The following is a 387,633-nucleotide window of genomic DNA, read 5'->3' on the forward strand; positions in this document are numbered from 1 at the left end:
TTTCACCCGTTTTATATACTCTAGATTAAAATTATTTTAATTTATTTAAGCAAAACTCTCTACATTTTGTACTTTTTCATGTATAATAAGAGTCACATTATAATAATTCTAATTTAAGTAATGTTTGTATTAGTTTTCTACTTCAAGTTCAATTTATCAATTAGAATTATAAAATTTAGAGAAAGAGGGAATTAATATGCAACTATTAAATTATAAAATGCACAATGACGAACTAGTCGCTACGGTATTATCAGATAAAAAACAACTTTTTAAATATAGTTTCGATGTGACTACACCTGAATATGAAATTTTGGATGTTTTAGAAGAAATAAATGAGCATGTAGATAACGGTCAACATCCATTAGGTTGCTCTTTATTGAAAACATTCACATATGAGGACGTGAGTCGTCACCATGCCTTATCATAATCATAAAGTTATTTATCCAAGATGAGTATTACTGTAAATCTTACACAGTATACTCATCTTTTAATTTTTGATTTTGATAAATCGCCATGCCAGTTTTCAATTTTCTGAAGCCCATTTTCTCATATAAAGCTTCATTACCTGTAGTAGAAATTAAATGCACACATGACAATTCCCCTAGATGTTCAAGCATCAGATTAATCATTGCTTTACCTATCCCTTGCTGTTGATAATCTATATGAACCACTAAATCATATATCGCTGCATTGAACACACCATCTGACAATGCACGTATAAATCCAACTACTTTAGCATCTTTTTTTGCGATAATAACATGTGTACTAATATTAAATATTTTGATAATATCTTCTTGCGAATGCCCTTCCCAACCATTAGAATGGTATACCTCCATCATATCTTCCACATCATTTATATTAAATTGATATTCGTATTTCAATACCATATCAAACAACCACCTTATCCTTACATTTGAATCAAATACATATTTCACATTATTTAAAATTGACATTATAAATTTATTATTTAATGACTATGCATTGATTAATAACAGTTTAACATGGTTAATAAAAAATTCCTGTTAAAATCACTACAGTAAAACTGATTCAGAAACACTTTTATATGTAAAGCTTTAATAAGTTATCTATATATTTTAACGGGTACATGTATAATAAATAGCCTTGCTCTCACCTATGCAGTAAGGAGGGATATCAATGTTATATTTTGCTATTCTATTGATCATTATTGGTGTCGTATTATTAATCATTAATAAATTTACACCTAAGCGCAAAGATGTGAGTAAGAAACAAAGTTATATTAGTTTTGGCGTTATTTGTTTGATTGTCGGCGTATTCTGGCTTATTGGTGCTATCATCAAAATGAACCTCTAATAGGATTAATTATTTATATTTAAAAAATCAGGAGTTTCTGTAGAATGACCTTCCGTATTTTCATACATTGATCAATTCTGCTCAACTCCTGATTCATATTTAACTATAACAGTGCTGCTCTAAATTTCACATTATACTCTAGATATGCCTTCAAACAACTTAACATATAGACCCATCCCTCTTTTTGTCCTAACAATTGCTCTACTTCAGTTTTGTCAAAATCTTGTTCAATTGTAGTCACAATAACGCCATTGTCATTTTCCTCAAAATGTATGTCGACAGGATGATTTCCCCATGTAAACTGAATTAAGCGATTTTCTTCCATATGAACAATCTCAATATCTAATTCTGCATTATATTCAGCATATTTTAGTGTAATAGTTTTTCCTGTTTCCCATCTTTCAGAACTATGAGAAAACCAAAATCCTGAAATTTCCTCTGGATTGACAAATGCTTCATAAGCTTTATTGGCTGGAACATTGATTTGCATCTGAGTTTGAATATCCATATATCCACTATCCCTTCTTTATTTCTAACTATATTTAAGTTAAACTATTTTGCTTCTTTATAAAAGTGACAATATATTAATAAATCTACCCTCATAATATTTTGTAAAACTGAACTAATTTTATATACTAATTTGTAATTACAACTATACATTTTAGGAGATGATTTATATGTTAAAAAGATTAGATGAAGTAATGATTTATGTTTACGATCATGATAAAGTGATGCAGTTTTGGACTGAACACTTGAATTTCACCGTTTCAGAAGACACAGCAGAGATGGGCATGCGTGTAGTTAAATTATTACCACAAGATCAAGCAGAAACTGCTATTGTCCTCCAAGACAAGAAAAAGGTTGATGAAATGGATATGGGCGTAAGTACTGCAACCCCATCACTGATATTTGCAACTACACAATTTGATGAACTGTATCAACACTTAAATGATAATGATATTACAGTCGGCGATATTATGACTTTACCAATGGGTAGAGTGTTTAACTTTGCCGATCCAGAAGATAATTATTTTGCGGTAAAAGAAGTTAAATAATACACTTTAGGATATCTATAAACTGTATTATTCTTAAACACATACTTTTCAATATAATAATCGATTTAACCTAACTGTAAACAAATAACAATATCTTATTATAATTGTATTTGTTATAATCTTGTAATCAATCATTCTAAATCGTTTGGAGCTTTAAATGAGAAGTATTATAAAGGATTACCTATATTATGTAATCATGTTAACTATTGTAATAATCATTTGTTTAGTATTATATATACTCTATATCTGGAAACAAGACCAACCAGCAAATAACGACTATTACAAAGATTTTGCAGCACTCAAAGCAGACACGAAAGCACATAAAGACTGGGAAATTAATACTAAAACAACGAATAATAAAGACATTCTTATCACCACAATTCACGGTGGAGGGATTGAACCAGGCACATCAGAATTAGCCAAAATCATTTCTAAAAAAGGTGATTATAATTTATATAGCTTCGAAGGTTTATTACCATCAAACAATAAGAAACTCCACATCACCTCAACAAATTTTGATGACCCTAAGTTAACGGAAATGGTGTATAAATCAAACGAAGCCATTTCTATTCATGGTATTGAAGAAGACAACAAAGCCGTTTATATTGGTGGAAAAGATAAGAAAATGGCAAAATCTATTACTAAGCACCTTGAAAAGGAAGGCTTTAATGTTAAAAAAAGTCCACGCTACGTTAATGGCGATTCAGAACATAACATTATAAATAAAAATGATAGTGGTTCTGGTGTACAAATAGAAATATCGACTAAATACAGAAAGCAATTTTTTGAAGATGGTAAGTTAAATCGTTCAACACGTGAAAACACAAGTCACTACAGACACAATATTTATGATTTTGCCGAAGCTGTAACTAAAGGTATCAAGGAACAGACAAATAAAAAATAACAACTTTATAACATGAAACATTCATTACACAAAGCACGCTTTCGCGTAAAAAGACAATTTCTATTGTAATTATATAGAAATTGTCTTTTTCATTAATAACAATACGCAGTATATTAATTACATTTTTGTAAGGTATATTGTCACATTAAATTGTAGATATCATATATACAAATCTCTAGAATATAATTATAAATCTCTCTAAGGAGGAATTATTTTTGAGATTACTCTACAAGCTCATATTACCTATCTTATTATTGTTCGTTTTCATCTTTTTAGCATTATTTGGGTGGAAACTGTATGCAGAAAATCATCAAGATAATAATAAAGTACGCGATTACGCCAAGTTTAACCCTTTAATTCACAACGAATATTATTACGTCAAAATACAACAACCAATCAAAAAAAACGTTAATTATGCAGATAATGGGCAAAAATTTATTAGCTATACTTATAAACAAATTTCAGCCAATCATCAAGGTAACACAAAAGAAATTAAGTTCAACTCATTTAATGAGCATAAATTAAAACCAAATCATTACTTAAAACTTGAAATACGTTTAGGTGATACCCAAAGTTATAAAGAAGTACAGAAACAACAAGTACCAGAGGCTGCATTAGACAAGATAGACAACTAATTGAATCAATACACGAACATAGCAGATCCGCTCTAAAAACGAGTGAGCGAATCTGCTATGTATATTTCATTTATTAACGCGAATACAACTGGTTTCTGCAAAAAATGATTTATCCTTAAAGATGGTCTCTTGCTTTCAAAACATACTCTTAAAATCTTTCTACTATCAAAAATCCATTTCATTAAGACAAGACAACATGATACCCTTTAAATACATTACTTAAAATGAGATAATAATTATAAAGATTTTATAAATTAGTAACGAAAATAAAGTTTCTGATTTTAATAAAAAAGACTACGAAGCAGACCCACCTCTAATTTGGGGGTTTTAACTTCAGAAAAGCACTAACTACTCAACCTAATGAATAGTTAGTGCTTTTTGTTTAAACTAGTAATTTATATTTCACAGCTAGTTCAACATCATGATCATAAGTCAATTAGCAATTTTTATTTAATCAACCCAGAAATTTAATAGATCTAATGTTAACTTCCCAGCATAACTCTAATTTCACAAACTCTAGAAACACAAAAAAACCCGTAAGCCTATGCCTACGGGGTTTTTTCAGATACAATAACTATTATTGTTCTTCTTTAACATATGGTAATAATGCCATATGACGAGCACGTTTAATAGCTAAAGTTAACATACGTTGATATTTAGCTGAAGTGCCTGTTACACGACGTGGTAAAATTTTACCGCGTTCTGAGATAAAACGTTTTAATAATTCTGTGTCTTTATAGTCGATGTGTGTAATTCCGTTTGCTGTGAAGTAACAAACTTTTTTACGACGACGTCCGCCTCTTCTTGGTCCACCTGCCATGGTTAACTGCCTCCCTTGTTGATTATTTTTTTATAACGTTCATATGCGTTCTTTATCAATCACTCTATGGCGATTCATGTTTATACGTTTCTATTATTAAAAGATTTATAATATGTGTGAAATATTGTATTAAATCTTTACGTGTGTGTATATGTGCACCACTAATAGTATAAAATTATATGACATTTGTCAATATGTTCTAAACTATAAATACACATTTCATAGTAATATTTTCATCTTTCAACAATTCAACGCATAAAATATCACATATCACTCAATCATCACAATTAGTGATTTAAGACGAGTTTGATTTTTTCACTGAATCCATCGTATTGGTTATTGATAAAGAAATGTCCGCCATCGAAAAATTGATAATCAACTTGGCCTCTCGTTAAATCTGACCACTTGTAGATATCTTGATCACAAATCTTATCTTGTTTTCCAACAAAGACAGAAATATTTGCTTTTACTTTTTCAGCTTTAGGCTTATTATCGTAGTAATCTATTGCTAAGAAGTCATTCTTTAAAGAAGGTTTTACAAGTTCCCATAGTTCTTCGTGAGCTAATACCTCTTCTGGTGTACCGCCTTTATCTTTAATAAATTGCTTAAATTCTTCGTCAGTCATATTGGCAATATTATTGTTACGGTCTATGCAGCCTATAGGTTCACTTGCGCAGAGAATCATATGCTCAGGTCTATAACCTAGTTCATCTAATTTGTAATATAATTCATAAGCTAAAATAGTTCCTAAGCTATAACCAAGTAGGATAAATGTTTCTGGCTCTTCTTTAACAATTTGATTTGCTAAATCATCAACCATGTCTTCGATGCTATCTAGTGCATCTTCAATCAGTCTTTCACCACGACCAGGTAACTCTAATGGTTTAAATTGGATGTGGCTCGGTAATTTGTCTTTCAACGGATAATATAAGGTTTTGCTTCCCCCTGCAAACGGAATACAAAATAATGTTGTCTTTGCCATATTCTCGCCCCTTAACATATACATTCTGCATTAAATGTATGTGTGATGTCTGTGAAATTTACTTTTATATCTTGATTAGCAGTTTCTAAAATTATTGATAATGCATATTGATTAAATAATAATTTATGAAAACTGGATAAACGTTGTTCTTGATTATTTACTAATTCAATCATCTTATAAGTGTGTCCTTCTGGCGTAATTGAAAAGCTATCTAACGCTTTATATATTCCAGTTCCAAGCATCTTGATATAACATTCTTTCAATGTCCACACTTCAAAAAAACGGTTCAACTGTGCTTGTTCATTGTTATCTTTCTTGATGTATTGATATTCAGCCTGCGCAAAATAATTTTTGGCAATCGTTAAGTCGATAGGTTCTACTTTTTCTATATCAATACCTACATTCATGTCACTAACGATACAAACCGAAAAACCATCCGTATGCGAAATATTTAAGTGTTTGTTATATGGCCTATACAACAAAGGTTTCCCATAATCGCCTGTTTTAAACGCAATATCGTCAATTTCATGACCAGTTGCCGCTTTAACACAAAAACACTTAAACAATTCTGAGTATTTAGCATTACGTCGTTTATTTTGATAAATTGAATCACTGGTATCTAATAAATATACAGTAACTTCCACTGTATCACTTCCACATTTTGTATTAGCAAAGCAATTGAAGCAGCAAATAAGTATTTGCTGCCTCAGTTGTTGCTTAGAAATTATTTTTTGGATGACTGATCATTTTTGAAAGTATTTCATTATCTGTCGGTTTCCACTCGAAGTTTAGTTTTTCTAAGATGTAATTTGTCTTAAAGTCTAATACTTCAAAGTGAGATTTGTTAAACATATTGTTATCTAGGATGCCTGTGTGTAATAAGAAATCATTTATTTCATCACTCTTAATACCTTGTTCAATACATTCCATTAAGAAGTCCATAAAGTCATTCCATTGAATATTCTCGATGTGATAATCATGTTGATTATAAACATTCATCAATTGCGTTAATGTAAGATGATGTGTGTTGTAAATGTGATGAATCTCATTCGTCAACTGGTTGTTTTTAATCAATGTACTACAAGCTTCAGCGGCTTGGTCTACTGGTGTGAACTCTAAGCTATCATCTGGTAAGTCTGGGAATTTTTCCAGTTTCTTGAATGATTTAATAACGCTATAGAAGGCGTTATTTTCTTCATTTTTCTGGAATAAACCAGTTCGAGAATCACACTGTAAGTTACCCAGTCTGTAAATATTTGTTTCTACGCCTTGTTTACGGCTATCGATTAATATTTTTTCAGCTTCAATTTTACCATCTAAGTACACGTTGTTTGGTTTTTGACCAATATCTACATCGTATTCAGAGAATGTTAATTGCGCCTTGTCTTCAACTTTACCTGAAGCAATTGAAATGGTAGACATATGGTGAATTTCTTTTGCTTTACCATCTTGTGCAAATTGGATAATTTGTTCAATACCACCAACGTTGGCACCATATGATGCATCTTTTGTTGCAAAGTGATTTACATTGGCTGCAGCATTAACAATTAAATCAATTTCTTCTGACAATGCTGCATATGTTGATTCACCCATACCTAATTGAGGTGATTCGATATTACCTTCAACAATGTGAATTCTATTTGCAAATGACTCATCAATTTGAGATTCAAAATAGTAAACCCAGTTGTTATGCAATTTCGTTTCTCCAGTAATCTCTTTATTACTTCGAACCATCACATAGATATCAAAGTCAGTATCTTCTAGTAAGTTGTTTAGTAAATAAATACCAAAGAATCCAGTCGCACCTGTGAGTAATACATTTTTATTAGACTTAACCGCTTCAACATCAATAACCTCATAATTTGCTGCACTATTTTCTTTATAGCTTTCAATTTCTTGAATGAAATCATTGCTGAATTGATGTGGCTGTTCTAAGTTAAACTCTTTTAACGATGCTAACTTAGTCAATAAGTTCGTGTCAGCACTATCATCTAACGCTTCGCTGATGCGCTCTATCGTCTGTAGCTCAAACAAGTCTTTAATAGAAATATTATATGTCTTAGATAACTCTGAAGTTAACTTGATTGCTTTAATTGAATCGCCACCAATTTCAAAGAAGTTATCGTACACGCCAACTTGCTCTACATTCAAGACATGCTTAACCGCTTCAACTATTGTTGCTTCAGTTGCATTTCTAGGCTCAACATAAGTCTTGCTTTCTACCTCAATTTCAGGTAATGCGCGTTTATTCAATTTACCATTTGCAGTCAACGGTAATTGCTCGATTTGCATCATATATGCAGGAACCATGTAGTCAGGTACTTTCTTCCCTAATTCAGCTTTGATATCACTGAATGAGATTTCTTGATCTGAAACTAAGTAAGCGCAAATAGATAAATCATCTCCAACCATTTGTCTAACGATTACACCTACATCTGATATACCATCAATTCTACGTAAATGACTCGCAATTTCTCCAAGCTCAATACGGTAACCACGGATCTTAACTTGTTCATCGATACGTCCAATATATTCAAGTTCACCATCTGCTCTCCATTTTGCTAAGTCACCAGAACGATATAATTTACCTTCACCAAATGGATTGTCGATAAATTGTTGTTCTGTTAAGCCTGGACGGTTTAAATAACCATGTGTAACTGCAATGCCACCGATACAAAGCTCGCCAGGAACACCAATACCCATTAGATTATTCTTCTCATTTAAAATATAAATTTGAACATTTGAGATTGGTCTACCAATCGGAATAATATCGTATGTTTCACTTGGATATAGTGGATTACACACCACTTCAATCGATGCTTCTGTTGGTCCATATAAATCTATAAGTAGAGAATTATTTGGTCTACCCAGCAAGTCATTAAATCGATTAACTTGTTCTGGTTTCAACGCTTCACCACTTGATGGAATATAGTTTATTGACGCAATATCATCCATTCTATTTGTGGACTTAATGTAATCAATAAATACCCCTAGCATTGACGGTACAAAGTGAACCATTGTAATTTCATGTTCTTGAATCATTGTTGCTAGTTTATCTGGGTTACCTTCTTCTCCAGATGGTAGCAGTACTAATTGTGCACCTACCATAGCAAATCCAAAGATTTCCCAAACAGACACATCAAATGTATAAAGTGTCTTGAATAGTACCTTGTCTTCACTATTAATGTCGAATTCTTTAATCATCCAATTAATTCGGTTCATAACACCTTCGTATGATACGATTACGCCTTTTGGATTACCTGTAGTACCAGATGTGTAAATGATATACATTAAATCATCGGCAGTGACAACACTTGGTAAATTCTCAGTTGGCAGATGTTCTAATTCAGACTTGTCAGCTAAGTTAATGATGTGACCTTCATACTCAATCTGCTCATCTAGTGTCGCATCCGTCAATAATATCTTAGGTTGGCTGTCGTTTAGCATATAGTTAATACGATCCGTTGGATTGTGAGGATCAATTGGTACATATGCGCCGCCTGCTTTTAAGATACCGTAAATACCAATCATCATCTCTAAACTACGTTGAGTCAGCATTCCAACTACCATGTTTGGTTTTACGCCTTCAGCACGTAATTTATATGCAAGTTGATTTGCTTTATCGTTCAACTCTTGGTACGTCAAACTTTCTCCTTCATAAACGATGGCAGTACGATTCGGTGTTTGTTCAACTTGTGCTTCGAAATGATCCATAAATATACGTCTATTATCTAAAGTTTCACGCGTATTATTGAACTCACCAAGGATTAACGTTCGCTCATCGGCTGTTGCCATATTAATATCGCCAATATTATGTTCTGGTTGTTGTACGACATTAGCTAATAGTTCAATGTAATGTGCCAACATACGTTCAACTGTTTGATGTTCGAAAAGTTCCGCACCGTATTCAATAGAAACCTTATAATCGCCATCATCTTCAATCATCATGTTTAAGTCGAACTTAGCGTTGATATTTGTTGCTTCTTTCGGTTCAACAATCCAATCTTCGATATCTAGACTTTCTTTTTCATTATTTTGCAGTGTGAATAACACATCAAATAATGGATTTCTTGTTAGATCACGTTTTTCTACGATTTCGTCGACTAATTCTTCCAATGGATATTCTTGATGGTCATATGCCTTCAATGAAACATCTTTCACTTCATTTAACAATTGTTTAAATGATTTATTACTTTCAGGATATGCTCGCATTGGTAATGTATTTACAAACATGCCGACGATATTTTCAGTATCTTGGTGTGTACGACCAGCAATTGAACTGCCGACAACAACATCTTCTTGTCTGCTGTATTTATGCAATAACACCATAAATGAAGACAATAGAATCATGAAGTCTGTACAACCTGTTTTTTGTGTTAGACGATTGATTGCATGTCTAGTTTCTGCTGGTATTTGTGCACTTACTGTCTTACCAGTAAAGCTTTGTGATTTCGGTCTTGTGAAATCATACGGTAAGTCTAATACAGGTGCCTCTTCTTTAAATTGTGATAACCAGAACTCACGTTGTTCACTTAAATCACGTGTACTCATCCATTCGCTATAGTCTTTATATTGTACTTTCAACTCTTCTAATGTTTGATCGTGATATAAAGCCGTAAATTCTTTAATGATTAAATTAATTGAAAAACCATCTGAAATAACATGGTGAATATCAAATAATAATACATAACGTGACTCTGCTACTTTAACAATTTTAACTTTTAGCAATGGCGCTTGGCTTAAATCAAATGGTTGTACGAAATCATCTAATAATGTTTCGTAATGATCTGTACTAATTTCAGCATATTCTACATTGATTTCAGCTGAATCGTTAATCACTTGAACAGGTTCACCATCGATTGTTTCGAAGTGAGTACGCAATGTTTCATGACGTTCTATTAATGTTTGGAATACATTTTGCACACGTTCAGGATCAACTTCACCTTGAATTTCTAACATACTTGGCATATTATATGCGGTTTGACCTTTCACCATTTCATTAAGGACATAAAGTCGTTTTTGTGGTGATGAAGTTGTATAGTATGGCTGTTCTGCTGCTACTGGAATATGTTGTGCCGTTGTTTCATTCGCATGTTCATCAACAACTTTAGCTAGTTGAGCTATTGTTGGATTTTCAAACATAGCCTTCAATGGTAAACGCACACCGTTTGTAGCTTCAATCTTATTAATAATACCAATCGCTTTTAATGAATGACCACCAATTTCAAAGAAATTATCGTGAATACTTACTTGATCGATATTAAGATTAGCTTCATATATAGCTGCTAGCATTGCTTCTGTATCATTCGTAGGTGCTACGTATGCTTTACTTTCCACTTTGATTTCAGGTAATTTTTTCTTATCTAATTTACCGTTTGAAGTCACAGGTAACTGATCAATCTGCATCATATATGACGGTACCATATAGTCTGGTAATTTTTGACTTAATATAGCTTTTACATCATCATTATCGACTGCTTTATCAGATACGAGATATGCACAAATTGCTAACTCTTCTCCTGCCATTGGTTTAGCAACGACTGCTACATCTGAAATGTAATCAATTTGTCCTAGTAAGCTTTCAATTTCACCTAACTCAATACGGTAACCTCTAATCTTAACTTGCTCATCAATACGACCAAGATATTCTACGTTACCATTCGCACTCCATTTAGCTAAGTCGCCTGTACGGTATAACTTTCCTTCGCCGAATGGATTGTCGATAAATTTCTCTGCTGTTAAATCTGGTCTGTTGAGGTAACCTTTTGTCACACCAACACCGCCGATACAGAGTTCTCCAGGAACGCCAATACCCATTAGATTATTATCTTCATTCATGATATAAGCTTGAATATTAGCAATTGGTTTACCAATAGGAATCGTGTCATATGTTTGATCTGCAGTACATGGATAATAGATTACTTCAATAGAAGCTTCTGTTGGTCCATATAAGTCAATCAACAATGAATCATTTTGCTTACCAATGATTGCATTAAATTGATTTACTTGTTCTGGTTTCAATGCTTCTCCACTTGCCAATACATAATTAACTGTCGCAATGTTCTCTACTTTGTTAGTTGATTTTATAAAATCAATAAACACACCTAACATAGATGGCACAAAGTGTACCATTGAGATTTGATGTTGTTCTAATAGATCAGTAATTTTTTCTGGATTACTCTCTTCTCCAGATGGTAATAGCACGGCTTGACCGCCTATCATAGCGAATCCAAAGATTTCCCATACCGACACATCAAATGTAAATGGTGTCTTGAACAGAATCGTATCTTCACTACTAATATGATATTTATCAATCATCCAGTTCAGACGATTCATGACACCTTTATAAGGTACCATTACACCTTTAGGCTTACCTGTTGTACCTGATGTATAGATAATGTACATCAAGTTATCAACTGTAGTTACAGGTTCTAAATTGTCTGTTGCTTGTGTTGCAATCATCGTGTCTTCAGTCAAATCAACAACTTTATTATCAAATTCAATTGATTCATCTAATGCTTGATCTGTCAGCAGTACACTTGGTTGACTATCACCTAAGATATAGTTAATACGATCACTTGGATAATTAGGGTCAATCGGTACATAGGCACCACCCGCTTTTAAGATACCGTATATACCAATCATCATTTCTAAACTACGATTTGTCAGTAAACCGACTGGCGCATCAGGCACAATGCCTTCCACACGTAAATAATTAGCTAATTGATTTGCCTTCGCATTGAGTGCTTGATAAGTCAAGCTAACCCCTTCATATGTGATGGCTGTCTGTTTTGGTGTTTTAGCGACTTGTGCCTCAAATCTTTCTAAAAACGTTTTTGTATTATTTAATGGGACATCGGTATTATTGAATTCATTAAATATAATATCTTGTTCTTGTTGTGTAATCATTTCTAGATGACTGATGTTTTGTTCAGGTTGTTGTACGCTGTGCTCTAAGATTTCAACATAATGTGCCAACATACGTTCAACCGTGTCACGATCGAAGAGTTCTTGCGCGAATTCAAGAGCAATGCTATAACCATTATCATCAAATATTGTCATGCTCAAATCAAATTTAGCATTAGTCGTTGATGGTTCTTTGTGTTCTACTGACCAGTCATCAATTTGCAAGCTTTCTTTTTCATTATTTTGTAACGTGAATAGCACATCGAACAATGGATTACGTGTTAAATCACGTGTCTCAACAATTTCATCTACAAGTTCTTCTAATGGATATTCTTGATTATCAAATGCTTGTAATGATGTTGCTTTCACTTCTTCAAGCAATTGTTTAAATGATTTGTCACGCTCTGGGTAGGCACGCATTGCTAACGTGTTAACAAACATACCTAACATTTGCTCTGTTTCTTTATGTGTACGACCAGAGATCGGACTACCTACAACGATATCTTCTTGTCTACTATATTTATGCAATAGCACCATAAATGATGATAACAAGATCATATAATCCGTTGCACCGGTATCTTGCGCTAATTGTTGAATTGCATTTCTTGTTGCTTCAGAAATAGATACATTAACTGATTCACCTGTGTAACTTTGATGGTTTGTACGTGAATAATCATAAGGTAAATCAAGTACTGGTGCTTCATCTTTAAACTGAGACAACCAGAATTCACGTTGTTCATTTAAGTCACGTGTATGCATCCATTCACTGTAATCTTTATATTGTACATTTAATGGTTCTAAAGTTTGATTATGATACAACTCTGTAAATTCTTTAATAATAAGATTAATAGAGAATCCATCAGAGATAATATGATGCATATCAAATAAAAGTACATAACGTTGTTCTGCACATTTAACCACTTTCACTCTTAATAAAGGTGCTTGTTCTAAGTTAAATGGTCTGATGAACGCATTTAATAATGGTTCATAATCTTCTGTATAAGCAACCTCATATTCTACATTTATTTGAACTTTATCTTCGACAATTTGTACCGGTTCACCTTCAACTGTATCAAAGTGTGTACGTAATGCTTCATGACGGTTCACTAATTTTTGGAATGCATTTTGAACACGTTCAACATCAACAGTCCCTCTAATTTCTAACATACTTGGCATATTATAAGATGTTTGACCGTCCATCATTTCATTCAATACGTATAGACGTTTTTGTGGTGATGATGCTAGATAATGTGTCTTAGTTTCAGCCAATGGTATCTCTTGAGTTGATGATGCAGTCGCTTCATTTTCGATAGCTCTAGCTAATTGTGCCACTGTCGAATTTTCAAAAATCGTCTTCAACGGTACACGTACAGATAATTGGCTTTCTAGTTCGTTAATAACACTAATTGCTCTTAGTGAATGTCCGCCTATTTCAAAGAAGTTATCTGTTGCACCTACGCGTTCAATATTTAACACGTTGCCAAAGATTGTCGCAATTGTCTCTTCCATTTCATCACGTGGTTCAACATAGGCTTTTGCCTCTAATTCAATATCTGGAAGTCCTTTTTTATCTAATTTACCATTAGCTGTAACTGGCAATTGTTCAATTTGCGTCATATATGTTGGAATCATATACTCAGGTAATTTCTTAGATAGGACCGCTCTTACTACGTCAAAATCTATCGTACGATCTGAAACAAGATATGCAGCGATCATTGCTTCGTCACTACCTTGTGGTGCTTTAGTGACTACAGCAGCTTCAGATACTGCATCGATTTGAGCAATCAAACTTTCAATTTCACCTAATTCAATACGGTAACCGCGTATCTTGACTTGTTCGTCAATTCTACCAAGATATTCTAATTGTCCATCTTTTCTCCATTTTACTAAATCGCCTGTGCGATACATTTTGCCAGAACCAAATGGATTATCAACGTACTTCTCAGCAGTTAAATCTGGTCTATTCAAGTAACCTTGTGTGACATTTGCACCACCGATACACAATTCACCAGGTACACCAATACCTAACAAGTTATTATCTTCATTTAAGACATAACCTTGTGAGTTGGCAATAGGTCTACCGATAGGAACCTCTGTATAAGTTTGACCTGCAAAGACAGGATAATATGTTACCTCAACAGTTGTTTCAGTAGGTCCATATAAGTTGTATAGCAATGTTTGATTTGGTCCACCTAACAAGTGATTAAATTGATTTACATAGTCTACTTTTAGTGTTTCACCACTTGTAAATACATGATTTAACGAAACAATATCATCTTGACGGTGTGTTGTCTTAATGAAATCTATAAAGACGCTTAACATTGATGGTACAAAGTGTGCCATCGTAATATTATACGCATCGATTACGGAAGCTATCTTCTCTGGGTTACTTTCTTCTCCTGAGCGTAGCATGATAATTTCGCCACCCATAACTGCCCAACCAAAGACTTCCCAAATAGATACATCAAAGGTAAATGGTGTTTTGAATAATATTTTATCTGTAGAACCTAATTCGAAATAATCAACCATCCAATTAAGACGATTCATTACACTACTGTATGGAACCATAACACCTTTAGGTTTACCTGTTGTACCTGATGTATAGATAATATACATTAAGTTTGTTTCATCTGTAACATGTGCCAAATTATCTGTTGGTAAGCTATCAAGGAAGGAATTATTTGTTAACTTGATAATTTCCTTTTCGTATTTTATACCATAGCTTATATTTTCATCCGTGAGCAATACACGTGGATTACTATCTTCTAAAATGAAATTCGTACGCTCATGTGGATGATTTGGATCCAACGGTACATATGCGCCACCTGCTTTTAAAATGCCATAAATACCAATCATCATTTCTAAACGACGTTGTGACATTATACCTACTAGGTCATTAGGTTTAACGCCCTCATTACGTAATTGATACGCCACTTGATTTGCACGTTCGTTCAGTGCTTTATACGTTAATGTTTCACCTTCAAATGTAATTGCTACTTTGTCTGGTGATTGTGCCGCATGTTGTTCGAAACGTTCAACAAGTGTCACAGTGTTATCCAATGGCTGATCCGTATCATTGAATTGGTTCAAGATAAGTTCAGTTTCTGCTGTTGTTATAATGTCGATATCACTAATAAGTTGTTCTGGTTGCTGCGTTGCATTCGCAATCACTTCGATAAAGTGGTTTAACATACGTTCAACCGTATCTTTATCAAATAATTCTTCCGCATATTCTAACGAAACTTTATAGCCATCATTCTCATGAATTGTCATACTTAAATCAAATTTAGCATTAGTATAAGAGGCTTCCTTTTCTTCAACTGACCAATCTGATATTTCCAGACTATTTTTCTCATTATTTTGTAATGTGAATAGCACATCGAATAATGGATTACGTGTTAAATCACGTGTTTCAACAATTTCATCGACAAGTGCTTCTAACGGATATTCTTGATTATCAAAGGCATTTAACGATTGGTCCTTCACTTCTGATAAGAATTGTGCAAATGATTTTTCACTTTCAGGGTAAGCACGCATTGGTAAAGTATTAACAAACATACCAATCATATTTTCTGTATCTCTATGTGTACGCCCAGATATTGGACTACCTACAACGATATCTTCCTGACGGCTATATTTATGCAACAGTACCATAAATGATGATAATAACACCATGTAATCCGTACTGCCTGTTGCTTGAGTCAATTGTTGAATATGATGCTGAACAGATGTAGGCATATCTACAGTTACCGTTTTACCTGTGAAACTTTGTTGGTTGGGTCTTGAATGATCATACGGTAAATCAAGTACTGGCGCTTCATGCTCAAATTGACTTAACCAGAACTGACGCTGACTATCCAAGTCTCTTGAGCGCATCCATTCACTATAATCTTTATATTGTACATCTAATGGTTCTACCGCTTGACCATGATATAGCGCTGTAAATTCTTTGATAATCAAATTAATAGAGAAGCCATCAGAAACGATATGGTGCATATCAAACAATAAGATAAAACGTTGTTCTGATACTTTAACTATACTAACTCTAATTAACGGTGCCTTACTTAAGTCAAAAGGTTGTACAAAGTCACTTAATATACGCTCATAATCATCTGTCGTTACCTCATCGTAATCAACGACTACCGATGCAGAATCATTTATCACCTGTACAGGCTCTCCATCTTTAGTTTCAAAATGCGTTCTTAATGCTTCATGACGATCTACGATTGTTTGAAAAGCATCTTGCACACGCGCAACATCTACATTACCTTTGATTTCTAACATACTTGGCATATTGTAAGCCGTTTGACCATCTACCATTTCATTTAACACATATAAACGTTTTTGAGGTGATGAAGTCAGATAATATGGCTGCTGCTCTGCTTGCGGAATACTTTGAGTGCTCGCATCTACCGCATATTGTTCAACCGTTTTAGCTAATTGTAGAATCGTTGGACTTTCAAAAATAATTTTTAGTGGCAAACGTGTGCCAATTCGACTTTCTATTTGGTTAATAATGCCGATTGCTCTTAATGAGTGTCCACCGATTTCAAAGAAATTGTCAGTGATACTAACTTGTTTTAAATTTAAGACATCTTCATAAATTGCGACTAGCATTGTTTCCATTTCTGTCGTTGGTGCAACGTACGCCTTGCTTTCTACTTTGATTTCAGGTAATGCCTTACGATTCAACTTACCACTTTGTGTTACTGGTATATCTTCAATTTGCATCATATAGCTTGGCACCATGTAGTCTGGTAATTTATGACTCAGCTCTAATTTGATTGCCTCTAAATCAACGTTTTGTTCAGATACTACATAAGCGCAAATCGATAACTCTCCATCTAACATAGGTTTAGTAACCACTGCTACATCTAATAAATCTGTATTTTGGCGTAATACACTATCAATTTCGCCTAATTCAATACGATAACCACGTATCTTCACCTGTTCATCAATACGTCCTAAATAAGCGATGTTTCCATCAGCATTCCAACGCGTTAAATCCCCTGTGCGGTACATTTTACCTTCACCAAATGGATTGTCGACAAACTTTTCTGCTGTCAATTCAGGTCGATTCAAATAACCATTCGTTACATTAGTACCAGCAATACATAATTCACCTGCAACACCGATACCCATTAAGTGATTGTCAGCATCTAAGATATACGCTTGTGTATTAGCAATCGGTTTACCAATTGGTATAGCATCATATTGTACATCAGCTACACAATCAAAGCTTGTTACATCAATAGTAGTTTCAGTAGGACCATAGAAATTCAATAACAATGTATTATTCTTAGTCCCAATATGTTCATTAAACTGGTTAACTAGTTCTGGTTTTAATGCTTCACCACTAGCCAACACATATCTCAAGCTTGAAATTAAATGCGCTTGATCTGTCGCTTTGATAAAGTTAATAAACACACTGAACATAGACGGCACGAAATGTACCATAGTCGCTTTATTATTATGAATAAGTGACATTATTTTTTCAGGATTACCTTCTTCACCAGATGGCAATAGCGCTGCTTGTGCACCAATCATCGCGAAACCAAACACTTCCCAAACAGACACATCAAACGTAAATGGTGTCTTAAAGGAAATTGTATCTTCGCTCGTAATACCATAGGTTTCAATAATCCAATTCAAGCGGTTCATAACACTTTCTCCAGGTACAAGTACACCTTTTGGTCTACCTGTCGTACCAGATGTATAAATAACATACATTAAGTTAGAAACATCTGTATTATGTTGCAAGTTGTCTGTTGGCAATGACCAAATTGATTTATCCGCTGTTAAATCAATCACCTTATGATTAAACACAATATTTTCATCTAATGGTTTGTCTGTCAGCAATACTGGCGCTGCACTATCTTCTAAAATGTAATTAATACGATCGACAGGATAATTTGGATCAACAGGTACGTATGCACCGCCTGCTTTTAAGATACCGAATATACCAACAATCATTTCGATACGTCGATTCGTCATGACTGCTACTAATGTGTCTGCACCGACACCTTCATCACGCAATTTATACGCAACTTGGTTTACACGTTCGTTCAATGCTTGATAAGTCAAACTTTCCCCTTCAAAGGTAAGTGCCACTTTATCAGGTGCTTTGGCCACTTGCTGTTCAAAACGCTCAACAAATGTTTGCGTGTTATTATAAGGCATCTCAGTATCATTAAAGTCATTAAGAATTAAGTGCTGCTCTTGTTCAGTAATTAATTCTAATTCACTAATTTTATACTCAGGATGCATAGTAATTTCAGCTACAAGTTCCATAAAGTGTTCCAACATACGTTCAATTGTTTCAGGTTCAAACAACTCTTCAGCATATTCTAACGCCACACTATAACCATCATTGTCATAAATTGTCATACTTAAATCGAATTTAGCATTTGTAACTGACGACTCTACTTGTCTTGTAGACCAGTCATCAATTTGGAAGCTTTCGTTTTCAGTGTTTTGTAATGTAAATAACACATCAAACAATGGATTACGTGTTAAATCACGCTTTTCTACGATTTCTTCAACTAGTGATTCTAATGGATATTCTTGATTATCAAAGGCTTCTAATGATGTTGTCTTTACTTCATCTAATAACTGCGTAAATGATTTATTTCGTTCAGGGTTTGAACGCATCGCCAATGTATTAACAAACATTCCGAGCATATTTTCAGTATCTTTATGCGTACGGCCAGAAATTGGGCTACCTACAACGATGTCTTCTTGACGACTATATTTATGCAATAGCACCATAAATGAAGAAAGTAAGATCATATAATCCGTACTACCAGTCTGTTGAGATAATGACTGAATCGCACGTTTAGTTTGTTCCGGCATTTCGAGACTTATCGTCTTACCAGTAAAACTTTGTTGGTTAGGTCGCCCGTGATCGTATGGTAAATCAAGTACTGGCGCTTCTTCTTCAAATTGTGATAACCAGAACTGACGCTGATCATCCAAGTCTCTTGAACGCATCCATTCACTGTAATCTTTATATTGAATAGCTAATTCATCTAATTCACGACCTTTATATAGCGCCGTAAATTCTTTAATAATGATATTGATAGATAAGCCATCCGAAATTATGTGATGCATATCAAATAGTAATACATAACGTTTTTCATCACATTTCACTACTTTAACTCTTAGTAATGGCGCGTTAGCTAAATCAAATGGTCTAACAAAATCACTTAATAATTGATCATAATCAGACGTTGCTATTTCTTCATAACCTACTGTAATCTCACCTTGTTTATCTATGATTTGAACCGGCTCACCATCAACAGTATCAAAGTGCGTTCTCAACGCTTCGTGACGTTCAACAAGTGCTTGGAATGCGCTTTGTACACGATTAACATCTACATCACCAATAATTTCTAACATACTTGCCATATTATAAGCAGTCTGACCTTCAACCATTTCATTCAACACATATAAGCGTTTTTGAGGAGAAGATGTTAGATAATATGGTTTAGTTTCTGCTTGTGGAATCGTTTGACCTGCAATTTGTGTTTCACCATTCTCAAGTAAACTAGATAATTGTGATGCCGTTGGATTGTCGAAAATAGCCTTCAAAGGCAAACGTGTAGCTGTCTTACTTTCAATTTCATTGATAACACTAATTGCTTTTAAAGAGTGACCACCAATTTGGAAGAAATTGTCAAAAACACTGACACGTTCAACATTTAGCACACTACTAAAAATGTCCACAATAGTTTGTTCCATATCATTACGTGGCGCAACATAATCTTTACTGTCCACTTTAATGTCTGGCAATGCGCGTTTGTTTAACTTTCCGCTTTGAGATACTGGTAATGATTCAACTTGCATAATATATGCAGGAACCATATATTCAGGTAACTGTTTATTCAATTGTGCTTTGATAGCTTCTATATCAATAGACTCGTCGGATACAATATAAGCGCAAATTGACAATTCTTCATCAACTACTGGCTTTGCTACAACAGCTACATCTGCAACAATATTTTGTTGACGTAGTACATTTTCAACTTCTCCGAGCTCAATACGATATCCACGGATTTTAACTTGTTCATCAATACGACCTAAATAAGTAATATTACCATCAGTTTCCCATTTGGCTAAATCACCTGTACGATACATCTTACCTTTGCCAAAAGGATTGTCGACAAATTTTTCTGCTGTTAAATCAGGACGATTCAAATAACCATTTGTCACATTGGTACCAGCAATACATAATTCACCAGCGACACCTATAGCCATCAAGTTGTTACTGTCATTTAAAATGTATGCCTGCGTATTTGCTACCGGTTTACCAATTGGAATCATGTCATATTGTGTACCAACCTCACAATCAAAGCTTGTCACATCAATGGTTGCTTCAGTTGGACCATATAAATTAATAAGTAGCGTATCATTTTTCTCAGCAATCAATTCATTAAATTGATTTACCAATTCTGGTTTTAATGCTTCGCCACTTGCTAAGACATATCTCAAACTTGAAACCGACGCAGCTTGATTCGATGCTTTAATATAATTAATAAATACACTAAACATTGATGGTACAAAGTGAACCATGGTAGGTTGTGACGATGCAATAACAGATACAATTTTTTCAGGATTACCTTCTTCTCCTGATGGTAAAAGTACCGCTTGTGCACCAATCATACCAAAACCGAAGACTTCCCAAACAGACACATCAAACGTAAACGGTGTCTTAAAGAACACTTTGTCTTCATCTGTAATGTCATATTTATCAATTAACCAGTTCAATCGATTCATGACACTTTCTCCGGGTACAAGCACACCTTTAGGTTTACCTGTCGTACCAGATGTGTAAATGACATACATTAGGTTAGAAACATCTGTATTATGCTCTAAATTTTCTGCAGACAACGCTTCAAATGTTTGTGTTTGAGTAATATCAATTACATTATTGTTATAGACTATTTCAGAACTTAACGGTTGATCAGTTAGCAACACCTTAGCTGCACTATCTTCCAAAATATAGTTAATACGTTCTGTAGGATAATTAGGATCAATTGGTACATAGGCGCCACCAGCCTTCAGAATGGCATATATCCCTATAATCATTTCAATTCTTCTATTTGACATAACTGCCACAAGAGAATCGGGCGTTACACCCTCAGCACGTAATTGGCGAGCCATTTGGTTAACTTTGCCATTCAATGCTTCATACGTTAAACTTTCTCCTTCAAATGTAACTGCAGTCTTGTTAGGATGTTGAGCAACCTGTTGCTCAAATCGTTGAACAAACGTCGTATCATTATTTAGTGCTAATGATGTATCATTAAAGTCATTTAAAATCGTTTCTCTTTCTTCACCATTAACCACTTCAATATCTTTAATTTGTGACTCTGGTTGTTCGATTATATGATTTAATACGTGGAAGATTGTTTCATGTAAATGATAGATACCTTCTTCATCTAAAGCATCTATTTGGAAATCATAATCGATATCCATACCTTCACCATTACTTCTGTTACTCAAGTTAACACTAAGTGGCGAATTGTTTGTTCCATTATCTAACCATTCATCCGTATAACCCTCTTCGATAAACTCAGCGTCATATTGTGTGTTTTGGAAAGAAACAAAACAGTCTACTAGACCTTTTTTATTACCACTGTTTTCTACAATATAGTCATATGGATATTTTCTATGCTTTAATAGATTCAAGCTTTCTCTACGAATTTTTTCAAGGTAATCTTGAACGGTTTGTTCTGGATCTGTATCAACAATCATTGGTAATACACGTGAGAATATTCCAGTTGATGATTTTTCCTTCTTCGTATTCCTGTTATGTATAAGTAGTCCGACAGAATTGGTTGTAGAAAGTGTGTTCTTGTGTTTGATGATTTGCATAATTGCAGAGAACAAATTACTAATACTAACTCCATGCGCCTCACAGTATTGGAAGATACGCTTAGTTTCAGCTTCAGATAATTTCACACTTATTCTCTTACCTATAGCGCTATCTAACGTGGATTTATCAAATAAAATGTTGTCTTCGAAATTTTCTAACTTTTCTAACCAGAAAGCCTTGTCTTTATTAAAACGGTTTGTCGTTTCATATTTATCTTCTGATTCTATTGCCTCAAAATAAGTAGCCCCAATATCTTCTTCAGATACAGATTTACCTAATAACTTTTTAATTAAATTATTTACAACAATCGTTACACCCCATGCGTCACTAATTAAATGATGTTGCAATAGGAAGATACCATAATATCCTTCAGGATACTTAAATACTACTGTCTTATATAATTTATCATCAAGATTAAAGATATTAGTGCTAGCTGTTTCTTTAATCCACTTTTCGTAACCTTCTTGATCTTGATAAAAATCAACAAATTCAAAATCTTCGTGTTCATAGTCTACTACATATTGTTTGTAAACACCGTCTTCTTTCGTAATTCTAATACGCAACGTATCATGTTGCTTCACTATCTCGTTGAAGGCTTCATTAATCTCATCATATGATACGTCATTTTTCATATGTACTACACCAGCGATGTTACTAATACTTGTATTCTCATAATATTGTTCAATCTGTAATATTTCTTTTTGTGCATAAGATAATAATTTTGTTTCAGTCAATGCAGCGAACCTCCTATCAATCTACAGTAAAAAAATATAATAATATTATTCTATTTTATAACCAATCGTATAATATTTATTATAAGTTACAGTTACATAAATTAATTCCCATTTATACTCTTTCTAAACATTTTAAAGTTTATTTTTGTAATATTTTTATAGAGCAATTTTGTGCTTAAAATTTAAATACAAAAATATTTTATTAATATTTTACTTTTAATGTATCAAGGGCTTTTGTGTAAGGTGAAACTTTATATAATTTTTATAGGAGTTCTATCAAATGATAATGACCGATTTATGATAGTGGTTAGAGTGCGTAAGGCATCGCATTCCACTTGGCGATATAAAATTGCATAAAAAAATACACCCTCATCTCTGAAGGTGTACTTCTTTATTGCATTATTATTCACACATTTCACACACACATATTTAATGCAATTCACACATATTATGATTAATCTTTAAATCTACATTTCGTATTCACACAATACTTGTAGATTAGAACGGTAAATCATCATCACTAATGTCAATCGGACCATTTGCATTTGCAAATGGATTATCTGATTGTCCATTGTTATTTGATGGGTTGTTGTTATTTTGATAAGACGTGTTTTGTCCAGATTGTTGTCCACCAAAACCTTGGCCATAGTCTTGGAAATTGTTATTTCCATCCTGTTGTTGACGTTGGTTTTGTCCTTTAGGTTCAAGGAATTGAACGCTATCACAAACAACTTCTGTTACAAAAATACGACGTCCTTCTTGGTTTTCATAGCTACGTGATTGAATGCGACCGTCAACGCCAGCTAAACTACCTTTTGAAAGATAATTATTTACATTCTCTGCTTGCTTTCTGAAAACAACACAGTTAATGAAATCAGCTTCGCGTTCCCCTTGCGCATTTGTAAACGTACGATTTACCGCTAGGGTAAAAGTCGCAACACTCACGCCTGAGGGTGTTGTTCTATATTCTGGATCTTTAGTTAAACGACCGACTAAAACAACTCTATTTATCATTTAAGCGACCCCCATTAATTATTTTCTTGTTTTATCTTCGTCTTCACGAATAACGATAAAACGGATGATGTCATCATTGATTTTAGCTAAACGTTGGAATTCGTCAGTAGCTTCGTTATTTTCAGTTTGGATACGTACGATATTGTAGTAACCTTCTGTGAAATCATTGATTTCATAAGCTAAACGACGTTTGCCCCAATCTTTAGTTTCTAAAACCTCTGATCCGTTAGTTGCTAAAATTCCGTTGAAACGTTCAACGACAGCTTTCTTAGCATCTTCTTGAATGTTTGGACGAACGATATACATAACTTCATATGTTCTCATTTTATAATTGCACCTCCTTGTGGTCTATACGGCTCATCATACTATATGATAAGCAAGGAATAATTTTCATTACTCACAGTCAAGAATTATAGCACACGGTATTACTTTTTACAATGATAATCAGTACGTCAAATATATATTTCAAATTTCGATGTTTCATATGAAACAATTTATCGAAAATCACATAAATCAACGTTCTAGAACCACAATATTATGTTGCAACACAATAATAACAATAACAAATTATACAATTGGAATTTGTTTTTTATAAAGTTTTAATGTTTTTCGACATAAGGTTGCTAAATAAAACTAATTCTATTAGCATATCAACTACGCTACATAATTTGTTGTTTACCCCTATGCACTTAGATTATTTTTAGGTAATTTTAAGCACATTAAAGGAGAAGACTATGGTTTCTACAATCAAAAAAGGTTTAATCACAACCACTGTTATTTTGGCATCTACTTTAACTATCCATTCTACTAATGCTGCCGAAGCAAATACGAGTGAGCAAGGTACGATGGGATATGGTTATCAAAAATATGTTTCGAAACATCCAGATGCACAATCCAAAGAGCAACAAACTAAACAAGTGCAACCTGAAGCTGCTACAAATGGTGAAAGAGTACTTGATATTTCAGAATGGCAAGGTGATTTAACAGAGCAACAAGTCAAATCACTGAAAGAAAACTATGATTTCATAATCATTCGTGCCCAATACGGTTCTGAAAAAATCGATGCTTCTCTAAGCCATAATTCAGCTATATTAGATAAATACAATTTGGACTTCGGGGTCTATTCTTACAGCATGTATGAAAATCCTGACGACGCCCGTTATGAAGCCCAAACACTATACAATCGCGCACCAAAAGCTAAATTTTACATCAATGATTTTGAACAAAATTCTGTAACATCTGGCACAACGGATCAAAGTACTAATGCATGGTATGACGAAATGAAGAGTCTTGCCGGAAACAAGAAAGTCTTATTTTATTCATATGAAAACTTTATGAAACAACATGCTACACAATCTGCTAATAATTATGATGGCGTATGGATTGCCAATTATAATGAGGCACAGCCTACTTCACCACACGTACTGTGGCAATATACAGACGGTTATAATTCACAAGAACTTAACCAAAAAGTAGATGCGAATTATTTAGGTCCAAATGTTAGCAGCAACTGGTTTACATCTTAAATGAATATAGTATTTACAAATACACCTAGATTGTTAAAGCATTAAAATAAACGTCAATTTCTATCATTTTTACAATTAAGGTAGGAATTGACGTTTTCTTGTTTTATGAAATTACAGTTTTACACTATGCTGAAAAGTTCATATTAAGACAACCATGTACTTTCAAAAGCATAAGCTAAATTAAAGTAAAAAGGAATAATCCATATATTGATAATACTCTGGATTATTCCTGTTATTTTGAGTATGGCCGCTATAACTCAAATTGATTTATATTTAAATATTCACTACGCTAGTTTAAACATTAAATCTAAAGTGCACGACGTCTCCGTCTTTCATGATATATTCTTTACCTTCAAGGCGTTGCTTACCAGCTTCTTTAGCACCACTTTCTCCATTGTATTCAACGTAGTCATCGTAACCTGTAACTTCAGCACGAATAAATCCACGCTCAAAGTCAGTATGGATGATGCCTGCACATTGTGGTGCTGTCATACCTTTAATAAATGTCCATGCTCTAACTTCTTGCACACCTGCCGTAAAATATGTCGCTAAACCTAGTAAATCATAAGTTGTGCGAATCAAGCGATCTAGACCCGGTTCTTCAATGCCTAAATCTTCTAAGAACATCTCTCTATCCTCATCGTCCAATGTTGCAATTTCTTCTTCAATTTTAGCACTGATAACGATAACTTCAGAATCTTCTTGTTGTGCATATTCACGAATTGTTTTCACTTTTTCATTATCTTCATCACCAATTTCATCTTCTCCAACGTTGGCAATGTATAACATTTCTTTAGATGTTAACAATTGTGCATGTTTAACATATCTTTGATCTTCTTCTGTAAACTCTAAACTTCTAACTGGCTTACCATCTGCTAAAGCTTCTTTAATTCTTGATAAAATACGCACTTCATTTTCAGCATCTTTATCCTTTTGTCTTGCCATCTTTTCAATTTTTGGCAAACGCTTCTCAACAGATTCTAAGTCTGCAAGAACTAATTCCATGTTAATAACTTCAATGTCATCAATTGGATTTACTTTACCAGAAACATGCGTCACGTTGTCATCATCAAAAGCACGTACAACCTGACATATCGCATCAACTTCACGGATATGTGACAAGAATTTATTACCTAAACCTTCACCCTTTGAAGCGCCCTTAACGATTCCAGCAATATCTGTAAATTCAAATGTTGTCGGGATGGTCTTCTTCGGTTGAACCATTTCTTCTAAGACATTAAGTCGACTATCTGGCACTTCTACGATTCCTACATTGGGATCGATTGTCGCGAAAGGATAATTCGCTGCAAGCGCACCTGCTTTTGTTATTGCGTTAAATAGCGTTGATTTACCTACGTTGGGTAGCCCAACAATACCTGCTGTTAAAGCCATTTATTCATTCTCCTTATTTTCAGTATCTTGATTGGATACTAGTATTTTCTTCATTTTTTTATTAAACGTTTGTCTAGGAATCAAAATACTTCGCTGACAATTTTCACATTTTATTCGGATGTCTGCACCAACACGAATAATCTTGAAACGATTCGTCCCACATGCATGTTGCTTCTTCATCTCTACAATATCATTCAAACCGTAATCTGATGTCATGATGTCACACCTCCGAACTTTCTATGCTTTATTTTGTTGATTCGAATCATATTGTACCATAACTGGTTGAGGCACTTTAATACCATTGTCTTTAAATAATTTATGAATTTCTTTTCTTAATATTCGCGCCCCGGAAAATCCTTCTCCCGGAACTGTTTCTGCAGAAATACTTAAGACAATTTCATCTCGAGTTATTGAGTTAATACCTACTACCTTAGGATTTGATACAAATAAATAGTATTTAGATCTCATTGCTTCAAAATGCTTCGTCAATACTTCCTCGACTCTGTCGATATCTTCTTCAACAGAAACCGGAATTTCAACTATAGATTCTCCGTTTGTCACTGAGTAATTTGTTATTTCTCCCATACTACCATTTGGCAATGTAGTAAGCTCGCCACTAATTGTATTGATACGTGTAGATCTGAGACCTATCGCTTTAACTGTGCCTTCTGCAACGGTAGTTCCTGCGCTATTAATTTTAACATAGTCCCCTACATCAAATTGATTTTCAAAAATAATAAAGAAACCTGTAATAATATCTTTAACTACTGTTTGTGCACCAAAGCCCACTGCAAGACCAACTACACCAGCACTTGCAATAATGCCTTCAACACTAATCCCAAACTTACTTAAAATTGTCGTCAATACGATAAACCATACCACATAGGAAACCACATTTTGAATCAGTGAAATTAATGTATTGGAACGTTTTTTATTCGCTTTTTTACCTTTATTTTGAATTTTAAAGAATTGCTCAATACCCTTATTAATAAAACGTAAGACAATCCATGCCACTACAACATACACAACAATCATAATTAAATTAGACAGTAAACTTTGGTACGTTTCTGGCTTAGTTAGAGGTTCTATTAATGAATACAGAATATTTTTGAGTTGAGTCATACGTCCGTCCTCCTTATTACCTCACTATATACTTTTAATTATTATACTGAATATTATTATAAAACAAATCCTACTTCGGATTTAATTTCAACTTTAATAGTCAGCATTTTTCAATATCTTCACTTATTATATTAAAGCTAGACATAAGAAAAAGAACCATAATAAAAATTATGATTCTTTAACACCCAAGCAGTAATTTTACTACAAATCAAAGCGCTAAAACAAGTTATTCATATTATGTTATTAAGATAAAGTACGGATTTTTGAATGACATCCATTATATAGCAATGATAAAAAATTATATACAATTAAAGTTAAATAGCATATAAATAATAACGATTCGGCATTGAATTGGTACAACTAGGGAAATTTTACCAAAAGATATACAAATTATTATAATATTCTGATAAAGGAGGTGACACTTTACTTAAATAGCCGGTTCAAATTTCTCCCGAGCTAATTACTAAGTTTTCACATATTTCCTCGTATGATAACTTTTCAAAATACAGTAGTATTACCTTGTAAATTTCATCTTAAAGTTACTGTCACCATTAGATAAAATTATAATTCTTTAACACCCAAACATTATTTATATGATGATAAAATTAATTAAACTAAAAAATCTTCCAAATTTCTAAAAGTATATCGCACTTACTGACCCTTACATCGGTAAGTGCATTTCTTATGCGTCCTTCCACCATGCAAGCATAATTCCAATCGTTAAATCGCCACAGTTCCAAATCTAAATGCTCTTAACGACTTTTATATAATGCGCAATGAACACACTCAATGAAATAATTAAAAAGACCAACCGAAGTGTTACCTCAGATTGACCTTTTTAATCTGTTCTATATTATCTACAAAACAGCTACAACAACCTTAAATAGTTATTTATGTTGTTCAATTAACTGCTTTTCCAAATCATTATACAATTTAAATATCATAACGCGTTCGCCGGTACGGGAACTTAAATCTGTGTGAAATCCTTTTACTGATTCACCAGTTATAGACAACACAATTTCATTTAAAGCGTCTATGCCGGACTCTACTAATTTAGAGCGCGTCTTCTTAATCGTTAGCAAGCCTTCATTGGTCTCACACACTTTGTATTCCGCTTGGGTAAGTACGCCTTGTAAACTCACGATAATCATATCTCGCAAAATATCTGTCTTTACTGAAAGTGAGCCACGTCCAAGAAAATCCTTCTCCCATTGTGTGATGGCTTTACTAATTTCAGACTCGTATGTGCCCTTCTTCGTCTTCATTACCTATACATCTCCTGTAGAACAAGTTTAAGAGGTTAAACTAGAATCGAACTTACCAAAATAACAGTATCATTTTTGATCTATTTTTTCTATAATAGCATAATTTACATTCAAAAATCATATCTATATTGTCACGGGAAAGTAGTCGACCTTACATGTTAATCTGTTGCCTATTATATCTATTACTTATTTCATTATATTTAATTAGACCATTCTTTCCAGTCACCAAAGTGATCAATACTAGCTAATCTTACCCAACCATTATTTACTTTTTGACGGAAATCAGGTAACGCATCTAGAAGGTTCATAATCACGTGTTGTGGTGCTTGAACGACGATTAACAACCGAATAGGAGAATGATACATCTTATTATCAGCTGACATTACTGATTGCCAAGGCAAACCTGTAAGCAAATCACTCGCGTTACCTTGCATTACACCGATTCCAGCAGTAACTGTTTGAGTGATTTTATTTCCACTACCATAATAATGTGGCGCTACAGTGGAAGCATAATACTGTAAATTTATCCATTGAGCGACCGTTGCAGGTCCCGAAATGATATTTGCAAGTATACTACCGTCCTCATCATCTTTCCAATTATAATTATGCAGAAATGCACGACCCTCTAAGTTTATATCCTTAGTTAAACTTCTCTCACCAATAATAAATGACGCATTTTTAGCTAGACCCCATTCTGGTCTAATTTCACTCCAGTCATTTGCTAATCGGTGTACTTCTTTAATTGGATCCTTTTTAGTTATGTGATTGTTTGGCAACTGTGACAAACGTTGTTGGTTAGCACGACGACTAATCTCAGGCATACTAGCTGTTAATGCTTCATATGCATCTTGAGCCGCTTCTGGTAATTCCGGAAGATATACCCATGCTAACTCATCAACAGATGTATGGTGTTCCGCTGAGGCAAACACTGTTGTCGAAGGAATAACTATGTCTGCATTAGCTAATCCAGCTCGTACTTCTGGCAAATTGCATAACTGTGCTAACACCTTGGCATTAAATCCACTGGCAGCTCCACCACAAGCACCACAATCTAACGAAGCTGCATACGGATTGTTTGCACTGTGACTACCATGACCACAGAATACGACCAATGGCGCAAAGCGCTTCGTTAAATTCATCAATGTTAATGCTTGCTTAGCATATGCAATCTTTTCTTCATCTGTAAAACCAATTGGCAAGTGATCTTCATGCTCATGTTGATAATCTAAGGTTAATGTTGTATCTTGAGGTTTTTGCAACCATCTTCCGTAAAACTTTCTAATCAAATTTCCAGTTCGTCGTGGAATAAAACTACGCGTAATTGTTTGTAATGTAAGCCATGGACCACTTAATTCCGGCAGCAATAAACTTGGCAATGCGTTTTGTTTCATTTTCTTAAAAGTATAAGTCACAGACTGAAGGACATGCTTACGTTGTTGAAAAGCAGTAGGCTCACGTTCAGCTGTATATTCTTTAATCTTATGTTGTGGTTGATTCATAACAGGCAATGATGGGTGGCTATGCTTTTTGCCTAATTCACTTTTAGCAATCGGCAAGCCAAAGAATCCTGCAATCCCAATCGTTTCAAAGTGACCTGCCTTTTCAATCTGACGACGAAATGGTTCAGAACGCACATCTATACAGAAGGCCAACTGTGCTGTTGGTGTTATTGTTTCATCTTGTACTTTCGTAGCGGTCTGCTCTAAATGATCTTTCATCTGTTGCTGATACGTCTCTTCCCACGCTTCTAACCAAATCTTCCTACTCACTTGATGGTTAAAATGTAAGGCAAAATGAACATGTGCTAATTGACTTTCTGAAGTTAACTGACTCCATGCTTCAACACTATACCCTCCCCATTCTAACCATTGTAAAATAGCTTCCGTCCACTGTGATATATCAACACGTGGTTCAGCTTTAATAGGTAAATAAGGGTCTACTAAACACCATTCTAGCGCTAATCGAATAGCTAGATACGTACGTATTAAATGATCTTCGTGTTCGTCATTTTCTTCTTGCCAAAGCATCATACCTGCCCAACCAGGCAAGGCTAATAAGTGTTGTTCCAGATAAGATTGGATCTCTCCCTCATCAATACCTAAACGCTGAAGTGCAGTATTTAAGAGTAGTTCCGAATCATTCGGCAATGTTTTAATACGTTGTCGCTCTTGCTTAGTCAATGCCGGATCATGTTGAACCAATCGATACCATGATGCAAAGAAACCGCGTTCTCTGTCAGGCATTGTCCAGCCAGCTTGTGCATCATCAACATACAACTTACACCATTTCATAACATGATAATCAACATAGTCACTTATTTTTGTGCCTTGGTCATCTGTTACTGCGGCACTGATTAAGTGAGCATGTTTTGATTTATGACCACTTGTTGACCGCGCTAATGATGTTGCAAATTGCTTTGCTTGTGCATATTGTGCTTTGTCATTAGTCTTCTGCAAGGATTTCAACGTCATCACTTGCTTTACAAAGTGGGCTAAAGTTTCAGATGCACATGGAGCTGTAGTTTGTTGTAACCATTGTTCTAAGCCTTCATCTACTTTATCTTGAGCAATTTCACCGTTGTCCTTTGCCTCTAATATCGTTGAAACTGCTGGATACATATCGACTTCTCGCACTTCCCTTAACCATTGCGCCACATCATCGAAATTTTTATCTTCTAGGTTGGCCCAAGGACTACGGGCAGCAAACACTGAAATGGGTGACAAAGGTACAATGACTTTTTGCGCGTTTGTTATGAGTTGATTTAAGTCGTTATTGTCTATATTATGATACATCGTTGTTTTATCCATTTTCCCCATTTGAGTGTCCTCCTTTCGATAAATACTGTTTCAAATAATTCGGATGACGTTCAACCGTAGTTATTTTAGCGTCTCCAATTCTCACTAGCCACATATACAGCATTGCAAAGGCAGTAGAATTACGGTGACGAGCCACCCAAGTACTCATCGCACTACCAAATAATAAGATTAGCGCTACAATAACAACAATAAACATTGGTGGTTGCGAACTTTGGAAGGCAATTGTATGTAATGCTTCATTTAAGTAATGATGTACTAAATAATAAACAATACCAACAGTAAGTAAGATTAATAGGCCCATTATACGTCCGAATTTACCTTCACCAAATGCAACTAACTGTGCCCACGAAACAGATAACGACCATGCTAAAATTAGACCACTCACTAATCTATAACCTTGCCCAGGCTCACTCAACCAAAAACTCAATCCAATTAACAACGCCAGCAAACGCCCTACTAGAATCCACAAGTAAGACATACGTTCATTCGCTCGACTTGGAACATTAAAATGTCTGACTGCTGAGCCAGATCTCAAGAACAATGTTGCTTTAAACAAACCATGAAGCATTAAATGTATAATCGCTGGAATATATGCACCAAGTGCACATTGAATCAACATAAAGCCCATCTGACCAATTGTCGAACCAACTAATAATCGTTTGTAATCAACATGTACTAAACTAATACCGGCACCAATCAATACAGATGCACTCGCAAAGCATAACAATACGACAGTTGCTAAATCACCGTTAAATAGTGGAGAAAAGCGCGTTAACATAATACCACCCGCATTCACTATTCCAGCATGCATAATTGCTGAAACAGGTGTAGGTGCCGCCACAGATTCAATTAACCATCTTTGGAAAGGCCATTGAGCAGCAGGAATGATGACCGCAATAACGATTAAAATATTAATAATAAATCTTTGCCACACTGCGATTTGACTCACATGCTCTTGCGTAAAGATATTAATATAATGCCATTCACCAGTTAAAGTACCCATCCACAATACTGCTATTGCTAATGCAATCCAGCTCACTAAAAATAATTTGCCAGATACTTTAGCCGCCTCACGTGTAACACCCCATGCTTTCGTCAAACTTATTAATAACGTTAAACATATCAGTGTAAGTCCCCAACAAACAACCATAATACGTAAGTCTGCCGTCAACCAGGCACTCGCAGCAAAACTAGTCATTAATGTAAATAGAGTAAAATACTTTCTATAATTCAAATCTCCTGAGAAATAACGAATACAATAACGTTGTATTATCAATCCAATACCTAATACAAAGAAGGTCATCAACCATGCCAAGACATCTGTGTACCAAACACCTAGTTCAATATTCTTCTCAGCACCTAACAACCCTACAAATGCAACAATAACGGGTAGTGCGACGAGCCAAATATGGATACGCACATAGGCTAGCGGCAATTTATTCGATAAAAAGAACAAGCCACTTACTATAGCAACAGCTAAAGCTACAAAAAATACAATAAAATATACAGAAACATCTATCGATGCCAGCATGGCGATTCCTCCTTTACATTTTTTTAACTTGCTATATACGCTTGTTTCAAAAATATTTAAGTATAAATAAAAGCCGACAATATATAATAAATCATCATTGATTCATTAACATTGTCGGCTTCAATACGACTCATTACATGTGGATAAATGTAATGCTTCGCTTTGCTACCTCATATATAGTTAAAGTTTATAATTTAAAAGTTCATTAATAAGTCGCACAATCTCTGCCTAAACTAGCTTATTGTTCACCTTTTCACCAAACCAATTTAAGTTATTAGCATAATGCTAAGGTGTCAATCTTCTACGTCACACAGTTCTCAACAACTTGTTATTTTTAATTCAATAATATCACGATATACTGATTATTCGTGATTGTCAAGAATTTACATTTATAATTAATATATAGAATGTTCAAATCAAACTATATTATAAATTTATTTAATTCCTATTTCGTCATCACTTTTACCTGAATAAAATATAAAGCACAACAGGAGAATGCCAATAATTTCTACGATAGTAACTAAATAAATATTAGTAATAATTAATCCAATTATCGTGGCGATTAAGATAATAGTTATAAATAAAGCACGTTGATCAATGACTGAGTTGTGTAACTGTGTATCTATATAAATTGCTAGTAGGAAAATACCAAAAGCCAGTGTATAAATATATAATTCCACTGTACTAATTTCGTGATTTGCTAGTACCTTGTTCATAATTAAAAAGATAAAGTCTAACGTAAAGATTAACGCTAAATGTAAATAGGCACTAGCAAAGCCTGTTGCATCATCTCTCTCATAATTCAAACTCTTCTTATAATGTAAGGTATAAACCATAAACAGACTTACAACTAACACAAAGTAAACCACGTCTAATACATTAATATGTGCAATCTCGACATTATTCACTATTTGTACGATACCTTCCCCAAATAATAAAATCATAAATAAACTTAAACGTTCTGAGAAATGTGAGAAAAATAGCGGATTCTCTTTGGAAACCTTTAAGAATAGTACTGGGAAAATAGCCATAATCACTATACCGATAAAGTAAATCCAAAAGTTAATTCCTGCTGGTAACGCTAACGAAACCAACGATACAATTATCATTAATAACAAGCCTGAAACATACACCTTAACGAGTTGTAACGTGACTACTTGCTTATTCAACTTATAATTAAGGATGTATTGTATAGCTATACTCAAGAATATCAAAATTGACATCGTTACAAACGGCTTAAACGTTTGTTGAAAGTCCGCATTCGTAGCTTTCGACAACAATAACACCAAGAACATATCAATAAATACAAATAAATATTGATACCATTTTTGCTCAAAGAACCTATTTACTAGCAATGTACGATATACCCATATCGCAAAGAAGATTAAAAACATTGTAAAGTTCTTGCCTAGGCTTTCTAATGAAGCCAAGTCTTCTGAAATGTGTTCGATTGTTTGATTAATCGTAGATAATACAAACACAAACACTAAGTCGAAAAATAATTCCGACATACTCACTTCTTTCTTTTTCACCAATACTCCCCCCAAACTTCATACGCAATCTTTCATTTGTTCTTATAATTTATCGCTATACCTTTCATATAATAGGTAAATAACATTGCTACTGATCAATTTAATTTAAACGCTGTGTTTTAAAAGGATGATCAATAGAAAAGTACGTAATTTCTTCTTTATTGAGTAAAGCTTCTGTTAACTTCACCTCAAAGACCTCACTACTATGATACGGTTTAATAAAATACGTCGGTTCATGGCATTGTAATACACATTGATATTGTGTGTAATGTGCCATCTCACCGTCTATCACTGCACCCCTAGGTATACTCACATTGTTCAATACCTTAAAGCAACTATTCACATTTTGTAATGTATCTTCAGAGTCCATTTCTAAATGGTGTCGTAAATATGCAGCACGAACAAAACGCTCTGCAGACGTAAAGCCCCCCGGTAAACCATATGTTCCACCCTCGACACCTAATGTAGCAAATTGCAATTCACCAAACTGCTTTTCTCTGCCATGTTCAGGCGTTAAATGAACATAATTTCTTAAATTTTCTAAGTGCCATTCTAATTTAGGATTATTCGTTAATACATGTACTGGATTATCCTTCATAATCAACAATCCATCATGAGGTTCAACAGAAACCGTAACACCTGATTGATCCGTAATTATAAAATGCAATGGTGGAATGTTATTGAGCGCTTTATTCTCAACTGCTACGATATTAATCTTATGTAGATTATGTTGCAAGTCAGTTAACGATTGATTGTTACCTAATGCCCATACGATAAATTCTTCTGGTCCTATATTAAAATAACCTTCACGTGGTTCAGTTGCATAACTTGCTTCGCCTGTAAAATAATGAGTCGAAATCGCTAAACCATGTTCATTTACACCGTCACCAAAACTATAACGACCTACCATGACACCTGTACCAATGAAACCATAGTTCATTTGTTTCGTCCCAGCAATATCAAACGTCCAAGTATATTGAGAAGGTACCGCTATCGGGATACCATTAAATTCAAAATCAAAATCCATAGTTCTTGCTAAATAATTAATATTTTGAGGTGATAATATTGAAAAACCTGTACACATCCTCAACCCTCCAATTCAAAATAAACTGCATATTCACTACAGTTACCACGCATTTTATCACATATTCAAAGGGAAAGAATCACAATTCATTTATTTAAAATAATAATATTTTATCAACCCTTATTTTCTAAAATTTTAATATCGCTTACATATATCAATACTATTTCGTTATAAAACAATGATAGAATAAAAATCAAATGAATGGAGGTAGTATTTAATTTGGAAAAAGAAATTAAACACAACTCATATGGATTCAGATTTAAAGGTGATTTTCAAAGTAAAGTTGCCGGACTAAATGCGACAGGTTATGAACTCAGACAAACTCATGATTATCGTTGGCATGGTTTACATAGAGAGGAAGAAGATATTTACATATTTCAATACACGATAAATGGCGAAGGTGCTATAACTTTGGACAATGAAACTAGATACCTTGAGACTGGTGATGCTTTCTTTGTACATGTCCCGAGTGATCACTGTTATTTTCTACCTACACACTCTAAGCAGTGGGAATTTCTTTATTTTACAATTTATGGTGAAGAAATTGGGCGTTTATTCCAACAAATTATCAGTAGCTATGGTCATATATTCAAATTACCCATACACTCAGAACCAATCTGCCATATTATTGAAACGTTAGAACGTATAGAAACATTAGGTATTAAGCATGGTTATGATGCATCAGCTTGTGCCTATACATTTATGATGAAGTGTCTTGAATACTTTGAATATGGCCAACAACAAGTCAATCAATACCCGTTAGCCATTGCTAAAGCCATACATTTTATCGAAAATAATTATAAGCAAGATATTACATTAGACGATATTGTGTCAGTATCTCAATTATCAAAGTACCATTTCACACGCCAATTTAAAAAATCAGTCAAAGACACACCCATCAACTATCTATCTAAGACGCGTATTAAACAAGCTTTAGTGTTATTGTCTGCCAATGACTTTAATATTGAAACAATAGCTCTAGAAGTCGGCTATACATCAAGTAATTATTTTAGTAAAGTATTCAAAAAAATCGTTGGTGTATCACCGAATCGTTATAGACGTGACACATCCATTATGTCCGTCGACAAAATATTCATCGACTAATAACAGCAATATATTACCCTTTTCAAATTTATTTACGATTGTATATTACCTCTAAAGTAACTAAGCTATAACTAAGCTATAGCAAACTTAAAATATTTTATCGACTTATTTATCAGAATTTTCGAATAATATTTACAAAAATTATTGTGTTACTTTAGGAGGAAAATATATGAATAAAATAACGTTTTTAGGCGCTGGAAGTACTGTTTTCGCAAAGAATGTCTTAGGAGATTGTATGACAGTAGATGCTTTACAAGACTTTGAATTTGCACTATTTGATATTGATGAAGAGCGTTTACGTGATTCTGAACTCATGTTGAACAATTTAAAAAAGAATTTAAACTCAACAGTAAAAGTGACTGCTTACCATGATAGAAAAGCCGCTTTATCAGGAGCAAAATATGTCATAAATGCAATTCAAGTTGGTGGATATGACCCAGCAACAATCACCGATTTTGAAATACCTAAAAAATATGGCTTACGTCAAACAATTGCAGATACATTAGGTATTGGAGGTATTTTCCGAAACTTAAGAACTATTCCAGTAATGCAAGATTTCGCACGTGATATGAAAGAAGTTTGTCCGGATGCCTGGTTCTTAAACTATACAAATCCAATGGCAGTACTCACAAACGTGATGTTACAAGAAGGTATCAAAACAGTTGGCCTATGTCATAGTGTCCAAGTATGTGCAAGTCATTTACTCGAATCATTAGAAATGTCTCAGGATAATATCCAGTGGAAGATTGCTGGCATAAATCATATGGCTTGGTTACTTGAAATTACTCAAGATGGCAAAGATATTTACCCTGAAATTAAAAAAAGAGCTAAAGCGAAGCAACAAACAACACATGATGATATGGTCCGCTTCGAATTGCTAGATAAATTTGGTTATTATGTTACTGAATCTTCAGAACATAATGCGGAGTATCACCCCTACTTTATTAAAGATCAATATCCTGAGCTCATCGAGAAATATAATATCCCATTAGACGAATATCCACGTCGATGTGTAAATCAAATCGAAGAATGGAAACAAATGCGCGATGATATTGTAAACGATCAGAATTTAACTCACGAACGCTCACATGAATATGGTTCTTATATTATTGAAGCAATGGAGACAGATCAGCCATTTAAGATTGGTGGTAATGTATTAAACACTGGTGGTTTGATTAGCAATCTCCCTGAAAATGCCGTAGTAGAAGTTCCATGTTTAGTTGATGCAAGTGGTATTGCTCCAACATATGTCGGAGCACTGCCGGAACAATTGGCGGCGTTGAATCGTACCAATATTAATACACAATTATTAACCATCGAAGCAGCTTTAACTCAAAGTAAAGATAAGATTTATCAAGCTGCACTATTAGATCCACATACAGCTTCAGAACTTTCAATCGACGATATTATTGCACTGTGTGATGATTTAATTGAAGCCCATGGCGATTGGCTACCTGAATTTAAATAAATTTTTTTCAATTTTATTTCAAACCAGATACCAACTCTCAATAAAACTTGAGGGTGGACTGGTTTTTATTAAACAGGATTAACATACCATTGCACATTAGTAATGGTAAATGTAGTATACATTTTTTAAGTTGTAGTCAATAGCAAAGCATTGAAATAAGCTAAGCGTATTTTTTTATACCATGTTGTAAAAGCGCTTACATTTATTGCTTTATCAAGGGGTGGTATTATTGCAAAAGCAATTAACACGTAAAGAAAAATATTCATTCGGTTTCGGAGCATTTGGTAAAGATTTAGTCGTCAATCTTATCGGTATATATCTCATGTATTACCTCACCGATATCTTAGGCGTTGCAGCAAGTTTCGTCGGTACATTATATTTTGTAGCACGGATTTGGGATGCTATCAATGACCCAATCATGGGAATGATCGTAGATAAAACTAAAACTAAATGGGGAAAGTTCAGGCCATGGTTAGTTATTGGGACGCTGGTCAATTCTGTGATTACAGTATTAATATTCACTAACTTTCACTTAGAAGGTACGGCGCTCTATGTATTTGTTTCAATCATGTATATTGTATGGGGGATGACTTATACTATGATGGATGTACCTTATTGGTCATGGTTACCCAACCTTACAAATAACCCTACTGAACGAGAAGAAGTTTCTGTTCTACCACGTATTTTTGCAAGTTTAGCTAATTTAATTTTAGGAGCATTAGGTTTAACTATTGTTATATTCTTAGATAATTTGTTTGGAAACGGGGATCAGTCAACAGGCTTTCTAATTGTTGCAGTAATCACTATTATCATCTTTAACATTACAATTGGTATTACAGTTAAGAACGTTCACGAAGCTCCAACAAATATCGACACTGGTATTACATTAAGATTTAAGGATATATGGCGCATTCTCTTTACTAACAAAGAATTATTGGCATATATTGGCATGATATTAACCTTTTTCCTATGTGGACAATTAATTGGTAATGTAATGATTTATTACTTTAGTTATGTCACTGAATCTAAGTTCTTATTCTCACTTTACAACGGGATGGGCTTTATGGAAATTATTGCTTTATTCTTATTTCCTAAAATTGCCAAATGGCTCTCTCGAGAGCGTGTATATCCAATCGCAACAATTAGTATTATCTTAGGTTTACTGGTAATATTAGTCGCTGGTTACGTAGCACCAAAGGCCTTTATTCCTGTTATTTTAGGTACTTCACTTATTAAAATTGGCTCTGGCCTTATCATGGGTATCATCACTGTTTCTATAGCAGATGTTATCGACTATAGTGAAATGAAATTTGGTCAAAGAAATGAAAGTGTAATAACTTCTACCCAAACCTTTTTAATGAAGACTGCAATGGCCTTCTCTGGTCTAGCAACAGGATGGAGTCTTACATTATTAGGATATCAACCTGGCCAAGAGCAAAGTGAATTAACTAAAAATGGCCTACGCGTCATCATGGTGGTACTACCAATCATCTGTGTAACCGCAAGCTTTGCTATATATAAATGGAGTTATCATTTAAAAGGTACGTATATTAAAGATATTGTTAACGTACTCAACAATCGAAAAAGTCAAAAAGGATAATATACGAATTCACATCCTTAGCTCAATTTAAGTATTAGCAATATATACTGACACGACATTACGTTAGGATATATTGCTTTTTATATTTCTATAAATATTATGTTTATTGATTCATGTATACTTCTCCCACGTTACAATACAGTTATATCCATTTAACCACAATTATTACCTATCCTATTATTATCACAGAGCAACACGATAAATTAATAAAATTAACTTGCCGTTTTCCATTTAACATATAATACATTTACATTTTTTGTGTTATTATTTCATTAACAGAATATTCAGTCACATTTACTATTTAAATGATATAGGGGGAATAATGCTTATGCCAAAGAAATTATTCAATATTGATTTAAGTAAGAAAATGGACCAACAAGATCATCCAGGTCACAACAGATGGCATCCAGACATACCTGCAGCATTTTCTGTTGATCCAGGTGAATCATTTAGAATGGAATGTTTAGATTGGACAGATGGACAAATTTCAAACAATGACGATGCGAGTGATATTAAGCAAGTCAATTTAAATCGTGTTCATGTACTGAGCGGGCCTGTCCATGTCAACGGTGTAAAGCCAGGAGACTTACTTGTTGTTGATATCTTAGATATCGGTATATTCGAAGAACATGCATGGGGATTCAATGGTATTTTCGATAAAACAAATGGCGGTAGCTTCCTTGTTGATCATTACCCAAATGCTCAAAAATCTATTTGGGATTTTAATGGTATTTATGCAACAAGTCGTCATGTACCAGGTGTTGAATTCGCAGGTATCATACATCCAGGATTAATTGGGGTTGCCCCTTCTCAAGAAATGTTAAACGAATGGAACCGCCGTGAACGTGAATTAGTTAATACAGATCCAAATAGAGAACCCGTATTAGCCAACTTACCTGAAACAGATGCGGCAGTGTTAGGCACGCTAAAAGGGAAAGACTTTGACCGTGTAGCTCAAGAAGGCGCACGTACAGTACCTCCTAGAGAAAATGGAGGAAACTGTGATATTAAAAATTTATCTAAAGGCTCACGTATATATTTTCCAGTCTTTGTAGATGGTGCTAAATTATCTGTTGGTGACTTACACTTCTCACAAGGCGATGGCGAAATTACCTTTTGTGGTGGTATCGAAATGCCTGGATGGATAGAGTTACGTGTAAACGTAATTAAAAATGGTATGGAAACATATAATATTAAGAAAAATCCAGCATTTAAACCTGGTCCAGTTATGCCTAATTATACAGATTACATTGTGTTTGAAGGTATCTCAGTAAATGAATTTAGCGGAAAGCAGACTTACCTAGATGCAAACACTGCATATCGTAACGCTTGTTTAAATGCAATTGAATTCTTAAAAACACGTGGGTTTACAGGCGAACAAGCCTACATGCTACTTGGTTCTGCTCCAGTCCAAGGAACTGTTGCTGGTATTGTTGATGTGCCAAATGCTTGCTGTACGATAGCTATTCCTCGGGAAATATTTAAAGGGGATATCTTACCTTCATTGGAGCCAGATGAATAATGCCAAATTACACTTATAACTGTGTACAGTGCCATGAATTCACAATTAAACAATCAATTCATGATAATCACGACATTGCCACTTGCCCTACTTGTGGCAATACAGCCAAACGTGTATTCACTTCATTTCAAACTTATAATATGAACCCAAAGGTAAAAAAGAGAATCGAAGCAGGGCAACAACCTAGGCTCATTTCTGGAGATAAACTTAAAGTTAATACCTCATCAACACCACGATCACAAACAAATGCCCGACCATGGATGGCCGGACATTAACAAACGCGCTAACAATGACATATTGACTATCGCTTTGTCATTGTTAGCGCGAATTTTTTATTGATATCTAATTAATCACTACTTTGTAAATTATGCTTGTATACTTTCATTTTCTCTTCTTTATCAGTAACGTCTGGTATAAAGTACCAAATCCCATCACTTTCTATGAGGTTTTGACCTGAAATCGATAATTTATCGATAGCATTACCTGCACCTTTATATTTGGAATATAATGTCTTCAAGGATTTAAGATCAAAGCTTGTCTTAACATTTTGTTCACTCACTTGCAGTATCTTATTAAGTTTAAATAGATTATGTGTCTCAGACATTTTTTCAGATAATGCGGCTATGACTTGTCTTTGACGTTCTGTTCGACCTTCATCACCACCTGCGCCATCTTCTTTTCTACTTCGCACATAATCCAGTGCCTTTTTACTATTTAAGTGCATCGACTCACCTTGTTTAAACTGCGAGCCATTATACTCAAATGTCGCATTACTTTTAACGTCAACACCACCAAAGATATCAATAAGCTTTTCAAATCCATCCATATCTACGGTAACATAACCATCAATAGGAATATTGAAGTTATCCTCAATCGTCTTGATTGCTGTTTTTGGTCCACCGTAAGCATATGCATGCGCAATCTTTTCAGTTCTATCAAAACCAGAAATCTCAGCACGTGTATCCCTTGGAATTGAAATGAGTTTCGTCTTACCTTTCTCTGGATTAATCGATGCAATTAAAATGGTATCTGTTCGTTGTCCTAAATTGGCTTTAGCTCTTTTTGCATCTGAATCCACACCAAATATAGCAACAGAAATCGGCTGCTTATTTGCAACTTTCTTTTGACCATTTGTCAATGACTGCGTATGGTCCTTGGAATCATGAATCGCATGATTTAAGTGCACTACTTTAAATATTAAAAATGCAACAATCAATATGAAAATGACAAGTAATACGCCAACAATTTTACCTTTTTTAGAGAGTTTCATCTCCTGCCTCCTTTTTCACTACTACTTGGTGATTTGTTCTTGTTTAATTTTACGTATAACTGCAATCATTGCACCTAATGCCAAACTGACACTCATAATAGATGAACCTCCATAACTCAACATGGGCAATGTTACCCCTGTTAATGGAATTAGTCCTGATATACCAGCTAAATTAATGAACACTTGCATAAACAGATAACTAACGACGCCAACACATATCAGTTTATAGAAATGATTTTCCGTTCTATTCGCGTAAACCAGTCCTTTAAATAAAATAAATCCATAAATAGCCAAGACAAATAGTACACCTATCAAACCTGTTTCCTCGGAAATAACTGTAAAAATAAAATCAGTATGCGGTTCTGGTAAATAACCTCGCTTTAAAATACCATTACCTAACCCCTTACCAAACAGTCCACCATTGGCAATTGAAGTCAATGCACTTGTTAATTGATAACCGTCGCCATTTTCATATTTAAAAGGATCTAAGACTACTTGAATTCTTTTTAATCTATAAAGATTTTTAGAGTCAAAAATCAATGTGTAGCATATGTATAACAACATAGGTATTGCTGTAAAACTCAAGATTTGCAACTTTATTTTATTTTTTATCTCTGAATACAGTAATATGGAACCAATAATAGCTACTGTCAATAACGTACCGCCTAAATCCCCCTGCATAAGTACCAGTAATAAACCTAGCCCTAATACGCCCAGTGGTGGTATTAAATGTCTTAATTTGTAGTCTTTCTTTAATGCAAGAAATTTATCAATAATATAAGAAAGATAGAAAATAGAAGCGAGTTTTAAAAATTCTGAAGATTGAATACTAAAAATCCCTAAACTTATCCAGTTCTTTGAACCATTAACCTCTTTACCAACTAAAATTGTCAGTAGCAATAACGCCAATGTACTTAATACGATAAATTTTTGTATTTCTACATTTTTAATAGCATTGATATTTATAAACATACTAATAAATAGGATGACTAAAAATCCCATAATAAAAAATAAAAACTGCCTTTTCATAAAGTAATTTGCAGCTACTGGAACTCCATTTGTTAATGAACCTTTAGAAGCTGAAACCATACTGGCACTGTAGACCATGATGACACCAATAACTCCTAGCAACACATAACAAATAATTAAACTAACATCTAAATGTTTCATCCTCCTTTTTAGCGATTCAAAAATATTTTTTCATCGTTATACACCCCCATAAACTTAAGAACTCTAGTTAACCACACATAGTATTCACACACAATCATACTTTAGGCTTACCTAATTATTTTTTTGACTATTAAAAATTATTATTTTAGACACATTTAATTAATATAAAGGCAACTAGCTCATAATACTACGCTACAAGACATCATAATTGCTTACCTTAAGGCACCCAAAAGCAAAATCATTGATAAAATTAGCACTAACATTCATAAAATCTTTATTTCATCATCGAGGAACTTGCTATTTATATTTTATCAAAAACGATATTGATGTTATTACTTTTATATAAAATGGAAATTTTATTGTATAAGGTTTAAAACAGCCTATAGAATTTCTTATTTAAAGGAGGATTTATGTCTAAACTACTCATTTTTTTAACATTAACAAATGTCATCATTTACGGAGTAGCGACATTTTTCAATACTCATTTGACTTTATTTTGGTTTGTATTGCTCGTTTATCTATTACCTTTGATACTAAACAGCCTGCTGGTCATTTTTACACATCAAAAATATAAATTAGGATCTAGTTGTCTCGCTGCTTTAACTACTACTGTTTGTTATTTAATGTTTAGCCTTTATTTTACAACTAGAGACACATTTCCTGATTTTTTAAAAAATAACACTAAATACTTTGGCGAAATGCAACTTGATATTAATCCCAATTTAGCAAGTTTAAGTCAGCTCATTTTTATTTTTTTACTCAATTTCATCATCATTGGTTCGATTAACATCATAGTTAGAAAGAAGGTAAAGCATCGTGTTACGCGTTGAAAAATTATCAAAAAAATTTAAAAACAACGATTATTATTCATTAAAAGACGTATCGTTTGAAATATCTCAAGGAGAAATTGTTGGACTTATTGGCAAGAACGGTGCAGGTAAGACAACTTTAATAAAATTAATAGCTAAGGCCATTAGACCAACTTCAGGACAGGTCTACTTAAATGATATTAATATCTATAAGAAGCACAATTCTTTAAAGGATTTCGGTTTTATGATTGAAGGAACTCTATTTAATCATTTAACAGCTATTGAGCATTTAAAGTATTTTATCAAACTTAACGGTGAAAAAAAGCATGAAGCAAATATCGAGGAAATATTAAAATTTGTCGGTTTATGGGATAAGCGTAATAAAAATCCTCGTAATTATTCCTTTGGAATGAAACAACGTTTGTCTTTGGCACTTTGTCTTATTACAGACCCTAAAATATTAATCCTTGATGAACCATTTGTCGGTTTAGATCCAAATGGTGTAGCTAATTTGATTCATACTTTAAAAACGTGGGCTGAGAAAAAGGATTCGGCAATCATCATTTCAAGTCATCAATTAAGTGAATTAGAAGCCATTTGTCATCGATACTTATTTATAGATAATGGACAATTAAAGGAAGACTTTAATAGCGATCATGAAGTTGTGACTGTCATCGAAATAGATAAACCACTTAATCTTGATTCCGCTATTGCTATAAAATATGATTCAATAATCCATAAAACCAAACAGGCTAATATAATTGAAATCCCTGCAGAATCACCTGAATTTAATGAACTCATATCGGATTTAACAAAGGATTATAGAATAATTAGTATTAAAGAGAAAAAAGACTCCATCCAAGATAGATTTAAAGTGGGAAGTGATAAAAATGATTAAATTCACCGCAATATTCCAAAACTTACTAAAAATAAAAGCGACATGGTTATACCTAGCTTTCGGTTTATTACCTTTAGCGTTATTTCTTATTATGTATTTAAATCCAAATTTTATGAATATCTCAGGGGAAAAACATACCTTAGGTTGTCTTGAATTCTTCTCGATGGTCTTCTCCCTTCAAGATAGTACAATTATTTCGATGATTATTTTAATTTACGTGGTTAGTTTGAATTTTTATACTGAAAAAGAAAAAGGACAACTATATTTCTACAAAGATTTACCTAAAGGACGTTTGTTAAATAGTAAATTATGTGCTTTACTTTTACTTTATTTAATGTTTGTTTTAATTTTATTTTTAAGTTCAGTCACGATTTACTATACACAAATCACACATACGGATCTTGCTTCACATCATTTCTTGCCATTGTCTGACGATTCATGGAACTACATTGTCGTTGAGTTCCTAGGCACGTTATATGTCCAAATAATATGCATATTTCTAAGTGTAATATTATCTATTCATTTTCCTAATGGTTACACAATCTTTGGCGCTATTGGATTCATTATTATCACTTCCATAACACCATTATTTAAAGGAGTTAAGTATATTTTCCCTAATGGTTATTTAAAGTCATTAACGAACTCAAACTTTGCAGAAATCTTAACAGAGATATCCCTCTTATTTATTTTATATATTGCAATTTTCTATATCATTTCAGTCATTAGTTATAAAAAATTAGAATACTAATTAGAATCTATAATCAAAAAAGCTGCGTGCCGATATTTATTTAATCGACACGCAGTTTTTTATTATAAATATTTTTCCTTTTCCGCTTCACGTAATTCTACACGACGTATTTTACCTGAATTTGTTTTTGGTAAATCTTCAACAAACTCAATCGCTCTCGGATATTTATATGGGGCTACATCTTGTTTAACAAAGTTTTGTAATGCTTTTACTGTATCTTCATCACCTGTTACACCATCTTGAAGTATTACAAATGCTTTTACAATATTACCTCTTATTTCATGCGGACTAGCGACAACAGCACATTCTTTGACTGATGGATGTTTAGTCAATGAATCTTCTACTTCGAATGGTCCGATTGTATAACCTGAACTTATAATTATGTCGTCTCTTCTACCTTCGAACCAGAAATAACCATCTTCATCTATTTTAGCTAAATCTCCTGTAATAAAGTAATCACCTACTACCGGTTCTTGCGTACGTTCGGGATCCTTATAATAACCTTTGAAAAGTGCCGGTAAGTCTACAGGCACAGCAATATTACCAATTTCTCCAACTGCCGCTAAGTTACCGTCATCATCTACGACAGTAGCATGACTACCAGGAATCGCTTTACCCATTGAACCCGGTCTAGCTTCTGTATCCTTTAAGAAACCAATTAGTAAGGTACTCTCTGTCTGTCCATAACCGTCTCGAACTTTAAGTTTAAAGTTTTCTTGGAACTTATCGACGACTTCTTTATTTAGTGGTTCACCAGCAGATACTGCACTGTGCAAGTGTTCTAAATTATAGTCTGTAAGGTTTGGTAATTTAGCCATTAATCTGTATTCTGTTGGTGTACAGCATAATACATTGATTTGATAATCTTGTAATAATTGTAAGTATTTCTCCGCGTTAAATTTACCATTATAAACAAATGCTGTAGCGCCAGAACCCATAATAGATAAAAATGGACTCCAAACCCACTTTTGCCAACCTGGTGCAGCAGTCGCCCAAACAACATCATCTTCCGAAATACTTAACCAATGTTTTGGTGCCATCTGCATGTGTGCGTAACCCCAACCATGTGAGTGGACTACTGCTTTAGGGTTACCTGTAGTGCCAGACGTATAAGATAGCAATGCGACATCATCACGTGTTGTTTCTGCCATCTCTAATTTAGTACTTGCACTTTCTTTCTCATTATCTAGTGAAGTCCAATCCGTTTCCTGACCGCCAACAATGAACTTAGTAAGTTGCTCATATATATCGATACCTTTAAATTCACCTATACGTTCTGCCATTACGACTACTGCTTTAACTTCACCATGCGTTATACGGTATTGTAAGTCTTTCGTACGTAACATTTCAGAACTAGGGATAATTATAATTCCTAATTTAAGTGCTGCTAAATAAATTTCGTAAGTTTCTATACAACGCGGCATCATTACAAGTACCTTGTCACCTTTTTCTAATCCATAACTTGAAAGTACATTACCTATCTGATTCGCATTATTGATTAGTTCATGATACGTAATCTCTTGCTTTTCTCCGGATGCATCTTCAAAAATAATCGCTCTCTTCGACTGATCTACTGCATATTTCTCTATCTCACTTACGATATTGTACCGCTCTGGTGCGATTAAATCATTTTTATTCATTGCCTACTCTCCTTAAATCTAACGCAAAATCATTCATGAAGTTCAACATAAATTTCACTATGCGTTATTAACAACATTAAAATATTTAAATCTATTCCTCATAATTTTAATTTTAAATCACCCATAAGTAAAAGGATACGATTTAATTTCAGAATTTTAACATAATATTTTTCATTAACATTATTTATAAATTTATAAACTACTGACAATTTTATTACACTCATACCGAAACAGATAACTTTGTTATTCAATATAACAGTGATATAATATTATAATGTTAATTTTTAAAAGAAAGAAGTGATCTTAGTGACAGAAGCAGGAACGTTTCATGTCGAAAAGCGAATTCCGTTGTTCATCGTACTGCTATCAGGTGCATTCATCACGATACTTAACCAAACTTTACTTGGTACCGCATTACCTCCAATAATGAAAGACTTACAAGTATCTGAAAGCACGGTGCAATGGTTACAATCCATATTTATGTTAGTAAATGGTATTATGATACCTATTACAGCATTTTTAATTGAAAGATTCACCTCGCGACAATTATTTTTAACCGCTATGATTATATTTGCTGCCGGTACACTACTTTGTGCCGTGGGGCCTGAATTTACAACACTACTTATTGGCCGTGTATTACAAGCTGCTGGCGCAGGTATTATGATGCCATTAATGCAGACTATTTTATTTTTACTCTTCCCAGTTGAAAAGCGCGGTACTGCCATGGGATTATTTGGTTTAGTTATCGCATTCGCACCAGCGATTGGACCTACATTATCAGGTGTATTAGTAGAACATCTATCTTGGAGAAGTGTCTTCTATGTGGTACTTCCAATAGCCATTATTATTATCATCACATCTTATTTCCTATTAAAGAATGTAACAGAAACTACACATCCAAAATTAGATATCGCTTCAGTAATATTGTCGACCTTAGGCTTTGGCGGATTGCTTTATAGTTTCAGTTCTGTCGGAGAAGCAGGTTGGGCAAGTATCCAATTTTTATTACCACTCATCATCGGAATTATTGCATTAGTCATCTTTATTCGTAGACAACTAAAACTCAAAGAACCAATGCTCGAATTTAGAGTGTTTAATTATGGCATCTATACATTAGGTACTGTATTAAGTATGTTTGTCTTTGGTGTATTAATTGCTACTAATATTATTTTGCCGTTATACATGCAAAACATGTTACAATTTTCAGCTTTAGAATCAGGTTTAGTACTATTACCTGGTGCTATTTTAATGGGAATTATGAACCCAGTAACAGGTTACCTGTTTGATAGATTTGGTGGAAAATGGCTCGCACGTCTAGGCTTAATTGTCTTAGTTGGTTCAACTATTCCATTCACACTATTAACAGCACATACAAGCTTTACTTATTTAGCAATTGGTAACGCCTTAAGAATGTTATCCATTTCTATGGTTATGATGCCAATGACTACATTAGCAATCAATCAATTACCTAATAACTTAATTGCTCATGGTACGGCAATGAATAATACCTTTAGACAGATGGCTGGTGCTATTGGTACAGCTGTATTTGTTACATTAATGTCTGTCACAGCTATACCTAAATCGGGCATCACAGGCATTATTCATGGTGTTAATGTAACATTCACTGTTGCTGCTGCAATTTCAGTAGTGGCATTGCTATTATCATTCAAACTTACAGATAAGACAAAGCCAACACGCAGAACGATTTAAGTTATGAATATATATGACTGATCTTCTGAATATAATTTGTTACATTAAATAAATAATGGTAAAGCATCATTCTTTTTCAGAGTTGATTCACATTTTAACCCTACATCGTGAATCACACATATTAAAAACACAGGTTGAACCACGATGAGTGGCTCAACCTGTGTTTTTTTACTTCATTAATAACTGCTTTTCACTCCAGCACATGTAAATATGAGCTAATATAATCCTTTCAATGCATCACTCGTATCAATATAAATATTTTTAACTTGTTGATAATTTTTAATTGCCTCTTTATAAGTTTCTCTACCGATACCTGATTTTTTATATCCTCCAAATGGTGCGCCTTCTGGTACTTGGTTGTAGGTATTTATCCATACTCGGCCAGTTCTAACCGCTTTCGCTATATTAAGCGCACGAGTAATATCTTGTGAAAATACCCCACCTGCTAAACCATATTCAGAGTCATTTGCAACTTTGATAGCTTCTTCATCATCTTTCACTTTAATAACTGTTAATACCGGACCAAAAATTTCTTCTTGTGCTAACTTATTATTATTATCAGGAACCGAAATCAGCGTTGGTTCGAAGAAATAACCTTTATCTAGACCATTGTCTACAATGCGCTGTCCTCCTACAAGTATTTCAGCGTCTGATTGCTTAGCATAATCGATATAGGATTGAATTTTTTCTATTTGTTCTTCACCAGTTTGACTACCCATTTGTGTGTTTTCATCTAATGGATCTCCAACCTTAATATTGCTAAACGCAGTTTTCAACTTATCAATTAATTGATCATAAATTTTTTCATGAACTAATAAGCGAGAGCCTGCACTACATACTTCACCTTGGTTAAACAGTATGCCTAATTGAATACCTTCTAATGCCAAATCAAAATTTGCATCATCTAAAATAATATTGGCACTTTTACCTCCTAATTCTAACGTTGCTGGAACGATGCGTTTTGCTCCTGCTTCCGCAACAGTGTAACCAACATCCGTTGATCCAGTAAACGATAGTTTATCTACACCTTCATGATTAAAAATGGCATTTCCAGATTCTGACCCTTTACCTGTAATAATATTAACCACGCCTTTAGGTAAGACTTCTTGGAATATTTTCGCTAATTCAATCAAACTTAATGGTGTTGAAGAAGACGGTTGAATAACAATAGTATTGCCGGCAGCTATGGCTGGCGCTATCTTCCAAGCTTCTAATAAGATAGGAAAGTTCCATGCTACAACAGCACCTACCACACCTATTGGTTCGTGTCGTATTAAGCTCATCGTATCTTTATCTATATCATTTAATGACCCTTCATCTGTTTCAATCACACTACCGAAATATTTGTAATGTCTCGCGGCAAATGGTACGTCAATATTTAGTGTTTCTCTAATTGGCTTACCGTTATTGAGTGATTCTATAGTGGCTAGCTTCTCTTTATTTGCCTCAATTTTATTTCCTATTTCTCTCAAGTATTCTGCACGTTCAGTATTTGAGGTTTGACTCCAGCTGACAAATGCTTCTTGGGCGGCTTTAACCGCTTTATCAACATCACTGTCGCTTGCTTTGGCAACAGTAGCCAAGAATTCACCATTCGCTGGATTGTTAACCTCTAATGTTTCACCTCGTTCACTTGCGACAAATGTTCCATTGATAAATAACCCATAATTCTCGTCAATATAATCTCTTACATTTATACTCACAATCAATCTCTCCTTCACTTAAATGTGTTTATACAATTAAAATTTAGAAGTTCTTGCTGCTTAATATTTTTACAGTAAGTTATATGTTGAAATAATTATTTATCCACTCTTGGTAATGGATAAAATTGTGCATTTAATTGTTCCCATAATTTAGGTGGCAAATGATGTTTATCAGTTCTATTAGGATCAAATTCAGATATTATTTCATCTTCATTACCACTTTTAATTTTACTGATAAAGTTATAGTCGAGTAATATACCTCTACCAATGGCAATTAAATCAACATTAGGTGAGTTTATTGCTTCTAAAGCTTCACCAGCTGTAAACACTGAACCAATACCAATTAGCGGCATACGTCCGTCAATCCATTCATGCAATAAAGCTACTTTTTCTTGCCCTTTATATTTTTCTTCTTTCGTATCTGCAAAAACATGCATCAACGACACATGTAGATAATCTAAAGGTTTTTCAATTATTGTTTTAACTAACGTTTCTGTTAATTCCATTTTCAATCCATCTTCTTCTGGGTCTTCAGGTGATAGACGGTAACCAACAATAAAGTCATCATTTCCATACGCTTTAACAACTTTTAATACTTCATCAATAACTGCTAATGGGAATTTCAATCTGTCTTTACCCCATTCATCCGTACGTTTATTATAATGTGGTGATACGAATTGATGAATTAAGTAGTGATTGGCACCATGTATTTCTACGCCATCGAAACCAGCATCAATTGCTCTTTTCGTTGCTTCACCAAAGGCAGTTATTGTTTCTGCTATTTCTGTTTGTGTTATTTCGCGTGCATCATGAGGTTCTGATTCATCAAAACTTTGCATAGTAATTGGACTCGGTCCTGCTACATCTCCTCCAGGTGTTAAATATGGAAGCGATTGTGCACCACCATGATGTATTTGAACTACAGCTTTCGCACCGTTTTGCTTCATTGTTGTTGCTAACTGTTTCAATCCATCTAGGTCCGAATCATGGGCAATTGATGGTTGTCCTGGAAACGCCTTTCCAAGATCAGTAACATTACTCGCCGCAGTTAGTGCTAAACCAACATCTTTAGATCTCTTGTCAAAATGTTCTAACTCTGCTGTTGAGGTCGTCCCATCGTCATTTGATGATGAATGTGTCAATGGTGCTAAGACAAATCTATTTTTCAACTTTACACCATTAGGTAATTCTAATGGTTCAAACAGTGGTTCAAATTGTTTTTTCATCATAAAAACCTCCCGAAATTTATATGCATGCTGCATACATATAAATTAACGCTATAATAAAAAAATGTCAAGACGAGACTATTTAAATCTCATCATGACATTATAATGATTTAACCAATTGTTGCATCAGTGCATTTGCGTCGGTGTCACCTAAGTATTTAGACATGACTTCATGAATGATATCCAAACTACCTTGTAGTTTTTCTTCTCCCCATTCAGTAATTTGTGTGTAGGTTCCTCTTCTATCCACCGCACACACACATTTCTCCAATGCACCGCATTTTTCAGATTCCATATTAGAAACAATTCTAGACAGTGCACTTTGACTCAAGTCTAATAGATTTTGTAATTCTTGTAGTCTTAGCTTTTTCTCAGGAGAAACCGAAATATAATATAATACATAAAATTCTTTTAATGATAATTGATATCTCGCTCTAATAATTGCTTCAACTTCTTTACGGATTTTATTTTGTAAGCGATCAAGCTCTAGCCAAGGGCTCATAAAATCATATTTTTTATCCATTATTTTCCCACCTATTATTGTGATAGATAAGTCCTTTAAAGTTTCTATATGCTTTAAATCTAACTTAATCTTATTGGAGAGCATCCCTTAAATCTCTCCAAACAAAATATTATAACCATGTTATAACTGATTAATACTAAACTACATCCCTACTATAATGTCCACCTTATAGCGAATCCCATTAAAAATTTTAATATAAATATTATAACACTACGATTTATTGAAATACACCGTTCAAGCTTGCTTCTACAACCGTTTATTTTGAAATTATTAATAATAGCGCAATATAAATCAATAATACTGTGATTTAATTCACAAAATATACAAAATGCATAACACCTAAACACCGAATTACATTTTATAATATATAAATAAAATATAATATGCGGAGGTTTAAATGTGGACATTGTAAATATTGTTGTAAATACATTTACCGACAAAGGATTTTTAAGTGCAATAGCCTCAACTGTTTTAATCATTTTACTAGGTTATTTTTGTAGAAAGAAAAATATCTTCAATAATCAAGCAGCTAAAATTTTATCTAAAGTAGTGTTGACTGTTGCATTGCCAGCATTAGCATTTTCTGCCTTTATGACTGACTTGAACCAAAAACATTTAGCTCAAGGAATTAATGTTTTAATTTGGGGCATCTTAATGTATATTGTTTTGATTATTTTAATCAAGCCTTTTTATGCTAAATATAAAGGAGATAAGAAGACTACTTTAGAAATACTTTCTATATTTAGCTCTACGACATTTTTTGGTATCCCTATTATAAGTGCAATGTTAGGTCCAATTGGTGTTATCTATGCAAATATATTTAATATTGGTTATCGTATTTTCTTATATTCCTATGCATATATCAAGATGAGCGGACTAAAAATGGAAATAAAAAACCTCAAGACTATGTTTTTAAATCCAATTGTTATTGCTACATTTTTAGGTTTATTTATTTGGCTCATTCAAGATTTAACACCACACATTACAGTCTTACATAGTCAAAAGGGAAACGAGATTTCAGTTTCAATATTGCGTATTGATCAGACTTTACCTTGGCTTTATGCACCAATCATGTTTTTATCTAAACTTGCTTCACCATTAGCATGGTTATCTATTGGTGCAACTTTAGCAGAAATCAATTTTAAAGATGCTGCTAAAAATACTACGACTTGGTATTATGCCGGTGTGAAAACAGTGATGGTGCCATTAATCAACTTAGTAATTTTTATTATAACTACATTAACTGGCATTTTGATATTTGATATGAATGCTGTCACTACAATGATTGTAATGATGGCAACACCATCTGCAACTGTGGCAGTAGCTTATGCAATTAACTTTGATAAAGAAGCCGTCTTAGCATCCAATGCATCATTACTCTCGACCATTGTAGCCGTATTTATTATCCCAAGTTGGCTAGTCATATTAAAAATTATTGGTAATCTAGGCATTTTTTAACACAACATCTTAGAAAGTAGGTTATCTTATGTTTAAAATTATTTGTTTTGGAGTAAGACCTCATGAGGTCGAAATTTTCCACCAATTTAATACTTATGATTTCGAATTAACGCTCGTAGAATCATTGCTTACCGCAGATAATATCACGTTAGTTGATGGACATCATGCCGTATTATTACGCGCAAATTGTCATGCAACAATGACCAATTTAAAATATATGAAGGCACAAGGTATTGAGTATGTGTTCACTAGAACTGTCGGCACTTCACATATCGACTTGGAAGCCGCAGCATCGCTTGGCATCAAAGTGGCAAATGTGCCTAGCTATTCACCAAATGCTATTGCCGAACTCTCTTTAACATTAGCACTCAACTTATTACGTAATATTCCTTTTACAACAAATAGAACACAACAGTTTGACTTTAGAGTAGATAGTAAGATGTTTAGTAAGGAAGTACGAAACTGTACAGTGGGTATTATAGGTACAGGTAAGATTGGTTATACTGAAGCCCAATTATTCAAAGGATTAGGTGCAAAGGTAATTGGTTATGATTTATATCCTAATGATTTATGTACTGACACTTTAGATTATGTCTCTTTGGACGAATTACTTAGCCAAAGCGATATCGTTAGTATTCATGTACCACATATCCCAGGTGAAAATGATGGCATGATTGATCGGGCATTTTTAACTAAAATGAAAAACGACGCCATCTTAATTAATACGGCACGAGGCGAATTACAAAATAATCACGACATCGTTACCGCTTTAGAGCATAATGTCATCGCCGGTTTCGCTACAGACGTGTTACCGCATGAACAAGATGTATTCTTCAAACAGTTTGATGCATGGGGCCCATTACCTGACACCGATATTCAATCCTTAATTAACATGTATCCAAGAGTATTAATCACACCACATATTGGCTCAAATACAGATGAAGCTGTTGCAAATATGGTAGAAACAAGCTTTAAAAACTTTAATGAAATACTCACAACAGGTACATCATCCAACTTATTAAAGACACCCAATTAAATAATAATATTCAAAAAACCCTCACTATTCTTGTCTTAAACAGATATTGTGAGGGTTTTACTATCTTTATGATATAGCTTTGTCTATGGTCTTATATATTACTTTTCTGATAAACGTTGAATCGCTATTTCTCCTAATGATTTTGCAGCTACAATCAATGCATCTTCATTCACTTCAAATTTAGGATGATGATTCATATAAGGTGTTTCCACTGCTTCAGGTTTACATCCTACAATATAGAACGTACCTGGAATTTCCTTCAGATAATAAGCAAAATCTTCTGAACCGGTAACAGGTGGAATTTCAACTAAATGTTCATAATAGTCACCTTTACTCTTTTCTAAAATATCAGCCACACTTTGTGTATGCTCCGGATGATTGTAAAGTACAGGATAACCAAATTGATAATCTAAGTCATAAGTGACATCGAATCCTACCGCTACACTTTGAGCCACTTTATCAATTTCTTCGTACATAAATTGTTCTAATTCATCATTTAGATAACGTGCAGTCCCTTTAATCGTCACAGTATCTTGAATGATATTCGCTCCACCTGGTGCTTCAAATGCACCAATAGTTATAACACCCATTTCTAATGGATCAATTCTTCTTGATACAATCGTTTGAATTGTATTTACAAAGTTTGTTCCAGCAACTAAAGCATCATGTGTTTTATGCGGGCTTGCAGCATGACCACCAAGCCCTTTAATTTTTAATGTAAATGTGGAACTACCAGAGAAAGCATTGCCTTTATTGTATGCTATTACATTTGGTCCAATAATTGGCGCTACATGGATACCGTAAATTTCATCAACATCTTTTAAAGCACCAGATGCTACAATTTGTTGTGCTCCACCCGGCGGCTTTTCCTCAGCATGTTGATGAATAATTTTTATTGTTCCAGAAAGCTCATCTTTAATTTCAAGTAATGCATCTGCTAAGCCTAGTAAATATGCAGTGTGCGCATCATGACCACATGCATGCATCACACCTTCATTTAATGACTTAAATTCAACTTCTGCTTCTTCTTTGATTGGTAATGCATCAAAGTCAGCACGTAGACCAATCGTTTTTCCAGGTTTACTCCCCTTGATTTCAACGATGACCGCATGACTTTCTGTTACGGGTTGCGTTACTGTAACGTCCTTCCCTTTATAAAAATCTTTAATATATTGAGCTGTTTGCTCTTCTTGGAAAGACAACTCTGGATGTTGATGTAAATGACGTCTATGCTTTATCATTTCACTTTCTTTTTTCTCTAACTTCTCAAACAGTGTATCTTTTAAATTCATAAACATTCACTTCTCTCAATTATTTTTAAAATTATATGTCCGAATACAATTTTAAGATGTTTTAAACACTAATTCAAAGAATATAAATTGATTGATGTGAATTGACTTTTTTAAAATAAAATTACTGTTTCTATAATGTGCATTTCTTATAAAAAATAAACATATAACACTTTATTCAGTACAAGCTTGGGCAAGTGTTGATTGTGTAGCTGTTTCTTTCTTATAAGTAACATACATCATTAAGCTAGCAAGTATGACCATAATAAATCCAAAATACGGCGTCATAGTTAATGAGAAATGATTTAATACAAATCCACCAATTACCGAACCTAAGGTAATACCAATATTAAATGATGCGATATTTAAACTTGATGCAAAATTAACCGTCGCTTTGTGCTTTCTTTCTGCAAATAATACGACAATAAGTTGTAATCCAGGTACATTCATAAAGGCAAACAATCCCATCAATAACACTGCAATTGTACCGATGAATTGATGCGTTACTGTAATACCGACAAACAATAATACCATTGCTTGAATAGTAAATATAGCAACCAATACCTTTGTAGGTTGATGGTTGGTTAACTTTCCACCTAATGTGTTACCAATAGCTACCATTACACCATAAATAATTAATAGAATGACTACCGCATTATCACTATAGTGCATGACATCCGTCAAGATTGTTGTAAGGTAAGTATAAACAACAAATGTACCACCATAACCTAATGCTGTAATTAAATAAATCATCATTAACGATTTATTCTTAAATACTTTCAACTGCTCTACCATTGGCGCTTGATCATATTCATTTAAATCATTTGGTACTACTAACCAGTTACCAATGAAGCTAATTAATCCTATAATCGCAATAGCCACAAAAGACATTTCCCAACCAAATTGTTGGCCTATCCAAGTCCCTAATGGTACTCCTGTAATCGTAGCAACTGTCAATCCAGTAAACATCATTGCAATTGCACTTGAACGTTTATCCGGTGTTACTAAATCACTAGCGATTGCAGTCGCAATAGACATAAATACACCATGCATTAATGCTGAAAGTATACGCATTGCTAACAGCATACTAAATGTTACAGATACTGCAGCTAAAGCATTGGCTACAATAAATATCAACATAATACCCAGTAATAAGTGCTTACGTTTCATTTTATTCGTTAATGGCGTAAGTACTGGTGCCCCTACTGTAACTCCTATCGCATATAATGAAACTGTTAATCCTGCCATAGATATACTTGTGTTAAATGAATCTTTAATTAGTGGTAATAATCCCACACTAATAAACTCTGTCATGCCAATCGCAAAGGCTGACATTGCTAATGCAAAAATAGCAAATTTATTGTTTTTCATGATATATTTGACTCCTTCTTTTTTATTATATGTGTTAATATAAACTACACAATATAAAAGAGGAAGTACGCACTTTAAAGTGCTATAGGTACTTTTAAGTACCTATAAGGAGGTCAAATTATGAGTAAAAATTACAATATCGGTGTAGAAGCTACAATCGATGTCATCGGTGGTAAATGGAAACCTGTCATTTTATGTCACTTGCAAAATAATGGTCTCATGCGTACGTCTGCATTAAAGCGTGCCATTCCTTCAATCACTCAAAAAATGTTAACACAACAGCTACGTGAATTAGAAAACGATGGTATTATCAATCGTATTGTATATGATCAAGTACCACCAAAGGTTGAATATGAACTTTCTGAATACGGCGAAACACTTGGCAAGATATTATCATCACTTTGCTATTGGGGAGAACTACATGCAGAAAAAATGTACAATCGTGGAGAATCGGTAAAATTAGAGCGTCAAGATTTCGTCAACATCCCTAGCTAACCTTTGTTATTGTTTACACCTCAATAATAAAAAGCAGCAATTTCCTAAACGAAAATTGCTGCTTTTTCTATTACAATTAAACTTCTGATATGAATCATTTAATCAATATATAATTCACTGATTGCAAACAATGTCGCTTTGCCTGCTAATGTCAATGCCCCATCTTTATATGTAGCATAAATACTCCCACCACGTGCCGATGCTTGATAAGCGTTAATCGTTTCTTTATTTAATTTTTCAGACCAATAAGGAATAATATGACAATGACCTGAACCACAAACTGGGTCTTCGTCCACATTTAACTTAGGTGCAAAGCTTCTAGATACACAATCATAATCAGTACCTTCAGCTGTTACTTGTAGTAACAATCCATCTAATTCAGCTACTTTCTTTAAATCTGGTTTTAAGTCAATAACAGACTTTTCATCATCTAGTACACATAGCAGGTCTCTGCCCTTAAACACTTCACGAGGTCTCACACCTATTGCCGCTTCAATTTCGTCTAAATGATTTACGCTTTTTAAATCATACGGAGGAAAGCTCATCTCATATAGTTCATCATTTCTATTTACTATCAAATCACCACTCATCGTTGTAAACGTTATTGTAGATAATGAATCATCATAATAATTCATTAATACATAGGCTGTAGCTAAGGTAGCATGTCCACATAAATCAATTTCTCCACCGGGTGTGAACCATCTCAAATGATATTTATCGCCCTTTCTAACTGCAAATGCCGTTTCTGATAAATTATTCTCTTTAGTAATTGCTAACATAAGTTCGTCACTTAAACTTTCCTCTACTATACATACGGCAGCAGGGTTTCCACCAAATATACTATCACTAAATGCATCTACTATATATTGTCTCATACACACCCTCCTTTGAATTATTCACTATTTTAGAACAACTCATTTAATAAATAAAGCATCACTTAGATTCACCGTAAACTGAACGGTTTATCAAGTTTCAACATTTTTAAATGTAAACTAATTTTATTTTTAAGTTTACAATTAGGCCAGAATCGTTTTATGATACCCATAAGACACAAATTAAAAAGAGGTACAACATGAATATTTTTATTACAGGAACAAATACAGATATAGGTAAAACTTATATCACAACGCAACTATTTAATTTATTACAAAATGCAGGCAAGTCAGTAATAATTTTCAAACCCTTTCAGACTGAAGAAATTGGATTAGGATGTTATCCAGATTTAGAGGTCTATAAAAATATATGCGGCCTTGAATATGAAGAGACATCGCTTTATACATTCAGAGATCCTGTATCTCCACACCTTGCCTTCAAGCTAGAGCCAAATCAACGCTTCAGTCGAGATAGTATAGTCACCAAATTAGCCTATTTAGAACAGCGGTATGACTATATTTTGATTGAGGGGGCCGGAGGAATCGCTGTGCCCATTTACGAAAATAATGATTACTGTTATATGACCAGTGATTTAATACGCGACACCGCAGATTTCATCGTTAGCGTAGTACCTTCAAAACTTGGTGCCATTAGTGATGTAATTGTCCATCAATCTTATTTGGAACAGTGTTCACTACCCACTAACGTAATAATCATGAACCATTTTAGTAATACAGCAATTGAACAAGACAATAAACATACACTTGAAAAATTACTTTCTAAAGCTGTATTCACTTGTGAAAGTCATAAGCAGAATCTGGAATCTTCAAAACAATTATTAGCAATATTAGAAGGAGCGATTAATGATGAACAATGAACAACTTGTAGCTAAAGATTTAAATTACGTATGGCATCCCTTTACTCAGATGGGCGTTTACAGAGAATCAAAGCCTATTATTATAAAGAAAGGTCGTGGCAGTTATCTATACGATACAAATGGTAATAAATATTTAGATGGTTATGCCTCACTGTGGGTAAATGTTCATGGACACAATAATAAGCAACTCAACCGTGCCCTACAACGACAACTAAAACAAATTGCACATTCTACTTTATTAGGTTCCTCAAACATTCCATCAATTGAATTGGCCGAGCAACTCGTTGACATTACACCCCAATCTTTACAGAAAGTGTTCTATTCAGATACGGGTAGCGCTGCTGTTGAAATCGCAATTAAAATGGCATACCAATATTGGAAAAATTTAGATGCCATACAATATGCCAAAAAGCGAAAGTTCTTAACATTACATAATGGCTACCATGGCGATACATTGGGAGCAGTTAGTGTTGGTGGTATCGATACTTTCCACCAAATATTTGAGGATTTAATTTTTGAAAATATTCAAATAACCAGTCCATCATTGTATCAAAGTACTTACGAAACGGAAGAAACAATGACCAAAGCTATTCTCGAAGAAATAGAAGCTATACTGCAACAACAAGCTGATGAAATTGTTGGTTTTGTTATCGAACCACTTATTCAAGGTGCTACTGGCCTTTTCGTGCATCCTCATGGATTTCTCAAAGCCGTAGAACAGTTATGTAAACAATATAATGTATTACTAATTTGTGATGAAGTCGCAGTTGGCTTTGGTAGAACCGGAACAATGTTTGCTTGTGAGCATGAACAAGTTGAACCAGATATTATGTGTTTAGGTAAAGCTATTACTGGCGGTTATTTACCATTAGCAGCAACACTTACCTCTCAACGAATATATGATGCGTTCTTAAGTGATGCACACGGTGTTAATACCTTCTTCCATGGTCATACATACACGGGGAATCAACTTGTTTGTGCAGTCGCTTTAGAAAGCCTCAAATTGTATAAACAGAATCATGTTATACAGCATGTTCAAAAGACTTCAAAAATATTGCATAATCACTTGCATAAACTTGCAAACCATCCACACGTGGGAGACATTCGTGGCAGAGGATTAATGTATGGCGTTGAATTAGTAGCTGACAAAGCAACAAGACAACCTTTATCTATAGAGAAAGTAGAAAGCATAATTGCTGAATGTAAGGCATGTGGTCTGATGATTCGTAACTTAGAACATGTCATTACTTTTGTTCCTATTCTCACTATGTCTAAAAAGGAAATTAAAAAAATGGTACGCATCTTTACCAAAGCATTAACCACAATACTTGATTAAATGATGATCATTACACAATTGTTTACAAAGAAGGTGAGTAGAATTTATTTTGAATCACAACTAAACACACTAAAGCAATACAAAACCTTTAGACACTTAAACAATGTCGAGTACGTATCCAAAAAACACATCACAATCAATGCAAAAACCTATATCAATTTCACCTCAAACGACTATCTAGGATTGGCACAATTACCAATCAACGTCAATCAACTCAATTATTATTTGTCGTACTATGGCATTAACTATGCAAGTTCTAGATTAGTAAGTGGTAATTCACAACTTTACCACAATATTGAACGATTATTCTGTTCACATTATCCGTTTGAAGATGCTTTGATTACAAATAGTGGTTATGAGGCAAATTTAGCTATATTCAATATATTCAAAGACCAGGATGTCATAGTATTTTCGGATGCTAGAAATCATGCCAGCATTATCGATGGCATTAAATTAAGTGGCTTATCCAAGCGCATTTATCCTCATTTGGACTATAATGCGTTAGATCAACAGCTCAGTCTGCATCCGACCACTACAAAGCTCATTGTTACTGATAGCATCTTTTCGACGCACGGAACTATGGCTGACTTGCAACAAATCATAACACTAAAAAAACGTCACCCTAACACATATATTGTGGTAGATCATGCACACGGTCTAGGCTTAAATCTTTACGATACATTAGAGGGTATTGATATTTTAACAGCCAGTTTATCTAAAGCACTAGGTACACAAGGTGGCATTATTCTGTGTTCTAACACAGTTAAACAACTCCTTGTAAATTTAGCAAGACCCCTCATTTATTCAAGTGCACTTCCGATATTTAACCTATACCAAATTGAGCGTAACTTACATTACTTATGCGCCCAATCATACAGAGCAACTAAATTAGTTCGCTTGAGTAAATATTTCAATCGTTTAGCCAAAGATAAAATGAATACGCAGAATTGTCATACACTTTCACCTATAAAGCACATTGAATTTGACAGTTATAAAGACGCAGAAACCATTTATGAACTGTTACTAACAGAGGGTATATTGGTCAGTTATTTCCGTTATCCAACCGTTGATAGGCCCATGCTACGGATTTCATTATCTTATTTTCATAATGAAGATGACATCAAGCTATTATTACAACTATGCCATAATCTAACCAAAGGAGATTAAATCATGTACAGCATTAAGATGCGTTCAAGCCAACAAAGTAAACATATTAGTGGTGCCGAAACGATTTGTGATGAACCTGCGATTGCCGATGTACTCCTTCGTTTTTTTAACAAGGGCTTTTATCACGAAAATGGCGCTATTGATTTCCTTAATTTAAAAATTGAAAAAGTAACACGTCCTTTAACAACTATTCAAAGTTTACCTATATACGACAACAATGACACTATTACAAATCTAGCTTCACAAGTTCATATTAACGCAGAAATTTTGCAAAAGGCATGGTCTTATATTGAAGACGCTAACAATTACAGTGGTGCAATCATCTTATCAGTTCATAATGGGCAACGTCTTGATGATACTGGCCTACGTGGCATCCGTGTAACGCGTTTTATGTTTGAAACACAACATAATTATAACGATCGAATACAAGATGCTATCACAATTGCATCTTGTATTAATCAATTTCCAGGTGTTATTGCAGAACTTTGTGTCTCCGACGATTTAACATATACGACAGGTTACTTTGCTAGCACATCAACTGGCTACCAGCGTATTAAAAATATAAAGCAAAAAGGTTCTAGAAATGGTGGTAGAATCATCTTCGTCGACAATACAATCAACTTAGAAGCATACCGTAATTATTTAGAGATTTTACCTAAAAAAGTAATTGATACCAAAGCTTAATAATCTAACTTTTATCACTTTATCTGATACAGAACTTACATTGTGTTTGAATAGACAAAGCCGTTTGGGAGATTAGTCTTTCAGACTAAAATAAAGTCACTAATTTTTACTGATAAATGATTTGTAATTTTACTTAAATCTTCATTACTTAACTCATTTTTCATTTCTTGTTTTATCTCAAGGATGATTTCTGTCTCAATTAATTCATTATAAAGCGTCTTAGTTTTTGTAGTAATAACATATAAGAGCTGTGTATTATATGCGCAACACTTGAGGGAGTACCATGCGTGTCGAGACCGAGACTCGACCCAGACCCTTGGTAAGCGAGTGATAATAATACGCAGTATTGATATCAATAACAAGCCCATCAAAGAATTTTGATCTTTGATGGGCTCAATGCTGGGTATTTATGTCCCAGACGCCTTTTGTGCTTTTATTCAATCTTAGAAATCATTCGACTTTAATTTGGGATCTTCTTGTTTCTTTGTGCAGGATGTGAATATTTAATATGTTGCTGTCCTTTGCCATATAAATTTTCACGCAATGTAGTCCCTTCATATTCCGTTCTATATAGTCCCCGCTCCTGTAAAATGGGAATAACTTCATCGATTAACTCTTCAAACGTACCAGGATTATATGCTTGAGTAATATTAAATCCCGCTGCACCACCTTCTATGGCCCATGTCTCAAATTGATCAGCCACTTGTTCCTTCGTTCCTATAAATATAGCTGCACCATTACCAATACAATGATGTTTCAATGCTTCTTTAAACGTCCATTTTCGTGTGGTGTCCTTAGCATAATAATCTAAGTCAACTTGAATCGCGTCTGTTTGAATATCTTCTACATAATCATCAGGATCAATATGTGAGAGATCGATACCTGTATGCCCGCTTAATAACGTAGCGACACCTTCATGACTCACATACGACTCTAACATCTTAAGCTTTTCATAGGCCTCCGCTTCCGTCTTACCCACAATTGGTAACACCATCGGAAAGACTCTAATATCACCTCGCTCTCTACCATATATTTCAGCTTTTTCTTCCATTTCAGCTACAAATCGTTTCAAATCTTCCAATGAGTTGTGCTTCGAAAATACAGCTTCTGCATGTTTTGCAGCAAAATGCTTCCCCTTTGTTGAGGCACCAGCTTGAAATAACACCGGTGTACGTTGAACAGAAGGCTCAACAAGATGAGGGCCATCAATATCAAAGTATTGACCATGAAACTTTACTGTATGCACTTTTTGCGGATTAGCATACGTATCTGTTGCAGCATCTTGAACCACCGCTCCATCTTCCCAACTCTCTTCCCACAATTTATATGCTACCTCTAAAAATTCATCTGCACGATTGTATCGTTCATCCTTTGATAAACGCTCAGGCAAACCCAAGTTCACCGCTTCACTTTTCAAATAAGATGTCACAACATTCCATCCTATCCGCCCCTGTGTTAGATGATCTAAAGTAGATAGCTGACGCGTCAAACTATAAGGTTGACTATATGTGGTAGAAATTGTGGGTACGAAACCAATATGCTTAGTGGCCGCTGCCATTGCAGATACCAATACTGTCGGCTCATGAGATGGTAATTGTACAGCGTATTTCGCTGACGTATCAAATGAATTATTATAAGTATTATACGTTCCTAATACATCTGCAATAAAGACAGAATCAAATTTACCTTTCTCTAATGTTTGAGCCAAATTAATCCAAAAATCCAAGCGATTGTGCTTTGTGCCATGATCTTTTTCATGCTTCCATAAACCAGATGAATATGGCGATGGTGAATTTTGTACAAAAGCATTAAAATGTATTTTTTTGTTAGCCATCATGTACCGCCCCTTTTATACTTTAATTTTTAAATAACATTTTATTATTTGAATATTCAGTCTTTTGATGTCGTACTTCGTCTCTCCTAGCCCCAATCATTCAGTTTCAACTTCTTGTGTAATATCCAGCTTCTGCTCAGAATGGTGTGTTTCAATCGTGGTACTGCGTTGAGCAGAATGATCTGTCCTAAGTACTTTAAAAAATGAAATAATCATAAGTATTATAATGAGTGAAAATGGCAATGCTGTAATAATCATGAGATTTTGTATCGATTGCATCCCACCAGTATAGAACATAATAATTGCAAAAAATGCCAATATGACACCCCAACTCACCTTTATGAATCCCGTTGGATTAAGCGAACCTCTTGATGTCAACATACCTAATACATATGTGGCTGAATCTGCTGAAGTAATAAAAAAGATTGCTACCACAATAATCGTTAAAATACTTAACGTAAATCCAAATGGAAAGTGTTCTAACACTGCAAATGTTGCTGTTTCAGTATTAAATGATGATATTTTAGCAATATGATTGGATTGTAAGTATAGTGAGGCACCTCCAAATACTGCAAAAAATACAAAGCATATCAATGCAGGCACAAACAACACACCTAATATAAATTCTTTAATCGTACGCCCTCTTGAAATACGTGCGATAAATATACCAACAAATGGCGACCAGGCAATCCACCACGCCCAATAAAACAACGTCCAATTTTTCATCCAAGAAAATCGTTTATCCTGTGAATCTAGTGGTAAAGTTAAACTCATTTTCAAGAAATCCGCCATATAATTTCCCAATGTATTGGTAAACATATTAAGTATGTATAAGGTAGGTCCAACGATAAATACAGCAATCAAGATAACAACAGCAAGAATCATATTGATATTGCTCAAATGTTTTATACCTTTACTAATGCCAGACCAAGCCGAAATAGTGAAAATCACTGTAGCCATAATGATAATAAAGGTCTGGACAAAGAGGTTAGACGGTACATCAAAGAGAAAATTTAGCCCATCATTGATTTGTGCAGTACCAAAACCTAATGTTGCTGCCACACCTGTAACTGTTGCAATGACTGCCAATATATCACTCACGTTACCGACATAACGTTGTATACGCCCCTCACCTAACAACGGTCTTAACATCGCACTAACTAATCCAGGGTAACCTTTATAGAAACTAAAGTACGCAAATACGAGCGCCACGATGCAATAAACTGCCCAGGCATGTATACCCCAATGAAAAAATGAGTATTGTAATGCAGATGCTATAGCCCCTTTTGAACCTTCTTTATGTTCTGGAGAAAGAATAAACGCATCACTGATTGGTTCAGAAGTCGTCCAAAATACTAAACCCATGCCCATACCTGCACAAAATAACATTGAAAACCAAGATACTAACGAAAATTCTGGTTGTTCATCTGCCTTGCCCAATTTAATATCCCTATATTTTGAAAATAATAAATATAAACACAACGCTAGAAAAATAACGATCAAAATAAGATAATACCAACTAAATTGAACCGCAATATATTGAGTCAAAGCAGTGGTAAACGTTTCAAATTGTTTCGTAAAAATTGCTCCATATAAAATAAATGCCGCACATATCGTAATAGAGCTAAGAAAAACAATGTTATATTTTACTTTCATAATACCTCCTTCGGCCTTTTAAACCTAAATCTAAATTATTAAGTTCAGCTATATAACAACATAATAAATCTACCCTTTTATTCCGATTAGTTTACTATGTTTTAATGTACGATACACTACTCCCAATAGGCTGTCAATCGAATTTATGCTTTTTATATAATTAATAAGATATGATTCCCCATTGATAATTAGCGGCACACACCCACATTTCAAGCTTTCTCAGCACCTATCTCTACATAATAATAATCTTTATTAGCTTTTAATTATTATTAATTGATAATAAATTAAAATTATATTATTTAATTAGTTAAAATTTGCAATAAAGTTATTTTTGAAATATTATAGATGATAATTACTTACGTCTTTGAACACAAAGGAGTCATGTTAATGTCAGATCACCTTCAAAGGGGTTTAAGTAATAGACACATTCAGTTAATTGCAATTGGTGGTGCAATCGGCACCGGTCTATTCTTAGGATCAGGTCAGACTATATCATTAACTGGATCATCTATTATTTTTACATATTTAATAATCGGTGTAGTTCTATTCATGTTTATGCGGGGACTGGGAGAATTATTACTGAGCAATTCAAGATATAAATCATTCGTAGATATTGCCAATGATCAGTTAGGTCCATACGCTGGTTTCCTAATTGGTTGGACTTACTGGATGAGTTGGATTACTTCAAGTATGTCAGATTTAACTGCTATGGGTTCCTATGTCAGTTATTGGTCTTCTAATATACCAAACTGGCTTACTATTTTATTTATTGTGCTGTTATTAATGGCTTTCAACTCTTTAGGCTCTAATTTATTTGGAGAAATCGAATTTTGGTTCTCTATGATTAAAATAATTACGATTATTGTATTAATCGTCGTCGGATTAGCTTTTATTATCTTAGGATTTAAAACAAACCATTCAACTGCAAGCTTTACGAACTTATATGACAACGGTGTCTTTACACATGGCGCATACGGTTTCTTGATGTCATTCCAAATGGCGGTTTATTCATTCATTGGTATTGAATTAATTGGGGTTACAGCTGGAGAAACGAAGAATCCTAACGTCTCTATACCACGTGCCGTCAATAGCGTGCCTATTAGAATCTTATTATTTTATATTGGATCTCTGATTGTTATCATGTCTATTACACCTTGGGACCATATTTCAGCTGATAAAAGTCCATTCGTACAAGTATTTGCACTCATCGGTATACCATTTGCAGCAAGTGCGATTAACTTTGTAGTATTAACTGCTGCTGCATCTGCTACAAACAGTGGTATCTTTTCTGATAGTAGAATGTTATTCGGTTTAGCCCAAGATAAACAAGCACCTGCAATTATGGGTAAGACAAATAAACACGGCGTACCTCATATTGCAATGTTTATTTCAACATCAATATTGCTTGTTGCAGTGATGTTAAACTATATTTTCCCAAATACAATGCAACTGTTCATTTATATTACAACGATTTCGACAGTGTTGTATTTACTCGTATGGATTCTCATTATTGTTTCTTATATAAAGTACGCTTATACGCATAAAGAAGAACATAAACAGAATGTTTTTAAATTAAAAGGCGGCTTTTTATCGGGTTATGCCGTACTTGCATTTTTCTTTTTTGTATTCGTATTATTATTCTTTTCTGATGATACTAGACGCGCTGTATACTTCTTGCCTATATGGCTACTCGCAACAGCACTCATGTACCTGAAAATTAAACGTAAAAAAGAACAAAGCAACCAAGAAAACTTAAATAAAGAAACAGCTTTAACAGATAAATAGTATTTAAAAATAACAGCTACACTCAATATAAACAGAGTCATGTTATAACCTTTATACATAAGGCACCTCGTTCATTTACTAAACTAAAAGAACGAGGTGCCTTATTTTTTGGTATTTCAATACAATTATCATTACTTTTGCACAGTATTTTGGCGAGACCCCTGAGAGAACAGGACGAGCGGAAGACTACAGGCTGAAGCTGGCCCCTAGGAAAGCGAGCCCATAATACCAGACGCTTGAACAAAACAAAGCACTCAGATCAATTGAATTCAATCATCTGAGTGCTATTTTTCTAGAGTTTAGCCAATAGGCTCTCTAAAACTATAAAAAATAACTATGGAACAAATACCTTATTTATCAAATTTCTGAAGGATTAGCTCCTGAAGTCTTTTTACGTAAATCATATTCAATTTCTTCTAAACTACGTCCACGTGTTTCCGGTAAGTATTTAATTACAAAGATCATTGCTAACACACCAATAATTGCAAAAATCAAGAATACCCATTCTGTACTTAATGCTCCATTTAATACTGGGAAAAGTTGTGCAACTAATAATGTACCAAAGTTAAGCACTAAAGCAGCCATACCTGTCGCTGCACCTCGCGCTCGCATTGGGAACATTTCTGGTAACATAACCCAAAGAATAGGTCCCCAAGTTAATCCAAAGAATACGATAAACAGTGATAAACAAATAATAATGATAATTGCAGACGATTCAATCCCAATCGTCCATATTAAGATGGCCATTATTAATAATGAAGCAATCATTCCTATATTACCTGTAACTAATAATTTCTTACGGTCAATTTTATCAGCGATAAATACAGCTATAATCGTCACAATCACATTGACTGTACCAATACCGACAGTTCCTAGAATAGACGTTGCTTCACCTAATCCTGCCTTACTAAATATTGTAGGTGCATAGAAGATAATCGCATTGATACCGACAATTTGTTGAAATAGTGCAAATACACAACCAATAATTAACGTCGGTCTAAGCCATGGCGATTTTAAAATTGCCCATGTTGACTCAGATACTGCTGAAATTTCTCTCATCTCTTTAATTTCTGTATTGATTTCTTCTTCATCATTAAACGTAATCTTCATCACATCACGCGCTGCTTGTTCGCTACGATGTTCCAATAACCATCTCGGACTCTCTGGCATAAATGCAATTCCTACCAATAAGATGACAGAAGGTACTACAGCTAAACCAAGCATCCATCTCCACCCTTCCATATCTGAAAAAGCAAAATTAACGAGATAAGCTGCTAATATACCAATCGTAATCATTAACTGGTTTAATGATCCTAATGAACCACGGTATTCCGTTGGCGCCATCTCCGATAGATATACAGGTACTGTTGCCATTGAACCACCAACAGCCAAACCAATAATTAATCTACCCAATACTAAGATAGGCATATTAGGCGTAAATGCCATAATTAAAGAACCAACAATATAAACGATAGCAATCATTAACACCAGTCGTCGTCTACCAATTTTATCTGATAGCGGTCCACTGCTCCCTGCACCAATAATTGCACCTACTAACATAGATGCTACAACGAGCCCCTCAGTAAAGCTATTCAATGGAATATCATCATGTATAAATAATAACGCCCCAGATATGACACCGTTATCATAACCGTATAACAAGCCACCTAGCGCTCCCAAAATAAATATTAAACTTTTATTTACTTTCACTTTATTACAACCCCTTCAAATTTATTATTTTATTATAATCTTATTTTGAAAGCGTTTCAAATAGAAATTTACTTTTCTTTCATTTTAATTCGATTTTTAACTATATATACATTAGTAACTAATATGATTTAATGTAATTGTTCCTATTTGCATGAGTTACTATTAAAAAATATCTAACAATTAAATTTAGATTAGCCTTCTGAAGAATTTGAAGAAACATTGACAGCCAAAGACTGCGTTAAAGATGTATCACGAAAACACACTCAAATAATATGAATCCTTGTAAAAATAAAGAATCTGAGCCATAAATACCCAGCATTAAGCCCATCAAAGATTTTTAATCTTTGATGGGCTTATTATTGATATCAATACTGCGTATTGTTATTACTCGTTTACCTAGGCGGCTGAGGCGAGACTCGGTATCGACACTCATCCTACCCTCTCAAGTGTCTCAGAAACAACACGCAGTTCTTATATGTTATTACTACGAACTAATAAATGTTATGTGTTTGTGCTGATTTATTTAGAAATGACTGGTTAAAACGTTCATCGCTCTGACGCGCAATTTGTAAAGCTTGGATCATCGCCCATAATACAAACAAACTGCCAATCGTATCCGTAAAATAATGCGCTTGTAAATAAATTCTAGAAATCATGATTGAGATAATAAGAACTATGCCGATGACATATAAAATGCTATTACGTTTCAACAATAGAACCAATGTCACTAACAAGCAAACACTTAACACATGCATACTTGGAAAGCTATAGCCATCTATCGAAACGCTCGGTCTCGGACGTTGGATGATATTTTTTAAGAATGTGCCAATTAACAAGACACAGAAGCACCAAAATCCATACCACCAAAATTTAAATTTATTTACAAAAAACAACACAGCTAAAATCAATAATATGAGTATCAAACAATTTAATGGTGAAAAAACATCCGAAATAATATGTAAGTAACGTTCCACAACATCACTAGTGAATGTGTGATGTAACGAACGATACACAAATCCATCTAAATTATTCGTTAAATTGAGATGAATACAAATCATTAATACTAATAAACATAAGCTAGGCGGTAGTATCTTCCAATAATTTTGCATGTATTTCTAATTCCTTTCCTACTCTTAAGTTGTCATTTTAGAGATACGCTACACCTTTGCATAGCAAACGTTAAAATGAAACAGTACACTGCTTATCTTTAGATAACATGAATATGATTCATAAGATAAAACAGCTTATATAATATTGCACTTAAATTCTAGTAAAACAGAATATTACTACAACCTCAATCGTACTTTAGGACTACCTAAATAAATAGTGCATATCTATGCATAGAACGCATATACATACAAAATTTATACACTGTCAAATCGTTGTCTTTTTGTATTATTATTCTGTCTACTGTATATAAAACGCCCCCTTCTTTACGCTACAACAGCGAAACAAGGGGGCATTTATATCAGATTAACTTACGTACGATTAGCTCATTAATTTACTTTTTATATGTTGACGTTCATTTTCAGGTAAAAAGGCGAAATTAATTGCGTTTTGATTAATTGTTTCGATTTGATCTAACGTAATCAAATGATGCTCCAACAATAATTGGTATTCTTCATTTAAACTCGTCTGCGTCACGGTACGATTATCTGTATTGATCAAGAATGGGATTTCCTCTTGTAATAAGTAAGGCAAATTCAAGTCACTTAAGTCTTGTATCGCTTTGGTTTGAATATTACTTTTAGGACACATTTCTAAAAGAATATTTTGCGCTTTTACTTCTTGTAATGCTACCTCATCTTGATTTATTGCTACACCATGGCCAATACGTTTTGCGCCTAATCTAATCGATTCCATCACATTATGCATACAACCACATTCACCTGCATGTAAAGTTAAATTAAAACCTTTATTCACACCGTATTCAATCTGTGTTTCAATTGTATTTGGTGGAAATGGTACTTCTGGCCCTGCAAAGTCAATCCCACAGACAAATTGACTATTTCGTTGTTGTAAATAATCAAATAGCGCTGTATTTACTGTTGCGTCTTGCTGGCGCATCGCACAAACCAGCAGATTCACTTTGATACCCGTCGAGGCAACAGCCGTCTCTACACCTGCTTCTACCGCTTCAAATATCTCTGGCAATCCAAGTCCTTTTTCCATATGTAACATTGGTGCAAAGCGAATCTCTATATATTTTACATTGTCATGATCAGCTTGGTTTACAACATCAACTACTGCTCGTTTCAAGCTATCTGTCGTTTGCAATACTTTTAATATTTCATCAAAACATTGCAGATACTCATCTAGACTTTCACAAGCTTCACTAACTATCAAATTGTCTTCGATTAGTGGTATTTGCTGTTCAGCAGCTAATTGTTTAATCAAGCCACTACTTACCGACCCATCTAAATGGCAATGCAATTCTACTTTAGAAATGTCTTGAACGCACTTTTTCATCGTCATAACCTTCCTTACTTGAAAGTCATCATCTATAATCATTTATCACAAATGGTATAACTTATTCAAAATTTATTGATATACTATAACATTTTGAATAAATTATTTCTATACAAATGATAATTCATTATAATTTTGTGCAAATTTAACCTCATCCTAAAGCTTGCGTAGTCGCAATTAGCACACAAAGTGCTACCAATGCGCTTATGCATAATACGACGCTTATCTTTAACTCTTTTAAAAAGTGTTTACGGTGTTGTCCTTTATTCACAAGGACTATACCCACTGTCGCACTGACAACCAAAATCACAAGAAAAATAACTGCGACAAGATTTAACATTGCCATATCAGTCAACGCTCCATTCACGATTCAAATCATTTTTTATGTCATACATTGATTTCTTATTATCATCACATTTATTTATTTATTTTTAATATAAGCATGTGATTTTAAGTAAGAAATGATATAACGTACAGATTCCTCAACACTATTTTGTTCCGTATCAATAACAATTTCAGGATCAATCGGTTCTTCATACGGTGCATTGATACCAGTAAAGCCTTGAATTTCACCATTTCGTGCTTTTTGATAAAGGCCTTTCGGGTCTCTCGCTTCACACTCATCTAAACTACATTTTGTGTAAACTTCAATAAATTCATCATCTTCTAGCAAGTCACGTACAGCATCTCTATCTTCTCTGTATGGAGAAATAAATGCCGTCACTGTAACTAATCCTGCATCTACCATAAGTTTGCCAACTTCACCAATACGGCGAATATTTTCCTTACGATCTTCTGGACTAAAGCCAAGATTATTATTTAAACCATGACGAATATTGTCACCGTCTAAACGATAAGTTTGTACTTGTTGTTTAAACAGTTCTTGTTCAAGTGCCACAGAAACTGTAGATTTACCAGACCCGGATAAACCTGTAAACCAAATCACTACGCTTTTGTGTTTGTTTCTATGTTGTCTTTCTACTTTTTTCACTTCTGAATCGTGCCATGTAATATTTTTAGATGTACTCATCATTAAACTCCTTTGACTGTTATTTCTCTTGTAAACCTCTAATTAATACTTCAGCTACTTCCGGTCTTGAGAATTCTTTAGGTAATGATTCGCCATTTCTCAATTTTTCTCTTACTTTTGTTCCACTTAAATGTAAGTGATCAGATGCATCGTGTGGGCATGTTTTTGCAGTTGCCATGTTTTCACATTTTTTACAGTAAAAAGCATGTTCAAATTTTAAGATGTGAATCCCTAATTCAGCTTCATATTGCGAGATAAGTTCTTGCGCTTCATATGTGCCATAGTAATCACCGACTCCAGCATGATCACGACCGACAATAAAGTGTGTACAGCCATAGTTTTTACGTACTGTCGCATGTAAAATTGCTTCTCGTGGTCCTGCATATCTCATTGCAGCTGGATAGATAACTAAACGCGTGCGGTCAGCAGGATAATAATGTTTTAATATCGCCTGATAACTTTCCATTCTAACTGCCGCAGGTATATCGTCAGATTTAGTCTCTCCCACTAAAGGATTTAATAGTAAACCATCAACTGATTCTAGCGCTGCTTTTTGAATATATTCATGTGCTCTATGCACTGGATTTCTAGTCTGAAAACCAACAACCGTCTTCCATCCTAAGTCACTAAATAATTGTCTTGTTTCAACAGGATCTAGATGAAAATCTACAAATTCGTCATGCTTTGGTCTATCCACTAAATGAACTGGACCGGCTAAGTATACGCTGCCTTTTTCGTAGACTTTTTTCACACCTGGGTGGTCAACATCTGTTGTACCATATACTAATTTCGCTTCTTTTTCTTTATCATAGGTGTATTTTTCTTCTAAATCTAACACACCATAAAGATGATTATCCTCACCATATAAAGCAACTCTATCTCCAATATTTAATTCATTTGCTTGAGCTTCATCCACTGGTAATGTAATAGGAATACTCCATACCAATCCATTACTTAAATGCACATTCTCGACTACTTCTGTATAATCTGCCTCGCCCATAAAGCCTTCTAACGGACTGAAACCACCAATCGAAATAAGTTCTAAATCAGATAAACTCCACGGATTTAGTGTTATAGCAGGAAAATTTTGCGCTTCTTGAATTAATTGCTCTCTTTCTGCACCTTCTACTTGTCTATTAATTAATGTGCCACCATGTGGTTGTATTGTATTATTTACAGGTTTATTTGTTACTGTCATTGTCATACACTCCCTTTAATTATTAATCTAGTTCATTTACGTTGGCCTTTTTTTTAGATACTGAAAAAGGTAATTTTTTATTTTGTGATAATGCAAAAATAACCAATCCTATCCAAACGACAATTAATGCTATTTTTATAGTCAATGCTACTGTCGTTCCTGGGTTAAATACACTTAATAGCGAACTACTATTTGTAAAGATAATTAATCCACTAACACAAACTGCCAATATATTCATAGGTAGAATTTTGACAAACCATGCTGCGATAGGTGCTGCTAACATACCACCGACACTTAATGAAATTACAAGTGCCCAATTAATTTGATCCCAACCAAGGAATATAATAAAACCTAACGATGCTGAAATAGTTACAAAAAATTCACTTGCAGATACCGTACCGATTGCATAGCGCGGCTCTAATTTTTTCGAAGCTAGTAATAATGGCGTATTGACCGGACCCCAGCCACCACCGCCTACTGCATCTAGAAAGCCTGCTACTAAGCCTTGTGGTATCATAGAAAAACGACTGCCTTTGTCGGGATTTATTTCGTCAGAAAGCTGTTGATTTCTTTTAAATAGAAACTGGTATAAGATGTATAACCCCATACTTAGTAAGAACACGGCGATAAACGGTTTAATTAAGTCGCTATGAATATTACTTAGGAATGCGGCGCCTATAAATGCAGTAATTGCACCTGGAATCGCCAACTTAATTAATGTAGGTTTATGCACGTTCTCGAATTTCAAGTGTGATGTACCGGATGCTGCTGTTGTCGCAATCTCTGAAAAATGAATCGTTGCGGAAGCAATAGCTGGCGCCACACCAAATGTTAATAATATAGATGATGAGGATGCACCGAAGCCCATTCCTAATGACCCATCTATCAATTGTGCAAGAAAACCAGCAAGTGCAAAGATAAATAATTTATGCATGCGTCGTACCCCTTTCGATTTATTAGGTTATTGAATCTAACCATGTTCTAACTTCATATTGTTTATGTTTGTTTAAATAGTCTGAAGACAGAATGTCCTTAAGAAATTGCTTTCTTTCAGATGCTGTCAATTGGCTCTGTTTAATACGTTGTCTACACTCATATAAAAAATCCACATAGGCTTCATAGTGTTCATCATAACGATCACGAAATTCTTGTAGTATTTGAGAAGTGAGTCCGGGACTAGCACCTTGTGTTGATACACTTAGCGTCAATTTCCCTCTTTGCAGTATACTTGGAAATGCAATATCCCCAGCAGTAACATCTTCTGCATAATTCACTAATGCATGATGGGGTTTCGCCTCCAACACCTGTTTATTTGTAGCAGAATCATTTGTTGCCACTATAATCAACGATGCTGTTTGAACATCTGCTACTTGAAATTCTCTTTTACACCATTTAATTACAGAATTTTCAAATAACTTTTGCAATACATCCGTAAGTGTTGGACTGATGACAAGTATATGCTTAGTATATTGTGCTAATGTTTGCACTCTACGTTCAGCCACCTTGCCACCACCAATCACTACAACTTGTTTATCTGATATATCAAACATAAGTGGAATCAAAGGCATGTCCTCACTTCTCTCTATACATTTCATTATCTACTGATTCACTAATTCAAATGTTTCTAACACTCTATCTCTTAATGCATGCTGTAAATACTTATGATGCCCTAGTCTATGACAGAGTATAATGTCGCTATCTACATCATAACTATTCACAGTACTATCAATGTGTTGTTCCAATATGCCTGTAAACCATAGATAAGGCACAACAAATATTTGAGAATGTTTAGCTTCAACTGCTTGCTGCAGTGCTTCCTCAAATTTAGGACCACAAGCTGCTAAATAACAAACATCAATATCGTTCAATTCTGTGAGATCATATAATTGATCTCGTATAGCTGAAATGTCTTTTTGTGTCTGTGGATTATAACTACCTCTTCCTATAACCAACACTTTTGCATCATCATTAGGTTTAATACCTGTCTCAGCAATTCGCTCTTTCAACACTGACGTTAATCGTCTTTGTACCCCTAAAGGTTGGCCATATGACACTTCTACATTAGGAAATTTCAACTGATTTTCTTCAATTTCTGCCGGAATATCTTTAAAGTAATGCCCAGCACTTAACAATAACACCGGTACAATTGAAATTTGAGTCGCACCTTGTGCAACTAACTTTTCAAATCCTTGAGATAAGTTAGGGCTTGTTAATTCTAAAAAGCAAATTTCCTGTAGCGGGATATCTATTTGTACTTTTACTTTTTCGATAAATGATTTCGCTTCTTCAACAGCCTCAGCAACTCTACTGCCATGACTGACATATAAGACACCTCGCACACTAACCCCTCCTATTACTGATAAGTCAACTTAGCTACCGCTTCATCCACAGGTAATGTCTCAAACCAACTTATCTGATCTCTTAAACGAACGACTTCACCGACAACAATCATCGCTGGATTTTCAATATCTTTAGCTATCTCAACAATATTGTCCAATGTACCGACAACCGTTTTTTGATGTTCAGATGTACCTAGATGTACGAGTGCGACCGGTGTGTCTACTGAACGACCATTTGTCGTTAGTAATTCACAAATTTCCGGTAATTTTTTCACACCCATATAAATACATAATGTTTCTGGTCCTAATGCTAAATGTTTCCAATATTCATCTTTATCAATGCCTTTATTGATAACACCTGTAACAAACGCTACAGACGAACTATAATCACGGTGTGTCACAGGTATACCAGCATAAGCTGGGGCAGCTATTCCTGAAGTTATACCAGGTACAACTTCAAATGGAATATGCTGCTCTGCTAATACCTCAGCTTCTTCTCCCCCTCTACCAAAAATAAAGGGGTCTCCACCTTTTAAGCGAGTGACAGTAAGCCCTTTTTTGGCCAAACTCACTAACATTTTATTAGTATCTTCTTGTGGCAATGAATGATGGTTTGGATCTTTACCACAATACATAAATTTGGCTAAAGGTGAAGCATGATTTAATAGTTCTTTATTTACCAAACGATCATATAAAATAACATCCGCTTGTTCTATTGCTTTTAAACCTTTTACTGTTATCAAATCAGGATCTCCTGGACCTGCGCCTACTAAATATACTTTGCCCATCCTGTCACCACTTTCTCTATTTTTTAACTGTGGAACACTTGACCATCATTTACTGCGTCTACAATACCTGCACGTACAACGAAGTCTCCAAAATGTTCTCCCTCAGTTCTTTCTTTTGCATATTGCAATAATATTGGTCTTAAACTTTCTAATATTTCTGCTTCTCCAATATTTTCTTTATACATTTTATTTAATCGATCACCCGTAAAGCTGGCTCCTAAATACATATTGTATTTACCTGGCGCTTTACCTATAAAGGCTATTTCTGCCAATGCTGGTCTCGCACAACCATTTGGGCAACCTGTCATACGAATTGTAATTTCTTCTTCACTCAAGCCTGCTTCATCCAATAAATCTTCAATTTTAGTAATTAAAGAAGGTAGATATCTCTCAGACTCTGCCATTGCTAAACCACAAGTTGGGAAAGCAACACATGCCATTGAATTGCGTCGTAAACCTGTGTAATGTTTACCATCAGTTAATCCATACTCATCAATTAAAGCTTCAATTTCTGGTTTTTTCTGTGCGTCTACATTAGCAATTACCAAGTTTTGGTTTGGTGTTAATCTGAAATCACCTGTATGAATTTCAGCGATTTTACGTAACGCTGTTTTCAATTTGTAATCTTCTGTATCTTTAACACGACCATTTTGTATAAATAACGTGAAATGCCACTTGCCACTACCTTCAGTCCAACCATATCTGTCACCATTATGATCGAAGTGGAATTCACGAGGTGATTCTAAACTCCAACCTAAACGGTTATTCAACTCACTAAGTACCCAATCAGCACCGTAACGGTCTACTGTATATTTGAAACGCGCATTTTTACGTTCTTGTCTATTACCATAATCACGTTGAATCGTTAAGATCTTTTCACAAACATCTAAAGCATGTTCTTTAGGGAAATAACCTATTAAACGCCCAAGTTGTGGATATGTTTTGGTATTACCATGTGTCATACCCATACCGCCACCAACTGTGACATTAAATCCAACAAGCTTGCCATCTTCAATAATAGAAATTAAACCAATATCTTGCGAGTATACGTCGATATCGTTTGATGGTGGAACAGCAATACCAATTTTAAATTTACGTGGTAAATATGTTTTACCGTAAAGTGGTTCTTCCTCAACACTTGTGTCCATCACTTTTTCACCATCTAACCAAATCTCATGATAGGCTTGTGTTCTTGGTGATAGATGTGCACTGATATCACTAGCAATTTGGTTAACTTCTGCATGGACATCTGATTGATAAGGGTTCGGGTTGCTCATAACGTTTCGGTTAACATCACCACATGCCGCTAACGTATCTAATAATGATTGGTTTATATCAAACATTGTTTGTTTAAGATTTCTCTTTAAGATACCGTGAAATTGGAATGCTTGGCGTGTTGTCAATTTAATCGTGTGATTTGCATATTCATTTGCAATATCATCCATTGCAATCCACTGCTCTGGTGTTGACGCACCGCCTGGCGCACGAACTCTAATCATGAAACTATAAGCAGGTTCTAATTTTTGTTTTCGACGTTCATCTCGAAGATCTCTGTCGTCTTGCATGTAACTACCATGGAATTTTAAAAGTTTAGTATCTTCTTCAGCTATTGCACCTGTAATTCTATCTGCTAAACCTTCCTCAATCGTACCGCGAAGATAGTTACTTTCTGTTTTGATTCGTTCCATTTCATCAAGTTTCTCTGAAAAGTTTAAATTCGAATCAGCCATACTATCATCCCTTTCTCTTAATAAACGTCACGTTGATAACGTTTTTCTTTTTTCATTTCCGTTAGATAAGCTTCAGCTTCCGTTTCTGACATACCGCCTTCTTGCTCTAATACGTAGCGAATAGTTTGATGAACATCCTTCGCCATTTGTTTCTCATCTCCACAAACGTACAATGCAGCGCCATTCATTAACCATTCATAGAAAGTAGCACTATGCTCCGCAATTCTATGTTGGACATAAACTTTCTCATCTGTGTCTCTTGAGAATGCTAAATCTAACTTAGTTAATACATCATCCTTAAGCCATTCTTGCCATTCAGTTTGATATAGGAAGTCCGTTGTAAAATGTTGTTCTCCAAAGAATAACCACGTCTTACTTTCTAACCCTAATTCTTCACGTTCTTGCATGTATGCTCTAAATGGTGCAACACCCGTCCCCGGCCCAATCATAATCACAGGCGTTTCATCTGTTGGGAATTTGAAATTTGGATTCTTCTTCAAATAAATTGGAATCGTATCACCTGGTTGAACTCTTTCTGCGAGTTGTACAGAACAAACGCCTGAACGATCTCGACCATGTGCGTGGTATCTCACTGCGCCAACCGTAATGTGTACTTCATCTGGATTTGCTTTATAACTACTTGCAATAGAGTATTCTCTTGGTGGCAATTTTCTTAATAATTGATGTAGATTCTCAGCTTTAAATGTCTCAGATGGGAAATCAGTAAACAAATCGACTAAATCTCTACCATCTATGTATGTGTGTACCCAATCTGCATCTTGCACCTTTTCTGATAATTGTGTATTACCAATCAGATCAGCTGCTTTTTGTAATAATGGCTTCGTCAATTTAGTAATTTCAAAATGCTCAGTCAATGCTTTACGCAATGGTAGTGTATCGCCATCTTCATTAATTGCAATTTCTTCTGTCTCATCAAATTTCAAGGTATCAATTAATAGTGTTACGATTTCCGGATCATTTTCTGGGATGACTACTAAACAATCACCTGGCTCGTATTCTTCACCATAATTATCAAGCAATAACTCGACATGTCTTACTTCTTTGTTTGAGCCTCTACCATTTAAATTGATATTTTCTAATACTTCTGCGCGATATGGATTTGCTTTTGAATAGCGTTTCTCTTTTGCAGAAGCTACTGTTTCTGTAGATGTTACCGTCTGCTGTTGAATACCAGAACTACTATTAAGCTTTTCAATATTAGCGTTCATCCATTTTTCAGCTAGATCATCATAGTCTATATCACAGTCTTGACGGTCAATGATACGTTCGCCGCCTAATTCTTCTAAGCGTTTATCGAAATCTTTACCCGTTTGGCAGAAGAATTCATAAGATTCATCACCTAAAGCTAATACAGAGAATCTAACTCCTTCTAATTTTGGTGCCTTTCTACCATGTAAAAACTCATGGAAACTTAACGCATTATCAGGTGGATCTCCTTCACCATGAGTAGATGAAATAACAAATAAATCCTCTACTTTTTTCAAATCTTTAGGTTTAAAATCATCCATCGAACTTAATTTAACTGTATAGTTATGTTCTACTAAACGATCAGCAAAGATTTCACCTAACCCTTGTGCATTTCCAGTCTCAGAACCATATAAAATCGTAATATGTCGATCACTGTTTGCTTGGGGTTCATTGTTTAGGACGTATTCTGCCACTTGTGGCGTTGGAGCCGAACCATTTGCTACAGCTTGTTGATTAGCAGTCAAGTAACCACTTAACCATGTCTGTTGCTCAGGCGTAAGGTTTTGAATGATTTGATTCAGTTGTGTTGCTTGTTCTTCGTTGAATGGACTGTTTGTTACAGATAAATTCACAGCAAGTTCACCTCATATAGTCTATTTTCATTTCTCTTGTTTTAAAATACTTTCATTTCATACACATTTGATTAAGTTACAGGATAACCAACCTTATATTGCGTGCAAAATGCACACAATATAATACTCGATTGATTATATAACTGATTAGTTTACTAAGGTTTAAAAGTAAAAAAATATGTGTATATAGTCGTTAAGGTTGTGTTGTATGCAAACCACATTCAGTCTTAGTTGAATTCGTCCATCTTCCTGCTCTTGAATCACCTGAACCACTGACAGCTGATGTACAAGGAATGCAACCAATACTAGGATAGTTAAAATCATGTAATTCGTTATAATGTAAATCGTATTTCTTGATGTAATCCCATACATCGTCCCAAGTCCAATGAATTAAAGGACATACCTTAACAGATTGGAAGCGTTCATCTTTGTTGATAAAATTCGTGTTTGCTCTTGAAGGTCCCTGTGATCGACGCAAACCTGAAACCCATGCTGTCGCACCTGATAATACTTCTTCTAAAGGTTTAATCTTGCGAATATAACAACACATATTAGGGTCACTCTTCCATAATGCTGGTTTATATTCCGCAGATTGCTCTTCTAATGTTAAATCTGGTTTCTTTAGTTTTATATTGAGTTCTGGATAACGTGCTTTAACTCTGTCTATCAAATCATAAGTTTCTTGGAAATGGAGGTCAGTATCTAAAAAGACAATCTCAGCATCTTTTTTCACGCTATAGATCAAGTCAATTAGAATCATGCCTTCTGCACCAAAACTACATGAATAAATAATAGAGTCACCATACGTTTCATAAGCCCAAGAGATTACTTCACGTGCACCTTTTGTCTCGTCTGTAATATCAACATTGTCAAACGCGTCATCATAAAAGTTATCATAAGTAATTTTTTCTACTGACATTAATGGGTTCATCCCCTTTTTTCTTTAATGTGCTCCGTAAAACTCCGCGCTACATTTTCGTATTTAGAATTATTCGAAAATAATTTATGTTAATCACTTTACTCACTGTCATTTTTTATGTCAAGTCTATTTCACCAGTATAATCAAGCGTTCAATTCAATTGAGAATAACGCTACAACCCCTTTAAAATCAACGTTTATAAAGCGATTTTATAATTATTTTAAAAAGATAATTACAATAATCTGAAATCCCTACAAACCTTGTCAGTATTGACTTTATTAATGATTTTAGTTTTTTGAAAATTTTTATTTTTTATAATGATTCTAATTTGTAAACCAACTCTATTTACATTGATAATACAAAAATACACTTTGGATGTCGGGATATATCGGCAACATTCAAAGTGTATTTATAAATGATAATTTCTTATAGCGCACTCATATTGATTAAGGCGCGCCCAATTTTACATATTTGGAATTAAACGGCAGCGTATATCACATTATTAATCAAGATTGTATTTATCATTTAATTGTCGTATTAAGTTTCTAAATTCTTCTTCTGACTTAAATTCAAATGTGATATGTCCCTTTCTATTACGCGTAGAAATGGCTACTTTGGCACCATATTGTTCCTGTAATTGACGTTCTTGTTGTCGAATAAATTTCGGTTTCGTAATTGAGTCACTTTGTGTAGGTTCTGCTATTTGATTATTAGTCGTTAACGTTTGTACATAGGATTCTAATTCACGGACACTCCATGATTCTTTGATTGCTTGGTTGGCAATTTGTTTCATCCTTGTTGGTTCTTTCACGATTAACAACGTTCTACCATGTGCACCTGAAAGCTTTCCTGCTTTAACCATTTGAGCTATTTCATTAGGTAAGTGTAGTAAACGTAGCATATTAGCAATATATGGGCGCGATTTACTCAAACGGGCTGCCACTTGTTGTTGTGTTAATTTCAAATCAGTCATTAATTTCTTATAACTTTCTGCCTCTTCTATTGCATTTAAGTCTTCTCGTTGCAAATTTTCTATTATGGCAAGTTCCATCATATCTTCATCAGTTAAAGATTTAACGATTGCAGGTATATGAGACATCCCCGCTCGTTGAGAAGCACGAAAACGTCTTTCCCCAACTACAATTGTATAACCGGTTATCGCCTTCCTAACTACGATAGGCTGCAAGACACCATGATTCTTAATCGAACCAGCTAAGTCATCTAGCTTCTCCTCATCAAAGGTCTTTCTCGGTTGATAAGGGTTGGCTTTAATTTCATCAAGCTTTATCTCTTGTATTTCAGCATCCCCCACTAACTGTAATCGTTGATCTTCTACATTCATAATTGCTACACCTCTCCCTCTATAATAACCAGTCTAAAATAAAGTGCCCTATACTTTGTTAATATATTTTCTAGTATAGCATTGCTAATTTATTACTGAATAGAATCACATTATTTTTAGTTAAATCAAAATTTTCTGATAAGTTGTTGACAAATTGAATTCGAGTGTGTAATCTTAGGTATATCAAATTTACAACAGAAACAAACCAAACACAGTAATAAGGAAAGTAAAACTTACACTGCTGACACAGAGAGTCTTTGATACGCTGAAAGAAGACACAGAAAGAAAGTTCGAAAATGGCCTTTGAGTGTTGTTGCCAATATGAGGTTTCAACGGGATCGCCCGTTACAGCGATACAGTATTAACATTTTGTTGAATGGCGTACTGGATTTATCCACACGTCGTATACGTCGTTAATACTCATTTTAATTATTATATATTAAGGTGAGTTTTTTAATGCACTATATGATGACACAATTCAGACGTTAAGTTAAATTAACAAGATGGCGTACTGGATAAGGTTACGTTAGTGATAACGTGACAAATTAAGGTGGTACCGCGAGCTAAGCTTTCGTCCTTTACATCCGATTTATTCGGGTTTAAAGGACGGAGGCTTTTTTTATTTCAAACAAGGAGGTTATCGATTATGAAAAATACTGAACTAGCACAAATTGCATTATCTGAAGATCAAACAGGCGCAATCGCCAATCCAATATATTTATCAACGGCATATCAACATCCACATTTAGGGGCGTCTACAGGTTACGATTACACTCGTACCAAGAACCCAACACGCTCTGCCTTTGAAGAAGCTTTTGCAAAATTAGAACGCGGAACAGCTTCCTTCGCAACTTCAAGTGGTATGGCAGCCATTCAACTGGTTTGTAATTTATTTAAATCAGGTGATGAAATACTAGTCTCATTCGATTTATATGGTGGCACATTTAGACTATTTGATTTTTATGAGAAACAATACGGTATTCGTTTCAAATACGTAGATTTCCTAAATTACGAAGAAGTAAAAGGCCAAATCACTGACAATACTAAAGCCTTATTCATTGAACCAATCTCAAATCCTCAAATGATTAAGATTGACTTAGACCCTTATTACATTTTAGGCAAAGAATATAATCTGTTAACAATTGTAGATAATACATTTTTAACACCTTATCTCTCTACACCTCTCGAAGATGGTGCAGACATCGTATTACATTCAGCCACTAAATATATCGGAGGTCACAATGATGTACTAGCTGGTGTAGTAACAGTTAAAGATGACGCGTTAGCAGAACAATTTGCTGATTTTCACAACATGATTGGCGCTACGCTTGCTCCAATCGATAGCTACTTACTACAGCGCGGATTGAAGACTTTGCACCTCAGAATGGATCGTTCAGAATATAACGCCAAATTACTCGCTGAACGATGTAGTAACTTAGAAGCAATTGACGAAGTGCTTTATAGCGGACAGACGGGTATGCTGAGCTTACGATTAAATAAGAACTTTAAAGCAAATAAATTTTTGGAAAATTTAGAAATTTGTATCTTTGCAGAAAGTCTTGGTGGAACGGAAACCTTTATTACATTCCCTTACACACAAACCCATGTCGATATGCCTGATGAAGAAAAGGATAAACGTGGCATTGATGAGCATCTACTTAGACTATCTATTGGGATTGAAGACTATGACGATATCGAAAGCGATATTATACAAGCATTAGAAAAATCTAAAGAAGGAGTGATTTCATGAGTTTATCAAAAGAAACTGAAGTGATATTCGACGCACATAGAGGGACTGATTATGATTCTGCTAATCCTCCTTTATATGATTCATCAACTTTTCATCAAAAAGTATTAGGTGGCAATGCTACTTATGACTATGCAAGAAGTGGTAATCCTAACAGAGCATTACTCGAAGAAAAGTTAGCCAAACTTGAAGGTGGAGACTATGCCTTTGCTTATGCTTCAGGTATTGCAGCAATTTCTGCAGTGTTATTAACACTCAGCGCAGGTGATCATGTTATTCTACCAGACGATGTATACGGTGGCACATTCCGATTAACTGAACAGATATTAACACGTTATAACATTCAATTTACAACAGTTGACACTACAGAGTTAGAAAGTGTTGAAGCAGCGATTCAAGATAATACCAAATTAATTTATATCGAAACACCGTCTAACCCTTTATTCAAAGTTACAGACATCAAGGGTATTGTTCAAATCGCTCAACAACATGAATTATTAGTCGCAGTAGATAATACGTTTATGACACCACTTGGACAATCACCTCTCTCTTTGGGAGCTGATATTGTGGTACATAGTGCTACTAAATTTTTAGGAGGTCATAGCGACATTATTGCAGGTGTAGCTATCACTAGTAACAAAGAAGTAGCTGACGCTTTATACCTATTACAAAATGGTACAGGAACTGCTCTATCTGCTCAGGATAGTTGGACACTGGCTAAACATTTAAAAACATTACCTGTTCGCTTTAATCAATCTGTATCAAATGCTCAAAAATTATATGACTTTTTAATAGAAAGAACTGAAATCGCAGAAGTCTATTACCCAGGTAATGATTCATTACATTTGGCACAAGCGAGCCATGGTGGCGCAGTACTCGGATTTAGATTAAAAGACGAATCCAAAGCACAAGCATTTGTAGACGCATTAACATTGCCACTCGTTTCAGTTAGTTTGGGCGGCGTCGAAACAATCTTGTCACATCCAGCTACAATGTCACATGCAGCGGTACCACAAGAAGTGCGTGAAGCACGTAATATCACATTTGGCTTGTTTAGATTAAGTGTTGGTTTAGAACAACCAGAAGAATTAATTGCAGATTTAAACTATGCATTTAAGGAGGCTTTCAATGAGTCAATTACTCAAGGCATTACAGAACAATATTCTAGTCGCTGACGGTGCAATCGGAACTATATTTTACTCTGAAGGCCTGGATACTTGCCCAGAAGCGTACAACTTAACATATCCTGAAAAGGTACAACGTATACATCAAAGTTATATTGATGCAGGTGCAGATATCATCCAAACCAATACGTATGGTGCAAACTTTGAAAAGTTAAAGGTCTTTGGGTTAGAGCACAAGGTTAAAGAAATACACCAAGCTGCTGTGCGCATTGCTAAAAATGCAGCAAACGAAGATACATTTATTCTCGGTACTGTAGGTGGATTTAGAGGTATTAAACAAGAGGATTTAGAACTGACCGCAATTCAGTATCACACAGAAATACAAGTAGATACTTTAATAGAAGAAGGTGTCGATGGCTTACTCTTCGAAACCTATTACGATTTAGATGAATTAACTAACATTATTACCGCTACTAAACGTAAATACAATATCCCTATTATCGCTCAACTCACAGCGCTAAATACTAATTATTTGCGAGATGGAACTGAAATTAATGAAGCTTTAAAGACATTGATAGCTAGCGGGGCAGATATTGTCGGCTTAAATTGTCATCACGGTCCACATCATATGAAGGAATCATTTTCTCATATAGAATTACCTGATGATGCTTATCTATCATGCTATCCTAATGCTAGCCTATTAGACATAGATAACAGTGAATTTAAGTATAGTGATAATGCAGTATATTTCGGCAAAGTAGCACAACAACTCATCAGTGAAGGTGTTCGTTTAATTGGTGGATGTTGTGGCACAACACCAGAACATATCAAATTTATTAAATCATCTGTAGCTGAACTGTCACCCATTACAGACAAAAATGTAATTCCAATCACTAAAAAAGTAAAAAAACAAAGTAATCAATCGACAATTAAACAAAATCTTACAGATAAAGTCAAAGCACGACCTACTGTTATTGTTGAATTAGATACACCAAAGCATTTAGACACAGATAAATTTTTCAGAAATATCAAAAAACTTGACGAGGCTGATATTGATGCAGTCACACTTGCCGACAATTCACTCGCTACCGTTCGTGTTAGTAATATTGCGGCAGCAAGTATTATCAAGCAACAATATGATATCGAGCCACTCGTTCATATCACATGTCGAGATAGAAACCTTATCGGTTTACAGTCACATTTACTCGGACTATCACTCATTGGCGTTAATGAAATTTTAACGATTACTGGTGATCCATCAAAAATTGGGCACTTGCCAGGTGCGTCCAATGTATATGATGTAAACTCCAAAGGTTTAACTGAAATTGCATTACGCTTTAACCAAGGTATCAATACTGATGGTGATGCGCTGAAGGTCAATACCAACTTCAACATCGCCGGTGCGTTTGATCCGAATGTAAGAAAGTTAGATGGTGCAGTACGACGGTTAGAAAGAAAGTTAGAAAGTGGGATGAATTACTTCATCACCCAACCCGTCTACAGTGCTGAAAAAATCAAAGAAGTATATGAAGCAACTAAACATTTAGACGCTCCGTTTTTTATCGGCATCATGCCTGTAACAAGTTATAAGAATGCCTTGTTTTTACATAATGAGGTGCCAGGTATCAAATTATCTGAAGAAATACTCAGTCAATTTGAAGCCGTAAAAGACGATAAAGAAAAAACAAAAGCTTTAAGCTTGAAACTTTCAAAGGAATTAATCGATACCGTTCATCAATATTTTAATGGTCTATATTTAATCACACCATTCCAAAGCGTCGATTATACACTTGAACTTGCATCATATTCAAAAACGATTACTTCAAATAAACAGGAGGCAATATTATGACAATTCAAACATCAAATTTAGGTTTTCCAAGATTAGGTAGAAAGAGAGAATGGAAAAAAGCGATCGAAGGATACTGGTCAAAGAAAGTAGACTTAGACACATTACACCAACAATTAACTGATTTACACAAAGAAAACTTATTACTACAAAAGAACTATAATTTATCAAGTATTCCAGTTGGTGACTTCTCACTTTACGACCACATTCTTGATACATCTTTATTATTTAACATTATTCCTGAGCGTTTCCAAGGTAGAGATGTTAATGATGATTTATTATTCGATATTGCTCGTGGTAACAAAGAACATGTTGCAAGCGCATTGATTAAATGGTTTAACACAAACTATCACTATATCGTACCTGAATGGGATAATGTAGAACCAAAATTAAACAATAACGTTTTGTTGGAACGCTTTAAATATGCACAATCTTTAAATGTTAATGCACACCCAGTTATCGTTGGCCCAATCACTTTTGTAAAATTATCAAAAGGCGGCAACCAAACTTTTGAAGAAAAAGTAAACACATTACTTCCATTATATAAAGAAGTATTGCAATCACTTGCTGATGCAGGTGCTGAATACATCCAAGTTGATGAACCAGCATTAGTTGAAGATGATAGTGCCGATTATGAAGACATCACTGCTGCAGCGTATAAGTATTTTGCTGATGCAGGACTAGAAGATAAACTAGTCATCCAAACATACTTCGAACGCGTAAATTTAAAATTCTTAAACAGTCTACCGGTTAAAGGTTTAGGTTTAGACTTCGTTCACGATCGTAACTTCAACCTTGAGCAAATTAAAGCTGGCGATTTAGATCGTTCTAAGACACTTTATGCTGGTATCATCGATGGCCGTAATGTTTGGGCAACTGATATCGAAGCAAAGAAAGAATTAATCGAAACATTACAATCATATACAGATGATCTTGTCATTCAACCGTCATCTTCTTTATTACACGTTCCAGTATCGTTAGATGATGAAACATTAGACGATTCAATCGCTGAAGGCTTAAGCTTTGCAACTGAAAAGTTAGACGAACTTGATGCATTACGAAGATTGTTTAATGATAACGATGATGCTAAATATAATGAGTTAAAAGCAAGCTATGAACGTTTCCAAAACCAATCATTCAAAAACCTTGAATATGACTTTGAAAGTGTACCAACATCTCGTAAATCAGTATTTGCTGAGCGTAAAAAAGCACAAGATGCACGCTTAAACTTACCAGATTTACCAACAACAACAATTGGTTCATTCCCTCAATCACAAGAAGTACGTAAACAACGTGCAGATTGGAAAAATAACCGTATCACAGACGAAGCATACAAAACATTCTTAGATAATGAGATTGCTCGTTGGATTAAGATTCAAGAAGATATCGGTTTAGATGTATTAGTACACGGTGAGTTCGAACGTAATGACATGGTAGAATTCTTCGGTGAGAAATTACAAGGTTTCTTAGTTACTAAATTCGGTTGGGTTCAATCATACGGTTCACGTGCTGTTAAGCCACCAATCATCTATGGAGATGTTAAATGGACTGAACCATTAACTGTGAAAGAAACTTTATACGCACAAAGTTTAACAGACAAACCTGTCAAAGGTATGTTAACTGGTCCAGTTACAATCTTAAACTGGTCATTCGAACGTGTAGATTTACCTCGTGAAGAAGTTCAAGACCAAATCGCACTTGCGATCAATGAAGAAGTACTTGCTTTAGAAGAAGCTGGTATCCAAATCATCCAAGTAGATGAGCCGGCATTACGTGAAGGTTTACCATTACGTTCAGAATATCATGCAGACTATTTAGATAAAGCTGTACGTTCATTCAAACTTTCAACTTCTTCAGTGTCTGATGAAACACAAATCCATACGCATATGTGTTATTCTCAATTTGGACAAATCATTCACGCAATCTATGATTTAGATGCAGATGTAATCTCAATCGAAACTTCACGTAGCCATGGTGATTTAATCCAAGACTTTGAAGACATTACGTATGACTTAGGTATTGGCCTTGGTGTCTATGATATTCACAGTCCACGTATTCCAACTGAAGAAGAAATCACGACTGCGATCGACCGTGCTTTACAAGAAATCGACCGTTCACTATTCTGGGTTAACCCTGACTGTGGTCTAAAAACACGTAAAGAAGACGAAGTTGTCGAAGCATTAACTGTATTAGTTAATTCAGTTGATAAATTACGTAAAACAACAAATTCAGCAACAGTTTAATAAATCTTATTGTAGGTGATTCTTATGAGCTATCCTTTGTGGAAACAGTTAGAACAACTTAAGACATTAACGTGGGTCGACTTGACCCACGCCTTTGATGAAACAATCCCATGTTTCAGTGAATTTGAACGTGCTAAAGTATCTACTTTGTTCAATGTACAAGACGATGGATTTTACGTTCAAAATTGGAACCTCGTTACACAGTATGGTACACATATTGATGCGCCAATACATTTTGTAGAAAATACCAGATATTTACATGAAATTGAACTTACAGAACTCGCACTTCCACTCATTGTGTTAGACTTCTCGGATGAAGTTGCGAAAGACGCTGATTTCATTTTAACGCAAAATCATATCGCACAGTGGGAAGCTGAACATGGCAAAATTGAGCCTGGCACATTCGTTGCTTTACGTAGCGATTGGTCAAAACGTTGGCCAGACATTGAACGTTTCGAAAATAGAGATACTGAAGGAAATCTCCATTTACCCGGTTGGGGGTTGGACGCCTTACAATTCTTATTTGAAGCAAGGCATATCAAAGCGATTGGTCATGAAACCTTTGACACTGACGCCTCAGTAGATGTAGCCAAAAATGGTGATATTGTCGGCGAACGTTACGTCTTATCTCAAGACACCTACCAAATTGAGCTGTTAACAAATTTAGATCAATTACCAACACGCGGCGCAATCATTTATACGATTAGCCCGAAACCAAATGACGCACCAGGATTTCCTGTTCGTGCATTTGCAATCAAACCTTAAATTAATCAATTAACACTAAAATCTAGCCATTATAAATGATAGTTATAAAAAATTGAGCCCTTTTTATAACTATCATTCTCCTTTCTATAAATATAAACAATAACCCCAAATCGATTCTATCCCTTGGAATGATTTGGGGTTAACTTGTATCATAAGAATGTAAGATATTATTGACGATATCTACTAAGGTTACAGTTTCGCAACAAAAATCAAACTTTTAGTATTTATTGATAATACAAAATAACAAAAGTCTCTACAAATAATTAATAAAACTATAAAATAATGTTATAATTTTTATAAATTTCATATAAAAATAGTATGTATGTGGAATTTTTGTACTTTATACATTTAAGAACGAGGTGACATTTTTGCAACTCAATCAATCAAATACTCCTTTTGATACGAATCAATTGGATCTCATAAATCAGTTACTGCCCATGCTCTCTTCCGAACAAAAGCATTGGTTAAGTGGCTATCTTATCAACTCATCCGTAGAGGATTACACTTCAGAAACTGACACTACGTCTACGGCATCTTCTGCATCTACTACGTCTTCAACTTCTAGCGCATCACCAGTTGAACCAGTAGCTACCGAAGATACTCAAACTGTAACAGAGCCTTTAGATGTTCATATTCTATTTGGTACTGAAACAGGTAATGCCGAAGAGGTTTCAGAACAGTTTGAAACAACATTAAAATCTCATAACTTTAATGTACATTTGTGGGATATGGATGACTTTCCAAAGGATAAACTTACAACCGTAGGCTATGTATTTATAATTTGTTCGACCCAAGGTGTTGGTGAACCACCAATAAATGCCATTGATTTATATGAGTATTTACACGGTGATACAGCACCACGTTTAGAATCATTAAATTATTCAGTATTAGCATTGGGGGATCAAGATTTCCCTGACTTTTGCCAAGCTGGAAAAGACTTTGATCATATACTCGAACAATTAGGTGCCAACCGTATCGCAGAACGAGTGGATTGCGACTTCGATTTTGAAGAAACATCAGAACAATGGATGGCAGATATGGTCGAACTATTATCTGCTCGTGCACCCGATAAAGTTAAAGAAACAGCTACTGCTGAAGAAGTAACGCTAGAGACACATGAGGAGGGTTATTCTAAGGACCAACCTTATGAAGCTAAAGTTATTGATAATACTGTATTGACTGCACCAGAGGCAACGAGAGAAGTAAGACATTTATCTTTATCTTTAGCAGGTTATGGCGAATCTTATGAACCAGGCGACAGTTTAGTAATTATTCCTGAAAATGCACCATCATTAGTCAACAAACTGATACACGTCTTAGGATGGGAAGCAGATACGACAGTTCAAATAGGCAAAGACGCTGAAACCATTACTGTCAAAGAAGCATTCACAAAGCATTTTGAAATTTCAAAACTAAGTCCGTCACTCATTAAACAAGCAGCAGATGTATTTAAAAACCCAATGCTGAGAGCAAATGCTCAAAAAGATACTTGGATAACTAACTATATTTATGGTAGAGATTTAATAGATCTGGTCACAGATTTCTCACCTTATAGCATAGAACCTCAAACATTGATTGATATTTTGAGAAAGTTACCGCCAAGAGAGTATTCTATTGCAAGCAGCAATAAAGTAAATGCAGATAGCGTGCATCTTACAGTACGCGTCGTACGTTATGATGCCTATCACCGTGAACGTCTTGGCGTATGCTCAGGACAACTTGCAGAACGTACCCCAATTGGGGATAGCTTACCTGTATATTTAAAGAAAAATCCAAACTTTAAATTCTCATATGACAATAACACGGCAACAATTATGATTGGTGCCGGCACTGGTATTGCTCCATATCGTGCTTATTTACAAGAACGCGAATACTTAGGATTAGCTGGCAATCAATGGTTAATCTTTGGAAATCAAAATTATAGTACTGATTACCTCTATCAAACAGACCTAGAACGCTGGTTAAATGATGGCGTATTGAGTAAATTAGATTTAGCATTTTCTAGAGATACAGAAAATAAAATCTACGTACAACATCGAATTGAAGAAAATGGTGCTGAATTTTATCGTTGGCTTGAAGACGGCGCAACAATCTATCTTTGTGGTGATAAAGAGGATATGGCTAAAGGCGTACATCAATCACTTGTTAATGTAGTAATGCAACACGGTGGCTATGATGAAACTGCAGCAGAACATTATTTAACAGAACTTATCAAAGCTCAACGTTACCAACGTGATGTATATTAATAAAGATTAAAAAGCAGTGTAAAATATACACTGCTTTTTAATATGACTCATTATTTCCGCTCATATCAAAGATTTAATTACATTATCAAAATTTAGCTACGTTTACCTACATATTCAAATATACCTGCTGCGCCCATACCAACACCGATACACATTGTTACCATACCGTATTGAGTATCTGGACGTTTCTTCATTTCTGATAATAGTCGCCCTACTAACATGGCACCTGTTGCACCTAACGGATGGCCTAAAGCAATCGCCCCGCCATTTACATTTGTCTTCTCAATATCTAATCCAACCTCACGGATAGATGCTAATGTTTGTGAGGCAAAGGCTTCATTGAGTTCCACTAAATCAATATCTCCCACTTCAAGATTCGTTAACTTCAAGACTTCTGGAATTGCATATGCTGGACCTATGCCCATCAATTTAGGATCGACACCTACCGCTTTAAATCCTACGAAGCGTGCAATCGGCTCGACACCTAATTCTTTTACTTTATCACCAGACATCACAACTACGAATCCTGTACCATCTGTCAATGGTGCAGATGAACCTGCCGTCACTGTGCCGTCAGCTTTAAATACGGTTGGCAATTTAGCTAAAGATTCAGCATTTGTGTCTGGTCTAATCAATTCATCTTCTTTTAGCACAGCCTTGGAAACTACTGGACCATTCACATCATATGTCACCTTATTTACTTCTATCGGAATAATTTCATCATCAAATTTGCCTGCATCTTGCGCTTGTTTGGCACGCTGATGACTTTGTACTGCGTAGGCATCTTGATCTTCACGAGAGACTTTATAAGTTTCTGCTACATTTTCAGCCGTTAATCCCATCGGATGAGATACTCCTGAATCTTGATCTTGTAAAATAGGGTTATTCGTCGGTTCATTACCTCCCATTGGCACTGCACTCATCAATTCGACACCACCTGCAACAATGACATCGGCTTGTTCCGCAATAATTTGATTAGCTGCAAGTGCCACTGTTTGCAATCCTGAAGAACAGTATCGATTGACCGTTTGTCCAGGTACCTCTTGTGGTAAGCCGGCTAATAGTGCAATCGTTCTTGCAATATTTTGTCCTTGTAGACCTTCTGGGAACGAGTTACCTACGATAACGTCTTCCACCATGCCTGGCTCAAACTTACCTCCAACACGTTCTAATACACCTTTCAATACCTTTGCTGCTACTTCATCAGGTCTTTCGTGTGCCATCGCACCGCCTAACTTTGCTTTACCTGCTGCCGAACGTCCATACGCTACAATATATGCATCTCGCATTTAAGATCATCCTTTCTGTTATCTATAAAATGACTTCTAAATTAATTACGTAACGGTTTACCTTTTTTCAACATATGTGAAATTCTGTCATACGTTTTTTGATTCTTGAGTAATGTTAAAAAGCGTTCTTTTTCCAATTTTTGTAGATAACGTTGATTGATATATGTGTTTCTTGGAACATCTCCACCAGCTAACACCTCTGCCACTTTAAGCGTAATCTCATAATCATAATCACTGATAAAATGACCCAAACGCTGTGCATCTAACTGTCCTTCTGCCAATGCTTTAAAGTCTCTGCCAAGTGCAATATATTGTCCTTTTGTCTTAGGTACATAATTTGTTTCCGCTTCATATTGTGCTCTTTTCAAAGCAATTTCAACACGCTTTTCAGTGTTAAATATGACTGTATCTGTTTCTCTTAAATAACCATAGCGAATCGCTTCATATGCATTTGTGGATACTTTAGCTAAACCAATATTCATTAATACCTTGGTAATAGCTTGTTGTTTGTCATCATGTTTATGGTTTCCACGTAAGATTCTATCTGACAATTCTGCAAGTCCACCACCAGCCGGCAATAAACCTACACCTGTCTCAACCAAGCCGATATATGATTCGCTAGAAGCTACTACTATTGGTGAATGTAGCACTAATTCACAACCACCGCCTAGCGCTCTACCTTGAACAGCTGTAACAACAGGTTTCAAAGCGTATTTCAATCTACTGAAACTATAGTGTAAATTATCGACACCTTCGCCTATATCTCGATCGACTGTGCCTTCTTCATGGGCTTTCATCATTAATTTCAAGTTAGCACCTACACTAAAGTTATTGCCATCTGCATAAATTACCATGCTTGAATAGTCTTCATTTTCAAGTAAATCTATCGCTGCAGCTAAATCTTTAACGAAATCATCAGACACTACATTATTGACACTTTGTAATTTTAATAATAATTGATTACCATGAACTACGGATAATTTAGAATCAGAGTGGTCCCATATATCCTTATCTATATACTCTGTTACCGAAGTTGTACGTTGAATTGTCTCTCCTTCTTCATAAAATGGCTCATTACGTTGCTCTACCCAATCAGGTAATTTACCCAATTCTTGTTTCATTCTAGATTTCACACGTTCAAAGCCAATCATATCCCATAATTGGAATGGACCTTGCTTCCAGTTAAATCCCCAGACAATTGCACGATCAACATCTTTATAATCGGCTGCAGCTTTCGGCACATTTAATGCAGCATAGTAGAAGTTATTTCTTAATGTTTCCCATAAAAACACACCTGCATCGTCCTGTGCATTAAAGATAATATCTAAATTGTGCGCTAAATCTTTACCAAACTCATTTAAGATAGGTTGTTGTGGTGGCGTAGGCTCAACATACGTACCACTTTCATAGTCGTACACTAAGCGTCGTTTTCCTTCCTTTTTATAAAAGCCTTGTTTCGTCTTATTACCAAGCGCACCATTTTCATATAATTTATCAGCAATTTTTGTATCATGGAAATACGGTTGTTCTTCTGGGACTTTTTGCAAGCCACCGATGACTGCTTTAGCAATATCTAGACCTACTAAGTCTGACAAACCGTATGTCCCCATCTTAGGACGACCAATACTCTTGCCAGTCAACGCATCGACTTCAGTAATTGATAAGCCACTAGATTCTGCTCTATACATAATATCGTTCATCGTTTGTGTACCCACACGGTTCGCAACAAATCCAGGTACATCATTTGCGACCACGACACCCTTACCTAATACATCCTCAGCAAATTCTTGTACTTGATCAATATATTCTTGTGCAGTATTTGCGTTCGGAATAATTTCTACCAATTTCATAATGCGTGGTGGATTGAAGAAATGCATACCAAAGAATCTTTGCTTATCTTCTTGATCAAAAGCTTGTGCAATAGCTTCAATTGGAATACCCGAAGTATTTGTAGCAAACAAAGCATCCGATTGTGCTACTGATTTCACTTTAGCCCATATCTGATGTTTGATTTCTAATTCTTCTTTTACCGCTTCAATATAAATATCCGCATCTTCATCTTCCGTTAAATCATCGTTGAAATTTCCATATGATAGATTAGATGCAAAATCCAAGTCAAACAACAATGGACGTTTCGGATTGGTAATTGTTTCATATGCTTTTTTAGAAATTTTATTTGGTTCTTGTTCATCAATCACGATATCTAGTATCTTTACTTTCAGACCTGCATTTACAAGTAATGCAGCGATTTGACTTCCCATCGTGCCTGCACCTAATACGACTGCTTTTCTTATCGTCATACTAAACCCTCCAAATATATTAATTTTGCATTTTCGTGACCATACACTTACTTATATAAAAGCTGAATCTCCAGTAATAGCACGACCTATAACAAGCGCATTGACTTCATGCGTACCTTCATATGTGTATATCGCTTCTGCATCAGCAAAGAAACGTGCAATATCATACTCACCTGCTAAGATACCATTACCACCATGAACACCTCTGCCCATAGCAACTGTTTCTCGTAATCTCAATGAATTCATCATCTTAGCAGTAGAAGTCGCTACTTCATCATATTCACCATTCGCTTGCATACGTGCAAGTTGGGCGCATGTCGCCATTGCTTGTGCAAGATTACCTTGCATCATTGCTAACTTCTCTTGAATCAATTGAAACTTGCTAATTTCTTTACCAAACTGTTTACGTTTTGTCACATAATCTGTCGTTGCCTTTAATGCACCAGCCATTGCCCCCGTCGCCATATATGCTACACCAGCACGCGTTGAATATAATACTTTCGCAATATCTTTAAATCCGTTGATGTTCTGTAATCTATTCTCCTCTTTAACTACAACATTTTTAAAGCGAATTCGCGCATTGGGAACGATGCGAAGCGCAATTTTATGCTCGAGTATTTCTATTTCCACACCATCTTGCTTTGGTTCTATAATAAATCCTTTAGGTTTCCCTGTATCAACATCTACAGCATAGACTGGCATCACATCAGCAACATTCGCACCACCAATCCATTTCTTCTCACCATTGATAATCCATTCATCACCTTGGCGTTTAGCGGTCGTTTCGAGACCACCAGCAACGTCTGAACCATGTTCAGGTTCAGTGAGTGCAAAGCAAGTTCGCAATTCATGTGATTGTAATTTAGGTAAATAATAAGCTTGTTGTTCTTTACTGCCACCAAACCAAAATGAATTATGCCCTAAACCTTGATGCACGCCGAGTAATGTCGCTAATGACACATCAAATCTAGCGATTGTATATGACATAAAGAATTGGAATAACTGACTTGGTGTGTGAGCACCCTCACGTCCTTCAAACAATAGCGGATTGTTAAAGTAATTTAATTTCCCTAATTCTTCAAAGTAGCCCTCAGGCTCGGTTGCATTTAACCAATGCTCATTTACTGAATCACGATACTTTTCTTCTAACATGTCATTGAGTTGCTTTAATAATTTAACTTCTCCTTCTGTTAAATCTTTCGCCACACTTAATATATCTTCTGGATATAACGCTTTAATTACTTCTTCTTTTGTAGTCATAATTAGGACCCCCATCCTTATTGTTTAAATGATGATAGCGCTTACATAATTGCACAAAATTTTTTATTTAATATTGTTAGTATGATGTAATGGTTAAATCTCGTCTGCATGTGCTTTACCATCTTGTGCTTTTTGATTCATTAGCTTTTGTAATTCTAACTTATCTGGTTTAGAAGTTGAATTCAGTGGCATGTGTGTTACTTTTAAATACATACGTGGTACTTTATAGCCAGCTAACTTTTCACGCATGTGCTCATCTAATTTCTGTTCAAAGTCTGGATCATCCTCTGTTAATACAACTGCTGCTGCCACAGATTCGCCATATTTTGGACTATCAAAGCTTAACACAACACCTTGTGCTACTAATGGGTGCGTCGTGAGAACCGCTTCTACTTCTGAAGGTAGAACATTTTCTCCACCTGTTATAATCATTTCTTTACGACGGTCTACTATAAAAACATCGCCATCCTCATCTACTCTAGCTAAATCCCCTGTTAAAAAATACCCATCAACAAATGCTTTTTCAGTCTCCTCGGGTTTATTCCAATAACCTGGCGTTACATTTTTACCTCTTACTGCCAATTCTCCAATTTCACCTGCTAATACATCCTCATGATTATCATCTAAGACACGGATATCAACAAACATAATTGGTTTACCTATACTACCAGGTTTATTAATGCTATTTTCAGGTGTATTAACCATTACTAATGGGGCCTCTGTCAGACCATAACCATTAATAATATGATGACCCATTCCCGTGAATTTTTGTTGAACTCCGGCAAGAGGTGCGGATCCACCCTGCACTAAGAACTCAACCTCTTTAAAGTTGTCTATGTTAAAGTTTTTCGAAACGAGCATAGCATAATACATAGTCGGTATTAAAATTAAATAATTCGGCTTATGTTCAGTCATCAAATCATTTAAATCTTCACCATTAAAGTAACGCTGCAGTACTGCCGTTCCCCCTGCCATCAACAATGGCAATATCAAATCATTGAAACCTAATACATGGAACATTGGCGTGGCGATAATCGTTTTATATGTCGCATTAATCTTATAAGTTAGAACTGTGTTAATCAGATTATTGATCAGTGAATCATATGAGAACATCACACCTTTTGGCAATCCAGTCGTACCACTTGTATACATCAATATAGCTAATGTATCACCATCAATAGCTACTGACTCAAATGGTTTATGATTCGTTGGATCGACAATCTCATCATATTCAGCAGAGTCAACATCCATATATAACAAATCATCTGCCATACCTTGTAATGTTGATAGATGCTTTGCTGCATAAAATATGTGTTTCACATTAGAATCTGAAATGACATTTTCTATTTCCTTTGGCTTAAGTCTCCAATTTATCGGTAAATATACAGCGCCTAATTTTGTTGTAGCAAATAACAAGTCGAGCAATGAAACATCATTTGGTGCGAAAATACCGACGACATCCCCTTGTTGGACCCCTGCTTCTTGTAAATGTGTCGCTAAATTTTCTGCTCGTTTATTCAAATCTTGATAAGACCACGATGTGCCTTTAAACGGATCGATCACTGCTGGTTTGACTTCATCATATGCTGCTCTCGTTTTAATCCAGTCGTAATTCATATTCTTCTCCCCCTTTAAATACGATCTTCCGACCTAATGACTTGAGCTAAACCTCCCCATTTGTCATGATAAATCGCCGGATTAGTCACCTTTATATCCTCTGCAACCATTGGTTTGAAATCCATATGTGCCAGAATATCTTTCTCGATGTCTAGACCTGGTGCGATTTCAATTAATTTCAAGCCGTTATTCATGAGTTCAAATACACCCCGTTCAGTGACAAAGTAAACTTCCTGACCAAGTTCCTGTGCATATTGTGCATTAAAGTCTACACTGCCCACATGTTGCACAAATTTATGCGTGTGTCCTTGTTTATTTATATCAATCTGTCCATCCTTGAAATCAAGTTGACCCCCGGCAACCATTGTTCCTGAAAAAACAATGCGCTTTACCGTCTGACTAATATCAATAAAGCCACCACAACCATTCATTTTGTCACCAAATTTTGAAACATTGACATTACCTACCGCATCAACCTCTGCAAAACTTAAATAAGCAACATCTACTCCGCCGTTATAAATAAAATCCCAAGTTTGATCATGCCTCATTTGCGCACTAACATTGTAATTCATTCCAAAGTTTTGTCCGCTACTAATCATGCCTCCAAACACACCTGTATCAATATTCAATTGCACAAGATGATTCGCATTCTCTTCAATTAATACATTCGACAAGTCATTATTGATACCAAAGCCTATACTCACTACATCTTCTGCCTTTAAAAATTGAGCAGCTCGACGTAATATTACTTTGCGAATGCTTAATGGTAAGAAAGGTTCTCGAATTTCTGGAATACGATATTCACCAGCAAGTGCAGGATCATAATAATGCTGCATTACTTGTCTATGGTATTTTGGATTTTCATTTACAACGATATAATCAACTAATTTTCCAGGAATAAAGACATCTCGCGGATTAAATTTTCCATTCTCAATAACCGCTTTAACTTGCACGATGACTTTACCACCATTATTATGTGCCTTTAGTGCTACACTATAACCCTCACCAAGATGGGCTTCATGCGTCATATAAATATTCCCATCTTGATCTGCATAAGTTCCTCTTAACAAAGCAATATCAATATTTGGAAAATCATATTTCAAATATTGTCGATGATCAACTTCTACTAGGCTCACCAAATCTTTTGTAGTTCGTTGATTCACTTTACCTCCTCGATATCTAGGATCAACATTCGTATGCAAACCAATTCGTGTTAAATAGTCAGGTGAAGCAGCTGTATGATTACGATAATGTGTCGTCAGTACACCTTGAGGTATATAGTATGCCTCAATTTCATTGTCCTTCATCGCACGAATTGTTTCTGGTGATGCTGTTATAATGCTCGTAATCAACCTTTTTATCATATTTCTTGTTACAAATGAATCTAAATCAACACCATCCCCCCGATAGTCGCTGATATCATTGGCTAACATAAACGTTAAATTCTTAGGTGTCTGCAACTCATCATAGTGATCAACCAATGCCTTTAGTAAGGCTACCGGCAAGTTAGCTGATGACAAAGCAGCTATAGCAATTGTATTATCGTCCTTTATAATGTCTGTTACTTCAGATAATGGAATAATCTTCATACCAATAATCTCCTATCATTCATTAAATGCAACACAACAATTCGACGCTAAGTTTAACCATCATCCCCCTTTAAATATGTAAGCCCTTTCATGTAATATACCATTAATTTTGAGAAATATGCAAAAATTTAAAATTTTATAACTATTATAGAAACGATACACTTATGAAACGATACGTAACTTTGCGTGTAAATAGAAACCGCAAGGGGCAAGGTTATTTACTTATTCATAATATAAATTTGGATTTTGCTATTTTTGTGGTTGTTAAAAGATATCAGACAGAATGTATCTGATTCAAAAAAATATTAATTTTATTGGCTACTTTGAAAATTATACTCAGCATAATTCAACCTATCGTAATTATTATTGATTGTTAGTACATTGAAAGTTTATATAGATTAAAAAATTGTACAATTATAGTGATTATAATTTAACCACTATAAGGAGGCATTTTATATGACTGTTAAATCTTATTCATATGTACGTGAACATTTTAAAGATATGATTAATAAAGTTAATGATGATAGTGACACAATAACTATTACTACAAAAGATCGTAATGCAGTTCTGATGTCAGAAGATAATTATAATGAAATCATGGAAACTCTATACTTACAACAAAATCCTGCTAATGCGAAACATCTATCAGAATCCATTGAAAACTTGGAACGTGGAAATGTAAAAACTAAGGACATTTTGATATAAATGATTAAATTGAACATTACCTTTTCGCCACAAGCATTTGATGATTATGAGTTTTTTCAAAACAAGGATAGAAAGATGGTTAAAAGAATTAATCAATTATTAAAAAGTATCTCTAGAGATGGTGCTTTAGAGAGTATAGGCAAACCAGAAAAGCTAGTTGGCAATTTTTCTGGGTATTATAGTAGACGAATTAATCAAGAACATAGACTAGTATATACGGTAAATGACAGTGCTACATTAGTGGCATCTTGTAGATATCACTACAAATAAAGATTCTCAGATATAAAGTTCTAGGACAAACATCAGAAGCCTGTAGATGCGTTATTGTATATTGAATGATTTATGCTCAAATACAAATAAGACACATTTAACTCGAGAATCTCAAGGTATTTAATGTAAAACCTTAATATCTAGATAGTATTTTAGCAAGACTCCTGAGGGAACAGGGCAAGCTGAAGCTGTCACCTTTTTTTGGTTTTAGACTTCTTGGTCTTATCTATAGGGTCTTTCCAAAATAAAAATACTGTCTCTAATATACTCGCGATTGCTTTTAATATTGGTTCCATAAATTTATCCTCGCTCCTTTTCGTAATACTCTTTTTTTAAATCATTTAATTCTCTTTCTAAATGATCAACTTTTTTAATGTATGAAATAAGGTATCGGATTCCATATATAATTAAGATCACCACAAACGCTATACTGATGTCGATTAATGTAACGAATGTTGTACTTAAAGAAAATGCTCCTAAAATTAAACCATTCATAATTTCACCCCTAACAATTGTTATATTAAATAGTACTTATTCATGTTTGAGTTTACTTTTCGTCACTTCGTTTGTATCTCTTAAATATTTTAACTATATAGTGGGCAATCACTAGAAGCGGTATAGATACTAACATACAAATAAACACATTATGCTTTTCATAAAAACCACTTAACGATAACGACACAGAAATAATGAAGTACGAACATACGACTATAATATCTCTCAATTTACAACCTCCTTTTAAATTATTTCAACCCTACTTTTTTATATGTATAAACCATAATAATGACAACAAGACTAACTACACTTAGAATTATTGAAAATTCACTTGTCTCAACTGGCTTAAAATAACCCGTTGTAATCAAACGCTCTGACGACAAATAGATCAATATATAGGCAATAATGCCACCTAGTAATCTAGTGAGTGATAGTATGGCTAATTTTGTATACGTTCCTGCATACATAAACGCTATTGCTACAAGTAATAAGAAAGGTATATAACCCCACATTGTACTCGTATAGTAGTCTGTTACGATTGCTAAATATTCTATAGGTAATACCGCTAAAATATACATATACTCTTTTAATTTACTTTTCATTTTTTCTTTCTTTTCTTTTCTTTTCTTTTTAGGTGCTAATTTATCAATTAAAGGTCTAATAAAAATACTTAAAATTAAAAAAGATAAGACAATCAAATGATTACCATTTGATTCAGATTTATTATTAATAAAAAAGACAATGACTAAAGCCCAAATGATATACCATAGTACAAATAAAGCTATCCTTAATTTATTATTCTGCATATATACTCCTTGGCATTATATTTAAAACACAAACTATGTTAATGCAATATTATATTTATTGATAGTCTATATTGTTTTTATTTTTTGTGCTTGACTATGACTTGCACACACATTGTTTCATATATACATCAATCACATAAACTTTGAGATTATATTGTTCAATTAACATCAAATCTTCAATTGTTCAAATTTATCGTTTCTAAACTTCACCTAATATATTAGTTAGTTAACAACAATAAAAAGACAATAAAAAAAGACGGCTATTAACCGTCTTTTTTGCACTGTGTATAATCAATATTGCCAATAAATATTACGTAAATACCATAACTAACATAGCAATACCTGCCATAGCATTGTTCAACATATGTACCATCATGCTATCTTTCAAGTTTTTACGTCTGTTGTAAACTAAGTAAAAAAACATACCCAAAGTCATATACATCAAAAAGCTAATCCAGTTTGTAGAGCCATGGAGTGATGAGAATATTGCTGAAGATATAATCAATGGTAAAAGAAACGCCGACTTTTTAAATATAGTTTCCTTAAAAATACCTCTAAACAGTAATTCTTCTAAAAATGGGGCTACAAAAATAATGACAATTAAGAAAAATAGCAATCCTATTACTGATCCAACACTTAAATCGTTCAATTGTTCCATTTGATTTAGCAAGATTTTATCATTTTCCGAAATGTTATCGCCAAATACCGATTGCATAATAAGAGTAAAAACACCAATCGTAATACGTAAAACAATAAACCACAAAATGTTAATCAAAATATCTTTTAATCCAAATCGATGTTGAAGTGTTTCATAGCTTTTTTTATGGTAATACCATCTAAATAACCACATTATAAATATAGTCCAAATAATCCCCAATACCGTTATGCCTATAACAATCCATAAACTTGCATGATTGACGACAGAATAAATAATTGATCCCGCAATCATCGTAGGTGATGACACTAGGAACATTAATCCTATAAATATTAATATATTAATAATGCGATTCCCTTTTGGTTTAACACTATTTGAGTAGTCCATGTTCCCCATCCTTTTCAACTCTTTTTATACTATACATTAGATAATAGCATAGTATCACTGACTGCCACATTATTGTTTACACTTTTATATCTATTATTTTCTGTCTTTTTCATATAAAATTGTAAATTTCGTGATTAAATAACCATGTTACTTATGAGTCGTTATCAACTTACCATTCTTATATTTCACATGTGCACCCTTTTGAATTGCATCGTAATCCTTTTTAGGGACAACAATTAAATGTTCTTTATCTCGTTTATCTTTAATTGTAATCGTATATAGCTTATCTTTTGCAGTCATATTATTCTGTAATATATGATGTTGCTGCTTAATGTTGAGATTATGATGTTGCATTACAATCCAAAAAAACAAAGTATTGTTGAAATACATTGATGCCAATCGCTGATCATTATAAGGTGCAGTAGGCGTAATAAAGGAATGATAAGGTCTTGATAAAGGTTTCGTACTACTTGTTTTACTATTCACTTTTTGTGACGTCGCATTTCTCGAACTATTGATATTAGTAGACATATTACTTTGTGCAGCACGTGATGCTACACTCGCACGAGCACTTGAAGACGTACTCGTCGTACTACTTGTTGACGAACTGCTACTTGAACTACTTGAACTGCTCGTACTGCTTGAGCTACTTGAACCACTACTACCAATAGCTGCTGTCACAGGTGAAAAGACAAGTCCCAACATGGCAAGCGTACAAACCCAAACGCTGACCTTATTTATCATCTTTACTTACCTCTCCTTTATCTTTAACTTCACCTTCAATTTCATTATTATCGTATGTCATATATGGCAGTCGATAGACGTGATACTTCTTGCCATCTTTTACAACGTATGGTTTTTGTTTACTATCTTTCAAGATATGTTCATAAACATTTTTACTTTCCGTTGTATATGTATGCGTTTTGCCTTTTTTGTCTTTATATCCAATTTCTGCTCTTGGATAATCTTCATCACCGTTGGCTAACTGTTCAAAATATACGAGCTCTTGCTTATGTTTGTTAACCGTTTCTTGCTTTGGCTTTTTTTCTTCACCATCATCACATCCGACAATTAAGACGGCAATTATTGCAATACCAATTAAACTTATAATATTTTTGATTTTCATATTGTATACCTCCCATACTACATATTAACAAATATAAAACTATTTGTTATTAATTAAATTTAATTTATATGTTAATAAAATATAAAGTAGCACCAATACAAAAGTGTTATTTTACAGTAAAAATATTTATTTTCTAATATTAGTGGAAAATATGGAAATATATTCAATTCTAAAATTATTAAAATTTTGTTTGAAAATGGTTTTGTACATATTATAACAAGTGATTAATAATTTAGATGACTATGAATATGCATGATGACGTCACACGTTTTTGCCTGCTCAACAAATAATGACATCAACTGTTCCTACGCTTTGTTTTCCATTTTGTTAGATATTCACTGTTTTAAGTATAGCTTTTCAAAGATTATGATTAGGCGGTGGTATGATGAAAATAGAACAATGTATTGAAGATTTTATGAATAGTATTGTTAAAAGGGACGCCGAACTATTTTGTAGTTTATTATGTCCAAATTCTCTTTCTCGCATTCGTAAACGAATGTATACGAATAAAAAATATAAAAGTATTAATCGCTTTGTTAAAGAACAATACTTAGATAAACTGACACGTCTTGTTGCGCCAACTTATAAATATGATTATTTCAAAGATGGTAATAAATATATCGTCAGTTATCGTTTTCCGCAAAATAATACTTATTTAAAAACTGTATTCATTATTTATGCGAGCGACCCTACGTTATTAATAAATTTAGATATCAATAAAGTTCAAGTAAAGGTGCATTATAATACACAGATATGACTAACATTCATTTAAAGTTAAATTGTATAGTAATAGTAAGCATTAACGCCAAACACAAAAAGAGGTAACATTCATTATTCACCTGTGGCACAATAAACTGCACAGTTATTAATGATGTTACCTCTTTATTTAATCTACTTAATTCACTTTATCCATACTAGTACTTAAGCTTTTGTATGCTTAGGAATAATCAATTGTGTCATAATAACACCTGTCGCCATAATGCACAATGTGATTAGAAACGTACCCATAGCAGCCATTTCTATTGTCGTATGTGTTTGTAATATTGCATAAACTGTAGTACTTACTGCAATACCAAAGGCTCCACCAAGTGTCGCACACATTTTATATAAACCTGTGGCTAGCCCTACCTTTTCATCTGGCACAGTTAATAAGGCAACCGTTAGTCCTGGGGTTGCGCATAAGCCATTACCGATAGCACAAATAACAAAGCCAATTGTCGCAGCCATGATGTACCACTGGGCTGGTAACATAGTCAAACTAATCAGTACGAGACCCATTGTTGGGAACAGTGGCCCTACTAACAACATCGGTTTACCACCATATCTCACTGATAATCGTTCTCCTATGCGCACCATAAAGATCGCCATTAACACATAAGGCACTGTAACCAGGCCAGCTTGAAAGGCATTTAAGCCAATTGCGGTTTGTACATACATATTAAATACGGTCATCATGCCAATACCTGAATTCAAGATTACATTACTTAACGAAGATCCTACAAATGCACGGTGTTTAAATAATGAAAAATCAATAAACGGCATTGCCTTTTTACGTTCAAATAATACAAATACTATACCTGAAATTAAAAATACAACGAGGCAGCTTACTGAAAATACACTTAACCAACCACGTTCGAAACCTTGCGTCATAAACAAAGTAACACTGCCTATCATAACGGCAAACAAACACATGCCGATATAGTCAAAAGGTTGACGATCAATGATTTCCTTCTCTACTTCTTTAGTTCCTATCAACAATACAAATGCAATCAGTGCGATTACTATTGAAATGACAAAGTTAACTTGCCAAGTCATATAAGTCGCTACAAAACCGCCGACCATCGATGCAAAGCCAACGCCTCCTACACTTGCAATCATTAAATAACTAAAGGCTTTACGCAGATCCTGTCCTTTAAATTGATCATTTAATACGCCGACCGTTGCTGGTAATAGTATTGCTGCTGATAATCCTTGTAGAATCCTACCCACAATAAGTAGCGCAGTGACGCTAGAAATAATGATTAGCAATGAGCCAATCACACTTAAGATAATACCGATATACGTCATTTTCAACTTACCAATTTTATCTGCGACGTCTCCAGCTCCCACCATAAAAATGCCTGTAGCAAACGATGCCAGGCTCACTGATAAATTAACGACACCAGTCATCGTGTGATATGTTGCTTGTACTTCCGTAGATATATTTATAAACGATTGTGCAAATAGCCAATACGTTAACACACTAAATACTATAGCTAAAATCAATTTGTTTCCCGATTTTTGCTTGGTAACCATGATGTGTTTGACCTCCTAATCTATATTGATGTATATATTTCAATTACAATATTGCTTGTCGAGCACTTATATGATTAGACTTTCCCCACACATCAAGTCATTACTGGTCATACTTTTCTAGTGATAACACGTTTAACGTCTTATCTATCTATAAATATTCGTTGCTATTACTCGAATATTGTAATCTTAGAAAAATATACACAAGTATGATGGTACCACAAATTTATATTAATGGAGTCTTATTTTTTCAGTAATTTTTCAAAGCAAGTGCAAGTCAGTATTAATTCAATTACCATCCGCAACATTATTCAATATTTCAAAAAAAAAGGTAACATCGCGTCTCATAAACGTATGTGGTATACCTACTTAACGTTTAACTTTAAGTCGTTAACCGTTCAACCACTACTCAAGACACATTGTTACCTGTTTCGATAGTAATATAATTTAATTTACCGATGAAAATAAGCCACTATCATCTGGTTTGTTTTCCAAATAAGTAATTTGATGGTGTTCATTTAATTTCGCAATATCTATACCTTCTTGCGTATAAACACCTGTTTCATAACGTTTACCACAAACCGCCCATCGCGTTTGAAAGCTACCGTCTTCATTTTCTATCCAACCATCATACATATGTTTCAAATCTGCATTGATTTCAAACACTTTACGTACAAACTGTTTCCAAGCTTCAATGCCGTGATAAGCTTGACCATTTAATACAAAGGTAATATCTTCACTAAATAGTGCCACTAAACGATTGAAACTCTCTTCACTCACACGCGAGTCATCAAATAATTTAAAATATGCATCCAATGTTTCCATAACATTCACCTACAATTTCTTAGCTAATTTCAACCTATTCGGTTATTTCCCGGGAATTAAGCCACTACACAACAATGTAGCGGCTTTTCTAAACCTCACAAATATAATTTAAAAGAACAATGAGATTAATGTAATAATTGGCAAACCACCTTGTTTCAATATAATACTCTTATCACTAGATAGCCCACCATAAATCGCAACGATAATGATATAAACCAATATCACTGCAACCATTTCTTTGGGGTGACTTGCAAATGCAACGGCGTACAATAGTACAAGACCAATTACACCATTATACACACCTTGATTCTTAAGTAGTACGTTGACATTAGCATCTTGTAACTTCTCTTTTGAAATCTTAAATACTCTACTCGTACTAGCAGAAGTGGTAGCAAAGGTTTCTAAATACATAATATAAAAGAACTCCAAAGCCACTAATACAGTTAAAATGACTGAAACAATATTCATTAAGGTCATCTCCATTTAAATAAATTTTGTCATTTAATCTTTTAATATGCTAATTACCTACAATTATTAGCATAAATAAGTTGATTCCTACATTCTACTGTACTTAATCGTGGACTACCAGAATTTTTTCTTTCACTATAGTTATGATCATGATTCAGTGTTTCTATAACAACGAATTCCTTATTTCGAGCGTCCTTGTTCTTTCGCCATTGCTTCGGCAACTGCACGGTCTAAATGATTGTCAGAATGATCCAGTGTATCAATAATATTATCTTTGTCTGTCGTACTACGACTTTGACTTAATTTATACGCCGCAAAAATTTCTGTTACTTTTATACGGAATCCCTTAACACCTTTCATCTGACGCTTTGTTCTTTCAGACATATTGTTCCAAGTAGCACCTTGATCTCGCTGCCCTTCATATTTATCCAATAGCATCGTCAAATCAGATACCAGTTCCTCTTCCGTTAACAACCTACTCTTACCATATACTTGTACACTTTGATAATTCCAAGTCGGAACATCTTCATCTTCGTACCAAGTAGAAGAAATATACGCATGAGGCCCTTGAAAAATAACTAAGATATTCTCTCCATGATCTAATGTTTGCCATTGCTGGTTCCCCTTCGCAACGTGTCCTGTAATATATAATGTTTCCTCATCTTCCTGAACATTTACAGGAACATGTGTCGCTATTGGTTTGCCTTCCACAGTCGAAATAACAGTAACAAAGTTATGACGTTGCATAAATGCTTTGATCTCTTGATAATCCTCTTTAGTATATTGTTTTGGAATGTACATTGCTATGCTAATCCTCCTTTATAGGACGAGATATAATATAATCAATTTGTCTTTCATCCCCCATGTAAAATGCATGCTCATCAATTTTGGTAAATCCTAAACGTTTATAAAATTGTATAGCATTATCATTCTTCTCCCATACACCGAGCCATATACGATTACAGTTATTTTCAGTTGCCACAGTTAAAGCATGCTCAAATAACTGCTTTCCTAAGCCAAACTTTTGATAATCCTTTGCTATATAAATACGTTCAATTTCTAAATTATTTCCTGGGTACTGTTCCGTTTGTGCATCTAAAATATTTACTTTCAAATAACCAGCCAATTGTTGATGATAATAAATCACATAAAAATATGAATGTGGATGTTCAATTTCACTTAATAATTTAGCTGTCGTAAAAGCATTTGCTAAATATTGATCAATATTCTCTGGTTTATTCTGTGATCTAAACGTTTCATCAAATGTTTGAATACTTAAATCCTTCAAAATGTCGATATCTGCTTTAGTACATGCTTGTATCAATTTTTCACCCCATCTTTAATAATCACGCTTATTACCTTTTTTGACATACAACCAATCATCTGAAATATTATCTTTAACTCTTTGAAGCATAGAGGCTAATTCTGTAATTTCTGTTTCTGAAAAATGATTAAGTGCGACCTTATTAGAATGTTCATTTTCTCTAATAATCAATGGATATAAAGCTTGGCCTTTGTCAGTCGCATACAATAATTTATTCTTCTTATTATCATCATCTGCTATTTTCTCAACAAATCCATTCTTAACCAAATTGCTCACAGCGCGTGATGCCGTAGTTCTATCAATTTTCAACATTTCAGCTAATTTTTCTTGAATAATTCCAGGATGCTCACAAATTCTAACTAAATAAACAAATTGCCCTTTAGCTAAATTCAATTCTTTAAATTCAATATTACTAATTGAATCAAGTGCCCTGGCAATAACACCTATATCTCTCAATATATCTTTCATTTTCAAACTCCTTTTTGTTGCATTTGCAACATAATTACAATATACCATACTTTTTGAAAATTAAAACCCTCTGATACTTTAAATATTTACAAATAAAAAAGCTGCAACAGATGTTAACCATCTATCACAGCTTGATATTCCATAAATTACTGTACTTTCTTTTCTTTTATCATGCTTTTTGTAACGTAAAATAGGTAATAGGCAATCCCTATGACAAACCACATCAACGTATAGAATTTAGCTTGACCACTCAATCCCCAAAATACCGCAAAGATACAAATAAAAATAATTAATGGCATTACTGGATAAAGTGGTAATTTAAATCCAGGCTCTGGTAAATCTTTACCTTCTCTTCTACGTAGTCCATACATACCAACTGTCACAAACATAAATGCAACAAGTGTACCTGCAGATATGAGCTGTGCTAAGAATGCAAATGGGAAGACCGACCCTACTAATACTGCAACAACTGTTAAGACTAATAAAGCTCTATTCGGTAAATGTTTATTGTTTAATCGTCCAATCCAAGCTGGCAAGATACCATCTCTACCAAATGAATACAACAAACGGGAACCAGCTAACATCATACCAATTAATGCCGTAAACATACCGATTACCGACACTGCTTGAACAATAATAGCTACCGTTTCATGACCGCTCGTACGTAATGCCCAACCTACAGGTTCAGCGTTGTCTTTATACTGAGAATAGTCAAACATACCTACGAGTACTAAAGACACAGCTACAAACAATGTCACCGCAATGACCAATGACCCAAGAATACCACGTGGCATTGTCTTATGTGGATTAATGGCTTCACCCGAGTTCGCAGCAATCGAATCAAAACCGATATACGAAATAAATATGACTGAACTTCCGGCATAGATACCTTGCCAACCACCAAAGGCACCATCAGCAGTCATCTTATATTCAGGAATAAATGGCACATAGTGTCCTATATCTACTACACTTAAACCAACAATTAAAAATAGTAATATTGCCAATACTTTTAGCACCACTAATATATTTTGTACACGTGCGGTTTCTGATGCCCCACGAGATAATAACAAAGCAGTAATAATAATTACGATAGCCGCAATTAAATCAATGATACCGCCATTTGTCCCTAATGAATTAGATAGTGCATCCGGTAACTTCACATGGAAAGGTTCAAACAATCCCCTTAAATTCGCAGAAAATCCAGACGCAACAAATGCGACGGCAATAATATATTCAGCAATTAATGCCCAACCTACTAACCAGCCAAAAAATTCACCATACAATATACTAATCCAAGTATATGCCGAACCTGCAACTGGCATGGCTGATGACATCTCTGCATAAACAAAGGCAACCAGTGCCGCTACAATAGCAGAAACAAGAAATGACAAACTTACAGAAGGGCCTGTATGGTCAGCAGCAACAACACCCGGTAAGGTGAATATTGCCGTAGAAACGATTGTCCCTACACCTAATGCAAGAAAGTCTCTAACCCTAAGCGTACGCTCTAAATGCGCATCTTTATTTTGATAAAGTGAAAAATCCTCTTTTTTCAATATTCTTTTAATAAAATTCATTCTAAATTACTCCTTGATGTATTAAAAACAAACACGTTTTTAAGTATAATCATTTTTGAATATAATGTATATATGAATTTTTGAGGAATTATTAACATTTTTGGATATTCTTTATAACTTTTGCTTATAATTTCATTTATTATAGAACTTAACGTTAATTTGCACTTATTGTTACAAACATTATTCTTATTATTTCTATACTATAATGTATTAGTCACTTCTTTTAATAATTTGAGCGAATTTTTTCTCGCTTCAAAGTCATAAATAGGACTCAACGTCATCACTTCATCTATAGCTAACTCAAATTTTAACGACTTCAATTGCTGTGTAACAGTAGCTTTATCACCTATAACATACGTGTCCTTAATCATTTCTATTTCTGCCCATTCTTTGTCAGTTTGTACTTCACTTAACGCTTTATCAGGTGCTATAAGCCTTGATAACACACCTCTATGCAGATAAAATTGCGCATGTAATGCACTTTTAGCAAGTGTTTGTGCATGTTCATTTGTATCTGCCATAATTGTTTTAATTGCTACGATTACCTTGGGTTCTGAAAGTATAGCTGACGGCTGAAATTGTTCACGATACAGTGTAATCGCTTCTTCCATCGCACCTGTTTCATAATTAATAAAATGCGCAAAAACATAAGGTAAACCTTGTTCTGCAGCTAACTTTGCCGAATCATTACTCGATCCTAGCAACCATAATTCTGCTGGTTCCATAACTTTAGGTGTCGTCTGCAATCCTTTGACTACAGAACCTTCGGGCACTGTATTCTTAAAGTAATGTGCAATTTCATTCAATTTTTGTGGAAATTGATCTACATTGCGTTTAGCAATGACACCGCTTTGTAATGCAATGTTGGACAGGTGATGGCCACCAGGTGCTCGACCCACTCCTAAATCTACTCTACCAGGTGCCAATGCACTCATAACATTAAACATTTCCGCTACCTTATAAGAGCTGTAATGAGTAAGCATCACCCCACCAGTACCAACACGAATGTTTGCCGTCTTAGAAAGTAGATATGAAGCCAATACCTCAGGGGCAGACCCTGCAAGTGCATCTGTACTATGATGTTCGGATAACCAATAGCGTGTATAGCCCAGTTCATCTAAATATTGTGCCAATGCCACAGTATTACTAAATTCTCGCTCACTCGACTCCCCTTCAATCAATTGTGTTTGATCTAAAATACTGACATCCATCATACTCACTCCTCGTTCAATTTAACCTCTAAATCCAGGTTGATATTGTGTTGGTACAATCTCTTCTTTAGCAATCTTTCTCAATTGTTCATTAGCCGTCAATGGCCAATACGGATTACGCAATAATCCTCTACCAATCGCTACCATATCCGCTTCATTATTACCAATAACGGCATTAGCTAAAATTGGATCATCCAAACGGCCAACAGCAATAACTGGTATGTTTAATGCTTCCTTTACCTTTCTGGCATATGGTAGTTGATATCCAGCATGTGTGCCAGGTCTACCATGCGGCGATATAGGTCCTTCTCCACCAGCAGAAACATCAATTACATCAGCACCCGCTTCATAATATGTACGCGCAATATCAATTCCTGTTTCAATACCATATCCATCATCAACAAATTCTGTTGCAGAAATACGTACGATAAGTGGCATTTCGTTTGGCATTTCTGCTCTAGCAGCAGCAATAACTTTTTCACCAAATAATGTAAGTCTTTCACCAAATTCATCTCCGCGTTGATTAGAACGTGGCGAATGAAATTGATGTATTAAATACCCATGTGCGCCATGTATTTCAATTGCATCAAATCCTGCATCTACTGCAGCTCTTACAGAATAGCGATATTTCTCAATCATTTGATACACTTCCGCATTCTCCAATGCACGAGGTGTCTTAAATGTTTCATCAAATGGAATCGCAGAAGGACCAACTGGTGTTTCTGCATGCTCTGCCTTTCTACCTGCATGCCCTATTTGAATCGCCGCTTTTGCACCATATTGATGAATGCCATCAACAATAGCCTGTAATTTTGTTTTCTGAGTTTCATTCCATAATCCCAAACAAAAATCTGTAATTCTACCATCTGGTTCAATGTTAGTCATTTCAACCATGACTAATCCTGACCCACCAATTGCTCTACTAATATAATGATGATGATGCCAATCTGTAGCTATCCCATCCTTTTCTATAACACTATATTGACACATCGGTGACATCATAATGCGATTCTTTAATGTTAAACCTTTTAAATCGACTGGTGTAAATAGGTGATTATCTTTCATTTTTAACGACCTCACTTTATAATTTGTATGCACACGCATATAATCACACACGAAATGCCTATAGTCAAATAATTAATTTTTAATAGTTACTTAAAAGTGCGTACTTTTATTTTTTAAAATAAATGTTTACAATGAGAATCATAAATCTTATATATGCACAAGCATATAATTTAAAGGAGCGTTATTATGCAACATATTGAATTTTATAATGGCAACACAATGCCACAATTAGGTTTAGGTGTATTCAGAGTAGAAAATGATGACACAGCCAAAGATGCAGTCAAACATGCAATTGTTAATGGCTATCGTAGTATTGACACAGCATTAATTTATGGTAATGAAGAACATGTTGGCTTAGGTATTAAAGAAGGTATTGCAGAAGCTGGAATTACTAGAGAAGATTTATTCATTACTTCAAAATTATGGTTAACTGACTACGGTCAAGACAATGTAGCTGCTGGTTATCAGAAGTCGTTAGATAGTCTTGGTTTAGATTATTTAGACTTATACTTAATCCACTGGCCAGGTACTGATGAAGCAGTCATGATTGATACTTGGAAAGGTATGGAAGCATTGTATGAAGCTGGCAAAGTGAAGAACATCGGCGTAAGTAACTTTACAGAAGATAATTTGGAAACATTAAAGGCACATACTTCAATCAAACCAGTAATCAACCAAGTTGAATTTCATCCTTATTTAACTCAACGTAATTTAAGAAATTATTTGGCGAGTGAAAATATTCAAGCAGAATCATGGTCACCATTAATGAACGCTGAAATTTTAACAGACGAAACTGTAAATGATATTGCACAAGAATTAGGTAAATCACCTGCCCAAGTCGTAATCAGATGGAATATTGATCATGGTGTTGTCACTATACCTAAATCTATTACACCTCATAGAATAGACGAAAATTTAAATGTCTTTGACTTCTCACTATCAACAGAACAAATTGAACGTATTGATGCATTAAATCAAGATAGAAGAATTGGTCCAAACCCTGTTGAATTTAACGGATAAGAATAGCATATTACATGATATAACAAAGCAGTAGATACAGAATATAGACTAAAGTGAATCCTTATGAAAGCAGTCATATAATCTATAAAAGCCCTTAAATGAATCTAATTTCATTTAAGGGCTTTCGTTATAGGTATACCTTATCCTTATAATAACTTACTATATCATTCAACTATTCTGAAATTCGAATAACAATTTTACCAAAATTTTCACCATTCGATAATGCTTCCAATGCCTTTGGTGTTTCATCTAGATTATAACGTGCACCTATGACAGGTTTAATTTGGTGTTGTTCAACAAGGTCAATCATATCTTTAAAGTCATCAGGACTGCCCATTGTTGAACCCAATAAAGTCATTTCTTTTAATGTCATTGTCGGCAATAATAAATTGGGTACAGGGCCACGTGTTGCCCCAAAGCTAACGATTCGGCTACCTAATTTACCAATATTGATAAAGGATTTAAATGACTCTCCACCAATACTATCTATAGTTAAATCTATACCTTGTGATTGATTTAGTAATTCATTTTCCCAATCCGCATCCTTATAGTTCACACCGGCTTGTGCTCCAAGTTTAAGTGCAAAATCAAGTTTCTCTTGTTGGCTTGAAGATACATACACATTCGCTCCTAAGGCTTTAGCAAATTGAATTAAGTACGTTGCAACACCGCCACCAGCACCAGGAATAAACACATTTTCGTTTGCTTGCACCTTACCTTTTGTAATGAGTGCGCGATATCCTGTTAATCCTGATAATGGTAGTGCAGCAGCTTCTTCCCATGTTAAATGTTGGGGTTTAGGATAAACATTTTCGACTGGGATTTTAACAAATTCTGCAAATGTGCCATCATAAGGCATTCCTAAAATGGTAAAGTCTGCACTTTTAACTTTAGGATTATCTCCCCAATTCAAGCCAGGGTTAATAATTATTTCATCACCTACAGAAACATCTGCTACACCATCACCAACTGCAACAACTTCTCCAGCACCATCAGAACCAATGATTTTTGGCACTTCTGTTCCTGGATAACTGCCACTTGCTATCATCACGTCACGTCTATTTAAGGCAGCAGCCTTTAACTTAACAACAACATCGCCTTCACTAGCAACTGGTGTTGGCACTTCTTCTACAGCTAAACGATAATTATCTTCTATATTGTTTAATACGATAGCTTTCATCTATTTACATTATCTCCCTTCAAAAATCCTCTCAATTAGTCATGTATCTTCCAATTATTAAACATCTCTACTGTCTCAACAGTCTGTCGGTCAATATATAAACTTTTCCCTTGATCTAGTGTTTTAATTTTATTCATTTCTTCTTCTGTTAATTCAAAATCCCACACATCAAGATTTTCTTCTATTCTATTTCTATGCGTGGATTTCGGAATGACTGAGATACCACGTTGGATATGCCAACGTAACATAATTTGAGGTACTGTTTTTTGATGTACTTTAGCAATATCACTTAAGATACTATTGTTTAATACTTCTTCTGAAGTTTTAGCTAATGGTGACCACGCTTGTGGTTGAATATCATATGCTTTCATCACATCAATTGCTGCTTGCTGTTGGAAGAAAGGATGCATTTCAATTTGTAATACTGCTGGAACAATTTTATTATTCATAATCAAATCTACCAAAGGTGCATTATCAAAGTTACTTAAACCAATTGCTCTAATTTTTCCTTCTTCATAAAGCTCTTCCATAGCACGCCAAGAACCATAATAATCATTGAATGGCTGGTGAATTAGATACAAATCAATATACTCTAATCCTAATTTCTCTAATGAGGTTTCAAAAGCTTGTTTTGCTGCTTCATATCCTGCATCTTGCACCCATAACTTTGTCGTAATAAATAATTCTTCTCTTGGCACATTAGACTTTCGAATTGCAGCTCCTACAGCCTCTTCATTCATATATGCTGAAGCCGTATCAATTAATCTATAGCCTGCATCTAATGCATCTAACACGGCTTGTTCACAAACGTCTAAATCTTCTATTGTAAATACGCCAAATCCTTCAGTTGGCATTTCAACACCATTATTTAATGTTACGTATTCCATATGTGTAATTCCTCCAATTTAATTGTTTAATCATAATGCATAAGTTGGATCAAATCTTACGTCATCATCGTTACTCCATATCTTGTAACTTAGCGATATCTTTATCTGTACGATTTCCATATATTTGTATCTTTGACAGTTCATGCTCTAACGCTAAATATGCTTCATCAGTTAATTTAACATCTGCCGCTCCTAAATTTTCATCTACTCTATTTTCCTTTCTCATACCTGGAATAGGTACAATAAATGGTTCTTTATACAGCATCCATGCTAATGAAATTTGAGCAGGTGTTGCTTGTTGTTCGTCAGCATACTTTTGTATCAAATCGATGAGTGGTTGATTTTTATTTACATTTTCTTTGTTGAATCGTGTAATTACACGTCGGACATCATCACCTTGATATTGATCTTCATTACTATATTTTCCAGATAAAAAACCACTTGCCAAAGGTGAGAATGGTACAAATCCAATGTTCAATTCCTTACAAGTAGGAATAACATCTTGTTCAAATTGACGTTCCATCATTGAATATTCACTTTGAACTGCAGTAAGTGGTGTAATCTCATGCGCTCTTCTGATTTGTTCAGCAATTGGTTGTGACTGACCCCAACCACGAATTTTACCTTCAACAATTAGTTTCCCCATAACTCTTGCTACATCTTCGACAGGGATATCATCATTCACGCGATGTTGGTAATAAATATCTAAATAATCCGTGCGTAATTTCTCAAGAGAGGCATCTAAATGTGCTCTAATATGCGCTTCTAATGACTCAAATGAATCCCCAACAGCCTCACTATCAATAAATAACTTAGACGCTAGAATAATATGCTCCCTAAATGGTTCTATAGCTTTCCCTACTAATCTTTCATTATGTCCATCTCCGTATACCTCAGCAGTGTCAAAGAATGTACATCCTTTGTCATAAGCCAATCGCATTAGTCTAATTGCTTCTTCTTCACTAGGTATCTCGCCATATCCATGACTAAAGCCCATACAGCCATAACCGATACTAGAAACCTCGATATTTCTAAGTTTTCTATAATTCATTGTCAGACCCCCTATTTTTCTACAACACGATATTTCATATTTTTGAATACAATCACAGTATAAAAAAAGAACACCTTATGTAGAAGATGTTCTTTAGACCAACGTTATAACCAAATGGTTATAACTAACTATTAAATTTTATTTGTTAATACTTGTTGTAGTTGCTGTATAACATCGACAACATGCGCCGGTAGCAAATCAGAATAAAAGACACCAAAGGTAAATTCACAGTCCCATGCTAATGGCTGTAGTTGTACTAATGGATGCACATTATCCCATTCATCCGATGTCAGTACCAAACAGTCCTTACGTACTGCATCATTAAACGTATGTGTATTGTAGATAGTTGTATCTTCAATTTGAATATCAGGGAGTTGTTGTAATTGTTGACGTACAACATCAAAGGCATCACTAATACCCTCTTCCAACATAATAATCTTTTGATGGTTCAAATCTTGAACAGTCAATGTACCACTTTGATTAAACAATTTATTTTGAGGTGGGACACCGATTCGAACCGGCGTTTGATACAATTCTACGCCTTCACATTGAAAGTAATTAAGCAATGCGCGATCTAAAAAGCCGATGACAATATCAATCGATTCGCCTATATTTTGTAATATATGATTAATTTTGTCTTCCGAATTTTCAAATGGTACGATATTCAACTGCAAATGATCACGATTCGCCTTGATAGTAGGCCAATGTTTTACTAACACATCACCAGGGGTCATTGGTGATACACCCAAATTGATAACTTGTTGGTTCTGTTCTTCTATCTTTTTCGCTTTAGACAATGCATCATCCGCGTAGTTAATTAAATTTTTACTTGCTTCATAAATAATCTTTCCAGATTCTGTCAATGTCACACCTTGGGCATTTCTATTCAATAAAGTTAAACCCAAATTTTTCTCTAATGCATTGATTTGTTTAATAACGGCAGATGCTGAAATATATAACTCTATAGACGCTTTATTAAAGCTACCTAAATCTACTACCTTTAAAAAGGTTTTAATCTGTAAATTATACATTTTTACTCCTTACTATAATCATAATATATGAATTACTGCTGTTAACCCCTTTCCGATATGAAATTCAGCCATATATGAATACGTTAAGTATAGCAAATTAAATTTTGAATGCTGTACGCTTAAACTTAAAAACATTCAACCACCTATTAAATTAGATAGTTGAATGTTTTGATATTATTTACCCAATAGTTTGTTTTTTAACTCTTTTCGTTCATAATCTAATGAATAAGGGTCGTTAAACCAATAAGTTTCAGCCTTCACATTAATCACTCGTCCCTGCTTAACTGCTGGAATGTTTTTCCACATTTCTGTTTTTTCAAATTCAGGTTGAGCTTTACCTTCACTCATCGTGATAATATAATCTCCTGAATACTGCGGTAATTTTTCTTGGGATAACTCTTTCCATCCCTCTTTCTTCACAGCTTTCTGCAACGCGGTTGGCATATTTAAATCAAACGCTTGATAAACAACTTCGCCACCACGGCCCCATGATTCACCAAAGGCATAAATTGTCTTGCTAAAATCATCAAATATAGAAACTGTAGCATCTTCACCTATATGCTGTTTAATTTCATGTGCATCTTTTTTCGTCTGCTTATTCCAACTATTTACCCATTGTTTTGCTTCTGTTTCTTTACCTAAAATCTTCCCTAATTCAATTTGTGTAGCTAAGTAGTCTTTTTTACCATAGGTTATAGGTATTGTTGTCGCTATTTTATTATACTTTTTAATATTTTTATCAGTTGAATCCACAATAATTAAATCTGGTTTCAATTTAGCCACTTTTTCGACATCATTTTCATTTAACTTATGCGTATCTTTGAACTTTTCTTTTAATACTGCACTTTTTTCTATATCTTTCGTCACACCAACAATATTGCCGCCTAAATATTTTAATCCACCGGCATATGTATTTGCTACAACAACAATTCGCTTAGGATCTTTGGGTACTTGTACCTTTTTACCACTATCCAATGTATAATCCCTTGTTTCTACTTTCTTAGTCGCTTTAGACTGTGCACTACATGAAGCTAATAACAGTACGGCTAACAATACTATGACACTATACTTTCTCATCACTACACTCTCTTTTATTGAAAACGATTATCATTATCAATTTTATGGGTTTTACAATCAATAATCAATGACTTTAATAAATTTTTACATAATTAAATAACGCAATAATTTAAGTTTTAATAACAATTTGCCACTTACAATGATATATTCTGTGTACTCTGAATTCATTTCACACAAAAAGCTGTTATAAATAAAGTTAATCACTTCACTCATAACAGCTAATATCTCGTCTGCATCATATTCAATTATAAATTCCCTTCCTTATTCAAGTCTGTGCAATAGCTCTGCTTTAATAACCTTTATCGCTTCGTTATAATCCTTGTTACTACTTTCTTGTGCATTGACAATCAACAAATCAATTAAGAATTCATTTGTTTTCTCGCTAACTTCATGTTCAAACTGATGTAAATGGGCTTCGGATGTGTTCGTATTCTCTTTAATAATTTGATAATATTGGTCAGCACCTAGTCCTCCTTCATCAATCATGACAGAAATGTCATTAGAGCGTGTTTCGTTTATACGTTTGACTTTAATACGTTTATTCTCGCGTACGACCATTTGAACTCCCTCCTTAATATACATGTTCATCCGTATATAAAAGATTCATAGCTAATAAATGATGTACTTCTGTGATTATCTTGCATCTTGGCTATGTAACATTCCCTTGTGATTACAGTAGGTTACCTCTATTTACTACAGTGTAATATTACAACCAAGAAAACACAACCCTTTTGCTCACTTTTTAATTTATTACTATATTTATTTTATATAATTTTTAATGCAGATAAATTCCTATGCTATATTCAAATCTTTTTAACAGAATATTCACAATTATTATAATAATTTTATACAATTTCTTTTGTCGCAGTAGTATAATTGATAACGATTATTATTTGTATTTAAGAAAGAGTGATCAATATGTTGAATATTAAGACTGGAAGCTTAAATAAGCGCTACACAGTAAAGCACATGAACATTAAAAATGATAGCATGGTACAGCGTTTAAACGCCTTAGGTTTAAACCACGGAACCGATTTGAAGATCAAACAAAGATGTTTATTTAAAGGACCTTGTATCTTAGAGGTAAACGGACAACATTTGAGTATTCGCGGTTGTGATGCATGTCAGATCTTTCTAGAGGAAGCTCATGGCTAATAGTTATTGTATCTTAGGAAACCCCAATGTAGGAAAGACATCTTTGTTTAACGCACTTACTGGCACATACGAATATGTAGGCAACTGGAGCGGAGTTACCGTTGAAAAGAAAGTTGGCCGATTAAAGGATAATTTAGGGGATCTTGTAGATTTACCTGGTATTTACGAAGTATCACCTATTTCCAAAGACGAAACTGTTGTTACGGATTATCTATTAAACGATTCTTACACAGGCATGCTTAATATTGTCGATGCAAGTCAGCTGAAACGTAATTTACAACTTACAGTACAACTGATGGAACTTGGTGCACCTCTAATTATTGGGCTCAATATGGTGGATGTAGCTGCTAAACGTGGAATACATATCGATCATCAAGCCCTCATGCGCAAGTTAAAGACACCACTTATGCCTATTATTGCACGTAAGGGTAAAGGCACACAGAAAGTGTTGGACGCGCTGAAAGATGATTGCCTCACACGTCGCTCTCCTTTAAAAATAAACTATGGTGACGACATAGAAGAAACACTTATGAAGATTCAACACCTTATCGGTCAACATTCTGTCATTAACAAGCATCATTTGCGTTTTGTTGCGATACAATTTTTACTCAATAATCCTAAAATATATGATCAACTCGATGCCACTGTAATCGCTCAAATCGAACCTTTAAGAGTCGCACTAGCAAATACCTTGTCACAATCTATTCGTACATGTATTCACGATGCTCGAGCTACATACATAGATACATTATTAGAGGGTGTCGTTGAATATCCAGATGAAGAAAAGCAATATTTCTCAAATCGCTTAGATAAGTTATTAACACATCGCATTCTTGGTATTCCAATATTTCTTGGCATCATGTGGTTAATTTTCCAAATTACATTCACCTGGGTTGGGACACCGATATCCGATCAACTCGATGATTTCTTTGGTGGTACCCTTACTGATTCGGTAAAAGCAAGCATGGATTATTTGCATATTTTCCCATTTTTACAGGACCTAGTTACTGATGGCATCATCGCAGGTGTAGGCGCTGTATTAGTATTCGTACCACAAATTCTCGTCCTATTCTTCTTTATATCATTATTAGAAGATTCAGGATACATGGCCCGTATTGCTATTCTGATGGACAGAATAATGGAGGTGTTTGGTTTAAGTGGTAAATCATTTATTCCAATGATTATTGGGTTTGGTTGTAACGTACCAAGTATTATGGCTGCACGTAGTATCGAGAGTGAAAAAGAACGATTAACTACTATATTAATTGCACCATTCATGTCTTGTTCTGCGAGATTACCAGTCTACGCCTTATTTGTAGGTATATTCTTTAAATCGCATCAAGCACTTATTGTACTAAGCTTATACGTCTTAGGTATCGTCGTCGCTTTATTGACGAGTGTATTACTTACCAAGACAGTGCTAAAAAATGATGATTCTGTATTTATTATTGAATTGCCTACATATCGCTTACCTTCAATCAAGACTTTATGGAGAAGTACTTGGGAAAAGGCCAAAGGATTTGTTAAAAAAGCTGGAACATTTATATTCGGTGGTTCCGTTGTCATTTGGTTATTAAACTACACAGGTCCAGGTGGCTTTGATGTAGAAATTAATCAAAGTTTCTTGCACATGATTGGTAGCTTCTTTGCTGTATTAGTTACACCATTGGGATTTGGTACATGGCAAGCCGGTGCTACTTTGATACCTGGATTCTTAGCAAAAGAAGTCATTGTCAGTTCAATGGCAATCATTTATTCATCGGATGAAGCGGGACTTGTCAATGTAGTCCAAAGTCACTTCACACCATTGACAGCATATTCATTTATGGTATTCATCCTTTTATATATTCCATGTTTATCTACCGTCGCTACCATTCGTAAGGAGACATATTCCGTAAAATGGACTGTTTTAGCAGTCGTTTATCCTATCGCTGTAGCTTATGTATTATCTTTAGCACTTTACCAAATCGGACAATTATTTATCTAAGGAAGTGAACACATGACTATCATTTTTAACATCATATTATTTGCAGCCATATTTGGATATGCTGCTTATACTTTAACAAAATTCATAAAAAAATCTAAAGCAGGAAAATGTTCTTCATGTGGGTCTAGCAAGCATTGTAATACACCTAAGCCACCAAGCCACATTTTCTCATCTAATGACCATAATTCTAATTAAATCGACAAAATTTCATCTTATAATTTAAAACATGACTAAACCTTCAAAGTATGATTGATTAACCATAACTTTGAAGGTTTTTTTATAACTATTCTTGCGTCGTCAGTTAAGAGATGGGATCAATTACATTTCACAATGATTTCTCTATCACATTATATTTATACTTACACGTACTGCATACGAAACACCCTGCTTGAACTAAACTAATATAATGATACGGACCCCTTACATATTCATCTATTTATTATATAACCTCATCCATAATATACAGAAATTGAATAAACAATACGTCACATACATCATTTAGCCTTGTTATGTAATCTAGTCATACTTACTTACGATAAAGTCATTTTCAAAAGTAATAAAAGTTATTAATCTTAGAGGCATTAATAAAAACAATAATATATAAAATTTAAATAAATATTTATATTATATAACCAACTTATGTGTTATCATAAAAATCTGATAATTAATATTTGTTTTTATATAATTAATTTTTTTACATAGCGAAATACGCCTTAATTATCAATTGACTTCTAGAATATACACTACACTCAAATTAAATCATATTCTGTTACTACAGATACTAATTCATAACCGTTTAAACATTAAACGAATGGAAGGATGACCAATACATGACTAACAATGTTTTAGACATTAGCTATTTAGAAATGGATTATGCAGAAGTGGGCGACACAAAGATTTATATTGTACCTGTCGTAGCACCTAATTTAATCTTAGGAAAATCTAAAGGTGAAGCCGTTGATAATTTGAAACAAATCTTATGCTCTACAAAACTTGTCCAATCATTTGATGTAACCATTAATCCTAAAGACGACAACGAGCCTTTCAAAATTTTTGCCGATCATGAGTACTGCGTTACAGATTTCGCTTCACTACAAAATATTAAAGAAGAAAAGTATGACGACTGTAATTTTGGTTTAAGACTCTATATACCATCAGAGAATGCATACCAATTAAAGGTGATTAACAACGATATTTTAAATGCATCAAATATGCCTGATTTTGGCACGGCAAATATGAGTAAAGACTTAAATTTCGAAACACTTGTACCGTTAAGAGATGCAATCATCGAGCAAATTCAACAGAAGAACCATAACAACCATGCAGTAAATGATGAAGAGGCACAAGCAACTACAATACCTCATAATGTCGAACATTCTGACATTAAACTATTAAAAAACAATTTATATAATACATTAAACAGTTTAATAGATAAAATTTATTTAGATGACGAAAAACTACAATTTAATAGTATTATCAAAGATAAAGATTATGATGAGAAGGTTTTACCTACATATCAAAAATTAGAGCAATTAACTGAAGATGACTTTAACCAAGCTAAAAGTGATAAATTAAACACTTTGCAAAAAAAGCGTGAAGATATCATCAATAGTATTTATAACCAACTTGTTGCCGATTTATGGAGTAAAAATATCGAAGCTGATACGCTGAAAAACTACAAATCTGCTGATTCCACTTACCACAATGACTATATAGCAATTGAGCAGAAATTAGCAGATGCATTAAGTACTATACCGACAACAGTATCGGAACACGCACAACAACTAGAAGAACAATTCGAACAAGATAAACTATCACGTGCCGACAAAGCACGTAGAGACATGGAAGATAAGATTGAACGTGAAGAGCGCCCATTATTAAATAACAAAATACAAGAACTTGAAACGACACTTACTACTAAAGCAAATCAATCTTATAATAATCAAATTAAAGTACTCCATGCCGAAGTACAAAATAATTACGAATTACAAATTTCAAAAATTGTCGACGATGTTATACATCGACACCAACAAACAATAGATGACAAAAAAGCAGAGCTACAACAGCTAATGGACCATGATGTAGCAAGCCTAATTCAAAAGCGTAGCGATGATGTAGATCATTTGCGCCAAGAAATAAGCAAATTAGAACAAGATATCATTCATAACGAAACAACATTTAATGAACGTCTAGAACTAGCCGTTGAAAAAAGAATGAATGATTATGAACTGAAAGATGCGCAAATGACTGATGAAATCAACTTTCTACGTGTTGAAATTGAAAAGATTAAACGCGAAAACTCAGATAAGAACGAAGCCATTCGCGCAAAAGAAATGGAACTTAAAAATAACCGCGCGCAATTGGACCGATTAAATCAACAACTCGAACAAAGTAATCAAACGAGTTTGAGCATCTCAGCTCAAGCCTTAGAGATTAAACAACAAGCACTTAGCTTTGCCCAAAAGGAAAACAGCCAGCCCGTCCTTAGCAGAGTTGTTTCAACACAGAATGGTGACTTAAATCATTTACTAGGTGATGATGCTGAGTTGGCTAAACGCTACGAGCGAAGTAAGAAACCTTCATTCTTCACTTGGTTAGGTGGTCTATTCTTATGCGCTGTCCTAGGAACTGGAACATTATTTGGCAGTCACGTAGCAAACGCTAAAGACACAGCACACCAAGAACAACCAAAAGTAGAACAATCAGCAAAAAAAGAAATAGATAAGAAAAAATAATGCATCGTAGAATACACTACTATAGTGCTATAGAGACACTATTAGGTGTTATAAGATAACTACCTTAATTTGATTCAAATAATCCTTATACAAACAATGTGGGAGTGAGCACATGAACCAAAATAAACTAGACGAACTCAATCGACTTGCACGAGGTACAGTTAAAGAGAAAAAGATTGCATTAACTTATGGTTATCAACCCATTATCGACAAATTAAAAAAGGACAGAAATACAGACGTTGCTCACTTTGCCGGCGCAATAGATGCAAATGTAGACTTAAAATTACATCAAAATAATTTACACTACGACAAAGAAAAAGCATCTTTCCAAAAAGTATTAAAGCAAGCGATGCAATATATGTATGCAACATTAATCGCCATTGCTATCGCAGTTATATCAATCATTATAGCTGTGATCACTTTCTTTATAGATTCTACTGCGACAATCGTACCTTATATCATTATTTCAATTATAGCTGCTATTGGTTCGATTGTTCTATTCGTATTATCAAAGCAAACCGAAGCAACATACTATAGATGTAAGCAGTCGTTATCTAAAGCAAAGTATTTACTCAGTGTCGCACAAGCTAATTCTCAATCCTTGCAAGCTCAAATTAACAATGAACACATGTAATATAGGAATTAGTTACTATATCAACATCAAGCAGTACGTAAAAAGACGAAGACATCAACTATGTCTTCGTCTTTTTAATATAAAATTCCTTTTTGTAATCTAGCATCTCTCATTACAAAACCTTAAACTAATACTTGCTTTAGGGCAGCTATAGAAGCATCCACACCCGCTTCCGGTGACATCGTCAAGTCTTCCATTTCTAAAGATACGAAGCCTTCGTAACCAACCATACGCACCACTGAGAAGAATGTCTTCCACCATTGCAAATCTTGCCCATAACCGACAGCAACATAATTCCATGCACGATGTTTAACATCATCAATCTCTCTTGTTTCAAGTAGCGTTGTCACATCAGCAACACCATCTTCAATACGCACATCTTTGCCATGTACATGGTGAATTGCCCCTTCTAATCGACGTGCACATTGTATTGGGTCAGCCCCCACCCATAATAGATGACTCGGATCCAAATTCATGCCTATGATTGGATCAACTGCATTTCTTAAATGGAGCAATGTTTCTGGATTATAGACCAGTTGAGCACTAAAGTTCTCAAGTGCAATCTTCTCTATACCATGTGATTTCGCTACTTCTACCAATTTTTTCCAGTAGGGTATCGCTACATCATTCCATTGATAATCAAGTGCATCCTTTAACTCTGGTGGCCAACTTACGGTCGTCGTTATCCAATTCGGCATCGTATCTTTTGGAGAAGCAGCAGGTAAACCACTCATCATAACAATTTTCTTAACCCCTAACTTTTCAGCCAGTTTAAAGGTATCCGTTGTTACTTTACGATGTTCCTTCCCCAGTTCACCTGGCGCTAATGGATTACCTGAACAGTTCAGTGCAACAACATCAACTTGATAACGTTCCAACAACTGTTTGAACTCAGTGAAACTTTGCTCATCATTCAACAATTGCTGTAAATTAACATGTGGCGCTGGTGACCAACCACCTGTAGCAAGTTCAATGTGGTACACATCCTGCTTTGTGATATATGTTAATACTTCTTCTAATGATAAATGCGCTAAACTATCTGTTACGTATGATAATTTCACCGATCATCACTCCGCTTCTTATTGGTATAAGCTTGGCTTTTCATCAAATTTAATCTCTACTTTATAACCATTGTCTCTAGATTCAGAACATGCGTTAGTCGTGACAGAAGCCATATAACCGTCCCAAGCAGATGGCCCAGTAATTTCATCATGCTTAATTCCGTCTACCCATAATTGTAACTCTTTATCATACGCTGAGATAAAACGCTCTTTCCAATCACTAGGTACACGCGTATAATCTTTTTGCTCTGTTTTAACATTGAAATAAGTTGGATTTGTTAAGCCGATTTCACCTTTTTCGCAAACCACTTTACAATTAATATCATAACCAAATTGACAATTCACAAATACTTCTAAATCAATACAGACACCTGATTCAGTCTGTAATAAGATTAACTGTGGATCGTGTAACTTAGGATGTGTATATTGCGTTTGCTTTTTAGGCAGAATAACTTGCGCCGATACAAAATCTTCTTGTAATAACCATCTTAAAGCATCCACTTCATGTACTGCCGTATTTTCAACAGCCATTGGTGTATCGTATTTCGAATCGACCGTTTCATTTCTGTGCGTACAATGTAATAACAATGGTTCACCTAATACGCCAGTGTCTAATTCACGTTTCATTTCTTCATAACCTCTATCATAACGACGCATAAATCCAACCTGCACTAAGCGCTTTTGCTTCGCTGTTTCTGCATTCACAATGTTTGTACAGCCTGAAGCTTCTAAGGCTAATGGCTTTTCACAGAATACATACTTGTCATGTTTAATTGCTTCTAATACATAACCTTCATGTGTTGGATCCCAAGATGTAACAACAATACCATCTATTTCATCTGCAGCAATAAGTGCCTCAGCATCTTCGTAAAATGTCGCTCCAATTTCCTTTGCATAAGCCGTAGCTACTTCAACATTAATATCACTAATTGCCGAAACCTTTGCGCCATTGACTCTATTGTTGATTCTATCTACGTGATCTCTCCCCATTGCACCAATACCGATTACACCAATTCTTAATTCCATACCTTATTCAGCTCCGATCATCTGTTTTTTATAAATGCTGTATTTTTATTTTCCGAACCACATGTTTGAATTATCTTTTCAGCTATCGTAATAATAGCTTGTATACTAGGCTTCAATATTTCTTGTGGGTTGAATAGCTCTGTTGATTCATTGAGTGTCTTGCGCAATTGGTTTGACCAAGAGATATTAATTTCAGTATTAAAATTAATCTTAGCATGGCCCAATTGAATCGCACGTTGTAAATCTGCATTCGGAATACCTGATGCACCATGCAAGACGAGTGGTACATCTACTTTAGACCCAATTGCCTCCATCTCTGCAAATCCTAAGTTAGGTTCACCCTTGTACTTGCCATGTACAGAGCCCAATGCAGGTGCTAATGTATCTAAATGCGTTTGTTGTACTAATGCCACGCATTCATCAATATCTGCGTATTTAACTTGTCCTACCAAACCATCTTCTACGCCACCTACAGCACCTACTTCACCTTCCACAATGACACCATGGGCATGCGCATATTCGACAACTTCCTTCGTTTGCCTAATATTCTCTTCAATCGGTAACTTTGAACCATCAAACATAACAGAATCATAGCCTGCATCAACTGCTTGCTTACAGCCCTCTACCGTTAAACCATGATCTAAATGAATCGATACAGGGACCGTTATACCCATCGCTGTAATTTTATTTTTTATCGTCTGTAGGATAAATTTGTAGCCACCAAGATAGGCAATATTCTTATCCGTCGTGCCGATAATAATTGGAGATTGCATATTTTCTGCAGCTTGCAAGACACCTTCAATCCAAATTAAGCCGTTGATATTCATTTGTGGAATTGCAAATCCTTGTGACTTCGCATAACGAATCATATGTTTTTCCAAAGAATTCCCCCTTTACGAAATATATTTTTTCTCTTGCTTACGTTGTATTTGATTCAAATAATTTTTCGCATTTTTTGCATAAATAAAGGGGTTGGCTTTAGCAGGATCTTGTTCTGCTTCTACAACAATCCATCCTTTATAATCAGCAGCTTCTATTGCTTGTAGTATGGGTTCAAAGTCAATATAACCATCGCCCGGCACTGTAAATATGCCTTGCTTGATACTGTCAAGAAAGCTACTGTCTTGTATCTGTGCTCTTTGTTGCACATCCGGACGAATATCCTTGAAATGGATATGGTGAATTCTTGATTTATATTGTTCGAACACAGCTAATGGCAGTTCACCTGATAATGCTAAATGACCAGTATCAAATAATAATGAGACTGTTTCGGGATCTGTGTTATCCATTAAACGTTGAATTTCAGCAGTTGTTTGAACCCCTGTCCCCATATGATGGTGATATACAATTCTCATATCTTTCTCGCGCGCCAACCTACCAAGATGCTCTAACCCTTGCGTGAGCTTTAACCATTCTTCATCTGTAAAGTGCGGTTTTTCCGTGAAAACTGACATATCTTCTCGTTGTTGAATGCTCTTACCTTGTTCACAAACAACAATGACCTTTGCACCTAATTCATATAAGAAATCTCTGTGGTTGATAAACGCACTTTCTGTTTCTTCATATGGCTTTGTCGTTAAAAATAAACTCAACCACGCACTCGCAACACTCAAGTTTCTAGGCTTTAAATAATCCAGCAATTGACTGGCTACTTTAGGATACTTGTTACCAATTTCTGTCCCTTCATATCCAGCTAATGCCATTTCACTAATACATTGTTCAAAGGTATTTTCCTTACCTAACTCAGGCAAGTCATCATTCGTCCATGCAATTGGTGCACATCCAAAACGTATATTTTCAGTCATAACATCATCCGCCTTTTAAGAAATCGCTTACATTTGATACTAAATTGTTTGATTCTCTTGCGCTTCGATAAAGCTTTCTAACTTTTCACTTGTCGGCATTGCTTCCGATGAACTATGGCTGCTTACGACAATAGCGGCAGAAGCTGCACCGTATTTTAATGCTTCATCAATAGCTTTACCTTTAACCAATGCATATAAGAAAGCTGCAGCATATGAATCACCGGCACCAAATGTTTTAATGACCTGTGCCTTAAATGCTTTACCTTCATAATACGCACCATCTTTGGTATAAGCTTTAGAACCTTGGACACCGTGTTTAATAATGACAAGTTCTGGCTGGTAACTAAACAAAATTTGACTAATTGATTCATCTGTCTCATTAACGTAACGGTGAATCATATCGTATTCATCTCGGGTACCAATAACAATGTCAGCTTGTTGTGCAACCAATTCATAATAAATTGAAGTTTCTTCTAAACTCTTCCACGTGTAAGGACGATAATCTATTTCAAAGACAACCTTTACATTATTCGCTTTAGCAATAGACAACGCTTTTAATACCGCTTCTCTAGAAGGAGATTGAGCCAACGCTGTACCTGAAATCAGCAAATATTTACTTTCTTTAATATACGCTGCATCAACATGCTCAGGTGCTAAGTATAAATCGGCTACTTCTTCTCGATACATCAGAATATTAGATTCAGTAGGACTTTTTATTTCTGTAAAGGTAAGACCTGTCTTGTGACCATGTTCATCAACATGGATTTGGGATGTATCTACACCTAATTGATTTAAATAATCTGTGATATAACGGCCATGTTGATCATCTGAAACATTAGCAATTAATCCTACATTCAAACCTAATTTAGATGCTCCAATACTGATATTTACCGGAGAACCACCGACATATTTGCGAAATGTTTCTGTCTCTTCCATCGGTCTATTGATCTCTACTGCGTTTAAATCAATTGCTGCTCTACCAATCGCTACGATATCTTTCTGATTTGCCATTCCTATCCCTACTTTCTATCTATAATCCATTCATGATCTTTTTGATTATGGAACTTCCATACCTTTTGAGGACCTGCCATTACATTTAAATAATAACCATTGTAACCGTCTGGAACTGCAACTGGGTGATATCCCTTAGGGACGATGACTACATCACTATGTTCAACAGCCATTGTTTCGTCTAAAGATTTATCGTCTGTATAAACACGTTGAAAGACAAACCCCTGTGGTGGATCCATTTCATGGTAATAGATTTCTTCAAGAAATGACTCATGTGGCAGATTATCTACATCATGCTTATGTGGTGGATAACTAGACCAGTTTCCTTGATCTGTATACACTTCTACGACTAATAATTTTTCACTAGCAGTATGTGAATCAGGCAATATATTATGCACATGTCGCTTATTAGAATATTTACCTCTATCTTCGACAGAATTTTCTGCTGCCGGAATAAGTTGTGTTGCACGTTCCTGTTCACAAGGTGAATAACAAATGACAACACGTGCATCTCTCTGTGCTGTAATCACGATTTCATGTGCTTTAGATATATAAATACTATCTGTAGGGACCTTTTCAAATACTGAATCTCTCGTACCTAAACCTTCATATTTATCGTTGCCATCTGAAACATCAATTTGCCCCGTCAAGGCAACAACACAAGCTTCATAGTCATTTGTCGACTCACTAAATGTTGCTGCAGCTTTAAGGTCAATCACTTTAATACCGGTATATTCTAAATCTACATCTGATGGTTTAAAGTCTTGTATTATTTCAACACCCTCTGCCAATGGATGATGTACGGGTTTCTTTAATAATTCAGCCATATCTTTATACACTCCTTAATATTGAGGTTCGCCGTGACGAGCTGTTACTACTTTACGATGTGTAAAGAAATCAATACTATCTTTACCATTCGCATGTAATGAGCCAAAGAACGATGATTTCCAACCAGAGAATGGGAATACTGCCATTGGAGCTGGCACACCAAGGTTAATACCTAACATGCCGGCATCGATGAATTCTCTAAAGTATCTTATAGATGAAGCACTATCTGTAAATAAGCAAGCGCCATTAGCAAATTCTGATTTATTAGCTAGTGCAATACCTTCTTTAAGATCTGTTACTTTTACTAACGATAATACAGGTGCAAATATTTCATCTTGCCATAACTTCATATCTGTTGTGACATCTTCAAAAATAGTTGGCTTAACAAAGTAACCTTCATCTTTATTATCTTCACGACCATCTAATACAAGCGTCGCACCTTCTTCGACACCTTGATCTACATAGTTTAATGTGCGTTCTTTATTCTCTTCTCTGATAACTGGACCTAGGAATACGTTATCTTCTAAACCATTACCGATGACAATATCCTTAGCTGCTTGTACTAATTTTTCTTTAAATTCATCATACACACCCTCTTGAACCGCAACCACCGCTGCTGCCATACAACGCTCACCAGCCGAGCCAAAGGCTGCACCGATAACGTCTTTCACAGCTGAATCAATGTTGGCATCATTTAAGATAATCGTATGATTTTTAGCACCTGTTAAACACTGAGCTCGTTTTAAATTTTCTGTTGCCTTTTTATATACATATTCACCAACTGGTTTAGAACCTACAAATGAAACCGCTTTTATTTTTTCGTTTTCACAAATACCATTTACAATATCATGGGCACCATGCACAACATTGAATACACCTTTAGGGAACCCAGCTTGCTCAACCAATTCAGCCAATTTATTTACCAGTAACGGTGTTTTCTCTGAAGGTTTAATAATAAATGTGTTACCTAGCGCAATTGCCATTGGGAACATCCAACAAGGTACCATCATCGGGAAGTTGAAAGGTGTGATACCGCCTACAACTCCAACAGGGTATCGATAACTTGTACCTTCAATATTTGTAGCAATACTTGATAAGGAATCTCCCATCATTAGTGATGGTGCGCCTGCAGCAAATTCTACATTTTCAATACCGCGTTGTACCTCACCTAAAGCTTCCCCAACACTTTTACCATTTTCTTTCGTAATAATTTCTGCTAACTCTTGTTTATTTTCTTGTAAAATTTGTTGTAAGTTGAATAATAAGCGTGCTCTTTTTGGAACTGCAACCTGACTCCACTCTTCAAATGCACTTTGAGCAATTTCTGCCACTTCGTCTAATTCTGCTCTAGTTGATAATGGTACTTCTGCGATAACTTCCTTTGTTGCCGGGTTATAAACTTCAATTGTTTCCTGTGATTTTGAATTCACCCATTCACCATTAATATAATTTTTTAAGATTTCTGCCATTTCTTGTTCCTCCTCCTTGGAAAACGCTTCCATTTTTTAGTATAATTTTGGTTAAATATTGATTACTTATTGGTTATTTTATAAAAAGGAGTGATTATTGTCAAGTTTTTGTCATTTTTTTATTAAGTGTTGAGTAATACAGAAATGTTGTGTATTATATAAATTATTGGGGGTAACAAATATGAAAACGAAAAGGATACACGCGATTGAATCCTATATTAACGAAAATCAAGCTGCGTCTATTGATGAATTAAGTGATTACTTCAACGTTTCAATTAATACAATACGTCGCGATATCACAGTATTAGCCGATATGAATAAAGTTAAAAAGGTTTACGGTGGTGTAAAGGCGGTTGATAGTTCTATTACACAAGCTGTCGACTACTCGAAGCGAAATATTGAACACTATGAAGAGAAAATTCACATTGCCAAAAAGGCAGCCAAACGTATAAAGGCACATGATGTCGTATATCTTGATACTGGAACTACAACAGTCCATATTTTAGATTACGTCGATACAGAACTACCTTTTACTATTATCTCAAATAGTTTAGACATTATTAATAAAGCTTCCGTCTTTAAAAATGTGTCACTATTTATTATCGGTGAACAATTTAAATTCCGTACACGTTCATTTATCGGTATCGAATCAAATAATCTTATTGAAAAATTCAACATCGACAAAGCATTTATGGCCGCGACAGGTGTCGATATAAAAAACGGCCTCTCAAATGCCGAATTAGAAGAAAATATTATTAAAAAATTAATCGTCTCTCGTTCAAAGTATGTTTATGCACTGGCGGATCACACAAAAATGGGCCGTTCTACACTTCTTACATTTATGGAATGCGCAGAACTCGACACATTAATTACCGACAAGACACCGTCTCAAGAATTTGTAGATTTTCTTAAATCTGCAAATGTCACAATTGAAACATAACCATTTATACAAAAGTTCATCAATATTAACATTAGAGGTAACACCTGTTCATTCAGGTGTTACCTCTTTTGGTTCACCGACCGATCAACAGTTGCAACTATGACTAAATTCAACGTCATACGTATCAATACATGATCATAACGCTACAAATAATTTACTTAGACTTAACTATGTATTACTTACCATGTTGCAATTTTGCTTAACTGGACTTAACTTAACTCGTGCATGCCATAATAACAATCTCGCTTATATAGGCCACTTAAGAACGCTATCAGTCTGTAATCCATCTTCAGCTTTAGTAATTTAGCTTAATAATGCGCACATTATGACACAAAAAGGCTGAGACGATCGTTGGTCTGAACTCTTTAACATAAAAATTGTAAAGATAACAAACCACATACAGTCTCAACCTGATTACAGTTTAAATTTTAAATTAAATTGGATAGAACGGTTGCACACTTTCCTTAACCGTTTCCTTAGATTTCACAATGACATCTTCAGCTGGCAATCGATAATATTCCGGACGAAAGAGCTCAATCGAAATAAACTCACCTTGAAATCCAATCTCACGAAGTGTATTAAATATACCTTTAATATCAATGACACCATGACCTGGGAAACATCTATCTTCATCCGTTAATATACCAATCGGGTAGTCATCTACATCATTAATATGTAACAAAAATATATTTTCTGCCTTAGCCTTGCGCAAATCTGCTAAATTAGATCCCATTGCATGAAAATGAAAGAAATCTAATACCAATCCTACATTCGGTTTCGCCACGTCCTCGACGATATCATACGCTTGTTGGAATGTGTTAACCGTTGCATATGGTGCCCCTAAAAACTCTAACGCAATCTTAATATGATATGCTTCGGCTAACGTTGCAAATTCTGTCATAACCTTAACACAGCTATCATGAATCGCCTTATTGAGTATTTTAGTTTCCGTAACCAATGGCACGAGAACGATATATTTCGCCCCTAGATAATGCGCAATCTCTAGCCATTCTTTAAATTCATCTAATACAACTCTATAATCCGCATCATTCCTATTATTAAAGAACTGCAATGCATTGAGACTTAACGGCTTAATATGATGTGTATCGAAAAATGCTTTCATATCTTCAAGCGTATGTGTTTTTAAATACTCCGGCATCTTATCCATTTGTATTTCAATAAAGTCATAACCATGTTTATCACATAATTCTAATTCCTGTTGCAATGTTGCATTTTCCTTTGTAGTCGCCACATTATACCCTAATTTCATAGCACACCTCATCCATTATCTAGACTTAAAATAACTCCTTCTTCAATCGCTCCAACATAAATTGTGCAGATTCATCCGCTCTATCAACCCATGCAAATACAGAATTTGTAGCAATACCATCAAATTTCATTTCTTTTAACTTTCTAAATATCGTTTCAAAGTCCACTTCACCTTCACCAATATTCAAATGTTGGTGCACAGTTACTTCCGCTCCTGGTGGATTCACAATATAACGTAAGCCATTCGCAGCTGTGTGGTTAAATGTATCAGAGAACAATACATGTTGTAACTTGTCGCCCGCATCATCGAACATTGTTTCAATATCGCCTATACCATCATCATGGAAGAATGTATGCGCAGTCGAGAACACTAAGTTAATCCACTCTCTATCCAAACCACGAATCATGCGCAATGCTTCATCATTACGTTCTATAAAATCATAGGGATGCGCTTGTAAATTTAATTTCATACCTTCCTTTTCAAAAATCGGCAATAATTCATCCATTGATTTGATAAACTTCTCTTCACATCTTTGTTGTTCATATTTACTACCATTAAATTCTGTATTCATCACATCCACGTTCAAATCACTCGCAATTTCAATCGCACGTTTCCAATTACGCACTGCACCTTGTCGTTGCTCTTCATCAGGCCCTGACCACGCCATTACCGGTAATATCGAAGACAATTGGACCCCCGCATCACTACACCATTTTTTTACATTTTTAATCATTGCTTTATCCACTTTTGGATACTTATAAAAAGGAATAAAGTCTTCTCTTGGAGACAATTCAATATAATCATAACCAAGCCTAGCTGCCTTATCGATAACTTCCTTCATTGATAAATCTGTATACATTGCTGGATCTAATGCTAATTTCATATTATTACACGCCCCTTGTTTAATATTGTTTACCTTGTGCTAGCTTTCCCGCTTTTAAATCAAAAGCAGCTTGTGTTTTTTCAGAATTAGAAACCTCCGGAACACCAACATGCCACCAACTCTCATAACCGTCCGTCATTGTTTTTGGCAAAACTTTAATCTCAATTAACGTACTAATGTCTTGTTGTTCAACATCTTTAATAGCAGCTTCTAACTCCTCTAATGAATACACTTTATAAACCTTAGCTCCATAACCTTCAGCTACTTTGGCATAATCAATATTCAGAATTTCATTATCTGCTGTTCGGAATTCAGTGTGATAACTATTCACTCCGTTTTCCATTTGTAAATTATTGATACAACCGTATCCCGAGTTATCAAATAACAATAGATTAATCTTCTTGTTATATTGTAGTGATGTTATAAATTCAGAATGTAACATTAAGAAACTACCGTCACCTACGAACGAATATACTTCATGCTCTGGTTCTGCTAATCTGACACCAAGTGCACCAGATATTTCGTATCCCATACAAGAATAACCATATTCAACATGGTAAGTGTTCGGTACAGAAGCATTCCATAATCTCTGTAAGTCCCCCGGAAGAGACCCCGCAGATGTGATAACATTACTGTCAGGTGATACCACTTCGTTTAACTTCAAGACAACTGAACTTTGTGTTAACTCTGTACCTAACGCATCTGCATACTCATTTAAGATATTTTGATCAAATTGTTCCTTAATCTCCGGATCAAAATGCTCACGATTAAATTGAATTTGACTCAAACGCGAACGTTCATTCAGCCACTCAGTCTTAACCTCATTTATCGATTCACCATAACCCGTTTGATAGTCATCTCCAAGGCGTTTCAAGAGGTGTTGCAATGTAACCTTAGCATCAGCAACAACTTGTACTGCATCTAATTTATAAGCTTGCATGCGATTAACATTTATATTTAAAAACTTAGTCTTATCAAAATCAAACGCAGTCTTAGAAGAAGTCGCAAAATCTGTATAACGTGTACCAATACCAATGACTAAGTCAGCCGCATATGCTACTTTGTTTGCAGCCAATGTACCTGTAATTCCCATGCCACCTAAATTATGCTTAAACGTTGCTTCTACTGTTGATTTACCTGCTTGTGTTTCAACTAATGGAATATTATATTTATCTGAAATTTCAATTAATTCATCGCGTGTACCTGAATATTTCGCGCCACCACCAACAAGTATGATTGGCTTTTCACTATTTTTAATTGTTTCAATCATTAAATCTATTTCTCTTGCTACCGGTTCTGGACGATCAATATAATGTACACGTTTCTCAAAGAAAGACTCATCAAAGTCAAAGGCTTCACCTTGCACATCTTGTGAAATACATACCGTTGCTGGTCCTGCCTGAGCTGGGTTCGTCAATACCTCAAATGCTCTTATTAAGCTAGACATTAATTGTTCTGGACGAGTAGCTCTATCCCAATAACGAGATACAGCTTTAAGTGCGTCGTTAGTAGTTGTTGTTAAATTCGATTCATGTTCAACTTGTTGTAACACTGGATCAGGTTGTCTCGTTGCAAAGGTATCACTTGGTAACAGCAATACAGGAATATTATTTGCGAGTGCTGTTCCTGCTGCAGCTGTTAAATTGGCAGATCCTGGTCCAACTGAAGTGGTTACTGCATAGATTTGGCGACGTAAACGTTGTTTCGCAAATGCAATCGCTGCATGCGCCATACCTTGTTCATTTTTACCTTGTATAATGTTTAAGTCACCTGGACTTTCCTCCAAAGCTTGACCAATACCCACGACATTACCATGCCCAAATATATCGAGTACCCCTTCTACAAATGGTGATTCTTCACCATCAACACTGATATACTGCTGTTTTAAAAACTTCACTACCGCTTGACCTGTTGTTAATCTTATTTTCTTTGCCATAAAACCACCCTCTCTTAACCTATTCAAAGATACCAAAACTTAATCAACTTATGACCATCATATATTTGTTACCGCTTTCAGTCAATCATAATTACTTTAATTTATAAATTATTTCGCTTCCTTAACCACGTTCTTTCCAATTACTTCGTCCTTTTTTACCGTTGCTTTAAAGTATTCTTCAATTTCTTCTAGTGATTTATCCTTCGTTTCCGGCAAGAATTTTTTAACGAATATAACTGCTACTAAATTCAAGACTACGAATATCGTAAACGTGGATGCTAAACCTAAATGTCCCAGTAAGATAGGGAACAACAAACTTACTAAGAAATTCGTCATCCAACAAAAGAACACACTCGCTCCCATTCCTAATCCTCTAACCTTTAATGGGAATATTTCAGATAACATTAGCCAAGTGACTGGTGATACACACCCTTGTTGAAACGCTAAAAATGTTACCGTTAATAACAATATAATAAATGGTAATACGACTGTTCCCTTTAAAAATAATGGAACAATACTTAACAATATCAATGTTGCTACAATACCTAATTGACCCGTAATTAACATCGTTCGTCTACCAATCTTTCCTAATAGCCAAATACCAACAAACGTTGCTATAACCGATATCACACCATTCGCAATATTTCCAACTAGAGCTGCCTTCGTACCAAAGCCTGCATTACGCAGTATTTCAGTACCGTAATACATAATAGAGTTAACACCCGTGATTTGTTGTACAACACCTAAACCTATACCAATTAACAAAATCTTACGAATCCATGGTTTAGTAAATTCATTTTTCGACTTCTCTTTAATTAATTTCTCTTTATCTATCACTGTTTTAATTTCTTTTATTTCTTCTGCTGCCGTCTGTTCATCTCTTAGTGTTCTTAAAATCGTATAAGCAGGCCAATATTTACTCTTACTCGCGTGCCATCTCGGACTTTCAGGTACACGCAACATACCAAACCACAAGATAACTGCTGGTAATGTAGCAACTAATAACATCACTCTCCAAATACCTGGATTATCTACTAAATTTCCTAAAACACCATTGATAACATAAGCCATCAACTGACCAGAAACAATCATCAATTCATTTTGTGTGACCATTCGTCCCCGATCCTCTTTAGAAGACATTTCAGAAAGGAAAGTCGGTACGATTACTGAAGCGCCACCGACAGCTAAACCTAATATCAATCTAAAAATAACCATCGAGAATACATTAGGTGATAACCCACAACCTAACGTTGCAAAAAAGAAAATAATTGCTAATACCATAATCATTTTCTTTCTTCCTAAAGTATCGGATAACCTTCCACCTGTAATTGCACCAAATGCAGCTCCAAATACAAGCGAACTCGATACCAAACCTTCAGTAGCAGGTGATAAATCTAACTGATTCGATAAAGACATATACGGTAAAGCACCATTAATAACCCCTGTATCAAACCCAAATAGCAATCCACCAAACGTCGCAATCAATGTAATCCTTTTCATTTTGCGTCGTTTTATGTCACATTCTGATTTTTTCATGAAAACACCCCTTGTTTTTGGTGATAAAATCCAAAATTACACTAAAACATAACCAATATTTAATAATTATAGTAATACTGATAGCGCTTTCAGTCAATTATTTTTATAATCTTTACACTTTATATGTATGCTTTCCACAATAAAAAATACGCCTAACTCGTGATATTTCACTTAGTTAGACGCAGCGAACTTTCATATTCACTTCATGCCCTTAATGATTTAAAATAGCATGCTTTCTCGAATATACAAAATAAACTACAAAACCTATAATCAGCCAAACCAAAAATCTTAGCCATGTTATTGGATCTAAATTCAAAATTAAAAACAAGCAAAATATAATTGCAAAAATGGGGATAATTGGTACCGCCGGACATTTAAATTTCCGAGGAATATGTGGAGCAGTTTTTCTTAACACAATAATTGAAATAGCTACTAATATAAATGCCGATAATGTACCAATATTTACCATTTCTGATAAAGCATCAATCGATACAAAACCACCTAACAATGCAGAAACCATACCAAATAACCAAGTAGCAATGAATGGCGTATCTGTCTTTCCATTTACTTTAGAAAAGAATTTCGGCATTAAACCATCTTTCGACATTGCATATGTCACACGCGTTTGACCATATAGCATAACCAGCATAACTGTAGTCATACCTAAGATAGCACCAATATCAATGATTCCAGATATCCAATTCTGACCAGAATATTTCAATACTGCAGAAACTGGGTGATCTTCATATTGACCAAATAATTTAAATGGAACTACACCAGTCATTATGAGCGATACAATGACATATAACACCGTGCAAATTAATAATGAAAGAATAATGCCACGTGGCATTGTCTTCGCTGGGTTAATCGTTTCTTCTGTACTAGATGATACTGCATCAAAACCAATAAATGCGAAAAACACTGTTGCTGCTGCAGCAAACACCCCTGAAAACCCAAACGGCATTATGGGAGATAAATTCGCTGGTTTGACGTAAAAAATCGCTACGCAAATGAAGAGCATGACAACAACAATTTTAATTAATACCATAATGTTATTTACACGTTTAGTTTCTTTTATACCCATCGCTATTAAAAAGGTAATGATTAACACAATCAAAAATGCCGGCAAATTGAATACCCCTGTAACTTTATCACTTGTTATCACTCCAGGAGCTGCAGTAAGTTGTGATGGTATCGTAATACCAAATCCTTCAATAAAAGACCTAAAGTAACCCGACCATCCTACGGATACTGTACTTACACCAAGCATATATTCTAGCGCAAGATCCCATCCAATAATAAATGCAAAAATTTCACCAATCGTTGTATAAGTATATGTGTATGCAGACCCCGCTATAGGGACCATGGAAGCAAATTCAGCATAGCATAGTGCGGCAAACAAACAAGCTAGTGCTGCTATAATAAATGCAAACATCAAACCCGGTCCCGCCTTTAAGGCTCCTGTACCTGTTAATACAAAAATACCCGTTCCAATAATGGCACCTATACCTAACATTGTTAAATCAAATGAATTTAAACATTTACTTAACTGTGTATCATTATCTCTAATAACCAAATTAATATCTTTCTTACTCATTAACCCCATACAACCACCCCATTCTGAATTTATTTTGAATCAAACCAATAGTACACCCATAACAAAATATTAAAAAATATAGGTCATGAAAACTAACTTATTACGTTAGTTTTCATGACCTATATACTTAATTCATATTATTTAAATCACTTTGGTTAACTTTGATTCAAGCTTTCCACCGAGGTTTATCAGAGCCTCGAACCATCAAGACGGTGTCATATTCCCCTGGTGTTTCTGACATATAAACTTGGTCTGTCACGCCTTTATACGTTCCTAAAGGGGTCTCCGCTTCAAATTGATCTGGTGCGACGATTTGATGTTCTTCGTTACTATTCGACATGGTTTTTGCGTAGTCTTTATCAAAGATACCTAACGACATTAAATAAGCTGATACTTTACTTAAAGATACACGCACACTATAGCTACCACCTTCTTTAGCTCGACGTTCTAAAGCTTTAATAACTCCTAACTCTAACAACCACGAGATTACATAATCATTAACCACAACGATAGGTGGTAATTTCGGTTTATCAACTGAACCTTCAAGTGTCATGACTCCCGTCACACTGCCGGCAGTTTGATCAAAGCCGTTACGGTTCTTCCAAGGTCCCGTATGCCCGTGTAAATTAACCGACGCATGAATGATACCGGGTCTTTTTTGGGCTAAGTCATTTGGCGTCAGACCATATTTTTCCATAAAGCCATATCTTTTATTTATAAAGAATATATCTGCACCTTGAAGTAATGCATCAAATCGACTTCTATGCTCTTGATTATGATCTATATCCAAATATGTTGAACGCATACCAACATTAGAAGTGAGATACATTGTTTCAACTTCTAATTCTGACGGTCGCCACACATTTAATACATCTGCACCATGCAAGGCTAATCCTCTTCCTAATCCAGCACCTGCGATGACGTGTCCCATTCCAAGCGCCCTCACACCACTTAAAGGTTGTTCGGGTTCCTCTGAAAATGCTTCCGGCTTAGAATCAGCTATTTTTTTAATTTCGATTAATTCCGTCTCCGCAATATGTTGAAATTGTTCCTCTTCTACAAATTCTTCTAGCGAACGTACCATTGGCATAACGACACCTTTTTCAGCACCTGCAATTTCTAAATCCTGACCATTCCAACCCTTAATAGCTTCCGCAACAGCCTCTTTCGTTGAACGACAATTTAATAGTTCCAACACATGTGCCTTAGCATTTGGATAAGGATTTAGTGGCATTACCCAGCGCTTATCTTTAGTTTGGTAAAAATCAAATCGAAATGGTGTATGAGGATCCTCTTGACCCTTTGCAGGAAAACCATTCAAAGTTTCCCATTTTCTTTCATAGAAAGGTGACAGACGTTTCACTGCCTTACGAATATCTATGTGAATATCTTGACCTTTGCCACCTCTGACTTGCCATAAATGTGCTAATGCCACCGATTTAGCTGCTAACCCTAATCCAGCTAACGATGCTAACCTTAACGTACTAGGCATAACTGGGTCCTTACCATAAAACGTAACCTTGCCACCACTATCAGCAGTTGAATAACCAACTGAATTTAAAATATCTTCCAACGCAGCATGCATATCAAATTGATCACTTTGCAATCGATTTTTATTTTGTTGCAAAAGATGCGCCTTTAACTCATTAGCATTATTAATCATCGTTTATTCATTCCTCCTAATACTTACACTTGCTTCGTTTATTTTTTAACATTTAAAATACTTAACCATCTCTAATACTCGTTACAAATATAGCAACTCATTTTAAATAATTTACAAATACAAACGTTTAAATTACTGTATAAATACATTATAAAAACGATATGCTAAACAAAACAATCATGCATAAAGTAAAAAAGCAACACATATATAACATGTGTTGCAATAAAGGGTGAGAAAACATATGACACCAAAAAATAAAAAATCACAAATTAAAATTCAAAACGCGTTTATCGAACTACTCGAATACCTACCATTAGCAAAAATCACTGTCCGCGCACTATGCAATCATGCAGAAATTAATCGCTCCACCTTTTATAGGCATTTCCGTTCTATATCACAACTCACGACAGCCACCATTGAGCGTCATTTCGGACTACTATTTGGAGAAACTTACAAATTTTACCTAAAACATCAAAGCATAGAAGAATCACAATTTTATATTGCTAATAATATTTTTAGCCACATCAGACATGATTACGATTTCTACCATATCATGTTTAAACGCTACCCCAATTTTTATATAACTTTAAAAGATTTCATTACTGTACGTTATATGCAACTTTTTGAAGATACAGGTGTCGCCAATCATATGGTACTTGATCAAAATGTCGTCGCTGAATATATTGCATCTGCTTACACAGGCATGATACAAGGGTGGATCAATCGCCAACTACAAGAATCGCCCAATACAATGGCAGATAGGTTAATTACTCTTAATTCCAATGGTCCTATCAGATTGCTAACTGAAGCAGAAAAAAGAATAAAATGAAGGATATATGTAATAGACATGTCATTCGTAGTATATGTTGAGGCACGTTATTATCCTTAAATGTAATTCACCTTGTTAATTCAATAGTGTTTATTACATTATATGAAATACGCATATTTTTAATGTAAAATCACTATTCATTATGAAGTATCTTGGCGAGACTCCTGTGGGAACAGGACAAGCTGAAGACTACAGTCTGAAGCTGTCCCCTAGGAAAGCGAGCCAACAATACGAAATATGAATAATAAAGAAGCACTCAGATAAATTGAATCATCTGAGTGCTATTTTTCTGAAATTTGTGTCCAGACTCATTTTTGAATCATGTATCTATTATCCACCTACAATTAATCATCAAGCGTGTAAAATGGATATTCATCCTCTCCACTTTGACCTTTGAAAATAGCTCTATTCAAACTGTACGCTTCATTTTTATACTTAAAAGTAAAGTTTCCTTTAATATAAATTTCGTTATTTTCGCCCACACTTATTACATTTTGGTTGTGGCACTCATTAGAGTGCCCGTCTTTTCTATCATATTCTAAAGCACCACTAGGGCACATTTCTACAACGCGAACTATTGAATCTACGTCAGCATTACTTGTATTTATCCATGGTCTCTTCTTCGTATCGAACACTTTTGGTAAGTTTTTTACACATTCTGCAGCATGAATACATCTCTTTGCATCAAATGACACATCAATCTTTTTACCATTATAAGTTTTACGCATATAAATCCCCTCCACTCTTTATATTTAACTCAATATAACATTTTTATTAACATTTAAAAAACACAAACATATGGCTATAAATTTATTTGATTTATATTTATCTTCAACGTATCATGTAATTAATTTAAAAAAGAAGGAGTCAATTAAATGAAAAAAATCGGATTTATATGTGGTAGCTTACGTACGGGATCATATAATAAAGTCTTGTTAAATGAAATGATTCGTTTAGCACCTAAAGATTGGGATACATCTGTTATTAGCTTCAAAGACTTACCTTTATATAACTATGATGAAGAAGGGGAAAGTGAAGCTGACAGCGTTACTTTATTTAGAGAGTCGATACACAATGTAGACGGTATAATTATTGTTAGTCCTGAATATAATTCTGGGATACCTGGGCCTTTAAAAAATGCTATTGATTGGGCATCTAGAACAAAACACAAAGATGATAAATCACCGTTAATTAATAAACCTTTTGCAGTTGCAGGAGGATCACCTGGTAACATTGGTACAGCATTAGGACAAATGCAAATTCGCCAAAGTTTACTTGCAATGAATGCACAAGTTATGGCTGGTCCTAAATTAATTGTCGGTAGAGTACATGAAAAAATTAATGAAGACACACATAACTTGGATGATGAACGGACACAAAAACATATCAACTCATTTTTAAGTAGTTTTAATAATTGGGTAGAAAAGTTTTAGAATATCTTTATCAAAAAAACGTTATAGATAACTCACTAGTTTAAAAATCGTTCCAGAAATCAAAACCACCCGTATAACAGGTGGTTTGCTTTGCGACTGAAACCCTTATTACTGACTAGTCCTGATAAGGTCACCGAGAAGATTAACCAATTGCACTACTTTCCTAGAACACCTTAAAAGTGTTGTTTATTTTAGTGCAAAGACTATATGGTACTTACAATTCCATTTTGTATGTGCTAAGCTTTTTGTGTCTGATGACATATATTGCATCTCTTTGTGTATATATTTTGGTTGGCTGACCAAAGATAGTTTTAGCACTAGAGATGCCATTTTTAATATAACGGTAAAACCATACTGTACCATACGCATAGTGTATGCTTTTTTCTGCAGTCATGGTAATAAACAGGAGATAGCCCATTTGTTAGTTAATCATTTAATCGATTCCCTTTACTTGGTAATGGCGTTCTTTTCAATATAGAAGCCATATACATTGTATTATAGGCTAACCATTTGATATGTTTTTTCGTAAAGTCATTTTCATGCTTGATATCCATATATGAAGGTCCAGGTCCTGCCTCTCCAACCCAATAAGCATCTACATTAGGCGGAATTGTAAATCCAATATGTGAAAGTCCATAAAGTATAGAAGCTGATGCATGCTTAGCTCCGTCTTCATTACCAGTTACAATGACACCTCCAACTTTATTATAGAAAATGGATTGCCCTTCATTATTTTCCAATTTACTAGATCCATAAAGCCTTTCAATAATTAACGTTGCTACGCTACTCTTTTCTCCTAGCCACAGTGGTGTACCAATAATAACAATATCCGAATCTATTATCTTATTTAATAGTTTTGGCCATTCGTCTCCATCCCCCATATCATCACTAATACCATAAGCAATTTTATAATCGTTCACTCTAACCATTTCAACATCTATTCCTTCAGTTTGATAGATTGACATTGCTTCTCTTGCTAAAGCCTCAGTATGCGATAATTCATCTCCATTTTTTAGTGTTGCGTTTAAAATAACTGCTTTCATAAAGACACCCCATTCTTGTTTTTAATACACTTACCATAAATTAAAATTGAATAAACATGCATTCACTGGGTATATGTTGTGTAAAGCATATCTGAAAAGGAGAGAGCGTCATGTTATTAAAAGAATGGCAAAAAGAAAAAGAAACGCTTCATATACTTTCACAAATCCTTGGAAAATATAAATTAGAATCCATGTATCAAGAGCCACAATGGGCACATGTAGCACTTGATATCACCATTCAAGGATTTAGTACTGGGATGTTACATTATGAAGATAAGGACTTTTTAATCGAAGTAAATTTAATAGATAATATCATAGAAGTACGTATAAACAATAACAAAGAAAGTATTGAATTAGAAAATGGTACAACCATTCAAACTTATTATAATAAGATTAAACAAATCTTAACTTCTCATGGTATACATTTAGAAATAAACACAAAACCTCAAGAAGTTGCTGATACAACTCCAATAGATCAAGATACACATCACCATCATTATAAATCAGATGTCGCAAATAATGTCCTAGATCTTATGAAATTTGCCTATCATGCGGAAACAAAATTTATATCCTCATTAAGAGTACGCAAATTTAAACCCGCACTATTTTGGGGTACATTTGATATATCTTGCGCAATGATTAATAGTGAACATCGACCATTTAGTGATGATAATAAAGTTATAGAACGTGCAGCCTTCGATGAAGAACTTATCGAATTTGGTTTTTGGTTTGGTGATGACAATTATGAAGGACCTACATTCTTTGTCTTACCCTATCCATTTACAGACAAGCAATTTGAATGTCACCAGAAATTTCCAGATAATAGCAAATTCGATCCGAATTTAGGGGAGTTTATTTTAGAAATAAATTCCGATCAACAGCCAAGTCACGATACGGTAAGTCAATTCTTTTATGAATCATATAATATACTTAAAGATGATTTAAACTGGGGCGATTGTAGCCACTTCCACTTACCTTTAAAAATGAAAAATAACCATCTCACCAAATAATAGTTGAACTAATCACAACTCAAACAAAAGAAATCGACAACCTCCCAATTATTCCGTTAGAAGTTGTCGATTTTTTTATTTATTAAATTTAATTTTTCAAAACATCTTCATATTCAGGCGTCTTGTCAAATACACTTTTAGCAAAAGGACAAAGTGGAACAATCTTCAAATTATTTTCACGAGCATAAGTCACACCAGCTTCAACCAAATCCTTACCAACATGTTGCCCCCTCAATTCATCAGAAACTTCGGTATGATCAATAATTATCATACCCTCTCCACTAGGAACATAAGTCATTTGTGCTAAAAAGTTATTTTCATCTTCACCAACATAAAACTTGTTCGTTCCTTTTTTAATTTGCATAATAACACCTTCTTTCAAAAATATTATCTAATAAATAATAAAAATACCTTATGGAATCACGGTATACAAATTATCAATTGTATATTACCCTACATTACAGTTGTAAAACGAAGCACAATTTCCATAAAAGTTATAGTATTTTTAATTCTGTTCCAATTTCGATATTAGGCACTTCCGCCTCTTCTAAATATAATGTTCCAGATTGTTCAGCTTCGTGACTACCGTCAAACTTTAAGGTAATGTGACCTAACTCTGCTAAATTCTTTTGAACAGAAGCACCAACTTTAGTAATTTCAAATATTTTTTCACCAATCAATACTTTTTGAGATTCTGTTATTTCTCCTTCAATACTATTAATATCAATGATATAGCAATAATCAATTAACTCTTCAGGTGCATTATCACCAAACAATATGATCATTCCTTCTTCGACAAATGCACTTGCCTCACTACCTACATCTTTAACAATAGTTTTATACATAGTAAATCTCCTCTATTTTTTATTTGTATAATCCAAAACTAGCAAGCCATGCTACAAATACACGGGGAACTCCATTTAAAAATCTTGAATACAATACAGAAGGAACACCAACTTCAATTGTTTTTGTTTCAGCCTCTGCCAATCCTAAACCAACAGGAATAAAATCAGCAGCATTTTGTGTATTAATTGCAAATAATGCAGGTAATGCTAAATGAGGTGGAATGTTTCCTTTCCCAATTTCTACTCCAATCAATGTACCTAATACTTGGCCGATGACCCCTCCTGGTCCTAGTAAAGGACTTAAAAAAGGAAGAGAACAAATTAGACCTATCGCCATCAATCCCCAAATATTACCAGCTAATGGAGACATTACATTAGCGAATACCTTACCAATGCCAGACCCTTGAATAATACCTATAAGTAATGCTACAAATCCCATAAATGGAATAATCGTGTGTAACATCGTTTCTACAGCATCTCTTGCTGCTTGGTAAAATGTATTGATAACTTTACCTGCACCTAAACCAATTTTAGTTAAAATGGACTTGTGTTCTTGCTCAGCACGCGTCTCCATAATTTTCTTATTCTTTGAATATTGACTTTCTTTTTTATCAGATGTTTCCAATTCACCATGAGCACTCTCTACTTCTTGCTGGGTATTATCATCAACCTCTTCAACTTGATTAACATCTACATTCGAAACATATATATCTTCAGTAATATACTGTCGTAAAGGTCCACTTTTACCTGTTGCCATAATATTTATAGTTGGTATTCGTTTTTTTGGATAGATACCACACCTTAATGTACCACCACAATCTATTATTATCGCCATCATTTCCTCTTCAGGAACTGAAGTCTCAAATCCATTTACCGGTTCTGCTCCTGTAATTTCTGCTATTTTATCGACAATAGCTGGTTTATGACCACCTGTAATATACACTAATTTCTTCTTATTTCCGTCTACGCCAAACGTTAATGGACCACCAAAGCCTCCAGAGCCTTTAGTTACTTTAACTTTTTTCATTATTTTCACCTCAACCTTCTAATTTTATCTCTTTACTCAATTTGACTTTTTGTTGTTTTTCCACAAAGCTTGTAGTTAAGTCAGTTACCCAACCACCTATAAAATTCATAACTAGACCAACTAATAAATAGCGCACTGCTAAATCTGTTGTCGGTAATCCTAATTTTTGAATACCATTGGCTATACCTAAAAATACAAACAGTTCAGCTGGATTAATGTGTGGAAATATCCCGTTACTTGTGTGCGCAAATTGTGCTGCCGAAGCAAAATAACTTGGCTTATACTTTTCAGGCATAAATCGTCCTAACGAATGAACCATTGGATTCGCTAACATAAATGAACCTAAAAATGGTAATACTAAATAACGCATAAGTGGATTTTTAGCAGATTTTTGAGCTATTAAATTAATTCTGTCTTCGCCTATTAATTGTATTAATGTATTCATAGCAATTAATAGCATTAAAACTAATGGTACTATGGTCCCCATCCAATCTATGAATGTATCGGCACCAGTTTGAAATAATTTTATAAAACCTTCTGCAAACTTAACGATGTAATCCATTTTTTAATCCCCTTTCATTTCTAATTAATTTATTTACCTTTTTCACAGCTTTCATTATTGGTGAAGGTATCTTTTCAATTTCTCCACCATTACTTACTACATTAAATGTATGTTGAGCATCTAATATTGCTTTTATCAGTAGCTTATTATATTTTTTAATATCTTGATCTGTGATTTTATTTAATTTCAATCCATTTAATCCATCTAATGGCTTGAACTTACTAAAAACTGTAACACCTTGCATAAATCGTGCTTCTTCAATCACATTTTTCCCATTTAATTGTAATAAGACTAACGTTCCTGATTTGAAAATTGCGGGTCTTCTTCCAATTGCCACCTTACCTTTACGTCGTAACTCTATATAATGTTTAGTAAAATTCTTAATTTGTAACCAGCCTAGTAAATGTTGTATGACAAAACCTGCTGCAGCTAAAATAATTAGTAATAATATGAACATTTTATCCCTTCATTTCTTGATTTAATAATTGTATAAAGTCTTGAAACGTAGTTTTTTCAGAGAATTTACTTATTAAATATGCATTATTAGAAATTGCTAATACTTCTTCATAAACTCGAATCAGTAGTGTTTCATTAACCATTTCATCTGGTGTAGCAATTAGTATAATTATTTTTAAATCAGGCAAATCTCTACACCCTTCATCTAAAATTGCAACTTTAATATTTATCGTTGTCCCTGTATGAGATGCATGAGGAAAACCTAAATATTTATCTGCCGTTGATTTATCAGATTCTCTTATCAATAAACGTTGTTTAAAATCATTTTCTACCTTACCTTCATTCACCAATTCATCTGCTAAACTTTCTATTAATGATATATAAGAGTTATTATTATCAAAATGTTCAAAATCTTCAGAATTGATAAGATCTACAATGACACTCTTATTAAAAACATTTTTATGATTTAAGTCTTTATAAATTAAAAATTGTTCGATTTTTAATTTTAGTTTCTGTTCATCAAAAACATTTTCTAAATAAATGATTTTGTTAAACAATCTATTGAGTCGTATAGTTGAAATTATGATTTCATAGTTATTTACTGAAGATTCATCAAAATTTGACTGTTCAATAATAACAATCTCTACATTCGGGCCAAAAATTTTCATTATATTGTTTTGTAATAATTTTTGAATACTTAGACCAAAATCAGTAATAATCGCAACTTTTGATATAGATTTCACTTCTTTTTCTATTTTTTCAAGATAGATACTAAAATAAATAGTAAGATAACTTAACTCTTCTTCGGAGACATTGATTTGAATATGCTTGGTTATATTTTCACCCAATATTCTTGACAATTCAAAAGCAAAAGGGAATCTTTCATTCATATTGCTTACACTCTCATCATTGATATTTATATTAAATACTATGCGATTTATTAAATACTTAATGTGCAGACGAATATCTTTCGTAAATAATTCATTATCTAACTCAATCCCATAATATTCATAGACATCTCGAATTGTTCCATCAATAATTTTTTGTATAATTGTAGCTTCAGATGAAGTGATTAATTCATCTAATATAGATGCACGTCGCCCAAGTAATATGATAACAATTAGAAGCATTTCTTTATTTGCATCAATATCTTTATAAGTCTGGTTCAAATAAGATTTTATAAATGCTATATTTTTATAATCAATTGAACTATACACATTATTATCAATACTTATATCATCATCTATTTTGGCTCCCATTTCTAGCCGTTCAATAGTAACTTTGATTGCTAATTTCAATCTCTTATAAGATTGTTCATCTAATTTCAGTTGCACTTTAAGATTTTCTAACTGTACAAGTAATTCGCTATCTATATCTTTATTACTATATTGATTATTGAAATATTCAATTATTAATTTTCTAATATCATATTCTTTACCATCGACATATAAACCTACATTTGGCTTGCCAACAATCGAAACATTATATTTAGAAAGCTCATCTTTCATATCTTTTAGCATATTATTAATACTTGTTTTACTCATAAAATTAAATTCAGCTAAATCATCAATAGTAACTATTTTTTGGTGTAAAATTTGGAAAAAGATGCCCTCCATTTTGTTAATTGAATCACTTTGAGTTGATTCAGTTAGCGTATTCATTAATTCAAGAAAACGATTATCATCTTCAATATGAATCATTAAGTTGTGGTATTGCTTAGAAATAAAAATCGTTTCATCAAAGTAATCATTTATTTGTTTAACATAATTAATTAACGTTTTTTCACTGACATTTACTAAAAACGATAATTTTTCTATCGAAGTATGTGAGTCGAGCAATATTTTAATTATCTGTGTATGTTTTTTATTAAGCTTCATTATACTCCCCTAACTTTATGGGATTATCCTCGTGATTTACCTCCTGAAATATTAATAGTAGTCCCAGTAATGTAACTGGATTTATTAGAACTTAAATAACATACCAAATCTGCTATTTCATCTAACTTTCCTACTCTTTTTAAAGGTATAGATTTAGAATAATCCCCATTCAGTTGATCAACCGTAATATTTCTACTATAAGCTAACGCACTTTCATATTCTGGAGTACGGAGTCCAGTTTCTTCTATAATACCTGGAGCAATTGCAGTAACATTAATGTTATATTTGCCAAGTTCTTTTGCCCAACTTCTTGTCAAACCGATGAGTGCAGCTTTAGTGGCTGAATATAAACTTTGGCCCTCTGACCCCTCTTGCCCAGCCTCACTCGAAATATTGATTATCTTACCCTTCCGTTGTTTAATGAAATATTTTGCTACCGCTTGACTAAACCAAATAGGGCCTTTTAAATTCACATTGAACATGAAATTCAAATCACGCTCGTTAATTTCATATTCTGGATGAGTATCTTGTGTATCAGCCAATACTCTTGGTAAATTAACACCCGCATTATTAATTAACACATCTATCTTTTGTTCTTGATTAAATATCAATGAAACAACTTCTTGCACTCTATTTTTATCAGTTACATCTACTTCAAAAAAATGATAATTTCCGTGATTTTCCTCACCATTTTTTAAATCCACATTATAAACTATTGCGCCATTAGCTAATAATGTTTCAACAATAACACTTCCTATACCTGAACTACCACCTGTAATAACCACAACACTATTATCTATATCCAACCAATTAGACATTTTTCATCCTCCTATTAAGATATTGTTTTATTACATTGTATTTGTATTCGCTTACATAATTAATACAATGTTTTATGATGTTTTAAGAAATTTGGTGAATAATTATGTGTATTAACACCCTATGCAATTTAAAAAGTAATATTTTCTCATTAGTTTGTAGGCAAATAGAAGTTTTATCTGAAAACACCTTAAATATAGATATTCAAAAAAACTCTTCAAACTTGTTAAACAGTTTGAAGAGTTTTTTATTTCAGTATTTTCCAGGAAATAATTTTTGAAATTGTGCTATATTGAATTATTTTGATTTAGAGCTTGGGAATTTATTGATCAAAATAAAAATAAAGTCGACTAAATAATGAATTAATGTACCTGCCACGATAGCAAGTAACATAAGAAACCATAAGTTAAAATGTTCATATAAATTTGTCACACTGTAAACAATACAACATAAAACTACTAAAACCCATTTGGTTTGTTGCTTTTTATCGTTCATATTACAAAATTTTCCTTTCATTATGTATTGTTTACTAATGTGATTTATCTTTAGATAAATTTTTAGCAAAAAATTGAAATCCTGTCATAATAACGGCAAATATCGAAGTGCTTAATAACACATTCATAAATTCAAATCCACCTAAGAATAGAACATTACTAATGCTAGATAATACAAAGAAGATAATGAAATTTAGTAGAAAGAATTTCAAGGTATGCATGTGTCTTCCCAACCTTTTTCTTCTAATTTATCAATATTTTAAAATACAAGCAATGTACTTTTTTGCTTAAATATTCATTTTCATTGTTATAAAATGCTATTTTCTTCTAATTTTTGCTCTGTATCTATTACCAATTCGTTAAGCATTTTCAAAATATTTTCATGCAATTGTTCTATTTCATGTACACTTAGCACTTCACTTTGATAATCATAATGTAATAAATAACCACTTTCACTATTCTTATTAAAAATTTGAATTTCGAGCGGTCCACCGATGGCATCAACTTCAAGTTTCTTTTCTGAAAATCCATTTTCAATAAACTCGGAACTATAACTAGCTGTTTGGAAAGAAATTAAGCAATCTATAATATTATTCCCCATATTAAGTTCTGATAATAAATCATCAATTGGATATTTTCTATGCTTTAAAATATTAAAAGATTCTCTTTTCACTTTTTGTATATACTCATTTAGCAAGAGATCCTGTTCTGATTCTATTATGATTGGCAAAGATTTGGCATAATTACCTGTAGTGAATTTTTCGTTTTTATTTGCCCTATTATGAATTGATATTCCAATGTTATTAATTTTAGTTACTGCTTTTTTATCAATTAGAGCAAACATAATGCTAGTGAATAAATTACTAACACTTATTTCGTTTTTCAAACAAAACTCATTAATTTTTTCAGTTATTACTGTACTTAATTTTATAGTACGCCTTTGACCATTAACATGTTCTAACTGATGTGGTTTATCACTGATTTGTTGTTTTTGTCGATTCAGTTTTTCTCTCCAATAAATCTCATCTTTTTCAAGCTTTTTAGACTGTAGGTACTTCACTTCATCTTCTATAGCATTTACGAATGATAATTTAGGTATTTCTGTAGTGTCTTGATTAGTCAAATAAGTTATAAAATAATTGATTGATAATGGCATACTCCAACCATCGCCTATTAGATGGTTTTGTATAGCCAACAAACCTAATTGACCATCTGGCAATTTCAAAATATAAAATCGATACAATTTATCATTATAGTCAAATATATTAGTATTCGCTTTTTTATTTATCCAAGTATCAAAATTCAATTGATCTTGATAAAAATCTAAATAAGGATATGCTATTTCTTCAAATGCTTTAATATACTGCTTAGCATTTCCACTTTTAAATGTTACTTGTATTCTATAGCTATCATGATTAAATATTAATTGGTTAACAGCTTTATTAATTTGCTCATAATTAAATTTTGTACCTAATTTCAATAGTCCTGCAATATTATTAATACTCGAATCTTCTATTATTTTTTCACGTTTTAAAAAGTTTTGTTGCGCTATTGTTAGTGGGTACATCTTCAATTTTATACGCTCCTTAATTTTATAAGTATATTTAAAATTTTAAAAACATCAATTAACTTAATTCGTTTATTCATTTTTTATAATTAATGTTTCATTAACTTTTACCCTAGGATAACTAAAAAAATCTCACTCTTATAAAAAAAGTGAGATTTATTATTAAAATCAATTTCTTGCTAATCACTCACACTCATTGTTTGTTGATACAATGAGTCCAAATTTGTAGTTGAAATAGCTGTATTGTTACTTAATTTTTTAAAATCCAAATATAAAGCATCTAATTCTTTTGTAGATCCTTTGTCTTGATCTAACACCCCTGATTTGAACAATAATTTAATCATAGTAGCTGAAGTGCGTTTAAAATACTTAATTAAAAATGCTGGCGCTTTAGGAATAAGCGCATATCCATTATTTTCTATTAATCGGTATATTTCGTTATATGCTGCCACAGTTTCTATTAACAACTTAGCATATTAGAAATTCGGTATTCTTTATACAAAAAGAGCCTAAGATATTACCCTTTCAACCTATAATAAAATCGATAATTTGTGATTTTATTGAAATCTTCATCACTTAACTCATTATTCATTTCTTGTTTTATCTCATGGATAATTTCTGCATCAATTAATTCATTATTATGTGTCTTATTTTTAGTAGTAATAACATATAAGAACTGCGTATTGTTTGCGAGACACCTAAGGGAGTAGGATACGTGTCGAGGCCTAGGTTCGACCCAGCCCTTAGGTAAGCGAGCAATAACAATACGAAGTATTGAAACAAATAACAAGCCCATCAAAGATCAAAATCTTTGATGGGCTTAATGCTAGGTATTTATGTCCCCGACTCTTTATTCATTATTATTTAACGTCTTAGTATATTTTTAATTAATATAATATTAATACAAAACAATTAACTGTTTAAATCATATCTGATTTTTTAATTCCCTGAGGAAATGTCTCTTCAAATTTCCCTTTTGTAGTATATAAATCATACCAAGCCTTTGCAATTGTATCTGGATCGCCTAAAGTCCCGGATTCAATCGCTGTTCCTATTGAAAGATGTCTTACAAAAATCCCCTTATTTTCTACTGCATTGTAGAGATTTTCAGCATAACTTCTCAATCCAGAGCCTATAATGCCAGCATTTCCAGCAAATGGGAGTGGAAATATTGTAGCTACACCTGTCGTAAATAAGATTGAACCTGTTCCTTTATTTATCATATCAGGTAACACCTCGTTAACTAATTGAATAGCTGGATAGAGATAACTATTTAATATTTCTGAAACACTTTCTGGTGTAGTTTCCAATATATTGGTAAATTGCTGTTCCTTGGCATTAGGACTAAATTCTATAACGTCAATAGAACCAAAATCCGCTTTAATTGATTGGATCGTTTGCTTCAATGATTCTAAATCCACAATATCGGATACATATGTTTTTACTTCTATATTTAAGTTACTCAAATCTTCATGAATCACTTTTAATTTTTCCGCATTTCTTGATATAGCTGCTACTTTAAATCCTTCAGCTCCAAATTTCTTTGCTAGTGATAAACCTAAACCTATACCTGCACCCACAATTGCTATTGTTTTCATTTTAAATCTCTCCTTTTCTATGATACCTTAAAGCAATATCGTGTTGTTTTTAATTACAGGATAAAGCTATTAAAATAATATAACAATCAACAATGTATACTAAATTGTTGCTATAGCAACAGATAACTTAAATTATTGGGGGTAGATTCATATGGCAGATAAAGTGAAAAATATTAGAATGACACATACTAAACAATCCATAATTAACGCCTTTTTTGCATTAGTTAGTAAAAAGGATTTTGAGAAAATAACTATCGCCGACATTACAAACGGGGCTCAAGTGAACAGAGCAACATTTTATGCACATTTTGAAGATAAATATGATTTAGTCGATTATATTGTAGAGGATTTTGCTACAGTATCTTTTGAGGACCACATTTCAGATCCTATGATTTTTAATCAAGAAAATGTAAGCAACTTAATCTTAGCAGTTCATGATTTCTATCAAAAACCAAATGTGGAGTGCCGTAGCAGCTATGCTGGATTGGCATTGCCTCAAATGAAAGAGAAAATACTAGAGCAACTCACTATAGTTTTAGAAAATAGTTTGAAAAATACTTACACAAACAAGGACCAAGACATATTCATCCCAATCATCGCACAGATGATTCACGAAGGCGCTTTACAGATAGCTCATAATAATATGGAACAAGAAGTATTGGCTAACAAAATCGCACTATTTATAATTGGAAGGTATTAATATTAGATATAGTTCAAATATATGAGTTTATTTCATATCTTAATCCTTTCATTTGACATAACTTCACTGTAAACGCTCACTTAAACTCATAATACTCTATTGAAACAAGATGCTTTCCAATATAATTGCTACTTCCTAAAATTTAGTGTCACACAAAAGCACTTTTAATAATCTATTAACTTTACACAATTAAGTTAATTGCTTATTTGCTTGGTTTTCTAACTCTTTATTATCATAGAATGGTTTGACAATTTCTTTGTTGTATTCATTTTTTAAGAAATATTCGTATTTAACACTCCAATATTTAATAGCTAAGTAATAACAACTAGCTACAATAATCATCAATAATGCCACAGCTGGCCAAAACCATATCGATACAACGTTGTGAGTCGATGCCAAACCTATTGGTGAAAACAAAATATAAGTAAAAACGATAGTGCCTAATAAAATGACAGTCACTGGGATCGTATATTTCCATGGTTTCATATCAATTTTTGCATTAGGTTTGAAAATAAATGCTTTCTCTAAAGGTCTAATTATTCCAATAAGTAACATGATACTTATTTCAATTATAAATAACAGCCCTTGTATATATATAAAATTAATTGGCATATTAATATTGAAAATCGTTGGCAGTCCCCATATTAATAAATAATATGTAATAACATGCATAATGATTATTGTTTTAGGAGCAATAGCAGGTACTTTTTTAGAAAAGATACCAACCAATACAATTGCAATGATAGGTATATTAAAGAAACCAGTAAATTCTCTAATAATTGTCCATAACCCTTTTGGCGCATTTATTAACATGGGTGAAATGAAGAATGTTACTAATGCTAATATGATGCCAAACCATTGACTGACTCGTATCATTTGTTGGTCCGTCGCATTTTTATTAATAAGTACTTTGTATATATCGTATACAAAAAGTGTGGATGCACTATTTAGTAATGCATTAAAGCTTGAAAAGACAGCACCTAATAACACTGCTAGGAAAAAGCCATTTAAAAATGTAGGAAAAATATCTTTAACTAATGTAGGATAAGCCAAATCCATATTTTTCAAATTTGGTCCATATAAATGAAACGCAATGACACCAGGAATCATCATTAGAAATGGTACTAATACCTTAAGAAAACCGGTAAATAAAGCTCCCTTTTGACCTTCCGCTAAATTTTTTGCTCCTAGCGTACGTTGAATGACGTATTGATTTGTTCCCCAATAAAATAAGTTCGCAAAAATAATACCAGTGAATATTGTCCCAAATGGCACATCATCTTTGCTTGAACCAATCGCGCTCAATTTTTCAGGATGGTGTGTTGCAATTGTCTTCATTCCAGATAAAAAATTACCATCACCTAAAGTGATAAACCCTAAAATCGGTACTAATATACCAACAATTAATAAACCAATACCATTTAAAGTATCTGAAATCGCAATTGCTTTCAACCCACCTAAAATTGCGTATAATGTACCTATTATGCCAATTAACCATACAATTGCCCATACCGATTGTTCAAAAGTAATACCAAATAAGTGAGGAATATCAAATATTTGTAAAACTGCAATAGATCCTGAATAAAGCACCGAAGGGATTGTTATAAATCCGTATCCTACCATAAATAATAAAACAATTAATAAACGTGTTTGTTGGTCGAATCGATTATTTATGAATTCCGGTAATGTCGTAAAGCCACCGCCTAAATATTTAGGTAGCAATATTGTTGCAAGAATAATAATTGAGACACCTGCAGTAACTTCCCACCCCATACTCGATAGATTATTCTTATATCCTTGTCCATTTAATCCTATCAATTGTTCAGCTGATAAATTAGTTAAAATCAATGCACCAGCGATAAATCCCCCTGTTAATCCTCTACCACCTAGGAAAAATCCATTCGAACTATTCACAGTATTTTTGGTTTTATAATATGAATACCATGCTACGATAAATAAGAAAAACGCACACGATATCAGTGTATATGCTATGTACATGTATATACCTCCAATTAATTAATAAGTAATATTTTTTGAATATTCAGATATTTTTAAGAAGATTGATTTTTTCTATATTATTTATAAATTGACTATTTAACCGCACTATAGTTGAAAGTTAAACCTAATTTTTCACGTAAAGTTCCTGACTTATACTCCAATTGAATTAGGTTTCGCTCTTGTAAAATAGGTATTACTTGTTCTATAAACAATTCAGATTGTGTAGGATTGAGAGGTGGCATAATATTAAACCCGTCTGCTGCACCTTTTCGAAACCATTCTTCCATTTTGTCTGCAATATCAGTTGCTGTACCAATTACAATATGATGACCTCTTGCCCCAGCAACATGTTTCATTACATCTTCCAAAGTATATTGCTCTGATTTTGCAGTATCACTTATTAATTTCACACGACTTTGAATATTGTTGCCTTCTTGTAGTTCAATATTTTCAAAAGGTGTTTTTAAGTCATAATTACTTAAATCTAAATCACCTAAATAAGAAGATAATAGTTCTAATCCTACTTCAGGTACTATTAATTCCTGTAAAGCTTCATAATTATGCTCTGCTTCTTCCCGTGTATCACCAATGACTGGAAATATACCTGGCATAACGATTACTTCTTGCTGACTACCACGTTGATATTTTGCACTTTCTTTTAAATGTTTAGCAAATGTTATAGCATCGTCTATATTATTTTGCGCTGTAAAAACTACTTCTGCAAATTTTGATGCAAATTCACTTCCCTTTTTTGATGAACCAGCTTGCACTAACAATGGATAACCTTGAGGAGATGTTTCAATATTTAACGGCCCTTGAACAGAGTAAAACTTACCTTCATAGTTGATTGGTTGTGGGCCGCTCTCATTTAAAAAATATCCTTTTTCTTGCTGTTCCTCAAAATGTACATCCTTCCATGAATCCCAAAGTTGAGTAGTTATTTGTATAAACTCTTCCGCCTGCTCATATCTCAAATCATGAGCAATATTACTCGTTCCATTAAAATTTTTAGCTGTATCATTAATGCCTGATGTAACAATGTTCCAACCAGCTCTACCTTCACTTAGATGATCTAGCGAAGATAAAATTCTCGCTAAAGAAAATGGCTCTGAAAATGTAGTTGAACCAGTTACAATTAATCCTAAATCTTTCGTATATGTACTAATCATAGACATGAGTGTAAAGGGTTCAAAACGACTCGATACGTCAGGATGTGTTTTTTTATCTAGATATAAAGCATCTGAAAAAAATAGAAAATCAAATTTCATTTGTTCTAAAATTTTAGCTTGTTCTATTATTTTTTCTAAGTTCATACCACCTCTTTTTAATGAGTCTGCATGTCTACAACTTGCCACATGATGACCAAAGCCAGTAAAAAAATATCCCAATTTCATTCTTTTCATTTAAACTCCTCCTTAATTTTATAATTCCGATTCGTTTAATAGGGATTATGGTAGCATGTGCTTATCACTTAGTCAATTTATTCTATAAAACTATTATTTATTATGTGTAGTAAAGTGAATATATACTGTTTGATGATTCAAATACATTTTTCCACCCTTTCTACATCTGATATGCTATTTTTTTAATTTAATAACAATTAAATACAAATAAAATACTATTGATTATATACTTAAAGTGTCGCCTACCTCAGGCGTCAATTTGACGTAGAGAGGGGGAGTTTACAAGATGTTTAAACCACTGGTCGACATCATAACCACAACATTAAGTGGTTGTCTCGTTGCGCTATTTGTTTATTGGTTAGGCAAGCGTAATGATAAATAGGCGACTAACCACACCAAAAATCCCCTTACTATGACCCTAGTAAGGGGATTCGGTGTTTACATGATTAAACCACTTGGCAAGTGTATTATAACACTATTATGAACGATGTGCAATATAATTATACTTAATGAAATGAGTTAAAAGAGTACATTGATGGTTTTGAGTGTCATCATTCTTAGTTTATTGTTATTACTTTTTTGAAGTTGATTTTCATTACACCCTACTCGAACAAGTTTAATGCTTCACGAATATGATAACTTTTCTATCGGATATTCATAGTAATCACACAAAAGTTCTAAATCTTTCTGAGGAATTTGTTCATGTCCATTTTCCCAATTAATTATTTGATAGATCTTATAATTCTTTTCATACTTATCATTAAGTAAAATAACTAATTTCGAGATACTTAAATGCTTCTCTTCACGTAAGTCAGTTAAAATTTCCATATCCATTCCTACTTTCTATCAATATTTCAATTTATGAAATATATTTTTGTAGAAGATAACATGGGATAGATACAAGCACGAATTTCCGTAAATTAACCTAACATTTATTTGTGAAGTTTTCTTACATTACAACAAAAAACAGGTGCAACCTCACTCTTTTGTGAAGTTGCACCTGCTTTACTAAACTGGGAATTTTATTATTATTTAACTTTTAATTAGACATATAATTTACTTTTTAAATTGTGATTTGGATGGATCTTACCACCAACCGTTAGCCTCACGGAATTCGATGGCAGCTTCGATTGAACCATAGCGTTCTTTGGCATAATTGATCATACCTTTGGTTTGAGTAGCGACTGATCCTGTACCCCATGATTCTTTCGTTTGGCCTAATCCTCTATAACCTGCTGAATTCACTGCATCTGGATCTCCACCTGATTCAGGTAATACAATGCTTTCCCACAATTCTTTCGTACCACCAGCAGCTAAAAATTGTTGATAAACTGAGCTTGTACTGTCACTGCTTGTTGTAGATGAATCCGATGAGCTAGATGAGTCTGAATCATCTGATGAGTTTGTTGACGTATTAGATGATGATTGGTTTGACGTTGTCGTTGAAGTGTTGTCATCATTTGAATTGTCGTTTTGTTGATTTTGTGTCGTTGAAACTTGTTGAGTATTATATGATTTATTATTGTCGTTATTAAATTTAACTTGCTTTGGTTGATTAAATTTATGCTCACTTTGGCTGTGTTGTTGCGACATTTGTTGACCATGTTGTGACGCTTGTGGTTGACCATTTGGTCCACAGTTGTTATTTTGTTCTGCCGCATGTGCGCTTGTTCCTAATCCTGTAGCTCCCAATGAGATTGCTGCTATTGTAGTTAATAATGTTTTTCTCATAATTAAAATCCTCCCAATGCCTATCAGTTTTAAAAACTGTTAAGCAACAAAATTTCTAATCTTTTAATTAGATTACACAAAATACTATAGCGCATAATTTGATTTCATAGGTTACAGCCTATTAATAAAATGGTTGCATAAGTTGTATAAATAAAGACATTTATTGCATTTAGATGTTGTCACAGAGATGTTTTTGAAATATTTTCTACGACTTTGTACTTATAAAAATCGTTAAAATTAAGATGGTTCTAAGCGCGATCCTATGTCTTTAAATTGCAATAAATTGGTTGCAATAGCAATTTAATTGATACACAACAGTATAATAATACACTCAACATACAACATTCCCTCCATCATTGGCACACTTCCAATACAGCCAACATTAATTCACTTGCTATGTTATTAACATTTAAACACTGTAACTCTCATGAACAAAATAGACTCAACTTTCCATCCTGTAATCTTTCAATTGCAATATTTTTACCATTAATAATCAATATAGTGTTGTTAACGCTTACATCTTCATATAAAATTAATACTAAATTAATAAAATTTTTACATTATTTTATAGGAGGTCCATCTATGTTGAATTTTTTAAAGCCAGCTCAGCACATCGAGCCTTTACCTAATGATGAAATCGATGAAACTTATAAGCGATTAAGGCTACAAGTTTTTATTGGTATCTTTTTAGGCTATGCGGGTTATTATCTCTTACGTAAGAACTTTTCACTTGCTATGCCCTATTTAATTGATGAGGGTTTTAGTAAATCTGGTCTTGGAATCGCCTTATCTGCGGTGTCCATTGCTTATGGTATTAGTAAATTTGTGATGGGAACTGTGAGCGATAGAAGTAATGCACGCACATTTTTAACACTTGGTTTAATTTTAACTGCAGTAGTGAACTTACTATTAGGATTTATTCCTGCTCTAACCTCTAGTATCTTCATTATATTTATCATGATGTTTCTTAATGGTTGGTTCCAAGGTATGGGATGGCCGCCGTCTGGTCGTGTCTTAGTTCATTGGTATAGCGTTAGTGAACGTGGAGGTAAAACTGCCATTTGGAATGTGGCGCATAATGTCGGTGGTGGATTAATGGCTCCCCTAGCTTTATTTGGTGTGACATTAGTTGGTACATTTTCGTTTGGTTATTTAAAAGGGTTTGAAGGTACCTTTATATTACCAGCACTTGTAGCAGTTATAATTGCTATTATTGCCTACGCTTTAATTAGAGATACACCACAATCTCAAGGTTTACCACCTATAGAGGCATATAAGGATGATTATGATACAAAGTCTAAGCAAACATTAGAAACTGAATTAACTACTAAAGAAATATTGTTCAAATATGTTTTAAATAATAAATGGGTATGGGCAATTGCTATCGCTAATATTTTTGTCTATTTCGTGCGTTATGGTGTATTAGACTGGGCGCCTACCTATTTAAGTGAGGAGAAAGATTTTAACCTAGAGGCATCTGGTTGGGCTTATTTCTTATATGAATGGGCAGGTATCCCAGGTACATTATTATGTGGTTATATTTCAGACAAAGTCTTTAAAGGGCGCCGTGGTCCAGCAGGATTTATCTTTATGTTAGGTGTCACAATAGCTGTGGTAGTTTATTGGTTAAACCCACCAGGTAATCCTCTAATTGATAATATTGCGCTTATCGCTATCGGTTTCTTAATTTATGGTCCGGTAATGTTAATCGGTTTACAAGCACTAGACTATGTTCCAAAGAAAGCAGCTGGAACGGCAGCTGGACTTACAGGTTTATTCGGTTACTTAGGCGGTGCAGTAATGGCTAATATTATCATGGGATTGTTAGTAGACCACCTTGGCTGGGATGCCGGGTTCATGTTATTGACTGGAATTAGTATCTTAGCGATGATTAGCTTTACATTTACTTGGAATAAGCGCGGTCAAGAAACGGTTAAACACTAATTATTTTTATCGACAAGGCCTTTTCCTTGTTAATTTAACTATTCAATTTACAATACACAGTATAATCTATAAATAAAAGCAGGTTATTCTTATGAATATTGAACAATTAGAACAACATTTAAATATTGATGCTAACGCTTATACCGAAACTTCGCTTGCAGCATTAAATTATTACATGCAACGTTTCATGTTTACAGTACCTTTTGAAAATATTGATGTTCAAAATGGTGTAGCAATATCCGTTAATCTTGAAACGATTTACAATAAGGTAGTTAATCACAAACGTGGCGGTTTTTGTTATGAACTTAACAGTCTGTTCAAAGCATATCTTGAAGCTAAAGGGTTTGTCGTACACATGGTTTCTGCAACGATTCATATCCCTGGGGGCGGAAAAAGTTTAGACGGCTCACACGTTTCACTCATTGTAACAATTGACGAACAACGTTATATGACAGATGTAGGTTTTGGTGATTTACCTGTTCAAGCTCTTCCTATTACTAATGTAGAAGATGCACAGACCATTATTAATATCAACGGTCAATATCGTGCTATTACTAATAACAATCACCTCGTTTATAGCCAAAAATTGATCGAAGGTGCTTGGGTAACTCAATATGAAGCTGTATTAATTCCAAAGTCTATTGAAGCATTTGGCTATAACATTGAGTATAATCAATATCATCCAGACTCTATTTTTGTACAGAGATTATTAATTACACAACCACAATCCTTTGGTCGCGCAACCATGTCACACGAACAACTTACATTGACCAAAGGGCCACAGAAAGAAAAATATCCGGTAACTTCAAACAACTATAGACAACTGCTACAAAAATATTTTAATTTAGATGTAACGATCAATAGATTAGAAAAATAATATTAAAACAAGTCACTCAAATCGAAAAATTTGAGTGACTTGTTTCTTAATTTTGCGAGTATTATAAAGCACCTTACTTGTAATTTAGTATTCACTTTTAATAATCGCGAAAATCAATGTATCTCTAAACCCATCTTCAACTGCCTTGTCCTCACGTAACACCGCTTCATGTTTCATATTTGCATTCTGTAATACGATACGTGCAGCGACGTTTCTAGCATCTAATGAGCCCCAAATTCTGTTTAATTTTAGAACTTTAAAGCCATATTTAACCATCGTAGCAGCAATGTCTGAAGCAATACCTTGCTCCCAAAAATCAGGGTGTACAATAAATCCAATTTCTGCACTTTTATTGTCGTTATCAACAATAAGTTGTACAATTCCGATGATTTTATCTGTATCTGCATTGATAATCACATTATAAATCCAATGTTCTTCCTTTTCTAATACTGAATTAATAAATTGTTCTGTTTCTTCATACGTAGCAACATCCCATAATTGATACTTTGCGACTTCTGGATGCGCGTATAGTTCATACACTCCTTGAATATCACTTGCTTGTAAATCTCTAGTATAAAAATCCATAATGTGCCACTCCTCAATTTTTCTGTACTTACCAACTTTTATAAAGTGTTAAACACACACGTGCCACAACTTAACTATGATCAAGTCTTTAGCGTGTTACACCTCATTTATAAAATCTATTACATAGATGTATTTGACTTTCATTCATAATAATAGTAATTATATTTTTCAGATTAACACACTATTACCAAAATTTAATACCTCGAATTAATCTGTAAAATAAAAATTAATAAAATACTATTATAAAAGATTGTTTATTCTTATTATCTTATAATAATTTGTTATGCTACATTATTACTAAAAGAGGTAATATATATGTTCTTGTTCATCATACTAGAGGTCCTTGTACCTATCTTATTACTCATCCTTCTAGGTGTTGTACTTCAAATTAAATTTGAATTTGATTTACGTCAGTTTTCAGCTTTAATCACTTATTGTTTAATGCCTGCTTCCGTATTCGTCAATATTCTAAATGTTAATATCAAGGCAGATGTGTTACTACAAATTATTTATTATGTAGTGCTATATAGCATCATATTAATTATTTTTAGCCACATTATCTGTAAATATTTAAAATTAAATCCTGGACAAGATGCTGCTCTAAAAAATAGTATTTCACTCATGAACTCGGGCAACTATGGTTTACCAGTAAGCAATTTAATCTTTAGCCATAACCCAATCGGTGTCTCCATCCAAGTATTTATCCTCATCTTTCAAAATTTACTAACTTATACCTATGGCATTTACAATATTCTTTCAACAACAAAGACATTTAAAGAAATTATTATTTCATTTTTACGATTACCTGTATTCCATGCCTTAATATTAGGAATAATATTCAACTATTTTAAATTATCTCTTCCTAAACCTATATTATTACCATTAAACCATTTAGCAGATGCATTTATTGCTATAGCTTTAATCGTGTTAGGAGCACAACTTGCCAAAATTAAAATAAATTTCTTTCAACGTGTTATCACATGGTCTCTTGTTGGCCGTCTCATAGTAGGTCCGGCGTTATCACTTGCTCTCATCTACTTATTGCATATAGATGGTATTGTCGCACAATCACTATTTATTGCTAGTTCATTCCCAACTTCAAGAAATACCTCAACAATTGCAATGGAGTATCAAGTTGAACCTGAATTACATGCTCAGATCGTACTCTTTTCAACATTACTCAGTGCTATAACTGTAACAACTGTAATTTACCTCTCATATATACTGTTCTAACGTGGTTTGTGTTAGAGCAGTTTATTTTTAGCAGAAACTTACTAATATTCAACAGGTGCTAAATTTTTAAAATCCATAATCATCTGGATAAATCTATCAATAGCAGGTGTTACATACGCTTCGTCATTCCAAATAAAGTCGGTAGAAATCGTACTATAGTACTCAGGCAATCGATAAGCATAAAGTTGTTGGGATGTAACATCGTTTGTAACAGTAGATTCTGGAACAAGGCTTACTCCTAGACCAGATTTCACACTTCCTACAATCGTTTCTAATGTACCAAACTCTAACATATTAGAGTAATCAATGTTCTCTGAATCTAACCACATTTCCAATTTCTTTCTATAATTACACCCTTCTGTAAAGACTAACATCGACTTAGATTTTAGTTGGTCAATTGAGTCTAGTGGTTGATTAGCAATTAAGATTAATTGTTCATGAAATAATTCGACTTTATTGATGCCTACTTGTTTCGTAAATCCTGTAACAAACGCACAATCCAACTTACGGTCACGCACTTTAGTGATAATACTTTCAGTCACACCACTATACAAGGCGAGTGATACATCAGAACATAACTGCTGATATTTAGACAATATTTCTGGTAGTCTTGTTATTGTCTCAACTGTGCCTATATTCAATTTACCCGTAGGCATCTCATTATCATGAAAGGCTCTATCAATTTCACACATTACCTTACGAATTTGTTCAGCATATATTTGCAATTTCAACCCTTCCGAAGTTAAAGTTGTGCCATTACGCCGCCTAATAAATAATTGTGCATTCAACTCTTGTTCTAACATCTTAATTCGCGAGGTCACATATGATTGTACATAACATAGAGATGTTGCGGCTTTACTAATACTTTGATGTTCTGCTACACTTTGGAAAATTTTCAAATCTTTAAACTCCATTGAAATCCCCCCACATAAATATTAATTGCTATTATACAGAATTTTCAGTTAAATATACTAAAAAAGACTGCCAAACGATTTGGCAATCTTCTTATATTTATCCTGCATATTGAATAATCAGGGATTTATAGAACGCAATGCTGCGCTCGAAAGCAGCCACCTCAACATATTCATCTGGTTGATGCGCCAATGTTTCAATACCTGGCCCATATATTAGTGTTGGAATATCACTGCTACTATTTAATACAGAGGCATCTGTGTAATAGGATACGCCACCTACTTGCTGTTGCTGTGTAATTGTCAGTGCATCCTGGATAATTTGACTTTGTTCATTCGTTAAGACTGCCTCGCGATTTAGTATAATCTTCGCTTCCACATTAGGAAGCGTTGCACCTTCAAATAGAGATTGTAATGCCTGATTAAAATCATGATATAGCTTGTCATGACAATTGGGTATCACTGACCTAATATCTACATACAATATGCATTCATCAGGTATCACATTAGTTTGAATACCGCCTTGAATCATGTTTACAGAAATACTGCTCGTACCTAATGGATCATGTCTAACTTTCCATTCAGTTTTTAATCGCTCTACTAAATGTATAATTTCACTCGCCGCTTCAATTGCATTTACACCTTGCTCAGGCATTGCCCCGTGAGCGGTTTTACCTGTCACTTTAACCTCAATCCACAATGCCCCTTTATGTCCAACAACTACTTGTTCATGAGTTGGTTCGGCTATAACAATAGCTTCCACATCTGACATACCTTGTGTATTAACATAATGTGTTGCACCAATCGAATCTACTTCTTCTCCTGCCGTTGCTAAAAACTCAACATCCTTCGTCAAAGGATAATTTTCCAAATATAATGATTCTAACGCTAAATACAATGCAGCGAGACCACTCTTCATATCTGTCGTTCCTCTGCCATATAACTTACCGTCTTCTATATGCGCATCAAATGGATTATATTGCCATTTCTGGCTACCAATTTTTACTGTATCCGTATGCCCATTCAACAATAACTTTCCTTTGTCAGTGTTTGAACCCTTAATTCTGACTGAAAAGTTACTTCTATTATTATCAACAGTCATAACCTGATATGGAAGTCCGGTTGCCTCACTTCTATTAATAAATTGTTGAATGATTGCTTGTTCATTACCTGGAGGATTGGTGCTATCAATTTGAATTAACGATTGTAAAAAGGCTAAATAACTTTGCATACATTATTTCCCCCTTGCCTTGAAGTATACTTCGTCTTTATTTTCTGGTTGTAAACTATCACGTGTAATCTTAAAGGGCGAGATGTCTTGAGTCGTTTCACCATGGATAATGAGTTCTCCTAAAGCTTCTCCTACTGCACTGGAAAATTTATAGCCATGCCCCGAAAAACCAGCTGCAATAGCAACATGATTATAATCAGGATGTGTATCTATGATAAAGTTTTCATCTGGCGTATTAGTAAACATACATGTCTTACCTACATTGATATTGCCATGTGCTGCTTGCATATAATTAGATAAAAATCCTCGAATATCTTTCTCATCTTTTTCATAGGCACCAAAGGTCTTGTTATAATAACTTGGATCTATATCATCTCCATTATCATAACGCCCTATCTTTAACCCCGTACCATCGATTGAAGGGAATCCATAATAAACACCAGAAGGCACATCCGCAAAAAATCCTGGAAAGCCATCAGATTTATATAAAATGTCATCAGAATCAAACCACGCAATTGTTTGTCTCGACGGTTGGATGTTAATATTAATATTTAACTCATTTAGTAATTTCTTATTCCAAGCACCTCCTGAAATGATCAGTTTATTAGCCTCAAACGTATCATCTGGGGTATGCACCTTTACAGAGTCATCAAATATTTCAATATCCATTACAGGTGAATTGACCTTTAACTCTGCACCTACTGATAAGGCAAGTCGTTTCAATGTTCTAATACAAGCACTAGAAAACAATACACCTGCTTCAGGCTCATAGCACCCAATTTCACCTTGAGGCATAGTTATTCCAGGCCATCTTGCATTTACATCGTCTGCAGTTAGTGTCTCAATATTCAGACCATATTTCTGACCACCTTCAATTGCCGTTTGAACAAAACCAGATGTTGCAGGACCAAACGTTAAGACACCTGTCTGTGTAAATATTCGTTCATTCGTCTTTGCTTGCAGTGCATGCCATAACTCTTGTGCGCGTAAGGCTAATGGAACATATGCATAACCCTCTCCACATGCATGCCTGATTAAACGTGTGTCGCCACTATGACTTCCATTTTCATGTGGTGGATCAAATGCATCAATGAGTAAAGTCTTTTTGCCTTGCTCAGCTAAATAATAGCCTGCTGCCATGCCCATAGAACCAGCGCCTACTACGATAACGTCATATTTATTTGTCATAACTATCTCCCCCCATTTTCTATAATTAAGTATAATTGGAGCACTTTCCCCTCGTAAAATAGGTATCAGAGATAGCTACTATCTCAATATGAGATATTAAATATAAATTCAATACATAAAAAAGCCAGAACAATAAATGCACTGAGCATCTTGTTCTGACCTCATTCATTATTTATGATCTGTCGTTCCTAACGTCATACCACCGTCTACTACAATTTCCGTTCCCGTACAATATGCACTTTCATCAGAAGCTAAAAATGCAACTGCTTGAGCAATATCCATCGGTTGCCCAATACGCTTTAATGGTATTTGCTCATAAAATTCATTTCCTTCATTACTATCGGAGAACATACCTGTATTCACGCCACCTGGATGTACCATATTCACGCGTATGCCATAGTCTCCTAGCTCCATTGCCGCTGCTTTTGACATTGTTGTCACTGCAGCTTTAGTTGAAGCATATAATGATGATTCATGAATAGGTGAAAATGAAGAAACAGAGACCGTGTTGATTATAGATCCTGATAGCTGTACTTTCATCTGTTTAGCTACATATTGCATACCTAAAAATGTCCCGATTTGATTCGTTTGGATTAACTTTTTGTATGAAGCTAAGGTCGTTTCTAAAAATGGTTTATTCAAGTAAATTCCCGCATTGTTCACAAGAATATCAATTTTACCAAACGTCTTTACCGTTTTCTGTATAGCATATTTCCAATCATCTTCGTCAGTCACGTTTAATTGAATTGATAACGCATCATTTTCCAATGTTTCTTCAACGTCTATCGCATCTCTTAAATTACGCGCTCCTACTACAACATTGGCTCCTAATGCATCAAAGTGTTGTGCAATCACCTTACCTTGTCCACGATTTGCTCCCGTAATTAACGCAACTTTCTTAGTTAAATCCGGCATAAACATCCCCCTTGAACGTACTTTTAATTATCAAAATTATAACAAACAACAATTATATTTACTCGTATTTATAATTATGTATAGAATTAATCTTTTTAGAAATCTAAATATAATAAGTATGATAAATAGTCCTACTGAGTCACATGTTCACGTATCATCATTCGTATTTAATACGCATTATAAAACGCAAAAAATCCATCGATTTAAATAAACCGATAGATTTCATGATTCAATAACGCTTTGGCGGATGAGTTTATCCAATCGTTTCACTCTGCTATATTAATATACACCTCTAATGTGTTCTGCCACCTCATTTTGATAAAACTGTCTCAATTGTTCATACTCTGCTTCAGAAAATGATTGTGTATTTAATGTTTCTAAATTACCTTTAACTTGCTCTAAATTTTTAAAGCCTGGTATCACGGCAGTAACAGCTTCATGGTCAAGAATCCAACGCAGTGCTGCATTTGTCATTGATGGTCGATCATCAGCAATCCATCTTAATTGATCTGCTAACTCAACACCTTTTCTTAATCCAAGACCAGCAAACGTCTCTCCCACATTAAATGATTCACCATTTTCATTAAAATTACGATGATCATCCGCTTCAAATGTACTATCGACAGTAAATTTACCTGTTAACAATCCACTTGCTAATGGTAAGCGCGTAAGTATACCAACACCTTGTTGATGCGCTTCAGAAAGCAAGCGCTCCAATGGTTTTTGTCGGAATATATTAAAGATGATTTGTAGACTTTCTACATTAGGATACTGTAAACAAATCAGTCCTTCCTCAACTGATTCTACACTCACACCATAATGTTTAATTTTCCCTTCTGCTTTCAATTGATCTAGAACTTTAAAGACACTACCTTCTCTTAAAATTTCAGTGGCAGGACAGTGAATTTGAAATAAATCAATAGACTTTCTATTTAAACGGCGTAAGCTATCCTCACAATATGCATTAACCGTTTCATAAGTGTAATTATTTGGATCTGCAATATCTCCTTGTCTACAAAACTTTGTGGCTATATAGATTTCGTCTTCTTTTCCTTTTGTCGCTTGTGCTAATAACTCCTCACTATGACCATCGCCATAGACATCTGCAGTGTCAAAGAAATTCACCCCTTGCTCAATGGCATACTCAAGTGACGCTAAAGCAGCTTCATCATTTGTTTTTCCCCATGCACCACCGATGGCCCAAGTTCCAAAACTTACCTCACTAATTTTCATGCCTGTCTTTCCTAGTTCACGATATTGCATTATATTTAACCCCTTTTCCTTTGAAAGTCAATTTATGAAATAGATGTTGAAAATATCTAGTAACTGAATACCTACTGCAGATTACAGCCCACACATAAAGTGTTTTTTGTCCGTACAACCCATAAATTTAATCCGATTATATCAATAAATATTACAATGACAAACGAAATTGCTTTGAGTACTGAATATAAAAAAATAACCTATTGGACTGAACCAATAGGTTATTAATACAGTTGAAACATATCAACAATGCTTTGTTTAATCTTTACTAATTATCTTCTCTTTATGCTTTTTAGGTTGTTTTTCAGGAACAAGGTTTTGCGCAACTGCCAATTTGTGCGCAATCTTCGGAGCCGTCCATACCACAGGTAACATAATAATAGATATTGGTACTGCGGTGACAATGATAAACGACTGAATCGCATCAATACTACCTTCTCCTATATTAATCAAGATAATTGAAATAACTGCCATAATTGCTACCCAGAATACTCGAACCATCTTAGGTGGATCTCCCTCACCAGTAACAGACATCGAAATTGAAAACGACATTGTATCTGCTGTAGTAATGACAAAGATAAGCGTTAATATTAACAATACAATCACTAACACTGTACCTAATGGTAAATGGTTCGCAATTGAGATAACTGCTGCTGGCAAGCCCTTTTCAGATAATGGATTACTAATCGCACCACTATCCTTAGTTTCATAAAATAAACCACTGCCACCCAAAATTGTAAACCAAACATGAGATACGACACTTGCAACAATAGATACTAAAATAAATATCTCACGAATCGTACGTCCTTTTGAAACACGAGCGACTAGCATGCCCATTAGTGGACCATAACCAATAAACCAACCAAAGAAGAATAACATCCATGACCCAGCCCATTTGTTATCTCCTCTAAATGTACTAATTTCTAGAAACTTCGTTAAGTACACACCGTAAGATGAAATCAGTGTATCAATAATAAATCTACCAGGACCAATTAATACGATAAATACCGCTACACCAATTGCCAACCAAACATTTAATTTACTCAGAAACTGAATTCCCTTTTCAATACCTGTAGTAGCTGAAATTGTAACGATAATCATTAAACCTACCACAGACAATACTTGAGTCGTTAAATTATCTGGTATACCTAGAATACTATGCAACCAATAACTAAATTGGAAACCGAAGAAACCTATCGTCCCTATCGTTCCAGCTACTGCACCTAGAATACAGAATACATCGATAACTGATCCTGTATAATTTCGTTCTATTTTGTCTCCAAATACTGGATAAAGCAAAGTTCTCGGTCTTAATTTCATACCTTTATTGTAATGTGCATACATAATGACGATACCACTCACTGCACCATAAATTGCCCATGCCGTGAAGCCCCACGAAGTAAAACTCTGTGCCATTGCAGCAGGTACTGCAGCCATACTCTTATCTTTAATACCACTTCCCATAGTTGGTGGCACATCAATAAAGTAATACATCGGTTCAGCAGCCGCCCAGAATATAGCCCCGGCACCTAACCCAGATGTAATAACAATGGCAGCCCATTTAAAATAACTCATTTCCGGTTCAGTAGCATTCCCTAAACGGACGTTTCCATATTTTGAAAATGCTAGGAACAATCCAACCGCAAAAGTGGCTAATAATAACACCTGCCAAAAAGCACCAAAATAAGTAATCGATAATTGAAATCCTGTCTTAACTACGTGCGACGTTGCTTGAGTAAACAGTGATGACATAATTACAAATAATACGAGTATGCCACCACTAACGGAAAAAACTGGCCAATCTATTTTATCTTTCCAATTTGAAAATTTAATGTGAAGTTACCTCTCTTTTTATACGTTCTCTTAATGTTTGTTCAGTGTATTCAGTTCTAAATAATCCTCTTTCTTGCAAGATGGGAATCACTTTATCGATAAATGCTTCAAACATGTCAGGATATGTCGGCGGCATTAAAATAAAGCCGTCACAACTTCCGCTCTCAAACCATGTTTGCATCATATCGGCAACCATTATTGGATCACCGACAATCGTCTTATGTCCCATCCAAGTATCTACGCGTGCAATTAAATCTCTAAATGTTAATCGTTCAACCTCCACTGCTCGTTGTATCGCTTGATAACGTGCTTTCGACCCAACCTTCACGGTTAATGATTCATAAGGAGGTAATTGAGGTACCGGGTCATCTAAATGCCATTCAGTTGTATCTTGACCGATACTTTGCTCGATTTGCTGAATCTTCTTTTCAATATCTGTATAGACATTTAACGCAGCAACCTTTTGCTCTGCTTCTGCAAGAGTATCTGCCACATAAACAGATAACCCAGGCAACACCAATGGTCCCGCTGCATTATCGTCAAGTTGTGCTACTCGCGATTCAATATCTGCTTTAAATTGCTTAGCATCAGCTTGATTCCAAGCAATAGAAAAGATCATATCCACATGTTTCGCCGCTAACTTACGTCCAGGAATGGATGTGCCAGCCTGACATAATACCGGATATACCTGTGGGCTTGATGGTAAGTTAATCGGTCCTTTGACTTGGAAATACTTACCTTTATGGTTGATTTCCTTCACAAGTGAAAAATCAATACCTTTCCCCGATTGTCTATTATGAATGAGCGCCCTATAGTCAAACGATTGCCACAGTTTCTTTAATACAGTTACAAATTCATCCGCGCGTTCATATCGCTGTTCTAAAGGTGGTAAGGCTTCCATCGAATGGTTCTGTCCTTCAATATCAAGTTGTGAAGTGACGATATTAAGTCCTGCTCTACCATTACTAATATGATCCAAACTACCTAGTAGTCTTGCTACATTATATGGATCATAGAACGTCGTAGATATTGTACCGATTAAACCAATATGTTTGGTGACTTGAGATATCGCTGTTAAAGCTGTTATAGGTTCTAGAAAATAAGATAAATGACCTGTATGTTCACCTGATATGTATTGTCCATCTGCTAAAAATATTGCATCAAGACATCCACGCTCAGCTATTTGAGCTAATTCTTGCTGATAAGCGATAGAACCAATTTGCTCAATCTTAGAATCCTCTAACCTCCAAGATGACGGATGCAAACCCGTACTATAAACAAGTGAAGCCAAATGCATTTGCTTCTTCATAATAACCTCCTGATTGGGTCACAAATTAAAAAACTTATGTATTAGTGTAACAAACTTACACAGACTATTGATGTGTTATTTGAAAATAAATTAATTTTTTTAAAGATAAAAATAATTTGTAAACAAAGTAAGTATAATCATTAAAATAGTTCTATATTTATACGAGATTTTTGAAATACAAGACGACCGGATGTCTTAATAATTTTTAATGTAGTACTACACTCTCCCTATAAATACAAAACCTCCAATGCAGCTAAAAACACAGCGCACTGGAGGTCATTTACTTCGCCTATTTATTCATATGTATGATTTGTAGTCGATACAGTTGATGATTTTTTATAATGATGTTCGATAATACCTAAATAAATACCATTAATCAGGGCAAACAGACTCCACAATATCCATTTATCCATGATTTCATCCACATTAAAGTATAGTATCAGTCCAACTATTATAATATTGAGAAACGCCAAAGCTTGAAAATTGAAAATAAAATTACGTATCTTTCTATTTCTAAACTTTCCCCATGTATATAATATGCCGTTCAATATCAACAGTACACTGTATATACACATAATTATGAATTGGTTTTCGGCATAGTCCCCAAGGCCCATCGTATCACTACCAATAATATTTATCATCGACACAATAAAAAAGAGTATTACTAAACTAATTCTGATCTTTCGCTCCCATTTCAATATCTTTGGAGCTTCCATACGTTAATCCGCCTTTGAATTTGATTATTTGTGCTTTTGATTTAACATTAACTACAAATTTTTGAATTAAATATTTTATTACAACAGATAAAACTACAAATATAATGAATGCCCCTATCTGTTGAACTACCTTAATATCAAATATAGTCATAATAGCAAGTATGCCCCATACACCGACACACCAAATAGCAAATATGATATTACCTAGATATGTTCTATTCATTTTGTCCTACCTTCATTCAAATTAAATTCATTCCCAATACAAATTACCAATTAAGTGACTATTAGTTATGTATATTTTGGATTTTCACCATATTGATTCGGTTCTTTTTGTCCACTTGTCACACAAAGTGCAATTGAAATAATACATAGTACTACAAAAATAACCATTAAGATGCCCCCTATTGCCATAATAATACTCTCTGGTATCGGTAGATTATTAATGCCTTGATAAACTGGACCAAATTCTAAAATACTAAATAGTATCGTTAGTCCATAAAGGACCGTTGCAAATTTCATAGTCATACCGATGTCATGATTACGTCTAACTGTTACAGTATACATTCCAATTGTCGTTGCTATATTAAAAATAATTGCTATAGTTAAAGCAAACCAATTGGGTATAGGTAACACGCTATTTAGTAATGAACCTACTATTGATACGATAATATTCATCAAAACTGGGTACCAAAACGCTTTACGTCTTGCTCTGTCATTAATATTAAACATATTAATCCAAAACAACTTGTAATAATGAAACATAATTCTAATCCTTTCCTTATATAATAATGTTTCCTTCAGTTCATAATGATATAACAACAATTTACACAATACAATAAAATATAATAATTATATTTATCAAAAAATTATAAATGTTTATATATAGACTCTACACATTTTTAATAGTAGACTTTTCTTATAAATACAAGTAATAAAATTGATGAAAATAGGGTGGAATAGTTGATGAAAAATATTATTGAATGGATTGTTTCTATTGCAATAGGTGTAGCGGTTGCTTGGATTGTAACTGCATTTTTATTAACAGGTTACACGGTAAGCGGAAGTTCTATGGCACCTACGTTCGAAGATGGCGATAAACTTGTCGTCAATAAACTATCAACACGTATGAACACGATTGATAGAGGCGATGTCATTATTTTCCATGCAACGAAGAAAGATGATTATATTAAACGCTTAATTGGTAAACCTGGAGACACCGTAGAAAGTAAAAAAGACAAACTTTATATTAATGGTAAACTAGTAAAAGAACCATATTTAACATTAAACAAGAAAAATAAAATCGAGAAATACCTCACTGAAAACTTTGATGTATCAGATACAAAGCACTCCGGTGGTAAAAAGAAAATTCCAAAAGGTAAATACTTAGTCCTAGGAGACAATAGATTCGTAAGTAATGATAGTCGCAAGGACTTAGGCCTAATTTCAAAAGATTCTGTTGTAGGTAAAGTGTGGTTCAGATGGTTACCAATGAGTGAAATGAAATTTAGTTTTTATCCAAAATCATTCGACAAAGTAAATGAATAACACTTTCTATACGCGATATTATAGAGTTTAAAGTATCCTTCCATAAATAATGGAAGGATTTTTTATACCTCCTTTATTTATCCTCTAATAATGCGGCCATTTCAAATTATAAATAATTTTAACCTATTGTTATTTTAGAATAAGTATAATATAATCTATTAAATCGTAACGATTACGATTTAATAGATTAGGAGGATTTTTATGACTGAAATACCAGTAACAGTACTTAGTGGCTATTTAGGGGCAGGTAAAACAACTGTTTTAAATAATATTTTAAATAATCGCCAAGGCCTTAAAATTGCAGTTATCGTCAATGATATGAGTGAAGTAAATATCGATAAGGACTTGATTGCAGATGGTGGAGGTATTTCTAGAACGGATGAGAAATTGGTAGAACTATCAAATGGGTGTATCTGCTGTACATTACGCGAAGACTTACTTCAAGAAGTTGAACAGTTATGTAAAAAGGGGGACATAGAACAAATTATTATTGAGTCTACAGGTATTTCTGAACCTGTACCTGTTGCTCAAACATTTTCCTATATGGATGAAGAAATGGGTATTGATTTATCAAAATTGTGTCGCTTAGACACAATGGTCACTGTTGTAGATGCAAATCGATTTATCAATGATCTCCAATCACAAGACCTATTAAATGATAGAGGACAAGGCGTTAGCGATGATGATGAACGTACAATTGCTGATTTATTAATTGATCAAATCGAATTTTGCAATGTTCTAATCTTAAACAAGACAGATTTAGTCAGTGCTGAACAGCTAGATGAATTAGAACAAATATTGCGCAAACTACAACCTGAAGCTAAATTGATTCGTACAATTCGTGGAAGGGTTAAACTATCAGATGTTTTAAATACGCAAAGATTTGATTTTGAAACTGCAAGTAGTTCAGCTGGTTGGATTAGAGAATTGACACATGGCGGTCACGAAACGCATACACCAGAAACTGAAGAATATGGTATTTCCTCGTTTGTATATCGACGAAGATTACCATTTCATGCAGAACGTTTTAATCATTGGATTGAAACAATGGGTAAGCATATTGTCAGAGCCAAAGGTATTGTCTGGTTAGCACAGTATAACAATGTTGCTTGCTTGTTCTCACAGGCTGGTTCAGCAGTAGAACTTCATCCTGTTACATATTGGGTAGCATCCATGGACGAATCTGCGCAACGTACAATTTTAAACGAACGTGAAGATGTACGCGAAATGTGGGATCCTGAATATGGAGACCGTAATACACAATTCGTCATTATCGGTACCCATTTGGATGTTGCACAAATTGAACAAGAACTAGATCAATGCTTATTACAGCATGATGAAATTGACATGAACTGGCACACATTGAAAGACCCATTTGTATGGGTATTACAATAAAGTACAATAACCTATAGAGTAATAAATGTTTAAATTATACAGCATTAATTGTTATTACTTTCAAATTAAAGAAACAGCCCTCTATTCTATGAATTAGATTAGAGGGCTATTTTTGATAGTAGCTTTATAAAACATTTTTGAATTTTAAAGTTAAATCTCTGAATTATATTTTTATTAATCTAACATATACTCTTATTAATAAAGCTTAATTAGTATTGACCGGTGTAAATTGTAATTATATTCTTGCCTTAGAAATACCATTATTAATTAAATTAAATATCATAAATCAGCGATCTCTTGAAATTTATTTATCTTTGAAAGGATGGTGCTTATGATTAAACTAACAAAGTATCAGGTTGTTTTAACTGTTTTATTTGTCATTATTTATACTGCGACTATTCAAATATCAGCTAAATCAATTTTAGAAAATAAAGTAGAACATATGCCAATAGATATACATATAAATTCCGCATTAGCCTTATTTTGGTTAAATATTTTAACAGTCCTTTGTGGACTCATTCTCATTATTTTTCAGTCTTTAATTTATAAAATCATCGTTGGCGTATTAGGTACGAAGCAAAAATTCTCTATTGGTTTAAATGTTTTTCTCTTTATAACTTCAATTTTACCAGGGGCAGTGATAACTGCTGTATTAACACTGCTAAACAATGGAGTTAGCGTTTCTCAAAATTTCTTAATCATAATCTTCACAATACTATTATCTGCAGGTTTATATAGTGTGATTTTGTGGTGTTTTTCAATTATTGATAAATCTAAAATTAAATTAGTATTTTTAATTATTACTATATTAAACGCTCTCGTTAGTTTATTTAAATTACTGTAAAAAATTCAACAACAATTTATTTTTCAACGCTTAAGAACCCCAAAAGCTAGATTCCATCTAACCTCTGGGGTTTAATTTGTATTTCAGTATATTAATAAATTATTTATTCACTTTTTTAACTACAGAAGATTTTAAACCAACTTGTCCAATACCTGGAACTTTGCAATCAATATCGTGACCATCTTCTGGATCTACTAAGCGAATACCTTTTACTTTAGTACCTTGCTTGATTACAGAAGACACACCTTTAACTTTCAAGTCTTTAATTACAGTGACATCATCACCATCATTTAACACTTGACCATTAACATCTTTAATTTCATTTTCCTCAACAGCAGTATCGTCTTCAGCAGACCATTCATGATTACACATTGGACAAACCAATAAATTCCCATCCTCATATGTGTATTCTGAACCACATTCAGGACAATTCGGTAATGTTGATTCCATCATCCAACCTCCAAAATATATTTTCTAACTTAATTTACCACAATTCATCTACTAAAAGATGAATTAATTTCATATATTTTCTTATTCTTTATTCATCGTTAACAAAAATGTCGAAATCCCAATATATCCATGTTTCATCCAGTCAATTTTCATTATTTTATACCTAACTAAAATTGTTATTTCTGGAAAAACATATGTCAACCGGTTGACATATGCCGGGAAACACTCTAAACTCCTAAGAAAGCGTTTACAATTATAGTTTCGAAAGGGGTAATGTGATTTGAAGTTTTCTAAATATGTTCAGCCTTTTAAAAATGTGTCGTATATACAAAGTTCATTAACGATGTTTTTATATTTTGCATCTTGGTCAATATGGTGGTCTTTATTTCAAATTTGGCTCGCTTCAAAAGACAGTGGCTTAGGCTTATCTGGTACTGAAATTGGTACAATTTATTCGGTAAACTCATTATTTACAATCGTCTTACTTTTCGTTTACGGTCTAATTCAAGATAAATTAGTAATTAAAAGAACATTAGTTATCTTTTGTGCCTCGGCATCAATTCTTGTTGGCCCTTTTTTTACATTAATTTATAAAAATTTAATTCAACAACATTTTATTTTAGGTGTCATCGTTGGTTCTATTTTTTTATCAGCTGGTTTTCTCTCCGCATCTGGTGTTTATGAAACTATTTCTGAAAAGCTAAGCCGCTTCTTTAATTTTAAATATGGACAAGCTAGAGCTTGGGGGTCTGTAGGGTTTGCTGTATCTGCACTTATTGCTGGCCATCTATTTGTCATTAATCCTGATTTTAATTTCTGGCTCGGTTCTGTACTAGGGTTACTTTTATTGATCAATTTATTATTACTCAAACCAAAAAAAGAAAAAGAAATGATTAATAATTTACGTAATAACCCTAAAGATGACTCAATACCTACAGCTAAAGATATGATTGCTACTTTGAAAATGAAACATCTATGGATTGTCATGCTCTTTATAATGTTTACAGGTACTTTTTATGGTATTTATGATGGACAAATGTTTCCAGATTTCTATACAAAGCTATTCGATAATGAAAAAACAGGACAAACTATGTATGGTAATCTCAACTCTCTGCAAGTGTTCTGCGAAGCAATTATGATGGGCATCGTACCAATCATTATGATGAAAATAGGCGTAAAACCCACGTTAATGTTAGGTGTAACAGTTATGTTCACAAGAATTGGCTTAAGCGCTGCAACCGATAGTCCTATATTAATGTCAATGATAAAAATGATGCATGCATTAGAAGTGCCATTATTTATGTTACCGACATTTAGATATATCACATTACATTTTGATCCTAAATTATCTGCTACTTTATATTTAGTTGGATTACAAATTTCAGGGCAAATTGGTTCCGTTTTACTCTCTACTCCATTAGGTATGTTACGAGATGCTATTGGTTATAATTATACCTTCATTATCATCTCCATTATTGTCATGATTGCTGACGCTTTCGGATATTTATTATTAAAAAATGATAATGAAATGGTCGATGGAGATCCTTTTCTAAAAAACGCGCAAATAACTAATTAATATATAGAAAGAAGGTTTTTATATTATGCAAAAAGTTCACATTACTTCAGAAAAATTTCGCTTAGGATATCATGTTATGGCACCATCAGGATGGATTAATGATCCAAATGGCTTCTGTTATTTTAAAGGCTATTACCATATTTTTTATCAATATTTTCCTTATAGTGAGCATGTAGGTAGTCCAATGCATTGGGGACATGCTCGAAGTAAAGATTTAGTTCATTGGGAGACATTACCTATAGCATTAACACCTGGTGATTCTGAAGATCAAGATGGCTGTTTTTCAGGTAGTGCTATCGTTAAAGACGATACTTTATATCTAATTTATACGGGTCATCATCTTAACGATAGTGATGACCCAGAGGATTTTTGGGAAAATCAGAATATGGCCTATAGTACGGATGGTATTCATTTTACGAAATATGAACTAAATCCAATCGTTGCCACACCACCTGCTGATAATACTCAACACTTTAGAGACCCTAAAGTTTGGCACTATAAAGATGCATATTATATGATTTTGGGAAGTCAAAGTAAAGACGGTCTTGGACGTGTCATTTTATATAAATCAGCAGATTTAAAACAGTGGTCCTATTTAGGGGAAATTGAAAAATCAAAAGACTTAACTAAAGAAGGCTTTATGTGGGAATGTCCCGATTTATTTAAATTGGATCATCAGCATGTATTGTTAATATCACCACAAGGAATTGAAGCAAATGATCAACAATTCCTAAATTTATTTCAAACTGGATACTTTGTAGGTCAACTCGATTATGCTCAACATCACTTTAGCAGAGAAACGTCCTTTGTTGAGTTAGATAACGGACATGATTTCTATGCAGCTCAAACAACTACAACACCAGATGGTCAAACTGTAGTGATTGGTTGGATGAATATGTGGGAAAACGACATGATTGAACAAGAAGATGGGTGGTCAGGCGCCCTAACACTACCAAGAACTTTAGAAATCAAAAACAATCATATTTATATGAATCCTATAGACACCGTCAAAAGCTTAAGAATTGATGATGGACAAACACTCAATTTGAAAAAGAATCAAGCAATAATATCAACTGAAAATAGAGTGTTTGAAACAGAATTATTACTCGATATCAAAGACAAAGATAATATCAAATTATCACTGTTAACACAGGACAAAACTGAACTGATTACCTTAAGATTTTCAGCTAATAATAATCTATTAACATTATATAGAAAAGACTATGATGACTATCGATATGCCCATGTAACACCTTCAAATCAACTCAAGTTGCGTATATTTGTCGATAAAAGTTCATTAGAAATATTCATTAATGACGGTGAAAGATGCTTTACTGAGCGCTATTATTATCCAAACAATCCACAATTGGTTCTAGAAAGTATAAATAATCAAACACTAACAGGACATGCAACAATTTATAAACTCAAGGATGATGCAGTTCAATTTTAATAGCATTGAGTATAATAATTAATAAAATACGCAATTCCGAAAATTTATCATTATACAAATGTTGTGTAATTTAGAAACATCATTACATTAAAAAATCCCCTCTCTATTAAAAATAGTGTAGGGGTTTTATGATTCAAAGTTTGGTCTTTTTGTTTATTTATGTTGTGACATCTCTCTTGTTTACATATGTAAACATCTAGCCATTATTTAAATAAAATTATAAGAACTTAACAAACATATACTTTCCAATATAAAGCTAGTTCAGACTAACTCGTACTACCTTCCCATAATTCAACTGGTAGTACATACTCCTTTTCTGTAGGTTCATTTTCTAGACGCTTTTTTAATATATCTAAAGCTGTATCAGCCATAAGGTCAATAGGTTGAATAATGGTCGTTAAGTCAGGCTGAATGTGACGCATAATCTGAGTACCATCATATCCAACTACCTTAAAGTCTTTAGGAACCTGTTTCCCCATTTCGTAAGCAAGCTGTAAAATGATTGCAGCATCAACATCATTTGACGCAAATACCCCTTCTATCTCTGGATATTTACTTAAAATCTCTTTGAAATAGGCCTTTTTATTTGTTTCTGTTAAACTAAAGTCTACTTCATAACAAATTGGCACTAACTTATGTGACTTCATTGTTTCAATATAGGCAGTCTTTCTTCTGTGAGCTGGTGTTTCTAAATCTATAGGTCCATGAATATGTAAAATTTTCGTTATACCCTGCTCTATTAATCTTTCCGTTGCTAGCTTTCCACCATTGTAATTATCCGATTCAACTATTGGAATATCTTCATTCATGATTCTATCAATCGCTACAATAGGTAGCTGTGTATGCTCATATTGTTCAATATTTTGATTATGAGTACCGACAATCATGCCATCAATTTGATTAGATAATAATTGATCTAAATAATGCCTTTCCTTTTCAGGGTCATTCATAGAGTTACCAATAATCACTTTGTAACCTTGCTTATATAATTTGATTTCTAAAGCTTCTACAAGTTCACCAAAAAAAGGATTCGCTACCGTAGGAAATAAGAGTCCAATAATTTTAGTCTGTTTATTATATAATTGGCGCGCCACAGAATTAGGTTTATAGTTTAGAGCTTTCATAGCATCATTCACCTTATCAATCGTTTCTTGACTAAGATATCCTCTCTTATTAAGCACTCTTGATACTGTTGTTTTAGATACATTTGCCAACTTAGCTACATCTTCTAATTTAGGTTTCATATAAGCCTCCTCAATCAATCTTCGTTATTAATAGTGTAATCCATAATTTTAGAAAGTAAAATAAAAGTCCATACTACAAACCTTGATTGAACATTAAAAAATAAACAGTAAGAGGGATAACCCTTAATATAGTATTGCACTTGTAAAACTCATATTCAGTAAAAATTATTTACATTTTGAATAAACCGTAGACCTCTGCAGATCTACGGCTCTATAAATCTTTTTTATATCTAATCTGCAAAATTTTATATATTGACCACATTGGTCATTCATTGTATATTATAAATGACCAAAGTAGTCATTTATATTTTAAGGGAGGTCTTTTTATTAATAGTTTGTTTAATAATCTAAAACCAGCTAAGCAAAGAACTATTGTAAATGCTGCTATTAAGGAATTTGTGAAAAGTGGCTATGACAAGGCATCAACAAATGAAATTGTGAAGAATGCTCAAATATCTAAAGGATCACTATTTAATTATTTTAATAATAAAAAGGACCTTTATCGCTATTTAATTAGCTATAGTGTTCAAATTATAGAAAATATGTATGCGGAAATTGATTTAAGTGAAACAGATGTATTCAATCGACTCGAGAATATCGGTATGCAAAAACTATATATACAACAGAATCATCCAGAAATTTTTGATTTTCTAAAATCTATAAATGAGGAATCGGCAGAAGAAGTAAAACCTTATATTGAGGAAAATATCAATCTTATCTATAAGCATGGAAATGAAAAAATATATAGTGGCATAGACTATTCAAAGTTTCGTGATGATATAGATATTAACAAGGCAATAGAAATTCTTAATTGGACAATGTATGGTTTTGGAGAAAAAGCGATTCATCAAATCAATTCGTTTGAAAATTTTTCTGAATTTGGAAATCAGTACTTTAATGAATGGAAAGTATACGCTCAAATATTAAAGCGAAGTTTCTATAATGAAGGCGAGCTATGATTAATCAAATCATTTTATAAGGGGAGAATTATTATGGAGGAAGTTGTAAAGATAAGTCATTTACAAAAAAGTTTTGGAAATTTCAAAGCTTTAAACAACGTTTCTTTTACAGTAAATAAAGGAGAAGTCTTAGGCTTTATTGGTCCTAATGGTGCAGGGAAATCTACCACGTTACGTATATTGTTAGGAACTATTAAACGTGACGCAGGAAGTGCAGAAATTTTCGGAAAAGATGTGTGGAAAGAGAGCTTAAAAATTCATAAACATATATCTTATGTGCCTGGAGACGTTGCATTATGGGGTAATATGACTGGCGGAGAAATCATCGATTTATTTATGAAATTACATGGTAATGGGGATACGGATAAACGTGATGAACTCATAAAACGTTTCGAGCTAGATCCTAAGAAAAAAGCAAAGGGCTATTCAAAAGGTAATCGTCAAAAAGTAGGTTTGATATCAGCATTATCTGTAGATTCAGATTTATATATTTTTGATGAACCTACTTCTGGATTAGATCCATTAATGGAAGTCGTATTTCAAGAAGAAGTGGAAAAAATTAAAAATAATGGAAAATCCATTTTATTATCGTCACATATTTTAAGTGAAGTGGAACGTTTAGCAGATAGAGTGGCTATTATTCGACAAGGAGAAATTGTAGAAAGTGGAACACTCGATGAATTAAGACATTTAACATCTTCAACGATAACACTAGAAACAGAAACAGATGTCTCTAAGTTATCAAATGTTGAGGGTATATTTGACTTTAAGCAACACCTTAATCAAGCAACATTTTCTGCAGATAATAAGCAGCTAAGTCATATTTTGAATGAAGCCGCAAAATTAGGTGTTAAGAAATTTGAATCAACACCACCAACTTTGGAAGAGTTGTTTATGCGCCATTATGAAAATAAAAATAGTTAGGAGGTGCATTTGAGATGAGTGAAAAATTTGCTCTTTGGCACATGCTTTTTTTACAGTATTTAAAGCGCGACTGGAAAAAATTAATGATTTGGGTGCTATCTGTTGCTATATTTTCTGCAGGATTTGTTCCTTCTTTTAAAGAAATGTCCAAAGGAAATGGGCTCATTGGTATGTTTGAAACATTACAAAACCCTGCGATGATCTCTATCATTGGCCCTACTCCTATAGAAACAGCGAAAGACTACACTTTGGGCGCGATGTACGCACATGAAATGCTACTGTTTTGCGGACTATGTTCAATGATTGTGTCCATGTTACATGTGATTAGTCATACACGTAAAGAAGAGGAATTGGGACTTACTGAACTAGTACGTTCATTTCATGTTGGGCGACAAGCAAATTCTCTTGCTGCATTTATAGAAATCTTATTAGTTAACGTGTTAATATCGTTGCTTATATTTGGGATTATGATGAGCTTTAATGTAGATACAATTACCATGCAAGGCTCATTGCTCTTTGGCATCTCAATAGGTATGACTGGGATTATGGGAGGTAGCATTGCACTCATAATGTCTCAAATCATGCCATCCGCTTCATCTGCTACTGGTGCATCTCTTGGTATTGTAGGTTTATTATATATCCTTCGTGCCGGTACAGACGTTTCTAATATTGATTTGTCTTATGCTAACCCGCTTGGTTGGAGCTATCTTGGATATCCTTTTACAGATAATCATTGGTATCCAATCATCATGGCAATCCTATTTAATATGGTAGTCGTTATTATCGCTATGATACTTGAAGGCAAACGCGATATGGGTGCGAGTTATATACCTGAGCTAAAAGGAAAAGCACATGCTAAAAAATCATTATTGTCTATCCATGGCTTATTATTTAAAATTAATAAAACAGCAATTATCAGCTGGATTATTGCCTTTATAACTATGGGTATAGCTTACGGTTCAATTTATGGCGATATGCAGAATTTCATAAAAGGTAATGCACTGATTAAACAAATGTTTGCTAATTCTAACGCTTCCCTAGAATCTTCATTCACTAGTACGATAATGATCATTATGGTGAGTCTCGTAACGATATTACCAATTGCAATTGTTAATAAATTATTCTCTGAAGAAAGTAAATTTCGTTTTAGTCAAATCTTCCCTACTAAAGTAACGCGCGGTAGACTTTATTGGACCACGATTGGATTAGCATTATTGTTTATCATTATAAGTGTTTTAGCGGTTACCCTTAGCCTAGGTGGAACTGCATTAACTGTAATGGATGGACATGTTGAGTTAAAGCTTATAGATTTTCTTGCCGCTGGGTGTAACTATTTTCCAGCAATATTATTTTTCACAGGGCTAGCTACTTTGGCGCTTGGCTGGGCACCGAGACTTGGCAAATTAACTTATGCTTATCTTGGCTATAATTTTGCTATCAATTATTTTGGTGGTATTTTAGATTTACCTGACTGGTTTTCAAAAACAGCACTATTTAATTGGCTTCCTCAAATGCCAAAAGAAAGCTTTGAAATCATGCCATTTACGATTATGACTTTAATTAGTATCATCTTGATTATTCTAGGTTATGTTGGCTATAGAAATCGAGATTTAATTGGATAAACAATTTATTTGAAAAAAAACGAACTAAACAATACGTTCCATTATAAATTACCAATCCTCCTATTTATAACAAAAACAATACACATAGAACTAAGATACTTTTAAACGCGGTTTTATAGGTAGTCATACCAGTCAAAGATGACTTCTAGGATAGTGTAATTAAATAAGTGAACTACGCAGATAAATGATTATAAATATAAAGGCAGTAAATGAATGTATAAACTCATTTACTGCCTTGTTCATAGATTATATCTGTGCTTCCTTTTTCCATCTCCTAAGTGTCAGTTTATTTTAACTAATATAATATCAACGCTCACTTATTCAATGACTGAAGTTTGTCGTTTGTTTTTATAATCTAATAATATCAATAGAATAATAGTTGCTCCTATAATCACACTACCAATCATCATAATAATGGAAAATGACTGATCAAATGCAAGTTTCCCTGCTGCAATCAATGGTTTGCTGATAGACTCTGGTTGCTGTTCAGCTTGAATCAAAGTTTCGTCAAGACTTCCTTTAGCCTTAGCCAAATCTATTCCACTATCTTTAAAGTTAAATGATAAGCTATAAAACATTGAAAACAAGCCTCCAAGTACTGCGATGCCTAATGATCCACCAAACTCAAATGACACTTCCTCTATAGATGCTGCCATACCTGAATTTTCATCGGATGTATTTGTCATTATAGCTGTAGATGCCAATGTCATGGCACCACCGAGTCCTAAACCTACTAGCATCAATGTAATAATTTGAATCACTAAAGAGCCATCAAGTATCCAATAGAACAAGATGATTCCAACCCAAGCAATCATCAATGTTACCCACTGTAACTTTATTGTGCCATACTTCGTTAAAATCATGCCGATACCTATTGCCCCAACTAATGAAGCTACTGCCATTGTCATCACTATTAATCCTGCTTGAAATGCTGTTAAATCTAATACAAGTTGTAGTCTCTGAGACAAGATATATTCAAATCCCATCATCGTAAATGCTGTAACAATCGCAACTAACGTCCCCACCGTAAAGTGGATATTCTTAAAGATTTTCAAATTAATTAATGGTTGTTGAACCTTACGTTGTCTCATAACAAATAAAGTAATCGCTATTAAACCAATCACCAAAGTCGTCCCTGCTATTATGAAATTCGGTCCTTGTTTAGTAACTTCTTTAATCGCGTAAACAACACTAATCAGCCCAACCATAATCTGTATAGAACTGATAACATCCCAACGTCCCGTCTTCTGAACAGGATAATTCGGTACAAATAAATAAGATAATATTAAGACAATAACCACAATTGGTATATTTATTATAAATACTGAATGCCAAGAGAAGTAGGCCAACAAACCACCACCAATTACAGGTCCTAAACCTGCTCCTGCAGCTGTGGTTGCAGACCATACGCCTAACGCAAATGCACGCTCTTGTTCATCGACAAATGTACGTTTAATTATAGATAATGTGGGTGGCATCATTGCTGCTGCGCCTATCGCTAGTATCACTCTTGCAATAATTAACATCTCTGGTGATGTTGCACTAGCAGCTAGCACAGAGGCAGCTCCAAATATCATTAATCCTGTTAAGAACATACGCTTATGCCCCACATAGTCACCCAATGTACCTAAACCTGGTAATAACCCTGCCACGACGAGTGCGTATGCATTAACAATCCATAGTTTTTCCGTTGCTGTAGCATGTAAATCATGCGTTAGTATCGGTAGCGCTGTATATAATACAGTCATATCAATGACGATTAAGAATAGTGCACTAGATACTAATGCTAAAACTGTTGCTTTTTTAAATGTCATGTATACTCACCTGCTTTCTCTACAATAAAAAATATAAACTATACGGTTACCGTATAGTCAACAAGTGAGATTTATTTTTTTACAACTACTATGATAATGGTTTTTCAGAAATGTCATTCTGTTTTACTGGTATACATATTTTTGTGACATATTTATCCGGTCCGTCTGTACTTACCTCATCTACAACATACTCTTCGTAACTATCACCATCAATTTGATAACCCTTCAGCTTTAAAAATGCCTTAATTCTCTTATGTGTCTTATATATCGTATCATCGTGACCTTCATGATAGGCAACAACGAACTGCCCTGCTGCCCGCATATGATGCGCCTGCTCAATACCATAATCTATCTTAATATAGAAATATTGATAGTCATCATAAATCCCATTCATAATATGGTCTTGAGAGAGCAGTGCGCCGATAGGGTGGCCGAAGTCTAACCGATTGTCTCGAATAAAGCACATTAAAGCATGAGATGTCTCCTTCATCGAGTTGCCTGTAACACTTTCGCTAAGCAAATAATAACTTTCAGGCAGTGTAACGATTTCGATATTCGTGAAATCCGCTTCATTAGATTCTATTAAATGCTGTCTACGATTTTGAATTGATAATTTAAGTTGCTCCATCTCCTTTATCTGTCGGTCGATTTCATGCGCTTTATGCTCTAACAACTTAATCGTTTCTGTAACTGACCTATCATCTAAAAATGTCTTGATTTCAGTCAACGATAGCTGTAAGTCCTTTAATATCTCAATCACACTAAATATTTCAAGCTGCTTTAAGGAATAATAGCGATAGCCTTTGTCATTTCTATACTCTGGTTGTAAAATACCGATTTCATCATAATGGAACAGCGTTTGCTTTTTCACTCCACATAATGTTGCAAATTCGCCTGTTGTAAATATCGCCTCTGATACACTCATTATTTATCTCCTCAATCTTTCACAGATTCTATTCAATGTTTGAGAAAACCATTTTTCTCTCACAAAATAACATCACTACACTATTACAATAACTGCATTGTATTATTTTTATTTTAACTGATTTTTCAATAATAATAAAAAACTAGCCTTTATAGTGACAATCTCTTTTAGTTTAATTAACTCGTTTCTATTGTAGTATTTCAAACCCTTAAATATCTTAATTTCCCATTTAAAGGTTGTAAAATTATAATTTTGAGATATTCTTATTTAGAAGAAATAAGTATATATTTAGTAACAATTTATGTAATAAATCAAATTTTTAAGAACTGATGCGATTTGACTTATATATTGTTTAAACATGGTTAGGATGGGAATTATTTTGCAAAAACGACAACTTAAACTTAGCACAATCATCATTATATACGTCTGTTTAGTAGTAATCTTTTCACTGTTAATCACCAGTCTACTAATCAGCAATACGGTACGAAATGCTGTGCATAAAACAGCCGAAGAAAAATCTGAAGTTATTTCACGCACCGTTGCACAATCAGATATCGTCAAGACTGGTTTAAAACATAAACAAGAAGCACAGACGATTCAAAAATATACTTCTGAAATACAAAAGGCTACAGGTGTCCAATTTATTGTAGTTATGGATATGCATGGTATCCGTAAATCACATCCGAATCCAAAACTAATCGGTGAGCGATTCCAAGGTGGCGATGAGACTAAAGCTTTACACGGTCACAGTACGTCTTCGATTTCGGAAGGAACGCTTGGTAAATCATTACGTTCATTTACTCCAATATACGACAGTCATGACAAGCAGATTGGTGTCGTCGCTGTTGGTGTACCAATGAAGCACGTTAATGAAGCATTTGCTGATGGAAATAAGAAAATTCTAATCGGTACAGTTTTAGGTATCTTGGTGGGTATTATAGGTGCCTTTCTAGTATCCCGTTATATTAAAAAAACACTGCTCGGTTTAGAACCTTCTGCTATAGCTAAATTACTAGAAGAACGTAATACAATGCTACAATCTGTGCACGAAGGTATTGTGGCTGTTGACCACGAAGGTAAAATTAATTTAGTTAATCGTTCAGCGAAAGATATTTTCCGTAAGGCAGGTCTTCCAGACAAAGCGATTGGCGTCAAAATTAATGACTATATGCAGTCTACCCAACTTCCGAAAGTATTAGAAAATGGTCGTCCGGAAGTCGATGAAGAACAAAATATCAATGGCATTAAAATATTAGTAAATCGTGTACCACTCTATGTGAATAACGAAATTGTCGGTGCAATTTCAACATTTAGAGACAAAACAGAAATCAGCCAATTATCTGAGCAATTAGTTGGTGTAAAGACTTATGCAGAAACTTTGCGCGCACAGTCACACGAATTTAGCAATCGCCTACATGTTATCTTAGGCATGATTCAAATGGAAAATTATAATGACTTAAAGCAATATATTTATGAAATAGTTGAACACGGTACCCAAGAAAATGAGAATATCGCAGTCAATATCAAAGATGCAGCCTTGGCTGGTTTTTTAATCGGAAAATTAAGCCTTGCAAGAGAACATAATATTGAACTTGAAATCATCAATCAAACCGTCATTCCAGAACCACAACATTCATATTTAACACACGATACGATTACAATTATTGGAAATCTGATTGACAACAGTCTAGAAGCCTTAACTGCTTCTGAACTTAAGCACAAATCGATCGAAGTTTATTTACAATATAATAATGATATATTAACAATAGATGTGATCGATTCAGGTCATGGTTTATCTGAATCATCTGAGGCAGATATTTTCAAAAAAGGCTATTCTACCAAAGGAGATCATAGGGGGTATGGATTGTACCTTGTTAAACAAAGTATCGACAACCTTGAAGGCCAAATCACCCTCCAGACAAATACTCGAGGAAATACACACTTTACAGTAGTAGTGCCATATGCAGAAAAGAGGAATCAATAATGATACGAGTACTTATAGTGGAAGACGATCCAATGGTAGCTCAACTAAACAAACAATTTATAGAAAAAGTTGAAGGATACGATTTAGTCGACATTACACATAATGTAAAAGACGCTACTTCAGTCATCGAAACTCAACCCATCGACTTAGTATTATTAGATGTCTATATGCCAGACGAAAACGGTCTAACATTATTAACTTATATAAGAGAACATCACTATAAGATAGACGCAATTTTAATAACTGCCGCTTCTGATGCAGATAAAATACAAACAGCAATGCGTTATGGTGCAATCGATTATCTCATAAAACCATTTGAATTTGAGCGCTTTAAACAGTCGTTATTACAATATAAACACAAGCACCAATTTTTCAATGAAAATCAAAACTTTGACCAATCAACGTTAGACAGTAGATTATTTAATAAATCTGAAAAAAAAAGCGATGGAACAGCTACCTTACCTAAAGGTTTAACAAAAGGTACACTGCAAGCTATTATCGATAAGGTAAACCACTCTGGCAAACAAACCTTTTCAACAGATGAAATAGCAGAAATTGCAGATGTTTCTAGAGTTTCAGTTAGAAAATATCTGAAATTCCTTGCAGATATTAATGTGTTAGAAGAATCACTAACATACGGCATTGGTCGTCCCGTATATCAATATAAATTCAGGCAAGATAATCTACATTATTTAACGCCCTATTTAAATTAAGATATTCGAATATATACCGTATGGGTTAAATTTTTATTAACCATAATTAAAAGCAGCAGTACCCTTGCAGACTATACAGCACCTTTATCAGTTGTGTACAAATGTAAGGTATTGTTGCTCTTTTTTTAATTACAAAAAGATTATTAAACTTTCATAAACTGTGCAATTCCCTTATTTAATCCTATGATATGCATATGATAATTAAGGGGGATTAATATGATTTCAAAAAGCGAAATGAAAGCGCTTACTGTTGATGGCGAAGAACAGGCGAAATATGACGTTCAAGAAGGTAAGTCAAAGGGGATTTGGGCTAAGCTCATGCAGATAAAGATTGGCGTCGTTCCTTTACCACTCTATGTTACATTGGCAGCCATTATCTTTGCTGCATCAGTTTACAATACATTGCCACCAGATATGATTGGCGGATTCGCAGTCATCATGATCTTAGGTATTTTATTAGGTGACTTAGGTAACCGTATACCCATATTAAAGGACATTGGCGGTCCTGCAATTTTGGCATTACTCATACCGTCCATTTTAGTATTTTTAAACTTGATTAACCCGGCATCAATGAAAGCTGTAACAACATTAATGAAAACTTCCAACTTCCTATATTTCTACATTTCTTGCTTAGTCGTTGGTAGTATCTTAGGCATGAATGGAAAAGTATTGATTCAAGGCTTTACACGTATGTTTGTGCCATTAGTTGTCGGCACACTATCCGCTGTAGGTATGGGTATCTTGGTTGGTCTTTTATTTGGATATGATGTTAAACATACATTATTCTTTATCATTGTACCAATCATTGGTGGTGGAATTGGTGAAGGTATCTTACCACTATCCATCGCTTACTCATCTATCTTAGGCCAATCCGCAGAAACATTTGTAGGACAAATGATTCCGGCAGCCGTTATCGGTAATATACTTGCAGTAGTTTGTGCTGGTTTAATGATGCGCTTAGGTGAAAAGAAAACACACCTATCTGGTAATGGTTCACTAGTAAAAGCAGATAAAGGTGATGATTTATTACAAGAAAAAGATGCGAGCGATAAACCTGTAGATTTTTCACTAATGGGAGCTGGCTTATTAATCGCATGTACATTCTTTATTGTAGGTACACTTGGACATAAATTTATTGGTATTCCTGGACCAGTTATTATGATTTTATTTGCAACATTCATTAAATGCTTAAGCTGGATGCCTAATAAAATGGAAGAAGGCGCACACCATTTATATAAATTTATCTCAACTAGCTTAACATGGCCACTCATGGTTGGTTTAGGGATGTTATATATTCCACTAGGTGATGTCGTTAAAATCGTAACACCAGCCTATGTCGTTATCTGTGCATCTGTTGTATTAACGATGATTGCTTCAGGTTATTTCGTAGGAAAACTTATGAAAATGTACCCAGTCGATGCAGCTATTGTTACAGGTTGTCATAGTGGTTTAGGTGGAACTGGAGATGTAGCTATTCTATCTGCCTCTAAACGTATGGCGTTAATGCCTTTCGCACAAGTCGCTACAAGAATTGGTGGCGTATCAACAGTCATATTAGCCACTTTATTATTAAAGTTATTCAGTTAACACAGCACAATGAATATAAAAGACTAAATAAGGATTAAGGAGTAATAATAATGTCAGTAGAAGAAGAAAAGTTAGACCCAGTTAAATTTCACGAACAACATGCAGGTAAAATCACAATCAATAGTAAAGTTGATGTCTCTTCAGAAGAAGATTTAAGTGTCGTTTATACACCTGGTGTTTCACAAGTATGTACAGCTATCGCAAATGATGAAACGAAGGCAAACACGCTTACATCTCGCGGTAATATGATCGGTGTCATCACCGATGGTACAGCTGTTCTTGGTTTAGGAGACATTGGACCTAAGGCTGCTATTCCAGTTATGGAAGGTAAAAGTATTCTATTCAAGCAATTAGCAGGTGTTGATGCTTTCCCTATTTCGCTGGATACTAAAGACACTGAAGAGATTATCTCAATTGTCAAAGCATTACAACCTAACTTTGCTGGAATCAATTTAGAAGATATTTCCGCACCACGTTGCTTTGAAATTGAAAAAAGACTCATCGAAGAACTAGATATTCCTGTATTCCATGATGATCAACACGGTACAGCAATCGTTGTCTTAGCCGCATTAATTAATGCCATTAAAGTAGTTGAAAAGGAACACTATGACATTAAAATAATCATTAATGGTGCCGGTTCAGCTGGTATTGCAATTGCTAAATTACTGCTTGAAGCTGGTTATACAGATATAACACTTGTCAGTCTAGAAGGTGTAGTTTGTGAAGGTGAAACTTGGATGAACACTGCGCAACAAGACATTGCACAGCGCACTAATCGTACACATCAGCGTGGTAACTTAACTCAAGTCATTGATGGTGCCGATGTATTTATCGGTGTATCTGCTCCAAAAGTGCTTACCCAAGCACATATTAAATCTATGAATGACCAACCTATCATCTTTGCACTAGCGAATCCAGTACCTGAAATCTACCCAGAAGAAGCATTAGCTGCAGGTGCTGCAGTAGTAGGTACCGGTCGCTCTGATTTCGCTAACCAAATTAACAATCTACTTGCATTCCCTGGCATATTCAGAGGAATTTTAGATGCAAAAACTAAATATATCTCAATGAATACAAAAGTTGCTGCAGCGACAGCAATCGCCAGTGTCATCACGGAAGATGAACTAAACCCCGAGTTCGTTATTCCAAATGCCTTAGATCCTCGCGTTATCTCAGAAGTAGCCAAAGCCGTTCAAGAAAATGCATTAAAAGAAATCGCAATACCGACAAAATAATTTTTATATCATTAGCCAACGATTGAGTGACGTACTTCAATCGTTGGCTTTTTCACATCTAAATAAGCCCCTAACTCTTTATCTAGAGATTAGGGGCCTTTGCTTTATCCTTTTTTAAATTTAGCAAATTCCAATACTTTATTATACCGTTCATGTTGCCAGTCAGAAATGACATATTGCGACTTTCTACTTTTCAACTTCTCAAATGGCAAAGTAATAGTTAAAAAGACCGCTATGAAATAGACTAAAATCGCTAAAATCCATGTAACAAAATTGACTAGATGAAAATGATGAACGTAATAGACATAATAAATACTTATTGGTAAAAAGAATACCACACTAGACACAAGCCCAGGATTATACCAAGTGCCTAGTGCCCTATTTATTGAATAACCATGTCCAAAAAACTGCATTAAATTAAATATCATAGTCGCTAATCCTAACCAAATAAGTTGAGGAAATATTAAAGCGCATATATAAAGAACATATACACTCATATTGACGACAAATGTCGACAAAGTATTTCCTGGGTAATGGCTGAAATCAACTTCTTCTCTGAAACTTGCTTTATTAACTACAATAGGTGCCCCGCCAGGATAAACAAATTCTTCAAATTGATGTATAGCTAACGCAATTATGCTAAACATCAATATCATTTGCAGTCCATCTAAACGTTGATAACCCCAAAAAACCATATATAAACTAAGTATAACCACAACGAACACAGTAAGGTATTGCCAATAATTGCTGATAAATTTCATGTTCTCTCTCCAAGCACCAAGTATATTTAACTAATTTTTAAATACACAAAGAAATTAATACTTTATGTAATTTATAATTTCAAATTAAGTTATCTATACCACTTTTGTAATAAAAGAAAACAACAATGGCTTTTTACTTAGATTTTGTCAATTTGCAGTGTACTCATTTTGTTTCAAATAAAAAAACATATGCCGCAACATAACATTTTAATTTTAATACTAGTAAATTGATTGTATTTTCTAAAAATTCTATAAAATTTTACAAAAAAATATGGTAAACTTTAAATAAACTTAAAAATAAGGAGTGTTTACAATGCATTGCTCAAATTGCGGCTCATTAGTAAGTAAAAATGATCGTTTTTGTGGAGAATGTGGTAATCAACTACAAACCAATTCTCAATCCCCTGAATCATCAAATAATAACAACGAAAGAGTAGAGATATTTAAGCAAAATGTTACTCAGTATTCAAGTAATATTTTTGCTGAGGGTAAGCGGTTTTTCCAATCTGTATTTACAAAATTAGATTCAGAAATTGAAAGTACGAGGACCTTCTCATATAAATTTATAGCAACCCTTTTAGGTATTGGCTTAATTTTATTGCTTATTTTCACTTCTATCTTAATCCCTACTGAGATAAGTTATCTTGGTATTTCAAAAGGATCTATCGTTGCAAAAATATTCTTCTTTGTAATTATCGCATTAGTAGTTCTCTTTGCAATTACGGTTGGTATTAATAAAATTTTAAATATTAAAACAACCATCCATAAAACTTTATCTGATTTCATTGCATTTAATACATATGCTACATTGTTATTTTTTATCGGTGCAATTTTCCTGTTAATACAAGTACCTAGCTTTGCTATTTTCTTAATTATTGTCAGTTTATTACTATTTATTATTTCTCCAATTTATTTATTCGCTAAATACAGTTCATCAAGTAACTTACGTATTCCTGTCGTATATGGAATTTTAATTTATTTTATTATCATCGCAATTATTATAAGAATAATAGTTGAAAGTAGTATTTCAAGTACAATAGATCTTTTCCAATCATATTTAGGAGTTTAAACAGATGAATTATTGTAGAAACTGTGGCGCAAAAGTAAAAGACCACCAAAAAAACTGTACCAATTGTGGAAAATCTTTAGAAGATAATAAGCAAATTAACAAAAGCAATAAAAGTAATAAAAAAACTTTAATCATTGTTGGTGTAATCGTTATTATATTAATTTTGTTTTTCGTATTATTTAAAATTATTGAATCAACATTATCTCCAACAAACCAAGCGAAAGCAGTTGCTCAGGATTTAAAAAAGGGTAACACTAACAACTTAGCAAAAGATTTAGAATTTAATGGAAGAAATTTAAATAAAACAGAATCTAAAGCACTATACAAATATATTGAAGAAACAGATAGTCCAGATCGAATTGCAAATGAAATTGAAAGTAATGTTAAAAGCATGAAAGAAAACAAAACTGGTATTGCTTCAGTAAGTGCAAATGATACTGAAATTATTAACATAAGAAAAAATGGTAAGAAGTATGGAATTTTCAATAACTATGACTTCACTGTTGGTAAACAAAGTGTGAAAATCGACCCTGATAGCAACAGTACAATCGAATACAAATATAATAACAAAGACCATAAAATCAAATTATCGCAAGATGAAGAAAAGGTTTTTGCCACACTACCAATCGGTGATTATAAACTTAAAGCAAAGAAAACGATAGGCAAAGATACATTTGATGGCTATATTGTTATTAAAATGTCTGATGATGATACTGTAAGTGAAGATTTCAACGAAAAATATTTAGATATTAATATCAATGATGATGCAATAAATGATAGTTCAAAAATATACTTATATGTAAACAACAAGAAAATATCAACTTATGATGCATATGATGATTATCTTTATGGCCCCTATAAACCAGATGCTAAATTAAATGTCTTTGCACAAACAACAGTTGATGGCAAAACATTTAAAACAAACTCCGTAGAAGCACCTGCATTAGAAAAAGGTAAAAAAACAGTGCCTGTTAAATTGAAGTTTAATAAAGATCAAATTGAAAAACATCAAAAGAATGCCGAAATAAAAGAAGATGTTCAAACCTTTATGGAAGATTATACAGACGCTTTAAATGAAGCATATGAGGAAGAAGAATTTTCTTATGTATCTAGTTACTTTAAGAGTGATTCTAAAGCAGCTGATCATATAGAAGACAGAGTTGAATCTGGAGATGATGTTGAATATTCAGATCCTAAAGTAACCAAGTACAGTAAAAATGGAGACACCGTAACGATTGAAACTGAGAAAAAAGATAAATCAGGAAATACAATTCGTTCACAATACGTCCTTGACTATGATGATCTACTCTCCGACTTTGAAATTAAAAGTTATACAGATATTTAATAAACAATAAATTTGAAACATAAATATCACTTATTATATAAAAACGCCAATCTATTTAAAATAGCAATTGGCGTTTTTATTTTAACTTGTCCACAATAATCTGCCTATCAAAATTTTCTGCGTTATCAACCTATGTACTAATTCAAGGTAATTTCCATAGTATTAACATACACTGCTGTTCCAGTAATTTGAACATTATAATTCTTTTCATCTCTTGTTACACTGACAATAACCCTACCATCTCTTTCTATTTCTTGCCCTTGTTCGACCACAAACTGATAGGTGTCTTGAGGCTCATGGTCAACAAATTCTGCATAATATGCTCCCATCACGCCAGAAGCTGTTCCAGTAACTGGATCTTCCACAGTTCCAGAATACGGAGATGAAAAGTGTCTACCATGCATATCTGCCTCTGCATCATAAGTTTCAAAGCATAAGGGATGAATTGATACTTTTGGCATTTCTGTTACAATATCTGGAAATTTAGCAGTTTGAGGTTTCATTTGTTGCATCACAGCTAATGACTTGACAGGAACGATGAGCGTCCACAAGCCTGTACTACCGTATACAATAGGTAAATCATCAACAATGTCTGCCTCAGTTATATTTAGTGCAGTCGCTAAATCTGCGTTTGAACCAGTGAATAATTTAAATTCTGGAACAGTTTGTTGCATTGTAATATTGATATGCTGTGTAGCATCAACTTCTAATTGAACAGCTAATATTCCTGCTTTGGTTTCAATGCGGAAATCTTTTTTGTCTGGTAATTGTCCAACTGATTTTAAAGCATATAATGTTGCCATAGTAGCATGACCACATAAATTCATTTCTTGTCCAGGTGTAAAGTACCGTATTTTAATATCAGCAGAATCAGAACTTAGTGCAAATGCGGTTTCATTAAATCCTACTTGTTGTGCGATATCTTGCATTGTTTGTTCAGACAAACCATCGGCATTTAGGACTACCCCTGCAGGATTACCTTTATTTGGTGTATTACTGAATGCATCATAATGGTGTACTTTAATTTTAGTAATGTGCCAAACACTCCTCTCAAAATAAATCATTATTAGACCAACTATTCATCTTCGATTACTTTATTTTCAGCAGCGAAGTAACCAAATACTGCAAACAGAAGTGACATCACTATTAATGAGATAATACCTATTTGCCAACCGCCACTTGCATCATAAGTAAATCCTACACAAATAGGTCCCATAGCACCAATAAAGTAACCTAATGATTGACCAAACCCTGATAAAGACACGCTACCATCGCTTGTACGAGCTCTTATTGAAAAGAATGTCATACATAAACTAAAGCATGCCCCCATTGCCAAACCGGATATGATAACACCAATAACTAGTAATATAAACGTATGACTAAATAGCAGACTAAATCCGATTAAAAATAGGAATGAAACGATAAAAACTAAAATACGCTGATCTTTCAATTTGTCTGCAATGATAGGGAAGGTAAATGTCATAGGTACTTGTGCAAATTGATTTATCATAAATAAATAACCTGCAGTCGACGGATCAATACCTCTGTCCATTAAGATAGAAGGTACCCATGCAACAACTGTGTATACAATCATTGATTGGAAGCCCATAGTGATGGCGATCATCCATGATAACTTTGATTTAAAGACATTTTTATTACAATGAGTAGTCGTTCGATTTTGTTGTTTCGTAGCTTTTTCTAAGTGGAAGACATGTACGGCTTTGGGCAGCCATAGGATAATAGCAATAATCGCTAATATAAACCAAACAGAAAGTGAGATTCTAAAACTTAGTGGTGAAATGGTTGATAAAGGGAAGCTCAAACCACCACCAATTCCGGCAGTAAAATGCATAGTGGCACTATATATACCCGTGGCAACTCCGATTTGTGTAGGAAAGTACCATTTAACAAAGCTTGGCAACAAGACATTACCAAAGGCAATACCAATGCCTAAAAGTACGGTTCCTAATAAAAAAATGTTAATGTCGCCAATCACTCGAATAATGAGTGCAACACTTAATAATAAAGTAGATAGTAAAATTGTCCTGGATACGCTCAAATGAGCTGTAACCTTTGATACTAATGGTGATACTATAGCAAATATTAGCAAAGGGATTGTAATTAATGATCCTGCCACGCTATCACTTACTTGCAACACTTTAGTTATTTCACTAACCACTGGACCTACAGAGGTTAATGGTGCACGTAAAGTAGAAGCAATAAATATAATTGCTATGATAATACCCCAATTTTCTTTTATCCTGTGTATACGATAAGTTTCGCTCATTTCATGCAACCTTTCTACGTTAAGTTTGAATTTAATAACATAAATATACATATCACTGGTGCCAGTTAATCGCTCGTCTATTTTTAATTGAATCAACTAACGTAGCAAATTATCAGCGAAATTATATTTTTTATGATATAAAATTGTTAAAAAATATATTAACGTAGTAAAAAAACGTTTTCAAACAATAGATTGTTTTGTAATTATTTAAATTAAAAAAAGTAATGGTTGTTTATTTCTCTTTCTCCTCTAGTATTTATGAATTAAAGTTCGTCTTATCTATCTCATCATCAACATTACTATATACAAAAAGGTAGCTTCCTATATTTTAGGAAACTACCTTTTTATCGATAATATATTCTGCTGGTTGCAGTAAATTTACTTAACCAAACTAAGCCTGGCCTTTCAAATATTCTTCTCCTCGTTTTTTATCATATACGCCTTCTGATTTTGCAATTACAACACTTGCCACTGAGTTACCTAATACGTTAACACATGTTCTCAACATTTCTAAGATTCTGTCCACACCAATAATTAATGCAAGTCCTTGTGGATTTAATCCGACTGATCCTAATGTTGTTAACAATACTACGATAGAGGCACCAGGCACACCTGCCATACCTTTTGAAGTTAACATCAAAGTAATCATTAAGATAATTTGTTCGCCAATACTTAAATGTACGCCGTAGAGTTGTGCAACGAATAATGCTGCAATAGATTGGTACATAGCTGCACCATCAAGGTTGAATGAGTAACCCGTTGGTAATACGAAAGATGCAATATCTCTCGGTACACCAAAGCGTTCCATTTTTCTCATAACAGTTGGCAATACCGCTTCTGAACTTGCCGTAGAAAATGCAAGCATTAGCTCGTTTTTCAATAATTTCATGATACTGACAATCTTTACACCACATAAACGTGATACGATGCCCAGTACGATGAAGATAAAGAAGAACATCGCAATAACAACTGTTAAACATAATTTAAATAATGGTATTAACGCTGAAATACCAAAAGTAATAATCGTTGTACTAATAAAAGCAAAAACAGCGATTGGTGCTAATAATAAGACCTTACCAATCATCCAGAATACAGCTTCTAATGCGCCACCTAAAAAGTCTTTAACTGGTTTCGCTTTTTCGCCAATTGCTGCCAAAGCAAGACCAAAGAACACAGAGAAAAAGATAATTGGCAATAACTCACCTGAAGATAATGCCTCAAATATATTGGTTGGAACGATATTTACTACCGTATCTATTAAATGGTTTCCATATGTACTACCTTCTGCACTTTTTGCAGTACTTTCATATTTTGAAATATCACCTTTAGGTAATAAATCTGCATTCAAACCACTACCAGGTTTAAATAAGTTCCCAAAGATTAAACCTAAAGCGATTGCAAAAGTTGTCATGAAAATAAAGTATAGTAATGTTTTACCACCATAACGTCCAATTGTCTTTGTATCACCAACGTTTGAAATAGATATTGCTAATGAACAAAATACAATCGGTACAACTATCATTTTAATTAAATTTAAAAATATATCCCCGAATGGTTGAATATAATTAATAACATCTTTGTTGCCATGTAGAATACTTCCTACAATTACCCCTAAAATTAAAGCGATGACTATTTGCATAGGCAAACTAACTTTTTTAAAAAATTTCACACTCTTCCTCCTCACAAATATTAAAAAGGAGCGCCCTTTAAAAATTCACTTCCTCAGTCATGCACATAGCTATTTGTCCTAAAAATAATAATTATGTGTTAACTCTAAAATATATAACATAAGCATACGATATGTATTTATAAAGCTTAAAAGGCGTTGCTTTTTAATAATGAAAACGTTTTTAATAAAAAGGATATACTCCCATCAAAGACTAAGTATCATTGTTAATCTTTGAAAAAAGTATATCTACAGTTTATAACTATTCAATATATTAAATTTTTCTCTACGCTTTGACTATTATATCTTGAATTTTCAATAATTCAAAGTACTTTTTATATTAAAAAGTTTTGCGAAACATATATTCATTTTCTACAAATCACTATATCTTTTAAATTAATAAATCTACATTAATGTTTATATTTACTCAAAAAACTGTTACAAAAGGATTTATCCCCCTTTTGAAATGAATTTTGACTTACATACTTCTTTGAATAATCCAGTTATATAATTTACTTGGTAAAATTTTGTTCACAAAAACTAAACATTTTGCAAATTTCCCAACAATAAATCGTTGACGTATATGTTGATGCTCAACTGTCTTAACTATACGTTTTGCTACAACAGATGGTTGTGGCAATTGGTTAGAGTTAAATTGCGTGCGCAACATGTCTGCTATAACTGCAGATTTCTTTTGATATGCGCTACCTTGCGATACTTTTGTTAAGTTATCCGCAGCGATTAACCCCCAATTTGTGTTAATACTTCCCGGTTGAATTACAACAACTTTGATACCAAACTCTTCAAGCTCTAAACGTAAGCTTGAGCTATAACCTTCTAAAGCATGTTTAGAGGCGTTATACCATGCCCCAAAATAGCTAGGCAAACGACCACTTATTGATGAGACATTAACGATTGTACCACTACGTTGTGCACGCATCGTCGGTAAAACTGCCTTAATCATTTCAGATAAACCAAATAAATTTACCTCAAACTGCTTTCTCGCTTCATCTAATTCAATATCTTCAACTGCCCCTAATGAACCATATCCTGCACTATTCACTAGGACATCTATTTTACCTTCTTTTTTTACAATTTCATTTACTACTGTATTAATTTGTTGTTGATCCGTAACATCTAATTCTACAATATGTGCATGATATGCCTTTAAGGACTGCATTTTTTCTACAGTTCTAGATCCAGCATAAACAATATAATCTTTTTTCGCTAAATACTTAGCAGTTTCATAACCAATACCACTACTCGCGCCTGTTACTAAAGCTACTTTCATTTTTCCCATTCTCCTGTTCATAATGACTTCCTGTCGTTGTGCAAACATATCATAAATTCGCATTTTTTTAAAAAGTTATATTAATCCGTCATTAAATATTTTTATTTCAGTCGTTACATAATATAAATGATTATCTCTACACTTTAATAAAATTTAAATATGCTTAACACATTCTGCTAAATTTATAAAAACTGATTATTAGAAATTCAACGTTAAACATAATATACTTTTCACACTTAATTTTTAAATAGAGGTGTTTATATTGAATATAAAAGGTAACACAATTTTAGTTACAGGTGGCGCATCAGGCATTGGTTATCAATTTTCTAAGAAATTTTACAATAATGACAATCAAATCATCGTGTGTGGTCGTAATACTGAAAAACTGACTACATTAGAAGCTGAATTTCCTGAAATCATTACCAAGCAATGTGATGTTACACATGCTGATGAAAGAGTTGCATTGTTTGAGTGGGTAACGACGCATTATCCAGATGTCAACGTTATCGTCAATAATGCAGGAATTCAAAATCGTTTCAACCTTTTAACTGCAGATGCCAAAAATGACTGGGAATCACTAAAGACGGAAATAGATATTAACTTTGATGCTACAGTCCAGTTTTCAATATTATTTGGTCAATATTTCGCTAAAAGTAATAATGAAGCTAGTATTATTAATGTTTCGTCTGGGTTAGCCTTTTCACCGATGGCAATTGCACCTATTTATTCTGCAACGAAAGCAGCGGTTAGTTCATTTTCCACTAGTTTAAGACATCAACTCTCTGAAACAAACACTAATGTTTATGAAGTCATTCCTCCAGCTGTGAATACAGACTTAGGTGGTAAAGGTATCCATACATTTGGCGCAGATCCGACAGACTTTATCAATGAAATCTTTGAAGGTTTAGTTCAAGATAAACATCACATTGGATATGGGTCGTCTAAGGAACGTCTAACAATGACGAAAGAGGAATTAGACCAAGTTACTTCAGATATGTATCAACAACTCAAAGATACGATTTAATATACTAAGTAACTACAATTATTAATGTCTGATTTATATTATTAAATTTTATGTTTGACATTTCGAAAATTATCGAATAGTATAATTCACATGGAAAATATAGTAGATGTTTTTAAAGTATTGAGTAACCGCACACGCGTAGATATTTTAATTTGGCTAAAGAACCCACTAGAACATTTTGATAAGCCTACTGCTCATCTCAATAAGAACATGAGTGAAAAAGGTGGCGTTTGTGTTGGTGACATTCAGGAAAAGGCTAATATGTCCCCATCAACCGTCTCTCATTATTTGAAAATGATGCAACAAGTGGGATTATTGGAATCAGAACGACATGGTCAATGGACATACTATAGAAGAAATGAAGCCAATATTAATCAATTAGTCAATATTATGAAAAAGGATCTTTAATATAGAGATTCTTTTTTTACGATAACAATTCGTTAATTCGCGAAATAAAGAAAAGAGGAAAGTTAATGAAGAAGTTTGTTTTTTATATCATCGCGATTGTCGCTGGTATATTTTTAAGTATTGAAGGTTCTATTTATGCTGTTTTAGGTGATCATATTGGAAAGTTGGAAAGTAGTTTATATAACTTTGCTGTTGGTTCAATCATTTTAGCAATCGCCTTATTATTTTTAGGGAAAGGGTCACTGTCTTATACCGTTAGAGCACCCAAATGGGAACTAACTGGAGGATTACTTGGGGTAGTCTACCTTACCGTCTTAGTATTTGCAATTCCTGTAATTGGTGTTGGACTTGCGATGGGTAGTGTCGTAGTTGGTCAAATGATAATGAGCGCCATTATTGAACATTACGGCTTGCTCGGCAGTGAGAAAAAGCCCCTGCGCATCGAAAAAATTATCGCGATTATATTAATGATAATCGCCTTAACATTAATATATTAGGAGGTTTATGATGCAAATATTTATAGTAATTAGTACACTCATTGCAGGTATTACGTTAAGTACACAATCAGCAGTTAATGGTTCTTTTAGTAAGAAGGCTGACACATTAGAGAGTGCATTTCTAACATTTATTACTGGTGGCTTTATTTTATTTATTATCACTTTATTCTTTGGGCATGGTAGCTTTTTAGAATTCTTTCACGCACCTAAATGGCAACTTGCTGCAGTTTGGTTTGGTGTTGGTTATTTATTCTTAACTATTGTAGCCATACCGAAAATTGGTGTTATATCTGCCAATATATCTGCCGTTATTGGACAGTTAACAATGGGGATGGTCATTGATCATTTTGGTTGGTTTGAAGGCTTAACCATTCACTTTGATGTGAAAAGAGTTGCCGCTCTAATTATTATGTTAATCGCGTTAAGATTAATATATAAAGCTGAAATTAAAAATAGTGTATATGGTGCTAAATCATAATTATTAGTGCTTTTTCTATATTAAAAATGGAATGCTATGATTAATAAAAGAACTATAACTTTCGTATGAATTACTCCCCTTATATAAGCAGTAAAAACAAATATTTATGGCTACCTTATATTTATAATATGAGCGTAGCCATTTTTTAATGTAATTCTTTAATATTCAAATATTTAAACTGCTTTTTTTATTCTAAAACTATATCTATAAATAATTAACAATTTTTTAATAAAAATTATATTGATATTCTTTAATTTTAATTTTATTATTATCTTAAATATAGATTTAGGAGATATAGGATATGAAAAAAATAATAATAACTTTTGTTTTAAGTGTCTTACTTACATTTTCAGCGTTAACTAGCTTTACCCCTAATACTGAAGCAGCTACAACAAAGCATAACCCTGTCGTCTTTGTACACGGTATTGGTGGCAGTGCATCAAATTTCTATGGCATTAAAAATTATTTGGCTTCTCAAGGGTGGGACCGAAATCAATTCTATGCGGTGGAATTCTACAATAAACAAGGATCTAATTCTACAAATGGGCCTCAACTAAAAAGATATATCGATAGTGTGTTACAAAAAACTGGTGCTAAAAAAGTTGATATCGTCGCACACAGCATGGGTGGCGCAAATACAATGTATTTCATCAAAAACTTAGGTGGAGAAACTAAAGTATCTAATGTCGTAACTTTAGCAGGTGCAAATGGTTTAACTACAAATCAAGCAATTAATGGTCCTGGAGAAGACAATAAGATTAAATATACTTCTATTTATAGCCTTTCAGATGGTGTGGTTGCTGCAAACCTTTCATACTTAAACGGTGGTAAGAATATTCGTCTTCCAGGCATTACACACCTTCAATTTTTATATAATAATCAAGTCAATCAATATATTAAAGATGGATTAAACGGTGGCGGCACAAGTTTAAATTAATCTATAAACTATTTATTGTGCAATACAGTACAACACTTTCGTCGATTATTCACTTAGCAGTGATGATCCTCGAAGGTGTTTTTTATTATTAAGCTACATTAGAAAATACTATTTTAAAATAAAGTTGAAATAATACTTGCTATAAATAAATTATAGGCGTACTATCCTATATATCTATTAAAACAAGGTGATTAAAGTTGAAAAATGTTACTCAATTAACTTATTTATATTTATCACTATTTTTAACGACTACAGTAATTGGTTCCCTACTGTTATATTTACCTGTAACCGGTAAGAAGCCAATATCATTAATCGATGCTTTTTTTGTCGCTAGTAGCGCGTTCACGGTAACTGGACTCTCTACCGTTGATGTACCGAAACAATTTAATGCCTTAGGAGAAACCATCATTATGCTCCTCATACAAATCGGAGGAATAGGAATTGTAACGCTATCGATATTTGTACTGATCTTAAGTCGTAAAAAAATCACATATAATGAACGTAGTTTATTAATGATTACATGGAACAGTGATAAAAATGCTAGTTTATTAAAGTTAACGATCCAAATGATCGCATTTGCATTTGGCGTAGAGTTCTTAGGATTCTTAATGTTAAATTTAGTATTTATACCAGATTACGGTTTAGCCCGTGGTAGTTTCATCAGTTTATTCACATCCGTTTCTGCATTTAATAATGCTGGATTTTCACTGTTTTCAGATAATCTTATGTCCTATAGTGGTAATCCAATGATTAACATCATTGTACCCGCACTTATTATTTTCGGTGGAATAGGTTATATCGTTATCTTAGATGTTGTTAAAACTCGTAAAATCACCAAGCTAAAATTACACACTAAAATTGTACTCGTGTCGACATTTACATTGATTGTTGGTGGTACTATTGCATTTTGGTTATTAGAGTATCATCATGTACTCAAAGGCTCTAGCGTTCATGAACAGTTATTCAAATCATTCTTCCAGTCGGTCTCTACACGTACTGCTGGATTTAACTCTGTCGATATGAGTAAGATTACGAATCCGACTATTCTCGTGTTTATCGTACTGATGTTTATCGGGGCTGCACCAATGAGTTCTGCTGGTGGTATCAAAGTGACAACTTTCACAGTTATTCTCGTTTACATTTATTCACGAATGATGGGCATTGAACATCCACAAATTTTCAAACGGTCTTTACTCAAACATCAAGTAAACAATGCCATATTAATATTTGTTTTAGGTATGTTTTCAATTGGTATCGCAACATTTATTATTACCATTGCCGAACCCCATATTCCCTTTATAAAATTGTTATTTGAAGTGGTTTCAGCATTTGGTACAGTTGGATTATCGACAGGTATCACTGCCGATCTTTCTACGATTTCTAAAATTGTAATTATTTGCGTAATGATTCTTGGAAAGGTTGGATTGTTCATTTTATTATCAATTTTCCAAGCACCAAAAGTAGAATCATCATACTATTATGCTAAAGAAGAAATACAAATGTAATTATAAGGTGACGTGCTAGCTAACTACCGGCAATTTAAAAAAGGCTAATCGAGGAAATTAATCTCTCGATTAGCCTTTTTACTAATGATGTTTGTTTATCAGTCATAAACCTTTGTGTAATCTGATATCGTTAATATTTATGCTTTATGCTTTAAATAGCTATATACTGCAATTACAATAGCAGCCGTTGATAAAGCGAATAATGGAATCACATAGAAAATCTTACCTTTAGCTTGATTTTGTTCAAGCTCTTGTATACGTAAAGCATGAATTTCTAATTCTTCTCTAGAATCCATATAATCGTCTTTGATATTATATTGTTGGTTTTTCTTTTTCATAACTTTCATCCCCTTTAATCCTCGTTCTTAAATTATATAGATTAAATGAAAATTTGCAAGTTTATATTAAATAAGAACTTATTCTGAAAAAAGGTTAAATTCCACCTATAATATCTCTCATATTGTGCCTCTTTAAGTAAATCCACTATTTTTTATTTACTTTTTTAACCCAATTAATAAAGTTTGTCTCAGGGTCTCCTGAAGTTTCAGCCATTGTGTGTTGTTTATCCCAAATTGTTTTAAAATCAACATGCCCTTTTCCAACTATTTGTTTTAAAGCTAAAGCTAAGTTCGTTTCTACATTAAGTGATGTATCACCTTGTTGAATACCTGTTCTAATTCTCCAATTTTTAGCTACATTGGATTTTCCATAGCCACTATACGCATCTGATAAATAATACATTGGATTATACATATTTTGTCTTGTCGCAATAGATGATCCCAATGCATCCTTTTTCGTTAAATCATCTTTATATGCTTTAGCGTATTTAGCTTTCCAACCACTTAATTTACTATATTCTGTTTTGTTCTTTGTTAAGAGTTGAGCAACAGTCTTATCGAAATGTAACTTACTATTATTTCCAGACGTACCAAATACTTCGTTCTCAGCTTGACTCTTATTTAAATCGTCAAATGCAGGTACATTTTTTGTTGGTTTTTTATAATATTTAGCGAAATCCTTCAAGCTAGTAATATGTGCTTGCTTGGTTTTCTTATTATAAGTAATCCATTTTCCTTTTTTATTCAAGGATTTTAAATAGTCATCCATTGTTTTATAGGTCTTACTTGTTTGTTGACCCATCATTTGTGGCATTTTTTTATTTTGCTTTTGTCCTTCACTTGGCATTGTCATACCAGCTTGCTGACTATTACTTTGTTTATATGGGAATTTCGTATTATTTAAAAATTCTGTCGCCGATTTTTCTATTTCTTTTTTCATATATTTTACATATGAACCGTTAGTATATTCACCATTTTTAGATTTTTTCAATGTTAATTGCTTATTGCCATCTTTTAGATTTAATTTATTTAAATATTTACCATAACTTGCTGCTAAATCAGTAGATAATTGACCAATAAATGTATTATCTTTTCTTTTACCTGAATTAGAATATTGGCCCATATTCCATTCATATGCTGCATCTGCTTGATCTAAACTTGTTATTGGACACCAAGCCATTGCGCCATCTATTTTATCACTGATGTATTTACCATCTTTATCTGTCATAGCAGCACCGATTTTTTTCAGATATTTGTAATATAATTTACTGTCTCCGGAAGCACCCATAATTGAACTTTGTGCTCCTCCTCCACTATGGCCAAATGTATAAACTTTAGTACTATTACCAGGTAAAGCATTACTATTAAATCGATAGTAACGTACCGCTGCTTTCAAATCTGTCACACCCCAAGGCGCGCCAATTTCATAATCCACTTTTTGTTTACTAGATTGCTGGTCACCCATAGACATGCTACGACCTCTTAATCCTGCTTGAACATAGATAAAGCCAGATTTCATATATTTTGAAATCGTACTATAACTATATGATTCTGGAGCACTTTGCGCGGCATAACCTGGTGTGTTTACTGGATAAACGATCGGTGCCGTCTTTGCTGTATAACCTTTAACTTTATTAGTCTTATTAACCGTGACTGTATAGTTACCCTTATTATTCTTCTTACCATTAAAGTAAGCTGCAGGAACATAAATACCCATCTTTTCGACATCTTTAGCTTGTGGCTTAGTGACGTAACTCACATTCAATTGATAGTATACTTTATGTTTACTATCATACTTCCACTTCGTATTATCTATTTTTAATTTCGATGTTGCTTGATTGTAGTTTTTTATTTTCACTTTTGAAGTATCGACACTATTATTAGACTGCTTTTTAGATTGTTGTCCATCATGAGAACTACATCCTGCTAACAACAGAGTCGCACTTAAAACAGAAATAATTATTTTTTTCATTTGTTGCCTCCTTAAACATTTTGAAATTAAAATTAATCATAAAATATTTATGGAAGCATTATCAATTCAACTTTGCATGCAAATTCATTCTATATTGGAATTAACAGACCATTCTCTATGGCATTATTATACAGTTATTCATTTTCAGAAGTAGCTGTACTCTCTAATTTAGCTAAATTAATAAACGCTGCAATCCCATCATTTATAGTGACATGGTCATGCACAGTCATATTGATATATGTCGTGATATTGGGTTCAAAAGGTATAATCTTAATACAATCATCTGCAAAGTAACGTGCCTGTTGCTCCATGATTAACGCCACGCCTTCACCAATATGTGCCATTTCTAATAAATTTTCTATACGTGGTGCAGTAAAGGAAATCATTGGATAAAATTGCTCGCGCTTACACAGTGAAAGAAACAATTCATGTTCTAAAGTAAAATCCGGTGTCATGTATAATTCAATATCTTTAAGCATATTTAACGATATTTCAGATTCTGCAGCAAATGCATGTGATTTATCTACTACAGCACATAGACGTTCTTGTACATAAGTATAACTGTATTCTCCAATTGCAGGTGTCCGCTCTCTTAGAAAGCTAATATCAATACGTCCCTCTTCAATCATTTGATGTAAGTCTGGTTCAAATCCTTCATGTACCTTAAATCTTAAATTTGGATGTGCTTTCATTGTTTCAGAGACGATTTCAGTAATTCCATATTCAATCATTACACGCGACGTTCCTAAATTAATTGAAGTAATTTCCGATGCTGTCTGTTGCTGTAAATGTTCTTGCATTTCCTGATGATTTTGTACAATTAACTGTGCATAATGTAAAAATAATTCTCCCGCTTCAGTCAATTTAATCTGCTTGTTGCTACGATCTATGAGTTGATAGCCGCATTCATTTTCTAAAGCAACAATATGTTTCGATAACGTAGATTGCGCAATGTAAAGTGATTGTGAAGCTTTAAAGTAATTCTTGTACTGAGCTAATATTATAAATTCATTAAGATGTGCAATTTCCATAATCTATTCACCTTACCAATCTGTTTATAATTTTATTCTATTTTATATGTAATATAGGCAATTCGCCAACGTACTCCCCATTAACTAAAAAAAAGTATTGTTGCAGCATTATAAATTCGAATTCAAATAGTAAGAGAGCTAGCCCGTTATTACAGACTAGCTCTCGTATATTGAGCATAGGCTTTTACGACCAAAGCTCACGAATTTATATTATTCATTTGTTAAAATGTGATTTTTCGCTTCTTTAGAATCTAACAGACTTAAATTTTCAGTGGCTGTTTTTAAAGCATCGAGTGAATCTTCAAAGTAGACAAATGTTGCTTGATAAATATCATTACCTGCATCAGTTAATGTAGCTCTTGTATTCGCTTCTCCTAATTGAGCCATCACTGATTTCGCTGATTTAACGTAAGTTGACAGTGCTGATAATGTTAATTTTTCACTTTGTGCTATACAAAAATAACGTTCTGCTTTATTACTTTTTTCAATACGTTTCAAATAATGCGCGTTAATTGCCTGCACTTCATATTTATCATTTTCTATAATACTTGTTGTAGCTTTTAACATATTTAAACCTCTGCTTTCATAATTAAGGTATTAAGTCTGATATAGTATGAGCAGTACATTGAATGATATATTCATGAATATTTAAGGAATGACTGATATACCAGTTTGAATTTTTGTATCTTGATTTTACGTTATTTGATTAAATTACACTTCTATTTGTTTTATAAAAGACGTTATTTGAACATTTCAGTTTAAATCATATATATTAAATTTTATTTTCTAGTTAAATTATTCCTTTAAATATTTACTATTTCCACTTAATCACTTACGATTCAACATCATAACAAGTTTTATAATAAAAATCACGAATTTTCCCTCATAAAAATAATATACAATGAAATTGTAATTTTTTAGAAATTACTACGTAATACATCTGTAAAAAACTTTAATAATATACTTTAAGTAACTGATTACACAATTATATTTTTTGATTATCACTTAAAATTTGATCCATCATCTCTTAAGTTACAGCTTAACAAAAGCGAATACGAATGGCGTTATAACATTCTAGCCATCGTAAAACTATTCCTAGAATAGGCTAATGTTTTTCGTGAAACATCAACCTTGTTACTTCATTACTAAAAAATCCTCAATATATTGCAGCTATAAATCATGCTTTGTCGTATTTGATTTGGCTAAACATAAAAGTTAATAGTTGGTAGTTTTAACTTTTCCTATACATCTTGTTCTATTTGCATCTGTCTTTAACTATAAAGATATGTATTTATCGGTGCTTTAACTAAAACATCGTTTCACAAGACAAAAGACAACTGCTTTGCAATTAGCAATTGTCCTTCATCTTTCGATAATATTATTTATGCCACACAAATATTAATTTATGAGACAATTTGTTGTTGTGTTTGAATCGGATGATCAAGTTCAAATTGGCCTTCTGAAGCTGTCATTTTTCTATATTGGTAAATGAAATACGCAATCCAAATTGCAGTTAGTACAAAACCTATAACATAACTCATGTTAAGATCTAAGCCTAGACCTATTTTTTGGCTCAAAATATATACAAATATATTCCAAGTCATAAATACAGCAGGAATCGCTGCAACCCAGAAGTTCTTCTTAGCTATAAGTAAATACATTGCTCCTACCCATAAGGCAATGACAGCAGTCGTCTGATTAGCCCAAGAGAAATATCGCCATAAGATTGTGAAATCAACTTGTGTTAATGCAAAGCTAATTATAAATAATGGTGCAGAAATTATAATACGTTTTAGTAAACTACTCTGACTATAATTCAAATAATCTGCAATAATCATACGTGCACTTCTAAAGGAAGTGTCTCCACTCGTAATTGGTAAAATGATAACACCTAATACAGCAATCGTGCCAAGCACTGAGCCTAATAACAGATGCGAAGCCTTACTTACGACTAAAGCTGCCTCACCTTTAGCTAACACTTCATTCAATCCATCATAACCATTGAATAAACTCATACCTGCTGCAGCCCAAATCATCGCAATAATACCTTCTGCAATCATCATCCCATAGAATATAAAGCGACCATTCTTTTCTTTATTCGTAGTTCTCGAAATAATAGGTGTTTGTGTAGCATGAAATCCTGATAATGCACCACAAGTAATTGTAAAGAATAACAATGGGAAGATTGGTGCACCATCTGGATGCATATTTTGTAAATTAAGTTCTGGTATTGGCGCTCCTGTTTGAATTAGTCGGAAACCAACCCCCACTGCACTAATTAATAAAAGTGCACCAAATATTGGATAAATACGCCCTATAATTTTATCAATTGGTAAAATTGTAGATAGAATATAATAAACAAATATTGCAAAAATGATTATACCTAATGCAATACGTCCATCCATTAAATTATGTAATAATAATGCTGGACTCGTAACAAATACAGTACCCGTTAACAATAATAATAAAATAGAAAAGATATTAACAAAGTGTTTCATCACTTGACCTAGAAATTTCCCAGCCAATTCAGGAAGATGTGCACCTTTATTTCTAATAGATATCATGCCAGTTAAATAATCATGCACAGCACCAGCGAATATACAACCTACAACAATCCAGATAAATGCGACTGGTCCATACAATGCCCCCATAATTGGACCAAATATTGGCCCTACACCCGCAATATTTAATAATTGTATCAATGAATTAGAAGAAGTTTTCATTAGTACATAATCCACATTATCCCTTTGGTCATATGCTGGCGTTGGTCGGTCCTCTTTAGGTCTAAACATTTTGTCAATATATTTACCATAAGTAAAATAACCTACAACCAGTAAAATGATAGCTACGATAAACGTAATCATTAAACTCCCCCTTTAATATGTAAGCGTTTTCTTAATTTAATCATAGTTTGTATTATTACACAATAGCCTTATTTTATTTTCCAGGGAATAATTAAATTTGTAGTATTTTGATTATTTAAATGCTTATTTTACCAATAAAAAGTGCAATGATATTACTAGTTAAAATTACTATGCAAGAATAATGGTTAATGAGTATGTCCTGGAATCACATCATGCTTTAGCTATAAACAATTTGATTCAAAGTGTTTTTAATATGCATTTAGATATTGATACGAAGAACGTTGGTAAGACTCCTGAGGGAACAGGACAAGCTGAAGACTACAGGCTGAAGCTGTCCCCTAGGAAAGCGAGCCAACAATACGAATAAGTAAAAAATAGCCCTCAGATAAATTGAATTCATCTGAGAGCTATTTTTCTGGAATTTGTATCCCAAACTTTTGCTAACATTTTACTATTTGAATTGTACTAACGCTTATATAACTTAATCTTGATTTCGTAATAATCTTCATGATCTTTTGTTTGATGTTCAACTTGAATACCACTTTGTTCAATAGACTCGATACTCTTGCCAACAGTCTCACGTGCGTCAGTTAAATCTTTAGCAAACTCAAAGCGTTGCGCTTTCACCTTTACTGGACCAACCTTTTGTTTCACACGTGCTTCAGTTTGTTTAACATTTAATTTTTGGCTAATAATTGTCTCTACTAAGATTTCTTGATCTTCCTCTGATAAACTTAGTAATGCACGGGCATGACGTTCCGTAATTTTTCCTTCTCTTAAACGTTCAATTACCTTTGGCGCAAGCTTTAACAAACGTAATTTATTAGCAATAAAGCTCTGACTTTTACCAACACTTTTAGCTAATTCACTTTGTGTTGTATCGCCAATTTCTAGCAGCTTTTTATATGCTTCCGCTTCTTCAATAACTGATAAATTTTCACGTTGAATATTTTCAATCAATGCAACAACTGCTGTTTCTTCATCATCTAAAAATCTAATGATTACGTCAGCATGTGTCTTGCCAATGCTTTGTAAAGCTCTAAATCGACGCTCGCCTGCAATAATTTCAAACATTTCTTCCTCAATTGGACGTACGACAATCGGTTGCAACAAACCATGTTCTTCTATAGATTCTGCGAGTTCTTTAATCTTATTTGGCTCAAATACTTGTCTTGGTTGATAACGGTTTGGCACAATGCGCTCAATATGAATAGATTCAACGTTATTATTATAATCTTCTTCAATATAACCAACTATGTCATCTTTATTTTTTAAACCAAATAATTTAGAAAAAGGTTTCTTCATAATTTATGCGCTCCCTCTAAATTAATTGTTATTAACTGTTATTACTTTTCTAGTAATGGTGACTTATTTGGCGTACCAGGTTTTCTTGGATATTTTTTTGGCGTTTGACTTCTTTTTTCAATGATCATCATCTGTCTATCACCAGCATCCTCAGGTAATTCATATGAAATTGTGTCTATGACCTTTCCACCGAACACACCGATTCCAAAAGCAGCTTCTTCTAACTCTTCGTCACCTTTAGCTGATTTCAATGCGATGAATTGACCACCCTTTTTCACTAACGGTATACATAATTCACTTAATACTGAAAGTCTAGCAACCGCTCTTGCTGTTACGATATCATAAGACTCCCTGTAGACTCCTTTACCAAATGTTTCCGCCCTATCATGTACGAAACTAACATCTTGTAATCCTAAGGCATCTGCTAATTGATTAAGAAATTGAATACGTTTATTGAGTGAATCTACTATTGTTACCTTTAAGTTTGGAAAAATAATTTTTAACGGAATACTTGGGAAACCAGCGCCAGCACCTACATCACATAATGACATTGATTGCGAAAAATCCGCATAAAAACTCGGTGCAATCGAATCATAAAAGTGCTTTAAATATACTTCGTGTTCCTCTGTAATGCTCGTTAAATTCATTTTTTCGTTCCATTCGACAAGCATTTGATAGTACGTTTGAAACTGTTGCTGTTGTTGTTCCGAAAGCTCTATCCCATGTGTACTCAGTTGCTTAGTTAACCACTCTACGCCCATGTTAATTGTTCACCCTTTGAATTTTACCTTGTTCTAAGAAGACAAGTAAAATTGAAATATCAGCAGGATTCACACCAGAAATTCGAGATGCTTGTGCGATATTCAACGGTTTAACTTCTGCTAATTTTTCTCTAGCTTCTGTAGCTAAACTATCTACTTTACTATAATCTAAGTCTTCTGGAATTTTCTTTTCTTCCATGCGTTTTACTTTTTCAACTTGTTGTAATGACTTATTGATATAGCCTTCGTATTTCGTTTGAATTTCAACTTGTTCTTCAACATCTGCAGGTAGTTGATGTGATTCTTCAAGGATATCAAGAATTAAATCATATGTCATTTCAGGACGACGTAATAATTCTAAAGCTAAGATACCATCTTTCAGACGTGAACCACCTTGTGCTTCAATAATTGATTGTACATGTTCACTAGGTTTAACACGAATACCTTTAAGACGTTCTTGTTCATTACGAATCATTTCTCTCTTTTCATTAAAGCGTGCATAACGTTCTTCTGAAATCATACCAATTTCGTAACCTAAATCCGTCAATCTTAAGTCTGCATTATCATGTCTTAATAATAAACGATATTCTGCTCTAGATGTTAATAAACGATATGGTTCATTTGTACCTTTTGTAACAAGGTCATCGATAAGTACGCCAATATAGGCATCCGAACGGCTTAATATCACTTCTTCTTTTTGTTGAACTCGAGCAGCAGCATTAATGCCAGCCATTAAACCTTGACCTGCCGCTTCTTCATATCCTGATGTACCATTAATTTGACCAGCTGTGTATAAGTTTTTAATTTTTTTAGTTTCTAAAGTCGGCCATAATTGTGTAGGCACTAATGCATCATATTCAATTGCATAACCTGCACGCATCATATCTGCTTTCTCTAGGCCTGGAATTGTTTCCAACATTTGACGTTGAACATGTTCTGGTAAACTTGTTGATAAGCCTTGTACATATACCTCATTTGTATTACGTCCTTCAGGCTCTAAGAATAATTGATGACGTGGTTTATCATTGAAACGTACAAATTTATCTTCAATTGATGGACAGTATCTTGGACCTGTACCTTTAATCATACCTGAATACATAGCTGATAAATGTAAATTGTCATCAATCACTTGGTGTGTTTCACCATTAGTATATGTTAACCAACATGGTAATTGATCTAATATATATTCAGTAGTTTCAAAGCTAAATGCTCTTCCTACATCATCGCCTGGTTGGATTTCTGTTTTTGAGTAGTCGATCGTTTTTGCATTAACTCGTGGAGGGGTACCTGTTTTAAAACGTACAACTTCAAACCCTAATGATCTTAAGTTATCTGCAAGAGAAATAGAAGGTAATTGATGGTTTGGACCACTTGAATATTTCATATTACCTAAGATAATTTCACCACGTAAGAAAGTACCTGTAGTAATAATTACAGCTTCCGCCCAATATTCAGTACCGATATTCGTACGTACACCTTTGATTACATCGTCTTCAATAATCAAATCATCAACCATGCCTTGCATAATATCTAGGTTTTCTTCATCTTCAATTACTTTTTTCATTTCTTGTTGATATAATACTTTATCCGCTTGAGCACGTAATGCTCTTACCGCTGGACCTTTACCTGTATTCAGCATACGCATTTGGATGTGCGTTTTATCGATTGTTTTTGCCATTTGACCACCTAGCGCATCGATTTCACGTACAACGATACCTTTTGCTGGTCCACCTACAGATGGGTTACATGGCATAAATGCAATATTATCTAAGTTAATTGTTAACATTAATGTTTTTGCACCGCGACGTGCTGAAGCAAGTCCAGCTTCTATTCCCGCATGTCCAGCTCCAATTACTATTACGTCATATTTTTGAGCCATAATTGTTCCTCCTTAATTATTTTCCTAAACAGAATTGGCTAAACAGTTGGTCGATTAATTCATCGCTTGCTGACTCACCAATAATTTCACCTAATAATTCCCATGTTCTTGTCAAATCAATTTGTACCATATCCATTGGTACTCCAGATTCCGCAGCATCTATAGCATCTTGAATTGAATTTCTAGCTTGCTTTAATAATGAGATATGTCTGGAATTTGAAACGTATGTCATATCTTGATTTTGAACGTCTCCACCAAAGAATAAATCTCTAATTTGTAATTCTAATTGATCGATACCTTCTTGTTTCAACATTGAAGTTTGAATAAGTGGTGTATCTCCAATCATTGCTTTAACTTCTTCCATATCTAAACGTTGTTCCAAATCCATCTTATTAACGATGACAATTGCATCTTCATTCTTAATTACTTCATACAACTGTCGATCTTCCTCCGACAATGTTTCATTATAATTTAAGACAAATAAGATTAAATCCGCTTCACTCAGTGCCTTTCTAGAACGTTCGACACCGATACGCTCAACGATATCTTCTGTGTCACGAATCCCTGCCGTATCAACTAATCTTAATGGAACTCCTCTGACATTTACATACTCTTCTAACGTATCTCGTGTAGTTCCTGCAACTTCTGTCACAATCGCTTTGTTATCTTGTATCAGGTTATTAAGCATTGAAGACTTACCAACATTCGGTTTACCAACAATGACTGTAGACAAACCTTCTCTCATAATCTTACCTTGCGCACCAGTTTCTAATAGTTTATTAATCTCTTGTTTAATTTGCGTTGATTGCTCTAGTAAAAATTCTGTCGTCGCATCTTCTACGTCATCGTATTCTGGATAATCTATATTGACTTCGACTTGAGCAAGGATTTCGAGAATGGATTGACGCTGTCGCTTAACCATATCACTTAAACGACCCTCAATTTGATTCATTGCAACTTTAGATGCTCGATCGGTTTTAGAACGAATAAAGTCCATCACCGCTTCTGCTTGTGATAAATCAATGCGGCCATTTAAAAATGCACGTTTCGTATATTCACCAGGTTCAGCAATGCGTGCACCATATGTCATAGTTAATTCCAACACTCTATTAATTGTTAAAATACCGCCATGACAATTTATCTCTACGATATCTTCTCGTGTAAAGGTCTTTGGTCCCCTTAACACCGATACCATTACTTCCTCAACTACTTCATTTGATTCTGGATCTACGATATGACCATAATTTATCGTATGAGTAGCTACATCTTTAAGTGATTTCTGCCCTTTATATAACTTATCTGCAATTGTTAATGCATCTGAACCAGATAAACGCACAATCCCTATTGCACCTTCACCCATTGGTGTTGAAATACTCGTAATCGTGTCTAAATCCATCATCCATCTCGCCTCCCTTACCAGTCTAGTTAAGTAAAAAATTTCATTATAATATTGTAATGATTTTCATGAAAAAAAGCGAACATATTGCTTAGTGATATACAGTTAGTTAGTCTTACGTTTGTCTGAACGAAGTCTTACTTCCGTCTAAAATAATCACTTTCTCTATATGCTCCCCTACCCTATCATGAAATTATATCTTTTTGTTAAAAACTTTAGCTATCTTTAAAACATGTTCCAAGCTTGATTGTATTTGTAATGTATCCATATCTTTTGCTGGGTGTCTCGCTATAACAATAATTTCAATTGGTATAAGATCTTCTTTATGCACTTTGAAATTTTCACGTATTGCTCGCTTGATTCTATTTCTAACAACGGCATTGCCAATCTTCTTCGAAACGCTAATACCCAGCCTAAAATGTGATAACTCTTTATTTACTTTGGTATAAACTACAAATTGTCTATTGGCTACTGATTTTCCCTTTTTATAAATAGCTTGAAAATCACTGTTTTTTTTAATTCTATATGCTTTTTCCACCAATGCATCACTCGCTTATCTTCTTCTGTAACATTTTGAACTAACTCAAATCAAACATTCCATTTAATATATTGACTAGCTACAGATATTAATGCGTATCTTACTTTATTTAAAACCTAAAAAAAAGACCACTGATGAGTCAGTGATCTTATGCTGATAAAACTTTACGGCCTTTACGACGACGACGCGCTAAAACTTTACGGCCATTTTTTGTGCTCATGCGCTTTCTGAAACCATGAACTTTACTATGTTTACGTTTATTTGGTTGATAAGTACGTTTTACCATGTAAAAACACCTCCATATTTATTCGGTTATCTAACAGTTATTATAGATAAATTGATATACGCTTCTGCTTTAAGTCTTGATTTAACTTTATAAATTCCTAGTCATAATTCAAGCAACTACTACAATATAACAAAATATATTTTATAAAGCAAGCACGAATTTAATTGCAGTATGAGCAGTTATTGTTCTGTTTCTCCTATTATATGGAAGTTTTTTATCATGCTTATAGATGCAGCTTACATAAAAATACCGACATTACAGTAATTTATCCTTAATACATCACTCCGCAAACGATTAGTTTGACCATTATACATTTTTCATACAGTATTTATAAATTATTTCCCAAGCCCACAAGATGCTTATTTTCTGTTATACTATTTCTTTCGCAAAGTTATCCACTTATACACAGTACAAATCGTTCTTACTGTGGATAATTTATAGGTCATTCACAAGTTTTTAGATAGTTTAATAACAAATTCACAGCTATTTGACAGAGGTTGATGTTAAAAAGTATAATTATGTGGATAAGTCATGTAGTTATTGATACATCAAGGGTTTGATTTATTAAATTATATACAAAATGTTGTGGATATATTTATCATCATACATAGTTATCCACTGATTGTGATTAACTTGTGGATAATTATCAACACCTTGTGATTTAGTTTATCCACTGCACTGATTTTTGTGTATAACTTTTAAAATTTACTATATATGGAGTTTGTTAATTATGTCAGAACATGAAATTTGGGAAAAAGTCCTTACCTTGGCTCAAGAAAAAGTAAGTTATCCTAGCTATCAAACTTTTCTAAAAGATACCAAACTGCATTCATTAGAAAATGATGAGGCGGTCATTGTTATCGATGATCCATTTGTAGCCAATTGGTTAAAATCGCATTATGTTGAGATTATTCAAACCGCATTATATGAGGCAATTGGTCATGAAATTATGCCAGTATTTTATTCAGAAGACGAATTAGCAAATATGCAATCCGGTTCTTCTGAACAAAATTCAAATCAATCGCATCAACCTAAAGACACATATGAATCTGGTGTTGATGAAGCAAGAATTGGCGATGAACAATTTAATATGCATAATACTTTTGAAACATTTGTCATAGGTCCGGGCAATAGATTTCCACACGCTGCAAGTTTGGCTGTTGCAGAAGCACCAGCACAAGCATACAACCCACTATTTATCTATGGTGGCGTAGGATTAGGAAAGACACATCTAATGCATGCCATTGGTCATTATGTGTTAGCCAATAATCCAGATGCGAAGGTCATTTACACATCTAGTGAAAAATTCACGAACGAATTTATTAAATCGATACGTGATAACAAAACAGAACAATTTAGAGAGAAATACCGTAATATCGATGTTTTGCTAATTGATGATATTCAATTCATACAAAATAAAGAGCAAACACAAGAAGAATTTTTCCATACATTCAATGAATTACATCAAGCGAATAAGCAGATCGTCATTTCTAGTGATAGACCACCTAAAGAAATTGCTAAATTAGAGGATCGCTTGCGTTCACGCTTTGAATGGGGCTTAATCGTTGATATTACACCACCAGATTATGAAACTCGAATGGCGATTTTGCATAAAAAAATCGAAGAAGAAAACTTAAATATTCCATCAGAAGCATTAACTTATATAGCTAATCAAATTCAATCGAATATTCGTGAATTAGAAGGGGCATTAACGCGTGTACTAGCCTTTTCTAAATTACAGGGACAACCGATTACGACTGAATTAACGGCTGCTGCACTAAAAGATATTATTCAAGCACCAAAATCAAAAAAAATTACAATTCAAGATATACAAAAAATCGTTGGCCAATACTATAGTGTGAAAATCGAAGACTTTAGTGCTAAGAAACGTACCAAGTCAATCGCATACCCACGCCAAATTGCAATGTATTTGTCGCGTGAGTTGACTGATTTCTCACTACCGAAAATTGGAGAGGAATTTGGAGGTCGTGATCATACTACGGTAATTCATGCACATGAAAAGATACTCAAAGATATTAATAATGATCCGACGTTTAAACAAGAAGTAGAAAATCTTGAAAAAGAAATTAGAAATCAATAAAAAAGCTGTAATATAACAGATTAATTATGTGAATTTGAGGAATAACGTTAATAACAGACATTTTTTAAAATGTGGATAATGTGCAAAAGTAATACACACTACACACAAGTTATCCACAATAGCTAAACGATGTCACCATTGAAAAAATTTCGGTTATCCACTAATTCACAAGCCCTACTACTATTACTACGGTTTTAAAACCTATATAATTTATTTATAAACGACTGGAAGGAGTTTAAAAATGATGGAATTCACAATTAGAAGAGATTATTTTATTAATCAATTAAATGACACACTTAAAGCCATCTCACCAAGAACTACATTACCTATCTTAACTGGTATAAAAATTGACGCTAAAGATAACGAAGTAATACTTACTGGATCTGATTCAGAAATTTCAATTGAGATTACAATCCCTAAACAAGTTGACGGAGAAGATATTGTTGAAATTTCAGAAACTGGATCTGTTGTACTTCCTGGTCGTTTCTTCGTAGACATTATTAAAAAATTACCAGGTAAGGAAGTTAAACTTTCTACAAATGAACAATTCCAAACATTAATTACATCTGGTCATTCAGAATTTAATTTAAGTGGATTAGATCCTGACCAATATCCATTACTACCACAAGTATCAAGAGATGATGCAATTCAATTATCAGTAAAAGTGCTTAAAAACGTGATAGCACAAACAAATTTCGCAGTGTCCACGTCAGAAACACGCCCAGTACTTACTGGTGTGAACTGGCTTATACAAGAAAATGAATTAATATGCACAGCTACCGATTCACATCGCTTAGCCGTGAGAAAAGTCGCATTGGAAGATAGTTCAGAAAATAAAAATGTCATTATTCCAGGTAAAGCATTATCAGAACTAAATAAAATTATGACTGATAGTGAAGAAGACATTGATATCTTCTTTGCTTCAAACCAAGTATTATTCAAAGTTGGAAATGTAAACTTTATTTCACGTTTATTAGAGGGGCATTATCCAGATACATCACGTTTATTCCCTGAAAACTATGAATTCAAGTTAGGTATTAATAACGGTGACTTCTATCATGCTATTGATCGTGCTTCGTTATTGGCACGTGAAGGCGGTAATAACGTTATTAAATTAAGCACAGGAAATGAACTTGTAGAACTTTCTTCAACTTCACCTGAAATTGGTACAGTTAAAGAAGAAGTAAGTGCAAACAATGTTGAAGGTGGTAATCTGAAGATTTCATTCAACTCTAAGTACATGATGGATGCATTAAAAGCAATCGATAATGACGATGTTGAAATAGAATTCTTTGGGACAATGAAACCATTTATTCTAAAACCAAAAGAAGACGATTCTGTGACACAATTAATTTTACCAATCAGAACGTATTAAATTTGAGCATAAAATTATAAGTAGTATCCAAACAGATCTAGACGGAAAATGTCTAGGTCTGTTTTTTGTGTAAATTAGATTTGAAACTGTGAATGATAAAAGAATAAGTTGTTATTTATTGAGAGGATATATTTTAAAAGCAATTTAAAGGGTATGTGAGTTATTTTCAAAATAAAATGGATAAATCATACCTAATTATTAAAATGAAGCTAAAAACATGCTTAAAATGCCTCTATGAATTGGTGAATTATTACAAGTGAATACTCGCTATAAAAACGAGACAATTTTAAATTAAATAATTAGCATTTTGAAATAAATAGTATTTATAAAGAAAATGAATAAACTGACTTAAAATTTGTTATAATATTAAGTGTAAAACAATCGAGATAAGCACATTTCGAAAGCAGATGCTGAAAATAGTTAAAATATATTGAAAGAAAGCGATTTCCAACTGTATTTTGCATGAAATTTAGCGCTAAAAAATGTATAATATATTAATGAGCTTATAAAGAAATGGAGTGGTTGATTTGGTTGAAGAAGTAATTGTTGATGGTGACATCACATTAGGACAATTTCTAAAGACAGAAGGTATTATCGAATCTGGAGGCCAAGCAAAATGGTTCTTACAAGATTTTGAAGTCATGATAAATGGCGAACGTGAAACACGTCGAGGTAAAAAACTAAATCATCGAGATAGCCTAGAGATACCTGAAGTCGGTTCGTTTTTAATCATTCAACAAGGTGAAGAATGAAATTAAAGACGCTTCAGCTAGAGCATTATCGAAACTATGAGTCCATTTCTATAGAATGTCATCCTGAAGTCAATATCTTAATTGGTGAGAATGCGCAGGGCAAGACGAATCTACTAGAATCTATTTATACACTTGCACTAGCTAAGAGTCACCGTACATCAAATGATAAGGAACTCATACGTTTTGACAATGACTATGCTAAAATAGAGGGTGAACTCAGCTATAGATATGGCGATATGCCATTGACGATGTACATCACCAAAAAAGGCAAACAAGTAAAAATCAATCACTTAGAACAAAGTAGACTAACTCAGTATATTGGTCATTTAAACGTTGTATTATTTGCGCCAGAAGACTTAAATATTGTTAAAGGTTCGCCTCAAGTGAGACGTAGATTTATCGATATGGAATTGGGGCAAATTTCTGCAGTGTATCTCAATGATTTGTCGCAATATCAACGTATCTTAAAGCAAAAGAATAACTATCTTAAGCAGTTGCAATATGGACAAAAGACAGACACTACTATGCTAGAGGTCTTAAATCAACAGTTTGCGGAATATGCGCTGAAAGTAACTGAGCGTCGTAAGCATTTTATACGAGAGTTAGAATCATTGGCTAAACCGATTCATTCGGGAATCACAGATGAACGTGAAACGTTGTCTTTAAAGTATTTACCTAGTATAAAGTTGGATGAAGACGACAGAAGCGATTCGGAACGTCTAGAGGAAGTCTTAACATTGCTTAACGACAACATGGAACGTGAGAAAGATAGAGGTGTCTGTTTATACGGTCCACATCGTGATGACCTTGGCTTTGATGTCAACGGTATGGATGCACAGACATATGGTTCGCAAGGTCAACAAAGAACGACTGCCTTATCGATTAAATTAGCAGAAATAGAGTTGATGAATATCGAAGTAGGTGAGTATCCAATTCTATTGCTAGACGATGTTTTGAGTGAGTTAGATGATTCGCGTCAAACGCACTTATTAAGCACGATACAACATAAGGTTCAAACATTTGTAACGACAACATCAGTCGATGGAATAGATCATGAAATTATGAAGAACGCTAAACTTTATCGCATAAATCAAGGCGAAATTATAAAGTAACAGAAAGTGAAGGTGGAAGCATTGTCAGATGTGAATAACACGGAAGATTATGGTGCTGGACAGATTCAAGTATTAGAAGGACTCGAAGCGGTCCGTAAACGACCTGGTATGTATATCGGTTCTACTTCTGAAAAGGGCCTACACCATTTAGTGTGGGAAATCGTTGATAATAGTATCGATGAGGCGCTTGCCGGATATGCAGACAAGATTGAGGTTATCATCGAAAAGGATAACTGGATAAGAGTTACCGATAATGGTCGTGGTATCCCCGTAGGTATGCACGAAAAGATGGGGCGTCCAGCGGTTGAAGTTATCTTAACAGTACTTCATGCTGGTGGTAAATTTGGTGGAGGCGGATATAAAGTCTCTGGTGGATTACACGGTGTAGGTTCGTCTGTAGTAAACGCATTGTCTGAAGATCTTGAAGTTTATGTACATAAAGACGAAAAGATTTATCATCAAGCATATAAAAAAGGTGCGCCACAATTCGACTTGAAAGTGATTGGCGAAACAGATGAGAATACAGGTACTGAAATACGCTTTAAAGCAGACCCAGAAATCTTCACTGAAACGACGACTTATAATTACGAAACATTACAACAACGTATTAGAGAGCTTGCTTTCTTAAATAAAGGTATTACGATTGTGCTCAGAGATGAGCGTGAAGAAGAAGTAAGAGAAGATAGTTATCACTATGATGGTGGTATTAAATCTTACGTTGAAATGCTAAATGAAAACAAAGAACCACTTCATGAAGAACCTATCTATGTTCATCAATCAAAGGATGATGTAGAAGTAGAAATCGCATTGCAATATAACAGTGGTTTTGCGACTAATTTATTAACTTATGCAAATAACATTCACACATATGAAGGTGGTACACACGAAGAAGGATTTAAACGTGCGTTATCACGTGTGTTAAATAGTTATGGGCTTAATAGCAAAGTGATGAAAGAAGATAAAGAACGTTTATCTGGTGAGGATACACGTGAAGGATTGACAGCAATTGTATCAATCAAGCACGGTGATCCACAATTTGAAGGGCAAACTAAGACGAAACTTGGTAACTCTGAAGTACGTCAAATTGTAGATAAGCTATTCTCTGAGTTATTCGAAAGATTCTTATATGAGCATCCACAAGTTGGACGTATCATCGTTGAGAAAGGAATTATGGCGTCTCGTGCACGACTTGCTGCTAAAAAAGCACGTGAAGTGACACGTCGTAAGTCGGCATTAGAGGTTTCAAGTTTACCAGGTAAACTTGCAGACTGTTCTAGTAAAGATCCTGAGCGCAGTGAAATCTTTATTGTTGAGGGTGACTCTGCTGGGGGGTCTACGAAATCAGGTCGTGACTCAGAAACTCAAGCAATCTTACCTTTACGAGGAAAGATATTAAATGTTGAGAAGGCACGTTTAGATCGTATCTTAAATAACAATGAAATACGCTCTATGATAACTGCATTTGGTACTGGAATTGGTGGAGAATTTGATTTGAGTAAAGCGCGTTATCATAAGATCATCATCATGACGGATGCAGACGTCGATGGGGCCCATATTAGAACGTTATTATTAACATTCTTCTATCGCTTTATGAGACCGTTATTAGAAGCGGGTTATGTTTATATTGCACAACCACCATTGTTTAAATTAACGCAAGGTAAACAAAAATATTATGTGTTTAATGACCGTGAATTAGAAAAACTTAAAGCAGAGTTAGATCCTAATCCAAAATGGTCTATTGCACGTTACAAAGGTCTTGGTGAGATGAACGCGGATCAATTGTGGGAAACTACAATGAATCCAGAAAACCGAGCGATGTTACAAGTATCATTAGAAGATGCGATTGACGCAGACCAAACATTTGAAATGTTAATGGGTGACGTTGTAGAGAATCGCAGACAGTTTATTGAAGATAACGCAGTTTATGCAAACTTAGATTTCTAAACCGATGAACTGAATTTTTGAAGGAGGATATCTTGATGGCTGAATTACCTGAATCAAGAATTAATGAACGGAATATTACGAATGAGATGCGCGAATCGTTTTTAGATTATGCGATGAGTGTTATCGTCTCACGTGCTTTACCAGATGTTAGAGATGGTTTAAAACCAGTACATCGTCGTATTTTATATGGATTGAATGAACAAGGTATGACACCTGACAAGTCATATAAGAAATCAGCACGTATTGTCGGAGATGTAATGGGTAAATATCACCCACATGGTGACTCATCTATTTACGAAGCAATGGTAAGAATGGCACAAGATTTCAGCTATCGATATCCTTTAGTTGATGGTCAAGGTAACTTTGGTTCGATGGATGGTGATGGCGCAGCGGCCATGCGTTATACGGAAGCACGTATGACGAAGATCACGTTAGAATTACTGAAAGATTTGAATAAGGATACAATCGACTTTATCGATAACTATGATGGTAACGAAAGAGAGCCGTCAGTCTTACCTGCTAGATTCCCTAACCTATTGGTCAATGGGGCATCAGGTATTGCGGTTGGTATGGCTACAAATATTCCACCACACAACCTTACAGAGGTTATCAATGGTATTTTAAGTTTAAGTTATAACTCAGATATCACAATTGCAGAATTAATGGAAGATATCCAAGGTCCTGATTTCCCTACTGCCGGTTTAATTATGGGTAAAAGTGGTATCCGCCGTGCATATGAAACAGGTCGTGGTTCAATACAAATGCGTGCACGTGCTGAAATTGAAGAGCGCGGTGGTGGTCGCCAACGTATCGTTGTTACAGAAATTCCTTATCAAGTAAACAAGGCAAGAATGATTGAAAAAATTGCTGAATTAGCACGTGATAAGAAAGTCGAAGGTATAACAGACTTACGTGATGAAACGAGTTTACGTACAGGCGTAAGAGTCGTTATTGATATTCGAAAAGATGCGAATGCGAGTGTTATTTTAAATAATTTATATAAACAAACGCCATTACAAACATCATTTGGTGTAAATATGATTGCGCTTGTAAAGGGTAGACCAAAGCTGATTAATTTGAAAGAAGCTTTAGTAGAGTACTTAGAGCATCAAAAAATCGTCGTTAGAAGACGTACAGAATATAATTTGAAAAAAGCACAAGACCGTGCCCATATCTTAGAAGGCTTACGAATTGCGTTAGATCATATCGATGAAATTATCACGACAATTCGTGAATCTGATACTGATAAAGTAGCTATGGCTAGCTTGCAAGAACGCTTTAAATTAACTGAAAGACAAGCGCAAGCAATACTTGATATGCGTTTGAGACGTTTAACTGGTTTAGAGCGAGACAAGATTGAAGAAGAGTATAATAACTTAATTGCATATATTAAAGAATTGGAAGAAATTCTTGCTGATGAAGAAAAGTTATTACAAATCGTTCGTGATGAACTTATTGAAGTACGTGAGAAATTCGGTGATGATCGTCGTACTGAAATACAATTAGGTGGTTTAGACAATATTGAGGATGAGGATTTAATTCCTGAAGAGCAAATTGTTATCACTTTAAGTCACAATAACTATATTAAACGTTTACCAGTTTCTACGTATAGAGCACAACATCGTGGAGGTAGAGGCGTCCAAGGTATGAATACGTTAGAAGAAGACTTCGTGAGTCAACTTGTGACATTAAGTACACATGATAACGTGTTATTCTTTACCAATAAAGGTCGCGTATACAAACTTAAAGGTTACGAGGTACCAGAGTTATCACGTCAATCTAAAGGTATCCCTGTTGTTAATGCGATAGAATTAGATAACGATGAGGCCATTAGTACAATGATTGCCGTTAAAGATTTAGAAAGTGAAGAAGATTACTTAGTATTTGCGACACGTAAAGGTATCGTTAAACGTTCAGCATTGAGTAATTTCTCTCATATTAACAAAAACGGTAAGATAGCTATCGGCTTCAAAGATGACGATGAACTGATTGCAGTTCGTTTAACTGATGGTGAAGATGATATTCTTATCGGTACATCACATGCGTCATTGATTCGCTTCCCAGAAAGCGCATTGCGTCCATTAGGTCGTACTGCAGCTGGTGTTAAAGGTATTACTTTAAGAGAAGGCGATCGCGTAGTAGGTTTAGATGTAGCGAAATCGGATAGTAATGATGAAATTTTAGTTGTTACGGAAAATGGTTACGGTAAACGTACACCAGTAAATGACTATCGTCTATCCAACCGTGGTGGTAAAGGTATCAAGACTGCAACAATCACAGAACGAAATGGTAATATCGTTTGTATTACAACAGTCAACGGTGAAGAAGACTTGATGGTTGTGACTAATTCAGGTGTAATCATCCGTATTGATGTTCAAGATATTTCTCAAAATGGTCGTGCTGCTCAAGGTGTAAGATTGATTAAATTGAGCGACGAACAATATGTATCAACAGTAGCTAAAGTCAGTGAAGATGACGAAGAACCTGCAGATACAGAAGCAACGACAGCTGAAGGTTCTGATGAAGCAACTGATGTAAGCTCAGAAGCAATGATTGAAGGAGACGCACCAGGTAATACAATTCATACAGAAGTAACAGACAATAGAGATGAATCCGTAGATGGTGAAGATGGCGAGCGTCAAGAATTAAGACAAGACTTTATGGATCGTGTCAATGAAGATATAGAGAACGCTGACAACGACAATAATGACGATACAGAATAACTAATTAAATAAAATAAAGATAGAAGGCAGTTTCCAGATTTGGGAACTGCCTTTTCTGTTGTTTGATGTAACAATAACAATAGCTGGAATATGTGATTAACCAGGTAGCAGATTATATTGGTTACACGAACAGTTTATACATATCTTAGATAAGAATAATTATGTGGAGCTAGGAAAAACATATAATACAATTAACTAATTAGAATGTGAATATGAAATAGCATCATACTGATTAAGTATAGAAAGTGGATTATGATTATAACGTTTTGTTTACAGTAGACAACAGTGTGAAAGGTTGATGACAAAGGTGTTAAAAGGCTGTTTATCAACGTTTTTAGAGGTGTTGGATTGTTTGGGTTTACATATGTAAATATAAAGTAGTAGCACTGATATTAATAAAAGGACCCATCATCATATGTTAGATGATAGGTCCTTGTATGTGGATTATATTAATTTTCTAATGATTTCATAACGCAAGGTATTTCACTGATTAGTCTTGAAGGTGGAACAACATACATCTTTTCTGATAATTGTTCTCCGATTAAACTATGCACATATGCAGCACTTGTTACCGCTTCTTCAATATCATTGAATTGTCCAACAAAGCTAGTAATCATACCTGCTAATGTATCACCCATACCACCAGTTGCCATAGCTGGTGTACCGATTGGTAATTTGTATTCATTTTGTTTAAAGTAAACTTCAGTGCCATGTTTCTTTAAGACGATTGTTGCTCCAATGCGATCAGCCGCTTCTCGATTACGCTCATAAGTTTGTTCTTCAATTGGAATGCCACTTAGACGTTCCCATTCCTTTTGATGCGGCGTGAAAATGACTCTACATGTTGGAATTTCTGGTTTCAATTTACTGAAGATTGTAATGGCATCTCCATCTACAATAAGCGTTTGGTGTGGTTGAATATTTTGTAATAGGAATGTGATAGCATTGTTTCCTTTGAAATCACAACCTAAACCAGGACCGATTAAGATACAATCCGTATTTTCGATCATTTTAGTTAACATCTTAGTATCATTGATATCAATAACCATTGCTTCTGGACAACGAGAATGTAATGCAGCATGATTGGTAGGATGTGTTGCTACCGTGATTAAACCACTGCCGCTATATACACAGGCACGTGCAGCTAACATGATTGCACCACCTAAATTCACATTACCACCTATTAAAAGAATCTTACCATAATCACCTTTATGTGTTTCATCTTTTCTTTTAGGAATGTTTACTGATGATAAAGTTTCCAAATTGAAACCTCCTTTTTGAGTTATATAGTCATTCAGATTATTTAATATAGATAACCCAATTAATTCACTAATTGGAAGGTTGTCATGTAGTTATTTTTTATATTCTTGCTACCCCACTTGTTCTTATAAAAAATATCGTCTAAGACCTAATTTTTAATTCCTTTTTATAAATACAATAGAGTATATTAAACCTGCTTTGCCCTTTAGTCAATAGTTAAAGTGATAAGAAAATGTTTGTTTACGATAAATTAATATTAAGTAAAACTTTACCCTATTAAATCAGTAATTTAATACCATATTACGGATATTTCAAAAGCTATTGTTTATAGAAAATTGTAAGCGTATACTCGTGTTAATTGTTATAGCACTTAAAATAAAGGAGATGGGAAAATGACATTACAATTAACTGGGGATACATTGACGATTTCGGATATTAAACAATTCTTAAGTGATGAAGATAAAGTTGAAGTGACAGCTGCAGCATATGAACGTGTTAAACAAAGCCGTGCAACTGTTGAAGATATAATCGCTAATAAAGAAACAATATATGGAATTACAACAGGTTTTGGATTGTTTAGTGATGTACGTATCGATGAAGGTGAATACAATCAACTTCAAGTAAATCTCATTCGTTCTCATGCTTGTGGTATTGGTAAACCATTTTCTGAAGAAGTTTCATTAGTGATGATGTTGTTGAGATTAAATACCTTATTAAAGGGGCATTCTGGAGCGACGGTCGATTTAATTGAACAACTCATATTTTATATCAATAATCGAATTATACCTGTCATTCCGCAACAAGGCTCACTTGGTGCTTCAGGAGATTTAGCACCACTATCTCATTTAGCTTTAGCACTTATCGGTGAAGGTAGTGTTTATTTCAATGGAGAGGAAGTAGACAGTCGGTACGTCTTAAATAAATTGAATCATCAATCGTTACAATTACAAGCTAAAGAAGGTTTAGCATTGATTAATGGGACTCAAGCGATGACTGCGCAAGGTGTAATCAGTTATATTGAAGCGGAAAGTTTAGCCTATCAATCTGAATGGATTGCTGCGTTTACACATCAGGCTTTAAACGGCATAGTAGATGCCTATAATGAGCATGTACATAAAGTTAGAAACTTCCAAGAACAAATGGAAGTAGCAGAGCGTATGTTAGACTGGCTAGAAGGCTCTGAATTGACAACACGTCAAGGTGAAATACGCGTGCAGGATGCCTATACTTTACGCTGTATTCCACAAATTCACGGAGCAAGTTTCCAAGTATTGAATTATGTTAAGGAAAAATTAGAATTTGAAATGAATGCTGCTAATGACAACCCACTTATCTTCGATGAAGGTGATGAAACACTTGTGATATCTGGGGGTAATTTTCATGGTCAGCCCGTAGCCTTCGCATTAGACTTCTTAAAGCTCGGAGTGAGCGAATTAGCTAATGTTTCAGAACGTCGTTTAGAACGCCTAGTCAATCCACAATTAAATAACGGATTGCCTGCTTTCTTAAGCCCTAAACCAGGATTGCAAAGTGGTGCTATGATTATGCAATATGCCGCTGCTAGTTTAGTCTCAGAAAATAAAACACTTGCCCATCCTGCTAGTGTTGACTCAATTCCCTCTTCTGCCAATCAAGAAGATCATGTATCTATGGGGACAATTGCTTCACGTCACGGATATCAAATTATTGAAAACGCAAGACGTGTCTTAGCAATTGAAGCAATTATCGGCTTGCAAGCAGTTGAGTATAAAGACATCGATAAACTGTCACCTAAAACGTATGATAAATTTCAAACTTTACGTCATATTTGTCCATCAATTACAGAAGATCGACAATTTCATAAAGATATTGAAGCAGTTGCACAATATTTACGTGATGCTGCATATAATGAATAAAATAAGTTGTTATAAATAAGCTCTCTCTTGAAAATAATAATGTTATTTGCTATATTTAAAACAACTTAATAAGATATTGTTCGTGGGACAAGTAGTATTAATATCGTGATTTCAGAGAGCTTGTGGTTAGTGAGAACAAGTAATCATATTTAATATGAATCTACCTACTTATATGTGAACAATCGGTTTTAGCCGTTATTTTAGTGAGAGCGCAGTCTATAATGACTGTTAAATAGGGTGGCAACGCGTCAAGACCACGTCCCTTGTAATTAGGGGATGTGGTCTTTTTTTGTTACTATCCAATAGATATAAATTTGATGAGAGGATGAAATCATATGTTAGATATAAAATTATTCCGTAGTGAACCTGATTTTGTTAAAGAAAAAGTTGTAAAACGTGGTATGGAAGAAAGTGTTGTGGATGATGTTTTAGAATTAGATGACAAACGTCGTCAACTTATTGCACAAGCTGAGGAAATGAAAGCTGAGCGTAATAAAGTCAGTGGTGAAATCGCGCAAAAGAAACGTAATAAAGAAGATGCAGATGATGCCATTGCTGCAATGCGTAAATTAGGTGATGAAATTAAGGTATTGGATGATACTTTAAACCAAGTTGATCAAGAATTAAATGATAAATTGTCACGCATTCCAAATGTAATTCAAGATGATGTACCTGAAGGTGCTTCAGATGAGGATAATGTTGAACTTAAACGTTGGGGAACACCTCGTGAATTTGACTTTGATGCAAAAGCACATTGGGATTTAGTAGAAGATTTAAAAATGGTTAACTTTGAACGTGCTGCAAAAGTATCAGGTGCACGTTTCGTATTTTTAACAGGTGAAGGTGCGCAACTAGAACGTGCGTTAATGAACTATATGGTCACAAAGCATACAACACAACATGGTTATACTGAAATGATGGTACCACAATTAGTAAATGCTGATTCAATGTATGGTACAGGTCAATTGCCTAAATTTGAAGAAGATTTATTTAAAGTTGAAAAGGAAGGTCTATACACAATTCCAACTGCGGAAGTACCATTAACGAACTACTACCGTAATGAAATTATTGCTCCAGATGAATTACCAGCGAAATTTACTGCACAGTCAGCATGTTACCGTAGTGAAGCAGGATCAGCAGGTAGAGACACACGTGGTCTAATTCGTTTGCATCAATTTGATAAAGTTGAAATGGTTCGCTTTGAAAAGCCAGAAGATTCATTTGATGCATTAGAGGAAATGACAACACATGCTGAAGCAATTCTCGAAGAATTAGGCTTACCATATCGTCGTGTAATCTTATGTACTGGAGACATTGGCTTTGGTTCAAGTAAGACATTTGATTTAGAAGTATGGTTACCAAGCTATAATGATTATAAAGAAATCAGTTCTTGTTCAAACATTACTGACTTCCAAGCAAGACGTGCGAATATTAGATTTAAACGAGATAAAAATGCTAAGCCAGAATTAGTACACACGTTAAATGGTAGTGGTTTAGCAGTAGGTAGAACCTTTGCTGCTATTGTCGAAAACTATCAAAATGAAGATGGTTCAGTAACTGTTCCAGAAGCTCTTGTTCCTTATATGGGTGGCAAGACTGTAATTAGACCAGTTAAATAATTAAAATGAAATAATAAATGAAGCGTCGGAGAGGTACAGTTCTCTGACAAATGAAAAGGCAATTTCTTTTGAGATTGCCTTTTTATTTATCATGATTTATACAAATTGCGTTTTTTCAGTATGGTGATTTAGCAATAAGACATATCTACCTAACTATTAATTAGGTGAACCATATTAATACAAAATATTGAACAAATTTTTAGTCTAGTTAATTTTTAAAATACAGGAAGCAAGTAACTATCAAATTATCATAAGAGGGTAGGGGAGGTGTAACGATATAAAAAAGGTTAAAAATCAAATTAATAGTAGCGTTGTTAAACCTTATTCTGCCAGGTGGTCTAAATTAATCTGAGTCTATAAAATAATTTAAAATCGCTGTAATAGCAACGTTTTTAGACTGTAGTTTGTCTTACGTAACACATACCGAAGTCTAAAAGATATGGTTGTTTTTAAATGTTTGTAATAGAATGTGAATATCAAAATACATCAACAAGGGGTGAGATGATGAAAGAACATATCACATTTAAACAAGGCGTTAAAGAATGTATCCCCACTTTGTTAGGCTATGCTGGTGTTGGATTATCATTTGGAATTGTCGCTGTAGCCTCTGGCTTTAGTATTCTTGAAATTATATTATTGTGCTTAGTGATTTACGCTGGTGCTGCTCAATTTATAATTTGTACATTAGTCATCTCAGGGACACCCATAACGGCTATTGTGCTTACAGCATTCATAGTTAACTCGAGAATGTTTTTATTAAGCATGACATTAGCCCCGAATTATAAAGATTATGGATTGTTAAATCGGTTAGGGCTTTCTTCGCTTATAACTGATGAGACATTTGGTGTAGCTATCACGCCACATTTAAAAGGTGAGAAGATAAATGATCGTTGGCTACACGGTTTAAATATTACAGCGTATTTATTTTGGACAGTGTCATCTGTTGCAGGTGCTATATTTGGCAAATACATACAACATCCGGATGCTTTAGGATTAGATTTTGCAATCACAGCAATGTTTATCTTTCTAGCGGTTTCTCAATTTGAAGCGGTAAAGCGCTCGCATATTAGAATTTACTTTGTCTTAATTATCTGTGTTGTGGCTATGATGTTATTGTTCAGTTTATTTATGCCGTCATACTTGGCGATTATTTTAGCTTCAGTTGTTGCGGCAATGCTTGGGGTGGTGATGGATAAATGACGATTTCTCTACATATGCTTATTATCATTTTGTTGTGTGGGTTAGTTACATGGTTAACAAGGGTTATCCCTTTTATATTAATCACGAAAATACAGTTGTCTGAAAAGGTCGTCAAATGGCTCTCATTTATTCCAATTACACTATTCACGGCATTAATTATAGATGGCGTTATAGAGCAACATGACAATGGACTTGGCTACACATTAAATTTCCCGTTTATTATAACGATGGTACCTACAATCTTAATTGCAGTTATCACACGTAGTCTAACCTTTACAATTATTGGAGGCATTTTAATAATGGCACTCTTAAGATGGCTATTTTAAATAATTCATTGATGTAAGAGTTAATATCCGTTAGAATGACAATAATTAGAAAATTATGACATCTTTTATATGAGATGCATATAAATAAAATAAAATCTTATTTCGAGAAGCAGAGGGACTTGGCCCGTTGAAGCTTCAGCAACCGGCTATATAAGATGTAGTACGGTGCTAATACCAACGAGATACTCGAATGATAAGTATAGTTAAACTTCTTACTTATTTTTAGAGTGAGAAGTTTTTTTATTTAAGTAGGAGGTAAAAAATGACAAATTATACGGTTGATACATTAGAATTGGGACCATTTACGACTGAATCTGGTGAAACGATAGCAAATTTGAAGTTACGCTATGAGCATGTGGGTTTTCAAGGGCAACCGCTTGTAGTAGTTTGCCATGCATTAACAGGCAATCATCTGACATATGGTACGAATGAAGATCCTGGATGGTGGCGTGAAATTATTGATGGTGGATACATGCCAATTCATGATTATCAGTTCTTAACATTTAATGTTATTGGTAGTCCATATGGTTCAAGTTCTGCACTCAATGATGTAGATTTTCCTAAACAATTAACGTTGAGAGATATTGTCAAAGCTATTGAACTAGGTATCGAAACACTAGGGTATCGAAAGATTAATATATTAATCGGTGGCTCTTTAGGTGGCATGCAGGCGATGGAACTTTTGTATAACCGTAAATTTGAAGTAGAGAAAGCAGTAATCCTAGCTGCTACTGATCGAACGTCATCTTATAGTCGTGCATTCAATGAAATCGCAAGACAGGCTATTCTGCTTGATAACAAAGAAGGAATGAGTATCGCAAGACAGTTAGGATTCTTAACCTATCGTTCATCAAAAAGTTATGACAAACGTTTCACACCTGATCAAGTAGTTGCGTATCAGAAACACCAAGGCGATAAATTTAAACAACATTTCGCGTCTGAGTGTTACTTAACACTGCTCGACGTCTTAGATAGCCATGATTTAGATAGAGGAAGAGATGACGTGGATGCTGTGTTTGGCTCACTTGATACAAAGGTCATGACAATGGGTTTCACCGATGATTTACTCTACCCAGACGATTTAGTTAAGGCAGTAGGAGAACGCTTTAAATACCATAAACATTTCTTTGTTCCTGATAATGTTGGGCACGATGGTTTCTTGCTTAATTTTAATGATTGGGCACCTAATTTATATCATTTCTTAAACTTATCTAAATTTAAACGTAAATAATATTGAGGTTATTGAATATTTATTGAAATATGGGCAGTGCATAATGACATCTGACTCGTTGTGAGTTGTTATTAGGCATTGCCCTTTTTGATTTTAAAAAAGTTGAAATAATAGATTCGAGAAGTATGGAATTTAGAAGGCAAAAGCAATGATGGAATAGTCATTAATCCATGTAATCAGTAATCTAGTTTGATAGAGACGATTTCTGAATTTGCAGTAAATCAAAGGGGATGTTAAACGATGTTATCAGATCATTAATTCTTCTATATAAAATGGGTCGGTAAAATTGTGTAAAAGATTTAAATTGGTTAAAATGGTAGTTATAGTCAAAAATAGTATAGGAGTGGCGAACTTGTTTTCAAAAATATATCCTAAAGCAACTATTCTTAGCATAATTGCTTTCATAGTAGTAGCTTTAGCTTTACATATATTACCACCGCTAGGACTGGTACTCGCATTATTTGCTACGATACCAGGTATCATCTTATGGCACAAATCAAACGAGTCGTTTGGCTTAGCAGCGGTTATATCGGTTGTCTTAACAACATTATTAGGTAATATATTTGTGCTAAGTATATTGGTCCTCATTATTTTCTTGAGCTTTATCGTAGGCCAATTGTTAAAAGAACGTACGTCAAAAGAACGTATTTTATATGTTACAACTACATTTATGAGTATCGTTTCACTTATCGCGATTATGTTATTACAGACTTTTGATAAATTACCAAAAGCCTCTGCAATCATCAATCCAGTGAAACAACAAATGCATCAACTTATAACAGAGTCGGCAGTCTCCGGAGATTCTAAAATGATTCTTGAAGAAGGTTTCCGCCAATTTGCAGTACAATTACCGAGTTATATTGTGATTGCAGTTTTTCTACTTATATTGATTAATCTTATTATTACATTTCCAATCTTACGTAAATTCAAAGTTGCTACACCAATATTCAAACCATTATATGCATGGCAGATGAAACGCTCGATATTAGTCATCTATATTATTGTGCTGTTTTGTGTTATGTTTGCTACCCAATCGGGTACTTTTCAAAGTGTCGTATTAAACTTTGAAATTGTGTTATCATTATGTATGTATATTCAAGGGTTGAGTGTTATTCACTTTTTTGGAAAAGCAAAATCAATGCCGCTTGCACTTACGATTATTTTAATGGTGATTGGGACAATATTAACGCCATTTACACATATCGTGGGACTCATTGGATTGGTAGATTTATGCTTTAACCTGAAAAGCATCATTAAAAAATGATTTGGGGTGGAAAAATGAACCGTCAATCCACTAAAAAAGCGTTGATTTTACCATTTATTATTTTGGCACTCACAGCAATCGCACTCGTTGTTGTTTGGTTTATCTTTAACCAATTAGTCGCAGGAATTGCGACCGTTGTTTTAGTGTTTGTCATCATAGCGACAGCCTGGATGGTAAGACAAGCTTTTCGGAAATTAGACTATTACGTCAATAATCTCAGTGGACATATTTCTGCAGGTAACAATATTGCTATTAAGACGTTACCTATCGGTATGATTATCTTAGATGAAAATGAAAACATAGAGTGGATGAACCAGTTTATGTCGGATCGTTTGAGTCGTAATGTGATTTCGGATCCAGTTAATGAAGTATATCCAAATATTTTAAAGCAATTAGAAAAAACACAAGAAGTAGAAATTGAAGAGAATGAATACCACTATCGTGTGCGTTATTCAGAAAGTGAACATGTATTGTATTTCTTCGATATAACTGAAGAAGTACAGACAAATGATTTATATGAAGAATCTAAACCAATTATCGCGACATTGTTCTTAGATAACTACGATGAAATTACACAGAACATGAATGATACACAGCGTTCTGAAATCAACTCGATGGTGACACGTGTAATCAGTAGATGGGCAGAGGAACATGATGTTTACTTTAAACGTTATAGTTCAGACCAATTTGTCGCTTATTTAAATCAACGTATTTTAAAGGAAATTGAAGATGCTAACTTTAGCATTTTAGGACAGCTCCGTGAGAAGAGTGTGGGTTATCGTGCTCAACTGACATTGAGTATTGGTGTAGGTGAAGGCTCTGAAAATCTTATCGACTTAGGTGAACTATCGCAATCCGGCTTAGATTTAGCACTTGGCCGTGGTGGTGACCAAGTTGCAATTAAAAATATGAACGGTAATGTACGTTTCTACGGTGGTAAGACTGACCCAATGGAAAAACGTACGCGTGTTAGAGCTCGAGTTATCTCACATGCCTTGAAAGATATCTTAATGGAAGGTGACAAAGTAATTATCATGGGTCATACACGACCTGATTTAGATGCAATCGGTGGTGCAATTGGTGTGTCACGCTTTGCAATGATGAATAACTTAGATGCCTACATAGTATTGAATGAATCGGATATCGATCCAACCTTACGACGTGTAATGGAAGCGGTCAATGAAAAGCCTGAACTTAAAGAGCGATTTATTACTTCTGATGAAGCATGGGATATCATGACCTCTAAGACAACGCTTGTTGTAGTCGATACACATAAACCAGAGATGGTACTCGATGAAAACATTCTAAACAAGGCCAATCGTAAAGTGGTTATTGATCACCATAGACGTGGTGAAAGCTTTATCTCTAGCCCGTTACTAGTGTATATGGAACCATATGCAAGTTCTACAGCAGAGTTAGTGACAGAATTATTAGAATATCAACCAACTGAGCAACGTTTAACACGTCTCGAATCGACAATTATGTTTGCCGGTATCATCGTTGACACACGTAACTTTACGTTGCGTACAGGTTCTAGAACCTTTGATGCAGCAAGTTATTTAAGAGCGCATGGTGCGGATACAATTCTGACACAGCATTTCTTGAAAGATGATATCGACACATATATTAATAGAACTGAATTGATTCAAACAGTTAAGTTACAAGACAATGGTGTTGCCATCGCACATGGTTCGGAAGATAAAATTTATCATCCCGTCACGGTTGCACAAGCTGCCGATGAGCTGTTAAGTTTAGATGGCGTAGATGCTTCTTATGTAGTAGCCAAACGTGAAGATGACGTCGTCGGTATGTCTGCCCGTTCTTTAGGCGCAGTTAACGTTCAATTAACGATGGAAGCCTTAGGTGGTGGCGGTCACTTAACAAACGCTGCAACACAAATTAAAGGTGTAACTGTAGAAGAAGCAATCGATCAACTTCAAGAAGCAATAACAGAACAAATGAGTAGGAGTGAGAATACATGAAAGTAATATTCACACAAGACGTTAAAGGTAAAGGTAAAAAAGGCGAAGTTAAAGAAGTACCAGTAGGCTACGCAAATAACTTCTTATTGAAGAAAAATTACGCAATTGAAGCAACACCAGGAAACTTAAAACAATTAGAACAAAAGAATAAAGCAGCAGAAGCTGAACGCCAACAAGAAATTGAAGACGCTAAAAAGCTAAAAGAACAATTAACTGAACTCGAAGTTAAAGTATCAGCTAAAACAGGTGAAGGTGGTAAATTGTTCGGTTCTGTAAGTACAAAGCAAATCGCACAAGCCTTACTAGACCAACACAATATCAAAATTGATAAACGTAAAATGGATCTACCAAGCGGTATCCACGCATTAGGCTATACCAACGTACCTGTGAAGCTAGACAAAGAAGTAGAAGGTACAATTCGTGTGCACACAGTTGAACAATAATAACGAATTGAAATATGAGGTGTAATCGTAATGGATGGAATGTATGAACAAAATCAAATGCCGCACAGCAATGAGGCTGAACAGTCTGTATTAGGTGCCATTATCATAGATCCAGAATTGATTAACACAACTCAGGAAGTCTTACTTCCTGAGTCATTTTATAGAGGCGCACATCAACACATCTTTAGAGCGATGATGAACCTCAACGAAGATAATAAAGATATAGATGTCGTAACAATCATGGATCAATTGTCACAAGAAGGGCGATTGAATGAAGCGGGTGGTCCGCAGTATCTTGCCGAGCTATCCAATAGCGTTCCGACCACTCGAAACATACAATACTATACAGAAATTGTGTTTAAGCATGCTACCAAACGAAAGTTAATACAAACTGCAGATAGTATTGCGAATGATGGTTATAATGACGAACTTGAATTAGATGCAATTTTAAATGATGCAGAAAGAAGAATCTTAGAACTATCATCTTCACGTGAAAGTGATGGCTTTAAAGATATACGTGACGTACTTGGTGAAGTATATGAAAATGCTGAAGTATTAGATCAAAACAGTGGTCAAACACCTGGTGTCCCGACAGGTTATCGTGACCTAGACCAGATGACTGCAGGGTTTAATCGCAGTGATTTAATTATTTTAGCGGCACGTCCATCAGTAGGTAAGACTGCCTTCGCTCTGAATATCGCGCAGAAAGTTGCGACACATGAAGATCATTATTCAGTTGGAATCTTTTCACTCGAGATGGGCGCCGATCAATTGGCCACACGTATGATTTGTAGCTCAGGTAACGTAGACTCGAACCGCTTAAGAACAGGTTCAATGACCGAAGAGGACTGGAATCGATTTACGATTGCCGTTGGTAAACTATCAAGAACGAAGATATTTATCGATGATACACCAGGGATTCGTATTACCGATATACGTTCAAAATGTCGACGTCTCAAACAAGAACACGGCTTAGATATGATTGTAATTGACTATTTACAATTAATTTCCGGTAGTGGTTCACGATTTTCAGATAATCGTCAACAAGAAGTATCTGAAATATCACGTACATTAAAGGCGATTGCCAGAGAACTTGAATGTCCGGTTATTGCGTTGAGTCAGTTATCACGTGGTGTTGAACAACGACAAGATAAACGTCCAATGATGAGTGATATTCGTGAATCTGGTTCGATAGAGCAAGATGCCGATATCGTAGCCTTTTTATATCGTGATGATTACTATAATCGTGGCGAGGATGAAGACGACGATGACGATGCAAACTTTGAACCACAGACAAATGATGAAAACGGTGAAATAGAAATTATAATTGCTAAGCAACGTAACGGCCCAACGGGTACCGTGAAATTACACTTTATGAAGCAGTATAATAAATTTACCGACATCGATTACGCCCATGCAGAAATGGGCTAACAAAATTTTATAAAAAATATTTTTCCGTACGATAAATTAGTTTTGTGCATAATCGTACGGTTTTTGTTTGTATTTACTCATATTAAAGTTATGGAAGTATGTGTCGTAAAATATTAAAAATGATAGTTAAAACCTTGGTATTACTATGATTAAGCTATGTAGAAATAAAATCACTTGCAACAAAGAATTTTGAAAATTACAAAAAATCAATGTTCGATTTTTGTTTGCATTATAACTATGCTATTGGTAGAATACTTAGTGGTTAATTGAGAAAAACTTGGAGGTGCTCATATGTCATCAATCGTAGTCGTTGGGACACAATGGGGAGACGAAGGTAAAGGTAAAATCACAGATTTCTTAGCAGAACAAGCAGACGTTATTGCACGTTTTTCAGGCGGTAATAACGCAGGCCACACAATTAAATTTGGTGGAGAAACGTACAAATTGCACTTAGTACCATCTGGTATTTTCTATAAAGAAAAACTTGCAGTCATCGGTAACGGTGTTGTAGTAGATCCAGTTGCTTTATTAAAAGAGTTAGACGGTTTAAATGAAAGAGGTATTTCTACAGATAATTTACGTATTTCTAATCGTGCTCAAGTTATTTTACCTTATCACTTAAAACAAGATGAATATGAAGAAGAACGCCGCGGAGATAATAAAATCGGCACAACTAAAAAAGGTATCGGTCCTGCTTATGTAGACAAAGCACAACGTATCGGTATTCGTGTTGCTGATTTATTAGATAAAGAAACATTTGAAAAATTATTAAAAGAGAATATTGAATACAAAGATGCATATTTCAAAGGTATGTTTGGTAAATCATGTCCTTCATTTGATGAAATTTTCGAAGAATATTATGCTGCGGGACAACGTTTAGCACCATTCGTAACAGATACAGCAAAAGTATTAGATGATGCATTTGTCGCAGACGAAAAGGTATTATTCGAAGGCGCACAAGGCGTTATGTTAGATATCGACCATGGTACATACCCATTTGTTACTTCTAGTAATCCAGTTGCAGGTAACGTAACTGTAGGTGGCGGTGTTGGACCAACATTCGTATCAAAAGTAATTGGCGTATGTAAAGCCTATACATCACGTGTTGGTGACGGCCCATTCCCAACTGAATTATTTGATGAAGATGGACATCATATCCGTGAAGTTGGCCGCGAATATGGTACAACAACAGGACGTCCACGTCGTGTGGGTTGGTTTGACTCTGTTGTATTACGTCATTCACGCCGTGCAAGTGGTATCACAGATTTATCTATCAACTCTATTGACGTATTAACAGGTCTTGAAAATGTTAAGATTTGTACTGCATACGAATTAGATGGAGAAGAAATCACTGAATACCCAGCAAACTTAAAGGACTTACAACGTTGTAAACCAATCTTTGAAACATTACCAGGTTGGACAGAAGATGTCACAAGCTGTCGTTCACTAGATGAATTACCAGATAATGCACGCAGATATTTAGAGCGCATTTCTGAACTATGTAACGTGAAGATTTCAATCTTCTCAGTAGGTCCAGACCGTAATCAAACAAACTTATTAGAAGATTTATGGGAAGCATAAATCATTAATTAATAAAGAAAACACCTTGTAGTATCCAGTCACTTGATAAAGTAAAGTGCCTATGGAAATTACAAGGTGTTTTTAGTTTTTAATAATTAAACTTGGGGACAAAACTCATTGCGAAATTCAAAAATACGATCAGCAGCCAAGACATAACCTGGTTTATCACTGTGTTGATCATCCTTAATGTTAGCGATATTTGCTTTATATTGTTCTAGGTGTTCTAACATGGCTTGTACCGTTTGCTGTAATTCAGCAGGTGTCATTGTTTCAGCATCTAAACGTTGTCCTAATCCTAAATCTTCAATTTGCTTAGAAACGACGGGTTGGTCAGCACTTTGAGGAAATGCTAACATCGGCACACCCATTTTCATGGCTTCATTTGTACTATTCATACCCGCATGTGTTAAGAATAATGAGGTATGCTGTAAGAGCTCTACTTGAGGCACTGTTGGCTTGATAATAAAATTGGATGGTACTTCATTGAAATCATCCAAACTGTTCTCATTCCCTATTGAAACGACTACAGTAGCGTCAATATCCTTTAAAGCTGTAAAACATTTATTAAAGAATGGAATATTTTGATTAAAAATTGTACCTAATGAAATATAAATGACTGGACGACTTGTATCAAGTTCATCCATAAATCCTGAATCTGTAGGTTCTAAGACAGAAGGACCAGCAAAGTAAAATTGAGAATTATCAAATGATTGATAGTCGAGTTGGAATTTTTTCATAATATAAGATAAGTGTAAATCTCCTGGATTATACATGACTTCAAAACGATTCGGTACAGAAACATCATATTTAGCTTCAATTTGCTTTCTTAAAGTTTCAAAGTGTGCATCAGATTTCGCGATATCTTCTGAATCGATTGTAGCTGCAATTGCATTTAAAAATTGGTCGAAACTTTCTTTATTATGTGCGAATGATGTCACTGATGAAATTGCAGGAATATTTAACTTCTGAGCTAATAATCTACCACAACCAAACATCGAGTCATAAATCATATAATCATAATGCTCATCTTTAGTTTCTTCAATAAGGCGAGGTAACATCATATCAACAGTATTTAATAAACCATTCACTACTTGGTATAAATTATCCTTGCCAAATTCTCTAAACGCTTCAATCATTTCATCCGTATTAAATGTACGTATCTCTACACCAGTGTCGTTCAATTTATCTTGAAATTGATCACTCGCATAATATACAATTTCTTCACCACGTGCCACCAATTCCTTACATAACGCAGCAGTTGGATTAATATGTCCAGAAGGACCAGGATTAATAAATAATACTCGTGCCATTTAATTTCCTCCTAAAAAGCTTTAATTTGTTACCGTATTAATTCTAGATGAAATAAATTTTATTTTCTAATAATTTATATTCATTTAGTAATTTTAATTTTAAAAAATAAATTATTAAGCATCGTATATGCATTGATGATAGATGACGGCACAATTTGATGTATTGTATGTTATATCATATGTAAGAGATATGTAATCAGTACATACTTGATTGTTAATAAGTTAGAAAATGCTTGTTAAAAAAGCTTGGAAGTCGTTGAATTAAAGACGATAACCAGTAAAAAATACGTTTTGCACACTTTATACAATTAAGTTAGAAAATTATACTTAAAAAAGTTTAAAAAAGAGCTTGTCTTTCATGATGAGAGTTGCTATAATTTATTTTGTGCTTAAGACAGGCTCCTTGGTCAAGCGGTTAAGACACCGCCCTTTCACGGCGGTAACACGGGTTCGAGTCCCGTAGGAGTCACCATTTTTTTAGGTCTCGTAGTGTAGCGGTTAACACGCCTGCCTGTCACGCAGGAGATCGCGGGTTCGATTCCCGTCGAGACCGTATTGCCCATCCAATAGGATGGGCATTTTTTTTATGTGTAAATATCACGTTGCATTAACATTAAGTTAATTCGAGCGTATATGGACAATTAAACGTGAATGTATAGCGAACAAAATCATACAATCAAACAACTCAAATCTATAAGGTGATTTCTGCATTAATATCTGTAGGAATCATCTTTGTTTATATGTTAAAGTAATCTGCTACTACTAAAAAATATAACAAGATAATAACTTTTATTTACAAGTCGGCAATTTAACGATCCGATTTTAAAGTTATTGAGAAAGAAACACCTACCTTAAGGCGAATTACAGTCTCTTTTCCTAAGAATGTAGTATGCTTGAGCATAAGTAGTGTAGTTAAATTGATCTATAATAGCAAAATGTATATAAATTGAGAAATAGCACTTTAGTTACTATGTGTAGTCATACATGCTATTATAATACAATCTACAAATATAACTTTTTATTTACAACAATAGAATTAGACCTTTATAAATGGTAAATTATATAATAAGGAACTGTGTAGATTCTGAAATAAAAAGTACTACAATTTAGAAATGAGGTTTATAAATATGGCTAGAAAAGTTGTTGTAGTCGATGATGAAAAACCAATTGCAGATATTCTTGAATTTAATTTAAAAAAAGAAGGCTACGAAGTATTTTGCGCCTACGACGGAAATGATGCGGTAGACCTAATATATGATGAAGAACCAGATATCGTATTACTCGACATTATGTTACCAGGTCGAGATGGTATGGAAGTATGCCGCGAAGTGCGTAAGAAATACGAAATGCCAATCATTATGTTAACAGCAAAAGATTCAGAAATAGATAAAGTGTTAGGTCTTGAACTTGGCGCAGATGATTATGTGACGAAACCATTTAGTACACGTGAATTAATCGCTCGTGTTAAAGCCAATTTACGCCGACACTATTCACAACCAGCACAAGAGGTGAATGATACATCAAACGAAATCGTCATCAAAGACATCGTCATATACCCAGATGCTTATTCTATTAAAAAACGTGGCGATGATATTGAATTAACACATCGTGAATTTGAATTATTCCATTATTTGTCTAAACACATGGGACAAGTTATGACACGTGAGCACCTTTTACAAACCGTATGGGGCTATGACTATTTTGGTGATGTACGTACAGTGGATGTAACGATTAGACGTTTACGTGAGAAGATTGAAGACGATCCATCTCATCCTGAATATATCGTGACACGTCGTGGTGTCGGATATTTCTTACAACAACATGATTAGAGGACGTCATCGATGAATTGGCTCAAACATTTTCAATCCTTACACACGAAGCTTGTTATCGTCTATGTATTGCTGATAATTATCGGTATGCAAATTATCGGTCTATACTTTACCAATAGTCTAGAAAAAGAATTAACACAAACATTTAAAAACAATATCTCGCAATATGCGAAACAAATTGAGATTAATATAGAAAAAGTATATGACACAGACAGTGGTAACGGCGTCAATGCGCAAAAAGAAGTTCAAAACTTATTAAACGAGTACGCTAATAGACAAGAAATAGAAGAAATCCGTTTTATTGATAAAGATCAAATTATTATGGCCACTTCAAAGCAGTCTACCCACAGTCTAATTAATCAAAAAGCGAACGATAGCTCCATCCAAAAAGCACTTTCTTTAGGAGAAATCAATAGCCACCAAGTATTAAAGGATTACGGTAATGGTAAACAACGTGTATGGGTTTATAACTTACCTGTTAAGACATCCAATCATGGTACGATAGGTGACGTCTATATAGAAGCAGATATTAACGACGTATTTAATCAACTGAGTAACATTACGCAAATCTTTATTGTCGGTACAGGTATTTCGTTGTTAATCACAGTTATTCTTGGATTCTTTATCGCGAGAACGATTACCAAGCCAATTACTGATATGAGAAACCAAACGGTAGAAATGTCGAAAGGTAATTACACGCAACGTGTGAAGATTTACGGCAATGACGAAATCGGTGAACTAGCACTCGCATTTAACAATTTGTCAAAACGAGTACAAGAAGCACAAGCCAATACCGAAAGTGAAAAACGTCGTCTAGATTCAGTCATTACTCACATGAGTGATGGTATTATTGCGACCGACCGTCGTCGACGTGTACGTATCGTTAATGATATGGCACTGACAATGATGGGCACCGTTAAAGAAGATATTATCGGACATTATATGTTAAATGTCTTAAAGTTAGAGGAAGACTTTTCACTAGATGAAATTCATGAAAATAACGACAGCTTCTTATTAGATATTAATGAGGCTGAAGGTATTATTGCGCGTGTTAACTTCAGTACAATCGTGCAAGAGACTGGCTTTGTAACGGGGTATATCGCCGTGCTACATGATGTTACTGAACAACAACAAGTAGAACGCGAACGTCGAGAATTCGTAGCCAATGTTTCACACGAATTACGTACACCATTGACATCTATGAATAGTTACATTGAAGCATTAGAAGAAGGCGCGTGGAAAGACGATAACTTAGCACCACAATTCCTCTCAGTTACTAGAGAAGAAACAGAACGTATGATTCGTTTAGTAAATGATTTACTACAATTGTCTAAAATGGATAATGAATCAGATCAAATTACTAAAGAAATTGTCGACTTTAACATGTTTATTAATAAGATTATTAATAGACATGAAATGGCAGCTAAAGATACGACATTCATTAGAGAAATTCCAAATCAAACAATCTTCACAGAAATTGATCCAGATAAGATGACCCAAGTGTTCGACAACGTCATTACTAACGCCATGAAATACTCACGTGGCGAAAAGCGTGTAGAGTTTCACGTGAAACAGAATGCCTTGTATAACCGTATGACTATTCGAGTTAAGGATAACGGTATTGGTATTCCAATCAATAAGGTAGATAAGATTTTTGATCGCTTCTACCGAGTGGATAAAGCACGTACACGTAAGATGGGTGGTACAGGTCTAGGACTAGCTATTTCCAAGGAAATAGTAGAAGCGCATCATGGACGTATTTGGGCTAACAGTGTAGAAGGACAAGGTACATCTATCTTTATTACACTGCCATGTGAAGTATTAGAAGATGGTGATTGGGATGCGGAGTAAAGAGTTCATTAAATCCATTATCCTACTTATCCTTGTACTTATGAGTGCCGTGCTCACTTATATGACCTGGAACTTCTCACCTGATTTGACGAATGTCGATAAACAAGAAGACAGTAGCGAAGATAGACCACATACAATTGGGAAACCAATGAAAGATGGTATGGAACAAGTAGTCACACCTTACCAAGTGATTCATTCACAAGGTGAAAAGACCAAAGGCATGGAAGCAACAAGACAAAACATCAAAGACATTATTAAACCATTAAAGAATCAACGCGTGACACAATCAGAACAAATGCATAGTAATCACAATCTGATTATTCCAGATTTAAGCGATGATTTTCTCGTGTTAGATTTCACATACGACATGCCATTAGCAACCTACTTAGGTCAAGTACTAAACGTGAACGCTAAAGTACCAAATAATTTCAAATTTAACCGTTTACTAATCGATAAGAGTATAGATGGTAAAGTGAAACTATATGCGATAAGCAAAGATAGACACAACGTCGTACGAATGGCTACAACTGCTAAGCAAAGCAAATTCACTAAACAATTGAAAGCAATGCAGTCGAGTCTACAACCTTATACAGAAATTATCACCAACAAAGACACGATAGATAAGGCAACACATATCTTTGCGCCAAGTTCACCGAAAAAGATGAAATCATATCATACAATCTATAACCATATTAGTGTAGATACAATGAATGCCATCCTATTTAATGATTCCGTTGTCGTGCGCAGTTCGAAAAGCGGTACTACGACTTACAATAATAATACCGGTGTGGCCAATTATAACGATGAAACTGAAAAATATCGTTATACTAACTTGTCAGAAGATGAAAATCGTTCAACAAACATGAAAGACAGCATTCCAAGTACATTTGATTACCTCAACAATCACGGAGGTTTCACCGACGACTTTAGACTATTTAGTACAGATAACAAGAAAGGTGACCTAACATATCAAATGTTCCTCAATGGACGTCCAACATTTAACGATGATGACCTGAACAATATCAAGATTGCATGGGGCGACAAAGGTGTCTTTAGTTATGCACGTGCATTGCTCAAGACCAATGTAACCATTGATAGTGGTGAGTCTGAGAAGCGGTTACCTGGTGCTGAAACCGTACGTTCAGAATTAGCTAATAATCCTAGTATTGATTTTGAAAAGGTAACCGATATGACGATTGGTTACAAAATGGAAAATCAACCAGATAAAAGCAATATTGAAATTCAACGTAATAGTGAGTTCAAACCACAATGGTACATTGAATACGAAGGAAAATGGCGACCATATACAGATGGGAGGCTAGAATAAATGAACTGGAAACGCGCAAAAACACTCTTTATTTTCGTCTTTATTCTAGTTAACATTAGCCTCGTGATTATCTACGTTGATAAAGTTAATAAATCACATATTAATGATAGTGATGACGAAAATGCAGTAAACTTTAAACAAGAAGAAATTCAAATCCCAGAACACTTACCAAGCGTTAAAGACTTGAAAATGCAGTTACTCACTGCGCGCTCATACGATTTCAGTTCATACGTTAAATCACATTCTGACGTTTCTAGCGCTAAGTCTGGCGGTACACTTAAAGGCGAGATTAGTGATGCAATAGACGTTAGTAATGATCAATATACAGGATTAAAGACCTACGCTAAAGATCATATATATAAAGGCGAAGATTATGAAATGAGTAAGATTGATGACGATAGCGTAACCTTTGAACAAACGTATGATAATTATCCTATTATGAACAATAATCGAGCACGCCTGAAATTTAATGTGAATGATAGTGGCAAAGCGTCTAGTTATACACAAACAGCTATGAAATCAATTGAGCCATCCAAAGGTGCAAATAACGATAAGAAACAAGTTATTACAGCTAGAAGCGCAATAGAAGCCTTGTACTATAATCGTTACTTGAAACGTAATGACGAAGTAACCAATGCAAGATTAGGCTACTATACCGTTGTTAAAGAACCGAACGTTCAAGTATTAGAAGCCAACTGGGAAATAAAAGTAAAACATAAAGACGAAATTAAGACCTACTACGTCGAGGCAGTCTCAGATAGTCCAAAAATTATTGAAGAATAAGCTTTGTGACAGTGCCGTGAGAGATAAATTGCAAAGTTTAGAATTTTCGTAGTAGACATATAATGAAATTGACAGTAACATTTGGGATATAAATCCTGGATCATTACCAGTAAATGAATTTTGATATGCTCCCTTTAAAGTAGACATTTGTAAAATGAATACTTTGAAGGGAGTATTTTTATTAATATAACTTCGTATAGTTGGATCGCTTTCTCAGTATGCCTTTTTATTTTATTTTTTGTATTGTTGAGTTAGGTGGATTTGTTGAAAATAGTTAAAAGCATTCTATAAAATATGATAAAATATTTATATAAAATAGATTGAATGAACGGATTAAAAATGATATAAAATCATTAACATAGTTGCGAATAAAATTATGGGTAATCGAGATTGAGATAGACATACACATTGTCATATTGCCATATTGCCAGAGCAACTGGTGCTATGTAAGAAATAGATATAAAAAAGGAGTTTATAAGATGCGAATAAGTCAGTTCAAACCAAGAACATGGTTTATGATCAGTAGATGGATATTATTTTTAATATTTACGCTATTATTATTTTTCGCAGATTGGTTTAAACCACAATATAGTATTGGATTTTTACTCATTATTTTTATGCTGGATATTGTTATGTGGTTATTTTTCCCTAAAACAAAGCAAACAAATACGAATCATTATGAACAAGATAATGTTAAATAGGTATTAAGCGTTAGATTTATTAGTGATGAATTTAGAATTATTAATAAAAGCAGATACTTCTTTGAATTTCTGAGTTATATAGCCATCTATAACTTCAAAAATATGTTAGAATTATATACTGTTAAACAAATGATTGAAGCATACAACAAATCTTCGATAACGTATAACTATATGTAATCAATAACGGATTTATTATAGTTGGTTTTGATGAATGAGATAAAATAATTATTGTGTGTAGCTATTTTAAAAGAATGAATTAACGGCAGAAATCATAGCACAATAAAGCAAAAATAAGAGGTCAGGCATATTGAGGGCACATAACCCGAAGTCTGTCCTTATAACTAAAAATGAAAAAGTGTTTATAGATTAGAAAGGGTGAATCGCTTGATACGAATGAGTGTATTAGCGAGTGGTAGTACAGGAAACGCCACTTATGTAGAAAGTGATAAAGGCAGCATACTTGTCGACGCAGGTCTGACAGGCAAGAAAATGGAAGAGTTATTTGGACAAATAGATAAAGAAATAAAAAATTTAAACGGTATTCTAGTGACACACGAACATTCTGATCACATCAAAGGATTAGGTGTACTTGCACGTAAATACAATTTACCAGTTTATGCGAATGAAAAAACGTGGTCAGCCATTGAAAAGAAAGATAATAAAATACCAATGGATCAGAAATTCATTTTTAATCCATACGAAACGAAATCCATTGCAGGTTTCGATATTGAGTCATTCAACGTTTCACACGATGCAATAGATCCACAGTTTTATATCTTCCATAATAACTATAAGAAATTTACGATTATAACAGATACAGGCTACGTTTCTGATCGTATGAAAGGTATGATTCAAGGTAGCGATGCATTTATATTCGAGAGCAACCACGACGTAGATATGTTACGCATGTGCCGCTATCCATGGAAGACCAAGCAACGTATCCTAAGCGACGTTGGTCATGTATCAAACGAAGATGCAGGTCATGCCATGACAGACGTTATTACAGGTAATACGAAACGCATATATCTATCGCATCTGTCACAAGACAACAATATGAAAGACCTAGCTCGCATGAGTGTAGGACAAGTACTTAACGAACACGACATCGATACAGAACGTGACGTCATGCTGTGTGATACTGACAAAGCACAAGCAACACCAATATATACACTATAAGTCAGAGAGCCCCAACCATTAATGTTAGGGGCTCTTATTTATATCTATGGAAGTTAGTATGAGCATGTTTTAGTGTGATTTAGATATGGAGAAGGTTTGGAAAAGGTATCTAATTAGCGTTGAAAAGGATTTTTGAGAAATTAAGACATTGCGTGATGGGGAAGTCATAAGAAGATCAGATTTAGTTATTTAAAAGATTAGAATACAGTGTTTTATAATGGTATGAAAAAGTGAGGGTTTTTCTTACTGTGCAGAAAATTAGAAATAAATACTTATACCCATAAGTTATCAACAGAAACAGAAAATTGAATATTGTAATATTCAGTTAACTAATAAATATAAATTAAAAAGGGTAGCAGAAATACTTTTAAATAAGGATTTGTGTAAAGAGATTGTAAATAATGTGAATAACTATGTAAGACAACCACCAACTTATCCACTATTTTATTCAAGGTTATCCATAGATGTGCACAATTCACATGTGGATACCCACATTATACACAGAGTTATCCACAAATATACAGTTTATCCACGCTTTTTGTGTGTATAAATTGGAAAAAGCATTAATTTTCAATATACATTCTTGTTATAATAAGAGGGAACAGTGTGAATAAGTTAATAACTTGTGGATAAGTCTAATAACTTTTAATACTATACACATATTTGGAGGATAAAAATGAAAATCACAATACTCACAGTAGGTAAATTAAAAGAAAGATACTGGAAACAAGCAATAGCAGAATATGAAAAGAGACTAGGAGCGTACTCCAAAATAGAAATCATTGAAGTTCCAGATGAAAAAGCCCCTGAGAACATGAGCGATAAAGAAGTGGAACAAGTAAAAGAAAAAGAAGGACAACGTCTTTTAGCTAAAGTAAAACCACAATCCACAGTCATTACATTAGAAATTAAAGGCAACATGCTAACATCAGAAGGCTTAGCCACAGAACTAGAAGGACGCATGACCCGTGGACAAAGCGACTTTACATTTATTATAGGCGGATCAAACGGCCTACACCAAGACGTGTTAAACCGTAGCGACTACGCACTATCATTCAGCAAAATGACCTTCCCACACCAAATGATGCGCGTAGTCTTAATAGAACAAATATACCGCGCATTTAAGATTATGCGCGGTGAAGCTTATCACAAATAAAGCTAAAAAATAGGTTGTGTATAACAAAAAAAGAAAAGAGGTATAATTTTGAAAATAGAAGAGTTCATAAATGAGTATTCAAATCATCCAGTATTATTTATAGGTACTGGTTTAAGCTTAAGGTACTTAAATAATAGCTATAGTTGGGAAAATTTACTTCAGCATATCTGTTATCAGTTAACTGGAAATAAAGAAATATTTTATGATTATAAAGATGAATGTCAAAAAGAAGACTCTTCTTATGATTTCCCAGCATTAGGAGAAAAGATAGAAAATTTATTCAATGAAACTTTAAAAAATGAAAGGGAAGGTGACTTTAAAGAAATCAATGATGAGTATTATAATTTAATGGAAAAAGGAATAAATATTAGTAGGTTTAAAATTTATATATCAAAATTATTTAAGAAGCTAAATTTTAAAACTGAGTTTGAAGACGAATTTATTCATATGAAAAAGGCTAGAAAGAATATTGGGTCAATTGTTACTACAAATTATGATAAATTGGTAGAGAACTTATTCGAATTTAATCCTTTAATTGGTAATCAAATATTATTAAGTAATCCTTATGGCTCTGTTTATAAAATACATGGATGCGTAAGTCAACCAGATAAAATTGTATTAACGAGTGAAGATTACAATAAATTCAATACTAGTTACGAACTAATTAGAGCACAATTATTATCTCTATTTATTCATAATCCAATTATTTTTCTAGGTTATAGCATAAATGATGAAAATATAAGAGATATTTTAGAAACTATTTATAAATACGTAGATGTTAATAGTGATTTGTCTGAAAGAATTAGGAGAAACTTTTTACTGGTAGAGTTTGACGAAGGTTCTAAAAATAAAGAAGTTGTGGAGCATGATATTCAGTTGGAAAACAATAAAGTTATAAGGATTAATAAAATTAAAACTGAAGATTACATTAGTATATATAAAGCATTAGGCAACTTAGAACTATCGGTTTCTGCTATGGATATACGTAAAGTTCAGAATGTTGTAAAAGATATTTATAAAGGTGGTAAAACTAAAGTTGAAATAACAGAAGATATAGATGATTTAAATAATAGTGAAAAAATACTAGCTATTGGATCTACAAAAACGATAAAATATGAGTTTCAAACTGTGCCTGAACTTATGCAAAAATATTTCCAGATAGAAGAAGAAGAAAACAAACAAATTCTTGATGTAATTAATAAGCAAATAATTCAAAAGAATCAATTTTTTCCAATATATTGTTTCAGTAATATTAATTCTAATATCAATAATATAGAAAAATTTAAAAAACAACAAATTGAAAAAATTAAAAATATACTAAAATCTTTAGAAGATCGCTTTAAAATTGAATGTTTTACAATAGAAGAAATAAGCAACAATAGTTATATAACTCCTAGTAGAGAAGAAAATGTTCTTGTGTATAATGTAATAAAAGGTAATATTGCTTTAGAAGATTTAAAAAAGCATTTACTTGAATTTGAAAATAAAAATAATACACCATATAAGAAATTATTGTGTGTATATGATTTGCAAAAGTATGGTCCAATAGGAGTAATGGATAATGTGTAACAGTAGTAATTTTAGAGAGAGAATTCAAAAAACATATACAAAAAAAGATCTTGAGAAAGCTTTAGGTCTTAAAAACAAAGCTCAATTGCAGAAACGAATTGATAAATTAGTTGATATTTATAAGGTTGATATGAAGAAATTTCAAAAAAATTCTGGCGAAAGTGAAAGAGCTGCTTATAGTTTCAATGGTATTGCTTTTGATATATTATGTGTCTTATTAAATAATATGACAGATGATAACATACCAAAAGCAATTACGGATGAAGATGTAAGGCTGAGAAAAGATGCGATAGAAAATATTGATATTACCCAATATGCGAATTTTATTAAAAATGTTAAGAATGACATAGATAAAATTGAATTTAAACCATTAAAGTTACATATACATGCACAAAAAGCATACCAAGATGTAAAAAAGGTGTTTGATTCAGGCAGTAAAATAAACGATAAATTACAATTAGCTTCTGAAGTAATGAGTCAATTACCTATAGATAAACAAGTGGAATTAAGTGACAAAATTGCACTTGCTATACATGAAGTTGTTTACTCAACATTTTCAGAAAGTAAATATAATGAACGAATTGATGAACACAATCAAACGAGTGAAAAGTCAAGTCAATATGATTTTCGATATAATTATTTTGTAAATCAATTAATAGATAATGTAATAACAGAAGATATAGGTGAAGATAAAGCATTCATATATGATAGAAATGAACAATTAGATTGGTTATTAGTTAAGATACTAAATAAAGTTCAAAGAGCTGCGGATGGATGGGGAATGAGAAATGCTAAACCTCATCACAGGACACAAACATTTAGAGACATGGAGCATTATTTCCTTAGAGATGTATCGAAAATGATTGATAAAGAGCTTAACAAAAAGGAAAACTTAAATAAACAATCTAAAAAATATGACTTCGATAATAAGATAAAAGTCATTAATGACAATATTGAGTTTTTTAATGAGGATGAACAAATTAGAAAGCATTTACTAGAGTTACGTAAACGATTAGACTTTCATTCTGCAGCAGTATTAAATCAGAAAAATCATTCACACATAGGCAATGAAATGTTCCAATATTTTATGGATGATATGCAACAAGTTGTAACATTGATAGACCGATACATTAATAAGGCTGAACATTATAATGATATGAAAAATGGCTATATTAATGAATATAAATCATTTTATAATGCATATAATAATGAAATTGAAGTGACTAAGACGTACGAAAATAACATCCCAATGGCAATGTTAATGAAACAATTTAAAAATCAACTGTTAAAAAGAAGGAATAACCGAAAAATCTCTAATTGAAGTTAAGTAGAAAATTAATAAATAATTGGTAAGCTCAATCCCTCATATAAAGGGATTGAGCTTATTTATTTGGTGGAATTTTTTTTGAATTTTTTTGCCACTTCATCAATGACCTCTATTTAGTATTAAGATTGTCTTGTCAAAACGTTTTGAACAAATTTTAAGTTGAAAGTGAGCGCGCCACTTTCAACCATAAAGGAGAAGATTTACATGGAGACAAGAGACAAACTGATGTCGTTGACTCAGAGTAACAAAACACAGCAGTGGTTAATGGACAAATCATCTAACCAATATGATGTTCAGCAACTACAACAACAATTCAGCCAACTGCTAGATCAAAAATATAATGCACTTTTAGCTGATGAACAAGTTAAGTTAGACCAATATGTGGAAGTACATCATAATTTAGAAGCATTAAAGAAAGAGATTGAATCGGAACCCATTATGCTTAATATCGATAAATTACCCGATATAAAATCAACAATGCTTGAAAAGGCCAAGAACGATGAGCATTCTGATAAGATCGAAAAGCTATTTGATAGGTTAGAACAGGCATTAAATGGTAAGAATCGATTATATACGCAATTATCATTGATTGGTACACGGACACATCGAATCACAACTAAAAATTTTAATATCCAAGGCTTACCTAAAGCAGTCCAACGTATGATTTTACCTTCACAATTCAAAAAGGTATATACAATCGATTTCAAGTCATTTGACCCTTCAGTTGTTGGATACATGACGCAAGATTCTAAACTGATTGACTATTTGAATCATAAAGAAGGTTTATATGACGCATTATTAGAAGATTTATCACTGTCCAAAAAGGAGAAAAAGTTCGTTAAACGTACATTTATTGGTTCGTTTCTATTTGGCGGCAACTTCAATAGTCCTAAATTCAAGCTGAATCAATATGTAAGTGAAGTGCAATGGTTGGATGCAGTCAGCAAATTTACAAAAGTCAATGAACTTAAGAAGCACCTCGAAAAGAGTAATTCCATGCCTATGCCTTATGGTACTGAGCATGATATGAGCGCATTTCAAGGTAGCAGTATCATGGCAATCTACGTACAAACGGTAGCGAGCTATATTTTCAAGCACATTTTGTTGGAAGTGTACAAATCACAGTGCGAACAAAAAACGTTCAAGATTATAGTACCGATACACGATGCGATTATGATTGAATGTGAAGATGAAGAAATTGCACAAAATGTGGGTCAGTTAATGAAAGATACGGCTAACCAGTTGTTCAATGGTGAATTTGCACATGTGACAGTGGAAGAAATAGGAGGTGTAGACCATGAATAATGATAGAGGACAAAGTCTACACATTCCAAGTAGTACACCATTAACAGAAGGTCATATATATGTTGCTACATTACATTCTGTGTACGAGAAGAACTTCTCAGGTGATATTAAACATCAGTTTACGTATGAAGTAGAACTTAACCAACAAACGTACTATGTAAATCGCAATATTACCGTAAAAGCTACGAGTCACCAATTATCAATTGCTGATTGGCTTAAACGTCACAGCAACTATAACGTAAACCACATTAATTATGATCCATACATTGATCGAAAACATTTGGTCCTTGTAGGGCAATATAACGGAAATTATTATGTTCAAGATGTAGCACCATTAGATGAATTTGGAGGGGTATTGTAATGAATCATATTTTAGAAATGTTAATAAAATTATTAAAAGTGGGTAAGGGGGCAATCGACCGAAAAGGTCTGATTGCAATCCTAACAAGTAGTATTGGAAATGATGAAATGGATAATTCTGAACAAGCTATAACGGTGTATAACGAGCTTATCGATAATCTACAGCTTAACATTCCTAAAGATGTCGACTATAGAGCTAACATATACAGTTATTTTGGCATTCAAAAAAAGCCAAATGACACAATATTAGTGGAAATGATGATAAGTATTTTTCATATCAAGCGTTTTGATTCAGAGTTGTTTATTTTCAAAGATATAGGTTGGCAAAAGGTAAATGAAGATGAATTGCAAGGGTTGATATCTAAAATGATACAAGTGTTGCTAGTTGGTTATAAACCTTCACTAAGTACTTTGAAAAACGTAGTAGATGGCATACAAAAATCAACAGATGTAAAAGAACTTGTAGAGGATAAACAATACATCGGATGTGGGCTTAATATGTTTAATCTAAACACATTTGAAGTGGTTGAAAATTCTATAAAAATATTTCCTAAAACACGTCTGAATTTAGAGTTGAATAAAAGTGATGTCATAACTGATAAGATACCGCCTTATTTTAATCGATACATGTTAGAGCTTGCTAATTTCGATTCTGATTTACAGTACTTTCTTTTTCAACATACCGCAGTGCTACTGACAGCTGATACAAAGCGTCGTCGTGGGCTTATTTTGTACGGAGCAGCAAATAATGGTAAGTCGGTTTTTATTAAGCTGCTAAAATCATTCTTTTATAGTAATGATGTTATCTCAAAAACACTTAACGAGATTGGTGGGCGGTTTGATAAAGAAAGTTTAGTAGGAAAACGATTAATGGCAAGTGATGAAATCGGTGAAGCTAAAATTAATGAAAAAGTAGTGAATGATTTTAAAAAACTTCTATCTGTTGAACCTATCCATGCAGATCGAAAAGGTAAGACACAAGTAGAAGTAACATTAGATTTAAAACTCGTTTTTAATACTAATGCCGTACTAAGCTTTCCACCAGCACATGCAAAAGCGTTGGAACGACGTATTGTTGTTATACCTTGTGAATATTACGTTACAAAAGCTGATCCCGACTTAGTTGTAAAATTACAGAGCGAGAAGAAGGCTATATTCCTTTATCTTATGTATGTGTATAAGCAAATTTTGGATGATGATGTAGAGAAAATTGAAAATGAGCGTGTGACTGAACTTTCACATGATTGGTTAAATTTTGGATATAAATTTGTTCCCAGTAGATCAGCAAGTATTGCAAATCAGAAAGTAGGAATAAATTTAATAAAAAAGCTAATAAAAAAAGAATCAAAGTCTCGTGTCAAAGTATCCGAACTTAATGATGTAATCAAAGAAGAAATTGTCTTAAGTTCTAAAGTTATTAACGATTTAATGAAAGATAACTTTGATGCACAAATTAAGACATATAATGGTTATGATTATTGGGGTGATTTCGCTTGGAAAGACTATGATAAAGTAACGCGTAATCCTCCTAAAGTAGATAATATCATTAAATTTGATAAAGATCAGAGTATTGCAGATACTGAAGCATTCTATGAAGATGATTTGGACTCTGATTGGGAGGATTTTGACGATGAATAATGAACAAATTGAAGCTTTTGTCGAAGTTTTAGTACCAATTGTTGAAAACCGAATTAATAAAGGTAAGTAAAGTAATGACGCACTACAGATTTGGGTCTGTAGTGCACATATTTTAAAGTGATAAAAGTGGCAAAAAGGAAAAGTATTTTTAAATATATATTATCGATTTGGGGTTACTAAGACTATGACCTATAACGATAATCTATGTAAAGGAGAAAAAGACGATGAATAAGAAAATTGCATTGTATTCACGTGTAAGTACATCGGAACAATCAGAGCGTGGATATTCAATCCATGAACAAGAACAAGTATTAATTAAAGAAGTTGTTAAAAATTTCCCAGGTTATGACTATGAAACATATACTGATTCAGGTATTTCGGGTAAAAATATTGATGGTCGACCAGCCATGAAACGATTGTTAGAAGATGTAAAGGCTAATAAAATTGAAATGGTGCTAAGTTGGAAACTCAATCGTATTTCTCGTTCAATGAGAGATGTGTTCAACATTATTCATGATTTCAAAGAACATGGTGTTGGTTATAAATCGATTTCAGAGAATATTGATACTTCTAATACTTCTGGTGAGGTGCTCGTGACTATGTTTGGACTTATAGGTTCTATAGAGCGTACAACACTTATCAGTAATGTGAAAATGTCTATGAATGCGAAAGCACGTAGTGGGGAGGCTATTACAGGAAGAGTATTAGGGTATAAATTATCATTGAATCCAATGACTCAAAAAAATGATTTAGTGATTGATGAAAATGAAGCTAACATCATTCGAGAAATCTTCGACTTGTACTTGAATCATAATAAAGGGCTTAAAGCGATTACCTCAATACTAAACAAAAAAGGGTATCGTACTATTAATCAAAAACCATTTTCAGTATTTGGCGTTAAATATATCTTGAATAACCCTGTTTATAAAGGATTTGTAAGATTTAACAACCACCAAAATTGGGCTGTGAAACGTCGAAGTGGTAAAAGTGAGGAAAATGATGTCATTTTGGTAAAAGGGAAACATGAAGCAATTATAAGTGAAGCAACATTTGACCAAGTTCATGAAAAGTTAGCATCTAAGAGTTTCAAACCAGGGCGTCCGATTGGTGGAGATTTTTATCTTAGAGGCCTTATCAAGTGTCCTGAATGTGGAAACAACATGGTATGCCGCCGTACTTATTACAACACGAAGAAATCAAAAGAACGCACAATTAAACGTTACTATATTTGTTCATTGTTCAATCGTTCAGGGAGCTCTGCGTGTCATAGTAATGCAATTAATGCAGATGTTGTAGAACGAGTCATCAATGTTCATCTTAATCGTATTCTTTCGCAACAACATGTCATTAAGCAGATTGCGACAAATGTAATAGACGAACTTAAGCGAAAGCATAATAGTGAAAATGATAGTATGTATGATATCAATAGTTTAGAAAAACAAAAGTCAAAAATCAAAACACAACAGGAACGCTTACTAGAATTATTCTTAGATGACCAAATGGATAGCGAAATGTTAAAAACGAAACAAAGTCAGATGAATGAACAATTAGCTTTACTAGATAAGCAACTAAACGAAGCAAAAAAGTGTAATGAACACCAAGTGAAAGCCCCCAATTTTGATAAGTTAAAAAGTCGATTAACCATGATGATTAGTCGCTTTAGCGTCTACCTAAGAGAGGCAAGTCCAGAAGCAAAGAATCAGCTAATGAAGTTATTGATTGATTCCATTGAAATCACTAAAGATAAAAAAGTGAAGCTCGTAAGGTATAAAATAGATGAAGATCTAATCCCTCAATCTTTGAAAAAAGATTGGGGGTCTTTTTTTATGCCCAAAATTCACTTTGTTATTTATGGTACACAACAATATTTGGTAGACCAAATTACCACTTTTGCCACTTAATCATGAGTGGTGAAAGTGGGAGAAATGAACCGAATATCAAATATATATTATCAAAATGATGCAACGCATGTATGCATCACAAAATATATTAGGAGGACTTAAAAATGACATTAGAACAACAACTCAAGCACTACATGACAAACTTATTCAAACTGCCCAAAAACGAAGAGTGGGACTGTGAAGCAATCAATGAAATAGCTGATGATGTGCTTCCTGAACAATACGTAAGACTCGGACCACTAAGTAATAAAATACTTCAGACATACACTTATTATTCGGGTAGTCTTCACGAAAGAAGTATTTATCCTTTCATTCTCTACTACCAGAAACAGCTCATTGCTATTGGTTATATAGATGAAAATCATGAAATGGATTTCTTGTACTTGCATAACACAATCATGCCTCTAATGGATCAAACACACTTACTACAAAAAGGAGAATCATAAATATGAATACATGGATTCGTATTGCGCAAATCAGTGTCACTGTCATAACCGAAATTATCACAATGATGAAAGATGTAGAAAAGGAGAAATTATAATGGAACGCTATATTACACGAGGTATTGCCTCTAACTTACCAACCACATTACAACAACAATTATGGAAACTTGTAGCACAACGTGAAAATGAACAGTCCAAGGAACTAGAAGAAATAGATTACTTTCATGTCTTTCAGTTCAACATGCATAATAATCAACTATATATCCAACACAAACAAGAACGTCCTGAGTATGTCAAACTTCATAAAGCTAATTACTCAAAAACTATCAATATCAATAAGGTTTACGTCATACGAGAAGATGATGTAGACCTTTCTTATTATGTCATGTTATTACCGGATGAATATTAACTAAGGAGAAAAAACAATGCAAAATATTCAAAGCACATTAGAAACAGAAGCTATTTTCAGTGATGACCAACAACATCGCTATCTACTTAAGAAACTTTGGGATAAAGATAAACAAGCTATCACAATCATTACCATGTACCCCCATTATGATGGCGTACTCAACATAGACTTAACAACACAACTGATTATGAACAAAGTTTCAGAAATGGATGTATTTGGTTCAATTCATTTTGTGAACTTGTACTCCAATATATCGACACCAATCAACCTCAAGCATCTAGAAAATGCTTATGATAAGCATACAGATATTCAAATTATGAAAGCAGTCAAAGAATCAGATGAAGTAATACTAGCTTGGGGTGCATATGCTAAGAAACCAGTTGTCGAAACGAGAGTTAAAGAAGTCTTAGAAATGTTGAAACCACATAAAAAGAAAGTGAAGCAACTCATTAATCCAGAAACGAACGAAATTATGCATCCACTCAATCCTAAAGCAAGGCAAAAATGGGTGTTAAAAGCTTAATGAATATGGAGGTCAATATGGAATCAAAGCAAATCAACATCGTTTCATTACAAATGATTAAAACAGGTACTTTGAGTTATCTCAAAAGAAGGATTACGAGTCCAGAAGATGCGACAGATATTATGAAGTCATTCATTGGCAATAGTGATCGTGAACACCTTATTCTCATATGTATGAATAGCAAAAATGAGCCAACGCATATTCAAACACTATCCATTGGATCTATTAATCAATCCATCATACATCCTAGAGAAATATTTAAAACTGCCATACTCAGCAATGCCAATAGTATTATGATAGGACATAATCACCCGAGTGGAGACGTAACACCTTCCCCGGAAGATATTAATATAACTGAACGATTGGTGCTCATTAGTGAAATGATGGGCATTTTATTTTATGACCATATTGTATTTTCAGAAAGTCATACACATTCAATTATGAAATATAACATGAAACACGAGGTTTAGCCGTATTATGTCATCGCTATCACGATACTAATAATTGTGATTTTCAAAATGCTTTTATATCAACATTTCAATGTTATTAATATTTTTTACAACTTTTCTTGAATCTATGAATGGATGACTTATTTTGGCAAAGCTGTTTTGTAATATATAAATTAAAGGAGGTGACGCATGGATCGAGCATTTCGAATACTGACAATATACAACCGATTATTACAACATAAGTCCGTCAACAAGAAATCACTCACATTAGAGCTTGATACGAGTCCTAGAACGATACAAAGAGATATCGATGATATCAGAAACTTTTTATATGAAAGTCAATCATGGATAAGTAGCAAAAATGAAGTCACGTATGATTATAAATCAGAAAGTTATAGGCTCGAACAAGAGGATGAAAGTGAAAATATGTATTACATGTATGATATTTTGACAGCTTTATCCCTGACTACACCAAAATTAAGTCCTTACTTTTATCAATATCTTAAGCTATTAATTTTAAAGCATCATTCAAACAATCAAAATACGCTATTAAAGTATCTTGATCGTTTCGAGGTTAATAGCAATAAAACATCAAATACACCAACATCTATAGTATCTCGAGCATTAAATGAAAATAAATATATCCAACATAACGAAAGTTTATTAATGCCATTATCGATGAACTATCAAATGTTTGCGTTTCACTTAGTGTATCGAATGAACAACGAAATTTTTATAGATGATATTAACAAAATGAATCTAAGCTTGTCTAATAAACAATTTGATGTACAGCATAAAGAAGATACGCAAATCTATATTACTTTTGAAATCGCTAAAGATGTTTGGATAAAAGTACATCGCAACTATCAAATTTATGTGATTGAAAATTATGATGAGCATTATCTCATTGTTACATTCAAAATGACAAGACTCGAAGCCATTCAACTTTGTTTTTTATATCGATCCAATATTCGTATCATATCACCACCTGATTTGAGAGAGGCAGTGATTGATGAACTACTACTTCTTCAATCAACCTATTTAAAGCAACAAATTCAAATCTAAAAGTTAAAATAAAAATATTTTAAGGAATGAGACAATCATGATTAACAAAATCAATAAAAAAACAATAGCAATTATTATCATCATAGGCTTAATAGCGTTATTATTTACTTTCTTTAAAAGTCATACTACAAAACTTTCAAAAGATGATGCAATAGAAATGGATGGTTACAAAATTTCATATAATGAAAATCCTGGAGAATATCAAGGACAACTTCGAATACCAATGCGTGTTGAAAACTTAAAAAACATAGATAACCCAATTAATCCGGATAAGACTTTTAAATTAATAGCCGATGGCAAAGAAGCTGAAATGGAAAGTTTTTCTAATGATAGCAAGTATGTAAATGGAACATCATTTAGTCCTAGAATGACAGTATCTTTAGATATCGTTTATAAAATTAAAGGTAATCCAAAATCTTATAAGTTACAAATTCATGATCGTAAACTTCTAAAAGATAAAGTGTATGAATACGATATTACATCAGATATAAGTAAAGTTAATTAAAAATATAAAAGGGGAACAATCAATTGACCGATTACAAAGATAAATTAAATAAAAAACTAAAAGATTCTCAAAAATATATAAAAGACAGTGATATGAAAGGACTATCACAAAGTAAGTTAAAGCAATTCTTCCATGGTATTAAAAAGGGTAAAAGATTACCAATCATGATTGCGTCTTTTCTACTTATGTTAATCCTCTGGGTACCTATGATGTACGGAAGTATGACGCTAAGTATTTTTACAGGGCAAGATGGCATGTCTAACAAAGAACTAAATGGTTTACAAGATAGACTAGATGACAGATATGAAAAAATGTTTGGAGAGTGATTAGAGTGACATTAGCACGAGCAATAATATTAATTTTATTACAATTCTTTTGTGTATTTTTAGCTATACAAGTTGGTTTAGCCTCAGGAGGTTTTTCATTTATAACAATCTTAATTTTAGCATTTATACTTTTTTCAATCGTATATTTAGCATTCTTGTATCCGTTTTGGAATAAAAGATAATCAATTAGAGACGTGTTCTAATTAGAATGCGTCTTTATATTGAATAATAAACACAGAAAGATTTCGCAAAATATATTAAAACAATAATACAAAGTAAAGATTAAAAGAATGGGGATAGTTAATTGAAAAAAGTCTTAGCAAGTTTGGGCGTCATCTTATTAGTTGCAATATTGGGAGTTGCAGTTGTATTCGCGTATGGTAGTTACAAGGATTTAGAACTCAAAAAAGAAGAAGCTAAAGTAGCTGATCAAAAAAAGAGCGATAATGGAAACAAAACTTCAGAAAAAGAACAACAAAATCAAACATCAACAGTAACAACTCAACAAGATAATCATACAAATGAAGCAAGTAACGAAAAAGCGAAAAAGCTTGAAGATGCTTATAATATCAATAGTAATGAAGCTCAAATTTTATCAAATGAAATTGACAAAGCTGATACGGATGGAGATGGTGTAATTACAACTAAAGAAATGACCCCTACCTTACAACAATTTGCAGAAGAAGGAAAATTACAACCAGCTGGTGGAGGCGCAACTGCATCAGAAGATAGTGCCGGACAGGAACAACCTAAATATACTGCAGAAGACGCAAAAAATATGACAGATGATGAATTTCTTGCGGCATATAAAGAAGGTATGACTGAAGATCAAGCTGCTGCAGTGGATGAAGCTACAGAGGGGTCAGAAGATTATGTAGACTTCTTAAGAGGTCAAGTAGAAGCTCGTGCAAATGGTCAAGGTGGGAATTATTAAATTTAAGGACGGATAGGTTATGAAAAGATTATTAAGCGCAATAACAATAGTTTCTATTTTAGGTATATTAGCAGCTGTTGGGTTTTTTGGATATACTAAATATCAAGCAGTAGAGTTAGAAAAAGATAAATTACAAGCTCAGCAAAAAGAAAATGATGACAGTGATTCGCAAAGTATTAACGAATCAGCTAACAATGAGAGTCAAAATAATAGTCAACAGCAATCTACAACAGAAGAATATACAAGCGATGAACAACAAGTGACTAGAAATAATGTGTTTGATTACGCTATTGCTGCTGTAAATGAAGTTGGGGATGCTGATTTATTAAAATTCCAAGAACCAGTTTATAATAATGGAGAATGGAAAATTGATGCAAATAACAAATCAGGTGCTGGAGCAAATACCATCATAGTTAAAGATGATGGGACAGTTCAAATTTGGAATGGACCTAAAACATCTATAGATCATGAAACTAAAATTGAATTGTAGTAAGAAAATGATGAAACATCAACTATACTAGCTAATAATACATGTGGACTATATAAGTATATAATCAGAATAAAAGAAGTAATACTATAAACAGAGCATTTCCTACTCCATAAAGGTAGGAAATGCTCTTGAAATTATATTTTTTACTTATTCGTTATTTTTAAAAGTTCAATATTTTGAATAAACGAAACTAAAACTCACTTAAAACTTTTGTTTTAAGTTCATGAACTATATTTTCAAACAGTTCAATAATTATACTACTAATTGTCTCTAATCCAATCAAAATCGAAAAGAAAAGTATATATAGCGATAATAATCAATAGTATTATTCGAAAGTAAATCTTGTTTTATTATCAAAATTTCTACCCTCTAAACCAGCTAATTCTTCTTTTGATGCAGATGGTGCCTTCATTTCAAAAATTTGATCGACAACTGTATAGTCATAATAACCTAAACGTGCAATAGGTCTAATAGATTGTATATCAAGTTTCCCGTTATCTAATATCACTTCGTCATCAATGTGAACTTGTGCTACACGGCCGACAACCATATCTACAGTAGATACCGGATCGCCAGTAGGGATAAGCACTGTTTGGATATATTCACATTCAAAATGTACAGGAGATGCTTTGACTCTGTGACCAGGCGCTTCAATGCATTTCTCTTTTTCTACACCTGCAAATTCATCTTCTTCTGGTGGCAATGCCTTAGCAGATAAGTTTACTGCTTCTCTTAAATCATAAGTTGCCATGTTCCAAACAAACCATCCTGTTTCTTCTGCATTTTTAACTGTATCTTTACGCTCGTGTTCTCCTAAAACAGATTGATTAGCTGCAAACATTACCATAGGCGGATCCCATGTTAAATTTTGGTATTGGCTATAAGGTGCTAAATTATCTTTACCATCCTTTGATATTGTTGAATCCATCCAATTGGTCTAGGAACAGTACTGCTTTTAAAAGGATCGTGTGGTAAACCATGGCTACGTGTGCCTTGTTTTGGTGAATAATTCATAACATGATCACTCCTCAAAAATTTTGAAACTACTGCAAGAATAATTGTAATTAATGTAAACTTCTAATACTAAATTTGAATTGATTTATTAGTTCAAACTATAGAACAATGAAAAGTGCATCAATAAGTTGTCTGTTGATCGCTTGGCAAGAATAATGAAGCAAGGAATGCTAAGAATGCAATAGATGATATGATTACAAACATACTTGTAAAATTATTTAGAGAAGTAAGGTAAATTGATAGGATCGGAGCAATTGCTGTACCTAAAAATAGAATAAATGTGTTAACAGATAAGAAGAAACCTCTATTTCCATACACTACCATATTTACTTTTGCGATAACTAAAGGGACTGCAAAGGCAATTCCAGCAACAAAACATATACTTAAAAATGTTATTAGCAGGATATTATGTGCAAAAGGCATTAATATTAATGTCACACCACAAACGCCTAAAGCAATATTTAAAACAAATTTGACACCATACCTACTACTAATACGTCCCGACATTAATGAACTTATCATACCAAAAACACCGAATAATTTTACTAGAAATGCTGTGTGATTATCTCCGTGTATAGAATCCGATAGTATGAATTCATTTATTACTGCATACATAGAAATGAATGTTGTAAGTAATGTTAGAGAAATAAAGTAGCAGATTAATACTTTTCGATTTTTAGCAAAGTCTTTGAAATTGCTAAAGTATTTAAGGATTTGAACATCTGAATTTTTTACAGGGCTTTCTGGGACATTTCTAAAGATGATAATAGCTAAGCAGATGTATAGCGAAGAAAGTATAAAGAAAATAATGTGCCAATCGAATTGGCTAATTAATATTTCTGAAAAATTTTGACCTAAAATACCAGATAGCATAAAACTTGTACTAATAAAACTTACTGCTGTTAACCTCTTTTTAAGTGGATAAGTTTCGGTAGTGTAAGTAATAGCTATGGGAGAAAATGCAGCGGCAAATATTCCTTGGAGGCCTCGTAAAATCAATAATGTATTAAAAGAAGTTACAAATCCAATCAAAAAGCAAACTATAATTAGACCAATTAGTGAAAGTAAAATGACGCGTATTCTTCCAAATTTTTCTGAAATAGTACCATAAAATAAACAGCTAATGGAATAAGTGACTGAAAAAACCACACCATTCATTGCTGCAACTGACTGAGATATACCAAAATCATTAGCTAAATGCTCTGTTATAGGTATTGCGGTATATAGATTAAACATAATTAAGATACCAGAAATAAACAAAACAAATGTTATTATATTATAATTTTTTGACGCTTCCATACGTATTACTCCTTGAAAATGAATTGCTTCCATTATTACATTTATTTAGGTTTTGAAAAACCTTTTTTGAAAAATTGTTCATTTCAGTTTTGAATTTTTTGTGAAGTGGAAATAGGTAAGTGAATGTAGAAGTGATGACAATCGAATGGGAGCATTTTCAGGAGGTAAATTAATGAAAATAAACTTAAATTGGGAAAATACTTTTCAAGAATATCAAGATATATTGAATTCTGGTTTAAATCCAAAATGGTTATATAGCGCTAAAGCAAATATGATACTAATTCCAGCTTATACAGGAAAGGGGAAAGAGTTTTTTTACACTAGTGACATCATTAAAGCAAGTAAGATTATCCCTTTTTTTAGACAATTGTGATAATTTCGTAGAGTTATTTCATAATTCGTGCTAATAAAGATTGAAAAGTTTTAAAAAGGGTACAACATTAAGTAAGAGACTTGGAGCTCTTGTCAATTAAGATAATGAGCAAGTGAGCTCGTTACGTAAAAGATGAGCTGAGGTAAAGTTTACCTGCTCATCTTTTTCTATTTGGAGGCTAAATATATGAAAAAAATATTATTAACAGGCGCTTCGGGATATATCGGTAGTCACTTAATGAATAAATTAAAAGATAACTATGAAATTATAGCTATTTCTAGAAATATAGAAAATAAATCAAATGAACACAATGTTACTTGGAAGGCAGCTGACTTGTTTGATTTAAATGAAATCACTGAGGTAATGGAGGACATTGATATCGCTATATATCTTGTCCATTCTATGATGCCTTCAGCTAAGTTGACGCAGGCGAGCTTTGAAGATATGGATGCATTATTAGCTGATAATTTTGCTAAAGCCGCAAGTTATAACAAAGTTCAGCATATTGTATTTATGAGTGGTTTGATACCTAATACAAGTGAATTATCACCACATTTAAGAAGCCGTTTAGAGTGCGAACAGATTTTAGGATCATATGGTGTACCAGTAAGTACTTTAAGAGCTGGTTTGATTATAGGATCTAAAGGAAGTTCTTACCCTATATTAAAAAAATTAGTAGATAGATTACCTGGCCTGTTACTGCCCAAATGGGCTTATAATACAACATTGCCAGTCGCAATAGACGACGTGATTGACGGTTTATATAAAATTGTAGAGCGACAGCCGAATAAGAATGAATCGATAGATATTGGTGGACCTAGTCATATGACTTATAAAGACCTTTTCAAGCAAACTGCAGAGGTACTAGATAAACGATTACCTACGATAGATTTGCCTATTATTCCCATTTGGCTAAGTAAATATTGGGTGAAACTTATTTCTGGGGTACCAAAAGAAATGGTTTATCCGTTAATGGATAGCTTAATTCATGATATGATTAGAAACGATGAAAATGTTGTGAAAGATATTTCTATAGGTAAAATTGATTATAAAGAAAGTGTGCGTAATGCCTTGGAAGAAGAAACTAAGACACAAAAGAAAGGGAAGTCATCACGTAAGGGCGATATTAAAGATGTTAGAGCAATATCAAGGGTAGTCTTACCTAAAGATGTAAATATGATTCAATTGGCAGAATCATATGCAAATTTTTTAAATAGAATTACATTAAATGTCGTTAATAGTGATTTTAATGAAGATAACTTTACGATTAGTGTGCCGTGTTTAAATAAGGACTTACTATTATTAAGTAAAGATTTTAAAGCTTCTAATAATGAGAGAATTTTATATCGAATTGTTGGTGGAGATTTCGCTTTAGATTCAGATGGTGGTAATGCAAGATTAGAGTTTAGAAGGTTACCTAATAGTGACGCATGTATCATAGCGTTACAAGAATATGAACCGACGTTACCTTGGTGGGTATATAAGTATACCCAAGCAAAAGTTCATAAAAGTGTAATGAATCTTTTTAAATTCAAGATTAATAGCCAAAAAACTAATAAAGGAGAATACTTTAATATGAAGAAGTTTATTTTGCCAATTGTTATTACAGGTGCAATTGTTTTGAAAGTATATGGATTGAAAAAGTATTTAGCTAGAAAAAATAACATGTCCAATGCCGAATTGTAACGGCTAAAATAAAGGCTAGTTACTTTTACAAAAAAAGAGGGGATCAACTATGAAAGCAAACGAGATAATTAAAACAATTATAAAAGTTATAACACCAATTACAGGCGGTAAATTTATAGGGAAATTTGCAGTGAAAAACGCGAGAAAAGATTATAAAAATAATGTTAAACCACCTTTTTCACCACCCGGCTATGTCTTTCCAATTGTGTGGCCAATACTTTATACAACGATGGGCGTAGCTTATGCATTAGTGACTAATAAATCTACTAGTAAGGATTTAAAAGGTGCTTATTACACGCAATTAAGCCTAAATTATCTATGGTCGATATTATACTTCAAATATAAATTACGCTTTAGTGCGTTGATAGAGAGTGTTGTATTACTGGGCGCAGTAGTTACAACAACTGTAAAATTTTTCAATGTAAAAAAAGTTGCTGGCATTTTACTAGTTCCATATATGCTTTGGAGCGCTTTTGCTACTTATTTAACAGCTGGTAATTGGTATTTAAATAAAGATAACCCAAGCTATACAGCGAAATCTGAGCATTAAATTGATGAAAAAGATTATATATATTGCGCTATATTGGTTTATAGTTCAAATGATTATTGCTCAACTTGGTACTCGTATTAGTTATAAGTTCTTAGAAAAAGATAATAAGTATTTTCGAAGTTGGAATATTGAACAAGAGGGTCAATTATGGCAACAATTAGTTAAAGTGCAATATTGGAAAGATCATTTGCCAGACGGTCAAAATCTTAACCCTAATATCAGTAGTAAAGCGACTTTCGATTTATCTAAAAATATGAATGATATACAGCGATTTATATTAGAAACTAGACGTGCAGAGGTGGTTCATCTGCTATCCATATTTCCTGTTATTGCGTTTTTTAAAGCGTCAAAAAGCGTTAAAATAATTAATTTTATATATGTCATTATAGCTAATGTGCCTTGTATGATTGTTCAGCGCTATAATCGCCCTAAGTTAATACGTATTTATAATAAATTACAAAAAAGAAAAGGTGATTAAATGGGAAATAAGAAAATGGTTGTCATAGGAGGTGGCTTGGGAGGGATTGCCAGTGCAATTTGTATGGCTCAAGCAGGCTATCAAGTGGATTTATATGAACAAAATAAGCATATCGGTGGAAAGGTAAATAGGTTAGACATAGATGACTATGGATTTGATCTCGGTCCATCAATTTTAACCATGCCTAAAGTATTTCAACGCCTATTTCAACGATGTGATGAAAGGCTAGAAGATTATGTTAGCATTCGTAAGTTAAGTTTACAGATTAGAAACGTTTATCCAGATGGCCAAATTTTAGATTTATATGAATCCATGGAAGATATGTTAACAAATAATGAATCGTTAACAAATAAAGATATAGAGCAACTTTCTTCGTTTTTTAGTTACGCACAAAAGATACATCAAGTTGCTGAAAAAAGCTACTTTGGTAAGGGATTAGATACGATGTTTGCAATTATTCGTTATCATGGTCCGTTTTCAGCTTTAAAGCAATTCGATTATTTTCATACAATGCAACAAGCCATTAATAAAAGGGTGGATAACCCATATTTAAGAGGAATGCTAGGTTATTTCATAAAATATGTAGGCTCCTCATCTTATGATGCTCCGGCTGTATTGAGTTTATTACCTCAAATGCAACATGAGGAAGGTTTGTGGTACGTAGATGGTGGCATTCATAAGTTAGCGGAAGCGATGGAACAATTAGCGAGAAAATTAGGTGTGGGCATACATTTTAACACCCCCGTAAAACATATCAATTATAATAGTCAAAATAAGGTGACAGGGATAACAATAGAAAGTAATGAGGAAATATATGCAGATTACATTATATCTAATATGGAAGTAATCCCTGTTTATAAATATTTATTGAATTTTGATGCAAAGCAAATACACAAATTGGAACGTAAATTTGAGCCAGCTAGTTCAGGTTATGTCATGCATCTTGGTGTGGACAAAAGTTATCCAGAGCTTCAACATCATAACTTTTTCTTTTCAAGTAATTCTGAAGTTAATTATGATCAAGTTTTTCACCAGTATGTTTTGCCTGAAGATCCGACTATTTATGTAGTGAATACAAATAAAACAGATAAGACACAGGCGCCAGAAGGACACGAGAATATAAAAATATTGCCACACATACCATACATTCAGAATAAGTCATTTAGTGAAGCAGAATATCTGCAATTCCGAGAACGTATATTGAATAAATTAGAGTCTATGGGCTTAAAAGATTTGAGAAGGCACATTGTATATGAAGATATATGGACGCCACATGACATTGAAAATACATACAATTCTAATAAAGGAGCTATATATGGCGTAGTTTCTAATAAGAAGAAAAATAAAGGTTTCAAGTTTCCTAAAAAAAGTCAGTACTTCAAAAATTTGTACTTTGTAGGTGGTTCTGTAAATCCTGGCGCTGGTATGCCTATGGTCACTTTGAGTGGTATGCAAGTAGCAGAAGCTATTATTAATGGAGAAAGTAGTTGAGGCTGAATGATACTTTATATAATAGCAATAGTATTGACGATACTATCACTAATAAGTGGAATGTGTATGTATGCGCGTCGAGCGATTATAAATAACTTCGGAAAAGAAAGAGGTCAGACAGCCGTCAGTGTTATTGTACCTGCTAGAAATGAAGCGGAGAACTTACCTAAATTACTTAACAGTATAAGTAAAGAGCAAGTAATAGAAGTAATTGTTATGGATGATGGTTCAACTGATGAGACACAAGTTGTTGCTAGATATTATGGTGCGAGCGTATATACTGTTGAAAATGATACTACATGGCAAGGTAAGTCACATGCTTGTTGGCAAGGTAGCAAATATGCAACGCATGATTTATTGATGTTTGTTGATGCTGATGTTCAGTTTGCTTGTGATGATAGTATTCAAAATATAGCCAATCAATATGATTTACAAGGTGGTAAAGGTTTGTTATCAATACAACCTTCTCACAAGATAAAAAAGCTATATGAAAATATATCGGCGATTTTTAATTTAATGACAATCGTAGGTATGAATCAATTTTCAATCACGAAATCAGCAAATAATGAGCAAGGCGCGTTTGGACCAGTCCTTGTGACAAATAAGCAAGATTATAAATTGACACAAGGACATTTGAAAGCTAAAAATCAAATCATTGAAGGCTTTGCAATAAGTAAAGCATATAATCAGCAAGGTTTGCCAGTTAGTTTGCATGAAGGCCAAGGTGTAGTGAATTTTAGAATGTATTCTCAAGGATATAAAGCGCTATTAGAGGGTTGGAGTAAACACTTTGCACTTGGCTCTCAAGTAACTAAAAAGTCTACGCTTACGTTTGTATTTTTATGGCTATTTGGTTCACTTACAACAGTTTTAGCGATAATTTTTTCAATTAATTTAGGCTCGTTATATATATTATTAGCTATTACTCTATATTTTATATATGCGATACAATTTCATATATTTATTCGAAGAACAGGAAATTTTAATATCGTTGCGAGTTTATGTCATCCACTGCTCTTCATATGCTTTGTCGTGATATTTTTTAAATCATGGTTAGATATCAATGTATTCAAACGTATATATTGGAAAGGTCGTAGAATAGATTTATAGCTCAGTTTTTTATACAAATGTCAAGAAGTTCTAGGCTTACTGAGGAGGTCAATAAATGAATCAATTAGAGAGAGATTATAACCATTGTCACAATATAATGAAAGAACATTCAAAAACGTTCTCATATGCCTTTGATTTTTTGGATTTAAAAAGGAAAAAAGCAATTTGGGCTATTTATGCAGTTTGCAGAATTATAGATGACAGTATTGATAAATACAAAGACCTTGAGCAATTAAACGGCATAGCTAGAGATTTAGATGTGATTTATAGCGATTGTGATTATATTCAAGCGTATCAAAGTGATGCAGCTATTATGAATGCTTTAAGTAATACATTGAATACATATTCAATACCTAAAAAACCTTTTGAATCTTTAATTCAATATGTGAAGGAAGATTTAGTTTTAAAAGAAATGAAAACTGATTCAGATTTATATGAGTATTGCTATGGTGTGGCAGGTACTGTCGGTGAATTGTTAACTCCTATATTAACTTCATCAAATGAAAATAATTTCGAGCAAGCTGAAGAAGCTGCGATTGCTTTAGGCAAGGCAATGCAAATAACTAATATTTTAAGAGATGTCGGCGAAGATTTTCAAAATGGAAGAATTTATCTAAGTGTAGAAAAATTAGCTCAATATCGAGTTAATCTACATTCTATATATTATGAAGGAGTTACGCCAAATTATATAGAACTGTGGGAAAGTTACGCTACAGAGGCAGTTAGGTTATATGATATTGCATTAAACGGTATTAATTATTTTGACGAAGAGGTACGTTACATTATCGAATTAGCTGCGATAGCTTATCATGAAATACTTGTGGAAGTAAGGAAGGCAAACTATACGTTGCATAAGAAAGTATATGTAAGCAAATTGAAAAAAGTGAAAATTTATCGTGAACTTAGTGCGAAATATAATAGGAGTGAAACATTATGAAGATTGCAGTTATAGGCGGCGGTGTTTCAGGTTTAGCTGCAGCTTCAAGATTAGCAGCAAACGGTCACCAAGTAGATTTATATGAAAAGAACCAACAAATAGGTGGCAGGATGAATCAGATCAAGCAAGATGGATTTACATTTGATATGGGACCAACCATCGTAATGATGCCAGAGATTTATCGAGACGTTTTTAATTACGCTCAAAAAAATATGAATGATTACTTGGAAATTAAACAATTATCACATATATATGATGTTTATTTTAGTGAAACAGATCAAATTCGCGTTCCTACAGATCTTGCTCAATTAAGAGATATGCTTGAAAGTATTGAACCTAACTCTACGCATGGTTTTATGTCCTTTTTAACAGATATATACGAAAGATACGAAATAGCACGAAAATATTTTCTAGAACGTACGTTTAGGAAACCTACGGATTTTTATAATCCTTTTACTATATATCAAGGTATGAAACTCAAAACATTTGATAAAGCAGATAATTTAATTGAAAAATATGTTGATAATGAAAAAATCCAAAAGATTTTAGCGTTTCAAACATTATATATAGGTATCGACCCTAAACGAAGCCCGTCATTGTATTCAATTATACCCATGATAGAGTTAATGTTTGGCGTTCACTTTATAAAAGGTGGTATGTATAGCTTTGTCAGAGCGCTTCAAACGCTAAATGAAGAATTAGGTACTCAAATTTATACCAACGCAAACGTTGAAGAAATTATCATTGATAGTCGATTTAAGCGTGCGGAGGGACTAAAAGTAAACGGACATATAGAAAAGTATGACAAAATGATTTGTACTGCTGATTTTCCATATGCTACTTCATCTTTAATTAAAAATGAACATCATCCTAAGAAGTATACGACACAGAAAATTGATAATATGGACTATTCTTGTTCTGCCTTTTTAATGTATATAGGGGTTGATAAAGATTTATCCGAAGAAATTTTGTTACATAATGTTATATTTTCAAAGGATTTTGATAGTAATATCAATGAAATATTTTCCGGGGAAATATCCCAAGATCCATCAATATATGTATACGCTCCTAGTGTGGAAGATCAATCGTTAGCGCCAGAAGGTCAAACAGGTATTTATGTGCTGATGCCCGTTTCAGAATTGAAAACAGGTGATACGGATTGGTCTGATGAGTCAACAATCACACAAGTGAAAGATATTATTTACAATAAGCTTTCTACGATTAAAGCGTTAAAAGATTTGAAAAAGCAAGTTGTGACAGAAATTATTTATACGCCTAAGGATTTTGAAGGAGATTATAATGCTAAATTTGGAGCAGCCTTTGGTTTAATGCCTACTTTAGCGCAAAGTAACTATTACAGACCGCCTAATGTGAGCAGAGATTACAAAAATTTGTATTTTGCTGGAGCTAGTGTTCATCCAGGGGCAGGAGTGCCAATTGTACTGACGAGTGCTAAGATTACGGTTGATGCTATGTTAGAAGATATTAATAAGGGCAAATAAAAGAGCGCTTAAATCACTTGTGAATGGGGTGATTTTAAGCGCTTTTTGTATTAATCGAACGTGATGGTTTGGGGCGTATCTAAATTATTATCGTTCATAACTTTTATTGATTTTGGAACCACTTTAATTACACATAAGTCCGGATCGTCTTTAGAGTCAAAGAAAGTCTTATCTTGTTTGTTCCAAATCCAATCAATAGTCTCTTGATCTTTCAGTATTTCAACATTAGCATCAATTTCTAGAAAACTACGATTATTCGTTTCATCGTAACCTATAAGTACATGAGCTTTGGGATTATCTTTAAATTCAGCAATTTTTTTAGACTCAATGCTTGTCTTAGTATAAAGTGTGTGTCCATCATTATAAAATACCATGTATCTACTATTAGGTGTATTGTTATGTGCAGTAGATAGGACACCTATTTTTGATGTATTTAATATATTTTCAATTTCATTTTGTAATAGTTCGTTATTCATAATTTAATCACCTCTGATAATAATATACCCTGAAGTTGCCTATAATATGTAAGGTATTAAAATTTATTTTATTTTTTAGTGAATTATACAAAAGTTAAAACGGGTATATGATTGAAAACACAATCTTAAGTTAAAGGACAATTATAAAGTGAATTTGTATGAAACAAGCTGGGAGGCAATAAAATGCATTTAGGAGTCATACTTAACAGAGTTTTTAGAACGAAAGATAATCCACTTTTTCAATATATAGTGAAGCATCAAAATGAGATAAATAAATTGTATTTTATCTTACCTTTAGAAGATTTAACTGACGCATCAGAAGTAAAACGTGACTATTACCATAAAGTTGTAAAAGGATTTGTAAATGCTTTAGATAAGCATGATATACAACCTTATATTGTCACATATGAAAAGCTAGGTGAATTAGCAGAAATATTGGCGTTATCTCACGTATTAGTAGCAAAAGATATTATGAGTTATCACAAAGAAATATATGACTATCCTCATGTAAAAAAGGCTTTTGAAAATCACCAAGTTACAGTAATTGGACAGTGCGTGAATCATTATTTTGAGCCAACAAAGACTTTTAATAAACAGCAACAGCCTTATAAAGTATTTACTAGTTTTTATAAAGCAAATCGTCAGGACTTAGTACACACCCCTAAAAAAAGTTATCAATTTAAGCAGTTGTCTCAAATTGCGGAAAAGGGTTCAAATCAAAGTGACTTAAAATTTGAAAATAATAAAGATATAGAAAAGTTAGCGCGTAAAGCTTGGGATGATTTTTTAAATGGTGACATAGCTCATTATGATAAATTGACTGACGATGTGTCGCAGGATTTTGTAAGTGGATTAGGTAAATATTTAGCATATGGACTACTCGATATTCGTGAAATTATAAATGATTTACTTGAAGATTATGAGAGCGATGAAAAAAATTATGAAGCTTTTATAAGAGAGGTTCTATTCCGTGAATTTTATTATGTGTTAATGACACAGTATCCAGAAACGGCAACTAAATCTTTTTCTGAAAAATATCGAAACATGCAATGGTCGTATAATAAAACACATTTTGAAGTATGGAAAAAAGGTCAAACTGGTTACCCAATCGTTGATGCTGCAATGAAGAAGCTGAATCTTACAGGATATATGCATAATCGCTTACGAATGGTCGTAGCACAATTTTTAACGAAAAATTTATTTATTGATTGGACTTGGGGGGAGGAGTACTTTAGACAGTATTTGATAGATTATGATAATGCATCTAATGTACATGGATGGCAGTGGTCAGCATCAACTGGAACAGATGCAGTGCCTTATTTCAGAATGTTTAATCCTATACGTCAAAGTGAGCGTTTTGATGCGCAAGGGTATTTTATTAAAACACAGCTAGAAATATTTAATGATGTGAGCAGTAAATACATTCATGATCCAACTAAATATAAAGACAAGTTACAAGAAATTTATCATATTGAAATTGGAAAAGATTATCCACAGACTATCGTGAATCATAAAAATAGTAGAGATTATGTTATGGATAAATTTAAGCAATTTTGACATATCATCCAATAAAAAGGAGTGATTCATTTGTTGAAAAATGAAATACATCGTATTTATTTAGACAAAAATAATAATGAGGTAACTATTAATAGATTTAATGTGACATATCACTATACTATATTAGAACAAATTAATGATTTGCCACAATATGGTTATGCAGTTTTAAACCATTTATATGCTAATCCTGGTTTAGAGGCAGACTTCGAGCGTGTGTTCTTAAATAGAGATAAACATCTAGAGAATACTGAAGGGTTTGAAAATTTATTATTTCTAAAGCCACATAGTACACATGAACATCATGTTATCATTACGTTTTGGCAAGACGAAGCAGCTTACAAACATTGGCAAGAGTCTCAGGAATATAAAGCATCCCATAAAAATAGAGGAACCAAGCAAGGTGCTGATAAATCTATTGTAAACAGAAACCTATCATTTAATATTAGTTTAGAATTTAAATAACATAATTTTTGAATTAAATGATATTTCTGCAAACATATAGGCGAGTTATTTAAATACTAACTTGCCTATTTTTTAAGCGATATAAAAATTTTAGCAAAATCACTGATAAGGGGAAGCGTATCACAAATAAAACTAAAAATATTAAATAGCATATTTGAAATTTTGGTGACTCGTGTTGTTCTTTATAAAATTATTTTAGGTATAATATTATGTCAAAGTAAATATAATAAAAGACATTTACTTTGACGTTTTTGTTAAAAAAGTGTTTAATAGATACACTTATAAATATATAAGGAGTGATTAAATGGAAGAGAAAACGTTAGATGTTTTTAAAAGAGGCTCGAAATTATTAAATATACTCCAAGATGAGAAGCGCCAACAAATACTTGTTTTGCTATGTAGAGAGCAACAACTTACTGTAAACCAAATTACTGAACTTCTACCCATTTCGCGACCAGCGGTATCACATCATTTGAAAATGATGTATGAAGTTGGCTTGTTAAGAGTCAAACAAGTAGGATTAGAAAGATACTATAGCTCAGACTTAGAAGATGCGTTAGCTTGGTTAAAGGAACTTACAAGCTCTCTTGAAGAAAATATAAAAAACAAAGAAAGTGTATAAAAATTTTTTAATCATTATGTTTATATGTTTAAACGTATGGATAATGTAATACTATTATTCATATACCGTATAATCATTTTGAAAATAAAAGGAGACGTTAATGATGGCAAATAAAGTCGTTTTAGAACAAGCAGCTCAAGAATTTAGTGAAGCTAACAAGCCTCATCCACGTATTTATGAATTGGAGCCTAAAGATGGTAGAGATTTATTAGAAGAAGTACAATCATCCCCAGTCGAAAAATATAATGTAGACATTGAAGATACGACATTTACAACTGAAAAATTTGGAGATGTACCAGTGCGTTTTATACGTCCAGAAGGGAATAAAAATACGCTGCCAGTTATTTTCTATATACACGGTGCAGGTTGGGTATTCGGTAGTGCTAAAACACATGATAAGTTAGTTAGAGAGTTAGCTGTAAGAACGAATTCAGTTGTAGTGTTTCCAGAATATACACTTTCACCCGAAGCAAAGTATCCAACAGCAATTGAACAAAATTATGATATTTTACAACAATTAAAAGAAGTTGCTGAAGAGAAAAAAATAGATATCAATAAGCTTACAGTTGCAGGAGACTCTGTGGGCGGTAATATGGCTACCGTTATGACAATTATGACCAAACAACGTAACGGTTTACCAATCAATCAACAATTACTATATTATCCTGTAACAAATGCTGAGTTTGATACTGAATCATATAATCAATTTGCTGAAAATTACTTTTTAGCAAAAGAAGGTATGCAGTGGTTCTGGGATCAATATACGATAGACCCTGAGGAAAGAGCAGAAATAACAGCTTCTCCTCTTCGAGCAACAATAGAAGATTTAAAAGGGCTACCAAGTGCCATGATTTTAAATGCTGAAGCTGATGTGTTGAGAGATGAAGGCGAGGCATATGCAAATAAATTAAGAGAAGCTGGTGTAGAAGTAACACAAATGAGATTCCAAGGTATCATTCATGACTTTGTTATGGTTAATTCTATGGATCAAACGAATGCAACACGTGCGGCAATGAATCTATCTACAAGTTGGATTAATAAAAAGAACAATCAACATTAAATGAATTTATTGAGTAAATGAGCCTTCTAAAAAAGGGAGTCAACGAAAGTGTTGGTTCACTTTTTAAAAGATTAAAGAGGAGTTGTCATTATGCAGACAGTATTAGGAAGTAATGGTCAAATCGGCCAAGAACTAGCTAAAGAAATTTATAATCATTATACAAAAAATATTCGATTAGTTGGTAGAAAACCTAAAAAAATTCATGATACAGATGAATTAGTAGCAGCTGATTTAATGAACTATGAAGATACTTATCAAGCAGTTAAAGGAAGTGAAATCGTATACTTTACTGTAGGCTTACCTGCGAATTCAGAGATGTGGGAAAATAGATTCCCAGTAATTATGAGAAATGTGATTAAAGCATGTCAAGAAACAAAAGCTAAATTAGCATTTTTTGATAATACTTATATGTATGAAAAAAATGATAGTATTCAAATAGAAAACAGTCCCTTTGTCCCCAAAGGAAGAAAGTCAAAGGTTCGCGCAGATATCGTTGAAATGTTGCTATCAGCTATGAAAGAACAATCAATCGATGCAGTTATTGGCCGAGCACCAGAATTTTATGGGCCTGGATTGACTCAAAGTATAACGAATTCTGTAGTATTTAATCGAGTGAAAAATGATAAACGAGCATTTGTTCCTATAAACGATTCTGTATTACGGACGCTTATTTGGACTCCGGATGCAAGTCGCGCTTTAGTACTATTAGGTAATACGCCTGATGCATATGGTGAAACTTGGCATTTACCGACCGATGACAGTATCACTTATAAAGAAATAATGAGTAAAGCAGAAAAAGTACTAGATAGAAAAATTAATTATACGATTGTACCGATGCTTCTATTTAAAATAGGGAGTTTATTTAACCAACAAGTTAAAGAGCTTACAGAGTTATTGCCAAGATATAAGTATGACAATGTCTTTAAATCTAACAAATTTAAAGAAAGTTTTCCTGACTTTAAATTTACAACATATGAAGAAGGTATTAGAAATATTTTAAAAGGAGATTAAAGTAATGAAAAAAATTATGATTGTTAATACTAGTGCCGATTACTTTGAAGGTACTAGTAAACCGACAGGACTTTGGCTTGGAGAACTTGTTCATTTCTATGATTATTTTAACTCTAAAAATTATCAAATTGATTTATTTAATATTAACGGTGGGAGTACGCCAATTGATCCTGTTAGTTTAAAACCTTTAATGCTAGATCGTGTGACAAAAAAATATTACAATAATGAAACTTTCATGGGCATGTTACGGAATTCAAAGTCTATAAATGAAGCAAAATCTGCTGAATATGATGTGATTTACTTTACTGGTGGGCACGGGGTAATGTTTGATTTTCATAATAATGAAGCCATACAACATGCAATAAATGAAGTTTATAATCATGGAGGTATTGTTGCTGCAGTGTGCCATGGTATAGCCGCGTTACTGAATGTAAAAAATGAAAATGGCAGGTACTTTATTGATAATAAAGAAATAACTGGTTTTTCTAATACTGAAGAAATTTTAGCTAATCGTAAAAAAATCGTGCCATTTATGTTAGAGAGTGAAATAAAAAAACGTGAAGCGTATTATAGTAAAGCTAAAGTACCATTTGTTCCCTATGTCAAAGTTGATGATAGATTGGTTACAGGGCAAAACCCACAATCACCAAAACAAGTAGCCAAAGCAGTTGATAATATACTTAACAAGCATTAAGCTAAACAAAATTTCCCTTAGTTTTTTAAACCGCATCACGTACCGATAAGCAGAAGCGTATCATAAGTGATGTGGTTTTAAAATATACAACTTACTAAGTTAATGATTGATAATTTATATGTGAGATTTGTAGAGCAAATTAAGTAATACAGAAAATATTTGTATTAACACTAGAAGAGTTAGTATAGCTATATGGCGTTAGTCTAGGTAACTTAGTTAATAGTCAAGATGATTTAGAATATACTGGTGATAAAGATTATATACCTAAATCTAGGGGGGTTAAGAATTTACTTCTAAAAAATGGTGGTTAATCATTGTATTCATATTGATTATTGGAGTAACACTTTCACAAGGTTTAGTTAATATATAAAACTTCTTAATTACTAAAGAGGTTTTATATAATAGTTGAAAACACCAATTTCACACCATTTTTAAGGATATTAAACTGTTATATTTCAATTGAAGGCAGCTTCTACAAGATAGATATTCACACTCAATTTAAGAAAGAAACTATTAAATTTTGTTTGACTAAAGTTGAAAGATATATTATTGTATAAGTACAATACTGATGTGTATTGTACTTATACCTAAAATTACAGAATCTACTAAAACAAGGCAAAATGCCGTGTTTATCTCGTCAACTTGTTGACGAGATTTTTTTATATCAAAACTAAAGAAATTTCATGTATCTGGGAGTGGTCATATGAAAAGAAATTATATCTTAGGATTAGATATCGGAATTACGTCAGTGGGTTATGGAATTATTGATTATGAAACTAGAGATGTCATAGATGCTGGTGTACGTTTATTTAAAGAGGCTAATGTTGAAAATAATGAAGGGCGACGTTCAAAAAGGGGCACTAGAAGACTTAAGAGACGTCGTAGACATAGATTACAAAGAGTAAAGAAACTTTTATTTGATAATAATTTACTGACTGATGATAGTGAACTAAGTGGAATCAATCCTTACGAGACACGTGTAAAGGGATTAAGTCAAGAACTAAGTAAAGAGGAACTTTCTGTGGCATTGCTCCATTTAGCAAAGCGTAGAGGTGTACATAATGTTAATGAAGTGGATGAAGATACAGGTAATGAATTATCCACAAAAGAACAAATTTCAAGAAATAGTAAAATATTAGAAGAGAAGTATGTTGCGGAACTACAGTTGGAACGTTTGAAAATAAACGGTGAAGTGAGAGGAGCGGCTAACCGTTTCAAAACATCTGACTATGTAAAAGAAGCTAAGCAGTTATTAAAAGTACAAAAAACTTATCATCAATTTGATCGTTTATTTATAGATACTTATCTCGATTTATTGGAAGCAAGAAGAACATATTATGAAGGACCAGGTGAAGGTAGCCCATTTGGCTGGAAAGATATAAAAGAATGGTATGAAATGTTAATGGGGCATTGTACGTATTTCCCAGATGAATTACGAAGTGTAAAACATTCCTATAATGCTGATTTATACAATGCGCTAAATGATTTGAACAACTTGGTCATTGCTCGAGATGAGAATGAGAAGTTAGAATATTATGAAAAATTCGAGATTATCGAGAATGTTTTTAAGCAAAAGAAAAAGCCAACGCTTAAACAAATCGCGAAGGAGATTTTGGTAAATGAAGAAGATATCAAAGGCTATCGTGTCACAAGTACAGGTAAACCAGAATTTACAAACTTCAAAATTTACCACGATATAAAAGGTATTACATCAAGAAATGAAATTCTTGAGAATGCAAATCTACTCAATCAAATCGCTGAGATATTAACAATTTATCAGTCATCAGAAGATATACAAGAAGAATTAGAAAAACTATATTCAGAATTAACACAAGAAGAGATGGAGCAAATTTCAAAATTGACAGGTTACACAGGAACTCATCGTTTGTCTTTAAAGGCAATCAATTTAATATTAGATGAATTGTGGCATACTAGTGATAATCAAATGACAATTTTCAATCGTTTGAGACTTGTACCTAAAAAAGTGGATTTAAGCCAACAAAAAAGAATTCCTACTACTTTAGTTGATGATTTTATATTGTCTCCAGTGGTGAAACGTTCATTTATACAGTCTATTAAAGTAATTAACGCTATTATTAAAAAATATGGTTTGCCAAGTGATATTATCATTGAACTTGCGAGAGAAAATAATTCTAAAGATGCGCAAAAATTTATTAATGAAATGCAAAAGAGGAATCGTCAAACGAATGAACGAATTGAAGAAATTGTAAGAAAAACAGGTAAAGAAAATGCTAAATATTTAATTGAAAAAATTAAGCTTCATGATATGCAAGAAGGGAAATGCTTATACTCTTTAGAAGCAATCCCTCTAGAAGATTTACTTAATAATCCATTCAATTACGAAGTAGACCATATTATTCCGCGTTCTGTTTCTTTTGATAACTCTTTTAATAATAAAGTGTTGGTAAAACAAGAAGAAAATAGTAAAAAAGGTAATAGAACGCCATTTCAATATCTAAGTTCCTCAGATTAGAAAATTAGTTATGAGACATTCACTAAGCACATTTTAAATCTTGCTAAAGGAAAAGATAGAATTTCTAAGAAGAAAAAAGAATATTTGTTAGAAGAAAGAGATATCAATCGCTTCAGTGTTCAAAAAGATTTTATTAACCGTAACTTAGTTGATACACGCTATGCGACAAGAGAGCTAATGAACTTACTAAGGTCATATTTTAGAGTGAATGACTTAGATGTCAAAGTGAAATCGATTAATGGCGGATTTACAAGTTTCTTAAGAAAGAAATGGGAGTTCAAAAAAGAAAGAAATAAGGGGTACAAACACCATGCTGAAGATGCACTGATTATTGCTAACGCTGATTTTATTTTCAAGGAATGGAAAAAACTAGATAAAGTTAATAAAGTGATGGAAAATCAAATAGTTGATGAAAAGCAAGCTGAAAATATGCCTGAAATTGAGACTGAACATGAGTATAAAGAAATTTTTATAACACCTCATCAAATCCAAAATATCAAAGATTTTAAAGATTATAAGTATTCGCATAGAGTTGATAAAAAACCTAATAGAGAATTAGTAAATGATACATTATATTCTACGAGAAAAGATGACAAGGGCAATACATTAATCGTTAATAACTTAAAAGGGTTATACGATAAAGATAATGATAAACTGAAAAAGTTAATTAATAAATCTCCTGAAAAATTATTGATGTATCATCATGATCCACAAACGTATCAAAAGTTAAAAGTGATTATGGAGCAATATGGCAATGAAAAAAATCCTCTTTATAAATATCATGAAGAAACTGGCAATTACTTAACGAAATACAGTAAAAAAGATGACGTACCAGTCATCAAAAAACTTAAATATTACGGTAACAAGCTAAATACGCACTTAGACATTACGAATGATTATGCAAAAAGCAGAAATAGAATAGTAAAACTATCATTAAAACCCTATCGTTTTGATGTTTATTTAGATAATGACGTATATAAATTTGTGACAGTTAAAAATTTAGATGTTATCAAAAAAGAAGACTACTATGAAGTTGATTCGAAGTCTTATGAAAAAGCAAAAAGACTGAAGAAAATTAGTGAACAAGCAAAATTTGTCGCAAGTTTTTACAATAATGACTTGATTAAAGTTGATGGTGAATTATATAGAACTATAGGTGTAAATGCTGATTTGCAAAACCGAATTGAAGTAAATATGGTCGACATCACATATAAAGAATACTTAGAGAATATGAATGATAAAAAAACACCTAGAATATTTAAAACAATAGGAGGCAAAACGCAATCTATTAAAAAATTTTCTACAGATATTCTAGGCAACCTTTATGAAGTAAAGAGTAAAAAACATCCTCAAATGATAATGAAAGGATGATTGGATTTTGGCATGGAGAATTGTGTATCTTTCAGAAGTAGATAAGCTTGCATTAAATTTAAATAATTTAAAAGTCGCAAAAGGGGATTTGGAAGTTAAAATTCCCCTTAGCGATATTTTCGCGATTGTGATTGAAGATTTAACAACTACTATAACCTCTAGGCTTATGATAGAGCTTTCTAAATATAATATTTTAGTTATTTTTTGTAACCAACAGCATTTGCCAGAGTGTATGGTACAACCGATTAATGGTCATTTTAATCAATATGGCCAAATGAAAGAGCAACTTCAATGGTCTGAAGAAAGAAAAGATGAATTATGGAAACATATTTTAGTTCAAAAAATTCAAAATCAAATTCAGTGTATGAAGCATTTTGAAGTGCATGAAGAAAGAATAAGCAAAATGAAAACATTACAAACAATGGTTTCACCTAGAGATGAAATGAACATAGAGGGCCAAGCAGCTAAATATTATTTTAATACATTCTTTAAAGATTTCAGACGTGATGATGATTTTTTAATAGAAAATATGGTGCTGAATTTTGGTTACACTATTTTAAATTCAGCAATCGCCAGAACAATTGTAGCTAAAGGATTGATTCCAGCTTTAGGAATACATCATATTGGTGCAAGAAATCACTTTAACCTTGCATCAGATTTAATTGAAGTATTTAGACCATTAGTAGACTTATATCTTTTGAAACATCCTCCAAAAGTGGAATATATGACTAAAGAGTATAGGCTAGAGCTAATAAACCTGATGCATGCTAGGGTACAAATTGACGGAAAGCAGCATACAGTTATTAGAGCGATTGAAATCATGGTCCAATCAATTATTGAGTATTTCAGAACTGGGAGATATGAAACACTCAAATTACCAAATATCAAACAATATTCATTTTATAAATCATGAGTTATAAGTTTATGAGAGTAATGATTATGTTTGATCTCCCAACTGACACAAAAGAAGAACGACGTTTATATAGTAAGTTTAGAAAGGGACTCATCTCGGAAGGTTTTTTAATGATGCAATATTCTATTTACATTAAAAGTTGTATCAATAAAGATGCAGCGGAAAGTAATGTGAATTATGTGAAACGTATTTTACCACCAAATGGTCATGTAAGAGCATTAACTATCACCGAAAAGCAATATGAAAAAATGAAAATATTATTAGGAGATGAAGATAAAAATATCGAAATATTAGGTGATAATCGTACAATTTTATTTTAGGAGAAAACCTATGTATGAAGCAATTTTAGAAATTAGCATTGATGCAAAACTAAAAGTTATTTTAAATACTAGTATATATACATCTATTTATAACGAAGATTCAACGCACGAAGAATATATTTTAGATACGCTTAAGAATTATTTTCAACCTAGAAATTCAAATAAAGATACTGTGACAATTACAAATCTTACAGATTATGAAAGAGTATCACATAATCGATTTAGAGGATTTCTCTTGAATCATTCTGCTATTGAAAATGAACATCAATTATCAGCAACGAGTATGATGACTAAGAAAATTATTAGAGAGATGCAAAATGATATGGAAATAGATGGTTATATTAATTCTATCAATGTACTGTTAGATGACTTACGAGATAATTTAAAAAGTACACTGCCACTTTCTATTAAGGCTTTTGATTTAAAACAATTTATAAAACTACTCTCGTTTAAATACGATTATTCTGAGGATTATGCCAGACTAATTACTCGTTTAGAACAAGTTGTTCCATTAGTAGTGGATGAAATGCATTATCAAGCAAAAGAAAAAGCATTTGTTATTTATTTATATCCAGAAGCTGGTCTTAGTATAAAAGAACAAATGAGGTTTAGGAAAGTGCTAAACGACTTACCTATTCCAGTTATTGTTTTAACTGAATCACCATATTTTTTATCTGAAAGTTTTAAAGGACTAAATTATTTTATTGATAATGTTCAAATGATTACCGAATCATTTTTTGAAAATAGCTATTGGAATGCTCCGATTAATTTGGAAAAAGAACAGATTGAAGAAAGGTTGGAATTTTTATTTGTAAAATATTGTTCAGTTTTAGAAGTTAAACCGACTATTTCCAACTATTTGCTTGCAGATATCATTGTTTTTGATGATGTTGATCTTTATATCATTGTTTCATTTTTAAAGCATTGTAATCTAGAGTATCAATTGGATATTGATAAATCAAAAATTTCATTAGCATTATCGACGTATCTATTTCTTTAATTATTATTCAAGTATATAATTGTGCTAGAGGTTTTAGTACTCTGTAATTTTAGGTATAAGGTATACGGGTTTTTATTATGTCAAAAAACAGCAGTTGTTTTAGTACTCTGTAATTTTAGGTATAAGGTATACGTAATCCAGATAAGTTTAAAGGTCCTAAGGGTTTTAGTACTCTGTAATTTTAGGTATAAGGTATACCCTCCATTACTTAAAAACTATAATCGCGCTGTTTTAGTACTCTGTAATTTTAGGTATAAGGTATACCAAAAGATAGATATAGATTGATTCATCTAAGTTTTAGTACTCTGTAATTTTAGGTATAAGGTATACTCTTCCGTAATTTCTTCCTCGACTTCGACTGTTTTAGTACTCTGTAATTTTAGGTATAAGGTATACAAAAGAAAATCATCGGTATGTATTTAAATAGTTTTAGTACTCTGTAATTTTAGGTATAAGGTATAGTACAAAAGATTGAAGATTACATTAAGTTTAGTTTTAGTACTCTGTAATTTTAGGTATAAGGTATAGGGATTTCTTGAAAGTCTTATTAAACCATTTGTTTTAGTACTCTGTAATTTTAGGTATAAGATATAGTAGAAACAATTAAGCAAAATCTTGAGTGTTGTTTTAGTACTCTGTAATTTTAGGTATAAGGTATAGACCCACAACATGTAGCGTATGAGTGTTCAAGTTTTAGTACTCTGTAATTTTAGGTATAGGATTTAAGTTAGCTTTGACTGAAAAAACAGGTTTTAGTACTCTGTAATTTTAGGTATAGGATTTACCATTTTCTAGCTTTTTTCTTCGATAATACGGTTTTAAAAGCACCTTGAACATCAACAATTTCCTTGATTGTAAGTTGTTGATGTTCATTTAATAAATTAAATACACCAATTTGTTCTTTAGAAATTGTCAAATCTTCCTTAAGTAGAGAGTTATTGATTGTATCAATTGTTGCAATGAAATAAAAGTTAATAGTTAAGGTAGATATAGATTTTATTATACATTTTTCCCCTCTGTATATACTATGTTTCTCTTGGGTGTACTAAAGTGAAGAAATAGCATGCTATTAGCATATTTGTTTCATTGACTAATTTTCAGATAAAATATATACTATTTTCCAACGGTTAAACTAGTATATATTAGTAAAACTTAATAAAAGGTAATTATATTTGTTTGAAGCATATCAAAAATGATGCGAGTAAAACTTTAGAATTGAGATGAAAAATTACTATGATTAATATGCTCGGGTACAGAGTAAACCATTGGATTATTTCATAAAATATGAGGAATTATTAAAATATAGAAGGTATGTAAAATTAAAGGTTTGTAGCCACTAAATGATGACTTATTATTTTTATAAGTCGATAAAAAATGAGGAAAGTATATTTATAATTTATTACAATAGGATATTGTTACAAAGAAAGCCACCCGTGATATGGGTGGTTTTAATTATTTATTCCTCACTATAAAAGTGATTTATGATAGGTTCATAATCCGACTTTAAATCGTTGATCATTGTCGTTGAGGAGCTAACAATATCTATAACATCGCTACTATTACATAGTAGATTATGTTCATTATAAATACACATGTAAGGATCTTTTAACGCGTGTTTTAAATATAAAAGATAATTAATCAATTCGGATTTTCTAATAGATTTAATCGTTACAATTGCATAAATTTCTTTCTCATCAAATTCATTTTCTATTTCAATTAATTCTTCTTTCCAGTTGTTTATTGAAATATACTGACCTATTCGTGTAGGCTCTTTAAATATTTTTGGAAAAACAGTTCCATAATAATACGAAAGATTAATACTATCATCATCTTTAAAGAGTATATTAACTATTCGAGTAAGGTTATCTCGGTTAATATAGTCTATATCTAGTCTTAATCTGTTATCATTTTCTACTTGAAAAAAGGAGCAGGATCTTCATTTGTAAAACTAATATTTAAATTTTCTAACTGAATATTCAATATTATCCTCCTATTCTTTTTAAGTTTGACTCATATTATCCACTTTATTTAGCGTATTCTAAATTTTGTTCGGAACAGAGTAGAGAGCCACCTTATGTTAATTATATATAATAATTATAATATATAAATCGTGAACATGTATGTTGGAAATGGGTTAGCTGATATCTGATGAAAGGGAGAGTTAAAAAGTTTCAGTATTTGAAAATTATGTCAATATTAAATAATGTAAAGAATTACTATTATTCAATATGAGTAGGGATATCAATGTATTTTTCAGTGGAGTACTTAATAAAGGGGGCATATTTCAAAAATAATAATCATAAGTTCCTTACTGATAAAAAGCATAACTATTTGGAGTGTTAGTTATCACCCATATAATTAATAAAATCTCCCTTGATAACAAGGGAGATTTTATAGTTTCAAAAATTTATGCTTCTACTTCTTCCATCTGTGCCTCAAACTCGTCGAGCAATGCAATTGCTTCGTCTGTCGTTTGTGTTTGCATTAATTGGTGTCGTAGTTCGCTAGCGCCTCTCATGCCACGTACGTAGATTTTAAAGAATCTGCGTAAAGGTTTGTATTGGCGTGGTTCGTCTTTGGAATATTTGTTGAATAATGCGAGATGTAATCGTAATAATCCTAATAGTTCTTTACTTGTATGTTCGCGGGGTTCCTTTTCAAATGCGTATGGATTATGGAAGATACCTCTACCAATCATCACGCCATCAATGCCATATTTTTCAGCAAGTTCAAGGCCAGTCTTTCTGTCTGGGATATCACCGTTAATAGTTAGTAATGTATTTGGTGCGATTTCGTCACGCAGTTTTTTAATTTCTGCTATTAATTCCCAGTGTGCATCTACTTTACTCATCTCTTTACGGGTACGTAGGTGAATCGATAAATTTGCGATATCTTGTTCAAAGACGTGCTTTAACCAATCTCTCCATTCCTCTATATCATAATAGCCGAGACGTGTCTTTACACTTACCGGTAGACCTCCCGCTTTCGCTGCTTGAATAATTTCAGCAGCAGTTTCAGGACGTAGTATCAGACCCGATCCCTTACCCTTGCTAGCAACATTAGCTACTGGGCAACCCATGTTTAAATCGATACCTTTAAAGCCCATCTCTGCCATACCAATACTCATTTCACGGAAATGCTCTGGCTTGTCACCCCATATATGAGCGACCATTGGCTGTTCATCTTCACTAAATGTTAAGCGACCACGTACACTGTGGACCCCCTCAGGATGGCAAAAGCTTTCAGTATTGGTAAATTCTGTGAAAAATACATCAGGACTAGCAGCTTCACTAACCACGTGGCGAAAGACGATATCCGTCACGTCTTCCATTGGCGCCAAAATAAAAAATGGACGTGGTAATTCACGCCAAAAATTTTCTTTCATAATATATATAAACCTTCTTTTCTCTTAATATCTCTACTTTTTACACATGATGATATTACCATAAAATAACTGGATATTGAACAGTAATAACTTTAATAAAGAAGTTGATTTCAACTGTATAAAATACGTATTATAACTATGATAATTTTATCAATGAAGAGCGTAACAAACAATCAAATTTTAAATTATTTATAGTAAGTATCACTTTATGTGAAATTGCAGTTAATTTATACAACACTATCATCATTAAATTGGTTTAAAATTTTACTATTATAGAAAAAAGCGGAGTGCTCATAGACCTCCGCTTAACAAACTATGATGGAGATGAATCTGTGATTCTCAAAATCGGGTCTTTATTGTTTGAAACATCAATCTGTTGGCGAATCTGAGATTCAACTTGGTTGATCTTACCTCGTTTTAACATACTACTTGAAAAGTTCTTAGCCTGAAATTGCTTCCAATAATCTAATTCTGCATATAGTTCACGACATGATTTCATGATATAACCACCTTTACAATTATATGCAATAAAATAGCTCTTCCAATTAAGAAGAGCATGACACATCTTCTCATCTTTCAGTCTAAATACTGTTGGAATTAGCACATCGCAAATAAGCTGTTGCTGGAGCTTCCAAGGGCCAAATCCCTCCACTCACTCTTAATAAGAGAACTATTTTATTAAGGTAATTATACTGAATTATATTGTGTGTTACAAATAAATGGTTTAATACTTTTACCAAGGAAAATGGATTTTTTTAAGAAACGACTTGATATAAAATTTTAAATGTTATGAATCAGTCAATTAAATGGGCAATTCATATACTCATTCTTCACTAAATCTATATCTCATAACTTTGACATCAGATACAATATTTTTATAATACGAGGATTTTCATAACGATAATTATTTATGTTTTATAAATACATAAAAATTTCTTATTTGTCATTTTTAAAGCACTTCATATTTGTGACAATTTTAGAGCTGATTTCTTTTAAATCAAAGATATAGGTGATAAATTTATAATTGTTTTACACAATATATTTAGAGGTGATCATATGACTATTAAAAATGTTACGGTAATTGGTGCTGGCGTATTAGGGAGCCAGGTTGCCTTTCAAGCGGCTTTTCATGGTTATGACGTGACTATCTATGATATTAATGATGAAGCAGTTGCTGCAGGTAAGGCGAAATTACATAAATTAGTTGGAATTTATGGAGAATATTTTAATAAAGTAGAGCAAGCAGAACAGTCGTTAGATCGATTGTCTTTAACATCGGATCTAACAGCTGCAGTTGCTGATGCAGATTTAATGATTGAATCTGTTCCTGAAATTAAAGAAATTAAAATCGACTTTTATAAAGAAGTAGCTAAGGTAGCACCTGAAAAAACAATATTTGCGTCAAATTCTTCTACGATGATCCCAAGTGATTTTAAAGAATTTACAGGACGTCCAGAGAAATTCCTAGCGTTACATTTCGCGAATGAAGTATGGAAAAATAATACAGCTGAAGTGATGGGTCATGCTGATACTGATAAAAAATATGAAGAAGAATTGCTTGATTTTGCAGAAAAAATTGGCATGTTACCAATTCATGTGAAAAAGGAACAACCAGGTTATATTGTAAATTCACTATTAGTACCACTACTTCAAGCAGCTGAAGTTTTATATGCAAATGGTGTAGGAGAAATAGAAGATATCGATCGTTCATGGATGGTCGCAACAGGCGCACCAGTAGGACCATTCGGTATGCTAGATATCGTCGGCCTTACAACAGCTTATAATATTGCAAAAATGTCATCACTCAATAGTCCACAAATGGCAAATGTAGCTGAAATGTTAAAAGCATATGTTGATGAAGGTAAATTAGGTACTGCCACTGGAGAAGGATTTTATAAATATCCAAACCCTGCATACAGAGAATTTTTTAAAGACACAAACAAATAACGCAAATCTGTTATATAAATGATCGTGGCATGCCCGTGTTAATGAACATGCCTAAGAACTATTTACTAATAATTCAGTGGTAAATAGCTACAGCTAAAATGAATATTTTGGAAATAGATGTATTGAATTAGGCCCCTGGAATTTTGGAGAACTGTACTGAACCCCAATTTTCAGGGGTGTTTTTATGCTAATTATTAATATTTTGTTTAGCAAAATAATTATAGAAAAGTTTAACAGAAACTAAAAAAGCCACCTAAAATAATTATTTTAGGTGGCTTAGTCTATTTGGTTAGAATATTTTACAAAATGCTATGTCAATTTAACAGATAGTATTTACTTATTTTCAGGATCTTTATTATGTCTTCTGAACAATAATAATGAACCAAGCGCTACGAATAATGAACCAAAGATAGTACTGTTTTGGTTGTTTGTTTCACCTGTATCAGGTAAAGAATTGCTATCTTGTTGATCATTATTTTGGCTATTGTCATTAGAAGTAGTATCGCTATTTGAATTATTATTAGAATTCATATTTGAATTTGATCCGTTGTTATAGTTTGTGTCACTGTCCATGTCTGAATCAGAGTTAGCATCAGAGTCAGAGTCCTCATCAGAATCACTGTCCGTCCGTATCCGAGTTACTATCCGCATCGGCATCAGTGTCATCTTTCTCTGAAAATGCTACAGCAATATCTCTTGAACCTTCATCTAATGGTGTCCAATAGGTAATGTCAGGGTTATTAGCTAAACCAAACTTTCTCACATAATTAAATTAAAGTACTTTTCTTGTAATTCTTCACCAATTTCTGCCCAGTTACCGGTATTACGTGTTACTGCGACATAAGGATCAACATATAAACCATTTTCATCAAAAGATCTCCAACTTAAGCGAGCATCTAGTGGTAAGTAAGTGACTTATAATATTGTTCTTTTGAGACGACAAGGGTTACATATATGCCTATGAAGGCTTCTTTTATAATAATTTATTTGCGATTAGCAGGAAATAATTCAGATTCAAAACAGAAAGTCACATAATAAAGATGTAAATTAAAAATTAATAATTTTTATTTATATAGAAAAAGGTTGTTTGTTGTATTATTATATGTATATAGATTGAGTTTAATAAATGTCCAAGAAATAGAAAATAGCTTTTGAAAGGAGTTGTATTTATTATACTTAATTATCCTCCGTACTTTAATTTTAATGAAGTTAAGATGAATAGTTATTATATGTCTAAATATGTTAATGATCATATCATTGAAAATATGCGAGAATTATATATAAAAGACAAAACTACTTTAAACCAATTGCGTAAAGAATTACATATAAGAGGAATAGGATTTAAAAAAGAATATCAGAATAATTTTTTAAAGGGGATAGAATTTGAGTTATATCCATTTATTAAAGTAGAAAATGAAAATGAGCGGTATAAGAGATTTCCATTTGATTTATTTGGATTATCACAAATTATCGATGATTTAAAGATTTCTTCAGACAAATTTTTCAACTATATACCGATCAATGGTTTTGACAAGTATATTCCTCGTGAAAAAAAAGAATTATTTATGGCCAAATTAAAGGAATTTGACTTTCAGTTGATATATGAAAGTGATGTAATTTTTGATGAGCATAAAGGTATGAACAAAATGGAAAGTCAAAATATAACTAATTATATTCCTGAAAAAGCTTATCCGCATTTTATAAAATTTTGTAAATTAAATGGTTATAATATCAAAAATTTAGAGAAAGCACTACAAACTTATAAAAGTGCCAAAGGAACTAGGTTGAAAACATATGAAAAGTTATTTGAATATTGCATTAATAATGAACTTATATTACCAAATGGTGAGTCTAAATATAATTTTATAAATTTTGAATTAGATAATCTATTAAAAAATGCTGAAATGAATTACTTTGATTTTATGGAAGGATATTTTAGTGAAAAGAATTTAATGTCAGACAAACCTTATTTATATGGAGAGAAAGTACTACGAAATATTTTTGAAAAAAGCAGTGTATCAAATGAGGTATATTTAGCTGATTTAGAATCTGAATTGACAAAATTAAGAAATCATGACAATTATATATTAATTAAGGACATGTATATTTCAGATATTATTAATCAATATTCTCTGTCAAATATATTTATAAAGGAATATAGAGTAGTAAAAGATTTAGGGACAATGCTTTATGACAAAAATATTATTAAAATTTTAAATAACTTCTTAGATTCATTTCCTGTGTTTTCAACAATTAAAGATAAAATACTAAGTATACTTTCAGAGAAAGAGTATAAAATACTTAGAGAAAGGAATGAAGGTTATACTTTAGAGGAAATAGCGCAAGAGTTAAAAGTTACAAGAGAAAGAGTTAGACAAATTGAGAAGAGAGCTAAACGTAATTTAAAAGAATCAAAGCAAATCAAAGAATCGTTATACTTCATATTGTTTAAGTATAAGACAAAATCTATTATTCACTTACCTCAAGTTTTAAGATATTTAAATTTAGAAGTTAGTGATGCTTTTATAGTTGAAATTTTATTGGAAGAACATACAAAATACTTAATTTATAAAGAATACATGATAATAATTACACGTAAATTATACAAAAGTATATATGACGAAGTGAATTGGTACGTTTTAAACAACTATCCTGTAATACCACTTAATGAATTAGAAAATGTATATGAAGAAACAATGGAATTTGCGACCAAGTTACTAAATGAGTTGAATTATAAATTGGTGAAAAATAATTTTGTTCAAGCAAATATAACTTTAGTAGCGACAATAGAATATATTATGTCACGAAACAAAGATAAGATATTTGTTAATAACGATGAAGGCTATGAGATATTGAAAAGTAAAATAGAGTCAGTATTTGATAAAAATATTGACTCAAGTCCTAGAGCTTTGTTTGCAAGAGTAGCAGATGCTAGTAATGTTATTTTAGTTGACAGAAATGCTTATAAATATGAAGATTTTGAATCAATTGACGGAGATTTTTTAGTTGAACTAAAGGAACTTGTTGATGACCAATTATCTCAGGGACAATATGCAGATCCTAGAATAATTTATAAGGATAGTCCAAAATTAATGAGTGAAAACAGAGTGTATTCATACTCTCATTTATATTCTATAATCAAAAATTTCTATGCAGATGATTACAAAGTAGGATATCAGAACACACTTTATATATTTCCTAAGAAATCAAATAAGTTAAGTGCAGAAGCTATATTGAATAGTTATTTGATGAAGCACTCGCCAGTTGAAATCGATGTGTTAATTGAAGATTTAAATTGGAAAAGAATTAAATTAGAGCAAATGGTTCCAAGGTTAGATGATGTTATATTTAGTGGTAATCAAGAAGTTATTTTAATTAAAGGTATTGAAGAAGAGAATACTTATAGTGACTTATACAATTTAATTAACGATGAAGTAAAAAAAGGCTATCTAATTACTGCAGATTTGTATATTAAAGTCATTTTTGACACACATCTATCGGTATTGATAAATAAATACGATATTAAAGATCTTCATAGTTTTGCCCAATTAATAAAATCAAAATTTATGTTTATGCTTGGACATAGTCAATTTCTTTATAGTAAATACTCTGAGTTTAGGAATATTGAAGATGTAATGGCAAATGAGTTACCTAAACTGATAAATTCTAAAGAGCTACAAAACTACTTAGTTGAAAAAGGTTATTCAGAACAAAGGTATTATAAAGCAAAAGACGTTTTAATTGAAAAAAATCAGTTGATTCCATATAACAATGAAATATTTTTAAATCTAGAAAAATTTAAGTTTTCTAAAAATTTTGAGGAAAATATATTGAGTCAATTGAGTTTTGAGTTTGAGCAAAGTGTATTTCTAACTAAGAAACAACTTACGAAAATAGATACTGATTTAGATGACTCGCTTAGAGTTACTCCTGAAATAGTCACTCATATTGCCAAAGTAAATGGTTATCATTTGTTAGAAGCTTACTATGGTTCACTTTATGAATTGCCAATCATTACTTGTGAAAAGTTTGATTCTTATGCTGAATTAGTTTATAAAATAGTGAAACAAAAATTTAATGACATATATAATGAAGAAAATCTTTTAGCATTTTTAAAGACATATGGTTTAGTAAATGAAAATGCGGATCAAATTTATTTTACAATTAAAGAAAGTGTATATTTTACATTTGATAATTTGGGATTTTTCCAAATAAATGAAGAAGGTGTGTCCAATGCTTAACGATTTATCCTTTAAGTTACAATATAGATCAAGTCATGATAATTTATTTAAACATTTCTATAAACCATGCTTAAGTAATTCTATTAAATATGATAGAGCTTCTGGTTACTTTACTAGCGAAAGTCTCAAATTATTAGCTAAAGGGTTAGATGTATTTCTTTTGAATGGTGGTCAAATAAGAATTGTAGCAAATCCGAATTTAACGCCGGAAGATATTGAGGCTATTGAAAAAGGACATGCTGCAAGAGAAAATGTTATAGAAAGAAGATTATTAAAAGAAGTAGAACTAAGCTATAGAACGATAGAAGATGACACTTTAAATGTTTTATCTTGGCTAATTTATAAAGGGCAATTAGATATAAAAATAGCTTTTGCTACTAATGGATCTATATACCATGAAAAGTTTGGAGTGTTTACTGATCGAGATGGTAATTCAATTGCATTTTCAGGTTCAGCTAATGAAACTTATAATGGGTTAAGTCAAAATTTTGAAAAAATAGATGTTTACTCAATAGAAAATGATAGACATAGGATTGATAATGCTATAGAAGATTTTGAGAAACTATGGACTAATGAAACAAATGAGTTAAGCGTAGTAGATTTACCTAAAACGATAAAGCAAAAAATGATTGAATATCGTACTGATGATCTTCCCCTTTCAATACAAAATAATCAAACAAAGGAAAAAATGGAAAAAGAAATTAATCCTAGAGAATATCAAAAAGAAGCAATTAATGCATGGGAAAAATCTGGTAATAAAGGAATTTTAGAAATGGCAACTGGAACTGGTAAAACGATTACCAGTTTATTGGCAGCAAGAGAGTATGTAAAAAGAAAATCAGCATGTGTATTAGTGATCATTGTTCCATTTCAACACTTGGTAAACCAATGGGAAAAAGATATTAATTTAATATTAGATGCAGATGTTGTTAAATGTATGGGTTCTCAAAAATCATGGTTTAATAGAACTAAATCGATGATACAAGAATTTAATTTATCCTTAATTAGCCAATTTGTAGTCATTACAACTTATAAAACCGCAACATCTTTACATTTCAAGCAATTATTCGCTAAATTAAATGGTTCAGCAATGCTTATTACTGATGAATGTCATTACATAACCTTTAAAGGATTTAACGATTTCCCATTCGATAATTTTAGTGCTAGCTTAGGTTTGTCAGCAACACCTGATCGTTGGTGGGATGAAGAAGGTACAAATTATATGAAAAATTCAGTAGGAGAGGTGGTATATGAATATACTTTAGAAGAAGCTATTACTAATGGAAAATTAACACCGTATGATTATTACCCCCATTTAGTAGAACTAACTGAATATGAAATGCAAAAATATAATAAAATAACACAATTGATTATTAATCATTTAAATAAAGAAGATTCAGAGTCGAAAGATAGACTAGAAATTTTGTATAGAAAAAGAGCAAATATTGTTAATAAAGCTACAAATAAATTTGTCACTTTTATAAGAGACTTTAAGAGTGAGGACTTAGAAAATATATCGCACACTTTAGTATATTGTGCACCTGGAGATATAGAATTAATAGTGAAAGCAATATCTGATTTAGGAGTAAAAGTTTCTAAATTCAACTCAGAAATTAAAAATAGTGATAGAGAGCAGTTACTAAAGATGTTTGAGCTGGGACAGATTCAAGTATTAGTTGCTATTAAGTGTTTAGATGAAGGTGTAGATGTCCCAGCTACTAAGACAGCATATTTTTTATCTAGTACTTCAAATCCTAGAGAATTTGTTCAAAGAAGAGGTCGAATTCTGAGAAAACATAATGGAAAAACATTTGCGAAAATCCATGATTATATTGTGTTGCCAATAGGATTTACTTATGAAGATTTTTATAAAATAGCAGTTAAAGAATTACCAAGATTTTCAGAATTTAATGACAGTGCATTAAATTCAACGCATAGTAAGTTAGAAATGACTAGAGTTTTAGAAGATTATAATCTAACTCAACTAATGTATAAAAAACCATGGGATGTATATAAAGAAATGAAGGAGTTGTATGATGATGGCAGCGTTAAATAATGAGTTGAGCAAAAGATTATCAGAATTAGAAGATGATTATGAAACTTTGTTACGACCGCTACTCAACGATTTAGCAAGTGCAAGTACAAGTACGGAAGAAACTTTCGCTAAAGACAAATTTAAAAAGCATTTAGCTGAATTTATTAAAGAAAGAAGTGAACAGTAGTATGAAATTGATAAAGATGGATTTAGAAAATTTCAGACAATACTATGGAAAGCAATCAATAGAATTTGCATATCAAGGAGATCAAAATACTACCATTTTATTTGGTGAAAATGGTAAAGGAAAAACGGGTATATACAGAGCCATTATGTTTGTTTTATTTGGATCAAAAAAAATATCACAAGATGCTGATAATGAGAAAATCCATTTAACAAATTTTAAAGTTCTTGATGAAACACCAGGTCCTTCACAATCTACTGTAACGTTGAAATTTGAACATGAGAATCAAATTTACGAAATTAAAAGACAAATGCGTGCAATAAAAATTTCTTCAAATTCAATTCAAGAACAAGAAGGAGAGGTAAGTTTAATTGAAATAGACGGCGAAACGGGGAACGTCAAGGCAAATGCATTATATGATAAACAGGAAATTAACATAAAAATTAATAAAATTATTAGTGAAGATATTAAAGATTTCTTCTTATTTGATGCTGAAAAAATAGATACAATTGCTAAAGCAGATTCAAATGTTAGAAAAGAAGTAAAGAATGCGATATTCAGTTTATTACAATTAGACAAGATTGAAACAGCTAAAACATTTGTTAAAGAAACTAATAAAATAGTTAGACATAGAATATCTGAAGGTATGAAAAATGGAAATGCTAATCAACTATCTCATAAGATTAGTGAAATTGATAAAGAAGTAGAAGAAATAAGAGATATATTATCTAAAATAGAAGAAGACAAACAAGTGATGGATGAAATTATTGCAACTCATTCACTAACTCTAGAAAAAAACAAACATATTGTAGAAACAAAAAATAAAATAAAAGAAAAGGAACATCAAATTGATTTATTAAAAAAACAACTTGAAAATAGTAAAATTCAATTGAATCGGAGTTTGTTTGAAACCACTCCATCTTTATTATTGGAAAGTATATTTGATGAAAATAAAGATTACTTTGATAATTTTTTAGGTGATAATAAGGTAAGCATTCCTAAAGAATTATTAAATTTGTCATTATTAAATGAAAAATGCGTAGTATGTGATAATGATCTAAATGAGCATGAGCAAAGTAAGTTATATATTGAATCATTATTAGAAACGTACAAACATTCAGAGTCATATGAGCTAGCAAGAACTTTGTTAAAAGAAGCAAAAGATAAATTGGATGAACATAAAAAAAATGAACAAGATTTTTCTAGTAATTTGAAAAGTTATAAGGAATTAATGGTTGAAATATCAAAGTCTCAAGATAGCATAAAAGATTTGAAAGATGATATTGCAAATTCTGCGAAAAATTCCGTAGATTTGGCTGATATTCAAGGTATGATCGAACAAGAGGAAATAAAAAAGGAAAATGCTACTAGAGAAATTGCGCTTAAAGAAAATAAACTTGAAGAGTTAGAAATACAAAAAGGAACTCTTGAAAAACAATATCAAGAACTACTTAAAAGAGAAAGTAGAAATGAATTTGATCAAGCTCAATTAGAAATGTTGATTGCGCTTGAACATGAACTGAAAGAAATTTCAAATGTGTTTAGCCAAGATGTAAGAAGTTTATTAGGGGAATATACATCTGATATATTTAAAAAGTTGATTGATAAAAAAGATTTAGAAATCATTAATCATGTAGAAATAGATAGTTATTTCCAAATAGGAGCTTATAACAACCATGGTTATAAAATCACGCAAGATATTTCGCAAGGTCAAAGACAAATATTATCATTATCATTTATTACTGCATTAGCAAAATTAGCAGTTAGAGAAGACTCAATCGATAAAATAGATTATCCACTATTTATGGATTCACCATTTAATAGATTAAGTGGAATGAATAGAGATAATCTGATTGAAAAAATTCCCGATTTAACAGCACAGTGGATATTACTTGTGACAGATACAGAGCTAACTCCAAGTGAAGAAAAAGTATTTAAATCTACAAATCGTTTAGGCAAGTGGTACAGAATTAATCAATTAGATACACATCATTCTGAAATCGAACAAGTAGATTTAAGTGAAACAATGTCTACTAGAGGAGGATTTTAAATGGGGATATTAAAAGATAATCAAATGATTTTTATAGCAGATAGCAAATATAATGATGTTTTTGATACTTTTACAAAGAAAGAGATAGGAAATAAAATTGAGATTAAACAATTATTTATTTTGGCTGCAACAGTAGGATTTAAAAATTCAAAACGTGTTAAAATTGGAAACAAAGGAAAAGAAACAAGAACTAGTTATTTATCCTATAAGGAAGAAGCATTACTTCTAAACATGGTTTTAGCAGACAGTGAAATAAATAATAATTTAGATGAAATAGTAAATTTAAATAATAAGACGAAAATAAAAAATATTATTGATGAATACGCAAATGGCGGTATGGAACTCATAATTGATAATGGTCTGTCACATAGATGGAATGGTGAATACCTAAATAATGAAGATGGTAACTTAACTTTTGATTTATCAAAATATATTCTTTCAGAAGTTCAAAATATTCCATTTTAACTTAAAATTATATAATTTTTATAAAAAGTAAGTGGAAAATGCAAGGAAATAGTAGGTAATTCAACAAAATGGTATAGAAATATAAATTTAGAAAAGTGCTATGAGCAAAATAAGACTCATGGCACTTTTGTTGTTTTTCTGAAATTTATATGAATACATGGATTTAGGGACATAATTCTACCCCCTGTTTATTTAATAAATCCTCAAAACAGTGCAATTTATACTACATATTAAAAAACGCACCGCAAAAATTGTATTTTAAATCAACTTTTGGGTGCATTTCCTTTTCAAAATTTGATAAAGCTTAATTTATTCACCAATAACGCTGACACGTCGACGTGTGTAATCATTTTCAATAATTTCAACAAAGGCTAAAGCGAAATCTGCATAACTAATGTAGCTTTCACTTTTTTCGTTAGTAAAATATTCTTCTCCGCCGATAATGTATTTTCCAGTTTTTGCACCATCAATATCAAGTTCAAATGCAGGTGTTACGTATGTCCAACGTAAATTTGAAAATGAACGTAGTCGGTTAAGGTTTGCTCTCAATGCTTTGCCGAGCGGTTTGATTTCATCTGGGAAACCTGGTTGATCCATAACTTGCAGTGAATGTTCTTTATTAATATACAAAGTACCTGCACCACCAACCATCAATAATTTAGTATCTGTGCCTTCTAGTAAGTTTGCTAAGTGTGATAACCCGGTTGTGTGAATATCAAATGTTTCTTCAGTCCATGCACTAACAGCGTTTACGACAGCATCAAATCCTGCTAAATCTTCCTTATTTAAATTCATTAAATCTTTTTCTATAATGTGTTCAAAATTGTCATTTCTTTTTTGTCTCACAATTGCTGTAACTTCATGTCCTTTTTGTTCTGCTTCTTGTGCTATTAAATTTCCAGCATTGCCATGTGCTCCGATAACTGCTATTTTCATAATTTAAAGGTGTTAGCGCAAGGATTAGTGTTTTCAATAATTGGTATGATCTTACTAATTGTAGTAATTATTAATCAAATGCCAGTATTATACTTTATTATTCCGCTATCTATCATTGGTATAGTACAAGGATATGGCTTTAGTCCACTTACTAATTTAGGTATGTATAATGTGAATAAGGAAAATAATGGAATGGCATCTGGTTTAGTAAATTTTTCTCATCAAATTGGAGCGTCTTCAGGAATTGTGATAGAGCTAATTTTAGCTAATGCATTTATCAATATATTGGCATTAAAAGATAATGTGAATACATTTACAGTTTTAACTGTGGTAGTAGGTCTATTAATCTTTATAATCATGTTTATTGCTGTTATAGGTTTACAGTTGAAAATGAGAAATTTAAAGGACTAGTTTTATTTAATAAATTTTTTGAAAAAGTAACATCATATTTTGGGGAAGTATTTAGGCGAGACGTTTGAGAGAACAGGTCGATTTAGAGACGACAAGTTGAAATGTCATCTGAGTAAGCAAACCAACAATGCGAAATATTGAATAAAAAGAAGCACACAGATAATTTATCAATTTATCTGTGTGCTATTTTTTTGGATTTATGCCCCAGGATTATCTTACTCTAAATCAGTTAATTTATTAATTACAGTGACCATATCGTCATTGATAACTAGATTAGCGTCATGGTCGTATGGTGTAGCATCTCGGTTAATGATAATAAGGTTTTCGCCTTCGAAATTAGAGATGAGGCCAGCAGCTGGTTGAACTACGAGTGATGATCCAAGTACAACTAATGTATCTGCGGACTTGATTTTATGTAGTGCATTGAATATAGTACCTTGATTGAGCATTTCTCCATAAAGTACGATGTCTGGTCTGATTGGCTCACCGCATGTTTCACAAGCGCGTAAATTTTTGGTGATAACATCATTTTTTGAATATTCATGATTGCAATGCGTACAGTAAAAGCGATTGAGTGTGCCATGTAATTCATCTACATGTGTGCTGCCAGCATCAGCATGTAGTCCGTCTATATTTTGAGTGATGACGCCTAATGAACGTTTATCTTGCTCTAGTTGTGCGATCCATTGATGAACGCTATTCGGTTTTTTGTCTGCAAATAGTAGGTATTGATGACAAAAATTAATAAATCCAGAAGGGTCGCTTTTTAAATAATCATCACTTAGTAAATATTCTGGAGAGAATCCGTTTTTCGAAATTTCATCATACAGTCCTCCAACCGAACGGAAATCAGGAATGCCACTAGCAACTGATATACCTGCTCCAGTGAAAAAAACGATCTTGTTTGATGAATCAATCATATCTTTCAACTGTTTAATACTACTTTCCATATTTATCACTCCAGTTAGTTTTAAATCTATAAAAGTATAATGCTTTAAAATAATTTTAAAAGTTTGTAGTACTTTTAGCAAATGTGCACAATAGATTAATGACTTTATAAGGGATAGTTTGAGGTAATTTTTTCTAACATACATTATACTTAGTTTAAATGTAAGGAATCGAGGTTAGACTATTGAAGAAATTATGGATTACTATTTTAACTACTCTGTTAGTTGTTGCTTTAGGAATTGTATTATTGGTTACTTTTACGCATAAGAAACAGGATTCGCAAGCTACAAGTGGTTCAAAATTTGCGAACAAGCAAGTACCAACTTTGTTTTTACATGGCTATGCGGGCAGTGTTAATTCTGAAAAATATATGGTTCAAAGAGCTAGAGCACAAGGGGTTTCTAAAAGCATTATCACTGCGACAGTTTCAAGAGACGGTGATGTAGTATTAAGTGGGAAGTTTTCAAAAAAGGCTAAAAATCCAATCATACAAGTACAATTTGAAGATAATAAGCAAGGGGATTATGCTAAAAATGCACGATGGCTCAAAAACGTATTAGTAAAGCTACAACATAAATATCACTTCCAACATTTTAACTTCGTTGGGCACTCTATGGGAAACATGACCTTATCACAATATATGTTAACTTATGGAAATGACAAATCGTTGCCGAAATTAGATAAGCAAGTGAATATCGCAGGTCCATTTAATGGTGTCTTGAATATGAATGAAAAAGTAAATGAAATTAGTGTTGATTCAAATGGCAAACCGAGTCGAATGAACCCGCCTTATCAAGAATTTCGTAAGCTCAAACAGGTTTATAAAGGTAAAAATATAGAAGTACTGAATATCTATGGTGACTTAGAAGACGGTACGCACTCTGACGGTAGTGTTTCTATTAGTTCAGCGAAATCACTGAAGTATCTACTAGGTGATAGTCCTAAATCATATAAAGAAGAACAATTTGATGGTGACGATGCACAACACAGTCAGTTACATGAGAATAGTGAAGTTGCAGATGATTTGATTCAATTCTTGTGGGGAAAATAGAAACATCATTTTGTTTATGATATATACAAATTAAGTAGGAATAACTGACATATTACAATAGCCCATAAATGAGCTTTGAAACTCATTTATGGGCCTTTTAATATAATAAAGTGTTAATGAAGTCATTCATCTTCGCCTTCGTATTTATTGAAATCAAGAGGCATTGGAGTTGCGAAACCTAACATAATGAAGTCTTCATCACTGGTATTAACCATGCCATGCGCATCGCCAGGAAATGAAACGAAAATATCCCCAGCCTTGATAGGCATTTCTTTAAAGTGGTTAGTGATAAATGTCCCTTCACCTTGAAGTACAATCCAAACGTCGTCGGCATTTTTATGTGTATGGCAAGGAAGAGATTGGCCTGGTTTCAAGCACCACATGGCTCCTGCTGATATTTGTGATTGATAGAATGTCATCTTTTTTGCTGCTTCTTCTGAAAATGATGGGAGGTCTTTAATGTTAAAAAAACGATTTTTAGTATTAATCATGGTGTCACTCCTGTCAGTTCACAATATAATCTGGTAATGCTCCAGTAAGTTGTTTTACGACGTTAGTTGCTGCAATATTAGCCATCATATCTCGGGCTTCGAATGTAGCATTGCCAATGTGTGGCGTTATAACTACATTTGTCATAGACTTAAGTGCATCTGTAATTTGTGGTTCAAATTCAAATACATCTAATGCAGCACCTTCGATGAGTTTGTCTTCAAGTGCTTTAACAAGGTCTGCTTCGCAAACAATTGGACCTCGAGATGCATTGATTAAATAAGATGTTGATTTCATTTTTTGTAGTGCTTGATAATCAATCATATGGTGCAGTTGATCATTATAGGCACAATTGATAGTTACAAAGTCAGAACATGTCAGTAGTTCATCTAGTTCGACGTGTTTTGCGTTTAATTCGGCTTCTTTTTCTGGATAACGTGTAGGTCCTGAGTATAAGATATCCATACCAAAGCCTTTAGCACGTCTGGCAACAGCAGTACCGATTTCACCTAAACCAATGATTCCAATTGTCTTGCCTGAGACTTCACGACCTCTGAAAAATAATGGTGACCATCCATTAAATCCAGTAGTACGACACAGTTGATCTCCTTCAGGAATACGTCTAGCAACAGCAAGTAATATACCCATAGTCAAATCTGCAGTAGCATTTGTTGAAGCAATAGGTGTATTAGTAACATTAATATCACGTTTACGTGCAGCCTTAATATCTATATTGTTAAAACCAGCACCATAGTTTGCAATGATTTTTAAATTTGGAGCAGCATCCATCACATTTGCACCGACATTCGTTGATAGTAAAGTAATTAAGGCATCCACATCTTGTACTTTTTCGATAAGTTCTGATTCTGAAATTAAAGTATCTCCAGTATACATATCTACATCAAAATGTGCCTTAAGTTGATTAAGACCAGCTTCAGGAATAGCACCTGCTATAAAAACTTTAGTCATAAACTTCGTCTCCTTTATATTGTGAAATTATTCACATATTATAGTTTTAGTTTATCATCTATATTTTGTATAGGTATGCCAAAATTGCTAAATCCTGACTGGAATTTTGTGCTTAAGTGACAAAATAATTCGGTACAACTAATCAATAATTAAATTACTGATAAATGCGCTAGTTGGTAGTGATTAAATTAGGAGAAAAGTTACTATCAATATTCGATTATTGTCCCCTCTATGACAGAAGGTATACCACAAGCTAATAGTTGAAGTTATGTATTAAATTTGCAAAGTATCACGATGATTTTAAATTTGAAAATTTTATGAAAACTTGATATATCAGTAAAAAATTACTAAAACCTCTTTTATTTTAGTTAGATTTTTTGTAATATAGCACCTATGAATTTTTGTGAGTGAGTATCACATATAGTTAAAAGGGAGGGGAACAGTAATGAAAAATAATAATTTAATCTTTATTATCTTTATGATTGGTACATTTACAGTAGGGATGGCAGAATATGTTGTTACGGGATTGTTAACACAAATAGCCAATGATATGCATGTTTCAATATCTAATGCAGGTTTGCTCATTAGTGTATACGCAATAAGTGTAGCGATTATTGGTCCTTTTATGAGAATTGCAACGATTAATTATTCTGCAAAAAAATTATTACCAATTTTAGTTGGGATCTTTATTGTTAGTAATATTATAGGAATGCTGGCACCGAACTTTTATGTATTACTACTTTCAAGATTATTATCTGCAGCAATGCATGCACCATTTTTCGGTGTTTGTATGAGTGTGGCAGCAACAATTGCGCCACCTGCTAAGAAAACGCAAGCTATTGCATTAGTTCAAGCAGGTTTAACGATTGCAGTAATGATTGGCGTACCTTTTGGTTCGTTTTTAGGTAGCTTTACAAATTGGAGAACTGTATTTGGCATTATGGTTCTCTTGGCAGTGATCACATTTATAGGTGTACTAAAATTCACTCCAAATGTAAGTTTAAGTACGGAAGCCAATGTAAAGGATGAATTAACGGTCTTTAAGAATAAACATATTCTGATTATTATAGCGATTATTGTTTTTGGATTTTCAGGTGTGTTTACGTCTTATACATTTATGGAGCCAATGATTCATGAATTTGCGCCATTTAAGACGGTCGGCTTAACAGTATGTCTATTTATGTTTGGTCTAGGCGGTGTTATTGGGAATTTAACGACTGGTAATATTCCACAAAGAAAGTTAACACAATATTTATTCTATACGTTCTTGTTATTGTTTATTACGATTCTACTATTTGTAACGGTATTACATGTAACAGTATTAGCGTTTATTATTTGCTTTATGTTCGGCTTTGGTACATTTGGAACTACACCATTGCTTAATAGTATGATTATTTTAAATGCACATGAAGCACCATTATTAGCAAGTACATTGGCTGCTTCAGTATTTAATTTGGCTAACTTTATAGGTGCGATATTAGGTTCTCTATTATTGAATATCGGCTTACCATATATTGAAATTACATTTGTTTCAGCAAGTATTATTCTGTTGGGAATCATATTGAATTTTATTAATTTCATATATGAACGTAAATAATAAGATTATAAAACCGTAATTATTAACTTTTTATAAAAAGTAATGAGGTTGGTAACAAATTAGAATCTCTTGTGTTTTGTAGTTTCATTATAAAGATATGATATGACACGTGAAACACTTGAGGAAGATAAGTGAGTCCGAGATTTAGACGCGACTCAAGCCCTTTTGATCAGCAAAAAATGATATCATCTATTTATAAAAAAGAGGCCATCCGTAAAGATAGATTAATCTTGGCGGGTGGCCCTAACTATATGCTGTCGATGCGAGTAGTGATTTAAAGTTGATTCCTTTCTAATTGATGTATTTGATGTGTCAGCATTTGATTGATAGGTGTTAGTATACCAAGTTCCTGTCCGTATTTAGCAATTTGTCCATTCAAGAAATCAATTTCTGTCGGTCTACCATTATTCAAATCTTGGTACATGGATGGGTAATGCAACCCTTGTTCAGAATCTGGATACATCGCGGTAATCGTATTTAGTAATGTGTCGGCTTCAATTTCTATGTTTTTGGCGTGTGCTACAGTAACAATTTCATCTATGATTAATGAGACCATCTCGTTTACTTTGGAATAAGCACCAAACTCTCCAATACGTTGATTTAATATGGTACAGAGTGGGTTAAGTACACAATTAACTGTGACCTTTGTCCAAATCGCTTCAAAGACATTGTTGCTTATAGTCGCGTTTAAATTTGCAGTATTTAAAATGTGTGCAATTGTTTCACTAATCTCATTGTTTACACCATTAGCGCATTGGAAATTAATAGAACCTGTACCCTCCAATAATAAATGACCAGGTCCTTTCAGCCCTGCAGACCACATAGTTACTGCTAGATAAATTTGATGCAGTGGGACAATTTTTGATAAACGTTCTTCGTGGCCTAAACCGTTCATCATACTCAATATTGCTGTATCTTCATGAATAGCACCACCATTTTTTAACTGTGTTAACATCGCTTCAGATTGCATAGACTTTGTTAATAAAATAATGAGATCATATGTATCAGCAACATCTTTGGATAAGATAGCAGGGATTGATACAGTATATGTATCTGTTTCAGTCTGAATTTTCATACCATCATTATTGATATTTTGCACATGAACTTTCCAATCATCAATAAGTGTCACATCGTGCCCTGCTTGATGTAATGCAACCCCAATTCTGCCGCCCATGGCACCTGCGCCAGCTACTGCAATTTTATACATAATTAAGCCCCCTTGATTAATCAAAATTAAATTTCAGAAAAGTTAGATAGTTGTACAAAATAATAATATTATAGTGAAAGATATTTTTGAAGTGATTGATATGGAAAAGACTGTAGCTCCAAATAGCTATATTCACTTTAATTAAAATAGCAAATTTCAATTTTAAAAAAGTTTCACATGAAACTTATATTTTTTAATAAATTGAGCGGTGTCACATCGGTAGCTAAGTAGAGAATAAAGCGTTTTGTATTGAACGACAAAGAAATAAAAAACAATTAGATATTGCGCTACTTTTTGTATATAATTATATATAAATAAGTTTAATATTAGGAAAAGGGGATTATATTATGAAGTTTAAATATGTAGCGATTGCTGCAATAACATCTGCTATTATGCTTTCTGCATGTGATATCAATATTAATACAGGTGGCGATGACTCTAATAAATCAAGTTCAGAGTCAAAAAGTAACGATAGTCAAAAAAACAATGATCAACAAAGTAATGACAATCAATCAAATTCTAACGACTCACAAAATAGTAATAAAAGTAATAGTTCGCAAAGTGATCAACAAAATGCTACAGCACAAAATCATAACGATACTTATGTAACACGTGATAATGTTATTGATATTGTCGAATCATATGAAGGCGAATATTTAGATACAGATAACTATACATATAAAGAACCTGAAAAGCGTGGTAACGGCGAGTGGGGATTCTCGTTTACTGATAAAGACGGTGATTTAGCTGGTTCATATATTATCGACAAAGATGGCTATGTTACGAAATACGATGAAAATGGTAACGAAGAGTAATTTAAATATTATTATTATTTTATTTAGATGAGTTTAGTAAATAATGCTAGACTCATTTTTTTGTAATATGTAAGGAATTTTGCACAGTCGAACAATTTGACACTAAGATGGAAAAGTAATAAGTTGTACTTGTAATTAAAAATAATACATGTTTAAAGAGAGGGATAGCATGAAGATATTATTGACGGGAGCAACGGGTAACTTAGGCACGTATATCACAGAACAAGCACTTGAGTCAGAGGTTTTGGACTTTAACATTGGTGTGCGAAATATTGATCAGGTGCCGGAGCAATGGAAAAGTGAACTATCAGTTAGACAATTAGATTATTTCAATGTAGATAGTATGATTGAAGCATTTCAAGATATAGACCTAGTAGTATTTATTCCAAGTATTATTCATCCATCATTTAAAAGATTACCAGAAGTTGAAAACTTAGTAACAGCAGCTAAAACAGCACAAGTTTCACATATACTGTTTGTCGGTTATTATGCTGATCAACACAATAACCCATTTCATATGAGTCCATACTTTGGCTACGCTGAAAGATTGCTCGCTTCAAGTGGCATTCCATACACTTATGTACGCAATGCAATGTACATGGATCCACTTGTTCCATATCTATCAGAGTTAAAGGAACTAGGCAAGTTGATTTACCCGGTAGGTAATGGAAAAATTAACTATATTTCTAGAGCAGATATTGCAAAAGGTATCGTTGCGATACTTAAAGATCCAACATTTTTAGGTTCCAGATATTTACTTTCAGGTTATAGTTATTCAATGGAACAACTAGCACAAATTTTAACAAATGTAAGTGGAACAGAAATTATTTATGAACCAGTATCTTTAGAAACTTTCGGTGAAATGTATGATGAACCGAAAGGATTTGGTCCTTTACTTGCTTCAATGTATCAAGCAGGGGCAATGGGGTTGCTTGATCAACAATCGACAGATATTGAACAGCTAACAGGAGATAAACCAGAAACTTTCGAAAGTTACTTATCAAGAAATTATAAAGGATAGCTTAAGCGTAGTACTTATGGTTAAAAAGTGAATTTTACAAGCGTACGTTAGTAATTAGCGTACGCTTTTAGTTATGGTGAATTTTTTTAGGAAACACGATATATTATTTACTTAATATTTTAAAAATTCTTAAAATATACCTTTAAGTAATATTTATCTTTTTGTATAATATGCTTATCAAACAATAGGAGAATTTTAATGGATAATTCACAGAATCAAGTTATTAGTTGCTATAAAGCGTATTGGACGCGCTTTTTAGATGTTAATGGTCGTTCAACGCGTCCAGAATTTTGGCATCCGTTTTGGATTAATTTTGTAATATCTGCACTACTAGGTATTGTTTCGGGTGGTTTATTAAGTAGTATTTTTGCAATAGCGATTATTATTCCTACATTTACGGTAATGGCGAGACGTCTACATGATACGAATCGTACTATGCTTCTTGCAGTAGTGTTTGAAATTAGTGGACTCATTACAACGATAGCTGCAGTTGTATTTATCGTAGCAGTTGTTGCAGCGGCTAGTTCTGGTAGTGGAAGCGTAATTGGAGCATCCTTAATGGCAGGCGCATTTGGTACTGCAGTTGCAGGTATTATCACAATTTACACATTGGTTGTATTGATTGCGCCAGGAAACAAAGGACCTAATAATTATGGTGATGGTGGTAGTTGCGAAGTACCTAATAAATAAAATAACGAAGTTGTTAATTCTTAATTTTAGGAATAATGTATAGGAGTATTAAAATGAGAAAAACAATATCAGAGATTAAATCTAGTAAGATTTATCTCGTGCATTATTAGGTACTTAAATAAAACTCGGATAAGGAGAATAAATATGCTATATGATTCAATCAAGGTATTTTACAATGATTTTATTTTTGAAAATTTGGATTTAGAATTTAATGGTAAAAAAGATATGATAATTTTTGGTAGAAATGGATCAGGTAAAAGTACGCTCTCCAAAAAGTTAGCATTTAGTAATATTGAAGAAATAGAAAATGAATACACCCATGATTGCCAGTTTATGTTAAATGGTAATGTAGTTCAAACTAAGCAATTAAATAATTTGAAAGTACATGTATATAACAATGATTTTCAAAATAAATACGTTTCTTTTTCTGAGTCCACTGATTTTGAAGCTATAGTGATGTTAGGAGATCAACAAAAATATCAAAATGATTTAGAACTGTATGAAAATAGTAAAGTTAATTTAATTCGAAATATTGATGAATGTAATGAGAAAATTGAAATTATCAAATTAGACCAAGAGGAAGACAAATTAAAAAAAGCATTTAAAGATGACAATAAATGGGCGGACAGACGAAGAAGAATTTATGGAAATAAAAAAAATTCTAGTGTAAATATAGAAATTATTAAGAAAATACATAATAAAGACTATTCTCGAGATAAAAATACTGCAGAAAAAAATTTGTGGAATTACATATGTGATATCGAATCATCAAGAAGAGATCAAAAAATAAATAAAGAAAATTTATTAAAATCAATTTCTGAAGTAATATCAAAAATTGATTTTAATAAGTCAGATGTTGAAATCATCGAAGAATTTATACCATCTAATGTTATAACAAAGATAAAGACAATCGGGAAGACTACAATTAACCCAACCCCTTATAATGAAAGGGAAAAACGCATTTTAGAAGTTTTAAAAAATTATGGTGCAGAGAAATTAGACGAGTCAATTGAAATGACTAAATCACCAATGAGTTTTTGTCCAACATGTTATTCAGAGATGAGTAAGCAATTAAAAGAAGAACTTAATATTTCTATTAGCAAAGTGATTGAAGAAGAAAACATAAGGGCTTTAGAAGATGAAATAGATTCTATTTACTTCTTAAAATTAAGGTCTTTACCAATTAATGAAAAATTAGATATATCAAATCAGAATAATCTGAATGAAGAAATAGAAAACTATCATCATCAAACTAAAATTATAATAGATATGTTACATGATAAAAAACGTAAATTATATGAAGAAATAAATTTAGATGATGAAGTTTTGGGATTAAAGGAAACTATATCAAAAATTGTTTCTAAGATTAGATTATTAACAAACAATATAGATGGTTATAATAAAAGATTCAGAAATCAACAAAAATTAATTGATGAAGCAATTGAACTTAATGATAACTTGGCTTACTTTGAAACATCATTTCAATTTAACTCGTATGAGGAAAAAAGAAAATCAGTTGATAGATTGAAAGGTGAATTGAACAATCTTGAAAGTGAAAAACAAATAGTCGAAGATAAGATAAATTCGTTATTAACTAAAATGAAGAAAACAGATATTGCCTTGAATGAAATAAATTCGAATTTGACTCAAATATTTTATGATAAAAATCGTTTGCAGTTAGAACATTCGGAAAATAAATATTATGTTAAGTCACGTGGGAAAACTGTTCAATTAAAAGATTTATCTGTTGGAGAACAGAATATTATTGGTCTATGTTACTTTTTTAGCATCATTAATAAAAACAAAAGTACGAACGATTTATTTAGCGATAAATTATTAGTAGTATTAGATGATCCAATTTCTAGTTTTGATAGAGAAAATAAGATAGGTGTATATAATTTATTAAGCACATATTTTAAAAAGATAGAGTCTGGTAATAGTGATAGCAAGATAATAGTATTAACACATGATATGGAAGTATTTTTAAATATAGAAAAAATATTACATAATCTTCCGAACAATAATAAAACTAATGCAATGATTTTAGATAGAGAAGGATTGAAAAGAGCAGATAAAAATTTAAAGCATCAATATACAAAAAATATAAATGATATTTATGATTTTGCTTGTGGCAAAAAGGATGAGTTAGAAGACGTAATTGGAAATGTCATGAGAAAAGTGTTTGAAGCTTTCTCTACATTTAATTATAAATGTGGATTTGATTCCATACTGACTGATGAAAATATAATGAAAGAAATTGAAGATAATCGTGAAAGAGAGTTTTTTAAAAACTTTATGTTTAGATTAGTATTTCATAATGAAAGTCATATGTTAGATATAACAAAAAATATAACTGATTTAAACCATTATTCATACCTATCCATAGAGGAAAAGATTTATACAGCTAAAATGATGATTGTCTTATTATATAGATTAAATCAAACTCATGTCACTGCATATGTAAATAATCTTAAAAAAGATGGATATATAGATAAGTGGATGGATCAAATAAAGAGCGTTTCTATAGTATAGAATGGGTGAAATTTATTTCAATTAAGATAATTATTTAGCAATTTAAATAATCAAACACCTGATAGTTAACTATCAGGTGTTTGATTACATAATTAGTTTTAAAATATCCATAAACCTAATGGAATAGTAATTAACAGTGTTAATACAACGCGTAAGAACCAAATTACGACTAATTTCCATATCGGTATTTTTATTTCAGTAGCCATAATACATGGTACTAAAGCTGAGAAAAAGATAATTGCTGATACGCTGACAACACCTACGATGAATTTTGTGCTTAGTGCAGCTTTAGCTACGAGCAATGATGGCAAGAACATTTCGATAATAGATATTGCTGAAGCTTTAGCGAGTAGTGCTTGATCTGGCGTTGGGAATATATAGATAAATGGATAGAATATATAACTTAGCCAATCAATCACTGGTGTAAAGTTTGCCAGTATTAATCCTAGGAATCCAATTGATAAAATAGAAGGCAAGATTGCAATCGTCATTTCTAATCCGTCTCGTAAGTTATCCCAAACATTTTTAGCTAACGAAGGTGTCGCAGCATTTTTCTTCAATGCTTCTGCATAAGCAGTTTTCAAACGACTACCCACAATTTCTACCTCTGGTTCACCTTCTTGTCCGTTATAATATTCAGTTGATTCATTGACAATAGGTGGTAACCAGGCAGTAATGGCAGTTACTATGAATGTGATAACTAATGTTCCCCAGAAATATAAATTCCAATGTGGCATTAAACCCAATGTGTTCGCCACAATAATCATAAATGTGGCAGAAACAGTTGAGAATCCAGTGGCAATGATTGTCGCTTCTCTTTTATTATATAATCCTTCTTTATACACTCGATTCGTAATTAATAATCCAAGCGAGTAACTTCCTACAAATGAAGCTACGGCATCTACTGCTGACTTTCCTGGTGTTTTAAAAATAGGACGCATCACTGGTTCCATAAACACACCTACAAATTCTAGCAATCCATAACTCACAAGTAATGAGAGTGCTATAGCACCAACAGGAATTAGCACGCTTAATGGCATCATGAGTTGTTCAAATAGGAACGGACCGTAATCCTTTTTGAATAATAATGCTGGACCAAAATGAAAAACGTACATCACACCAATGATAGCGCCAAGGACTTTAAATACGACAATGACAAAATCGGCAAATGAATTCTTATAACTTTTCCTAATTAATGGTAAGATAGCACCAGCCAAAATCATAATTAAAGCAATATACGGCATGAGCCCACCAAATAATGCACGAATCGCTAAATGGACATGGTCTACAATAATAGAACTCGTCCCAGCAATCTCAATTGGTACGAAAAAACATAAAATCCCAATTAAACTAAAAACAAAAAATCTCCATGCGTTGTTACTTTGTGACTGAACATACCCCTTATTCATAATCTCACCCCAAAGTTTGAATTAAGATATCTAATTGAGCGTTATTAAAGTACTTGTGTACCATCCCCTATACATAAGTCTTTTAACAAACTCAAAGTATAAAATATTATGAAGATAACTTATTACTAATTATTTTATAGGGGTAAAATGTAAACAACCAATATAAATAAGTTAATTGTTTATAGTTTCAAACTATAACTATTGTTTATAGAATGTAAAAATTAAAAGATACATAACACAAAAAAGCTAGTGATGAAGATTTTCACCACTAGCTTAATTTATTTATATCTTAAAATTTATCTTTTAAATCTTTCGCTTTGTCAGAAGCTTGGTCTTTTAATTGTTCTTTTTTCTCATCGTCATTTTTAATTTCTTCGGCTTTATCTTTCGCTTGATCTTTGAATTCATCAAATTTACTCATTATAAATGCCTCCTTTAAAAGTTATATTTATGTGATTCCACTTTTAAGAGAAGTTAAACATAATTATCAAAAGATATATTTAATTTAGAAAACCTATTTAGAAAAATAACAACTTAAATCTCAAAATTCATAATCAGTGGGTATAGGTGGTAGTTTTCTTTTTCGAGAATCGGGACAAAAGGTTTACGATATAGAGATGACAAATGTCATATGCAATTTATGACAAATGGGACTAATATATCATCATCTTTCTTGATAAAGTTAAGTCGAATTAAGAAAGGGTGATTACACATGATTTGTGTTGAGAATATATCTAAGCGTTTTGGTAAGCGAGAAGTCTTGAAAGATATCACGCTCAATATTGAGCAAGGTATCTGTACAGCATTTATTGGTAAGAATGGTGCAGGAAAATCTACGCTAATAGATATAATTATTGGAAATAAACAGTTAGATACTGGAGAAATAGTAGATGAAGATAATTTATTAAATTCACAGCGTATGGCGATACTTTTCCAGAAAACACAGTTTCCAAAAATGTTAAAGGTGAGAGAATTGTTGGAGTTACACCAGTCTTTTTATAAACAAGTTATTTCAATTGAGCGATTTCAAGAAATAACGCAATTTGATGAAGGACAATTAGAACAAATGGCGGATAGTTTATCTGGAGGACAAAAGCGCATTTTAGATTTTGCTTTAACTTTAGTCGGGATACCTGAGTTTTTGATTATGGATGAACCAACTACTGCAATGGATATAGAAACTCGAGCGCATTTTTGGCAAATAATTGCTGATTTAAAACATAAAGGTATGACTATTTTATACACTTCACATTATATAGAAGAAGTAGAAAGAATGGCAGATCACGTGATATTACTAGATGAAGGTGTTATTCAAATTAGCGATTCTCCTGAAAATATAAGAACAAATGGTAGTCGTTCAGTAATAAACATTCCGAAATATTATCATAAGATAATAGAAAGTATGGATAATGATTGTAAAGTTTTAAAAAAGGGTCATTATTATAAAATTGAAACAAATGATGTAGGTAAAATTGTTGATGATTTAATTCGACTAAATGTAAACCTGAATGAAATTGAAATTCATAAATCGTCACTATTGGATATTATGTTTAATAACAAGGATGGAGTGGTTGAGATATGATGTTAGCGTACTTGCAAACTGAAATAAAAGTATTGTTTCGTAAAAAGATGTATTTAATCATATCGATATTTTTACCGGTAGTATTCTATTTATTATTCACCTCATTGTTAGATTTACCATCAGCAGCTGCACAGAAATTTTATAAAGAGTATATGTATAGTATGACTGTATTTAGTTTAATGAACTTTTGTTTAATGTCATTTCCTTTAGATATGATAGAAGAGAGAACAAGTGGTTGGTTTAGACATTTAATGTCGACACCTTTAACAGCTACTAAATATTTTACAGTTAAAATATTTAGAGCGATGATTCAATTTGCATTAGCAATTATTGTTATTTTTACGGTAGGACACTTTTATAAAAATGTTACTATGGATTTACAAAGTTGGCTATTCTCAGGTTTAATATTATGGCTTGGTGCAAGTCTATTTTTAACTTTTGGTATAGTTATTGCACAATTTAAAGATGCTCAAAAGGCCAGTAGTTTTGCGAATATACTTAATTTAAGTTTAGCAATAATAGGTGGTTTGTGGTTCCCAGTGAATACTTTTCCAGAATGGTTACAAAATATTTCAACTAAAACTCCGACATATCATTTGAAATTAATTGCCTATGATTTAGGTAAGGGCGAAGGTGTTAACCTAGAATCTTTCGGTGTTTTAATTATCTATAGTATAATTTTTCTAGGTATAGCATTATATATAAATAAAAAAAGAGATGTGGAATAACTATGAAAAAAAGAGGTTGGGGTGTTCGTCTAGGTGAAATATCTACGTTAATTTATTTACTATTTCCTTTTCTTTCAATATTTGATGAAAAAAGAGGGTTTCAAGTAGTGTATATAAGTGTGCTATTAATATTTAGTATATCTTATTTAATCTTAGTATTATATCATGACAAATTAAATAGAAATAACATGTATATCATGTTAATTATTCACTATTTAGGAATTATATATTTTGTATATAGTGTCAATACGATGAACAGTTTATTCTTCTTTTTTAGTGCGTTTGCTTTACCTTTTATAATGGGAGTATCTGTGAAATCAAAAGAATTTTATACCTTTATAGCTACAATGATTATTTGTTTAGTTATAACTTATTTTGTAACTCCAACTTATTTTGTCCTAATAATTGTATTTTACTTAGTTATTTTAATAGTTACATTAGGTAATTTTAAAGCGAGAGAAGATCGGAAAGTTAGGGAAGAATTAGAAGAAAAGAACAAATATATTAATGTCTTAATCGCTGAACAAGAACGCAACCGTATAGGGCAAGATTTACACGATACTTTGGGTCATATATTTGCGAGCTTAACTTTAAAATCAGAATTAGCAGAAAAACTTATAGATAAGGACGTTGAAGCGGCCAAAAAAGAAATGAACTCTGTCACGGCACTCTCTAGAGATGCTTTGAAAAAGGTGAGAGCTATAGTTGAAGATTTGAAAGTTCAATCATTTGAGGAAGAAGTGAAATCGGTTGAAACAATTTTAAATAACGCTAATTTAAAATTTACTTTTCATAATAAAGGTGGAGCGAAATCACTTAATCCAGCAAAGCAATCGATATTATCTATGATTCTGAGGGAAGCAATTAATAATATTGTAAAACATGCACAAGCGACTATAGTTGTTGGTGAATTGCAAGAGGAACAAAATACATTGAAAATGACAATTTCTGACAATGGTATTGGTATAAACACAAAAAAGGTACAAAAGTTACAGAGTATTGAGGAACGAGTGAATTATTTGAACGGGAATTTAGAATTTCACTCCAACAATGGTACAACTTTAGTGATAGAAATTCCTAGGGGTGATTTGAAATGATATCAATCGTAATCGCAGAAGATCAATTAATGCTTAGAGAAGCAATGGTTCAATTACTCAATTTAAATGATGATTTAAACGTACTGGCCGATGTTGATAATGGTAAAGCTGTTATGGAATATGTGGAAGATGAAGTACCAGATGTTATTATTTTGGATGTGGAAATGCCTCAAATGACAGGTCTTGAAGTATTGGCAGAGATTAGAGAACGACAAATTGAAACAAAAGTAATAATTGTCACAACATTTAAACGACCTGGCTACTTTGAAAGAGCTGTGGCGAATGATGTTGATGCATATGTATTAAAGGAGCGCTCGATTGAAGATTTAGCATCTACTATCCATAATGTTGTCGCAGGAGAAAAAGAATATAGTGCTTCGTTGATGACATCATTATTTTCAGATTCTAATCCACTAACACATAAGGAACAAATTGTTTTAAGAGAGATTGGTGAAGGTCTTAGTAGCAAAGAAATTGCAACGAAATTATATTTATCAAACGGAACAGTAAGAAACTATACTTCGATAATCATTGAAAAATTAGTTGCTGAAAATCGCTTTGATGCATGGAAAAAAGCAGTTGATAAAGGTTGGATATAATAATAAATTAAAGAATAAAAAGACTAAAACTTAACTATATATTTATCAGAGAGTACTATTTCGTAATTCATGGATTAGTACTCTTTTTCTATATTGGTTTATGTTTGTTGAATAGATAACATTTTATGTCTAAGCAAAATAATTAGCGAAGTTAAGTTTTGCTACTTTTAATATATTTATTAAAAAATAATGTAGTCATTTTCTGGTGTTAGTATTAAAATATGATTGATGATTTTAAATTTAAGCTTTTGCTAATTATAAGCAAATAATAGGGTGCTAAGATTACAATATTATATTTGATAACGTATTGTGTTCAGAGTAATAGATGGGGAGGTCATATACATATGAAATTTTGTTCGAATTGTGGAAATAAATTAGAGGAAAATCAATCATTTTGCAATCAGTGTGGTAAGCAAGTGAATGGTGACACTAGTGAAGGTACTGAATGCAGTAGTAATTCAAATGACAACAGTAGTACAAATAGTGAAAGCAGCATTAATCCTAATTACAGCAGTACTACAAGTAGTGAAAGTAGTAGTAACTCAAAGTATAGAACAAGTAATTATACGCAACGAAATAATGATTATTTATATTCAAGTAAGAAGAAAAAGAAATCTGCAACAGTAATTATATTATCTATTGTTGCAGTACTATTATTGCTAGGTGCTTTGGTTGTTGCAGGGTACTTTTTATTTAAAAATTTGAATATTAATATAAATACCGGCGATAGTTCTGAAAGTAATGCTAACAACCAGAGAATTTCTATTAATGTTTTATCGGATCAATTTAGTTCAGATTTTATGAAGAGTGATAATTCAGATGGTTACGATGGCTTTAATATTGGTATGTCAAAAGATGATATTAAGGAAGAATTTGGAGAGCCAGAAAGTGTCGATAGCATGGACTTTGGCGAAGTAGAAAAGTATGGCGATATTGGTGTTACCTATGATAGTGATGATACCGTATCTAGTGTTTATGTATTACCACAAGATGTGTCCGTTAGTGCCTTCAAACAATTTCATGGTGAGCCAACGATGGAAAGTGATGGTCAGTTAATATATGACGATAATTCAGATAATGGCTTTACCATATTTATAAATGTGAAGGATGGGGAAGTTCAATCTATAGAAAATGGCTATCAAATGGATAGAAATTAAGTCTTAAATCAACTTTCAAAAGAGATAAGATTTATATATAGAGGAATAGCATTTTATTTCACATAAAGCATAATAAGCTGAGACATATTAAATAATGTCTCAGCTTATTTTTATAACTTAGCAAATAGATAACATTGTTTGGCAGTTATTCTGGGTCTCCGTTTTCATCGTATTTCGTTACGTTGCCATCCGAATCTATGATATAAGAACCTGCAAGTTCTCCATCTTTATCTGTGAATGAGAATCCCCAATCTCCGTTATCTTGCTGTTCTGGCTCTTTGTAAGTATATTCTGAGGTATCCAATGTGTGTCCTTCATAATCTTCGACTTTATCGATGACATTTTCTCTAGTTACACTGCCGCTATCGTTATCATCACTACTATCATCTGAGCTAGAGTTACTGCTCTCATTAGAACTGTTTGATTCTGAAATAACACTAGTCCACTCATTGATTTCATTTTGTGATAAATCTTGAAGTTTAACTGTTTTTGGATTATTTAGAATGCGGTTAGACTCACTTTGAGAATAATCATCTTCATCCCAACGCTTGTCATGGAAATGACTTGGGACATCGTATACATCAACGGTACCATCATTGTTATCTTTGTAAATGACTTGTCCAGATGCAGTTGGTGTACCGTATAAAGCTTGAGTTCCATTTGGATATTTAGCAGATGCACTTTCATTATATGGATTTAAAGCTTCACCAGATATATCATCATGGGTAACTTTCGTTTCTGAAGCATCTAAGTTATAATTTTTATCTTTAAGAACAGATACCCAAACTTTTGCAAAATGTTCTGGAGAGTTTGTATTCTCATTACTGCTATTGTTGGTATTTGTTGATTTACTGCTAGATGATTGATTACTGTTATTATCCTTTTTGCTATCATTCTTTTGGCTTTGCTTGCTATCGCTTTTGGAGTCATCATTGGATCCTGTATTAATGTTAATGTCACAAGCCCCTAACAAAAGAGAAGCGGCAATTGCCCCTATTGCTACATATTTCAATTTCACAAAATATCCTCCTTTAAAGTTTAATTGTCATTTCACTTATGTATTATACACAAAATGTTGTGTGATATCTTATTGTTTTTTAAAAAAGAGGGATTACATTAGTAGCAGGATATTTTAAATTTTATATATGATAGAGGGAAACGCTCAATATTTGCAGTAATAAAGTTTTTCAGAAGTGGTAATGGTAAATGTATAAATAACTAATCATTCGAATTTATTTACGGTAGGTGTATCGATGGTGGAAGCTATAGAAATTTTTATCAAACAAATGAATGATATGGCACAAAAATTAAAAATGCACAATACAACGATTAAAAATCCTTCAGGCTTAAGTGCGAGGGGACAATTATCCACTACATATGATATTGCGCTATTAACTTTACATGCGAGCCAAAATCAGTACATTTCAGAAATTTGGCGTAAGAAAGAATATCAAGTTAATATATCAGGGAAAGACGCCCGACAAACAACGATTAAAACAACAATCGAAAATAAATTTTTGTCGAATTATTATACGCTATTAGGAGGAAAAACAGGAACACTAGGCATTATAAAGAATTTGACTGCAATCGTCTATGAGCAAGGTAAGCCTTATATCGTTGTAACTATAGGGGCACAAGGAAATAGATTTCACCAAACAAGACTGATATTGGATTATGCATTAAAAGGTTCACTTGCAGAAGATATCCAAATTCAAGCTTATACTGTGATGCCATACCCGTCATTCCCGATACATCATTTAAATAATACTAGGTTGCAACAATTATTGGCATATAAAGAGCATGAAAAAGTGAATCCAGCAAGTATTATTAAATTACTCACTATATTAACAGCTTTAACCTATCCGATAACTATGGAAGATTCAATTGTAATAGAAGCAGAAGATATCGTAGAAGATGCATTAAATGCTCTGAAAATAGGTGATATCATTAGCGTGAATGATGCCTTGCACTTGATGTTATTAGCTTCTTCCAATATCGCAGCTCAAGCTTTGGCAAGGTTTGTTGGACAGAAAAGCATAAAATAATCCCCCTTTGTAAAAATCAATTATAGTCCGAGGTGATTTATACAAGGGAGATATGTGTTTAGCGTTTATGTCAAATTGCCAGAAATAGAAATAAAATGATGGATGATTAGTGCCAATGCATTTCCTGGGCAATATTTTTTGAGCTTTATAAAGAATGTCTCCAGTCAATTTCTGATTTAATAATGGTTGGTACATCAATTTTATTAGTAGGCGTGCCTTTTAGAATTAAATCGAGTAACTCTGCTACAGTTGATCCAATTAATTTAGAAGGTTGATTAATACTTGTAATTCCAGGCGAAATAATGTCTGTCACATTAAAATCATCAAATCCTGTTATGCCTATATCATTAGGAATTATTAAATTATTTTTATTAATCAATTTAATTATGTCCAAAAGTACTGTGCCATTTAATGCAAATATTGCAGTTTTCCCAGTCTTAGTGATTTCTGTAATTTGTTTAATATCAATATAATGTGCTTCATCAACCTCAATTAGATGAACATTTAACTTGTTTGCATTACTTATATCGGCAATTGTATTGTAGCGTTTTTCTCTAGTATTAACTTTATGGATAGGTTGTGAAACAACGATGATATTTTTATAACTTTTTTCAACGATTGACTGCATGAGCTTTGCCACAATTGCTTCATTGTCTGTGGTTACCGAGAGCCAAGGGCTATCCTCAATTTCACGGTCTACCAAAATCATAGGGATTTGATTATTTGCAATAAATTGATAATTAGAGGAGTTATCATTCGAAGGTTGAATAATAATCCCTTCAACATTTTGATCAACAAGTTTCTGTAATATCCTCTGTTCTTTTATTTCTGAGTTAGCGGCTTCCACAATTATTAGATGATAATTTGTATGTTCGAAATACTGACTAATACCTTTTAATAATAATGATGAATACATATTAGATATATCTGCAACCACTACACCAATTAAATTACTTTTTCGAGTTGTTAAAAATTGGGCTTGTTTACTCGGGCGATAATTTAACTTTTCAATTGCCTTTTTAATCTTTTCACGTGTATCAGCTGACATTTTTTGATGATTACCATTAATATATTGTGACACCGTTGATTTCGATACACCTACATACTTCGCCACATCAGAAATTGTTACTTTTTTCTCCATTTTATGTTCAATCCTTCCAATGGAATCTATCCTAATCATATTAAAGTTTAACATTGTTATTTATAAAAGACTAAATGTAAGCGTTGACATTTATAGTAAACCGGTTTACTATAATACGCAAGAACTTAGAAAACCGGTTTACCTAATTTGGTTGAAGGGATGATGTTATGAAAAATACTGATTTGGTTTTTAATACGTTAGTTGCACAAGAAAAAATTAATTCTGGATTAACACAATTAGAAATATTTGATTATATAGTCGATTTGGGCTTCAACAGTATAGAAGTAAGAAGAGAATATTTTAAAAATATTGATAGTGAAGTGGAAGCTATTGCGAAATACTCAAAAGAGCAAAACATCACTATTCTTTACAGTGTTCCAGAAGTTATTTTTCTAGAAAATGGAGAACTTAATCCAAATATTGAACATTATTTCACTGAAGCATGCAATCTTCATGCGACACATGTAAAGATGACAATTGGTAATTACCAAAATAAAGAACAATTACAAAATTTAAAGATTATCAATGAACAACCATTTAGTTTTACGGTTGAAAATGATCAAACTGAACAATCAGGAACAATTAACCATATTCTAAAATTCTTAACTGAAGCTGAACAATCAGGAATTAATATTGGATACACATATGATTTAGGAAACTTTAGATATGTAGGGGAGAGTGAAATTGTTGGAGCAAAAGCGTTGAAGGAATATGTGAGATATATTCATTTGAAAAATGTTACGCGAGAAAATGATTTGTTAAGAGCAACTTCTCTTGAGCAAGGTGATATTAATTGGCGTAAAGTAATAACGCTTTTACCAACTGATGTACCCGTAGCATTAGAGTACCCATCGAATATTAAAGATGAAATTTTAACAGATAAACGAGCTATTGAGGTGTTAGGTTATGGAAATTAAAAAAACGAATGTAGATGCAGAAAAATTTGCGTATAAATTTATGGAATCTATACAACGAGATATTAACAGTTCTGATGATATACAAAAATCAGCAAAAGAAGCATTGGCAGCGTACTTAACAGCATATTATGTTGCCCTAGATTTTAATAATCTGGAAAATTCATTTTTCTATGAAGAGAAGAAAAAGAAAAATGTATCAACTTATCAAAGAATTTTAAGTGAGCTAAATAAATATTAGGTGGTGAGGTTATGGGTGCAGCTATTACTGGTGTATTGCTATTGTTAACATTTATTTTGTTTGTCATTTTTGTCATGCGTGGTGGGAATTTAACTTTAGGATTTTTAATTATGGCTATTCTTTGGACTATTATTGGATTGGTGCCATTAAATGTAGCCATTAAAGAGATCTATACAGAGCCTGTACTTAAGTATGGAAGTACTATTGTGAATATTATATTTGGGTCTTGGTTTGGTCGTGTACTAGTTGATACGGGTATTGCTGGTAGTATTAGTAGACGAACTCAAACAGTAGGTAATCGTTACCCTGTGGTAGCAACAATTCTAATTTCATGTGTACTTGCATTAATATTTTCAAGTTCTTATGGAGTTGGCTCAGCCATAGCGATTGGTGTAATTATTTTCCCAATTATGTATTCCATAGGTGTGCCAAAACACATCGCTGTGTCAGTTTTTACTTTATCGATTGGTGCAGCGATGTACATTAATAATGTCTTGTTTGTGCAGTTTCAAGTGTTTTTCCCGAAAATAGAGTGGGGCTTAAGATATCAAAAGTTTGGTTTTACAGCAATGTTAGTACAGATGGGAATTACAATTGCATTTATTTTGTATAATCGCAAAAAAATTCAAAACGGTAAATCGAAATTGGTTGTTACAGAAGATGAAAATACTGAGATTAAAGAGGTTTCACCATGGACTTACATATTACCAATCTTACCTGTAGCATTAAATATTATCTTAGGCTGGGATGCAGTTCCAGCACTATTCTTATCAATAATAGTTGCTTTATTTGCAACTGGAAATATGAAAACGTATACAGGACTCATTAAAATGATAAACAATACGGCATATAACGCAATTAGTGATATTGCAGGGTTAATTATTATGCTATTTGTACTGAATATGTTCCAAGCAGCTGCGGTTCATGCAATGGCTGACTTTAATGATGTATTTAAACATATAATTCCAGATAATACATTACTGTTAACTGTGATTATGGTTTTTCTAGCTCCATTAGCATATTTTAGAGGGCCATTATTCTTATACGGTGCAGGAGCAGCTACGGCAAGTATCTTTGTTAGTACTGGATTATTTGATCAATACTTCTTATATGGATTGCTTGTCGTACCTTCAATGGTTGGTATTTCAGCGTGTATTACGCAATCTTGGAATTTATGGGCAGTTCAATATAATGAATTAGATACTAAAACATTTTTAATAACAGGCCTACCGTGGATTTGGATAGCAACAGCAATCAACTTATTCTTAGCATACTTTATTTTATAAGGAGAGATAACATATGAGTAAATTTTTAACCATAGGAGAACCTATTGCGTTATTTGGTTCAGATGAAATTGATAAAAGCTTAGTTGAAGCTAAAAAATTCACTAAATACTTAGCAGGTGCAGAAGTTAATGTAGCAGTCGGTGTATCGAGATTAGGGCATAGCACACAATATGTTACAAGACTTGGTGATGATCCATTCGGTAAATTTATTGAAAACGAACTAACTAGAAATAATATAGGTACAGATTATATTGAAAAGACAAATGATTTTTGGACAGCATATCAATTGAAAAATCGTGTTAGTCAAGGAGATCCAGATATTCATTACTTTAGAAAAGGTTCTGCAGCAGCGAACTTTAATGAAGAAATATTAAACAAAATAGATTGGGATGATATAGAAATTGTCCATTTATCAGGTATTTTTCCTGCTATTTCACAACAATCATTAACTACATTTAATAAATTGATAGAGTTAATTAATCGTAAGCAGATCACGTCAACATTTGATCCAAATTTACGACCTCAGTTATGGCAGTCTGAAACAGAAATGAGAGATACACTTAATTACTTGGCTAAGCATGCTGATATAATTTTACCTGGTATTAATGAAGGGAAAATATTAGTAGGTAGTGACAATCCAGAAGAGATAGCAGACTTCTATTTAACTCAAAGTGAGAAAACGAGCATAGTAATTGTTAAATTAGGAGCACAAGGAGCATATATAAAGCAAAAAGGTGAAACAGTTGGAATGACAATTTCAGGACAACGAGTTGACCATGTTGTAGATACAGTAGGTGCTGGAGATGGATTTGCGGTAGGTGTTATTACTGGATTATTAGAAGGTATCGACATCAAGTCCGCAGTAGTAAGAGGTAATATAATTGGAGCGCTTGCAGTACAGTCCTCTGGTGATAATGATGGCTATCCAAACAGAACTGAGCTAGAAGCAATAGAAAAGGAGTATGAATGATGAAATTACAAGTTGCGTTAGATCGAATTTCATTAGATGAAGCTATTAAATTATCGACTAAGCTAAATGGTAATGTAGGTATTATAGAAATTGGAACATCATTAATCAAAGATTATGGAAATAGCGCTATTGAAAAAATAGCTGAGGTTACACCAGATAGTAAAATATTGATTGATAGTAAAACGATTGATGAGGGTGCGTATGAGTTTAATCAAGCATTTCGACACGGTGCAGATATTGTGACAGTAATGGGTGCAGCAAGTTATCAAACGTTAGCAGCTTGTTATGAAGTAGCCAAGCAATATAATGGCACGATGATGATTGATTTACTTAATTTAAATCATAAACAAATAGCAGCAATTGATAATTTTTCAGAAGCAGTCTATTTGATTCATCATTCTGTGGATGCAAATGAAAAGGTGTCAGCAATTGCTGAAATAGAAGAATTCCAATCTTTACATGAACATGTAGAACACATAGCTATTGCAGGTGGTATAGATTACAATGCAGCATCAGAAATATCACAGCAAAATCTTGCAGACATTGTTGTAGTGGGTTCTAAAATAACTACATCAAAAAGTATCGTTGAGACAGCAAAAAAATTTATGGAGGTATTAAAAGCATGAGTACGATTACTACTGTTATGAATGAAATTCAAGAAGTGATGAATTTAGTAGATGAAAATGAAATAGATAATGTGGTTAAAAAGTTAACAAAAAAGCAGAGAATATTTGTTGTTGGTGCTGGAAGAAGTGGTTTCCAAGGTAAAGGATTTGCGATGAGATTAATGCATATCGGATATCAAAGTTATGTAGTAGGAGAAACGATTACACCTTCCGTTCAAGCAGGCGATATTTGGGTAGCTATTTCTGGATCTGGTACAACTGAGAGTATAGTCACTCAAACGGAGAAAGTTAAGAAACTAGGACTTACCGTAATTGCATTAACAAGCGATGAGAATTCTAAATTGGCACAATTAGCAGACGAAACCATAATTGTTCCAGGAGCTACAAAAGTAAATACAGGTGTGAAATCATCACAACTACTATCTTCCTTATTTGATCAAACTGTACACATCACGTTAGATGTATTAAATCAAAAATTAGCAGAACGTGACAATACAACAAATCAAAGCGCCAATGCACAACATACAAACGTTGAGTAGACTTTTAAAATAAAAAAATTGGTAGGTGCTATAAATTGAAATCAGTACAAGTTTTAAATGAACTACAAAGTAACAAATTAATTGCAGTTTATAGAACCACAGATAAACAAAAATACATTGATATTGCCCAAATTTTAATTAATAATGGATTGAAAATTATAGAAGTTACGGCAACAACACCACAAGCAAATGAAATTATTAGAGAATTATCACAATATGAGGACGTTGTAGTTGGCGCAGGTACTATATTAGATAGTGAATCGGCAATAGAAGCGGGTGCGACTTTTATAGTAAGTCCAGGGTTTGATAAGTATACAGCTAAATTAGCAAACAGTTATGATGTGCCTTATATTCCAGGATGTATGACTGTAACAGAAATGATAAATGCGAGTCAGTATGGCTGTAATATCATTAAATTATTTCCAGCGAATCAATTTAGTCCAAAATCAATTAAAGACTTTCAAGGGCCATTACCTCAACTAGAGTTTATCCCAACAGGTGGTGTGGATAGGGCTAATGCACAAGATTGGTTAGATGCAGGTAGCTTGGCAATTGGTATAGGTAGTGAAATTACAAAAATTTATGAAAAAGAAGGTTCTAGCGGATTGCGTAAATATGTACAAGAATTACTAAATTAAAAATAGATTGTGGAATAGGTAGTGATTGATAATTCGGTATGATTTGCAATGCCGTTGAAAAGCTAATAAAATTTTTAAAATAGTAATTTAAGGAGTTATTCGTTTGAAAATATTAAAATCATAAAAGTTATGTTCTTTCTGATTATTTATTGTGTTAAAATATATTTATAAATCATAGACAATAGGGGACAATGTAAATGAATATTGACGAAAGAGCTTATATTGAACAGAGAGTAGCAAATAATTCAAAATCTACAGGTGTAGCATATCTATTGTGGTTCTTTTTAGGTGGTTTTGGCGCCCATAGATTTTATTTAGGCAAAACAGGATCAGCTGTAGGCTTATTAGTATTAACATTATTAACATCTTGGTGGACCTTTGGCATTCCTACTATAATTTGGGTTATTATAGATGCATTTCTTATTCCAAGTATAATTAGAGAGCATGCACAAGCAGAACGAAACCTTGCTACAACAGAAGTTCAACTGATGAAAAATAAGTAACTATCAGCATAGATATATGAATCTATAGTAAGAACTAATATAAACTTTCCTAAACGTTAATTGTTGTGATCAACGATTAGCGTTTATTTTTTACAAATAAAAAGCGAAATAATTTATAACAACAATATATTCGATATAAAAATATTTAAATTTTTGTGTTGTAACTTTACTATATAATTGAAAATATAAAAACAGTGGCGTACCATTAAATTATAAAGAATAAGGAGGTAATACGATGAAAGCTGCAGTATGGTATGGTCAAAAGGATGTTCGAGTTGAAGAGCGTGCACAAAATGAATTAAAGGATGGGGAAGTTAAGGTTAAAGTATCTTGGGCTGGTATTTGTGGAACGGATTTGCATGAATACTTAGAAGGACCTATTTTTATTTCAACTGATAAACCTGATCCATTTCTTGGTGGTAAAGCACCTGTAACTTTAGGGCATGAATTTGCTGGTGTAGTTGAAGAAGTAGGCGCAAATGTTAATAAATTTGCTAAAGGTGATAGAGTCGTAGTTAACCCAACTGTTTCAAAGCGTGAAAAAGAAGAAAATATTGATTTATATGATGGCTATTCATTTGTAGGTTTAGGTTCAGATGGTGGTTTTGCGGAATTTACCAATGTTCCGGAAGAAAATGTTTATAAATTACCGGATAATGTTTCTGACAAAGAGGGCGCATTAGTTGAGCCAACTGCAGTTGCTGTGCAAGCTATCAAAGAAGGGGAAGTATTATTTGGAGATACAGTAGCTATTTTTGGTGCTGGACCAATCGGCTTGCTAACAGTTGTAGCCGCTAAAGCTGCGGGTGCAAGTAAAATATTTGTCGTCGATTTATCACCAGAAAGATTAGCGAAAGCGAAAGATTTAGGTGCTACACATGTCATTAATTCTGGTGAAGATGATCCAGTTGAAATAATTAAAAATAATACTGACAGTGGTGTTGATGTAGCATTTGAAGTTGCAGGAGTAGCGCCAACACTCAAACTTTCTATTGATGTGACTAAAGCACGTGGAACGGTCGTGATTGTCTCAATCTTCGGTCATCCTATTGAGTGGCATCCAATGCAATTAACGAATACTGGTGTTAAATTAACATCTACGATTGCGTATACACCTACTACGTTCCAACAAACAATTGATTTGATTAATGAAGGTAACTTACAAGTAAAAGATGTGATTACTGACGAAATTCAACTAGAGGATATTGTGGCGTCTGGATTTGAACAATTAGTAAATGACAAATCACAAGCTAAAATTTTAGTGAAGATTTAATAAGTTTAGTTAACTTAATTACCAAATTCAATATATTTATAGCTTAAGTGTGCTAACCGAATAAGAAGGCAATTTCTGTTGAGATTGCCTTCTTTATTTTAGTTTCCATTGGTAGAGTTGATTGAGACATGTTTAATTTTTTATACATAAGACACCACGTTAATTTAGTTTAGTGAAGTTATTAAATGATACGAAAGTGTCTTATTTTTTGTAATAATAGTATCAATGAACTTTGTATTGTTTGCGAGACACCTGAGGGAGCAGGATGCGTGTCGAGACCAAGGATCGACCCAGCCCCCTAGGTAAGCGAGCAATAACAATACTGAGTATCGATAACAATAACAAAGCCCATCAAAAATCTTTGATGAGCTTAATGCAAAGTATTTATGTCCCAGATTCTGTATTTTATACAAATTGACCATTTTCAAAAATAACGCGTTGCTTTTCTCCTTTAATAAAGGCATTATAATTATCATTTTGGAAATCAGCTAATAGCGCTCTGGAAGTTCCAAATTTCAAAGTTTGTTCTCCACTTTTTATATACATCTTTCTAAATAATAAGGCGTCCTTTAATGTGATTTTATCAATCATATCGTAGTCTAATTGTACTGCTTCACGATATTCAAAAGTGTTAAATTTCGTTACTACATTTGCCAAGAAATCTTCGCCTAAATAGAAAATAGATAAGTCAGATCTTCTTTGTTGCCCAATCAACAACCGACCTTTTTCAAATTTTTGTTGTGGAAAATTCAACTCCAAATATTCTAAAATATCCGCTTCTTTCAATTTAAATTGCATAGTAAGCACCCCTATATGTATGATTTTAAGTTAATAAATCTTTATAAATAAAATATACCCAAATATCGTACTATTTGAATATTTTTTATAAAAGAAAACAAAAATATTCAATTGCCCAATTCTTATATTTGCCTGTTTGAAAAATTTGTACGATATTTTGATGCACTTATTTCAAAATGTTTTGTAAAGATTTTAGAGAATAACAAGGGATCTTTATAACCTACTTTTAAGGCGATTTCACAAATCATCAAATTAGAATTAATTAATAATTGAGATGCATGGTACATCCGAATATAAGTTAAATAATCTTTAGGTGAACAATTTAAATTTTTTTTGAATAGCTTAAATAAATGGCTGCGTGTTATATTTACATGATTTGCAACATCGACAACCATTATATTTCTATGATAATTACTGTTGATAAAATCTACAGCATGTTGAATGTCTTCATTTATAATTGCTATTTCGGTTGAAAATGTTTTAGGGAATAATGTCTGTAACTGATAAACGAGTTGGTATAAATTTTGTATAATTAAAATGTCCGAACCGTTTTGTGTATCAACTGATTTAGATAATTCACAGACATTTTGAATAATTGTTTTAATATCGGAAGTATCCTCATTGCTGATAACGTAATTATCAACAATTTGACAACGATTGAGATAATTGATAATTTGCTTTCCACCCACGCCAAGCCAATAATACGTCCAAGGATTTGAAAACGAAGGATAGTATTCAACAGTTTCACCTTTCTTTAATAAAAATATATCACCTTCTTTTAAGTGATGTTCCACATCCTGACATTTAAATGTGCCTTCTCCATTTGTAACAATATGTAAAACGGCGTCTTTTATTACTGTATATTGGTAACCTACATTAGGCACACCAACCTCAATACCACATTCAACTAGATTTGCATCAATGTGCTTCTTTTGGAATTTTTTCCAAAGTAATTGCATGACATTACACCTCGATTTCATAGAAATTATAGCTTCTTATGTCTATAAAACCACAACTTCAAAGAATAATGAAACATTTTTCCATATATTATCATCATTATGCTATTCATAATATTTGTTTTATACAAGTAAAATAAACTTAAGTTATTTGTAAGCGTTTTATATTATTTGCTAATAGAGGTGAATGTGATGGATAGACATTTAACAGGTATGCAAAAGTTTTCTTTTGGTTTTGGTGCAATTGGTAAAGATGCGATATTTAATATCGTTAGCGTATTTTTAATGTTTTACATAACGGACATTGTCGGGTTATCACCAGCATTTGTTGGCGTAATGTTATTTATTGCACGTATATGGGATGCAATTAATGATCCAATAATGGGGATGATTGTTGATAATACGCGTAATAATTTCGGTAAATTTAAAACGTGGCTAACTATCGGGACGCTAGTGAATGCAGTCATTACAGTACTGTTATTCACTAATTTTGATTTACCTCAAAGTGCAATGTATGTGTATATTTCGGTCTTGTATATTTCCTGGGGAATGAGTTACACGATGATGGATATACCTTATTGGTCATGGTTACCAAACTTAACGCATAATCCTAGAGAACGTGAAGAAGTTTCAGTAATTCCTAGATTTTTTGCAAGTTTAGCTGCATTTACAGTAGGTACATTTGGGTTGTTTTTTATTCATAAATTAGGAGATTTGTTTGGAAAAGGCAGTGATTCTGTAGGAATATTTGTCTTTGCAATTATTTGTAGTGTTGTCTTTATTTTTACAATTGCTGTAACGATTATAAAAGTACCTGAAGATAAAGAAATGGAGCAGCAAATTGGAATAAAGGTGAACTTTAAAGATATTGGGCGTATTTTATTTAAAAATAAAGAATTACTAGCCATTATGGGTGTATTACTTACTTTTAATCTATGTATGCAAACATTAAATGGATCGATTATATATTACTTTAAATATGCGGTTAATGCAGAACATTTATTTTCTATATTCAATTCAATGATTTTATGTGAAATGGTTGGTTTGTTATTTCTTCCTAGATTTATAAAATGGGTGGGAAGAACGAAAGCATTTAATACAGCAATTATCTTAATTGTTACCGGTTTAGCAGTTATTTTAATAGCTGGATTTATTATTCCAAAGGTTACGATTCCAGTTATTATTGGTGCCGGTTTATTAAGAGTTGGTTCAGGATTTATGACAGGTATAACAACTGTTTCATTAGCCGATGTTATTGATTATAGCGAGGTGAAATTTGGACAGAGAAATGAAAGTATTATTACATCGACTAATACGTTTTTAACAAAGGCTTCACAAGCTATTGCTGCTTTGATTGTAGGAATGGGATTAACCATTTTGGGTTATACGCCGAATGAATCACAAACAGCACTTACAATTAATGGATTGAGAGTAATGATTATTGTGGCGCCTGTCATATTTGTTTTTCTAGCGGCATTTTTATATCACAAAGCATTTAATTTAAAGGGCGATTTTTTAAAGGATGTAGAGCAAACACTCTATTACAAACGTCAGAGAGAACATAATGAACGTATGAATAAGGAGGATGCTAAAGATGTTACAACAACAGTATCATGAAAATTTTGAGGTGCAACATATAAATAAATTACCGAGACGTGCTTTTTATATTCCATTTCAACAAGGGGAATCATCGTATCGTCTTGAAACGAGATATCAAACAGCAAATGTTACTTTATTGAATGGTGACTGGCAATTCGACTATTATGAAACGTTCGATAACTGTTTAAATCATTCGTTTAAAGAAACGAAAAAGGAGTTATCTGTGCCATCGGTTTGGAACTTATACGGCTTTGATCAATTGCAATATTTAAATACGCAATATCCAATACCATTTGATCCACCATACGTTCCTATAAACAATCCTTGTGGGAGATATCAACGTAAGTTTGAAATTGAACAATTTAGCGATGTTAGTGATTATCACTTGAACTTTGAAGGTGTAGGTAGTGCTTTTTATGTATGGATTAACCAGCAATTTGTGGGATATAGTCAGATTGCACATTCAATATCTGAATTTGATATTACTGAATATGTACATGAGGGTGTTAACGCAATCGAAGTAATTGTATTAAAGTATTCAGACGGAACATACTTTGAAGACCAAGATATGTTTAGACATTCAGGTATATTTAGAGATGTGTATATTTTAAAAAGAGCAAAAGCGCGTTTGAATGATTTCAAGATCGAAACTATTGTAGATAATGAATCAAATACAGCAACTATAGCAGTGGACTTAATAGATAAACAACATTTAGAAAATGTTAAATTATCACTATTTGATCCTGCGGGGAGTCTTATATCTGAAAATATCGTTAGTGATTATTGCAAATTTAAAATAGATAAACCACTGTTATGGTCTGCAGAAAGTCCGTTACTCTATTCATTAATGATTGCCACAAATGATGAAGTGATTACGCAAAATATTGGTATACGCCAAGTAGAAATAAAAAATAATCAATTTTATATTAACGGCCAATCTATTAAATTTAGAGGCGTGAACTATCATGATAGTGATCCGAATACGGGTTATGTAATGAGTGAAATACAATTTGCCAAAGATATGAAACTAATGAAACAAGGTAATTTTAATGCGATTAGGACGGCACATTATCCGAAATCTCCTTTATTTTATGAGCTGACCGATAAATATGGATTTTATGTGATGAGTGAAGCAGATATTGAAACCCATGGTGTGGTTCGACTATATGGGGAAGATAAGAATGAGCATTTCAATATCATAACTGACGATCCTAAATATCAGCAATCTATCATTGAGAGAATAGAAGCATCAATAGTTCCATTAAAGAATTATAGTTCTATCGTTTCATGGTCTATGGGTAATGAATCAGGATTCGGTATTAATATGGTTAGAGGTCTAGATCGTGCCAAGCGTTTGGATAGTACAAGACCTTTACATTATGAAGGAACACATTATCGAAATCGTGATAAGCATTATGATTTATCTAATGTTGAAATGATCAGTAGAATGTATCCTTCTCCTGAAGAAATAGAAGAGAAATATTTGAAGAATGAGCATTTAGATAAGCCATTTATCTTGTGTGAATACGCACATGCAATGGGCAATTCACCTGGAGATTTACATGCATACCAGGAACTGGTTGAACAATATGATTGCTTTATCGGTGGCTTTGTTTGGGAATGGTGTGATCATGCGATTCAGACCGGTGTCAAAAATGGCGAAGGGGTATTTAGATATGGGGGAGACTTTGGTGAAAAGTTACATGATGGTAATTTTTGTGTGGATGGTATTGTTTCTCCAGATCGTATACCACATGAAGGGTACTATGAATTTAAATATGAGCACCAGCCTTTAAAAATAATTCAGCAACAAGATGAATATTTAACATTTAGAAATCAATTAGATTTTACAAATATTGAAAATTATTTATTAGTTGAAGCTATAATTACAAAATTAAACGGTGATAGAACAAAAGTGGCAATTCATTTTGAAAACTTTGAACCACATAGTGAGCAGGTGATAAATCTATCAAATTATGTAGATTGTTCTAATGTGAGTACTGTGATTTTTAAATATAGTTTATTGAATGATGAACTGCTTCGCTCACAATATTTTGAATTAGGGTATGACCAAATTATCTATAAGAGAAGAAATATTGAATTAGAAAGAAATAATCAAAGCCACATAGAATATGAAGAATTAGAGCGACAAGTTAATATATCTGTTCATGATTGGAGCTATAGTTTTGATAAGGAAACGGCGAATTTAACTTCAATAATAAAATCAGGAAATATTATCTTAAATGAACCTACAAAAATTAATTTATGGAGAGCACCAATAGATAATGATGTTCAAATTGTATCTGACTGGAAGTATGCAGGATATGAAGATGCCTCGACACGTGTCCGTGATTACCAAATTCGAGAAAGTAAGAATGAGCTCAGTCTTAAATTTGATATTGTAGTCGTTAATGATGTTGTACCACCGATTCTTTGGGGGACACTGACTTGGACAATAAATCATGAAGGGGTATTAAAAGTGGATTACCAGTTAGAAAAGAATGACCTTGCACCATTTTTACCAAGACTTGGCATGGCTATTACACTTATAGATCGATATGAACAGTTAAGTTATTATGGCAATGGTCCATATAGTAGCTATAGCGACAAAGGTGTCGCAACATATTTAGATTATTTTAATACGACGGTTACAGAAAATGGAGATCAGCACATAAAACCTCAAGAGACAGGCAGTCATAACAATACTACATTTATGCAAGTTGCTAACGGTATAAATAAAGTAATTGTAACGAGTGCGCAACCATATAGTTTTAATGCAAGCCATTATTCATTAGCAGAATTGACTCATAAAAAGCATAAAGATGAATTAGTCGAAAATAATCATACGTATCTATATATAGATTATGCACAGAGCGGTATAGGATCCAATAGTTGTGGCCCTGAATTAAAAGAAGCATACAAATTGAACGAAAAAGAAATTAAATTTAACTTTGAATTGAGATTTGAATAGTAAAATAAAGCAACAGAAACATAATGACACTAAACATTAAAATAGAGAGTTTAATAAAACATCTACGTATGATTCAATTTAATCAAAGTGACGAGAGTGTTTACATTTAAGATTCAATAATTGTAGTAATGTCATTGGTATACTGTTGCTTTTATTTTTAACAATATTGATTTACATATTGTTTAAGTTTGATTAATGCATAATGTATATTTTCTACTGTTTCATAGGCAAATGATAGGCGAACAGTATTATATTTACTGCCATAGATATAACCAGGATTAATGAGAATATTCTCTTTATTTATTAAGTCAAAAAAGACTTGTTTGATATTAATATTTTCATTAAAAGTTACCCAAATGAAAAATCCACCTTTTGGTACTGTCCAATTTGCAATTTGAGAAAAATGCTCAGCTAAAATTTCTATCATATAATCTCGCTTTTCTTTTAGTTTGCTTCGTAGATGATTAACATGGTCGTCAAAATCACCATTCTTAAGAAGCTCATAGATAACCATTTGAGACAAAATACTAGAGCCATAATCACTTTGCATTCTTATATCAGCTAGTTGCTCAATGACTTTTTCTGAAGCTACTATCCATCCAATACGAAGTGCAGGAGCTACAGATTTTGAAAAACTACTAATATGAATTATGTTTCCACTTTTATCTAGAGACTTCATAGATGGTATAGGACTTGTTGTGAAATATAAATCTCTATATATGTCATCTTCTATCACAGGTATATTATGAATTTGGCAGTATTTTATTATATCTTTTTGGGTTTCTATCGGTAAATACGCTCCAGTTGGATTATTAAACGTAGGTTCAATATAAAGTGCGCCCTCAGTTGTAAATGAATAATTATCGATAATATTTTTAAAATCATATAAATTATTATATGGAATCCTTACTTTTTTCATATTGAAACTATCAAATACATGCGTTGATTCAATATAAGATGGTGTATTAAAAAATATTGTAGCGTTTTGGCTAAGAAATCCTGTTGTTAATAATTGAATGGCATGTAGCGCTCCAGAAGTTATTAAAATATTATCAAAACTAATATCTATACCATCTTCTTGTAGTCGTTTGGCGATTAATTTACGTAAATTTAGGTAACCATAACCATTATTGTAACCAAAGGATAAGTCTCCGATGTACTTAGATACAGAAATCATAGCTTGTTGTAATTTGATTTCAGGAATTAAGTTCTTTCCTAACTCTCCTTTACTTATATGTATAAAATTTGAATCTGTCTCAAGTTTGTTTATTAGTTGTACTGTGTATTCACTTCTTGATTTAGCAGACCATTCCATTGACTGTGCCCAGTTATTAAAGGTGGAATGATTATTTAAATAATCATTTACATATGTACCACTACCTTCTTTAGTGAAAATAAAGGACTCAGATTCTAATAATTCAATACTTTTTATAATTGTTACTCTATTTACATTGAATTGTTCGGCTAACTTTCTGTGAGAAGGGATTTTCATTCCTATGAACCAATCGCCGTGTAAAATTTTATCACGGATATATTTAGCAATCATTTTATATTTGATATTAATCACCGCCTTAAAATTGGTTGGGTTTTTTTAGTATGAATTGGTTGTGCACTCGGGATGATTGTTTGATTAATATTAACACAAATTAATTATAAAGGTGTGTTAATATTGAATGGTTTTAAAGCTAAATTTAAAGTTAATCTAGCATTTAGTATTACTATATTATTATGGGCATCAGCATTTCCAATAATAAAAATCGCATTACAAGACTTCAGAGGTCAAAACTTGGCAGCGTTACGTTTACTTGTGGCTTCTACAATTTTATTAGTATATGCAATTATTAAAAAGTATCCAATTCCAAATTGGAAAGATTTGCCTGTAATTTTACTTTTAGGATTTTGTGGATTTACTGTTTATCATATAGGTTTAAGTTACGGTGAATTATTTATTAGTTCAGGAGTAGCTAGTTTATTAGTGTCTCTTACACCAATATTTTCAGCGTTATTAGCAAAGTACTTTCTTAAAGAACGTTTTACAATTATTGGATGGTTAGGATCTTTAATTGCTTTTCTCGGCATTTTGTTTATTACTTTTGGAGAAGATAAGAAATTAAGTGTAATGATAATTGGCGTTGTATTAACCCTTTTAGCTACAATAGGTGAAAGTATATATTTCACATTTCAAACAAAATACTTAAAAAAATATGGGTTTATTCCGTTAACAGTGTATACAATAATAGGGAGTAATCTATTTACTATTATTTTTATTCCAAATGCTTTATTTGAACTAGGTCAAGCTAATTATTTTTCTATCATTTCTGTTTTATATTTAGGTGTTTTTCCTACTGTATTACCATATATTGCGTTAGCGTACACGATACAAAAAGTTGGTGTGTCAGATGCAACAATATCTCTTTATTTGACACCTGTAATCTCTATTATTTTAGCTCATTTAATAATAGGTGAATCACCCACTATTATTTCAATAGTAGGTGGTGCAATTACTTTATTAGGTGTTTCAACTATTGTCTTTAAGGAAAAGTTTTGGATTGTGATAAATAGCATAAAATCCAATTCCTAAAATCAATTTTATACTATACAATATAAATACATTTTAGATTGGGTGATAATTGTGAAATTTATAAAAATATTTGGAATGCTTATTTTAGGGTTATTGATTATGGGGATAATTCAAGGATTAGCTTCGATTTTTGAGGACTTAATACCAATTTGGGGAATTGGTGTTATTGTATTTGCAGTAGTTTATATTTTTTTAGCGTATTTCGTAGTGAAGTGGATTATTGTAAATGTATTTAAAGAAAGTCTATATGTTTATAGGATTACTAAACCTCACTTTAATAAATTGTTCTTACTATGTGCGATATTATTACCTGTTTTAGTTTATGGTGTTTATATATTGTGTGTACCCGGTGAATTTTTCACTCCAAATTTCACTTCTCAAAATGAATATTTAAGAAATATTTTTTGGGTAATATTTGTGAATGGTTTTGCAGCAGCAATTGTTGAAGAAATGATTTGTCGTGGTTTACTTATGGGTTATATTCAGCGAAAAACTAATATATTTGTAGCAATATCAATAACGGCAATATTTTTTGCAGTTATACATATCTTTAATGGTGCGCTTTCTATGTGGAGTTTGGTCATGTTATTAGTCAGTGGCATATTAGTTGGAATCATGTTTGGTTTGGCAACATATATATTTAATTCGATTTGGGCAAGCATTTCTATACATTTATGTTGGAATGTTAGCCAATTAATATGGATAACTGACCATAAGGTAGATGATCAACCGTTACAATATGTTTTAACTTCGAATAATATGTTGATAACGGGTGGTGAATTTGGTTTTGAATCATCACTGATTAGTATAATAGGATATAGTGTGATTATATTGATATTAATAGTAATACATAAACAGAAACTAAAGGATTTAAAGATAAATTGAACTAATTTGCCGTGAAAATACTCAATTTGAATCAATCGGTGTTTTGGTGATGATTTTGAGAGAGATGCATATTGAATTCGAAGGTGGAAGAAGTACTTAATTAAAATGAATCAAGAATACGAAATTATAGTAAATAAAAAGCTAGTAAATGAATTTGTAGAAACTCATTTACTAGCTATATTTATAGCTTTATTTTTGTCATCATTGCTTATTCTTTACGATTTTTGGATTTTTTTAAGTCTATTTGTGCGACAAGTGGGTCATGGTCACTTGCGCGTCCAGACATGTCGGTGAAGTCGCTATTTACATGTACTGGGTCAAGTTTTGTACTATCTACTAAATTATTTGATACTAGTACATGATCAAGTGCTTGAGAATTCCCTTGATAAACATATGAGTAACGGTCTTTTTCAGGAACTTTATTCATCATATCTGTCATGTTAAAGCTTTCTAGTGTTTTGATTGGTTTTGACCATTGGAAATCATTGTAATCACCAACGGATATAATGTTTGCTTGTGGATTATCTTTTTGTACTTGTTCTACGAAGCGGCCAACTGCTTTAGCGATCTCTACTCGTTGATTTTCACTTTGTAATACGGGTGGTTGTTGACTACCAAATAACGGCATATCACCATTTTTTGAATTCCAATGATTTGCTAGCATAATAACTTGTTCACCATGAAATTTAAATTGAGCTGCTAATGGTTTCCTTGAATCATCAAATGCTGGATTATGTGGGTCTATACGTCCAGGATTATGTGAGAGGTTGCCATCTTTATATGATACGGCTGTATCCGCGTCCCCTGGCTTAATTGATTTATCATAATGTACACGTTTTGGATTATATAGGAATCCAACTCTAATGTTGGCGTTAGGCTGACCGCCGTCTTCATTCATATCTGGGTCAATATTTAAATATTTGTACGAAGGGCCTCCAGCTTCTTCGATTTTTTTAATCAAGCGTTCATATGATTCGTTGGCTTCTGGTCCGCCGGCATTGGGGCCGTCATTATCTTGAACTTCTGTCACTCCGATAATATCTGGATTCTTCATATTTGTTGTAATGCCTTTAGCAATTTTTTCTGCTTTATCTTCGGTAGTGGATTGTTGATTATTAGAAAAATTTTCTAGATTGTAAGATGCAACATTTAGTTTTTGTTTGTTTGCATCTAACGTTGTGGGCTTTGGTTGAGTGTTGCCTTTAACGTGTGCTTTTTTCATATTATCCAAGTCTACATTAATTTTATAATTAGAGTACCCGTAGTTTACATAACCAATAATTGGTCCTTTAAAATAATCTCCTGTGGCAACATCAAAATCACGTGCAGCATTATTATCATACATTTTAAATGGAATGCGCTCCCCATGTGAATTATTTTCGGTCAATCGTATACCACCATTTTTAGTTTCAGCAGGTTGCTTGTCTAATACGGTAAAGAGTTCTCCGTGTTCCTGTGGTCCAACGCTTCTAACATCTCCAGTTTCTACACGCATACCTTCTAACGATTCCCAGTAATCTATTGCATATTGATTACGATCAAATGTATTGAACTGGTCATTTGCTGAGACTTTCGTTGGTACATTTTTTATTTTATAAGGTTTTGGTAGTGATTGGTTTGAAGATTCAATGGATATTTTGCCACCTTTATCATCACGTGCATTAATTTGTGTTACAGGTAAGTCAGTTTTCTTCTTTTCACTATAACCATCGATATAATATTCGTCGACTGTACCGTTCACTTTTACTAAATCTCCAATTTTTGTATTGTAATCTTGATTACCTGTATAAACGATAAGACCTTCAGAAGTGTTTGGATTATCATCCTTTTTATTATCTGGAGTTTGGATATGTAAGTAGTTGGCACCATTCAATTTATATTTATATGTAACAATACCTTCTACATGCTCTACTTTTTTGCCATCATAGGGTGATGTATGACCTTCCCCTTGGATATCATGAATCGCTATGTTTTTAGTAGCTTCTTTTTTTGTGTTTTCTGTTGCTGCTTGTGTAGTTGTCGTTGCAATGGCTGACATGGCTAAGATTGAAATGAAACTAAATGCAGTTTTAAACAAAATAATACCCCCTTCAGTGTTAATACATTAATAGTGTAACAAAGCAGAGTAAGCAATATTGTAAAATTTTGATAAATTTATGTTAAATGAAAAATAATGATGACTTATAATTCAGTTTAATCTTTTTAGTTGAATTGTATTATTTTGTAAATACTTAAAAGCGAGTAGAAAAAAGTAGCTGACTTTATTAAAATTGATATATACATATTTTGAAAATTGTTACATAAACTATTTATTAATTGAAGGAGCGTTTGATATGATTAATCGAACTGCGGAAAGAGTACTTACGTGGATTGGAATTGTCCTACATGCACTATATTTCTTAATATTTGCTGGACTTTTAGTTGCATTAAATCTAAATGCGACAGAATTTAAGCAAAGTATGTTAGATAGTGAGACGACAATGGAAGACGCAAGTGGTTTATTTTTCATTACTAATGCATTTTTGATTACAGTGGTAATTATCGCTTTAATAATGTTAGTATTGGGAATTTTATCTGCTTTATGGATTGGGAAAAAGAATAAACCAGCTGGTGTTATTTTAATCGTCATTGGGGCCTTTTCACTTTTTGGTAGTCCATTAATCGGAGTGTTATGGATTGTAGCAGGCATCATGTTATTAGTTAGAAAGCCTAAACCTGAAGATTATCATAATAAGCAAAATTCATTTGAAACATTTGAGCACCAGGAAGAATCAGATTTTGAATCTAAAGATGAATTACAGAGCATAAATAATAATGCTAACAATAATCAAAAACAAGAAGATCCTTATAAGTATTAAAAAATTATATAGATATGGTTTGAACATTCACTTGCCAGTGAAAAGGGCAGTTTCTATTGAAAGTAAGATAGAAATTGCCTTTTTATTTTATTAAATAATACGAAATTTCTTCGCTTTTTTTTGAGTTCTTAATTTATAAGAAATCAGTTTTGTTTGTAAGAGGAATGGTTGTCTTAGAACAGATACTTCAAGCTGACTGTCTAGATAAATATGGAACTATTCATGAACTCTAGGTGAGTGAGTAACACCAATACGATGTAATAATATAATGAGAGCCACCTCAAAATGATTTAATTTTTTGGGGTGGCATTTTTAGGATGTATATCTGCAATTATATTTATAAGCTATGATAATAGTTGCTTTTTATTTTCTTTTAATAGTAAGGAAGAAATAAGACCGATGATGAGTAAAGCCCCAGCTAAATAGAATCCGGTAGCCATTTTTCCTGTCATATCTGTTAAGTAACCTGTTAGATAGGGTGCTAAAATCGAGGCAGTCATTCCGATAAAGTTATAAACACTAAATGAAGTTCCAAGCGCATTTTTCGGGGCATTGTCTGCAACTACAGCGATTAGTACTGGATTGGTACTTATTTTACCTACAATTCCATAACCGATTAAGGCAAGGTATAATATCCATATATTATCGAACAAAACGATAGAGATGGTGAATAGAAATGCTAATGGCAACATTATAAGTAACACAGGACGTCGTCTACCTAATCTATCTGATAACCAACTAAAGAACAGTGATCCAGGTATTGCTGCCCATGGTACTAGTGAAGCAACAAACGCAACTTGTGCACCGTTAATACCACGTTCAGTTTCTAAATAGAATGGCAGCCAAGTGATAATCATAAAGAAGCCGTAAATCGAACAGAATATGATGACATACGCAAGAAGTAGATTTCGATTTTTAAAGAGACTACTGAACTGAAATTTTGTTTCTGTCGTGGTTGGGTCGACTAATTGTGTTTTTGGTCGTTCCTTAATCACGGTATACATTAGAAAGGCTAGGATAAGAATAGGTATGGCAATTATAAAGAATGGTATATGCCAATTCATACCAAATTCATGCACGGTATAGCTAGAAATAAAGTATCCGATAGATGTACCAAAGGCCATCCCACTATTAATAAGTGCGCTACCCAATGTTATGTGTTGTTTAGGTATTGCTTCTGATGATAGTGCGTATTGTGGACCATAAAACATGCCTTGGGCAAGGCCGACAATGAGCCAAGCAATCATAAATAATAAGAATGTAGGCATGATCCCTGTAATTGCTGTAGCTATACCGAAAATAATCATACTAGGGATCAGTATTTTTTTACGTCCAATTTTGTCGCCTAATATCCCTGAAGGAATTTGGGTGACTGTATAGCCGATGAAAAAGATACTCATAATGAGTCCGAGCTGGGCATTATTTAATGTAAATGTATCTTTAATATTTCCCATTATAGGATTAAGTATAGTACGGGCAGCGTAGATAACGAGCCAACCCAACGTGAAAATAGATACCAATTTAATCCAATAATACTTACTAACTGGTGTTGATTCTTGATGCATATTTTAAATACTCCTCTCAAATTTTCAAACTACTATGTTTAATCATACCTTTTTATGTTGTGTGTAACCTTGTATGAAGTGACAAAAAGTATTGATGATTTTGAGTGGAATTAACATGAAATAGTATTAAATATTTGAACATAAATAGTATGGCGTTACGTTGGATTGAATTTAATTTGTAAAGATAATAATGATTGGAATTGTTGATATATCAATAGTTTGTCACTACCTTCAGTGTTCGGACAGACAAACCGAAGACTTACCAATATGTACTTAATGTAAGTTGTGTCAGGAAACTAGAATTATATTTTGGAAAGTCCTCAAACCTGTTGTATTTTAGGTTAAATCATAAAATATCTGACTTGATATAAAGCAATCCTTAAAAATGTTTATGTGTTATTTTTGTAAGTCCCTCGTTAACTTTAAAAATTTTGTGCTTGCTATCTGTAATACCAAGTTGAATTAATCTTTGGGTATGCATTGTTAAATAGTTTTGAGCATCTTGTTCTGTTGTAAATGCGTAAATTCCCCCAGCTTCTTGTGCATTTTCATTTTCTGTCCAAATTTTCCAAAGAAACCCTGGTTCTTTAGTGATTGACCTCGCTAATTCTGAAAAAGTTTCAGTCATTTCTATACCGAATGGACCTGTTATAGGGAAATCTATTTGTAGAATATAAGTCATCGTAATGAGCTCCTTTATTAAAATTTTAAACTACTTGTTCATGTGTAATTAAATGGTTAATAAGCATTAGTAAATGCTAATCATACATTATATAAGGACCCTTTTAGAAACATTAATATAGATTCATCCCTTTAAAATATCGAAAATCATATTTCTACAATAAATAATGAAAAATTTTTAATAATTCAACAGCTAATTTTAATGAAATATTTTCTTAAAATTATCATTTAGTATTTAGATATTAAAAATTAATGTTATATTAACAATTCTATGAAAGAAATTTACAAATTATTAAACCTCCTTATATATAATAGGATTCATTACGATTAAGGAGGTTAATTTATGAAAAAAGAAAAGTCGATGTTGAAGCTATTTACTACAGGGGCAGCAAGTGTAGTATTGATGATGTCCTTGGGAAGTAGCAATTTTGCTGAAGCGAGTGCACCAGGACAGGGAATGCAAGAACAATCTACAACGGATAAAGCAAATAATAATGAGCAAGGTATCCAGGTTACACAAGATAAACCAAAGGTTGCTCCGGTGCCTGTAAAGAATGAGCCTAACCGTATAATCACTAATTTCAATGGAGATACAAAGTCTGAAATGGCATTCAATTGGTATACAACGGATGAATTTAAAGATGCTAAGGTATGGGTCTCTGAAACGGGGGATTTTAGTGATGCTAAATCATTTGATGCCTCTACGAAAAAAGTGATTTCTAAATACATAGAAAGGGACAAAAACGGTAATTTTATTTTTGCAGATGTTGAAAAAGATGATGAAGGAAAAGCTATAAAAAATAAAAATGGGAAAGAAAAAATAAATGGTTATTATACAGATAAACATGCAAGTGGTCCTGAATGGACAAGGGGAGATTTGCAAGGGAAGACTGAGATGACTAACGTAAAAGAATTTAATTATAAAGCAAAAGCGACAGGACTTAAGCCAAATACAAAATACTATTACAAAGTTGGAAGTGACAGTGGTGCTAAAAGTCCAGTAGGTCAATTCCAAACATCTGGTGGCAAAGGAGATCCTTTTAAATTTGTACAGTATACAGATACGCAAAACGCATTTTGGAATGAACATGTTAGAAATGAGGCGCAATTTGGTGCAGATACATTAAATCAAGCAATTCAAACTGCGGGTAATCCAAATTTTGCATTGCATACAGGAGATTATGTTGAAACGGCAGAAGTGGAAGATGAGTGGTTAGACTTATATGAGCAATCGCGACCATCATTTATGTCATTGCCTGTTGCAACAGCTGCAGGTAACCATGATGAGTATGCTTTAAGTGAGGAAGATGGAAAATTGTTAGATTCATTTAACAAGCATGTAAATGTACCTAAAGAAAATAATGCGGTTAATGGGGGCTCATATTATTCGTTTGATTATAATGGAGCGCATATGGTCGTAGCCAATACGAATGATAATAAAAAATCTAAAGATAATCCGGATGAAAAAGCAATTGGCAAAGAGCAGATGGAATGGATTAAATCAGATATTAAAAAAGCTAAAGCAAATGGAGCCAATTGGATCGTGTTAAATCTACACAAACCGATGTATTCAAAATCATATCATGCATTATCGGATGAGGATGTGCGTAAAATTCGTGACGAGTTAACAAAACAAATTGATGAACTTGACGTGGATTTAGTATTGCAAGGTCATGACCATGTGTTATCGCGCACACATCCTTTAGAGCATACATCAACGAAAAATAGCTTTGTAAATGCGAAGAAAGAGGATGCGAAACAAGTACTTGGAGATGATAATGTAGAGTACTATGATAATCCTAAGGGTTCTGTATATGTTTTACCTAATACTGGTGGAACTAAGGCATATGACAATATTTACGATAGATCCTTAGAACATATTAAGAAAGTACGTCCAGAATTAGGTGACTTAACACAAGATAAGTTAGATCACTATAATAGTTTGTTTGCATTAGGAAAACAGCCACATAAATCTAAGGCCTTTGAAAAGAGTCATGAAAATGATCGTAATGCATCTGAACAAAATTTCTCTGTTTATGAAGTTGAAGGAGATAAGTTAAAAGTAAAAATTTATCAATTATATGGTGATATCAGTAAAGGAGAACAGCGCCAAGTTAAATTGGTAGATGAATTTGGAATATTGAAAGATGACAAAGCTAAAAAGTAAAGTTTGTTATAACAGAGGAAGTGACGACTTTACAGTGATAAAGTCAGTCTTGTTATTGATTGTAAGTTAGGAGTTTTTGAATGCATAAATTCATTTATAGTCTTTTATTTATTATTATGATGATTACTGTGGCAGGTTGCCAAGGACAACAAGGATCAGCTAAGACTGATTTGAAAGATAAAGCAACTCAAACTAAAAATTTAACGCAACATGATAAAGACAAATTAAATAAAGCGATAACGAATAAAGTCGTTGCATATGCTAAAGAACAAAAATTATCAGTTTCGAATCGTTATGTAGGAAATGGCAGTTATAGTGAAAGTGATTTTTATGCTACAACGACTGATGGTGAGATTCAAGTTATAAATAATGACAAACCAGGCGCTAAACACTTTAAACTGCATAATGTAACTGGACTGTCAGTTTATACATCTAAAACTGGAAACATCGGTTTAGATGATGCAGCAAAAAACCTGACTAATATTGAGGGTTATAAATCTGTAGCTAATACGACATATCCTATTAAGAAATACTTATTTGCAGATAACGGTAAGGTATATGAGTATACCTTTGAAGGTGATGACCATACAACCTTATCGACTGGATTTGCATATAAGGATAGTAATGACAAAGATCCCAATTTAAAGCCTAATGTCATATTTAAAGAAACAAAGAATGATACAATTCGTAAAATGTGGGCGAATGTATTGAGAGAATATGATTAGACGATAAAAATATAAAGTGTAGTGGAATATATTTAATTAAGAAAAAGTTGATCTATGCAGAAAAGTGTAGATAGTAAAGTTGTAATAATAAGTTTTCGATATTTGCTTTTACTTTAGTATTGTTCTCTCGTTAAATATTGCTAAAACTACAGTATAATGCTGAAATATAAACATTAGAAAAATAGCCATGGAATAAGTTATTTAACTCATTTCATGGCTATTTGATTTATCATATTTTTTATTGTTTGCTCGCGTTCCTAGGATGCTGTTTAACTGACAATGTTCCTCGCAGAGTCTTGTAAAAATGCGTCATAAATAGCTATGAATATACATTGAAACTGCATAATGCACGCTATTTAAAAGTGCATAGAGTTAACAATTATATTATTTGCTAATATTTTGAGGTTAGATAGTTATTTATAGTTTTTGTTATTTTATTATAATTAATGTATCACATAACTTATTGCTTTATATAAGCTATAGCTTCAATTTCAATTTGTGCGTTTTTAGGAAGTTTGTTAACTTCAATAGCTGCTCGGGCGGGTTTGTGATCATTTAAGAATGTACCGTAGGCATCATTAATTTCGTTAAAGTGTGCTAAGTTAACTACATAGATATTAGTTTTGACGATGTTCTTAATAGATAAACCTTGACTAGTTAAAATGGCGATAATATTTTTCATAACTTGTGTTGTTTGTTCAACAATGTTATCTGAGATAAATTTGCCTGTGTTAGGATTGATAGGTAACTGTCCAGAAATATAAAGGAAATCTCCTGCTTGAACTGCCTGTGAATAAGGTCCTATTGCTTGAGGTGCTTCATTTGTAGTAATAAATTTCATAAATGTTACTCCTTTTAAAATAGTTTGTTGTGTATAATATCGTCGTAATTTTTAGGGTTTGTATTGCCTTCAGTATTAATAAGTAAAATATTTGATGAATTATCTAGTTTGAGTGAATCTTTCGCGTTAAATAGCGCTTTTGAAGTCATAATTTCTATAAGGACACCTAATGGTAAGGCGCCTGATTCCCCTGAAATTATTGAGCGGTCATTGTTTAATGGATTAGCATATTGTTTCATACCAATGGAACTAATAACATCCTTACATGAGAATGTAGCTTGTATGGTTGGCTTTAATATTTCCCAGGCAATAGTGCTGGGTTCGCCACAGGCTAGACCAGCCATCATTGAATCTAAGGGACCGTTAACACGTTTAGGAATACCTTCATTACTTTTTATTGAAGTAAAGATACAATCAGCTTTATTAGGTTCGACAATAATAAACTTTGGTGGATCAGGTACAGTTTGATTATAAATACTAGCTATAACTGCAGCAGCAAAGGATCCTACGCCAGCTTGTAAAATAACATGTGTATATTGAGAAATATGCTTTCTATCTAGTTGCTTAATTAATTCTGCAACAATAGTTGAATAACCTTGCATTATAGCTAATGGCAGTGTTTCATAATCTACCCAGGCAGTATCTTGTAATAATATCCACCCTTGTTCATCTGACTGTTTAGCAATTTCTACAACAGCATCATCATAATTTAAATCTGATATATAGGCTTCTGCACCTAAATCTTGAATAGCTGTCAAACGTTCAACAGAGGATCCTTTTGGTAATACAACTTTCACTTTTTGACCGAATGTTTTTGCTGCCCATGCGACACCTTTACCATGATTTCCTGCTGTGACAGTTGCAAAAGTAACAGGTTCTAAATCTTTAATGGCTTCCATAAGCTTATTAAAGGTAATATTGCCTAAATCCAAGTTTAATTTTTGGGCAAAATAGCTTGCCATCGCATATGCGCCACCCAACCCTTTGAATGCATTTAAATCAAATCTTTTTGATTCATCTTTTACGTCAATTGATGCTACACCAAGGTGTTTAGCTAAATTATCCAAATGATATAAAGGTGTTTGACTATAGTTGGGCAAAGTACTTTGAAAATTTAAAACTTGTTCTAAATTTGATGGTTTAAACGAATTAAATACTGTTGTTGGTATAGATGTAGATTGAAATTGATTGGATTGCCATACAATATTCATGAATTTACTCCTTTCATATTTTTTATTCTCAATTTAAAACTTTATCAATTAAGCGTAAGTATGCACGGATTCCAGTGGTTAATTGATTAATAGGTGTGTCTTCGTCTTTATCATGAGAAATCCCATTTTTAGACATAACGAACATCATCACAGTGGGTATAAGCTTGTTCATTTCAACAGCATCATGTAAGGGTCCCGAATACATTTGATTACTTTCTCCTATTTCTTCTGCTACTGCTGTTTTACAAATATCTACTAAATTGCTATCAAATATTTGAGGGGAGACACTGTAAATTTTTCTCCAAGAGACGGTACAATCAAATTGCTGAGCAGAAGTTTGAGATATATTTTGTGCTTCCGATAACATTGCAGCTAAATCATCCTTGTTAATACTTCTCATATCAATGGAAATGGTACATTGACCAGGGACAATGGTTACGACGCCGGGTGTAACGTTTACTTCGCCAACCGTACAAACAGCATTATATTTGAGTGCTAAATCACGAAATTTTAACGAAGCAGTTGCTGCAGCTAAAAATGCATCTTGACGCATTTCAGTTGGAAATGAACCGGCGTGTGCAGACTGCCCATAAAAGTCTATATAATAACGTTCAACACCAGCTGCACCATAAACAGCAGCGACATCTTTATTAGTTTGTTCAAGTACCGGGCCTTGTTCAATATGAAATTCTAAATATGCAATTAGTTCATTTATTTTATTCTGAAAGGTTTTGTGAGCGTCTGTAAATGTGTCTATGTTTAATCCATGTTTGCTAATTGCCATTTTAAAGGGAATGCCTTCATTATCGACTCTGTTAGTAAATTCAGAGATATTGACTGACCCACTTGCTGCTGATGAACCCAAACAGCTATATCCATATCTAGCACCTTCTTCATCAGCCCAATCTACAATGTAAATGGAATGTTGTGGCACGATTTGTGCCTCACTAAAATGACGTAAGACCTCTAAACCTGAAATGACACCTAAAGCACCATCTAACCATCCTCCATTTGGCACACTATCTAGATGACTACCTATAATAATTGACTTGTCAGATTTACCTTGAAGTTTAAACCACATGTTACCTGCGCTATCTTTAAATATGTCAGTAGTATGAGGTTTAATTTTTTCTAAAAACCAATTTCTGGCCTCTTCCCATATGGGTGTCCATGCTACTCTTTGTGCACCATTTTCGTCAGACGTTAAAGTAGCTAATTCTTGTAAATCAGCAATAATTCGTTGACTATTCTTATTTAAATCAAAATTCATTTAAATACCCCCTTTGTTTTTATAAATGAATAATTAATGACTACTTATGTGGCTATCATAAAGCTTTAGACATGATAAAACTATAAGCATCCATTCCATTTTTATCGTTATTGATTTTATAGAAAAGCAAAATTTAAGCGTTGTGTATATATATTTAGGTGAGAATATTGTTATAATAAGCTTTAATTCAAAGTGTAAAAATACTTGTTTTGATTTTGTGTCGAAATTGATTTGAAGGGGGCGAAGAGAATGAATAGAGACTTACCCATCAATATAAATGAGAGTTTAGAAGAGCATGTTGCTTATCATTCTGTTGGTTTTTCTATAATTCCATACATTATTGAATTTGACTTTGAAAGACATGATTTTATGCCGTTGCATTGGCATAATGATTTACAAATAAGCTGGGTTTATGAAGGGGAGTTGGAATTTTTAATTGATGGACAGTTACTAACAGTTGATAGTCGAGATATTGTTTTCATAAATAGAAATAAGTTGCATAGTTCATATTCAACTAAAGAAGATGCCAAAACACTGTGTATCAATTTTGAATTGGAATTTTTAAATGCTCAAATTATCGAAGATTATATTGATCCTATATTAAATAATGAATCATTTACATATTATAAATTACCTATCACGAGCCAATTTTCACGTTATTTTAGTGCCATTTTAAATGAAATACCTACAGATAATGATTTTTTAGTTAAGGAATCGACATCGACGAATTATTTTGATGCGGTAAACTTAATTAACCAAGTAATAGAGGGTATTGTATATGAATTTGAAGGGGCAAATTATTTATCGAATGCTGAAGACTTTAATAACATGAATAGTTTATTAACCTATATACATGAACATTACGGTGAAAAAATCACAATTTCGGATTTAACTGCTCATGCACATATTAGTAAATCATTTTGTAATCAATTATTTAGAAAATACACTAAGCAATCGCCTATGAAATATTTATTATTATATCGATTACAAATCGCACAAGAATTACTTGTTCACACAGACAAATCAATTACTTCAATTAGTGATATTTGTGGATTTGGTACTATAAGTTACTTTATTGAGCGTTTTCGAATACATTATAAAATGTCTCCATTAAAGTTTCGACAAACTTACCAAAAGCAGAAAAATTTTACATTGAGAGAATATGATTAGACGATAAAAAGGTCATACAAGAATTGTCATATTCTCCCTTATCAATTAATTATTATTTCCCAAGCAATAATATAAAAACCGTACGCCATGCAAACTTCAATTAATTGATATAGCAGTGGAAGTACGGTTTTTTATTCGTGAAAGTAAGTATGGGAGAAAGCAATAATATTTGAGTTTATTCATGCGTAACAATCATGTGACATTTAATTTATGATAATGTTGCACAGAATGACTAAGCTGTACTTTATCAATATTATGGCCAATGACTACTATGTAATCATCAATGTTGAGATGGGACGATACAAGATTTAAATGGTTGTTTGTATACTGGATTAAATTTTTTACATTACTGTCATCAAAGGTTAGAAAGCCTTTGACTCTGTAAATATGATCTGGTAAGTTTTGAAGCCAATTTATAAAAGATTGTTTATGCCAGGAGTGTGAAAAATAAAATATTGAGTGACCCAGTGTACTATGGATTATTTTTCCACCGTTAAAGCGTTCGTCTTTTGTTAATTTATTGCTCTTTATATGATCAAGTGTTACCTCACCATGACTTGTAATAAAGTAAGGAATATCTGGATGACGCGTAGTTATAGTTTCAATCACTTTTAATAATTGGTCGGAAGTAATTAAATCACTCTTATTTAGCACAAAGTTTGAGCAATGTGACATTTGGGCGATAATTAAATTTTGTATATCTTCGGGTAAGTGAGGTAATTTACTATACAACTGCACATCAATGACACTTGTTAGGCTGACTACATTGCTAAATGGTGTTAGTACAGGTGTTAAACATGCGTCTAGAACTTCAAGGGGATGCGCAATACCACTACATTCAATAAAGACAATATCTGGTTGATAATCAATATAAATATCGTGTAGTTGCTCAGTAACATTGGATTTCATTTCACAACAGATACAACCATTAATAATTTCACGCAAGCCGATTGAGTTATCAATAAGGTGACTATCTACACTTTGAGTACCAAATTCATTCATAATTACAGCTGGTGTTTGATTTTGAGATCTTGCATTTTCGATAAATTGATTCAGGGTGGTAGTCTTCCCTCCTCCTAGAAAGCCACTAATAATGACAATATCCATTTGCTTTACACCTCCTTTGCTTCGATATCTTTAAAGCTCATACTGCCTGTTGTTGTGTGTTGACCTTGGTATTTACCATTATACTGTCGGGTGCTAGGTGTTAGTGTTTGGGCGATAACAATTTGGCAGATTCTTATATTCTCTTGAATTATTAAGTCAAAATCATTGGCATTGTACAGCTCTAGAGTGATATTTCCGTGAAATCCTGGATCAACCCATCCAGCATTTTGTATAAATAATCCTGCACGTCCAATAGAACTACGTCCTTCAACAAATGCTGCTAGTTCGTTGTTTAATTTTATATATTCATTGGTTGTAGCTAATATGAATGATTTTGCAGGAATTGTTATTTTATGTGCATTAATCTCTTTATAGTAAACGGGTTCCAAAATATTTTGTTTTAAATCTTGAGGTTGTTGTGGAAACAGGTAATGGTTACCTAATGTTAAATCAATAGATGCTGATTCAATATGGTGTGTTTGAAGCGGAGTGATTTCTATTTTTCCTTGTTGTAAGAACTGTTTAATGTCAGTATCTGAAAGTATCATATGTATAACTCCTTTTTATAAATAGTTTATTGCGAAATGTTATAAGAATGCGTGTTTTAGCTAACTAAATATAATGTATGACTTGTTGTTAATGACCTAATTTAGTACATATATAAAGCAATTGCTATTGAGGCAATAAATGTTAAAGTTGTCGCATTGCTTATTTTGGTTGAACGGATGAATTGGTAATTGGTAGGAAATAAATATAAAATCGTAGACCCGCGTAAAGATCTACGATTTTATTGAACTAAATTATCCCTAGAGGGAAATGTATAAAAATGAATGTAACAACCCTAATTTACAAATAGGAATGATTCCTATTTGTATTTTGATTATAGAGTTTTAAATGATATAAGTCAATAAATAATTTCTGCTAAATTGAAAGAGTTATTAATAAAGTTGGGATTTTACGTAATAGAATGTACTTATAGTAAAATGATATTTTTTCTATAACTTTCAAACGTCTAAGTTAACCTAATATTTTAAAGAGATTCATTTTTACTTAATAATTATTTTGTACAATATATAGTGAAGGTAGCTTGTAAGTTTGAAAACAGTTATAGAAAGGCTTGAAGATTTCAGATGAGACAAAATAAATATAGTATCCGAAAAGGCACTATGGGTGTATCATCAGTAGTTATATCAACTATAATATTGGCTTTTAGTGGAAGTATTGCTAGTGCAAATGAGAATTTTGATAATAAAAATAGACAAAATAACAACTTGAATATTAAGAGTGCGACACAGAATAAACAACCCTTCATTAAGGACAATGGAAATAAACAGCATCTTAATGCGCAATACGCTGCTATACATAACCATACCAAGTCATTGAATCAACAGAATGAAACGACAACAAAAGACACAACTATGCACTTAAACGATTGTGTAAATAAAGAAAACATACAAAATATCTCTTTAGAACAGAATAAAAACTCAAAAAGTAACAAGGATAATGCATTTTCCAGCGATAAACAGTCTCTGACTACTAATAATAAAGATGCAAATGAATCTGTATCGAAAATTGAAAATAACCAGCAAACTGATAACACAGCGAAGGAAGACAAAGGTAATGAGGAGAGACAATCAACACGAACAACATCCACGACTCAAGATAATATTGCACTCGCGAATCGACTGAAAGCAAATGAGTATATTACAGATTATAACCCGGTATTTACACATGTAAACAAAAGAAAATATCCCCAAAGGTATAGGCGTATTCAAGATATAGAGGCACAACAGTATAAAAATAATCAGCATAAAGCACAACAATTTATAAGTAATCAAACAAGTAGTGAATTATCAAATAATCAAAATAGAACGAAATACGCTACCGAAAGTTACCATTATATGCAACCAAGAACTCAACAAAACGATTGCAATGATAACTATGAGCAGCATCATTCATCGAGCCAGTTAGAAGATAGTTCGATGAAGATTAATGCGCATGCGACAAATACTAATCATAATAGTCATGACGAACAGGCCAATATACAAAGGGAGATTAGTAATCGACGCAATGAACAGTCACTAATGAACAATACTGCACCCATAGTTGAACAGAGTAACAGTGTAGCTAAACAAACTCGGTACAAGAATACAGATCCTATTATATTAGTACATGGATTCAATGGGTTTACAGGTGACAATAATCCGGATTCGAATGATTTATATTGGGGAGGAAAAAGGTTAGATATTCACCAAGATTTAACAAATAATGGATATGAAAACTATGTTGCAAGTATTAGTGCGTTTGGTAGTAATTATGATCGTGCTGTGGAATTGTATTATTATATTAAAGGCGGTACCGTAGATTATGGCGCTGTACATGCAGCTAAATATGGGCATGCACGATACGGTAAAACATACGAAGGTGTATATAAGGACTGGCAGCCTGGTCAAAAGATACATCTTGTCGGTCATAGTATGGGAGGGCAAACGGTTCGGCAACTAGAATCTTTATTACGAAATGGAAGTCAGGAAGAGATTGATTATCAGCGGCAGCACGGTGGTAAAATTGCGCCCCTTTATCAAGGTGATCACGACAATATGATAACTTCAATTACAACTGTAGCTTCGCCTCATAATGGTACATATGCAGCAGACTTATTAGGAAATGAAGCGCTAATTCGACAATTTGTATATGATTATAGCAAGTTTCAGGGAAATAAATATTCAGATATTGACTTTGGATTAAGTCAATGGGGGCTAAAGCAACGTGAAAATGAAACGTATATCGATTATGTTGAAAGAGTTAAAAATGAAAGTAAAATATGGCAGACAGATGATAATGGATTTTATGATTTAACACGTGCAGGGGCAACTAAGTTAAATCAACAAACGTCACTCAATCCAAATATTATTTATAAATCGTATAGTGGCGAATCAACAAGACCAACGTTTGACGGTAAGCAAAAAGCCGACATCAATATGACATTGAGACATACCGTACCTGGAAATGTAATTGGGAAGGTTGAGGATAAGGCGTGGAGAGAGAATGATGGCCTAGTTTCAGTCATTTCTGCACAATATCCATTTGGACAAAGAAGTATGATGGCAACAGATGAAGTAAAAAGGGGAATTTGGCAAGTTATGCCTGTAAAACATGACTGGGATCATGGTGATTTTGTCGGCACAGATGCTACGGAAACGCAAATAACGACAGATGAAATAAGACAAATGTGGATGGGAATCGCTAATGATTTGGTTAAGAATGAAACAGTCGTTTCTTAGAAATTTAAACGCGAAGTAGCGCTAAAATATAATAATAAATTTTAGCGTAAAATAGACATAATGCATTCATTATGAGGCTTTAGTATTATGCCACAAAGATTAAGCATTATGGGCAACTAATTGAAACAGTAAAATAAGACTCTCCTTAATTAAGGGAGTCTTATTTTTGTGTATTTTTTATTGATAGTCAACCCACTGTGACCCTTTGTCAGCTGAGGCAACACAATTTTCAATCCAGCGTACACCTTCAATCCCGGAATTAATATCTGGGTAGATAATTTGATCAAGAGCTGTTTCATCACCACGATTTTTGGCATCAATTGCTAGCGCAATATTTAAGTAAATATTACCCCAAGCTTCGGTTAAACCTTCTTGGTGTAATATGCCGAGTCTTTCATTTTGTAACGCTGAATCATCTAAGTATTCGGCACCACGATAAAGAATTTGAGTTGGAGCACCTTGTGGTTGATATTGTAATTCATTCGGAGCACTATCCCACCATTCTAGACTTCCCTTAGACCCCACGATGCGAATACGTTGCCCATCCATTTGACCAGCATCAACTGCAGAGGTCCACATACGTCCGACAGCACCATTGTCATAATGCATCATAATATAAGCATTGTCTTCTAATGGATAACGGCTACCTACAAAGCTTTGGCGATCACACAATAATCTTTTAATATTTAAGTTTGGCATGATTAATTTAGAAATATAGTATGTGTGTATGGATAGATCGCCAATAACAAATGTTGGACCTGCAATCTTAGGGTCAACACGCCATTTTTGGGCTGCATTATCCTTATCTCCTTGTGCGTTTCCTGCATAGCCGTGGGTATATTGCATTTCGACTAAATTTATATCGCCAATTTGACCCTGTTCTATCATGGCTTTCATTTGAAGAATAATTGAATTGCCAGAATATCCATATGTGACTCCGACAATTAGTCCTTGCTTTTCAGCAAAGGCTTTAATATCTTCGGCTTCTTGTGTAGTAAATACAAGTGGTTTCTCGCAAATCACATGTAATCCTGCTTCTAAGGCAGCCATAGTTATTTCATAGTGTGTTCCATTTGGTGTTGCGATTGAGACAACTTCTACACCATCATCACGTTTGGCTTCTTCTGCTAATAAAGTTTGATAATCATCATAACATCGCTCTGGGTCTACACCTAGGTTTATACCGAATGATTTTCCGCGTTCGGTATCGATATCAAATGCACCTGCAACAAGTTCATAAGTTCGATCTCGAAGTGCACCGCTACGGTGTTTATATCCAACTTGGCTTGTTCTTCCTCCACCAATCATACCCCAACGTAAAGCGTTCTCCATTTTCTTTTCACCATTATTCATATACAAGACTCCTCTCATACTCTAATTATTAAATTTGTTATACGACAACTTGTTGTAATGCTTTAATGGAAATATCTACACCGTCTTCTGGAGACATAGTAAAGTCTTCCATTTCTAAGGAGACGAAGTCGTCATAACCACACATCTGAACAACTGAGAAAAATGACTTCCACCATTGCAAATCATGACCATGACCAACAGCAACATAGTTCCAAGCCCTATTTTTTGTATCATAAATGTCTTTAGTTTCTAATATTGTATTTAAAGCAGCAGGTCCCTCTTCAATTCTTAAATCTTTGCCATGCATGTGATGAATTGCACCTGTTAATTTACGTGCAGATTGGATGGGATCTCCGCCCATCCAAAACATATGACTTGGATCCAAATTCATGCCGATGATAGGGTCTACAGCATGTCGTAATTTAAGTAAAGTTTCGGGATTGTATACGAGCTGTGTGCCATGGTTTTCAAGTGCGATTTTCTCAATGCCATGTTGTTTAGCAATTGGAACAAGTTCTCGCCAATAAGGTATCGCGATTTCTTCCCATTGATAGGTAAGTGCTTCTTTCAATTCGGGTGGCCAACTCATCGTAGTGGTAATCCAGTTCGGCATTGTATCTCCGGGTGTAGCGGGAGGTAATCCACTCATCATTACTATTTTTTTAACGCCTAGTATTTCTGCTAACTTAAACGTATTAATAGTGATTTCACGATGTTGTTTACCTATGTCTCTAGGGTCTAACGGATTGCCAGAACAGTTTAATGCCACAATTTCTACTTGGTAAGTGGCTAACAGATTTTGCAATTTTAAGAATGCGGTCTCACTAGTTAGTAATTCAGTGAGATTGAGATGTGGCGCGGGAGACCAACCACCAGTTGCTAATTCAATATGATAGACACCTTGTTGGGTAATTCTTTGCAAGACTTCTTCTAATGAAAGGTGAGCGAGACTGTCAGTGTAATATGAAAGTTTCATTTAACTCCTCCTTTTATAATTTGGGTTCTTTTGCAATTTTTTTAGTACGCTGTGATTTTGTTGTAATCTGAGATTTAAAGTAGTCTTCAATTTCTTCGAGCGACTTGCCCTTAGTTTCTGGTAAGAATATTTTTACGAAAATAATGGACATGATATTTAATAATGCGAAGATGATAAATGTATTAGACAGTCCAAGGTGACCTAGTAATATTGGAAAAACAAGACTGACTGTGAAATTGGCCATCCATAAGAAAAAGACGCTAGCACCCATGCCAAAGCCACGAACCTTTAGTGGGAATATCTCTGATAACATGAGCCAGGTTACTGGTGCTATTGCGCCTTGCATAAAGGCTAAAAATGTTACAGTTAAAGATAATACGATAAATGGAAACGCAGGACTGTTCTGTAAAAATATTGGAAATATACCAAGTAAGACTAACGTGACTATTACCCCAGCTTGACCGACGAGTAGCATTGGCTTTCTGCCTACTTTTCCTAATAGCCAAATACCGACGAAAACAGCTAATACTGAGACAATTCCATTAGCGATATTTCCAATAAGTGCTGCCTTTGTTGCTAAACCTGCATTACGTAAAATTTCAGTACCGTAATACATGATTGAATTCACTCCGGTAACTTGTTGTACAATCCCAATACCGATACCAATGTAAAGAATGCGTCGAACCCATGCTTGTTTAAATGATATGTTTGAATCTGATTTTAAGCGACGTTCATTATCGATATGAGTTTTGATTTCGCGTACTTCTGACTCAGCTGTTTGCTCATCTCTTAAAGAACGTAAAATGTTATATGCGGGCCAATATTTGTGTTTACTTGCATACCATCTAGGACTTTCTGGGACAGTCAACATACCAAACCAAAGAAAAACAGCCGGTAAAGTTGCAACGAGTAACATAACACGCCAAATACCTGGATTGTCGATTGCATTACCCAAAACGGCATTAATGACATAAGCTGATAGTTGGCCAGTCACTATCATGAGTTCATTTTGAGTAACCATTCTGCCTCGTTGTTCCTTTGCTGCCATTTCTGATAAGAAAGTCGGAACAATGACCGAAGCACCACCCACTGCTAAACCAAGAATGATTCGAAACGTGACCATAGAAAAGACATTGGGAGATAAACCACAACCTAATGTGGCAAAGAAGAAAATAATGGCCAAACACATTATCATTTTCTTTCTACCAAATGTATCTGCCAGCTTTCCTCCTGATATTGCCCCAAAAGCAGCTCCAAAAATTAATGAACTTGAGACTAATCCTTCAGTAGCCGGTGATAAATTTAATTGGCTAGAGAGTGACATATAAGGTAATGCGCCATTGATGACACCTGTATCGAATCCAAATAGCAGACCACCTAATGTAGAAATCACTGTGATTTTGAGCATCTTCCTGTTTTTTCTATCAATATCTGAGTGTTTTATAATGAAAACCTCCATTCTTTATAAGAAAAATCAATAAATAACTAAAAAATAATCAACAGTTGATATTAGAGATAACTATAATTGTAAACGCTTTCTTAGTCAATCGTTTTCTTATGAAGATAATATTTTTGGAATTATTAACAACCTAGAAATGTTGTTAAATCAAGCATAATAGCTAATTAAAATAATGCTAAAAAGAGTAATATTACTTTTTGAGAGAGACAGGATTTTCTGCAAATGGATAAGTGTTGGTTATTTCTTGATTTTTTGTATAGTTTCATCATTAAAGTCATAGCAATTATTTTTAAATATGATATGTTATGAGGTAGTGATAAACAAAAAGACTGGACATTAATCATGTCGCAGTCTGTAAATGGTGTTCTGAATTGTGTTGGAGGTTTGCTTGTATACGTAGTTGATTAAAGTAGTTAGTTTATTGTTGTCTTGTTATTTCATTGACGTTGACGTTAAACTCTATCGGCTTAGAACCTAGAATCTGTTCAGTAATTTTGAATGTTCATGTCGCTGTATATATTTAATCTTTGACGATATAATGATGCTCGTTTAAATCTCTTACAGCATTGTCCAAAATCTTTTCAGTATGGGCAGAAATGGTGTGAAGATGTAGACCATCAGTAAGGTTCGCCAACATCTTTCCTTGATATTTTTCCATTTGTTGTATAAATTGATGTAAATCTTCATGACTTTCGATCATTAAATCTTTCTTGATAGTGCCGTATAAGGGATGTTCAATAGAGACGTCATCTACCATAGCACCATTATCAAGAATAATTGTTAATTCTTCTTCCATTTGTTCTTGAGTATGTTGGCACTTGATGATGCGTTTAAAATGTTTACCTTGTGTTTCGTATTCTATGACATATCCTCTACTAGTTGAATGAATCGTATGGTTATGTGATTTTAATATTGAGATATCTTTGACGATGATTTGTCTGGAAACATTAAACTTATCACTTAAATGTTTACCACTGATAGGTTGTTTAGATGATTTAAGTAATTGTAGAATTTGTGACCTACGATAATCTGGAGTGTCCATATTTTAATTCCTCCTTAAATTTAAGGCATATTCCATTCCATAGCAGCTGTGTATATTGGAAAGTTGATATCAGTTTCTGTAGATGGCTAATGAATTTATTTTAACCTGTAAAGTGCTTGTTAACAATAAATTTGAAAAAATGATTTATAAATTAGGTTAATATTTCCAAACACAATTTAGTAGCATGGCGTAAATTTCCATACATTACATGTGTAAAAGTGTAGGTGGGAATGAAATGCTATATAGTGGTGAGAAAGAAATGTAAATAATGCACAGTCGATAAACGGCTTGATATAAAGGTTTTTTAGTTGTTTACATATGTAAAACTAAGACTTGTAACTATTGGGATGTGTGAGGGGTTTAAAGTACGATATGAATGTTGTTGTATACAGGGGGCTATTAGAAACACATTGATGAGTAGATAAAAAACGTAAATAACTACCTATAATTTAGGAAGTATTTACGTTTTAGTATGGAATCAATATATTAATATTACTTATTTAGCAATTGGTAAATCTTATAGAAGAAAGGGCGAACAGGTTTTACAAAATCACCGATAAATTCTTCGACGTGTGCGTTAAATCCTTTTTTAAATTGCTGCACACCATAGTCTTCTGCATTATCACTGAAATCTCCTGTAATACCATAAAAATTATAACGTGGGATATTGTGTTTTTTAGCATATTCAATCATTTCCCATTGTAGTCGATATGCTCCCATAAATTGATTATATTTAGGATTTGAACCACTTGATAAGTAGTACACTTCGTCTTTTGTACAGATGTAAAGTGCGGCAGCAAGATTAAGCATCTTACCTTCGCTATCGATTAGTGATTGAGTTTCTGTTAATTTTTTCAAATTACTATCTTTTTGTTGATTAAGTTGCGTTAATTTTGATTTGTTTTTCTTAGAATTGGGAGATTCTGCTAGTTTATTTTCTAGTTCTGTCACTTGATTAGACAGTGATACATCTTTATCTGTTAGTTTCTGTAGATATTTTTCAAGGTCTATGTATGCCATTTTTAGCATTGCGCTTTGTGGATACATATTTTGCATATCTCGGAAATAGGTGTTGGGATCTTGCTTAAATGTAAATCCATGTTTTTCTTCAGCCATTTTAAATAGTTCGTAAAATGTATCTGTTTCTGAATAATCAAGAGTGCGAACTTCTACGCCCATTTCAAATGTTTTTTTAATGTTTCTACGTGTTTGGTAGTCCATAGATTTTAATAACTGTTCTGCAGTTTGCTCTTGTAAATCCAATACTGACATCCAGCGAATCTGACTTTTATCGGAATAGCCGATGGAATAGCCTTGATGTTGATAACCTAAGTTGTGTAGTTGTTTTATTAAACCTTGATTATCAAATGCTTCAATGATTTCGCCTTCAGCTGTTCGCTTATTCTCCAAAATGTAAGGGTCAACCATAACGAATAAAGTGTTTTGTTGTTTTAAGTATTTTGTTAATCCATTGAAAAAGCAATCTACTAGCTTTGAATTGCTATAGTCTAATACAGGACCCTTGTGAGAATAAAAATATTTGAAAAATTTCAGTGCTTTAGCTTCTGTTAGTAAACAAGCAGCTAATACTTTGTTGTTGTCTTTTACTCCTACCAAATGAACATCATTTTTCTTTTGGTGTCTATATTGATATTGTTCGACTGATTGAGTGTAATGTACAAAGTTGTCTTCTATAAAGCTTTTGTACTCAGACTCAGTTAGTTTGGTAAAATTCATGAAAAATTACTCCTGTCCAATTTAAAGTATGTATTATATCCTATTACATATTCGTATTGTATTCAATTTAAAAGAATGAAGTAAAATTACATAATCTTGAATTGTGCAAATCCAAATTACTTTAATATAGGGAAATGTTTCACGAAAAACATTTAATAATTTTAACTAATTGTTAGTCGTGTAAAAGGGGGTTAAATGCTGTTATGATGGTAGATATAGAGAAGCTATATTTATAATATGACAAAATAAAATACACATAATCATATGACACTGAAGATAATCAACATCATTTGTTAACAGTATCAATTTAACTATGTGTATTTTTATTATGACTTATACAATTGCTCACTAACTAAGAATCTGATGGTTCGATTTTTTGTCCTTCTTGTAAATTAGCATTAGGCTTTTTGATGATTTTCTCTCCAACCTTTACACCTTGTTTAACGATGATATTACCTTTTGAATGACCGGTAATAATAGGTCGTTTGTGTACTCTGTTTTGTTGATCAACAATGAATACGCAATTATCCTTTGTCAGTGCACTTTCAGGTAATTGTGCCGTATTTACATGTATTTTGGTTTTAACAGTAAAGCCATCTTTAATTGATGAAGATAAATTTCCAATTGTAACTTCATATTGGGAGGGCTTGTTAGTATTGTTAATTGGAGTGGATTTATCTTTGCTAGCTTGATCTACGTTCTTTTGTCCTGCTGTAGATAAATCAGCGATTTGAATTACCTTACCCTTTGTTTTGGTTCCACCATTATTGGCATCAACATCGACTAAATCGCCTTGCTTAATTTTATCAATATCATATTCAGAAACAGTTGTCTTAATCTCAGGTTTGTTAGAAACAAGTTGTAAGATATTGCCGTTTTTATCTACATCTTTGTTAATATAGTTTACCGTACCATCAAAGGTTGCATAAATATCTTTGCTAGACTGATTATCATGTAAATTTAATACATGCTGGGCCTGATTTAACTGTTGCTGATCTTTCGTTAAGCGCTGTTGTATCTTACTATCGTTTGGTTTTTTATTTAACGCAGTATAATCTTTTTCAACGTAATTTTGAAATTTTTTAACATCGCTGACCAGTTTAGGTCTAATACTACTGTTCGTATCGTAGTATATAAGTGGTGTGCCTTTTTTTACAAATTGGTTATCTTGAATTTGAGGACGTATGTATGATCCAATATCACGATTCTCTTGATACACTTTAATCGTTTGAGGAGAGGCTTTTCCTGTTTGATTTAATGCCTTTGCTTTTTTAATTGTATAAGTTTGATATGAGTCGTGCTTGTTGCTATCTATAATGTCCATTTGTCTTAAGATAAAATAAGTGATTAATATAATTAAGATAATAAGTACTATAATAGATAGCCATAATTTTTTATTTTTCATTTTATAACACCTGCCAACTTGTCAGTACCCATAGAATGTTTGTCAAAACGTTGTTTGCAACTGGTTTTAGCACTTGTTTTAGCGGAAAAAGGCTTGAATAAGCTTGATGGATAATATAAATGCGGAAAAATATTTTTAAATTTATTATTATAAGTAATATTAATTTCTGGGAAATTAATGATTTAACAGTTAATATTATTAGAGATAGTAGTTATACATAGATGAAATAAATGTAGTGAAAACAAATTTACAAATTGATTTAAAAAGTAGGATTTTTTAAAGTGAATTGCATTATTTAGGGAGTGGACGTATGTATTTAGCATGGAATGAAATGCGCAGAAATAAATTGAAGTTTGGGCTTATCATAGGTGTGCTTGTTATGATTAGTTATTTATTATTCTTTTTATCTGGGTTAGCCAGTGGCTTGATAAATATGAATAGAGAAGGCATTGATAAGTGGCATGCAGATGCTATTATCTTAAACAAAGATGCTAATAAGACAGTGGCACAATCAGTTATTGATAAGAAAGATATTGAGCATAAATATGCTAAGCAGACACCATTGAAACAGACGGGTATTATTGCATCAAATGGCAAGAAAAAGGAAAACGCATTATTGTTCGGTGTGACCCAAAAATCGTTTTTAATGCCGAAAATAATTTCCGGTCATAAATTCAAGCATGATAATGAAGTTGTAGCAGATGCCACATTAAAAGAAAAAGGGTTTAAATTAGGGAATCGCTTATCATTATCACAATCAGATGAAAAATTAAAAATAGTAGGGTTTAGTGAGAGTGCTAAATATAATGCTTCTCCTGTTGTCTTTGCGAATGAGGCAACTATCGCAAAAATTAATCCAATGTTGAGTAAAGATAAGGTCAATGCATTAGTGGTGAAAGATAGTAAATGGAAACAACAAAAGCTCAATCATAATTTAGAGGCAGTATCTATAGAGAATTTCGTTAAACAATTACCAGGGTATAAGGCGCAGAATTTAACGTTAAACTTCATGATTGTCTTTTTATTTATTATATCAGCTTCTGTAATTGGCATTTTCTTATATGTTATGACATTGCAAAAGCAAAGTTTATTTGGTGTGCTTAAGGCTCAAGGTTTTACAAATGGCTACTTGGCTAAAGTTGTGCTAGCACAAACATTTATTATTTCATTAATAGGCACAGTGTTAGGCCTTGTATTAACGTTGATAACCGGCGCTTGTTTACCATCAGCAGTACCAGTTTCCTTTAACATTATTACATTAGTAATATTTGGCATTGCTTTAATCATTGTTTCAATCGTTGGCAGTCTTTTCTCAATATTAACTGTTCGAAAAGTAGATCCATTAAAGGCTATAGGATAAGGGAGTGACATAAATGTTGGAATTTAAACAAGTAACAAAGTCCTTTAAGGATGGCAATAGGACAATTGAAGCGGTTAAAGATACGACGATAACCTTCAATAAGGGTGAAGTGATTGGTATTGTAGGCCCATCTGGTTCAGGGAAGAGTACGTTTCTAACTATGGCGGGTGCTTTACAAACACCATCATCAGGTGAAATTTCTATAAATGATAAAAAGATTACACATATGAAGCAACCGGAGTTAGCTAAAGTGCGTATGAATGAAATTGGTTTTGTCTTACAAGCGACCAATCTTGTACCTTTTTTGACAGTGAAGCAACAATTTGCTCTGTTAAAAAAGCAAAAAATCAATGTGCTTGCTGAGCAAGACTTTCAAAATTTATTAGAAAAGCTGGGGCTTACATCGATTGCCAATAAATTACCAAATGAAATTTCTGGTGGTCAAAAGCAGCGTGTAGCAATTGCTAAAGCACTTTATACAAATCCGAGTATCATATTAGCAGATGAACCTACTGCTTCATTAGATACAGATAATGCATTAGAAGTAATGAATATTTTACAACAACAGACACAAGCATTAAATAAGGTTTGTATTGTAGTAACACATGATGAACGATTGAAAGCATATTGCGATAAAGTATATTATATGCATGACGGCATACTTAAACTTGATAAATAATACGAAAAACCACCATTTTGCTCATTTTTGTACTGAATCCCAAAGGTTGGATTAAAAATCTAACTTTTTTGGGTCAGACATTATTTAGAGGGCAAGATGGTGGTTTTTGTATATAGTTAAAATTGCTTAACGGTGCATGCGTCAAAATAGGTGAGTCTAAGGTTAGTCTTAAGGAGTGAAGATTACTTTGTCGAAAGCGCGTTTTTTATTTACTAAAGCATCAAATGTCTCTGGTCCTTGTTCTAAAGGTAATACATCGGATATGATAGGTTCGATTTTCAGCTCACCTGTAGACATATAATGTAAAGTTGATGACCATTCTTTACCTGGGAATGGTGCGGAAAGTCCATTCCACGATCCTATGACGTTAAGTTCGTTACGTAATATTTTTTCGAATTGTTTGCGGGACAGTTGAATATCGGCGTAGGGAATACCTAGCAATAGTACCTCTCCGCCTTTCTTAGGCAGTGTTAATACTGGTCCAATTGTAGCCAATGCGCCGGCTGATTCGACTGCTACATCAATATGATGTGGAATAGTGTCTAAGGTGGTTGCTATATCATCAGTTTGGCTATTAATACAAAAATCTGCGCCTAAGTTTTGAGCAATATCTAATTTATGATTGTCGATATCGATTGCAATGACGTGGCTTGCACCAAAGATTCGTGCCCATTGGATAGCTAACAGACCTATGCTGCCACATCCCATAATTGCCACTGTAGCACCTGGTTTCATGTTGGTCTTGTAGAAACCATGTGCAACTACTGCTGAAGGTTCGACCATTGCTGCAGTAGTGAAATCGACATTGTCTGGTAATTTTAAAACGTTACTGATTGGTAGTTTAACAAATTCTGCAAAGCAACCAGGTTCTAGTGAGCCTATGACATAAAGTGATTCACATCTAGAATAGTTGCCTTGTTCGCATTGTGCGCATTGATGACATACGATAGCAGGACAGCCGGTTACGCGGTCTCCTACTGTTAATGACGTGACTTGTGAACCGACATTTTCTACGATACCTGAAAATTCATGACCGAATGTCATACCTTTTTGATAAGGTCCTAATTTTTTATAACGAGAAGTATCTGACCCGCAAATACCTGTTGCTTTCACTTTAATAATAACGTCTGTAGGCGATGTAATCACTGGTTTGTCAATTTCTTCAAAACGTAAATCTTCGATGTCATATAAATTAAGTGATTTCAATTGTCACATCTCCATTTCATATAATTATTCGGCAGTTGCTTTGCGTTTTTTAAATAATCTAGCTATGAAATACAAGGACAGTACAATGACGTTATTTACTAATAAATGTTCCATATAAAAATCGGTGATACCTCGCATTGGTCCAAGCATGAAATCTAAGAGTGTTTCAGTCATTTTCTCAACTCCTTTATACTGGATGAGCAATATTTTAGTATGTTATCTTGCTAAAAACTTCCTTATTATATAGCTAAATTGTTGTGATAGCTTTAACTAGTAGTTACTAATCTATAGGACGTAGTAAGACTTTAATGCCGACTCCACCTTTAATATGCTGGTAGCCTTCCTCCCATTGGCTAATATCGAGTTCTGTTGTAACTAGTGTTTCGGCATTGACTGCGCCAGAACTTAATAATTGCAATGAAGGTTCCCAGTCTGCTGGTTTTTGACTTCTGCTACCTACAACACGGATTTCTTTTTGAATAATTTTATCTAAATCGAATGGTATTTCAGAGTCTTTAAATATACCGACCTGAACATAAGCGCCTTTCTTCCGAAGTATGTCTAAACCTTGTTTTGCTGCTGGTACAGCACCTGAACATTCTAAAACGATATTTGCGCCATATCCATTTGTAATGTTGTCTACATATTGCTTTAAATCATTATGCTGGATGTTCACGACATGATCGAGGTGAAGTGCTTTGGCTTTATCTAATCTTTCTTGATCATTATCTAATCCAGTTATAATAACAGTTGCACCTTTACTTTTAACGACTTGGGCTACTAATAGTCCGATAGGGCCAGGTCCCATGACGACTGCAATATCTCCTTGAGATACTTTGATTTTTGAAACTGCATGGTAGGCACACGCCAATGGTTCAGTCATGGCAGCGGCTCGATAGCTGACATTGTCAGGTAATGTGTGAACGCTATCTGCTCTCGCAACTAGGTACTTGGTGAATCCGCCATTTTGTTGAGTACCTAATCCTTTTCTATGGTTGCAAAGGTTATAATCTTTAGTTTGACAATATTCACATTCTCCACAGATATAGAATGTCGTTTCAGATGTAACGCGGTCACCGATTTTGAAGTTTTGTACATTATCGCCAATTTCTACGATTTCACCTGAAAATTCATGGCCTAACGTGACTGGAAAGTTTACTTTATAATGGCCTTCATATGTGTGGACGTCTGTACCACAAATACCAGCATAGTGGACCTTTATTTTTACTTCATTTGAGTTAGGGCTAGGGATAGGTCGATCTAACAATTCTAAGTTACCAAATCCAGGTTTTGTTTTAACGAGTGCTTTCATAGTTATATCAACTCCGAATTTATTTAATTAAATAAGCTAAAGAACTTGAATATTATATAGTTTAGGATGTTCCCACCTTGGTCTAAACTTGAAATTTGTGAAGAGCCAGATGGCATTTTCACGTTAGTACCATCTGCCATACTTGTGAAAATAGGAGCTATGTCTGTAGCAATATAGAGTGAAATAGCAATCATGATAGCACCGACAATGACAGAGTGGATGATGTTACCTTTTGCAGCACCAACAATAAATGCAACGATAAACGGAATGGTCGCTAAGTCACCAAATGGTAATACTTTATTGCCTGGTAATATAACAGCCAATAATACTGTGACTGGTACTAGAATTAATGCAGTAGCGATCACTGCTGGATGACCTAGTGCAACAGCAGCATCGAGACCAATGTGTATTTCTCTATCTCCAAAGCGTTTGTTTAACCAATTTCGAGCAGATTCAGATACTGGCATAAGCCCTTCCATTAGAATTTTTACCATTCTAGGCATTAACACCATAACCGCTGCCATAGACATACCTAAGTTAATAACTTTACCTGCATCATAACCGGCTAATATACCGATAAGTAATCCGAGTACTAGGCCGACAAATATTGATTCACCAAAGGCTCCGAAACGTTTTTGAATGGTATCTGGATCGGCATGTAATTTATTTAAGCCGGGAATCTTTTGTATACCTTTTACTAAAAAGATACCTGGCACATATGAGATCGTACTACCAGTTGCTATCGAAACACCTGGTAAGTCATAAAATTCACTCATCATTGGTGCAGTCCAGTCTGCTACCTTTAAGCAAACAATTTGGAATATTGCGGCTGCTACTAATGCTTGCCAAATACTACCAGAAACGGCATAAACCATCGCACCACAGAATGTATAATGCCAGAAATTCCAAATATCTACGTTCATTGTTTTCGTCGTTTTAGTAACTAACATGACTATGTTGATAATAATGCCTAAAGGAATGATAAATGCTGCAATCACTGAAGCCCATGCGATAGACGATGTTGCTGGCCAACCTACATCAATAACATGAAGACTTACTCCTAAGTTTTTCACCATAGCTTGAGCTGCAGGACCCAAATTCTTAACGAGTAGGTCGATAACTAAGAATATTCCTACAAATGCAACACCAATCGTTAAGCCGGATCTAAATGCGGCTCCAATTTTTTGTCTGAAAAATAAGCCCAATAAAAATATGACGATTGGGAGTATAACTGTCGCTCCTAAATCGAGAAATGCTTTTATAAAATCTACAAATCCACTCATCTTTACACCATCCTCTTTGGTTTGAAATGACGTGAAGATAAAGACTATAGTAATGCAGTAGATTTTATCTTCACGGATTATTTAAATCGTATTGATCTTGTTAGCTCTTTAAAGCAGCTAAAATTTCTTGCTTAGTATCTTCAACACCAATGCCAGTTAAAAAGTTTCTTGCATTGATAACTGGGAAATCGTATTCTTTTTGAGTCATTGCAGTCGTTACTAATAAATCTGCTGTGTCAACATATGCACCGACTTCAGAAATTTTAATTTGCTTTAGATCTACTTTAATGTTGTGTTCCTTTGCCATTTCCTCAATTGCGTTATTGACTACAGTTGACGTTGCAATACCTGCACCACATGCTACTAATACTTGTTTCATAATAAATTCCTCCTGATTTGCGTACATCATACGCTATTTTAATTTTTGATATATTTAGTCACTTAATTCTGATTTGATTAATGTCACAATATCTTGCTCGTTTTTTGCGTTGACTAGTGTGGTTAATGTTTGTTGATTTTGAAAAATACCCATTAATTTTTGTAATAAGGATAACTGCGCTGCCTCTTTATCCATAGCAAGCATGAAAATTAACTTTACCTCGGTTGTTTCCTCTAACTCTCCCATGATGACAAATGGCACGGTATCCTTCAGTACAGCTATGCCAATCGATTTATCATTTACATGTTGAATGTCTGTATGTGGTATTGCTACAGCATAGGGTACAGTTGGTAAACCAGTAGCAAAGGATTTTTCTCTTTCTATAATGGCGTTTGGATAAGATGACTTTACGTCACCGTTGTCATACATTAAATTAGATAACTTCTTTAATGCTTCTTCACTTTGACTGGCTTCTAAATCAATGATGATATTAGCGGCATCAATCTTTATATCTTGCATCATAGTCATCACCTCTCTATCAATCTATATTTGAAAAACTGTGTATTATTTCAGTCACAGCTTTTTTAGTACTAGAATTTAAAATTTGTTTAATACTTGTCTGATCTTGTGCCAAATCACGAAGTTGTAATAATGGGCGTAAATGCTTGAATTTATCAGTTGCTGCAATTACAACAAAGATATGAACCTCATGATTCGTGCTGAGTTTGATAGGCTCTTCTAATATCAACATGCTCATACAGGTTCGATGAACATTGCTTTTGTTTTCAGCATGAGGAATAGCAATGCTTTGATTAATGACCATATAAGTATCATCAAAGCTTTCTATCATCTGTTTGATATAACTTGGATCTACATAACCGTATTCAATTAATGGAGAAGCGGTTAACTGTATTGCTTCGTTAACATCGTCGACATGTGGCATAAATTGGATATGCTTATGTGTGATTAAATCTTCTAAATTTATCAAGTTATTTATTGAAACAGATGAGGCATTAATTGATGAATAGGTATTCATTTCGTTAAATTGCGCCTTCATATCATCGATAAGTGCAGATTCATCATGAATCTCAGTGTGTTTCCTAATAGTAGATAACAATCGATCGATTTGAACGTCGGTCTCAAATGAATTATTGAGTTGCCCTAAAACATGTTGCCGTAGTTCTTGCTTTTCTCGAGTTGTTAACATGGCTTTTGTAATATGCAATTTTTTATCAGTGTCGATATGCATTGGAGAAAATACAATGTCAAAATCTAATGCATAATGGTTAAATTCACGTAAAGATAAAGCATCAAGGAAAATAAATTCAGGAAATACATTACGCAACTCTTGTAACATCAATTGGGAGATTGAAGTACCTTGAGTACAAACCACAACCGCCTTTACTTTGCTATCAATATCTTCATCTTGGTTTCTAAGTGTCCCACCAATCAATATGGTCAGATAGGCAATTTCATTATCCGGAATAGGTTGCTTTAATATCGCTTCCATAGGTTTTGATGAAATTTTTACAAGATGAAACAATTCTTTATAATCCTCTTTCAGATTATTCTGTAAACTATCGATATCAGAAAGTGAATATTTGATTCTGTAAAATGCTGGCTTCATATGCAACATTAGACGATTAATGAGACCTTGTTTGTCTTCGAAAGTGATAAATGTAAGTTTTTCAAATTGAGCTATCATTTCTTGTAATGCATTTTTTAAATCTGGCAAATAGCCTGCATCATTTACATCCGACCACTGTACGCTTGTAGACAATAATTGTAAGGTGATAAATAACTTTTCTTGCCTTGGAATATCATGTTGTTCTGAAATGAGAATTTCTGTAGCTTGATATTCTTCTGTATCCGAAAGTGCCTCATATTCTATAGAGAATGGGTGAACCACTTTGTTATGTTGGATTCGATTAATGATTAAGAACAGTTTGTAACGCAATGTTGCAGTACTTTGATCGATAAATTTATTTTCCAAATATTGTTCAATCTTACTTATTTGCTCATCAATTGTTACCAAATCGTTTTCAGATAAATTAAGGCACTTTAGAATCATTTCTTTAGAAATATTTAATTGAAACACTTTGTCAATAAGTGCAGTAAGTAAATTCCTAAGTTCGAATTCCTGCCCTTTTAAGTAATAACCATCCTGCCTAGTATATTTCAGTTCAATATTATAGGAAGTGAGTAGTTGCTTTGTTCGTTTCAAATCATTGAGAACTGTGTTTTTGCTAACTTGTAAATCTATTGAAAAATGATTTAACGAAAGTAATTCATCTTCTCTAAATAGTATTAATAAAATGAGATAAGCACGTTGTTCAGAAGTGTAAAAGTGGTCCTCGTTTGTAGACTTAATTGTTGCGGGCACATTAATCCAGTGTTTTACCTTTTCATCTACGATAAAAAAACCTTGGCTCGTACGTTCAATTTCAGGATAATCTTGTTCAATTAACCAATCGTTTATCTTTTGTATGCGATAACCAAGTTGTCTCCGAGAAATATTAAATTTTTGTTCTAATTCTTTGCCTTTAACATTCGGATTATTGACCATTTCAGTTATAAGGCTTAAATTTTCGGATTGAATATTCGACACCTCCTACGTTGTGATTGGTTTAAATTTAGCACAGGTCATCCAAGAGTTGTACAAGTGTTAGGCACAAAAGAACGCGGAGTTAATGTACATTATTGTGATGAATGTAATTAGAAGTTGGTATATAAAGGTTTAGGTAATAAATATTGTAATTATAAAATATCTAATATTCGCTATAATTTTTTAAGTTTAATATTGAAATTATTTATTTCATCCAAAATATAAGGTTTGTAATTGTATACAATTACAATTAATTTTAAAGAGAATGTTAAACTAACGTAAATAAATGTTAGTTACTATTTTAAATTTTTTCTATTATTCTAAATTTAGATTGCGCAAACTTTAGTTTGATGATATCTTATTCTCAAAGGGTAATTATTCTTTTTAAAACAAGTGATTAGGGAGGATTTTTGATAAGTGAGAAAGTCGAAAAGACATGATTTTTTGCCGAACATCAATAACAAATACTCAATTCGAAAATTTACAGTAGGGACAGCATCAATTTTAGTTGGTGCAACACTAATCTTTGGCGCAGCGCATGATGAAGCGAAAGCAGCTGAAGATGCTAAAACAGAAGAAGGAGCTACAAGTAGCTCAAACGAATCTGATCAGCCTTCTTCTGAAACAGCAAACACAGGGGTAGAAACTACAGAGCAAGCAACAGCTGAACAACCAACAACAGAAGAGTCAAGTACTGAAGAAAGCACAAAAGAAGAAGCGACAACAGAAGCACCAAGTACTGAAGAAAGTACAAAAGAAGAAGCAACAACAGAAGCACCAAAAGCTGAAGAAAGCACAAAAGAAGAAGCAACAACAGAAGCACCAAAAGCTGAAGAAAGCACAAAAGAAGAAGCAACAACAGAAGCACCAAGTACTGAAGAAAGTACAAAAGAAGAAACAACAACAGAAACACCAAAAGCTGAAGAAAGCACAAAAGAAGAAACAACAACAGAAACACCAAAAGCTGAAGAAAGCACAAAAGAAGAAGTAACAACAGAAGCACCAGCTTCACAAAAAACTACTGCAGACAGTGTAAATGTAAGTTCAAATGATGCTGATATCACAAAGGTTACTGACGAAAAATCAGCAGTAGCATATTATGCACAAGCTGCTAATGTATCAGAAAGTGATGCAGAACAAGCAGTTAGCGATTTGAACTTAGATTCAGACAATTTAACTTCACAAGAATTACAATTTGCATTGATTAATCAATTAGCTAACGCTCAAGATGCAAATACTACATTAGCAACTGCTGCTAGAGTTGCTCCTCAAAATGAAGAAGCAATTACATTAGCTGCAAATGACCAAATGACAACATTAGCTACAACTAATAATTCACAAATTATTGAAGCAGATGCAATTGCCAATGGTTATATCCAATCTCAAACAGACGCTACAAATGCTGCAAATACTTTATCAGGTCGTGCATGGATTGTAGATAAAGGGACACCTTCTACAATGTCTAACGGTTTAACAGCAGTGCCAGAAGGTACTAATGTTTACTTACAATGGATTGATAAAGACGGTGCAGTATCACCAACTTATGTAGCTAAAACGACTAACCAATTAAGTGATTTAGACGGTTCTCAAGTAGGCCCAGGTGCATATGCATTTGACTTAAGAGATGGATGGACAGATGCTTACGGTACACATCATTTATATACTGCTAATGATGGACAATATTACCGTTTATGGATTGAAGATTTCCAAACAGCAAATGGTAATACGGCGACTATGATTCGTCAAGCTGGTGGATTCTTCCCAGGTTCATATGTTAACTCTGTGACAAGCTCAAACTTAGGACAATTCCCATTAATTGGTGTCAACATGCAACGTACAGGTATCTATATGGGTATTGAACCTGAAGGTGGATACATGACGACTGACCGTTCAGAGTGGATTCATGATACAGAAGGTCCATTAAGCGCGCCATCAGTATCATTAAGTGCGAAAAACAGTATTTCAGGTCAAGTTTGGTTCGAGACAGGTGCTGGGGATAGAGCAAACTCAGGTACTGGACCAAATAATAATATCGATGATCCAGAAGCAGCTGGTTATACAGTTGTAATGTCATCATTAACTGCAGAAGGTGCGCAAGCATATAAAGATCAAGTTGAGAGCTTACCAGAATCAGAAAGAGCAGATGCTGCAAAAACATTATTAACTGATCATCCGGAATATATTTCAGCTACAGTTTATGGTGAAACTGATGAAGATGGTAGATATACATTACGTTTCCCATCAGGTACTTTGGATGACGATTACATCTATGGTTATGTTATGAATCCAGATGGTGAAGTAGTAAGTTCATACTCATCATATACTAGTCCTGAATTTAGAAAACCAAATAGTAATTTATCATGGACACCACAAACAGCTCCAGCGCAAAACTTAGTTCAAAATCCAATGTGGTATAACGTGAACTTTGCATTAGTACCTACAACTGATTTAGGTATTGAAATTATAGATTTCAATAATACTGATAAACCAGCAATTGCTGGCGACGAAGTTCATATTGATTTAACAGGTACAAAATTATCACCATTACCAACACACATTGAGTGGAGAGATAAAGATGGTAATGTTGTTCAACAAACTGGCGATATCACATCACTTGAAGATGGGGAACAACAAGCTACATTTGTAGTACCAGATACTGCTCAAGAAGGTGACATTTACACTGCCGTTATCGTTTCAGGTGGTAATGATGTTGCAGCAGATTCTTTCGTAGTAAAAGTATTAGAAACACGTAACTACGATCCAACAACAACAGGTGTAGAAAAACCATATGGTGAAGCAACAACTTCAGACGATGTAACAGGTGCAGTAACAGTTCCTGGATATCCAACAGATGGACAACAACCAACAATCACAGTGGATGATCCAACACAATTACCAGATGGCACAACACCAGGTACATCACAAGTAGATGTAACAGTAACATATCCAGATGGCTCAACAGATCACATCCAAGTACCAGTAACAGTGGGTGAACAAGCAGATAATGATGCTTATGAACCAACATCACCAGGTGTAGAAAAACCATACGGTGAAGCTACTACTTCAGAAGATGTGACAGGATCAGTAACAGTTCCTGGATACCCAGCGGATGAAGAACAACCAACAATCACAGTGGATGATCCAACACAATTACCAGATGGCACAACACCAGGTACATCACAAGTAGATGTAACGGTAACATATCCAGATGGCACAACAGATCACATCCAAGTACCAGTAACAGTGGGTGAACAAGCAGATAATGATGCTTATGAACCAACATCACCAGGTGTAGAAAAACCATACGGTGAAGCAACAACTTCAGACGATGTGACAGGATCAGTAACAGTTCCTGGATACCCAGCGGATGAAGAACAACCAACAATTACAGTGGATGATCCAACACAATTACCAGATGGCACAACACCAGGTACATCACAAGTAGATGTAACGGTAACATATCCAGATGGCACAACAGATCACATCCAAGTGCCAGTAACAGTGGGAGCAGATACAGTAGCACCAGATGCACCAACAGTGAATGTTCCAGAAGCAGGAGCAGATACAGTAACTGGAACAGGAGATGAACCAGGAAATACAATCACTGTAACATTCCCAGATGGCACAACAGGAACAGGAACAGTAGGTGAAGATGGAAGCTGGAGTGTAGAGGTACCAGAAGGTACAGAATTAAATAACGGTGATGAAGTCACAGCAGTTGAAACAGACGACGCAGGCAATGTATCAAACGAAGGTACAGCAACAGTTGTGGATACAACAGCACCAGATGCACCAACAGTGAATGTCCCAGAAGCAGGAGCAGATACAGTAACTGGAACAGGAGATGAACCAGGAAATACAATCACTGTAACATTCCCAGATGGCACAACAGGAACAGGAACAGTAGGTGAAGATGGAAGCTGGAGCGTAGACGTACCAGAAGGTACAGAATTAAATAATGGTGATGAAGTCACAGCAGTTGAAACAGACGACGCAGGTAATGTATCAGACGAAGGTACAGCAACGGTTGTAGACACAACAGCACCAGAAGCACCAACAGTAAACGTCCCAGAAGCAGGATCAGATACAGTAACTGGAACTGGAAGTGAACCTGGAAATACAATTACTGTAACATTCCCAGATGGCACAACAGGAACAGGTACAGTCGGTGAAGATGGAAGCTGGAGCGTAGACGTACCAGAAGGTACAGAATTAAATAATGGTGATGAAGTCACAGCAGTTGAAACAGATGACGCAGGTAATGTATCAGACGAAGGATCAGCAATAGTTGTTGATGATAGTGACGCAGATGCCGATGCTGATGCAGACTCTGACTCAGACGCAGACAGTGACTCAGATGCAGACTCTGACTCAGACGCAGACAGTGACTCAGATGCAGACTCTGACTCAGATGCAGACAGTGACTCAGATGCGGACTCAGATTCAGATGCGGACAGTGACTCAGACGCAGACAGTGACTCAGA

At 33.4% G+C, this 387,633-nt stretch carries 329 protein-coding genes, 2 tRNA genes, 4 pseudogenes, 1 CRISPR repeat array, 2 riboswitches and 1 other annotated feature; of the genes and pseudogenes, 166 read left to right on the plus strand and 169 right to left on the minus strand.

The window, feature by feature from the left end:
- Positions 1 to 196 precede the first annotated feature (196 nt).
- On the plus strand, positions 197 to 427 hold the full coding sequence (locus SH09_RS00270) for a hypothetical protein (protein WP_042737612.1): 231 nt from the start codon (positions 197 to 199) through the stop codon (positions 425 to 427).
- 40 nt (positions 428 to 467) lie between these two features.
- Here the strand turns inward: SH09_RS00270 and SH09_RS00275 are convergent, their stop codons facing one another.
- On the minus strand, positions 468 to 887 hold the full coding sequence (locus tag SH09_RS00275) for a GNAT family N-acetyltransferase (protein ID WP_042737613.1): 420 nt from the start codon (positions 885 to 887) through the stop codon (positions 468 to 470).
- A 268-nt stretch (positions 888 to 1,155) separates the two neighbouring features.
- Between SH09_RS00275 and SH09_RS16820 the strand changes: the two genes are divergently transcribed.
- Positions 1,156 to 1,332 (plus strand): hypothetical protein, encoded by a 177-nt coding sequence (locus tag SH09_RS16820; RefSeq protein WP_162846361.1) that lies wholly within the window; start codon positions 1,156 to 1,158, stop codon positions 1,330 to 1,332.
- A 103-nt stretch (positions 1,333 to 1,435) separates the two neighbouring features.
- On the opposite strand, the gene SH09_RS00280 is transcribed toward SH09_RS16820, so the two are convergent.
- The gene (locus SH09_RS00280; RefSeq protein ID WP_042737614.1) at positions 1,436 to 1,840 is read right to left on the minus strand and encodes an SRPBCC domain-containing protein; all 405 of its coding nucleotides are present in this window, start codon (positions 1,838 to 1,840) and stop codon (positions 1,436 to 1,438) included.
- Positions 1,841 to 2,009: 169 nt separating this feature from the next.
- On the opposite strand from SH09_RS00280, the gene SH09_RS00285 reads away from it, so the two are divergent.
- The 3 genes from SH09_RS00285 (at position 2,010) to SH09_RS00295 (ending at position 3,926) form a co-directional block, all read left to right on the plus strand.
- Entirely contained in the window at positions 2,010 to 2,387 is a 378-nt protein-coding gene (locus SH09_RS00285; RefSeq protein ID WP_042737615.1) for a VOC family protein, read from the plus strand.
- A gap of 157 nt (positions 2,388 to 2,544) precedes the next feature.
- On the plus strand, positions 2,545 to 3,291 hold the full coding sequence (locus SH09_RS00290; protein ID WP_042737616.1) for a poly-gamma-glutamate hydrolase family protein: 747 nt from the start codon (positions 2,545 to 2,547) through the stop codon (positions 3,289 to 3,291).
- A gap of 215 nt (positions 3,292 to 3,506) precedes the next feature.
- Positions 3,507 to 3,926: a YxeA family protein gene (locus SH09_RS00295; RefSeq protein WP_042737617.1), complete on the plus strand. Its 420-nt coding sequence runs from the start codon at positions 3,507 to 3,509 to the stop codon at positions 3,924 to 3,926.
- A 577-nt stretch (positions 3,927 to 4,503) separates the two neighbouring features.
- Here SH09_RS00295 and rpsR read toward each other — a convergent pair.
- The 6 genes from rpsR to rpsF form a co-directional block, all read right to left on the minus strand.
- Complete coding sequence (gene rpsR, locus SH09_RS00300; RefSeq protein WP_042737618.1) at positions 4,504 to 4,746, minus strand: 30S ribosomal protein S18; 243 nt, start codon at positions 4,744 to 4,746, stop codon at positions 4,504 to 4,506.
- Positions 4,747 to 5,033: 287 nt separating this feature from the next.
- Positions 5,034 to 5,729 carry a thioesterase II family protein gene (locus SH09_RS00305; RefSeq protein ID WP_042737619.1) on the minus strand — a complete coding sequence of 232 codons (696 nt, stop codon included), beginning with the start codon at positions 5,727 to 5,729 and terminating at the stop codon, positions 5,034 to 5,036.
- 11 nt (positions 5,730 to 5,740) lie between these two features.
- Entirely contained in the window at positions 5,741 to 6,373 is a 633-nt protein-coding gene (locus SH09_RS15750; protein WP_052495386.1) for a 4'-phosphopantetheinyl transferase family protein, read from the minus strand.
- Between the two features lie 73 nt (positions 6,374 to 6,446).
- A complete protein-coding gene (locus SH09_RS00315; RefSeq protein ID WP_052495387.1) occupies positions 6,447 to 23,246 on the minus strand; it encodes a non-ribosomal peptide synthetase in 16,800 nt (5,599 codons plus the stop codon).
- Positions 23,247 to 23,744: 498 nt separating this feature from the next.
- Positions 23,745 to 24,260: a single-stranded DNA-binding protein gene (gene ssb / locus SH09_RS00325; RefSeq protein WP_042737620.1), complete on the minus strand. Its 516-nt coding sequence runs from the start codon at positions 24,258 to 24,260 to the stop codon at positions 23,745 to 23,747.
- An 18-nt stretch (positions 24,261 to 24,278) separates the two neighbouring features.
- Entirely contained in the window at positions 24,279 to 24,584 is a 306-nt protein-coding gene (rpsF, locus tag SH09_RS00330) for a 30S ribosomal protein S6 (protein WP_042737621.1), read from the minus strand.
- Between the two features lie 410 nt (positions 24,585 to 24,994).
- On the opposite strand from rpsF, the gene SH09_RS00335 reads away from it, so the two are divergent.
- Entirely contained in the window at positions 24,995 to 25,786 is a 792-nt protein-coding gene (locus SH09_RS00335; protein WP_042737622.1) for a GH25 family lysozyme, read from the plus strand.
- 294 nt (positions 25,787 to 26,080) lie between these two features.
- Here SH09_RS00335 and ychF read toward each other — a convergent pair whose 3' ends face one another.
- The 8 genes from ychF to SH09_RS00375 form a co-directional block, all read right to left on the minus strand.
- Positions 26,081 to 27,178 carry a redox-regulated ATPase YchF gene (gene ychF / locus SH09_RS00340; RefSeq protein WP_042737623.1) on the minus strand — a complete coding sequence of 366 codons (1,098 nt, stop codon included), beginning with the start codon at positions 27,176 to 27,178 and terminating at the stop codon, positions 26,081 to 26,083.
- On the minus strand, positions 27,179 to 27,394 hold the full coding sequence (locus SH09_RS00345; protein WP_042737624.1) for a DUF951 domain-containing protein: 216 nt from the start codon (positions 27,392 to 27,394) through the stop codon (positions 27,179 to 27,181).
- Positions 27,395 to 27,415: 21 nt separating this feature from the next.
- On the minus strand, positions 27,416 to 28,300 hold the full coding sequence (locus SH09_RS00350) for a mechanosensitive ion channel family protein (protein WP_042737625.1): 885 nt from the start codon (positions 28,298 to 28,300) through the stop codon (positions 27,416 to 27,418).
- Positions 28,301 to 29,187: 887 nt separating this feature from the next.
- Complete coding sequence (locus SH09_RS00355; protein WP_042737626.1) at positions 29,188 to 29,565, minus strand: Na-translocating system protein MpsC family protein; 378 nt, start codon at positions 29,563 to 29,565, stop codon at positions 29,188 to 29,190.
- A 200-nt stretch (positions 29,566 to 29,765) separates the two neighbouring features.
- Complete coding sequence (locus tag SH09_RS00360) at positions 29,766 to 32,381, minus strand: DUF2309 domain-containing protein (protein ID WP_042737627.1); 2,616 nt, start codon at positions 32,379 to 32,381, stop codon at positions 29,766 to 29,768.
- Positions 32,365 to 33,912 carry an NADH dehydrogenase subunit 5 gene (locus tag SH09_RS00365; protein WP_042737628.1) on the minus strand — a complete coding sequence of 516 codons (1,548 nt, stop codon included), beginning with the start codon at positions 33,910 to 33,912 and terminating at the stop codon, positions 32,365 to 32,367. Before SH09_RS00365 ends, SH09_RS00360 begins: the two co-directional genes overlap by 17 nt.
- 434 nt (positions 33,913 to 34,346) lie before the next feature.
- Positions 34,347 to 35,444 carry a low temperature requirement protein A gene (locus SH09_RS00370; protein WP_042737629.1) on the minus strand — a complete coding sequence of 366 codons (1,098 nt, stop codon included), beginning with the start codon at positions 35,442 to 35,444 and terminating at the stop codon, positions 34,347 to 34,349.
- Between the two features lie 100 nt (positions 35,445 to 35,544).
- On the minus strand, positions 35,545 to 36,528 hold the full coding sequence (locus SH09_RS00375; protein ID WP_042737630.1) for a choloylglycine hydrolase family protein: 984 nt from the start codon (positions 36,526 to 36,528) through the stop codon (positions 35,545 to 35,547).
- A gap of 219 nt (positions 36,529 to 36,747) precedes the next feature.
- Here SH09_RS00375 and SH09_RS00380 point away from each other — a divergent pair, with 219 nt between their 5' ends.
- The 5 genes from SH09_RS00380 to SH09_RS00400 all read left to right on the plus strand — a co-directional run bounded on the left by SH09_RS00380 (position 36,748) and on the right by SH09_RS00400 (position 42,497).
- A complete protein-coding gene (locus tag SH09_RS00380; RefSeq protein ID WP_042737631.1) occupies positions 36,748 to 37,632 on the plus strand; it encodes an AraC family transcriptional regulator in 885 nt (294 codons plus the stop codon).
- 169 nt (positions 37,633 to 37,801) lie between these two features.
- On the plus strand, positions 37,802 to 39,100 hold the full coding sequence (gene melA / locus SH09_RS00385; RefSeq protein ID WP_042737632.1) for an alpha-glucosidase/alpha-galactosidase: 1,299 nt from the start codon (positions 37,802 to 37,804) through the stop codon (positions 39,098 to 39,100).
- Positions 39,101 to 39,329: 229 nt separating this feature from the next.
- Entirely contained in the window at positions 39,330 to 40,700 is a 1,371-nt protein-coding gene (gene melB / locus SH09_RS00390) for a melibiose:sodium transporter MelB (RefSeq protein ID WP_042737633.1), read from the plus strand.
- A 328-nt stretch (positions 40,701 to 41,028) separates the two neighbouring features.
- Complete coding sequence (fmdA, locus tag SH09_RS00395; protein WP_042737634.1) at positions 41,029 to 42,222, plus strand: formamidase; 1,194 nt, start codon at positions 41,029 to 41,031, stop codon at positions 42,220 to 42,222.
- Complete coding sequence (locus tag SH09_RS00400; RefSeq protein ID WP_042737635.1) at positions 42,222 to 42,497, plus strand: FmdB family zinc ribbon protein; 276 nt, start codon at positions 42,222 to 42,224, stop codon at positions 42,495 to 42,497. The genes fmdA and SH09_RS00400 overlap by 1 nt, the downstream gene beginning before the upstream one ends.
- A gap of 71 nt (positions 42,498 to 42,568) precedes the next feature.
- On the opposite strand, the gene SH09_RS00405 is transcribed toward SH09_RS00400, so the two are convergent.
- Both SH09_RS00405 and SH09_RS00410 read right to left on the minus strand, forming a co-directional pair.
- Positions 42,569 to 43,492, minus strand: a complete 924-nt coding sequence (locus tag SH09_RS00405) for an LCP family protein (RefSeq protein ID WP_042737636.1) — start codon at positions 43,490 to 43,492, stop codon at positions 42,569 to 42,571.
- A gap of 21 nt (positions 43,493 to 43,513) precedes the next feature.
- A complete protein-coding gene (locus SH09_RS00410) occupies positions 43,514 to 44,662 on the minus strand; it encodes an FtsW/RodA/SpoVE family cell cycle protein (protein ID WP_042737637.1) in 1,149 nt (382 codons plus the stop codon).
- 410 nt (positions 44,663 to 45,072) lie between these two features.
- On the opposite strand from SH09_RS00410, the gene SH09_RS00415 reads away from it, so the two are divergent.
- The 3 genes from SH09_RS00415 to SH09_RS00425 are packed head-to-tail and all read left to right on the plus strand — an operon-like array spanning position 45,073 to position 47,117.
- Positions 45,073 to 45,492 (plus strand): Msa family membrane protein, encoded by a 420-nt coding sequence (locus SH09_RS00415; protein WP_042737638.1) that lies wholly within the window; start codon positions 45,073 to 45,075, stop codon positions 45,490 to 45,492.
- Positions 45,479 to 46,369 carry an ABC transporter ATP-binding protein gene (locus SH09_RS00420; protein WP_042737639.1) on the plus strand — a complete coding sequence of 297 codons (891 nt, stop codon included), beginning with the start codon at positions 45,479 to 45,481 and terminating at the stop codon, positions 46,367 to 46,369. Before SH09_RS00415 ends, SH09_RS00420 begins: the two co-directional genes overlap by 14 nt.
- Complete coding sequence (locus tag SH09_RS00425; protein ID WP_042737640.1) at positions 46,362 to 47,117, plus strand: hypothetical protein; 756 nt, start codon at positions 46,362 to 46,364, stop codon at positions 47,115 to 47,117. The genes SH09_RS00420 and SH09_RS00425 overlap by 8 nt, the downstream gene beginning before the upstream one ends.
- A gap of 62 nt (positions 47,118 to 47,179) precedes the next feature.
- Here the strand turns inward: SH09_RS00425 and mbcS are convergent, their stop codons facing one another.
- On the minus strand, positions 47,180 to 48,757 hold the full coding sequence (gene mbcS, locus SH09_RS00430) for an acyl-CoA synthetase MbcS (protein WP_042737641.1): 1,578 nt from the start codon (positions 48,755 to 48,757) through the stop codon (positions 47,180 to 47,182).
- A gap of 306 nt (positions 48,758 to 49,063) precedes the next feature.
- Between mbcS and SH09_RS00435 the strand changes: the two genes are divergently transcribed.
- Positions 49,064 to 50,467, plus strand: a complete 1,404-nt coding sequence (locus SH09_RS00435; RefSeq protein WP_042737642.1) for an MDR family MFS transporter — start codon at positions 49,064 to 49,066, stop codon at positions 50,465 to 50,467.
- Between the two features lie 215 nt (positions 50,468 to 50,682).
- On the opposite strand, the gene SH09_RS00440 is transcribed toward SH09_RS00435, so the two are convergent.
- The 3 genes from SH09_RS00440 to SH09_RS00450 all read right to left on the minus strand — a co-directional run bounded on the left by SH09_RS00440 (position 50,683) and on the right by SH09_RS00450 (position 53,919).
- A complete protein-coding gene (locus SH09_RS00440) occupies positions 50,683 to 52,170 on the minus strand; it encodes an aldehyde dehydrogenase family protein (protein WP_042737643.1) in 1,488 nt (495 codons plus the stop codon).
- 95 nt (positions 52,171 to 52,265) lie between these two features.
- Positions 52,266 to 53,396 (minus strand): NADH-dependent flavin oxidoreductase, encoded by a 1,131-nt coding sequence (locus SH09_RS00445; RefSeq protein WP_042737644.1) that lies wholly within the window; start codon positions 53,394 to 53,396, stop codon positions 52,266 to 52,268.
- A 100-nt stretch (positions 53,397 to 53,496) separates the two neighbouring features.
- Entirely contained in the window at positions 53,497 to 53,919 is a 423-nt protein-coding gene (locus tag SH09_RS00450; RefSeq protein ID WP_042737645.1) for a MarR family winged helix-turn-helix transcriptional regulator, read from the minus strand.
- A 399-nt stretch (positions 53,920 to 54,318) separates the two neighbouring features.
- Between SH09_RS00450 and SH09_RS00455 the strand changes: the two genes are divergently transcribed.
- Positions 54,319 to 55,377, plus strand: coding sequence for an AEC family transporter (locus SH09_RS00455; RefSeq protein ID WP_042737646.1), 1,059 nt, complete (start codon positions 54,319 to 54,321; stop codon positions 55,375 to 55,377).
- 28 nt (positions 55,378 to 55,405) lie between these two features.
- Positions 55,406 to 56,413, plus strand: coding sequence for an NAD(P)-dependent oxidoreductase (locus tag SH09_RS00460; RefSeq protein ID WP_042737647.1), 1,008 nt, complete (start codon positions 55,406 to 55,408; stop codon positions 56,411 to 56,413).
- A gap of 98 nt (positions 56,414 to 56,511) precedes the next feature.
- On the opposite strand, the gene SH09_RS00465 is transcribed toward SH09_RS00460, so the two are convergent.
- Complete coding sequence (locus SH09_RS00465; RefSeq protein WP_042737648.1) at positions 56,512 to 57,705, minus strand: amidohydrolase; 1,194 nt, start codon at positions 57,703 to 57,705, stop codon at positions 56,512 to 56,514.
- 171 nt (positions 57,706 to 57,876) lie between these two features.
- The gene (locus tag SH09_RS00470; RefSeq protein ID WP_042737649.1) at positions 57,877 to 59,073 is read right to left on the minus strand and encodes an MFS transporter; all 1,197 of its coding nucleotides are present in this window, start codon (positions 59,071 to 59,073) and stop codon (positions 57,877 to 57,879) included.
- Positions 59,074 to 59,193: 120 nt separating this feature from the next.
- Between SH09_RS00470 and SH09_RS00475 the strand changes: the two genes are divergently transcribed.
- Complete coding sequence (locus tag SH09_RS00475) at positions 59,194 to 59,568, plus strand: winged helix-turn-helix transcriptional regulator (RefSeq protein ID WP_042737650.1); 375 nt, start codon at positions 59,194 to 59,196, stop codon at positions 59,566 to 59,568.
- Between the two features lie 98 nt (positions 59,569 to 59,666).
- Here the strand turns inward: SH09_RS00475 and SH09_RS00480 are convergent, their stop codons facing one another.
- A complete protein-coding gene (locus SH09_RS00480; RefSeq protein ID WP_042737651.1) occupies positions 59,667 to 60,443 on the minus strand; it encodes a PhzF family phenazine biosynthesis protein in 777 nt (258 codons plus the stop codon).
- A 197-nt stretch (positions 60,444 to 60,640) separates the two neighbouring features.
- On the opposite strand from SH09_RS00480, the gene bioD reads away from it, so the two are divergent.
- From bioD to SH09_RS00500, 4 genes are read left to right on the plus strand one after another with little or no spacing between them, the layout of a single operon-like run.
- On the plus strand, positions 60,641 to 61,318 hold the full coding sequence (gene bioD / locus SH09_RS00485; protein ID WP_042737652.1) for a dethiobiotin synthase: 678 nt from the start codon (positions 60,641 to 60,643) through the stop codon (positions 61,316 to 61,318).
- On the plus strand, positions 61,305 to 62,654 hold the full coding sequence (bioA, locus tag SH09_RS00490) for an adenosylmethionine--8-amino-7-oxononanoate transaminase (protein WP_042737653.1): 1,350 nt from the start codon (positions 61,305 to 61,307) through the stop codon (positions 62,652 to 62,654). Before bioD ends, bioA begins: the two co-directional genes overlap by 14 nt.
- A gap of 33 nt (positions 62,655 to 62,687) precedes the next feature.
- Positions 62,688 to 63,821: an aminotransferase class I/II-fold pyridoxal phosphate-dependent enzyme gene (locus SH09_RS00495; RefSeq protein WP_235307438.1), complete on the plus strand. Its 1,134-nt coding sequence runs from the start codon at positions 62,688 to 62,690 to the stop codon at positions 63,819 to 63,821.
- Positions 63,822 to 63,824: 3 nt separating this feature from the next.
- The gene (locus SH09_RS00500) at positions 63,825 to 64,505 is read left to right on the plus strand and encodes a 6-carboxyhexanoate--CoA ligase (protein ID WP_042737655.1); all 681 of its coding nucleotides are present in this window, start codon (positions 63,825 to 63,827) and stop codon (positions 64,503 to 64,505) included.
- Between the two features lie 460 nt (positions 64,506 to 64,965).
- Here the strand turns inward: SH09_RS00500 and SH09_RS00505 are convergent, their stop codons facing one another.
- A complete protein-coding gene (locus SH09_RS00505; protein ID WP_042737656.1) occupies positions 64,966 to 66,339 on the minus strand; it encodes an LLM class flavin-dependent oxidoreductase in 1,374 nt (457 codons plus the stop codon).
- A 96-nt stretch (positions 66,340 to 66,435) separates the two neighbouring features.
- A complete protein-coding gene (locus SH09_RS00510) occupies positions 66,436 to 67,995 on the minus strand; it encodes a BCCT family transporter (RefSeq protein ID WP_042737657.1) in 1,560 nt (519 codons plus the stop codon).
- Between the two features lie 387 nt (positions 67,996 to 68,382).
- Here SH09_RS00510 and SH09_RS00515 point away from each other — a divergent pair, with 387 nt between their 5' ends.
- Positions 68,383 to 69,780 (plus strand): amino acid permease, encoded by a 1,398-nt coding sequence (locus SH09_RS00515; protein ID WP_042737658.1) that lies wholly within the window; start codon positions 68,383 to 68,385, stop codon positions 69,778 to 69,780.
- A gap of 357 nt (positions 69,781 to 70,137) precedes the next feature.
- Here the strand turns inward: SH09_RS00515 and glcP are convergent, their stop codons facing one another.
- From glcP to SH09_RS00585, 14 genes are all read right to left on the minus strand, one after another.
- Complete coding sequence (glcP, locus tag SH09_RS00520) at positions 70,138 to 71,490, minus strand: glucose transporter GlcP (protein ID WP_042737659.1); 1,353 nt, start codon at positions 71,488 to 71,490, stop codon at positions 70,138 to 70,140.
- A 491-nt stretch (positions 71,491 to 71,981) separates the two neighbouring features.
- On the minus strand, positions 71,982 to 72,599 hold the full coding sequence (locus tag SH09_RS00525; RefSeq protein WP_042737660.1) for a phosphatase PAP2 family protein: 618 nt from the start codon (positions 72,597 to 72,599) through the stop codon (positions 71,982 to 71,984).
- A gap of 379 nt (positions 72,600 to 72,978) precedes the next feature.
- Positions 72,979 to 73,959, minus strand: a complete 981-nt coding sequence (gene add, locus SH09_RS00530; RefSeq protein ID WP_042737661.1) for an adenosine deaminase — start codon at positions 73,957 to 73,959, stop codon at positions 72,979 to 72,981.
- A 151-nt stretch (positions 73,960 to 74,110) separates the two neighbouring features.
- Positions 74,111 to 74,305 carry a hypothetical protein gene (locus SH09_RS00535; protein WP_042737662.1) on the minus strand — a complete coding sequence of 65 codons (195 nt, stop codon included), beginning with the start codon at positions 74,303 to 74,305 and terminating at the stop codon, positions 74,111 to 74,113.
- A gap of 75 nt (positions 74,306 to 74,380) precedes the next feature.
- The gene (gene cysC, locus SH09_RS00540; protein WP_042737663.1) at positions 74,381 to 74,989 is read right to left on the minus strand and encodes an adenylyl-sulfate kinase; all 609 of its coding nucleotides are present in this window, start codon (positions 74,987 to 74,989) and stop codon (positions 74,381 to 74,383) included.
- A 19-nt stretch (positions 74,990 to 75,008) separates the two neighbouring features.
- Positions 75,009 to 76,187, minus strand: a complete 1,179-nt coding sequence (gene sat / locus SH09_RS00545; RefSeq protein WP_042737664.1) for a sulfate adenylyltransferase — start codon at positions 76,185 to 76,187, stop codon at positions 75,009 to 75,011.
- Between the two features lie 22 nt (positions 76,188 to 76,209).
- Positions 76,210 to 77,121, minus strand: a complete 912-nt coding sequence (locus SH09_RS00550) for a sulfite exporter TauE/SafE family protein (protein ID WP_042737665.1) — start codon at positions 77,119 to 77,121, stop codon at positions 76,210 to 76,212.
- Positions 77,122 to 77,143: 22 nt separating this feature from the next.
- On the minus strand, positions 77,144 to 77,755 hold the full coding sequence (locus tag SH09_RS00555; protein WP_042737666.1) for an NAD(P)-binding protein: 612 nt from the start codon (positions 77,753 to 77,755) through the stop codon (positions 77,144 to 77,146).
- A gap of 30 nt (positions 77,756 to 77,785) precedes the next feature.
- On the minus strand, positions 77,786 to 78,526 hold the full coding sequence (locus SH09_RS00560) for a sirohydrochlorin chelatase (protein ID WP_042737667.1): 741 nt from the start codon (positions 78,524 to 78,526) through the stop codon (positions 77,786 to 77,788).
- 14 nt (positions 78,527 to 78,540) lie between these two features.
- Positions 78,541 to 79,314: a uroporphyrinogen-III C-methyltransferase gene (cobA, locus tag SH09_RS00565; RefSeq protein ID WP_042737668.1), complete on the minus strand. Its 774-nt coding sequence runs from the start codon at positions 79,312 to 79,314 to the stop codon at positions 78,541 to 78,543.
- A 23-nt stretch (positions 79,315 to 79,337) separates the two neighbouring features.
- On the minus strand, positions 79,338 to 81,044 hold the full coding sequence (locus SH09_RS00570; RefSeq protein ID WP_042737669.1) for an NADPH-dependent assimilatory sulfite reductase hemoprotein subunit: 1,707 nt from the start codon (positions 81,042 to 81,044) through the stop codon (positions 79,338 to 79,340).
- A 17-nt stretch (positions 81,045 to 81,061) separates the two neighbouring features.
- Complete coding sequence (locus SH09_RS00575) at positions 81,062 to 82,885, minus strand: assimilatory sulfite reductase (NADPH) flavoprotein subunit (RefSeq protein WP_042737670.1); 1,824 nt, start codon at positions 82,883 to 82,885, stop codon at positions 81,062 to 81,064.
- A gap of 193 nt (positions 82,886 to 83,078) precedes the next feature.
- Positions 83,079 to 83,804, minus strand: coding sequence for a phosphoadenylyl-sulfate reductase (locus SH09_RS00580; RefSeq protein ID WP_042737671.1), 726 nt, complete (start codon positions 83,802 to 83,804; stop codon positions 83,079 to 83,081).
- A gap of 502 nt (positions 83,805 to 84,306) precedes the next feature.
- Positions 84,307 to 85,146, minus strand: a complete 840-nt coding sequence (locus SH09_RS00585) for a ParB/RepB/Spo0J family partition protein (protein ID WP_082039153.1) — start codon at positions 85,144 to 85,146, stop codon at positions 84,307 to 84,309.
- Positions 85,147 to 85,792: 646 nt separating this feature from the next.
- Here SH09_RS00585 and SH09_RS00590 point away from each other — a divergent pair.
- From SH09_RS00590 to SH09_RS00615, 6 genes are all read left to right on the plus strand, one after another.
- Positions 85,793 to 86,896 carry a PLP-dependent transferase gene (locus SH09_RS00590; RefSeq protein ID WP_042737673.1) on the plus strand — a complete coding sequence of 368 codons (1,104 nt, stop codon included), beginning with the start codon at positions 85,793 to 85,795 and terminating at the stop codon, positions 86,894 to 86,896.
- On the plus strand, positions 86,893 to 88,068 hold the full coding sequence (gene metC / locus SH09_RS00595; RefSeq protein WP_042737674.1) for a cystathionine beta-lyase MetC: 1,176 nt from the start codon (positions 86,893 to 86,895) through the stop codon (positions 88,066 to 88,068). Before SH09_RS00590 ends, metC begins: the two co-directional genes overlap by 4 nt.
- Positions 88,022 to 89,866: a bifunctional homocysteine S-methyltransferase/methylenetetrahydrofolate reductase gene (locus SH09_RS00600; RefSeq protein ID WP_042737675.1), complete on the plus strand. Its 1,845-nt coding sequence runs from the start codon at positions 88,022 to 88,024 to the stop codon at positions 89,864 to 89,866. Before metC ends, SH09_RS00600 begins: the two co-directional genes overlap by 47 nt.
- Positions 89,860 to 92,106, plus strand: coding sequence for a 5-methyltetrahydropteroyltriglutamate--homocysteine S-methyltransferase (metE, locus tag SH09_RS00605; RefSeq protein ID WP_126542094.1), 2,247 nt, complete (start codon positions 89,860 to 89,862; stop codon positions 92,104 to 92,106). The genes SH09_RS00600 and metE overlap by 7 nt, the downstream gene beginning before the upstream one ends.
- 24 nt (positions 92,107 to 92,130) lie before the next feature.
- Positions 92,131 to 92,871 carry a cyclase family protein gene (locus tag SH09_RS00610; protein ID WP_042737677.1) on the plus strand — a complete coding sequence of 247 codons (741 nt, stop codon included), beginning with the start codon at positions 92,131 to 92,133 and terminating at the stop codon, positions 92,869 to 92,871.
- A gap of 359 nt (positions 92,872 to 93,230) precedes the next feature.
- A complete protein-coding gene (locus SH09_RS00615) occupies positions 93,231 to 95,117 on the plus strand; it encodes an assimilatory sulfite reductase (NADPH) flavoprotein subunit (protein WP_232138756.1) in 1,887 nt (628 codons plus the stop codon).
- Positions 95,118 to 95,209: 92 nt separating this feature from the next.
- Here the strand turns inward: SH09_RS00615 and SH09_RS00620 are convergent, their stop codons facing one another.
- The 5 genes from SH09_RS00620 to fadX all read right to left on the minus strand — a co-directional run bounded on the left by SH09_RS00620 (position 95,210) and on the right by fadX (position 103,172).
- Positions 95,210 to 96,406, minus strand: a complete 1,197-nt coding sequence (locus SH09_RS00620) for a thiolase family protein (RefSeq protein WP_042737679.1) — start codon at positions 96,404 to 96,406, stop codon at positions 95,210 to 95,212.
- A 41-nt stretch (positions 96,407 to 96,447) separates the two neighbouring features.
- On the minus strand, positions 96,448 to 98,706 hold the full coding sequence (fadB, locus tag SH09_RS00625; protein ID WP_042737680.1) for a 3-hydroxyacyl-CoA dehydrogenase/crotonase FadB: 2,259 nt from the start codon (positions 98,704 to 98,706) through the stop codon (positions 96,448 to 96,450).
- A gap of 51 nt (positions 98,707 to 98,757) precedes the next feature.
- Entirely contained in the window at positions 98,758 to 99,966 is a 1,209-nt protein-coding gene (fadE, locus tag SH09_RS00630; RefSeq protein ID WP_042737681.1) for an acyl-CoA dehydrogenase FadE, read from the minus strand.
- A 93-nt stretch (positions 99,967 to 100,059) separates the two neighbouring features.
- Positions 100,060 to 101,583 carry a long-chain-fatty-acid--CoA ligase FadD gene (fadD, locus tag SH09_RS00635; protein WP_042737682.1) on the minus strand — a complete coding sequence of 508 codons (1,524 nt, stop codon included), beginning with the start codon at positions 101,581 to 101,583 and terminating at the stop codon, positions 100,060 to 100,062.
- Positions 101,584 to 101,597: 14 nt separating this feature from the next.
- Positions 101,598 to 103,172: a fatty acid degradation protein FadX gene (gene fadX, locus SH09_RS00640; protein WP_042737683.1), complete on the minus strand. Its 1,575-nt coding sequence runs from the start codon at positions 103,170 to 103,172 to the stop codon at positions 101,598 to 101,600.
- A 456-nt stretch (positions 103,173 to 103,628) separates the two neighbouring features.
- Here fadX and SH09_RS00645 point away from each other — a divergent pair, with 456 nt between their 5' ends.
- Together SH09_RS00645 and SH09_RS00650 are read left to right on the plus strand one after the other, a co-directional pair.
- Positions 103,629 to 103,877, plus strand: coding sequence for a type II toxin-antitoxin system Phd/YefM family antitoxin (locus SH09_RS00645; RefSeq protein ID WP_042737684.1), 249 nt, complete (start codon positions 103,629 to 103,631; stop codon positions 103,875 to 103,877).
- Positions 103,878 to 104,147, plus strand: a complete 270-nt coding sequence (locus SH09_RS00650) for a Txe/YoeB family addiction module toxin (RefSeq protein WP_042737685.1) — start codon at positions 103,878 to 103,880, stop codon at positions 104,145 to 104,147.
- 300 nt (positions 104,148 to 104,447) lie between these two features.
- Here SH09_RS00650 and SH09_RS00655 read toward each other — a convergent pair whose 3' ends face one another.
- The 6 genes from SH09_RS00655 to SH09_RS00675 form a co-directional block, all read right to left on the minus strand.
- Positions 104,448 to 104,642 (minus strand): hypothetical protein, encoded by a 195-nt coding sequence (locus SH09_RS00655; protein WP_042737686.1) that lies wholly within the window; start codon positions 104,640 to 104,642, stop codon positions 104,448 to 104,450.
- Positions 104,643 to 104,694: 52 nt separating this feature from the next.
- A complete protein-coding gene (locus tag SH09_RS16950) occupies positions 104,695 to 104,871 on the minus strand; it encodes a hypothetical protein (protein WP_162846324.1) in 177 nt (58 codons plus the stop codon).
- A 19-nt stretch (positions 104,872 to 104,890) separates the two neighbouring features.
- On the minus strand, positions 104,891 to 105,448 hold the full coding sequence (locus SH09_RS00660; protein ID WP_042737687.1) for a hypothetical protein: 558 nt from the start codon (positions 105,446 to 105,448) through the stop codon (positions 104,891 to 104,893).
- Positions 105,449 to 105,758: 310 nt separating this feature from the next.
- Positions 105,759 to 106,490 (minus strand): CPBP family intramembrane glutamic endopeptidase, encoded by a 732-nt coding sequence (locus SH09_RS00665; RefSeq protein ID WP_157947227.1) that lies wholly within the window; start codon positions 106,488 to 106,490, stop codon positions 105,759 to 105,761.
- Positions 106,491 to 106,637: 147 nt separating this feature from the next.
- Positions 106,638 to 107,234, minus strand: coding sequence for a hypothetical protein (locus SH09_RS00670; RefSeq protein WP_052495388.1), 597 nt, complete (start codon positions 107,232 to 107,234; stop codon positions 106,638 to 106,640).
- Complete coding sequence (locus SH09_RS00675; protein WP_052495389.1) at positions 107,224 to 107,616, minus strand: hypothetical protein; 393 nt, start codon at positions 107,614 to 107,616, stop codon at positions 107,224 to 107,226. The genes SH09_RS00670 and SH09_RS00675 overlap by 11 nt, the downstream gene beginning before the upstream one ends.
- A gap of 385 nt (positions 107,617 to 108,001) precedes the next feature.
- Between SH09_RS00675 and SH09_RS00680 the strand changes: the two genes are divergently transcribed.
- Positions 108,002 to 108,373, plus strand: a complete 372-nt coding sequence (locus SH09_RS00680) for a hypothetical protein (protein WP_042737689.1) — start codon at positions 108,002 to 108,004, stop codon at positions 108,371 to 108,373.
- Positions 108,374 to 108,537: 164 nt separating this feature from the next.
- On the opposite strand, the gene SH09_RS00685 is transcribed toward SH09_RS00680, so the two are convergent.
- From SH09_RS00685 to SH09_RS00725, 9 genes are all read right to left on the minus strand, one after another.
- On the minus strand, positions 108,538 to 109,911 hold the full coding sequence (locus tag SH09_RS00685; RefSeq protein ID WP_042737690.1) for an MFS transporter: 1,374 nt from the start codon (positions 109,909 to 109,911) through the stop codon (positions 108,538 to 108,540).
- 444 nt (positions 109,912 to 110,355) lie between these two features.
- Entirely contained in the window at positions 110,356 to 110,733 is a 378-nt protein-coding gene (locus SH09_RS00690) for a nuclear transport factor 2 family protein (RefSeq protein ID WP_042737691.1), read from the minus strand.
- Positions 110,734 to 110,841: 108 nt separating this feature from the next.
- On the minus strand, positions 110,842 to 111,201 hold the full coding sequence (locus SH09_RS00695; protein ID WP_042737692.1) for a DUF1304 domain-containing protein: 360 nt from the start codon (positions 111,199 to 111,201) through the stop codon (positions 110,842 to 110,844).
- Positions 111,202 to 111,381: 180 nt separating this feature from the next.
- On the minus strand, positions 111,382 to 112,002 hold the full coding sequence (locus SH09_RS00700; protein ID WP_042737693.1) for an FMN-binding negative transcriptional regulator: 621 nt from the start codon (positions 112,000 to 112,002) through the stop codon (positions 111,382 to 111,384).
- Between the two features lie 7 nt (positions 112,003 to 112,009).
- Positions 112,010 to 112,525: a GNAT family N-acetyltransferase gene (locus SH09_RS00705; RefSeq protein WP_042737694.1), complete on the minus strand. Its 516-nt coding sequence runs from the start codon at positions 112,523 to 112,525 to the stop codon at positions 112,010 to 112,012.
- 15 nt (positions 112,526 to 112,540) lie between these two features.
- Positions 112,541 to 112,993, minus strand: a complete 453-nt coding sequence (locus tag SH09_RS00710; RefSeq protein ID WP_042737695.1) for a MarR family winged helix-turn-helix transcriptional regulator — start codon at positions 112,991 to 112,993, stop codon at positions 112,541 to 112,543.
- Between the two features lie 146 nt (positions 112,994 to 113,139).
- Positions 113,140 to 114,570 (minus strand): APC family permease, encoded by a 1,431-nt coding sequence (locus SH09_RS00715; protein WP_042737696.1) that lies wholly within the window; start codon positions 114,568 to 114,570, stop codon positions 113,140 to 113,142.
- Positions 114,571 to 114,770: 200 nt separating this feature from the next.
- Positions 114,771 to 115,781, minus strand: a complete 1,011-nt coding sequence (locus SH09_RS00720) for an LLM class flavin-dependent oxidoreductase (protein WP_042737697.1) — start codon at positions 115,779 to 115,781, stop codon at positions 114,771 to 114,773.
- A gap of 21 nt (positions 115,782 to 115,802) precedes the next feature.
- On the minus strand, positions 115,803 to 116,846 hold the full coding sequence (locus SH09_RS00725) for an NADH:flavin oxidoreductase/NADH oxidase (protein ID WP_042737698.1): 1,044 nt from the start codon (positions 116,844 to 116,846) through the stop codon (positions 115,803 to 115,805).
- 186 nt (positions 116,847 to 117,032) lie between these two features.
- Here SH09_RS00725 and SH09_RS00730 point away from each other — a divergent pair, with 186 nt between their 5' ends.
- Positions 117,033 to 117,866: an aldo/keto reductase gene (locus SH09_RS00730; protein WP_042737699.1), complete on the plus strand. Its 834-nt coding sequence runs from the start codon at positions 117,033 to 117,035 to the stop codon at positions 117,864 to 117,866.
- Between the two features lie 172 nt (positions 117,867 to 118,038).
- Here the strand turns inward: SH09_RS00730 and SH09_RS00735 are convergent, their stop codons facing one another.
- From SH09_RS00735 to SH09_RS00760, 6 genes are all read right to left on the minus strand, one after another.
- Entirely contained in the window at positions 118,039 to 119,046 is a 1,008-nt protein-coding gene (locus tag SH09_RS00735; protein ID WP_042737700.1) for a quinone oxidoreductase family protein, read from the minus strand.
- Between the two features lie 35 nt (positions 119,047 to 119,081).
- A complete protein-coding gene (locus tag SH09_RS00740) occupies positions 119,082 to 119,933 on the minus strand; it encodes an aldo/keto reductase (protein WP_042737701.1) in 852 nt (283 codons plus the stop codon).
- A gap of 70 nt (positions 119,934 to 120,003) precedes the next feature.
- Positions 120,004 to 120,984: an aldo/keto reductase gene (locus SH09_RS00745; protein WP_042737702.1), complete on the minus strand. Its 981-nt coding sequence runs from the start codon at positions 120,982 to 120,984 to the stop codon at positions 120,004 to 120,006.
- Positions 120,985 to 121,115: 131 nt separating this feature from the next.
- Positions 121,116 to 122,015 (minus strand): LysR family transcriptional regulator, encoded by a 900-nt coding sequence (locus tag SH09_RS00750; protein WP_042737703.1) that lies wholly within the window; start codon positions 122,013 to 122,015, stop codon positions 121,116 to 121,118.
- Positions 122,016 to 122,189: 174 nt separating this feature from the next.
- Complete coding sequence (locus SH09_RS00755; RefSeq protein WP_042737704.1) at positions 122,190 to 123,092, minus strand: ABC transporter substrate-binding protein; 903 nt, start codon at positions 123,090 to 123,092, stop codon at positions 122,190 to 122,192.
- A gap of 261 nt (positions 123,093 to 123,353) precedes the next feature.
- Positions 123,354 to 123,650, minus strand: a complete 297-nt coding sequence (locus tag SH09_RS00760) for a hypothetical protein (protein ID WP_042737705.1) — start codon at positions 123,648 to 123,650, stop codon at positions 123,354 to 123,356.
- Positions 123,651 to 124,010: 360 nt separating this feature from the next.
- On the opposite strand from SH09_RS00760, the gene SH09_RS00765 reads away from it, so the two are divergent.
- From SH09_RS00765 to SH09_RS00780, 5 genes are all read left to right on the plus strand, one after another.
- Positions 124,011 to 124,247 carry a FeoA family protein gene (locus tag SH09_RS00765; RefSeq protein WP_042737706.1) on the plus strand — a complete coding sequence of 79 codons (237 nt, stop codon included), beginning with the start codon at positions 124,011 to 124,013 and terminating at the stop codon, positions 124,245 to 124,247.
- Positions 124,240 to 126,234, plus strand: coding sequence for a ferrous iron transport protein B (gene feoB, locus SH09_RS00770; protein ID WP_042737707.1), 1,995 nt, complete (start codon positions 124,240 to 124,242; stop codon positions 126,232 to 126,234). The genes SH09_RS00765 and feoB overlap by 8 nt, the downstream gene beginning before the upstream one ends.
- Positions 126,235 to 126,246: 12 nt before the next feature.
- Positions 126,247 to 126,429: a FeoB-associated Cys-rich membrane protein gene (locus SH09_RS15960; RefSeq protein WP_080364233.1), complete on the plus strand. Its 183-nt coding sequence runs from the start codon at positions 126,247 to 126,249 to the stop codon at positions 126,427 to 126,429.
- Positions 126,430 to 127,064: 635 nt separating this feature from the next.
- Positions 127,065 to 128,969: a coiled-coil domain-containing protein gene (locus SH09_RS00775; RefSeq protein WP_042737708.1), complete on the plus strand. Its 1,905-nt coding sequence runs from the start codon at positions 127,065 to 127,067 to the stop codon at positions 128,967 to 128,969.
- Positions 128,970 to 129,081: 112 nt separating this feature from the next.
- Positions 129,082 to 129,603 (plus strand): hypothetical protein, encoded by a 522-nt coding sequence (locus SH09_RS00780; RefSeq protein ID WP_042737709.1) that lies wholly within the window; start codon positions 129,082 to 129,084, stop codon positions 129,601 to 129,603.
- Between the two features lie 122 nt (positions 129,604 to 129,725).
- Here the strand turns inward: SH09_RS00780 and SH09_RS00785 are convergent, their stop codons facing one another.
- The 7 genes from SH09_RS00785 to SH09_RS00815 are packed head-to-tail and all read right to left on the minus strand — an operon-like array spanning position 129,726 to position 136,803.
- Positions 129,726 to 130,664 carry a sugar phosphate isomerase/epimerase family protein gene (locus SH09_RS00785; RefSeq protein ID WP_042737710.1) on the minus strand — a complete coding sequence of 313 codons (939 nt, stop codon included), beginning with the start codon at positions 130,662 to 130,664 and terminating at the stop codon, positions 129,726 to 129,728.
- Between the two features lie 18 nt (positions 130,665 to 130,682).
- Positions 130,683 to 131,690, minus strand: a complete 1,008-nt coding sequence (locus SH09_RS00790; protein WP_042737711.1) for a Gfo/Idh/MocA family protein — start codon at positions 131,688 to 131,690, stop codon at positions 130,683 to 130,685.
- 17 nt (positions 131,691 to 131,707) lie between these two features.
- Positions 131,708 to 132,571, minus strand: coding sequence for a class II fructose-bisphosphate aldolase (locus SH09_RS00795; RefSeq protein ID WP_229366792.1), 864 nt, complete (start codon positions 132,569 to 132,571; stop codon positions 131,708 to 131,710).
- Positions 132,572 to 132,583: 12 nt separating this feature from the next.
- Positions 132,584 to 133,495, minus strand: a complete 912-nt coding sequence (iolE, locus tag SH09_RS00800; RefSeq protein WP_042737712.1) for a myo-inosose-2 dehydratase — start codon at positions 133,493 to 133,495, stop codon at positions 132,584 to 132,586.
- Positions 133,496 to 133,534: 39 nt separating this feature from the next.
- Positions 133,535 to 134,506: a 5-dehydro-2-deoxygluconokinase gene (gene iolC / locus SH09_RS00805; protein ID WP_042737713.1), complete on the minus strand. Its 972-nt coding sequence runs from the start codon at positions 134,504 to 134,506 to the stop codon at positions 133,535 to 133,537.
- A gap of 8 nt (positions 134,507 to 134,514) precedes the next feature.
- Entirely contained in the window at positions 134,515 to 135,333 is an 819-nt protein-coding gene (gene iolB, locus SH09_RS00810; protein WP_042737714.1) for a 5-deoxy-glucuronate isomerase, read from the minus strand.
- 15 nt (positions 135,334 to 135,348) lie between these two features.
- Complete coding sequence (locus SH09_RS00815) at positions 135,349 to 136,803, minus strand: CoA-acylating methylmalonate-semialdehyde dehydrogenase (RefSeq protein WP_042737715.1); 1,455 nt, start codon at positions 136,801 to 136,803, stop codon at positions 135,349 to 135,351.
- A 181-nt stretch (positions 136,804 to 136,984) separates the two neighbouring features.
- Between SH09_RS00815 and SH09_RS00820 the strand changes: the two genes are divergently transcribed.
- Positions 136,985 to 137,743: a DeoR/GlpR family DNA-binding transcription regulator gene (locus SH09_RS00820; RefSeq protein WP_042737716.1), complete on the plus strand. Its 759-nt coding sequence runs from the start codon at positions 136,985 to 136,987 to the stop codon at positions 137,741 to 137,743.
- 433 nt (positions 137,744 to 138,176) lie between these two features.
- Here the strand turns inward: SH09_RS00820 and SH09_RS00825 are convergent, their stop codons facing one another.
- The 6 genes from SH09_RS00825 to SH09_RS00850 all read right to left on the minus strand — a co-directional run bounded on the left by SH09_RS00825 (position 138,177) and on the right by SH09_RS00850 (position 146,628).
- On the minus strand, positions 138,177 to 139,013 hold the full coding sequence (locus SH09_RS00825) for a sugar phosphate isomerase/epimerase family protein (RefSeq protein WP_042737717.1): 837 nt from the start codon (positions 139,011 to 139,013) through the stop codon (positions 138,177 to 138,179).
- 25 nt (positions 139,014 to 139,038) lie between these two features.
- A complete protein-coding gene (locus SH09_RS00830; RefSeq protein ID WP_042737718.1) occupies positions 139,039 to 139,896 on the minus strand; it encodes a sugar phosphate isomerase/epimerase family protein in 858 nt (285 codons plus the stop codon).
- Between the two features lie 19 nt (positions 139,897 to 139,915).
- Positions 139,916 to 141,832, minus strand: a complete 1,917-nt coding sequence (gene iolD, locus SH09_RS00835) for a 3D-(3,5/4)-trihydroxycyclohexane-1,2-dione acylhydrolase (decyclizing) (RefSeq protein ID WP_042737719.1) — start codon at positions 141,830 to 141,832, stop codon at positions 139,916 to 139,918.
- Positions 141,833 to 141,940: 108 nt separating this feature from the next.
- Positions 141,941 to 143,368, minus strand: coding sequence for a sugar porter family MFS transporter (locus SH09_RS00840; RefSeq protein ID WP_042737720.1), 1,428 nt, complete (start codon positions 143,366 to 143,368; stop codon positions 141,941 to 141,943).
- Positions 143,369 to 143,579: 211 nt separating this feature from the next.
- On the minus strand, positions 143,580 to 144,974 hold the full coding sequence (locus tag SH09_RS00845; protein WP_042737721.1) for an amino acid permease: 1,395 nt from the start codon (positions 144,972 to 144,974) through the stop codon (positions 143,580 to 143,582).
- Between the two features lie 157 nt (positions 144,975 to 145,131).
- Entirely contained in the window at positions 145,132 to 146,628 is a 1,497-nt protein-coding gene (locus SH09_RS00850) for a CoA transferase (RefSeq protein WP_042737722.1), read from the minus strand.
- Between the two features lie 241 nt (positions 146,629 to 146,869).
- Here SH09_RS00850 and SH09_RS00855 point away from each other — a divergent pair, with 241 nt between their 5' ends.
- A complete protein-coding gene (locus tag SH09_RS00855; RefSeq protein ID WP_042737723.1) occupies positions 146,870 to 147,457 on the plus strand; it encodes a TetR/AcrR family transcriptional regulator in 588 nt (195 codons plus the stop codon).
- 344 nt (positions 147,458 to 147,801) lie between these two features.
- On the opposite strand, the gene SH09_RS00860 is transcribed toward SH09_RS00855, so the two are convergent.
- The gene (locus SH09_RS00860) at positions 147,802 to 148,185 is read right to left on the minus strand and encodes a (4Fe-4S)-binding protein (protein WP_042737724.1); all 384 of its coding nucleotides are present in this window, start codon (positions 148,183 to 148,185) and stop codon (positions 147,802 to 147,804) included.
- 147 nt (positions 148,186 to 148,332) lie between these two features.
- On the opposite strand from SH09_RS00860, the gene SH09_RS00865 reads away from it, so the two are divergent.
- Positions 148,333 to 148,890, plus strand: a complete 558-nt coding sequence (locus tag SH09_RS00865) for an NADPH-dependent FMN reductase (protein ID WP_042737725.1) — start codon at positions 148,333 to 148,335, stop codon at positions 148,888 to 148,890.
- A gap of 189 nt (positions 148,891 to 149,079) precedes the next feature.
- On the opposite strand, the pseudogene SH09_RS16955 reads toward SH09_RS00865, so the two are convergent.
- Together SH09_RS16955 and SH09_RS00870 are read right to left on the minus strand one after the other, a co-directional pair.
- Positions 149,080 to 149,151, minus strand: a pseudogene (locus tag SH09_RS16955) (IS200/IS605 family transposase); the annotation flags it as partial.
- 164 nt (positions 149,152 to 149,315) lie between these two features.
- On the minus strand, positions 149,316 to 149,933 hold the full coding sequence (locus SH09_RS00870; RefSeq protein WP_042737726.1) for a flavodoxin family protein: 618 nt from the start codon (positions 149,931 to 149,933) through the stop codon (positions 149,316 to 149,318).
- 110 nt (positions 149,934 to 150,043) lie between these two features.
- Between SH09_RS00870 and SH09_RS00875 the strand changes: the two genes are divergently transcribed.
- A complete protein-coding gene (locus SH09_RS00875) occupies positions 150,044 to 150,943 on the plus strand; it encodes a DUF5996 family protein (protein ID WP_042737727.1) in 900 nt (299 codons plus the stop codon).
- Positions 150,944 to 151,031: 88 nt separating this feature from the next.
- On the opposite strand, the gene SH09_RS00880 is transcribed toward SH09_RS00875, so the two are convergent.
- The 10 genes from SH09_RS00880 to SH09_RS00925 form a co-directional block, all read right to left on the minus strand.
- Positions 151,032 to 151,307 carry a GNAT family N-acetyltransferase gene (locus tag SH09_RS00880; RefSeq protein ID WP_269668889.1) on the minus strand — a complete coding sequence of 92 codons (276 nt, stop codon included), beginning with the start codon at positions 151,305 to 151,307 and terminating at the stop codon, positions 151,032 to 151,034.
- 130 nt (positions 151,308 to 151,437) lie between these two features.
- A complete protein-coding gene (locus SH09_RS00885) occupies positions 151,438 to 151,788 on the minus strand; it encodes a PTS glucitol/sorbitol transporter subunit IIA (RefSeq protein WP_042737728.1) in 351 nt (116 codons plus the stop codon).
- 19 nt (positions 151,789 to 151,807) lie between these two features.
- Positions 151,808 to 152,815 (minus strand): PTS glucitol/sorbitol transporter subunit IIB, encoded by a 1,008-nt coding sequence (srlE, locus tag SH09_RS00890; RefSeq protein ID WP_186823875.1) that lies wholly within the window; start codon positions 152,813 to 152,815, stop codon positions 151,808 to 151,810.
- 10 nt (positions 152,816 to 152,825) lie between these two features.
- Entirely contained in the window at positions 152,826 to 153,377 is a 552-nt protein-coding gene (srlA, locus tag SH09_RS00895; protein ID WP_042737729.1) for a PTS glucitol/sorbitol transporter subunit IIC, read from the minus strand.
- Positions 153,361 to 153,834, minus strand: a complete 474-nt coding sequence (locus tag SH09_RS00900) for a transcriptional regulator GutM (RefSeq protein WP_042737730.1) — start codon at positions 153,832 to 153,834, stop codon at positions 153,361 to 153,363. Before SH09_RS00900 ends, srlA begins: the two co-directional genes overlap by 17 nt.
- Before the next feature lies 1 nt (position 153,835).
- Entirely contained in the window at positions 153,836 to 155,710 is a 1,875-nt protein-coding gene (locus SH09_RS00905) for a BglG family transcription antiterminator (RefSeq protein WP_042737731.1), read from the minus strand.
- A 23-nt stretch (positions 155,711 to 155,733) separates the two neighbouring features.
- Positions 155,734 to 156,528, minus strand: a complete 795-nt coding sequence (locus SH09_RS00910; protein WP_042737732.1) for an SDR family oxidoreductase — start codon at positions 156,526 to 156,528, stop codon at positions 155,734 to 155,736.
- Between the two features lie 799 nt (positions 156,529 to 157,327).
- Entirely contained in the window at positions 157,328 to 158,587 is a 1,260-nt protein-coding gene (locus SH09_RS00915; RefSeq protein WP_235307453.1) for a condensation domain-containing protein, read from the minus strand.
- 179 nt (positions 158,588 to 158,766) lie between these two features.
- A complete protein-coding gene (locus SH09_RS00920; protein ID WP_042737734.1) occupies positions 158,767 to 159,039 on the minus strand; it encodes a hypothetical protein in 273 nt (90 codons plus the stop codon).
- A gap of 468 nt (positions 159,040 to 159,507) precedes the next feature.
- Positions 159,508 to 160,185 carry an SDR family NAD(P)-dependent oxidoreductase gene (locus SH09_RS00925; RefSeq protein WP_042737735.1) on the minus strand — a complete coding sequence of 226 codons (678 nt, stop codon included), beginning with the start codon at positions 160,183 to 160,185 and terminating at the stop codon, positions 159,508 to 159,510.
- Positions 160,186 to 160,336: 151 nt separating this feature from the next.
- Between SH09_RS00925 and SH09_RS00930 the strand changes: the two genes are divergently transcribed.
- Positions 160,337 to 160,885 (plus strand): TetR/AcrR family transcriptional regulator, encoded by a 549-nt coding sequence (locus tag SH09_RS00930; protein ID WP_042737736.1) that lies wholly within the window; start codon positions 160,337 to 160,339, stop codon positions 160,883 to 160,885.
- Between the two features lie 189 nt (positions 160,886 to 161,074).
- On the opposite strand, the gene SH09_RS00935 is transcribed toward SH09_RS00930, so the two are convergent.
- Entirely contained in the window at positions 161,075 to 162,883 is a 1,809-nt protein-coding gene (locus tag SH09_RS00935; RefSeq protein ID WP_042737737.1) for a solute:sodium symporter family transporter, read from the minus strand.
- Positions 162,884 to 162,975: 92 nt separating this feature from the next.
- A complete protein-coding gene (locus SH09_RS00940) occupies positions 162,976 to 164,286 on the minus strand; it encodes an LLM class flavin-dependent oxidoreductase (protein WP_042737738.1) in 1,311 nt (436 codons plus the stop codon).
- A gap of 286 nt (positions 164,287 to 164,572) precedes the next feature.
- Between SH09_RS00940 and SH09_RS16285 the strand changes: the two genes are divergently transcribed.
- Entirely contained in the window at positions 164,573 to 164,668 is a 96-nt protein-coding gene (locus SH09_RS16285; RefSeq protein WP_107512500.1) for a type I toxin-antitoxin system Fst family toxin, read from the plus strand.
- Between the two features lie 242 nt (positions 164,669 to 164,910).
- Here SH09_RS16285 and SH09_RS00945 read toward each other — a convergent pair whose 3' ends face one another.
- Together SH09_RS00945 and SH09_RS00950 are read right to left on the minus strand one after the other, a co-directional pair.
- Positions 164,911 to 165,114, minus strand: a complete 204-nt coding sequence (locus SH09_RS00945; protein ID WP_042737739.1) for a helix-turn-helix transcriptional regulator — start codon at positions 165,112 to 165,114, stop codon at positions 164,911 to 164,913.
- 258 nt (positions 165,115 to 165,372) lie between these two features.
- The gene (locus tag SH09_RS00950) at positions 165,373 to 166,017 is read right to left on the minus strand and encodes an aggregation-promoting factor C-terminal-like domain-containing protein (RefSeq protein WP_042737740.1); all 645 of its coding nucleotides are present in this window, start codon (positions 166,015 to 166,017) and stop codon (positions 165,373 to 165,375) included.
- Positions 166,018 to 166,602: 585 nt separating this feature from the next.
- Between SH09_RS00950 and glpT the strand changes: the two genes are divergently transcribed.
- Both glpT and SH09_RS00960 read left to right on the plus strand, forming a co-directional pair.
- Positions 166,603 to 167,961 (plus strand): glycerol-3-phosphate transporter, encoded by a 1,359-nt coding sequence (gene glpT, locus SH09_RS00955; protein ID WP_162846346.1) that lies wholly within the window; start codon positions 166,603 to 166,605, stop codon positions 167,959 to 167,961.
- Between the two features lie 91 nt (positions 167,962 to 168,052).
- Complete coding sequence (locus SH09_RS00960; RefSeq protein WP_042737742.1) at positions 168,053 to 168,838, plus strand: arylamine N-acetyltransferase; 786 nt, start codon at positions 168,053 to 168,055, stop codon at positions 168,836 to 168,838.
- Between the two features lie 84 nt (positions 168,839 to 168,922).
- On the opposite strand, the gene SH09_RS00965 is transcribed toward SH09_RS00960, so the two are convergent.
- Positions 168,923 to 169,423, minus strand: a complete 501-nt coding sequence (locus tag SH09_RS00965; protein ID WP_042737743.1) for a GNAT family N-acetyltransferase — start codon at positions 169,421 to 169,423, stop codon at positions 168,923 to 168,925.
- A gap of 315 nt (positions 169,424 to 169,738) precedes the next feature.
- On the opposite strand from SH09_RS00965, the gene SH09_RS00970 reads away from it, so the two are divergent.
- The gene (locus SH09_RS00970; protein WP_042737744.1) at positions 169,739 to 170,656 is read left to right on the plus strand and encodes an AEC family transporter; all 918 of its coding nucleotides are present in this window, start codon (positions 169,739 to 169,741) and stop codon (positions 170,654 to 170,656) included.
- Positions 170,657 to 170,697: 41 nt separating this feature from the next.
- On the opposite strand, the gene SH09_RS00975 is transcribed toward SH09_RS00970, so the two are convergent.
- The 9 genes from SH09_RS00975 to SH09_RS01020 form a co-directional block, all read right to left on the minus strand.
- A complete protein-coding gene (locus SH09_RS00975; protein ID WP_042737745.1) occupies positions 170,698 to 171,570 on the minus strand; it encodes a LysR family transcriptional regulator in 873 nt (290 codons plus the stop codon).
- Positions 171,571 to 171,667: 97 nt separating this feature from the next.
- Positions 171,668 to 172,798, minus strand: a complete 1,131-nt coding sequence (locus SH09_RS00980) for a M20 family metallopeptidase (protein WP_042737746.1) — start codon at positions 172,796 to 172,798, stop codon at positions 171,668 to 171,670.
- A gap of 3 nt (positions 172,799 to 172,801) precedes the next feature.
- Entirely contained in the window at positions 172,802 to 173,986 is a 1,185-nt protein-coding gene (gene solA, locus SH09_RS00985) for an N-methyl-L-tryptophan oxidase (RefSeq protein ID WP_042737747.1), read from the minus strand.
- 168 nt (positions 173,987 to 174,154) lie between these two features.
- Positions 174,155 to 174,901: an SDR family NAD(P)-dependent oxidoreductase gene (locus tag SH09_RS00990; RefSeq protein WP_042737748.1), complete on the minus strand. Its 747-nt coding sequence runs from the start codon at positions 174,899 to 174,901 to the stop codon at positions 174,155 to 174,157.
- A 279-nt stretch (positions 174,902 to 175,180) separates the two neighbouring features.
- Positions 175,181 to 176,164, minus strand: a complete 984-nt coding sequence (locus SH09_RS00995; RefSeq protein ID WP_042737749.1) for an aldo/keto reductase — start codon at positions 176,162 to 176,164, stop codon at positions 175,181 to 175,183.
- Between the two features lie 258 nt (positions 176,165 to 176,422).
- Positions 176,423 to 177,997, minus strand: coding sequence for a BCCT family transporter (locus SH09_RS01000; protein ID WP_082039155.1), 1,575 nt, complete (start codon positions 177,995 to 177,997; stop codon positions 176,423 to 176,425).
- The gene (locus SH09_RS01005; RefSeq protein ID WP_042737751.1) at positions 177,993 to 179,306 is read right to left on the minus strand and encodes an NtaA/DmoA family FMN-dependent monooxygenase; all 1,314 of its coding nucleotides are present in this window, start codon (positions 179,304 to 179,306) and stop codon (positions 177,993 to 177,995) included. Before SH09_RS01005 ends, SH09_RS01000 begins: the two co-directional genes overlap by 5 nt.
- A gap of 669 nt (positions 179,307 to 179,975) precedes the next feature.
- Positions 179,976 to 180,245 (minus strand): hypothetical protein, encoded by a 270-nt coding sequence (locus SH09_RS01015; RefSeq protein WP_042737753.1) that lies wholly within the window; start codon positions 180,243 to 180,245, stop codon positions 179,976 to 179,978.
- A 65-nt stretch (positions 180,246 to 180,310) separates the two neighbouring features.
- The gene (locus SH09_RS01020) at positions 180,311 to 180,784 is read right to left on the minus strand and encodes a DUF805 domain-containing protein (RefSeq protein WP_042737754.1); all 474 of its coding nucleotides are present in this window, start codon (positions 180,782 to 180,784) and stop codon (positions 180,311 to 180,313) included.
- Between the two features lie 198 nt (positions 180,785 to 180,982).
- Here SH09_RS01020 and lepB point away from each other — a divergent pair, with 198 nt between their 5' ends.
- The 3 genes from lepB (at position 180,983) to SH09_RS01035 (ending at position 183,806) form a co-directional block, all read left to right on the plus strand.
- Entirely contained in the window at positions 180,983 to 181,567 is a 585-nt protein-coding gene (lepB, locus tag SH09_RS01025; protein WP_042737755.1) for a signal peptidase I, read from the plus strand.
- Between the two features lie 201 nt (positions 181,568 to 181,768).
- Positions 181,769 to 182,962, plus strand: coding sequence for a GTP-binding protein (locus SH09_RS01030; protein ID WP_042737756.1), 1,194 nt, complete (start codon positions 181,769 to 181,771; stop codon positions 182,960 to 182,962).
- 331 nt (positions 182,963 to 183,293) lie between these two features.
- The gene (locus SH09_RS01035; RefSeq protein WP_042737757.1) at positions 183,294 to 183,806 is read left to right on the plus strand and encodes a hypothetical protein; all 513 of its coding nucleotides are present in this window, start codon (positions 183,294 to 183,296) and stop codon (positions 183,804 to 183,806) included.
- Between the two features lie 99 nt (positions 183,807 to 183,905).
- On the opposite strand, the gene SH09_RS01040 is transcribed toward SH09_RS01035, so the two are convergent.
- Positions 183,906 to 184,256, minus strand: a complete 351-nt coding sequence (locus tag SH09_RS01040) for a zinc ribbon domain-containing protein YjdM (protein ID WP_042737758.1) — start codon at positions 184,254 to 184,256, stop codon at positions 183,906 to 183,908.
- 280 nt (positions 184,257 to 184,536) lie between these two features.
- Here SH09_RS01040 and SH09_RS01045 point away from each other — a divergent pair, with 280 nt between their 5' ends.
- Together SH09_RS01045 and SH09_RS01050 are read left to right on the plus strand one after the other, a co-directional pair.
- Positions 184,537 to 185,832 (plus strand): oligosaccharide MFS transporter, encoded by a 1,296-nt coding sequence (locus SH09_RS01045; RefSeq protein ID WP_042737759.1) that lies wholly within the window; start codon positions 184,537 to 184,539, stop codon positions 185,830 to 185,832.
- 25 nt (positions 185,833 to 185,857) lie between these two features.
- On the plus strand, positions 185,858 to 187,282 hold the full coding sequence (locus tag SH09_RS01050) for a glycoside hydrolase family 32 protein (protein ID WP_042737760.1): 1,425 nt from the start codon (positions 185,858 to 185,860) through the stop codon (positions 187,280 to 187,282).
- A 266-nt stretch (positions 187,283 to 187,548) separates the two neighbouring features.
- On the opposite strand, the gene SH09_RS01055 is transcribed toward SH09_RS01050, so the two are convergent.
- Entirely contained in the window at positions 187,549 to 188,526 is a 978-nt protein-coding gene (locus SH09_RS01055; RefSeq protein WP_042737761.1) for a LacI family DNA-binding transcriptional regulator, read from the minus strand.
- A gap of 335 nt (positions 188,527 to 188,861) precedes the next feature.
- Here SH09_RS01055 and SH09_RS01060 point away from each other — a divergent pair, with 335 nt between their 5' ends.
- The 3 genes from SH09_RS01060 (at position 188,862) to SH09_RS01070 (ending at position 192,031) form a co-directional block, all read left to right on the plus strand.
- Positions 188,862 to 189,485 carry a TetR/AcrR family transcriptional regulator gene (locus SH09_RS01060; protein WP_232138787.1) on the plus strand — a complete coding sequence of 208 codons (624 nt, stop codon included), beginning with the start codon at positions 188,862 to 188,864 and terminating at the stop codon, positions 189,483 to 189,485.
- Positions 189,486 to 189,518: 33 nt separating this feature from the next.
- The gene (locus SH09_RS01065; RefSeq protein WP_042737762.1) at positions 189,519 to 190,409 is read left to right on the plus strand and encodes an ABC transporter ATP-binding protein; all 891 of its coding nucleotides are present in this window, start codon (positions 189,519 to 189,521) and stop codon (positions 190,407 to 190,409) included.
- Positions 190,410 to 190,492: 83 nt separating this feature from the next.
- Positions 190,493 to 192,031, plus strand: coding sequence for an ABC transporter permease (locus SH09_RS01070; protein WP_268767848.1), 1,539 nt, complete (start codon positions 190,493 to 190,495; stop codon positions 192,029 to 192,031).
- 317 nt (positions 192,032 to 192,348) lie between these two features.
- On the opposite strand, the gene SH09_RS01075 is transcribed toward SH09_RS01070, so the two are convergent.
- Complete coding sequence (locus SH09_RS01075; RefSeq protein WP_042737764.1) at positions 192,349 to 193,845, minus strand: MFS transporter; 1,497 nt, start codon at positions 193,843 to 193,845, stop codon at positions 192,349 to 192,351.
- Between the two features lie 88 nt (positions 193,846 to 193,933).
- Positions 193,934 to 194,770 carry a MerR family transcriptional regulator gene (locus SH09_RS01080; RefSeq protein ID WP_042737765.1) on the minus strand — a complete coding sequence of 279 codons (837 nt, stop codon included), beginning with the start codon at positions 194,768 to 194,770 and terminating at the stop codon, positions 193,934 to 193,936.
- A gap of 379 nt (positions 194,771 to 195,149) precedes the next feature.
- Between SH09_RS01080 and dcuS the strand changes: the two genes are divergently transcribed.
- From dcuS to SH09_RS01100, 4 genes are all read left to right on the plus strand, one after another.
- Entirely contained in the window at positions 195,150 to 196,754 is a 1,605-nt protein-coding gene (gene dcuS, locus SH09_RS01085; protein ID WP_042737766.1) for a DcuS/MalK family sensor histidine kinase, read from the plus strand.
- Positions 196,754 to 197,467 (plus strand): response regulator, encoded by a 714-nt coding sequence (locus tag SH09_RS01090; RefSeq protein WP_042737767.1) that lies wholly within the window; start codon positions 196,754 to 196,756, stop codon positions 197,465 to 197,467. Before dcuS ends, SH09_RS01090 begins: the two co-directional genes overlap by 1 nt.
- 216 nt (positions 197,468 to 197,683) lie before the next feature.
- Positions 197,684 to 199,054, plus strand: coding sequence for a 2-hydroxycarboxylate transporter family protein (locus SH09_RS01095; RefSeq protein ID WP_042737768.1), 1,371 nt, complete (start codon positions 197,684 to 197,686; stop codon positions 199,052 to 199,054).
- Between the two features lie 50 nt (positions 199,055 to 199,104).
- Positions 199,105 to 200,289, plus strand: a complete 1,185-nt coding sequence (locus tag SH09_RS01100; protein WP_042737769.1) for an NAD(P)-dependent malic enzyme — start codon at positions 199,105 to 199,107, stop codon at positions 200,287 to 200,289.
- Between the two features lie 104 nt (positions 200,290 to 200,393).
- Here SH09_RS01100 and SH09_RS01105 read toward each other — a convergent pair whose 3' ends face one another.
- Positions 200,394 to 201,050, minus strand: coding sequence for an HXXEE domain-containing protein (locus SH09_RS01105; RefSeq protein WP_042737770.1), 657 nt, complete (start codon positions 201,048 to 201,050; stop codon positions 200,394 to 200,396).
- A gap of 313 nt (positions 201,051 to 201,363) precedes the next feature.
- On the opposite strand from SH09_RS01105, the gene SH09_RS01110 reads away from it, so the two are divergent.
- Together SH09_RS01110 and SH09_RS01115 are read left to right on the plus strand one after the other, a co-directional pair.
- On the plus strand, positions 201,364 to 202,119 hold the full coding sequence (locus tag SH09_RS01110; protein ID WP_042737771.1) for a zinc ribbon domain-containing protein: 756 nt from the start codon (positions 201,364 to 201,366) through the stop codon (positions 202,117 to 202,119).
- A 4-nt stretch (positions 202,120 to 202,123) separates the two neighbouring features.
- On the plus strand, positions 202,124 to 203,464 hold the full coding sequence (locus SH09_RS01115) for a TcaA NTF2-like domain-containing protein (protein ID WP_052495390.1): 1,341 nt from the start codon (positions 202,124 to 202,126) through the stop codon (positions 203,462 to 203,464).
- 137 nt (positions 203,465 to 203,601) lie between these two features.
- On the opposite strand, the gene SH09_RS01120 is transcribed toward SH09_RS01115, so the two are convergent.
- From SH09_RS01120 to SH09_RS01135, 4 genes are all read right to left on the minus strand, one after another.
- Positions 203,602 to 204,498: a PhzF family phenazine biosynthesis protein gene (locus SH09_RS01120; RefSeq protein ID WP_119199052.1), complete on the minus strand. Its 897-nt coding sequence runs from the start codon at positions 204,496 to 204,498 to the stop codon at positions 203,602 to 203,604.
- Between the two features lie 41 nt (positions 204,499 to 204,539).
- Positions 204,540 to 205,751 (minus strand): CynX/NimT family MFS transporter, encoded by a 1,212-nt coding sequence (locus tag SH09_RS01125; protein WP_042737773.1) that lies wholly within the window; start codon positions 205,749 to 205,751, stop codon positions 204,540 to 204,542.
- Positions 205,752 to 206,142: 391 nt separating this feature from the next.
- On the minus strand, positions 206,143 to 207,390 hold the full coding sequence (locus SH09_RS01130; RefSeq protein ID WP_042737924.1) for a dicarboxylate/amino acid:cation symporter: 1,248 nt from the start codon (positions 207,388 to 207,390) through the stop codon (positions 206,143 to 206,145).
- Between the two features lie 505 nt (positions 207,391 to 207,895).
- Positions 207,896 to 208,708 (minus strand): oxidoreductase, encoded by an 813-nt coding sequence (locus tag SH09_RS01135; RefSeq protein ID WP_052495391.1) that lies wholly within the window; start codon positions 208,706 to 208,708, stop codon positions 207,896 to 207,898.
- A 262-nt stretch (positions 208,709 to 208,970) separates the two neighbouring features.
- Here SH09_RS01135 and SH09_RS01140 point away from each other — a divergent pair, with 262 nt between their 5' ends.
- From SH09_RS01140 to SH09_RS01165, 6 genes are all read left to right on the plus strand, one after another.
- On the plus strand, positions 208,971 to 209,732 hold the full coding sequence (locus SH09_RS01140; RefSeq protein WP_042737775.1) for an SDR family oxidoreductase: 762 nt from the start codon (positions 208,971 to 208,973) through the stop codon (positions 209,730 to 209,732).
- Positions 209,733 to 209,822: 90 nt separating this feature from the next.
- On the plus strand, positions 209,823 to 210,140 hold the full coding sequence (locus tag SH09_RS01145; protein ID WP_042737776.1) for an ArsR/SmtB family transcription factor: 318 nt from the start codon (positions 209,823 to 209,825) through the stop codon (positions 210,138 to 210,140).
- 65 nt (positions 210,141 to 210,205) lie between these two features.
- Positions 210,206 to 210,637 carry a DMT family transporter gene (locus SH09_RS01150; RefSeq protein WP_042737777.1) on the plus strand — a complete coding sequence of 144 codons (432 nt, stop codon included), beginning with the start codon at positions 210,206 to 210,208 and terminating at the stop codon, positions 210,635 to 210,637.
- A 10-nt stretch (positions 210,638 to 210,647) separates the two neighbouring features.
- Positions 210,648 to 211,115, plus strand: a complete 468-nt coding sequence (locus tag SH09_RS01155) for a DMT family transporter (protein ID WP_042737778.1) — start codon at positions 210,648 to 210,650, stop codon at positions 211,113 to 211,115.
- 301 nt (positions 211,116 to 211,416) lie between these two features.
- Positions 211,417 to 212,052 carry an esterase/lipase family protein gene (locus tag SH09_RS01160; RefSeq protein ID WP_042737779.1) on the plus strand — a complete coding sequence of 212 codons (636 nt, stop codon included), beginning with the start codon at positions 211,417 to 211,419 and terminating at the stop codon, positions 212,050 to 212,052.
- Positions 212,053 to 212,249: 197 nt separating this feature from the next.
- Positions 212,250 to 213,557, plus strand: a complete 1,308-nt coding sequence (locus SH09_RS01165) for a TrkH family potassium uptake protein (RefSeq protein WP_042737780.1) — start codon at positions 212,250 to 212,252, stop codon at positions 213,555 to 213,557.
- 137 nt (positions 213,558 to 213,694) lie between these two features.
- On the opposite strand, the gene SH09_RS01170 is transcribed toward SH09_RS01165, so the two are convergent.
- The 11 genes from SH09_RS01170 to rpmH all read right to left on the minus strand — a co-directional run bounded on the left by SH09_RS01170 (position 213,695) and on the right by rpmH (position 225,927).
- Positions 213,695 to 213,895 carry a hypothetical protein gene (locus tag SH09_RS01170; RefSeq protein WP_042737781.1) on the minus strand — a complete coding sequence of 67 codons (201 nt, stop codon included), beginning with the start codon at positions 213,893 to 213,895 and terminating at the stop codon, positions 213,695 to 213,697.
- Between the two features lie 145 nt (positions 213,896 to 214,040).
- Positions 214,041 to 215,867 carry a subtype A tannase gene (locus tag SH09_RS01175; protein WP_042737782.1) on the minus strand — a complete coding sequence of 609 codons (1,827 nt, stop codon included), beginning with the start codon at positions 215,865 to 215,867 and terminating at the stop codon, positions 214,041 to 214,043.
- Between the two features lie 134 nt (positions 215,868 to 216,001).
- On the minus strand, positions 216,002 to 216,898 hold the full coding sequence (locus tag SH09_RS01180; RefSeq protein WP_042737783.1) for a LysR family transcriptional regulator: 897 nt from the start codon (positions 216,896 to 216,898) through the stop codon (positions 216,002 to 216,004).
- 210 nt (positions 216,899 to 217,108) lie between these two features.
- A complete protein-coding gene (locus tag SH09_RS01185; protein ID WP_042737784.1) occupies positions 217,109 to 217,465 on the minus strand; it encodes a hypothetical protein in 357 nt (118 codons plus the stop codon).
- Positions 217,466 to 218,301: 836 nt separating this feature from the next.
- Complete coding sequence (locus SH09_RS01190; RefSeq protein WP_042737785.1) at positions 218,302 to 219,762, minus strand: carbon starvation CstA family protein; 1,461 nt, start codon at positions 219,760 to 219,762, stop codon at positions 218,302 to 218,304.
- A gap of 465 nt (positions 219,763 to 220,227) precedes the next feature.
- Complete coding sequence (gene noc / locus SH09_RS01200; RefSeq protein ID WP_042737787.1) at positions 220,228 to 221,067, minus strand: nucleoid occlusion protein; 840 nt, start codon at positions 221,065 to 221,067, stop codon at positions 220,228 to 220,230.
- Positions 221,068 to 221,108: 41 nt separating this feature from the next.
- On the minus strand, positions 221,109 to 221,828 hold the full coding sequence (gene rsmG / locus SH09_RS01205; RefSeq protein WP_042737788.1) for a 16S rRNA (guanine(527)-N(7))-methyltransferase RsmG: 720 nt from the start codon (positions 221,826 to 221,828) through the stop codon (positions 221,109 to 221,111).
- A 1-nt stretch (position 221,829) separates the two neighbouring features.
- Positions 221,830 to 223,707 carry a tRNA uridine-5-carboxymethylaminomethyl(34) synthesis enzyme MnmG gene (gene mnmG / locus SH09_RS01210; protein WP_042737789.1) on the minus strand — a complete coding sequence of 626 codons (1,878 nt, stop codon included), beginning with the start codon at positions 223,705 to 223,707 and terminating at the stop codon, positions 221,830 to 221,832.
- Between the two features lie 16 nt (positions 223,708 to 223,723).
- On the minus strand, positions 223,724 to 225,103 hold the full coding sequence (mnmE, locus tag SH09_RS01215; protein ID WP_042737925.1) for a tRNA uridine-5-carboxymethylaminomethyl(34) synthesis GTPase MnmE: 1,380 nt from the start codon (positions 225,101 to 225,103) through the stop codon (positions 223,724 to 223,726).
- A 193-nt stretch (positions 225,104 to 225,296) separates the two neighbouring features.
- On the minus strand, positions 225,297 to 225,641 hold the full coding sequence (gene rnpA / locus SH09_RS01220) for a ribonuclease P protein component (protein ID WP_042737790.1): 345 nt from the start codon (positions 225,639 to 225,641) through the stop codon (positions 225,297 to 225,299).
- A 148-nt stretch (positions 225,642 to 225,789) separates the two neighbouring features.
- A complete protein-coding gene (gene rpmH, locus SH09_RS01225) occupies positions 225,790 to 225,927 on the minus strand; it encodes a 50S ribosomal protein L34 (protein WP_000240855.1) in 138 nt (45 codons plus the stop codon).
- Positions 225,928 to 226,657: 730 nt separating this feature from the next.
- Here rpmH and dnaA point away from each other — a divergent pair.
- The 6 genes from dnaA to gyrA all read left to right on the plus strand — a co-directional run bounded on the left by dnaA (position 226,658) and on the right by gyrA (position 235,934).
- Positions 226,658 to 228,028 (plus strand): chromosomal replication initiator protein DnaA, encoded by a 1,371-nt coding sequence (dnaA, locus tag SH09_RS01230; protein ID WP_042737791.1) that lies wholly within the window; start codon positions 226,658 to 226,660, stop codon positions 228,026 to 228,028.
- Positions 228,029 to 228,269: 241 nt separating this feature from the next.
- Positions 228,270 to 229,403 carry a DNA polymerase III subunit beta gene (gene dnaN, locus SH09_RS01235; protein ID WP_082039157.1) on the plus strand — a complete coding sequence of 378 codons (1,134 nt, stop codon included), beginning with the start codon at positions 228,270 to 228,272 and terminating at the stop codon, positions 229,401 to 229,403.
- Positions 229,404 to 229,921: 518 nt separating this feature from the next.
- On the plus strand, positions 229,922 to 230,155 hold the full coding sequence (yaaA, locus tag SH09_RS01240) for a S4 domain-containing protein YaaA (protein WP_182475075.1): 234 nt from the start codon (positions 229,922 to 229,924) through the stop codon (positions 230,153 to 230,155).
- Positions 230,152 to 231,267: a DNA replication/repair protein RecF gene (gene recF / locus SH09_RS01245; RefSeq protein WP_042737793.1), complete on the plus strand. Its 1,116-nt coding sequence runs from the start codon at positions 230,152 to 230,154 to the stop codon at positions 231,265 to 231,267. The genes yaaA and recF overlap by 4 nt, the downstream gene beginning before the upstream one ends.
- A 12-nt stretch (positions 231,268 to 231,279) precedes the next feature.
- Entirely contained in the window at positions 231,280 to 233,211 is a 1,932-nt protein-coding gene (gene gyrB, locus SH09_RS01250; protein ID WP_182475074.1) for a DNA topoisomerase (ATP-hydrolyzing) subunit B, read from the plus strand.
- A 35-nt stretch (positions 233,212 to 233,246) separates the two neighbouring features.
- Positions 233,247 to 235,934: a DNA gyrase subunit A gene (gene gyrA / locus SH09_RS01255; RefSeq protein WP_042737795.1), complete on the plus strand. Its 2,688-nt coding sequence runs from the start codon at positions 233,247 to 233,249 to the stop codon at positions 235,932 to 235,934.
- A 449-nt stretch (positions 235,935 to 236,383) separates the two neighbouring features.
- On the opposite strand, the gene SH09_RS01260 is transcribed toward gyrA, so the two are convergent.
- Positions 236,384 to 237,196: an NAD(P)H-hydrate dehydratase gene (locus SH09_RS01260; RefSeq protein ID WP_042737796.1), complete on the minus strand. Its 813-nt coding sequence runs from the start codon at positions 237,194 to 237,196 to the stop codon at positions 236,384 to 236,386.
- Positions 237,197 to 237,586: 390 nt separating this feature from the next.
- Between SH09_RS01260 and hutH the strand changes: the two genes are divergently transcribed.
- The 10 genes from hutH (at position 237,587) to SH09_RS01310 (ending at position 250,166) form a co-directional block, all read left to right on the plus strand.
- Positions 237,587 to 239,089 carry a histidine ammonia-lyase gene (gene hutH / locus SH09_RS01265; RefSeq protein ID WP_042737797.1) on the plus strand — a complete coding sequence of 501 codons (1,503 nt, stop codon included), beginning with the start codon at positions 237,587 to 237,589 and terminating at the stop codon, positions 239,087 to 239,089.
- Between the two features lie 69 nt (positions 239,090 to 239,158).
- Positions 239,159 to 239,356, plus strand: a binding site (T-box leader).
- Positions 239,357 to 239,424: 68 nt separating this feature from the next.
- The gene (gene serS / locus SH09_RS01270) at positions 239,425 to 240,708 is read left to right on the plus strand and encodes a serine--tRNA ligase (RefSeq protein ID WP_042737798.1); all 1,284 of its coding nucleotides are present in this window, start codon (positions 239,425 to 239,427) and stop codon (positions 240,706 to 240,708) included.
- Positions 240,709 to 241,212: 504 nt separating this feature from the next.
- Positions 241,213 to 241,908, plus strand: coding sequence for an AzlC family ABC transporter permease (locus tag SH09_RS01275; RefSeq protein ID WP_042737799.1), 696 nt, complete (start codon positions 241,213 to 241,215; stop codon positions 241,906 to 241,908).
- Positions 241,905 to 242,234, plus strand: coding sequence for an AzlD domain-containing protein (locus SH09_RS01280; RefSeq protein WP_042737800.1), 330 nt, complete (start codon positions 241,905 to 241,907; stop codon positions 242,232 to 242,234). The genes SH09_RS01275 and SH09_RS01280 overlap by 4 nt, the downstream gene beginning before the upstream one ends.
- 94 nt (positions 242,235 to 242,328) lie before the next feature.
- Positions 242,329 to 242,434, plus strand: a riboswitch (SAM riboswitch).
- A 62-nt stretch (positions 242,435 to 242,496) separates the two neighbouring features.
- Positions 242,497 to 243,465 carry a homoserine O-acetyltransferase MetX gene (metX, locus tag SH09_RS01285; RefSeq protein ID WP_042737801.1) on the plus strand — a complete coding sequence of 323 codons (969 nt, stop codon included), beginning with the start codon at positions 242,497 to 242,499 and terminating at the stop codon, positions 243,463 to 243,465.
- Positions 243,466 to 243,802: 337 nt separating this feature from the next.
- Positions 243,803 to 244,729, plus strand: a complete 927-nt coding sequence (locus SH09_RS01290; RefSeq protein WP_182476701.1) for a DUF2232 domain-containing protein — start codon at positions 243,803 to 243,805, stop codon at positions 244,727 to 244,729.
- A gap of 14 nt (positions 244,730 to 244,743) precedes the next feature.
- Positions 244,744 to 246,711, plus strand: a complete 1,968-nt coding sequence (locus SH09_RS01295; protein ID WP_042737803.1) for a DHH family phosphoesterase — start codon at positions 244,744 to 244,746, stop codon at positions 246,709 to 246,711.
- A complete protein-coding gene (gene rplI, locus SH09_RS01300) occupies positions 246,708 to 247,154 on the plus strand; it encodes a 50S ribosomal protein L9 (protein ID WP_042737804.1) in 447 nt (148 codons plus the stop codon). The genes SH09_RS01295 and rplI overlap by 4 nt, the downstream gene beginning before the upstream one ends.
- A 30-nt stretch (positions 247,155 to 247,184) precedes the next feature.
- Positions 247,185 to 248,585: a replicative DNA helicase gene (dnaB, locus tag SH09_RS01305; protein ID WP_042737805.1), complete on the plus strand. Its 1,401-nt coding sequence runs from the start codon at positions 247,185 to 247,187 to the stop codon at positions 248,583 to 248,585.
- 291 nt (positions 248,586 to 248,876) lie between these two features.
- Positions 248,877 to 250,166: an adenylosuccinate synthase gene (locus tag SH09_RS01310; RefSeq protein ID WP_042737806.1), complete on the plus strand. Its 1,290-nt coding sequence runs from the start codon at positions 248,877 to 248,879 to the stop codon at positions 250,164 to 250,166.
- Between the two features lie 95 nt (positions 250,167 to 250,261).
- Here the strand turns inward: SH09_RS01310 and SH09_RS01315 are convergent, their stop codons facing one another.
- Positions 250,262 to 251,476 (minus strand): macrolide family glycosyltransferase, encoded by a 1,215-nt coding sequence (locus SH09_RS01315; RefSeq protein WP_042737807.1) that lies wholly within the window; start codon positions 251,474 to 251,476, stop codon positions 250,262 to 250,264.
- A gap of 397 nt (positions 251,477 to 251,873) precedes the next feature.
- On the opposite strand from SH09_RS01315, the gene SH09_RS01320 reads away from it, so the two are divergent.
- The 24 genes from SH09_RS01320 (at position 251,874) to SH09_RS15755 (ending at position 273,543) form a co-directional block, all read left to right on the plus strand.
- Positions 251,874 to 251,948 (plus strand) — tRNA-Glu (locus SH09_RS01320).
- 8 nt (positions 251,949 to 251,956) lie between these two features.
- Positions 251,957 to 252,029: transfer RNA gene (locus SH09_RS01325), tRNA-Asp, on the plus strand.
- A 574-nt stretch (positions 252,030 to 252,603) separates the two neighbouring features.
- On the plus strand, positions 252,604 to 253,305 hold the full coding sequence (yycF, locus tag SH09_RS01330; RefSeq protein WP_042737808.1) for a response regulator YycF: 702 nt from the start codon (positions 252,604 to 252,606) through the stop codon (positions 253,303 to 253,305).
- 12 nt (positions 253,306 to 253,317) lie between these two features.
- Entirely contained in the window at positions 253,318 to 255,156 is a 1,839-nt protein-coding gene (gene walK, locus SH09_RS01335) for a cell wall metabolism sensor histidine kinase WalK (protein WP_042737809.1), read from the plus strand.
- A complete protein-coding gene (locus tag SH09_RS01340) occupies positions 255,146 to 256,483 on the plus strand; it encodes a YycH family regulatory protein (RefSeq protein WP_042737810.1) in 1,338 nt (445 codons plus the stop codon). Before walK ends, SH09_RS01340 begins: the two co-directional genes overlap by 11 nt.
- A complete protein-coding gene (locus tag SH09_RS01345; protein WP_042737811.1) occupies positions 256,484 to 257,266 on the plus strand; it encodes a two-component system regulatory protein YycI in 783 nt (260 codons plus the stop codon). It begins immediately after the preceding gene.
- 479 nt (positions 257,267 to 257,745) lie between these two features.
- Positions 257,746 to 257,967 carry a hypothetical protein gene (locus tag SH09_RS01350; RefSeq protein WP_042737812.1) on the plus strand — a complete coding sequence of 74 codons (222 nt, stop codon included), beginning with the start codon at positions 257,746 to 257,748 and terminating at the stop codon, positions 257,965 to 257,967.
- Between the two features lie 375 nt (positions 257,968 to 258,342).
- Complete coding sequence (locus SH09_RS01355) at positions 258,343 to 259,143, plus strand: MBL fold metallo-hydrolase (protein WP_107589867.1); 801 nt, start codon at positions 258,343 to 258,345, stop codon at positions 259,141 to 259,143.
- A 676-nt stretch (positions 259,144 to 259,819) separates the two neighbouring features.
- Positions 259,820 to 260,299, plus strand: a complete 480-nt coding sequence (gene rlmH / locus SH09_RS01360) for a 23S rRNA (pseudouridine(1915)-N(3))-methyltransferase RlmH (protein ID WP_042737814.1) — start codon at positions 259,820 to 259,822, stop codon at positions 260,297 to 260,299.
- A gap of 48 nt (positions 260,300 to 260,347) precedes the next feature.
- A complete protein-coding gene (locus SH09_RS01365; RefSeq protein ID WP_042737815.1) occupies positions 260,348 to 261,868 on the plus strand; it encodes an SIR2 family protein in 1,521 nt (506 codons plus the stop codon).
- Positions 261,861 to 263,189, plus strand: coding sequence for a DUF6038 family protein (locus SH09_RS01370; protein WP_042737816.1), 1,329 nt, complete (start codon positions 261,861 to 261,863; stop codon positions 263,187 to 263,189). Before SH09_RS01365 ends, SH09_RS01370 begins: the two co-directional genes overlap by 8 nt.
- A 210-nt stretch (positions 263,190 to 263,399) precedes the next feature.
- Positions 263,400 to 264,500: a DNA polymerase gene (locus SH09_RS01375; RefSeq protein WP_042737817.1), complete on the plus strand. Its 1,101-nt coding sequence runs from the start codon at positions 263,400 to 263,402 to the stop codon at positions 264,498 to 264,500.
- Positions 264,493 to 264,861: a hypothetical protein gene (locus tag SH09_RS01380; protein WP_042737818.1), complete on the plus strand. Its 369-nt coding sequence runs from the start codon at positions 264,493 to 264,495 to the stop codon at positions 264,859 to 264,861. The genes SH09_RS01375 and SH09_RS01380 overlap by 8 nt, the downstream gene beginning before the upstream one ends.
- Positions 264,861 to 266,498, plus strand: coding sequence for a DUF5906 domain-containing protein (locus SH09_RS01385; RefSeq protein WP_042737819.1), 1,638 nt, complete (start codon positions 264,861 to 264,863; stop codon positions 266,496 to 266,498). The genes SH09_RS01380 and SH09_RS01385 overlap by 1 nt, the downstream gene beginning before the upstream one ends.
- A 224-nt stretch (positions 266,499 to 266,722) precedes the next feature.
- Positions 266,723 to 268,399, plus strand: coding sequence for a cassette chromosome recombinase CcrC (ccrC, locus tag SH09_RS01390; protein ID WP_042737820.1), 1,677 nt, complete (start codon positions 266,723 to 266,725; stop codon positions 268,397 to 268,399).
- A gap of 104 nt (positions 268,400 to 268,503) precedes the next feature.
- Complete coding sequence (locus tag SH09_RS01395; RefSeq protein ID WP_042737821.1) at positions 268,504 to 268,845, plus strand: SAUGI family uracil-DNA glycosylase inhibitor; 342 nt, start codon at positions 268,504 to 268,506, stop codon at positions 268,843 to 268,845.
- Between the two features lie 94 nt (positions 268,846 to 268,939).
- Positions 268,940 to 269,251, plus strand: coding sequence for a DUF960 family protein (locus SH09_RS01400; protein ID WP_042737822.1), 312 nt, complete (start codon positions 268,940 to 268,942; stop codon positions 269,249 to 269,251).
- A gap of 16 nt (positions 269,252 to 269,267) precedes the next feature.
- Positions 269,268 to 269,774: a DUF1643 domain-containing protein gene (locus tag SH09_RS01405; protein WP_042737823.1), complete on the plus strand. Its 507-nt coding sequence runs from the start codon at positions 269,268 to 269,270 to the stop codon at positions 269,772 to 269,774.
- A 17-nt stretch (positions 269,775 to 269,791) separates the two neighbouring features.
- Complete coding sequence (locus tag SH09_RS01410) at positions 269,792 to 270,244, plus strand: JAB domain-containing protein (RefSeq protein ID WP_042737824.1); 453 nt, start codon at positions 269,792 to 269,794, stop codon at positions 270,242 to 270,244.
- 168 nt (positions 270,245 to 270,412) lie between these two features.
- Positions 270,413 to 271,288 carry a helix-turn-helix transcriptional regulator gene (locus tag SH09_RS01415; protein ID WP_042737825.1) on the plus strand — a complete coding sequence of 292 codons (876 nt, stop codon included), beginning with the start codon at positions 270,413 to 270,415 and terminating at the stop codon, positions 271,286 to 271,288.
- 37 nt (positions 271,289 to 271,325) lie between these two features.
- Positions 271,326 to 271,793, plus strand: a complete 468-nt coding sequence (locus SH09_RS01420; RefSeq protein WP_042737826.1) for a hypothetical protein — start codon at positions 271,326 to 271,328, stop codon at positions 271,791 to 271,793.
- Between the two features lie 23 nt (positions 271,794 to 271,816).
- Positions 271,817 to 272,119, plus strand: coding sequence for a hypothetical protein (locus SH09_RS01425; protein ID WP_042737827.1), 303 nt, complete (start codon positions 271,817 to 271,819; stop codon positions 272,117 to 272,119).
- A 304-nt stretch (positions 272,120 to 272,423) separates the two neighbouring features.
- Entirely contained in the window at positions 272,424 to 273,053 is a 630-nt protein-coding gene (locus SH09_RS01430) for a hypothetical protein (protein ID WP_042737828.1), read from the plus strand.
- Between the two features lie 19 nt (positions 273,054 to 273,072).
- Positions 273,073 to 273,543 carry a hypothetical protein gene (locus tag SH09_RS15755; RefSeq protein WP_232161411.1) on the plus strand — a complete coding sequence of 157 codons (471 nt, stop codon included), beginning with the start codon at positions 273,073 to 273,075 and terminating at the stop codon, positions 273,541 to 273,543.
- 325 nt (positions 273,544 to 273,868) lie between these two features.
- Here SH09_RS15755 and SH09_RS01445 read toward each other — a convergent pair.
- Positions 273,869 to 274,557: pseudogene (locus tag SH09_RS01445) on the minus strand (flavin reductase family protein).
- A 120-nt stretch (positions 274,558 to 274,677) separates the two neighbouring features.
- Positions 274,678 to 275,856 (minus strand): MFS transporter, encoded by a 1,179-nt coding sequence (locus tag SH09_RS01450; RefSeq protein ID WP_042737830.1) that lies wholly within the window; start codon positions 275,854 to 275,856, stop codon positions 274,678 to 274,680.
- Between the two features lie 172 nt (positions 275,857 to 276,028).
- Between SH09_RS01450 and SH09_RS01455 the strand changes: the two genes are divergently transcribed.
- The 8 genes from SH09_RS01455 (at position 276,029) to SH09_RS01490 (ending at position 283,983) form a co-directional block, all read left to right on the plus strand.
- Positions 276,029 to 276,229: a hypothetical protein gene (locus SH09_RS01455; RefSeq protein WP_042737831.1), complete on the plus strand. Its 201-nt coding sequence runs from the start codon at positions 276,029 to 276,031 to the stop codon at positions 276,227 to 276,229.
- Positions 276,230 to 276,415: 186 nt separating this feature from the next.
- Entirely contained in the window at positions 276,416 to 277,915 is a 1,500-nt protein-coding gene (locus SH09_RS01460; RefSeq protein ID WP_042737832.1) for an NAD-dependent epimerase/dehydratase family protein, read from the plus strand.
- A gap of 49 nt (positions 277,916 to 277,964) precedes the next feature.
- Positions 277,965 to 278,465, plus strand: a complete 501-nt coding sequence (locus tag SH09_RS01465; protein WP_042737833.1) for a TspO/MBR family protein — start codon at positions 277,965 to 277,967, stop codon at positions 278,463 to 278,465.
- A gap of 4 nt (positions 278,466 to 278,469) precedes the next feature.
- Complete coding sequence (locus SH09_RS01470) at positions 278,470 to 278,943, plus strand: glycosyl-4,4'-diaponeurosporenoate acyltransferase CrtO family protein (protein ID WP_002467534.1); 474 nt, start codon at positions 278,470 to 278,472, stop codon at positions 278,941 to 278,943.
- Positions 278,944 to 280,434 (plus strand): phytoene desaturase family protein, encoded by a 1,491-nt coding sequence (locus SH09_RS01475; RefSeq protein ID WP_042737834.1) that lies wholly within the window; start codon positions 278,944 to 278,946, stop codon positions 280,432 to 280,434.
- A 66-nt stretch (positions 280,435 to 280,500) separates the two neighbouring features.
- Positions 280,501 to 281,544, plus strand: a complete 1,044-nt coding sequence (locus SH09_RS01480) for a glycosyltransferase family 2 protein (RefSeq protein WP_042737835.1) — start codon at positions 280,501 to 280,503, stop codon at positions 281,542 to 281,544.
- Between the two features lie 55 nt (positions 281,545 to 281,599).
- Entirely contained in the window at positions 281,600 to 282,481 is an 882-nt protein-coding gene (locus SH09_RS01485) for a phytoene/squalene synthase family protein (protein ID WP_042737836.1), read from the plus strand.
- On the plus strand, positions 282,478 to 283,983 hold the full coding sequence (locus tag SH09_RS01490) for a phytoene desaturase family protein (protein ID WP_042737837.1): 1,506 nt from the start codon (positions 282,478 to 282,480) through the stop codon (positions 283,981 to 283,983). The genes SH09_RS01485 and SH09_RS01490 overlap by 4 nt, the downstream gene beginning before the upstream one ends.
- A 50-nt stretch (positions 283,984 to 284,033) precedes the next feature.
- Here the strand turns inward: SH09_RS01490 and SH09_RS01495 are convergent, their stop codons facing one another.
- Positions 284,034 to 284,459, minus strand: coding sequence for a pyridoxamine 5'-phosphate oxidase family protein (locus SH09_RS01495; protein ID WP_042737838.1), 426 nt, complete (start codon positions 284,457 to 284,459; stop codon positions 284,034 to 284,036).
- Between the two features lie 183 nt (positions 284,460 to 284,642).
- Here SH09_RS01495 and SH09_RS01500 point away from each other — a divergent pair, with 183 nt between their 5' ends.
- From SH09_RS01500 to SH09_RS01545, 10 genes and pseudogenes are all read left to right on the plus strand, one after another.
- On the plus strand, positions 284,643 to 286,016 hold the full coding sequence (locus tag SH09_RS01500) for a cryptochrome/photolyase family protein (protein ID WP_042737839.1): 1,374 nt from the start codon (positions 284,643 to 284,645) through the stop codon (positions 286,014 to 286,016).
- A 21-nt stretch (positions 286,017 to 286,037) separates the two neighbouring features.
- Entirely contained in the window at positions 286,038 to 286,478 is a 441-nt protein-coding gene (locus SH09_RS01505; protein ID WP_230623014.1) for an antibiotic biosynthesis monooxygenase family protein, read from the plus strand.
- A 304-nt stretch (positions 286,479 to 286,782) separates the two neighbouring features.
- Positions 286,783 to 287,100, plus strand: a complete 318-nt coding sequence (locus tag SH09_RS01510) for an ArsR/SmtB family transcription factor (protein ID WP_042737840.1) — start codon at positions 286,783 to 286,785, stop codon at positions 287,098 to 287,100.
- A 103-nt stretch (positions 287,101 to 287,203) separates the two neighbouring features.
- Positions 287,204 to 288,160 (plus strand): alpha/beta hydrolase, encoded by a 957-nt coding sequence (locus SH09_RS01515; protein WP_042737841.1) that lies wholly within the window; start codon positions 287,204 to 287,206, stop codon positions 288,158 to 288,160.
- Positions 288,161 to 288,250: 90 nt separating this feature from the next.
- A complete protein-coding gene (locus SH09_RS01520; RefSeq protein ID WP_042737842.1) occupies positions 288,251 to 289,171 on the plus strand; it encodes an NAD-dependent epimerase/dehydratase family protein in 921 nt (306 codons plus the stop codon).
- A 4-nt stretch (positions 289,172 to 289,175) separates the two neighbouring features.
- Positions 289,176 to 289,865 (plus strand): type 1 glutamine amidotransferase domain-containing protein, encoded by a 690-nt coding sequence (locus SH09_RS01525; RefSeq protein ID WP_042737843.1) that lies wholly within the window; start codon positions 289,176 to 289,178, stop codon positions 289,863 to 289,865.
- A gap of 703 nt (positions 289,866 to 290,568) precedes the next feature.
- A pseudogene (gene cas9 / locus SH09_RS17355) lies at positions 290,569 to 293,730 on the plus strand (type II CRISPR RNA-guided endonuclease Cas9).
- 7 nt (positions 293,731 to 293,737) lie between these two features.
- A complete protein-coding gene (cas1, locus tag SH09_RS01535; protein ID WP_042737844.1) occupies positions 293,738 to 294,643 on the plus strand; it encodes a type II CRISPR-associated endonuclease Cas1 in 906 nt (301 codons plus the stop codon).
- An 11-nt stretch (positions 294,644 to 294,654) separates the two neighbouring features.
- The gene (gene cas2, locus SH09_RS01540) at positions 294,655 to 294,963 is read left to right on the plus strand and encodes a CRISPR-associated endonuclease Cas2 (protein ID WP_042737845.1); all 309 of its coding nucleotides are present in this window, start codon (positions 294,655 to 294,657) and stop codon (positions 294,961 to 294,963) included.
- A gap of 10 nt (positions 294,964 to 294,973) precedes the next feature.
- A complete protein-coding gene (locus SH09_RS01545) occupies positions 294,974 to 295,963 on the plus strand; it encodes a hypothetical protein (RefSeq protein WP_042737846.1) in 990 nt (329 codons plus the stop codon).
- A 30-nt stretch (positions 295,964 to 295,993) separates the two neighbouring features.
- A CRISPR array of direct repeats spans positions 295,994 to 296,748; the repeat unit is 36 nt; unit sequence GTTTTAGTACTCTGTAATTTTAGGTATAAGGTATAC.
- 1,622 nt (positions 296,749 to 298,370) lie between these two features.
- Here the strand turns inward: SH09_RS01545 and SH09_RS01555 are convergent.
- Both SH09_RS01555 and SH09_RS01560 read right to left on the minus strand, forming a co-directional pair.
- The gene (locus tag SH09_RS01555) at positions 298,371 to 299,348 is read right to left on the minus strand and encodes a tRNA dihydrouridine synthase (protein ID WP_042737847.1); all 978 of its coding nucleotides are present in this window, start codon (positions 299,346 to 299,348) and stop codon (positions 298,371 to 298,373) included.
- Between the two features lie 313 nt (positions 299,349 to 299,661).
- The gene (locus tag SH09_RS01560; RefSeq protein ID WP_042737848.1) at positions 299,662 to 299,847 is read right to left on the minus strand and encodes a hypothetical protein; all 186 of its coding nucleotides are present in this window, start codon (positions 299,845 to 299,847) and stop codon (positions 299,662 to 299,664) included.
- 67 nt (positions 299,848 to 299,914) lie between these two features.
- Positions 299,915 to 300,016: riboswitch (SAM riboswitch) on the minus strand.
- Between the two features lie 388 nt (positions 300,017 to 300,404).
- On the opposite strand from SH09_RS01560, the gene SH09_RS01565 reads away from it, so the two are divergent.
- Positions 300,405 to 301,295, plus strand: coding sequence for a 3-hydroxyacyl-CoA dehydrogenase (locus tag SH09_RS01565; RefSeq protein ID WP_042737849.1), 891 nt, complete (start codon positions 300,405 to 300,407; stop codon positions 301,293 to 301,295).
- Positions 301,296 to 301,628: 333 nt separating this feature from the next.
- Here SH09_RS01565 and SH09_RS01570 read toward each other — a convergent pair whose 3' ends face one another.
- Complete coding sequence (locus SH09_RS01570; protein ID WP_158001708.1) at positions 301,629 to 301,946, minus strand: LPXTG cell wall anchor domain-containing protein; 318 nt, start codon at positions 301,944 to 301,946, stop codon at positions 301,629 to 301,631.
- The gene (locus SH09_RS16510; protein WP_158001709.1) at positions 301,912 to 302,058 is read right to left on the minus strand and encodes a hypothetical protein; all 147 of its coding nucleotides are present in this window, start codon (positions 302,056 to 302,058) and stop codon (positions 301,912 to 301,914) included. Before SH09_RS16510 ends, SH09_RS01570 begins: the two co-directional genes overlap by 35 nt.
- Positions 302,059 to 302,524: 466 nt before the next feature.
- Here SH09_RS16510 and SH09_RS01575 point away from each other — a divergent pair, with 466 nt between their 5' ends.
- The 5 genes from SH09_RS01575 to SH09_RS01595 are packed head-to-tail and all read left to right on the plus strand — an operon-like array spanning position 302,525 to position 310,270.
- The gene (locus SH09_RS01575) at positions 302,525 to 305,536 is read left to right on the plus strand and encodes a sigma factor-like helix-turn-helix DNA-binding protein (protein WP_158001710.1); all 3,012 of its coding nucleotides are present in this window, start codon (positions 302,525 to 302,527) and stop codon (positions 305,534 to 305,536) included.
- Entirely contained in the window at positions 305,529 to 307,592 is a 2,064-nt protein-coding gene (locus SH09_RS01580) for a DEAD/DEAH box helicase family protein (protein WP_042737852.1), read from the plus strand. The genes SH09_RS01575 and SH09_RS01580 overlap by 8 nt, the downstream gene beginning before the upstream one ends.
- Positions 307,576 to 307,758, plus strand: a complete 183-nt coding sequence (locus tag SH09_RS01585) for a hypothetical protein (protein WP_042737853.1) — start codon at positions 307,576 to 307,578, stop codon at positions 307,756 to 307,758. Before SH09_RS01580 ends, SH09_RS01585 begins: the two co-directional genes overlap by 17 nt.
- A gap of 1 nt (position 307,759) precedes the next feature.
- Complete coding sequence (locus tag SH09_RS01590) at positions 307,760 to 309,805, plus strand: AAA family ATPase (RefSeq protein WP_042737854.1); 2,046 nt, start codon at positions 307,760 to 307,762, stop codon at positions 309,803 to 309,805.
- A complete protein-coding gene (locus SH09_RS01595; RefSeq protein ID WP_042737855.1) occupies positions 309,806 to 310,270 on the plus strand; it encodes a hypothetical protein in 465 nt (154 codons plus the stop codon).
- Between the two features lie 309 nt (positions 310,271 to 310,579).
- On the opposite strand, the gene SH09_RS01600 is transcribed toward SH09_RS01595, so the two are convergent.
- Positions 310,580 to 311,206, minus strand: coding sequence for an NAD(P)-dependent oxidoreductase (locus tag SH09_RS01600; protein ID WP_042737856.1), 627 nt, complete (start codon positions 311,204 to 311,206; stop codon positions 310,580 to 310,582).
- A gap of 27 nt (positions 311,207 to 311,233) precedes the next feature.
- Between SH09_RS01600 and SH09_RS01605 the strand changes: the two genes are divergently transcribed.
- Positions 311,234 to 311,617, plus strand: a complete 384-nt coding sequence (locus SH09_RS01605; RefSeq protein WP_042737857.1) for an MFS transporter — start codon at positions 311,234 to 311,236, stop codon at positions 311,615 to 311,617.
- 215 nt (positions 311,618 to 311,832) lie between these two features.
- On the opposite strand, the gene SH09_RS01610 is transcribed toward SH09_RS01605, so the two are convergent.
- Positions 311,833 to 312,567 (minus strand): NAD-dependent protein deacylase, encoded by a 735-nt coding sequence (locus tag SH09_RS01610; protein WP_042737858.1) that lies wholly within the window; start codon positions 312,565 to 312,567, stop codon positions 311,833 to 311,835.
- Positions 312,568 to 312,749: 182 nt separating this feature from the next.
- Between SH09_RS01610 and SH09_RS01615 the strand changes: the two genes are divergently transcribed.
- Positions 312,750 to 313,616 carry an alpha/beta hydrolase gene (locus SH09_RS01615; RefSeq protein WP_042737859.1) on the plus strand — a complete coding sequence of 289 codons (867 nt, stop codon included), beginning with the start codon at positions 312,750 to 312,752 and terminating at the stop codon, positions 313,614 to 313,616.
- A gap of 122 nt (positions 313,617 to 313,738) precedes the next feature.
- On the opposite strand, the gene SH09_RS01620 is transcribed toward SH09_RS01615, so the two are convergent.
- Together SH09_RS01620 and SH09_RS01625 are read right to left on the minus strand one after the other, a co-directional pair.
- Positions 313,739 to 314,035 carry a cupin domain-containing protein gene (locus SH09_RS01620; RefSeq protein WP_235307442.1) on the minus strand — a complete coding sequence of 99 codons (297 nt, stop codon included), beginning with the start codon at positions 314,033 to 314,035 and terminating at the stop codon, positions 313,739 to 313,741.
- Between the two features lie 85 nt (positions 314,036 to 314,120).
- On the minus strand, positions 314,121 to 315,074 hold the full coding sequence (locus SH09_RS01625) for an NAD(P)-dependent oxidoreductase (protein ID WP_042737861.1): 954 nt from the start codon (positions 315,072 to 315,074) through the stop codon (positions 314,121 to 314,123).
- A gap of 445 nt (positions 315,075 to 315,519) precedes the next feature.
- On the opposite strand from SH09_RS01625, the gene SH09_RS01630 reads away from it, so the two are divergent.
- Both SH09_RS01630 and SH09_RS16515 read left to right on the plus strand, forming a co-directional pair.
- Positions 315,520 to 316,671 carry an MFS transporter gene (locus tag SH09_RS01630; protein ID WP_042737862.1) on the plus strand — a complete coding sequence of 384 codons (1,152 nt, stop codon included), beginning with the start codon at positions 315,520 to 315,522 and terminating at the stop codon, positions 316,669 to 316,671.
- Positions 316,672 to 316,802: 131 nt separating this feature from the next.
- Entirely contained in the window at positions 316,803 to 316,949 is a 147-nt protein-coding gene (locus tag SH09_RS16515; protein ID WP_158001711.1) for a hypothetical protein, read from the plus strand.
- On the opposite strand, the gene SH09_RS01635 is transcribed toward SH09_RS16515, so the two are convergent.
- Positions 316,946 to 317,878: a ketopantoate reductase family protein gene (locus SH09_RS01635; protein WP_042737863.1), complete on the minus strand. Its 933-nt coding sequence runs from the start codon at positions 317,876 to 317,878 to the stop codon at positions 316,946 to 316,948. The two genes, SH09_RS16515 and SH09_RS01635, sit on opposite strands and share 4 nt — an antisense overlap.
- Positions 317,879 to 318,477: 599 nt before the next feature.
- Between SH09_RS01635 and SH09_RS01640 the strand changes: the two are divergent.
- The 4 genes and pseudogenes from SH09_RS01640 to SH09_RS01655 form a co-directional block, all read left to right on the plus strand.
- Positions 318,478 to 318,693: pseudogene (locus SH09_RS01640) on the plus strand (hypothetical protein); the annotation flags it as partial.
- Positions 318,694 to 318,862: 169 nt separating this feature from the next.
- The gene (locus SH09_RS01645) at positions 318,863 to 319,714 is read left to right on the plus strand and encodes an SDR family oxidoreductase (RefSeq protein WP_042737864.1); all 852 of its coding nucleotides are present in this window, start codon (positions 318,863 to 318,865) and stop codon (positions 319,712 to 319,714) included.
- A 198-nt stretch (positions 319,715 to 319,912) separates the two neighbouring features.
- Positions 319,913 to 320,404, plus strand: coding sequence for a DUF805 domain-containing protein (locus SH09_RS01650; RefSeq protein WP_042737865.1), 492 nt, complete (start codon positions 319,913 to 319,915; stop codon positions 320,402 to 320,404).
- Positions 320,405 to 320,548: 144 nt separating this feature from the next.
- On the plus strand, positions 320,549 to 322,936 hold the full coding sequence (locus tag SH09_RS01655; RefSeq protein ID WP_042737866.1) for an AAA family ATPase: 2,388 nt from the start codon (positions 320,549 to 320,551) through the stop codon (positions 322,934 to 322,936).
- Positions 322,937 to 323,034: 98 nt separating this feature from the next.
- Here SH09_RS01655 and SH09_RS01660 read toward each other — a convergent pair whose 3' ends face one another.
- Positions 323,035 to 324,345, minus strand: a complete 1,311-nt coding sequence (locus SH09_RS01660; protein ID WP_042737867.1) for a YjiH family protein — start codon at positions 324,343 to 324,345, stop codon at positions 323,035 to 323,037.
- Positions 324,346 to 324,634: 289 nt separating this feature from the next.
- On the minus strand, positions 324,635 to 324,766 hold the full coding sequence (locus tag SH09_RS17235) for a hypothetical protein (RefSeq protein ID WP_257044044.1): 132 nt from the start codon (positions 324,764 to 324,766) through the stop codon (positions 324,635 to 324,637).
- A gap of 291 nt (positions 324,767 to 325,057) precedes the next feature.
- Between SH09_RS17235 and SH09_RS01665 the strand changes: the two genes are divergently transcribed.
- The 5 genes from SH09_RS01665 to SH09_RS01685 all read left to right on the plus strand — a co-directional run bounded on the left by SH09_RS01665 (position 325,058) and on the right by SH09_RS01685 (position 329,508).
- The gene (locus SH09_RS01665; protein WP_042737868.1) at positions 325,058 to 325,927 is read left to right on the plus strand and encodes an ABC transporter ATP-binding protein; all 870 of its coding nucleotides are present in this window, start codon (positions 325,058 to 325,060) and stop codon (positions 325,925 to 325,927) included.
- Entirely contained in the window at positions 325,924 to 326,655 is a 732-nt protein-coding gene (locus SH09_RS01670; RefSeq protein WP_042737869.1) for an ABC transporter permease, read from the plus strand. The genes SH09_RS01665 and SH09_RS01670 overlap by 4 nt, the downstream gene beginning before the upstream one ends.
- Positions 326,656 to 326,657: 2 nt before the next feature.
- On the plus strand, positions 326,658 to 327,752 hold the full coding sequence (locus SH09_RS01675) for a sensor histidine kinase (RefSeq protein WP_042737870.1): 1,095 nt from the start codon (positions 326,658 to 326,660) through the stop codon (positions 327,750 to 327,752).
- Positions 327,749 to 328,351: a response regulator transcription factor gene (locus tag SH09_RS01680; protein ID WP_042737871.1), complete on the plus strand. Its 603-nt coding sequence runs from the start codon at positions 327,749 to 327,751 to the stop codon at positions 328,349 to 328,351. Before SH09_RS01675 ends, SH09_RS01680 begins: the two co-directional genes overlap by 4 nt.
- Before the next feature lie 344 nt (positions 328,352 to 328,695).
- The gene (locus tag SH09_RS01685) at positions 328,696 to 329,508 is read left to right on the plus strand and encodes a zinc ribbon domain-containing protein (protein ID WP_042737872.1); all 813 of its coding nucleotides are present in this window, start codon (positions 328,696 to 328,698) and stop codon (positions 329,506 to 329,508) included.
- Between the two features lie 145 nt (positions 329,509 to 329,653).
- Here the strand turns inward: SH09_RS01685 and SH09_RS01690 are convergent, their stop codons facing one another.
- Entirely contained in the window at positions 329,654 to 330,526 is an 873-nt protein-coding gene (locus SH09_RS01690) for a hypothetical protein (protein ID WP_235307445.1), read from the minus strand.
- Positions 330,527 to 330,761: 235 nt separating this feature from the next.
- On the opposite strand from SH09_RS01690, the gene SH09_RS01695 reads away from it, so the two are divergent.
- Positions 330,762 to 331,553 (plus strand): serine hydrolase, encoded by a 792-nt coding sequence (locus SH09_RS01695; RefSeq protein WP_082039160.1) that lies wholly within the window; start codon positions 330,762 to 330,764, stop codon positions 331,551 to 331,553.
- A 145-nt stretch (positions 331,554 to 331,698) separates the two neighbouring features.
- Here the strand turns inward: SH09_RS01695 and SH09_RS01700 are convergent, their stop codons facing one another.
- Complete coding sequence (locus SH09_RS01700; RefSeq protein ID WP_042737874.1) at positions 331,699 to 332,694, minus strand: LacI family DNA-binding transcriptional regulator; 996 nt, start codon at positions 332,692 to 332,694, stop codon at positions 331,699 to 331,701.
- A gap of 167 nt (positions 332,695 to 332,861) precedes the next feature.
- Between SH09_RS01700 and SH09_RS01705 the strand changes: the two genes are divergently transcribed.
- The 9 genes from SH09_RS01705 (at position 332,862) to SH09_RS01745 (ending at position 339,684) form a co-directional block, all read left to right on the plus strand.
- The gene (locus SH09_RS01705) at positions 332,862 to 333,611 is read left to right on the plus strand and encodes a sugar phosphate isomerase/epimerase family protein (RefSeq protein ID WP_042737875.1); all 750 of its coding nucleotides are present in this window, start codon (positions 332,862 to 332,864) and stop codon (positions 333,609 to 333,611) included.
- Positions 333,601 to 333,849 carry a hypothetical protein gene (locus SH09_RS01710; RefSeq protein ID WP_042737876.1) on the plus strand — a complete coding sequence of 83 codons (249 nt, stop codon included), beginning with the start codon at positions 333,601 to 333,603 and terminating at the stop codon, positions 333,847 to 333,849. The genes SH09_RS01705 and SH09_RS01710 overlap by 11 nt, the downstream gene beginning before the upstream one ends.
- 11 nt (positions 333,850 to 333,860) lie before the next feature.
- Positions 333,861 to 335,135: a gluconate:proton symporter gene (locus SH09_RS01715; RefSeq protein WP_042737877.1), complete on the plus strand. Its 1,275-nt coding sequence runs from the start codon at positions 333,861 to 333,863 to the stop codon at positions 335,133 to 335,135.
- Positions 335,136 to 335,148: 13 nt separating this feature from the next.
- Entirely contained in the window at positions 335,149 to 336,105 is a 957-nt protein-coding gene (locus SH09_RS01720) for a sugar kinase (RefSeq protein WP_042737878.1), read from the plus strand.
- Entirely contained in the window at positions 336,105 to 336,731 is a 627-nt protein-coding gene (locus SH09_RS01725) for an orotidine 5'-phosphate decarboxylase / HUMPS family protein (protein WP_042737879.1), read from the plus strand. The genes SH09_RS01720 and SH09_RS01725 overlap by 1 nt, the downstream gene beginning before the upstream one ends.
- Positions 336,728 to 337,270, plus strand: a complete 543-nt coding sequence (gene hxlB, locus SH09_RS01730; RefSeq protein WP_042737880.1) for a 6-phospho-3-hexuloisomerase — start codon at positions 336,728 to 336,730, stop codon at positions 337,268 to 337,270. Before SH09_RS01725 ends, hxlB begins: the two co-directional genes overlap by 4 nt.
- Before the next feature lie 35 nt (positions 337,271 to 337,305).
- Positions 337,306 to 337,908, plus strand: a complete 603-nt coding sequence (gene eda, locus SH09_RS01735; protein WP_042737881.1) for a bifunctional 4-hydroxy-2-oxoglutarate aldolase/2-dehydro-3-deoxy-phosphogluconate aldolase — start codon at positions 337,306 to 337,308, stop codon at positions 337,906 to 337,908.
- A 197-nt stretch (positions 337,909 to 338,105) separates the two neighbouring features.
- Positions 338,106 to 338,411, plus strand: coding sequence for a TM2 domain-containing protein (locus SH09_RS01740; RefSeq protein ID WP_042737882.1), 306 nt, complete (start codon positions 338,106 to 338,108; stop codon positions 338,409 to 338,411).
- A gap of 235 nt (positions 338,412 to 338,646) precedes the next feature.
- A complete protein-coding gene (locus tag SH09_RS01745) occupies positions 338,647 to 339,684 on the plus strand; it encodes a 2,3-butanediol dehydrogenase (protein WP_042737883.1) in 1,038 nt (345 codons plus the stop codon).
- A gap of 405 nt (positions 339,685 to 340,089) precedes the next feature.
- Here SH09_RS01745 and SH09_RS01750 read toward each other — a convergent pair whose 3' ends face one another.
- Together SH09_RS01750 and SH09_RS01755 are read right to left on the minus strand one after the other, a co-directional pair.
- Positions 340,090 to 340,482 carry a hypothetical protein gene (locus SH09_RS01750; protein WP_042737884.1) on the minus strand — a complete coding sequence of 131 codons (393 nt, stop codon included), beginning with the start codon at positions 340,480 to 340,482 and terminating at the stop codon, positions 340,090 to 340,092.
- A gap of 122 nt (positions 340,483 to 340,604) precedes the next feature.
- Positions 340,605 to 341,441 (minus strand): AraC family transcriptional regulator, encoded by an 837-nt coding sequence (locus SH09_RS01755; RefSeq protein WP_042737885.1) that lies wholly within the window; start codon positions 341,439 to 341,441, stop codon positions 340,605 to 340,607.
- Between the two features lie 189 nt (positions 341,442 to 341,630).
- Here SH09_RS01755 and melB (SH09_RS01760) point away from each other — a divergent pair, with 189 nt between their 5' ends.
- Entirely contained in the window at positions 341,631 to 343,055 is a 1,425-nt protein-coding gene (gene melB, locus SH09_RS01760; protein WP_042737886.1) for a melibiose:sodium transporter MelB, read from the plus strand.
- Positions 343,033 to 346,008, plus strand: a complete 2,976-nt coding sequence (locus SH09_RS01765; RefSeq protein WP_042737887.1) for a glycoside hydrolase family 2 TIM barrel-domain containing protein — start codon at positions 343,033 to 343,035, stop codon at positions 346,006 to 346,008. Before melB (SH09_RS01760) ends, SH09_RS01765 begins: the two co-directional genes overlap by 23 nt.
- Positions 346,009 to 346,165: 157 nt before the next feature.
- Here SH09_RS01765 and SH09_RS01770 read toward each other — a convergent pair whose 3' ends face one another.
- Positions 346,166 to 347,554 carry an aminotransferase-like domain-containing protein gene (locus tag SH09_RS01770; RefSeq protein ID WP_042737888.1) on the minus strand — a complete coding sequence of 463 codons (1,389 nt, stop codon included), beginning with the start codon at positions 347,552 to 347,554 and terminating at the stop codon, positions 346,166 to 346,168.
- 114 nt (positions 347,555 to 347,668) lie between these two features.
- On the opposite strand from SH09_RS01770, the gene SH09_RS01775 reads away from it, so the two are divergent.
- Together SH09_RS01775 and SH09_RS01780 are read left to right on the plus strand one after the other, a co-directional pair.
- Entirely contained in the window at positions 347,669 to 348,589 is a 921-nt protein-coding gene (locus SH09_RS01775) for a DMT family transporter (protein WP_052495393.1), read from the plus strand.
- Between the two features lie 99 nt (positions 348,590 to 348,688).
- Entirely contained in the window at positions 348,689 to 349,474 is a 786-nt protein-coding gene (locus SH09_RS01780) for a CPBP family intramembrane glutamic endopeptidase (protein WP_235307449.1), read from the plus strand.
- A gap of 208 nt (positions 349,475 to 349,682) precedes the next feature.
- Here the strand turns inward: SH09_RS01780 and SH09_RS01785 are convergent, their stop codons facing one another.
- On the minus strand, positions 349,683 to 351,512 hold the full coding sequence (locus tag SH09_RS01785) for an endonuclease/exonuclease/phosphatase family protein (RefSeq protein ID WP_042737932.1): 1,830 nt from the start codon (positions 351,510 to 351,512) through the stop codon (positions 349,683 to 349,685).
- Between the two features lie 295 nt (positions 351,513 to 351,807).
- On the opposite strand from SH09_RS01785, the gene SH09_RS01790 reads away from it, so the two are divergent.
- Positions 351,808 to 352,332 carry a DUF4064 domain-containing protein gene (locus SH09_RS01790; protein ID WP_042737891.1) on the plus strand — a complete coding sequence of 175 codons (525 nt, stop codon included), beginning with the start codon at positions 351,808 to 351,810 and terminating at the stop codon, positions 352,330 to 352,332.
- Between the two features lie 344 nt (positions 352,333 to 352,676).
- Here SH09_RS01790 and SH09_RS01795 read toward each other — a convergent pair whose 3' ends face one another.
- Complete coding sequence (locus SH09_RS01795; protein WP_042737892.1) at positions 352,677 to 353,897, minus strand: MFS transporter; 1,221 nt, start codon at positions 353,895 to 353,897, stop codon at positions 352,677 to 352,679.
- Between the two features lie 379 nt (positions 353,898 to 354,276).
- Positions 354,277 to 354,579: a monooxygenase gene (locus SH09_RS01800; RefSeq protein ID WP_042737893.1), complete on the minus strand. Its 303-nt coding sequence runs from the start codon at positions 354,577 to 354,579 to the stop codon at positions 354,277 to 354,279.
- A gap of 342 nt (positions 354,580 to 354,921) precedes the next feature.
- On the opposite strand from SH09_RS01800, the gene SH09_RS01805 reads away from it, so the two are divergent.
- Complete coding sequence (locus tag SH09_RS01805; RefSeq protein WP_042737894.1) at positions 354,922 to 356,745, plus strand: purple acid phosphatase family protein; 1,824 nt, start codon at positions 354,922 to 354,924, stop codon at positions 356,743 to 356,745.
- 80 nt (positions 356,746 to 356,825) lie between these two features.
- Positions 356,826 to 357,470, plus strand: a complete 645-nt coding sequence (locus SH09_RS01810) for a hypothetical protein (RefSeq protein WP_042737895.1) — start codon at positions 356,826 to 356,828, stop codon at positions 357,468 to 357,470.
- Between the two features lie 460 nt (positions 357,471 to 357,930).
- Here SH09_RS01810 and SH09_RS01815 read toward each other — a convergent pair whose 3' ends face one another.
- From SH09_RS01815 to SH09_RS01825, 3 genes are read right to left on the minus strand one after another with little or no spacing between them, the layout of a single operon-like run.
- Positions 357,931 to 358,311, minus strand: a complete 381-nt coding sequence (locus SH09_RS01815) for a RidA family protein (protein WP_042737896.1) — start codon at positions 358,309 to 358,311, stop codon at positions 357,931 to 357,933.
- A 14-nt stretch (positions 358,312 to 358,325) separates the two neighbouring features.
- Positions 358,326 to 359,522, minus strand: a complete 1,197-nt coding sequence (locus SH09_RS01820) for a diaminopropionate ammonia-lyase (RefSeq protein WP_052495394.1) — start codon at positions 359,520 to 359,522, stop codon at positions 358,326 to 358,328.
- 28 nt (positions 359,523 to 359,550) lie between these two features.
- Positions 359,551 to 360,792 (minus strand): hydantoinase/carbamoylase family amidase, encoded by a 1,242-nt coding sequence (locus SH09_RS01825; protein ID WP_042737897.1) that lies wholly within the window; start codon positions 360,790 to 360,792, stop codon positions 359,551 to 359,553.
- A gap of 249 nt (positions 360,793 to 361,041) precedes the next feature.
- Between SH09_RS01825 and SH09_RS15760 the strand changes: the two genes are divergently transcribed.
- Positions 361,042 to 361,962 carry an AraC family transcriptional regulator gene (locus tag SH09_RS15760; RefSeq protein WP_052495395.1) on the plus strand — a complete coding sequence of 307 codons (921 nt, stop codon included), beginning with the start codon at positions 361,042 to 361,044 and terminating at the stop codon, positions 361,960 to 361,962.
- A gap of 192 nt (positions 361,963 to 362,154) precedes the next feature.
- Here SH09_RS15760 and SH09_RS01835 read toward each other — a convergent pair whose 3' ends face one another.
- Together SH09_RS01835 and dcd are read right to left on the minus strand one after the other, a co-directional pair.
- A complete protein-coding gene (locus SH09_RS01835; protein WP_042737898.1) occupies positions 362,155 to 363,069 on the minus strand; it encodes a CobW family GTP-binding protein in 915 nt (304 codons plus the stop codon).
- Between the two features lie 5 nt (positions 363,070 to 363,074).
- A complete protein-coding gene (gene dcd / locus SH09_RS01840) occupies positions 363,075 to 363,617 on the minus strand; it encodes a dCTP deaminase (protein WP_042737899.1) in 543 nt (180 codons plus the stop codon).
- A gap of 582 nt (positions 363,618 to 364,199) precedes the next feature.
- Between dcd and lip the strand changes: the two genes are divergently transcribed.
- Entirely contained in the window at positions 364,200 to 366,353 is a 2,154-nt protein-coding gene (gene lip / locus SH09_RS01845; RefSeq protein ID WP_042737900.1) for a YSIRK-targeted triacylglycerol lipase, read from the plus strand.
- Positions 366,354 to 366,530: 177 nt separating this feature from the next.
- On the opposite strand, the gene SH09_RS01850 is transcribed toward lip, so the two are convergent.
- From SH09_RS01850 to SH09_RS01875, 6 genes are all read right to left on the minus strand, one after another.
- Positions 366,531 to 367,706, minus strand: a complete 1,176-nt coding sequence (locus tag SH09_RS01850; protein ID WP_042737901.1) for a Gfo/Idh/MocA family protein — start codon at positions 367,704 to 367,706, stop codon at positions 366,531 to 366,533.
- A 37-nt stretch (positions 367,707 to 367,743) separates the two neighbouring features.
- The gene (locus SH09_RS01855; RefSeq protein WP_042737902.1) at positions 367,744 to 368,682 is read right to left on the minus strand and encodes a sugar phosphate isomerase/epimerase family protein; all 939 of its coding nucleotides are present in this window, start codon (positions 368,680 to 368,682) and stop codon (positions 367,744 to 367,746) included.
- A 13-nt stretch (positions 368,683 to 368,695) separates the two neighbouring features.
- On the minus strand, positions 368,696 to 370,090 hold the full coding sequence (locus SH09_RS01860) for a sugar porter family MFS transporter (RefSeq protein WP_158001712.1): 1,395 nt from the start codon (positions 370,088 to 370,090) through the stop codon (positions 368,696 to 368,698).
- Positions 370,091 to 370,661: 571 nt separating this feature from the next.
- A complete protein-coding gene (locus SH09_RS01865) occupies positions 370,662 to 371,183 on the minus strand; it encodes a transcription repressor NadR (protein ID WP_042737903.1) in 522 nt (173 codons plus the stop codon).
- A gap of 492 nt (positions 371,184 to 371,675) precedes the next feature.
- On the minus strand, positions 371,676 to 372,920 hold the full coding sequence (locus tag SH09_RS01870) for an aminoacyltransferase (protein ID WP_042737904.1): 1,245 nt from the start codon (positions 372,918 to 372,920) through the stop codon (positions 371,676 to 371,678).
- A gap of 352 nt (positions 372,921 to 373,272) precedes the next feature.
- Positions 373,273 to 374,325, minus strand: coding sequence for an efflux RND transporter periplasmic adaptor subunit (locus tag SH09_RS01875; protein ID WP_042737905.1), 1,053 nt, complete (start codon positions 374,323 to 374,325; stop codon positions 373,273 to 373,275).
- 310 nt (positions 374,326 to 374,635) lie between these two features.
- Between SH09_RS01875 and SH09_RS01880 the strand changes: the two genes are divergently transcribed.
- Together SH09_RS01880 and SH09_RS01885 are read left to right on the plus strand one after the other, a co-directional pair.
- On the plus strand, positions 374,636 to 375,685 hold the full coding sequence (locus tag SH09_RS01880) for an ABC transporter permease (RefSeq protein ID WP_042737906.1): 1,050 nt from the start codon (positions 374,636 to 374,638) through the stop codon (positions 375,683 to 375,685).
- A 13-nt stretch (positions 375,686 to 375,698) separates the two neighbouring features.
- Complete coding sequence (locus SH09_RS01885; RefSeq protein WP_042737907.1) at positions 375,699 to 376,364, plus strand: ABC transporter ATP-binding protein; 666 nt, start codon at positions 375,699 to 375,701, stop codon at positions 376,362 to 376,364.
- Between the two features lie 168 nt (positions 376,365 to 376,532).
- On the opposite strand, the gene SH09_RS01890 is transcribed toward SH09_RS01885, so the two are convergent.
- The 7 genes from SH09_RS01890 to SH09_RS01915 all read right to left on the minus strand — a co-directional run bounded on the left by SH09_RS01890 (position 376,533) and on the right by SH09_RS01915 (position 383,152).
- Positions 376,533 to 377,570, minus strand: coding sequence for a galactitol-1-phosphate 5-dehydrogenase (locus SH09_RS01890; protein WP_042737908.1), 1,038 nt, complete (start codon positions 377,568 to 377,570; stop codon positions 376,533 to 376,535).
- Between the two features lie 24 nt (positions 377,571 to 377,594).
- A complete protein-coding gene (locus SH09_RS16830; RefSeq protein WP_162846349.1) occupies positions 377,595 to 377,744 on the minus strand; it encodes a hypothetical protein in 150 nt (49 codons plus the stop codon).
- A 106-nt stretch (positions 377,745 to 377,850) separates the two neighbouring features.
- Positions 377,851 to 378,882, minus strand: coding sequence for a zinc-binding dehydrogenase (locus tag SH09_RS01895; protein WP_042737909.1), 1,032 nt, complete (start codon positions 378,880 to 378,882; stop codon positions 377,851 to 377,853).
- Positions 378,883 to 378,905: 23 nt separating this feature from the next.
- Positions 378,906 to 380,165: a galactitol-specific PTS transporter subunit IIC gene (locus SH09_RS01900; protein WP_042737910.1), complete on the minus strand. Its 1,260-nt coding sequence runs from the start codon at positions 380,163 to 380,165 to the stop codon at positions 378,906 to 378,908.
- A 100-nt stretch (positions 380,166 to 380,265) separates the two neighbouring features.
- Entirely contained in the window at positions 380,266 to 380,544 is a 279-nt protein-coding gene (locus SH09_RS01905; protein ID WP_042737911.1) for a PTS sugar transporter subunit IIB, read from the minus strand.
- Positions 380,545 to 380,598: 54 nt separating this feature from the next.
- Positions 380,599 to 381,063, minus strand: a complete 465-nt coding sequence (locus SH09_RS01910) for a PTS sugar transporter subunit IIA (RefSeq protein WP_042737912.1) — start codon at positions 381,061 to 381,063, stop codon at positions 380,599 to 380,601.
- A 19-nt stretch (positions 381,064 to 381,082) separates the two neighbouring features.
- Positions 381,083 to 383,152, minus strand: a complete 2,070-nt coding sequence (locus SH09_RS01915) for a BglG family transcription antiterminator (RefSeq protein ID WP_235307451.1) — start codon at positions 383,150 to 383,152, stop codon at positions 381,083 to 381,085.
- Between the two features lie 414 nt (positions 383,153 to 383,566).
- Here SH09_RS01915 and SH09_RS01920 point away from each other — a divergent pair.
- Positions 383,567 to 387,633 (plus strand): Ig-like domain-containing protein (locus SH09_RS01920; protein WP_052495396.1); only part of this gene is annotated, 4,067 nt, incomplete at its 3' end.

The sequence above is a fragment of the Staphylococcus gallinarum genome (genome assembly GCF_000875895.1).
Lineage (GTDB): Bacteria > Bacillota > Bacilli > Staphylococcales > Staphylococcaceae > Staphylococcus > Staphylococcus gallinarum.

Bases quoted from the DNA above. Each gene is read 5' to 3' on its own strand.
- SH09_RS00270 (WP_042737612.1), top strand. From the start codon at position 197: ATGCAACTATTAAATTATAAAATGCACAATGACGAACTAGTCGCTACG.
- SH09_RS00275 (WP_042737613.1), bottom strand. From the start codon at position 887: ATGGTATTGAAATACGAATATCAATTTAATATAAATGATGTGGAAGAT.
- SH09_RS16820 (WP_162846361.1), top strand. From the start codon at position 1,156: ATGTTATATTTTGCTATTCTATTGATCATTATTGGTGTCGTATTATTA.
- SH09_RS00280 (WP_042737614.1), bottom strand. From the start codon at position 1,840: ATGGATATTCAAACTCAGATGCAAATCAATGTTCCAGCCAATAAAGCT.
- SH09_RS00285 (WP_042737615.1), top strand. From the start codon at position 2,010: ATGTTAAAAAGATTAGATGAAGTAATGATTTATGTTTACGATCATGAT.
- SH09_RS00290 (WP_042737616.1), top strand. From the start codon at position 2,545: ATGAGAAGTATTATAAAGGATTACCTATATTATGTAATCATGTTAACT.
- rpsR (WP_042737618.1), bottom strand. From the start codon at position 4,746: ATGGCAGGTGGACCAAGAAGAGGCGGACGTCGTCGTAAAAAAGTTTGT.
- SH09_RS00305 (WP_042737619.1), bottom strand. From the start codon at position 5,729: ATGGCAAAGACAACATTATTTTGTATTCCGTTTGCAGGGGGAAGCAAA.
- ssb (WP_042737620.1), bottom strand. From the start codon at position 24,260: ATGATAAATAGAGTTGTTTTAGTCGGTCGTTTAACTAAAGATCCAGAA.
- rpsF (WP_042737621.1), bottom strand. From the start codon at position 24,584: ATGAGAACATATGAAGTTATGTATATCGTTCGTCCAAACATTCAAGAA.
- SH09_RS00335 (WP_042737622.1), top strand. From the start codon at position 24,995: ATGGTTTCTACAATCAAAAAAGGTTTAATCACAACCACTGTTATTTTG.
- ychF (WP_042737623.1), bottom strand. From the start codon at position 27,178: ATGGCTTTAACAGCAGGTATTGTTGGGCTACCCAACGTAGGTAAATCA.
- SH09_RS00345 (WP_042737624.1), bottom strand. From the start codon at position 27,394: ATGACATCAGATTACGGTTTGAATGATATTGTAGAGATGAAGAAGCAA.
- SH09_RS00350 (WP_042737625.1), bottom strand. From the start codon at position 28,300: ATGACTCAACTCAAAAATATTCTGTATTCATTAATAGAACCTCTAACT.
- SH09_RS00355 (WP_042737626.1), bottom strand. From the start codon at position 29,565: ATGAAGACGAAGAAGGGCACATACGAGTCTGAAATTAGTAAAGCCATC.
- SH09_RS00360 (WP_042737627.1), bottom strand. From the start codon at position 32,381: ATGGGGAAAATGGATAAAACAACGATGTATCATAATATAGACAATAAC.
- SH09_RS00365 (WP_042737628.1), bottom strand. From the start codon at position 33,912: ATGCTGGCATCGATAGATGTTTCTGTATATTTTATTGTATTTTTTGTA.
- SH09_RS00375 (WP_042737630.1), bottom strand. From the start codon at position 36,528: ATGTGTACAGGTTTTTCAATATTATCACCTCAAAATATTAATTATTTA.
- melA (WP_042737632.1), top strand. From the start codon at position 37,802: ATGAATAAAATAACGTTTTTAGGCGCTGGAAGTACTGTTTTCGCAAAG.
- fmdA (WP_042737634.1), top strand. From the start codon at position 41,029: ATGCCAAAGAAATTATTCAATATTGATTTAAGTAAGAAAATGGACCAA.
- SH09_RS00400 (WP_042737635.1), top strand. From the start codon at position 42,222: ATGCCAAATTACACTTATAACTGTGTACAGTGCCATGAATTCACAATT.
- SH09_RS00405 (WP_042737636.1), bottom strand. From the start codon at position 43,492: ATGAAACTCTCTAAAAAAGGTAAAATTGTTGGCGTATTACTTGTCATT.
- SH09_RS00410 (WP_042737637.1), bottom strand. From the start codon at position 44,662: ATGAAACATTTAGATGTTAGTTTAATTATTTGTTATGTGTTGCTAGGA.
- SH09_RS00415 (WP_042737638.1), top strand. From the start codon at position 45,073: ATGTCTAAACTACTCATTTTTTTAACATTAACAAATGTCATCATTTAC.
- SH09_RS00425 (WP_042737640.1), top strand. From the start codon at position 46,362: ATGATTAAATTCACCGCAATATTCCAAAACTTACTAAAAATAAAAGCG.
- mbcS (WP_042737641.1), bottom strand. From the start codon at position 48,757: ATGAATAAAAATGATTTAATCGCACCAGAGCGGTACAATATCGTAAGT.
- SH09_RS00445 (WP_042737644.1), bottom strand. From the start codon at position 53,396: ATGAAAAAACAATTTGAACCACTGTTTGAACCATTAGAATTACCTAAT.
- SH09_RS00450 (WP_042737645.1), bottom strand. From the start codon at position 53,919: ATGGATAAAAAATATGATTTTATGAGCCCTTGGCTAGAGCTTGATCGC.
- SH09_RS00460 (WP_042737647.1), top strand. From the start codon at position 55,406: ATGTTTAAAATTATTTGTTTTGGAGTAAGACCTCATGAGGTCGAAATT.
- SH09_RS00465 (WP_042737648.1), bottom strand. From the start codon at position 57,705: ATGAATTTAAAAGATACACTGTTTGAGAAGTTAGAGAAAAAAGAAAGT.
- SH09_RS00470 (WP_042737649.1), bottom strand. From the start codon at position 59,073: ATGAAAAACAATAAATTTGCTATTTTTGCATTAGCAATGTCAGCCTTT.
- SH09_RS00475 (WP_042737650.1), top strand. From the start codon at position 59,194: ATGAGTAAAAATTACAATATCGGTGTAGAAGCTACAATCGATGTCATC.
- SH09_RS00480 (WP_042737651.1), bottom strand. From the start codon at position 60,443: ATGAGACAATATATAGTAGATGCATTTAGTGATAGTATATTTGGTGGA.
- bioD (WP_042737652.1), top strand. From the start codon at position 60,641: ATGAATATTTTTATTACAGGAACAAATACAGATATAGGTAAAACTTAT.
- bioA (WP_042737653.1), top strand. From the start codon at position 61,305: ATGATGAACAATGAACAACTTGTAGCTAAAGATTTAAATTACGTATGG.
- SH09_RS00500 (WP_042737655.1), top strand. From the start codon at position 63,825: ATGTACAGCATTAAGATGCGTTCAAGCCAACAAAGTAAACATATTAGT.
- SH09_RS00505 (WP_042737656.1), bottom strand. From the start codon at position 66,339: ATGGCTAACAAAAAAATACATTTTAATGCTTTTGTACAAAATTCACCA.
- SH09_RS00510 (WP_042737657.1), bottom strand. From the start codon at position 67,995: ATGAAAGTAAAATATAACATTGTTTTTCTTAGCTCTATTACGATATGT.
- SH09_RS00515 (WP_042737658.1), top strand. From the start codon at position 68,383: ATGTCAGATCACCTTCAAAGGGGTTTAAGTAATAGACACATTCAGTTA.
- SH09_RS00525 (WP_042737660.1), bottom strand. From the start codon at position 72,599: ATGCAAAATTATTGGAAGATACTACCGCCTAGCTTATGTTTATTAGTA.
- add (WP_042737661.1), bottom strand. From the start codon at position 73,959: ATGAAAAAGTGCGTTCAAGACATTTCTAAAGTAGAATTGCATTGCCAT.
- SH09_RS00535 (WP_042737662.1), bottom strand. From the start codon at position 74,305: ATGGCAATGTTAAATCTTGTCGCAGTTATTTTTCTTGTGATTTTGGTT.
- cysC (WP_042737663.1), bottom strand. From the start codon at position 74,989: ATGAGTACATCTAAAAATATTACATGGCACGATTCAGAAGTGAAAAAA.
- sat (WP_042737664.1), bottom strand. From the start codon at position 76,187: ATGACAGTAACAAATAAACCTGTAAATAATACAATACAACCACATGGT.
- SH09_RS00550 (WP_042737665.1), bottom strand. From the start codon at position 77,121: ATGCATAAATTATTTATCTTTGCACTTGCTGGTTTTCTTGCACAATTG.
- SH09_RS00555 (WP_042737666.1), bottom strand. From the start codon at position 77,755: ATGCCTTTGATTCCACTTATGTTTGATATATCAGATAAACAAGTTGTA.
- cobA (WP_042737668.1), bottom strand. From the start codon at position 79,314: ATGGGCAAAGTATATTTAGTAGGCGCAGGTCCAGGAGATCCTGATTTG.
- SH09_RS00570 (WP_042737669.1), bottom strand. From the start codon at position 81,044: ATGGCTGATTCGAATTTAAACTTTTCAGAGAAACTTGATGAAATGGAA.
- SH09_RS00580 (WP_042737671.1), bottom strand. From the start codon at position 83,804: ATGTCAGTAGAAAAAATTACTTATGATAACTTTTATGATGACGCGTTT.
- SH09_RS00585 (WP_082039153.1), bottom strand. From the start codon at position 85,146: ATGAATGTAGAAGATCAACGATTACAGTTAGTGGGGGATGCTGAAATA.
- SH09_RS00590 (WP_042737673.1), top strand. From the start codon at position 85,793: ATGAAAAATACTGAACTAGCACAAATTGCATTATCTGAAGATCAAACA.
- metC (WP_042737674.1), top strand. From the start codon at position 86,893: ATGAGTTTATCAAAAGAAACTGAAGTGATATTCGACGCACATAGAGGG.
- SH09_RS00600 (WP_042737675.1), top strand. From the start codon at position 88,022: ATGAGTCAATTACTCAAGGCATTACAGAACAATATTCTAGTCGCTGAC.
- SH09_RS00610 (WP_042737677.1), top strand. From the start codon at position 92,131: ATGAGCTATCCTTTGTGGAAACAGTTAGAACAACTTAAGACATTAACG.
- SH09_RS00620 (WP_042737679.1), bottom strand. From the start codon at position 96,406: ATGCGAGATGCATATATTGTAGCGTATGGACGTTCGGCAGCAGGTAAA.
- fadB (WP_042737680.1), bottom strand. From the start codon at position 98,706: ATGACGATAAGAAAAGCAGTCGTATTAGGTGCAGGCACGATGGGAAGT.
- fadE (WP_042737681.1), bottom strand. From the start codon at position 99,966: ATGACTACAAAAGAAGAAGTAATTAAAGCGTTATATCCAGAAGATATA.
- fadD (WP_042737682.1), bottom strand. From the start codon at position 101,583: ATGAATTACGACTGGATTAAAACGAGAGCAGCATATGATGAAGTCAAA.
- fadX (WP_042737683.1), bottom strand. From the start codon at position 103,172: ATGAAGATTATTCCATTATCTGAAGTAACAGACATTATAAAGGACGAT.
- SH09_RS00645 (WP_042737684.1), top strand. From the start codon at position 103,629: ATGACTGTTAAATCTTATTCATATGTACGTGAACATTTTAAAGATATG.
- SH09_RS00650 (WP_042737685.1), top strand. From the start codon at position 103,878: ATGATTAAATTGAACATTACCTTTTCGCCACAAGCATTTGATGATTAT.
- SH09_RS00655 (WP_042737686.1), bottom strand. From the start codon at position 104,642: ATGAATGGTTTAATTTTAGGAGCATTTTCTTTAAGTACAACATTCGTT.
- SH09_RS00660 (WP_042737687.1), bottom strand. From the start codon at position 105,448: ATGCAGAATAATAAATTAAGGATAGCTTTATTTGTACTATGGTATATC.
- SH09_RS00665 (WP_157947227.1), bottom strand. From the start codon at position 106,490: ATGGACTACTCAAATAGTGTTAAACCAAAAGGGAATCGCATTATTAAT.
- SH09_RS00670 (WP_052495388.1), bottom strand. From the start codon at position 107,234: ATGATAAATAAGGTCAGCGTTTGGGTTTGTACGCTTGCCATGTTGGGA.
- SH09_RS00675 (WP_052495389.1), bottom strand. From the start codon at position 107,616: ATGAAAATCAAAAATATTATAAGTTTAATTGGTATTGCAATAATTGCC.
- SH09_RS00680 (WP_042737689.1), top strand. From the start codon at position 108,002: ATGAAAATAGAACAATGTATTGAAGATTTTATGAATAGTATTGTTAAA.
- SH09_RS00685 (WP_042737690.1), bottom strand. From the start codon at position 109,911: ATGGTTACCAAGCAAAAATCGGGAAACAAATTGATTTTAGCTATAGTA.
- SH09_RS00690 (WP_042737691.1), bottom strand. From the start codon at position 110,733: ATGGAAACATTGGATGCATATTTTAAATTATTTGATGACTCGCGTGTG.
- SH09_RS00695 (WP_042737692.1), bottom strand. From the start codon at position 111,201: ATGAATATTGTTTCAGTCATTTTAACTGTATTAGTGGCTTTGGAGTTC.
- SH09_RS00700 (WP_042737693.1), bottom strand. From the start codon at position 112,002: ATGTACATTCCAAAACAATATACTAAAGAGGATTATCAAGAGATCAAA.
- SH09_RS00710 (WP_042737695.1), bottom strand. From the start codon at position 112,993: ATGAAAGATATATTGAGAGATATAGGTGTTATTGCCAGGGCACTTGAT.
- SH09_RS00715 (WP_042737696.1), bottom strand. From the start codon at position 114,570: ATGAATTTTATTAAAAGAATATTGAAAAAAGAGGATTTTTCACTTTAT.
- SH09_RS00720 (WP_042737697.1), bottom strand. From the start codon at position 115,781: ATGGATGTCAGTATTTTAGATCAAACACAATTGATTGAAGGGGAGTCG.
- SH09_RS00725 (WP_042737698.1), bottom strand. From the start codon at position 116,846: ATGAAAGATAATCACCTATTTACACCAGTCGATTTAAAAGGTTTAACA.
- SH09_RS00730 (WP_042737699.1), top strand. From the start codon at position 117,033: ATGCAACATATTGAATTTTATAATGGCAACACAATGCCACAATTAGGT.
- SH09_RS00735 (WP_042737700.1), bottom strand. From the start codon at position 119,046: ATGAAAGCTATCGTATTAAACAATATAGAAGATAATTATCGTTTAGCT.
- SH09_RS00740 (WP_042737701.1), bottom strand. From the start codon at position 119,933: ATGGAATACGTAACATTAAATAATGGTGTTGAAATGCCAACTGAAGGA.
- SH09_RS00745 (WP_042737702.1), bottom strand. From the start codon at position 120,984: ATGAATTATAGAAAACTTAGAAATATCGAGGTTTCTAGTATCGGTTAT.
- SH09_RS00750 (WP_042737703.1), bottom strand. From the start codon at position 122,015: ATGTATAATTTACAGATTAAAACCTTTTTAAAGGTAGTAGATTTAGGT.
- SH09_RS00755 (WP_042737704.1), bottom strand. From the start codon at position 123,092: ATGAGAAAGTATAGTGTCATAGTATTGTTAGCCGTACTGTTATTAGCT.
- SH09_RS00760 (WP_042737705.1), bottom strand. From the start codon at position 123,650: ATGGTCGTACGCGAGAATAAACGTATTAAAGTCAAACGTATAAACGAA.
- SH09_RS00765 (WP_042737706.1), top strand. From the start codon at position 124,011: ATGTTGAATATTAAGACTGGAAGCTTAAATAAGCGCTACACAGTAAAG.
- feoB (WP_042737707.1), top strand. From the start codon at position 124,240: ATGGCTAATAGTTATTGTATCTTAGGAAACCCCAATGTAGGAAAGACA.
- SH09_RS15960 (WP_080364233.1), top strand. From the start codon at position 126,247: ATGACTATCATTTTTAACATCATATTATTTGCAGCCATATTTGGATAT.
- SH09_RS00775 (WP_042737708.1), top strand. From the start codon at position 127,065: ATGACTAACAATGTTTTAGACATTAGCTATTTAGAAATGGATTATGCA.
- SH09_RS00780 (WP_042737709.1), top strand. From the start codon at position 129,082: ATGAACCAAAATAAACTAGACGAACTCAATCGACTTGCACGAGGTACA.
- SH09_RS00790 (WP_042737711.1), bottom strand. From the start codon at position 131,690: ATGGAATTAAGAATTGGTGTAATCGGTATTGGTGCAATGGGGAGAGAT.
- iolE (WP_042737712.1), bottom strand. From the start codon at position 133,495: ATGACTGAAAATATACGTTTTGGATGTGCACCAATTGCATGGACGAAT.
- iolC (WP_042737713.1), bottom strand. From the start codon at position 134,506: ATGGCAAATCAGAAAGATATCGTAGCGATTGGTAGAGCAGCAATTGAT.
- iolB (WP_042737714.1), bottom strand. From the start codon at position 135,333: ATGGCTGAATTATTAAAGAAACCCGTACATCATCCATTGGCAGAGGGT.
- SH09_RS00815 (WP_042737715.1), bottom strand. From the start codon at position 136,803: ATGGCAGAAATCTTAAAAAATTATATTAATGGTGAATGGGTGAATTCA.
- SH09_RS00820 (WP_042737716.1), top strand. From the start codon at position 136,985: ATGAAAACGAAAAGGATACACGCGATTGAATCCTATATTAACGAAAAT.
- SH09_RS00825 (WP_042737717.1), bottom strand. From the start codon at position 139,013: ATGAAATTAGGGTATAATGTGGCGACTACAAAGGAAAATGCAACATTG.
- SH09_RS00830 (WP_042737718.1), bottom strand. From the start codon at position 139,896: ATGAAATTAGCATTAGATCCAGCAATGTATACAGATTTATCAATGAAG.
- iolD (WP_042737719.1), bottom strand. From the start codon at position 141,832: ATGGCAAAGAAAATAAGATTAACAACAGGTCAAGCGGTAGTGAAGTTT.
- SH09_RS00840 (WP_042737720.1), bottom strand. From the start codon at position 143,368: ATGAAAAAATCAGAATGTGACATAAAACGACGCAAAATGAAAAGGATT.
- SH09_RS00845 (WP_042737721.1), bottom strand. From the start codon at position 144,974: ATGGGGTTAATGAGTAAGAAAGATATTAATTTGGTTATTAGAGATAAT.
- SH09_RS00850 (WP_042737722.1), bottom strand. From the start codon at position 146,628: ATGATTAATAATGCTAATGAGTTAAAGGCGCATCTTTTGCAACAAAAT.
- SH09_RS00855 (WP_042737723.1), top strand. From the start codon at position 146,870: ATGACACCAAAAAATAAAAAATCACAAATTAAAATTCAAAACGCGTTT.
- SH09_RS00860 (WP_042737724.1), bottom strand. From the start codon at position 148,185: ATGCGTAAAACTTATAATGGTAAAAAGATTGATGTGTCATTTGATGCA.
- SH09_RS00865 (WP_042737725.1), top strand. From the start codon at position 148,333: ATGAAAAAAATCGGATTTATATGTGGTAGCTTACGTACGGGATCATAT.
- SH09_RS00870 (WP_042737726.1), bottom strand. From the start codon at position 149,933: ATGAAAGCAGTTATTTTAAACGCAACACTAAAAAATGGAGATGAATTA.
- SH09_RS00875 (WP_042737727.1), top strand. From the start codon at position 150,044: ATGTTATTAAAAGAATGGCAAAAAGAAAAAGAAACGCTTCATATACTT.
- SH09_RS00880 (WP_269668889.1), bottom strand. From the start codon at position 151,307: ATGCAAATTAAAAAAGGAACGAACAAGTTTTATGTTGGTGAAGATGAA.
- SH09_RS00885 (WP_042737728.1), bottom strand. From the start codon at position 151,788: ATGTATAAAACTATTGTTAAAGATGTAGGTAGTGAGGCAAGTGCATTT.
- srlE (WP_186823875.1), bottom strand. From the start codon at position 152,815: ATGAAAAAAGTTAAAGTAACTAAAGGCTCTGGAGGCTTTGGTGGTCCA.
- srlA (WP_042737729.1), bottom strand. From the start codon at position 153,377: ATGGATTACATCGTTAAGTTTGCAGAAGGTTTTATAAAATTATTTCAA.
- SH09_RS00900 (WP_042737730.1), bottom strand. From the start codon at position 153,834: ATGTTCATATTATTACTAATTATTTTAGCTGCAGCAGGTTTTGTCATA.
- SH09_RS00905 (WP_042737731.1), bottom strand. From the start codon at position 155,710: ATGAAGCTTAATAAAAAACATACACAGATAATTAAAATATTGCTCGAC.
- SH09_RS00910 (WP_042737732.1), bottom strand. From the start codon at position 156,528: ATGTCTAATTGGTTGGATATAGATAATAGTGTTGTGGTTATTACAGGT.
- SH09_RS00915 (WP_235307453.1), bottom strand. From the start codon at position 158,587: ATGTACCCACTAACAATAGCGCAACAAAACTTTTTAAAACGTGAAAAA.
- SH09_RS00925 (WP_042737735.1), bottom strand. From the start codon at position 160,185: ATGAAAACAATAGCAATTGTGGGTGCAGGTATAGGTTTAGGTTTATCA.
- SH09_RS00930 (WP_042737736.1), top strand. From the start codon at position 160,337: ATGGCAGATAAAGTGAAAAATATTAGAATGACACATACTAAACAATCC.
- SH09_RS00935 (WP_042737737.1), bottom strand. From the start codon at position 162,883: ATGTACATAGCATATACACTGATATCGTGTGCGTTTTTCTTATTTATC.
- SH09_RS00940 (WP_042737738.1), bottom strand. From the start codon at position 164,286: ATGAAAAGAATGAAATTGGGATATTTTTTTACTGGCTTTGGTCATCAT.
- SH09_RS16285 (WP_107512500.1), top strand. From the start codon at position 164,573: ATGTTTAAACCACTGGTCGACATCATAACCACAACATTAAGTGGTTGT.
- SH09_RS00945 (WP_042737739.1), bottom strand. From the start codon at position 165,114: ATGGAAATTTTAACTGACTTACGTGAAGAGAAGCATTTAAGTATCTCG.
- SH09_RS00950 (WP_042737740.1), bottom strand. From the start codon at position 166,017: ATGAGAAAAACATTATTAACTACAATAGCAGCAATCTCATTGGGAGCT.
- SH09_RS00960 (WP_042737742.1), top strand. From the start codon at position 168,053: ATGAATATTGAACAATTAGAACAACATTTAAATATTGATGCTAACGCT.
- SH09_RS00965 (WP_042737743.1), bottom strand. From the start codon at position 169,423: ATGGATTTTTATACTAGAGATTTACAAGCAAGTGATATTCAAGGAGTG.
- SH09_RS00970 (WP_042737744.1), top strand. From the start codon at position 169,739: ATGTTCTTGTTCATCATACTAGAGGTCCTTGTACCTATCTTATTACTC.
- SH09_RS00975 (WP_042737745.1), bottom strand. From the start codon at position 171,570: ATGGAGTTTAAAGATTTGAAAATTTTCCAAAGTGTAGCAGAACATCAA.
- SH09_RS00980 (WP_042737746.1), bottom strand. From the start codon at position 172,798: ATGCAAAGTTATTTAGCCTTTTTACAATCGTTAATTCAAATTGATAGC.
- solA (WP_042737747.1), bottom strand. From the start codon at position 173,986: ATGACAAATAAATATGACGTTATCGTAGTAGGCGCTGGTTCTATGGGC.
- SH09_RS00990 (WP_042737748.1), bottom strand. From the start codon at position 174,901: ATGCCGGATTTAACTAAGAAAGTTGCGTTAATTACGGGAGCAAATCGT.
- SH09_RS00995 (WP_042737749.1), bottom strand. From the start codon at position 176,164: ATGCAATATCGTGAACTAGGAAAGACAGGCATGAAAATTAGTGAGGTA.
- SH09_RS01005 (WP_042737751.1), bottom strand. From the start codon at position 179,306: ATGAAGAAGCAAATGCATTTGGCTTCACTTGTTTATAGTACGGGTTTG.
- SH09_RS01015 (WP_042737753.1), bottom strand. From the start codon at position 180,245: ATGAATAGAACATATCTAGGTAATATCATATTTGCTATTTGGTGTGTC.
- SH09_RS01020 (WP_042737754.1), bottom strand. From the start codon at position 180,784: ATGTTTCATTATTACAAGTTGTTTTGGATTAATATGTTTAATATTAAT.
- SH09_RS01030 (WP_042737756.1), top strand. From the start codon at position 181,769: ATGACTGAAATACCAGTAACAGTACTTAGTGGCTATTTAGGGGCAGGT.
- SH09_RS01035 (WP_042737757.1), top strand. From the start codon at position 183,294: ATGATTAAACTAACAAAGTATCAGGTTGTTTTAACTGTTTTATTTGTC.
- SH09_RS01040 (WP_042737758.1), bottom strand. From the start codon at position 184,256: ATGGAATCAACATTACCGAATTGTCCTGAATGTGGTTCAGAATACACA.
- SH09_RS01050 (WP_042737760.1), top strand. From the start codon at position 185,858: ATGCAAAAAGTTCACATTACTTCAGAAAAATTTCGCTTAGGATATCAT.
- SH09_RS01055 (WP_042737761.1), bottom strand. From the start codon at position 188,526: ATGAAACCTAAATTAGAAGATGTAGCTAAGTTGGCAAATGTATCTAAA.
- SH09_RS01065 (WP_042737762.1), top strand. From the start codon at position 189,519: ATGGAGGAAGTTGTAAAGATAAGTCATTTACAAAAAAGTTTTGGAAAT.
- SH09_RS01070 (WP_268767848.1), top strand. From the start codon at position 190,493: ATGATTTGGGTGCTATCTGTTGCTATATTTTCTGCAGGATTTGTTCCT.
- SH09_RS01075 (WP_042737764.1), bottom strand. From the start codon at position 193,845: ATGACATTTAAAAAAGCAACAGTTTTAGCATTAGTATCTAGTGCACTA.
- SH09_RS01080 (WP_042737765.1), bottom strand. From the start codon at position 194,770: ATGAGTGTATCAGAGGCGATATTTACAACAGGCGAATTTGCAACATTA.
- SH09_RS01090 (WP_042737767.1), top strand. From the start codon at position 196,754: ATGATACGAGTACTTATAGTGGAAGACGATCCAATGGTAGCTCAACTA.
- SH09_RS01095 (WP_042737768.1), top strand. From the start codon at position 197,684: ATGATTTCAAAAAGCGAAATGAAAGCGCTTACTGTTGATGGCGAAGAA.
- SH09_RS01100 (WP_042737769.1), top strand. From the start codon at position 199,105: ATGTCAGTAGAAGAAGAAAAGTTAGACCCAGTTAAATTTCACGAACAA.
- SH09_RS01105 (WP_042737770.1), bottom strand. From the start codon at position 201,050: ATGAAATTTATCAGCAATTATTGGCAATACCTTACTGTGTTCGTTGTG.
- SH09_RS01110 (WP_042737771.1), top strand. From the start codon at position 201,364: ATGCATTGCTCAAATTGCGGCTCATTAGTAAGTAAAAATGATCGTTTT.
- SH09_RS01115 (WP_052495390.1), top strand. From the start codon at position 202,124: ATGAATTATTGTAGAAACTGTGGCGCAAAAGTAAAAGACCACCAAAAA.
- SH09_RS01125 (WP_042737773.1), bottom strand. From the start codon at position 205,751: ATGAGCGAAACTTATCGTATACACAGGATAAAAGAAAATTGGGGTATT.
- SH09_RS01130 (WP_042737924.1), bottom strand. From the start codon at position 207,390: ATGCAAATAGTCATCGCTTTAATTTTAGGGGTAATTGTAGGAAGTATT.
- SH09_RS01135 (WP_052495391.1), bottom strand. From the start codon at position 208,708: ATGAAAGTAGCTTTAGTAACAGGCGCGAGTAGTGGTATTGGTTATGAA.
- SH09_RS01145 (WP_042737776.1), top strand. From the start codon at position 209,823: ATGGAAAATATAGTAGATGTTTTTAAAGTATTGAGTAACCGCACACGC.
- SH09_RS01150 (WP_042737777.1), top strand. From the start codon at position 210,206: ATGAAGAAGTTTGTTTTTTATATCATCGCGATTGTCGCTGGTATATTT.
- SH09_RS01155 (WP_042737778.1), top strand. From the start codon at position 210,648: ATGCAAATATTTATAGTAATTAGTACACTCATTGCAGGTATTACGTTA.
- SH09_RS01160 (WP_042737779.1), top strand. From the start codon at position 211,417: ATGAAAAAAATAATAATAACTTTTGTTTTAAGTGTCTTACTTACATTT.
- SH09_RS01170 (WP_042737781.1), bottom strand. From the start codon at position 213,895: ATGAAAAAGAAAAACCAACAATATAATATCAAAGACGATTATATGGAT.
- SH09_RS01175 (WP_042737782.1), bottom strand. From the start codon at position 215,867: ATGAAAAAAATAATTATTTCTGTTTTAAGTGCGACTCTGTTGTTAGCA.
- SH09_RS01180 (WP_042737783.1), bottom strand. From the start codon at position 216,898: ATGGAAATTGCACATCTTAATGAATTTATAATATTAGCTCAGTACAAG.
- SH09_RS01185 (WP_042737784.1), bottom strand. From the start codon at position 217,465: ATGTTAAAAGCTACAACAAGTATTATAGAAAATGATAAATATGAAGTG.
- SH09_RS01190 (WP_042737785.1), bottom strand. From the start codon at position 219,762: ATGATTACGTTTATCGTAGCTATCATTTTACTGGTTGTAGGTTATTTT.
- noc (WP_042737787.1), bottom strand. From the start codon at position 221,067: ATGAAGAAACCTTTTTCTAAATTATTTGGTTTAAAAAATAAAGATGAC.
- rsmG (WP_042737788.1), bottom strand. From the start codon at position 221,828: ATGGGCGTAGAGTGGTTAACTAAGCAACTGAGTACACATGGGATAGAG.
- mnmG (WP_042737789.1), bottom strand. From the start codon at position 223,707: ATGGCTCAAAAATATGACGTAATAGTAATTGGAGCTGGACATGCGGGA.
- mnmE (WP_042737925.1), bottom strand. From the start codon at position 225,103: ATGGATTTAGACACGATTACGAGTATTTCAACACCAATGGGTGAAGGT.
- rpmH (WP_000240855.1), bottom strand. From the start codon at position 225,927: ATGGTAAAACGTACTTATCAACCAAATAAACGTAAACATAGTAAAGTT.
- dnaA (WP_042737791.1), top strand. From the start codon at position 226,658: ATGTCAGAACATGAAATTTGGGAAAAAGTCCTTACCTTGGCTCAAGAA.
- dnaN (WP_082039157.1), top strand. From the start codon at position 228,270: ATGATGGAATTCACAATTAGAAGAGATTATTTTATTAATCAATTAAAT.
- recF (WP_042737793.1), top strand. From the start codon at position 230,152: ATGAAATTAAAGACGCTTCAGCTAGAGCATTATCGAAACTATGAGTCC.
- gyrA (WP_042737795.1), top strand. From the start codon at position 233,247: ATGGCTGAATTACCTGAATCAAGAATTAATGAACGGAATATTACGAAT.
- hutH (WP_042737797.1), top strand. From the start codon at position 237,587: ATGACATTACAATTAACTGGGGATACATTGACGATTTCGGATATTAAA.
- serS (WP_042737798.1), top strand. From the start codon at position 239,425: ATGTTAGATATAAAATTATTCCGTAGTGAACCTGATTTTGTTAAAGAA.
- SH09_RS01275 (WP_042737799.1), top strand. From the start codon at position 241,213: ATGAAAGAACATATCACATTTAAACAAGGCGTTAAAGAATGTATCCCC.
- SH09_RS01280 (WP_042737800.1), top strand. From the start codon at position 241,905: ATGACGATTTCTCTACATATGCTTATTATCATTTTGTTGTGTGGGTTA.
- metX (WP_042737801.1), top strand. From the start codon at position 242,497: ATGACAAATTATACGGTTGATACATTAGAATTGGGACCATTTACGACT.
- SH09_RS01295 (WP_042737803.1), top strand. From the start codon at position 244,744: ATGAACCGTCAATCCACTAAAAAAGCGTTGATTTTACCATTTATTATT.
- rplI (WP_042737804.1), top strand. From the start codon at position 246,708: ATGAAAGTAATATTCACACAAGACGTTAAAGGTAAAGGTAAAAAAGGC.
- dnaB (WP_042737805.1), top strand. From the start codon at position 247,185: ATGGATGGAATGTATGAACAAAATCAAATGCCGCACAGCAATGAGGCT.
- SH09_RS01310 (WP_042737806.1), top strand. From the start codon at position 248,877: ATGTCATCAATCGTAGTCGTTGGGACACAATGGGGAGACGAAGGTAAA.
- SH09_RS01315 (WP_042737807.1), bottom strand. From the start codon at position 251,476: ATGGCACGAGTATTATTTATTAATCCTGGTCCTTCTGGACATATTAAT.
- yycF (WP_042737808.1), top strand. From the start codon at position 252,604: ATGGCTAGAAAAGTTGTTGTAGTCGATGATGAAAAACCAATTGCAGAT.
- walK (WP_042737809.1), top strand. From the start codon at position 253,318: ATGAATTGGCTCAAACATTTTCAATCCTTACACACGAAGCTTGTTATC.
- SH09_RS01340 (WP_042737810.1), top strand. From the start codon at position 255,146: ATGCGGAGTAAAGAGTTCATTAAATCCATTATCCTACTTATCCTTGTA.
- SH09_RS01345 (WP_042737811.1), top strand. From the start codon at position 256,484: ATGAACTGGAAACGCGCAAAAACACTCTTTATTTTCGTCTTTATTCTA.
- SH09_RS01350 (WP_042737812.1), top strand. From the start codon at position 257,746: ATGCGAATAAGTCAGTTCAAACCAAGAACATGGTTTATGATCAGTAGA.
- rlmH (WP_042737814.1), top strand. From the start codon at position 259,820: ATGAAAATCACAATACTCACAGTAGGTAAATTAAAAGAAAGATACTGG.
- SH09_RS01370 (WP_042737816.1), top strand. From the start codon at position 261,861: ATGTGTAACAGTAGTAATTTTAGAGAGAGAATTCAAAAAACATATACA.
- SH09_RS01375 (WP_042737817.1), top strand. From the start codon at position 263,400: ATGGAGACAAGAGACAAACTGATGTCGTTGACTCAGAGTAACAAAACA.
- SH09_RS01380 (WP_042737818.1), top strand. From the start codon at position 264,493: ATGAATAATGATAGAGGACAAAGTCTACACATTCCAAGTAGTACACCA.
- SH09_RS01385 (WP_042737819.1), top strand. From the start codon at position 264,861: ATGAATCATATTTTAGAAATGTTAATAAAATTATTAAAAGTGGGTAAG.
- ccrC (WP_042737820.1), top strand. From the start codon at position 266,723: ATGAATAAGAAAATTGCATTGTATTCACGTGTAAGTACATCGGAACAA.
- SH09_RS01395 (WP_042737821.1), top strand. From the start codon at position 268,504: ATGACATTAGAACAACAACTCAAGCACTACATGACAAACTTATTCAAA.
- SH09_RS01400 (WP_042737822.1), top strand. From the start codon at position 268,940: ATGGAACGCTATATTACACGAGGTATTGCCTCTAACTTACCAACCACA.
- SH09_RS01405 (WP_042737823.1), top strand. From the start codon at position 269,268: ATGCAAAATATTCAAAGCACATTAGAAACAGAAGCTATTTTCAGTGAT.
- SH09_RS01410 (WP_042737824.1), top strand. From the start codon at position 269,792: ATGGAATCAAAGCAAATCAACATCGTTTCATTACAAATGATTAAAACA.
- SH09_RS01415 (WP_042737825.1), top strand. From the start codon at position 270,413: ATGGATCGAGCATTTCGAATACTGACAATATACAACCGATTATTACAA.
- SH09_RS01420 (WP_042737826.1), top strand. From the start codon at position 271,326: ATGATTAACAAAATCAATAAAAAAACAATAGCAATTATTATCATCATA.
- SH09_RS15755 (WP_232161411.1), top strand. From the start codon at position 273,073: ATGAAAAGATTATTAAGCGCAATAACAATAGTTTCTATTTTAGGTATA.
- SH09_RS01450 (WP_042737830.1), bottom strand. From the start codon at position 275,856: ATGGAAGCGTCAAAAAATTATAATATAATAACATTTGTTTTGTTTATT.
- SH09_RS01455 (WP_042737831.1), top strand. From the start codon at position 276,029: ATGAAAATAAACTTAAATTGGGAAAATACTTTTCAAGAATATCAAGAT.
- SH09_RS01460 (WP_042737832.1), top strand. From the start codon at position 276,416: ATGAAAAAAATATTATTAACAGGCGCTTCGGGATATATCGGTAGTCAC.
- SH09_RS01465 (WP_042737833.1), top strand. From the start codon at position 277,965: ATGAAAGCAAACGAGATAATTAAAACAATTATAAAAGTTATAACACCA.
- SH09_RS01470 (WP_002467534.1), top strand. From the start codon at position 278,470: ATGAAAAAGATTATATATATTGCGCTATATTGGTTTATAGTTCAAATG.
- SH09_RS01475 (WP_042737834.1), top strand. From the start codon at position 278,944: ATGGGAAATAAGAAAATGGTTGTCATAGGAGGTGGCTTGGGAGGGATT.
- SH09_RS01480 (WP_042737835.1), top strand. From the start codon at position 280,501: ATGTATGCGCGTCGAGCGATTATAAATAACTTCGGAAAAGAAAGAGGT.
- SH09_RS01485 (WP_042737836.1), top strand. From the start codon at position 281,600: ATGAATCAATTAGAGAGAGATTATAACCATTGTCACAATATAATGAAA.
- SH09_RS01490 (WP_042737837.1), top strand. From the start codon at position 282,478: ATGAAGATTGCAGTTATAGGCGGCGGTGTTTCAGGTTTAGCTGCAGCT.
- SH09_RS01495 (WP_042737838.1), bottom strand. From the start codon at position 284,459: ATGAATAACGAACTATTACAAAATGAAATTGAAAATATATTAAATACA.
- SH09_RS01500 (WP_042737839.1), top strand. From the start codon at position 284,643: ATGCATTTAGGAGTCATACTTAACAGAGTTTTTAGAACGAAAGATAAT.
- SH09_RS01510 (WP_042737840.1), top strand. From the start codon at position 286,783: ATGGAAGAGAAAACGTTAGATGTTTTTAAAAGAGGCTCGAAATTATTA.
- SH09_RS01515 (WP_042737841.1), top strand. From the start codon at position 287,204: ATGGCAAATAAAGTCGTTTTAGAACAAGCAGCTCAAGAATTTAGTGAA.
- SH09_RS01520 (WP_042737842.1), top strand. From the start codon at position 288,251: ATGCAGACAGTATTAGGAAGTAATGGTCAAATCGGCCAAGAACTAGCT.
- SH09_RS01525 (WP_042737843.1), top strand. From the start codon at position 289,176: ATGAAAAAAATTATGATTGTTAATACTAGTGCCGATTACTTTGAAGGT.
- cas2 (WP_042737845.1), top strand. From the start codon at position 294,655: ATGAGAGTAATGATTATGTTTGATCTCCCAACTGACACAAAAGAAGAA.
- SH09_RS01545 (WP_042737846.1), top strand. From the start codon at position 294,974: ATGTATGAAGCAATTTTAGAAATTAGCATTGATGCAAAACTAAAAGTT.
- SH09_RS01555 (WP_042737847.1), bottom strand. From the start codon at position 299,348: ATGAAAGAAAATTTTTGGCGTGAATTACCACGTCCATTTTTTATTTTG.
- SH09_RS01560 (WP_042737848.1), bottom strand. From the start codon at position 299,847: ATGAAATCATGTCGTGAACTATATGCAGAATTAGATTATTGGAAGCAA.
- SH09_RS01565 (WP_042737849.1), top strand. From the start codon at position 300,405: ATGACTATTAAAAATGTTACGGTAATTGGTGCTGGCGTATTAGGGAGC.
- SH09_RS01570 (WP_158001708.1), bottom strand. From the start codon at position 301,946: ATGCGGATAGTAACTCGGATACGGACGGACAGTGATTCTGATGAGGAC.
- SH09_RS01575 (WP_158001710.1), top strand. From the start codon at position 302,525: ATGTCTAAATATGTTAATGATCATATCATTGAAAATATGCGAGAATTA.
- SH09_RS01580 (WP_042737852.1), top strand. From the start codon at position 305,529: ATGCTTAACGATTTATCCTTTAAGTTACAATATAGATCAAGTCATGAT.
- SH09_RS01585 (WP_042737853.1), top strand. From the start codon at position 307,576: ATGGCAGCGTTAAATAATGAGTTGAGCAAAAGATTATCAGAATTAGAA.
- SH09_RS01590 (WP_042737854.1), top strand. From the start codon at position 307,760: ATGAAATTGATAAAGATGGATTTAGAAAATTTCAGACAATACTATGGA.
- SH09_RS01595 (WP_042737855.1), top strand. From the start codon at position 309,806: ATGGGGATATTAAAAGATAATCAAATGATTTTTATAGCAGATAGCAAA.
- SH09_RS01600 (WP_042737856.1), bottom strand. From the start codon at position 311,206: ATGAAAATAGCAGTTATCGGAGCACATGGCAATGCTGGAAATTTAATA.
- SH09_RS01610 (WP_042737858.1), bottom strand. From the start codon at position 312,567: ATGGAAAGTAGTATTAAACAGTTGAAAGATATGATTGATTCATCAAAC.
- SH09_RS01620 (WP_235307442.1), bottom strand. From the start codon at position 314,035: ATGACATTCTATCAATCACAAATATCAGCAGGAGCCATGTGGTGCTTG.
- SH09_RS01625 (WP_042737861.1), bottom strand. From the start codon at position 315,074: ATGACTAAAGTTTTTATAGCAGGTGCTATTCCTGAAGCTGGTCTTAAT.
- SH09_RS01630 (WP_042737862.1), top strand. From the start codon at position 315,520: ATGAAAAATAATAATTTAATCTTTATTATCTTTATGATTGGTACATTT.
- SH09_RS01635 (WP_042737863.1), bottom strand. From the start codon at position 317,878: ATGTATAAAATTGCAGTAGCTGGCGCAGGTGCCATGGGCGGCAGAATT.
- SH09_RS01645 (WP_042737864.1), top strand. From the start codon at position 318,863: ATGAAGATATTATTGACGGGAGCAACGGGTAACTTAGGCACGTATATC.
- SH09_RS01650 (WP_042737865.1), top strand. From the start codon at position 319,913: ATGGATAATTCACAGAATCAAGTTATTAGTTGCTATAAAGCGTATTGG.
- SH09_RS01655 (WP_042737866.1), top strand. From the start codon at position 320,549: ATGCTATATGATTCAATCAAGGTATTTTACAATGATTTTATTTTTGAA.
- SH09_RS01660 (WP_042737867.1), bottom strand. From the start codon at position 324,345: ATGAATAAGGGGTATGTTCAGTCACAAAGTAACAACGCATGGAGATTT.
- SH09_RS17235 (WP_257044044.1), bottom strand. From the start codon at position 324,766: ATGAGTAAATTTGATGAATTCAAAGATCAAGCGAAAGATAAAGCCGAA.
- SH09_RS01665 (WP_042737868.1), top strand. From the start codon at position 325,058: ATGATTTGTGTTGAGAATATATCTAAGCGTTTTGGTAAGCGAGAAGTC.
- SH09_RS01670 (WP_042737869.1), top strand. From the start codon at position 325,924: ATGATGTTAGCGTACTTGCAAACTGAAATAAAAGTATTGTTTCGTAAA.
- SH09_RS01675 (WP_042737870.1), top strand. From the start codon at position 326,658: ATGAAAAAAAGAGGTTGGGGTGTTCGTCTAGGTGAAATATCTACGTTA.
- SH09_RS01680 (WP_042737871.1), top strand. From the start codon at position 327,749: ATGATATCAATCGTAATCGCAGAAGATCAATTAATGCTTAGAGAAGCA.
- SH09_RS01685 (WP_042737872.1), top strand. From the start codon at position 328,696: ATGAAATTTTGTTCGAATTGTGGAAATAAATTAGAGGAAAATCAATCA.
- SH09_RS01695 (WP_082039160.1), top strand. From the start codon at position 330,762: ATGGTGGAAGCTATAGAAATTTTTATCAAACAAATGAATGATATGGCA.
- SH09_RS01700 (WP_042737874.1), bottom strand. From the start codon at position 332,694: ATGGAGAAAAAAGTAACAATTTCTGATGTGGCGAAGTATGTAGGTGTA.
- SH09_RS01705 (WP_042737875.1), top strand. From the start codon at position 332,862: ATGAAAAATACTGATTTGGTTTTTAATACGTTAGTTGCACAAGAAAAA.
- SH09_RS01710 (WP_042737876.1), top strand. From the start codon at position 333,601: ATGGAAATTAAAAAAACGAATGTAGATGCAGAAAAATTTGCGTATAAA.
- SH09_RS01715 (WP_042737877.1), top strand. From the start codon at position 333,861: ATGGGTGCAGCTATTACTGGTGTATTGCTATTGTTAACATTTATTTTG.
- SH09_RS01720 (WP_042737878.1), top strand. From the start codon at position 335,149: ATGAGTAAATTTTTAACCATAGGAGAACCTATTGCGTTATTTGGTTCA.
- SH09_RS01725 (WP_042737879.1), top strand. From the start codon at position 336,105: ATGAAATTACAAGTTGCGTTAGATCGAATTTCATTAGATGAAGCTATT.
- hxlB (WP_042737880.1), top strand. From the start codon at position 336,728: ATGAGTACGATTACTACTGTTATGAATGAAATTCAAGAAGTGATGAAT.
- SH09_RS01740 (WP_042737882.1), top strand. From the start codon at position 338,106: ATGAATATTGACGAAAGAGCTTATATTGAACAGAGAGTAGCAAATAAT.
- SH09_RS01745 (WP_042737883.1), top strand. From the start codon at position 338,647: ATGAAAGCTGCAGTATGGTATGGTCAAAAGGATGTTCGAGTTGAAGAG.
- SH09_RS01750 (WP_042737884.1), bottom strand. From the start codon at position 340,482: ATGCAATTTAAATTGAAAGAAGCGGATATTTTAGAATATTTGGAGTTG.
- SH09_RS01755 (WP_042737885.1), bottom strand. From the start codon at position 341,441: ATGCAATTACTTTGGAAAAAATTCCAAAAGAAGCACATTGATGCAAAT.
- melB (WP_042737886.1), top strand. From the start codon at position 341,631: ATGGATAGACATTTAACAGGTATGCAAAAGTTTTCTTTTGGTTTTGGT.
- SH09_RS01765 (WP_042737887.1), top strand. From the start codon at position 343,033: ATGTTACAACAACAGTATCATGAAAATTTTGAGGTGCAACATATAAAT.
- SH09_RS01770 (WP_042737888.1), bottom strand. From the start codon at position 347,554: ATGATTGCTAAATATATCCGTGATAAAATTTTACACGGCGATTGGTTC.
- SH09_RS01780 (WP_235307449.1), top strand. From the start codon at position 348,689: ATGGGGATAATTCAAGGATTAGCTTCGATTTTTGAGGACTTAATACCA.
- SH09_RS01785 (WP_042737932.1), bottom strand. From the start codon at position 351,512: ATGTCAGCCATTGCAACGACAACTACACAAGCAGCAACAGAAAACACA.
- SH09_RS01790 (WP_042737891.1), top strand. From the start codon at position 351,808: ATGATTAATCGAACTGCGGAAAGAGTACTTACGTGGATTGGAATTGTC.
- SH09_RS01795 (WP_042737892.1), bottom strand. From the start codon at position 353,897: ATGCATCAAGAATCAACACCAGTTAGTAAGTATTATTGGATTAAATTG.
- SH09_RS01800 (WP_042737893.1), bottom strand. From the start codon at position 354,579: ATGACTTATATTCTACAAATAGATTTCCCTATAACAGGTCCATTCGGT.
- SH09_RS01805 (WP_042737894.1), top strand. From the start codon at position 354,922: ATGAAAAAAGAAAAGTCGATGTTGAAGCTATTTACTACAGGGGCAGCA.
- SH09_RS01810 (WP_042737895.1), top strand. From the start codon at position 356,826: ATGCATAAATTCATTTATAGTCTTTTATTTATTATTATGATGATTACT.
- SH09_RS01815 (WP_042737896.1), bottom strand. From the start codon at position 358,311: ATGAAATTTATTACTACAAATGAAGCACCTCAAGCAATAGGACCTTAT.
- SH09_RS01820 (WP_052495394.1), bottom strand. From the start codon at position 359,522: ATGAATATTGTATGGCAATCCAATCAATTTCAATCTACATCTATACCA.
- SH09_RS01825 (WP_042737897.1), bottom strand. From the start codon at position 360,792: ATGAATTTTGATTTAAATAAGAATAGTCAACGAATTATTGCTGATTTA.
- SH09_RS15760 (WP_052495395.1), top strand. From the start codon at position 361,042: ATGAATAGAGACTTACCCATCAATATAAATGAGAGTTTAGAAGAGCAT.
- SH09_RS01835 (WP_042737898.1), bottom strand. From the start codon at position 363,069: ATGGATATTGTCATTATTAGTGGCTTTCTAGGAGGAGGGAAGACTACC.
- dcd (WP_042737899.1), bottom strand. From the start codon at position 363,617: ATGATACTTTCAGATACTGACATTAAACAGTTCTTACAACAAGGAAAA.
- lip (WP_042737900.1), top strand. From the start codon at position 364,200: ATGAGACAAAATAAATATAGTATCCGAAAAGGCACTATGGGTGTATCA.
- SH09_RS01850 (WP_042737901.1), bottom strand. From the start codon at position 367,706: ATGAATAATGGTGAAAAGAAAATGGAGAACGCTTTACGTTGGGGTATG.
- SH09_RS01855 (WP_042737902.1), bottom strand. From the start codon at position 368,682: ATGAAACTTTCATATTACACTGACAGTCTCGCTCACCTTTCATTAGAA.
- SH09_RS01860 (WP_158001712.1), bottom strand. From the start codon at position 370,090: ATGCTCAAAATCACAGTGATTTCTACATTAGGTGGTCTGCTATTTGGA.
- SH09_RS01865 (WP_042737903.1), bottom strand. From the start codon at position 371,183: ATGGACACTCCAGATTATCGTAGGTCACAAATTCTACAATTACTTAAA.
- SH09_RS01870 (WP_042737904.1), bottom strand. From the start codon at position 372,920: ATGAATTTTACCAAACTAACTGAGTCTGAGTACAAAAGCTTTATAGAA.
- SH09_RS01875 (WP_042737905.1), bottom strand. From the start codon at position 374,325: ATGAAAAATAAAAAATTATGGCTATCTATTATAGTACTTATTATCTTA.
- SH09_RS01880 (WP_042737906.1), top strand. From the start codon at position 374,636: ATGTATTTAGCATGGAATGAAATGCGCAGAAATAAATTGAAGTTTGGG.
- SH09_RS01885 (WP_042737907.1), top strand. From the start codon at position 375,699: ATGTTGGAATTTAAACAAGTAACAAAGTCCTTTAAGGATGGCAATAGG.
- SH09_RS16830 (WP_162846349.1), bottom strand. From the start codon at position 377,744: ATGACTGAAACACTCTTAGATTTCATGCTTGGACCAATGCGAGGTATC.
- SH09_RS01895 (WP_042737909.1), bottom strand. From the start codon at position 378,882: ATGAAAGCACTCGTTAAAACAAAACCTGGATTTGGTAACTTAGAATTG.
- SH09_RS01900 (WP_042737910.1), bottom strand. From the start codon at position 380,165: ATGAGTGGATTTGTAGATTTTATAAAAGCATTTCTCGATTTAGGAGCG.
- SH09_RS01905 (WP_042737911.1), bottom strand. From the start codon at position 380,544: ATGAAACAAGTATTAGTAGCATGTGGTGCAGGTATTGCAACGTCAACT.
- SH09_RS01910 (WP_042737912.1), bottom strand. From the start codon at position 381,063: ATGCAAGATATAAAGATTGATGCCGCTAATATCATCATTGATTTAGAA.